This is a genomic window from Affinundibacterium macrobrachii (assembly GCF_014652415.1).
Taxonomy (GTDB): domain Bacteria; phylum Pseudomonadota; class Gammaproteobacteria; order Burkholderiales; family Burkholderiaceae_D; genus Undibacterium; species Undibacterium macrobrachii.
Map to the genome: position 1 here is coordinate 346028 of NZ_BMYT01000001.1, position 461373 is coordinate 807400.

Consider the following 461373-nt stretch of genomic DNA (forward strand, 5'->3'; position numbering starts at 1 on the left):
ACGCAAAGCCATGATGGCTCAGCTTTCGGATGGTTTTATCGCACTTCCAGGTGGAATAGGTACGCTTGAAGAACTTTTTGAGATGTTCACTTGGTTGCAACTTGGCTTTCATCACAAGCCTTTAGGTTTGCTAAATGCTGATGGATTTTATGACCACCTTCTACAATTTTTGGAACATGCGGTTTTTTCGGGCTTCTTGAAACCTGAACACAACGCATTGCTTATTAAAGAAACAGATCCTTCGCTACTACTCAACCGTATGCAGCATTTTAAAGACGCAATCAATGCAAAATCTACGCTTGGTTAACCTGCTGGGCAGCAAATTCGTCAAACTCAATTACGATTCCAACATTTCCAATGAATATGTACTCTAATCAAGGGTAAATTTGTGATTACAAGGTAAAATACGAAAATTGCGCTGAATATGCCAAAACAAAGCAATTTTAAGCGCGTCACTTCCATTTTCTTTCGATTGAAACTCCATGAAATTCTCTAAACAATTTTCTCTTTATCAATCCGAAGCCACACAGTTCATCAATGGCTTAAAAGAAGCAAATCCACACTTAGAGCAAGGGCAGCGCGATGGTCGCGCCTTATTGTGGGACAAAGCACCAGTTGATTTAGATAATCAACGACGCATCGCGGAAGCTCGCGTCAAACAGCAAGCTTATGTTTATCAAAACAAAAACTAAGCAAAATTGAAGCTGATAAATCACTTTTAATCGCTCAGCTTCAATTCCTCAGACGCATGTCTACACAAAGTCTACCGGCCACAGAACTCCCAATTATTGGCGCAAGCGACAGCACTCCTGATGTTGTTGATGGCTTGGCATTTGCTAAATTGTATGGCGAACCGCTGTTTAAATTGCCAAATGATTTATATATACCACCGGATGCTTTAGAAATATTTTTAGAAGCATTTGAAGGTCCATTAGATTTGCTGCTGTATTTGATCCGCAAACAGAATTTCAACATTCTGGACATTCCGATGGCGCAGGTAACACAGCAATACTTGCAATACGTCGATCAAATCCGCAAACACAATCTCGAACTGGCTGCAGAATATTTGTTGATGGCAGCTATGCTGATAGAGATTAAGTCTCGCATGTTGGTGCCGAGCAATAAAACGCAAGACGGCGAAGAAGCTGACGATCCCCGTGCTGCATTAGTACGCCGATTGCTCGAATATGAGCAAATGAAGTTAGCAGCTTATGATCTGAATGCACTCCCACAGCTTGGTCGAGATTTCCTGCACGCGCAGGTCTACATTGAACAAAACACCGTCTTACACTGGCCCGAAGTGCGCGTTGCAGATCTTCAGCAAGCTTGGGCGGAAGTTCTCGGTCGAGCAAAACTAGTCGCGCATCACAAGATCAGCCGCGAAGAATTATCGGTTCGCGAGCACATGAGCAGCATTTTAAGGCGCTTACAATCAAGTAAGTTTGTTGAATTTGCTGATTTATTTGATCCCAGCCGTGGTGCACCCGTGGTGGTGGTTAATTTCGTTGCCTTACTCGAACTCGCTAAAGAAACCCTAATTGAAATTACGCAAGCCGAGGCTTATGCCCCAATCTATGTAAGGCTTGCATACGCACCTGCGTAAGCCACCCCCCATGAAATAACCCAATTTTCCCAACTCCAAAAATGAAAATAATCTCCTCCATTGAAGAATTGCGCGATCAATTACGTGGTCAATTACGAACGGCGTTTGTTCCAACAATGGGCAATCTGCACGAAGGTCATTTATCGCTCATGCGTCTGGCGCGTCGCCACGGCGATCCAGTAGTGGCGTCCATTTTTGTTAATCGATTGCAGTTTGGACCGAATGAAGATTTCGATAAGTATCCAAGAACTTTTCAAGCGGATGTAGAGAAGCTAGAAAAAGAAGGCGTGTATGTCTTGTTCGCGCCAACCGAGAAAGATCTCTATCCTGAACCTCAAGAGTATCGTGTTCAACCACCAAATGATTTGGGCGACATACTTGAGGGTGAATTTAGACCAGGATTTTTTAATGGCGTCAGTACGGTCGTACTCAAGCTTTTTTCTTGCGTGCAGCCACGGGTCGCCGTTTTTGGCAAGAAAGACTATCAACAATTAATGATTATCCGCAACATGGCAAAACAATTTGCCTTACCGACGGAAATCATCGCGGCGGAGACTTGGAGAGCAGAAGATGGCTTAGCCCTCTCCTCTCGAAATGGCTATTTATCAGAAACTGAACGTGCAGAAGCCCCGATGCTTTATCAGATTCTGAACCAGGTGGCGAATGAAGTAAGAGGTGGCAATCTGAATTTATCTAACATCGAACAACAAGCGATGCAGGAACTCTCGAAACGCCAGTGGAAGCCCGACTACGTTGCGATTCGTAAGCGCGTTGATCTGCAAGCACCAAGCGCTGCAGATTTAGAAAATCAAGAAGCGCTAGTTGTCTTGAGTGCAGCGAAACTTGGTAATACACGTCTAATCGATAATTTGGAAATCTAACTCCGCCCTACTTGTACGCTATGCATCAACTTCGCTCCCTATTTCGGCATTTGCTCAGCTCGATTTTCTTATCTAGCCTTGGTTACTTGACTTGCTTGCCAGCGCAAGCGCAAATTACAGTAAAAGATGACGCGCAAAGAAAAGTCAGCATAGAAAAACCTGCAGCACGTATTATTAGTCTTGCTCCACATGTGACGGAACTTGTATTTGCTGCGGGCGCTGGTCAGTATTTAGTCGGCGTTAGTGAATATAGTGACTATCCTGAACAAGCTAAACATATTCAATCCATAGGAAATATTTTCGCACTTGATTTAGAGAGATTGCTCGCACTCAAACCAGATTTGGTGATTATTTGGGGAACCGGCAATGCAAAACAACTAGCAAATAAACTGCGAGACAATAAAGTTACAGTGTATGAGAGTGAGCCACGTAATTACGAAGACATAGCCAACTCAATCGAAAAAATCGCACAATTAAGCAAGACGGAGAAAATTGGATTTGAGAACGCGAAACAGTTTCGTGTTCGTCTAGAGCGTTTGCGCAACACCTATCAGCTAAAGAACAATGAGAAACCAATCACGGTTTTTCATCAAATGGTGAAGAGTCCGCTGATGACGACGAATCGAGAACACTTCATCTCAAAGATGATTGAATTATGCGGCGGCAAGAATGTTTTTGCAGATTTAAAGGAAATCAGTGCAAGCATTAGTTTAGAAGCCCTGCTTGCTGCCAATCCTGAGTTCATTTTTAGTAGCGGTCAAGACAACTCAAAACTACTTCAAGACTGGAAAAGTTTTCCCAATCTAACGGCTGTCAAAAAACAGAATTTATTCAGCATTCCTGGAGATTGGCTGCATCGCTCAGGTCCGCGCGTCCTTGATGCGACCGAACTGCTTTGCAAAAACATCAGTGAGGCAAAAAAGAAAATCTGAGATTTTTCAATCTCAGATCATACATACTTAAAGTATCAGCCTAGGTATAAGCCTCATTATTCGACGATTATCCTAATCAGACTAAAGTCGCCCTAAACCAGTCGACTTCTATATTTAGTGCAATGGATAAGTGCGATACTCGCCATCTTCGTCTTCGTCATCATGATGATGACCATGCGCACCGTGGACATGGCCATGCGCTATTTCTTCAGTCGTCGCTTCGCGCACCTCAGTTACGTGCAAAGTAAATCGCAGCGCAATTCCAGCTAATGGATGATTGCCATCTAAAACAACTTTATCTTCAGCAATTTCAGTCACTGTAAAAATCAGACTTTCTCCGTCTTCGTCATCATCTGGCGTGCCTTCAAATTGCATACCCACTTCAATTGGCGATGGTAAGCGACCACGGTCTTCGATCTTCACCAAGTCAGCGTCATATTCACCAAATGCGTCTTCTGGCTCAACTTGAATCGTGTCATTAAAGCCAACTGACTGACCGTCCAAGGCTTCTTCAATCTTTGGCAAAGTGTTTTCGTAGCCACCGTGAAGGTATACCATTGGTTCTTGCCCCTGCTCGATCAGATTTCCAAGCGTATCAGACAAGCTGTACTCGACAGTTACCACAGTATTTTTGGCAATTTTCATACTATTTCCTTAAAATTTTCAGGTCTTTTGTAATACATCACGCATTATACCTTCCTCAAGTGACGTCGATGATTTATCCTGCCTGAACTTTTCACACCCGATTGACTTTGCAAAATGAAAAAAAACACGACCGCGCTCACTTTACTAGGTGGAATTACACCTGAAGAATTCTTCGCTACCTACTGGCAAAAAAAACCACTGCTAATCCGTCAAGCAATTCCTAACTTTAAAGCCCTTTTTAGCCCTGAAGAACTGTTTGAAATGGCGGGTCGCGACGACGTCGAATCGCGCCTGATTTGCTTTTTCAATCAACACTGGGAAATGAAAAATGGCCCAATCGAGAAGATCCCCGTTAAAGAGAAAAAAGATTGGACGCTCTTGATTCAAGGCGTCAATCTTCACCAAGCCAAAGCAGATGAATTACTCCGCCAGTTTAGATTTGCACCTGATGCAAGGCTGGATGATTTAATGATCAGCTACGCGCGTGAAGGTGGTGGTGTTGGTCCACATTTTGATTCTTATGATGTGTTCTTACTACAAGCGCATGGTCAACGCCGCTGGCAGATCAGTGCGCAAAAAGATCTAAGCTTGATCGAAGGAATGCCACTGAAAATACTGCGCAATTTCAAACCAGAGCAGGAATACATATTAGAACCTGGTGACATGCTGTACTTACCACCACACTACGCCCATGATGGTGTAGCTCTTGGTGAATGCATGACGTATTCAATTGGTTTCAAATCACCTTCGTTTCAAGAACTAGGTGAAGGCTTTTTGCAATTCATGGCGGACACGATTGATCTACCTGGCAGATATGCCGACCCAGAACTCGAAGCGAGCAAAAATCCAGCAGAACTGGGCACAGCGATGATAGAAAAAATATGCGCTGAGCTTGAGAAAATAAAGCTAGGCAGAGAAGACATGACTATCTTCTTGGGCGAATATTTGACTGAACCTAAAGCCAGTGTTTTTTTCGACTCACCTGAAAAGCCATTATCGCCACAAAAATTTACTGCCGCGGCGTTCAAATATGGTGTCAAGCTTGCGCTAAAAACGCAAATGCTATATCAAGCAAAACATGTGTTTATCAATGGTGAATCTTTTAGCGTCGGAAAGAGTGACAAACAAATCCTCAGCTTGTTAGCAAATCAGCGTTTTCTCAGTTCTGAAGAGATCGCCAAAGCGTCAGACGATGTACTCGAAGCCTTTTGTATTTGGTACGAAGATGGCTGGTTACAGCTTTCCAAAAAGTAGAAAATTTGTGAAAAACAAGGTGTGGATTTGCTCGCTTTTGCACCTTTTTGATCGACTTACAACATGGAATGTCAGTATTCAAGTAAAAATACATAAATAAGCTGATTTTTTTAGAAAAAAGCCCAATCAAGTATATTCGATTGACAGAAAATTCATTATAATTCGCGGTTAGGAAAGTTTCGAAGGACATGTAAAATCTACTTGATTTTTATGCCGACGACTTAACCTATTGAGCGATAATTACCGGTAATTATTCATCGCAAGTTTGTTGTTTTTTTAGATCTATTTTTTGAAAGTAAAAACATGAAAAAATCACTTTTGCTCGTTTCTATGTTGGCAGTAGCTTTGGTAGCATGCAACAAACCAGCTGAAACTCCAGCTTCTACTCCAGCTGTTGAAGCGGCTCCAGCTTCTGCACCAGCATCCGCACCAGCAGCTGAAGCAGCTCCAGCATCTGCACCAGCAGCTGACGCAGCAGCATCTGCAGCGTCTCCAGCAGCTGAAGCAGCTCCAGCAGCAGCTTCTGCAGCAGCATCTAAGTAATTTATTACTTTTAGAAAAAAGCCGGTCATTGACCGGCTTTTTTTACGTCTATCGATTTGTAAATAATTGGTTTTAGCAATAACTCGTCAAATAGCTCGCAAGTACGAAATAATCGACACAAAAAAAAAGCGGATTTGAAAATCCGCTTTTTAAATCCGCTTTCTATTACTTATTTCAACTGCTCATTAAGAACTTTTAAAATCTTATTCGCCACTGGTGTCGCTGAAACTTTGCCATCTTCGCCGTGAACCGTGACACGACTAACTTCACCAGCATCGCGTACTAAGATACGATATTTTTCACCGTCTTTGGCTGCATCGCTAGAGCCCCAAGAGAATAATTTCGCAAAGAAGCCTTCACTCGCACCCTTGGTTTTCGCATCAATATCTTGATCGATATAGCGCACAAAATAGATTCCTTTAGAACGATCACGATCTTCGATCGTAAAGCCGATTCGATCAAGTGCTAAGCCAACTCGACGCCATGAGCGATCAAATCCTTCGTCGGTCTCTAAGTAGCTTAAATCATTGAGACTGAGCAATTTAGAGCGTGGCGCATCTGTACTAGCTGGCGCTTTATCCGCCGGCGTTGCGGCTGCTGCAACCACTGCTTTCGCCTTCACTTCATCCGCACCTAAACGAAGCATTAAACGTGATAAGAACTCTGCTTCTAATCCAGCATCATTAGCACGAGAAGTCCAAGCAGTATTACTCTTATCGCTACCAGTCAAGACCTCTTGGGCGCCGCGATGACTGACGTAAATTTCGACTTCTCCATTTGGACTACGTTCAACACGGGTACGGAACTTGTCACGTTCACCAGTCGAATATAAACCATCGAATACCTTACCAATAGTTGAGCGAATTAAATCTTGTGGAATTTTTCCACGATTTTCAGCCCAATCAGTTTCCATCACACCAGTGGCTTCATTCTCGACATTAATCAAGAAACCTTGCTCTTGCCAAAAATCTTTCAACTGCGGCCATAACAATTCCGGCGTTTGCTTCACAACCAAATAACGTTGTGTCCCATTGCGTTCAATGCGCATATCTTTCAACTGATTCAGAGCGACTACACCATTAGCTGTTGCAACCGCGCCGCCGGCACGTTTGGCTGCATAAGCGGATGCAGTTGCACTACCCTGATCAGCATCTGGAATCGAAAAACGGCTATCGCGACGAATTTGCGTCAAATCTGGTGGAACTTCCAAAGAAGTCGTCTTTGCCTTACTCGCGCTCTTATAATCAATACGATTTGATTCAGCAATACTTCCGACAAAACTACAACCAGTAGAAATACTTGCAACTCCAATTACACCGGCCAATGCTAAAGCACGAACCATTTTTTTATTAGCAACAACGCTTTTTGCCATGTGAAAATCCCTACGAATTGTAATCAGTTAAATATGCATGAAAACACGATTGCTGGCGTAAAACTGGGCATTCCAGAACACAATAAACCATGCATTCGTCCGATGTTCTAATTAAAGCACACCAGCTTCACGTAAAGCGGAACGAACAATATCATGATATTGCGTAGAAAGGCTAACCAATGGCAAACGAATTCCCTTAGGAATCAATCCCATTTCAGCCAAAGCCCATTTGACAGGGACTGGATTTGGCTCCACAAATAATTTCGCATGTAGCGGAATTAAGCGATTATTTATCTCAACGGCCTTTGTGATCTCGCCATTCATTGCTGCCGCACATAATTCATGCATTGCACGTGGTGCGACGTTTGCAGTGACTGAGATATTCCCTTTACCGCCGCAAAACATCAAGGTCATCGCGGTAGGATCATCTCCTGAATACACTGCAAATGATTTTGGCAGCAAGCGCAACAACTCTAAATCACGTGCAATATTGCCGCTCGCCTCTTTGATACCAACGATGCCTGGCAATTGCGCTAAACGCACAATCGTTTCGTTGGACATATCAGCAACTGTGCGACCTGGAACGTTATACAAAATAATCGGAATATCAACGGCTTCAGAGATTTTTTTGAAGTGTTGATACATACCCTCTTGCGTCGGACGATTATAGTAAGGCACGACTTGCAAAGAAGCATCAGCACCAGCTTCTTTAGCAAATCTTGTTAAAGCAATTGCTTCCACTGTTGAATTTCCACCAGAGCCGGCAATAATCGGCACGCGCTTATTGGTGTGTTCAACCGCGATACGAATCAATTCACAATGCTCTTCCACACTTACTGTCGGAGACTCGCCTGTTGTTCCTACTATAACAATGCCATCTGTCCCTTCAGCAATATGCCAATCAATCAGCTTACGCAAGCTTGGAATATCGAGGCTACCATCGTCATGCATTGGGGTCACAATCGCGACCAAACTTCCTTGTATCGTTGTCATCTTAGCACGTGGAAAAAGTAAAGCCATTATTGTAGCGGATCGTTACCTGCTATGGGAGAGAATCGAAGATAGATTCAAGCACAATCGATGAGCAACATCGAATCGCAAATAAAGACTTGTTCAATTAGATGGCTATGTATTAAAAATCAGAAAAAAAACGCCCTGCTAAATTCTTGTAAAAATGTTGCGTCACTCTTGGCTGCGTAATTTACGCACACAAATTCTTTGAACGATGGCTGGTGATGGCTGGTTGACAAAGCCATGTTCAAAACCTAGACATTGCTGGCGTCCACTTTGCTGCTGAGTGAAGACAAAATGATTTAACAACTCGTTTTCCGCAAGCAGAAAATCTGGATTACGTGGTCGACCAAATTGCTCGTTGCCAGCGGCAAAGGTTTCGTAAATTAGTACGCCCTGATGCATAATCGACTCAAGTATCTTAGGCATTAAAGGACGATGCAAATAATTCGTCACCACGATAGCCGCAAATTGATAGTCTGCAAAAGGCCAAACAAAATCTGCGGTCTCCAAATCAAGTTCAAAGCAGCGAATACCCAAAGGCCTTAACATATCTAATAAATCGGCGCGTTGATCAACTGCCCAAACCTCGTAACCAGCTTCCTTCAAAAGACGTGAATGACGCCCACTACCACAAGCAAGATCCAGAACAGGTCCGGCTGCGCGCGGAATTTCCGTCATATATCGCAACACCCAATTAGATGGCTGGCTAGCAGGCGAGATCACGACAATAACAAAACGAAAGGCGTTAAGAACAATTGCAACAACCATTGTGCGGCCGACATGAGCGGATACATCCAAACATGCAGCACCTTCAAAAAGACTAGCGCCAACACAATAAAAAATCCGTATTGTTCAATTTTTGCGAATTGATATGCCTGACGATTGGGCAAAAGACTCACCACAATTCGACCACCATCCAAGGGAGGAATGGGGAACAAGTTAAACGCAAACATCACTAAATTTGTCATTAATCCTGCTTGGGCCATGCGATAAAAAAACTCCTGCTCAACTTGCAAACTGGCAAGGAGTAAGGCTAAAACCATCCAGAGAAATGCCATCACAAAATTAGCTGCGGGTCCCGCTAGAGCCACCCATGCCATATCACGCTTCGGCTTACGCAAGGCACCGAAGTTTACTGGAACAGGTTTGGCATAGCCGAAGATAAATTCACCGTTGGTGCTAAAGTAAAGTAATAAAGGAATAATGATCGTTCCGAGTACATCAATATGCACCACAGGATTGAGACTCATCCGTCCTTGACTGTAAGCGGTCAAATCACCGAAAAATTTTGCGGCAAACGCATGTGCAGCTTCGTGCAAAGTAATAGCCAAAATGACGGGTATTGCATAAACAGCGACGGTCTGAATTAAGGCATCCATAAATTCCTTTGTTATAGGCTTAGGCTATGAGCTTAAGCTTTCTACTTGAGATATTGACTTGAGACATCTGCTTAAACTACGAGTTAAGAACTTTTAAGAATCAAGACTGAATAGCAGCGCGGTTTCTAAGTCTTATCCCAACCTCAACACTACAATCCAAACAGCGCAACATCACCACGGCCTAAACGAATTAATTCAGGCGCTTCGTGTGTCATATCGATCACGGTCGTTGGCGACAAACTACAAGCACCGCCGTCGATAACTAAATCAATTTGTTTTTCCAAACGTTCACGCACCAATTCCGCATCGGTTAAAGGCTCTTCATCGTTTGGAAGTATTAAAGTCGTGCCAAGCAATGGCTGCTGCAGCTCATCCAATAAAGCATGCGTAATTGCGTTCTCTGGAACGCGCAGGCCTATGGTCTTGCGAGATGGATGACTCAGACGTCGAGGCACTTCTTTTGTCGCTTCTAAAATAAAAGTAAACGGCCCAGGGGTTGCCGCTTTTAACATACGGAACTGACGATTATCGACCTTGGCGTATTGCGCGATTTCCGATAAATCGCGACACAAAAGTGTCAAATGATGTTTATCATCAACTCCACGAATTCGACGTAAGCGCATGACTGCGTCTTTATCGTCAAGATGACAAACCAAGGCATAGCAAGAATCGGTTGGTAAAGCGACGATGCCACCTTGATGAATAATTTGCGCTGCTTGTTTAATCAGCCTAAGCTGCGGATTATCTGGATGTATTTGAAAAAATTGACTCATAAAACGACTTATAGAAATAGACAACGGAGGCTTAGCCTCCGTTGATCATCATTTGATTATTTTAGTTGTTGTAGCGCCGCTATACGCTGTGCCATCGGTGGATGTGTAGAAAATAACTCACCCCAACCTGGTTTATCACTAATACCCGAAGCCGCCATCGATTGCGGTAACTCGCCAGGAGCCATACCGCCCAATCTCGCTAAGGCATTAATCATTGGTTGACGATCGCCCAGCAGTCTCGCAGCACCAGCATCTGCACGGAATTCGCGTTGACGTGAGAACCACGCAACAATCAAGGAAGCACCAATTCCGAATAGAATTTGGAATACAAATGAGGCGATATGAAAACCAATGCCGGGCGTATGATTTTCATCATTTTTAGACAAGAAACTATCCACCGCGTAGGCAGCGATTCTCGACAAGAACACCACAAAAGTATTCACCACACCTTGAATCAAGGTCATAGTAACCATATCACCATTAGCGATGTGCGCAACTTCATGACCCAATACCGCTTCAACCTCTTCCTTGGTCATGCTTTCCAACAAACCTGTTGAAACCGCTACCAAAGCAGAATTTTTGAATGCGCCAGTAGCAAATGCGTTTGGTTCGCCGTTGTACACAGCCACCTCAGGCATGCCAATGCCTGCACGTTCAGACAAGGTCTTCACGGTATTGACCAACCAAAATTCAGTCGATGATGATGGATTATCGATTACTCGTGCGCCTGTTGACCATTTTGCCATCGGCTTACTGATCAATAGCGAAAAAATTGCACCAGTAAAGCCAACCACCAATGAGAACACAGCAAGACTGCCAAGATTTAAACCCTTTGCGGTCAAATAATTATTCACACCAAGCAAAGACAAAATCACCGTCATTACCAACATGACTGCAATATTGGTTGCTAAAAACAACACGATACGTTTCATAATATTTCTCCAAATTCGAGACCAGCAATCATTTACTCGCCACCTGATATTGTTCTCTTGTCGCCATTTTCAAGAGGTATTTTACCTAGATTAAGAAATAATCACTTTGCCCAAGTACGCCAAACGGGAATTAACTCTTTCGATAAATTTGGCAGTTGGCCAAGATCAGGTGAATGTTCGTCGGGCGCGTGAAAATCCGATCCACGCGATGCCATAAATCCATAACGCGAAGCAATTTTAGTGTACTCGTCATATTGATCAACGGTATGACTTCCGGTCACAACTTCAATCGCCCCACCTCCGAGCGCCTTAAACTCATTAAAAAAAGCATCAAATGCCAAAGGACTTAAATCATAACGCCCTGGATGAGCGACGACTGCGACGCCGCCCGCCCCCTTTATCCAATTTACGGCTTCGGTCAGATTTGCCCAACGATGCGGCACATAGCCAGGTTTTCCCTCGATCAAATAAGACTTAAAGACCGCAGATACGTCTTCACACACACCAATTTCGACCAAATAACGCGCAAAATGTGAACGTGAAATCAAGTCGGGATTACCGACATACTTTAACGCTCCCGCATAACTGTTTGGGATACCTACTTTTGCCAAATCTGCGGACATATCTTCAGCTCGACGCTGACGTCCAGATCGGGTTTTAATTAATCCTGCCAATAAATCAGGATTATTCTCATCAATATTTAAACCAACAATATGAATGGTCTTATTTGCCCAAGTAACTGAAATCTCCAAGCCAGTCACAAACTGCATTCCCAAGTCGGTCGCCGCCTCTCGGGCGGCAATAATTCCACCTACTTCATCATGATCGGTTAATGCCCAAACATCAACACCCTGCGCATGCGCACGCTGCGCCACCTCGGCAGGCGACAAAACCCCGTCGGAAACGGTTGAATGGCAATGCAAGTCAACATTCAAATTGGCAAATGGATCGGTGTTTATTACTTGGATGCTCATGACAAACCAGAATCTAAATTGGGGAAACTACATTGTACTCCTGCAGCGCAAGCTTTGCCGCCTTAGCAAATCAAGTCGAAGATGGCGAACTAGAAATTTGTTTCAATGCATCTGCAACTGTCGGAAATAACAAACGCGCGCCCAATTCCAACTTAATCCGCTGATTTTTTAAGCGACGTGACTCGGACATGAATGAAAGTAGCATAGGAGACACTTGCTGCTCTAATTCCTTTCTAGCAAGCCGGGGGGCGCGTGTTAATTGAAAATGGTCTGCCACAAGATCGAAATAATCACCCATTTTTAAATCGCTATCATCAACTGCGTGATAGACACGATTAGGACGTGCACGAAAAATCGCTAACTTAATCAATATAGCGAGATCTTCTGCATGAATGTGATTTGTGTAAACATCATCGGCCTCAATTAATGCCGGTGTCGCTTTACGCAAGCGCTCAATTGGCAAACGATCTGCCGCATAAATCCCCGGAACTCGCAAAATAGACAAGCTTGCTCCGCGCCTTTTTGCCCACGCACGCAGCATGGTCTCTGCCGATACGCGACGCTTTGCTCTTGCATTATTCGGATTTAATATACGCGTCTCATCGAATTCTGCACCAGCGCAATCACCATAGACTCCAGTCGTACTAATATAAACAAGGCGTGCCTTCTCAGGTAAAATAGTCAGCAAATTTTGTGTTCTGCCATCAATCGTCCCTTCGCCACGAGGCGGTGCGAGATGCACAATCACATCAGCAAGTCCGGCTAATCGTTTCAATGTTTGAGCTTGATCTAAATCGGCAAAAACAGGGATTGCTCCTGCTGCACGCAACTGCGTAAAACGCAAGGAACCGACAGCTTGGCTAGTCACCGCAAATATCCGAAAGTGCTCACGCAGATGTGGTAGTAGACGCATACCAACATCACCGCAGCCAATAATTAGGCATCGTTGTTTTGCAAATTTATTGCTTCGGCGTTCAGTAGAAATACTTGGCTGCATGAGATTTAAATTATTCGTTTTTAATTTCAGGAATCGTATGACGTTTCAAATAACTATTTCACCAAGTGGTCGTCAATTTCAATGCGACGACGATGAAACCGTATTAACTGCTGCCTTACGAGCGGGGCTCATTTTGCCATACGGCTGCAAAAACGGGGCTTGTGGATCATGCAAAGGCAAAGTCAGCGCTGGTCAAGTTGTGCATGGCAATCATCAACAAAAAGCCTTGAGTGATGAAGAGGAAGCGCAAGGTGGCGCCCTATTCTGCTGCGCCAAACCGCAATCTGATCTCACTATCGAAGCGCGTGAAATGTTGGCAGATGATGACTATCCAATCAAAAAACTGCCTAGCCGCATCGCCAAATTACAAAAATTATCAGAAGACGTAATGCTGATTGAATTGCAATTACCGGCAGCTGAAAAATTCAACTTTCGTGCTGGGCAGTATATTGAATTTCTCTTAAAAGATGGCAAACGTCGGAGTTATAGCATCGCCAATGCGCCACATGTAGAAGGCCCACTGAGTCTGCACCTACGTCACATGCCTGGTGGCTACTTCACCGATCAAGTTTTTTCCACACTCAAAGAACGCGACATCATGCGCTTTGAAGGCCCACAAGGTAGTTTCTATCTGCGGGAAGATTCTGGTAAGCCAATGATTTTGCTGGCATCGGGTACTGGTTTTGCACCAATTAAAGCCATCGTTGAACATTTAATCCATATCGACTCGAAGCGCCCTGTTCATTTGTATTGGGGAGGTCGCCGACCACAAGATTTGTATATGCACGCGCTGTGTGAAGAATGGGCAAACACATTGGAAGGCTTCCAATACACGCCTGTCGTTTCTGATGCGAATGCCGAAGATAAATGGCAAGGTCGCACAGGATTCGTACATCAAGCGGTGTTGAATGACTATGCTAATTTATCTGACTATCAAGTCTATGCCTGCGGTGCTCCTATCGTGATCGAATCCGCTAAACGCGATTTTGTTGCGAAATCGCATTTGCCTGCAGACGAGTTTTATGCCGACTCATTCACCTCGGAAGCGGATTTAGCAAAAAACTAATTTATTTAAAACGATGAAATTATTTTTCATTTTTTTTGATTTATTTCAGGTTTGCATCGCACATAACCGCAAAAAAACCGTTACACTACGCGAATGAAAAATTTTACCGACATGTCTTCTCCAAATATCGCTCGACGTCGCTGTTCGCACACCGAGCCTGGGAAGTCTTGCGCGTAAGAAAAGCAAGGTCACGATAAAACCACAGGCTCAAACCCTGTGGTTTTTTTTTGCGCGCTGGTGGATTTGCTTGTGGATGAGATGGCAGATCTGCTGACGTATGCTGAGAGTGGTCGTTCTGCGGTAACATCTTTCGCTTATTCTGTTTTTGTATTTAATTTTGGATTTTTAGTCTTTGTTTTCTTCTTTGAGGAGTTTTGAAATGGAATTTAGTCAGTACAACGTCAATGCCCTGATGTACATCACACCGCGTCCTGAGTTGGTGTTTACGGAAGGCCGAGGCATGTGGCTGACTGACCATAATGGCAAACGTTACCTTGATTACTTGCAAGGTTGGGCGGTTAACTGCCTAGGACATTCTCCACAATGCATCACCGATGCGGTGGTCGCTCAAGCCGGAAAATTGCTCAATCCTTCGCCTGCTTTTTACAACGAAAACATGGTCTTGTTGGCCGATCAACTAACCAAGCATTCTTGTTTTGATCGCGTCTTCTTTGCCAATAGCGGTGCCGAAGCGAATGAAGGTGCAATTAAATTAGCGCGTAAATGGGGACAAAAAAATAAGAACGGCGCGTTTGAAATTATCACTTTCGATCACGGCTTCCATGGCCGTACTCTCGCCACTATGTCTGCTTCTGGCAAACCGGGTTGGGATACTATCTTTGCACCGCAAGTGACAGGTTTTCCGAAAGCTGATTTAAACGATATCGCCTCGGTTGAAAAACTCATCAACGACAAAACCGTGGCAGTCATGTTAGAGCCTGTGCAAGGCGAAGGCGGCGTGATTCCAGCGAGTCGCGAATTCATGCAAGCACTGCGTGCGCTGACTAAGAAGCATAATATTCTATTGATCGTCGACGAAGTGCAAACAGGCATGGGACGTACGGGCGAATTATTTGGCTACCAACTCTCAGGCATAGAGCCGGACATCATGACCTTGGGCAAAGGCATAGGCGGTGGCGTGCCACTAGCAGCCTTGTTAGCAAAAGAAGAGGTTTCCTGCTTCGTACCTGGTGATCAAGGTGGCACTTATAACGGCGCACCATTGATGACTGCGGTTGGCTTGGCTGTCATCAAAGCACTGACCGTACCGGGTTTCTTAGATGAAGTGAAAGCAAAATCTGTGTATTTGAGCAAAGCACTGAATACACTTTCCGACCAATTCGGCATGGAAGGTGAGCGCGGTGAAGGTTTATTACGCGCACTCAAACTCGGCAGCGATATCGGCCCGCGTTTGGTCGAAGTCGCGCGTGATCTGGAGCCGATTGGTTTACTCATCAATTCCCCACGTCCTAACTTACTCCGCTTCATGCCCGCGCTGAATGTCAGCTACGAAGAAATCGACACCATGATTTCTATGTTGAGCAAAGTCATCCAACAGGTGATAGACGAAAAAGCCGCAGCATCGACAGCATCCTAAAGTTTACATATCCGAACAAATTAACATGGCTATCAAACACTATTTACAGGTCGCCGACCTGACGCTTGATGAATACGACTATCTGATGCAAAGAGCTCGGATCATCAAAGATCGCTTTAAAAAATACGAACCCTATCACCCGCTTTTGGATAGAACACTGGTGATGGTATTTGAAAAAAATTCCACTCGGACGCGCTTGAGTTTTGAAGCAGGTATGCATCAATTAGGCGGTGCGGCAATTTATTTGAATACGCGCGATAGCCAACTTGGTCGTGGCGAGCCAGTAGAAGATGCAGGTCAAGTCATGTCACGCATGTGCGACATCATCATGATCCGTACCTTCGAACAAGAGATGATAGAAAAATTTGCCGCGAATTCACGCGTGCCTGTCATTAATGGTTTGACCAATCAGCATCATCCTTGCCAAGTGTTCGCCGATGTATTTACCTTCATCGAACATCGCGGTTCCATCGCTGGCAAAAAAGTCGCGTGGATAGGTGATGCGAACAATATGCTGTACTCATGGATGCAAGCGGCGAAAGTATTTGGATTCCATTTACATATTTCGACGCCAAAAGGCTATGACATTGATCCGGCTTGTGTGACAGTCGAAGCGGAACACTACACCGTTTTTGATAATCCATCAGATGCCTGCGTCGGTGTCGATGCCGTCAATACTGACGTGTGGACCAGCATGGGTTACGAAGCGGAAAATCAAGCTCGCCTGAAAGCGTTTGACGGTTGGATTGTGGACGAAGCAAAGATGGCGCGTGCAAATCCTGATGCGATTTTTATGCACTGCTTGCCAGCACATCGCGGTGAAGAAGTATCCGCAGGCGTTATCGATGGCCCGCAATCTGTAGTTTGGGACGAAGCTGAAAACCGCTTGCACGTACAAAAAGCCTTACTCGAATATTTAGTCATCGGCAAAGTCGATAACTAAGCAGAATTCCAAGTTCATCTCAACATTATTTCAGCAATATCTTCAACATTAGAAAGCACATCATGAGCGACGTCAAAAAAGTAGTGTTAGCGTATTCCGGTGGTTTGGATACTTCCGTTATTTTGAAATGGTTGCAAGACAACTACAAATGCGAAATCGTCACGTTCACCGCCGATTTAGGTCAAGGCGAAGAACTCGAACCCGCACGTGCCAAGGCCTTGAAATTCGGCATCAAACCAGAAAATATTTTCATCGATGACGTACGTGAAGAATTCGTTCGTGACTTCGTCTTCCCTATGTTCCGCGCCAACACCGTGTATGAAGGCGAATACTTATTGGGTACTTCGATTGCACGTCCACTCATCGCCAAACGCCTGATCGAAATCGCCAAACAAACGGGTGCCGATACGATCTCTCACGGTGCAACTGGCAAAGGTAACGACCAAGTACGCTTTGAACTCGGCGCTTATGCATTGATGCCAAACGTCAAAGTCATCGCACCATGGCGTGAGTGGGACTTATTGTCACGCGAAAAATTGATGAAATATGCCGAAGATGCAGGTATAGAAATCGATCAAAAACACAAAAACGGCGGCGCGCCCTACTCCATGGATGCCAATTTATTACACATCAGTTTTGAAGGTCGCCATTTAGAAAACCCAAGTGCCGAAGCTGAAGAATCAATGTGGCGTTGGACGGTCAGCCCAGAAGCAGCACCAGATCAAGCAGAATACCTCGACATCGAATACGAAAAAGGCGATATCGTCGCATTGAATGGCGTACGCATGTCACCAGCAACAGTACTCACTGAACTCAATCGCTTAGGCGGAAAACACGGCATTGGTCGTTTAGATTTAGTTGAAAATCGTTTCGTTGGCATGAAGTCACGCGGTTGCTACGAAACCCCTGGCGGCACCATCATGTTACGTGCTCATCGTGCGATCGAATCCATCACTTTAGATCGCGAAGTTGCGCACTTGAAAGACGATTTAATGCCACGTTACGCCAGCTTGATTTATAACGGCTACTGGTGGTCTCCTGAGCGTTTGGCATTGCAGACCCTGATCGATCACACACAACAAAATGTGAACGGCTGGGTACGCGTCAAACTGTACAAAGGCAATGTGATTACGGTGTCTCGTGACTCCAAAACAGACTCCTTATTCGACATGAACATCGCAACCTTCGACGAAGACGGTGGTGCTTACAATCAAGCCGATGCAGGCGGTTTCATTAAATTGAATGCCTTGCGTATGCGGATTGCAGCGAATGCAAAATTGAAACGCGGTTAATATAGATTTATTTGGCAGTCCCCTCTCCCGCAAGCGGGAGAGGGAATTAACATCAAAATTCAAACACCATGACCACACAATTCGACCAAGTTAGCGTCATCAAAAAAGCCAATCTCTATTTCGACGGCAAATGTGTTTCGCATACTGTGCTTTTCCCTGATGGCAGTAAAAAAACTATAGGCGTCATCTTTCCATCCAGCCTCACCTTCAACACAGGCGCAGCAGAGATTATGGAAATCAACGCAGGTGTTTGCCGCATCACACTAACTGGCGACAATACGTTCAAGGAATATCGCGCAGGGCAATCTTTTTCTGTACCTGCAAATTCTAGTTTTCAAATCGAGACCTTAGAAACCTTAGATTATGTCTGCCACTTTATCGATGCATAATGTTTCGCTGACCACAAAGAAGAATGATGACTGACGGAAGCCATGACTAATTAAACGGTGCTAGGACTTTCGAAAAATAAAGTAGCCGCTAAACCATTTACTCGATTTAAGAAAATAGCTGGCATAGATGATTCAGTTCTGCCATCAGAATTTCCGCTTATTTAAATCAGCTATTTCTACTTAACTAGCATCTACTTTCAGGGCTTGCTTGAATTGTTGTTTCAAGCAAGTTCTCGCCAATCAAGATTGAGCAATCAGATTTCACTTATTGTCCTATTTCGACAATAGATGCATCGGTGCAGGTTTGATTGAAGACTTACACAAACACCGGCTCAACTTCGAGCGCAACTGCAAATTTCTTTCTGACATCAGCTTGAATCTCTTCTGCTAAAGCTCTGATATCGGCACCTGTGGCGCCACCTAAATTCACCAGTACCAAGGCTTGTTTCTCGTAAACTCCAACTGTCTTTAATCGACGCCCTTTCCAGCCACATTGTTCAATTAACCAACCCGCTGCTAATTTAAAATCTCCATTCGATTGTGGGTAGCTAACGCAGCTAGGATATCTTTGCAAAATTTGATTCCTAAGTTCCGCCGATACAATTGGATTCTTAAAGAAGCTTCCAGCATTACCTATCACAGCAGGATCGGGTAATTTGCTCTGGCGTATTGCAATGATCGCTTGACTAACATCATGCGGTGTCGGCTCAGCAATTTCACGCTCCTGTAAGAACTTTGCCACATCACCGTAGGCTAAACGTGGCTGCCATGCCTTTGCTAAGGCAAAACTAACATCAACAATCACAAAACGATTTTGCTCACCACTCTTAAAAATACTATCGCGATAAGCAAAGGCACAATCTTGTTTTTGGAAAGTTCTTAAGGAACCAGTAATAAAATCAAAAGCAGTCAAGCTATGAAAGCAATCCTGCATTTCAACGCCGTATGCACCGATATTTTGAATAGGTGAAGCACCGACGGTTCCGGGAATGAGCGAAAGGTTCTCTAAACCACCATAAGCTTGCCCCAAGGTCCATTGTACGAATTCATGCCAATTTTCTCCCGCCCCTGCACGCACTATGAAGTGCTCAGCCGTCTCCATTAGCAAGGCACGCCCCTTGATTGCCATCTGTAACACGAGGTGAGGAAGCTGGTCGGATAAAATAATATTGCTACCGCCGCCAAGCAATAGCCGTCGCAGACCTGCAAGTGCGACATCAGATTGCATGCGTTCCCATAGGATGCGTAATTGATCTATGTCGTCAATTCTTAAAAAATGACTTGCTCGTGCGTCGATACCAAAGCTGTTTAAGCCTAGCAAGGAGACATCATGTTGTATTGTGATTTCAGGTTTCATAAGGACAAGATTATAGTCGTGAATACAGATTTTCCCGACAGCCTCTTTGTAAATTGCCTGCAAAGTTGGGCTTAGTTTTTGTTAAAATGTCGACACCGCAAAAAATCTTATTCATTTCAGATTTTTAATTGCGTTTGCATTACGAACTTATATCTCTCTACTAGGAAAACAACATGCCATCATTTGATACCGTTTCTGAAGCCAACATGGAAGAAGTTAAAAATGCGATTACACAAGTTAATAAAGTTGTGACGAATCGCTTTGACTTAAAAGGTACTAGTGCAAAAGTTGAACTCAAGGACAAAGAACGCGAAATCATCATCTTTGGCGACACCGAATTTCACCTCGATCAAATCATGGTCGAGATGACACAAACCATGGGAAAACGTAATGTTGACGTACGTTTTTTAGATATTGGCAAAGTTGACAAAATCGGCGGCGATAAAGTAAAACAAGTCATCAAGGTAAAAAACGGTATCCAAACTGACGATGCTAAAAAGATCGTCAAAGTCATTAAAGACAGCAAATTGAAAGTGCAAGCTAGCATCCAAGGCGATGCGGTGCGTGTGACTGGGGCAAAGCGCGACGACTTGCAAGCAACGATGGCGATGCTGCGCAAAGAAATCAAAGATCTTCCTTTGGAATTTAATAACTTCCGCGACTAATTATCCGGTCTGGCGAAATTTCACTAAATTTCGCCGGAACAGTTAGCACGATCTATTTCGCTCAACAACACCATAACGCATTAATTGCATTTAGCGACCATCGTTCAATCTTATTCATGAATTTGATGAATCTGCAAAACACGCAATAAAGTCAGTTCAAAATAAAAAACGACGCCATACGACCAGTTTGAGAAATAGCGAACCAAATTAGCGCACCAATCGAGGCTTAAAAAATGTATCGACAACTTCTCAAGCTATTCACATCAAAACCAGTTACTACTGAAGGTCAAAACATTTTGTTCAAGCGCGCTTTAGTCCATTGCACCTTATTGATCTCATCGACCATACTGTTTAGCAATTTAGCACTGGCAAACGAAATTAGCTTGGTTGCTTTAAGTAACGGTAAGGCGATGTTAGTCATTGATGATAAACCGCCCAAAATGTTTGCCGTCGGTAGCAACATCGTTTCAGGAATAAAGTTAATTTCTGTGAATGCGAATAGTGCCACCATTGAGTCAGAAGGAAAGCGTCAGACTTTATATCTCGGACATGCGGTACTTAAAAACGAATCCACAAAAAGTCCGAGTATCACTTTGCAAGCAGCCGAAAATGGCCACTTCTTTATCGAAGGAAAAATTAACGGTGGTAGTAAATTAAGAATGATGGTCGATACAGGTGCTAGCTTTATTTCGATGTCGGCTAGTGACGCTAGAAAATTAGGTATCGATTACAAAAAAGGAATTCCTTCTCGTAGCAGTACGGCGAATGGCGTCGTTCAAACCTATATCGTACGCCTTGACTCTGTGAAAGTCGGTGAAATTGAATTATTTCAAGTTGATGCGTCGGTACAAGAAAACGAGATCGGAATTGGTCTACTCGGCATGTCGTTTCTAAAACGACTGAGTATGGTACGAGAAGGCCAACAAATGATTTTAACGAAGAAATAAAGTTGGCTTCTGATCTCACTGGTAGACGTTCCTGCTTTGTCGTTTTTCATTAGCAGACAAAGCAGGAATTAAAAGCTACATACTCAAAGTCGAATGCAAAAACAAATTAATTAAGCCTTCTTTAAACGACGTTGTTTCACTGCATCGGCAAGCACCTGCAAGCTCTGCTCACTATCTTTCCAATCGATACAACCATCTGTGATCGATTGCCCGTAGACTAAGTCTTTACCAGCGACTAAATCTTGGCGACCTGCCACCAAATTGGATTCGATCATCACGCCAATAATGCGCTCATCGCCGGCTGCAATTTGGCTTGCAATATCCGCGCAAACTGGAATTTGATTCAGTGGATTTTTTGAGCTATTGGCATGCGAGGCATCGATCATGATGCGCGGCACTAAACCATTCGCTGCAATGTCCTTAGCTGCGGCATCAACGCTTGCAGCATCATAATTTGGCGTTTTACCACCACGCAAAATAATGTGGCAATCTTCATTGCCATTGGTTGAAACAATCGCAGAGTGACCACCCTTCGTTACCGATAAAAAGTGATGTGGCTGTGACGATGCTTTGATCGCATCGACTGCGATTTTGACATTTCCATCGGTTCCATTCTTAAAACCTACAGGGCATGACAAACCAGACGCCAACTCACGATGTACTTGTGACTCGGTGGTGCGTGCACCAATTGCGCCCCAGCTAATCAAGTCAGCGATGTATTGCGGGCTAATCATGTCCAAGTACTCTGTCCCAGCAGGCAAACCAAGTTCATTGATATTCAAAAGCAATTCACGTGCAATGCGTAAGCCATCATTGATACGGAAACTGTTATCCATATACGGATCATTAATCAACCCTTTCCAACCAACTGTGGTACGTGGCTTTTCAAAGTAGACGCGCATCACAATTTCCAATTCACCGGCAAATTTCACTCTTGCCTCAGCCAGTTTTTTTGCATACTCCATCGCCGCTTTAGTATCGTGAATCGAGCATGGGCCAATCACCACCATCACGCGATCATCTTTGGCTTGCAAGATATTATGTAAGGCTGTACGCGCATTAGCTGTCACTTCAGAAGCTTTATCCGAACAAGCAAATTCGCGAATCAAATGCGAAGGTGGAAGCAGCTCTTTCATTTCCCGAATACGTAAATCGTCTGTACGTTGCATGATGTTTTCCTGAGTTTCGATAAGATAAAAATGTGTTTAAAAATTGTTTGATCTACTTTACCGCTCCGCTCTTGCACCAACAGTTGAGTCAATTGTAAAGCTAACTACAATAACTACTTATTTGGGCAAAAAAAAACCGCCATGACTGGCGGTTTCTTTGGATCGGTTGGGTTCTATGTACGTCGATTTTGCTTCTACGTGAACTTACCGCTTCTCCACCGCCTTAGGGTTGGAATAGCTAAAGTAAAAGTGAAAGTAAAATCGTGCAAAATTCATGAAAACCTCGTGATCGAATGGATCGACTATAACAACATCAGCGCCCAATTGGCAAGCAATTTATCAGAATATGCGCGTAAATTTATAAAAGCCTTGAGCTAACACATGAGTTAGCACATAAGCTTATATCGATAAGCCTATGTAGGCGCTTATGTAGGCTTATAAAAAGCTCGCAATTTCACTCAATGGCTTCTTACGAATATTCGGCACCATACAATCATCTGCAGGGTGACCAACCACCAACAGAATATAAGGTTTCTCATTGTCTGGACGGCCGAGTAATTCATTGAGAAATCCCATCGGGCTCGGCGTATGCGTCAGCGTTGCTAATCCAGCGTGATGAAGTGCGGCGATCAAAAAGCCGGTCGCAATCGAAACCGATTCTGGCACGTAATAATTTTTGACAGCACTACCATCATCCATCAATGTACTTTTTTGCCCGAATATCGCGATCAGATAAGGTGCATCTTCGAGAAATGGTTTATTTGAGTCTGTGCCTAAAGGTGCGAGTGCATCTTTCCATTCTTGTGGCGCACGACGCTCGTAGAATTCACGTTCCTCAATCTCAGCTTCAATACGAATACGATGTTTGAGTTCTTTATCACTAACTACTGCAAAATGCCAAGGTTGATGATTCGCACCGGATGGCGCTGTGCCCGCAGCCAATAAACATTGCTCGATCACTTTGCGAGATACGGGCTTTGAAGAAAATTCGCGTATGGTTTTACGACGTGCGAGTTCCTCATAAAACTCGGCAGCACGCGTTTCCATTTCTGCCTCCGGATAAGCACGATAAGTACTCAATGGAATAAATTGAGGCGATCCTTGGTTAAAAGAAAGTTTAGACATGCTGTTCCTTTCATAAAAAAAGACACTGTAATCACAATGTCTTTTCTACTCAAGAAGCAAAATCACATTCAATACAAGTCTCAAAAAGTAAGGCTTTTTAACAATGATTCAACGGCAAAAAGATGTATAGACAATATGAACTTTTGCCGCGAATTTACCAAGAGAAACAATGCCTTAGACTTTAGAGAGGCCAGAATCTATTACTAAGCAAAAAATCAGGCCGTACCACCAACCACCAAGCCATCTATTCGCAAAGTTGGCTGTCCTACGCCTACTGGAACGCTCTGTCCCTCTTTGCCACAGACCCCAACACCAGAATCTAAACGCATGTCATTACCAATCATTGATACTCGATTCAGAACTTCTGGCCCATTACCAATTAGGGTTGCACCTTTGACTGGATAAGTGACTTTCCCGTTTTCGATCATGTAGGCTTCACTGGCGGAGAAAACAAATTTGCCATTCGTAATATCCACTTGGCCGCCACCAAAATTTACTGCGTATAAACCATTCTTAACCGATGCCAAAATCTCGGCTGGGTCTTTTTCGCCAGCCAACATATAAGTATTTGTCATCCTTGGCATTGGCAAATGAGCGAAAGATTCACGGCGCGCATTACCAGTCACAGACATCTTCATCAAACGCGCATTCATCGTGTCTTGGATATAGCCTTTAAGAATACCGTCTTCAATCAGTGTTGTACATTGGGTTGGATTCCCTTCGTCATCGATATTGAGAGAGCCACGGCGATTTTGCAATGTTCCATCGTCGACAACCGTTACGCCTCTTGCAGCGACGCGATCGCCAATGCGACCAGCAAATGTACTTGATCCTTTGCGATTAAAGTCCCCCTCTAAGCCATGACCAATTGCTTCATGCAACAACACACCAGGCCAACCAGAGCCAAGCACGACCGTCATTGGACCTGCCGGCGCAGGACGTGCATCAAGATTCACCAAAGCCGACTTCACCGCATCGTCTGCATATTGTTCCAACATCGCATCAGTAAAATAGCCAAAGCTATAGCGACCGCCACCGCCACTAGAGCCAGTTTCACGACGCCCATTTTGCTCCGCGATTACAGTCACGGACATACGAACTAGTGGGCGTACATCGGCCGCAATCACACCATCGCTACGCGCCACCAAAATCACATCATATTCACCTGCCAAACTCGCCATCACTTGCACAATACGTGGATCTTTTGCGCGCGCAATTTTCTCTATACGTTCAAGCAATGCGACTTTCTGTGTTGCATCTAACGACGCTAAGGGATCGTCTTGTAAAAATAAATTATGACCTTGCACGCCTTGCATAGACGAAGCTACTTGTATCTTACCGGAACCAACGCGTGCAATCGTTCGGGTTGCTGCAGCGGCTTCTAACAGAGCATGTTCGGAGATTTCATCTGAATACGAAAATGCGGTCTTGTCACCAGAAACAGCACGAACGCCGACACCTTGGTCAATTGAAAAACTACCTGTTTTAACGATGCCTTCTTCAAGACTCCAACCTTCATTTTTAGTGAATTGAAAATATAAATCAGCATAATCAATTTTATGCGTGAACATACTTTTCAATGCAGACGATAACTTCGCCTCATCAAGACCAAACGGTGTCAGCAGAATATCGCGCGCGATCGCGAGGTGTTTTAAATTTGAATCAAATGGTGTCATGTTTTTCAATCTTTATTGGCTGCCATCATGGCAATGAACTTAGCTATTGTAGAGCATTTCGTGCTGACACTTGTGTTAAGCGATGAGAACACAAAACGGCAATGAATCAGGCGACAATTAAACAAAATGTTTAAGCATCAAAAAATCCACTAGCACCCGAAGCGTCTATGTTTTAAGGCAGGCAAGTTGCTACGTATTTTTAACATCGCATCCAGATCTAAGTCAGCGATCACAAGACCCTCCCCTTCGTCCAGACAAGTTATGACTTTGCCCCAAGGATCGATCAACATACTATGCCCCCAGGTTCGTCGTCCGCTCTCGTGAATCCCCCCTTGGGCCGACGCCAATACATAACATTGATTTTCAATTGCGCGCGCGCGTAACAGGATTTCCCAATGTGCTTGCCCCGTTGTGTAGGTAAATGCTGCTGGCAACACAAGTAAGCTACACGGTCCCATATTGCGAAATAACTCTGGAAACCGTAAGTCGTAGCAAATGCCTAAACCGACCTTACCGATAGCGCTTTCAAAACTAACGATATCATCGCCCTCTTTAATCGTATTCGATTCTTGATAGCTTTCTTCGCCATTCTGAAAACCAAATAAATGAATTTTGTCGTAACGTGCAATTTGCATTCCATTTGCATCATACACAAGACATGCATTGTAAATTTTCTGGCTATCTTCTGACTGCAGTGGAATCGTGCCACCGATGATAGTCATTTGTAATTCTTTCGCCATTTGCCCTAGGAAGCTTTGCAAAACTCCACCACTTGGCGGCTCTGCAAAATTTACTTTATCGGTATCACGCAAGCCCATAATTGACCAATACTCAGGTAGCACAGCAAGCTCTGCTCCTTGCGATTTAGCTTGTCGCAACAAGCGCTCTGCGGTTTGAATATTTGTATCGGGTTTTGATACCGACACCATTTGAATTGCAGCGACTTTCATGGTCTATCCTTATTTCAATTCTGCTTTAGCTGCACCTGCTTTAGCTTGCTCTGACTTTATCTGATCTGCTTTTTGCTTATCTAAAATTTGTTGACGCTCTTTATTCTCGATTTTTGTAATGACAGGATTCGCCCAAGGCCCAGTAATTTGATATTCGTAAGTGAATGCACGTTTTAAAGGATCTCTAAAAAATAATTGTGCTAAAAAAGTTCCCAAACCGATTACTGGATTGACCGCTAAACCATACACCACGGAAGCTGCACCTGCATTCAAATCAGGAATAACCGCCACATGCAAATCTTGCGATTCTTTTGCGATATCAGTACTTCCCTCCATCAACACCGCTGCATTCACACTGGTCATTTTTAAGTTATCTGTTTTCGCAATTCCTTGCTGAATTTGCGCAGTGCCGACAATACTGTCGAAGGCAAATCCCTCTGAAAAAACATCCCGAAAATCAAGCGTAAATCGACGTGGCAAAGACTGCATACTTAACACGCCTAATAGTTTTGCAGCGCCCGGATCGACTTTTAAAAATTGCCCAGCCGCTAACGCTAATTGCAATTGCCCACTTAAACTAGGAATATCTATATCAAATGGTAAGCCTATCCATTGCGCATTACCTTCCAATTTTCCTTTTCCACCTCGCAGAACGCCGGCGAAATCAAATCGATCTAATAAACGCCCTGAGTTAACAATATCTAAGACATATTCCAACTGCGTCAAACTATCGGTTTGACGAGCTAACCACTTACCCTTGGCATTTAACTTAGCATCATCGTTACTCAGAACTAGTTTATCAATATTCCATTCACGCCCATTTGCAGCGATCGCATTATTCGCGATTAACTCTAAGTGGCCTAACTTCTTATCGAACAATTCAAAATTCTCTACTTGAATATCGAGGCTGGGAAGCTGCTTGGTCGTATTTTTGGCTTCCAGCAAATCTCCGACGTCATTGGCTGCGGAACGTGGAATCATCAATCGACTCAAACGCGCAGCTAATTGACCTGTCGATTGCTGATTGCCAAAGCCATTCCACGTAATAAAACCTGAAGCCTGTTTCGAATCAAGATTGGCCTGCCATACACCGGCTTGACGCGATGCACCCAACACAATTTGATCGAGTTTTTTTCCAAATAAGAAAATTTCGTCCGTCAACAGAGAAAAACTTGCCGGCTCAACATATTGTGCAAATCCACTACTCGCATTTGTAGCTGCCAATGCATGCGTATTCGCGTTATTAGTGCTGGTCGTATGTGCTGGTTGCTCTGTTGCCTCATGTTCGCTCAGAAAACGTCGCCAATCATCGACATTAAATGACTGCGTTTGAATGTGAAAATTGACACCGGAATCAGGTAGTTGCGCAGGCGCGTTAATAGCGACGCTTCCTCGCAACACCTGCCAAGCGGCGTTTCGATCCGCATTTTTCTTACGTTGATATTGCGCATTTAATCGATTTCCGACATTGAGCTTAATTTGTTCACGTATTTCATTACTTTGTGTGGTTGCATCTGCGGTCACTTCTAAACGTAAGGGTGCAAGCTCACTAGAAAACTTAGTTAAGGGTGCAGGTAAATTCCACGACAAGCCTTGTAGGTCTGATTCAATCAACAAATCTGCCTGACCACGCTTAACATTGATCAGGGTGTTATACCGTGCTTCGCCATCCATACCTTTCAAGAATTTTGCAAACTCCATTTCTGCAAAGTGTTTACGTATCCCATCTGCATTCGCAAGACCATCAATTTTGATGCGGATACTGCCATCTTTTTGGCTACCGCCCGTCGCTTGCGCAAGTCCGCCCAACAGATTGCCCTTGATGTTATTTAAGCTTACACCTCGCTCATTAAATTCAATTCGCCCATTCAAGCCGGTAATGCGCGGCAAATCAGGCTGCAATAGCGTCTCCGCGCTATTAAGCTGCAGAACACCATCGACTTTGGAATCATGAATCGTATTGAGTGGCAAAAACAGTTTTAAATTCAACTGCGAAACACCATTCGCTACAGAATCATGCAAAAAATATCCTAGCCATTCATCCACTGGACTGGCCTTCACATAATTCAACATAGGCTGCAATTGACCAAACGCAATGCCATCAATTTCTAATAAAGGATTGTCTGCCCCTAAATCGGCGATAACCGCTTTCACCTTCTTTAAAGGTACCGAATTGGTCATCGCAGTGTCGGCACGAATTTCCATACGACCATGTTCGAAAACAAAACTACCTTTGATGTTATCAATCACTGGCCAATACGGAGAAACGCCATCTTTGGCCAACTCGCCAGGTAAGAAATTTAACTTCGCATCTTGAAGTTTGCCTTTGACCAAGAACTCACCTTGTCGCTCAGGGAACTTCGCGTTGTGCTCAAACGGGAACTCAGCCAGAGCCCCTTTCAAGCGAAACACGACGTCATTCGCTTTACCATCTAACAAAGCGGAACTTAGCCACTCACGCAAATGCTGATGCGTTTGTTCAGGAATAAAACGCGTAATTGTCTTAACATCGAATCCTTGCAAACGGCCAGATAAATCCACTTCACCCAAATCGTCATCACGCATCGAAAGACGATGCGTACCACTCAAACTACCAATCGCACCGTCTTGTTCAAAATCCATGTCTTGAATCTGTACTTGCAATTGATCATCTTGTTGGAATTGCCAACGCGCGCGCATTTTCAACTTGGTGAACGGCATCACAGGATCAACAAAATACGTCGGCAATTGCAAGACCAAATCAGAAGAATCCAACGTAAAGCTGCCACCTTTTTCATTCGCATCAATCGAACCAGATAAGTTATCAAAGCCAGGAATCGCTGGCACAGCGGCTCTTGCTGGTAACTTATTGGTTTTGGGACGTGCCAACTGGGCTTTTAAAGCTTGCATCTGCAAATTACGGAAGTCACCTTTGATGCTGTAATTCGCAATTTCAGGAAAATTTCCCTGCCAACTCGCTGTGAAATTATTGAGTACGCCTTTTGGTGCCACGTCGATCAACAGCTTGCGTTGATCCAAGGGGATAGGCAAATGCTCGGCAAAATTGGCTAGGGATTCTAAGTCCAAGGACTCCGCATATAGTTCGACCTTCTCCCCTTGGCCTTTTTCACCTGGAGTAAAGGTTTCTTTTAAGGTCGTAGATGGGAGAACCAAGCCATCTCGAGTCTGCATAGAGAAATTAACCAACGATAGACTATGCCCTGCTTGACCAGAAAACATCGGCAGGTATTTGTGGTTTCGTGGCAAATGTTCTGCAGCGATAATACGACCGCGTACCTGCGCCATATCAAGGACAGGAAGATCTTTTCTAAACTTCCCCAAGACATCTTGTAGTTGCACATCCGCAGTAAAATCAGCCAATCGTCCACGCTCCAATTTGAGCCAAGAACGAACACTTCCTAGACCTTTATTCAAATTAAACGGGAACGGGAAATACTGATGAATTAAAGGCAAATCCGCCTTTTTTAGATCAGAATATAGCTCGCCCGACCACGAAGATAAATCCGATTTTTTACGTGCGAATACAGACTGTTGAAATTTACCTCGGACATCGACTGGCGCCGCCATAACAGCGGGTGGAACAGCGTGCAAAGCGAATTGATGTTGATGCCAATGATTATTCAACACAAAATTGACCGAACTTAAATGTAAGTCTGGTTGCATCCGCAACTGATCACGCCAACTGACTTGCCCCTGACGAATGCTAATTTGATGTTGTGCCAGTACCCAATCCAAGCCTGCTTCATCCTCTGATTTCGGATCGCTAGGTAAAATCGGAAAGCCTGCAACTTCAATCAAACCTGCTGGATTTCTTGTCACTTGCAATACGGGTTTGACTAACTCGACACTGGCAAATCGCACATCAAAAACAAACAAGGACCACCAAGAAATAGTCGTATTAATTTCTGGCAGGCTTAAGACTGGGTTTGCTTTCTGGTCGTAAATCACCACCTCACGCAGCGCGATTTTAGGATTAAATCCTTCCCAATGCGCCTTTAACTCAGCGATCTTTATTTGCCGACCAATTTGTTGCGATGCGAGTTGTTCAATCTCTGGCTTGTAGTTTTCAACGTTCGGTAAAACTAGGTAACGCAAACATAAAAATAAAGCTGCAAAAATAAAATAACAAATCAGCACAAGCCTCAAAGTCACTCGCAAACACTTGCGCATCCCTCGTCCACCGAGCAAAGCTGCAAACACGCACGCTGCTCGTGTTTGGTGCGCAAATTTACGCCAACCACAAAGAGATGGGTTTTCGACAGACTCAGGATGGTGCTGATTCAACGGCTTTTCCACTTTCAATGTGGACGGAGAGATGATGGCATATCGCCAATTGATAGGAAGACCTTAACGCGCTTCTGTACGATAAAAACTGCAAACAACAAGCTAGTCCCCCGATGAAAACCTAATAAATATAAAAACAAATAATACGTAATTATAAATTTTTTTAAACGTCGTCAAAATTTTGTTCAAAATATACCGCGACTAGGAATAAATTCAAAGCAGATTTGCGTTTTTTCAAATAAGCTTACGGTGCTATGCAGCAAAGTATAGTTTTACATGTGTTCCTGTATTTCCTGCTGTGGCTCGACAACTATGTCATTTTTAAAATTTCTCGCCTCGATATCTTTCAAATCAACTTCATGAATATCCACTCAAAACCATACGTGTCCCACGATCACTCTCGTTTTGTAACACGTTGGCTTAATGCAAAGGACAAGCGACATCAAGAGCTTGAGAATATATCGCACTCCGCCTTGAGCAGGCATTCTTTTACAGAAATTTTACAAAACGAAATACAACAAGGCGCCTCACTGAATGCGGCGATGCGGCGATTACGCAATCTGGTTCTGGCAGGTTTAATTAAGCGCGATTTGAATGGTGCCGCGGACTTAAATGAAGTCATCAGTACGATTAGTGACTTTGCCGACTTTGTGATTCAAACGCATCTTCAACAATTGATGTCTGAAATGGTAGAAACACATGGAACACCACTTGGAGAAGAAAGTGGCGAAGCGCAAGAATTAATCGTGCTTGGTATGGGCAAACTCGGGGGGCATGAACTCAATGTGTCATCAGATATCGATCTTATTTTTTGTTATAGCGAAAATGGCGACACCGATGCGAAGAACGGGCAACGCAGCTTGTCCAATCACGAATTCTTTAGTCGATTAGGGAAAAAACTGATCGCCGCGATCTCAGAAATTACTGAGGATGGATTTTCATTCCGCGTCGATATGGCCTTGCGCCCGAACGGTAATTCTGGCCCCTTAGTTGCCAGTTTTGGCATGGTTGAAGATTATTTCTTGGTACAAGGACGAGAATGGGAACGCTACGCTTGGGTCAAAGCGCGGGCGATCACTGGCAAACCTGAGCACATCGCAGCATTAGAAAAAATCATTTTCCCTTTCGTTTATCGGCGCTATCTCGACTACGGCGTGATTGATTCTTTGCGTAATATGCATCATCAAATTCGCGCGGAGGTAGTTCGGCAAGAAACCAGACACCCAGAGCGCGGCATTAATGTCAAACTAGGTCGAGGCGGCATACGTGAAGTCGAATTTTTAGCACAAGTATTTCAATTGATACGAGGAGGACGCGAAGCGGTGCTGCGAGACCGATCAACCCGCACCACGCTGAGAACCTTAGCAGATAAGGGAATTCTCGAAGCAAACCTGGTTGAACGCCTAATGCAAGCGTATATTTTCCTGCGTGATGTCGAACATCGATTGCAATATCTGGACGATGCGCAGACACATATATTTCCAGCAAACCAAGACGATCAAAAGATCGTTGCGCAAATGATGGGATATGCCGATATCGAATCGCTCAATCAGGTTTTACTCCCTCATATGCAATTTGTCGCAGAACAATTCGATGCAATTTTCAAAGACAAATCCGAACAAGAAGATGAAGTAATTAACACAACCACCATGTCCGCCAGCGACGCTAATGAAACCATAACCGCCTATCTGCAAACACTTGAATTCGATGATTTAAATGATGTCACGCAACGTCTGACTGCCACTTGGCAATCAGCAAAAATGCAAGCCTTGCCAGAAAGCAGTAAGGAAAAACTTGCCGCCTTAATTCATAGTGCTCTAAAAATAATTTCGCAGCAAACTGAAGGGCAAGCTAACACCGTACATCGCTTACTTGATTTTATGGAGCATATTGCTAGACGCACTGCTTACCTTTCCTTACTGAGCGAATTTCCACATGCATTCAGGCGCGTCATTAGGATGATGAGCGCGAGTGATTGGGCTGCCAAATTTCTCAGTCGGCACCCAATTTTGCTCGATGAATTATTAGACGAATCGGTGCTGCACCAAGCGCCAGACTGGAATGCATTTAGCGCCGAAGTAGCAACGACCATGCATGAACAACAAGGCGATGTCGAGGCACAACTTGATAGCTTGCGTGAGTTACATCACGCTCTTCTATTCCGACTATTGGCACAAGATCTTGAAGGCAAAGTAAGCGTTGAGCATCTAGCCGATTCACTTTCCAAACTAGCTGACATCATTGTAGAAGCGGTAGTTCAGGCCGCTTGGAAAACCATCGCCAGCAGACATCGAGAAACACCGAAATTTGCAGTGATCGCATACGGAAAGTTAGGTGGGAAAGAACTCAGCTATGCTTCTGATCTTGATTTGATTTTCCTTTACGACGATGATGACCAAGATGCGCCTGCATCCTACGCAAAATTAGCGCAACGCTTTATCACTTGGATGACAACTCACACTTCTTCAGGAATCTTATTTGATATTGATATCGCATTGCGCCCAGATGGTGCCAGCGGATTGATGGTCTCTTCAGTTCAAGCTTTCGAGAAATACCAAGAAAAGTCCGCATGGTTATGGGAACACCAAGCGCTCACTAGAGCACGTTTTTGTGCTGGCGATGAATCAATTGGTCAACAATTTGAACAAATACGAGAAAAGGTTTTACGATTACCAAGAGATGCCGCGGTATTAAAATCAGAAGTTGCCAATATGCGCAAAAAAATGCGCGACGCCAATCCAAATCGTAGCGAATTATTTGATCTAAAACATGATCACGGCGGCATGATCGATATCGAATTCATGGTGCAATATCTGGTTTTAAAGTATGCCCACGAACACCCAGAACTGACAGGCAACATAGGTAATATCGCGCTACTCAATCTGTGCGGCAAACTTGGACTAATCGACAGTAATCTCGCTACAGAAACCGCGAACAGCTACCGCCTGCTTCGAAAATATCAACACAATATACGCCTCCAAGGAGAAGAGCGTGCACGGGTGCAACCAGAAAAAGTTCTAGGAGCGGTCAAATTCAGTGAGGCATTGTGGGACGCTTTATTCGAATAATTCATCAGACTCGATTGTTTCTTTCAGAAACAAAAAAGGCTTTGCGGAGCAAAGCCTTTTGATGGATCTAACTAGCAAAAATTCACGAAAACTCAAGCCTGTGGTCGCATGCCTTGAATCAATTTTTTCACGCGGCTGGCATCTGCAAGTCGAGAATATTTACCTTTAGAATCCAAAAAGACCATCACCACGGCACGGCCTTCAATAATTGCCTGCATCACTAAGCATCGTCCTGCTTCTGCGATATAGCCGGTTTTTTGTAAGCCAATATTCCAGTCAGATTTTTCTACTAAATGATTCGTCGTACCGTATTCAAGTAAGCGTTTTCCTTTTGGATTTACCACATACTTTGTATCGGTTGAATACTCACGAATGATTGGGTATTGATAAGCGGCATTAATTAGTTTCACTAGATCACGCGCGCTCGCCACATTCTTACTTGATAATCCACTAGAGTCGACATAATGCGTGTCGTGCATACCTAACTGTTTTGCTTTCGCATTCATCGCTGCCACAAATGCTGGTAGCCCACCTGGATAACTACGACCCAACGCAGACGCCGCGCGATTTTCAGAACTCATTAAGGCGATATGCAACAAATCTGCGCGAGACAACTTAGCACCAATTGCCAAACGTGAGCCTGTTCCTTTTTCTCTATCAAGGTCGTCCGTCGTGATCTCAATTACTTCATCAAGATCTTGCTTTGCTTCCACCACGATCAAACTCGTCATGAGCTTGGTAATCGATGCGATCGGTAAAGAAACTTCCGCATTTTTCTCGAACAAAACAGCAGAACTATCTTGATCTACAACGAATGCCGCATTTGAAGCCAGAGATAAAGCATCTTTCGACTGCTTTAGACCGACAGCGTCACCAGTGCTAGGACCATCATTGACGATCGCAGCAGTGCGAACTACTTTCTTTGATTTGATTGTTTTTTTAGATTTGCTAGCAAGCGCGACCTGCTTATTACGCTTTACATTTTTTTTGACTTTTGACGAACTTACTTGCGTCACACTCGACTTTTTTACGCTGCTTTTCTTTGCGCGTACCTGTGTATCTGCTGCAGCACTTACCTGTGAAACTGAAAATACTGAGGCGAGTAAAATCGTTGATAAAACAGATTTGTTTACCGAAAAACCAAACATTGATTTCACCATGGACTTCAAACGTAGTGCAACCATGTATTACTCCTTGAGGCGAAAAATTTCCTAACGGAACGAAGTGTAGCAAATTCTTGATAATTCGCAAGAGAATTAAAGACTTAGCGACACATCCTCAATAGAAATCTTCAGTTTTGAATCAAAAATAAGGAAATAGTATAAATTTTATATATCACCTTAAGAATCTACTCAGCAATTACGTCCACAAATAAATAAAAACGCTTAACAGTCGTTTCAACAATTTAACGATTCAACAAATCATTACTAGAAATCGACATTAGTCAAAAAAATGAACGAACTCATCGACATGCGCACGCTCTGTTTGCAATGTGTTCTCTACTTTACTCATATCTGCAAAGCCTAGAGACATTCCACATACCACCATTTCATCCGCAGACAACTCTAGTTCCGCTTGAATAAGCTTATGGTATTGAGTAAACGCTGCTTGCGGACAAGTATCGAGACCCCGTGCCTTTGCTGCCAACATCACATTTTGTAGAAACATTCCGTAATCCAACCATGAGCCCTGCTCCATAATGCGATCAATGGTAAAAATGAATCCAACTGGTGCATCGAAAAATTGATAGTTCCTACCGTGCTGCGCATGCATCCCTGCTTTATTTTCGCGACCAAGCCCGAGCAAGGCATATAAATCCCATCCAACTTTACGTCGACGATCAATATAAGGACTGCGCCATTCGACCGGGTAATACTTATACTCTTCCGTATGTTGCTTGGCGACTTCTGGATCGTTATGTGCGGACAAAATCTTTGCAGACAATTGTTTCAATCGATGACCTGTTAACACATACACTTTCCAAGGTTGCGTATTGGTTCCAGACGGCGCGCGTGCAGCCACCTCAAGTATGGCTAGAATATCTTCTTTCGCAATAGGCGTATCTAAAAATGCTCTAAGCGAGCGACGTGATCGAATGACTTGATCAACTGTTTCTTGAACAACATTTGAAATCATATTTATTCACTCCAAAAATTTCGGCCTAGATACATTGAATAGTAAACGATCACGTTACTTCAGATTATTCTGATGCACTTGATCTTGTCTGCGCCAAGTTAGCGAAAAACTTCAACACCACGGCTAACTCACGGGTGCGCGCAAACGCAGGAAGGCTCTGCCAAATACGCTTGCCATAAGGTTTAGAAATCAATCTAGGATCACATATCATGAGTACCCCACGATCTGTTTCATCTCGGATCAAGCGGCCTGCACCTTGCTTCAGATTAATGATGGCTTCTGGAAGTTGATGATGCACGAAACCATTTAAACCCTTCTTTTCCATCGCTTCAATACGCGCTGCCAATACCGGATCGTCTGGTGGCGCAAAAGGAAGTTTATCAATCACAACTAAAGATAAAGCCTCACCACGAACATCCACACCTTCCCAGAAACTCTGTGAACCAATGAGCACACCATTGCCAGCTGCGCGAAATCGATCTAACAATTCAGTACGGCCTGCGTCACCTTGTACAAACAAAGGAAAATCTAAGCCACGTTGCGTGAACTCATCTTTCAATCTTTCTGCACAATGTTTAACCGCTTTGTTTGTGGTACAGAGCAAAAATGTTCGACCGCCGGCGGCTTCAATTACAGGCAGAGCCGCATCAACAACCGCGTCTGTGTACTCTCTTGAGTTTGGTTGCGGCATTCCTTCAGGCACGTATAAAACGCCCTGCTCTTGGTAATTAAACGGACTAGGCCAAGTTCGTGCAGGTTCGTCCCACAATCCCATTTGTGAGACGTAATGACTAAAGTCATTCTTCACCGCCATAGTAGCAGAAGCGAAAATCCAAGTGCGCGGAACACCTTCTCTTTGCTTGTTAAAAATCGGAGCAATCGATAATGGCGTGCGATGTAATTGTAAGGAAACCGAATATGCTTCTACCCAAAGTACGCACTCTGGTTTGCCTTTCGCCTCCTTAGAATCAGGTGCAAGTTCTTTCCAATTATCTAATTGATCTTGCAAATCAATCGCCCGAACTCGACACTGCTCTATGGTTTCTGCTCGCTCGGCTTGCTTCTCTAAAACTTGAATCAAATCACCCAAACTATCTTTAAGCGTTTCTAAATTGGGGAAAAACTCGCTCGATGGCGCAATTTGTTGCAACGATAGTCGAATCGAATCTTGTGGAAACGATAAACGCAAATCGCGTGCAGCTCGCTCTACAGGGGCGACAATTTTTGCCCATTCCGCACCATCGCGTGCATGCGACAGACCTTCCGCCAACGCATCACGACAAAGTTCCAAAATCTGCGAAGTTGAAATAGTGTCGCCAAAAAACAAAGTCGCGGTCTCGGGTAGTTGATGTGCCTCATCAAAAATTACGGTATTTGCCGATGGCAATAACTCGGCTATCCCAGTATCTTTCAAAGCTAAATCTGCAAAAAACAGATGATGATTGACGACTACCACATCGGCTTGCTGCGCTTCTTTTCGCGCCTTCATCACAAAACAGTCTTGATAATACTGGCACTCCGAGCCCATACAATTATCTTTTGTCGATGTCACCAAACTCCAGACGGATGCGGATTCAGGCACGCGTGCTAACTCTGCCTTATCGCCACTACTGGTTGTTTTAATGAATCGTGAAATATCACGCAGATAGCCAACATCTTCTCTCGTGGTTAATCTCCCATTTTGCAATGTCCGTTCCAAATGGAAATGACACAGATAATTTGCACGCCCCTTCAATAAGGCGACAGAGACTGGCGCCTTTAAAACTTTTTTGATGGTTGGAATATCACGCAGATACAACTGATCTTGTAGATTTTTCGTGCCTGTTGAGACGATCACTTTCCCGCCCCATAGCAAAGCTGGAATCAGATAAGCGAAAGTTTTGCCGGTGCCAGTGCCAGCCTCGGCCAATAGCGTTTTTTGACCAGCGATGGCTTGTGCGATTGCTTGCGCCATTTCGATTTGCGCCTGACGAGAACGGTATCCTTGAATCGATGCGCTTAATAATCCACTATCGCCAAAAATTCGCTCTACTTCAGAATCATGAATGCCAGAATCATTCAATGTTAAGTTATGTTCAGTCAAAATTCAGTACATTCAAATACAACACGGTGCATGCTCAGAGGACAATAAAGTTATTCTTGTTTTGCGATCTGGCATGCCAATTAAGATCCATTAGGCTGGAATATCGGGCGACAATTGCATCTTCAGTAGCGCAATATAGTCTTTTAATTGTAGCTTCCTTTTTTTCAAGCGGCGCAATTGTAACTCATCGTGATTTGGGTCTTTCACAATTGCCTCAATCACCGAATCAAGATCTCGATGTTCAACTTCTAATTCACAAATACGCATGCGAATTTGATTTGTATGGTCCATAAGCTTTAAGAACGAGTAAAATACAGCAAGTTTAATTAAAAAAATCCAGAATTTCCGACTAGTGTAATCTACCACGACGTATGAGCCAATATAAGATCGAAGCAGGCACCGCTCAACATATCGGTGATCGTAAAGAACAACAAGACCGCGTCGCACTTTTTGCTGCACCACATGCCCCTGGACACATGATGGCCGTCGTTGCTGACGGTATGGGTGGAAAAAGTGGCGGCGCCATCGCAGCAGAACAAGTTATACGCTCAGCAAAAATGCTGTTCGATGAATTTTTTCCAGGTAATGACATCCGTAAGATGCTAGAGGCGATCGTTCACGAAGCACATACAGTTATTAAGTTATCGGCTGTATCTTCAGAAAAAGAGCCACATAGTACATTTGTTGCCGTTGTCATCTCCCCTCAAAAGGCAGTATGGGCACATGTAGGCGACTCCAGAATGTATCGTTTCGATGGTCCTAATTTTGCAGAAAGAACACGAGATCACTCGTACGTAGAGCGTTTAGTTGATGAGGGTTCGATCACGGAAGAGGAAGCAAAAACGCACAAGATGTCAAACGTACTGGTGAATGTTCTCGGCTCAAAAAATGCAATACCTTACGTTACTTTTGGTGAAAAAGACAACTTAACAGCGGGTGATTCATTCTTATTATGTTCAGATGGACTATGGCATTACTTTGCCGACATCGAACTATCTGTCGCGGTTGGCGCAAGCACACCTCGCCAAGCCTCTGAGCTACTGATTAAGAAAGCCCGTGATCGTGCGAACTCTCAAGGAGATAACGTCTCATTCGCAATCGTCAAACTAGTCCCGCCGCCAGTGGAACAAAAAACGTATGTCGCTGAGAAAATGACTAGAGCGATTTAAGATAAAAAAGCCTCGCAAATATGATTTGACGAGGCTTTTTTCAAGGTTTGACAAGACTTCTTAGCAATGACGATCTGACAGCAGCAAGCATCAAAAGACAAATGCAACTTCAAGTCTTGGTTTCAAATACGATCAGTTTAGATAGTTAAATAGGGATAGAGACGAAGTCTTGATAAATGATTGCTGCGCCGCTTGCAAAACAACTTGATTCTGATTTAACTCAGTAATCGCTTTCGCATAATCAAGATCTTGGAGTGCTGACAACTCCTGCTTGTAGATCACGCCCATGCTATCACCTGCTTCATTCAAGTTCTGAAGCTCTTTCAACGAAGTTCCCAAGTTGGTACGTGCCAACAAAACATTGGACAAAGATTTGTCAATATTTAAATTTGCTTGACTCAAATTGGCGGTCAACTCCAATTTCTGAGGCACTGTTCCAGCAGGTGCACGCAAGGTATTGATCAAGTCTGTGATTGTTTCAAACACGTTTTGATTACCCGGTTGAATTGAAAACTTATCATTCGGACCAGGTGCCCCCGGCGTGTTTGTCAAGGTAATGTCCATACCATCGACAGTGACTGTTTGCGGGCTTGTATAAGGCGTAGCCGGCACCACTACCACGCCAGTCGTCTTATTTGTAATCGTAAAGTTAGCTGCTGCACCATCAAATTCAACCTCATAGTTATTACCGGTGAGATTGGCTGTGGTTGGAACATTAATCGCCGCTGTCGCAACTACCTGCCCAACATTCGACGGATTTGGGCGTACATTAAACTGCCCGTTGGAAGTTCGAATATTCCCAAATACCGCTGACCCAACTTCACTAATCGGGATTTGTCGGGATGTATCGACCTGCAAAAGGCGCGGTCCTTGATCACCATTGTATTGAGCGCCACCTTGCGTCTTGGTATATGGAGCGATAGTGGAAGAGTAACCCGAAAAAAGATAGCCATCTGTACCGTCAGTAGCATTTGCAAAACCAAACAACTGATCTAGACTGCCCTGCAATTCGTTTGCAATATACCCCCGCTCTTGATCCGTCAAAGTGCCATTGCCAGCACTGACGATCAAAGTTTTAACATTATGCAAAACGGTAGTCACATTGCTTAAGGTATCTTCCGCAATGCTTAACGTATTGGTCGCATTTTTCCGATTCACTGCATACTGATCATTCACCGCATCAGTTTGCGTAATCACCAAGGCACGAGCCGAACCAATTGGATCATCGGAAGGATTCAAAATGCGCCGACCTGCGGCAATTTGCTGCTGCGTTTTATTCAAGCTAACTTGCAAATCACTTATGCGCGCTCCGCCTGATTCATAAATTGTATTCGTACTGATACGCATAACGATCCCTTTTACCTTCCTAAAGCCAACAATGCGTCAAATAATTGACTTGCGATTTGCATTAATTTCCCCGCTGCTTGATAAGCCTGCTGATAACGCAAAAGATTTGCCGCTTCTTCATCCAAATTGACGCCAGACTCAGATTGTTGCGCTTTCAAGGCTTGCGCTAATAAATTGGTCTCCGCTTTGGTCGTAACAATCATCTCGCTCGCTTTATTACCAACATTGCTGACAAACTGCCCATACGCACCTTGGAAGCTTGTTGTTCCAGATGCCATGGTATTTTTTGTTTGAAGCCCTGCCAATAAACCTGCATTACGGTTATCACCCGAACCCGAAGGGTTCCCTGTAATTTTAACTACATCACCATTTGCATACGCACCAGAGACATTAAAACTCAAGCCATTAAAACTAATTGTTGAACCTTCAATGTAGGGAATCGGAGAGCCTGCCACATACGAAGTCGTTGTATTACCATTTTTGACGGTAACGTTGGCATTGGCTGGAAATCCAGTGAAATTATTGCCCGCTGAGTTGTAAGTTAAAGTCGTCGGCGTTATCGGCAAAGAACTGGCAAGCGTAAAGGTGTCGCCTGCGCTTGGCGCCGCTGGATTATCTTTAATCACAAAGCTGACTCCGCCATAGGTCACGGTCGCACCACTTGTGTATGGTACGTTCACAACCTGAGGCGGGGTTGCTGCGGGCGCTGCTACCGCTGCGACTTGATAGTTAGAAGTCACACCGCCATTTGTAACAGAAACCAATGCACCAATCGGAAAGCCTGCAAGGCTATTGGGCGCAGTGGCAAACGTCAAATTTAAAGGCGAAGCTAAAGTTGAACTTTTATATGAATCACCGACAGTTACGGAGCCAATCGCCGCAGTGGCGGAATTACTCGTCGTAGCAACCGCAGACGTCACGACACCAGTACTGAATTTACCACTACCCAAATTAGTACTCGGCAAACTTGTCGTTACTGGAGTAGCTGCCGCAATCTTTGAGATATCAGTGATCGCCAAACTAATGGACGAAGCCGCTAAAGCGGTTGGCCTAACCATGAATTCATCGTTTACGGTTGGTGTAACAACCGCAGGGGGAGATCCCACAGCAGCAAGATTGAAACTCAATCCATCGACCACTGCAGGCAACGTTTCCGAAGTCTGTACACTACCATCGGAAACACGCGTAATTTTGTAATAATTTGGTGCAGGACCAACACCAGCCAAGTATTGCACACGATAATCGCTCGTGGTCAACGCACCAACGTCAGAATAAGTAACGGCCATATTAGCCGTACTCAGATTAAGTCCGCTGGGGGTCGACGATGGGCCTGAAATTGAGAAAAAATCATTACCCACTTGACCATTTAAATCTTGACCGAGCTTATGTTGATCATTAAATTCCGTCGCAATCGAAACAGCAACCCGCCCAAGAGAATTACGCGCGGTGTCCAGAGTATTTGAGCGGAACGCAAACAAACCACCCAACTCGCCACCTGTGATATTTTTCTCATTGAGTTGAATTAAAGCGCCATTGCTCTCATACGAAACTTGGAGTCGACTTGGATCAGTCAGTGAGTTTGTAGGTTGAAGCACGTTCACCGTAGCACCAAGCACTAACGGCTGCCCTGTTCCCATAAAAATATTATATTTTCCACCTTGATTTACAACGGAGACACTCACCAACTTACTTAATTCGGTAACAGCATTGTCACGCATGTCCAGCAAATCATTAGGTGCAGCACCACCTGAGACTGATTGTGCAGTCTCAATGGAGTCATTTAAATCGGCAATTTGCTGCGCATAACCATTAATGCCCGTTACTGTTTGGCCAATTCGATTACTTACATCGTCAGAAATTTGATCAAGTCGAGCCCCCATCCCCTTGATTCTAGATGCAAGCGATGCGCCATTAGATAGCACCGCTTGACGTGCCGCCGCACCAGCGGTACCGTTTGGGCTCGCCGCCAAATTTTGGATAGCACTAAAAAATTCTTGCATGGCTGGTGAAATACCCGCAGCCGGATCAGCAACCAAGTTATTAATTTGCTGCACCTGATTTAAATAGGCTGCAGCATAATTTTGAGATGACTGCGTCGCATTAACCTGTTGGCCAATGAATTCATTATAAATACGTCTTACCTCTCCGATAACTGTACCTTGACCGATGAAACTACCACCGACGTTTTGTGCCGCAGCTGCGCTCTGCAGCATAATTTGACGACTATAGCCAGGAGTATTGACGTTGGCGATATTATGTCCAGCCGTAGCGATGCCCATCTGTGCAGCCGCCAATGCGCTTTGCCCAATTCCCAGAATATTGGTACCCATAATTCAACCTATTCACTCAAATGTAATTTAACGCGTTGGCGAAGAAAATCTTTTCCCCGCTTCCGACTCTTGTGGTAACGGGTCATAACAGGAAAACTTTAATATGTGAATAATTTAACCACGCCAAATCATCCAGAAAACGATTGTTGTATCACTTTCGTTAATTTTTGAGCATATTGAGGGTCTGTTGCATAGCCAGCCTTTTGTAAAGCATGTGCAAATTGCGAAGCATCTCCGCCATTTTGAATTACCGATTGATAACGTGGATTATCGCGAATCAGTTTCGCATAATCTTTAAATGCATCACTATAATTATCATAAGCACGGAATTTCTCGACCTTTTGATAAGCAACGCCATTGATGTATTCCGTGGTCATTGCATCCACAGTTCTGCCCTTCCAGTTGCCTGTCGCCTTTATTCCAAACACATTATGACTTGTAGAGCCGTCCAATGCTTTTATTTCGTGCTTACCCCAACCGGATTCCAAAGCCGCTTGACCCAACATGAATTTCGCAGGAATTCCAGTTCCTTGGCTAGCCAACTCGGCATGCGCGCCTAGTTTTCGCGTGAATTCCTGCACGTGACGAGCATTCGAATTCGATTCAATGCCTGTGGTTGACTGCATGATCTGTTCAGATCTTGTAGCGAAATTTTGCTGCTGGATGTATTGATTTACCCCACCCAAGCCACCTAAGGCCAACGGTGGCGAGGCCGGGCTATCGGCTTGTAAGGCTTGCGTCATTGCGTTATTTGATAATTGACGAACCATCGCGTCGGCAAGCCCAATGCCACGACTTGCCATTTTCTGAGATAACTGTTGGTCAAGCATGGAAGTGTACATACGACTTTGTTCATTATCGAACATACCGTCTTGGCTTCCCGCTTCACGCATAGACTTGAGCATCATGCTAACAAATAAGGCTTCAAATTGTGTGGCAGCTGCTTTCAATCCCTCAGGCGAATTATCCTTAGACGCATGTCGCAATGCATCTAGCCCCTTGCTATCAAAAGCAAGCTTTTCAGATAAATCGGCACGACCAATCATTACTTCACCTTTTCTGCACTTCGGGTTCTGTAGTTAATGCTACGAACTAAACTCAGCTCTGTCTTAAATAATTTCCAACTCAGCACGCAAAGCGCCTGAGGATTTCATCGCCTGCAAAATAGCCAAAAGATCTTGTGGCGTTGCGCCGATTGAGTTCAAGGCCTTCACGACATCAGCCAATGATGCACCAGCATTCAACATCAATAATTTTCCACCCTCTTTGGTAATAGAAATATTCGAGTTCGCTGTTGCTGCTGTCTGCCCGTTACTGAGCGAATTTGGTTGACTCACCGCATTGTCAGTATTAATCACGACACTCAAATTACCGTGAGCGACTGCACAGGTTTCCAAGCTAACAGATTGATTCATCACGATAGAACCAGTACGTGCATTCAAAATCACCTTTGCTGCAGTCTGCGCAGGCGTAACTTCGATACTCTCCAAAGCGCCTAAGAAAGCGACGCGTTGATCATTCACCATCGGCGCCTTCACTTGTATCACACGACCATCCACTGCTGCGGCAGTTTCAGCACCAAACTTGTTATTGATTGCTTCCACCACGCGACTAGCGGTGGAGAAGTCTGCCGTGTTGAGTTCTAACTGGATTGTGTTTCCATGTCCGATCGGTGATGGCACCGCACGCTCTACCGTCGCACCGCCTGAAATTTTGCCAACACTTAAATGATTCACCTGCGTTTGACTACCGTTGGCAGAAGCACCAACACCACCGACCAAAATATTACCTTGCGCCATGGCATAAATTTGATTATCCGCACCTTTTAACGGCGTCATTAAAAGAGTCCCGCCTTTTAAACTTTTCGCATTGCCCATCGACGAAACGGTGATATCTAGAGTTTGCCCAGGGCGAGCGAATGGTGGCAAAGAGGTAGTGACCATTACAGCGGCGACATTTTTTAATTGCAGACTGGTGCCAACCGGAATTGTCACGCCCATCTGCTGCATCATGCTAATAATGCTCTGCACAGTAAAAGGAGTTTGCGTGGTTTGATCACCACTCCCATCCAAACCAACGACCAAACCATAACCCATCAATTGATTCTGACGAACACCTTGGATGCCGGCCAAATCTTTCAAACGTTCGGCTTTAGCTGGGAAATTCGACATCAATCCAAACATCAAAACTAGCATAGTGCAAACCATCAAGCTACGTTGAAGTTTGTGCAAATCTAACTTTTTAAACCTGTTCATAAGTGACTCTCAGATTAAAACGGCAAGACACTGAGGAAGAATCTAGTTAACAATGAATTGACCTCGGCCAAATCGACGCGTGAAGTTGATCTATATTCAAAGCGCGCATCAGCAACTTGTGTCGACGAAACTTGATTTGCCGCGGTAATCGTTTGTGGATTCACCACGCCAGAAAAACGCACAAACTCCGCGCCCTTATTAAAAGCGATTTGTTTTTCGCCACTGACTAACAAATTACCATTCGGCAGAACTTCGATCACCGTAGCAGCGATCGTTCCAGTGAATGAATTGCTCGCAGTCTCCGCCCCTTTTTCATCAAACTTAGTCGAAGCACTAGTTGAAATTGAGGCTTTCGCAGTCGTCGTGGCTGGAATGCCAAGAATCGTCGGCGCTGCGAATGCCGCGCTACCAGATTTACTGCCAGAAGCACCCGCTGCTTTGGTCGCCGAGGTATTTTCGCTAATGGCAATCGTCAACACGTCTCCAACCATACGTGCTTTCACGTCTTCAAATAGAGGTCTATAGCTAGCCGCTTGAAAAATCGCACCATTTGCTTCTCTTTGGTTTTTTGCGCTCTGCGAATGCACCACACCTGATTGATGCACGATAGCAGGAGGCGTTGTGCTGCACCCATAGATAGTTGACAGCAAAATTATCAGAGAAGACAGTTTCAGGGTTTTCATTTTGTACTTTCTTACTACACCATCAATCTAAATTCGTTGATCCAATCGAAAACGAATAGAAAGAAAAATTGGTTCAAGTCGCGATCACAATTGAGACAATCTCTGTAACATCTGATCAGAGGTAGTGATTGCCTTACTATTGATTTCGTACGCTCTTTGCGTCTGAATCATACTCACCAATTCTTCGGCAACATTCACATTCGACGTTTCAATAAAGGATTGCACCAATAATCCAGCACCATTAGTGCCTGGAGCATTGGTTCCAGGATTGCCTGATGCTGCGGTTTCCACATAAAGATTTTCACCCAAACTCATTAATCCAGCCGGGTTGATAAAAGTTGCCAACTGTATTGATCCAACTTGTACTGGTGCGGTAGAGCCGGGCTGAGTCACTGATACCGTTCCATCACGCCCGACTGTGATCGATTGTGCATTTGCTGGGATCGTAATTGCGGGTTGAATAACAAATCCGCTAGAGGTCACCATTTGCCCTTGATTATCGACTTGAAATGAACCGTCACGCGTATAACCGGTAGTACCATCAGGCATCAAGACTTGAAAAAAGCCTTGTCCATTAATCGCCAAGTCTTTGCTGTTTCCCGTTTGTTGCAAATTACCTTGGGTAAAAATTCTTTCTGTAGCGACCGGCCGAACACCTACCCCCAATTGCAAACCCGAAGGCAATTGCGTTTGTTGCGAACTCTGCGCTCCAGGTTGACGGATTGTTTGATACAAGAGATCTTCAAATACCGCGCGTGAACGCTTAAACCCAGTGGTGCTCACGTTCGCTAAGTTATTCGTTATCACATCCATCTGAGTCTGTTGTGCATCCAGACCAGTTTTTGCAATCCACAATGAGCGTATCATTTGATTCTCCAGTTCATTTTCAATCTAATTGCCTTTACTTACACTTACACCGATTTCGCTCGTACAAAATTGCATGAAACCAGAATCACCAAGCATGCTTCATTGTGCAGCATTTAATCTCAACTCAAAGCGAGGATCTGACTGGCTTTTGTGGCGTTACTCTCCGCATTCGTCAACAATTTCATCTGCATTTCAAATTGACGCGCGAGATTAATCATCGTCACCATCGATTCAACCACATTGACATTGCTGCCCTCTAACATCCCGCCAGCAACAGCAACATTCGCATCGGCCACCGGTGGCACTCCATCTTTTGTTTTAAATAGACCATCAGCGTCACGTACTAAATTCGCCTCTGGCGGATTTACCAATTTCAGTCGACCAATTACTTGCACAGCGTTTGGCTTAGTCCCCATAGGAACACTAGAAACCGTACCATCTTTTGCTATCGCAATCGTTACCTCTGGTGGAATCGTGATCGGTCCCGCATCACCCATCACAATGAGTCCATTATGGGTTTGCAAAACTCCGTTTTCACTGATTTTCAAACTACCATGACGCGTCATCTTTTCGGTACCATCTTCTGCCTGCACCGCTAGCCATCCCTTACCTTGAATGGCAACATCTAAATCGCGTCCGGTATTTTGCAAACTACCACTGGAAAAATCAGTACCAACGGTTGCATCAACAACAAACGCGCGCGTTGGCAAACCCTCACTAATCACAGGTACAGATCGAAAAGAATCAATTTGCGCTCGAAAACCTGTGGTCGTTGCGTTGGCCAGATTGTGCGATGTCGTCGCTTGCTGTTCGAGGATATGTTTCGCTCCTGTCATAGCGGTATAAATTAGTCGATCCATCGCAGTTCTCCAGCCCCATTCAAAGCATCAATTCAAAGCACTAAAAATCAAAAACCATTAACGTAAATTCACCAAGGTCTGCAAAACCTGATCCTGCGTTTTAATCGTCTGCGCATTTGCTTGGTAGACGCGCTGTGCAGTAATCATGTTCACCAACTCACCAGTTAAATCAGTGTTTGAATCTTCTGTTGCATTTGAAGTCAACACACCCATACTGCCTGTGCCTGGTGGCCCAACTAGGGCTGCACCTGATGTGGCAGTTTCTGTCCATTGGTTATCACCTAAGGATTGCAAACCATTTGCGTTAGTAAAGTTTGCCAGTGATACCTGTCCTAGAACAGCGGTTTTGCCGTTGGTATAGCTACCGACGATGGTGCCATCTTTTGCAGTATTAAATTTAGAAAGTTTTCCTGACGTATAGCCATCTTGTTTAATGGAGTTGACACTGAAAGCCGCACCAAATTGTGTAGTCCCAGTGAAATCAAACAATACAGTCGGCGTTGAAATTGGTGTTACAGCACCAGTGCCTACTGGAATAGCAATTGCGATCGCATTAGGATCTGTAGCAGGGACTGCTAGCACCGATGTCGCAACTGTTAACTTACCCATATTATCAAATCCAATTTTGCCAATTGGCACTTGCGTCGCTGGCGCAGCAGGAGCTGCTGGAACACGAACACCATCTACGGCTGCGTAAACATCCCACTCAGAAGTGGCTGGTGCAGTCAACGGCGCGGTAGCTGGATCTCGACGAACGAAAAAAGTCTGCAGCACATGTGAGTTACCTAGGCTGTCAAATACAGCAACAGAGGTAGCATTGTTGTAAGACAGTGGGTCAGTCAATGAAAATGCAATCGGTGTAATCACTGGTGGAGTGGCAACTGGCAACTGCGTCCCCGGTACTAATGCACGAGAGTCAAGATTCAACAGCGCTTTAACACTATCAGTTTCTTTTGGCGCGATATCCCTAGTATTAATATTCAAAGGAACTGCAGCACCTGTAGATAAAACACCATTTGAATCCGCCGCGTATCCGGTTAATTGTGCACCTTGTCCGTTCACGATGTAACCATCTTTATCAAGTGAGAATTGACCATTACGGCTGTAAGTAATCGCTCCATTTGTCGACATACGAAAAAAGCCTGCCCCATTAATCGCGATATCCAAGGGATTATTGGTTGATGTGATATTTCCTTGAGTGAACAACTGCGCTACTGTTTGAACCTTCACACCAATCCCAGCGCCACCACCACTAGCACCGCTAAGCGAGTTTGCAAACACATCGGCAAACTGTGCCTGAGCCATTTTAAAGCCAACCGTATTTGCATTAGAAATATTATTTCCGATGACATCGAGCGACTTAGATGCGGCATTTAATCCACTTAAACCTTGTTGAAAACTCATGACACTTCTCCTCTACTTTGGAAAGAAAGTTCAGACAATGGAATCCATCACCTAAAACCACCCAAACAAAAAATTCCCGCATTAATTGATTGCACTAGCACTAAATACCGAATACGGCGATAACCTAAAAAGATACATTCACAGAAAATAAATTCGCTGCTTAGAAAATCTGGCGAACTTCAGACATTGCTACTTCACCAGTATTCAAAATACTTAACATCGTTCCCTGCGTACCAAACGAGACACTGGAAACCAAACCGAAACTCAAGGGCGCCACATCCAACTTTTTCTCGCCAGAATTGGCAGTCACCTCAAAACTATAATTTCCATTTGCCGCAACCGTTCCAGCTTCGTTCTTACCATCCCAACTAACCGAATTAAAACCACTCGTCATGTTGGTGAAATCGAGAGTTTTTACTAAAGCGCCGCCCTGATCTCGAATCTTGACTTGAATCTTGTCAGCGTTCTGAGGCAAATCAAAACCCAACACAGATTTCCCATCTTTCAATTCCACATTGTTACCTGGCACCACCACACCGTGACCAATCATGGACGCTGCTTGTAAGTTCTGGCTACTTCTAAAATTGCCACTCATCGCCGTCATGGTTTCATTCAACTTATCAATTCCAGTGACAGTCGAGAGTTGTGCCAATTGGCTAGTAATTTGCGCGTTATCCAAGGGGTTCAGCGGATCTTGATTTTTCATCTGTGTTACAAGCAAAGTCATAAACTTATCTTGCGCTTCCTGCGTCGCACTTTTGGTAGCTCGCGCCCCGTTCATTGTCGTTAATAAAGCAGGATCAACAGCCTGCGTTTGTGTATTAATCGTACTCATTTCCCTAACCTCTCTACGCGCTTTGCGTTATTGGCCGATGCTCAAAGTCTTCAATAACATCGACTTGGCTGCATTCATGGTTTCAACATTCGTTTGGTAAGAACGTGAGGCGGAAATCATATTGACCATTTCTTCAACGACGTTCACATTGGGCATTGCTACATATCCCTTTGCGTCCGCTAATGGATGCTTCGGGTCATACATCATTTTGGGGGGATTGGGATCTTCCACCACCTGCGTCACTTTTACCGCGGTTGCTGCAGCGTTCGATGTTGGAATCGCGCTAAATACAACTTGCTTGGCCTTATAAGCCTGTCCATTTGAGCTGGTCACACTGTCCGCGTTCGCGAGATTGCTCGAGACCACATTCAATCGCTGTGCTTGCGCACTCATTGCCGAACCAGATACATCAAAAATTTTAAATAGAGACATAATATTTATCCTTGTATCGCCGACAAGAGCCCCTTGATTTGCATATTAATCATGGTGAGACTCGCTTCATAACGAAGCGCATTTTCTGTAAATGCATTTCGTTCGACATCCATATCAACCGTATTTCCGTCCACATTGCCTTGAACTTCAGGGCGAAACGCTGGCGGCAATCCTGCAACCGTACCAGCACGACTCATGTGCGCTTCAACTGTTTTACTCAAATCACTGGCATTATTTGTTTTTAACAAAGCAGCATTCATCGCAGCACCAAAATCCACATCACGCGCTTTATAATTTGGCGTATCTGCATTCGCGATATTGGATGCCAACAATTGCTGACGTTGGCCTCGCACGGATAACGCTAGCTGATGAAAGCGCATGTAATCGTCTAGCTTGTTCATAAATACTCCAGATTTAGATAACAACCGTGCCTGTTGATGCCATTTTATTTATGCCATTAAAACGCGTGACGGTTTTGCTTAATGTGCATATTAGTTGGAATAAATATGTTTTGATCTGGCGATAAAACCCCAAAAAACCCACCTATTCTTCCAATCGAGTTCTTGCCATCGTCCTACAATGCTTAGGAAACAAATTCACTTTTGATGCAAACAAAGTAATGAAGAGGAAATACCGATGCGCCGTTGTCACCAATTACTTCGTTTAAGAAATCACATTGCGCTGATATTTGGACTATTTATTTCAGCTAGTTCAATCGCGCAATCGATTGATACAAATTTTCAGTCGAACGCAATTTCCAAAGAAGTTGAGAGTTTCTTAAGATCACAAACGAATCAACTTCCTGCGGATACAGAAATCACCGTAAAGCCGATTGACGCCCGCCTAAAATTACAAAATTGTGAAGAACTCAAAGCTTTTCTTCCGTCGGGCACAAAGGCATGGGGAAAAATCACCGTTGGCGTTCGATGTGCTTCGCCGAAATCTTGGACTGTTTATGTTGCAGCACAAGTTCGCGTTTTCGGTGACTACTATGTGACAAAGAATCCAGTAAGCGCAGGCCAGAAGATCAATGAACAAGATATCATCACCATGCGCGGTGAAGTCAGCAGCTTAGCCCCTGGCACGGCTTTAACAATTGATAAGGTAATCGGAAAAACCATGCAATCTGCTTATCCCGCGGGGACAAGCTTTAGAAACGACATGTTTAAATCGATACCGGTTATCCAACAGGGACAAAGCATCAAAATAATTAGTGAAGGACCTGGCTTTCGTGTATCAAACGACGCTGTCGCCATTAATAATGCAAACGAAGGGCAAGTAACGCGGGCAAAAACTGCTTCCGGTGTGATTGTGAGTGGAGTCGCCCGCGCAGGTGGCTTTATTGAAATTCAATAAAGACAAAAATAGGAAACAACGCAAGCAAATTCATAATTACTGAAATAAGATTAAAGTTTAAAATAAGCGAGCCGTTATACAGAGTGTAGATGTATGTCAATCCAACCTCAAAGGTAACATCGTGAAAATTAATGATTCGCTAAATGCAACCCAAGGACTACCAAGTAGTCCACCAGCGCCACGCGCGGACAAAGCTGGCGATAATGCAAAGGTCGCAACAACACCTTCCATTAGCGTACAGATTTCTCCAATGTCTGTTCAATTGCAAACGATGCAACGCACGCAAGCAAGTGGAGCAGTATTTGAAGCTAAGAAAGTAGAAGAAATTAAATTAGCTATCGCTGAAGGCCGTTTCCAAGTTGATGCGGAAAAGGTCGCTGACGGACTACTTGAAACTGTCAAAGATTTACTTAACGCCAGAAGACAACCAACATGAATCAAACATTGAACAATACCGCCCAAATACAGCAAATCATCAACAATGAAATTGATGTAATGCAGTCCTTGGTGCAACTTCTAGAAGAAGAGCAGCAGGTATTGATCAATAATGAATCTGAAAAATTAGAAACTATTACACCGAATAAGAATCAACTATTGAGTAAAGTAGTTGAACTCGAGAAAAGTCGTGGGCAAGCAATGCAACAGCTAGGACTTAGCAACGATGCTGATGGCATGCGTCAATTGTTTGCCGCTAATTCGAGCAATGTAGAATTGACCAATGCGTGGCAATCATTGCTATCACTATCAGGCACTGCGCAAGAGCAAAACAAAAATAACGGATTATTAATTAATCGCCAGCTTAGCAAAAATCAAGCTGCGTTAAACATACTTCAAAGCGGTAGCGCCCATCAGGCTGGCTCCATGTATGGAGCCGATGGTCAATCGAAGATCAAATCAAATACTGGTCGCGGCATCGTCGCAGGCTAATCAAACTACGCCTCTCAGTGTAGAGGCTACAAATTTTCGGCGCACCAAAATTCAATTTTAAATACCTGAGCATCTAAGTCGCTTACCTGAACGACTTGCGTGTTCCTTGATGATGTAAGCGCTTAAAACTCGAAGTGAAATGCGACCGATTAACGCTGAACTTGTGTTACAGGAATATCGACAGGCGTCTCTGGTAACACCGCTAAAATCGTAATTGCCACTCGCCTATTTCGAGCTCTACCTTCTGCAGTCTCATTCGATCCAACTGGAAATTTAGGTCCCTGACCAACAGCGGTAATACGATTTTCGTCTACGCCGTTTTCCATAAACAATCGAGCAACTGTGCTTGCTCGCATTGCAGATAACTCCCAGTTCGATGGAAAAGTGGAATTTCTAATCGGTAAGTTATCGGTAAATCCTTCTACTTGAATTGAGTGGCTGTCTAATTTGAGTACTTCTGCGATCGCCTTTAGTGCCTCTAAAGAGTCAGTATTTAACTTCGCTTCGCCTTGTGCAAACAACAAACTCGCGTTAATTTCAATCGAAACACCACGACTTGTCTGCGTTACTCGAACTTTACCCTCGCGCACCAATGGCTCCAACACACCCATAATGTCACGAGCGACTTGGGTCATTTTTTCGCGCTCTTTTTTTAAAGGTTCCGCATTTCGTGGACGGATTAAAGGCAAGGTATCGATAACAGCTGTTTGATGTTTTTTCAGGTCGGGAATTTCACCCGCGGCAATCACCACATTAGAACCAAAAGCGCCGGTCAATGAACTAGACAAAACCCGATACTTGCCTTCATTCAAAGAAGATATCGCATACATCACAACAAAGAACGCAAAAAGCAAAGTCATAAAGTCAGCATAAGAAACTAACCATCGATCATGGTTATCTGCTTCTTCCTGATACTTTTTACGTGCCATCTTGTCTATTTCTCGTTTGAGTTACCGCGTTCTTTAGATCACTTTAGACTTGTGATTAGACAAACGCTCTTCCACAATTCTTGGGCTATCACCTTGAGCAATGCTATAAAAAATATCCGCCAGCATTTCTCTTCTAACCACTTCTTTACCAACAATTTCCTTAAGCTTGTTTGCAATCGGGAGGAAAAATAAGTTAGCTAAACCGACGCCGTAAATCGTTGCGACAAATGCGACCGCGATCCCACTCCCAAGCTTACTTGGGTCGGTTAAATTTTCCATCACATGAATCAAACCAAGCACAGCACCGAGAATACCAATTGTTGGCGCATAACCACCCGCGGCGTCCCAAATCTTGATAGCTTGGCGTTGCTCCATTTCATAAAAAGAAATATCGACATCTAAGACATCTTTGATTCGTTCAGGATCGATTCCATCGACAACTAGTTTCAAACCCTTCTCGATAAATGGATCTTTAACAGAATCGATATACCGCTCCAAACTCAGGAATCCCTCACGTCTTGCAACGACACTCCAGACCAAGGCGTCTTGGACGTTTTTCCGACTTTTATCTTCAGGCAGCAAAACTATCCACTTCAATAGTTTGATGCCGCGAATAAAAGTGGACATGCGACTTTGTAGCAAAACCGCACCGATGGTACTAACCACGACAATCACAAACGCGGCTGGTTGAACCAATGAAGACAGTTGACCACCTTCCAGCAACTGCCCAGAGAGGATGCCCGTAACAACAAGAATAATACCAATTAAGCTAGCCCGGTCCACGCCCGCTCCCTTAATGATGCACGAAGCCGGCCAACTGCCTGGCTGTGTAATTGTGAAACGCGAGATTCAGAAACTCCCATCACCGCGCCGATCTCTTTCAAATTTAATTCTTGCTCGTAATACAGACCCATTAATAGCTTTTCGCGCTCTGGCAAGCTATTGATCGCATACACCACCGCATCACGAAAATCGCCGTGCAATAGATCTTGTAGCGGATCTCCTTGACGGTCATCATTGCAAAAATGATCAAGGAAATGTTCTTTGGTATCTGCATCATGAAAATCTTCATAATACAAAAGTTGATGCCCACCACTTTCGCCAAGCAACTCCTGGTAATCAACCAACGTCAACTTAAGATGTTTCGCAATTTCCGTTTCCATCGGAGGACGACCGAGTTTTTGCTGCAACTCGTTCATGGCATTTTCTATCTTGCGCATGTTTTGTCGAACACCACGCGGCAGCCAATCACTACTACGCAATTCATCTAACATGGCACCACGAATTCTTTGAATCGCGTAAGTTTCAAATTGCGCGCCATGATTATCTTCATAGCGATTTACGGCATCAAGCAAGCCTATCATGCCAGCCTGCACCAAATCATCGACTTCAACACTTGGAGGCAATCTGGCTTTTAACTGATAAGCCAATCGCTTCACCAACGGCGCATGCTCGGTGAGGATTGAATTCTTATCTGATTTACCACTTGCTGTGTACATAAATTAACTAATATTCTAATGGGATGCCCAGTTGTGACATTGCATCAAATCGAAAACCTTGACTCGCCGTTGAAACCAACTTTTCTGCCATACGTACAAATGCATTTGCCGCTTTCGACAATGGGAACGCATCAATGACTGCACGCCCTAATTCTGTCGCCCGCACCAAATGAATATCTGCTGGTACATGTCCTACAAAGTTTAATTCCACAGCCAAATAACGTCTAGCAGTCATTGAAAGATTTGAGAAAACCTTCTGTGCTTGTTCGATATCAACACCTGAGACAACCACACCATAAGTGCGACGACCAAAACGATTATTTAAGCGCTTAATCAAGGCATAAGCATTTGTGATCGCTTTGGGATCTGCGGAAACTTGAATAATCAATTCGCTATCTTCAAACGAAGACAACAGAAAGGTGTCATCCGCATTCAGTTCACAATCGACCACGACCAAATCTGAACGACTGGCAGCTAGATCAAATACCTTAGACAATTCTCGATATCCCGACTTCGGCAAGCCCAAAGAGCTTGGCAGCGCATGTGCTACTTTGGTAATCGACAAGCCTGGTGAGACCTCTTTAATAACGGCATCCATTGTACGCTGTTGTCGAGCGACCTCCAACAATGTCTGGTCAGATTTTAAGTTCAACCAGCTACTAAGACTCGAATTCGTCAGTTTCGCGTCCACCATCAACGTATTTTTACCCCTGCTTGCCAAAGTCGCCGACAAATTAATCAACATGCCGTTTCTCTCAGAATCTGGTAAAGCTGAAAGAAATGTTAACACCCGAAGCTTGGGTATCTCCAGCATGCGGCGTAAGCCTTCTGCTTGATCAAAGTTAAGCAAAATGCGCCTCCGATTTTCTCATGGTTGCGGAAGAATTCGAAGCCGCCATGCTGGTCATCAACAATGGTAATTCATCATTTTGAAATTGATAGGCTGATGTCTCGCGTTTTAGCTTGAATGCACGATCCACCAAATACTCCTTGTTAGCGATATGCAAATCCTCTGGCACACGTTGACCACTCGCTACATAGTACAAGTTGAGTTTTTGTCGAAGAGCGATATCCAAGGCACCGCCTATTGTTGCAGCCTCATCCAACTTGGTTAAGATGCATCCAGACAAGCCCTCGCCTCGATATGCTCGCACCACTTCAGTTAAAGTTTCGCCAGTCGAGGTTGCATTTAAACACAAGAGACGTTTTACATTCGCACCAGAACCAGACAGCATCGCTACTTGTTGCGTTACCATTTTGTCGCGCTGACTAACGCCGACTGTATCAATCAAAACCGTATGTTTGTTTTTTAATTCCGCCAGTGCGATTTTCAGATCAGCCTCATCCTTCACAGAGTGAACCATGACGCCAAGAATCTTGCCATAAATTCGAAGTTGCTCGTAGCCGCCAATACGATATCCATCGGTCGTAATCAATGCCAGTTTCGATGGGCCATGCCGCATCACGCAACGCGCAGCAAGTTTGGCGGTAGTCGTGGTTTTGCCAACTCCAGTTGGACCAACCAAAGCATAAACGCCACCCTGCTCTAGAATTTCATTTTCATTACTGATGGTCGACAAGTTTTTCACCATGATCGACTTCACCCAATCCAATCCTGCTTGTGCATTTCCGCAGTCAGGCATTTTTTCTATGATTTGGCGGGATAAACTAGCGCTCAAGCCAGTTGCCAACATTTCACGCAAAACGTCGGATTTATACGGTGTCTTTTGCTGCGTATTCAGCCAAGACATTTCAGATATCTTGCCCTCTAACATATCGCGCATGGAACGAATTTCGCTCATCATCATGGCAACTTCCGCTTGGCTTGGCGTTGCCGCAGCCTCGTCCTTCGCTGATTGAAATAAGGGGGGATTTGCATGATTGACACCAATATTCTCCGCGGATTTCGGATTTGGATTAAATTGCATACGTGTTGTCGGCTTTTGTAATGTTTCCGCTTCACTAGCCAAGCCCGTGAGTGCTTGATCATTCATCGCCAGAATTTCAACCTGACCATCTACATTACGATTCGACAAAATCACCGCGTCCTCGCCCAACATGGCGCGAACTTTGCGCAATGCCTCTCTTGAACTTGGTGCTATAAATTTCTTGACGTTCATAATTGTCCTCCTACCTGACTGGTCACTCTAATTGTCTTTGTTTCTGGAAGTTCTGCATGTGAAAGCACTTTTACTTGTGGCAAGGTGCGTCTCAAGAATCGGGCTAACAATGCCCGCAATGGAGCTGGAACTAACAATACTGGGGTAAATCCTAATTGCTGCTGATGTTGTGCCGCGGCTTCAGTCTGCATCGCCAAGGTATCTGCCAAACCTGGCTCTAAACTCGCACCATCAGTGCCATGGCCTTGTAGCGTTTGCATTAATAGTCGTTCCAGACGATTATCCAAAGTCATGACTGCCAACTCATTTCCAGTTGGGAAAATCTGCTGAACAATTGCACGTCCCAAGACTACCCGTACTTGCGCAGTAAGCTCATTCACATCTTGTGTATGGTTACCATATTCGCTCAAGGTCTCAACAATTGAGCGCATGTCACGAATATGCACGCCTTCAATTAACAAGTTTTGCAAAACTTTTTGAATCACAGAGAGAGGCAATAAACGTGGAGTTAAATCCTCAATCATCTTAGGTGATTCTTTCGCCAAGTGATCAAGCAATTGCTGAACTTCATGACGTCCCAAGAGTTCTGCAGCGTTGGAAGTAATCAGATGATTTAAATGGGTCGCGATTACCGTACCAGCATCGACAACGGTGTAGCCCATTGCTTGTGCCTGTTCGCGCATCGACGCGTCAATCCAAACCGCCGGCAATCCAAAAGCAGGATCTGTCGTAGGAACACCGGGCAAGGTGCCAGAGACCATTCCTGGATCAATTGCCAAGTACTGTCCCATATTCGCATCGCCAGTTCCAATTTCGACACCTTTTAAGGCAATGCGATATGAACTAGGTTTGAGCTCCAAGTTGTCTCGAATGTGAACTGGAGGAGATAAGAATCCAATATCTTGTGCAAATTTCTTGCGGATACCTTTAATTCTTCGCAATAATTCACCACCCTGATTTTTATCCACCAAGGGAATCAAGCGATAGCCCACTTCCAGACCTAAAGTGTCAACTGGCAAAATATCTTGCCAAGTAGCCTCTTCCATTTCTGGTGTCGCTTGTACGGGGGCAGGCTGATCAAGCACAGGGGCAGCTTCTGCACGTTTTTTCAATAAGTAACCAGCACCCGCCAAGCTGCCAGCCAGCAAAATAAACGCAACATGTGGCATGCCAGGAATAATCCCCATGCCGCCAATGATCCCCGCTGTGATGTACATTACTTCTGGCTTGGAGAACAATTGATTAATGAATTGATTGCCAATATCCTGCTCACTAGCCACGCGTGACACCACAATACCCGCCGCAGTCGAGATAATGAGTGAAGGAATTTGTGCGACCAAGCCATCACCAATCGCCAATAATGCATAGACCTTAGAAGCTTCAGAAAAACTCAGATCGTGCTGAACCATACCGACAATCAATCCACCGACTAAGTTAATAATCGTGACTAAAATACCGGCAACAGCATCACCCTTCACGTACTTACTTGCACCGTCCATCGCGCCATAAAATTCCGCTTCTTGCGCGACCTCGGTACGACGACGACGTGCTTCATCTTCTGCAATTAAACCAGCGTTCAAGTCGGCATCAATCGCCATTTGCTTACCTGGCATCGCATCCAGTGCAAAACGTGCGCCGACTTCAGCAATACGACCAGCACCTTTGGTAACTACTGAGAAATTAATGATCGTGAGAATAATGAAAACAACGATACCGACTGCGTAGTTACCACCAATCAAAAAGTGTCCAAACGCTTCAATCACTTTACCTGCAGCGTCAGGGCCGTTATGCCCTTCCGTCAATACGACCCGTGTCGATGCCACATTGAGCGATAAGCGCAACATCGTGCTTACCAACAAGACCGTTGGAAACACCATAAAATCCAGTGGCTTGACGGTATATAAGCTGGTTAACAAAATGATGATTGCTAACGCAATATTGAAACTAAAGAAGATATCTAAAGCAAAAGCTGGCAACGGCAAAATCATCATCGCTAACATCATGACGATTAATATCGGTCCCGCTAACGCTCTGGAACCCGCCCCGCTCATCCACGCTGGTAACTTTAAGGAATTCATACGACTACTCCACCTTCATTTGACAAGGGATCTAAGCCTGTCGGTACTTGAATATTTTTGGGCTCAACTGGAGGAATGCCACCCGACTTACGATAGCTTCGTAATTGGAAGACATAAGCCAAAATCTCTGCCACAGCGGCATACAAAGATTCAGGAATTTCATCGCCAAGCTCTGTGTGTTTGTAAAGTGCACGTGCTAGTGGTGGCGCCTCTAAAATAGGAACGTTGTTTTCTTTCGCTAATTCACGAATTTTGGCAGCGAGTACATCCGCACCTTTAGCGATCACGCGTGGCGCGCCATTGCTACCATCGGCGTATTTCAAGGCAACAGAGAAGTGCGTCGGGTTAGTCACCACAACGTCGGCCGTTGGAATTTCCGCCATCATTCTTCTACGTGCCATTTCTCGTTGTTGTTGACGAATCTTCGCCTTAATCTGCGGATTACCATTTGCCTCTTTGGATTCTTGAATTACTTCTTGATGCGTCATCTTTAATTTTTCGGCATAAGCCCACATTTGATATGGCGCATCAATCACGGCAATCAACACTAAGCCGCCCACAATCGCCAAAAAACATACTCCGAGCATGCGTCCAAGATGTGCACTAGCTTCATCCAAAGGTTCGTTAATCAAACCAAAAATGGCATCCTTTTGTTGAGCAACGACGAGCCAAGCAATCGCGCCAACCAAGATCGTTTTCAATATCGCTTTCACCAGTTCCACTGCCGATCTAGACGACACCAAATTACCCATTCCTGCAATCGGATTTAAGCGCGAAAATTTAGGCTCTAAGGATTTAAAACTAAACAGCCATCCGCCGATTAACAATGGAGATCCAACTGCCGCGAGAAGTAACAAGCCAACAATCGGGAGAAATGCCAACATCACATCTACAACCGAATCAATAATCTGCATGGTCAGAAAATTGGCATCAAATGCGGCACTACGTTCGAAGGAAAGGCCGCGCGAAAAATTTTTTGCTAAATTATGAAATAGCGTTTCGCCATAAAAGTACAAGCCACCACCCGCCGCCAGCAAAACTGTACAAGTAGAAAGCTCTCTCGAACGGGGAACATCGCCCTCCTCACGCGCCTTTTCAAGTCGCTGGGGCGAGGCCGGTTCGGTTCGTTCTAATCCGCTATCTTCTGCCATGTTTTGTCCAATTAGATCGAAATCTAAAAAAATTACCTCAGGACAAATTATTCACGAATATGCAGTTATCAGATCGAATGAATAGAGTGGGATAAACCCCTTATTTCAATAATCAAGGGGCTAAATTGGAATGGAAGGATAAAAATCAAAAAGCCCAAATAATCAAAAGTATTATTTGGGCTTTTCAGGTGTGTCGTAGATCGACAAAAAAATTATGCTGCAGCAGAAATATTCTTAGCCCAGACCAAGGCGGATAAATGCGCTTTATTGACATCGACCGGCGCAATTTTTAATGTTTCTGCAATCGAAGACACCAGCATACTGTTGAGTTCACATGCTTCGGCCAGTGCAAGGAAAGGACCGTAAATTCCGCTTCGTGAAACCAAAGCATCGACAACAGGTTCGGGCAGTTGAATCGTCGATAAAACTTCTTCCATCGGAATCCCCAACAAGCGATCCAACAAAGAGAACATTCCAGCGACAAACAAATTCTCTGCGTCTGATTTGGACATAAATGGCTGTCCAAGAATTTCTGCAAAACGACCACGCACGATTGCAGTTTCTAGCAACACAGGTGAGTTGCCACTTGTACTTGCCGTTGCTAATAACAGTGACAACCAACGATACAGCGGGCTGTATCCCAAAATCGTGACAGCGTGCTTTAAAGACTGCACTTCGGTACGCAGACCAAAACCAGCCGAATTAATATATCGTAACAATTTATAAGCGAGTGCAGCATCACGCTTTACCACTGCCTCAAGTTGTTGAATATCCGCATTTTTACGAATCATCTCCATCAATTGAAGTATCGTAGTCTGCGTGGTGTTGAGACCTTTCTGTGCAACATTAGGTCTAGGCGTTAAATGTAGCTTGCCAACAAAGCTCGATAAACCGAGCGCCGCGCAAGCATCAAAATCCTGCCAGTTACCAACATTACGAGCAACCATCTGCACATTCGACTGCTTAAGTGCTGCATACATCTTTGCTTGTGCAGCTAAGTTACTCGAATCGAGTTGTACTTCAAAATGCGTAATTAAAGGAAAAAACGATCTCTCTAAAGCTGAAATATCGGCATTTTTTAGACAAATACCAAAGCCCGCAGTACGCAATTCCTTAATCGCCGCAATCGATGCTTCGTCAGCGAAGTATCGCTTTGAAAATATCAAGACGGTGTTCTTCGGTGAAAGTTGACGTAATCCCTCAGCCTGCAGCAGGCCTGGTACAGCCTCTAAAAAAATGAGGCTATCATCGAGCAAAAATTTACCATCCTCATCGCCTAGTTCGTTGGCGACAAATGACATGAGTGCACTTAACTCTGTCGTGTCCAACTCCGCCGCCTTGGCATTCTGTTGCCATGACAATTGAAAACCAATCACCCGTTGAGAAGGATCAAGCAAGGGTTCTCTGACGATGAACTTTACATCACTCATAAATATTTAATTTTTATAATAATTAGAATTAAAAGCTATTTGAAAAATTGTCGTTTTGCTTAAATCTCTACAAAGAAATTGGCAAACAACCGAACTTACTTCCATAGCGGACTTCACACAATCGATGACTGTAAAGCTGAACTAAAAATGCTATGCAAGAAGCGCTTTTCAAAATCAGGCAGGCTTACCTAATTTTTCAAAAATTTTCGATAACTTCTCATCCAAAGTTGCTGCGGTAAATGGTTTAACCACGTAGCCATTCGCGCCAGCCTGCGCCGCTGCAATGATGTTTTCTTTTTTAGCTTCAGCTGTAACCATCAACACCGGCAATTTTGCCAATGCTGGATCAGCACGAATGTGTTGCAACATCGTGAGACCATCCATGTTTGGCATATTCCAGTCAGAGATGACGAAGTCAAAATCACCACTCTTCAATTTCGCAAGGCCAAGCGCACCATCTTCGGCTTCGTCAACATTTGAATATCCGAGTTCTTTCAACAAATTACGTACGATGCGACGCATTGTCGAAAAATCGTCAACTACTAAAAACTTGAGGTTCTGATCAGCCATAACTTACTCCATAAATTCACAAAGGACCGTAGTGCATATTATCGGTTATATAGACATCTTTTAGTACTTCATTTGCTGCGATTACTACATTTCTTACTTAAACACGCAATGCGCGACTGCCATGTTGATCTAAATAATGCAAGACTTTATGCGGCAAGTCATTTAACGGGGCAACTTCATTGACTGCACCAACTGCGATTGCCTCTCTTGGCATACCGAATACAACACAGCTCGCCTCGTCTTGTGCAAAATTATAGGCACCAGAATTTTTCATTTCTAACATGCCTTCTGCACCATCTTTTCCCATTCCTGTAAGGATCACACCTACTGCATTTTTACCCGCGTATTTAGCTGCAGATTTAAATAACACATCCACCGAAGGCCTGTGTCGATTCACTGGTGGTCCGTCATTTATCTCAGTCACATAATTTGCGCCACTGCGTGCTAACAACAAATGTGAATGCCCAGGAGCGATATACGCATGTCCCGGCAAAATACGTTCTCCGCCAACTGCTTCCGATACAGATATCTTACACAATCCATCCAAACGTTTTGCGAAAGATTTGGTAAATCCCTCTGGCATGTGTTGCGTAATGAGGATTCCTGGACAATCTGACGGCATTTGACTTAAAAAATTCTTGATCGCTTCTGTTCCACCGGTTGAAGCGCCCACAATAATTAATTTTTCACTACTTACCAAAGGATTTCTAACTGATGGCAATACGGACGGTGAATGACTACCTGCTGAGCTAGTTGGATTGGTACGTGCGCGAATTTTTGCCTTTGATGCTGCTCGAATTTTATCAGTGATCACATGAGCATATTCATGCATACCACTTTGAATCGATAGCTTCGGTTTTGTGACAAAATCAACCGCACCTAGCTCTAGTGCTCGCATGGTGATTTCTGATCCACGTTCGGTCAAAGACGACACCATAATGACGGGCATTGGACGTAATCGCATCAACTTTTCTAAAAAGTCGAGCCCATCCATTTTTGGCATTTCAACATCCAAAGTCAGAACATCAGGATTACATTGTTTGATCAACTCTCTGGCAACCAAAGGGTCAGGTGCGACACCAACGACCTCCATGTCACTTTCTTCACGAATAATCTCGCTTAAGATACTTCGTATCAGAGCAGAATCATCGATGATCAAGACTTTAATTTTCATTCTGCCCTCACAACTTCAGTTTCATAGTACACATACGATTAAACAACAGCGAGTGCATTTCAAATCAAAACAAATCGACATCGCCACCAACAGGCACGCTTTTTAGTCGGCTTGCATAGTCGAGCTCGCGTTTCTTCAGTGTATCGTTGTGCTCTACCTTCAGTTTCTTAACCAACACCTTACCAGTTTTAGGAAAAAAATAGACTTTTCTCGGATAAATATCATTCAAATCTTCAGCAATTACTCGCATACGTTCCATACGCAAATAATCCAATACGAATTTAGCATTTCTCTCGCCAACATTAATCGCGGTAAAACCACGCAATACGTTACCGCCACCAAATACCTTGGCTTCCATGTTTTCTCTACGCGCCCCGGCTTTAAGTAATTCGTTGATTAACACCTCCATCGCATAAGTGCCATAACGCATTGATGCAGACACGGGATTATCCGAATTCTCACCGCCATCTGGCAGCATGAAGTGATTCATTCCACCAACGCCAGATACCCGGTCACGTATGCAAGCAGAAACGCAAGAGCCTAGTACGGTGACAATCAGCATGTCTTTGTTCGTAAAATAAAACTCACCTGGAAGTATCTTTGCTGCGTCACAATCGAAGGTGCGATCATAATAGACGTTCGTCGCAAAGTGCTCTTCGCTAAACTGACTCATAAGTCACCCTTTTTTAAATCGTGAGAACTCAATTTCTTACGCTTATCTTCTTGGCTCGCCAGCACATACACAGTCTTACCACGTAACTTGAAATCGTCAGATACATACAAGAAATTCTCTGAATGTCCAGCGAACAATAATCCATCAGGTTTTAACAAGGGCACAAATTTTTTCAAAATATTGGCTTGCGTTGGCTTATCAAAATAGATCATCACGTTTCTGCAAAAAATTGCATCAAATTCGCCATTCAAAAACCATCTATCATCCAACAAATTCAAAGCTTCAAAATTAATCAAACCCCTGAGCTCTGGGCGGACCAAAACACTACCCTCGTTTTTTCCTCGCCCCTTCAAGAAATACTTGCGCACAATGTCATTTGGCAATTTCTCAATTCGATCAATGTTATATACACCACGCGCTGCAACACTTAAGACATTAGTATCAATATCCGTGGCAATTATCTCGACATTAGGTTTGAGTGTACCCAAGGCTTCACAAACACAAATCGCGATTGAGTATGGCTCTTCGCCAGTAGAACTTGCAGAACACCAGATTCGCAATGGCCCCGACTTCTTCTTAATATGCTCAGCCAAAATGGGGAAATGATGTTCTTCACGGAAAAATGAAGTCAAATTCGTAGTCAACGCATTCGTAAAGGATTCCCATTCATTACTATTGGTTTCGCGCTCAAGCATATTCAAATACACTGAAAACGAGCTAATTCCAGTAGCACGTAATCTTCTCGCAAGTCGGCTATAAACCATTTCTTGCTTACTATCTGACAAAGAAATTCCGGCACGTTGATAAATTAAGCCACGTACACGATCAAAATCATGATGGGTAAAATCAAACTCTTTTTCACCGTCAGACCGCTCAGCTGGCTTTGCCATTCTTTATTCCTAACGTATCAATACTGCCTATCAAATACCGAGCCAATCCTTCTTAATCGGTGTTATCCATTAGCCCCATTTCCGGACTCGACATCAATTTTTCAATATCTACCAAAATCAGCATTCGCTCATCGAGCGTACCCAATCCAATTAGGAAATCGCTATTAAATGTGGTGTTCATTTCTGGCGCTGGTCGAACTTGCTCAGGCAATAAAGTCATTACGTCAGAAACGCTATCCACCACCATGCCAACCACACGTACTCCAATATTCAGAATAATCACCACGGTTAATTGGTCGTAGGTTGGTTCACCCAAATTAAACTTAATCCGCATGTCAACAATCGGAACGATAATGCCACGCAGATTAATAACGCCTTTCAAAAAATCGGGCGCGTTAGCGATACGTGTGACTGCTTCATAGCCACGAATTTCTTGCACCTTTAAAATATCAATCCCATACTCTTCATTGCCCAGTGTAAAGGCTAAAAATTCATGTGTAGTGAGGTCATCTTTTTCGGACTGCGATTTTTTTGATAAGTCATCAGAATTTTGTATCATGATTGATTCCTTTTAATCTTATTAAACTAAAGCCTAACGTACAGAACGCAATATCGCAGCAACATCAAGAATGAAAGAAACACCACCATCACCTAAAATCGTCGCGCCAGATATACCCGGGATCTTTCTGTAGTTTGATTCAATATTTTTCACCACCACTTGTTGCTGACCGACTAAATCATCAACAAATAAAGCTGCTTTTCGGCCATCAACTTCAACAATTACAGTGATACCGTTGGCTGGATCTCTATGCTTAGGTTCGATATTAAATGTCTCAAACAAGGGAATTAAAGGCAAATATTCTTGCCGCACTTTAATCACGCGCCCCTTGCCATTAATCTCTTTGATATCTTCTGACTGCGGCTGTAAAGATTCCACCACGAAACCTAAGGGCAGGATATAAATTTCTTCGCCAACCTTGATTGACATTCCGTCCAAAATCGCCAAAGTCAAGGGGAGTGAAATAGTAATCGTAGTGCCAAAACCGCGCGCAGAACGTATATCAACCACACCGCCCATTTGCGTAATATTTCGCTTCACCACATCCATACCGACACCGCGACCAGAGACATCTGTGACGACTTCTGCGGTTGAAAAACCAGGTGCAAATATAAGTTGCCAGACCTCAGGATCTGACATGGAATCAGAGACGTTCAACCCACTTTGCTTAGCTTTTGCTAGAATTTTTTCACGATGCAGCCCGCCACCATCATCGCAAACTTCGATGACGATATTGCCGCCTTGATGCACAGCAGAAAGAGATAGCCTACCTACTTCGCTTTTGCCACTCTCAACACGAGTAGCTGGCATCTCAATTCCATGATCAATACTGTTTCTGACCAAATGCGTGAGCGGATCGACAATTCTCTCAATCAATCCTTTGTCCAATTCAGTTGATGCACCATAAGTAACGAACTCAACTTTTTTACCCAACTTATGTGCTAGATCTCTCACCATTCTTGGAAAGCGAGAAAACACATAATCCATTGGCATCATGCGAATCGACATCACGGCTTCTTGCAAGTCACGTGTATTACGAGTTAAATGCGCGACGCTACTCAATAAACGCTCATTTGACACTGGATCGAGGTCTTGTGTTCGCTGCGTTAACATTGCTTGAGTAATAACTAGCTCACCAATCAAATTAATGATTTGATCAACCTTTTCGATGCCAACACGAATGGTCGTCGACTCATGTCCAGCAGCATGTTTTTCAGCTTCTTTTTTTGCGGTGTTTTTACTTGAATTATGATTGGAATCAAGCACTGGAGCTGGTTCTGGCTTAGCTTGCTCAACGGTCGGCTTGTCTTCCGGAGGGAACATAGACTCAATCGGCTCAAAAAATCCATAGCCCAATTCATCTTCAGTCAACTCTTTTGCCTTACTTGCTTCCGGCATTTTTTCTTCAGAAATCAGCATATTGTCGGCATCAACAATAAAGGAGCAAACCGCCAAAATATCATCAACTGTGCCATTGGTTTGTAGCACGATAGAATCTTGACCTTCGCCATTTTTCTCTGATGAAGCAGAACCAAGAAGAGCAAGTTCAGAAGTTAATACGGTGAGATCGGTGTCCTTAACACTCTTAAAACTGACACGAAAACAATGAATATATTTTTCTTCAGGCTGAGTCGCCTGCGCAATTGGCGCCAACGCGGGTGTTGGACTTGCTTTAGGTTTAAAATCTTCTTGCACAAATGACTGCAATAACATTCGTACGTCACCGACTGCGTCAAGATCTACTGCGGAGCCCAGACGATGCCCATCCAACTGCATTTTCAGAACATCTTTCGCTGCCAAAAATGCGTCTACATGATCTGCGGTGAGGGACATTTCACCTTTGCGAATTTTATCTAACAAAGACTCAAGGATGTGCGTGACTTCAGACATATCAGTAAGTCCAAATGTTGAAGCTCCACCTTTTATGGAATGCGCAGCACGGAAAATAGCATTCAAGTCTTCGGGATCAGGCGATGAAACATCAACCCCCAATAATAACTTCTCTTTTTCTGCGAGAAGTTCTTCAGCCTCATCAAAAAAAACTTGGAAGAACTGACTCATGTCAATCGTCATTATTTCACCCCGTTTATCTCACAGATATGTCGTCACACGATTAATCTGATCAATGCATGCACATAAAACCATATTCATTGTGCATCGATACAGATTAATTTAAAACGCACTATCCAATTACTTTTTTCACAACTTCTGTCAATTTTTGTGGATCAAATGGTTTCACAAGCCAACCATTTGCACCAGCAGCGCGCCCTTTTGCTTTCATTTCATCACTTGATTCGGTAGTCAACATGAGAATAGGAACACGCTGATAAGTCGATAGCGCACGTAAAGATTTGATCAAAGTCAAACCATCCATGCGTGGCATGTTCTGATCGGTCAACACCAAGTCAACTACTTGCCCTTTGGCTTTTTCTAATCCATCTTGACCATCTACAGCTTCAATCACTTGATATCCAGCTGCCTTCAAACTAAATGCAACCATTTGGCGCAGAGATCCAGAATCGTCCACGGCTAAAATTGTCTTGGTCATCATTACTCCATTCAGAAAATTGAGAAAATTATTAACTCAATCAAAAACTAAAATAACTCTATATCACCACTATTTAAATGCTGTTGATTCACTGTTTTTCGCAGCAAGCTTTTCAATTCCACACTTTGCTGTTCTAATTTCTCCGTAATTTCATGCAACACAACGGCAATCTCATCCATACCACCATCAGCGGGAATTACATTCCCGACCATATCTAAGGTAGAGAGAAGTTCCCGCAAACCAGCACTACGTTGGACAGTTCTTGAGATTAATTGATTAGTGAGATCTTGAAACTGCAAGCTTGTAACGGCACGACTAATATGAAGCCCAATGTCTGATTGTATCTGCGCAAGCTTTTCAACATTCTCTTGCGGCACAAGCCCAGTGTTCACTAAACCCAGAATTTGTTCTTCTTGCGACGTAATCGAGGCATGCAAATCTAAAAAATTCTCGCCAAGTTTTTCGATCGCTTCAGCCAATAGTAAAGTCGTCTGAACCAAATCAGTTTCGACTTCTAAAAGATGAGCCACTCCATGATCTGATACGCCAGATAAAAGTTGCTTAACTTGAGAACCCAAATTTTTTTTCTTAGTCATGTTCAGCATCCCATTCTGCAACTCACAATTGCAATTTTGCTGCATTAATTCCGTCAACTTATTTTTTTACTTCAAGCGTTTGCTCTGTTGACTTGGCCAGATCGACTTCCCCACCATCTTGCGAGGCAGATAACTCTGCTTTTTTGTTCATCACAATAATACTGATACGACGATTAATAGGATTGAGCGGATCTTCTTTATCAAATAACACAGAGGAAGAAAGACCAACAATTCTCAACACTTTGGTTTCATCCATTCCGCCATAAATTAACTCACGCCTTGACGCATTGGCTCGGTCTGCTGACAATTCCCAATTGCTATATCCTAACTCTCCACTTCCGTATGGCGCCGCATCGGTATGCCCAGACAAACTAATTCTATTCGGCACATCATTCAACGCAAGACCAATCTCATGCAAAATCACTTTTGTGTAAGGCTGCAGATCCGCCTTGGCAGATGCAAACATTGGTCGATTTTTTTCGTCAACAATTTGAATCCGTAAGCCTTCCGTAGTAATATCCAATAGCAACTGCTTCTTAAACTGCTTTAGTGTCGGATTGGACTCAATCGCTGCTTCAATCTTTTCTTTCAAACCCTTCAAACGCTCTGCATCTGCTCTCGCGAGAGCTGCTTCCGCCGCCTGCAAGTTATAAGTTTTCTTAACTGCTTCGATTTCACCTTTTTTCGTCTGACCGTCACGAATAGAAAGATCTTTCCCACCACCTTTAATCACGCTAGAACTGTCACCACTTCCCTCACCACCAGCCATCGCCACTTTTAATGGTGTTTGAAAATATTCAGCAATACCTTGCAGATTTCCTTTTGCTGTTGACCCCAGTAGCCACATCAACAAGAAGAAAGCCATCATCGCCGTAACGAAATCAGCGTAGGCGATTTTCCAAGCGCCGCCGTGATGTCCACCAGCGACTTTCTTAATTCGCTTTACAACGATGGGACGTAATTCTTCGTTTGCCATAATTTTTCGTCAGTAGCTTACTTGGACTTAGACTGTTTAATATGCTCTTCCAATTCAGAGAAAGTCGGACGCTCTGTTGAATACAAAACTTTCCTTCCAAACTCAACCGATAGCGCAGGCGCATAGCCATTCAAACTAGCCAGCAAAGTCACTTTCACACATTGAAAAGTTTTGGATGATTCATCTAGCTTTTGCTCTAACAAGCTAGAAAGAGGCCCAACAAAACCATACGCCAAGAGAATACCCAAGAAAGTACCCACCAAAGCCTTTGCAATCAAAATACCTAATTCTGCGGGAGGAATACCGACCGATTCCATCGTGTGAACCACCCCCATTACCGCAGCAACGATACCAAACGCTGGCAAACCATCACCAAGCTTTGCCATAAAGTGTGCGGGAACTGCACCTTCATGGTGATGCGTTTCCAACTCGTTGTCCATCAAGTTTTCAATCTGAAACGCGTCCATATTGCCTGAGACCATCAGGCGCAAATAGTCGCTCAAAAACTCCATTAAATGGTGATCGGAAACAACCAGTGGGTATTTGCTAAATAGAGGACTTTCTTCAGGCTTTTCAATATCGCCTTCAATCGACATCAAGCCTTCTTTGCGTATTTTGGTAAGAACGTCAAACAGCATCGTCATCAATTCCATGTACATCGCTTTGTTATACTTGGAACCCTGAAATACAGTAGGCAAGGCTTTCAGCGAAGCCTTAATTGTTTTCGAGTTATTGCCGACCAGCGAAGCACCAACAGCCGCTCCACCGATCATCAAAAGTTCAATAGGTTGAAACAACACGGCCATATGTCCACCGGCCAAAACAAAGCCGCCAAACACAGACCCACAAACCACGATATAACCCACAATGACTAACACGAGTTAGACTCCTTCATTCGTTTGAACTCGATTAACTGCTCATTCGAGCAACAACTTAAGAATACCAGCGATCTCATAACATTAGGCAACATTTTCCCGAATATTGCCCAAAAAATATATTTTTGTTGTTTCGTTATACACGCCAGCCATATAAATATACTCCGCCAAAGTTAATTTTCATAACAATATCGGGAGTGACGTCAGGAACGATGAATTCATAGCTCAAAAAAAGTGAACCCGGCCTCATTTCAGTCTTCGCTTTATGCCAAACACTAGGCATAGCAGCTGGAGATAAATAGCAAAAAACCACATCAAATTCCGCGAGATTAAGTTGATAAAAATTACCTAACTTAAACTTCACTCGTGAGCGCTTAAAAAGTCCTCGTAAATAACTAATCAACCAAGGTAAAGGAGCAATTTCAACGCCAAGAAACAGTCCATCAGGTCGACGCTCAGACAACTTGATAAGAAGCCCGCCCATCCCACTACCAATATCAACAAAACGAGGTGAACTCATGTTTGAAATCTGCTCCAATAGCGGAACCAATAATTCCGACCTAGATGGATAATAGGGAACTTGAGATCGATAAGTCGACCAAAATATGGCCGAAAGAAGGATCAATATGAGCAAATAAAAATGCGGGGAAATTTCTTGTTGAAACAAGAAATAGGCAGACAGAGGAAATAGAAATTGAATGGGTGCCCACCACCAATCAAATTTCAACAGCAGAGAAAAACTTGCAGCAACAACGGCATGCAAAAATAAAAAAAAGAGTAATGAAAAACCGATTTGAAACTTAAATCGAATCAAACCCAATACAAGAAAAGTAATGACCAAAGAACCCAATTGTATTAACAAGGACTGCATTCCAATTGAGAGCTTCAACTTACTCACCTCATATCATTTTCACCTTTAAAATCATATCACCATTAAGCCATGCACCAAAACAACTACTTAATTCAAAACACGCTCTGCATCTAATGCACGCTGTTTTTTTGTTTTCCCAGCACGTGATGGCATGTGGCAAAGTCCACAAGCGTAGTGATCATGTAAATCTAAAGAGTGTCCAACAAATTGACCACCGCACTGCTTACATTTCACAAATGAGAGCATGTTTCCCTCGAAGAAGCGTACCAAAGTCCAAGCTCTAGTTAATGACAATACAGGTTCTTCGCCTTCTGGCGTTGGCATCTGTTCTTGATACAATTTATATGCTTTTACCACAGCGTGAATACCATCAATATCAGCATGATCACGCAGATATTTAAAGATATTCATAAACAATGAAGAATGAATATTTGGCTGCCAAGTAACAAACCAATCCGTCGAGAAAGGCAACATGCCTTTTGGTGGAGACACACCTTTAAGCTCTTTGTATATTTTCAGCAAACGCTCCCTTGAAAGTGATGTTTCAGATTCAAGCAATTGCAATCGTGCACCTAAATTAACCAAGTCCACTGCCAATTGAATCTCATTTGCTTCATTAACGATACTTTTCGTAGCCATTTTGCACCTCGACAATTTTCAAATTCAAGAAAAAACTAAGCGATTTCTTCGACTTTTTGACCAGCCATCAAAATAGCTGCGTGTGAATGCGCGAGACTGCGTTCTTTATTGTAATTTGTTAACATGCAAAGAATTGAACTGTCTTCAAAGCGGAAGCGAGCAAGCATCATATTTGAACCGGCCAATTTCAAAATCTGGGAGTTATTCATACCCTCGATCAAATCAGCAATTTCCTTACTGATGCCAAGTCGAAATATTGCTGTTGCTTTATCTGCACGGATCATTTGCTGCGCCAACATTAAGTAACTCAAGTTAGCGTCACGGATCTCAGCCATCATGTCATTTGGTGTCATTTTAGTACTCCCACTTATTTGCCCTAGCGAAATGTGTTGCCAGTGAGACAGATTGTGGTACTTACCGAAAAATGGGTGTATCAGCAAAAGTATGAAATTGAATGCGGAAAAACGAGAAAAATCCAATAGGAATTTATCCTACATTGGATTATTTTAGATAACTCACCTAAATTTTTAGGTAGTTTTAAATTGAAGGCTGAGTTTAAATAAAAACTGAAATTTTAAATTAAACCCAAATAAAACAAAGAGTTACAAGAAAAAACACATAACAACAATCTTTGTTCTAAATCATTAACGGCACAACTTTAGAAAACTTTAGGGCGAATTCAAAATATTTTTTAAATTTTTTTCCTACAGTTTTCAAGTAAATTAACGGCAAAAAAAATCGCCACTTTAGGGTGGCGATAAAAAATATTTCAATTATTTGTGTTGGTTTTACGTCGAAAAATGCAAAAAAATAAATTTTCGCCTCTCAACTTAATCGACAGTTTATTCAAACCAAACTTTACTCTCGAATTCTTGCAGTTATTTTTTATTTTCAGCCACTGCCTCATTTTGCCAAATACAGTTGCCTTGGCTTGCCTTGGCTAAATCGTTCAACAAATCGATGTGAGAATTAAGTTCATTGGCATCAGCATAAAATACCTTAACAGCATAATCTTGCTCGCTTAACTCCACTGTTTCAACAACGACAACTTCGTTCTCTTCTTCTACCTCGATACTAAAACTGTTCTGCCCTCGCGACATCGCAAGAAAAACATCTGCGAGCAATTCTGCGTCAAGTAAAGCGCCATGTAACTTTCGGTGCGAGTTCGAAATCTCATAGCGATCACAAAGAGCATCGAGCGAGTTGCGTTTACCAGGATGCAACTCCTTGGCCTGCACTAGGGTGTCAACTACGCCATCTACATAGTCTTCTAGTTTCGACAAGCCTAAACGCTCAAACTCGGCATTTAAGAAGCCCATATCAAATGGTGCATTATGGATAACTAATTCAGCGCCTTGTACAAATGCAATGAACTCATCGACGATTTGTGCAAATTTGGGTTTATCGCATAGAAACTCCGTGGTTAATCCATGAACAGCTAAAGCGCCTTCCTCAGAATCTCGCTCTGGATTGATGTAGTAATGAAAGTTATTTCCCGTAAGTTTCCTATTGACTAACTCGACGCAGCCAATTTCAATAATGCGATTACCTAAACGGGGATTCAAACCCGTTGTTTCCGTATCAAGAACAATCTGTCTAGTCATTTCAGTTAATTTTCTTTTTTAACAATATTATGTTCACGTATCTGGCTGCCAAATCAATTGAAGTCGAATGCCGCTCCTGATCGGCTCATCAGTTTCTATAAACCTTGCATCCAAACCAAGTAAACCAACAAAAAATAGCTGCTCTTTGATATAAATGTACGGTAAATTTTCACGCCGCCAAAATGGTATTTTCGCGTTTTGAAAATGGCTTTTTAGATCACGGGATGGTCGATTTTTCGCTAACCTCAATCGAGCGCCCTTTTGCCTTTGACGTATGGTCATTTGAGTCTGTTTCAAGAATTCCGAACTCACCCCAGTTTTAGACTCCCTAAAAATCAGGGTGCCCTTTAAACTGGGAAAATATTTTTCAGCCTCCCCGCGCCACGTGTACTGAAGTTCCCCATCTTGAGTACCAAGAGTACGATGATCTATCAAATGAATTTTGCGATCATAGCGACAAATCGAATAGTGAGCATGCCGAATCTCGACTCGGGCATCATCACGCGCATGCCAAAGTTGTGTTTGAATTTCTGAAATCTTCGCAGTTGATGGCAATTGAACTAAATTCATCACCAGCCAATGCCGAAATAAATTATTGACTCGATCAGCACTTAACTGCGCCATCTTCACTAGATCAAGCACATTATTATCGCCACAATTTTCTAAATCATTGCTCGCGATCTCATCCAGTAAGTTTTGCGCTTCACGTATATGTTGCGAAGTGCGTAGTAATCGTTCAGAGAATTTCGGAAATAATTCCTCAATGACGGGCATCAACTGATGGCGAATAACATTTCGAGTAAATAACGTACTAAAGTTCGACTCATCCTCAATATTGATGAGCTGACTATTTGCAGCATAATCGACTAATGTTTGTTTAGCCTCACGCAATAATGGACGAGCCAGAACAAGCTGGTTTGAGCCAAGCAATTTAGCTGCGAAATTACATTCATCCATACCCGCCAAGCCACGCAAACCTGTGCCGCGAAACAATTGCATCAACATGGTTTCAGCCTGATCATCAAGATGATGTGCTAACAATAACAAGTTCACCTTGTCCAAGTCGCACAACTCACCCAAAGCTTGATAGCGCAAATTGCGCGCCACCACCTCGACGCCCTGCCCTTGATTTTCGACTCTGACATTTCTGCTGCGAAATGGGATTTCTAGACGAGCACAAATTTGGGCACAATGCTGTTCCCATTGTGTCGCATTCGGACTCAGTCCATGATTAACGTGATAAGCGTAGAGGGGAATTTGAAATTGTTTAGCGTAAATGGACGCTAAATGCAGCAATACAGTTGAATCAAGACCTCCGCTGTAAGCAACCGCCAAAACGGGCTGCTTACCACCAAGGTCTTGAGCTTGAATGATATTTGAAAGCTTCGCAAAAAAATTTTGTTCTAAATCCTTTGCACTTTGACAGTGCGCGATGCTCATTCAGCGACTCGGGTTTCCTTAAATTTACCGTAAGCCATCAACTTCTCATGACGATTTGCGAGTAATTCTTTTGTTTTCATACCTTGGAACTGACGCAATGTGTCTGCCAATGCACGTTTGACCAAAGCGCACATTTGTTTTGGATCGCGATGCGCGCCACCCAAGGGCTCATTGATAATCTTATCAATCAAACCCATTGCTTTGAGTCGATTTGCAGTTAAGCCAAGAGCCTCTGCCGCATCAGATGCACGCTCAGAAGTTTTCCATAGAATTGACGCGCAACCCTCTGGTGAAATAACAGAATAAGTTGCGTATTGCAGCATCAATACCGCATCACCAACAGCTAATGCCAATGCGCCACCTGAACCGCCTTCACCAATAATAGTAGCGATTAAAGGAACTTTTAATTCAGCCATCACATAGAGATTATGACCAATCGCTTCTGATTGTCCGCGCTCTTCAGCATCGATACCAGGCCAAGCACCAGTCGTGTCAACAAAAGTGAAAACAGGAATATCAAATTTTTCTGCCAACTTCATCAAGCGCATTGCTTTACGATAGCCCTCTGGCTTTGGCATACCAAAATTACGCATTGCACGCTCTTTAGTATCTCGGCCTTTTTGATGACCGATCACCATACATGCTTGACCATTAAAACGCGCTAAGCCACCAACAATCGCGAGATCGTCAGCGAATGAACGATCGCCATGCAATTCATGGAAATCAGTAAATATTTGGGAAATGTAATCGAGTGTGTAAGGGCGCTGCGGATGACGTGAAATTTGAGATACTTGCCATGGTGTTAATTTGGCATAGATATCTTTTGTTAACATTTGACTCTTTTGTGAGAGACGATCAATCTCTTCTGAAATATCTACTGCAGAGTCGTCTTGTACAAAACGTAATTCTTCGATTTTTGTTTCAAGTTCAGCAATTGATTGCTCAAATCCTAGAAATGTCGTTTTAGTCATCGTGCCTCCTTAAAATTCCACACGAGTTAAAGAAATAAGCTTGAAGGACTTCGTGCGAGATAACGCGGAAGTCTAGTCAAGTTAAGCTATTTTTTCATCTAAGCTGCGCCACATATACCAAGTTGCGACGGTACGCCATGGTTCCCAATTCGCTGCTACTTCACGCAAATCGATACGTGATACGGGCTCGCCTGAAAAATAATTTTTACTAATACCGTTTATCAAACCTGCATCGTCCAAAGGCAAAATATTAGGGCGCAATAAATTAAAAATCAAAAACATCTCAGCTGTCCAACGGCTGATTCCTCGAATCTGAACCAGTTCCGCAATGACCGCCTCGTCTGTCATGTCGACCCAATTATCAACATGCACTTTACCATCTTTAAAGTGAACAGCCAGATCAAGAATATAGTCAGTTTTACGCTTCGACAAACCTGATGCTAATAATTTTTCTTTTCCAGCCGCAAGCACTTCTACAGGCGTCGATTTTGGGCAAACAGTTAAGTATTTTTCCCACAAGAGATTTGCCGACACACCTGAAATCTGTTGCGCAATGATCGATCTTGTCAAAGTCGTGAATGGATCATCTCGCCCTAATAAATATAAGTCACCGAATTGAGGAATCAATTTACGTAAAATTCTATCTCGCTTCATTAATTCATTTTTTGCCTCTTCCCAGTAATGCGGAACATGCAAATCACCATTACTACGGACACGACTATTTTTATTCATTTATTGATCTTCCGTAATACACATCAATACACAGTAGCCGAAAACTAAGATCAATTTTGATCACCTAGAACGAGTAACTGTATAGATAAGAACTTAAGCTAACCGCGAATTTTACCTTATAAAGACGCAAATTGAACTAATTTTTCAGTCCAAGCTAGCACTAAGGGAAAACAAAAACAAGGAAACATATATTTTAAAAAATACTCAATAATAATTTTGAACGCGTTTTTTTGCCCATATTCGAGTTCAATTTTGTAAGAATTCTCAGATCAAACCTTTCACGACTTTAATTGCCGCGCAACACAAGTAGCTTCCCCAGTTTGAATTGCAAATTGGCTTGCGCTCCTTGCCCAATGCCAAACGCACTCAATTAAACCCTGAATACAATCGCAGCAAAGTGGAATCCGTATCAATCTTGAGAAGATTCTTACTTTTTCATTCGAATCTAACAAACTCAACCACGCGATACCAAGTTTATTTGTTAAGATTGCGGCTGACCAATTTAGCAAATAAGAAATCGAATCCGTTCGACAACTAAAGACTAATTAATAGAAAAGACATTAAGTTAAATTATGCGATATTCCCTAAAAACTGCAGTTGCAGCGATTGCCCTTACTGTTGGATTATCACCAATTGCGTACGCTGACGATGCTAGCGATGCGAGTAAACTCTACAAAGCTGGTCAACTCAACGAAGCAATTAAAAAAATTGACTCTGTCTTGGCGCAACGCCCTAAAGATGCGCAGATGCGTTTTTTAAAAGGCATCATCCTCACAGAACAAAACAAACAGGCTGAAGCGATCACAATTTTTACCAAATTGACGGATGACTACCCAGAACTTCCTGAGCCGTATAACAATTTGGCCGTCTTGTACGCTTCCAATGGCCAGTTTCTCAAAGCAAGTGCTGCGCTGGAAATGGCGATTCGCACGAATCCAACTTATGGCACCGCCCACGAAAATTTGGGTGATGTGTATGCAAAGCTAGCTAGTCAATCATACGACAAAGCCTTGCAACTAGATTCGGGTAACTCCACCGCAAAATTAAAACTCAATTTAGTCAAAAACTTAATTGGTAACACCACTGGCGGTGTCAATCCAAAAACAAGTGCAGCAAATCCTGCTCCAATTGCGACAATCCCAAACACACCAACAATCGCCGCGCCACCGCCTAACCGTGCTACCGAACCTAAAGCAACACCAGCACCTGTGGCACAGAATAAGCCAGCTGCCGTGACTAGCGAAAAAGACGTCGTGCTTGATGTTGTTGAAGCATGGGCTAAAGCTTGGAGCAGTCAAAATGTCAGCAAATATTTAGGCTACTACGCTAAAGATTTTCAAACGCCAAATAAACAGTCACGTAGCGCTTGGGCCGAGGATCGCCGCTCTAGAATTGAAGGAAAAGGAAAAATCGGTGTACGTATCGACGACCCGAACGTTAGCATCGATGGAAATTCTGCCACCGTTAAATTCAAACAATATTACACCTCTGATCGCCTCTCTTCGACGAGTCGCAAAACATTGGTATTGACTAAGCAAGATGGCAAATGGCTCATTAAGCAGGAGCGTTCGGGTAGCTGATGTTTCTCTTAAATCGTAGCAAAGCTCCGGCACGCAAGTTTGTCGGAGCTTTATCATTATTCGCCCCTCTCGCAGTAACTTTATGTTTTGGTTCTGTTGGTCTTGCATCTGCCAATAACAATCCCAACAAAGTTCAATTCGTCGCACCTCAAAATCCTGGCCCCAACGCCGATTTGATGTTGATTGAGGTGTATAAATTATTGGCAAGCAATGAACTCGACAAAGCGCAAGTAAAAGTCGATGAGTTGCTTCTCGCCTACCCTAATTTTCATTTAGCGTATTTAATTCGTGGTGATCTGATCTCCATGAGAACACGCCCGGTGACACGCTTTGGCGCAGCACATAATCCGCCAAATGACAAATTAAAAGATTTGCACGAAGAAGCTTTGGCGCGTATTCGCGCCATCACTGAACGGCCAAGCAAAGATTTGGTTCCGAGTGTTCTACTCCACATGAGTGAAGAACAACGCTACTCATTGGTGATGGATGCAAAACGCGCGCGCATTTATCTGTATGAAAATATCGCCGGCGTTCCAACTTTGATCAGTGACTATTATGTCAGTCAGGGCAAGCTTGGAATGGACAAGTTTAAGGAAGGCGATCAACGAACGCCTATCGGTGTCTATTACATTACGAATCGTCTGCCCGGCGCAAAACTTCCTGATTTCTACGGACCTGGCGCACTACCGCTCAACTACCCGAATGAATGGGATAAGTTGAAAGGACGTGGCGGATCTGGTATCTGGCTACATGGTGTTCCATCAACAAACTATAGTCGTGCTCCACTTGCGTCTGACGGCTGCATCGTATTATCTAACCCAGATTTTTTAAAACTTGCGGCGATCGTAGACATTACTAAAACGCCTGTGATTATTAGCGAGCGACTTGATTTTATTCCTCGTGCGAATTGGATGACTGAGAAACAAAACGCGCGCAAGCTAATTGATAGTTGGGTTCAAAATATCACATCTAGCAATCCGAATTCAGCTTTCTCGCTGTATAGTAAAAATTTCAAAAACTTGAGCAATGAATCCGCCGCAACATGGATTTCTAAACAAGCGGCATTTGCCAATCGTCCAGCTGGCAGTGTTAAGTTACGTGAAGTTTCGCAATTTAAATATCCTGGTCGAGAAGAAGTTTTAGTCAGCAACTTTATTGTCGACGTTCAAACCAACAAAGGCGTGTCCTCGAACAAGCGACGCCAATATTGGATGAAGGAAGGAAATAACTGGCGCATCATTTACGAGGACAACAATCCCGTTGCTGGACCGCGTTTAGAATCGGAATTAGTCCGTGATCTTGCACAAAACGCGCCTAAAGACCCACCTAAAGACGCTGCGCCAACAAAACCTGCGGAAGTAAAACCATCATCGCCAGTGGTCGAAAAAGTTATCGCAAACAACAGCACAAATAAGCCAGCAACACCCAAATCAAATGGTGCGCAAACTGAAGTGATTGACACTGTTAATCGTTGGCTCAATGCTTGGAGTTCGAAGAACACCAAAAATTACCTTGCACATTATGCGAAAGACTTTCAAACACCGAATGGTGAAACGAGAAAATCATGGATGGAAGAACGTCGCTCAAGAATCGAAGGAAAGTCAAAAATCACGGTTAAAATTGACTCGCCCAGCGTGAAAATTGATGGCAATACCGCGATAGTTAAGTTCAGACAGAACTATCAGTCTGGTGCTTTAGTCGCAACTAGTAGAAAAACACTGACGTTGATCAAGCAAGATGGTAAGTGGTTAATCAAGCAGGAAAGAACCGGCAGTTAGGCAAGGATTCTTGCCGACAACAGGCTCAAGAAATATTACTCAAGGAGTTTATTATGCTCAAACATAGTCGTCGTTATTTCTTACAATTCGGTGTGGCCAGTCTCATTAGTCTGATTGCACCTCTCTCTAGCGCCCAAGAGTTACCAAAGGTAAATATCAAGACCTCGATGGGAGATATCGTTCTTGAGCTATATCCAGAAAAAGCACCAAAGACCGTCGAAAACTTTTTGCGCTATGTAAAGAAAGGTCATTACAACAAAACCATTTTTCATCGGGTGATTGATAACTTCATGATTCAAGGTGGCGGCTTGACTGCTACCATGCAAGAAAAGCCAACTGACAAACCTGTTCCTTCCGAAGCGAAACAAGCTTTTGAAAAAGAATTGAAAAACGATATCGGCACAATCGCAATGGCAAGAACGATGGATCCCAATTCGGCACGGGCACAGTTTTATATCAATGTGAATAACAATGATTTTCTGAATTACCAAGCCTTGCCCGAAGGCGACCCAGTTCAAATCATGAAAAACGGCGAACCAATTACCTTACCTCGTTCGCGCGCACAAGTGCTTGCGGCGGGCTACACACCTTTTGGTAAAGTCATCGAAGGTTGGGATGTCGTAGAAAAGATCAAATCAACACCAACTTCCGAAGTCAGCATTCATCAAAATGTACCAGTAAAACCGATTATGATTATCTCCATTAAATTAATGAAATAATCATCAACTAAACAAACACTTAAACAATCACATAAACAACATTGCATACTGAATCGCCTTGCCGTCGCTTAGTGAGGCTCATCAGGACTAAGTATATAAAGCCAGATGAGAATAACGAAGCAAACATAACGAAAGCACGTAATTTAAAACGCGTTATTTAAAATACCTTATTTAAAATACGTCCGTTAGCAAATTCAATCGCAATCATTTATCTAAAAAGAGGATTACTATGGCCGTTCTGCTCACCACTAACCTAGGCAACATTAAAATCGAATTGAATGCTGAAAAAGCGCCTAAGACAGTCGCCAACTTTTTAGCTTATGTTGAATCAGGACATTATGTTGGTACGATTTTCCATCGCGTAATCAGTGGCTTTATGATCCAAGGTGGTGGCTTTGAAGTTGGCATGAAACAAAAACCGACCAAGGGGAATGTTGAGAACGAAGCTAATAATGGATTAAAAAATGTGCGCTATGCATTAGCAATGGCGAGAACTAGCGACCCGCATTCAGCCTCGGCACAATTTTTTATCAACACAAGCAACAATGATTTTCTTGATTATCCTGGACAAGATGGTTGGGGTTACTGCGTATTTGGCGAAGTCACAGAAGGAAAAGATGTTGTCGACAAAATTTCCTCGTCAAAAACCACGCGTTCAAGTTTCTATAACGATGTACCGGTTGAGAACATCGTTATAGAAAAAGCCGAAATCGTTTAAAGCAACGACCTCACACTAATTAGCCTATCTGAAGTTCAACAAACGATGAATAGCCCAGTACAGCATCAAGGATCATCGGTCGAAGCGCAACCCAAATCGGTTGCGCTTTTTGTTTCCGATGTTCATTTAAGTGAAGCGCTTCCTCGAACCACAAATCAATTCCTTGACTTTCTACACCACCATGCGATTCACACCGAGCGTCTCTATTTGCTAGGTGATCTATTTGAGTATTGGGCGGGCGACGATGACATAGATCACCCCTACCACCACCAAATTATTCAAGCACTTCGTGAAATCGCTGAGCGTGGTGTACAGATTTTTTGGATTGCTGGGAATCGTGATTTTTTAGTTGGAAAATCTTTCGCAGAACGCACCAAGACACAATTACTGGAAGACCCAAGCATACTACTTCTAGCAAACCGCAAACTGATTCTTTCTCATGGCGATCATCTTTGCACCGATGATGTGAATTACATGGCTTTTCGTTCGCTCGTTCGGCAAGAGAATTGGCAACAACAATTTCTGGCAAAACCGCTCGCGGAACGCAAGGCCATCATTGAGAACATGCGGCAAGCAAGCAGCTCTGCTCAACAAGACAAAAGCATGGAAATCATGGATGTGAATGCATCGGCAGTAGCAGCGCTCCATCAACAATTTCCCAACAGTGTTTTAATTCACGGACACACTCACCGTCACGCCATCCATGATGAAGCACAGGGCTTACGTTATGTCTTGCCTGACTGGGATTGTGACAACAGAACGCAGCACCGTGGTGGTTGGTTGAAATTGACGCAGGATGGGGCATTAAATTTCATCTATTTGTAAGAGAGAGCCCTGCCAACTAATTTGGCGCTTTGCTTTCGCTTGATCGACGCGATAAATTGTGCAAACATGTTTTGTGCAGCTTGCATCTTCATCTGCACCTGTTTCTCATTGATCACCTCTCAAGCACAAGCGTTAGACCAACATGATAAATTCGCCGACAACCGAGCATCTTTGGATGCCATTCACTGCCAATAGACAGTTTAAATCTAAACCAAGATTACTCAGTTCAGCGAAAGGCATGTACTACCAAAGTGCCGATGGGCGTGAAATACTTGATGGTACGGCTGGACTGTGGTGCGTCAACGCTGGTCATAATCATCCAAAAATTGTCGAAGCAATTCAACAACAAGCGGCCACCTTAGACTTCGCGCCAACATTTCAAATGGCACATCCGCTTGCTTTTCAAGCGGCTAGTAAATTAGCGGAGATGTCGCCTGCAGGACTTGATCGCGTGTTCTTCTGCAATGATGGTTCGGAAGGCGTCGATACCGCATTAAAAATTGCCCTTGCCTATCATCGAGTGCGTGGAGATGCTGGTCGATTTCGTCTAATTGGACGTGAACGGGCTTATCATGGGGTTGGCTTTGGTGGTATCGCGGTTGGCGGCATCGCCGGCAATCGCAAACAATTTGGCGCTGCACTTGCTGGGGTGGATCACCTACCTCATCCACTCAACATTTCAAAAAACGCGTTTAGCAAAGGCTTGCCTGAGCATGGCGCAGAACTCGCTGACGTTTTAGAATCGCGCTTACTCGCCTTGCACGATCCGAGTACAGTTGCCGCAGTTATCGTTGAACCAATACAAGGATCAACCGGCGTCATCATACCGCCGAAATCTTACTTACAAAAACTACGAAACATCTGCACCAAGTATGGAATTCTTTTGATTTTTGATGAAGTGATTACCGGATTTGGGCGTTTAGGAAGCGCATTTGCTGCGAATTATTTTGATGTCATTCCAGACATGATCGTGTGCGCGAAAGGATTAACGAACGCCGCGGTTCCTATGGGCGCGGTGATCATCAATACAGGAATTTACGATACATTCATGGAGAACTCTCCAAAAGATGCAATCGAACTCTTTCACGGCTATACCTATAGCGCGCATCCACTCGCCTGTGCCGCTGCAATTGCGGCCTTAGATGTCTATCAAGAAGAACAGCTATTTGAACGGGCGGCACAAATATCGACTTACTTCGAAGCAGCAGCGCATCAACTAAGAGAATTACCAACAGTGAAAGATATTCGAAATCTTGGCTTGGTTTGCGGTATTGAGTTAACGCCGCAAGAAGGAAAATCCACCACGCGAGCCTATGATATTTTTGAAAAATGCTTCTGGGAGAAAAATATTTTAATTCGCACCACTGGCGATATTATCGCCCTATCGCCGCCCTTGATTATTAACAAAGATCAGATAGATACTTTATTCTCGCAATTACGTGATGCGATAGTTGAACAAGCTAAAGGCTAGCATCTTATAAAAGACAATCTTTAGCTAAATCGAACTACCAACGCGAATACGGATGCTTAAACAAGTTCGCGTTGGCATAACGATGATCGTGACTGATTTCTTCACCGACCCAGTCCGGCTTTGTGAAATGCTGTGATTCCGATTGCAGTTCAAGTTCTGCCACAACTAATCCAGCGTTCTCCCCGAAGAACTCATCGACTTCCCAAACCAAGCCATCCAAATCAATTCGATATCGATTTTTCTCGATAATTGGTTGTTCGCACAAGGTACTTAATAATTCCTCTGCATCACTCAAAGGAATCGGATACTCCCATTCAACACGAGAGATTCCAGAGGCCTTGCCTTTTAAAGTGAGCATCGCAGATTGCCCTTCTATGCGCACACGCACCACCCGCCCGGGAGTCGAGCTGATATACGCCTGACGCATAAATACAGGTTGCGCAAGTTGTTGCCAACGATCAGATACAACTAAAAACTTACGCTCAATTTCAATGCCCACTTTACAGCTTCCTTCAGTAGATGTTACGACTGAACTCAGTTTTTCAATGCAGTCAAAATAGGCTGCAACATCGCCTCACCCAATTTCATACTACGAGCACCATCCCAACCGACTTCTAGATCTGGCATGTTGGCATTATCTTTAAACGGCAATTCCAAAGTCAAAGAAACGCATTTAAACGTATGTCCAACGTACTTCGATGCTAACTTCAGCAAATCTTCGTTGTACTTACTTGCCTCATAGCCGAACTGTGTTTGGAAATCTGGACTTGCTGCACAGAAGCTCTGAACAAACGCGTCTTGTTCTTGCTTTTGCTTCTCACTAAAGCCTTCCAACATCTCACTGCCAGCAACGAATACATAAGGCAAGCCTTCATCACCATGAATATCTAAGAACAAATCGCAGCCCACTTCTTCGATTTTTTTCTTCACATAGTAAACTTCAGGGCTTGTCTCAATTGATGGTGCCATCCACTCACGATTTAAATTGGCACCCGCGGCATTCGTGCGCAAGTTACCGCGCACCGATCCGTCTGGATTCATATTTGGAACAATATACAAAACCGCCTTATCCAAAATTGCACGGGCAATTGGATTCGCTAAATCTAACAGTGCGTTGAGTGTACCTTCTACCAACCACTCAGCCATCGTTTCGCCTGGATGTTGACGAGCAATGATCCACACTTTCTTTTCCGCAGATGGATTACCAACCACAACGACATTTAAGTCACGACCATCAACGGTGTTTCCTAAATCTTCCACACGCACTTGTTCAGACTGTGCAACACTTCCCAACAAGGCGAGGTGACGCTCCCAGCTATATGGCTCGAAATACGCATAATAAACACTATCAGTTTCTGGCGTATGTTTGATCGTCATTACCTTGCCATCAAACTCAGTCTCAACTCGGAACCAATTCTCACGGTCATAACTAGCAACAGCGCGATAATTTTCCCAACCATCAGGATAGGTAGCGGCACCCGCATTTAAGATGCGAATACAAGCATCTTGATCGCGCGCACCTTGCAACCGGAAATAAAACCACTGCATAAATTCCGCATTGGAATCTTGACGCAGATTCAATTGAATGTTTTCTACATCAAGCGCGCTAACAACTTCAATCGCACCGGCATCAAAGTTCTGGCTAATCTTTATCGACATAATCATCTCTTAGTAAGTAAGTGTTCCGATAAACACAAAGAAGGAATTTGCGCATCTGTCATACGCATAGCATTATTGTGACTGCTTTTCATCGACTCTGACAATCATTAAAGTCAATTAAGAATGACTATTTTTGCAGGGAGCGATAATCTATGGCAATTTAGTAATCTGATCAGATGTTTTACAAAATGTTCAGCGGCAAAATATTAAGTTCGACACTTTTTTGATGACGAAACAATCGCAAATGTCCTATAATGCAAGCCTTCGAGTCGGGGCGTAGCGCAGCCTGGTAGCGTACATGCATGGGGTGCATGGGGTCGCAAGTTCGAATCTTGCCGTCCCGACCAATCTTCAAAATCTTCCCTGCTGAGTTTGTATTCAATCTTGAATTCAAACCTTCCAATTCAAAACCTAGTTCAGCACCCGATTCAATATTTATTCAAGCTAAGTCTGCCGATTTATTTCATCAATTTACAGCTAGCAAAATCCAATACAAATCGATGTGGGTACAACAAGCTGTCACACACATTGATAGTTTGATTTTATCCAATTGAGCACATCGTTGATCTATCAAAAAACCCGCGCACTCAACACATGACGCGCGCTTAAATTGCTATGAAGCGGCTTTCTTCACTGGCTTAAGAATGTGACAGTTCTCTTGTAAAAATCGAAGAGCACCGCTGTAGTTCGTATCCCAGTCATCAACCAGATAGGTTTGCGCTTCGTCAGCAAACTCTTGCCAATCAGCGAGTAAACCTTCTTGTTTTTCGTGTGGAGCAGTTTGCTTGATCCATGTATTCGCTTTCTGAACATCCAAACCTTGTTCTCGCACCTTCTTCACAATCTGCTTCGCCGTTTTCTCAAGCAAACTTGTCTTCGCCGGCACATCTGTTGCAACGCAAAGCAATAAGGTAAGCAAAGAATCGATATCGGTTTTTCCCTTAGTCAGCTTCGACCATTCTTTAGAAACCAAGGCATCGTAATCCGATGTATCTTCCATCTCGTGAGCACAAATGAAATAGCGCTCTTTCAGTTCAAACACAAGGCGATCAAGCGAGTGCTTTAGATCCAATATCAATACCAAATCACGCTTGAGAATTTCATCTAATACTTGCAAACACAGTGGATGAAACTTGCTTGGAATATCCGCATCCAGAAGTACTGATTTCGCCAGCTCTACATCGAATAATGCGGATTTCTTCGTTTTCGTTTTACTTTTTGCTTGAGCGCGTATCGCCTCAATAATTTGAGCGAATTCAACTTGATTTTCAATCGGCGCCTCAGCATCACCAATTAAAACTTTCAAAATACCCGATCGAATAACGCCACTGGCTTCTGCATCGTCTTCTTGCAATTCAGCTTGGGTTAAATCCATTGAGCGCGCGAACCACAATGCGGCTTCAATTTCCAATGCATTTTGCTGACGGTGGGCGAGTAAGTTTCTATATTCGCTAGGCTTATCTTTTAAAGACCACACTTCTAAAAACTCTTCTACTGGCGATTTCTGCTCTCGCCCTAACAGTGCATACTCAGGCATTGCATGTAACGCTTTAAGCAAACCAGAACCTCCGCGCGACAAACTCAAGAAGGTATTATCGCGAATTAATTTGGCAGCAATGTCCAAATCACCTTTTGAGGTTTCAAGCAAATAAAGACTAGCAAGATTGACGATGCGCTTACGTGCGGTCTCAAGCTCGGGACGCAAATATTTACTACCAAAGGTATCAGCGATCTGCACCAAGCCTTTGGGCGCATCTGCTTCAATCGCCTCAATTTTTGCGCGGCTAATAATGGCAAATCGCAAACCATGACGCAGCGCCGTCTCAAAAAATGGACGGTCGTCGTATATTGCAATAGCTTGTTGAGTTTCAGACATAATCAAATTGGCTTATTTCCTAGCTTACAAAGCAGACTCTTCGTCGTCATCATCACCATCGTCATTATTCTTTTTAGGTGCATCAACTTCCTCGTCATCGCCTTCTTCTGCGACCGGAGATTCAGCGAATTCGTCATTTTGCAAATTACGTAAATACACTTGATAACGTGCACGCAATTTCATCAAAACTTCACGGAAAATCTCGGGTAATTCATAGCGCAGCAGATAGGTGACTTCCATCCAATCATGATCTTCAACACTCGCTCTATCCACGGCAGAAGCACGTGTTTCAGTATCGCGCGTCAAACTCAACAAATCATCATCAATCGCTTGGGTTTTACTTTCATCGCCATATTCATACAAATCAAATGTGGCATAGCGATAGAAATGTTCCACCATCTGCGTACGATCTTGCAGATAATCGGCTAAGGCATCGTAGCCACCTTCCACCTCTGCAATTTCGTATAAAAATTCGGCAGCATCTGCACCATCACGAAAGATGACCGAATTAATCATGCCGCGCAATTGTTCATGAGTCAGATCAGCATAGCGTTTCTCTAGCACCACTGCTTGCGCAAACTGTTCAGGTGTCACCAAAAGATTCACCAATGATTCTTTTGACGCATCGTATTCACGAATAATCGCTAGTAAATCTTTCGCAGGAAATTCATCCAAAGCAGCAACCAATGCTTGATCACCTTCGGTTTCTGCCAAGTTTGCCAACGCATGTTCAGCGCCTGCAATATCGCCTAACTGGATCAAATTTTGCGCTTCAATTAAAGCTGGGACACTCATTTTTATTCCTTTTTTTCACTCAATGTTTGATGAAGACAAGATATCAATAGCACAGCTACGCTTAATCTTTGCGATCGAAACCCTGCTCTGCTAACCAATCCATACCAGCTTCTTCCAGATCAACATCGTCACCGTCATCACCATCATCACGACCATGACGACCATAGTGACCATCGAGATCACCTTGCTCATGCAAGTCGGCTTCTTCTTGTGATTCTTCATCGCTAGCATCGTCTTCATTACTTGTTGCCATCGCTCGCGTATGGTGGCTACGACTTAAATATTCCAGGCAAGCAGCCGTCACCAAGAAAGTATCGCCACCCTCTTCCGCCAACACCATTTGCGCCATCTTTTCGGCCCAAGGCTCTAGCTTGACCGCAGCAGCCAAACTCTTCCAGGTTGGCAGCTTACTGACTTCTTTCGATGCAAGCGCTTCAAAACTTAAGGGATTCATAAACAGAAATGCCTCATGAAAAGCAGGCGCTAACATTTCTGGATTGCTCGTCATCATTGGCAACAAGAAGCGTAATTGCTCACGCTTCTCTTTTAATCGATGGCGCATCACATCTTTGCCTTCAGAATCAGAACGTAAATCATCTAACTCTGCTTTGTATGCCAACATTAATTCTTGAAAATAGCGTGAAAATTTCACTGCATCACTCCTGACAAATAATTCTTCCAAATTTCGGTCGCTGTTTCTAACGGCGACTCTAATAAATTACGCCGACGATTTTCATCATAAGATGCGCGCGCAGATTCATCAGAAAGCACGTCATACGCTTCTTTAACCGCATGAAACTTTACCGGAGCCAATTCCGAGCTATTACGGTCGGGGTGAAACTCCGCGGCTTTAACTCGGTAAGCTTTTTTGATATCGGCTAAGCTCGCGTTAGTGGCGACACCGAGAATAAAATAATAGTCTTTCATGTCTAATTGCCTCACGATGAAAGTCATTGAATTAATATGTGGTGCGCTTGTTTGAAAAAACAATCCAACACCTAGATTTAGCTAAGGCGAGACAACACGCCAAAGCATAATCTCAATCATTTACCAGTTCACATACTCGCTCGACCCGTAGCTGGCATCGATTAGCCGCAATATTTTCAAATCAGATGATTGAAAGCCAATCAAAGCGAGCGCAATCTAGCCAAGCTAATTAATCATCATGATGATGACCGTGCTCACCATGCACATGACCGTGGGCAATTTCTTCTTCCGTTGCAGGACGAACCGCTAAAATTTCTGCTTCGAAACGCAACTTCATTCCTGCTAATGGGTGATTACCATCAACTGTGACCAAACCAGCATCAATCGCCGTGACACGAAATTGCGCAGCCTCGCCCGTTTCTGGATCACGCGTCTCAAACATCATGCCAACCTCTAAATCAGGTGGGAATAAACCAACATCTTCTTCATGAATTAAACTTGGGTCAATTTGTCCAAACGCATCATCTGACTCCATAGAAACAGAAATAGTCTTACCTACAGTTTGCCCTTCAAGAGCAGCTTCAACCGCAGGCAAAATATTGTCGTAACCACCGTGCAAATACACGATAGGATCATGATTTTTATCGATCAAATTGCCTTGCTCGTCGAACATGGTGTAGTTCAAGCTGACTACAGAATCTTGAGAAATTTGCATATAAATAAGAGTTGAATTAAGTAAAGGGACACAATTTAACTGTCACCAAAACGTGCATTGTAACAGAGCGCAGCAACGTACTAAGCTGCAATAATCACGCAATGAAACTGATCTGCGTTAAAGAAAAGCATAGAAAACCCTAATAATCATCGGTTTTTCAAAGACGACAAGCCCAAAAAAGAGCACCTAGGGTAGAATTGCGCCTGTAGAAATTTGTCGTGTGGCTTTGGCAATAAATATCAGCAGAATTAGAAATCGAACTCTACTTAAGAATACCGATCAAAATTCAGCCGATTAAGCTAGATTGAAACGTGCGTAAATTTTTATTTATCTACGTCGATACAAACAAAAACACACGCAAAGAGAGAATGCGCAAATGAACGATAACAACTAACTGCGCTGCGACATAATTTCAATATCAAGTTGTCCAAGGAAAATAATGAAACGTGTAGATGATTTTCGCCTGCGCCTAGGCAAACATGAACTTGTCCCGATTATGATTGGTGGCATGGGCGTGGATATTTCAACAGCAGAATTAGCATTAGTAGCGGCACGTTTAAATGGCATTGGCCATATTTCTGACGCCTTGGTTCACGACGTTTCTGATCGTCGCTTTGATACCAGTTTCATTAAGGACAAAACGAAACTGTATAAATACAACATCAACAATTCTGATAAAACGGATATCAAATTTGATTTAGATCTGTTAGCAGAAGCAACTAGATTACACGTTGGTCGCACGATGGAAGCCAAGCAAGGCGACGGCATGATTTTCGTCAACTGCATGGAAAAATTAACGATGAACGGTCCGCGCGACACTTTGCGCGTGCGTTTAGCATCTGCATTAGATGCAGGGATTGATGGCATCACCTTGAGTGCAGGTTTGCATTTGGGCTCTTTCGGCTTAATCGAAGATCACCCTCGGTTCCGCGACGCCAAACTGGGGATCATCGTCTCTTCCGTGCGAGCACTCCAATTGTTCTTGCGTAAAAATGCAAAACTGAATCGTTTGCCAGATTATGTGATTGTCGAAGGTCCTTTAGCGGGTGGTCACTTAGGCTTTGGTTTGGATTGGGCTAAATATGATTTGCACACCATCGTTGCCGAAGTTTTACAGTATTTAAAAGATGAAAACCTCGCGATTCCTGTAATTGCTGCAGGTGGCATCTTTACTGGAAGTGATGCCGTGTCCTTCCTCGAAGCTGGTGCGGGTGGCGTACAAGTAGCGACCCGCTTCACTGTGACTAAAGAGTGCGGATTGCCAGACGATGTCAAGCAAGAATACTTCAAGGCGCAAGAAGAGCAAATCATCGTTAACACAATTTCACCGACTGGTTATCCAATGCGCATGTTGAGCAACACGCCTGCCATTGGCTCCAACATTCGTCCAGGTTGCGAAGCCTATGGTTATCTGTTGGATGGCAATGGCAGTTGCTCCTACATCGATGCTTACAATCGTGAAGTAGAAGCAAATCCAGACAACAAAGATTTCAAAGTGATGGATAAGACTTGTTTATGCACACACATGCGTAACTTCAAGTGCTGGACCTGCGGACAAACAACTTATCGCTTGAAAGACACAACACGCCAGCTGCCAGATGGCAGCTACGAATTACTGTCGGCAGAACACGTATTCCGTGATTATCAATTCAGCGTGAATAACGAAATCGCATTACCGAGCTAAGTTTGGATAAGGTTTTTTTATTTGGCTCTATCTAGCCAAATAATCAGACAGCAAATGTATAAATAGCTACCCAACAAAAAACCCATCGTTCAGATGGGTTTTTTATTTTCTACATTGGATACTTCTCGTTTTGCCTGCAGTTGTGCATACGGTTATGCCTTCGGCAATAAGCGCTCAACGCCGCCCATGTATGGACGCAAGGCCTCTGGCACGATAACACTGCCATCTTCTTGCTGATAATTCTCCAATACCGCAACCAAAGTTCGTCCCACTGCCAACGCAGATCCATTTAAAGTATGCACAAACTCTGTTTTGCCTAGCGCATTGCGGAAACGTGCTTGCATACGACGCGCTTGGAATGCGCCCATATTCGAAATAGATGAAATCTCACGATAGGTATTCTGTGCAGGCAACCAAACTTCTAAATCATAAGTTTTGGTCGCACCAAATCCCATGTCGCCGGTACACAAACTCATCACACGATATGGCAAGCCCAGTTTCTTCAGAATCATTTCCGCATGCCCCACCATTTCTTCTAAGGCTTCAAAAGATTTTTCAGGGTGAGCAACTTGTACCAATTCCACTTTATCAAACTGATGTTGGCGAATCATGCCACGTGTATCGCGACCATAGCTTCCTGCTTCTGATCGGAAGCACGGTGTGTGGGCTGTCATTTTGATCGGCAAACTTTCTAAAGGCAAAATCTCATCGCGAACAGTATTGGTTAACGTCACTTCTGCCGTCGGGATCAAGTACAGCGATTCGCCTTCACCATCTTGACCACCTTTTTTCACGGCGAATAAATCTTCTTCGAATTTCGGCAATTGACCCGTACCGCGCATAGAATCCGCATTCACCATGTAAGGGGTGTAATGCTCGGTATAAGCGTTCTCCAAAGTTTGCGTATCGAGCATGAATTGCGCTAAGGCGCGATGCAAGCGTGCAATGCCACCTTTCAATACCGCAAAACGAGAGCCGGTTAATTTGACCGCTACATCAAACTCCAGCCCCAAAGTTGCGCCGACATCGACATGGTCTTTTACCGCAAAAGAAAAGCTAGGCGGCGTTCCAACACTACGTACCACCACATTTCCTGTTTCATCAACACCAACTGGCACAGATTCGTCTGGCAAGTTTGGGATCGTCAGCATAAAGTTGCTTAATGCGGTTTGCACTTCCGCCAAGCGAATCTCCGAGGACTTCAACTCATCTGCAATTGCCGCCACTTCTGCCATTACCGCTGAAGCATCTTCGCCTTTACCTTTTAACATACCGACTTGCTTGGATAAGGAATTACGTTTGCCTTGCAATTCTTCGGTACGCATTTGAATTTGCTTGCGCTCATTTTCCCAAGTATTAAAAGTCTGCACATCTAATACAAATTTACGCGTCGCTAAACGCGCAGCGACAGCGTCGATGTCTTTACGAAGTAGTTGGATATCAATCATGATCTAAAAATGAAAGTGGTAAATTGTGAGTCGAAAAATCAGTCGGCTTATCCGCACATTAAAAATCCTTTGATTTTTAGCGCAAGAAAAAGTCAAACATTAAGCTTAATCTCACTGCTAAGCAAAATCATTTTAAATTCTTGGGCTGCAAATCAGACCCACCGCAATAAAGCAGCTATTGTAACAAGGCTCATGCTTTTCCTCTATGATTTCATGCAGAATCACCAAGGCCATCAGCTAATTTACAAGTAAGACACTTTACATTGCACGTATTGCGAACACGATACTGCATCCAACATCATGGAAAACTTGATTATTATTTTTCCATTGCATTGCGTGAAACTAAGTAAATTTAGGTAAAACTCCTAGAACAAATGTACGGTAATACTTGTCAAGAACAGGTAAGCCGTGGATAATCCCGACCTCGCATAAAAATACGCAAAAAAAATCAATTTAATTCTCTCGCCCGCAATTGCGGGTTTTTTATTTAATTGATTCAGTGTGTTTGATGAGCTTAAGGATTTAGTTCTACTGCTCGATTCGAACGCTGTATTTGCTAAGTTTCCTACTTTTGCTTTTGTTGTTGCCATCCAAACTTGATTGGCATTTGTTGTCGCACTTGATTTGTTACATGAAAAACAGCTTAACACCATCCGAATCGCACATTAGCACTACGACTGTCGCTCCAGCTTCTAAGACACTCAAATTAGGCAAACCGCTCTCCATCACAAAAACAAAGACGCCAGTAGTTCAAGCGGAGACGCGCACATTTGCCTTGCCAGTCTTGACCGAATCGCCAGCGCTTGAATCCGGCGAGATCATCAAAACACAAGTTCAATCAGTTACTGTCGTAACGAAACGACGCTCACGCTTAGCTGTGGTCAATGCGGCGGAAACATCTTCATCCGACTCTTCCGCTTCCAGCACGAATGAGGTAAGCGATCTTGCGAACGAATCGACAGTGCATGAAAATGTGGCATCCGAGAATGCTACTGACAGCGCAAGCCATGTCGCAAACGATGACGTCACTGCGACAACGACCACTGAAGTAGCAAACGAGATGAATGATGAGTACAGCAATTTGCTATCGAGTGCTGCCAACTTAAGTACAGGCCCAGCACCAGTAATCAAAGTAAAGAAAAAGAAAATCATTGCGAAGCTGACTGACACAGATGCCGAAGCTCAAGTATCAGCAACGCCAGCTCACAGCTCTATCGCCAAAGAAGCGGACGTAATCGCTGCACCAACTATGGCTGCACCAACTATGGCTGCACCAACTTTCGCAACACAGTCTCTGGCATCAACGCAAATCGAAAAGCCAGCAAGCAAAGCACGTATCGCCAAAGCACCAATTATTAGCGATGCACCGTCAACAGCTGCGGCAGAAATTGACACTTCGGCATACGCATTTCCTACGGTAAAAGAAGCAGCGCGTCGTGGACGCAAACCTTCTTCGCCGCAAGTATATAACGAAGAAATCCATGCGTTTAACGCATTGGAATCGGCTGAATTAAAACGCGCTGCGCGAGTAAAATCAGGAAAAGCAACGGCCAGCAGTGCAAGCAAAGAGCAACTGGAAGAATACCGCCAACGCTTAACCAAGTTAATTCAACTTGGTAAAGATCGTAGCTATCTAACCCATGCTGAAATCAATGATCATCTACCAGAAAACGTCGATGATCCTGAGATGATACAAAGCATTATCAGCACCTTAAATGATGTTGGTATTGCGGTGTACGATCAAGCACCAGACGCAACCATGTTACTGCTGTCTGACAATGTCGCCAGCTCAGTTAGCGATGACGATGCCGAGGCAACTGCAGCGGTTGCCTTATCGACCGTAGATTCAGATTTTGGTCGCACCACAGATCCTGTGCGCATGTACATGCGTGAAATGGGTAGTGCAGAATTACTGACTCGCAGCGGTGAAATCGAGATTGCAAAGCGCATCGAATCCGGCTTAAAAGACATGCTGCAAGCTATTTCTGCATGCCCTTCCGTGATCCAAGAAGTTTTGGTTACCGCAGAAAAAGTCAAATCTGATGATGTGATTATTGACGACATTATCGATGGCTTTCATGTGCCAGACAGCTTAGATATTCCTGCTCCAGTCATCTTAGCGAATACAGACGACGATGAAGAGGAAGAGGACGATGACGAAGGCAGCGCGGCAGAAACAAGCAATACCCTAAGCGCAGAACAGTTAGCGCAAATGAAGGCGACTGCCCTAGAAAAATTTGCTGCAATCAAGACCAGCTTTGACGATATGTTTGCGCAGATTGAAATGAATGCTTATCAATCACCTGCCTATCAACACGCGCAAGAAAACGTTGCGAAAGAAATGGAAAGCATCCGTTTCAGCGTGAAGACGACTGAAAAATGGTGCGACATTTTGCGCAAGCAAATGACCGAACTGCGTCAAACCGAAAAACGCATGCTTGAATTGTTGGTGGATCGCTGCGGTATGCCACGTGCCTACTTCATCACCCACTTCATCAAAAATGCGACGAATCGAGATTGGTTAGAACAAGAGATGGAGTCACGCGAAGCGTATGGCGCCGTCCTGAAGCGGCATATTCATGCAGCGAGAGAACTGCAAGGACGCTTAATCGTTTTGGAAGAGTCAGCGAAAATACCACTCAGTGATTTACGCGCGATTCATAAGAAAATGATTTCTGCAGAAAAGCGCACTCGTGACGCCAAAGCAGCGATGACCGAGGCCAACTTGCGCTTGGTTATTTCTATCGCCAAAAAATACATCAACCGCGGCATGCAATTTTTGGATCTAATTCAAGAAGGCAATATCGGTCTACTCAAAGCAGTTGATAAGTTTGAGTATCGTCGTGGCTATAAATTTTCAACCTACGCAACTTGGTGGATACGTCAAGCGATCTCGCGCGCGATTGCAGATCAAGCGAGAACCATTCGCGTACCGGTTCATATGATTGAAACCATTAACAAGTTGAATCGTATTAAACGCCAATGCTTGCAACAAAACGGTACAGAGCCAGATCCTGCATTGATTGCAGAGAAAATGGATTTGCCAGAGATCAAAGTACGTGAAATCTTGAAAATCGCCAAAGAACCAGTGTCACTAGACGTACCAATCGGCGACGATGGTGATTCACAATTGGGCGACTTTATTGAAGACAATATCACGCTGTCACCAATGCAAGCAGCGATGCAGGCCTCGGTACAAGGCAAGCTGAAGGAAATCCTCGATGCCTTGAGCCCACGTGAAGCAAAAGTCTTGCGTATGCGCTTTGGTTTAGAAATGGCGAGTGATCATACTTTAGAAGAAGTTGGTAATCAGTTTGACGTTACGCGTGAACGGATTCGTCAAATCGAAGCGAAAGCGATGAAAAAACTGCGCCACCCTTCTCGCTTAGAACAATTGAAGAGCTTGCTAGAAAACAGCTAATTGAATTAGCTGTATTAACGGTATTAGCTTAGTCAGTCATTCGACTTGCATCACTAAGGCTAGTTTCTTTGCTGATTTTGTTGCCAGGCTCTTTATAAACAAAACGCCCCGCCACAAAAAATGTGCGGGCGTTTTTTATTCAAATCGAACTTAACCTCAATATACTTTGATTTAATTTTTTAGTTTTTAAAACTTACTATTTTTAATTTAAATTGAAAGACTAACTCAAAAAATCTAAGGTGAACTTCACTTGCTCCAAGCGTTGTTGCAAGCTACCTTCGACCAACACAAATGGGATACCACGTGCATCTAAGGTATCGACTAAATTATCGTGTATTCGCTGACGTACTTCAGGTGATTCACGCTGTAGTCCATCAGCAATCCAAGGAAAATCTGGCGCTGTGACCAAGGTCAATGCGTAATCGTGTGCTTGTTCCAAACCCAGCAATTCTGCATCGACCTGTTTAAAATAAAAACGACTATACAAGGCAGTCATCAAAGGTGTCGTGTCACAAAACAACCAACGATGCGCTTTATCTAGCAAATGCTGTTCCTGCTGCAATTGAACTTGCGCAATATGTAATTGATCAGACTCTTGCGGGACACGCCCATTTTTCTCAACAAATTCGCGTAAATATTCAGGTACCCAAACGGTTTGATAATGGTGTGCAAGTGCTTCTGCCAATTGCGATTTACCAGAAGATTCGGCGCCAAGAATGGCGATTTTTTGCACTGATAGTGCGCTCGTTTTTTCGGTCATATCGTGCTTTTCATTTGCCTACAACTTGTTTTTTCAGTTAGCTGATTTGTTCCTACTTGCATACCGCACGCCAAGCACGCGCACCAGCGATCGCAAGAATCACAAAAATCGCATAAAGCAAAGCAGTAAGCATCAATCCTTTATACAAATACAGCCCGACATACAGTACATCGACCACAATCCAAACATACCAATTTTCAAGTTTTTTTCTTGAGAGTAGTAATTGCCCGAGCAAGCTACCCGCAGTCAAGAAACCATCTGCAATTGGAACGTCTGTGTCAGTCGCTAGTTTCAATAACAAATATAAGGCGACGAAAATTACAATCCAGGCAAACATCGCCAACACGCGTTGTGAAGTCTGCAATCGTGTAACTGCTAAGCTCTCTTGGTTTTCACCATGTCGCAACCATTGATACCAACCCCACACCGAAACCAAAATAAATACGACTTGCAAACCGCTATCGCCATATAACTTCGCATCAAAAAACACCAAGCCATACAAAGCAGAAGACAAAATTGAGAACAACCAAGCCCAATGTATTTGCTTAATATTCAGCACAACCGTAATGATTGCCAATACAAACGAACAGAGTTCTAGCGGTGTGGTGATCCAACCCCAGACGAGTGGCAGACTTTGATTCATGAATGACTTTGTGAAATGGGCGTATGATGAGAATGGGTGCCGCAGGATACCAAATTTTTGCAGAGAAAACACTTGATTAATCTAAAGTCATTATCGAAGCTTTAACAATGTTTGACGATCCGCCAACTTAAAATCCTATACAATTCGCAACTTCAAATTTTTGTATTGCGTAGGCTGCTTATACAAGCATGCACACACAAAGATAAACTTAACTAATCGTAAAGGAAGACAGATGAAAAAAATCGCTTTAGCTATCACTTTAATCGGCAGTGCTTGCGCTATCCCAGCAGTAGCACAAACTGTAGAAGCCAATCCATCTTGGTATGTAGCACCAAGTCTGAACTACACCAATACAGACAATGGTTTTGGTTTGACTAAAGATGGTCAAGGTTTAGGACTGCGTTTCGGCAAAATGATCAACCCAAGCTGGGATCTGCAGTTAGGTGGTATTGCGGCACGCACCAAACAAGCTGGCACCAAATACACGCAAAACTTGTTAAGCGTTGATGCACTGTATTTGCAGTCTCGTGAAGCAGTTCGCCCATTCTTGTTGTTTAGTGTTGGTGGACAGCATGACAAATTGTCGAATGCATTGAAAACCAAATCCAAGAGTTCCCCATTCCTCGGCGCTGGTATTGGCTTACAAGCTGCACTCACAGAACAATTAACATTCCAAGCAGATGTTCGTCGCAACATGGCTTACGTAAGCGGCAATGAGTACAATTTTAATCGTGCTTACACTACCTATGCGTCTGTAGGTTTGAACTATTTCTTTGATAAGGTAGCAAAACCAGCACCTGTGGCTGCACCAGTACCTGCTCCGGCGCCAGTGGCAGAACCTGCTCCAGCACCAGTTGCACCACCGCCACCAGCACCAAAATTTGAAAAATACACTTTATCATCAACCGAATTATTCGCTTTTGACAGTGCCGTATTAGCTCCAACACAAGCAAAATTGGATGAAATCGCAACTGCTTTAAAAGCATCTCCATCTGTGTCAAACGTGGTGATCAGCGGCTTTACTGATCGCTTAGGTTCAGATAAATACAATCAAAAATTGTCTGAAAAACGCGCTACCGCAGTGCGTGACTATTTGGTGAATGCAGGTGTTTCTGCAAATCGCTTGAATGCAGTTGGTAAGGGTGAAGCAAATCCAGTAGTGACCTGCAATAACAAAAAACGTGCTGATTTGATCAAATGCTTAGAACCAAATCGCCGCGTTGAAATCGAACAAATGACATTTGAACGTCGCGTAAATTAAGCACGGGATTAGCGAATTTGATTCGCTAGTTCTTGCAAGCTTGGTCGACATTGATCAAGTACAAAGCAAAAAAATGGCGCTCAATTCAATTTATTGAGCGCCATTTTTTATTTTTCGAAGAGTTGCACTAGATAAGTAGTGAAGATGCAGTTCTGAAAATTTTATGCAGAGCATATTTTTCTAAGTGTCTTACTGAGCAGCTTTGCCTTTCACTCCTGCACAATAATCTTTACTTTCTGTTGCTGCAGTAAACCAATAGAGATCGGCCTTACCTGCCTTCTTGATATAAGTATCAAGATCGATAGAATCTGCTTGCACTTCAATCAATTGAATAACGAGTACATCTGCTTGCGGATTTTTTTTACGTAGATGCCAAGGCGCTCCAGTTTCCGCACGCACATGTTCTCCACCTGCGATTAGCATCGCAGCGTCCGTTTGCAACATCGCAGTCGCCATGCTGGCATCTTTTGCCAGTTGAATATACAACATAGGCGTCAAAGTTTCGCGGCTTTGCATGCCACAATGCGAAGAAAAAATTTGATCGAGTAAATAGTTCTTCAAGAAGTCTGGTGGATTGAGCGCAGTAGAAAATCGATCCACACCCACAAAATTTTTCTCACCATTTTTGTACACAGCACTGATGAACGCCCTATCGATATTACCGAAAGCCAGTGCCGATCGTTTTGATGCTTCATGAAAAGTGGAACCATAAATCCGCCAATCCCAGCTACCCTTCTCTGGCCAATTCAAGATTTGCTTCATTTGATCTAGACTAGTCGCCGCTTGCAGCTGGCGAATCGCAGCTTCATGGCTATTATCCAGCATTTCAAATACCACTCGCCCCTGATTGCTCCTACTCGCATCCGCAAATCGCTCTTGAATAAAACGTCGCTCTAACTCATGGTGCGCAGGATTATCATGTTTTTCACCAATAAAAACATAACGATGCTTACGCAGCAAACCAAATGCCAATTGTTCATCGAGGAACTGTGCTTGGGAATTCATCACCTTACCGATCAAATTCAAGCCACTGTGTTGCACTTCTTGCGCAGGCTCTGAGTTTGGTTGATTAGTCGTGTCGGCAAACATTTGCGCATAAACAAGCGTTGACGTCGTCAAACACATAAAAAGACCACTGAACAAAATAATTTTTAGTTTGCGCATAATCAAGCGTTCCGAAGAGGAAAAAATTGACTATATATCGAGCATAGCCTAACCGCAAGCAAAGACGAGGTAGAATTACCTGAGGTGGTAGGAGTTTTGATACTGTCGAAATAGAAATTTGAGGTGGTGAACTACCCGGAGAATCCGGGTAGTACCAACCTAGCTACCGTCACACATATCGGTTGTGTGTACAGCAGTTACGCTATCTTACTAAAGATTTATGACCAATATATGACTTTGGAATGCGAGGAAGAGTACCAATACGAGTGAGCATTCATCATCAAACAATACAATGTAGCATTGACAAATATGCGCATTTAAATGCTATTCCGAAAAAACAAAAAGGGTCACAAGCATAAACTTGTAACCCTTTGTTTTTACTACATATTCTGTGGGGTGGACGATGGGGCTCGAACCCACGACAACAGGAATCACAATCCTGGACTCTACCAACTGAGCTACGACCACCACTGAATCATTTAATAGCATCGCTATCAAGTGAGCCTCGCATTATACGAGAAATTACCAATTCAGGCAAATACTTTCCGTTTTATAGGGCTAGTAACATTCCTAACAAAGGACAAAAAAAGCCCGCTCAAATTCAGCGGGCTAACATCCTATCGAGATTAGGATTACAACAAACTCAACAAACATGGTGACTATAATGATTCTGCGCTAAGTCGAATCCATTTATTACAAATTCTTACGACTTTCATGAATACGATACATAAGGCGTTTTCTCGACACCATACGCCTTCGCTAGGAATCAATTTCATGCTTGGGCACTAACTTGATAACTTGTTCAGGACGACTAGGCTCCCAATCTGACCAATTCTCACCAAACAATTCGACAGGATGCGCTGTGCGATCCGAGCCATTTCCACATGCCATCGAGTTCGCTGGGCAATACAGATCGCATCCCCAACAAATTCGCTCTGGATTCTTGGGATGAATTGGAAATTTTTTCATTTGATTTACTTAACTTGTTTATTTGAAACAAGGTGCATCGATGTGCCCTACTCCAAAATTGATATCGACAGCACACAAAATATCAGGCTAGCGCCAAAACTAACTTGAATCAGATTCCAACATCTTAGTTTTTTATATCACAGCATGATATAAAATAGCATTCCAGCCCCTTCAAATATTGTTTTAGCACAAGAAAAATCACGACTAACCGATCACAAACAAAATCATCATAAAAATTCATTCATGGAAAAGCAAAGCGCGAAGATGCAGAAAAAACTGAACAAATACGACTTCGAGCAACTAGCCGACTTTCGTTACCAGCTAAGAATTTTTTTGAGATTTAGTGAAGAGATAACACAGCAGCATGGAATTACGGTGCTGCAGTATTTATTGTTATTACAAATAAAAGGCTATCCAGGACGAGACTGGGCCAGCATTAGCGAACTCGCTGAGCGACTTCAGTCTCATCATCACGGCGTGGTAACACTGGTGAATCGATGTGAAAAAGCAGGCTTACTTACACGTCGAGTCAGCCAAATCGACAAACGCCGAGTTGAAATCCAACTCACAAAAAAGGGAGATCAGTTAGTCAATCAGATTGCAGAACTTCATCAAGATCAAGTTGGCCACTTGAAGCAGGTGCTCGGACGCGTGTTTGAAGCGGATAGCGCGCGAGACTAATATGAATTTTTCTATGCTATTTATGCGCATCAGGCACATGTTCACATCTATTGTTCCCGCTTCAATTCAAATTAATTTGATCGAGCGAATACGTGCAAGTTGTGGCGCTTTATTAGGAATATTAATAACAGGATTGATCAGCCATCAAACTTTAGGAGATGGCAGTGAACTGCCTTTTTTGATTACGCCGATGGGTGCATCTGCGGTACTTCTTTTTGCGCTTCCATCTAGCCCACTCGCTCAACCTTGGTCTATTCTGCTAGGTAACACCATTTCAGCCGCGGTCGGCGTTGGCTGCGCCAGCGTATTAGGAAATACTCCATTTGCAGCGGCCATCGCGGTTGCATTAGCGACGGCAGCGATGTTTGCGAGTAACAGTCTGCATCCTCCTGGTGGAGCCATCGCTTTATCTGCCGTCTTAGGCGGACCTAGTATTCAAGCACAAGGCTTTCTTTATATCATTTCGCCTGTGGCTTTGAACTCGGTGGTGTTACTCATCATGGCCTTGATTTTCAACAACCTAACAAAACATCGCTATCCTCATCTTCATACCGAAGCGAAAAATCTTCACAAGACAAACGATCTAGCACCGGGTGAGCGCTTAGGATTTAAATCAGAAGACTTAGATTTCGCTATCAACCAATTTAATGAAGTGCTAGATATCAATCGCGATAATCTAGAAAAGTTATTTCGGCAGGCTGAAATGCACAGTTATCAACGTCGCTTTCAAGCTATGACCTGCGCTGACATTATGTCTCGCGATATCGTGAGAATCACGTATGAGACACCATTGGAAGAAGCATGGCAACTTTTACGCAAGCATAAAATTAAAGCACTGCCGGTGGTCGATGATACCCAAAAGGTGATTGGGATTCTGACGCTGATCGATTTTATGAAGCACGCGAATCTCGATGTGTATCAAGATTATGAAATCAAGCTAAGGCAATTAATTCAAAGCACAACAGAACTAAGTTCGGGTCGCCCACAAGTTGTTGGGCAGATTATGACTACTTCTGTATTAACTGCCGGTATCGATACCCACATTGCGTTTTTGGTACCTATGCTGTCAGATGCTGGCATGCATCACATTCCAATTATCGACGAACAAGCAAAACTAGTCGGCATCGTCACGCAATCTGACTTAATTGCCGGACTATTCCGAGCGCGCTTGAATGATGCTAGCTAACTAAGCAAATACAGAATTAAATCAATTATGAAATATCAGCACTGCCGAGTGTGGGTGAATTTACAGGCATTGCACCTGTAAATTTTTCACCAATATTGGAAGTAGAACGACCAAATTGCTAAGTAAATTAGACCAACAAATCCGGATTAGCGTCCTTCACTTTAAGCAAAGCTTCCATCAACAATTGCGGATTTCCATCGGCAAGTTTTTTGGAATCGGACAAGGTTTGGCGAAACGCGCGCGCACCGATCAAACCAAATGTCAGACCTAACATGTGTCGCGTAATACTATTTAACTTCAGACCTTTTCCGCCATCACCATGTTTGCTTAGCTGTTCAGAGATATATGGGATCATGGCTAACACAACTTGTTCACGTGAACGCGATGAAGCTTGATCGCCGTAATATCGTTGATCAAAACTATTCATGACATAAGGGTTATGGTAAGCCTCACGCCCCAACATCACGCCATCGACATGCAATAGATGTGTATCAATCTCTTCTACCGTTTTGATACCGCCATTGATAATGATTTCCAGAGTAGGAAAATCTTTCTTTAATTGGTAAGCGTAGTCATATTTCAACGGTGGCACTTCACGATTTTCTTTTGGTGATAGGCCTTTAAGAATCGCGTTTCGTGCATGCACGATAAACGTTTTACAGCCGGCATCGGCCACTTGCCCAACAAAATCACGAACAAAATCATACGAGTCAACTTGATCAATGCCAATTCGGTGCTTCACGGTGACATCGATATCAACCACGTCACGCATAGCTTTGACACAATCAGCAACCAACTGCGGCTCGGCCATCAAACAAGCACCAAATGCACCTTTTTGTACGCGCTCAGATGGACAGCCACAATTTAAATTAATTTCATCGTAGCCCCACTCCTGTCCACGCTTCGCAGCACTTGCCAAATCCGCTGGTTCGCTACCACCTAGCTGTAAAGCGACGGGATGCTCTTCCTCGTTGAAATCTAAATGACGTCCTAGATCACCATATAAAATTGCGCCAGTCGTTACCATCTCGGTATACAACCAAGTATGACGAGAAATATAGCGATGAAACAGACGACAATGGCGATCAGACCAATCCATCATGGGAGCTACGGAAATTGTTCTGCGTGGTATTGAGGGGCTTTTGTCTATGGTGATGCTCATTTATTTAACGCTGAATCTTATTTAAACTTAATCAAACTTATGCTATTTTAGCGACGCGCTACGGATTTATTACGGATTTTTCAAAGGCTAAAATGGCATCGATACGATTAAGAAATGGGTCATGGGTTGCAGACATTCGCCGCAAAGGGCATAAGTCTATCAGTAAATCGTTTCCGACCAAAGGAAAGGCGCAAGTGTGGGCGCGGGAGGTCGAGGCGCAAATGGATGCGCTTGAATTTAAAGACGCGCGCGGGCTCACTGGAATTACTGTCAAAGAACTAATAAATCGATACAAAAAAGAAATTGGCGAGATCGCACCATTTCGCCGCTCTAAAACACTATCACTCGACACCTGGATAAAGACGCATGGCGAATTAACCGTTGCTGAACTGACTGCTGATTGCTTGATCGACTGGGTCACGCAACGCGCAAAAACAGTGAGCGGGTCCACAATTGCTGTTGAGCTTGCGTACCTAGGCGTAGTGCTGCGCACCGCAAAAGAGCTTTGGCGCTTACCAGTAGATAACACAATTACCACAACCGCTCGCGGCAGTCTAAAGTATCTTGGGATATCTGCGAAAAGCAAACACCGAGAGCGCAGACCAACACAAAAAGAGATCGACGATATCTGTCTCTATTTCACGACCAAGCGCCGACAAAAAGTGCCCATGGAAGATCTCATCCTATTTGCGATCGCCACCGCCATGCGTCTCGGAGAAATCCTACGTCTACAATGGGACGACATCAATCCTACCGACAAAACCATTATCATTAGAAACCGAAAACACCCCACTGAAAAAGAAGGAAACGATCAAGAAGTGCCACTGTTGGGAGCTGCTTATGACATAGCGATGCGCCAGCCAAAGACCAATGATCGAATCTTCCCCATTACCGAAGGGACCGTGAGCAGCCTTTTCCCCCGCGCATGCAACGCACTTGACATCAAAGACTTGCGCTTTCACGATCTACGACACGAGGGAGTTAGCCGTTTCTTTGAGCAAAAATACTCAATTGAGCAAGTTGCCTTACTATCTGGCCACCGCGATTGGAAAATGCTAGCACGCTATACACAAGTTAAAGCCAAGGATTTGCACCGTTCGTAATAGCGGAGCAAATAAACTACCTCCCCTCCTGCCCTTTTGGTGCATCGCCTGTAATAATTAACCAAGACTGAGCATATTCAGCAACGCCCTCGGGCGTCGTCACTTGTTCAAATCCGGTCAGAACAAATCGGCTACCGTCAATCCAAAGTATCTGCGCATCGAGAAGATAAGCCGTGCAATTGCCAAGCTTGAACTCAGCTCTACGCGACATTCGATGCAGCTGGCTTGATGTTGTTTCGCGCAGACTCAGGATGCCAATGTTTGCTGGATGGTAGCGATCAAATAAGCGCCCTTTCGGCCTCGCAATACCCCGCTCGCGCATTTCTAGCATGTAGCATTTCATGATCTCATAATACTGTATATGCATTCAGTAAAACGGAGATTATAAAGGATTTTTTTGGAATAATCTGTTTCAATAAAATAATTAAAAATTTATTTCACTTTGTATGCCAATCAAGAAAATGGTGTTTAAAATTATCACGCATTTAACTTTAAAGGAGTGCAAAGATGTCACAAATTCTTGATCCGCGCCTTGGGCCACTAACAAAAGATGATCTTCAATTCAATTATCCACCAGGTGCTGCAACCGGTGATAACCCTAATCTTCGTGGCACACCAGACAATGTTTTGCTCAATCGCCATGAATGGTATGAAATGCTCTACTTTTGCAATAAGTTTGCCATTGATTGCTGTAAAGAACGTGACTTGGCAAGCATGGTGTCATTTGCCAAACGAACTGAACGCATAGTCCAACGACAAGCGCCCGACTATTTACGAAGCCAAACACACATTATTGATTGGCTAAAAAGGAATTGGGATTTTTTCCAACATATATAGAAACTAATCAGCAAAACACCCAGCCAACCGGACTTCCTGTTTAAACGACTCGAAGTCCTTAATCACTTGGTCTCGGTCGTGAGCGAATCTGAGAAGACCTTCCTCAACAGCTCTTGGGAGTCTAACGGTCTTTTCTTCTTCATTTCCGCTGGTTCGGGCTGTTTCTTCTGTTCTAGCGGGACATAGACCACTTCGGGCGATGCGCAGCCCTGCAACGCGACCAGCGCGAACATCAGCGACATACTTATTAAACTTTGCATCAAATTCGATTTTTGTTTTTGCATGATTTTCTCTTTCGGTTTTTAGATCGGATGCGATCTGCTTAAATTCGCGCTCTTTTTCTTCGACCGCTGCGCTTGATACCGCCTTGGCCTTGCTTCGTTCCTCCATGCGGCCTTGCTGTCTGTAATGCTCTGGCAAGGTCGTTGCCCAATAAGCTGCACCGGCTAATGCGACTGCGATCACGAATTTAAATTCTGTTGGAATGCTCATGTTTTCACCTGGACGAAGCGCACGTATTTTTGGTACCGAACGTCGAACACATTAAAGACGTGTTCGCGATTGATTTCGCAAGCGGACTGGCCATAACCTTTCCACCGCACCTTTGACTTTAAGCAGACGTGTTCGACATTGCCAACCCACTTTTGCGGATCGCAGCCCGGGCGTTGACCGCATGCGCGGCGCTCTGATTGCATGCCAGCATAGCCACCGTTGTATGCTGCATCACACATACGCAAGACCTCACTTGGCTCTTTGACCAAGCGCGACAAGCGCATATAGCAATCGCGGTTGATCACGACGATGGCGCGCAGCTGCAAATCTGGCCGTTGGTAGACGTTAGACCATGACCACTCACTTAGCCCAGCATCGAGCAGCTTGGTTGCTGCTAGTGCGTCGAATCGGATCGATCCGTCTTTATTGTATGCGCGAGTGATTTGCCCGAAGCCTGCGCCCTCTTCTCGATCCGTTTTTAGGCGTGACACTGGTGACCAGCACTTGCTATGTTTAAGATCAATACAGCTCTCTTGCTCTACTAGGCTGCACAGCGCAGCTGGCATTGGGTGACCTTGCCAGAGTTGCGATCGCTGATCTTGCAGCATCGGGCAGTATCGCTCAGCGGCTGCAGGGACGTAGGTTCGCACGTCTTGCGCATGGGCGCGAGTTGAAAAGATCAGCGCAGCCACGCAGATAAATATCGTGACAGCCAGCACGATAATCGCTGATGCGATGTTGCCGTTTTTGGCTTCTTTAACGTGGTCCGATAACTTGATGTAATCGAAGACAAATTTTCGTAAGAAATGGGCGGCCGTAAATGCGATACCGACTGTAATAAAGTTCATGAGCATATCGCGCGTTGAGCCCCCTCGATCTGGATCTGTCCAAAACAGTAGCGCGATCACTACCACCGGAATACCCCAAACGCCCCAAGTGCGTTTGCGTGTAAAGAAATTTTTAATCATTTTTTCCACCCACTGTTGATTAATACAAAATAGAGAAAAGCAGCAAGACCGACAGAAAACAGACTCGCAAAAGCCCACTTGCCGAACGTGGCAAACTGTTTATCTAACCACTCGGTAATTGCTTCTTTGATGAGCTCTTTGCGTTCGTTTTTATCTAAGTCTGGCATTGCTATCCCTTTCTAAAATGAGGTTTATTGACGCATTTCTGGCGGCATCTGGTACCGCGTTTTTTCTTTTTCATATGCACGTCGACAATGTTCTAAATCGTTGTTTTGAAAGTAAAACAAAACGTCGACAACAAAACCAAACACCTTGTATGGATAGCGATGCTGCAAACGACCGCAACGACTGGAGAAAGTCTCATCTGCCCACGTGTTCCAAGAGAAAGGGAACAGCCACACGTTCAGCAATTGGTCAAACGAGATAAACATTTGAGTTAGTCCGTGCAAGAGTAGTTTGCGCATTTTTATCACCATGTAATAGCGTTAATCTGAGCTTCTGTCGTTGCTGCTTCGAGTTGCGCTTTCAGCATTTGCGCATGCGTAAAATTGGTTAATCCTTGGTTAAACAAGGCGCTGTGAAATTGCTTCCATGTGTCGACGTCAGGAATTTCCACATAGACGGAATTGACCATAGTTTTCCAACCACCGACCCAGTTCACAGGCATTGCGCCTTGATTTGTGATCTCACCATTCGTGACAATGATGTCGATCTTTGACATGAGATCCGCTGCTATGTGATGCCCCTCATACGTAAAGCTGGTCTCATTCGCATGCAAACGCCATTCGTTGATTTGCTTATTTTTCGCAGCTTTGAGTGGTGCAAGATCAATTACTGGCTCAACCCACGCGGGGTCAACGATCAGCACACCACCTTGGACTTTATATTTTCGCTGGGCAAAGTTAGCTATTTCGCTGGCTTGTAAAACATAGCTATTTGAAGACGAGTAGCACAGAAATAATTCGTCGCCACATTGCGCAAAAGATTCCGACAGAATTGGCGCATCATCACCGCACCAGATAGCCAATTGACTCGAAGACTCTATTAAATAATGTTTCATTAAATCACCACCTTTGCACCTTGGCGCGAGAAATTGACTTTGCTACCGCCAACATTGAGACGATTTGTGTTCGCCAACGTGACTGCTCCGTTTGATTTGTAACGTGTATTTGTGCCGTCTTGGCCATCAGAAATGCCGATGACATTGCCCGACTTGATATGCGCGAATTTGATGTTGCTGTTTGACGCTCGCCAAACCAGTGAGAAACCGTTTTGACCGGACGGTATGATGTTGATCAGCCCGTAAGAATTTGCAGTAACCAGCTCATCAAACAAGATGCCCGAATCATGTACTCGACCAGACACATCGAAACGCACCCAACGCGGGTACTCAGACGATGCACTGTTTGGCGCAAAAACACCTAAATAAGTACCGTCGCCAAGAACCTCAAGCGAAGCCATCTGCAAAGCGCTACCTGAGTTTTGTGGCTCTGTTGGAGTAATGTACTGTATGTTATTGCCAGCGTTGTATCCATTAATAGTTGTGGTTGAATTGTGAGCTGAAATACTTAAACTTAAACGGTTTGACGCTAAATAGGCTGAAGCGACTGTACTACCGCTCGCAGCAATTTTTTGCCCGCTCACAGCAGGAATCGCAACATCATTAGCATAGTCACCTGCTCCGTTATAATGTCTAGCTAACGATGATGTACCTAGGCTTACAATAATGAATCCACCAGACGTAGGTTGCTCGCACACATCCAATGCGACAGTTGCCGTGGTACCAGTCGCGGTTGGGTTTTTTGCAACCACACCAGTATTTGTATATAAGGCGTATTTAGTGCCTGCGGAAATTGCGTAAACTACTGCAAAACCTCCACCGGTCAACGCGTCAACTGCTGGACGAGTCTCAGCGTTTGCGGCCTCGATTACTGTCTCAGCCACTACCTGCGCCCCGGTTGGAGACACAATCTTAAAAGTTGAGTACCCTGTAGTCAGCGCAGCAAATACAAACACGATGTTACCATTTGACAACGTAGCAGCACGGACTTGCCCGCTACTCTGATTGTTGCTTGATACTATTATTGGCGCAACTACCGTCGCACCGGCTCGGTCTACTACCACCATATAGATATTGTTACCAGCAACCGACCAAAACACAGCAACATTATTACTCGCAAGCTTAACAGCACACACTGATGTCGCCGTGACTGCTTGGATGATTGCGGTTGTGATAGCTGCTACAGATTGACTATTACCCGAGTCATCTTCTGCAAGTAGATTGCCAGCAGCTACTACCTCGCCCGTTGTGATTGTGATTTTCTGAAAATCAGCTACATCAAAGAACACAGACCAATTTGCAAACGTACCACTACCACCGAAGCCTTGAACAGCCCCGACTAGCGCACCTGTACTACTGTTAAATTCAGTAATACGCAGCTTCATATAGTTATTTGGATTTGCTGTACTAGCGACGTTAATTAGCATGCCAACGGCATAGCCCTTACCAGCAGCTACCGTCAAAGATTTTGACGTGCCAACAGCTGTGATCGTCAAACTAGTAGTGCTGCTTGATGTAACACCTAGCAATGACGCATTGAGCGCAGCATTCATCTCTTCGGAAACATCGCCAAATTTAGAGGCGTTTTCTGTCAGCCAGCCCAGCCAATCTGTCATTTGCGTTTCGAAATCCGGTGTATAAGGCACCGGATTTGCTGGTGGATTTGGGATCACTGTTGTCATTAGATTAGTCCTGTTACGTCAATTGAAATCTCGCAATCACGTTGATGCTTCCAGAGCATTCGGTACTTGATGCGGGCATATAGAATGAGTGAATCCTTTTGACCATCCCCACCGATCACGATGCAAGGGCGACCTAGAATCGCTAGCAGTTTTTCGGCGATGTAATCCCAGCGATCAATCTTGAAGATCGCTTGCGTCTGAAACTCGTTGACGGTGAATTCATAGTCAATGTGGATCAATCCATCTTTGTCTTTGGTCACTTGCGAGTAATCGATGGGCGCTAACGTGAGACCTGTTAGCTCAGGGCCGACATCTAACTTTTTACCAACCGCACATACGCCAAGCTCAACAACATCACCTGGATAATCAAGTGTGATTTCGACGATCACCGAACCGGCTACAGGCACATTTAACTCAGACAATGCCTTGCGCAACTGACGCTCTGCGAAGCAATATTCTTCAATCGTTTGGATCACCGAGTGATTTGCGAAATCGTAGGTTTTATCAAAAATCACTAGCGCGCCTTTTTTGACTTTGATGTTGCCAGTCTTGGCACGCATCTTGATGAGTGTGATCGAGTTGACGAATTTTGAGTTGAACGAGACGGTTAAATTCTCTGCGCGCGAGGTCACAGTGTTGGATTCGCCATCAAACATGGCATAGCGATTGGCAGCTTCTACTTTTGACCAGTACGCTGGATTATCAGCGGGGGCTTTACCAATATTGGGTGTTTGCATTGATATGTAGATATAACCCGCATCAATCGTGAGCACATCTTTTGGATAGTCAAAAGTCAGATCGAAATCCGCTTGCTTCCACCATGTGGGGCTAGTATCTGGTTGATGCCCCACATTAGATGCTTGCAGCGAGGAATAGACGATTCCGGCAAAGCCGCGCAGACCGCCCACTGGATACGTCGTTCCAGCGTCGTACACATCGGTGTAATCGACCGCGTTAGTTGCGATAATGTCTGAAAGCGACACTTGATTGATCTCAGTCACAATCATGCTGTCACCCCTGTGGTTGGCAAGTTTTTACGCGCAGCTTCTGTTCTTGCACCTTGCAATTCCAACAGTTGCGAACGCATGATCGAAAACTGTTTATCAAAGCGATCGCTGATCGTCTTTTCTAGTTCTTTAATTGCCGCCACTTGCGGAGCGCTTGCATCACGCTCTGCATAACGGCTCAACAATTGCGAGTCTGCAAGCACACGGCTAAAGCCGTAATTTGCTTCTGCACGGCTTGAGTAGTTTTCTCTTGATGCCAGCTGAGCGCCTAGACTTTGAAATTGGCTAATCGCATTGGCATCACCCGCCATTGCACCGATCTTTGCCTGATCATATTGGCGCATGACTTCTTGCATACGCGCAGCATCTGACAGCGTGGTTTTCGACTTATCGATCAACAAGCTATCGGCAAAGCTTGTCATCGATTCGCGCAAGGTACCCATTGTTTTTGCAAGTAAGCTACTCTCAGACTCGACACCCTTGAACATATCTAGACTGACACTAAACAAGTCTTGATACTGCGCTTGATCGATAGTGCCTTTGTTGAGCGCATCAGAGATACGCAAGAAGCCAGCTTCAAACGAGTTTGGATCAAACTGCTTGACGCCCTCAATCAACAATGAATAATCGCGCAATTGCGTCGATGATGCACCACTGAATGCGGCTTTTTCTGCCAATTCTTTTGCCGCTTGGGCAGCGGATTGCGTCGTCAACACTTGCGCAGCGATCTTTGCGGATTGCGCTACCAATTCGGCATTAGCATCACCACCCGCTGCATTGGCAGATAGACTAAATACATCACTGACTGAGGTAAAACGACCAATAGCAGAGGTCACCAGCGCCAAGGGCTCTGCTGCTTTTTCCGCAGCTGCGTTCAAGCGTTCAACTGATAAGCCGATCTGATCAAAGTAAAAACCGATACTGTCGATACCTGCTTGTTTGATTGCCTCGTTGAGTAAATCTTGCGATTTGACGTTGTCTTTTAAAATCGCGTTTGCATCAGCCAATGCAGTGGCATATTGATCTTGCGTAACGATGCCAAGCCGCAGCATTTCATTTGCTGAGCTTAAACTGCGTCGATACGCTGACTGCAGATCTGTTTGAAATTGCAAATCTTCTTGCGCTGCGATGATCGACGTAATGCCCTTGCCGCGCGAGGTGTATTGATCTAGACGTATGCCGGCAATACTTGCGTCGATGAAGTCAGAAAACACGTATCCAACTGTCTCACTGACTTGGTTACGCGCATTGGCTGGCAAGGAACGACGTAGTTCGTTTTCGAATTCACGATCTTTTGTGAAATCGAACAAGCTCGATAAAACGCTAGTAATGTCTTCTACATTGATTGCATCGGCACTGGCTTGGTTAGCCAAATCAATCGCTAGTTTTGCGCGTTGGCGAATGATCTGAGAGTTAAACCCAGCGGCATTAAATTGACCTGCCGATACATACGTCGACATATCAATCGGATTTAAACCATAGTTATCCGACATGATGTCGCCAACTCTGCCAGAGCGCAAACGGCCTTGCAGATTATCGTCATACGCTTTTTGCGCTTCGATTCTGGCGGCTTCTTGCGTTGCCTTGGCTTGGGCTTCCAGTGCTTGGGTTGCAGCGATTGCGGCTGATTCAATGCGACGTTGCGCAAGGTATTGGCCATCGAGTGCCGTAGCTACCGACATCGCAGAATTCATAAAAATCGGCAATCCTGTCGACAGCGAATCTACGCCATCAAAGACACTGGCAAATGCATCACTCAACTTGAACAAGGACGCCAGCTGCTCTGGTGAACCCGTTTTGCTTACCTCTTCGACTAGCGCACGATACCCATCACGTGAGCTTGGCAACACGAGATTTTGTTTTTCTAGTTCTGCTGTGAGCGACTTGATGACATTGGCGTTGCGCTCTTCTTGCGTGTAGAAATTTTGGTAGTAAGACGATGTGACATTTTTAAACGCATCGATACCACCGACCAACTCAGTAAAGTTAGCCGCTGCGCTATACCCCGCGGTACCAATGTCATAAAGCTTGAGACCGAGATCACCAAATGCTTGATTGACTGTGCCAAAGCTGAGTGCAACGCGTGCCAGTGTAACGGATGCCGTCTCGTTCTCTTTGGCTAACTCTTGCACCGCTGGCAGCAGATCGGCAGCGATTGAATCGGCAATTGTGCCGAAGGTTTTTTGAATCGCTGCTTGCGTTTCTTCTTGTGTTTTACCCAGCGTGAGGCTGAGCGCATCAGCACGTGAAGCAATTGAATCGGCATTTAAGCCAAGTGCTTTGGCATAATCCGCAGACACTGCTTTAACCGACGCATACGTGTCGTTTAGCATCGTCAGCAACGCTTTATCACTTTGCAGGCTGGCTGCATCGGTGTAGGCCTTGCCGTCTTGGATTGCTGTTGAGTCTTTTAGTCCGTATGACCACACGCCAGAACGACTAGAACGGAATAATCCACCGTCTTGCGTCCATGATTGGTTGCGCATGAGGTTGTCGGTACCGAGCGTGCCCGTGACAGTTTGACCGCCTAGCTCTTTCTCTTTCATGCCGAATAGGCGTGGGGCGAACCCTAATAAGGCACCCTGATTTGCTGAAAGCCCACCTAGTCGATAATCACCGTTGACGTTCTTGGAGATCGCTAATGCAGCAGCTGCTGCGGCCGCATACGGCATGGCCGTAGCGATAGACGATAACCCCGATGACAAGGTACTAGAAATGCTAGTTCCCAGCGTGGATTGAATACTGTTACCGATTGAAAGTCCAAGCGACGACGTCAAACCACTGCCTGCACCAGCACCTTGCAAGCCACCCGCCAATGAACCTAGAAATCCATTCCCGAGCGTACCCGCTGCAGTAAAGCCCTCATACAGTGATTTACCCGCAGAGATTAGACTTGTTGGATCACCTAAGATATTGCCCGATTGACCTGCACTTGCTGGCCCTACTGCTCCAAAGCCTAAAATGCCGGTTGTGATAACCTGCGCAGTGATCTTGATTGCATTGGTTTTGAATAGGTTAACAATGCTATCGCGCATGGATACGCCAAAGCCTTTGCCATCTTCAAAACCACGGAACAAGGAGTCACTTAAACCTTCGTATAAACTATCTGTGAATTTTTGCGATTCATCTTGTAACTTTTCAAAATCGCGCTTGGCTTGCTCTGCTAGCTGACCATCACGCTCAATGGTTTGTTCTTTTTTACTTCCTTCACGTTTGAGATTGGCAAGCTTGCGCAGCTCTTCTGCCTCTTCGCGCAAGATCGCGATTTGCCGCGTATCGATGCCGATCTCTTCCAGCATTTGCGCATTGCGCTCTTTGCCCGCTGCAGTATCTTCTAGCTTGGTAGCTGCGAGCTCGGCTAAGGCTTCTTTGCTTAGGCCTAAGTTGTCGTTGTATTCTTGCTGGGCATCGACTTGGGATTTGAGCGAATCAATATTGTTGTACATGGCATCCATGTACTTTTTTTGCTCGTCTGCCATGCTTTTGGCGATACCATCCCAACGCTCTGTCTCTTTGATGAGCGATTTTTGGGCTTCGATATCAACTAGCTTGGCCTTGACCAAATCAAGCTGGCGACCTTTAATTCCAAGCAATGACGCTTCGTAAAGTTTGTTTTGTTCTGTTGTTTTACCTAAGGTTTGACGCTCTTTTTCTAATGCCGCGATAAATGATGTGCGAGCCTTGATCGCACGCTCAGCCTCAGCTTTGCCAAGACCATCACCAGCACCGATAAAACCTGAGATCGCATCGGAGGATGGCTTACCATTAGACTTTTGCCCGGGCTGTGTCGCTGGCAACTCAGCAACTTCTTTAGCTGTTTGTTTGGCGACCTTGCCCACATTCATAATGCGGGCTTCCCACTGATCGAAAGTTTCGCGCGCTTTGGCAGCGTCTTCTTTCATTGCTTCGCCAATGGCGATCGCTTGCTTCCATTCACCAGTCGATAAAGCGCTAATTTGCGCTGCGACACCACCTAACTCGGTACCGACACCTTTGAAGACATAAGCAATATTGCCACCGATGACAATCAATGCTCGAAAAGTCTCAGTGATAGGATTAAATGCAACCGCAGCATCCGCAGCCTCTTGCGAAGTGTCGGAAAGGCTGGTTGTGACTTCATTGAGTAGCGGGAGCAAATCTGCACCTAGCCGCGCTGCCGCCCCGCCCAATGCCGTTTGCATCTCTGCCAAGCTGTCATTAAAGGCATCGGAACTATCGGCAAAGTCTTGGGTCATGCCAGAGAGCTTAGTACCCTTCTCGACCATCTCACCGATAGCGTCGCCACCCTCTGCAAGCAAAGGCGCAGCGCCCTGCCATGCCTTGCCTAATGCCTCTGCACCGAATGCGGCTTTTTGCTGCGGGTCTTGGATTGAGTTGTAGACATCGGCAAGTTGCTTGAATGCCTCAAGCGGTTCTTTGGCAGTGATGCCGATTTTTGCGAACTTGTCTGCATCTTTGCCGATGTTGACAGATAGCTTGTTGATCGACTGTGCGATGCTATCGAGATTGCCGCCCGACTGGCGGGCTGCCAAATCCAAACCTGCTAATTGCTCGACCGCGATGGACGTGGATTTGCTGAGATCATTGAGGTTATCGGCAGCATCGATTGCGCCCTTAACCCAAGTCGCTAATGCACCCGCTGATAAGCCAGCGGCTAAACCGCCTAATGCGCCCTTTGCAGAATCGCCAAGCGAGTCAAACGTGTCGGCAACCGATTGAATATCGGACTTGGCACTACCGGCTCCGTCGACTCTTAGTTTAATCTTGGCTTCGCTCATCGTTCACCTTGTTCTTGCTTGAGTTTGTTTCGCTCTTCGAGCCACGCTGCTTCCATTGTGCGAATGTCTTTGAACAGATTTGTCCATCGCTTTTTGGGAATGCAGTTGAGTTCGAATACGGTTTTTACTGCTTGATAATCCAAACCTGTGGGGCCATTAATACCGACGCGCCATTGCGTTTGAAGATCAAAAAACACATTTAAACTGAGCCAGTTTTCTGCAAGCACCCATTGCCCCGACTCTTTTTGCTCTACAAAAAGCGCCTGCATATTCCCTTTGATGCCTAGCCGACTGAACATGGTGTCGTCGACTTTGGGAACGCCGCGCACCATGGCGCGGACGCAGGCTTTTAGTTTTTTGTTTTTACGCCCAGCAGTTCTTTAATGTAGGCGTCATAAAACTGACGACCACTTGCTGGGTAGTTCTTTAAGACTTTGGCGAGACTTTGTTTGTTAAATTCTTCGCTTGCGCCTTTCCAATCGTTGATGATTTCCATCAGGGCATCGATTGGCTCTTTCTCAACAATGGTTTGCGTCTGAAAAACTTTTAATTCATCGGCATCTAAGTGGTTGTATTGCACGTCAATCATTGCGGGGTCTTTTTGACCTGGTACGCTGATGGCGGCTTGTGCCCAAAATTTTGGGGATGGATCGATTTGGAACATGGTTGGCCTATTGAGTTGTTATGGTTGTGAAGTAGTTTTAAAAAGACCCTCTCAGCGTGCGAACACAACCGAGAGGGAAATGGCTACCGCTGGAAAATTAAGATGCGTAAACCGTTGGGACGTTTTGCGCTTCGATCGTGAGCTTGGTTTGCACCACGCCTTGCGCTTGACCTGTTGGCACACCCGCTGCTGATGCATAACCTGTCAAGAGCATCTTTGCACCCGTACCAAAGCGCAGACGCACCGCACGCATGGTTTTGGATTTGTATGCCTTGTTGAGCTCCATAAATGCCGGATCAGACAAATCAAAGATCGAATCGATACCGAATGACAATGGCGATGTGATGGTTGGCGCACGCTTGCGTGTGTTGTCATGAATCGTAGTCAAATCAGCGTATTCAGGCTCACCACCGGATACGTTGATGTTTTGCGCAGTTGTCATGGATGCGCCAAAGGTAATGACTTGGATGCTGCCACTAACGAATGTGCTGTACAGCGTGCTGTCTTCGCCTTCTAACTCAAACGTCTTTGGACCTGTTAAGACATTCGCGACACGGAAGATACGATCTGAGATTTCAAACATACCTGTCGCTTTGACGACGACGTAATCACCCACTAATGGCGCAGTCGCACCACTATAGGTGCAGACCGCTGTTGTCGCTTTTGAGACTGCTGTGATAGGGATTGCTGCTGCTAATCCGGTTTGTACGTCGATACCGACGTTACTCCAAAAAATTGCCATGATGGTTCCTTTATACGTAAATTGCGTTCAGTGTTTATGCGAGAGCGTCAGGAGTGCCGCCCTTGGTGTAGTAAGCTGCTAGCCATTGCTGGCGGACTTCAAATAAAACGGTGGCGCCTGATCCGTCTTTGTTGACGGTGCTTCCGCGCAGACGCAGGGATATTGCTTTGCCGTTGAGTGGCGGTGCGGGCGTGAGAAAAGCCGCTTCAATTTGACCTGCCAAATTGCGTGCTGCTTTGCCGTAACCGGCACCAGATACGATGCAAGACGTTGAGAAGCTAAATTGGCGCTGCTGAAACACTGGATGGCCAACTGTCTCATCGCTGACATCTTCATCACCTCCTTCCACATGAATCGCTGGCAGATCGGCTTCGAGTAGTTCGTCAACATGGTCTAGATAGACATGCGACCCCGCTGCGGTTGCTGCTGCGATGAGGATTGCTTGCGCGGCTTCGAGGATTTGCTGTTGACAATGATCTGCCATGCTTAGCCCCTTAGCTGCAATGTGGTGAGACCCGTACCGTCTGGCTCTACGCCTGTGACGCTATAGGTCTTGGCATTAATGACGATGGATGCACCTTGCTTGAGATTGGGAATGTCTTTATCCATCACCAATGCACAAGGACCAGTTGATTCCACCATCCCCATGAGTGCGCCGATGTAGGCTTTGTCGAAGATCACGGCAATCGTCGCCACCCCCAGCGTGGCTGGCACGCTGAAGTCGGTGAAGAATGCGGTGTGATCTTCGTTGAAAGCCATGATTACAGCGCGTCCACCATGGTTGCGAAGGATTCGGCATTGCGGATGGCGATATCGACATCTTGCAATGCAACGACACGCACCGTGCCAGCTGTTGAACCTGTGTAAGGATCAACCATCAGATCTAACGTGCCCCACATACCAATGATCAAGTCGGCAAAGTTACCGAAGATGATCGCAGAGCAAATCCCGTTGCTTGTGCCTTTGGTCAAATTGCTTGGTACACCGTTCGTGATACCAGCTTGGTAGCCGTTGACTGGCGTATTACCCATATCCCAGATTGGCGCACCGTTTGTGCCAGAGAATTTTTGCGTGGACTTCAAGCGACCGCGCATTTTTGCGTTGGTCAAGTAACCCATCGAACCAACATCCGCATTCGCAATCGCTACAGCCGATTCCAAGTCGATAATGTTTTGATAGGTTGGTGCTAAGCCGTTGGTACCACCGATGACCGTCGAGGTAATTGCAGTCAACAAACCTGTTGGTTGATTAGACGCACCCGAACCATTAATGGCCGCTTGCTGGATTGCCAAACCTAAGACAGTTGCTAAGTCGGTTTGCACCATGGACTCAACATCAATTGAAGATTGCAACAAGAGACGACGGCTGATGTCAGTAAATGCGCCAACTGTTTTTGGCGACATGGCGACTTGACCGATTGTTTGTTGCGATTCTGTCGGCGATGTATTTTCAGCGACCCAGTAGGCGGTCGCTGCACCAGTTTGTTTTGGGATTGCGACTTGGCCTGTTAAACCCGCCAAGGTACGCACGCCCAAGCCCGTTAAGACCATGGCATTGCGCAAGGCAGAGATAAAATCACCTGCCAACAAATTAGTGGCAACTGTATTACCGCCAGCCGTTGGCGTACCTGCCACTAAGTCACGCTTTTGCACATCAAATGGCAAAAACAAACCACGTGAGGATTTACCCATTTTGGCGGCAACCGCGTCGGAGCATTCACGCTCAAATTGCGCTGCACGCTGTGCGTTCGCGTCAGTTGGATTAGCAAGTGCATTAAGGACGCGCATGACGCTGTAGCTGCGCACTTCTTTATCGCTCATGCCGATATCGGCAGTTGGCACTGGCTTGTTGGAAATTGACTTGATCGCCAATTCTTGGAATTGTTCAACTGTGTGACCAGCTTGAATGGATTTCATTGCAAGCTCTGCACCACCTGGAATCGTTGCTGCGATTTTGGAGATTTCTGCTGCGTGATTACGCTGTGCAGGCACCTCGATTTTTTGTTCTGTGACTGTGTCCATTTTGGCTCTTTCATTTTGGATTGGAGGCGTGACCGCATCTGGCGCGGTCATGCTGCGACCGACGCCCACGGTGGGGTCTGCTGGGATTGATACGAGGGAAACTTCGAATGGCTCCCAGTCTGTGACGCGATAGGTATCCAACCCATCTTTAGTCCCGACCAGTTGCGCTGCGTGGATCATGTAACCTACCGAGACGTTGCGACGGATACCGTCTTTGACGTCTTGGTAGATTTCTTCTGCTTTGGCGCTCTTTCCAAAACGCACTACCGCACGGGCAACCCTGTCCGCGCCGATTTCAACAGATTCGATAACCCCGACCACGTCGTCGGGGCAATGTTCTAATAGGAGATTTGCGCCTGAGTACAAGCGTTGTTGACGCATCGCATTAGCGGTGCATTCGAGGATTTCGACTCCCCAGTAACGCTCGTATGGCGTTTCGCTTGCAAAGGCTAATGTGACGGTGCGGGTCTCATCGTCGATCAGCGCACGTTCAACAACGAAGCTGCGTTGCAGTTTTGCGCCCGGTTGAATTTCTGCCCGTAATTGCGTTTTGTCCATGGTGCTATTGGACTGCGGAACTAGTGAAATTTTTAAGGCGAAAATTTCACTAGTTTTGAATTATTTTTTTGGCTGATTTTCTGCGGGCGTAGTGACTTGATGCGCTTGCACTGCGCCCGGTGTTGCCTCGTATGCAGTAAGCGTGATGCCAAGTTGTTTGGCGAGATCTTGCGCGGCTTTGATTTGGTTGAGCGTATCCGCGAAGTCTTGTCCCATTTGAGCAGAGATCACTTGTGGTGAAATGAGCCCAGCGCGAACCGAGAGAATCTTGGCTTCCATATCACCTTTTGGGTCGACCCATTCCCATCGGCGGCCTTGCCACTCATGCGCCTGGAACTTGGTATATTTTGCAGCTGGCAAGGGGCTACCGTTAGGCATCACAATTGCACCTGACATGAGGGCCATTTTTAGCCATGCGTTGTATACTGGATCGAGAAATGCGGTGATAAACCACGCTTGATCTGCCGCCCAACGATCACGTTCTTCAATCACGCCAGAACGAATACTGGAGTAATTGACACCATCTAGATCATTAGCGAGGGCGTGGTAGGCAATGCGCCAACCGCTTGCGATACGCTGCAAGGTTGTTTTGACGAATGGACCAAATACTTCATTGGGATATTTGCTTTCATGCGGCTGGAAGGTCACACCAGCTGGCAAGGTATCGTATGTACCGGGCTGACTGGTGGTGATATTTTCTGTCCCGTTTTCCATCGCACCAATTGGTGCTCCACCATCTGGTGTCGTAAAGAAGCCAAAGTGGTTTGCGCCATGCTCTGCTGCGAGTAAGGCCGCCAACTTGAAACTACCGAGGTGGTGCAGCGATAACATGCCAGGTGCCATCCATGGGATGCCGCGCAACTGCTCTGCGCGCTCTACTTTGAATTTGTGCAGTAATTCGTCTATTGCCACTCTGACGCGCTGGCGACTGCTTTGCTCACCATCCATCGGATGCGCTGCGAAAAGATGCAAGGCAACTGGACGACGATAGGCATTGACCTCCACCCCCATGATGACAGCGTTGGTGTTGGCAGTAGCTGCGCAGTTGAAATTGGTATCGATGCGATCTACGTCGATGACTTGTAGCGCAAAATTGAATTTGTTGTTGGCATCGGCACCCATGACCATGCGCACTAAGAACTCACCATCGGATGGCAGGCCACCAACGAGGTTTTCGCATAGATCGCGGAAGCTGAGATTGCCTGTGATATCGCATTGTGACGACCACTCGCGCCATGCTTTTTCGATGGCGGCATTGGCTAAGTTATCTGGCTTGCCGGGTGAATCTTCGACGCGCACTTGGAGCATGAAGCCTTCGGGGCCGACGATATTGTTTTCGACCATGCCGCGAAACTTGCGTGCATAATCGTTGTTATTAATGAGATCACGCCCACGCGAACGGAGCTTATCCAAATCAGAACGCAGCTCTTGATTGATACTGGCGTTGGTCGTAAGCCAATCGCTTGTTAGGCGATCAATGCGGGCTGCTTGAAATTTGCGTTGTGCAATTGGCGCAATGAGTTTATTGAGCGCACGTTTGATGATATTCATGATCCGAATCTCACAAAAATCTTACGTGGATCGGACAGGCCTTTACTGATGCGCTCTGCTGCTTGTTCTTGACGAACGATGCCGCGGTAGAAGTCACGCAGCTTGAGCAACTCAACTGGGTTGATGTACTTTAGCTTGCGGCCTGCAATCTCATATTCTGCTACTGCGCTACTTGCACGGCCTTCGATAGTTGATTCAATCGCTTCAAGCGTTTTGACCGCGTGGCTGCGATTGTCGAATGTAGTTTGGCTGGCAAATGAAGGGTTGACAGTAATGTTGCCGCTATCAACCGTGTAGACTTCTGCTGCCTTGCTGACGCGCGATTGCCATGCGTATGTGCCTGCATTCCACTCCGCACTGGTTGCTGCTGTGACTTGTACGAGATGGTCTGCACCAGATGCCGTTGCATCGACAGTAATCTTGTGGGTTGCGTTGATAAGGGTGTAAGTGAGCTGCCATCCTGCGCTAGCAGGATAGTCGGCTAGTGACTTTGTCCAAGAGACAGTGTCACCAGCATTAACAGAGGTTGGTTCGGTTGGTAGTGGGCTCATATTGGCAGCAATGGTGCTGCCAATTGGGTGAAATGGTTAAGGCGAAGATTTCACCTATTATGTGTAAGCATCTTTGATAGCTCTTTGCAGTCTTTCAACTAGCTGAAGTACATCAGATTTCTCCCACACTGCAAAGAGCTGATCAGCATCAAATAACCCATCACGAACTTCACAATCAAGGTCAAGCTTTACACTCGTTCCATTTTGCGCAGCACCAAAGAGAACATCGCCAAACTCATCAGAATCGTTAGCATCCACTGCATCAGCAATTTGCTGCACGTAAAAATCCTTGCCGCAGACCGTCGAGCCTTTTATTTCCAGATCGCCAAAAATACAAGGCTCATACTTTGAAAATACTGTCCCCTTCGGAAGATCAAGAAAATCGGCTCTATTCACTATCCTCATGTTTATCTCCCAATCTCAGTGTGTATTCTTTTCATTTTGCTGGTCTGATGATCTGCAATATTCGACGACCACTTAGCTGATAACGACGCTCCAAGAGTTTGAGTCGCTCACCTTTGAGGTAATCGCGCATGATGCGGCTGTTGCGTTCGCTATGGTCTCCACCTGATTTGTGCTTTGCCACAAAGTAGCGATCTCCACCCCAGTCTGCACGAATCGACTTCTCTACTTCTTCGACGATTTCTGGCGTGATCTTATCCTCGTTTTTCTTACACTCGGTCGTGATGCGTTGCATGATGTCTGCGATGAGGTCTGTACTGGCTACCATGTTCTTCCCTGTGGTCTGATTTGTCGGCGCTGTTGCGGTTTAATTTGTTCTGGCGGTGGCAAGACTGGCTTGTCTTGCGGTGGCTGCTGGACGATGATTGGTGCAGCAAAGAGATCGCCCGTTTGCGGCTGCACTGCATCGGTGATTTTTTGCCACATCTTGTCGGTGAATCGGTGCAGATCGAGCATGTGGGCAGCGAACATGGCATAGATGGTGCAATCAAGTACCTCGTTACGTGCCGATTTTTTTACCCAGCGGTACTGCTCACCCGTTGAAGTCTTTTGCAGTACGCGCGCTTCTGCAGTGAGCTGCGCGTAGAACTCGGCAGGCAAGTCGCTGGAAAAGTGCACTTTGCCAGGGCCATTTTGTAAGACTTGTAAGCGACCGTGCAGCAAATCTTTTGCAGTGTCGGTACCAACGATCCAAAGCTTGACGCCATTCTTGATGATCTGGCCGCGCCAGTTGACATCTTGCATGCTGGCTTTGCCTTTAACTGGTGAGCCTTGCTTGCTATCACCTTTGATTGCGTAAATCCGTTTGGCGGTGCGCTTGCGGCAGAAGTCATAGACTTGGTGCGTGAAGTGACCGCCCGAGTCGATGCCGGTTGCTTCGATGGCGACCATTTGACCCGATGCGTGCTGGAATTTTGTTTCGAGATAGGTATCGAGCTTTTCCCAATCTCGTTCATCGGCTGGGTTGGCTTCTAAAACAACATAGTCAACGGTCCACATTTCTTCACCGCGACCCCAGCCCCATACGGTGACTTCGAATCGGTTGTCTTGTACGTCGACGCCAGCAGTAAGTACAAGGCAGCCCATCGGCAAGGTACGTAGTGCGAATGGCTCCGCTCTTGCCATGAGTGCGTGGGAGTCGGTTTGTTCAACTTCTTCTTCCCATGTTTCGCCAAGCGTTGTATTGACAAATGTTTTTAGCTCTGATTTGTCACCGACCTTGGCCTTGGCTTGAGCAGACATGAACTCACGGACGATTTGCGCCCAAGTTGTCATTGGGCTGTACGCAGTCCAAACATGGAAGCCAACCGAGCGCGGTGGCTGAATTGGTTCGCCGTGTGCGTTGTAGAATTTGCCGTCGTTACCGATCCAGCCACCGTCTTGGTCTATCCATTTGCCTTGAGCCGATATTACTTTAAACTCATTCTGTGCAATTGCTCCACCACAGTCCGCACAAACATGCACAACGGTTTCAGGATCGTCATTCACCCACTTGAACCCGTACTTAGCATCCTTGCCGCCCCAGCGTATTTCATGCACAACACCACAGTGGACGCATGGCACTTTGAATCGATACCGCTTTTCTGCTTGCTGCTCGCGAGATTCGATAAGGCTGAAGTGCCTGAGCTTTGGCGTGCTACCCAGAATTTGTTTCGGAAAGGTTGCCCCCTCTGTACGCTTGCGGGACAAGGTGACTGGCGATCCTTCCTTTTCAATATCTGAATCGAAGCCGTCGACCTCATCCATGTGTGCGACATCAACAGAGATACGTCGATAGTTCTTCGCGGCTTTGCCACCACGAAGATGCAGGATTGAGCCAAGAAAGGTCTTCTGACGCAGCGTGTTATTGCGATGGCGAGATAGATATTCCGGGAAAACACGCTGCATGATTTTGACATCGCGCAGCATGGGATCCACTTCGGTCTTGACGAAGTCGTCGGAGTCATCATCTGTCGGCTGCCAGATGGCCTGATTACGACGCTTGTGCTCAGCAAAGTAGCCGATGGCCGCGAGCATCATTTTGGTATAGCCTACACGTGCCGACTTTTTTACAACCACTTCGGTTATGTCATCGTTACTCATGCAGTTCATGATCCCAATTTGATACGGGAATGCCTCCCAGCGCTTCTCCACATAGGACGACTCAGCAGATAAATAGAAATGCTCAGTCGCCCACTCAGATAGGGTCATAGGAACTTCCGAAATAAACGCGGATAACCCGCGCTTAATCGCCTTGTGAATCTCCGACATATCCATTTAGATCATCCAAATTTAGTTCTATCTGTGCCGCTTTGTTTCTGGCTTTAACGATCTCATTCGAGATGTACTGCAAGTCTTCTGAAGAGATAGACTTTGAGTTTCGCTTTAGTTCAACTGGGATAGCATCAAGCTCTGAGATAATTTTTCTAGCAACATCTGCCAATACCAGCTCAATTAAATTTACTGGCGCCACTTCTTTTCGCGCAAGTTGGTTCTGCATCTCAACGCGATCCGCTTGTTCCTTAGCCAACCGCGCACGCTCTTGCACCAGATCAAGATCGCCCATAGAAGCACGACCAGCAGCTTGCTCTCGCAGGTTTTCGCAATAATGTTTCAACCAGACCGCACCTGTATCGCCAGAATTTAGAACGCCACGTCCCACCAAGCTGCTAATAGCCTGCTGCGAGACGCCAACTAATTCAGCAAATTGCGTCTGTGTCATGACCTTATCTAACAATACAACCCCCTTACAAAATCCTTGGAACTAGAGGAAACTCACGCTCGTTTCGACCCGTATATTGACTCCCTATGGAAGTACCTTGACAGGGGGGCTACCCCGTACGTCTTTGGTTGAACTTCTCTGTGTAAAACTTTACTTCTCGATCAAATATGACTGGGAACCGATCATTAATTGCATCGACTACAGCCTTATTGATCGTCTTAACGTTGAACATCTGAGCAACATCAATTGTTTGCAGCGCTTTGATCGGCAATCGCGCTTTACCCTCACGCTTGAACACAGTGCGACCACCATTACCGATGAATGCGCCAGGAATCAATTTGCGACCACCATCCCGACTGATCTTGATCGAAACGCCCTTCTTCGTTTGACGTGCTCCAAAGTTAATCAAGTTCAGGCTACGACCGCGCTGACTCGGTGACTCAAGGCTAGCTTCCATTTCGAACAAGCCACCTTTAGCCACCGCCTTATTGATCTTTAAAGACTCATTCACCTTTGCTGCAGATAGAACAAATTTAGCTCTGATCTCGCGACTCATTGCTGTCTTCGCTTGCGCCATAACACTATTGAGAGCCCGCGCAGTCGCTTTTGTTGCTACGTCACTATGCAATTCATTGATCTGCTTTGCGACATCTTTGAAGTTTGTTTGCACATCGATTCTCATTTGCTTCTCGCTCTCTTATTCCATTCAACCTTAATCGCAGCCTCTAGCGCCCTTCGCGCATCAGCACCACGCTTACCCTCAATCAATTCCAGATAAGCACGCCTAGCCATCAATCCACCCAACCCAAGCACATGCCTCGCTTCACACTCCAAACGCCACGCTTCGCTATTTGTATCCATTCACTATTCCAGCAGGGTTTTGCAGGGTCTCGTTTAAACCCTGCTGCTTTCTAAGTCTTATCTATTAACAATCTCAGCAGGGTATGCAGGGTTAGCAGGGTTCTTAAACATGGACAAATAAAAATAAAACACAAACTAAACACATAACAATATTTATTTCACACATGCGCGGAAACCCTGCTAACCCTGCATACCCTGCCGAAACCCTTACTGGCATTAGCTCAAAAAGCAGCAGGGTTTCCCTGAATGCCTGCATACCCTGCTGTTAATTGCCTGCACCATAGGTATCTGCCTGCCGTCTAAAATGCGTACACTGCTCATGCAGATTCAACTTCTCATTCGGTCTCTGTATCTCAAATATCATGTAAGATTTCTTTGGCTTACCATCCAAGGAAATCTCTTTCTTACACTTATGCTCACGGCTATCTAACAACCCCGCAAACTTCGTCAACGACAGCGGCTTCTCACCGTTACGATCACACCAACGCTTATAAGCAATATACAAATCAGAACTAAGACAAGAACAATAAGGCGCCTCAAGCAATCCCTCTTTCCATGAGAAATGAAACGCGTCCCAACTGGCACGACCAAACGCGATCACACGTTCTTTTGCTCTTGTCATTGGCGGCTTGGTATGCTCATTGAATTCACCCAAGTCATAATTCAGAAGAAAGTGATAAAACGCTTCCAATCCACCGCACTCAATGGATTTCACCACACGCTGATAAAATTCCTGATCGCGCACATGACGCGCCTGCACGACTAAAAAGCGGCGATCTTCTAATTCGATTGGGATAGGCTGCGGCTCATTCGACAAGAACACGCAATTCATATGATTGTTTTCTTCGCGCAAAGGAAGATTTTTAGGGTTCACCTGCATCCGCTTGCCGGTGATCATGTACTTCAAGGTACCGTTATGGCTAAACTTATCATCACGCGAAAGCACCTCTTCAAACAAAGTGAACAACTTACGTGAACGCCAATCAGTAAAGCCCGACTCAAGCTGATGTTGGCCAACGGTCGTACCATACTCACCATAGATCGGGCGCAAGATCGAATCAAACAACAAGCTCTTACCAGTCCCCTGCTTCTCACCAAAGACCAGCAAAGCCGTCTGCATCTTTGCTCCAGGTCTCTGCAAAGGCAATGCCATCCAACTAACCATGAACTTAAAGACTTCCTCATGGTTATCCTCAGACGAACACAATGACTCGATCAATTCTAGAATTGGTTCAACCAAATCCAAGTTCTCTTTCGGTACCAATGGCCAACCAAAAAAGATATTGACGTGTGTCTCAAGATCAACCGTTTGAGTTGGATCGAATACCAAATTCTTTTGTTCAACTGTACGGCGACGTGGGTCCTCCTGCCAGCGCGAGGTTAGGTCAGGCGTATAGTTAGCACGCACCGCGCCCAAACTCATCACCTGACGACCAATCATATCCCACACAGTTTCGGTACCGCGCAACAGCGTCAAGTTATCTAGCATCTCATTCAGACGCACACCCCCGACCCCTAACTGCGCAGCAGCACCGCCGATCAATGCTGGCAATGCTTCCTTCTGAATGATTTTCTTCGAAGGATTATCAAGCCAAGCCTTTGCCTCACGCTTACCAACATAAGCCTCAAAGGCAGCCCACTTAAACTTGCGCTTCTTATAGCTATCCCATACTTCCTTTGACCCAAACACCAACAGAAAGCGCGACAAAACGCCATCACCAACTGGCACCTCAAGATCTTCCTCTGGCGAATTATTCGAGTCGTTAGGCGCTTCATTTATCAAAGTGGGTGCGGGAGAAGCCAAGGCAGAAACGAATGAACACAATTGATCACGCAAAACTTCGACACCTTCAGCGCAATGCAAATCGTTGCAATCCGTCAGTTGAGGCAGACTCTCATCCGACTTTACAGCACGACGCTCAACTGAAAAGACGGGTAAAAATACATAGGCGCGATGCGCATCAGCCGCAGCCTTTGCCTTCACATAGCCAGCATTCTTAGTTAGATAATCATCATCTGCACAGATGATGATTCGGCTGTTAGGGTACAGCGTACGCAATGCCTCAACGCCAGGCATCAACATGCCAGCGTCAAATGTAATAAACACCGGAGAAGCGTAGTTAAGCGCTAAACGAATCGAACCTGCTGTCGCATAACCCTCACTGACAAAGATATCATCCCCATCATTAGGCGCATCACCCAAGCGGCACATCGCACCGTTCTTAGTCATACCCGAGCTAAATTTCTTGGACCCGTCTGGATTGATCTGCTGCTTGCCGACGATACGAGGTGGCGTATCGTGGTAACGGATCATAGGAATGATGATCGCGCCATCAGCCAAAAATCGGCAAGATTCAGCGCGAACCTTTTTGCGTACCAAGTAAGGACTAGAGCCTTCAGGCGCACTCATGCGCCATTGACTTGCCGCACGTTTAGCAGCAGCCTCAGCAGCTTTTACGCGATTTGCTTCGGCTTTGGCATCTTCTAATTCACGCTTCTTGCGACGCGCTTCCAGTACCTCGGGCTTAACTTCAACCTCATCAGCGGTAAATTCAAAACCACCCGACTTTGCCTCAGCAAACAACGAACCAATACCAACTTTGCCACCGCTCTTAAATGACTGCCACGAAGCCTTGCATGCCTTCGCATTAAAGCCTCGCCCAGAACTAGACCAATTGACCCACGCACCATAAGCGTCTTCACCAAACTCCGATTTAAGCGCCATACCCATGCGAACCCAAGTATCGCGATCATCCGGAGTCACAAAATCTAATGCCCGCACAGCGGTCGATAACGAAGCCCCAAGCATCAGACAACCTCACCGCTAGGCAATTTACGCGTCGAACCCATCAAAGACGGCTCACAACGATACGTCAAACCATCCGGACGCACATTGGCATACATATTCCCCAGCACCAATGGTCGCATCGCATAAGCACCGCCTACATGAACAGGTACTACTGCATTGCCGTTCATAAAATCAGCTAACGCAGCAGCCGTAGAAGAACGAGGCTTTTTCATTTCTCAGCCATCCCTTCCAAGCGAGCCAACATGCCATGCAAAGCAGTCACAGTACGATGCACAGCCTCTTTCACCTGCTCAACTTCATGCGGCTCAACACGACCATCTGCCAATGTTGTATTCACCTCAGAGCCAACATCACCATTCGTTTGCCACACCTTCGCAATCCACTCAAGCACAGCCATATCCGATGCCGATGCCGCCGTGTCAACACGCAACACAACACAGCCCTGCTCTTTCGCCATTGCGTGCAAAACAGACACATCACCGGTCAACGTCATCAATTGCTCAGCATCCGCCAGATAAGGATGATTCTGCGCACAATTCGGGTTCGCTTTGTTGCGCAACACCTGCGGGTTCATACCCAAACGCGGGGCCAACGACTCAAAGCCACCTGGATAGCTCTTGCATGTTTTGTAGAAAGCATCTTGTGCCGACATATAAACCCCGCGTAACAAATGTGACAAAAATAAAATAAGAATCGATACTGCAAACAACACAACTACTTAGAGCAAATACGTTTATGCAATTCAACGATATTCATGTACGTCGAACTAAGGCACTGTGTCTGCCCATTCAAGATGCGATGCACTGTCGGCTGAGACACTTTGATTTCCTTCGCAAGATCAATCTCACTCAGATTTGATTTCGCTTTAATTGACTTTAAGAGGTCTGAAATGTTATCCATGGCGTCAAATTATACGCGATTGAATAATTCATGCAATACGCAAATGAATAATAATTTGCTGGGGTTTAATACGTGCGCGTATATTCCGCAAATGGATATCGCCTCCCGACTAGATCAAGCCATGCACAAAGCTGGCTATAAAACACAACAAGCTCTCGCTGACGCCTCTGGCGTACCGCAACCCACCATCGCACGCATACTCAAAGGCAATGGCAAACGTGGACCAGAAAGCGAAACCGTCAAAAAGCTCGCAAACTCTTGTGGCGTCTCGTTCTCATGGCTAATGGAAGGCAAAGAACCCGACCAATACATAAAGCCCGTACCAGCGCCTGTGGCAATTAAGCAACCAGTGCAAGACTACGAAAAACTAAGCCTGTCTTACATCTCATCGATTGAGCTTGAACTACTCACTCACTATCGCCAAAGCACCACAGAATCACGCGAATTGATCATCAGAACGGCCGCAAAAGCACCAAAAGATCGAAAAAAACTCAACCTGACAATCAAATCAGTGTAGGATTAAATCCCGAATATGGAATTTTCTTGCAAGATTGGAATTTTGTTGAGATCAATGACGGGCTTTGATACAGTAAAGCGATATGACAATCGCACAACGTATCACTATCGCCATGAAATTGGCGGGCATTCACACTCAAGCAGATCTAGCACGCGCTAGCGGAGTGCCAACCTCGACCATCGCCAGGATACTTACGGGCGAATCTCAGCCAAATCCCGCCAATCTTGCAGCTATTGCTAACGCATGCGCAAGGAGCATTGACTGGATCGTGAACGGAACAAACATTGAAGACACGAGCAAACCAGAAGTTTCATTGGTTTACGTCACATTAGAAGAAATGAAGATCCTCACCGAATATCGAGAAGCCACAGATATGGGGAAGACCTTTATTAAGATTGCCGCAAAAAATGCAGAAAAACGATCACTGATCAGTGCGCCCACCGACCACTAGCCGCAAATGCGGAGCCTTGGCAGGGAACAAATCAGCGCAATCGCGCGCCATCCCCATCACCATTACCCAACCACTTGAATCCATACGTTGCTTAAGCTCTCGCAGCTCTTGCATATCCTTTTCTTCTTGTTCAACTGAGTTCATGTGAGTCCTTTTTTTTATTTTTAAGAACTATCTAGAATATTTAACACGTAAATTTACGTGTAACATTCAACAAGTTCAGACGTAAAAAAACCCGCATCATGCGGGCTGTTTCCAACAAAATTATGTTCACGATGTTGTAGATACCGCAGGCGTCGCAACGCCACACTTCTTGGCAATTTGCGCCTGCTCAATCGCGTCATGCTGCCCCTTTAGCGTGGCATATTCAGCCTCTTGTTGCTTATTACCACCCAGCGCAAACAAGGCAGGCCAGAACAACACAGCACCAACGCCCGCCAGCTTCTTATCGTTCGATGCGGCCTCATCCAAGCGACCGCCCAATTGAGCCACGCGAGAACGAATACGCTCAGTCTCCATTTGCAACTGCGTACAGTCATAACTCTGATACGCCAATGGCGAATGATATGTTGCAGGTATATCCTTACTCGCTGTCGCGCATCCCGCCAACACCGCAGCGAAACCAAAAACAATTGCGATTTTTTGCATAGATTTTCCTTGTAGTTATATTCCAACATGCAGACCATGATTGATCCAAATTCCTACAAGCAACTTCTATGCCCTACGTCTACTTTTTACCAGCCAAACCCCAATCTTTTAATAGCACTGAAACCCGCTTCATTTCACCTTCATTTCCATCTTCACCAATAAAAACTGGATAGATCTGATCGTTGCGCAATTCCAAAAAACACCAAAAATCTTTTTTTCGCATTGCACCAAAAGCATTCTTTGCACGAACACTTCGCACGACTACAGCACGCGCACCATTTGCAATAATTGAGGACTCCCTACTATGCTCAAACTGCGCAGAATCTGGGTCATGCAACATCTTTTTGATATACAACATACACGCACCATCAGCACTCGCATCTGAGAATACATCCGGCTTAGGCACCACTGGCGCGCTCACTACATTTGACATATCCATTTTCGGCTCATCACGACGCATAAAATCCAACACCAACGTCATCACGCCCATAAGCACTACAGCTGCAACCACAAGCCAAAATACAACTCTACCCAGCACATTGCGCCATGACCTTTTAGCATTTTCCATCGCCACCCCTTAAACAATAAATATTTTACAAGTCTATTCACGCCCAAAAAAAACACAACAAATTATTCATTCGCGTATTGACTTACATTATTCATTTGCGTATATTTGACACATTCCAAACGCGAATGAATAAAAAAATGCAACCAACAATCCAAATCCGCAGAGCATCACTAGACCAAGTGCTAGCGATCACCCAAGACCCGCCAGCGGGTCAATTGAGCTTACTGCGCGCATCAGATAACGCACGCATGATCGTTGCCGCCCTCACCGGCATCTTGGCCAACAACGAACCAGAACTAGACAAGACACTTGCATCACGCATCGGCCTCACGCCAGACACCATCGACAATCCACTACTCAAGGTGCCAGCATGATCCGCAGACTCAAATCAGCCGCGCGCGATTTATTCGTGACGGCATTGGTATTAGCAATCGCGATCGCCTTCGGATACATGGGAGAAGATCAGTTAAATGATCAATTGCTCAGCGAGTCTGTACTTGCTGATATTAAAAATTCGGGCAGCACCGAGATACTAGATCACCAAGACGAAATGGTAGCCATCGCCAAGCCCACAGCAAACGCAGAGGTGAGCCGATGAGAAACCAACTCACCGCAAAGATCGAAATCGCCTATGCACTTTACTGTGTAGGCCGCAAATTCGGCAAAAGCAAATGGCAAGCAATCCGCTATGCCATGCGCGAAATCAAACCTCGATAAAAGACGTAATCAGCCTTGGTGCCGGGCGTTATTCACCAGGTGTAGCTGTATTAGCCAAAGTAAAAATCGCGTGTTTCAAAGAACGAATTGAAAAACTGAGGCTGATTACGTGTTTTGTTGACTCTTGATGATGGAGCAAACCATGCAAAAAGAAGCAGATCTAGACCGCGCAACACTCGATAGAGCCCGTTTTTTCCTAAGGACGAATCAACCCTTGGACGACATGCTCAAAGTGCCAGCGCTCGCGATCTGCCTCAAGAACGTGGCCTTGATTCGCGCAAAAAGAGAAGCGAGACGCGATGTAAAAAAATTGCAGTCCAACGATATTGATTAATTTTTTTGGAGCCACCCAATGAGCAACAAAGCCTTCGCACTAATCGTGCAAGATCTCCGCGATGGACGCGTCCACGCAGAGCTCACGCAGCAATTTGGCGACCTTGTGAATAAAGTTCAAGAAACCGGAAAAGCCGGTGAATTGACTTTGAAGATCAAGGTCAAGCCAGCCACCCGCGGCAATGTCGACAAAATCATGATTGCTGACGCGATCACGATCAACATGCCAAAACCAGAGCGCGGCGAGGATGTTTTCTGGCTCACAGAAGATAACGAACTCTCACGCAACCACCCACGTCAAGGCAATCTCGAATTGCGCGACGCCACACCAACCGCACCAGTCACATTGAAAGAAGCAAACAATGGATAAGCAACCACAAGCAGTCGGTCAAATTACGGCCGATCAACTCCACATCACTGCAGACACGATAGATCGCATCACCGAGCTTGCGCATGCGGCGGTTTGTACACAAAAAGCTGACGGTATTACCTTTGCGCTAGTGCCCGAAAAGTACAAACGAGAAGACCTCACCGACGCCATCGAAAAAGCGCAGCCAGCACCAAACCGCAAAAAAGGCACAGTCGCACTCACCAGCATCGACAGCTTTTTGCAATACATTGCTGATCAAAACCAAGCTGCCAATGCGTACATCTATGCCGACCCAGAAAAGCAAACGCTGACGGCCGTATTCAACGAAAACAAAGAAAACGCGATCGGCTGGCGCGACCACCGCGCGACATTCAAGGCAGAGCTAAGCCGCGAGTTTGCTAACTGGATGCACCACAACAAGCAAAGTAAGAATCAAGAAGACTTTGCCATCTTCTTAGAAGACAACATTGCCGATATCGTTGAGCCTTCCGGAGAAGTTTTATTGAGCGTAGCAACTTCGCTGCAAGCCAAGACAGAAGCGGCATTCAGCAGCGCAAAGCGACTCGATAACGGCCAAGTGCAATTCATGTACACCGAAAATATCGATGCCCGCGCAGCTGGCGGCTCGTTAGAAATTCCACGTGAGTTTGCACTGGGCATCCGCATCTTCAAAAACGGCGATGGCTACAAAGTCAAAGCGCGTTTGAAATACCGACTGCACTCACAACAACTCAAATTCTGGTACGAGTTAGACCGTCCGGAGAACGTCATCGAGACCGCTTTCAAAGAGAGCATCGAGAAGGCGCAATCCTCTGGTTACACAGTGCTTTTCGGTTCGCCATGAGCTTAGGTACCGACTTACGCATCGGACAAAGTGTGGCATTCCGCTGCCACATTTTGGGCGAACTACAAGGGCAGATCAAGCACTTGATGCCATGCATTAGCAACGGCCAACAGCACGCATTAATTCGTGTCGTGCTCGATAGCGGTGTCGAAACAGAATGCCTTGAACCAGTCGTCAACTTAACCAAAGTATGAACGCCCTACTCCTATTTGCCAGCACTTTCATTCTCGTTTTTGCACTCGGGCTGCAAAGCATGCTGGCAAATAACAAGCACTACGTGGGCGCATTTTTAAACAGCTTCGTGATCGGCATCGCACAACTAGGCGCATTGCAAGTGATCAAAGCCCAAACGCTGACAGATTACGCAGCGTACGTAGTAGGCGGCCCCATCGCCATCGTTTGCAGCATGTTTGTATTTAATCGTTTTATCAGAAGGAAGTGATCATGGTACGCATGAGATCAAGAGACAAACGCAAAGCACGAAAAGCCAAGCAAAGCACACGATCAGGCCAGCATCTATCAGCGTCCGGATTGGCGCTTACAGACAGCCTATTTCGTCGCGCGGAACGCATCGATCGCGATCAATTTCTCAGCGCAGCACAAGTAACAGACATCATGGTTGCGACGCGCTTGGCACTCACAGCCATGGTCAATGGCGATTCAACAGAAAATGATTGCGGCATGATCTCCGGACAAATGGATTTTGCTGTCAAGATCGCTGAGCAAGGCACCGGCATTGATCACATCGACATATTTGAACGAGCACAAGATGCATGCGTTAGAGCAGTAGCGCGCGGCAAAGAAACAGGCCGCTGGCGCTTCGATGGCCCAGGTCTCCAAGATGTGCGAATCGCGGTTGATTTATTCGAACAACTTTGCAGCATCACTAAGCTTTACGAATTCGACATTGCACTAGAACGAGTCGAAGAAGCGATGAATGAAGGCAACACCATTACTTTTGAACGGGTGGCAGCATGAAACAGCGCCCTATTCTATTCAGCGCCCCGATGGTTCGCGCATTGCTGGATGGCACAAAGACACAAACGCGCAGAATTGCCCACTCAGATTCGACAGAAATGTTGAGACCGTCTCCATTCGTCAAATCAGGCATCGAGACAATTCATGGTTACGAAGTAAAAAATCCATATGGCAATCAGGGCGACCAGCTTTGGGTTCGTGAGACTTACGGAATTGAAGTCCGCAGCTACGGCGGCGGTACCGGAGAATTCTACGCATACCGAGCAACGAAGCCAGATGCTGTGTATTGCAAAGAGGCCAGCGGCACCACAATCCCGATCAAGTGGATCCCATCAATCCACATGCCAAGAAAAGCATGCCGCATCACACTTGAAATCACAAGTATTCGCGTAGAACGTTTGCAGGACATCAGCAAGGAAGACGCCATCACAGAAGGTCTATCGACCATATCCAAAGACGGCAAAACTTGGAAATACGGCATCCCAGACCGAGACGGACTCCCAGGCAGAGACAACGACGGCTGGCCTTGGTCAGACTGGGAAGAAGACCCGCGCCTCGCGTATAAAAAACTTTGGGAACGCATCAACGGCACAGGCTCATGGGATGCGAATCCATGGGTGTGGGTAATCGAATTCAAGCGAGTAGAACAATGAACACATCACAGGCCAGCAGTCTTAACACCCGTTTCAAGTTCCTCAGCATGCTTGATAGCCTCTCTATAGAGACCTTGAAGCTTTGGAAGGTAATCGATAAGAGCCGCAAGGCAATTTTGTGCTTTCTGAATATCGAGATGAAAATTAGTTCTTGCAGATACCTCGCTTGCTCTCGCGTATTCGGCCAACAGCATATTATTCATCTTAAAGGAAACCACAACCGACTGCATTGTGGTGTACGTGACGATAATTTTCTCTCGAAGATAAGTATTCTCAATCTTTGGGACAAGAATCGCACAACTAGAAAATATTGGGAACGGGCTTTCATTGATTGGCACGGTGTAAGGATAGTAGTCACCACTTGGCGTCTGCAACAGCTTGGCACCCATGCCATTGCGAGCAATTGCAGTAACCGTGCGGACCTCATCAGCCAAGCAACGTATAACCTGCTTCATTTCGTTCTTAGCCTGCTGATCTCTATCCTTTTGCTGAAAAACCAAAATAAAGAAACCAGCATAAATCGCAGCAATACTTCCAACCGCTTGTACCCAGCCAGCAACCTCTTGGGAGTTAATTTCCTTTTTTTCAAGCGTATAGATCAAGCCAGAGACAACCAAAGCCATCAATACAAATGAAAAGAAGTAAACAGCATTTTTCCGATGATTAGTAGGGGTCATGCAGGCCTCACCATATTTAAGAGCCAACATTAAATCAGATCAAGAAAATTTAGTCTACCGACCAGCACCACCAACCAACAGGAGCAATCATGCAAACAATCGAATCAACACAAGACGCACCAGCAACAACACCAGCCACCATCAAATTAGCCGACTTACCAAAAATCGGCACAGCATTTGCAGGCGGCATCTATGCCGGCATTATCGGCGGTACCGATAAGCAGCCAGACTACGCACTCATTCACGCCACTGTAGATTTTGAATTGTTCGACATGAACTGGCAAGACGCGATCACTCGCGCACAAGAGCCGATCAATAACCTTACAGATTGGTCATTGCCCAACCGCCGCGAAGCCCGTCTTTTATCGATCAACACGCGCGATAGCTTCGATGTTGGTGACTGGTATTGGACGAATGAGCAGCACGCTAACAGCAGCGACTATGCATGGATGCAGAGCTTCGACTACGGCGGCCAGGACTACCTCCCCAAGTCGTATGAAGGCAGAGCTCGCGCAGTCCGCAGATTATTAATCATTCAGTAATTCAATCATTCCACCCAACATCGGGCGTAGCCCGAATAAATTTTTTTGTTATTTTTCGGAGCGAAGCATGGAAATCACCATCGACCAAATTAAAAAAGAACACGCCAAAGTAGCGCAAATGATCGCGACTTTCGAAGCGAATCAAAAGATCGCATCAGCCTACCCAATCACGATCAATTTGCCCGAGCTTAAAGCTGGTGAAAAGTATGTAGGCGCAATTATCAGCGCAGACGGCACCAAGCGCGATCACATCATTTTGCTGCCAGAAACCAAGGTCGACATCAATTGGAAAGATGCCATGGCATGGGCACAGTCTATCGGCGGCGATCTACCAAACCGCTGCGAATCAGCCCTGCTTTTCGCGACGATGAAAGACCAATTCGAGCCACAGTGGCACTGGACGAATGAGCAGCACGCTGGCAGCAGCGGCTATGCATGGATGCAGACCTTCAGCGGCGGCACCCAGGACAACTACCACGAGTCGTATGAAGGCAGAGCTCGCGCAGTCCGCAGATTATTAATCATTGAGTAATTCAGTTATTTGATCGCAGCACCGGGCGAAGCCCGTCACGATTTTTTTTAGCATGGCTCTTCACACGCATCTACCAATTTACAAAGAAGCTTACGATCTGCTGTCACTGACGGCGATTGTCACTAAAAATATGCCCAAGGATATTCGGGGCAGTATTGGCAGTGAGATTCGCCAACTTTGTCTCAACAGCGTAATTCTGATTGCACGTGCCAATGCGGCTTTTGACAAGGCCCCGCATTTAACGACCTTGCTTGAGCATGTTCAGACCGCAGAGATTTTGTTTCGCTTATCGAAAGATCAGCGCTATATCTCCACCGGACAATATGCCAAAGCAATCGCGATCACTGATTCAATTGGTAAGCAAGCGAGTGGGTGGAAGAAACAAGCCGCCGCAGTAGCTGCGCCCGTTACAGAACCGTCAAGGCAGTCATGTCAGAGCGCTTTATTTTAATCTGGTCATGCCGCTTGGTTGCAAATAGCAGCCAACCGCCAAGCACACCACAGATACTACCCGCCCATGCGGACAAGTCTGGTGCAGTTTGCATCGTGATCGGCTCACGCCTTCGCCATGCCGACGTAGATAGCATGAAATTACGCAGCACGCTAACAACAGCGACTATGCATGGATGCAGAACTTCAACAACGGCAACCAGAACAACAACCACAAGTCGTATGAAGGCAGAGCTCGCGCAGTCCGCAGATAAGAACGATACTATGAGCAGCCATGCTAACTTTTCTTTTGAAGCACTTGTGCAAGCGTATTTTGATTGCCGCAAGCACAAGCGCAACACACCAAGCGCCCTCGCTTTTGAGCAAAACCTAGAGCGCAACCTGATCGCGCTAAGCGAAGAATTAGCCGACGGCAGCTACCAGCCCGGCAAATCGATTTGCTTTGTGGTCACACGTCCAAAAGCGCGCGAAGTATGGGCCGCAGATTTCCGCGATCGCATCGTGCACCACCTGCTATACAACCACATTGCACCACGTTTTTATGCCAGCTTTATCCAAGACAGCTGCGCATGCATACCTGGGCGCGGGACACTCTACGCAGCTAATCGCCTAGAACACAAAATCCGCAGCGCAACGCAAAATTGGTCAAAGCCCTGCTTTTACCTCAAATGCGACTTGGCCAACTTCTTTGTCAGCATCGACAAAAGCATTCTGCAAACACAGTTGGCCAAACGCATCACCGAACCATTCTGGATGCAGCTAACCAACACGATTCTATGGCACGACCCACGCACCAACTTTGAGCTACGCGGCGCACAAGCCCTACAAAGCAAAGTGCCAGCGCATAAGCAATTGAGCAACCAACAGCAGAACAAAGGCCTACCCATTGGCAACCTGTCGAGCCAATTCTTTGCCAACGTGTACCTAGACGCACTGGATCAATTCGCCAAGCACCAGATCAGAGCAAAGCACTATATCCGTTACGTTGACGATTTCTTGATCCTGCACGAATCAACAGCATGGCTGAACGATGCCCACGCCAAGATCAAAGCATGGCTACCAGCCAATCTCAACGCCAAATTAAACGATAGCAAAACCATCTTGCAACCAGTAAGCCGCGGCGTCGACTTTGTTGGCCAAGTCATCAAGCCATGGCACAACACCACAAGAAAACGCACCGCCAATGTCGCGATTGAACGCTGCAAACGTATCAACAAAGACGATTTTTACACCACAGCAAATAGCTATTTCGGCTTGCTTGGCCAAGCCAATAGCAGCCACAAACAACGCGCACAGCTAGCGAAGATCGCTTTGCTGCGCGGGCATTCAATCAATAAAGAACTCACCAAAATTTATCGAATTAAAGGGCAATCATGAAAACAACAGACCACGATTCCATAGACAACCTACTTTTGCGCGAAGGTGGGTATCCGCATCTACCTGAAGCACCAGACCATGTTGCTGATGTCACCAAAATGGAATCAGTACAGCCAATAGAGTCAATGCAAGGAGAGTATGAAGACTGGACTGCTTATCCTAGGCCTGCATTGGCAGTTAAAGCCGCATTTCCTGAGCGTGACCTAACGAAGCCTGCCGAGCAGCAAGGCGTGTTTAATAAATTTATCGTTCGGCGTGTTGATGGAAGTGACGCCAACGGCGGCAAGCATCACGGCTGCAGATACTTTGTTCTTGACCTCGACCACGATGTGAACGCACCAGCCGCAATGCGAGCTTATGCCGAAAAGTGCAAAGAGTCACACCCTGCACTTAGCCAAGAGTTGTTTGCGCAGTTTGGTCAATCAGCACAGCCAGAGCAAGAGCCTATCAACGTAACCAACTCGATGGCTTATGCGTTTCACCGCGCTCTTACAGACGGAACTTTGAGCGAAAACGAACTCGAAGAAATAAAAATTGGCCTTCGTGCAGCATTGTGCAATCTGTCGCAGCCAGCCACACAAGGAGAATAATCTTGCAAACTGAATTCATGCTCCTATCAATCTACAACAAACCTGTACTAACTTTAGAACAAGTTTGCGAAGTAGTTGGCATTGGCCAAGCGACCGCATACGTGCAACGATCAAACGGCACGTTCCCAATTCCCATGTTCGGCAAACCGTTACGCGCAGATCTAAGAGACGTTGCAAAATACTTAGACGAAATGCGCAAGTCCGCAAAATAAGCAAGCCGAGAACATTAAAAAAGACCGCACTGGCGGTCTTTTTTTTATCTAAAAATCGTATTTAACTACGGATTAATTACGGATTTAGAACATGCTCTCATAGGTAAAAACCACCTTATTCAGACCAATCCATCATGGGCGCCACGGAGATACGACGAGAGGGAATAATAGGAGAATTCACAATGGCAAGGCAGCAGAAAATCAAACAAACGCTATTGTACCGCGGCTACCAACCGACTGCCTGGCTATCAGACAATCAATACACCAAAACATAGTAAGTTAATAATTCGATCTTGTTACACGAAGCCTAACCATGTAGAGGAACGATCAGGCTTCCATTTCTAATTTACTGTCGATACCGACATGTTCTTTTTTTCAAAAATCTACAATGAAAAATCTTCCAGCAAGCTAATCGACTAATTGCGAAATCTCTTCCGCATCAATACGTTTTTCATTGAGCGATTTCTCACAAACAATTCCAGCAACTTGGATCGCAGCGCGTAGTTTTTCGATTTGCTCTTGCTGTGAGCAAACGTGCTCAGTCAGTTGGCGAAACGCTTTAGAAATGGGATCATCACCATTCGCACTAAGGCCGTATGCACTAAAGCTCAATGGCGATTTCTCTGCATCTTTATCTTTGTTTGACTGAACAATGTGAGCAGGATTACCAACCGCAGTCGCGCCCGCAGGAACAGGCTTAATCACAACGGAGTTCGAACCGATCTTGGCTCCCGCACCAACCGTAAATCCGCCCAATACCTTAGCGCCCGCACCTACAATCACACCTTGCTCCAAGGTTGGATGACGTTTAGCGCCCTTGGTCAATGAAGTACCGCCAAGGGTCACCCCCTGATAAATCGTACAATCATCACCAACTACCGCAGTCTCACCGATCACTACACCAAAGCCATGATCAATAAAGACACGTTTTCCTATGGTTGCGCCTGGATGAATCTCGATGCCGGTAAAGATACGTGCTAAGTGGGCGATAAACCGCCCTAGCCATTTCATGCCATGCGTCCAACACCATTGTGCCCAACTATGCATCACAATCGCCTGCAAGCCTGGATAACAAGTAATTACCTCCCAGGTATTACGAGCTGCAGGATCACGTTGAATAATGCTGGCGATATCTTCGCGTAGTTGCTTAAACATGGTACCAAATCAAATAAGGTGAGTTTGTGCAGAAGCGCACATGCAGAAAAACAAACAGCAGTGTAATGTTTTTTTTAAAATGACGCAGAGCATCACATATTTCTTGATATTAGGCACAACAAAAATTATGTGATGCAGAGGGAAATTATTGCTTATTTTGCTGCTTGTGCTGCTATACGTTGACGTCGTGCCTCGTATAAACAAACGCCTGACGCCACCGACACGTTTAAGCTTTCTACTGAACCCAACATAGGAATTTGTACCAGCATATCGCAGTTTTCTCTGGTCAAACGACGCATACCCTCGCCTTCATTGCCCATCACAATTGCGATACCACCTTTAAAATCGACATCGTAAATCGTTTTTTCGACATCATCTGAGGTTCCAATAATCCAAATATCGCGTTCTTTCAAATCACGAATGGTTCGCGCTAAATTGGTCACAGTAATGTATGGCACGGTTTCAGCCGCACCACTTGCCACTTTTTCTGCGGTGGCATTTAAACCGACAGCACGATCTTTTGGCGCAATCACTGCATGCGCACCCACACCATCTGCAACACGCAAACATGCACCCAGATTATGGGGATCGGTAATGCCATCCAAAATCAACAACAAGGGCGGGCCTTCAATCGCATCTAATAATTCATCTAAATTACGGGCGAGAGATAATTCCCCTGCTTTCGCAACCACACCTTGATGGCGACGAGTACCAACGATATTTGATAAGCGTTGATCATCCGCTTGAATAATTCGAATTCCCGCGGATCTGGCTGCATGAATCAATTCTTGCATACGGCGATCTGAACGATCGCTATCAACATAAATTTCTTCAACTGAAGACGCTTCATGACGAATACGGGAGGTCACGGCATGGAAGCCAAAAATCATTTTACTTTTCATTATTTCATTCTCTTACTGGATTAATTCTCAATCACACTAAAAATCACAATTGAGATGCTTCACCACTTGCACCTATGCATTCTTCGCTACACAAGTTTGTGGAATTAAAATACCAATGTGCTTTCATTCAATATGCGCGCACTACTACATGTCAGTAGTAACAGACAGCATCAGCGCTTTTTACGCGTGCTTTGCACCGATTTGGATTTACGCTCGTTACGTACCGCTGCGGCGCTCGCTTTTTTACGTTTTGGTTTATTCGACGAGGGATCCACATACGAAGCAAGCTCTTTTTGCGTTTTAGCTGTTGCCGCATTGGCGGTTCTACTGGTCGCAGCACGCTTTGTTTGGCGCGTCGTTGCAACCTCTTCTAATTCACGTGTTTTTGGATATCGATTCGGTATCGCACTTGTCGCCAAAGACAAATCAATTTTTCTTGCATCGATATCTACACGACTAACGACTACTTTTACTTTATCGGTCAATTGATAACGTTTTCCACTACGTTCGCCACGCAATTCATGTCGAGCTTCATCAAACTGAAAATAGTCCGCGCCAAGTTCGGTAATGTGAACTAAACCTTCAACGAACATTTCATCAAGCTGCACAAACAATCCGAATTGAGTCACGCCAGAAATCGTGCCAGTAAATTCCTCACCCAATTTACTCTTCATGTAATAGCACTTGAGCCATGCTTCCACATCGCGCGAAGCTTCATCGGCGCGCCGCTCATTCGCAGAGCAATGGGTTCCCAACATATCCCAAATCGTTTGTTCTTTTTGCTGACGCTCTTTTCCTGCTGCACGATCCGCGGCCATTTGCTTGCGTGCTGCATTTGAAATCGTGGTGTTTAAAATACTCGTATCGATTCCTTTAGGCTCGTATTTTTTGCCTTGCAAAATCGCCTTAATCGCACGATGAGTCAATAAATCGGGATAACGGCGAATTGGGCTAGTAAAGTGCGCATACGCATCATACGACAAGCCAAAGTGACCAATATTATCTGGGCTATACACCGCTTGCTGCATAGAACGCAGCAGCATCGTTTGCAATAACTGCGAGTCTGGTCGACTCTTAATTTTTTCCATCAATTGCGCATAGTCTGATGCAGAAGGCGAATCGCCGCCAGTCAAATTCAAGCCAACTTGACGCAAGAAATTGCGTACCTGTGTCAATTTTTCTTTTGTAGGACCAGCATGAATACGATACACACCAAAATGATCATATTCTTGTAACAAGCTCGCGGCACAAACATTGGCAGCCAACATACACTCTTCGATCAAACGATGGGCATCGTTACGTGTACGTGGCAAAATTTTCTCTATCTTGCCAGCCGCATTGGCGACGATATAGGTTTCGGTAGTTTCAAAATCAATTGCGCCACGACGATGACGTGCTTTCAATAAAACTTGAAACGCCTCATAAAGATGCAGTAAATGTGGCACTAAAGTGAGTCGCTTGTTGGCCTCAGGTCCTTTGGTGTTTCCTAAAATTGCAGCGACTTCTGTATAAGTAAAACGCGCAGCGGAGTGAATGACCGCTGGGTAAAATTGATAAGCAGTAACTTCACCATCAAGTGAAACCACCATATCGCAAACTAAGGTCAATCGATCGACATTGGGGTTTAAAGAACACAGGCCGTTTGATAATTTTTCCGGCAACATGGGAATCACGCGACGCGGGAAATACACAGAAGTACTACGCAATAACGCATCCTGATCAATAGCGTCATTCGGCTTGACGTAATGACTGACATCGGCAATCGCTACCAACAAACGATATCCTTTTTCTCGGCCAATTTTGCAAGGTTCACAATACACCGCATCATCAAAGTCGCGGGCATCTTCACCATCAATCGTCACCAATGCGATATCACGCAGATCAACACGTTCTTCAAGATCTTTGGCACCAACATCAAACGGCAATTTACTTGCTGCTTTTTGTGCAGCATCAGAAAATTCGTGTGGCACACCGAATTTTCGCACCGCGATTTCGATCTCAATTCCAGGATCATCAATCTCACCAAGAATCTCAACGATTTTTCCAAGTGCCTGCGAATATTTAGTTGGTTGTTCAACCAACTCAACACTGACCACTTGCCCTGCCTTCGCTTTGCCTGGAGAGCCCGCCAATAAAATGTCTTGATTGATGCGATTGTCTTCTGGCGCAATTAACCAAACACCGTTTTCCTGAATCAAGCGACCAATAATATGGGTATTAGCACGCTCAAGAATTTCCGAAACACTTCCCTCTAAACGTCCCTTGCGATCGGTACCGACAACCCGTGCGCTAACACGGTCACCGTTTAAAATACGCGCCATCTCACGTTCGGGCAAAAATAGATCAGGGCTTCCATCATCTGGCGTCAAGAAACCATACCCATCACGATGGCTACTCACTCTTCCGACGATCAGATTTTCTTGCGACAACGCAGTGAAATTACCAACCTTATCTTGAGCAATTTGTCCCTCACGCTCCATTGCTTTGAGCCTTTTCGCCATGCCTTCGATCTCCTCAGGTTTTACGCCTAATTTTTTTGCAATCGATGTTATCTTCAAACTTGTTTTTGAAGCGCGCAAGATGCCAAGAATATCTTCTCGACTTGGGATGGAATAAAGATGTTTATTCAAAACGTTGAAATCTCTTTGTAATTGATTAAGGCTACAACATTATGCAACCGTCAGTAGATAAACATAGTTTATCGGGTAAATTTAAAAATACCTAGCCTTTGCAAAAAGTGTCGCTACAGATCTACTGCTTATCTGCAATTGATACGTAGATCATCTTTGCTATCGATAAAAAAGCTGGCAGATGACATGCTTTCTGTTAGCGGGCACTACTTTTAATACATTGACTTTGTGAGGTATTACTTTATAATCTTGGTCTCCGTTGCCCACGTGGCGGAATTGGTAGACGCGCATGGTTCAGGTCCATGTGCCTTCGGGTGTGGGGGTTCGAGTCCCTCCGTGGGCACCAGCATTATTTGCTCGATTACTTAAAAAAGCCGTTGATTCGTCAACGGCTTTTTTATTTCTAATCAAAAAAAATACAATCGCTGAAAACTATCGCGAAAACTCCGCACTAAACATCAATCCATCAACGATCGCACTAGCAACAGAGGTACGTTCGATGAATAAAAAAGACGGATTTAATAATTAAAATCCGTCTTTGTTCTACGATCAAACTTGCTCAGACTACATACCCAAATGTTTATTTTTGTGTAGCAAGTTCCTGAATTGACAAGGTATCGTAGATCTCAAATGGCTGATGTATCCACGGTGAACCTTCTAAGTACTGCAAATAAAAATCAGGAACCACAACAGAAACTGACTTCACCCAGATCACCGCACTTTTCATCTCAGTGATCTCTGGATGATGACGTCTCAGCCATGGCTGTACTTCGCGAAAGGTAACGCCAGAATCTACCAAATCATCTACCAGCAAGACACGACCAGAAAGGCTTTTTTCGACACTGGCGATACTGCCGCCAATTTGAATTTGCCCCTGCTCTTGCCCAGCGCTACCGCGATAAGAACTGACTGAAAGTACACTCAATGGCAGTTTAAATAGACGAGAAAATACATCGCCTATTCTGAGACCGCCACGCGCCAAGCACAAGATATGATCAAATTGCAGACCAGATTCGTGAACCTTTAAGGCTAAAAGTTCAATTGCGCGATGGTATTCATCCCACGAGACCCACAAATCATTTTGCTCTGGATTCTTCAAATTCGACATCGTCTCTATCTTTATAGAAATGGATGACGAAGAACGATGGTCTCTTCGCGGTCTGGGCCAGTTGAAACCATATCAATTGGTACACCAACTAATTCTTCGATACGCTTGATATAGTTACGTGCATTCACTGGCAAGGCCTCCATTGATTGCGCACCAACAGTGGATTCAGACCAACCCGGCATTTCTTCGTAAACAGCAACACATCGAGCCGCTTCTTCCGCACCGACAGGGAAAATATCAACGGATTTACCATCGATAGTGTAACCAGTGCACAACTTTAATGATTCTAAGCCATCAAGCACATCGAGCTTAGTCAAGCACATACCAGATACACCATTGATTTGAACAGAGCGCTTCAACAACGCAGCATCAAACCAACCGCAGCGACGTGCGCGTCCAGTGACCGTGCCAAACTCATGACCGACACTCGCCAAATGCTTACCAACGCCTTGATCAGTCGGCAATTCAGATGGGAAAGGACCAGAACCAACTCGCGTAGTGTAAGCCTTAGTAATACCCAAGATATAGTGCAACATACCAGGACCCACGCCCGAACCAGCAGACGCATTCCCCGCCACGCAGTTACTTGAAGTAACGAAAGGATATGTACCATGATCGATGTCAAGCAAACTACCTTGCGCACCTTCGAACAGTAAACTTGCTCCGTTTTTGTATGCCGCATGTAAAGCACTAGAAACATCGGTCACCATAGGACGAATTCGAGCCACATCACGCATCGCATCATCATAAGTTTTTTGGAAATCGACCGCTTCTGCTTTTAAATAATTCACCAAGACGTAATTGTGATATTCCAGATTCTCTTTGAGCTTTTCGGCAAAGCGTTCTGGATTCAGCAAATCGGCTACGCGAATAGCACGACGCGCGACTTTATCTTCATAAGCTGGGCCAATGCCTTTTCCTGTCGTTCCAATCTTAGCTGCACCACGTGCCGCTTCGCGCGCTGCATCCAATGCAGTGTGGTAAGGCAGGATGACTGGGCAAGCCTCAGAAATTTTTAAACGCGAGCAAACCTCGACGCCATTCGCTTCTAACTTATCGATTTCACGCAATAGATCTGGAACCGACAGAACGACACCATTACCGATATAACATGCAGTGCCCGCACGCATAATTCCAGATGGAATCAATTGCAAAGCTGTCTTTTGACCGCCGATTACGAGAGTGTGGCCGGCATTATGACCGCCTTGAAAACGCACCACGCCTTGCGCATGATCCGTCAACCAATCGACGATTTTACCTTTGCCTTCATCGCCCCACTGGGTTCCAATGACAACTACATTTTTTGCTGGTTTATTTTGTGACATCGCTCATCAACCTACAGTTTTTAAAATCCATTGACTACCATCGAATTCGACCATGCGTGTGCATTCAAATTCGTCCTGTTCATTCTCGTGGCCGGGGAGATTTTGAATCACCACCTCACCAGCTTGACGTAATTCATTGATCTTCATCCGCAACGCGGGATCTTGATTCCAAGGCGCCAAGATCGCATTCTTACGCTCTGCCGATGGCATCAAACGCGCCAACTCACGTAAATCTAAAGAAAATCCTGTTGCTGGACGCGCACGACCAAATGCCTCGCCCACATGATCATACCGACCACCACGCGCCACAGCATTTGGCAAGCCTGGTACAAAAGCGTTAAACATCACACCACTATGGTAGTGATACCCGCGCAAATCAGCCAAATCAACCGTCACTTTTGCATTGCCAGCCAATTCAACCAAATAGGCTAACTCATTCAATGCTATCGCAATCCCATCCAGTTTGGGCAAAATTTCACGCGCTTTTTGAATAATCGATTTGTCACCATATAAATTTGGCAAATCCAACAAAGCTTGACGAACGACTGGTTGGAAGTCTTTTGTCAACTCTTTCAAAGCAGGCAAATCTTTCGCCTCTAACAAGGCGAACAATTGCGATTCATGTCGCTTCGCCGCTTCGTCGCTATTGAGCAATGCTCGTAATACGCCCACATGACATAAATCTAAACGCACTTCGGAAATATTCGCTAGCGCCAAAGATGCCAACATCAATTCTTGAATTTCAGCATCGGCTTCCAAACCAGCGTGACCATAGATTTCACCACCAATTTGCAGTGGTTCACGCGTCGCATGCAATCCCGATGGTCGCGTATGTAACACACTACCGGCATAACACAGACGCGTTACCGATTTGCGATTTAATAGATGCGCATCAATACGCGCTACCTGGGTCGTCATATCAGCGCGTACCCCCATGGTACGACCAGATATTTGATCAACCAACTTAAAAGTACGTAAGTCCATATCTTGACCAGCACCTGTCAACAAAGACTCGATGTATTCAAGCATAGGAGGCATGACTAATTCATAGCCATAGCAACGGAAATTATCTAATAAAACACGACGCAATTCTTCGATCTTGCGTGCTTCGGAAGGCAATACGTCGGCTATATTTTCAGGGAGTAGCCAATTTGGCATAAGAAACAATCTTCAGTAATGACAATACTGCAAACATTAATAGATCGGGCAAAAACTAGAAAGACTGCAATTCAAAATGAAATGCAGTCTATCTAACGACACCCACTTTTAGGTTAAATTATTTTTTAGGCGCGGCTCCAGCACTGCCAGCACCAGGCGCTTTGAAATACTTAAAGAATTCAGAGTTTTGATCAACAACCATCATGTCACTCTTACTCTTGAAGCTAGCGCGATAGGCTTCCAAACTACGATAAAACTTATAAAACTCTGCATTCTGACTGAAAGCCTGCGAGTAAATCTTTGCTGCTTCCGCATCACCAGCACCACTAATCGTTTGCGCTTCTTTATATGCTTCGGCCAAAATGACAATCCGTTGACGGTCTGCATCAGCACGAATCTTCTCAGAATCAGCAAAACCTGTAGAACGCAATTCATTTGCTACGCGGCTACGTTCCGCCTTCATACGTTCATACACAGAATTATTGATTTGCTCAACATAGTCAACACGTTGCAGACGTACATCAACAATCTCAACACCAATTTGCTTCGCTTCGTCGGTTACTTTTTTACGAATAGCTTGCATGACTTTGTCGCGCTCACCAGAAATTACATCGCGCACCGAGCGCTTGGTGATTTCTTCGTTTAAAGCAGCTTTAACGATTTGCGACAAACGATCACGGGCACGCCCTTCTTCACCACCAAAACTAACGAAATACAATTTTGGCTCAGTGATATGCCACTTCACATAGGTATCGACCAAAATATTTTTCTTTTCAGCAGTAATAAAGCGATCTGCTTCTGGTGATTCGATCGTCAAAATACGCTTATCCAAAAACATCACGTTTTGAAATGGAGGTGGCAATTTAAAATGCAAACCAGGTTCACTAATCACGGCCTTCACTTCACCAAGTGCAAAGACAATCGCATGCGACCTTTGATCAACCACAAAAATGGTCGAATAAAACACCACGCCTGCGATGGCGAGCGCGATTAAAGATGAAATAAACTTATTCATTAACGAGACTCCCTGTCGCGAGAATCGCGAGTTCTACCATCTTTTGTTCCTCTTACTTCCACCGTTGTCATTGTATCGGACGGTGACGTTACTGGAGCCACAGGTGCGCTAGTACGATTACCGCTATCACCTTGTGAATTTAATTTATCCAAAGGCAAATAAATCATATTGTTCGAATTCTTTGCGTCCATCATCAACTTGGTCGTACTGGAGAAAATTTGTTGCATCGTCTCTAAATACATACGATCACGCGTGACTGCTGGCGCTTTTTGATATTCAACCAAAACCTGCTTAAAGCGAGAAACATTACCTTCCGCATTCGCTACCACTTTAGAACGATAACCTTCGGCATCTTGCAACATACGAGAAGCTTCGCCGCGTGCTTTTGGAATGACGTCATTCGCATAAGCTTGGCCTTCATTTTTCTGACGTTCTTTATCTTGCCCCGCTTTTACCGCATCATCAAATGCTGCTTGGACTTGCTCAGGTGGTTGTACCGCTTGCATAGTCACATTCGTGATCTGTGCGCCGGACTCGTAACGATCCAATACTTGCTGCATTAAGACATTCACATCTAATGCGACTTTCTCACGACCTTCATAAAGGACAAAGTCCATCTTGCTACGACCAACAATTTCACGAATTGCAGTCTCTGCAACCTGACGAATCATCTCTTCTTGATCGCGATTGCTATACAGCCATTTCGCCGCATCTTTCAGTTTGTATTGAACAGCGAATTGAATATCGATGATGTTTTCATCATCAGTTAACATCAAAGCTTCTTTTGGCTGTTTGTTTTTTACATTGTTTCGATATCCAACTTCAACCGTACGAACCTGTTGCACATTGACGATTTCATGCGCTTGTATCGGTGCCGGCCAACGCCAGTTAAAACCCGGATTTGCCTGATAGCTATACTTCCCAAATGTTGTGATAACACCGGTCTGACCTTCTTGTACGATAAAAAAGCCACTAATCATCCAGAAAAAAGCCAATACCGCGAGAATTACGCCAAAGCCAATCTTCGCGAATAGAGAATCATTCGGTGAACCACCATTACCACCATCAGCGCCGCCAGTCTTACCAAACATACGCGCGATCGACTGGTTAAAATCTCGCCAAAGCTGATCTAAATCTGGCGGACCGTCTTCTGGTTTTCTACCATCTGGCTTATCTCCTTTTGAACCGCGCCCCCATTGCGGGTCGTTCAAAGAGAGTAATGGCCTTAAGCGATTAAAAAAAGGAATTCGCATTCGTTGATTACCCGATAAATTGTTGAATTTAATTACTAAATGGACTTTTGCAAAACTTACATTTGAATCACTCATTTTTTGTTAGTGTAGATACGTTTCAACGATCAACACCTGAGCGACATCAATTTATTTAAGTCCTGTTTTTAAAATAGAACAAAAGAAACACAAACCGAAACCTAATCATCCATATCAATTACATCTGCAACTTGTTCGGAACTATCTGCATCCTTCTGCATCAGCTCAACGATCGCATTACGCAACAAATCAATACCTAAACCATTTTTTGCACTAACGAAAACTCTGCTAATTTTACCATATTCATCCCGCTCGATTGCAGGAGGCAAATCGGCCTGATCTATCTTATTCCAAACCAATAATTGCGGAATATGGTCGGCACCAATTTCCTTCAAAACATGATTCACTTGATCAATTTGATCATTGCGAACGGCACTTCCACCATCGACCACATGCAATAACAAATCTGCATGTATCGTTTCCTCCAGAGTCGCTCTAAAGGAAGCAACTAATTGGTGAGGTAAATCTCGAATAAAACCAACCGTATCAGAAACAACAATATTGCCAACACCATCTAAGTACAGACGACGCGAGGTGGTATCCAAAGTAGCAAACAATTGATTTGCGGCATACGTTCCCGCCTTGGTCAAAGTATTAAACAAGGTTGATTTACCAGCATTGGTATAACCAACCAAAGATACTGTAAACGTACTGCTCCGACCTCTCGAACGCCTCTGCGTCTCCCTTTGCTTATGCAATTTTTCCATCTTTGCCTTAAGCATCTTGACGCGCTCACCGAGCAAACGGCGATCTGTTTCCAACTGCGTTTCACCTGGACCACGCAAGCCGATACCACCTTTTTGTCGTTCCAGATGCGTCCATCCACGAACCAAGCGCGTGGCTAGATGCTGCAACTGCGCCAACTCGACTTGAACCTTACCTTCATGGCTTTTAGCGCGCTGCGCAAAAATATCAAGAATTAAGCTGGTACGATCCACCACCCGAATCTTCAGGTGACGCTCCAGATTTCTCTGCTGCGCTGGTGATAGTGCGTGATTGAATATGACCAGATCTAAACCAAGGTCAGTGACCGCATGCGCAATCTCATCAGCTTTTCCTGATCCGACAAATAAGGCGGCATCAGGACTAGATCGCTTACATGCAATGCTTGTGATACTCTCAGCCCCTGCAGAAAGAGCGAGCTGAGAAAGCTCATCTAAACTCGCAGCAAAGTCTCCTTTGCCGAAGTCCACGCCAACTAGAGCAGCGCGCATATGAACCTAAAAGAAATTCGAATACCTGAAAAATTCAAGAATAATTACTCAGCTTCAGATTCGGAATTAATGCTCACTGCACGCGCAGGAACAACAGTAGAAATTGCGTGCTTATACACCATTTGCGTAACTGTATTACGCAACAACACGACATACTGATCAAATGACTCAACATGACCTTGTAGCTTAATGCCATTGACCAGATAAATTGAAACAGGAATGTGTTCTTTTCTTAACGCATTCAAAAATGGGTCTTGTAACAGTTGCCCTTTATTGCTCATAACAGCTCCATTGTGTTGTTGTGATTAGGAGTTGGGGACACCTTTGATTATTTCAAGTGTCCAAAAGATAATTAAGATACCACGAGAAGTTCTTTTTTTAAATACTTCAAAGAAATTTAACGAAGTAAAGTTTGCGTAAACAGCCCTTTTACTTCGAATCTTTGGTGAACGGATTTTTACCCGAGCGCATTTCTATACGCAAAGGTGTGCCCGTTAAATTAAATGTTTCTCTAAAATGTTTTTCAAGATAACGTTTATAGACATCACCAATCGCCTCTAACGCATTACCGTGAATAACAATGATCGGTGGATTTTGTCCACCTTGATGTGCATAACGCATTTTCGGACGAATTGATCCTTTACGCTTAGGCTGCTGATGTTCAACAGCCTCAATCAATGCACGGGTCAATTTTGGCGTGGACAGATTGGCCATCGCCGCTTCATATGCGGAATCAATCGACTTCATCAACGGACCGATACCAGTCGACTTTAACGCTGAGATAAAATGGAACTTAGCAAATGTTAAGAAATTCAACTTACGCTCAATATCCATTTTGATTTCGTCACGTCGATCACTTTGCAAACCATCCCACTTATTGACACCAACGACTAGCGCGCGTCCAGACTCAAGAATAAATCCAGCAATATGCGCATCTTGCTCAGAAATGTCTTGTTGAGCATCCAGCAATAATAGAACGACATTCGCTTCAGATACCGACTGCAAGGTCTTCACCACGGAGAATTTTTCAATCGCCTCAAACACCTTACCACGGCGACGAATACCTGCAGTATCGATTAAGGTGTATTGCTGACCATCACGTTCAAATGGAATTTCAATTGAGTCACGCGTGGTTCCAGGCATATCAAACGCGATTACCCGCTCTTCACCCAACAGAGTGTTCACTAAAGTTGATTTACCAACGTTCGGGCGACCGACAATCGCAATCTTTATCCCTTTAGCTGCATCAAGATTTTCTTCTGGCTCATCTGGACGTGAGGCGTGAGCAATGTTCAGTGCCTCCTCAACCAAATCAGTAACGCCATCACCGTGCGCAGAGGAAATCACATAAGGATCGCCTAAGCCAAGTTCGTAGAAGTCAGCGGCAACGCTGGTATAACGCATCCCTTCAGCCTTGTTCACCACCAACATGACTGAGCGACCAGATTTACGTAAAAAGTCTGTGATGGTTTTATCGTGCGGTGTAAGTCCTTGGCGACCGTCTACCAAAAAAATAATGACATCCGCTTCGGCGACGGCTTGCTTGGTTTGCTTCGCCATCTCATGCATGATGCCTTCTTTTGCAACTGGCTCAAAACCACCCGTGTCAATTACCAAAAACGGGCGTTCGCCAACCCGTCCTTCTCCATAATGACGATCACGCGTTAAGCCTGGCAAATCAGCAACCAAGGCGTCACGAGTCCGCGTCAAACGATTGAACAAAGTGGATTTACCGACATTGGGCCGGCCGATTAAAGCAATTACTGGTTTCATTAATTTATTCCGTCGCGAATGCGACAACAGCACCTGACTTTGTTTGCACAATCAGGTTATTACCGGCAATCACCGGCGCAGACATAATCTTACTTCCATCCGTTGGCATACGTGCCAAGAAAGAACCATCTTCTCTAGATAAAAAATGCAAGAATCCCAATCGATCGCCAATCACGACAGCGCGACCAAACGACGTTGGCGTAGCTAAACCGCGATTCGTCAACTTATCATTCTTCCATACTGTGGCACCACCATTGATGTCGTAACCATAGACACCTCCGGCATTGTCGGCAGCAAAAGCAAAACGCTCGTCAGCTGCAACACCAACCTCGCTAGAAATACTCTTAGCCCATTTGACAGTACCATTCGCTGCATCAAAGCACGCTACACGACCTTGATAACTAGCAGCACAAACTGTATTGCCTACCAAGGCTGGTGCACCAGACATATCAACGATACGCTCTAATTCAGTTGCGCCTTTTGGCTCGGCTGCTGTCGCTTCCCAGCGCAAACCACCATTTTGCAATGCCAATGCGATCAACTTGCCACCAGGTGTAGAAACCATGCCAATTTGATCTTTGATTGTAATACCGGTCGCCATACGCAAAGTCAATACAGGCAATGGGCGCTCAACTGCCCATTTTAATGCGCCAGTATCTGCGTCAAACGCTGTAATTCGATTATCGATACTATGAACCAATACCAAAGAATCAGTTACCGCTGGAATCGACAAAATTTCGCTACTCGCTTGCGCTTTCCAACGCAATTTACCTTGCGTGTCATAGGTGAACAAAGCACCTTTTTGCGCAGCCACTGCAACTATTTTGGCATTCGCACCAACACCTGCAGTCAGAGGCAAATCAGCTTTAATCTTCCAGACAAGCTGCCCATTCGCGGCATTAACTTTAGCAATTGTCCCATCTGCACTTGCAGCATACAATTCAGAGCCGACTACCGCAGGACTAAAAAAATATTCTCCAGAACTTCCTACACTAAGCGTCCAAGCATTTTTTACCGACATACTTGGCGTAAAAATTTGCAAAGGTGCAGGCGCTGTTTTTGTATCTTCTTTTGCAAATGGATTAAGCCAAGATAAACTAGAACAAGCGCTTAATAAAGTAACGCTACACAAGGATACAACGAGGCTGCGAGGAAGCATAGTCAATTTCATATTATTTCTTGTCTGAAGTTACAGCAACTTTCATTTCGGGCGCACCACCTAATGCATCAAGCTTAATTTGCACTAGTTGTTTACCAACATGCTTTTCACCCATTTTATCCAATGCACTCTTATATGTTTCACGCGCTTCTTTGAGCTTATTTTGCGCAACAAAAACATCTGCTTTTCTGTCTAGTACATCAGCTTCAAATTCGGCAGGAAATTCGCCTGACAAAGTCTTTAAAGCCTCATCAAGATTTTTCTCATCAAGAAAAATCGCAGCCAAACGCAGTTTCGCTAATGCTTGAAATTCTTTGGTATGTCCATGCTCAACAACCCAAGACAATTGTGTTTTTGCTGTCTTCAAATCATTCGCGTCAAACGCGGTTTTAGCCGCAGTTAAAGCAGCCATCGTTGCGTACGAGGTACCAGCAAATTTGGTCACCAAGTTTGCACTAGCGCCCTGCACTTTTGCATTATCTTTCGATGCTGCTGCGCGTTGCACTTCTTCATAAATTGTTGACGCCTGACTTGCCTGGCCCAATTGATAATTCTTCCAAGCCGTCCAAGCCGCAAAACTGGATAAGGCAGCGATTAATAACCAAGTAATTAAATTACCATATTGTTTCCACCAAGCTTTGAGGGTGTCTATCTGTTCTTGCTCTTCGAGATCGTATGCCATTTTTTTATTAATGATGAAGGTGAATATGATTAGGATTATCGCACTGAGATTCGTCGTGATCAGCACCAACGATCTGATCAACTAAGTAATCAACAGCGGTATCAAAAGGAACACTAGTTTGATTATTTGCAAAGTCTTCCGAACGCATTGACTTTACGGTTACGGTTTCAGCAGCAGCTTCATCTTCGCCAATAATCACAGCAAATGCAGCGCCACTAGCATCTGCCTTTTTCATTTGCGATTTAAAACTACCGATTCCAGTAGCAGATGCGCAATGTAACACAACATCTAAGCCTGCATCACGCAAACGCTCACCTAAAACAAAAGATTGCATTTGCGCTTGCTCGCCTTGGTGCACTAAATACACATCACATGATTGAGCGACTTCCGCATCGCCGTTGAGTTTCATGAGCTCCAGCAAGCGTTCGACGCCCATCGCGAAACCACATGCTGGCGTATGTTTACCGCCAAACATCGTGAACAAGGTATCGTATCGACCACCAGCACAAACAGTGCCTTGCGCACCTAATTCATCGGTAACCCATTCAAACACTGTGCGATTATAGTAATCCATACCACGCACTAATCGCGGATTGATGGTAAATGGAATGCTATTGTGACGTAATATCTTTTGCACACCTTCAAAATGTGCTTTTGATTCTTCGCCCAAGAAATCCAACAACTTCGGTGCATTATTTACCAAATCTTGCATGCTTGGATTTTTCGTATCGAGAATACGCAAAGGATTTGAATACAAACGGCGCTGAGCCTCTGCATCCAACTGATCTTTGTGCCGTTCAAAGTAGGCAATCAATTCTGCACGATGTTGATTGCGTTCCGCCGCATCACCAATCGAGTTTAATTCTAAGCGTACATTTGTGAGCCCCAAATCATCCCACAAGCGCTGACACATCACGATCAATTCAGCATCAATATCCGGACCGGCAAAGCCCAAAGCTTCTGCACCGACTTGATGAAATTGACGATAACGCCCACGTTGCGGCTTTTCATGACGGAACATTGGCCCGTTATACCAAACACGCTTTGGTCCATCGTAAGTGATGTTATGTTCAAGTGCTGCACGCACAATACCAGCCGTGTTTTCAGGGCGCAGCGTTAACTTGTCGCCATTCATCGAATCTTCAAAAGAATACATTTCTTTTTCAACGATATCCGTCACCGCTCCCAAGCCGCGCGCAAATAATGGCGTCGACTCAACGATCGGTGTCCTCATTTGCTGAAAACCGTAACTCTTTAATACAGATTGCACCGTATTTTCAAACAATTCCCAAAGTGCAGCTTGCTCAGGAAGAATGTCATTCATTCCCTTGATACCACTGATCTTTTCTATTTTCTTATCTTCGGACATGCCGTCATTTCCAATTTACTTTTAATTAAACTATGTCTGTGCTTATAACAATTTTAAAATCTTAAACTTGTGGTGAGTAACGTGTCTGCACATAATCCAAAACTATTTTTTGGAAATCTTGCGCGATGTTTTCACCACGCAAAGTCATCGCTTTAACACCATCGATAAAGACTGGCGCGGCTGGTGACTCACCTGTTCCAGGCAAACTAATACCAATATGCGCATGCTTGGATTCGCCTGGGCCATTCACAATACAGCCCATCACTGCCACATTCATACCTTCAACACCTGGATACTGTGTTTTCCATACTGGCATTTGTTCACGCAAAAACGACTGAATGTCATCTGCAAGCTCTTGAAACACAGTCGAAGTTGTTCTGCCACATCCAGGGCAGGCAATCACCATCGGCATAAACTTACGTAAGCCCATGGTTTGCAAAATCTCTTGCGCAACAAACACCTCTTTGCAGCGATCACCACCAGGCTCAGGCGTTAATGAAATACGAATCGTATCGCCAATTCCTTCTTGCAGCAAAACCGATAGTGCAGCGGTTGAGGCAACAATGCCCTTACTTCCCATGCCTGCCTCGGTCAAACCCAAGTGCAATGGATAATCACAATGCTTACTAATTTCACGATACACAGAGATCAAATCCTGCACACCAGATACTTTGCAAGACAAAATAATCTGATCACCGGGCAAGCCCAACTGCTCGGCACGTTGCGCACTCTCAATCGCCGATGTTATCAAAGCCTGATACATGACAGTTTGTGCACTTAGCGGCACAGCGCGCTGAGAATTCTCATCCATGATGCGCGCCAATAAGGCCTGATCCAAACTGCCCCAGTTCACGCCAATTCGCACTGGCTTTTGATACAGACATGCCATTTCGATCATCTGTGCAAATTGCGTATCACGCTTTGCACCTTGGCCGACATTGCCGGGATTAATTCGGTACTTAGACAAGGCCTTCGCACAACCGGGAAAGTCTTTCAAAAGAGTATGCCCGTTGTAATGAAAATCACCAACCAAGGGGACATCAATACCCATGCGATCAAGTTGCTCGCGAATTGCTGGCACTGCCTGCGCTGCCTCAGGATTATTGACAGTGATCCGCACCAACTCAGAACCAGCGCGCGCCAAGTCTTTAATTTGAATTGCGGTAGCGATCGCATCAGCCGTATCGGTATTTGTCATAGATTGAATAACAACCGGGGCATCGCCACCAACAACAACAACCTTATCTCGATAACGAATTTGAACAGCACGAGATTGACGTCGTAAAGCTGCACCACAGGCAATTTCTTTTAAATCGACTAGCATATTTACTTCACAACCAGGTTAGCGACGTTATTGCCACGCTCAGACGTCACAGTCATTGGCGAACCACGCAAGATAGCATCAACTCCTGCAGCGTTACCAAGCTTGACGTATAGCACTTGCTTCACGCTAAATGCTTCCTCAGTTCCGGCTTTTGCCAAGTGAGAACTCAAAATAGTACCTGCTTCAGTTTTTACCTGTACCCAAGAATCTTGCCGAAACTTAAGAACAAACGATTCGCTAGCAGCAGGTGCCGTTACCGGTTCTGCCAATGAAGCTGCTGGCTTGCTTGAATCCATAGTCTCAGCTATGGCTGGACTAGCCACAGAAGCAGTACCTGCCGTATCAACCGTGCTAGCAGCCACCGCATTGACCTCAACAGATGCAACCGAAGCTGCGACAGAATTTGGAACCGTGCCGAGCACTTGACTAGCTTGAGCTACAGCTGGCTCATCCAGCGCTGGAGAAGAATCCAAAGCTTGCGTCACAGCGACATTCTCTTTTTGTTCAAAAGCACTACGAATGTTTTTACCGAACTCGGTAGATTGCAAAATCAAGAAAACCCCAATAATGACAATCAAAACGATGACACCAATGATATATCGACGATTATTATCGTGACTGCCGTGCAAGGATAAACGCGACTCCACAAATGGGGTCGACAAGGCCGGGCGCATCGCTGTTTCCAATTGCGTCGATTCTGCATCTCGCGGCAATGCGGCAACCAGATGATCTGCTTCAATCCTCAACAACTTTGCATATGCTCGAACAAATCCACGCACAATCACCATTTTAGGAAGTGCTGCGAAATTATCCGACTCCAAAGCGGTGACTTGCGCTTGCGAAAGCTTCAATTGTTCAGCGACGAAGGGAATTGTCCAATTTTTACTTTGCCGACTAGCAGCCAACTGTGCGCCTACCGAATTCAAAGTTGTTGTGCTATCTACCGTGATAATCGGCTTGCTTGAATCCATCACTTCAGTCTCTAATACATCACTCATTAAAAGCACCTTTTTGAAACAGAGCAAATTCTCTTGAATTTGGATGTCGACGTCGCAATTGAGTTCCCAAATTATTTACAGAGGTCTGATCACCTAATTTATGATCAATCTTTATCGCAATCCATAATACATCTGCCGCAAAAATCTCTTCTTTCAAAACGCGCTGAATGAATGGTCGCGCTTTATCAAATTGTGATTTATCGTAATAAACCTTAGCCAAATTCGCATTTGCAGAAGGATTCATCGGATCGAGCTGATATGCCATCAAAAAGTATTTTTCTGCGCTATTCAAATCTTTCATGCGCAAACTACAAACCCCAGCACTCATCATCGCCTTCAACGGCGTTGGATAACTACGATCACCTAAAATTCGGTCGTACAGTGGCAATGCTTGCTTTTCTCGTCCATTTTGGCACAAGAACCACGCATAGTTGTTGCGAATTTCTGAGTTACTTGGATCCAACTTCAATGCATGCAGAAAATTTTCTTCAGCACGCTGCGGATCGTTCATTTCCATCTGTATCAATGCACGCAAGCTATAGGCATTGGCGAACTGCGGCGAAATGGAGATGACATTTCGAATCTCTTCTAAAGCCAACTTGAATTGGCCTTCCTTAAAGTAGTCGACCGCCAATTGCATACGAATCGACACCCGTCGCTGCAGATCAGGATTCTCTGCAACAGTCTTCTCGTCATCGAGAGAATTTGAAAATTTTGAGCTTGAACAAGCCGACAATGACATCGCGCAAAAAGTAATTACCAGAACACAAGTCGACTTTAAAAATCTCATTATTTTATCTCCGTAATTTTCCCAAAATTTGGACCAAATTTCTTCTGATACTCTGACATTTGCTGCATACGCTCTTGTACTCGCGTTCTATCTTGCACCTCACCGGCCAACTGACCACATGCCGCATCAATATCATCACCGCGCGTTTTACGCACAGTCGTGACAATACCAGCGTCCATCAAAATTTGTGCGAATAATTTAATGCGCACATTGGGTGAACGTTTCAAACCAGATTCAGGGAAAGGATTGAACGGAATTAAATTAAATTTACATGGAACGGTTTTGACTAACGCAACCAATTCTCGCGCATGCTGATCGGTATCATTCACACCGTCCAACATACAGTATTCGAAAGTAATAAAATCACGCGGAGCAAATTCAAGATAACGACGACATGCATCCATCAACTCATGCAATGGATACTTCTTATTCAATGGCACCAAACCATCGCGCAATTGATCATTTGATGCATGCAAGGACACCGCTAAAGCAACTGGACATTCTTTAGCGAGCTTATCAATCATTGGCACCACACCACTAGTCGACAAGGTCACTCGGCGACGCGACAAACCATATGCATTATCATCAAGCATTAACTTTAAGGCAGTCACGGTGGGCTCAAAATTTAAGAGTGGCTCCCCCATTCCCATCATCACCACATTGGTAATTTGACGCTCACCTTTTGGGCCAGGCTCTATGCCTTTAGTCCGACGCAACTCGAACTCAGCCATCCATAACTGGCCGATAATTTCACCCACGCTCAAGTTGCGATTAAATCCTTGTTTTCCGGTAGAACAGAAACGGCAATTTACCGCGCAGCCAGCCTGCGTAGAAATACACAAAGTGCCACGATTTTCTTCCGGAATGAATACAGTCTCAACGGCATTACCGTTTCCGACATCGACTAACCACTTACGTGTACCATCTGCCGATGTATGATCACTGATTACCGCAGGCGCAGAAATGTGCGCGCGACCAGCTAATTTTTCTCGCAAAGATTTGGCGAGGTCGGTCATTTCATCAAAATTACTTGCGCCAAATTGATGAATCCAACGCTGCAATTGTTTTGCACGAAATGGCTTCTCACCCAACTCACCGCAATATGCTACGAGCTGTGCAGGATCAAAATCCAATAAGTTGGTGAGTACCGTCATTTAAATCTTCTCAATTAATTTTTTTACCACTGATTTCGCTCAATTATTTTTCCATAACTAAGCGCAATCACAACTGGGGCATTCGCCCCAGTCAAAACATCTATTTAATTCAACAAACCTAACACAGATTAACGTGAGTACACGTTCAATGCTGGGAAGAAGTAAGCGATTTCAACAGCTGCTGTTTCTGGCGCGTCGGAACCGTGTACTGCGTTTGCATCGATAGATTCTGCGAAATCAGCGCGGATTGTGCCTTTTTCTGCTTTCTTAGGATCTGTTGCGCCCATCAAGTCACGATTTTTCAAAATCGCGCCTTCGCCTTCCAATACTTGCACGAATACTGGACCAGAGATCATGAAGTCGACCAAATCTTTGAAGAATGGACGAGCTGCGTGAACAGCGTAGAAACCTTCTGCTTCAGCGCGGGACAATTGTGTCAAACGAGCTGCAACAACTTTCAAGCCAGCGCCTTCAAAGCGACTTACGATTTGACCGATAACATTTTTTGCAACTGCATCAGGTTTAATGATTGATAATGTACGTTCGATAGCCATCTAAAAACTCCAATAAAAAGAAAGGGTTAAGACAAAATTTCAAGAATTCATCTAACCTTAGATTTTAGCACGAAACCACTTCACCTAGGAAACATGTCTATTTTCTATTTACATGAAACTTTTGCGGCATAAGAAGCAAATTTCATTACTTTGACAATGCAGTACACCAAATACACATAAAAACTATTAATTAAGCTAGAAATGTAATCCACTTTGCAATCTCCAAACATTTCTAGAATATGACAAGCATGGTGTAGACAAGCAGCAACTGTTAGACTTCGCGCTTCTTTCAGAATTAAGAAAAAAGAGCAACGACATGACCCAAACTGTAAAACGTTTTTCCGACCTACCGCTAAGCCCTGCTTTGATCAACAATCTTAGCACTCTTGCATACGTTGAAATGACAGAAATTCAAGCGAACAGTATTCCGGTCATGCTAGAACAACGTGACTTAATTGCTCAAGCCAAAACTGGGAGCGGCAAAACTGCTGCTTTTGGCATCGGCATCTTAAGCAAACTCAATCCCAGCTATTTTGCAACCCAGGCCTTAGTAGTTTGCCCAACCAGAGAGTTGGCAGATCAAGTGTCGAATGAATTACGCCGATTAGCACGTGCCACCCCCAATGTAAAAATTCTTACTTTATGTGGAGGCACACCGATGCGTCCACAAATCGCCTCACTTGAACACGGCGCGCACATTGTCGTTGGCACACCAGGACGCTTACTAGATCACATTGGCCGCGATAGCATCAACTTGGCAACAGTTCAAACACTGGTACTCGATGAAGCCGACCGTATGGTGGATATGGGTTTCTTCGAAGATATCGTTGGCATTGTGGCAGCTTGCTCTCCGCGCCGCCAAACCTTATTGTTTTCAGCGACTTACCCAAGCGATATGCGGCATGCGACCGCTAGCTTTTTACGGGACCCCGTCGAAATAAAAGTCGAAAGTCAACACGCTAGTCAACAAATCGAACAATTCTTCTTTGAAGTGACCCCAGAAAACAGAAATGCGGCGGTCAGCCAATTACTGTTTCACTACCAACCGACTTCGACCATCGCATTTTGCAACACCAAGATTCACTGTGATGAACTGGCAGAAGAACTACAACACCAAGGTATTACTGCCCTAGCTCTACATGGAGATATGGAACAACGTGATCGAGATGAAATCTTAGTCTTATTTGCCAATCAAAGTTGCTCCGTGCTAGTTGCCACCGATGTTGCTGCACGCGGCATCGACATCCAATCTTTGGGCGCGGTAATCAATGTTGATGTATCGAAAGACACAGAAGTTCACATTCACCGCATTGGCCGCACTGGTCGCGCTGGCGAACGCGGCTTAGCACTGACGCTCGCAGCACCAAACGAGAAAAAATGGGTAAAACTGATCGAAGAATATCAAGGACAAGAGGCGATTTGGAAGTCACTGACAGATTTGAGTCTCAATAGAACTGAGCTGATCGCACCAAAAATTAGCATCTGCATCGCAGGAGGCAAAAAAGATAAATTACGCCCAGGTGATATTCTAGGTGCGCTGACTGGCGACGTCGGCATTAGTAAGGATCAAGTTGGAAAGATTAATGTATTTGAGTTTATGTCTTATGTGGCAGTGGATCGGGTGATCGCTGATCAAGTTTTAAGCAAGCTAGGGCGCTGCACGATCAAAGGTAGACAGTTTAAAATTCGAGAAATTACCTGATCGTCAGCGCAACCATTAACGCAAATATTTGCAAGCACCTAAACCTCGACTTAAAAAATATAGATCACTTTTTATGATAAGAATTTTAATCGCAGACGACCACACTATCATGCGAGAGGGGCTGAAACGCATACTCGATGGCATCGAAGATATTCAAGTAATCGGAGAAGCAATTGATGGCCATGACACCATTACTAAAGTTCGCTCAGAGAAATTTGATGTGTTGCTATTAGATCTTTCTATGCCTGGTCGTAGCGGTGTTGACTTAATTCACCAAATCAAAGAAGAGTTTCCCAAATTACCGATTTTGATTCTCACGATGCATGAAGAAGAACAATACGCGGTTCGCGCAATTCGAGCAGGCGCGAATGGCTATCTCACCAAAGAAAGCGCTGGAACACAGTTGGTGACCGCACTACGAAAAGTCGCGTCTGGTCGACCTTACATCAGCATGGAAGTTGCCGAACAACTGGCGATGTCAGCCATGCCATCGGCGAATAACGACCTTACTCACAGCGCCTTATCTGATCGAGAATTTGAAGTTTTCTGTCACTTAGCCAAAGGCAAATCCATCACCGAGATTGGTGAAATTTTGCACTTGAGTGTAAAGACCGTGAGCACGCACAAAACCAGAATTATGCAAAAGATGGAATTGCAATCCATATCCGAACTCGTTCAATATGCAATGACGCATCATTTACTGTAATTACTCACGATCATTTGTCGACATGTAGAGATGTATCAGATAAAGGCTGCTTTTCCATAAGCAGCCTTTTGCTTTTCTATTGCGCAACACCATCAAATAAAGCTCGCATTAATTGATTCATTCCGTTATTAGCAATCAAATTCACATCAAGCTTGACTCCCTCCCCCCTAATTCAACCATCAAAATAAATCGCAGTTGATGGCGCGCCAGCCGTAACTCTTACCTATCAGGTCTGAGCAATTACAGCATTCAACGCCACCCCACTAGGAATATTCCTACAAATCGCTGGAAAACTCCCACACTTTAAATCAGCGAACACTGATTTAAATCAAACCCATGTTTGCCCATAATGCACCCATGCCGATAACGCTAGTCAACTAGCAAACTACAAAACACACGCGCTATGAACTTGTTTATTGTCGAAGATTCACTTCTGATTCAAAACCGTTTGGTACGGTTTATCGAAGAACTACAAGATGTCAGTATCGTTGGCATCTCGCCCGACATTGGCAGTGCCTACGACAAAATCTTACAAGCACATGCAGATGCCATGATTCTTGATATACAACTCAGTGACGGTAACGGTTTAGTACTACTAAAAAAAATAAAACTAACTCATCCGGAAATTCGCGTTGTTGTATTAACCAATCATTCAAGCGAGGCAAATCGCATGCAAGCATTGCGCGCCGGCGCTGATAGTTTCCTCGATAAATCAACTGATTTCGAGCAAATTCCCAGCATCTTACATCGCTGGCAAGCAACTGGTTCCGCGCATTAAAGCTAACTGACAAGTCATCATTCAGAATTTAAAAATCCACTTTATAGAGAGTAAATCATGTCTAACTTATCTACAATTTCACAAGCAAGCCGTTTTACTGATGCATCTAACTTGTCAGATAATGCATGGCGTCAGCACGGTAGCCTTTGGTCGAATTTGCGCCAAGTTTGTGAATTACTCTCAATCCCAGCGCCAGTCACCGTGGATGACGAGAACACGCTGTTCCAGCATGTTCGTTTTAAAGCAGGTCAACGTATTCATCGCATCGGTCAAGCATTCGACACTTTGTATATCGTGAACTCAGGTTTCTTGAAAACCGTACATATTGATGAGTATGGCAATGAACAAGTATTGAGCTTCCCAATGAAAGGCGATTTGCTCGGCATCGATGGCATACACAAACAACATTACGCCTCCGAGGCAATTGCACTAAGTGACTGCGATATCATTCTTTTGCCCTACAAAGCATTTACTTCACTCGGTCGCACACACGTCGAATTAGAACAAGCAATGTTCAGTGTCATGAGTAGAGAAATCGTTCGCGAACAAATGATGATCAGTATGCTGAGCGCACTCAGTGCAGAAGCAAAAGTAGCACGTTTCCTTACCAATTTAGGTGAACGATTCAATCAAATGGGCTACTCTGGTCGCAGCTTTAACTTGCGCATGACACGTCAAGAAATTGGTAGCTACTTAGGTTTAACATTAGAAACTGTTAGTCGTACATTGTCCGCTCTAAATGAGTTGGGCATGATCTCAGTAGAACAGCGCGAAATTAATTTACTTGATCCTGTGGCACTTAAAACCTTACGCCGTCTCCCACCAGCTAAAGCACGAATCAAAGTCGCAGAAAAAGTCAGCGCACTCGTCAACAAAAATTTGCTTCCACAATGGAATGGTGAATTAGCAGCGGCGATGAATTAAGCAAAGGCTTCAAATTTCTAGGTTAAATCTAGGTTAAAATAAAGGCGTCTGCACTAGTCAAAGTCAACTAGTGCAAACGCCTTATATGCATTAGAAATCTGTTCAAAAATCTATTTAAAAAATTCCGCTACACAAACTCTTCATGTGAGGTATGCCATGTCATATAAAACCATCTTGGTACATGTAGATGAATCAAAAAGTGCGCTCAAACGTACACAATTAGCCCATCAAATCGCAGCAAAATTCGATGCCCATGTGACTGGCGTAGCACTCACAGGAATCTCACGTTATATCTTCGAAAGCACCGATCTTGGTGTTGGCGATCCAAATATGATGTTGCACCTGACTGGTTTACGCGAGCGCGCAGAGCGCGCAATAACGGCATTCAAGCAAGCAAGTCTCGACTTGGGCGCATCCACTAGCGAATGTCTCATTGCCAATGATGAAGCGAATGGCGGCTTGGGATTACGGGCGCGTTACGCTGATTTAATTGTGATCGGACAAACGAATCGAAACGAACCATCCCCGTCGGTGTTGTCGGATTTTCCTGAGTTTATGATTGTCAATTCTGGCCGTCCTGTTCTCATTACGCCTTATAGCACTGAAATCAATACAGTTGCAGAGCGCTGCTTGATCGCTTGGGATGGTAGTCGTGAGGCTGCGCGCGCTTTAACCGATGCCCTACCTTTACTAAAAACCAGTAAAGTAGTACAAGTTTTAATCATTAACCCAGAGAAGCAAAGTGAAGCGCACGGTGAAGAGCCTGGCGCTGACATCGCATTGTTCTTAGCTCGACATGGCGTCAACGTCGAAATTTCTACAAGATTTAGCAGCCAAGATACTGGCTCCAGTATTCTTGCCGCCTGCAAAGAATGGAGTGCGGACTTGTTAGTGATGGGTGGTTACGGTCATTCTCGTTTCCGCGAGATGATTATGGGTGGCACAACCAGAACTATTCTAGAAAAGATGACGATTCCTGTTTTGATGTCGCATTAATCTTTGCTAAGTCACGACTGAGACTAACTGCCTGACAGCAAGTATGATGCGCTGTCAGGCAGTTACGTTTCTATCTCGCCAATTGTGCCAGATACGTTATGCAGACTGGGGAAGCAATATTCTCCAGAAACCTAGCAATGACTAATTGCACTAAGTTTTGCAAACGCAGATAGTCCTGATGTATGTTGCAGACATCATCAAAAATGCGCTGAATCAAAGACTGAATTTGCCGATGTAGTCCAACAATCGTTCAACAATCACCCAACAATAAGTACGCAGCTTTTCCACTCTCGCTCAAATCATGACAAACGCTACCAGCATCGAACTCAAACGCATTACTTGGATTAGTATTGTCTTATTTCTTTTATCCTGCTATCTCTGGTCGCAACGAGAGTTTTTCTCACAGTTTAAAACTCCAAGTGCATTGACCATCCACACCGGTCTCGAAACGGCAACCATCATTATTTTTACCTCGGTCTTTATGGTTTGCTGGAATGCGTTTGGCAATCTACGCAAGCGCAGTAGCTTAATACTGGCTGTAACTTTCTTAAGCGCGTCGATTTTTGGTTTCTTTCATGCGATTTCATTTCAAGGTATGCCTGGCTTTCCGGCAGCAATCGACATGCATAAATCATTGAGTTTTTGGCTGCTCTCGCGCTATTTAATCAGCCTTACTTTATTAGGTTTGGTTCTGCAAACTCGTGATATCGATATTTCAGAATCCATCTCGAAGATTAGTGTGTATTTAGGATTGGTGCTCACTATCATCGCCACGTTTATTATTTTCACTTACCCTGAAATATTTCCAACCACCTATCAAAAAGGCTATGGGCAAACAACATTTAAAATTCATTGTGAAATGGTCTTGGTTGCGCTCAACTCACTTACCGCTGGTTTATTTTATCGACAAATAGTTCAATCAGATCGTATTGATAGTGAGGGGCATCTCAAAATAAAACGGAGTATGTTGTTCTTTGCCGCTGCGATGATGGCGATCTCAGAAACCTATTTTTCTTTGTACAGTTTTCCTGACGAAATTTTCGTGGTAATTGGACATGCGTTCCAAGTCATCGCTGCGCTGGCTATTTATCGCGGCATGGTTAGCATCAATATTCACGCCCCCTACTCTAGCTTGATTCAAACCACTAAAGATCTACAGCAAACGGCGGATGAATTGCTGATTCACAAGCAAAGATTGACCGGTGTGATTGAAACTGCCATGGACGGCATACTGACAATCAACGATCAACACAAAATCATATTAGTGAATCCTGCCGCGGCACAAATCTTTGGATACACAGTCGAGGCTTTAATTGGCGCCTCAATCGATATTGTGATTCCTATGCGCCACAGAAACGTGCATAGCGCACACGTTCATCAATTTGGTGAGCGTGGCACTACGCGTCGCAAAATGGGGGGAAATTTTGATGATTATTACGTTACTGGATTACATGCAGACGGAACAGAATTTCCTATCGAAGCATCTATCTCTAGTTTGATTGAAAATGAAAAACGTTTTTACACCGTGATTTTCCGCGACATTAGCGAACGTAAAGCCGCAAAAGAAAAGATGGCGCAATATCATTCTGAGTTAACCCAGCTTTCTTCCGCACTGCAAAGTATTCGTGAAGAAGAACGTAAACACATAGCACGTGAATTGCATGACGATTTGGGACAATTACTTGCAGCCCTTCGCATGGATTTGTCTTTACTTCAGCGCGATCAAAACATGACCGATAAGTCGCGTCTAACAGTATCGAGCATGGATCAATTATTGTTGACCTCGATCACCACTTTACGTCGTATCGCAACCGATCTGCGGCCAAGAGCACTTGATGAAGGCGGTCTATTTTTTGCATTGCAGACCTTGCAGAAAGAATTCTCTCAACGTCACGGTGTTCATTGCGATTTAATCGCAGACGAAGAACAACTCATACTCGATGATGAACGGAGTACAGCAATTTATAGGATTATCCAAGAATCCTTAACCAACGTTGCTCGTCACGCAAAAGCAAATCACGTCGATATTCAATTCGAACGAACAGAGGATGCTCTCCAATTTGTGATTCAAGATGATGGTCGCGGCATCGAAGAAGGCGCAATGAACAAAACACGATCATTTGGTCTGGTGGGCATGCGTGAACGCATTAAAGCAATGCAAGGCAAATTCAAAGTTCGCAGTGAAGTTGGAAAAGGAACTCGAATAGAAATTCACATTCCATTAGATACGCCAATTTATAATCCTGCAAAAACATCAACTCATTTGGTGCAAAATTAATGATGCAAGGATGACGGTTTATTTATTCAAGGGTTAAATCATGCAGAACTAAGTTCAACTAAACTAAACCCAACTAATCCAATTCAACTTAATTTAGCTAATTGAAGCCTAAAAAACAAAGTTAAAATCTATTGGCAACAAACTAGAAATGCGATTATCCTGAGAGAATACGCGTACAGAATTTACAGGAGTTCTCGCCATGGCAATCTCAGCGCTCAACACTGGTTTATCCGGCATGAAGGCATATCAAGGCGCCTTAGATAGCAGCGCTAATAATGTTGCCAACGCGCTCACGAAAGCTTACCAGCCACAGGTAGCAAGTTTTCAAGAGGCGCCAACTAGCGGCGTGCGAGTCAATATCAGTAAAGAAAGTCAAGAATTAGCGGCGCAAGAAAATCTAGATCGTCCTAGTGGTACCGATCTAGCGACCGAGATTACTAATAGCCTGCAATACAAAGCAGGGTTTGAACTATCTGCCAAAGTAGTGAAAACTGCTGATGAAGTGCTTTCAAGCTTGCTTGATATTCGTAAGTAACTTGAATGTTGAAGCCTTTCAGATAGGCGTAATGCACAAAAATTCAGGCATATTCTTCATATCAAAATAAAAAAGACCGAATAGACCAAAACCTATCAAAATTGCGGCAAATAGATATTGCACGGCAAGCATCAAACCATGCTGTTTCAATGTCTTAGACATTGCTTGTGCAATCAAAAGGTGCGGCAAAGCAGCCAATCCAAATAACAGCATCAATACCGCGCCAGACCAGGCTGCGCCAGACAATAAAGCAAATGGTGCAACTGCGTACGACAATCCACAAGGCAGACTTCCCCATGCCATTCCAAGAAACAATGGATGCGCACTTGCTTTTTGCAAATTAGGCATAACGCGTGCATAAACGCCTTGAATTTTTTCATTCAGAAAATTGGGAACTAGAAGGTGTAAGCGTACACCTAGCAAACGCAGACCTAATATGATTAAGGCGATATTACCAACAACGAAGAAAATACTGGTGATAGGAAAATCAAGTTTCCAACGTAAACTAGCTGCCCCTATACCACCAAAAACAGCGCCGATCAACGCATAGGTAGCTAGGCGTCCGGTGTGCAATAGAATTTGATAGCTAAGCTGAGTAAGGTTTTCTGACTTCGACTGAACCAGGACATTGCCGGCAGCAGCAATTGGGATCACACGGCGAGGCGTAGAAACAGACGAACCATCAACGACATTTAAGATGGGAGTTGAAGCACTAGATGCAGTCGATGCTGCAGATCGAAAGCTAGGTAGCCTGCTCAAAATGCTCGCGATGCCACCGCACATTCCAACACAGTGAAAGCCGCCAATTAGACCAGCTGAGATCGCTGCTAAGATGAGCGGCAAGGTGAGCATAACTTTGAGAAACTAGATTAATTTAGAATACTTCGCACCGCTTTGACGTGACAAATAATGATCGAAAATCATACTAAAAGCACGCACGAACATACGCCCTTTTGATGTCACACTCACGCTCGCGTCATTCAGATCAAGCAAGCCCTCGTCAGCATAAAAGCGCGCACGTTCTAATTCGTCGTGAAAATATTCGGCAAAAGAAATCTGATATTTTGCTTCGATCTCAGCAATATTTAAGGTCGTACAACACATCAAATCCATGATAATTTCGCGACGCAATAAATCATCTTGACTCAGATGAAAGCCTTTCTCGACTGGCAAATGCCCAGCATCAAGCGCGGCATAATACTCATCCAAGGTACGTAAATTTTGCACGTAAGAAGCGCCGATCTTACCGATAGAAGACAAACCCAACGCAACCAAATCACAATCTGCACGCGTGGTATAGCCTTGGAAATTGCGATGTAAAGATTTATCTTTGACCGCCAAAGCCAAACTATCATCCGGCTTCGCAAAATGATCCAAGCCTATGTAGACATATCCCTCTGCGAGTAAACGACGCAAAGACATTAAGAAGATTTGCAAACGTTGTTCAGCAGATGGCAAATCTACTTCGTTAATGCGACGCTGCGGTTTAAAACGGGTCGGTAAATGGGCGTAATTGTACAGAGCAATGCGCGCAGGAGATAAGGCGATGACTTGATCTAAGGTACGCGCAAAGCTTTCCAAACTTTGCTTTGGCAGTCCATAAATCAAATCAAAATTAATCGACTGGAATCCAACTGCGCGACTTTGATTAATACATTGTTCTACCATCGAATAAGGTTGAATCCGATGAACCGCAACTTGTACTTGTTCGTCAAAATCTTGTACACCCAAGCTGGTACGATTAAATCCAAGCTCAGCTAGCAACTGTAGCGTCTGCGTTGTTACTGTGCGCGGATCGATTTCGATCGAAATTTCAGCATCATCTGCGAAATCAAAATGCTCGCGCAGCATTGCCATCAAACCACGCATTTCATCTTCACTCAAAAATGTTGGCGTGCCGCCACCAAGATGAAGCTGAGAAACCACTTCGCGTTCGGTCAAGTATTGCTTCACCAACTTAAGCTCTTGCGCGAGGTAACTTAAATAAATGGCAGACTTACTTCTATCCTTAGTAATCACCTTATTGCATGCGCAGTAGTAGCAAAGTGAGGCACAAAAAGGAATATGAATATACAAAGAGAGCGGTGGCTTATTATTTGACTGGTTTCTTTGCTGGAGGTACTGAATATACGAAGTTTCAGTGAAGTCAGTATGAAAACGATCTGCTGTCGGATACGACGTATATCGTGGCCCCAACGAATCGAAACGTCGAATCAAGTCTTCAGAAATTTCTAAGTGATCGTTGACCTTGTGCGAAGTGGCGTTTGAACTTGCGGATAATGTTGAGATTGACATTGTATTCTAAGAAGTTTTTTGTAAAAGTAAGGCGGTCAACCAACTAGAGAAAGTACCAAGTGCCCAGAAAATCAGAAAGCCGATAGTGTACGCGCCGAGCATATGCACTTGCAGGCGCTCATCTAACACAATCAACTCCATAGGATCGACCAAACTAAAAAACACGCCAGTTGCGACGCAAGCCATTAAAAAAGCAGGCCATAAAACGACCATCAAAGTCGATTTGAATGAGGTCTTCTCATGTTGTGCATTGCTCGATTCCAAACTTAACTCCTCTACCAAATACAAATTATTTATTCGAGAAACAGCCGACGACGATTTCACAACAATATAACATTTAAGGCATCGGTGACAACCGCAAATTTCTTTGTAGTGGCTCAACCCAGTCACCGGTTAAACGCCATTCATTTGTTTCCAACTTCACGTGCAATACTTGTAGCACGCCAGAATTAACAGCCGTCTCAAATTTCTTATCTTGCGCAAAATCAGCCTCAAATTGATCAGCTGAAACACGCTTGAGCGGAAGGCGACGAATGACTTCTTCTACTGATCCAGCGGCCGCACCAGAACTCGCCAAACTAACCTGCACCAGGTCAGGTAAAGCTTGCTTGGAATTCAATTGCATTACGATCTTTTTACTGGCCAAATCAAATTGCAAATTCGCCGCCAACGCTAACTCGCGCGCTTTCGCATCACGCTGCAAATTGGTATTAATCATCAAACCTTGTCGATAGTAGTCTTTTGCAACGACTTGATCTGCACCGCGAAAAGCAATAAAGCCCGTAACTACGCTGGCAAACACGACTAACAAAGGACCACCAACTACGAGTAATAACCAAGGTTCTTTATACCAAACATCTTTTTTAATTGGCTGCGTTAATATGCCTGAATTCATCTTTTTTCCTTACGTCCTAAATCACATCAAAAAATTGACTCAACATTATCTAGGAACTAAAAACACTGCTTTTTCAACCACTGAAATTTTCTCTTGCTCTGTATCCGCAATAACAAATCGAATTCGATTTGAACCAGTTGGAACCACTCCTGCTGGCACACTGACACGAACTGGAAAAGCTTGGCTAGTAGCCGACTTAATCGTAACGCGGTCTTCGCCAACAATGGTTGCACCTGAAATGCCCTTCACGCTGATACGGAAAGTTCTTGCCGCTTCTTGCGTATTCATAATTTGCAAACGATACACATTCTCGATAGCGCCAACTTCCGTAATTTTTGGCATTGCTCGATCTCGCAAGATATCTACTTTCAATGGTACTCGATAGGCAAGTGATACTGCGGCAACTAAAATAATTAAACCAAGTATCGCACCATAGACTAATGTGCGCAAACGGAATACTCGTTTCCACATCGCCTCTTTTGTCATTTTTTCGACTAGAGCGTGTTCTGTTGTGTAGCGAATCAAACCACGTTCATAGCCCATTTTATCCATGACTTGGTCGCAACCATCAATACATGCACCGCAGGCGATACACTCGTACTGCAAACCATGACGGATATCGATACCGGTCGGGCAGACCTGTACACAAATTCCGCAATCTACGCATGATCCTAATCCTTGCGCTTTGAAATCAATTTTCTTATTTCTTGATCCGCGCGGTTCGCCACGATCGGTGTCATAGGTAACGATAAGCGTATCTTTATCAAACATCGCACTTTGGAAACGCGCATAAGGACACATGTACTTACAAACCTGCTCGCGCATAAAGCCAGCATTACCATAGGTGGCGAATGCATAAAACAAGAACCAGAAGGTTTCCCATGGTCCCAAGTTAAAGCTAACTACTTCCGCCGCTAATATTTGAATTGGCGTGAAATAGCCAACAAAAGTAAAACCAGTCCAAAGTGCAATTAACAACCAAATCAGATGCTTAGTTGATTTGAGTCGGAATTTATTGAATGACATCGGCGCTTGATCTAACTTCATTCGGGCATTACGATCCCCCTCAATTTTTGCTTCCACCCACATGAATATCTCGGTGTACACAGTTTGGGGACAGGCATAACCGCAGAATAAGCGACCTGCTATTGCCGTAAATAGAAATAAGGAAAGTGCTGAAATGACCAGCAAAACGGCGAGATAAATAAAATCTTGCGGCCACAACACAAGGCCGAAAATATAGAATTTACGATTGACTAAATCAAAGAGGACAGCTTGTCTATCATTCCAAGTAAGCCAAGCCGATCCATAAAACAAAATCTGGGTAAAAAATACCAACACCCAACGCCATGATTGAAACCACCCTTTTTGAGAACGCGCATAAATCTTCTTTCGCTCTTCAAACAAAGCCAGTTCTGCTTCGTCACTAGGCACTGGAATAATAGGTATTTTTTTCATTTTTAATACGAACTCAATTTTACTATCTGACAGCAGCCAAACAGATCTTACAGGCTTAAAGCCTTAAGGTATGCGAATCTAGATTGTGGACTCGCACACCACTTTACATCTATTTACATCTTACAAACGTACTGCGTGTTACTGCTTGCATTAGTGATTGCTGCTTATATTACTTGCTTGCAGAACTAGCATCCGTACTTGCTGATGGTGCTGCATCACTAATTTGCTTCAATGCACTCGCTTCTGCATCCGTCACTGCGCCTGTATTTGACAAACCCCATACGTATGCAGTCAATAAATGGATTTTAGCATCTGTCAAAATTGCTTTATGCGCTGGCATTTGATTTGCACGACCTTTGTTGATGGTTTCCATGATGTTTTCAATACCACCACCATATAACCAAACCTTATCGGTCAAGTTAGGCGCACCCAAAGCTTGATTGCCTTTGCCATCAGCACCGTGACAAGCAGCACAAACACCAAACTTTGATTTACCAATTGCTGCTTTAATTGGATCATGTGCAGCACCTGACAAACTCATGACATAGTTGGCGACATTTTTTACGTCATCATCAGAACCGATCGCCGCACCCATAGGAGGCATTTGACCATGACGACCTTCCATCAAAGTGGTTTTAATCACTTCAGGCGTGCCACCATATAACCAATCGCTATCAGTCAAATTTGGATAACCCTTGCCACCTTGCGCGTCTGAACCATGGCATTGTGCGCAACTGTTCAAAAACAAACGCTGACCAATTTCAATTGCTTGCGGATCTTTGGCGACCAACTTTACATCGGTATTGAGATACTTATTAAATAAAGGACCGTATTGCTTCTCACCATCCTTCATTTCTTTCGCATAAGCACCTTCTTGACTCCAGCCAAATGTACCTTGATAAGAGCCCATACCTGGATACACAATCAAATACCCAACACTGTAAATAATCGTCAAGTAAAACAACCACATCCACCATTTAGGCAATGGATTATTTTGCTCCATCAAAGACTCATCCCAAACGTGCCCAGTAGTTTCTGCTGGCAGCGGCTTTCCGTCTGCACCAATTTTCACTTTGACTTTGGATTGAGACCATAACAACAATCCACAAGCAAGAATACTGATGCCTGTTAATACCGCAATCGCGGTACTCCACCATTCGCTAAAAAAATCTGCCATGGCTATTTTCCATTCTCATTATCAAGTGGCAATTTTGCCAATTCTTCAAAACGGGCTTTGTTCTTAGAACTAAATGCCCAGTACAGGATGCCAATAAAAGCAATCAGACTAACCACCGTCATCACGCTACTTAAAATTGTAAAGTTCATCTTCAATTCTCCTGAAAGATTTCCGACACCCTAGTTCTTGTTTTTGATTGCAGTACCCAATACCTGCAAATACGCAATCAAGGCTTCCATTTCTGTTTTACCAGATACTTCTTCAGCAGCTTTTGCAATTTGCTCATCGGTATATGGCACGCCCAAAGTCTTCATCGCACGCATTCTTGGTGCCATTCCGGCGCCATCAACCGTTGCCTTTAACAACCAAGGATAAGCTGGCATATTGGACTCTGGCACGACAGAACGTGGATCAGTTAAGTGATCTTTATGCCATGTGTCGCTATAACGTCCACCGACACGTGCCAAATCTGGGCCTGTACGTTTACTACCCCATTGGAATGGATGATCATAAACAGACTCACCTGCAACAGAATAGTGACCATAGCGTTCAGTTTCAGCACGGAACGGACGGATCATTTGTGAGTGACAGCCGTAGCAACCTTCACGCAGATACACATCACGCCCAGCCAATTCTAAAGCGCTGTAAGGCTTCATGCCCTGCACTGCTTGTGTCGTGGTTTTTTGGAAAAACAGCGGCACGATTTCAACTAAACCACCAACGCTGATCGTCAAAATGACCAGCACTAACATAAGACCGATATTGCGCTCGATCAAATCATGAGTAAATTTACGCATAGAGATTCTCCTGATGATTACTCGAGATTAGGCGTGAGCCGAATGTGCTGGCAATGCAGGAATCGCATTGTTCACAGGTTTTGCGAGCATCATCGTTTTTGCAACGTTGTACACCATCAACAGCATACCGCTCAGATACAAGACGCCACCAACGAGACGAATCACATAGTATGGATAAGTCGCTTTTACAGACTCAACAAATGAGTAAGTCAAAGTACCGTCTTCATTCACTGCGCGCCACATTAAACCTTGCATCACCCCAGCAATCCACATCGCCGCGATATACAAAACGATACCAATCGTCGCAATCCAGAAATGCATTTCAATCAAACGCTTGCTATACATTTCTGTTTGACCAAACAGACGTGGAACGAGGTAATACAAACTACCGATAGAAATAAAGCCGACCCAACCCAAGGCACCGGAATGTACGTGACCAACAGTCCAATCAGTGTAATGTGAAAGTGCATTGACCGTCTTGATCGCCATCATTGGACCTTCAAAAGTAGACATACCGTAGAAGGACAAAGAAACAATTAAGAAACGCAAGATAGGATCTGAACGCAACTTACTCCAAGCACCAGACAAAGTCATGATACCGTTGACCATACCGCCCCATGAAGGTGCCAACAAGATCAAAGAGAACAACATACCAATCGACTGCGCCCAATCAGGCAATGCGGTGTAATGCAAGTGATGTGGACCCGCCCACATGTATGTAAAAATCAATGCCCAGAAGTGAACGATGGACAAGCGATAAGAGTAAACCGGACGACCAATTTGTTTTGGAACAAAGTAGTACATCATGCCCAAGAAACCAGCTGTCAAAAAGAAACCAACCGCGTTATGGCCGTACCACCATTGCACCATGGCATCTTGCACACCAGAATAAGCGGAATAAGATTTCATGAACGACACTGGCATCGCCGCACTATTGACGATATGCAGAACCGCTACCGCAACAATGAAGGCACCGAAAAACCAGTTCGCGACATAGATATGCTCTACTTTACGCTTAACGATCGTACCGAAGAAGACGATCGCGTAAGATACCCAAACTACCGCGATCAAAATATCGATAGGCCATTCCAATTCGGCATACTCTTTACCTTGAGTAAAACCCAGTGGCAGACTAACTGCAGCGGCAACAATCACCAATTGCCAGCCCCAGAACACGAACTCGATCAATGGTCCACCGAATAAACGCGCATTCGTAGTACGTTGAACAACGTAAAACGAGGTCGCAAATAAGGCGCAGCCACCAAAGGCAAAAATCACCGCATTGGTATGCAATGGACGCAATCGCCCATAGCTCAACCAAGAAATACCGGATAAAAATTCTGGCCAGGCAAGTTGAGTTGCAATCAATACGCCAACCAGCATACCGACTACGCCCCAAACTACTGCCATGACAGAAAATTGGCGAACAACTCTATAGTTGTAGGTGTTTTCATTGTTTATTGTCATGATCTCACTCGGTTAAAAAAATACAGTTGCAGGATAACAATCGTTCCTCAGAGCTACATTGATACAAATCAAATATAACCTGTATTGCAAAGCAACTTTTCATTGTTTTGAGGATTTGCCGAAGATAGCTGCCAAAACACCACAAATTCTTCGTAAATTTCAGTTTTCGAGATCAATTGAATATGCCACTTTTAGGATCGATCCGACGAAAATAACTTGTATTTTTACAACCACGACAAAGCTGGATGAATTATTCGATTAAACATAAAAAAAGCAGCCCTAAGGCTGCTTTTTTTTCAAACCAATCAATAAGATATCAAGGTGCGCTTGTAGTCGATTTCGCGTTCAAAGCTGTCTTGTTAATTTCAACTTTTGCCTTTTTCTTTAAGGCTTCCACAAAGCTGTAAATATCTTGTTGCGCCGCTGCATTCTCTAACTGTTGTGCCTCACTTGCACGACGAGCAGGATCTGGCGTGCCGGCCGCCACTTTGGCAATACGATACACACTATAGCCAACACCAGGCACATCGACACCAACAAATGTTGGCAATTTTGAGACGTCGGCTTTCATGATCGCCAATAAAGCATCATTGCTTAAATCGGCCTTCTTCAAGCGAGACACTGTCTTCACTTCAGAAAAATGATTGGCACTATCTGCCGATTTCAATGCAGCTAATTTTGCCTCACCATTTTTCTTCGCCAATGCCAAAGCCTCAACTTCTAACACCTTAGCCTGGATCAATGTTTTAACATCGTCAAATGGGCGCTTTGAGGCTGGCTTGTACTCAACAACGCGGCCAGATACAAGCGTATTTGGTGCGATTTCAATCGCCTCAATATTATTCTTTTTCTTTAACGCGTCATCAGAAAAAATCGCGCTCAAGAATTTCGGATTATTTGCGACCATGGTTGCTGGCATACCTGGAATAGGCTGACGATTTAAGTTTGAAACCTTCTCGATTTTCAACTTCAATTTATCAGCGACTGCTTGCAAACTGTCAGCTTGCTCATCTACGGTATTGGTAAAAGTCTCAGCTGCTTCAGCATAGGCTTTCGTTGCTTTCTGCTTCTTAATATCGCTAATCAACTGCGCCTTCACTTCTTCCAACGGCTTCACAGCAGCTGGCTTAATCGCTGTCAATTGAATGATATGAATACCGAAATCGGTTTGCACCAAACCACTAATTTCACCTTCTTTGAGTTTGAATGCCGTTTCATCAAACGCCTTAACCATCGCGCCGCGCGCAAAGAAATCTAAGTCACCACCACGCTCAGCAGAGCCCGGATCTTGTGAATTTTCTTTCGCTAACTTTGCAAATTGTGACGGATCTTTACGCACCTGCGCCAACAAGGCTTCTGCCTTCGCCTTCACATTTTTTGTTTCGTCTGCAGAAGCATCTTTTTTCAAATTCAGCAGAATGTGGCTCGCACGACGCAATTCATCTGTCGAATAATTTTTCATGTTTTGATCGTAATGCGCTTTAACTTCAGCATCAGCAACCACAATATGCTCTGCCAACACGTCGTTACTGAGTACGACATATTCAGCATTGACCAACTCTGGAATTTCAAATTGTTTTGCGTTCTTATCGTAATAAGCACGCAACATCTCATCAGTGATCTTGATTGAAGCAGCAAAATCTTTCGCATTAAAATTAAGCGCTTGAACTTCGCGCTCTTGCTCTGAGATTAGCGCAATGCGATTCGCAATTGTTTTAGAACTGATCGCCGTATTTTGAACCGCACCAATTAACTGCTGCATGGTCATATCTTGGCGCAAACTTGCCTCGTACATCACAGGTGTCATGCCTTGCATCGCTAACAAACTTTTATAGCGCTCTCCGTCAAAAGAGTTGTCCTCTTTCTTCAATCCTGGCGTCTCCAAAATAGTTTGTTGCAATACTTGGTCAGATACGGTCAATTTACTCTTCACGGCTTCTGCAGTCAGTGCTTTTCGAGCGATCAAATCATCTAACACATTTTGGCGCGCTTCTGGCGTGTTCAACATCTGCGCATCGAATTCAGGCCCATAAGCTTGTTTCAAACGATCGAGTTGATTACTCAAAGCTTGATCAAATTCTTGTTGACTAATAGCTTGACCAGCGACCGTCGCGACATTGGTTCTCACATCGCGTTGCGTGAAACTTTCAATACCAAAGAAGGCAAATGAAGGGAAAATAATCACCAACAGCACGCCTTGCATGATGCGTTTATGGGTACGGATATACTCAAACATGATTGACCAATCAATTCGAAAATTTACGACAAAAAAAATAAATATAAAAAAAGGCGAACAGATGTTCGCCTTTTAGATGTTGGCGGAGCGGACGGGGCTCGAACCCGCGACCCCCGGCGTGACAGGCCGGTATTCTAACCAACTGAACTACCACTCCAAATTCTTGCTGTTTTATGTCTGGTGGGCGCTGAGAGGCTCGAACTCCCGACCTAAGCCTTGTAAGGGCTCCGCTCTACCAACTGAGCTAAGCGCCCGACATTAAAACGATTTGAGACCTGCCGAGGCAAATCACGAAGAACATTAGTTTACCGCATCTTTCAAAGCTTTGCCAGGCTTAAATTTAGGAACCTTAGCAGATTTGATTTTAATCGCTTCACCAGTACGTGGGTTACGACCTGTACGCGCAGCACGCTTGCCTACAGAAAAAGTACCAAAGCCAACCAAGGTCACGGTGCCGTTTTTCTTCAATGTTGTTTTAACTGCAGCAATCATTGCGTCCAATGCACGAGCAGATGCTGCTTTAGACAAATCAGCAGATTTAGCGATATGGTCGATCAATTCAGTTTTATTCACTTACGGTCCCCTCACAAAAAATTAAGACTACGATGATATTTCGACTTTTTAATTCAACCCGCAATCAGCATGCGGGTTAGCGGAAATTTTGCATCCGGTATTAGATCAATTCGATCCGCATTGTGTCAAGCAGTTTGCTAGCTTTTTTGAATTCCATTAAAAAAAAACAGAAAAAACCTGCAAACAATGATCAGCAAACATTAGAAAAGCGATTGAAATAAAAGTTCAACATGATCTTGGCACCCAATTCATACACAAAAAAACGAAGCCATACCGACTCTTAATGCAACCATAAAATTAATCAAAGTCACTGAATATCCAACTCAGTCATCTGCGGCATGCACATGGACAACAAAAATCGCATATAGTTAAGCCCTTTTTCGTTTTAATTTTCGTTTTAATTTATACGGTTTATTCTCATGATGAAATTTGATGTCGCCATTGTTGGAAGTGGTTTAGCAGGATTATCGGTTGCCTTGCATCTAGCGAAGACCCATAAAGTCGCTATCATTTCCAAACGCACACTGCTCGATGGCGCAAGCAATTGGGCGCAAGGCGGGATCGCAGCGGTACTAGACTCGCACGACAGTCATGAGCAACATATCTCCGATACGATTATTGCAGGTGGCGGCTTGTGTGACGAAGCAGCGACCAGAGCGATCATTGAGCAAGGCCGAGCGGCAATAGACTGGCTGATTGAACAAGGTGTCCCTTTCACCAAAGATCAACATGCAGAACTTGGTTTTCACCTGACACGCGAAGGCGGCCACAGCCAAAGAAGAATTATTCACGCAGCTGACGCAACCGGACATGCGGTACAAGTCACGCTCGAGCAGCTGGTTAGAAACCATCCGAACATCAGTTTATTTGAACATCATTATGCAATTGATGTCATCACTTCAAGCAAGATCGGCGATACATCTGCGACTCCACGTTGCCTTGGCTTATATGTGCAAGATGTAAAAACTGGCGCCGTCCACACTTTCGCCGCACAACATACTGTGATGGCAACTGGCGGCGCGGGCAAAGTTTATTTATACACGACCAATCCAGACACCGCTACTGGTGACGGTATCGCGATGGCATGGCGCGCCGGCTGTCGCGTCTCCAATATGGAGTTTATGCAATTTCATCCTACCTGTTTGTATCATCCTTACGCTAAATCCTTTTTGGTGACAGAGGCTGTGCGTGGTGAAGGTGGCATTTTGAAATTACCACCCGAAGCGGGTGCTGCTGCTGGCACAAGATTCATGTTAGCGCACGATGAACGCGCAGAGCTTGCACCAAGGGATGTAGTTGCACGAGCGATCGATTTTGAAATGAAAAAACGCGGGCTCGATTATGTTGAACTCGACATCAGTCATCAGCCACCAGAATTTTTAAAAGAACACTTCCCAACGATTTATGCGCGCTGCTTAGAATTAGGCATCGACATCACCAAGCAAGCGATTCCAGTCGTGCCGGCTGTTCATTTTACCTGCGGCGGCGTCGTCACCGACACTTTAGGGCGCACCGACATTCCTGCCCTATATGCAGTTGGTGAAACCGCTTACACTGGCTTACATGGAGCGAATCGCTTAGCAAGCAATTCGCTGTTGGAGTGTTTAGTCGTTGGCAAAGCCGCAGCGCAACACATCAGTGAACAAGAATATTTTGAGATTCCAGACTTACCTGCCTGGGACGAGAGCCGTGTATCGGATGCAGATGAAGAGGTGGTCATCGCCAATAACTGGGACGAATTGCGTCGCTTCATGTGGAATTATGTCGGGATTGTGCGCACCACCAAACGTCTAGAGAGAGCAAAACACCGCATCAAGCTACTCAAAGAAGAAATTGACGAGTACTACGCAAATTTCCGTATTTCGAATAATTTATTAGAACTGCGCAATCTAGTAGAAGTCGCTTCACTCATCGTCAATAGCGCTTTATCACGTCGTGAAAGTCGTGGTTTACACTTTAGTAGAGACTACCCAAATACACTTCCTAAGGCATTGCCAACCGTACTTTCACCAAAACAAAAAGTAAAAGCGCCAAAGAAATAATTAGTAGGTAAACACCGCACTGAAATCTGACTTATTTAAAACAGCGTAAATCATTGCACACAAAGATTTACGCTGTTATTTGCGCTGTTCTTGGCTCAAAAATACATCAATCACTGAATCAATCCACCAGCCCATCAACGTCACGGATTTTATTCAAGGCCTCATCAATGCGATCGACCGCAATGATTTGCAAGCCTTCTATTTTCTGTTTCGGAGCATTTGATTTCGGGATCATCGCAATCGAAAAACCCAATTTCGCAGCCTCGCGTAATCGCTCTTGTCCGCGCGGCGCGGGACGAATTTCACCTGCTAAACCAACTTCTCCAAACACCACTAAACCTCGCGGCAATGGCTTATTTCGCATAGAGGAATTAATCGCCAACAATACCGCTAAATCTGCTGCCGGCTCAGTAATTTTGACACCGCCAACCGCATTAATAAACACATCTTGATCAAACGCGGCGACACCGGCGTGACGGTGTAATACAGCGAGCAGCATCGCCAAACGATTTTGCTCTAGGCCAACCGATAATCGCTTAGCATTGGGTGCATGCGAGGTATCAACCAGCGCTTGAATTTCAACAAGCAGCGGACGCGTGCCCTCTTGTGTGACCATGACACAAGAACCTGGAACTTGAGCATCATGCTGCGATAAAAATAAAGCAGACGGATTCGAAACACCTTTTAATCCACGCTCGGTCATTGCAAATACGCCCAATTCATTCACCGCGCCAAAACGATTTTTTATCGCGCGAACTAGGCGAAAACTCGAATGCGTATCACCTTCAAAATACAACACTGTATCGACGATATGCTCCAACACCCGAGGTCCAGCCAACGCCCCCTCTTTTGTCACATGCCCCACCAAAATCATGGTGACGTTCATGGTCTTTGCGAGCCTAGTTAGCTGCGCTGCGCATTCTCGCACTTGTGCCACTGAACCTGGCGCGGAACTTAAGGCATCCGAATACATGGTTTGAATCGAGTCGATTACCACCACTTGCGGCTTATGTTCAGCAAGTGTGTTGAGCACTTTTTCCAGTTGAATCTCAGCCTGCAAAGATAGGTTTTTTGCATCCACAGCAAGTCGCTTTGCACGCAAGGCAATTTGAGCGCCAGACTCTTCACCGCTTACATAAAGCACTTTCTTGAACTTGCTCAAATTCGATAAGGCTTGCAGTAGCAAAGTCGACTTACCGATACCAGGGTCTCCGCCAATCAGTACAACGCCACCAGGCACCAAGCCACCGCCCAAGACTCGGTCAAATTCTTCAATATCGGTACCAAAGCGAGGAATGTCTTGCGCTTCGATATCAGCCAAATTCAACACTGGAGAAGCCTGCGCTAGACCTTGATATTTATTCGAATAACGATTGCCGCCATCCTCGACCAAAGTTTCGACTAAGGTATTCCATTGCTGGCACGAAGGACACTGCCCAGCCCATTTACTTTGCACACCACCACATTCTGTACAGGTGTAATTTGTTTTTTGTTTAGCCATTTGAATTGCAGATTTTTTGATGCGAAATGTTGATCAATGGTGGTAAAAGAAAATACTGATATTTTACTCAGTATTGCTGGTTTATTACATCGATTGATTGTCGCATTTCAATAAATCCTGCCTTGTTTCATGGTATAAAGCATGCCTGCTAGACAAAGCAAATTAAAAAAAGCAAAGGTCAACAGAACGAATGAAACGCGGTTTTTATACAATTATGGCGGCGCAGTTTTTCTCGTCGCTTGCAGATAACGCTCTGCTGATCGCAGCGATTGCATTACTAGTTACGATGGAGGCTCCGTTATGGATGACTCCACTGCTGAAATGGAGTTTTGCACTGTCTTACGTGCTCTTAGCCGCTTTCGTTGGTGCATTTGCTGACTCGCGGCCTAAGGGTAAAGTGATGTTTTTTACCAACTTAATTAAAATTATTGGCTGTGGCTTAATGTTCTTTAATGTCCACCCAGTGATTGCTTATGGCGTGGTGGGCTTTGGCGCTGCGGCCTACTCCCCAGCCAAGTACGGCATCCTAACTGAACTGCTGCCTGCGGAAAAATTAGTCGCGGCAAATGGTTGGATCGAAGGCCTAACAATTAGCTCTATCATTCTTGGGGTCGTGTTAGGCGGTAAGTTAGTTGACCCACAAATTTCCGCCAAATTATTAAGCTTTGATTTTCCTATTGTTGATGTAGGAATTACCACAACCAACCAATCAGCGCTATGCGCTATCACTATTTGCTATGTTATCGCGGCGATTTTTAATCGCTACATTCCCGATACCGGCGCCAGATATCAGCAACAAAAATCCAATCCAGTTTGCCTACTGAAAGACTTCGCACACTGCTCAATCAAGCTATGGCGCGATAAGCTTGGGCAAATTTCACTCGCCGTCACTACGCTATTTTGGGGTGCGGGCGCGACTTTGCAGTATTTGGTATTGAAATGGGCAGAAGTAAATTTGCATATGCCACTGAACAAAGGCAGTGAACTACAAGGGGTGTTTGCAGTCGGCATCGCAATTGGTGCGCTGTTTGCAGCACGCATTGTTCCGCTAAAGAAATCGCTGTCCGTTATGCCACTGGGCGTATTAATGGGCTTGGTAGTTACCACCATGATTTTCGTCAAAAACGTTTGGCTTGCGTATCCATTACTCATTTTTATCGGCGGCTTAGCGGGCTTTTTTGTGGTGCCAATGAATGCTTTACTTCAACATCGTGGTCACGTATTAATGAGTGCGGGTCATTCAATCGCTGTGCAAAACTTTAATGAGAACTTATCCATTCTCGTTTTACTTTCCATTTACGCGATTATGGTGTCCTTAGATTTATCGACCAATGTCGTGATCGTCATCTTCGGTTTATTTGTTGCATCCACCATGTATGCGGTGATGCTAAAACATAAGGCGAATCAAAAAATATTTGATTCAATTGCTTTAATCGGCGAAGAAAAACACTAGGCAAAAACAACTTATCGCTGAATTTGGCCTGCTTTGTCAGGCCAATCATTCGGCACCACCATGCCGCGACAAAATTCCTGCATTAAATCACCATTCTTTTTCATGATTGCCACCAATACTGGTGTTGAATCGGTATGGAAATAACGTTGTAAAGTATCGAGTATCATACTTTTATCCATCACCTCATCAGCCGAAACTTGTGCGGGCGCCAACCATTGCAAACGTTCTAATTTCAAAGCATAGGGAATCGCAAGTTGCTCAAACTCAGCTAAAGTCCACCAAAACCCTAAACAGTGATTTGCAGCCACACCAGAAACGACGCGTTTAGGTTCTGAACTGCGATAAAACAGCCAACCTTTTACCAAAGCCCGCGCTGCAATAATTCGAGATTGAACTAGTTTTCTGGCAGCCTCATGCTGCGACAAAGTTAACTGCCGTTGCAAGATTTTTTGCATCTTCGCTCCCAAACTATCATTCAAATTGGGACCTAAATAATCATACACGCTTGGCGCACTTGGACTTGCTTGAAGAGGAGAGTTCGTTGACGACGCTTGTCGCAAATGAGAAGACTTAGGCAGTTGCTGCTGAAATAAATAAAACTTTGTCGCTAATTCTAGGTGTAGCAATCCACCTTGTGCAAACAATAGGTAGTCGAATTCACCTATGGTTTCAGCTTTGTCGTTATGAACTTGCAAACCATGCGCATACAAAAGTCCTTCATGACTAAAATAATAGGTCAGCAAATTTTCGGCGTAATGTCCAAGCCTTAAGAATCGATGGATTTTCAAGGCCTCGTGCAGAGGACTTGGATGCGCGTCAAGATGAAATAACCAATTGCGCAATTGATTGTAATCAGGCACATCAAGTGAGCCTAATTGTCGCCACCAGATCGCAGAATCTTTATCCAATAAATCAGGAGAGGTAATCAACCAAGCTAGGGCACGCACGTGTTGATCATTTAACTGCCACCATTCTCTATGAAATTGTTCTTGAAAAGTATTCATCGCTCGCCCCTACCCTAGAAAGTGACACTTCAATAAAAATGCACCAAGCTATACGCACTGCCAAGCATTTAAAGAATTTTACGGAGTCTACAGAGATCTGCCCATACTTCCGACTTTAACTTCGGATTCAATAATATTGCCTCAGAACTATAAGTAACAATAACAGGAATATCTTGATAACTGTGTTGCATCTTGCGCAAACCAGCAAATTCAGGAGCATCATCAAGCGCCAGTAAAGCTGAAGCAGCAGTCTCACCAAATAGCAACAATGCGCGCGCTTGTGTTAGGCGAATCTCTTGCTCTAAGAAGTGCTTGCATGATGCAATATCCGACGAGGATATTTGCGATCTTGAGGAGTCCTCATGCGGTGCTCTTGCCTTCAGCACTGACGTTCTACGAACGCGGATATCGCGTTGATCGCTTAGCGCTCTGGCGATATTATCGAACAATTTCTCAGAGAGATTAATTTCTGCTGGCGCAGCGAATTCAGTAACCAACAGTACATCGAACGCTTCAACCCCAACGTCCCGACCAGCAGGAAGCTGCGTTGTTTTTCCTAGCAGTCCGCACTGCGAACATGCTTCACACTGTCGAATGCCGTCTTGCAGCATTTCCCAAGAATCAGGTTTTTCATGACGAATTTCTTCAGCAATTGTAGACCCGCCATCAGCTATCTGAACACCCGCATTAATTGCTGTGTGCGTGACCGTTTCAACGATCACTTCGGTGCTCGTGTCTGCGCCTAAGAATCGCTCCTGCCAAATCTCGCCGATACCTAAATTTTGTAGATAGTAGTTGCGAAGATCATTCATCATGATTCATTCTGAATAGAGTTATTATTGGTCGGAACCGCAATACGCATCACGATTGCATCCTCTCTTAATCCATCTTGTGCAGGGTAATATCCCTTACGACGCCCGATTTCCTCAAATCCAAATCGCTGATACACCGAGATTGCTCGATGATTACTCACACGAACTTCGAGCATGATGGAAACAAACTGCTTCTCGCTCGCAATCTGCAACATTTTCTTCAACAAAATATAGGCGTACCCTAATTTTTGTTTTTTCGCGTGAACAGCAAAGGTCAGCAAATGAAATTCATCAACCACTGGCATTAAAAAGAAATAGGCGACCAACTCCCCCTGATCATCACGAATCCCGTATGCCTCGTGCGCATTTTGCAAAGTATCGACAAAATTCCCATAAGTCCATGGATGGGTATAGACCGCCTGTTCAATCGCCAAAACTTCATCCAAATCATCTAAACCGAGAACACAAAACTGGTATTTGGCAAATTCTGCAATTGACTGAATGTTTCCACTCATATCGCATTCGCCAAAACACGTTCTGCCGTAGTTAACGCCACTTTATTTCTCAAATAAAGTGGTTGTGCTTGCGAGGCATCGACTTGCAAACCTAATTGCAAATGTCTCTCAGCAATACTTGCAATGTATTTTGCATGCGGCATTTCTGTCACATGTGGCAATTCATTTGCATGACTCGGCAAATCTAATCCATGCCCAAGCACAAGCTTAGTCGCATGATTTTTCGCATAGACCAACACATGCTCTAACACATTTAAATCTGGTGCATGTAACTCTCGCCAATCGCCATCATGCCATTGGTAATGTGCCCAATAAACTTCGGACATACGCGCATCCAAACAACAAACTACATTCTCTACGCGATGATGCATTCTTGCAGCCTCAGCCATCGCCAGCAGGCTAACCACCGGCAACACAGGAAGCTGTAAACCAAAGGCCAATCCTTGCACAACTCCGCACGCGGTGCGTACACCCGTGAAAGCGCCAGGACCACAACCAAAAGCAATTGCGTTCAATTGGTTGATACCAATTCCAGCCTGCTGCAATAATTCTTGTACAGCAGGCAGCAAGCCAAAAGAATGGGTTTGAACACCAGTCAAATCACGTTGCGTAATTTGCTGACCAGAAATTAAAGCAACTGAAGCCAGATCAGTTGAAGTTTCGAGAGCTAAGAGGATCGTCATTCCGCTATTTTACCGCGTACTTCGGCTAGAAGCACCGGATTTGCGTCAGATTAAAGCCGCCCAATACAAGCATAAACTTTGATCGGTTAAAATAAAGCCTATGAATACTCAAACTTATATCAGCGATGATTTGGTCGCAATTCAAAGCAAACTAAAAGAAAGTCCATGGTTGATTACCTGTCTTTGTGCAGCGTGGTGTGGAACTTGCAAATCCTATCGCGAGGCATTTGATTTATTACAGAATGCACATCCAGAGAAGTGCTTTGCATGGATAGATATTGAAGATCACGCAGACTTAGTCGATGCGCTTGATATTGAGAACTTCCCAACAATCTTAATTCAGTATGAAAGCAAACTTCTGTTCTTAGGGACGATGCTTCCAGATGCCAATCTAGTCAATCGTCTCATCTCATCTTTGGATGATAGCCTGCAACGACTTGGACTCGATCAAACACCGAGCACAATTCAAAATTCCGACTACCCACTTCCAGCAAACTGGAGCCTAAGAGAATTAATTGAGAGAATTGATTAAGAAAATTAACTAACAACCCGCAAACAACAAGGCAGTCAATGCAGCATGAAGAAGGTGCTCACTGCTTTTTAATCGCCCAAACGAAAAAAGGGATTAGATTTTCATCTAATCCCTCAAATCTGGTGCGGCTGGCAGGAATCGAACCCACGACCCCTTGGTTCGTAGCCAAGTACTCTATCCAGCTGAGCTACAGCCGCGAAGAACAAGATTATAGCAGAACAAAATACAAATATGAAGCGTTTTGCCTAAGAATTTCATCCAAGCAAGTACAAACACACTAGATTTTTATCCTTAGCGAAAGCCATCAGCATGTTCTGGCATCCCATCAAGCAACTCAAATCACAGAACTAGAGCTAGATACGAAAAAAGGGGTTAGATTTTCATCTAACCCCTTAAATCTGGTGCGGCTGGCAGGAATCGAACCCACGACCCCTTGGTTCGTAGCCAAGTACTCTATCCAGCTGAGCTACAGCCGCGAAGAACAAGATTATAGCATAGCAATTTGGTTTTTATAAGTCCCGTTCAATAATTCATACCTAAATCAATTAAAGTCTAATTTCGAACTGACAAATACACATCGAATAAAGCTCTTAATCGATAGGATCGCAGCCATTTTAAATTTCAACTTGCGCACCAACTTCGATTACGCGATTACTCGGAATTTGATAATAATCTGCGGCATCCCTTGCGTTTCTGGACATCGTCACAAACAAGCCTTCACGCCACATCGCCATCCCACCTCCAGGACTAGAAATAATAGTCTGACGAGAAATAAAGTAAGAAGTCTCCAATGGCTCAAACTCTAAGCCAAACGGTGCGCACAATGCCAACGCATTTGGAATATCTGGTTCATTTTTGAACCCATAGTAGACATCAACTTGAAAGCAGTTATTTTTTAGGTCAGTCACCTTGATTCGCTCTGAAAAAGGCACCCAAGGGATTTCTCGATTGTGCAAAGTAATAAAAACAACCCGTTCATGCAAAATCTTATTATGAGAAAGATTGTGCAGTAAGGCGTGCGGCACGCCATCAGCCTCACCACGAAGAAATACGGCAGTACCAGCAACTCTTACCGGAGGAGAAATAAACAAAGACTCCAAAAACTCTTCCAACGGAATCGCATGCTTCTTCAAATTATCAAACACGAGCGAACGTCCACGACGCCATGTCAACATCACTACACAAATGCCGAAACCAAGCGCAATCGGGAACCAACCGCCACTGAAGAACTTCATCGCGTTCGACGAGAACAAAGAAATATCAATCAATAAGAAAAAGGAAGTCGAAGCGATACACAACGCAAGGTTATATTTCCAACCATAGCGGATGACGAAGAAGGTCAAAATAGAAGTCACCAGCATCGTGCCCGTATTCGCAATACCGTATGCCGATGCCAAATTAGAAGCTGACCCAAAGCCGATCACCGCACCAACCACTGCTGCCAATTGCAACCAATTCACAACTGGAATATAGATCTGCCCAATCTCTTTCGATGAGGTATGAATAATTTTCATACGAGGTAAGAATCCAAGCGAAATTGCCTGCTTGGTCATAGAAAATGCGCCTGAAATCGTCGCTTGCGATGCAATCACCGCTGCCATCGTCGACAACACAACCAGGGGATAGATACTCCAATCACCCAATTGATTAAAAAATGGATTAGAAACAGCCGTCGGCTCAATCATCAGCAAGGCGCCCTGCCCCAAATAATTCAAACCCAAAGCAGGAAACACAATCAAGAACCATGCGGTACGTATCGGTTTTGCACCAAAATGTCCCATGTCAGCATACAAGGCTTCGGAACCAGTAAAAGCAAGTACAACAGCACCCAGCGCAATGAAAGCAGCCCAACGGTGATAATACAAAAACTCGAGTGCATGGATAGGATTAAACGCTTCCAAAATCGCCGGCACGCGCAAAATATTGTAGATTCCCATTGCCGCCAAAACCGCAAACCACAACACCATGACTGGCCCAAAAAATTTGCCAATAGTGGCCGTGCCTCTAGACTGAACCGCATACAAAGCGATCAAAATCACTAAAGTAATCGGCACCACAAAAGGCTTGAGCGCTGGAGTCGCAACTTTGATCCCCTCAATCGCCGACAACACGGTCATTGCCGGTGTCACCACGCCGTCACCATAAAATAATGAAGCCCCTATCACCCCCAAAATCACCAGAGGAAAATACATTTTAGAGTTCTTACCAACCGACTCCAAAGTCAGTGCAGCCAGCGCCATTATCCCGCCTTCGCCACGATTGTTCGCACGCAGGACTAACGTTACGTACTTTAAAGAGACGATAAAAATTAGCCCCCAAAGAATCAGCGACACAATTCCTAATATGTTTTCAGGGGTTAAAGACAAACCATGCTTGTGATCAAACACTTCTTGCATGGTATATAAAGGACTAGTACCGATATCGCCGTAAACGATACCGATCGCAGCTAATGTCAGCGCAGACAAGCTGCTCTTGGTGTGATCGTGAGCCAATTGAATTCCCTGTTATTATTGGTGCATTGCACAATAGACGAAGCCCAAATGAATTTCAAGACAGATTTACTGAAAAAAGACAGCGTACACGCAAAATAATTTTTTGTAAGCCAATTTTTGCAAGCTAACAAATGCAAACCAACAAAAGAAAAATGCCCGCTTAACTTTCATTAAGCGGGCACCAATTCTTTGGCGGAGACGGTGAGATTCGAACTCACGATCCAGGTTACCCCAGATGCTTCCTTAGCAGGGAAGTGCCTTCGGCCACTCGGCCACGTCTCCACACTCTCACAATGCAAAATTGCATCACAAGCGAGAACGAGATCATAGCGGGTACTTCATCTTTGGTCAACTACCCACAACGAAAAACTCGCTCGTAATGACGAATTACGCAGCTTCCAACTCAAATGCCTTATGCAAAGCACGTACTGCCAACTCCATATATTTCTCATCAATCAAAACTGAGATTTTGATTTCAGATGTAGAAATCATTTGGATATTAATTCCTTCGTCAGACAAAGTACGGAACATCTGAGATGCGATCCCAACATGGCTACGCATACCAACCCCCACCACAGATACTTTGGATACTTTGGAATCACCAATAATATTTCCTGCGCCAATATGCTCTTTCACACTCGCGTTTAATACATCCATCGCTTTGTTGTAATCACCACGTGGCACCGTAAAGGTGAAATCTGTTTTGCCGTCGACTGATTGATTTTGAATGATCATATCAACTTCGATGTTGGCATCAGCAATCGGACCAAGAATTTGAAAGGCAATACCTGGCTTATCTGGTACGCCAAACACAGTCAATTTTGCTTCATCACGATTAAATGCGATGCCAGTAATAGTGGCTTGTTCCATATTTGTATCTTCCTCAAACGAAATCAGGGTACCGGAGACGATCTCTTCGGCTAATGGCATTAATGGGTCAGTTAATGATGACAAAACGCGAGTAGGCATACGGTAATTTCCAGCAAACTCCACAGAGCGGATCTGCAGCACTTTGGAGCCCAACGATGCCATTTCCAACATTTCTTCAAACGTGACCGTGTTTAACTTACGCGCATCTGAAACGACGCGAGGATCGGTTGTATAAACGCCGTCAACATCGGTATAAATGAGACATTCTTGTGCTTTTAACGCAGCAGCGATTGCTACTGCAGAAGTGTCCGAACCACCGCGTCCCAACGTTGTAATATTGCCTAGCTCATCAACACCTTGGAAACCAGTGATGATGACAATTTTACCTTCGGCTAAATCCGCATTCACTTTCGCATCGTCAATAGAAGCAATGCGCGCCTTTGTATAAGACGAATCGGTCTTAATCGGTACTTGCCATCCGGCATAAGAAACTGCCTGCTTACCTAATGCTTGCAATGCAATCGCCAGCAATCCGACAGATACTTGCTCTCCAGTTGAGGCAATCATATCGAGTTCACGGGGATTGGGGTCTGCCATAATTTCTTTAGCTAACCCGATGATTCGATTCGTTTCGCCTGACATAGCAGACGGTACAACGACGATTTGGTAACCTGCATCATGCCATTTGGCGACGCGCTTAGCGACATTCTTGATGCGATCCGTGGACCCCATCGAAGTACCGCCATATTTGTGGACAATTAAAGCCATAACATTTCAAGAAGAGTGACGAAAAAGGGATAAATGCGAGAAAAAGAACGCATGACTTTACATGTTGCTCTGCAAAATAACAAGGCGCGATCGCCTATTTTTTAAGCGAGAATCGCACCGAAAAATTCAGAAGTGAAGAAAATTCTTAGAAAACCCAATCAAAATAAACAATCATTCTGTCATTTTTCTAGAAATGAAAATTTACATGAGCAGCCCAAACAGGACACCAAATAAAGCCACACCAAGGGCTTTATTAGATTTTATAGGAAGTTAGACGAAAATAAGATAGTAAAGCCGCTTAATACATCGACAAAACGGCCTCAATTTAGCTATAAAAGACTTTCATTCTCGGGAGAGTTCAAGCTTAAAAAGGAAATTTTTACATAACTAAAACAAATATCGATATAAGCAAAGAATTGCAGTGCATGAACGATGCAAAAATTGATGCAGACATCGACGAGTGTCGAAACTTAGCGCGCACATCAGATTTGACCTGACTGTTTACAGCACTTAAGCTCGCGCAAGAAATGCATAAAAACACAAACGAAACGGACATCTGGCAAGAAAAATCACGCCCATCATGCCCGCTTCAAAGTCACGCGCTTCGATTAAATGAATAATTTTTTCCAAGCTTCATGCCCTAATGCGCGCAGGGTCTGAATATTTTTATCGTAAATTTGCTCGGCTTCTGGAAACGCCTCAACCGCTTTATCTATGCTTTCTTCGCGTAGCAAATGCAGCGTTGGAAATGGTGATCGATTTGTATAATTATCGATATCATCAGGCGCCGCATCTTCAAATTGATATTGCGGGTGAAAACTCGCCACCTGCAATATACCGTCCAAATCCAACTCTTCTACAGTCGCATCAGCCACCTCAAGAAAATCGTTATAGTCAAGAAAATCTTGCATAACAAAAGGATGTATCAATAAGCATGTATCGATTTTTTCTGGATTCGCTTCCGCCAAAACTTCAAGCTCCGCTACCAAATCTTTCAATAAAGCCTCTGGCGTAGTCGCATGACTAACGAAATAGCGAATTTGATCTTTAATATGCACGCCTTTTGCAAACGGGCAGAGATTTAAGCCGATAACTGCTTTCTCCAGCCATAACTTAGTTTGTGCGATTACGACTTCATCCTTAATTTGCGCATCTTCCATCTTGTTACTTTCAATTGATTACTACCACGACGACTAAATTTCATTACGATCACGATGATCATTGCAATCGATCCAACTTCATTAAGTGCACTAGAACTGCAAAGTCTTCACACCTTCAGATGTACCCAGCAAACAAACATTCGCGCCCTGAACTGCGAATAATCCCACAGTGACAACGCCAACAATGTTATTGATCTGCTTTTCTAAAGCGATAGGATCTACGATTTGCAAACCATAAATATCGACGATCACATTTCCGTTATCTGTTAACAATGCAGCGCCATCTTTCATGCGCAATTTAGCCTCACCACCGATTGCATTCAAAGTGCGTATAACAGATTCGCGCGCCATAGGAATCACTTCCACTGGCAAGGGAAATTTACCTAATAAATTCACCAATTTAGAACCATCTGCGATACAAACAAAGGATTTTGCGACCGACGCAACGATCTTCTCACGCGTTAAAGCGGCGCCACCACCTTTAATCATTGCTCCACTCGCTGTAATTTCATCTGCGCCATCGATATAAACTGGCATTGCACTAACTTCGTTTAAGTCAAATACTGTAATTCCATGTGCACGCAAACGACTTGCGGTTGCTTCAGAAGAAGCTACCGCACCTTTAATTTTGTGTTTGATTTTTGCAAGCTCATCGATAAAAAAATTGGCAGTAGAGCCAGTACCAACACCAACGATTTCACCTTCAACGACGTAAGCAATCGCTGCTTGCGCAACTGCTAGTTTTAATTCATCTTGTGTCATAGCTATCACATAAAAAGGAAAGTAATCAGAATAGCGTGATTGTAAACGAAGCGTATGTATTTAGACGCCACATCAATACCATCCGCATAAATTTATCAAACACGTAATGGCGCTTCGTCCAACAATGCAATTTGCTCACGCATCTCCAAAATGCGATCTTGCCAATAGCGCTGCGTATTAAACCAAGGAAAACCTTGCTTAAATGCGGGATCGCCCCAACGTTGCGCTAGCCAAGCGGAATAATGCAACAATCGCAAGCTGCGCAATGCCTCAATCAAATGCAACTCCGACGAATTGAAGTGATAAAAATCCTCGTACCCCGTCAAGATATCGCATAATTGATCTTGCATTTCTCGTCGCGAACCTGACAATAACATCCACAAATCCTGAATTGCGGGTCCCATACGACTATCATCAAAATCAACAAAATGCGGCCCAGGATGTGCGCCCGCCTCAGTCCACAATACATTTCCCATATGGCAATCGCCATGCAAGCGTAGATTTTGCACATTGCCTGCCTGTTGATATGCACCATTTACCGCCGCCAACATCGTGCGAGCAGTGGATTCATATGCATGCAAAATATCAGCGGGAATAAAATCATGTCGCAACAAAAAATCCAGCGAGGCATCACCGCAAGTCTGCGGATTGATCGTTGGACGAAACTGGAAAGGTTCGCGCGCACCAATCGCATGAATACGCCCCAAAAATCGCCCTATCCACCCCAAGGTTCCAGAACGATCCAATTCAGGAGCACGTCCACCTTGTCTTACAAATACAGCAAAACGAAAACCGGCAAATTCCCGCAAACTATTTCCACTCGTATCTACGAGTGCAGGCACAACTGGAATTTCAGCTGCATGAAGTTGATTTACAAATTGATGCTCCTCGCAAATTTGCGCGTCACTCCAGCGCAATGGACGGTAAAACTTCACCACCAACGGTGGCGCGTCGTCCATACCTAACTGGTAAACACGATTTTCATAGCTATTTAAAGCTAACAGTCGTCCATCACAATGAAAACCCTGTGCATGCATTGCATCAAATACACAATCAGGACTTAAGTTGGAGAAGTCTGTTGGATTTAATGAGGTCGAAGCTCGATCATCCAATTGATCATGGAGCATTTTTTCATCAGGATTTAGAATATTTGGGCGCATAACACGCATTGTACGTGCTTTATCACCACGAAATAGAAACAAAGCGCTACACTTCTGCAATTAAATCAATGCGTAAGTCAATACGTAAATAACGCAACGATAAGATCAAAAAAAAACCACCTGGAAACGAGCAAGTATCATGCATCTAGATGAACCACTAAGTGACAAAGAGTTTAACGAACTCGACAAATTTTTAATGTCAGACGCTGTCGGCGATGATGGCATGACCATGGATGCCCTGCATGGCTACCTTACTGCAATCGCGCTTGGACCTGAGGCAATCGCAATGACGGAATGGTTACCGCACGTATGGGGTCTTCCAGACCAAGGCGAGCCCAAATTCAAAAACGCCAAAGAAATGCAGCGCATCACCAATTTGATAGCGCGTTTTATGAACGAAATTCAAATTACTTTTGAAGTCGCGCCACAAGAATTCGAACCATTATTTTGCGTGATGGAAGAAAACGGCAAAGAATTGATTGATGGCGAAACTTGGGCTTGGGGATTTTGGGAAGGTATGCAATTACGCGCAGAAGCTTGGGAAGCCGCATGGGAATCTCCAACAATTGCACCGCTGCTCGAACCCATCTACCTGCTCGGCGCAGAAGAAATTAAAGAAGAAGAGACTAAACTAGTTGATACAGCTGAAAAATGTCATCACTTAGCCTTAAAACTAGAAGCCTCGATAGGAGAAATTCGACGCTTTTGGGCACCAATACGTAAGTCTGGCGTAACTACCGTAAAACGTGATACGCCAAAAGTTGGGAGAAATGATCCTTGCCCTTGTGGCAGCGGGAAAAAATTTAAAGTTTGTTGCGGTGCAGAGCCAACCATACATTAATTTTCGCTAGGCCCAGACTGCATTGACTTAGCTACTTTCTTAAAACGCCAGAATAATCTGGCGTTTTTTATGCGCCCCAACTTTCTAAACAACAAATCAAAATCCAGTTTGAGGGATTCTTCTATAGGAAGGCAATAACAATACTGTTAAGCTTGGCTCTGGAAGCAACACAGGATCGAGCAACAAATGATCGCATCAATGCTTCTCAATGAATACTTCTCAGCGTTTTTATCCCTTTTCAGCATCAGGAGATCTTTATGAGCCTCGTCGAACAATTTAATCAAGCTCAGGCCGATTCCAAAAACTTACCGGAACGTCCTGACAATATGACTTTATTGAAAATTTATGCGCTATTCAAGCAAGCTAGTTCCGGTGACGCTAGCGGTGATCGCCCAGGTATGACTGACTTTGTCGCACGTGCAAAATTTGACGCTTGGGCAGAATTAAAAGGTACTTCCAATGAAGCAGCAATGCAGCAATATATTGATTTAATCGAATCGCTAAAAGACTAATTTACCAACAATTCTTGGCAAAAAAGCTCCTCATTTTTCGGTAAATCGGCATCTGTAAACAGGTACAAACCAACAATCTTTGTACCTGTTAATTCACCCCGAAAGCAGATCTAAATGGAAACTTCAAAGGATTCAAAAAGGATTAGATTTCCAACACCTCGGGATTGAGTAAATCTGGTGGCACCTCGCCACGTACTGCCGAAATCATGTTTTTGACTGCCCTATTCACCATTGCTCTACGAGTTCGCTCAGATGCGCTCGCAATATGCGGAGTCAACACCACATTCCTTAACCCTAAAAAATCAGGGTGAAATCGCGGTTCATTTTCAAAGACATCTAATCCTGCACCCGCAATTTGACCGTTACGCAGCGCTTGAATTAAAGCAGCATCGTCGACGATCCCTCCGCGCGCAATATTAATTAAGGTCGCGCTTGGCTTCATTTGAGCAAGTTCGGTAGCACCAATAATATGATGTACTTCGGGCGAATACGGCAACGCCAATATCAAATGATCGGCCTGTCGCAATAGTGTCTGTTTATCGACATAGCGCGCGTGATGTGCCGCCAACTCTTTCTCTTCACTAAGTTGACTACGATTGTGATAAATCACCTCCATACCAAAACCGCTGGCACGACGCGCAATTGCCTGCCCTATACGACCCATGCCCAAAATTCCCAAACATGATCCGTGCAAATCTGCTCCCACAAAAAAATCCACACTCCATTTCGTCCACAGACCGGCTCGTAAGAAATGCTCAGCTTCGGTGACGCGTCTCGCAGTTGCCATCATCAGCGACCATGCAAAATCAGCAGTGGTTTCATTCAACACATCAGGTGAATTAGTAGCCATCACCCCATGCCGCGTACATGCTCGCAAATCAAAATTATCGTAACCAACCGCAATAGTAGAGATTATTTTTACGCCAGATAACTTAGTCAATAAGTCTTGATCGACTTTTGCACTTGAAGTACAAATCATGCCAAATTTCCCTTGCAAGCTTTCTGCCAGTTCAATAGGCGAAAAAATTCTATCCTCTTGATTTAGCTCAAGCTCAAAGAAATTACTCAATTGCGCGAGCACATCGGGAAACATCGCACGTGCGACAAGCAACTTTGGCAAGGAAGTTTTCATAGTCTTTTGTAGTAAAAAGGCAGAATTTAAAAGGAGAAACTGATTATACGGCACAGTAAACCAGTTACACCAAAGCCTCACTTTGAAGAATTTAAGATCTTACGGCGCAGAATCGATTGCCAGATATCACATTTACTTATGCTAATTTTATCTAAGCCGCAATTGTGAGTTAGAACGATTTGCCTTAAAATACAAGGCTTTGCAGCTACCTCAATTTTCTAGTAGCGCTTCATCCCCCGATTTCTTTATTGATAGGCCTGTTATGACCCACGTTGTGACCGAATCCTGCATCCGTTGCCGTTATACTGACTGCGTTGATGTTTGCCCAGTGGACTGCTTCCGCGCAGGTCCAAATTTCCTCGTTATTGATCCTGATGAATGTATCGATTGCGCAGTCTGCGTGGCCGAGTGCCCAGTCAATGCGATCTATGCTGAAGAAGATGTGCCGCAAGACCAGATGCAATTCATCAAAATCAATGCTGATTTGGTTCGCAGCTGGCCATCTATCACAAAAACTACCGCTCCCTTATCAGATGCAGATGAGTGGAAAGATGTGAAAGATAAATTGCAATATCTCGAACGATAATCGTAATCACGCGATTATTTGATAATTGCGTAATTAGTGAACTGATTTAGTGAAATCAGTTTGCTTCATTTTTCTAAAGAATATTAAAGTCGTATGGACAATACATCAAATCCAGCAGTATCTACTCCAAGCAATGTGATCGAAGCCGATGCAGTCATCGTTGGCGCAGGTCCAGTTGGCTTGTTTCAAGTCTTTGAACTTGGCTTACTTGAAATCAAAGCACACGTCATCGACTCATTGCCAGTCGTTGGCGGACAATGTGTTGAGTTATATCCAGACAAACCTATCTACGATATTCCTGCCGTTCCAGTTTGTACTGGTCAAGAATTAACCGATAATTTGCTCAAACAAATCGAACCGTTTGAACCAACTTTCCATTTAAATCAAGAAGTCACTTTAGTGCAACGCCGTGCTGATGGTCGTTTTGACTTGGAAACATCCTTAGGTACAAAGTTCATCACCAAAACGATCTTCATCGCAGCTGGTGTTGGTTCATTCCAACCGCGCACCTTAAAAGTAGACGGCATTGAAGCATTTGAAGGCTCGCAGGTATTCTATCGCGTCAAAGATCCTAGCCGTTTCGAAGGTCGTAACTTGGTAATTTGTGGTGGCGGCGACTCCGCACTCGATTGGGCTTTAGCGTTAGCTGGCAAAGCAGAGTCTGTGATTTTGTTGCACCGTCGTGAAGATTTCCGTGCAGCTCCTGCCTCAGTCGCCAAAATGAAAGAAATGTGCGACAACTATGAAATGCAATTGATCATCGGCCAAGTGACCGGCATCGAGACCAAAGATGATAAATTAGCTGAAATCAAAGTAACTGGTGCAGATGGTGTTACACGTCGCTTGCCACTCGATGATTTATTGGTGTTCTTCGGTTTATCACCGAAACTCGGCCCTATCGCTGATTGGGGTTTAGAAATCGAGCGTAAGCAATTAAAAGTGATGGACACGGAAAAATTTGAAACCAATGTACCTGGTATTTTTGCGGTCGGCGACATCAATACTTACCCAGGTAAGAAAAAATTGATTTTATCTGGCTTCCATGAAGCCGCACTCGCTGCTTTTGGTGCTGCACCGTATATTTTCCCTGAGAAAAAAATCCACATGCAGTACACAACAACATCACCAAAATTGCATAAGATTTTGGGAGTTGAATCTCCAGTATTCGATTAAATTTAATTAAATTACCATCAAAAAAGCGCAAAGAATTTCTTTGCGCCTTTTTATTTAAAACACCACTAATGAATGACTAAGTCGTACTACGACGCACTAAGGCCGTCATCCGCAGAAACGATAGATCCGTTAATGAACCGAGACTCTTCCGCAGCTAACAAAAGTAACAATCCATCTAAATCTTCTGGTGTACCCACTCGCTTTCGGGGCAACATATCGATGAGTTTTTTCCCTTGTTCTGTTCTAAAATGTTCTTCGTTAATTTCTGTTTCAATGTAACCTGGGCAGATCGCATTTACATTAATTCCGAATTTACCCCACTCCACTGCCATCGCTTTAGTCATCTGCACCACAGCTGCTTTACTCATGCAGTAAATACCTAATTGTGGGATCACGCGCAATCCAGCAACAGATGCAATATTGATGATACGGTGCTGTTTTTTGTGATCGCCTTTATAGCGTGCAATCATTCGTTTAGCAGTTTCCTGTGCCACAAAAAAGGAGCCGCGCTGATTTGTATCCATCACGAACGCATAATCTTCTGGTGTGACATCCACTAATTTTTGCTGAGTCGAAACTCCGGAATTATTAATCAGAATATCAATCGGCCCAGCCTCTGTTTCCGCATGCGCAATTGCCGATTTAATGCTCGCATAATCTGTCACATCTAGCGTCACTACATGTGCAGCACCACCATCCGCCTCGATTTCGGCGCGCAGTTCTTTTAAACGATCTACTCGACGTGATGCCAGCACAACCTGAGCACCAGCCATCGCCAACACTTTGGCAAAGCGCGCCCCCAATCCACTAGATGCGCCAGTAACAAGAGCGACCTTACCTTCAAAATTGACTTCTATACCCATTTCGATCTCCAACAAATTATCAATATAAATTCCGCTTGCGCCAAATAACAATTTAATTGAATAAGAATTTCGTTACCCAGCGATTTCCTTGAAATCATACTCGCAATCAACATTGCGATGGGCAATTACTGAATCGTTAATCTACTGAAATCAATTTTTTATTGAAAAAGACTAGTCTTTGAATAGAAATTCAGCATTTTCTCGATGCACTTAGTTAAGGTTTAGAATGAAAATCTGGGATAATTCGAATTCGAGTGCGAATTCAAATTACAACAGCAATACCGCATTAGAAATCCACCACTAGTCGATCACCTTGCACATTTACGTAAGTGCCAATAAGATCGTGCATCAACTTTAGCTAGCTACAGCATTCAAATTAGAAAGTCCTTACTATGATGACTACTTCACAAAAATTACTAGAAGAATACGGACCGCGTGATGCGATGGAATATGACGTCGTCATTGTCGGCGGTGGCCCTGCTGGCTTGTCTGCTGCAATTAAGCTCAAACAATTGGCGTCGGAAAGCGGAAAAGAAGTGTCAGTAGTAGTGCTAGAAAAAGGTGGCGAACCTGGCGCACATATCTTGTCTGGCGCAATTATGGATCCGATTGCACTTGCCGAGTTATTCCCCGATTGGAAAGAATTAGGAGCGCCGTTAAATACACCTGTTACCGAAGATCGTATTTATGTTCTAACTGAAAATAGCGCATTTAAAACGCCAAATTGGTTGGTTCCAAAATGTTTTCATAACGAAGGCAATTACATCGTCTCGCTTGGTAACGTCACCCGATGGCTTGCACAGCAAGCAGAAGCGCTTGGTGTAGAAGTATTCCCTGGCTTCACCGCAGCAGAAGTGCTATTCAATGAAGATGGCTCGGTAAAAGGGGTTGCCACCGGCAATATGGGTGTCAATCGCGAAGGTGAAGCTTCATCATCCTTCCAAATCGGAATGGAATTGCATGCGAAGTACACACTATTTGCAGAAGGTGCACGTGGACATCTTGGCAAACAGATGATCGCCAAGTATGAACTTGATAAAGGGAAAGACCCTCAATCTTACGGTATCGGCATTAAGGAATTATGGGAGATTGATCCATCCAAACATCAAGAAGGCCTAGTGGTTCACACGACTGGCTGGCCAATGATGAGTGACTATGCTGGCTCATTCCTTTACCACTTAGAGAACAATCAAGTAGCCGTCGGTTATGTGGTCGGTCTAGCTTACGAGAACCCATACATTTCGCCGTTTGAAGAATTTCAACGGTTTAAGACTCATCCTACGATTCGTGGCTTCTTTGAAGGTGCCAAACGTATTTCCTATGGCGCACGTGCGATCACCGCTGGTGGACTACAATCACTGCCCAAACTAACTTTTCCGGGTGGCGCCTTAATTGGCTGTGATGCAGGCTTCTTAAACATGAGCCGAATTAAAGGAAGTCATGCTGCAATCAAAACAGGTATGCTCGCAGCGACCGCGGCATTTGAAGCACTGGGTGCCAATCGACAGCATGACGAGTTGATCGCTTACACAAGCGCATTTGAAGCCTCTTGGTTGCATGAAGAATTACATGTCGCGCGTAACGTCAAAAATTTATTGAAAAAAGGTGCTTACGGTTCACCTTTGGTATGGCTAGATCAAGTGTTATTGCGAGGTAAAGCGCCCTGGACTTTGCGCCATTCGACACCAGACCATGCCTGTCTGCGCCCTGCTTCTGAGTTCACACCGATTAACTATCCTAAGCCAGACGGTAAGTTAACTTTTGATCGCTTGTCTTCTGTATTCATCTCTAACACCAACCACGCTGAAGATCAGCCTATCCATCTGACATTGAAAGATGCTAGCGTGCCGGTCAACGTTAATTTAGCAAAATATGCAGGTCCAGAAAGCCGTTACTGCCCAGCAGGTGTATATGAATTTGTGAAAACAGATGAAGGCAACGATCGCTTGCAAATCAATGCACAAAACTGTGTGCACTGTAAAACTTGCGACATTAAAGACCCGACACAGAATATCGTATGGGTGACACCTGAAGGTGGTGGCGGGCCGAACTACCCAAGTATGTAATTGGTCAACAGTAAGATCCGTAATTGAATAGATCCATCAACAGATCCATTTCGGAACATAAAAAAACCGCTGTTTTCAGCGGTTTTTTTTTATAAATTCCATTCTTGGTTTACCAGCTTATCTAACCAAAACGCACCAATCACCGTTTTTACATCCGTGACTTTTCCTGCTTTGACCCAGTCCAACAATTCAGAAAGTGGCACCGTAAAGGTCTCCAAAAACTCTTCTTCATCGAGCTTTGCATCACCTGCGACTAAACCACGCGCGAGATAAATATCTAAGTGCTCATCAGCATAAGCAATTGCGTTATGAATTGTGCAAACAAACTGCCATTCACTAGCGGTATAGCCAGTTTCCTCTTTAAGTTCACGTTTAGCGCAGACGAGTGAATCCTCGTTTGGGTCAATCTTCCCAGCTGGAAATTCAATGAAGACTTGATTCAGAGGATAACGAAACTGACGCTCCATCAAGACCGAGCCATCATCAAATAAGGGAAGAATCACGACAGCACCAGGATGCTTGATGTATTCTCTGGTGACTAATTTGCCGTCAGGCAGTTTAACGGTATCTTTTTCTACTTGTAAAAAGCTACCTTGATAGACTGACCGACTATCAATTTTGGTTTCTGCTAATTGAGGATTTTGATCAGGTTCTAGATCAAGTATGCGCATGGCGATTCCAAACCTTAATCTGCGCTTTTTCGTAAATAGCGATAAACAAAACCAGGGAAAGCAAAGACAATGAAAAGACAAGCGGTAATCGCATAAAACTCCCATCCTTGTGGAAAGCGATTACCTGCATTCGATTCAAGTAGAAATCCAAGTGCACCGACGACAAAATAAAGCACAAGCAATTCTAACAATCGCAGCCATACACTTTTCTTGCTATTCAATTGTATTAAGCCAAAAACACGCTCTGTAAAGAATGGCAAGCTAGCGGCAAGAAGTGCCACGACAATCACAAGCGAACTTGATAGTGATGTATTCAAAGCACTTCTCGTCTAAAGGAATAGTCAACCAATTTAAGAAGCCAAAGTGCTCTTAATTGCGTTAATACAGCTTTGCAATAATGAGCCTGGCATGATACCCAAAATCAGCACTGCTAAACCATTCGCACTTAAGACGATCTTCAAGTCCATGTGGGCAACGATAGGAGAAGTATCAACAGGCTCATCAAAGTACATCACCTTAACCACACGTAAGTAGTAGAAAGCACCGATCAAAGAGAACAAGACAGCAACCACTGCTAACCAAATCTGACCCGCTGCAACGACTGAACTTAAGACCGACAATTTAGCGTAGAAACCCATCAACGGAGGAATACCCGCCAACGAGAACATCAGCAACAACATAATGAAAGCGAACCACTTATTGCGCTTATTTAGACCTTTGAGGTCAGCGATATTTTCTGCCTCAAAACCAGCACGTGACAACAACAAAATAATGCCGAACGTACCCAAAGTTGTCATCACATAGGTGATCGCATAAAACATCGACGCACTGTAAGCTTCTCCAGCTAAACTAATGTTGCCGTTTGAAACACCAGATAAGAAACCGAGCAGCATAAAACCCATTTGAGAAATCGTTGAGTAAGCCAACATACGCTTCAAATTGGTTTGAGCAATCGCAGTAATATTACCAATTGCCATAGATAATACAGCGAGGACCATCAACATTTGCTGCCAGTCGACTACTTGTGGGAACAAGCCTTCCACCAACAAGCGATAAGTAATTGCAAATGCTGCTAATTTAGGAGCACCACCTAATAACAGGGTTACGACCGTAGGCGAACCTTGATAAACGTCAGGCACCCACATATGGAACGGCACAACGCCTAATTTAAAAGCTAAACCTGCTACCAAAAATACGATACCAAACACCAAAATTGGTTTGTTTGCGGTGGCGGAAGCGGCAATGACAGACATTTCATTCAAGTTCAATGTACCAGTCGCACCGTAGAGCATAGAGATTCCGTACAACAAGAAACCAGAAGCTAAAGCACCCAATACAAAATACTTCATCGCCGCCTCAGTAGAAACCGTATGGTCACGACGCAATGCAACCAAGGCATATAATGCTAGGGACATCAACTCTAAACCAAGATAAATAATCAAAAGATTATTACCTGAAATCATGACCATCTGGCCCAGCAATGCGAATAAAGCTAGCACGTAAAATTCACCGCCAAGCAAGCCATTAGTCATTCCGCGGTCGCTTGCATATTGGCGACCATAAATCAAAGTGACGCCTACCGCAATGTAACTAAACATCTTTAGCAAGTTAGACATTGCATCAGAGACAAACATATTATTGCTGAGATAAACCGGACTAGATGTCGTTGCGTTCATCGTTAGCACACCGCATACGCCCAAAGCAATCAGGCTCAACGCATACGTCACATTGCGCTTATCGTCAGCCAGAAACATATCGATCAACAAGATCGCACAAATCGATAGCAGTAAAAATATCTCAGGATACAGTGATGTTGGAATCATGTTCATATTATTGATTTCTAATTTCTAATGACGATTATGGAGCAATTTTCGAAGTTGCAACATGCTTCAACAAATCGGCCACGGATACTTGCATAGCATCGGTAAATGGCGCTGGATAGAGTCCCATAGCAATCACAGCGATTGCTAACACACCCAACATAAAGAACTCACGGCTATTTAAGTCGCTTAATTTAGCTACATGGTCATGCGTAATCGCACCAAACACCACACGTTTAACCATCCACAAGGAATAGGCTGCACCGAAAATTAAAGCTGTCGCAGCTAATAAACCAATCCAGAAGTTAAATTTAACAGCGCCAATGATGACCATAAATTCGCCAACGAAACCAGAAGTAGCTGGAAGACCGCAATTCGCCATCGAGAATAAAACGAATAAAGCGGCAAACTTAGGCATGGTATTGACCACTCCACCGTAGTCAGCGATTTCACGTGAATGTACGCGATCATACAAAACGCCAATACACAAGAACATCGCAGCAGAAATAAAGCCATGCGAAATCATTTGTACAATCGCGCCCTGCACTGCTAATTCATTAAACATGAAGAAGCCAAGTGTCACGAAACCCATGTGGGCAATTGATGAGTACGCAACCAGTTTTTTCATGTCCTTCTGCACCAGTGCTACTAGGCCAATATAGATGACGGCAATCAAAGACAGCGTAATCATCATGCCAGATAAATAGTGGCTTGCATCTGGCGCAATTGGTAAAGAGAAACGCAAGAAGCCATAAGCACCAAGCTTCAACATAATCGCTGCCAAAACCACAGAACCACCAGTTGGTGCCTCGACGTGAGCATCAGGCAACCATGTGTGCACTGGCCACATCGGAACTTTCACGGCGAAAGCCATTAAGAATGCAATAAATAACAGAATTTGCTCATGCAAACTCAATGGCAATTGATGCCAAGTCAAGATATCGAAAGATTGATTTGACTTGAAGTAGAGATAAATGATTGCTACCAGAGTCAACAAAGAGCCGAGCAAGGTGTATAAGAAAAATTTGAATGCAGCATAAACACGATTCGGTCCGCCCCAAATACCTACGATGATGTACATCGGAATCAATGTCGCTTCGAAGAAGACATAAAACAACAATCCGTCTGTCGCGCAGAAAACACCAATCATGAGACCAGACAGAATCAAGAACGCGCCCATGTATTGAGCCACATTTTTCTCGATCACTTCCCATGCCGCAATAACGACGATAACCGTAATAAATGCGGTCAAAGGCACTAGCCACATTGAGATGCCATCGACACCGAGCGCATAGAAAGCATTAAATCGTTCGATCCAATTGAATTGTTCAACAAACTGCATACCATGCGCAGCGTTATCAAATCCTTGAATCACAGGAATTGTGACAGCAAAGCTAATTAGCGAACCAACTAAGGCAATCAGACGAACCAATGATGGGTTCTTATCACGACCAAAAGCTAATACGAAAACGCCAAATGCGATAGGTAACCAAATCGACAGGCTTAATAATGGAGAGTTTGACAGCATCATGATTATCTTATTATGGTCACTTATTTAGCAAACGGTGTAGGCGCAAAATGCATGAAATAAATCAAGAAGCCTAATACACCCAAAATCATTACCAGCGCATAGTGATAAATGAATCCAGTCTGGAACAAGCGAATTAATTTGGAGAACAAGCCAACTAATTTCGCACTACCATTTACGACTAAACCATCAATCAAACCTTTGTCGCCCACATTCCACAAGCCACCGCCCAATAAGCGCGCACCACCAGCAAATACGACTTCGTTAAATTTGTCCATGTAGTATTTATTATCAAGCAAAGCAAATACTGCACTGAACTTCTGCTTAATCATGGTAGGGATCAATGGTTTCACCATGTAGAAGTAATAAGACAAAGCAACGCCAGCTACCGCCAACCACAATGGCGCAGTTTGTAAAGAGTGCACAGCCATCGCTTGCCAGCCATGGAACTCTTGCTTTAACTCACTCATCGCATGATGTGCATGTGAATCAACAAAGATCACATCTTTAAAGAAATCACCATATAGCATAGGTTCGATCACGTACAAACCAATCAATACAGATGGGAACGCTAACAACACGAGTGGAACCCAAACTACAGCAGGCGATTCATGTGGTTTTTGTCCTGGTGCCAAGCCATGATGATGATCATCATGGTGGTCGTCGTGTCCATGTGCAGCATGTGCATGTCCGAAGTTTTCTTTGCCATGGAACACCAAGAAATACATACGGAAAGAGTAAAACGCGGTCACGAACACACCAGCCAATACCGCGAATTTAGCGAAACCAGAGCCAGGCAGATGTGACAACATCACTGCTTCAATAATCGAATCTTTTGAATAGAAACCAGAGAAGAATGGCGTACCAATCAAAGCTAAAGAACCTAGCAAAGATGTGATCCAAGTGATCTTCATGTATTTACGCAGGCCACCCATGTTACGAATATCTTGATCATGGTGCATACCTATGATGACGGAACCAGCTGCCAAGAACAATAAGGCTTTGAAGAAAGCGTGCGTCATCAGATGGAACACGGCGACAGAGTAAGCCGAAGCGCCCAAAGCAATGGTCATATATCCCAATTGAGATAATGTTGAGTACGCGACGACACGTTTAATATCATTCTGAATAATGCCAAGGAAGCCCATGAACAATGCGGTGATAGAACCGATAACCATGATAAAACTCAAGGCTGTGTCGGACATCTCAAACAAAGGAGACATGCGAGCGACCATGAAAATACCTGCGGTCACCATCGTTGCAGCATGAATCAATGCAGAGATCGGTGTTGGACCTTCCATCGAATCTGGCAACCAAACATGCAAAGGAAATTGTGCAGATTTACCCATCGCACCAATGAACAAGCAAATACATGCAACAGTAATTAACATCCAATCCGTGCCAGGCAACATCAAGGGAGCGAGCTGCTCTTTCTTTGCGAACACTTCGGCATAATCCATCGAACCAGTGTAAGCAACCAACAAACCAATACCTAAAATGAAGCCAAAATCACCAACGCGATTGACCAAAAATGCTTTCATGTTGGCATAAATTGCCGTCGGCTTGGTATACCAAAAACCGATCAACAAATAAGATACCAAGCCAACCGCTTCCCAACCGAAGAAAAGCTGCAAGAAGTTATTGCTCATGACGAGCATCAACATCGAGAATGTGAACAAGGAGATATAAGCAAAGAAGCGGTTATAGCCTTCATCTTCCGCCATGTAACCAACAGTGTAGATATGCACCATCAGCGACACGAATGTGACCACGCACATCATCATCGCTGTCAAACTATCGACTAAAAAACCAACTTCCAACTTCAAACTACCCACTGTCATCCAGTGATATAAAGTCGCGTTGTATCTTGCTCCATCCAAAACTTCGGATAAAGTCATACAAGACAAAATAAAAGCGATCAAGACCCCAAGAATCGTCGCAGAATGCGACACCTTGCGTCCAACCAGATTTCCAAAAAATTTGGTGCCTAACAGACCTGCTATTGCCGCACCAGCTAATGGTGCTAATGGTACTGCCAGCAATAAATGTGGGTTAAGTTGCCCCGCCATAATGACCCTTTGTTATCTTGATTCTTTTAAATTCTAGAATTGTCTTACTTGTCGCCGACTAAAAAAATTATCCGCTAAAAATACTAGCTATTAGCCTTTCAAGCTTCCCAAGTCGTCAACATTGATTGTGTCCAAATTACGGAATAAAACAACCAGAATCGCTAATCCTATCGCTGATTCAGCAGCGGCTACCGTCAAAATGAAAAACACAAATATCTGCCCCGCAGCATCCCCAAGATAGTGAGAGAACGCTACGAAATTCATGTTCACTGATAACAACATCAATTCTATTGCCATCAATAAAACGATGATGTTCTTGCGATTCATGAAAATACCAACTACTGAAATCGCAAATAAAATCGCGCCTAAAATCAAAAAGTGAGTTAATGTCAAAGTCATTTATGCACCTGTTTTTTCTGTATTTGTCTGTGCATCGTTTTGCGTCGCTGTGCGATCAGACTCCGCCTTCATGCTGACGATACGAATACGATCAGCGCGCTTCACTTTCACCGCCGCAGCTGGATCAAAATACTTGCTGTCTTTGCGACGACGCAACGTTAAGGCTACCGCTGCAACAATCGCCAATAACAAAATTACTGCCGCAACTTCAAACGCAAAAATGTAATTCGTAAAAATCTCTATACCTAATGCTTTTGTTCCGCCAATTTCAGACGCAGCTGCTGGCACTGAATTGTCAGGACGCAAAAAGCCCTTCAACAATACCGCGGACATTTCAAGCGCTACGATCACGCCAACGATTGCAGCTAACGGCAAACGCCCCCAAAAGCCCTCGCGTAATTTATCCATATTGATATCTAACATCATCACGACGAATAAAAACAAGACCATGACAGCGCCAACATAAACCAACACCAACACAATCGCTAAAAACTCCGCTTTCAATAACAACCAGATGCCCGCTGCAGTAAAGAACGACAACACTAAAAACAATGCAGCATGAACAGGATTACGCGCAGTAATCACCTGTGTCGCAGCGAGAATCAAAATCGCTGAGAATGCATAAAATAAAGCAGTAACAAAATCCATAATTCGGCTCTTCCAGTCTTAGCGGTATTTGGCGTCAGCTTGACGTGCTGCCGCAATCTCTGGTTCGTAACGATCACCCACTGCCAGCAACATCTCTTTAGTGAAATACAAGTCACCCCGTTTTTCACCGTGATATTCCAATACATGCGTTTCAACAATGGAATCAACCGGGCAAGATTCTTCGCAAAAACCGCAGAAGATACACTTAGTCAAATCGATGTCATAGCGTGTGGTACGACGTGAACCATCCTCACGTTGATCGGACTCAATCGTGATTGCCATCGCTGGGCACACTGCTTCACACAATTTACATGCGATACAACGCTCTTCACCATTTGGATAACGACGCAAAGCATGCAAACCACGAAAACGTGGAGACTGAGGTGTTTTTTCCTCAGGAAACTGCACCGTGATTTTACGTGCAAACATATAACGACCAGTCAAGGCCAAGCCCTTGATCAACTCGCGCAGCATTAAACTGCCAAAGAAATCCTTAATTGCTTCCATTATTTGCTTCCATTATTTGCTAGCGTTTTTCTTTAGCTGATTACTTCCAAATATTCCAGGAGGTTTGCATCCATGCAGCGACGATAACCAAATAAACCAAGGTCAGTGGGATAAATACTTTCCAGCCCAATCGCATAATTTGATCATAGCGATAACGTGGGAAAGAAGCACGTGCCCAAATAAACAGGGACACCACAAAGAAGGTTTTCACACCCAACCAAATCCATCCAGGTAAATAAGCCAACAAGCCTAATACAGGCACTTCGTGACCAATTGGAGAATTCCAGCCACCCAAGAACATTAAAGACGCGAGTGCAGAAATCAAAATCATGTTGGCATATTCTGCCAAGAAGAACATCGCAAAGGACATACCAGAGTATTCAACCATATGACCAGCAACGATCTCGGACTCACCTTCAACAACGTCGAAAGGATGGCGATTTGTTTCGGCAATACCGGAAATGATGTAAATCACAAACATCGGCAACAACGGCAACCAGTTCCAAGACAAGAAATTCCAGCCTTGCTCTGCGAAGTAACCTTTAGATTGACCATTAACTACATCAATTAGATTTAAACTACCAGAGACCATCAACACAATAACCAGAACGAAGCCCATCGCGATTTCATAAGAAACCATTTGCGCCGATGCGCGCATCGCACCGAGGAAAGCATATTTCGAATTTGAAGCCCAACCCGCGATGATGATGCCGTAGACTTCCATCGAAGTGATCGCCATGATCAACAACAAGCCTGCATTTACATTCGCCAACACCACATCTGGGCCAAAAGGCACAACCGACCACGCAGCTAACGCAGGCATAATCGTCATAATCGGAGCGATAACGAATAAAACTTTATTCGCTTTTGCTGGAATAATGATTTCTTTAAGCAGCAACTTCAAAGCATCTGCAATAGGCTGCAATAGACCAGCTGGGCCGACCCGATTTGGACCAAGACGCACATGCATCCAGCCAATCATTTTACGTTCCCACAAGGTCAAATAAGCAACGCAGCCCATCACTGGTAATGTGATGCAAACAATCTTGATCAACGTCCACACTAATGGCCACAAACCACCAAGGTATTGCACGCCGTAAGATTGAACCGTATCTAAGAAATTCATTATGCACGCTCCACATTAATTGGGCCGAACATCGCACCCAGTTGATGCGTTGCCAAAACACCGGCAGCCACGCGTACGACTGTCGCGGGCAAAGATTTATCAAGCTTGGCAGAAACCATAACTGAAGCACCTGCTTGTGTGAGTTTTACAAAATCACCATCTGCGATACCAAGGCGAGCAAACTCCGCAGCACTTAAACTCACTACGCTCACTTTTGCGTCAGCGGTACGCTGTAAGGATTCGGCACGACGAACAATTGCATCTGTACTGTAAATCGGCACATCAGAAACACGCTCTAAACCAGTAACCGCGGCAGAAGTCGCAATAGCAACATCAGCCCAATTAGTTAATTTATTCGACAAATCAGTTTGTCCTTGCCCCAACACCGCATCGCGAACTGATTCGGCTGTTTCAAATTCAAAGTTGTCCAAGCCTAGCAAGTTACCAAGTACGCGTAAGACCTTCCATGCTGGACGAGTGTCGCCCAAAGGTTTAACTACACCGTGGAAACTTTGCGCACGACCTTCACAGTTTACAAAAGTACCTGCAGTTTCTGTGTAAGGAGAGACTGGCAACAATACATCAGCATATTCCATGCCGTGCTTAAATGGAGACATGACCACAACCATATCAGCTTGCGCCAACACAGCTTGTGCTTGGCTTGGATTTGCAAAATCGTGTTCAGGCTCGGCATTCAACAAGATTACTGCTTTACGTGCATTACTCAAGACTTTTGCTGCAACTTCCGCACTCGCTGGTACCGCATCAGCCAAATAAGCACCGACAGTATTTGCCGCTTCTGTCAGATAGCCAAAGCCAGCGCCAGTATTCTGTGCAATCCATTGTGCTAAAGCGTGAAGTTTAGCAGCGTCAGGATGTTGCGCTGCTGTATTTCCTAGGAAAACACCAGATGAAGCCGCTTCCGCGCCAGACAATAAGCTGGTCGCAATTGCTTGTGCTGATTCTGATACAGTTACCTCTGCCAATCCAGCTGGTTTCGCAATTTGCTTAGTGTTGGCAACTGCGGTGGCAACTTCAGACAAGAAAGACAACCAAGCAGATGGCGCTAATACGGTCTTAGTAGCGACCTTCATTAACAGTTCATCGTCGGTTGCATGCAAAACGCTTAATTTCGCACCAGACTTCACTGCCTGACGCAAACGCGCTGCCAGCAATGGATGATCTTTACGTAAGAAAGAACCAATCACAAAAACATTTTTCAACTGCGCAAATGCCGCAATTGACATACCCAACCACGGTTTAATCTTTGCTGTCAGTGCAAAGTCTGATTGGCGCAAACGCGTCTCGATATTTTCAGAGCCCATGCCACGAACCACGCGTGCCAACAAACTCATTTCTTCCAAGGTGGAATTTGCAGTCGACAAACCAGCAATCGAGTTCGCACCGTGTTCATGTTTCACATTCTTCAAACCATGCGCCACATATTCCAATGCGGTCTGCCAGTCAGTTTCTTGCCATTGGCCGCCCTGCTTCAACATAGGCTTGGTCAATCGATCTGCGCTATTCAAACCTTCATAAGCAAAACGATCTTTATCCGAAATCCAGCACTCGTTCACTGCATCATTCTCTAAAGGAACAACACGCATTACTTTATTGTTTTTAACCTGAACGATTAAATTGGAACCGAGTCCATCATGCGCACTAACGGACTTACGACGAGACAATTCCCAAGTACGAGCAGAATAACGGAAAGGCTTAGAGGTCAATGCGCCAACAGGGCAAAGATCAATCATATTGCCAGACAATTCAGAATCAACAGTCTTACCGACAAAGGAAGTAATTTCAGAGTGCTCGCCACGACCCAGCATACCGAGTTCCATTACCCCGGCGACTTCTTGACCAAAGCGGACACAGCGCGTGCAATGAATACAGCGGCTCATCTCTTCCATTGAAATCAATGGGCCTACGTTTTTGTGGAAAACAACACGCTTCTCTTCTTGATAACGTGAACTGGTCTTACCATAGCCTACTGCCAAATCCTGTAATTGACACTCACCGCCCTGATCGCAAATCGGGCAATCCAATGGGTGATTGATCAACAAGAATTCCATTACATCTTTTTGTGCTTTAGTCGCTTTATCACTATTGGAGCGCACAATCATGCCTTGCGTAACTGGCGTCGCGCATGCTGGTAATGGCTTAGGAGCTTTTTCAACTTCCACTAAACACATGCGGCAGTTTGCTGCAATCGACAATTTCTTGTGATAGCAAAAGTGAGGAATGTAAGTGCCAAGTTTATTGGCAGCTTCCATGACCATGCTTCCCGCAGGGACTTCTACTTTTTTGCCGTCTATTTCAATTTCAACCATGGTGTGCTCTGGGTACGCTAAGCGAATAAATATTCAGACTTGAATGAAGTTTCAATTCAAGAACAAACTAAAGCCTTGTTTATAAATAAGTCGGAACCAAGCAATGTTTATGCTCGATATGGTATTCAAACTCTTCACGGAAATTCTTAACAAATGCACGAACAGGCATTGCAGCTGCATCGCCCAAAGCGCAAATCGTACGACCTTGAATGCCGTCTGCAATCGCATTCAACATATCTAAATCATCTGGACGACCTTGACCGTTTTCAATGCGATGCACCATGCGATACAGCCAACCTGTGCCCTCACGACAAGGCGTACATTGACCGCAAGACTCTTCGAAATAGAAGTAAGACAAACGCAGCAAAGACTTAACCATGCAGCGTGTTTCATCCATCACAATTACCGCACCAGAACCAAGCATAGATCCGGCTTTAGCGATAGAGTCGTAATCCATATCTGTCGCCATCATCACATCGCCAGTCAAGACTGGCATAGATGATCCACCTGGAATAACCGCTTTGATTTTTCTACCGTCACGCATGCCACCTGCCAACTCAAGTAAAGTCGCAAATGGTGTGCCAAGTGGCACTTCGTAATTGCCCGGCTTTGCTACGTCACCAGACATAGAGAAAATCTTAGTACCGCCATTGTTTGGCTTACCCAAAGCAGCATAAGCTTCACCGCCCATTGCTAATACAAATGGGACAGCAGCAAAGGTTTCTGTGTTGTTGATTGTCGTTGGCTTACCATACAAACCAAAGCTCGCTGGGAAAGGCGGCTTAAAGCGAGGTTGACCTTTTTTGCCTTCTAATGATTCCAACAATGCTGTTTCTTCACCGCAGATGTAGGCACCATAACCATGGAAAGCATGTAACTGGAATGAGAAGTCAGAGCCGTGAATGCGATCACCGAGCATGCCAGCGGCACGCGCTTCTTCCAAGGCTTCTTCAAAGCGATCGTAATCAGCGAAAATCTCACCGTGGATATAGTTGTAACCAACCGTGATACCCATTGCGTACGCGCCAATCGCCATACCTTCGATCAAGGCATGCGGATTGTAGCGAATGATGTCGCGATCTTTAAATGTACCTGGTTCGCCCTCGTCCGTATTGCAGACGAGATATTTTTGACCTGGAAATTGACGCGGCATAAAGCTCCACTTCAATCCCGTTGGGAAACCTGCACCACCGCGACCGCGCAAGGAAGATGCTTTCAGCTCTGCGATGACTTGCTCTGGAGGGATTTTTTCATCCAAAATACGTTTCAATGATTGATATCCACCACGTGCAACGTAATCTTGCAGATGCCAGTTTTTTCCATCTAAACCCGCGAGAATTAATGGCTTGATATGGCGATTATGTAGGCTCGTCATTATTTCCCCGCCCCTGTTGTCTGACTTAATTCACTAACCAAGGCATCGATCTTTTCATTCGACATAAAGCTACACATGCGTTTGTTATTGACTAGCAATACTGGAGCATCACCGCAGGCACCCATGCATTCACCTTCCATTAAGGTAAACTGACCGTCAGCACTCGTTTCTTTGTAATCTAAACCTAATTTTTGCTTTAGGTGATGCGCAGCTCGCTCACCTCCAGACAAAGCACAAGGCAAATTGGTGCAAACGGTAATTTTGTGCTTACCGACTGGCTTTGTGTTGTACATATTGTAGAAGGTCGCTACCTCTTGCACTGCAACTGCAGGCATACCAATATAATCGGCAACGAATTGCATAACCTCTGGCGACAACCAATTAGTTTCGTCTTGTGCAATCGCCAGCGCAGCCATAACAGCCGACTGACGTTGATCCGCAGGAAATTTCGCCAATTCGCGATCAATTTTTTTTAGTGCTTGCTCTGATAAGACCATCGCTTTTGCCTCAAATATCGGCGCTTACATAGGGCCGATCAACTATCAATATTAAATTTTACGATTCACGAATTAGCGGTCAATTTCACCAAATACGATATCTTGGGTACCAATAATGGTTACCGCATCCGCAATCATATGACCTTTTGCCATCTCATCTAGACCTTGCAAATGGGCAAAACCAGGAGCACGAATCTTCATGCGGTATGGCTTATTCGCACCATCTGACATCAGATAAATGCCAAATTCACCTTTTGGATGCTCAACTGCGGAATACACCTCACCAGCAGGCACATGAAAGCCTTCCGTGAACAATTTGAAGTGATGGATCAACTCTTCCATATTCGACTTCATATTAACGCGACTAGGTGGAGCAACCTTGTGATTCGTTGACATCACTGGACCTGGGTTATTGCGCAACCACTCAACACATTGCTTAATGATACGATTTGACTGACGCATCTCTTCCACGCGTACCAAATAGCGATCATAACTATCACCATTCACACCAACTGGAATATCGAAGTCAAGCAAATCATAAACTTCGTAAGGTTGTTTTTTGCGAATATCCCATTCGATTCCAGATCCACGCAGCATAGGCCCGGTAAAGCCCATTGCCAATGCACGCTCTGGCGAGACAACACCAATTCCAACCAGACGTTGTTTCCAAATACGGTTATCGGTCAATAGAGTTTCGTACTCGTCGACATATTTTGGAAAACGGTTTGTGAAGTCCTCAATAAAATCAAGCAAGGAGCCTTGACGATTTTCATTCAACAAACGAATTGCTTTTTCATTTTTCAAAATAGATGCCTTATGCTTTGGCATCTCATCTGGCAAATCACGATACACACCACCAGGGCGATAGTATGCAGCATGCATACGCGCACCAGAAACTGCTTCATAGCAGTCCATCAAATCTTCGCGCTCACGGAATGCATACAACATCACCGCCATCGCGCCCACATCCAAACCGTGCGCACCAATCCATAGCAAGTGATTCAAAATACGTGTAATTTCATCAAACATCACGCGAATATATTGCGCACGCAATGGAACTTCTAAGCCGAGCATTTTTTCGATTGCCATCACGTAGGCATGCTCGTTGGACATCATGGAAACGTAATCCAGACGATCCATGTAAGGAACGGATTGCAGGAAGGTTTTTTGTTCCGCCAATTTTTCTGTCGCACGATGCAACAAACCAATGTGCGGATCAGCTCGTTGAATAACTTCACCATCCAACTCAAGCACCAAACGCAACACACCATGCGCAGCTGGATGCTGAGGACCAAAATTTAAGGTGTAATTCTTAATCTCTGCCATGTCGCGTCCTTAACCCTTAATCCCGTAATTTTCTTCGCGAATAATACGTGGCGTATTTTCACGTGGCTCAATTGTGACAGGTTGATAGACCACACGCTTTTGATCTGCGTCATAACGCATCTCAACATATCCTGAAATTGGAAAATCTTTTCGGAAAGGATGACCAATAAATCCGTAATCAGTCAAAATTCGACGCAAGTCATTGTGACCATCAAACAAGATACCGAAGAAATCAAATGCTTCACGCTCGTACCAATTCGCCGTACTCCAGACATTCACCAATGATGCCACAATAGGAAATTCATCATCTTCCGCAAACACACGAACACGCAAGCGCCAGTTATGTTTAACTGAAGTCAAATGTGACACCACAGCAAATCGCTCACCTTGCCAAAGTCCATCACCATAAGTGGAATAATCAACTCCACAAAGATCGATTAATTGCTCGAAGCAAGTAGCAGCACTATCTCGCAAGTCGAACATCACTTGCAAATAATCTTTAGCCGAAACAACAACAGTCAACTCACCGAGCGCCAAATGCGACTGCACAAGTCGCTCACCGATGACACCTTTTACTGCCGACTCGAGATTTTCTAGTTTGGTAGTCATTTTGTCTTAATGTATAAATTTCTCTGCCAAAGCGTTTAACGGGCGATGGTATTGGTTCGCTTGATCTTGTTCTGCAACTGAATAATGCCGTAAATTAAGGCTTCCGCTGTTGGTGGACAACCCGGCACATAGATATCAACTGGAACAATGCGATCACAACCGCGCACGACGGAGTATGAATAATGATAATAGCCGCCACCGTTCGCGCATGACCCCATAGAGACCACCCAACGAGGCTCGGCCATCTGATCATAAACTTTACGCAAGGCCGGCGCCATCTTATTACACAAAGTTCCAGCAACAATCATCACATCCGACTGACGCGGAGATGGACGAAACACCACACCAAAACGATCCAAGTCATAACGAGAACAGCCTGCATGCATCATCTCAACAGCACAGCAAGCCAGACCAAACGTCATGGGCCACATCGAACCTGTTTGCGTCCAATTAATCAGCTTGTCCAAACTAGTGGTAACAAAGCCTTCGCTTAATACGCCTTCAATTGACATAAGCTTTTCCTATGAGGTCACTCCCAATCGAGTGCGCCTTTTTTCCAGATGTACCAAAAACCGACCGCAAATTCCAAGATGAAACCAAGCATCACCAAGAAACCTGTCCACCCCAACTCTTTCACAGACACAGCCCATGGGAAGAAGAATGCAGTTTCCAAGTCGAACAAAATAAAGAGAATTGCAATGAGGTAGTAACGCACATCAAACTTCATACGCGCATCTTCAAAGGCTTCAAAGCCACACTCATAAGCAGATGTTTTTTGATTATCTGGACGATGCGGCGCAAGAACGCGCCCAAGAACTTGCGGCACAATACCAACCGCAATACCGACCAAAATAAAGAGAAGAACTGGGAAATAATTTTCGAGGTTCACGTTAGCTTATCCGTATAAAAACGCAACATTGAGATGTTAATTGCATGCTTGAGTGATTGCTCAATTCAAACCTAAACGCAACCACTTCCTCGATCAAGTCAAGCGCAGAAAACTTAACTTATTCTTTTGGTGCCGACGACGAGACTCGAACTCGTACAGCTTTCGCCACTACCCCCTCAAGATAGCGTGTCTACCAATTTCACCACGTCGGCATAAGCCCAGCATTGTACTCGTTTCGACTCAATTGTTCAACGCACAATTGCAGTAATTCAAGATTTTTTTGCCGGACAAACTGATCTAAATTAATTTATTTTGGAATTTCCGCAGCTTGACCAGATGCAGAGGCTGCCGCCGCCGCTGCTGGCACCGACGCAGCCGTTGCAGAAGCACTTGCAGGAGCAACTTTAGTTACTGGCAAATTATCCATCACACCAACAGACGGTGCTTTATTTGCACCAAATGAAGTCAAGATCAAGGTCGCGATAAAAAACACCGCAACAGCTACTGCTGTCGACTTTGACAAAAAATTTGATGAGCCTGTTGCACCAAACAAACTACCCGACGCTCCCGAGCCGAATGAGGCACCCATATCCGCACCCTTACCATGCTGCAACAACACAAGCCCAACAATAATCAACGCAGAAATTACCTGAACGATCATTACCAACGTAGCCAAAGAAGTATTCATTTAAAACATCCAATCCAAATTAATCTTTTTTACAAAACACAAATATACAAACTGACTTTACATCTCAAAACCTATGCTGCCGCAACAATCGATAAAAAATCTACTGCTTTCAGCGAAGCACCGCCAATCAAACCACCATCAATATCCGGCATCGCCAGCAATTCTCTCGCATTCTCTGGCTTCATACTTCCGCCATACAAAATACGCACCCTCTCCGCAGCAAATTCACTACGCTCAGCCAAGGTGCTGCGCAACATCGCGTGCACATCTTGCGCCATTTCCGGCGTCGCAGTTTTACCTGTGCCAATTGCCCAAACTGGCTCATAAGCAACAACAATACGTGCCAACGCGCCATCATCAAGCAAGTCCATCACCGAGCGCAGTTGAGCAATAACAATTTCATTTGTTTTACCAGCCTCGCGCTGCTCTAAGGTTTCACCAACACAAACTATTGGACAAATATTTGAACGCAAGGCCTGCAAAGCCTTCTGCGCAACCAACTCATTTGACTCATGATGATAAGCACGACGCTCTGAATGCCCAACAATCACATACTTACAAGAAAAATCCGCCAACATCGCGGAAGAGACCTCACCTGTATATGCTCCGGCGCTATGCGCAGATACGTCTTGAGCGCCATAGACAATTGAGGTATTCGATAGCATGCTCTCGCATTGCGCAAGATATACCGATGGAACGCATACCAAAACTTCACATGGTGAATTAACGGATGAGCTAAGTAGCTCCAATAGCAAGCCTGCATTAACCGCTAAGCCGCCATTCATCTTCCAATTACCAGCTATTAGTGTTCTTCGCTTGAGTGTCATAGGCTTCAAAATTTGATTAACTCTCTATTGTATCTCTTTGGAGTGAGAAGGGTCAATTTTCCACCAAAATGCTTTGATGCAAATACACCCATCCTTACACAATACAACAAACAAACCCAAGCTCACCAACCGACATAATTTAGAAGCATTCCGTCACAAGTTAGTCACAGCTACATCACACCTCTAACACCAATTTTCCAATGTGCTGACTAGTTTCCATCAAAGCATGAGCATCAGAAGCCTTAGCTAAGGGGAATACTTGATGAATTACCGGCTTAATCCGACCTTGCTCCAACAAAGGCCACACATTCTGACGGAGCGCAGTCGCGATCTGTCGTTTAAATTCCACTGATCGCGGACGCAAAGTTGAGCCAGTCACATGCAAACGGCGACGCAATATTTGCGCCATATCAAGCTCAGCCTTAGTACCACCCAAAAGCGCAATGACAATTAATCGCCCGTCATCAGCCAAACTATCGATATTCTTGGACAAATATTTACCTGCAACCATATCAAGAATGACATCAACCCCTTTATTCGAAGTTTCTTCTCTCACAATCTGTAGGAAATCTTCTGTTTTATAATTTATTCCGCGCGCAGCACCTAAAGCCTCAATCGCACGACACTTATCATCAGAACCTGCGGTAGCAAATACCCGAGATCCCAACGCCGTTGCTATTTGTATCGCTGTAACGCCAATCCCCGAAGTACCACCATGCACCAACAAAGTCTCGCCCGGCAACAAGCGCCCGCGATCAAAAACATTTGACCAAACTGTGAAAAAAGTTTCAGGTAAGGATGCCGCCTCAATCAAGCTCACCCCCTTTGGAATTGGCAAACACTGCGCTAACGGCGCAATGCAGTATTCTGCATAACCACCGCCTTGCACTAAAGCGCAAATCAAATCACCGAGCACAAACTCACTTCCCGACAAATCTCCTGCAACAATCTCTCCGGCCACTTCCAAACCCGGCAACTCAGATGCTCCGATAGGCACCGGGTACAAGCCCATTCGCTGCAATACATCGGGACGATTTACGCCCGCCGCACCAACTCGGATGAGCACCTCTCCCTCAGCAGGAACAGGCATTGGTCGCTCGCATAACTGCAAAACCTCTGGCTTGCCAAACTGCGTAATTTCAATCGCTTTCATACCAATCCAATTTGCACATATACAAAAAAATAGCATAAAAAAACCGCTCGCAGTTTGCTACGAGCGGTTTTCATTTTAATCAAATTATGATGTAGATAGCCAACAATCCACAACTAACTCGAGTCGACTCATCATCGAATATGCATCACGCACACATCAATTAAGCGTCAGGCGCTGTCTCGGCTGCAGCTTCCGCAGCAACAGCCTCAACAGCCGCCTTCATTGATAACTTGAAGCGACCACGATCATCGGTCTCCAACACTTTGACGCGCACTTGCTGACCTTCTTTGAGGTAGTCTGCAACTGCATTAACGCGCTCATTAGCAATTTGACTGATGTGCAACAAACCATCTTTGCCCGGCATAATTTGTACAATCGCGCCGAAGTCCAACAACTTCAATACAGTACCTTCGTAAATCTTGCCAACCTCAACTTCCGCAGTCAATTCTTCGATACGGCGCTTTGCTTCTTGACCCGCTGCCGCATCAACAGAAGCGATCGTTACCACGCCCTCATCACTAATATCGATTTGTGTGCCAGTTTCTTCCGTCAATGCACGAATCACTGCACCACCTTTGCCGATCACATCACGAATTTTTTCTGGATTGATCTTGATTGTAATCAGACGCGGAGCGAAGTCAGACAATTCAACCTTACCAACTGGAACGGCTTTTTGCATTTCACCAAGAATATGGTCACGACCTTCTTTAGCCTGCGCCAAAGCGACTTGCATGATTTCCTTCGTAATACCTTGAATCTTGATATCCATTTGCAAAGCCGTAATACCTTCTGCAGTACCAGCGACTTTAAAGTCCATATCACCAAGATGATCTTCATCACCCAAGATATCCGTCAAAACAGCAAACTTGTTACCCTCTTTAATCAAGCCCATCGCAATACCCGCCACATGCGATTTCATCGGCACACCCGCATCCATCAATGCCAAGCAGCCACCGCAAACAGATGCCATCGAAGATGAACCATTTGATTCGGTAATTTCAGAAACCAAACGCACTGAGTAGCTGAAATCTTCTGGTGCTGGCAATGCCGCTTGCAATGCGCGTTTCGCTAAACGGCCATGTCCAATTTCACGACGCTTAGGCGTACCAACACGACCAGTTTCACCAGTCGCAAATGGAGGCATGTTGTAATGCAACATGAAGCGATCAGAGTATTCACCCATCAAAGCATCAATTTTTTGCTCGTCGCGAGAGGTACCCAAAGTTGCAATCACCAGAGCTTGCGTTTCACCGCGAGTGAACAATGCAGTGCCGTGCGTACGTGGCAATACGCCAGTGCGAATTGTGATTGGACGCACAGTGCGCGTATCACGACCATCGATACGTGGCTCACCATCCAAAATTTGAGAACGTACGATCTTGGATTCCAAATCAAACATGATATTGCCAACTTCAGCAGAATCAGGTGCATCAACGCCAGCAGCAGCGGCTTGTTCAGCCAAAGCAGCGGAAACTGCTGCACTTGCTGCTTTTAACTGATCAGTACGCGCTTGCTTCTCTTTAGTTTGATAAGCAGCACGCAACAAAGGCTCTGCCACTGCAGTGACCGCTGCAATCAAGGCTTCATTTTTCGGCGCTGGCGCCCATTCAACTTCAGGCTTTCCACCTTCGCTGACCAAATCATGAATCGCGTCAATCACAGTTTTCATTTGCGTATGACCGTAAACCACCGCACCCAACATCACCTCTTCAGATAATTGTTGCGCTTCAGACTCCACCATCAAAACCGCAGATTCTGTACCAGCCACCACCAAATCCATCGCGGAAGATTTTAATTGTGTCGCCGTTGGGTTCAATACATATTGTCCGTCGATATAACCAACACGTGCCGCACCTACTGGGCCGTTAAATGGAATACCTGACAAACAGATCGCTGCAGAAGCACCAATCATGGATGCGATATCTGGATCAATTTCAGGATTGACTGACAATACGTGCACGATAACCTGCACTTCGTTCAAATATCCTTCTGGGAACAATGGACGAATCGGACGATCAATCAAACGTGAAGTCAAAGTTTCTTTTTCTGAAGGACGACCTTCACGCTTGAAGAAGCCACCAGGAATACGGCCAGCCGCATAACTCTTCTCCATGTAGTCCACGGTCAATGGGAAAAAGTCTTGACCTGGCTTTGCATCTTTTTTAGCAACAACGGTTGCTAATACCACGGTATCTTCAATCGACACCATCACCGCACCAGACGCTTGACGTGCGATTTCACCTGTCTCCAAAGTCACTGTATGTTGACCATATTGGAATGATTTTGTAACTTTATTAAACACAATGTGTCCTTTCACTATTTACTGCTATTGCCGACAGATTTCCAGGCGCTGTCGTTCACCTCACCACATGCGATCCACACTGCATCGCCCTACTTCACAAACATTTCACATTTAAATATTTTCGCAAAATGATCGCTTTCACTTCCAACTACGCCACAATTTTAAGCAAATTATGGCGACTTAAAGGCAAAAAGCCTGCGACAGCAAAACTGACGCAGGCTTTTTACTTTAATTCTTTGCTAGGCTCAGCAAAATATTCTGACGAATAAATTACTTACGTAAGCCGAGTTTTTCGATCAATGAACGATAGCGGTTCAAATCTTTCTTTTTCAAGTAAGACAACAAACTCTTACGACGGTTAACCATCATGATCAAACCACGACGTGAGTGATGATCTTTAGAGTGAGCTTTGAAGTGACCGTTCAAGTCATTGATACGTGCAGTCAACAAAGCAACTTGCACTTCTGGAGAACCTGTGTCGTTTTGACCACGGGCATTATCCGCAACGATGGCGGCTTTTGCGCTTTTTTCGATAGACATCTTATTTCCTTTACATGCGATATCAAGAGTGAGGCTTTCGCCAAGACCTTCAATATCGTGAAATTACATTAATAAATCCCATCAAAATTTGATGAGACTGCGACTATAGCATGAAAAACAGGAGAAACTCAAGGCAAGACGTGAAATGACTTCCTGTGCGCCTAGCATACAAACGAACTCATTTCACCCCATCGTTTCAACAAATCATCCCAATTCAACCAATAATCGTCAAATCTGAGGATTCAACTTCTCAACCTTAGAATGCAATTTATTTAAGGCTGAAATATAAGCCTTGGCTGAAGCCACTACGATATCAGGATCTGCACCTACGCCATTGACGATACGTCCTGCTTTACTCAATCGTATCGTCACTTCACCTTGCGATTGTGTACCTGCTGTAATCGCATTAATCGAGAACAGCAATAGCTCAGCCTCACTCTTCACTTCCGATTCGATTGCATTCACAATCGCGTCTACCGCACCATTACCTTGCGCAATGCATGATTTTTCGCGATCACCAATCGTCATCACCACCACGGCTGACGAGCGCTCTCCAGTTTCGGAATGCTGGCTGATAGAGACCAAACGATAATGATCAGCATCGTGCGAATGCTCTTCTTCTGCGACCACCGCCATAATATCTTCATCAAAGATTTCCGCTTTTTTATCTGCCAAATCTTTAAATCGTGCAAACGCTGCATTCACCTCGGTTTCGGATTCCAACGCAATGCCCAATTCTTGCAAACGTTGTTTGAATGCATTACGACCAGAGAGCTTACCGAGAACAATTTTATTTGCGCTCCAACCCACGTCTTCTGCACGCATAATTTCATAGGTATTGCGCGCCTTCAAAATACCATCTTGATGAATACCTGAGGCATGCGCAAATGCATTGGCACCGACAATTGCCTTGTTCGGCTGTACAGCAAAGCCAGTGATTTGCGATACCATTTTTGAAGTTGCCACAATTTGTGCGGTGTCAATACCGACATCGAGATTGAAGTGATCTTTACGCGTACGTACCGCCATCACAACCTCTTCAAGTGCGGTATTGCCAGCGCGCTCACCAAGTCCATTAATCGTACATTCCACCTGACGCGCACCACCGATCATCACACCCGCCAAGGAGTTAGCAACTGCCATCCCCAAATCGTTATGACAATGCACTGACCAAATAGCTTTGTCGGAATTTGGAATAGTCTCGCGCAAATGCTTTAAAGTATTACCGTACAACTCAGGCACACCATAGCCAACCGTATCCGCAAAATTAATCGTCGTAGCACCTTCTTTAATCACAGCTTCGATCACGCGACACAGAAAATCAAAATCAGAACGACTCGCATCCTCCGGACTAAATTCAACGTCATCGGTAAATTGACGTGCAAAACGCACAGCTTGGATTGCTTGCTCCAGCACTTGATCGGGACTCATGCGCAACTTCATTTCCATATGCAATGGTGAGGTCGCAATGAAGGTGTGAATACGTTTGCGTTGCGCTTTTTCGAGCGCCTCAGCAGCACGAGAAATATCTCTATCATTAGCACGCGAAAGTGAGCAAATAATCGGTTCACGCACCGCTGCAGCAATCGCCTTAATCGATTCAAAATCGCCAGGAGAGGCAGCGGCAAAACCAGCTTCGATCACGTCGACCTTCAAGCGTTCTAGTTGACGCGCAATCCTGACTTTTTCGTCGCGCGTCATTGATGCGCCAGGGGATTGTTCGCCATCACGCAAAGTTGTGTCGAAAATGATGAGTTTGTCTGCCATATTTGCCTCCAAAAATGCCGCTATAAATAGAAAAAATTGGATAAAACCAAAAATAATTTAAGAAACTGTCGAGTAAAACTCGCTGACTTGAATAGACTTTTCCACCCCTTGCAAGACACACATGGGTGAAAGACTACACAAGTTGTGGGATAGAGAGATTTAGCGCGCGAGCGCTAGTAGATTCGCCAAAGATAGCGCTAGTAGAGATGCTAGGATAGTAGCAACTGGCAATGCGAACGACAAAAGCAGACCGGAGCGATCTGCTTTAATGTTTGCTTTTTGAGCAAAAGATGTCGTCGTTGGGAATGTCATACGGAAGACTATAAGCGGGAATGCAGCAAAGTGCAAGAGCATTACCTCAATTATTTCTTAATGTCGTCAACTTCATCGTGTGTTTCTGGAGTAAGTTGCACAAGGCTGACAGGACGTCCTTTACGCCAACGCCAAAGCAAAAGAACGTAACCAGATAAAGCGTACAAAACAAACAATCCAAAAAGAACTTTAGGTGGATCGCTAACCACCGCTACATAAGCCAACACGACTAAGAACAGAGCAATAAAAGGCACCGAGCGCTTCAAGTTCAAATCTTTAAAACTATAAAAAGGAACATTCGTCACCATCGTCAAACCAGCAAACAATGCCACGCCCCAAGCAAACCAACGCACATCACTACCAGGTATAGCTAAATCATCCATTAACAAAATGAAACCTGCAACCAAAGCCGCGGCAGCGGGACTTGGCAGACCTTGGAAATAGCGTTTGTCGACTACCGTAATATTTGCATTGAAACGAGCGAGTCGTAATGCGGCACCAGCGCAATACACAAAAGCAGCTAACCAACCTAGTTTCCCCATTCCTTTTAATGCCCATTCATAGGCAATCAAAGCTGGAGCCACGCCAAACGACACCATATCCGACAGGCTATCGTATTGCGCACCAAATTCACTTTGGGTATTGGTCATGCGCGCAACGCGTCCATCCAAACTATCAAGCACCATTGCCACAAAGATTGCTAAGCCAGAGTGTTCGAACTTCTGATTCATTGCCATGACGATCGCGTAAAAACCGCAAAACAATGCAGCCGTCGTAAAGGCATTTGGCAATAAATAAATGCCACGCGCTGGCTTGTTTGGCGCCAAGTTCGCTTGTCCTTGTTCGACAGCATTTTTTCTTGCGCCGCGCGGAAACAATTTAAAACTACCTTTGGGCTTACGATTTTTGATTGAGCTCATGCTGAATGTTAGATATGTATAAGAGAGACGTAGGCAACTATTTTTTGAAGCAAATAATGAATTATTGAATGTTCTTTTGAATTATTCGCCAATAACGGCCAACAACGCGCTGAAGTATAACCGTGAAAGTGTAATCAGAAAACTGTTTCAAATTAGGTTGAGCACTCGACAAAACGCCTTAAAAATCATGTATCCAACAAAAATTTATCATAAATTACGCGACTTTTAGAACAACATTTACATGGATTGCGCAATAAAAAAGGGCTTTGTCACTGACAAAGCCCTTTTGAATTTCCGCTAGCGGATTAAGCAATCAAATAATCACTTATTGCGCTTGCTTCAATTGTTCAAGAATCGCTGGATTCTCCAAAGTTGATACGTCTTGAGTAATTTCTTCACCTTTAGCTAATACACGCAACAAGCGACGCATGATTTTACCTGAACGTGTTTTTGGCAAATTATCACCGAAGCGAATTTCTTTTGGCTTGGCAATCGGGCCAATTTCTTTCGCCACCCAATTACGCAATTCCAAAGCAATTTGCTTAGCTTCATCGCCGGTTGGACGACTACGTTTCAACACCACGAATGCGCAAATTGCTTCACCCGTCGTATCGTCTGGTTTACCAACCACCGCAGCTTCGGCCACCAAAGGATTCGCGACCAACGCCGATTCGATTTCCATTGTGCCCATACGATGACCAGATACGTTCAACACGTCATCAATACGACCCGTAATCGTGAAATAGCCCGTCTCTTTGTTACGAATAGCGCCATCACCTGCGAGATAAGTTTTGCCACCCAACTCTTCTGGGAAATAACTCTTCTTGAAGCGCTCAGTATCACCCCAGATATTACGTATCATCGAAGGCCAAGGACGTTTGACGACCAAAATACCGCCCTGCCCGTTTGGCAAGTCCGCGCCTGTTTCATCCACAATCGCCGCCATAATGCCAGGCAAAGGCAAAGTACATGAACCTGGCACCAAGGGAGTCGCACCTGGCAACGGCGTGATCATATGGCCACCGGTTTCAGTTTGCCAGAAGGTATCAACGATAGGACATTTTTCACCACCGATATTGCGGTAGTACCACATCCATGCCTCTGGATTAATCGGTTCACCGACTGAACCAAGCAAACGCAATGAGGTTAAATCGTACTTATTCGGATGAATTGCCGCGTCGCCATCAGCAGCTTTAATTAAAGAGCGAATCGCAGTTGGTGCGGTGTAGAAAATCGTTGCTTTGTGCTTTTGTATCATGTCCCAGAAACGGCCAGCATTTGGGTAAGTTGGAATACCTTCAAACACAATTTCAGTCGTACCCATCGCTAGTGGACCATAAGTGATATACGTGTGTCCTGTAACCCAGCCAATATCAGCAGTACACCAGAAAATGTCACTAGGCTTCACATCAAATGTCCACTTCATGGTGAGCATCGCCCACAGCAAGTAACCACCCGAAGAATGCTGTACGCCTTTGGGCTTACCGGTAGAGCCGGATGTGTACAAAATAAATAAAGGATGATCAGCATTGACCCACTCAGGTTCACACTCAGTCGCTTGATTCGCAACTAAATCATGCATCCATAAGTCACGTGCCGGATTAAATGGCGCATTACCACCTGTACGTTTATAAACAATTACTTTCGCGACTTTTTCACACTCGCCTAAGCCTAAAGCTTCGTCGACGATTGCTTTCAATGGCAATTGTTTGCCGCCACGCACTTGCTCGTCGGCGGTGATAACGATGCTCGCACCAACGTCAACAATTCGTTCTTGTAAAGATTTTGCAGAGAAGCCGCCAAACACAACGGAATGCGTTGCACCAATGCGGGCGCAGGCTTGCATCGCAACAACACCTTCGACTGACATTGGCATGTAAATGACAACGCGATCATCTTTTTTGACGCCCAAAGAGCGCAATCCATTTGCAAACTGGCAAACTTTCGCGTGCAGCTCTTTATAGCTGACTTTGGTGACTTCTCCACCGTCTGCCTCGAAAATAATCGCAATCTTATCGCCCAAGCCTTTTTGAATATTTACATCGAGGCAGTTGTAGGACACATTCAACAAACCATCATCGAACCACTTATACAAAGGCGCATTAGATTCATCTAAGGTGGTGGTGAATGGTTTATGCCAATGGAGATTTTCGTGCGCTAATTTAGCCCAAAATCCTTCGTAATCATTGGCGGCTTCCGCACAGAGTGCGTTGTACGCATCCATGCCAGAGATCGCGGCGTTTGCAACAAAATTCGCCGGTGGGGGGAACACACGTGATTCAGTCTTTACTTCTTGATCCGACATAATTGTCTCCATGCTGTTGTGAATATCAAAAAAGTTCGAATTGCGCACACGGTAAATGTACAGACAAGCTCAACGTAGCGATCGACGAATATTTGCCAATTCGCCTTCAAGCCTTTTTGATATTCACCACTTATTATGTTTTGACGTTGATTCTAAGGCTAGCAGTCCAAAAAAGCTATTTTTTAGTGAGTGGTATTACACCCAAATTGTGACTTCTGCGACAGGTTTAACTTGATTTAACACAATAAAACCGCAATTAGCGTTAGCCGCAGACATTGCACCTTCATCGGTGTAAAATGCGGGCAAATTTTGCATCTACTTTATGTAGGATTTAAACTCAGATTTAAATTTTGCTTTAAAGAAAATTGGAATGCGAAAAGTGAATCACCTATAGTTTAGAAAAGGCCTCGAATGTCGCAAGCAACTCATACGCAAGAACCGCAAAAACTCTCCACTCTATCCAAGTTCATTTTCGCAAGTCGCTGGCTGCAATTACCACTTTATCTTGGCTTGATTTTGGCGCAGTGCGTCTATGTTTATCATTTTTGGGTTGAATTAGTTGATCTGATCCGTGCCGCGATGGGCAATGGCGTTGCCTTACAACATCTACTAGACGCAGTTTCAGTTGCTGGCTCAGAGACAGTACGCCCAACTAAACTCAATGAAACCACGATCATGCTGGTAGTTTTGGGTTTGATCGACGTCGTCATGATTTCAAACTTGCTTATTATGGTAATCGTTGGCGGATACGAAACATTTGTGTCGCGTCTGGGCTTGCAAAACCATCCAGACCAACCTGAATGGTTATCTCATGTCAATGCGACGGTTTTAAAAGTTAAATTAGCGATGGCGATTATCGGCATCTCATCCATCCATTTATTAAAAACTTTCATCAATGTGAAGTCTTATGATGCCAAAGAACTGATAGCACAAACTGTGATCCATGTAGTGTTTCTATTATCAGCATTAGCGATTGCGTATTGCGATCAACTTATGTCTAGAACACATCAACAGGCACAAAAACACTAACTCTTTTCATTCATTCCTTAGCCAAGAGCCAAAAATGACAACCACTACTACCATTATTAAGCAAGATGACCTGATCGAATCCGTTGCTGCCGCCTTGCAATACATCAGCTACTACCATCCCGCTGACTACATCGCGCATTTAGCACGTGCGTATGAAATAGAACAAAGCCCTGCGGCAAAAGACGCGATTGCACAAATTTTGACTAATTCGCGCATGTGCGCAGAAGGTAAACGTCCTATTTGCCAAGACACAGGTATTGTGAATGTGTTCCTAAAAATTGGTATGGGTGTACGCTTTGAAGGCTTCTCGGGTTCGATTATTGATGCCGTAAATGAAGGTGTGCGTCGTGGTTACGCTTATTCAGAAAATGTCTTGCGTGCATCTATCGTCGCTGACCCACAATTTGATCGTAAAAATACCAAGGACAACACGCCAGCGGTAGTTCATATGGAACTGGTTCCTGGTAATACCGTGGACGTACAACTCGCAGCGAAAGGCGGCGGTTCAGAAAACAAAACCAAGTTCGTGATGTTGAACCCATCTGACTCTTTGGTGGATTGGGTCATGAAAACTGTACCGACCATGGGTGCTGGCTGGTGCCCACCTGGCATGCTTGGCATTGGTATCGGCGGCACCGCCGAAAAAGCGATGTTGATGGCGAAGGAATCCTTAATGGAGGATATCGACATGCATGAACTCAAATTGCGCGGCCCACAAAATAAGACCGAAGAATTACGTATCGAGTTGTGCGACAAAATTAATGCACTCGGCATCGGTGCGCAAGGTTTGGGTGGCGTAACGACCGTGCTCGACGTCAAGATCAATATGTACCCAACGCACGCGGCGTCAAAACCAGTTGCCATGATTCCGAACTGCGCTGCGACACGCCATGCGCATTTTGTACTCGACGGCTCTGGCCCTAGCTACATGGAACCACCATCATTGTCGAACTGGCCTGATGTACATTGGGTCGCCGACACTGAAAAATCCAAACGCATTGATTTGAATACGTTAACCAAAGAAGAAGTTGCGTCTTGGAAGCCAGGTCAAACTTTGTTATTGAACGGCAAGATGCTGACTGGTCGCGATGCGGCACACAAGCGTATTCAAGACAAGCTGGCGAAAGGCGAACAACTTCCAGTTGATTTCACCAATCGCGTTATTTACTATGTTGGTCCAGTTGATCCAGTACGTGATGAAGCAGTTGGTCCAGCTGGCCCAACAACCGCAACGCGTATGGATAAATTCACCGATATGATGTTGGAAAAGACAGGTTTAATTTCCATGATCGGTAAAGCAGAACGCGGTCCAGCTGCGATTGAATCGATCAAGAATCATAAGTCTGCATACCTAATGGCAGTTGGCGGTGCCGCTTACTTAGTCTCGAAAGCGATCAAGACGGCCAAAGTGGTTGGCTTTGCTGATCTTGGTATGGAAGCGATCTACGAGTTTGACGTAGTTGATATGCCAGTCACCGTTGCGGTTGATTCGAACGGCACCTCCGTTCACAATACTGGTCCGAAAGAATGGCAAGCAAAAATTGGAATTATTCCCGTTGCCTAATACTCAAGACCAACTGAGCGCATCAAGCCTTCAAGCTGAACCCAAGCACGCCGACAGCAATGCGCCTGTCGGCGTGTTTGATTCTGGCATTGGTGGCTTATCTGTACTCAAACATTTGCGCGAGCATTTACCGCACGAAGATTTTTTATACGTCGCCGACACGGCCTTTGCGCCCTACGGCGAACGCTCAAATGAAGAACTAATTGAGCGCAGCATGAAGATCACCGAATTCTTTTTGCAGCAGAAAATTAAGGCCTTGGTGATTGCTTGCAATACCGCGACTGCTGCTGCTGTCGCTGAGTTACGCACGCGTTATCCGAATCTAATTATCATCGGCATGGAGCCTGGCATCAAACCCGCGGCAGCACGAAGTGCCAGCAAAATCGTTGGTGTGTTGGCGACGCGAAGCACTTTGCAAAGTGAAAAATTTCATCGCCTCAGTCAGCAGCTCAGTCAAGAAACTCAGACCCAATTTATTCCGCAAGCCTGCGTTGGCTTAGTCAATCAAATCGAGCGTGGCGACTTACAAGCACCGGCGATTTTCGACTTGCTGCGTCAATATGTTCCGCCCTTACTCGATCAAGGCGTAGATACGTTGGTGCTGGGATGCACACATTATCCTTTTGTTGAACAACAGATACGCGAAGTGATTCGTGAACATCAAGCGAATCAAACTAAGCCGATTCACATCATCGACACCGGTGATGCAGTCGCGCGTCGCTTGGCCGATCTACTTGAGAAACAAGGTTTACTGAACACAGACGCGCTGTCTTCAAAAATCTTTCAAGCTTGGACGACGGGAGATTCTCGTACCCTGCAAATGGCAATTGGATTTATCTCGTCAGCGCAAGAACAAATCAGCGCGCAGACTTTACATCTCTGAACGCGAGAATACCGACTCAAAGGTCGACACGTCACACAGAAAATGCGCAAGTCACAATACGTCTCGCACTTTAATTCACAATCAATAGGTAATAAAAAAGGACAGAAAAATCTGTCCTTTTAGATTCAATCGCGCAACAGGATTATGCTAAAACTGCCGCCATTGCTGCTGCTGTCGCCTCGACGTTACGTGTATTCAAACCAGCTACACACATACGACCAGAGCGCACCAAATACACACCAAACTCTTCTTTCAAACGATCACATTGTTCTGCCGTCAAACCGGTGTAACTAAACATACCGCGTTGCGTCAAGAAATAGCTGAAATCGCGACCAGGTACTTTCGCCACCAAAACGTCATGTAAAGCTTTACGCATTGCTTGAATACGATCACGCATCGCAACCACTTCCGCTTCCCACATAGGACGCAATTCAGGATCAGTTAACACAGTCGCTACCAATTGGCCGCCATGCATAGGAGGATTAGAGTAATTACGACGAATGATCGCTTTCATTTGACCCAATACATTCACTGCTTGCGCTGCATCTGGGCAAACCACACTCAATGCGCCACAACGCTCGCCGTACAAACTCATGCTCTTAGAGAACGAATTCGCTACAAAGAAACTCAAACCTTGATCCGCCAACAAGCGAATAGCGAATGCATCTTCTTCGATACCATCACCATAACCTTGATAGGCCAAATCGAGGAAAGGAATCAAGTTACGCTCTTTGAATACAGGAATCAATTGTTCCCACTGTGCTTTTGTCAAATCAACGCCAGTTGGATTGTGGCAGCAAGCATGTAATAAGACGACGGATTTTTCTTCTGCTTGTTTCAAGCTCGCCAGCATTTCGTCGAAACGTAAACCGCCAGTTTCTGGATTGTAGTAAGGATATGCTTTCACTGTTAATCCAGAACCTTCAAACACTGCGCGATGATTATCCCAAGTTGGATCACTCACCAACATCGTCGTATTTGGGAAATAGCGCTTAACAAAATCTGCACCTACTTTTAAACCACCACTTGAACCTACTGTTTGCAAAGTGACGACACGGCCTTCTTTGACCGCAGGACGATCCGCGCCAAACAACAAATGCTGCACCGCTGTACGGAAATTTGCCGCGCCTTCCATTGGCAAATAAGGACGCGCACCAGCAGCTTCAACCACTTTTAATTCAGCAGCACGAACCGATGGCAACATTGGAATCTTGCCGTTATCGTCAAAATAAATCCCAATCGACAAATTAATCTTGTTTGGGCGGGTATCTTTACCAAACGCTTCATTCAAGGAGAGGATAGGATCGCCTGCATAGGCTTCGACGTGCTGAAACATGTTAAAACTCCAATATGAGAAAAATCGACATTACAAAATAAATTTAACTAAAACAGCCAAACAAAACGTGAAGGCAACTCGGTTCGTTGACAAAAATATGTGCGACGATGAATTGCCGAACCATGCGCAGTTTCATTCTTATCGGTAATCTAGACCGATCAACTTCGAGCAAGTCGTACTCGCGAAGGCTCAAGTCAAACAGCATGGGTATGCTGTGATTACCATTTTGATGCTAAGGGAAAATTGATGTTTTCCGAGAAATTTTGCTCATATTGTGAGCAACGGCAGCAATAAGAAATGGATGTTGCGGAAAGTCGTTAAGCCGATATTTTGACACATTATCAAAGCGAAAATCCGTGGCATTGACTTTTTTTAACTGAAAATCCCGAAACATCAATAAATATTAGTAAACATTTTGCTTTCTCGTTTTATATTTTGCTTGCGATGTTCAGCACTGTTTTTTTAATCATAAGCGCCATTAAACAAAAAAGCCTAGTGAACGCATACAAACCCTCGTCAATGCAGCGACTAAATCCAGATTTGAATTCAAGTTAAATGAAAAGGGGCGAAACTTAGTTCGCCCCTTGATTGTTTGACTCAATCATTGAGTCACTCAAAACTTAGCTAAACTTAGACAAATCTATCTATAGCTAAGTTAAGTTGAGCAGCACAATCTCAATCCAAGTCGATCAATTACGACTTTGCACGGCCAAAACAACGCTTCATCCAATGCTCAAAATCATCCACATAAGTAAACACCGCAGGCACCACCAGCAGGCTTAACAGCGTTGAGGTGATCAAACCACCGATTACCGCAATCGCCATCGGTGAACGGAAGCTAGGATCCGCTCCCCAGCCCAAAGCCAAAGGCATCATCCCTGCGCCCATCGCAATGGTCGTCATAATAATTGGCCGACTACGTTTATGACAGGCATCCACTAAAGCGGCAAATCTATCCATACCCGCAGTGCGCGCGATAATCGCGTAATCCACCAATAGAATTGAATTCTTAGTCACGATACCCATTAGCATAATCAAGCCGATCATTGATGGCATCGACAGTGCGCGACCCGTCAATAACAATGCCACGAATGCACCACCAATACTTAATGGTAAAGCAGCGAGAATCGTCACTGGTTGCAAGAAGTCCTTAAACAACAAGACTAATACACCGTAGATGCACAGCACACCGATCAACATCGCAATACCAAAACTAGCAAATAAAGCTGCCATTTCTTGCGCATCGCCCAATTCGGCGATACTGACTGATGGCGGTAAGTTTTTCATGGTTGGTAAAGCACGTGCTTCTTCATTCACTTCACCTAATTGACGCCCGCCGAGCTCCACGTCCAAAGTCACATTACGACTACGATTTAAACGATCAATTTGCGCAGGCCCCGAATCCATCGTCACGGTGGCGACACTACCAATCATCACTGGCCCCGATTTTCCAGGCACCGTCAAGCGTTCGATCGCCGCCAAATCTGCACGCACATAGTCCGGCAGCTTGACACGAATCGGCACTTGGCGCTGCGCCAAATTCATTTTTGAAAGCGCCATATCGTAATCACCAGCGGTTGCTACACGCACCGTTTCACCAATACTCTCTGCGGTAACACCAAGATCAGCAGCTTTAGCGGAATCAGGTTTGACGATAATTTCTGGTCGCACCAAGGAGGCACTTGAGCTCACATTACCGACACCTTTTAGGGTACGTAATTCACGTTCGACTTGGCGAGCAGTTTCCAATAAAGCGACTGGATCTTCACTCTTCAATACCAGCTGCAATTTCACACCTGTATCCAAAGGCCCAACCGAGAACTTCGCACCAGAAATCTCATTCATCTTGCTACGAATCACATTATCTAAATCCGACATCGATTCTTTACGTTCATTTCTGTGTACTGCCGTGACGGTCAATACTGCACGACGTGCCTCCGCGGCTGCACCTGGAGCAAACGCATCGCCACTAGAACCACCACCAATTGAACTGAACACACCCGTGATACCTTTGACAGACATAATCGCAATCCGCGCTTGCTCAGCTATGTGACTCGTCTCGGCTAAAGTACTACCTGGTGGTAATTCAATATTCACCTGCGTTTGCGCGCGATCCGACGGTGGTACAAATCCAGTCGGCAACAAACCAACTAGCGCAATCGACCCAACGAAAAATACTGCGGCAGAAACGATCGTCACCAAGCGATGTCGCAAGCACCACTGCATGGTAGCCATGTAGCGTTGCATCATCCAACTATCAGGTTTTTCGTGAATTTTTCCGTCTGCATTTTTCTTCGGTGCTTTGAGAATATAGGCAGCCATCATCGGCGTTAATAATCGAGCGACTACCAAGGATGCAAGAATCGCGATTACCGCAGTCCAACCAAACTGTTTGAAGAATAATCCCGGCACACCGCCCATAAATGCGGTCGGTAAAAATACGGCGACTAATGCAAAAGTAGTGGCAATCACAGCCATACCAATCTCGTCAGCAGCTTCGGTCGCCGCTTCCATCGGTGTTTTTCCCATCTCTAAATGACGCGCAATATTTTCGATTTCAACGATCGCATCATCCACTAGCACCCCAACCACCAAGGCCAAGGACAATAATGTCACGGTATTTAAAGTGTAGCCAAAGTAATGTAAGCCGAGGAAAGTCGGAATCACCGATAGTGGCAATGCGGCGGCTGCAACCAAAGTTGAGCGCCAATCGCGTAAGAACCACCAAACAACCAACACCGCTAATAAAGCGCCTTCATACAATAACTCCATTGAGCCATCGAAGTTTTCTTCAACAGGTTGCGCATTGTCGATTGCATGTTTAAACAAAAATTTCGGATAGGCTTTTTGAAGCTCGTTCACCGCATCGCGCGTTCCATTCGCAACATCAACTTCTGAAGCGCCCTTAGTACGGAACACCTCAAAGCCAACCACCGATTTGCCATTATACGTAGCACGGGCGCGCGGCTCACTGACGGTGTCGGTCACTTGCGCAACTTGATCCAAACGAATGTGTCGCCCATCGGGCAAAGGAATATCTAAAGCTGCCAATTCTTCCGCGCTTTTCACGGTCGCGATTGTACGTACCGCTTGCTCCGCACCACTCACATCACCACGGCCACCAGGCGCTTCTTTTTGCACAATTTTTAAACGTCGCGAGACATCAAGCGCTGATACTCTTAAGGCAGCCATCTTGTTCGCATCTAACTCAATACGAACTTCTCGATTGACACCACCCATACGTTTTACAGCACCAACACCAGCAACACTACGCAAACGTTTGGAGACGGTATTATCGACAAACCAACTCAACTCTTGTTCATCTGGAACCGTATTATCACCAGCCACATTCGGATTCTCTTTAGTTGCTGGCGCGGCTTCCACGGTATAAGTCAAAATCACGCGTCCCGCTGTCGACATTTTGGTCACGGTGGGATCGCGCATCTCACTTGGCAAATCTGCTCGCACCGTGGCTACGGCATCGCGCACCTCATTAACTGCTTCTGATAGTACTTTTTCTAGAATGAACTCAACTGTAATAGAAACATTGCCGTCTAATACTTTGGTATAAATGTTCTTAACGCCTTGCAAACTGGCTACCGCGTCTTCGATTTTTCGTGCGACTTCGGTCTCTAGCTGCGCTGGTGCTGCCCCCGGCAAACTAGCATTGACAGTAACTAGTGGTAGTTCAATATCAGGAAAATCTTGAACGATGGTGCTACGAAATGACAAAATCCCTGCCAGCGTCAGCAGTGCAAACAACATGATCGCTGGAATCGGATTCCGAATAGATAAGGTTGAAAAATTCATGGTCAACCTCTATTTCTTTGTTGACGTAGTTGGGTTCGACGGCGCGACAGCGAGCTTAACCAAATCACCGTCATTTAAAAAACCAACGCCGCTTGCCGCAATCGACGTTCCGGCATTAATTCCACTCAGAATTTCCACTACTTCGCTACCGTTGACTTGCATACGACGCCCAGTTTGCACTTTCACTTGCGTCACACGTTGGTCGTTATTAAGCTTAAATACATAGCTAAATCCATCTCGTACCACCACCGCTTGTTGCGGCACTGTTAATGCTTGTGAGTTACCAAAAACAAATTCTCCACGAGCAAACATGCCAGCTTTGAATGCGTGTGCCTGCTTCTTATCTTTTGGCAAAATCAAATCAACATAAACCAAACCAGTGCGATTATTCACATCGACCGTTGGTGCCAATGAGCGCACCTTGCCTTGCGCCTGTTCGCCATTTGGAGCAATCACCAATGCCTGCATACCCTGAGAAATTTTGCTCAGTTCTGCCGAGGTAACCTCAGCGCGCCATTCCAATCGCCCTTGTCGAATCATGCGAAATAACTCCGCGCCATTTCCGACCACAGCGCCGACAGTTGCCGTCCGTGCTGAAATCACGCCGGAATCTGGTGCCAACACTTGTGTATACTTGAAACGCAACAGTTGTACATCGAGACTTGCTTTTGCTGCTGCAACGCGTGCTTTTGCGGTTTGCTCTGTGGTCAAATATTGTCCAATTTGTTGTTTACTAATTGCACCACTTGCCTGTAAACCACGAGCGCGATCTGCGTTGGCAGTTGCCTCCACCGCAGTCGCCTCGGCTTCAACTAAACCTGCTTTCGTTTGTGTGACGTCGGCATTGACTGCTTCACTCGCAAAGCGTGCCAATACTTGTCCGCGATTGACCGAATCACCCACATTTACCAATACCTCAGCGATCCGAAGTCCATTCGATTCCGAGCCAATGATCGCTTCTTGCCAAGCAGCGATGCTGCCATTGGCGACTAACTTGCTCGACATCTGCGACTGTCCAACCTGCGTCGAGGTCACCGTCAATGAAGGTTTGGCGGCACTAGCACTACTGCCAGCGGCTTTCGCACTAGCAGAGCTTTGCGCATGAACTGCAAATGCAAAATTAAGCATCACTACCATCAGCAACTTCATCGGCATTAAAGTATTTTTCATCATCACATCCTTCATCTAGTAATTTCGTCAAATCTGTCGTCTATTATTTATCCTAAATCATTCACGCATGACCACTCGAATAGTCAGGTCATCAAAGCATGCCGACGCTGTCGCTCTTGTTCGCACATACTTAAACCGTATTCCACAAGGCGATTGGCATATTCATCAATCGATTTTTCTTTGCTGATTAAACTTGGTCGTATCACCGCGATCACATCGCTGCTCACCATCAAAGTCAGCGCCAAACCAGATAGCGCAAATGCGAGTCGATGTAGATCATCATCAATACGTTGAACGTTGAGCTGCTTTGCCAAAAATTTGACCAAGGCCAAATGTGCAGGCTTGATTTGACGATCAATTTCTTCTGACCACAAACCAGTTGGCTCTAGCATTTCACGTATATGTAATTTCATACAGTTTTGCGCGCGCTCACTTTGTTTGAAGCTATCGACAAAGGTTTTCATCAATAGTTCAAGTCCTGCACGTAAGCTAAGGTCGGGCTGCAAAAACTGCGAAGGATGTATTGTGGGATTACCAACTGGATCATTAAAGATCGCTCGATACAAGTTCGCTTTATCGCCAAAATAGTAGCTAATCGCCGATATATTTACTTGCGCAGCTAAGGCAATTTCGCGAGTTGAGGTGCGGGCATAGCCTTTCTCTGCAAATAGGCGCATGGCACATTCGAACAAGCGTTCACGCGCTTCCTGCCCATCTGTACGCAAGCTTTTATCTGCGGCATTTCTTCCGGCACCCGACTTATCTGGGTTGGATTGCGCTATGACATTGAGGATAGAGCTAGGTGCAATCGTATTATTCGACCGCGACTTTTTTGATTTTGATGGTGAAATATTTTTCATGACGCGCATGCTAGCACATAAATCAAACGTTTGTTTGAACTAAGCAAGCACGCAGAAAAAATTATGACCGTGCAAATAGATACAGCTCGAATCGATTAGGTACAGTGAATCGCCAATACTAGATAGGCGATTCCACATGCGGTGATTTGGCAAATTTAGCGCATCGTACGGCGCTCTCTATATGCCGAGCGCAATAGACTCAGTGCAACAATCAGGACGACCACTAGCACAATCCAACGCACATAATCCAACGGGAGTGATTTGACAATGTAAGCAGCAAGAAGCACGGCGGGCACACCGCCAATCGCAACACCTAGTGCAGCGGATGGTAGGTATTTCTGATTACGAATAAATCCTATACTGCTAATCGGCATCAAAAACGCACACGACCCCATCATGATCGGAAACGCCGCTAATGGACTCATGCCAAGCAAGCTCACCATAATCATGCAAGGTGCATATAGTCCTATGCCTAAGGGCATCAATAGTCCTAATATAAAATTACCGATCACACCAACCCACCACTTCCAACCTGTCAATTCCAAGGCATCCAAACCTGCTGGCAAAAAGCCAAGCATAGCCATCAGCATAATGAACGCGGCCAACAATAACGCAGTGCCCATGCCTATTTGAATTTGAAACCGCGGCAAGCTTCCAACTACCACTGTTCCCAACCATGCTCCGGCACCTGCCGTCAAAATCATAGGGAGTAAAGTACTGGGAGCGACATCGACGATTTGGATAAAAATCAGCGCTTGTGTAATCGTACCTAGCGTGTGACCCACATTCAGCGTACCTGGAATCAGCTCGTCTGGAACGATTTTCCCTAAACGGAAAAACGCTGTGCTGGGAGCGAAAGAACCGATACCCAAGGTATCAAAAAAATCTGTAATAGCACCGATCGCAATTTCTACTGGGCGAGGCCAGTGCCACTGCTTACCGTCTTTGCGCATCAGATACAGACTTTTAGCCCAGATAGCTATGAATAATAAGGCCAAGCTTGCGAAGCAGAATAACAAACCGGAACTTAACTCCTTGCTTTGCAAGCTACACGCAGACAAAGAAAGCACCATTACCATCAAGATCCAACTTTTCATCCCTGCCCCACAATCATAAAAGTGAATTCAACAAAGCCTCAAATTAACAAACTCACGCAACTAATTTACGAACTAATTTAGGATCTAATTTGCGAACTAAATCGCGAACTAATTTTCGGCTGGATAAACAAATGATATGCACATATTTTTTAATATATTTAAAAAATATGTGCAAGTATCTAGCGAGGACTGCGCTAAGGCAAGGCATTTTTATTTGCTGCGATCAATTCAACAAATTCACCACAACTGTTAGTGCATTTTCGTAATTGTCATAACAAAATACGAGTAGAATAAAAAGCATTTACGGCTATTCCTGAAACATTGTGAATCAGTCAGTCCAACATCAATCAATGAATCGCTTCTTTCGTCAATTTATCTTGAGCATGGTAGCGCTCAGTTTATTGGCGCTCTATGCCAATGAGCATTGGATGACGCGTCGCCTACAAATTGATTTCATGTCAGACGAAAAAGTTTCTGCTATTGATGACCGTTCCGAAGGCGGCAAGAGCATAGCAAAGCTAATCAAAAATGGTCACGCATTAACAATGGAGTGCGACATCATCGCTGCCTATCAATGGCCGTTTTGTGAATTAGCCATCAAATTAAAAGACGATAATTCAGGAATAGATCTGAATCAGTTCGACACACTAAAACTACAAATTCGTAGCACTGGCCCACAGCAGCATAATCCGGTTAGAGTCTTTCTACGAAACTTCAATCCAGCGTATTCAATCGCAGATTCCCCCGGCTCACTGAAACCACATGAAGTGGTATACGACCCGAATCTAGTCGCGCCCGAAGTTGAATTCAAGTTGAATCAATTTATGGTTGCGTCATGGTGGACCCAATCACATCCAACCAGTATCGAACATCTTGGGCCACAGCTAGATCAAGTCGTCGCCATCAGCTTTATCACTGGAGGCAATGTGGTGCCGGGCAAACATAGCATTAGCCTTGAAGCGGTTGAGCTAACTGGGCAATGGATACCCACCGAACATTTTCGATTAGGATTAATTTTTGTTTGGTTGGCAGGCATCGTCATTTACTTAGTTTGGGACTCTCGCCAATCAAGACGTGAGCTAAGAGAATCTGATCGTTTAAAACAGGCGCTTGAGTTAAGCAACCAAGAACTAGAATCCCGCGTAGAAGAACGCACCCGCGCTTTAGCTGCTAGCAATGCGCAACTGATCGAGACTTTACAAAATCTGGAAGGCACGCGCTCAGAGCTAGTTCAAAATGAAAAAAATGCGGCGCTAGGTTCGCTAGTATCTGGCATTGCACATGAACTCAACACACCTATCGGCAACGCTTTATTAGTGAGCACCACCTTAGCTGACAAAATCAGGGACCTTGAAGTTATCAGCGAAACCAAATTCACACGCAAAGCGCTCAAAGACTTCTTTATAGAGACCACACACGGCACCGCGATTTTGCAGCAAAACTTAGAACGCGCCGCTACCTTGATCGCCAGTTTCAAACAACTTTCAGCGGACCAACACTCCGAACAACGTAGACAATTTCGTCTGATTGATGTGGTCGAAGAAACGCAATTGGCAATGCTACCAAGCATCAAGCAAACACCACATCAATTAAATATTGATATCGATCCAGCGATCGACATGGATGCTTATCCCGGGCCATTAAGTCAAATCTTCATCAATCTTATTAATAACGCGCTCTTGCATGCATTTGACAAAATTGAACATGGTCACATGCTCTTGAGTGCCAAATTAGTCTCGCAAGATAAAGTAGAAATCATTTTTAGTGATGATGGCAACGGCATCCCCGCGACCATTTTACGACGCGTATTTGAACCATTCTTCACCACCAAATTAGGAAAAGGTGGAAGTGGTCTTGGCATGCATTTAGCCCATACCGTCGTTACACAATTATTCGGTGGAAAAATCGAGATTGAATCCTTACCAAGTGAAGGCACTAGTATCCGCATGCTACTGCCATTGATCGCGCCACAAGTCGATCAAAACTTAATACGAATCGGCGTCCCTAAAGATGTACTCGAAGATTACCATCTATTTCTGGGCACTCGTTCGAATCAAGATATTAACGATTTTGGCGGCTTACACAGCCGGCGTGACGTGGTCGAGCTGACATTTTTTATTCGCGCTTTAGAGAAAGTACGGCCCAATGCAGAATACAAACTAGTTCCGATTGATAGCTATGCAAACGGTATCGAACAACTACGCCAATCTACTATTACTTGCCTAGCAACCACGTGCTGGGAATCGGATTTAATTGCTTACGCGGAAGAGATTTATATTTCTCCCGCCATGATTGCTGATGGCTTGTCTATCGTTGGCATTTATACGTCGCCGCATAACCAACATGCGCTCAATTGCAAAACACTGAATGATTTCCAACAGCTACGACTAGTTTCCAATCGTGACTGGAGCGCCGATTGGAATACCTTAAAGCAATTAGGAATCGAGAATTGTCTAGACGTAAAAACCTGGAGACAGATGGTCTACATGGTCAGCAGCAGCGAAGTAGATGCCCTACTCGCGCCCTTTGCCACGCATCACGATTTAAAAATTGAACTTGATGACTGCCAGCTGGTTCCCGTACCCGGCCTAAGAGTCGAATTAACTGGCTCGCGTCATTTCGCTTTTAGTAATAGTCAGCAAGCAGCTAACTTAGCGAAAGTGATTTTTCCAGAACTAGAACGCATGCTCGAAGATGGCAGCTTTATTGATGCATTACACCAATGTGGTTTCATTAATACGCACACGTCGTCGTGGACTATTTTAAATTCGCAATTCAGCAAGAATACTTAGCTTGTTCGAGCCGTCATTTTTATGACCGAAAAAAATCCCTGATACAGAGCATCAGGGATTTTTTTATAGAGAACTGCGCCGTTCACATCTCTACCACATAACGCATACTTATAAACTACGAAGTGATTTACTTTTTACGTTGCGGCGGTAGATCAGTACATACGCCTTTATACACTTCTGCCGCCATACCAATCGACTCACCCAAGGTCGGATGAGGATGGATAGTTTTACCGATATCCACTGCATCGGCGCCCATTTCGATCGCCACCGCAACTTCACCGATCATATCGCCTGCATGGGTACCGACAATGCCGCCACCGATAATGCGTTTGGTTTCGGCATCAAAGATCAACTTCGTGAAGCCTTCAGCACGGCCATTCGCGACAGCACGACCAGAGGCTGCCCATGGAAAGACGCCCTTCTCGATCGCCAAGCCTTTGACTTTCGCTTCGTCTTCCGTGACACCAACCCATGCCACTTCAGGATCGGTGTAAGCTACGGATGGAATCACAGTCGCATCAAAGAATGCTTTGTGTCCAGCCGCTGCTTCTGCTGCAACATGCGCCTCATGTACAGCTTTGTGCGCCAACATCGGTTGTCCAACCAAATCACCGATCGCAAAAATATGCGGTACGTTCGTACGCATTTGTTTATCGACGTTGATAAAACCACGATCAGTCACTGCCACACCGGCTTTGTCTGCAGCAATTTTCTTACCATTCGGACTGCGGCCCACTGCTACCAGCACCAAATCGTAGAGTTGTGGTGCAGGCGCGGCGGCACCAGCCTCCGCTGCTTCAAACGTGACTTTAATGCCTTCGGGCAGTGCTTCGACGCCGACTGTTTTAGTCTTGGTCATCACATTGTCGAAACGATGCTGGTTATGCTTCTGCCAGACCTTGACCATGTCGCGATCAGCACCTTGCATCAGGCCATCCATCATTTCGACTACGTCGATACGCGCACCCAAAGTCGAATACACGGTCGCCATCTCTAAGCCAATAATGCCGCCACCGATGACTAACATACGCTTCGGAATTTGGCGCAATTCCAAAGCACCTGTGCTATCCACAATACGTGGATCTTCTGGCACGAAAGGCAGTTTTACGACAGAAGAACCTGCAGCGATAATCGCTTGCTTGAACTGCACTACTTTCTTGCTACCATCTGCCGCTGTTACTTCGATGTGATGCGGACTCACAAATTGACCGAGACCTTGCACCACATTCACCTTGCGCGCTTTCGCCATACCCGCTAAACCGCCGGTCATTTGTTTGATGACGCCGTCTTTGTGCGCGCGCAAAGCATCGAGATCAATTTGCGGCTTCGCGAATGTCACGCCATGACCTGACATCGACGCGGTTTCATCAATCACTGCAGCAACGTGCAACAAGGCTTTGGATGGAATACAGCCAACATTCAAGCACACACCGCCCAAGGTCGAATAACGTTCAACTAGAACAGTACTTAAACCGAGATCCGCAGAACGGAATGCTGCAGAATATCCACCAGGGCCCGCACCCAACACCATCATGTCGCATTCGATGTCGACTGTACCGGCATAACTCGACGCTAATGGTGCAGCAACAGCTGGCGCACTGGCTAGAGGCGCTGGCGCTGCAGTCGGAGCTGCTGCAGGTGCAGAAGTAGTCCCTTCCACCACGATCAACAAACTACCCTCGGCAACTTTATCACCGACTCTAACTTTTAATTCTTTGACGACACCTGCATGGCTAGATGGAATTTCCATACTTGCTTTATCCGATTCGACCGTCACCAAAGATTGATCGACCTTCACCGTGTCGCCCACTTTCACCATTACTTCGATGACTTCGACTTCTTTAAAGTCACCGATATCAGGCACTTTGACTTCAATCGGACCACTAGAAACAGTCGCAGCAACGGCGAACGAAACTGGAGCAGGAGCTGCAGGAGCTGCTGCAGCTGGCACAGCGGATGGCGCTGGTGCAGCCGATTCAGCAGCACCCGCAGCTTCTACCACCAATACGACACTGCCCTCAGCGACTTTGTCGCCAACCTTGATCTTGAGTTCTTTTACCACGCCAGCATGGCTAGATGGAATTTCCATACTCGCCTTGTCCGACTCAACGGTGATTAAGGACTGGTCAACTTTGATCGTATCGCCAACCTTCACCATTACCTCGATAATTTCTACTTCTTTAAAGTCGCCGATATCAGGGACTTTGACTTCAATTGTACTCATCGTCTTCGCTCCTGATTACAGCATGGTCTTACGCAAATCTGCGAGTACATCCGCTAGATATGCAGTGAATTTCGCCGCCATCGCACCATCGATCACGCGGTGATCGTAGGACAAGGACAATGGCAACATCAGGCGTGGCACGAATTGTTTACCATCCCACACTGGCTTCATGGAAGACTTAGATAAACCGAGAATCGCCACTTCAGGTGCATTGATAATTGGCGTAAATGCTGTGCCGCCGATACCACCCAAAGAAGAAATCGTGAAAGTGGCGCCTTGCATATCAGCAGGTTTCAATTTGCCATCACGCGCTTGGGCCGACAACTCACCCATTTCATTGGCGATTTGCGACAAGGTTTTCTGATCTGCATTTTTCACAACTGGAACCACCAAACCATTTGGCGTATCAGCCGCGAAACCAATGTTGTAGTACTGTTTCAAAATCAGGTTTTCGCCGTTCGCATCTAAAGATGAGTTGAACGCTGGGAATTTCTTCAAAGCCGACACACTTGCTTTGATCACGAAAGCCAGCATCGTCAACTTCACGCCAGACTTGGCCAATGCAGCATTAGACGATTTACGGAACTCTTCCAGATCACTGATATCAGCTTCATCAAATTGCGTCACGTGAGGAATCATGACCCAGTTGCGATGCAAATTCGGTCCGCTGAGTTTCTTAATGCGTGATAAAGGCTGCGTTTCTGTCGCTCCAAATTTGGAGAAATCGAGCGATGGCCATGGTAAGAGGTTCAAACCAGCACCACTACCATTTGTACTTGCAGCGCTAGCAACTGGCGCACTCGCAGATCCAGCGATCACACCCTTGACGTAGTTTTGCACGTCTTGCTGCGTGATGCGGCCTTTCGGCGCAGTGCCTGGAACTTTGCTCAAATCAACACCTAATTCGCGTGCAAATTTACGGATCGAAGGCGATGCGTGTGCTTTGCCTGCTGGTGCCGTTGCCACTGCAGCCGCGCTTGCTACTGCAGGTGCAACGGAAACAACAGGTGCAGGCGCAGGTGCTACTGGCGCTGCTACAGGGGCCGGAGCAGTCGCAGCTGGAGCTGGCGCTGCTGGCGTAGATGCTGGTGCCGCTGCGCCATCCGCTTCAACGATCACCACTAAAGAGCCTAAGGCCACTTTGTCACCAACTTTAACTTTGACTTCTTTCACTACACCAGCATGGCTCGATGGAATTTCCATGCTGGCTTTGTCTGATTCAACCGTAATCAAGGATTGATCAACTTTGATGGTGTCACCAACTTTAACCATCAATTCAATGACTTCCACTTCTTTAAAATCACCGATATCCGGCACTTTGACTTCTACTGTACTCATCATTTTCTCCATTTATTCCCACCCCTTAAATCGGGGAAGGCTGGGGTCAAGGCTATTAAATTAAGCGCTGCTGTAGCTTTCGTAGGACGGGTGAAACCCGCGCTGCTTCAGTACGCAATCGTTGGGCGGCGAGGGTTGCACCCGCCCTACGATGTTGTACAGAGCAAGACGATCTACTAAACAGTCACCGGATTTGGTTTATTTGGATTAATACCGTATTTCTCAATCGCTTGTGCTACCACAGATGCAGAAATCGCGCCTTCGTCTGCCAAAGATTTCAAAGCCGCGATCGTCACGAAATAACGATTCACTTCAAAGAATTCGCGCAATTTCGCACGACTATCAGAACGACCAAAACCATCGGTACCCAATACTTTATAAGTACGATCTTTAGGGATGAATGCACGCACTTGTTCTGCATAAGTACGCATGTAATCAGTAGAAACAACGATAGGACCTGCCGTATCTTTCAAGCACTCAGCGATGTAAGGAACACGTGGTGTTTCTGTTGGATGCAACATATTCCAACGTTCCGCATCTTGGCCATCACGTGCCAACAAAGTGAAGGATGGTGCAGACCAAATATCTGCCGCGATACCCCAATCATTCATCAACAAATCGGCAGCAGCAATTACTTCACGCAGAATGGTGCCTGAACCTAATAACTGTACGCGATGTTTAGTATGTGCTTCGGATTTCTTGAAAGAATACAGACCTTTGATGATGCCCTCTTCTTGACCTGCCACCAAACCTGGATGCGCGTAGTTCTCATTCATCACCGTGATGTAGTAGAACACGTCTTCTTGATTCGTGACCATACGACGCAAGCCATCGTGAATGATGACCGCAACTTCATGCGCAAATGTAGGATCATATGGAACACAGTTTGGAATCGTCGATGCCATCACATGGCTATGACCATCTTCATGTTGCAAACCTTCACCGTTCAAGGTTGTACGACCAGCGGTACCACCGATCAAGAAACCACGTGCGCGCATATCCGCTGCGGCCCAGGCCAAATCACCGATACGTTGCAGACCGAACATCGAGTAGTAAGTGTAGAACGGAATCATCACACGATTATTAGTAGAGTAAGAAGTCGCTGCTGCGATCCATGAACTCATACCACCCGCTTCATTAATGCCTTCTTGCAAAATTTGACCTGCTTTATCTTCGCGGTAATACATCACCTGATCTTTATCGACTGGTTCGTACAACTGACCAACTTGACTGAAAATACCGATTTGACGGAACAAGCCTTCCATACCGAAAGTACGCGATTCATCGACCATGATCGGCACCACACGTTGACCCAAACTGCTATCACGCAACAAGGAGGTCAACACGCGTACATAAGATGCCGTTGTAGAAATTTCGCGACCTTCCGCAGTTGGCTCCAACATCGCTTGGAACGCGGATAATGGTGGCACCACCAATTGCTCGTCTGCTTGTTGGCGACGTTGTGGCAAGTAACCACCGAGTGCTGCACGACGTTCGTGCAAGTACTTCATCTCTGGCGTATCGTCCGCTGGTTTGTAGAAAGGAATCTCTGGCAACTTCTCATCTGCGATTGGTAACTGGAAGCGGTCACGCACTGACTTAATCGTTTCGTCATCAAGCTTCTTCGTATTGTGTGCCGTATTACGTGCTTCGCCTGCCTTACCGAAACCGTAGCCCTTAATACTCTTGGCCAAAATCACTGTTGGTTGATCGACGCTTTCTTGCGCAACTTTAAACGCAGCGTAAATCTTATGTGGGTCATGACCACCACGTGTCAAACGCCAGATGTCGTCGTCCGACATATGTGCCACCATCGCTAATGTGCGAGGATCTTTACCGAAGAAATGGGAGCGAACATAAGCACCGTCTTTTGCTTTGTAATTCTGATATTCACCGTCCACGGTTTCCATCATGATCTTGCGCAAGGCACCGTCTTTGTCTTTCGCCAGCAATTCATCCCAACCAGAACCCCAAATCACTTTAACGACATTCCAACCTGCGCCGCGGAAATCAGATTCGAGTTCTTGAATGATTTTGCCATTACCGCGCACAGGACCGTCAAGGCGTTGTAAGTTACAGTTGACTACGATCACCAGGTTATTCAGCTTCTCACGTCCCGCCATACCGATCGCACCCATAGATTCTGGTTCATCCATTTCACCATCGCCGCAGAATGCCCATACCTTACGTTTTTCGGTGTCAGCAATGCCGCGCGCATGCAGGTACTTCAAGAAGCGCGCTTGATAAATCGCCATCAATGGACCCAAGCCCATCGACACCGTTGGGAATTGCCAGAAATCTGGCATCAATTTTGGATGTGGGTAGGAAGACAGACCTTTACCATCCACTTCACGACGGAAGTGCAAAAGTTGTTCTTCGCTCAAACGACCTTCGAGGAAAGCGCGAGCATAAATACCTGGAGAAGAGTGACCTTGGATGTAGAGCAAATCACCACCGTGATCCGCAGTTGGCGCATGCCAGAAATGGTTAAAACCAATGCCGAGCATATTCGCCAAAGAAGCGAAACTGGACAAGTGACCACCGAGATCGCCATCGAGACGATTCGCTTTGACCACCATCGCCATCGCATTCCAACGCATATAAGAACGCAAGCGTTCTTCGATTTCCAAATTACCTGGGCAATGCGCGCCCTTATCAGCAGGAATCGTATTCACATAGGCTGTATTGCTGGAGAACGGGATATTCGCACCACGACGGCGCGCCAAATCCATCATACGCTCCATCAAATAGTGAGCGCGATCTGGGCCTTCCGTATCAATCACAGACTCCAACGCATCGAGCCATTCATTGGTCTCGATCACATCAGGGTCATTCGCGGCTTGCGCCAAAATTTGGTCTATTTGTGACATACGGTCTCCTCGTTGATCAATTGACATTCGCAATGTGCATTCGTAATTTAGATTCGCAATATAAATTTGCGGAATTTGCCTACGTATTTTTCTGTACCGACTGTTATTACTACTTCACGCTGCTATTCCAAAGTTGCCTAAAAATTCTTAGCGAAAAATTACTTTGGCTAGAATTTCCAGCTTGTCTGAATTAACTAAAAAGCGCAATGCAGGGAAACAAATTTCAGGACAGATTTTTAGAACTGAGGCATTCTAACAGCAGTTTTGGCAAATTTCAAATTACGATATGACGTTTCATATTATGAGATTTGTGACGCAGCGCAACATACACAATTACTGCATTCTTACTATTTTTTCGGTAAGCAGAGACTTCATTCACACCTAATTTAAACTTCAAGAATCGAAATAACTCATCACTTTCTATTTGAGATCTTCATATTGATGATCCAATTTCAAGCGCAAATCAATCGACACTTTTCTCAAGCCCTCCCACTTCAAATTAAGCATCAAACTGGGTTTCAAAACACACAGATTCTGTCTGTCGTTTTTTCGCATGCACAAAGTCATCTCACATGCGGTATTCAATCAAGTACAAATAAACACGCACTCACCAACATTTACACAAAGATCCTAATCACAAAAGCATCAGCTAATTTAAAGACTTTGCTCTTGTAATTGACCTCCACAAACGGTTTTTTGACAGCACTATCGACTGAAATAAGCCCTACATCCCGTATAATCACGGCTTATCCTTTCTTTGCAAACTTGGCTTAATTGAAGTTAATTCAAAAGCAATTCACTTCCACATTAAGCACTTTTCCGAGTCCACCACCATGACGGCACAAATCATTAGCGGCACCCAACTTTCCCAACAAATTCGTGAAGACGTAACTAAACGTGCAGCAGCATTAACGGCGCAAGGCAAACAGCCAGGTTTGGCAGTTATTTTGGTCGGCGAAAATCCTGCGTCACAAGTATATGTGCGTAACAAAGTCAAAGCCTGTGAAGATTGCGGCTTTTACTCAGTACTGGAAAAATACGACGCTGATTTGAGCGAAGCGACTTTATTAGCGCACATAGACCGCTTAAATAGAGATCCAAAGATCAATGGCATCTTGGTGCAACTACCTTTACCTGCGCACATCAATGCGAATAAAGTAATTGAAGCGATTGCCGCAGAAAAAGATGTAGACGGCTTTCATATCAGCAATGCTGGTTTGCTAATGACAGGTCAACCTTTATTCCGCCCATGCACACCGTATGGCGTGATGAAGATGCTGGAGTCTATCGACTACCCAGTACGTGGTGCGAATGCGGTGGTGGTTGGCGCTTCAAATATTGTCGGCAAACCACAAGCCATGTTGCTCTTGCAAGCGGGTGCAACCGTCACCATATGCAATTCTAAGACACGTGATTTGGGCGCCCATACGCGCAATGCTGACATTCTCGTAGTCGCCACAGGCAAACGTAATATCGTCACGGCCGATATGGTGAAACCGGGTGCTGTGGTGCTCGACGTCGGCATGAATCGCGACGACGAAGGCAAATTATGTGGCGATGTGGATTACGCCAATGTCAAAGAAGTCGCTAGTTACATCACGCCAGTACCAGGCGGCGTCGGTCCAATGACGATCACGATGTTATTAGTTAATACGATAGAAGCTGCAGAAAGAATTTAATACGATGAGTGAAATGACGACCCAATCAGTTAGCACCACCAATCCGCTACTCGACTTTAGCGACCTTCCACGCTTTGATGCGATCTCACCAGAGCATGTCAGCCCCGCGATTGATCTATTATTAGCGGAATGCCGTACGGTGGTATCGCAATTAGAAGCGCCAATAGCAAACATTGATTGGGACAATTTCGTCACACCATTAGAAACCGTTACCGAAAAACTCGGCCGTGCTTGGGGTATTGTGAGTCACCTCAACTCGGTGCGCGATACGCCAGAGCTTCGTGCGGTCTACAACGAAAACCAACCCAAGGTCACCGAATTTTGGACTGAGCTTGGACAAAATCTGCATTTGTACGAACACTACAAAGCATTAAGTGCGAGCGCTTCCTACCCGACGCTGAGTGCCGCGCGTAAAAAAATCATCAGTAATGCCTTGCGTGACTTCAAACTCGGTGGTGCAGAATTAGCTGACGATAAAAAGAAACGCTACGCAGAAGTTCAGGAAAAATTGGCCGCCCTCTCCACCAAATTCTCTGAGAATGTGTTGGATGCGACCAATGACTACAAGTTGCTCGTCACCGATGTGGTCGAACTCAAAGGTTTGCCGGAAGAAGTTTTACAGGCGGCTCAACACGCCGCCGAACAAGATGGCAAAACAGGCTATCAATTCAGCCTGCATTTCCCTTCGTATTTCCCACTCTTGCAATATGCTGAAAACCGCCAGCTACGCGAAACGATTTATCGTGCAAATGCGACCAAGGCATCAGAGCTAGGCGGACATCCTGAATGGGATAACACTGCCATCATCGAGGAGTTATTGAGCCTGCGCCAAGAAGAAGCCGAGCTACTTGGCTACCAAAATTTTGCCGAAGTCTCGCTACTACCTAAGATGGCGGAGAGCGCCACCCAAGTCGAAAGCTTCTTGCTCGATTTAGCACACAAAGCGAAACCTTACGCAGAAAAAGATTTGACGGAGCTACGCCAATTCGCCCAGGAGCAATTTGGCATTAGCGACTTACAAGCGTGGGACACGACCTTTGTTTCAGAAAAACTCCGCGAACAACGTTACGCGTTTTCTGAACAAGAAGTGAAGCAATACTTCCCTGAGCACAAAGTCGTCGCTGGTTTATTCAATGTGATTCAAACTTTGTTTGGCGTGAATATCCAAAGCGATAGCGCCGCTACGTGGCATCCCGATGTGAAGTTTTATCGTGTCGAGCGCGATGGTGAATTGGTTGGACAGTTTTATCTTGACCTCTATGCGCGCGCAGCCAAACAAGGTGGTGCATGGATGGACGATGCCCGCGCCCGTTGCCGCAAAGCGCATGGCATTCAAACACCGGTGGTTTATTTAACCTGCAACTTCAATGAACCAGTAGTGGTGGATGGCGTCACCAAACCAGCCACTTTCACCCATGATGAAGTGATTACCCTTTTCCATGAATTTGGACATGGACTGCACCAGCTCTTAACCAAGGTCGATGACATTTCGGTTTCTGGGATTTCTGGGGTTGAGTGGGATGCGGTGGAATTACCTTCCCAATTTATGGAAAACTTCTGTTGGGAATGGGATGTCTTGCAACGAATGACCGCGCATGTTGATACCGGCGCTCACTTACCGCGCAGCTTGTACGACAAAATGATCGCCGCCAAAAATTTCCAATCTGGCTTACAAACACTGCGTCAAGTCGAGTTTGCCTTGTTTGATATGCGTCTTCATGATGGTAGCGCCCGTTCGGCCAACCTAAGCGTTGCACAAGTATTGCAACAGGTCAGAGATGAAGTGAGTGTTTTGCAACCACCCGCCTTTAACCGTTTCCAACATTCGTTTAGCCACATCTTCGCAGGTGGCTACTCTGCTGGTTATTTTAGTTATAAATGGGCCGAAGTTTTATCTGCGGATGCCTACAGCGCATTTGAAGAAGCAGCGCAAACTGAAGGCACCAGCTTATCTCGAAAAGTTGGTCAACTGTTTCAAACCGAGATTTTAGAGATGGGTGGATCACGCCCGGCCTTAGATTCATTTGTCGCTTTTCGAGGTAGGAAACCGACTATCGATGCCTTATTACGCCATAATGGCATGATTCAGTAAAAATATTGTTTGGAGAATTTAACTATGTTTGCGCCATCCACTATCAAACTTCGCTTGCAATCTGCGAGTCGTTTGTCTTTCGCCATCGGCGTGTTGGCACTGACAATCAGTTCAATGTCGGCACAAGCACAAATGTACAAATGGGTTGGCGCTGACGGCAAGACTGTGTATAGCGACACACCGCCGCCAGCGAATGCAAAAAAATTGGGTACAAAAGCTTTAGATGGTGTTGCCAATATTTCCAACGTCAAACTGCCCGATACGCTTGCAGCTGCTGTTGCTAAAAATCCCGTTACTTTTTACTCTGCACCTAACTGTACTCCATGCAATGAAGCACGAAGCATGTTGAAACAAAATGGTATTCCTTTTTTTGAGAAAACCATTACGACGACCGAAGACGTCAATAAGTTAAAGCAAGTCAGTGGCGACACCCAATTACCATTCATGCTCATCAACAGAACAAAGTTTTCTGGATATGAATCGCAAGAGTGGCGCACCGGATTGAGCTCGGCAGGCTACCCAGAAACTAACATTTTGCCCAAAGACTACCGCTATCCTGATCCCGAACCCGCGGCACCGCCACAAGCCACAAACGCCCCACAAGACGATACGCCAAAGCTCGTACCTCGCGCTAAATCGAGTTCACCGACTGGCATTCGATTCTAAGTGAAGCAGATGACGAGAGTTGATTTTCATAGTCAAGTAGCCGACAAGATTCACTATAGTTGCCGGCTGATACGCAAGGCGCGCGCTGCCAATTGTCAAATCATGGTACTTAGTGAAAACTTAGAACAGGCAACGCTATTGAACGATGCGCTTTGGGATTTTTCTGCTGTCGATTTTTTGCCGCATGTTATGATTGATGATCCTCTGGCATCGCAAACCCCGATTGTGATTGCAACACAAATCGATAGCGCACTACCCCACCATGATTTGCTGATTAATTTGAGCCAAATGTTACCGACCACATTTGCCCAATTTAATCGTGTGATTGAAGTTGTATCACAACAAGAAGACGATGCGAATGCTGCGCGTCAGCGGTTTCGTCTATATCAACAACAAGGGATCAAACCCTCTCATATTGTCGCATCCGCATCATGAACGAACAAATTGATGAAAGCATCCCAGTACTGACGGAAATTATTAGTGATTCCGATGGCAAGCCAGCGAATCCGACACCGAAAGTACAAGAGTCGCATTTTCCTTTATCTGCACATACAAGCAATTTGGCCAAAGAGACTCCAATATCAAGCACCATCAAGCCTGTAAATGCGGCGATCGCTGCAGCGAAAGAAATGCTCGCACAAGTCACAGAAATTCCGACCGCCGAGCTGCAAGCGGACGCGACAAACACCGAAGTCGCGCCAACCATGAGCGCTGAGCAATGGAAAGAACTTGAAGTAAGTGTGCGAGAAAATGTACTACGTCAAGTTCTATCGCGCGTCGATTTTGTGCTTGAACATCGTGTCAGCGATAGCTTGGCAGACGTGTTGCAAACAGCGGTTGATAAATTAGCCGATGAGATTCGCGTTGGCTTGCGCAATAGTATTGAAGAAGTGGTCAAACGTGCAGTGACGCAAGAGTTAAGCAAAATCAGTAACGGCGTTCGTAAGTCTTAACATTTGCCAGATTAGACTTATGTTTATCTGGAAACGCGAACGCTTAATTCTGGCATTTTCTCATCGAATGCAATACGCGTAGAAAACTTTGCCCGTTTCATCGGAAAACGGGAATGAAAATGCCTTACATTACCTGAGCCAGAAATCGCACGTCTAACAAATTGATAATAAGCTTCCATATCAACTACGTGAATGACTAAGAAATAGTCGATCTCACCCGAAACAAAATAACACTGCATTACCTCAGGCTCGTGATTCATACATGCCTCAAAATCGCGCATGTGTTCATCCGATTGATTTTGTAGAGAAATCTCCAAAAAAGCCAGCATGCCATAGCCAATAGAAAACGGATCTACCATTGCCACATCTGCACTAATCACGCCAGCATCGCGCAATGCTTTTATTCGACGCAAACAAGTTGGTTGAGAAATATGTAGCTTCTCGGCCAAGACACGCGTTGGCGTTTGATTGTCTTTCTGCAGCATATTCAGCAGCTTACGATCAATTTTATCTAGCGTATGAAATTTTGGCATAGCGCATCTCAGGATAAGAAAAAGGCTCGGACGATACCGAGCCTTTTTCAGAAAATTCAAAGATTATTTCAAACTCAAAATCCATTTAACCAAAGTCTTCGCTTCAGCTTCACTCACTTGTGCGTTTGCTGGCATTGGGATTGCACCCCAAACACCGCTACCCCCCTTGATTACTTTGGCAGCTAACTTGCCTTCTGCTGCTTTATCACCAGCATACTTTTTAGCGACATCTTTAAATGAAGGTCCTAGAATTTTTGCATCTACGCTATGGCAACTCATACAATTTTTAGATTTTGCTAAATCGGCATTTGCCATCGCAGAACCAGATGCCAACATCATTACACTTGCTGCAATCATTAAAGTCGTTTTCATAAGAATCTCCAGTTAAAAAATCGAATCTGTGTATTTTACCGCTTTTTACCTCAGCTTGAGACAAGTAACGCGATTCAATTGCATTGGTTGACCTTGATCATTTTAGACCCTATGATAAAGCACCATTGAGTCAGCTTGAAACAACATGAGGCATGATCAAGCTGCAAAGACATAGATACCATTTAATTCAACCATCGTATCGCTAACACCATAAACACTATGAAACTTCTAGTCCCCGTTGTCGCACTGTATATTATGAAACTCCTTGAACTGAGCTTCATGGAGAATATTTCATGGTGGTGGATTAATGGCCTAGGATTATTTGCATTTCTCTGGTTTGAGTTTTTTGAACGTATGCTCGGTCTAGACAAGCGCAAAGACGAGATGTTGCATGAAAAAATGCGCAAAGAAAGACTCAAGCGCAGCTTCAACGACAAAGCAAAAAAATAATTTCCTCGTCATCATGCCGTCGTCATTTATGGCTAAAAATCTGATCATCGCATAGATACTCACATCACAACTTCACATCGTATGCACATCGAACTGCGCCAACTGAGATATTTTGTCGCAGTGGCAGAAGAACTTCATTTTGGCCGAGCAGCGCAAAAACTGCACATGACACAGCCGCCGCTATCGCAAGCGATACAAGGGCTGGAAGCTGAACTGGGCGCTGCTTTATTTCATCGTACGACGCGGCAAATTCAATTAAGCGCAGCCGGAGCAGTATTGTTGCCGGAAGCCAAACGACTGCTTGCACAAGCCGAATTATTGCCCGCGATTGCACAACATGCGGCAGCTGGCTCGATTGGTGAACTCAAGCTCGCCTTTATTTCGATTGCAGACTACAGCATCTTGCCGCCGACACTTAGACAGTTTCGCCAGCATTTTGAACAAGTCAAGATTGTGCTCAGTGAAGCAACCACTGATCGTCAACTCGCATTATTGGAAAACGGCGAAATTGACGTTGGGCTGCTAATCCCACCAATACCTGAACGATTGCAAGATGTCCTGCACTATCGCCAACTTCGACGTGAAAATCTGATTCTCGCTTTACCAGATGGTGCAGAGAAACGGCCATTTCCATCCAAATTATCGAGCTACAAAGATTTGCCTTTAATCTTGTTTCCGCGCAAAATTGCGCCTGCTTTACACGACACTATTTTGGGGTGTTTTCGCGAGGCTGGTCTAACCCCAGTGATTGCACAAGAAGCGATCCAAATGCAAACAATTATTGCGCTGGTTTCCGCCAATATGGGGATGGCCTTAGTACCTGAATCGGTCGCCAATTTACAGCGTGCCGGAGTACATTATCAACGCTTGGAATTGTCTCAATCGATGCAAGATAGTGTTGAACTTGGTATCGCATGGCGCCGTGATAGCAATTCCCCCGTTATTCAAGCCTTCTTAGACCTTTTAGAAAAATAAACTCATGTTGGATCATCCAAATTTTAATCCTATCGCGCTCGATCTCGGCTTTTTCAAAATCCACTGGTACGGCATCATGTATTTGGTGGCATTCGCGCAATTCATCGTGCTAGGACGTCTACGTCTACGCATGCCACATGTGGCAACGCGAGGTTGGACCAAAGAGCATATCGACGACATGCTGTTTTACGGTGTACTTGGCGTGATTGTTGGTGGACGCATGGGTGAAGTTATTTTTTATCAGCCTATGTATTTCCTACAAAATCCACTCGAAATTTTTATGGTGTGGAAAGGTGGTATGTCATTTCACGGTGGCTTCTTAGGTGTTTTAATTGCGATGTCATTATGGGCAAGACAAGCGAAAATGCCCCTGGCTTATGTGTACGATTTCATCGCCCCGCTCGTTCCATTAGGCTACGCTGCTGGTCGCTTTGGTAATTTCATCAATCATGAATTACCAGGTCGGATGGCATCAACAGATCTTCCTTGGGCAATGAATTGGCCAGGTGTCGCCTATCCAGTCCACCCATCACCTCTGTATCAAATGCTGGTTGATGGGATTCTACTGTTCATCATTGTTTGGCTGTTCGCTCGAAAAGCCCGCCCTGCACTCGCGGTTGGTGCCGTGTTTGTGATGTTATATGGCTGCGCTCGCTTCTTTACCGAATACTTCCGCACACCTGACTATGAAGTCAATTTGCTTGGTATCACGATCTCAGCTGGACAGATGCTCTCCCTGCCGATGATTTTAGTGGGCGCACTGTTACTGTGGTTAGCTTATACTGGCAAATTCACTCCAGTACAATCCTCTTCTGTGTCAGTCGAGACCAACAAAGCAGCCAGTTCAAAAAGTAAAAAGACCAAAAAATAAATCCAAGCAGCAATCTCACGCACTTTCAAGCAATCTCACGCACTTTCAAGCACTCTCATGCACACCAAAAAGCGAAACTAGAAGATGGATAATATTCGATGCGATATAGAAGGTAATCTCGCCTTCATTACAATCTCTAATCCTGATCGACTCAATGCACTCAACATGGCGATGTGGAATGCACTCACAACACATTTCACCGCATTGAATCAAAATCAGGATCTACGCTGCATCATTATTCGCGGTGCGGGTGGCAATTTCGCTGCGGGTGCGGACGTGCAAGAATTCGCCACGGTGCGCAACACACTTGCCGATGGTATGCGTTATCACAATCAAGTGATTGCAGCGTCGCTAAAAGCCATCAGTGAATGCCAACATCCGGTAATTGCTGCAATTGAAGGTGTGTGCGTGGGTGGTGGTTTAGAGATCGCGATTTCATGTGATATCCGCATCGCATCACCAGGCGCGCGCTTCGGCATTCCGATCAATCGATTAGGTTTTCCACTAGCGCCCAAAGAATTGCAAAGCTTACTGGGTCTAGTTGGCAAAGCTGTCGCTTCTGAAATCTTACTCGAAGGTCGCATACTCAACGCGATCGAGGCCAAGCAAAAAGGTTTGGTACAACGACTATCAGATGATGTTCCAACCGAGGCACGCGAGACTGCTGAGAGAATCGCACTAGGTGCACCATTGGCGGCACGATTAAACAAAAAATTTATTCGTCGACTTAGCTTTGTGCCTGAGCGGCTCAGTGACGAAGAACAACTAGAAGCCTTCTCTTTTTTACAAACCGAAGATTACCAAGAAGGTGTATTAGGTTTCTTAGCCAAAAAGGTTCCAGTGTTTACTGGTAAATGATCACAAGCTAATTGATATGAACGCGAATCTCTACGCTTTATTTGCAAACCACTTTCCCAAAGATTTATCACGCTGTTGCATTGAAACGCATGATGGTCGCTATTACAGTTGGTTAGATATTGATCGCGCTAGCGCCAAATTGGCGAACTTGTTGTACAGCTTAAATCTAAGCGCTGGTGCCAGAATCGCAGTGCAAGTAGAAAAATCACCAGAAGCCTTAATTCTCTATCTAGCAACTTTGCGTGCCGGTTATGTATTTTTACCTTTGAATACTGCTTATCAACACGCCGAAATCAGCTATTTCATTCAAGATGCTGAACCTGAAGTTGTGGTTTGTTCTCCACAAAATTTTGGCTGGGTTTCGCAGCTGGCGTTTCAAGCCGGCAGCAAACACGTATTTACTTTAGACGCACCATCGCAAGGCAATAATCGGGGTAGTTTATTAGATCGAGCTACTCGCATGTCCGATCAATTCACTACCGTACAAAGTGCGCCTACTGATCTCGCAGCAATTTTATATACATCAGGTACGACAGGACGGAGTAAAGGTGCGATGCTAACGCACCAAAATTTATCCTCGAATGCACTTGTCTTAAAAGAAGTCTGGAAATGGCGCGAGGGCGATGTGCTACTGCACGCCCTGCCTCTATTTCATGTTCATGGTTTGTTTGTCGCCTCGCATGGAGCGCTATTAAATGGCAGCAAAATGATTTTTCTGCCGAAATTCGATGCTGATCAAGTCTTACATTATCTGCCGCAAACAACTGTGATGATGGGCGTACCGACCTATTATGTCAGGTTGTTACAAGATATGCGCTTGAATCAATCATTGTGTCGCAATATGCGTTTATTCATTTCTGGCTCAGCACCGTTGTTGACTGAAACTTTTACCCAGTTCCAACAGCGCACTGGGCATACCATACTTGAGCGTTACGGTATGAGCGAAACCACCATGCTTAGTTCAAACCCTTATGACGGTGTACGCAAAGGCGGCACCGTCGGTCTAGCACTTCCTGGGGTGAACATAAGGATTCGAACGGCGGATGCAAAAGTTGGTGAGGCCAGTGCCGCTGAGGTAATCGGCGATATCGAGGTCAAAGGCCCTAATGTATTTCAAGGCTATTGGCGTATGCCAGAAAAAACGGCAGAAGAGTTCACGGACGATGGTTACTTTCGCACTGGTGACGTCGGTAAGTTCGATCAGGATGCTTATCTAAGTATTGTTGGTCGCAGCAAAGACTTGATTATCTCTGGTGGCTACAACGTTTATCCGAAAGAAATCGAAAGCCTGATTGACGATATGCCAGAAGTTCTTGAATCGGCCGTGATCGGATTAGCACATACAGACTTTGGCGAAGCGGTGAGTGCTGTGGTCGTATTAAAAGCGCATGCACAGTTGGAAGCATCAACCCTGATCGCTCGCCTTAAATCGCAAATTGCCAATTTTAAAGTACCTAAACAAGTTTTCTTTATCGATGAATTGCCTAGAAATACGATGGGTAAGGTACAAAAAAATAATCTGAGGCAGCAATTTCAAGATCAAAGTCGCGTTTGACTTTTTTTGCTTAACGTCTTAATTCAGCGCTTATTTGGATTGCGTATCTGGTTTCTTATTTAGTTTTTTATTTAGGTTTATCTAAAAGTTTTAAAACTGCTTTCCACTCTGTTGCAGTAACGGGAGTAATCGACAAACGACTCCCCTTCTGCAATACCACCATACTCGCCAAGTCAGGATTGGAGCGCATTTCTGCAAGACTTAATAAACGGGTCTTACGAATTGCTTTCACATCGACCAAGATCCAACGTGGATTTTCCACTGTCAATTTCGGATCAAAGTAGTGGCTGTAAGAATCAAACTGCGTCGCATCAGGATAAGCTGTACTGGCGACCTCTGCAACGCCTGCATTGGCTTGAAGAAGTGCCTTCTTTCTAAATTTTTGTGCAGTTAGAACGTTTGAGTTTTTCACATATACGTGACAGTGCCTCATCTACGTAAGGGTTTCCGTTCTGCTTTGCTTTTGTGTACCAAGATTCTGCCACTTCCAAATTCTTTTCGATTCCATATTTGCCAAATTCAAACAATTCGGCATAAATTTTCTGTCCCGATGAATTTTCTCCTTCGGCACTCTGCCTGATCCAATGCACACCCAATTTGTGATCCGCCTTGACTCCTGAGCTACCCTCAAGATAAATCTTACCAAGATTTCTCTGCGCCATCGTTTCGCCTTTTTTTGCGGCCGCCTCATAGAGGGATACTGCTTTTTTGACGTCCAAGTTAACACCACTGCCCTCCATATACTTAGCCGCAAGATTATTCATGGCAGCAGCGTTTCCAAAGTTAGCAGCACGTGTGTACCAATAAGTCGCCTTCTCCGGATCTTTGTCGACACCGATACCAGCCTCAAAATTAAGTGCAACTTCAAACCACGCTTCGGGCATGCCAGCTTCTGCGGCTCCCAGCAAAAGCTGGTGAGCAGATTGTAAGTCGTAATACTTTGATTTCTCATTTCTAAAAATTTGCGCTAAGCCAATATCCCCTTTTATGTATCCTTTTTCTGATGCTGCTTTAAAATACTCTAATGCCGCATCCTCATTTTTTTCAAGTCCAAATGTACCATTCAAGAAACGCTCCCCCTGAAGATACAATTCATGAGATGGTGCGGACATTGAAGCAATTTCGGGTGTGCTTAGTTCCACGCTGGCGGGCCTATTTGAATGATCAGAAAAAAAGCGCACAACGGTAGGAAGTAAAAAAATAAAGATGATGATCACTCTCAGATTGTCCGCAATCCATGCAAATCGGCTCTTGACGCCATCCAAGTTTAGCTTCGGCGGTTGAAAAAACTTATACTCCTCAGCCCGCCTATGCCAAGTTTCCAAATTCTCAAACTTGGTCACCATCGCTAACCAAGTTGGGTAACTAGCAATCATATCGTTGATAAAGTAGATGTTTTCCCGTAAGAACTGTTTAGTTGGCGGTGCGTCATTGCGTGCTAGACGAATCAGATTTAATTGCCGATTAATACGCGCCTCCTCTTGCAAATTAAAGGCACTCATTTCGTCAACAGCGCGGTCGAGGTAAAAGCCAAATTCTTGGAAGCGCAATAATCGGTTGCGATCTTGGTTCCATCCAAAACACATCACGGACGCCCCAAATAAATCGCCGTTACCGACTTGCCAGCCTTGCGCTAATCGTTCAGCGATCAGCCATTCGAATAAATCTCGGATTTCCACATTGATCAGACGATCGTCATCCATATAGGCTCGCAGGACTATTTCAGTCTGTCCTTGTTCTTTGGACTTTTCAGCTAATGTCTGTAAAAACTCAGCAAAAATCGCGCGTGCCACATCGATCGCGTAGACGATAGGTTCTAATGAGTCGCTGTCCTCAATCGCGACCGGATCTTCGGTGGCGACTGTCGCTTGACCAGCAGATTCAGGTGCGACATCTTCTACCGGGGACACCACGGGCACATCAGGCATTTCTGCACAAGCAGGCGCGGACGCATCCAACGAGTTCTGTAATACAGCAGTATCACTAGTTGTCGCATCTTGAAACTGAGCGTCGTCGGTGCACTGCTCAGCGATAATTTGTTCGCGCCATTCCTTACTACGCGCCCAAGCTAAGGCACGCTCATAACTTTCACGTAATTCTTGGAAACCAGCTAAATCATTGTCTTGGTCGATTAATTTGAGTGCCTTGGCATAAGCGCGCTTGATGGTGCGTTCATCGGCGTCTTGATCGACTTGTTGGTCGATAAAAAAAGCGGGAATATCAAACATAATACTTTCACCCGCTATTCAGAAAAACCAGGATGCAAGACGACGTCTTGCTCCATTTGATCGAGCACTTCTGCAAACTGTTTTTGCGCTGGCATAATCAATTTTTGATCCTGAGTTTCAATCACGCGTTCAAATTCAGCAATCTGATGATTAAGCCATTCTCGTGTATCGCCTTTCAACAGTTGATAAACCCGATCTGCCCGAGCCAACAAGGTACGTACTTCGAGCGCTTCACGCGGATGCATTTTCAGCTTTTCTAATTCGATGAGGCGCTTAGCAATATCATCTTCACTCAATAAGCCGGGATTACCTTGGATCACGGTCTTGTGCACTTTTTGCGTGCGCAACATGGTCGCCTGCACTTCCAATAAGCCATTGACGTCATATGTAAAGCGCACATCAACGCCATTTTGATCACGTGGCAAAGGTTCTAAACTCAATTCCAAAGATCCCAATAAAATATTGTCCTTCACCAGACGTGATTCGCCCTGATAGATATCGAGCTGCAAGATTTTTTGATTATCTTCAATTGGATAATACTGTGCGACACGACTAATCGGAACTGTGCTGTTTCGCTCGATGATCGGCGAAAAATGACCACTCACATTCTTATTGTTCGCCAAGCGCATCGCCACCTCTACGCCCAACGAGTATGGTGCGACGTCCGTCATCACCACTTCTTCGAGAGCAGAATCTTTCATCTTCAAACCAGCCTGTACTGCGGCCCCCATGGCGACGACTTCATCGGGATTAATCTCACTAGCAGGAAAGCGTCCAAACATCAATGTAACTAGGCGTTTGACGATAGGCATCCGAGTAGCACCACCGGCAAGTACTATGGTATCAAGTTGATTGCTGCGCAAATTGGTGTCACGCAAAGCGCGCTCGACTGGCTCGCGCAAACGTTTCATTAATGGCGCAGCGAGTTTAGCTAACGATTCTTCGTCAAATACTAAGTCCAAAGTTTGCTCTTTGGCTTGCACTTCCATCTTGGCGCTGGTCTCGCCTGACAACTCACGTTTAGCCTTTTCTGCAGCGGCGAAAAGCTGTTGCATAAAGCGCGGATCGTTACGTACTTTAGAAGTGAACCCATGTTTTTCCATAAAGGCATCCACCATCATTTTAGTGATGTCTTCACCACCTAAATAATTGTCGCCTGCCGATGCCCTGACCTCCATCACACCATCGAACATTTCTAGAATCGAAACGTCAAAAGTACCTCCGCCCAGATCAAATACAAGGAAACGGCATTCATCTTTGAATTCATGCATACCATAAGCCAAGGCGGCAGCGGTCGGCTCATTCACCAATCGGTCCACCTTTAGACCCGCTAACTGGCCAGCGGTACGGGTTGCCTTACGTTGTGCATCGGAAAAATACGCTGGTACCGTGATTACCGCCTCGGTGACAGTTTCACCAAGAAAGGCTTCTGCATCTGCTTTCAGACTTTTGAGCACAAAGGAAGATAACTCTTCAGCACGGAACTCGCGCTTGCCCAATTTAATTTTTTTATCACTACCCATGTAGCGTTTAAAAACTGCGGCTGTCAATTCCGGATGAGTTTGCAGACGCTCTTTCGCCGCCCGACCAACCAAAATACTACCGTCATCATCAACACTGACACATGATGGCGTCAAAGTATCGCCAAGACTATTCGGAATGAGTTGCGACTTGCCATCACGCCATATCGCCACCAGACTATTTGTCGTCCCTAAATCGATACCAATGATCATGTTGTCAACCTTTAATAAATGCTCATACAAAAACTAAAACGCAGCGCCCAAATGGACACTGCTCAGCGTCTTTATCTAAAAATAAAAACATTGTAAAAGGATTTAGATGCATTGACAATTTTTACAGACTTGTCACCAAGCCTGTGCTCGCATATAAACCTGACTAACATAGCTATTATTCCAATATCGATTCAAGCTCTATGATAGGCTGCTTTATTTTTTGCCTTATCAAGAAATGTTAACTACGGATCAAATCCTCGCCCTCGCGCCAGACGTCACCTCAGCTAAAACACGCAATGGGCAGGCGAATTCAGCTTTTAAAGTAGTTAATTGATCGTCAGCAGTCTTCTCACTTTCTGATATTAAACTTTCAATTTCTCTCTACATATATCCAGTAGCAATCGTTACACGTCTTGGCAAAATAATCGTTTTTAAACAGCTTTCAAGCACTAACTAAATTATGTCAATGAGAATCTGTTTGCAATCGTTTTGCATATAAACGGTTTGCGGCAGGCTTTGATATTCCAACCAAGTTCAATTTGTATTTACCGCGGGACTCAATGCGTGCTGTTCAAGAATCGCGAGAACATCTCGGACTCATCTACTTTTTTTGGAAGGGAGAAGAATTTGTGGCACTTGAAAATGATCAATTGTCCAGATTAGCGCATATAGATTCTGCGCCAAGCGGTGTATGCGATGGATGTGTGAATAGCGCACGTACAAATAAAATCGACTACTTTGTAATCTTATCTTAAAACAAATATTACCAATTCCAAAATTACCGAGCAATTTTTTTTGTCGATGAATTACCTAGATCTTTTTTGATTTCCTATTTAGACTTATCTAAAAGTTTTAAAACCGCTTTCCATTCCGTTGCAGTAACGGGGGTAATCGACAGGCGACTCCCCTTCTGCAATACCACCATACTCGCCAAGTCAGGATCGGAACGCATTTCTGCAAGGCCTAATAAACGAGTCTTACGAATTGCTTTCACATCGACCAAGATCCAACGTGGATTTTCCACTGTCGATTTCGGATCAAAGTAGTAGCTTTTAGAATCAAACTGCGTCGCATCTGGATAAGCTGTACTGGCGACCTCTGCAATACCTGCAATGCCAGGTTCATCGCAGCTAGAGTGGTAGAACAAAACACCATCACCAATTTGCATTTGATCACGCATAAAATTGCGTGCTTGATAGTTGCGCACGCCAAACCAAGGTGCAGCACCGTGACGTAAAGCGTCGTCAATACTCACTTCACTCGGTTCTGATTTCATTAGCCAATATTTCATTTACGCTCCCACACAACACTAGGCATCAATTTATTTTTGTGCGTTCAATACCCGCAACTCGCGCAAAAAGATCCTTAAAATCAAATCATACACCGCGCAATTCCATGCACGGTAACGCTGCTTTCAGTTCTAGATCGAATCAAGTCAGGACAAATTAATCTTCCTCTTTTGACCGAACGTGCTGCAAACCCGTCAATAGCAAGCAAACAATGAGAAGCACGCTGTACTCTGAACCATTTCGTCCAAGGCCGACCACAAACCAGCCTTCTTGAGCATGGACTAGTGCTATCCCCATCGCATAAATAAACGCTAGAATCGCGCACACTGGCGCCACTACGCGCCCCAATAAAAGAAGAATCGAGCCCGCAATTTCTATCGCTGTCACCAAGGCCGCAAAATAAAACCCAGCAGGGAATCCTTGCGCAATCAAAAACTCTCCAAAGGGAGGAACTCCTCCAGCAATCAAACGTGCCCAGCCATGCGCGGCGATCAAGGCGGACAATAAAACGCGAAGAATAAACCAAGCAAATATGCTGCGAGCCAAGGGCGACGACAGCGAAGGAGGTAAAGTTAGCTTCATAATTTGTCTTGATAAGCGAAGTCGGTTTTCGACCTTGCCACTATCTTTATTTGTTGAGGGAAGCAAAAAGATAGCAGATTGCATAAAAAAGAACAATTTATTACTACACAATCTATTACATTACAAAATCACGAGTCTAATGCTGCATGACATCAAACTAACTGACTCCAACCAAACACAACTAAACGCAATTAAACGCAACTAAGAAGAAGCTAACAAAACACATAGCGATTGGCTAAATCAAGAATAAAATCCGGCTGCAAATACGCATACAAAATCAGCAAAACAATCGCTGCAAGTAGCATCGCAATCAAAGCACGGCGAAATTTAGCGATTGGTTTCATCTTCAATATTACGCAGCAAGCGGAAGTTTCGTATCACGTTCTATTGCGCTTTCATCAATCGGAAGATTAATCAAAGTCGCAAAAATCCCGAGTCCAATCACAATCAACCAGACCGCATCATAATTTCCATTTTTGGTGTACATATAGCCACCCAACCAAGCGCCAATAAAACTTCCGAGTTGATGCGAGAAGAAAACAAATCCAGATAGCATAGACAAATATTTCAAGCCAAAAATGCCTGCGATAACACCATTAGTCAATGGCACGGTGGACAACCACAATAGCCCCATAGCGGCAGAAAATACATACACGCTATAGGTACTCAAAGGCGCTAAAACAAACAAAGCGATGACAATGCTGCGAGTGAGATAGATACTGGATAACAGATAACGCTTAGGAAACAAACCACCCAACTTTCCAGCGCCATAAGAACCAACAATATTGAATAGGCCGATTAAAGATAGAGCGATAACAGCCACGCTAGGATCGACGATGCCTTTATCTTTCAAATACGCTGGCATATTCACACCGATAAACACCAACTGAAATCCGCAGACAAAATAACCCGCTAACAAGAGTAAAAATGGTTTGTGCGTGAAGGCTTCGCGCACCGCTTCCATCGTACTTTGCTGAGGGCCTGTATCGATCTCACGTGCTGGCTCGCGTAATTTCCATGCCATCGGTAACATGACTATTAACATCAAGGCCGCCAATACATAAAACGCATTCTGCCAACCTGCACGCTGAATCAATTGCTGATCCACTGGCATCATAAAAAATTGGCCAAACGAGCTAGCCGCAGATGACATACCAAACGCCCAAGAACGCTTGGACTCAGGCGCTGTGCGCCCAATCAAACCGCTGACAGCACCGAAAGTGGTGCAAGCCAAGGCGGCACCAACTAACAAACCAGATCCGATAATAAAGGCCATTGGATGAATCACCAAGGCCATCCAAATTAAACCAAGTGCAAATAAGATCGCACCCAACACAATCACTTTCGCAGTCCCTAATTTATCGGCCGCCATTCCAGCAAATGGTCCAAACACGCCCCACATTAAATTCTGAATCGCAATCGCCATCGAAAAGGTTTCACGCGTCCAGTGATGTTCTGCTGAAATTGGTTGCAACCAAAAGCCAAAGCCATGACGAACGCCCATCGATAGCGTCAATACAAAACCTGTCGCAATTAAGACGGTAGTTAAATCAGGATGGCGATGCGGGCTGACAATAGTGCTCATAATGAATTTCTTATCAATTACTAGTTAATTGAATTAGTAGACAACATGTTGCTTGTGCCAGCAACAAATGTCATTGCTATATAAAGTGAGGGGATTGATCGGTCATCAGTTTAGCCGAAATTCGACTTCATTGTTTTAGGGCGCTCAATCGAGCTTGGCCCCTCGCTTCATGATCAATCGAGAATTAACATCTCACGCTGCGCTAACACGAAAGATTGCAACTGCGGAAAAAACTCAAAGAAGCCTTCACTCAACTCCACATAATTCTGTTCCAAATCAAGAACCGCCTCACGCAACAGATGACCATTGCGCGACAAGCGTGTTGAAACACGTTCAATCGCTAAGGCCACGCCATCAAAATCGACATACGAACCGAGCCAATCTTGCTGAACCATACGCGGTACCGCATACGCTAAATGCTCGGTAAAAAAAGATTGTCGCGTCGGTAGAGCACGATAAAAATCTTTAGTGAATTGATCCAAATCGACATCGGCATAATGTTGCCAATGTTTCGCCAATACATGATCATAAAAAATATCTAAGGCGATACCGGCATAACGTCTGCGAAGCGGTGAAAATAATTCTTTTGCTTGTTGGGTCAGTGGATGCTGATCGGTATAAGTATCAATCTTTCTATGCAAAATAATTTCTTGTGCAATGTGATTGGGATAATCTGCAGCCCCGTTCATTTTGACAAAATCGCCCAACAAGGCACCCAGCATCGCATCATGGCTATGCCGTGCTAAGAAAATGTGGGCTAAGTAATTCATGATGCAAGATTGAAAAGTTCTTGGTCGATGGCATGCCTACTGATGCGCCATAAGATCAAGATTGTAACGAATCTTCTCGCTTCGTGTTTGGCGTACAGCCTTAGTTTAGAGGTAGATCAAGACAAATCCAAGCGCCAAAATCAGGCGCTTCTAGCGGCCACTGTGCCGCCTGCTCTATCTCGCACTTTCGATGTTGTAAATAATAGGTCAATGCACGGATCACGCCTGCATGCGTGATCCATACGATATCTGTTGGCTGCTGTACTTGCTCTAACTGCTGCAGTGACGTTGACGATTGCAGCATCCGCAAACAATCTTGGTAAGCAGCGGCCACCCTTTGTAATACCTCGTTACAGCTTTCAACCCCACCAAATCGATACTCTCCAAAATCACGGGTCCATCGATCAATTTCATCTTTTGGAATATCTGACCACGCTTGCCCTTCCCAATGACCAAAATCCATTTCTTTCAAGCGTCCATCAATAGCGCATTGTAGATTCGGAACATGCGCTTGCAATGCATTTACAAATTGTTCTGTTCTCTGTAGGCCTGAAAAATAAACTAGTAGCGCGCGCTCTTCACCTTTATTAAGTTCGATTGCAAGATCTCTTGCAGCGTCAAAATTGGCTTTTATATCGACCGCAACATCAAGCTGTCCATAACAAATGCCTTTTTCTATTAGCGGCTGTGCATGCCTTACCAACCAAAGCTTATTTGCGAGCTTATTTGTAATCGTATGCATCATTGTATCTATCACTACCTCGGCCACGCCAACAATACACCCAAATAAAAACTCAACTCACTCAACTGTTGAGTTGCCCCCAAGGCATCTCCAGTAAAACCTTGGATTCGACGAAGTAAGAATCGGTACATCCACCAAGTAGCAAATAATGCGGCGATCAGACCAGCGCCCCATATAAACGCAGGTCGCCAGAACAACACCAATGCGAACGCGACTCCACACCAAAGTGCTGCAACGAGCAAGGTGGAATTTTCAATCGCATCAGCCAAAGGCTTCGATTTCGATTGCGGTGTATCCCCCACATGCGGTAAATATTTAATGATTAATAGAGGCATGGTACGCGAAACCACATGCGCCAAAAACAAAGCAATCACGCAGATGGACAGATTTAATTGTCCCAATAAACTGAGCAAGGCCAATTTGCTACTTAAAGCCAATAGCAAAGCCACCGCACCATAAGTACCAATGCGCGAATCTTTCATAATTTCTAAAGACTTCTCGCGACTAACATGGCCACCCAAGCCATCTGCTAGATCGGCTAAGCCATCTTCATGAAACGCCCCTGTCAACATCACGCTAAACACCGTACTCAAGGCAGCAGCTACAAAAACGGTAGCCGTCTGTTGCGGTAACAATGTGTATACGCCCAAAAAACTAAGCGCGCTTAAAGCACCAACCAAAAATCCTACACCTGGGAAATGACCAGCACTTGCGCGCAGCATCGCTGGGCTGTAACCAACCCACGAGGCCAGTTTTCCAGTAATAGGAATACGTGTAAAAAATTGGAGTGCAAGCAGATAATGGCGAACCATAAAGAATCAATCCAATTAGATCAGGCTAGATCACCATCATTGCGTGCTACGCCAGCACTCTCGAAACTTGCCATATCACACAAGATATCACTCGCCGACTGTAATAGCGGCCAAGCCAATGCTGCCCCCGATCCTTCACCCAAACGTAGCCCCAAATCAAGCAAAGCCGTAGCTTGTAACGTTTCTAGCATTAAGCGATGACCACTTTCGGCAGAACGATGCGCATACACACAACGTTGTTGTACTCGTGGCGCCAAGCGTGTCGCCACCAGCGCAGCGGAACTCGCAATAAATCCATCCACTACGATAACGCGATTTTCAGTCGCAGCTTGTAACACGATCCCGACCAAAGTAGCAATCTCAAAGCCCCCAAAACAAGCAAGCGCCTCTAGCGGTGTGCTTGCACCCGCATGTCGTTTCAATACCAAGCGTAAAGTCTCGACTTTTCTGGCTATGGCAAAGTGATCCAAGCCAGTACCAGCGCCTGTACAATCCGCAATATCCAAATCGCCTAAACGTGCCAACAACAAAGCCGCCGCTGACGTATTGCCTATCCCCATTTCCCCCAAGAGCACAGCATTGCCGGGCAAATTTTTTACAATTTCACGACCGTGTTGAATCGCTTGCTGACATTGTTCTTGGCTCATCGCAGCTTGTTGCAAACTATCTGCGGTGCCGTAAGCGATCTTACGAATGATCAATCCAGAGCGTGGTGCAAAATCGTGATTCACACCGCAATCAATCACATTCAATGCAATGCCATGTTGGCGTGCCAACACGCTGACCGCGGCTCCGCCAGCCAAAAAATTTTCTACCATCTGCCATGTCACATCACTTGGAAAAGCAGATACGCCGTGTTTGACGATTCCATGATCACCAGCACAAACCAACATCTGTGCTTGTTCTAGACGCGGCGAATCGGTTCGCAAAATTAAACCAAGTTGCAACGCGAGTTGCTCGATTCGACCAAGTGAGCCGAGCGGTTTCGTTTTGTTATCGATCTTATGTTGTAAGCGTGCGCGCAATTTTGGATCGTGTAAATCATCCATCTCGAAGGCTGTTGCATTGACTAAGTTCATATCTAGCCTTTATTTAAATGTTTTAAGTGTTTTAGGAAAATTGTTTTAAGAGAATTAGAGAGTCAGATCAATGCATCAAAAATCAGGTGAATACTGTTTCACCGCGCGATAAAACGCATCTTGCATCGGTGGCGATAACACACGCATACGAAAACAGGGATCAAGACCAAACGAGCCAGCATGGCGCAATTTCACTCCCTGCGCTCGCATCACATGTAAGAAATCGGTTCGATACTCTTGTATCGTTTTGCTTGGTGTAACGCAGAAAAAATTGGTATCGCTTGGCTCCACTTTCCAGCCCAAATCAACACATAAGGCGATTTGTCGCTGCTTCCAATCGCGCAAGGTCGTTAAGCTTTCGCGCAACCAGTCTTGCACCGATGGTAAAGTCCATGCATGCAACATCGTTACGGCATGCGTTCCCAATGGCCATGATGCTGCCATTTGCTCTAACTGCTGTTGCCAATGCTGTGCTTGTATCGGTGCAATCACATAAGCCCCGCGAATTCCTGTCAGGCCCAAAGCCTTATTTGGTGTGAACAATTGCCAGCAAGTGTCACGTTGTTGTGAATTCAAACTAGGACTCCCGGATAAACGCAATGCTTGATATGCGCAATCGAGCACGATCTGCACTTCACTAGAGCAATCAGCGAGAATTTCAATCATCTGCGCTAAACCGACTTGATTTTGTCCAAGTGGACTACCAGGTTCACAAGTCCAAATTAAATCCGCGTTGTGAAAATCGTCAACAATTGCCAAACCTGCCGCACGTCCAGCTAACACATAATCGCCATAGCTATGTGGTGGCACCCATACCGTTTTTTGCAAAGACGCTAGTTGCGTAGACCTAGCACTACTAGAAGCACTACTAAATGTACTTTGCCCTACCAACATCGAGATACGAAAAATAAATTCGCTAGCACTAGCCGCAAACAAAATACGCTGGGGCGAAACCTGATGCCAAGTTGCCAATGCGTTACGCAAATGATGGTACTCAGGATCAGGATAACTGGCGCAATCGCTCAAACGAATCTGCGTCAACACTTCTGGGCATGGCCCGAGCGCATTACTATTAGTCGAGAAATCGTAAGCCGGCTTACCCAAAGTATCCGTACCACCGTGCACACGAAGTCGTGATGCTTCACTTTTAGTTTTCGTTTGCATTTGCGTTTGTGGAGCAGATTTCATCAACAACATGATTTCACTTTTTCTCAATTCAATTCACTCATCGCGACATTAAAAAATACAAAGCCAATAACATCAGCCCAACCAGCGCAAACCACACCAAAATCGCGCGCTCACAAACCACTATTGCTTTCCCAATATGCTGTGCATTCACATTGGCGCCACACGCATGCAAGACATACACACTAGGTTTTGTGAGCCGTATATTTAGAATCAACGCGATAGCGCCCATAGGCCAACCGCCATTCGGCGAGGTAGTAGCACTGGCTTCTCGCCAAAGTGCCGCTGATGGTAGCCGTGCAGATCCCACAAACATCAGCAATGCAGTTAGCCTCGCACCGGGCCAAGACAAGACATCGTCAGCACGCGCCGCCCACTTGCCAGCCCAAGTCCATATACGGCCACCGTGCTCGCCGCGATATCCCCACATTGCATCAGCAGTATTCGCAAATCGATACAATAAAATGCCAGGCAAACCAGCCAGAACAAACCACAGCAAAGCAGAAATCACTGAGTCATTTAAGTTCTCAGTTAGGGTTTCAATCGCACTCTCGCGCACTTCAATTTCTGATAAATACTGAACATCGCGACTAACCAGACGCGCCAACTGCAACCGTCCTGCGTCTAAAGAGCTTGTTAGCGCCGACTCCACCGCAACAACTTCGTCTCTTAACATGCGCCAACTAAATAGTGGCTTCAACAAAATACCGAGACACAAAGCTTGCCAATACCAAGCGAATCGACTCACTACTTGCTCGACTTCGTTTGCAATAAGAACCAAAACCGTCGCAGCGAGCAACCAAAAGAATGCGCCCAAACAATAGGCTCGTAACTTCTGCAATGCTCTAAAAGTTTCGGGTATCCCCTTCACTGCAACTGGCGCAATCAGCTTGCCGAAGAAATGCAAATATTGCCCAATCCAAACCACGGGATGCCAAGCGGATTTGGGTTCCCCCAAGTAGCGATCGATCAACCATCCCACTAGCAAGGACAACGCGATCACTTGTGCCAACTCAGGATTTGAATTCAGATGAAGCAACATATTTCAGATCTTGCTATCAATGCGCATACAAGCTTATGCGAACTCAATCTTCGATACCACGCTGCGCCGGAATCCCAGCGCGAAACGCATGTTTTATCAAAGTCATTTCGGTTACTGTATCTGCCAATTCGATCAATTCGGGTGGGCAACGACGACCAGTCAACACCACATGCACATCAACTGGGCGAGATCGCAATGTCGCTAAAACATCTTCAAGCGGCAACCAACCATAGATCAATGGATAAGTGATCTCGTCCAAGGTCACCATAAAATAATCACCACTCATAATCGCCAGTTTGGCTTTTTCCCAACCATCACGCGCTAGTTGCGCAGAATGCTCTAAATCCTGACTTTTCCAACTAAAGCCATCACCCAAGCCTTCTACCGATAGACCCAATTGTTCGAACATACGATGTTCACCAAAACGGGCCGTTGGCACCTTCATAAACTGGAAAATTTTGACTGCCTTACCGCGCCCATGCGCACGCAAGGCGAGACCGAATGCCGCTGTGCTTTTCCCTTTACCATCGCCGGTATTAATGATGACGAGACCTCGGCGTTCGCCCTGAGGTTTTTCGTATGGTTTTTCTGCTGGTGGTGTTTCAATTTGCATTTATTTTTCTCCATGAATTCATTCATCTACTATCCGCTTGCGATATAAGACAGTTCACAAACTAGATACATACTCTGTTCACTTATTTGTTCAATTAGGTAGCGCGACCCACTGCCCCGCCACCGGGTGTATCGCAATTCGATGTTCAAATACTTCACACAAAGCTTGATGGCTTGCGATATCTTCGCAGCGGCCCTGATGCACTAAACGACCATGCTGCATAATCATTAAATAATCAGCTTGCAGCGCAAATGAAATTTCATGCAAGACGCTAATCACGGTCTTTCCTTGCGCGACTAATTGCCGGACCAAAGCCATCCAATCCGCTTGATGCGGCGGATCGAGATTTGCTAAAGGTTCGTCCATCAGCAAAACCTCTGCTTGTACCGCCAAAGCGCGGGCTAGTAAAACACGTTGTCGCTCACCACCAGACAATTGCGCAAGACTACGTTCACGCCATTGCCAAGCTTGCGTATCACGTAATGCTTGTTCCACTGCAGCATAGTCTTCTGCGCTTGGTGCAGCGAGCCAAGCTTGATGTGGTAAGCGTCCAAGCATAACCACATCCCATACGCGCATATCTTCTGCCGCACTTTGACTCTGGCCGAGCCAGGATAAACATCGCGCTTTTTCTCTTCTAGAAATTTGGTCTACCGCTTGCCCAAGCAACTGAATAGTTCCACCACTTGCCATTAAGCCTGCCAAGGCTTTGAGCAATGTGGATTTTCCGGCTCCATTTGGGCCGACGATACTAGTCCACGATGCTCGCGGAATTTGTACGCTAAGATCACGCAATATGAGTGCGTCATCTAGCACAGCACTAAGGTGTTGGGTTTGAATCGCGATTCCACTGACGCTAGGTCGGTCTAGAATCATGCTCATTGCCCCTCCAATCGACGCTGTTTATGCATCAGCCGCAATAAGTACGCACCACCCAAAATCGCAGTCACAACCCCTACTGGCAACTCTTGTGGTGCAATCATCCAACGACTGAGAATGTCGGCAGCACTCAGCAATACTCCGCCCGCTAAGCTCGACAAAACAATCAAGCCTGCATGCGTCGTTTTCATTACAGATCGCACCAAGTGCGGTGCCGCCAAACCAACAAAAACAATCAAGCCAGTCTGTGCAACCGCAGTCCCTGCACTCAAAGCAATAATTAAAACCAATGCCATCCGCATTTGCGATAAGGGCAAACCAAGACTACGTGCAGTTGATTCTCCCAGTGACAAGCCATCCAAAACCTGACTAAGCGCGACACTGACTAACAAACATATGCCACCCACAATCAGCATCACGGCGCAGCTTGACCATCCGACATAGCCAGTGCTACCCAGCATAAACGCCTGCATCGCTTGCACTATGTCTGGTCGCAGCATCGTGACTAGCGAACCGATCGCCGCTAACACGACACCGACGATCACGCCAGCCAATAACAAACGCAAAGTATGTTGAACGCCGCGCGCGAGTAACAAGGTCAAGAACACCGCTAACACCGCACCACAAAAAGCAGCACCAGTTAGTCCCATCCTCACCACCCATGCGGTCGCAAACGGAGATCCGCCAAAAGCCACCAAGGCAGTCGCGACACCAAGTGATGCACCTGATGCGCTGCCGAGCAAATAAGGATCAGCCAAGGGATTACGAAATAAACCTTGCGCTACTGCTCCAGATAAACCAAGCAATGCGCCTGCCGCCCAAGCACCCAAGGTACGTGGCAAACGGATATCCCAAACAATTTGCATCGCTAGAGATTGCTGCCACATGCTTAAAAGACTTTCCCAGCCGTTGCTACCTACACCGAGACCAAGCACGATGAGCGCAATACTAAGAACGATCAAACTGATCAACAACAAGCCAAATTTGCCACGCTGACGCGGCACAACTACCGAAGGACTATCGAGTTTGGCTTGAATATCAAATCCGGTCGCCATCGCGCTGCCACTAATCGGTGTCATATTGTCTTACCCGAATCTCGGCTTGATACATTGCTTGATTCTTTGCTCGGTTCTTTGCCAGCTTCATTCGTCGAGACTTTGCTCCTCAAACACTTTGCCATAATCGCCGCCGCCTCCGCCATGCGGGGGCCTGGACGCACTAGCACATCAGATTCCGCTGCCGAATAAACACAGACACGATTCTCGCGTAGCGCTTGAATACTCGACCATCCAGGACGTGTAGGCAAAGAGGCGTAACCTCGCTCACTCACCATGATCAAATCGGGATTTGCTCGCACTATGTATTCGGGATTCAATTTAGGAAATGGACCTTGATTTGCCGGAACAATATTTCCAACACCGAGCCGCGTTAACGTCTCTCCAATAAAACTACTCGCCCCAGCCGCATGCGGCGCCGTGCTTACCTCAAAATAAACTCGCCAATTTTTGACCGAACTCGGCAAAGTCTTTGCTGCGGCTGTGATGCCAGCGTCCATCTCACGCCAGATTTTTTCAACATTTGGCACTTCCAATAATTGTCCTAGCTTTAGCAAAATACGATGTACATCCGCTTGACTATCTGGATTCATCGCTAGCACTTTGATCCCGAGCGCCTGCAAACGCTCGGCAGCGCGTGTTGAAGTTGACATCAACACGACATCGGGCTTTAACGCCGCAATCGCTTCAATGCCAGGATCAAGACTGCCACCGACCTGCGGTAAGCTACGAACACTACTTGGAAAATTCGAATATCGATCAACACCAACCAAACGCGCACAATGACCTAGGGCGCAAACGGACTCAGTTAATGAGGGCAACACACTAACAATGCGTTGTGGCGCCTGTTTGAAATACACAGTCACTTGTCTATCGTCGGTGATCTCGATCGCCTGAACTACATTCATGATGCAGAGAATCAAGAGTAATAAAATTAAAAGCGAAAAGCTGCGCTCAAAAAGTCGCTTCGAAAACAAATTCATCCTCATTTATCGCCCCTCTTTATTTTTTAAACACAGCGGTATGCCGGCTGCCATTAAACTGACTCGATCAACAGTTGCTGCCAAAGCTTGATTCAATTTGCCAAGTTGATCGACGTAGGAGCGCACTTCGCGCCCCATTGGAATAACGCCCAAGCCGATTTCATTACTGACAATAACCACAGGGCCGCGCGCCGTTTGCACTGCATCAAGCAAATCCGCAATCACTTCCTTCATCACATTCATATCGATAGCAACTTGATCTATCGGCATCAAACAATTGGTCAACCACAATGTCAGGCAATCAAGCACAATCAAGCAATCTGCTTGACTATGCGTACGAATCGCAGCGGCGACAGCGATTGGCTCTTCTATCGTAAGCATAGTCGGTAAGCGCGCAGCGCGATCTGCCTGATGTCGCACTATCCGCGCTCGCATCTCATCGTCCCAAGCTTGAGCAGTTGCGATAAAAGTCGCATGATGATCTGCGTTTGCTTGCAACCAACTCCATGCCAACATTTCGGCACGCGCTGATTTACCACTCTTCTGCCCGCCCAAGATCAACTCAGAGCGGGCAATCGACAGATTGGTACTTACGCCGGCGCTCATGCCCGCACTCGGGTCCACGCTCACCTAGTATTTCCAAGACAAAGAAGCAAACGCATTACGTCCTAACGTGGAATAATTATTCGCTAACACGTAACGGCTATTGTTCAAATTATTAATTCGCAACAACAACGCCCACTGTGAATTGATTTGCCAATTCAAACCAACATTCAGCAAACTATATGCGGCCAATTTGTCGCGGCCAGTAAAGCTCAAATTATTGTCCTCACGATCACTAGAAAACTTCAATTCGGTGAACAAAGACAGCTCGGATAGTTGATGCTGCAAACGGAAATTTGCTACATGACGTGCGATCCGTAATAGACGTAGATTATTTGGTTGCGTACGCGGATCGGCATAATCATAGGAAGCGCTGATTTGACTAGCGCCGAACTGCCAACCGCCATGCAAGCTGACTCCACGCAATTCCGCCAATGCACTTTGCAAATTCGTGGATGGAGTGATAAACCCGCGGATATCGTTTTGATACACGGTCGCTTCAAAATTCAAATGTCCTTCGCGATATTTCAAACCAAGTTCATTCGACCGATTTTGTTGAGGTGTCAAAGTTGGGTTACCAAAGCCGGGGTAATACAATTGATTAAAACTAGGAGCCTGAAAACTCGTGCCAGCACTCAATACCGCACGCCAAGCTGGGTTCAATTGATATCCGCCTGATAAAGACCAATTGGTGAAGGAACCAAATTGTGAGTTGTGGTCACTACGCAATACCGCCAAGGCACTCCAATCTTCGGCGCGCAAGGCGTATGACAGCATCACACCACGTAAGTCTCTCGCTTTGACAGCATAATTCATACTACTATCGACTTCCTCGCGGCGCTCTTCAAGCGCAAATGACAACACATCCTGTCCAAGCGAAAAATCATTCTGCCAACTAGCGTGACGACGATCTGTATTGAATTTACCGCTACCACCAAATGCGCCATCCGTACTACGGAAATACTTCGTCACTGATTGATCTTCGGCAGTACCAAGTAATAGCGTTGACTTCCAGTTCGGCAACCATTGCGCTTGCCACTGAGCCGATAAATTATTTAAGGTGGAATACGCGCGCGCGTCTGTATTTGCTTTAGTCAGTTTCAAAGGATTTGGCGATGCGGCGCCATCAAATTGATAGTCGGTATCGCTGTGCAATATGCCCACACTAACTTGATGTTGCGGTGACAGTTGATAACGTAATTTCGCATCCACACTACTCGCTTGAAATCCATCGCGATCCGGATTAAACGCCGAGGATAAAGGATTGACCAAAACTGAAATGCCGTCCGCGCGCTCACGAGACCAACCAAGGCTATACCCCAAGTCGCTCGCACTACCGCGTAGCGCAACACTCGCTTGCCGCTGTCCATCGCCACCAATACCAACATTTGCGGTGTACACTGGTTTGCGCTCAGGTTCACGTGTAATGATTTGTATCACGCCACCGACCGCATCAGCACCGTACAAAGCTGATGCCGCACCACGCAATACTTCAATACGTTCAATTCTATCCAGCGGAATATTTTCTAAGGCTGGTGTTCCCGATGTCGCCGAGCCGATACGTACGCCATCCAATAAAATCACTGTCTGCGAAGACGTCGCACCGCGCAAGAATACGCCACTCGATGAGCGATAACTACCATTGCGAGAAATCTGTATACCCGGCAAATTCGCCAATACGTCGAGTAAAGAACTTTGACCTGCTAGATCAAGCTCGGATCGATCAAGCACCGTTACATCAGCTATCACATCCGTTAATTTAGTCGGGATACGATTTGCCGTAATTACCACATCCTGCAAAGCAGGCGTCGTAGCTGTTTGTGCGTTTGCAGAATTTATTACAAATCCTACAGTCGAAGCGGCACAGGCAACACAGATTCCTGCACGTGAAGTCAACAACAAAGCAAAATTTTTCATGGAACATCATTAGTGAAAAATCTTCGACTTTTAAACAATCAGACATCGTCGCAGCCGCAAACCGCTTGCGTTCACGACATAGACAAATTGCGCTAAGCAAATTGATAGGCTTATACCTGCCAAAGCTTTTAGCAATACTTTTAGATCAGATTGTGAAATTGAAGATTTCGATCAGCTCTCTCTGTCATCCCCGACAGAAAGCAAGCAAAACACGCGATGTCTAGCAAAGCTATCGACATCGCAACCTTGTTGGCCGGTATCCGGGCTGGCGGAGACTACCTCTGTCGCCTTCCCAGATGCTTGTTCAAGGCGTCCAGTGGCTTGTGTGACAGAAGCGGAGTCGATTAGGACTCGTCCGCTTGACCGTTGCGGGGGCAGCGCAGGTGAGCATTTTGCAAATACAAAACACCTCCTGCTTCCCGTTGAACTGCGAAATGTGAACCATGTCGCGAGCACCAACATGAATATTCTAACAGCTTACATTTATTTTTTATACGGCTAATTTTTGATGAATGAACATTCAACTAAAAAAAAGGAAGAGCTTTCCTTTTCTTGACTTAAATTAACTCAAGAAAAAATCACTTTACAAGGTAGGATCAAAATTCGAAATGTCAAAAAAACCTTGCGTTACTTGGGTTAATTGCGTTGATTGCGGTATCGCTAGCAGCTAAATTTAATTCAAATTTTTCTTGGCTTATTTATTTAAATACGACAGGCAAATAAAAAAGCACTAATCGCCAAAAACGATTAGTGCTTTTTAAAAAAATTAGTTCCCACCTGTGCCGCTATGCCGGCATCCTGAACCCGGCGGTTCAAGTCGGCCATGGTCAGTTCAAATCGGGTTCATCGGACATAAGCGACGCTCACGCCATTGAACAATTTCCACAGCCTATGCACATAAATGGTTCAAGGAATATATGGCACTGGCGAACACGGTAGGAGTTTGTAGTTTACTCCTTCCTCAAAAAAATCACATCAATTTTCTGCAAATTTTTTTGGGTGTTTTGATTGTATTAAACAATAAGGAGGAAATTTAAAATAGATTTTCTTGCGGTGTTAAAACTTGATCAATCGTGTCGTTCATACTTTGTATTTTTTGTTTTACTTCACCGATACTCATTCCGGATAATGGACCATCATGCGCTTTGGTCGACAACAAATCTGCTGCCATACTTAATGCTGCCATTACAGCAATACGGTCAGTACCTTTTACTTTAGACGCATCACGAATTGCGCACATTTTTTCATTCAGATAAGAAGCTGCCTCGCGCAATGCGCGGTCTTCACCTTCCTTGCAGGCTAATTTATAAGATAAGCCCATGATATTGACATCAATCTGAATCGATTTTGGCTCACTCATACTGCATCCTTCTCTTCTTCGTTAGGTAGTTGGGCCAAAATGGCTTCGACTCTGGTATGCGCTTCGGATACGCGTTCACGTAAATCTTTATTCTCCGAAGCCAAATCAACCGCGGTACGACGCAAAGCCGCATTTTCCAAACGTAAAGTTTGTGTCATTTCAGCGAGGCGATTGAGCTTTTCTGCGAGTAATTCAAATTCGGAAATCATCTTGGCTATCTTCGTTGGCAATCTAAGTTAACTATCATTGAACCTGCATCCACTTGTATCGATCGACAAACACCATCAAACGTGTAAGTTTATGCATGAATATGATACGGGAACTCGTTAATTATAAAGGGAATTGTTCTTCAATTATAGGCTGATATATGTTGATATTGGCTGAGACTGGATTAATTCAGCGGGATAAACTGCCCATTTGCCAAGATTAAAGCCATCCTTAGTTTTTTCGTAGGATATATTCTAGCTAGCGCCTCTGCATAACTCTCCAATTGTTGTTGATAAACAATGCGCTCCGAATCCAATAATTGGCGTTTGTAATCCAATACCCACAATTCATTTTCAAATACAACCACACGATCTAATCGCATCAGTTGTTCTTGATACACCACATCCATTTCATTTCGTGCAAACAGATACTGTCGTGGTTCAAAGAAACGCGCTAACTCCTTTGAATGCAGAATAGATAAAGCTTGTTCACGTACCAACTTTGCGACACTTAAAGCGCAGGGCAACCAGCTCGCAATAATCTCTGCGGAAGGAATACGAATCGGCCATACTTCGACACGATTCGTCAAACGCTCCATTAAGGTATGTAAAGCAATCCCTTCGATCTGCTCAAGCGATGATTCAGGTGTTGGCGTTGGTTTGGGCAACGCTAAATTAGGTGGGTTAAATAACTGGAACACGAATTGCTGTTGCTCCAATCCAGATTGCGCCCCCTGTTTTGGCGTTGTTGCCAGCACTTCATATTCCTCTACTGCAGAAAAACGTTGATACCAGCTACCTTGCTGCATGCCAGTTTCATCGGCATTCTTGTCACTCGCGATACCGCTAATAATCAAAATTTGCTTGGCTCGGGTTGCCGCCACATATAATAAATTCCAATTTTCTTGTTTAGCCTGTTCTTCCTCGGCAGTAAACAAAGCATCGCGTGCGGCGCCACGTTCGTCTTTTTTTGCAAAAACAGAAAAGTGTTTCTGCTCATCTTCTTGCAGAGGCCACGAACACAGCACACCGATATGATCTTTTGCCGATTCGCTATGATTGCAATCGAGCATCACAACCAATTTAGCCTCTAAACCCTTAGCGCTATGTATGGTCAAGATACTCACCGCATCCAATCCACTTGCGATACTCGATTCGTCCGGTGACTCGGTCTCAGTGCCTTGATCAAACTCATTTAACGCAGCAATAAATTTCGGCAAACTTGGATAACGTCCACCATCCATGTCCAAGGCCAATTCGGTGAACGCTGTGATATTGCCAATGACCTGTTGTCGATTTGTGCTTGAGGAAGCTTTTGCATAACGGTTTAATAATTCGCCTTGGTGCAAAATTTGATCAAGTAAATCATGCACCGGCAAATCGTGCGCAGCTTGCATCCAATTGCTTAGTAAATCGGTCGCCCTTTCTAGATGTGGCAAACTGGATTTATCAAGTGCTTGCAAACGCTTCCACCAAGCTTTCTCCTCGCGCTGCGCTAACATGATGAGATCTTCATCACTTGCTGCAAACATTGGTGACTTCAAAACATGTGCCAGTGAACGATTATCTCCAGGCGTCATCAAAAAGTTTAACAGTGCAATCAAGTCAGCAATTTCTAGCGTTTGCAGCAAACCTCCTCGTCGATTAGAAACAAATGGAATCCCTGCTTCACGCAAAGAAGTTTCATAAGAATTCAGATTGGTACGGCGTCGTACCAATAGCATCACATCCGACCAATTGAACGATGGCGCTAATTGTTCTTTTAATTCCAATAGCACTTGCGCTAATTGTTGGCCTTCTTGATAGCGACGTTGATCATCTAATTCTTGTGCAGGCGTAGTGAGTGGATCACGTATAGGAAACGGTGAAGCATCCGACTTTGTATTACCTGTACCTTCTACTTCACTCGCTGTTATCAACGGTAAGCGCAATACCTGGCCATCGATTTGTGTCACAGTAGTTTGCTGGGTATATATCGTATTGCCAAACATCGCTTTATTTAAGGCATCGATAATCGCTGGCGCGTTACGACGCGTTTGATTGGTGCGTAAAACCACCGCGCCTTGTGCCGCCAGCATATCGCGCGCGGCAGTAAATACCCGTGGATCAGCACGTCGAAAACGATAGATGGATTGCTTGGGATCGCCGACAATAAATACACTAGGACGACTTGCATCTGCACCGTAGGCATCCAGCCAAGCACGAACAATATTCCATTGCAGCGGATTGGTGTCTTGAAATTCGTCAAGCAAGATATGCTTATAGCGTGCGTCTAAACGTCCATGCAAATACGCAGCAAATTCTTCATTCGATAACAGACGGTAAGCCTGCCATTCGAGATCGGCAAAATCGAGTGAACGTTGTTCAGATTTTAGCGCCTGATAACAATCGACATAGGCTTGGCCAACGATAAACAAAGCTTGATTCAAACGCAGCACAGATCCTTCCTTGCTGCGTCTTTCAAATGCCTTAAGAGTTTCGGCAATCGCATTACATTCATCATGAAAGGCAGATAAATTATTCTCTCCCAACCAAGCAGCAATCGCCTGAACTAAAGCTTTTGTCTCGCGATTTTTACGATTCTTTCCATCACTGCCATAAAACTCATTAGCTAAAGCTGCAAAATGCTCTATCTCGACCACTGTTCCTGCTTGCTGCGCCTGCCTTGCATTGGTCAAGGCAGTTTCAATAGCCACGCCACGCTTTTGATTCTCAGGACTCCCTTTGCCCAAACAAATCGCGATATTTTGGATTCGTTCTATCAAACGGCTGTCTTGCCAAAGGCTCAGCCGCGCATCTCGAATCGCGTCATCCCCCATTAGGCTGCGTAATTGACTTAACGGGCCACCTTGTATACTGGAATAATCTTGCGAAATCGCCCACCACTCTGCCCGCTTCTCCAAAAAAGCATCCAGCATGATTTGCGTATTGAAATCACCCAACTCATCATATAAATAAAGCAGTGCTTGTTTTACAGAAGGCGTGCTATTAACTTCATCACCATCTTTATCGAAAGAAGACTCGGATGCTAAAGATTTAGACGTTAAAGAATCCGTTTGCAGCCCAACTTTCTGCATCAATTGACCCCAAGCCTCGCGCTGCAAATTGCTGGTTGATTCAAGCAAAGTAAAGCCATGCGGCACGCCAGAAGCCAATGGTGCCAACTGCAACAAACGCCCAAACCAACTATGAAAAGTATCCATCGATAATCCTTGCGGATTATTCAGAAGGCTTTCATATAGCTGTCGCGCACGTGGCAAACTGCTAGCAATTTGCGGCTCAGGCATACCCCGTTCGCGCAACAAATTCGCAGCAGTCGCGTCATCTACCAAGGCTAATTCTGTCAATAGCTCCATCAATCGATGTCGCATTTCTTGTGCTGCTTTACGCGTGAAAGTGATCGCTAATAATTCAGCTGGATCTGCGCCATCCAATAGCAAACGCAACATGCGCGCCACCAATAACCATGTCTTACCGCTACCGGCGCAAGCTTCTACCACCACCGAATTTTTCGGATTACAAGCAGCAATAGTAAAGCGCATCGCGTCAACCGCGGCACCATTCAGTTCGTAAGCTTGCGCTAAAGGTATCGAGTGCGTATTTTGCTCAACTTGCTGCACCATTACCATGCTCCTTTACGACATAAACCGCGCACGTCACAATACTGACAAACACTCTCCACTCCCTGCGCTGGCATACCCGCGCCCTGCTGTATCGCTTGCATATTCTTGCGTATCGCCACTTCTAATTCACGCTTCCAAGTTGAATAATTTTCTGCTTCTACATCGCCTGTTTTTTCTCGTTCTATTTCTAAAGCGACATAGTTTGCAGTATCGACTGGTTCCAAATAATGTATCGCTGAATCACTCGGTGTATTCAAATCAAAATCCGCTGACGGCGATACCTGCAAATCTTTATGCTCAATCTTCGCTTGTAACAAGCCGTAAAATGCTAACTGATGGTCTTCAAAATTTTTCAGTCGCGCTCTTAATGAGGTTTTGTTTTTTGTTTTGTAATCCAACACCGCTTGTTCAATTTCACCATTCTCTAGGTGTCGCTGATCGATTCTATCAATTCGACCACGCAGCATAATTGCGCCATCTTCCCAAGCTAACCGCGCCTCACCCCAAACCTCACCAAAGGCAAATTGCCATCCATCTGCTTCGCGCTGATTTGCCCATTCAACATATGCAGGAATCACCTTCTGCCAACGCATGCTATAGCCTAGCGCCGCAGGACTATGTTTTAAAACACGCGCAAACCAGGTAGCCGAAATTGTCTGTAACAGAGACACGCGATCATCCTGTAAAGACAAGCCATCACGCACAATTTGATCGTGATAATTTTTCAAAATGGCGTGTAACCAATCGCCATAGTCACGCTTCTCCGGCATATCGCTGAGTTCATCCAAGGCAGATAACTTCAACATACGTCCAGCAAAAAATTGATATGGGCAAGCCATTAAACTACTCAATCCACTAGCGGATAAGCTAGTTGGCATTATTTCTGCCGCAGATGGTTTAGGTTGCAATATCGGTTCAGCACTCAACTGCGCAGTGCTCAGCGAACATTTTCCATCCCCAAGTGGCGCCAAGCTTTGCCGTGCCAAATAAAGTTTGACTTGTTCTAGCCATGGACTGAGTGCATTCAGTTCGCCATTCACTTGCGATTGCCACGAGACCACGATTTCTTGATTCGATAAAATCAATTCAGCAAAATCACGTAACTGTTGTTGCTGTCTCTCTTCGCGTGTGATCAGGCCACATTCACGTCGCACAGCATTGGTAAAAAACAAGGTTTCTTGAGGCTTTGACGGCAAATGTTTGGCGTCACCACCAATTAGGTAGACCGCATCAAAACTACGAAGACGCGCACCGTTTAATGGCAACATCAAGACACGCTGATCAGTCTGTGCTTGTTTGAAGGGCGTTGACTCCATTTGCAAGTTAATCAAGGCACGCCACTCTGAAAAATTAAAATGTGTTTCCATTGAATGGCAGTCGCTTCCAAGCGCCTGCAACATTTGCACTAACTGTGCACCGGCAAGGTCGGCTTGCAAAGAGCTAAGCATGTCGAGCTCAGTCAACATCTGTAAAGTAAGCTGCGTCCAGTCTTGAATACTGCGTCGCGCTGCGCTCGCACTACTCACATAGCTATGCGCTAAACGAGCTATCTGCGCAATCCAAACTCGCGCATGCTCTTGCCGCTCCAAAACTGACAATACCGCATCCCAACCTCCAACTACGTTGTTGCGACGTAAGCTGAGTTCGATTTCCATCACAACATCAGATTTATCAATCGAGTTGGCATCTAGGGAATTTGTATCAACATCGGTCTGTGGCAATACTGTGGCTGGATAAGATAAAAATGGTGACTTTAAAAAATCCAAAAGCGCAATCGTATCGGCTCTGGTCGCAACCAATTCAAACCATGCATTGATGCAAGCAGCCGCGCGCGTTGTAGATAATTTCCACCCTGTTTCGTCGGCAACGTACACTTGCGCCCGTTCTAGTAATGCTCTCAAACGTCGCGAAATCACACGATCTTGGGCAATCACAGCGATTTTTTGTTTGCCTGCTTGCAGCCACTCAATTATGCACTGCGCCGCTTGTACCGCTTCTTCTTCCAAACTACCAACTTCGCAAAGTCGCAAACGCTGCCAATCAAATGGCGTCGCAGCGTTTGTATGGGCATCGACAACCGCATTGGATTGTGCCGTGAGCTTGTCATCATGTAACAAGCTCCAAGTTTGCTGCATCGCTTCTGGCAGCGCTTGCACACGCCAATCAATCGTAAAAACATGAACAGTTTGATGCTGTTCGTAGGCCTGCAAGAATGCTTGTTCTATCGGGTCAGGCGAAGTCGGGGCGATCCAAAATAATTCGCGATCTGCCTGCTGTGCTAAGCGCATCATTTGCTGAAAATCTTGCACCGTCTTATCGTGTTGATCCAGTTGACTTTGCCACAAAGTCCAGACCAATTGCGCCTCATCGGAGATCATTTTTTGTGCGGGTAATGGCAGCTGCGCAAGCGCTTGATGCCATCTGGCTTCAATCTTATTTGGCTCGAATTGAAAATCATCGTCACCAACCACATGCGGTAACCAAACTTGTGTCAATTCATCAGCTAAGCTCAACAAAGTTTGTGACAAAGGCAGTAAGTCGGTATTGCGTTTTGCACCGAACAAGGCTTTCAACCAAGCATGCTGACGTAGTTGCGCATATAAACTCATCAATCGTTCGCTATTGGCAGAAACCGCAGCATCTAATGGTGCTTGCATACCTAACCAAGCAAACATGGTTTGAATTTTGGGTGGAATAAAATGACCGCCAATTTCAGCACTTAGAGCACGCAGCAATAAATGTGCATGTTCGAAAGTTGGCACGATCACTAGCAAGTGCGAAAAATCACGAGGCGTTTCCTGCTCGATTTCGGCAAACAAATCCGTTGGCATCGCCTGCTTTTTTTGGATAGCCCAAAACTGCTTCGCTATCTGCGACCAAAATTGTGATGATGCTGGAATTGGATGAACTGTGCGCGCCATAAAGTTTATCTATCGAAACGAAGCTAAATCAAAGTAAGCAACCATTTTATGCGAGCACGCTAACAAATTAGACTAGCGACAAACAATATAAGAGAAAAAGATGACGAAATTTCCCAAAAATCAGTAAATAAGCCACTTTTTAAAAAATAGGGTATTATTTCTCGCTGTATTTGCAATAGTTCACTGCTGCTCTCAACACAAAACGGCACTTGAAATTTGCAAAGTCATCCCAAAATCCACATTCCTGCATTAATTTATTAAACTATCTCTCTTTTAGAGAGTAACCAGAATAACGAGAAATCTATGAGCGCAAATATCATTTATGTAAGCGATGCATCTTTTGAAGCCGATGTATTGAAATCTGACAAACCAGTCTTGGTAGACTTTTGGGCTGAATGGTGTGGCCCATGCAAAATGATCGCGCCGATTTTGGAAGAAGTTGCCAAAGAATACGACGGCAAAATCACGATCGCTAAAATGGATGTGGACGCAAATCAAGCCGTGCCAGCACAGTTCGGTATTCGTGGCATTCCAACTTTGATTTTGTTTAAAAACGGTGCGGCTGCTGCACAAAAAGTTGGCGCACTGGCAAAAGGCCAATTGACGAGCTTTATCGATAGCAATATTTAAGTTACTATTTGCCTTATATTCGGCTTGTGCGAAATAAAGTCGCAAGTAACTTATGTTTCAGACGGTGTTACAAGAAATTTTTTACATCGTCTGAATTAAGTTTTACAATACGCAAAATTTTTAAATAGTTTCAGTTTGGTTTTGATTTCCATTTATTGATATCTAAAACTTATTGTTTTGTCGTGGTTGGCTGTTAATATCGCCCCACAATTTTCTTAATCATCCAGTTGTTCGTTTTTTCACTTCTGTTCACTCCCCCACCTCACATTCCCACCTCGGGACACTCACAACATGCATTTATCTGAATTAAAGGCCTTACACGTCTCAGCACTGTTAGAAATGGCCATCGGACTTGATATCGACAATGCTGCGCGTATGCGCAAGCAAGAATTGATGTTCGCGATTTTGAAGAAGCGCGCTAAAGGCGGCGAGCAAATCTTTGGCGATGGAGCCCTCGAAGTTTTGCCAGACGGATTTGGCTTCTTACGCTCTCCCGATGCTAGCTACATGGCATCGACCGACGACATCTATATTTCTCCGTCACAAATCCGCCGTTTCAATTTGCATACCGGTGATTCGATTGAGGGTGAAGTACGTACACCAAAAGACGGCGAACGCTATTTTGCTTTAGTCAAAGTAGACAAGGTCAATGGCGAACCGCCAGAGATGTCCAAACATCGCATTCTGTTTGAAAACTTAACACCGCTACACCCAAATAAGCTTTTGCATTTAGAGCGCGATATGCGCGGCGAAGAAAATACCACGGGTCGGATTATTGATTTGATCGCGCCTATCGGTAAAGGTCAACGCGGCTTGCTCGTAGCTTCACCAAAATCTGGTAAATCTGTGATGTTGCAACACGTGGCACACGCAATTACCACCAATCACCCAGACGTCACGATGATCGTTTTGTTGATTGATGAGCGTCCAGAAGAAGTCACCGAGATGCAACGCTCAGTGCGCGGCGAAGTAGTCGCATCAACATTCGACGAACCTGCGACACGTCACGTACAAGTTGCAGAAATGGTCTTGGAAAAAGCCAAACGTTTGGTCGAAATGAAAAAAGACGTGGTGATCTTGTTGGATTCCATCACCCGCTTAGCCCGTGCATACAACACAGTGATCCCAGCCTCCGGCAAGGTCTTAACTGGTGGTGTCGATGCAAACGCGCTGCAACGTCCAAAACGCTTCTTCGGCGCTGCACGTAATGTAGAAGAAGGCGGCTCTTTAACGATTATCGCGACTGCCTTGATCGAAACTGGTAGCCGTATGGATGATGTGATTTACGAAGAGTTCAAAGGTACTGGCAATATGGAAGTACATTTGGAACGTCGCCTCGCAGAAAAACGTACTTACCCAGCGATCAATCTGAATAAATCCGGCACACGTCGCGAAGAATTGTTGATCAAACCTGATCAACTACAAAAAATCTGGATTCTGCGCAAGCTCTTATACGGTATGGATGAGATCGAAGCGATGGAATTCATCTTGGACAAAATGAAGTCAACTAAGAACAACGCAGAGTTTTTTGAGATGATGCGTCGTGGTGGATAATTTTATTATTCTTGCTTAGTTTGCTTAACATGAAAAAGCCGAACTTGTTGTTCGGCTTTTTTGTTTTTGGGATGATACATATCGAGCTCTAGGCGAAGCTTGCGTAGTGCTACTAGACCTACGAGGAACGATTCTTTTATTGGAATACCATAAATTCTATGGACGTTAGGCCATTAAATTTATTCCCACGCGCGTACATCGTTCACAGGTCGGGTGTGGCCCGACAGCCAATTACCTTTTTTGTTTCGCCAAAAAAGGCGACCGTAGACTCGCCCCTTCGGGGTACTTACGCTTCGCTTCAGCATAATTTGTGCATGTCAAAAAATGGGGTGTTGCGAAAACTCGCTACGCTCAAACATTCGCAACCCTAATCCCATTTTCTGCCAAGTACAAATTACATCGTCTCAAACGGAGGTAAGTCAAAAGCAAATTCAAAAACAACGATCTAGAACTGCTGTTCGAAAAATGAATGTCCGTCGGTAATGGACGTTTTGGTGTTGCCGTTGCTTTTGATTTTGACCTTCATCCACTTCTGACACTGCCAATTGTGCAAGACAGAAAATGGATAAAGAAAGCTTCGTTGTTTGAGCGAAGCGAGTTTCGAAGCTTTCCCATTTTTTTTCTTGCGCAATTGGGAAGCCGAAGGCCTATGGCAGCGTGGTCGCCTTTCTTTGCTTACTTTCTTTGGCGAAGCAAGAAAGTGAGTGGCCGTAGGGCCGCACCAGACCTACGAACGGTGAGCACATCAGAAATCAAATTAGCAAAAGAAAAAAGCCGAACCTGTTACAGTCCGGCTTCCATAAAACTCACTAACAATCAAAAACAACTACTGCCCCCAACCTCCCCCAACAGCCTTATACAAAGCCACAACAGAACTCAGCTTCGCACGTTGGCTATCAATCGCAGCGATTTCTGCTTGCATCAAATCACGCTGTGCATTCAAGACTTCGACGTAAGCACTGTAGCCACTTTGATAGCGCAGATTCGACAAACGATAAGTTTCACGAACGGCAGTTAAACGTGATTGTGTTGAGGCATCAATCGCTGCATTGCTGACCGCATTATTCAAACTATCGTGGACATCGCGGAAAGCGTTCTGTACAGTCTGCACATATTGCCCTAATGCTTGACGTTTGCGTGCTTCAGCACCATCAACTACCGCGCCGACTGCACCGGCACGGAACACCGGTTGTACGATGCTTGAAGCGACATTCCACAACAAAGAAGCGGGGTTAAATAAATCTTCCAACGCACGTGACTCGCGACCTAAAGACGTCGTTAATCGCACGCTTGGGAAATATGCCGACTTTGCTTGTCCAACATCCGCATTAGCTGCAACCAGTACCTGTTCGGCAGCAACCAGATCAGGACGTCGTGCTAACAAATCAGATGGTAGCCCAGCAGGCGTTGGCAAATTCTGTACCAATTGCTGTATCGTCAAACCACGTGGAATGTCAGGATTCATCACCTGCTTTGGTGAACGTCCTATCAATACCGCGAGGCTGGATTCCACATTCCGCGATGCTTGCTTTGCTTGCGTGAAAGCGATCTCACTGGCAGCCAATTCAGATTCAGCATAATGTAAATCGATATCACCAATTGCACCTACCGCATGTCGTTTGCGTTGCAAAGCTAGATTTTCTTGACGACTCTTTAATGTCGTTTCGGTAAATGCTAACTGTGCATCAAAAGCGCGCAAGGAAAAATAAGTTTGCGCTACATTCGCAATCAAACTGATTTGCACGGCGTCACGACTTGATTGTTGCGCCAATAAACGTGCCTTTGCTGCTTCATCTGCACGACTTAATTTGCCAAATAGATCAAGTTCATAGGCTGCACTTAAACCGAATTGGTAATTTTCTCCAATTAAATTGGCATTCGCTGGCAACTTGCCAGAGTTTTCACTGGTACGAGAGCGACTCACTGCCAAGTTAGCATCGATAGTCGGAAAGCGATTTGCTAATGCGATTCCCGCTGTGGCTTTAGCTTCCTCCATACGAGCAGTCGCAATCAATAAATCTTGATTTTGCTTGAGCGCGTCTTCAATCAATTGATTGAGCTCAGGATCTTGCAAACCCTTCCACCACGTTTTTAGCGCAGCATGTTGCGCCTGCTGAGCACTACTCGCTTGACTCGCTTGATTTGCTTGTGGCAAATCTAACTGTGGACGTTGGTAATCAGGCCCAACTGAAATACATCCAGCCAGACTGAGACTAAACACTAACGGTAATAATTTCACGCCAGTAGCTTGAGGAAAAATCTTCCCTAATTTCATGATTTCACCTCATTATTTTCTTTAACTGCATCCGTACTCTCAACTTTTCTAAATGGATTCTCGAATGGATCATTCGCGTAGTGATGCTCTGGATGATCAAAGTCACTATCTAAAGTTTTGAAACGACGGTCATAAATGAATTTAAAGAACAATGGCACCAAAAAGATCGCCAAGAAGGTCGCCGCGATCATGCCTCCTAATACACCTGTTCCTAACGATTGGCGTGCCGCGGCACCCGCACCACTTGAGAATGCCAATGGCACCACACCTAAAATAAATGCCAGTGATGTCATCAAAATTGGACGGAAACGCAGACGCGCTGCCTCGACTGCCGCAGCAACTGGTGCATAACCTTCATGCACTTTCATCACCGCAAATTCAACGATCAAGATCGCATTTTTTGCAGACAAGCCAAGCAAAGTCACCAAACCAATCTGGAAGTACACGTCATTATTAAAGTGGCGTAAATACACGGCAAGCAAAGCACCGAAAATACCAAACGGCATTGCCAACAAAACAGAGAATGGCAATGACCATTTTTCATACTGTGCTGCCAAAATCAAAAAGATCATCAACACACCTGCGGCAAGTGCCAAACCGCCTGCGCTGCTACTACGCTTTTCTTGGAAGGAGGCACCGCCCCAGTCATAAGTCACATCCGATGGCAATACATTTTTTGCTGCGCGTTCCATCGCCGCAATCGCTTGGCCTGAACTAAAACCAGGTTTCGCATCTCCGAGCAATTTAATCGATGGCAAAGCATTAAAACGTTGTACTGAATCTGGACCAGTAATGAACTTGGTAGTTGTGAAAGCGCGAATTGGAATCATTTGTCCTGTGGTTGAGCGCACATACAAATTCCCAATATCTTCAGGCTTAGCGCGATACTGTCCTTCCGCTTGTAATTGCACAGTGTAGACGCGACCATTTTTATTAAAGTCGTTCACATAGTAGCTACCTAAAGTCGCGGCTAAAGTATTGTAGACATCCGATAAAACGACGCCCATCGCGCGTGCTTTTTCATTGTCGACATCGACAAATAATTGCGGTGAGTTCGCTTGCCATAAAGTTTTTACGCCAGCTAATTCAGGCTGTTTATTTGCTTCGGCAATCAAAACAGGTAACAACTCTGCCAAACGTTTAACACCGCCCTCACCTTTGTTTTGCAAATAAAACTCAAAGCCACCAGTTTGACCTAAGCCTTGAATTGCAGGTGGGCTAAAGAATAATGGCAAGCCTTCTTTGATATTGCCAGTGCGCATAAACGATTCACCCACCAATTCTTTCGCAGACTTGTCGCGCTCATCCCAAGAACGCAACGGGAAGAACATCGTTGCAGCAGAGGATTTCAAACCGCCACCACCTAAGAAATCCAAGCCGATCAACGCGAAACGTGTGTCGATATCTTTATTCGACTCAAGCGCTGTTTCCATTTGCTTAACCATCATATTGGTGCGCTCTAAAGATGCACCTTCTGGCAAGATCGCAGCACCAATGAAGTAACCTTGATCCTCATCTGGAACCAAACCACCTGGAACAGTTTTCCACAATAAACCAGCCATCAAGATCATGCCAACGAATAAACTCACACCGAGCACGGCACGCTTCAAGAAAAAGGTCACGCCAGAGGTATAACGCTTGGTTAAATGTGCGAACGCATGGTTAAACCAATCGAAGAAGCGATTATGATTTTCCGCACCAGGTTTCAACAAGATCGCGCACAAAGCAGGCGTTAAAGTCAACGCAACGATACCTGACAAAATTACCGCAATCGAAATCGTGACAGAGAATTGACGATATAACTCACCAGCTAAGCCACCCAAGAATGCGATCGGCCCAAACGCTGCAACCAATACCAATACAATCGCGATTACCGGGCCAGTCACTTCATGCATCGCCTCAATCGCTGCTTCTTTTGGCGACATGCCTTCTTCATTCATTAAGCGTTCAACATTTTCCAATACGACGATCGCATCATCCACCACGATACCAATCGCCAATACCATGCCGAACAAGGTCAAGGTATTAATGCTATAGCCAAGCATGTGTAAACCAGCCATCGTACCAATCAATGAAACCGGTACAGCCAATGTAGGAATAATCGTCGCACGCCAACTCTGCAAGAATAAATACACCACGACAAACACCAAGACCATCGCTTCAGCCAGTGTCTTTAACACTTCATAAATCGATTCAGTAACAAACGGCGTCGTATCGTACGGTGTTTTATACGTCATCCCTTCTGGGAATTTCGCTTTCAATTCCTGCAGCGTTTTTTCTACTGCTTCACGGGTGTCTAAAGCGTTCGCACCGGTTTGCAAGAAAATACCAATATTTGCTGAAGGATGACCATTGATGCGGCCGTACAAGTTGTAGTCTTTCGATCCCAACTCAACGCGTGCGACATCACTCAAACGTATCGTGCTACCGCCCTTACCTGCTTTGATAATGATATTGGCAAACTCAGATGGTTCTAATAGACGACCTTTGGCGGTCACCGTCATCGTCAACTCTTCGGTGTTATTCGGTGGTGCGCCAATCTTACCGGCCGCATATTGCGCATTTTGTTCGCCGACAGCACTGGCGATATCGCTCACCGTAACGCCTAATTGCGCCATACGATCAGGTCGCATCCAAATACGCATCGCATAGTCTTTCGCACCAAACACTTGAACGTTGGTAGTACCAGGAATACGCTTAATCGCATCCAATACGTTTTGAGTTACATAATTCGATAAGTACAAACTGTCGTAACGATTGTCTTCAGAATAAAACGCGGCAACAACCAAGAAGTTAGATGAACTCTTTGATACCGTTACACCTTGTCGACGCACTTCTTGCGGCAATTTTGCTTCTGCCTGACGGACACGGTTATTGACGTTGACCGCCGCGATATCGAGATCCGTACCGACTTCAAATGTCACGTTAATCGATACGCGACCATCCGCCGCCGATACCGAATCCATGTACAACATATTTTCAACACCATTGATTTGCTCCTCAATCGGTGCTGCAACAGTTCGCTCCAAAACTTCTGCCGAAGCGCCTGGGTAGAAAGCAACCACATTCACCACTGGTGGTGAAATTTCTGGATAACGCTCAACTGGTAAGACACGCAAAGCGGCCAAACCAGCGATCACGATAATCAACGACACGACTGTCGCGAAAATCGGTCGATTAATAAAAAATTTTGAAAACATAGTGAGTCCTTAAATTCGACTGAAATGAACACCCATCCTAGACGGACTTAGTGCGCAGCTTTCGCACTTGCAGAAGCTGAAGCGGCTGCTGCCTTCGGTGCAGTCGTTAATGCAGTCGTTGGTGCAGCAGAACTAGGGTTCGCTGCGGCTTTAGCATCAATTGCCACTGGTTTAACTGTCATACCAGGATCATGTGCCTTGATGAAGCCATCCACCAAAACGCGCTCGCCAGCTTGCAAACCTTTAGTCACGATCCATTCACCGTTCGACCATCCATCCAACTGGACTGGACGTGGCACCAGTTTGTTATCTGGCGATACGCCAAACACCATTTTGCCCATCGGGCTATCAATCACTGCGCGCTGTGGCACCGCAATCGCTGCTTGACGCGTTGCGCCTTGCAACATCACACGTACAAATTGACCTGGACGCAAAGCACCATCTGGATTAGCGATTTGCGCACGAGCATCGAACCCACCCGTTGTCGTGTTAACTTTTTCACTTAAGAAATTCATCTTGCCTGCGGTTGGGAAGATTTCACCGTTCGCCATTTTTAACTTCACGTTAAAATCCAAACCTCCATTGCTGGCACGCTTACCTGGCAAATGCAATTTGCCGTTCGCTAAATCAGCATTCAATTTCAAATAATCTGCTTCGCTCACGCTGAAATTGACATAGATAGGATCAGTTTGCACGATCGTCGTCAACAAACTATCGGCTGGTGTCACCAAGCTACCATTCGGTTTGCTTGCTACGCCTGTCACACCAGAAATCGGTGCTACCACTTTGGTATAGCTCAAATTTAACTTCGCTTCGTTGACTTGCGCGCGTACTTGTTTGTAGCTTGCTTCTGCCATCTCTAACGCGGATTTCGCATCATCGTATTCGCGCTGACTGATGGCTTTCTCGGCTGCCAATGGTGACAATCGTGCAAACTCGCGTTTTGCTTGATTTAACTTTGCTTCACTTACGCCAAGTGCCGCTTCCGCCGACGCTAATTGTGTTTGATATGAACCCGGATCAATTTGAAATAAAACCTGGCCTGCTTTGACTTTGGCGCCTTCTTCATAGACACGCTGCTCCAAAATGCCGCTAATGCGTGCGCGTACTTCGGTTTCGCGTATGCCAGCAGTTTGTCCAACAAACTCAAAATCGATTGGCAAATCACGACCTTGCAAAGTCACAACATTGACTTCTGGCGGTGGCATCGCTGCTCCTGCTGGTGCACCGGAAGCGCCTTGCTTACCACAGGCGGTCAGACCAAGCACTGGTAGAGCCAAAGCAAATACAACCGCTAACTTATTGAATTTAAAAGAAAAAGCCGACGCATCGCGGCTGTTTTTCTGGTTTCGAATGACTGTCTTGCGCATGAATTTCCTCTTTAAATGATGTTTACCGTGTGCTATTATATACATACACGAATGTTTGTATAGTTTTAAATTGTAAAATCCCTTCAACATATAAAAATAAAATAACTGATAGAACGTGTATTTATCACGCGTCTATCACGACAGCGAGGAGCTCCACCGTGGTCAGAAAAACCAAAGAAGATACCCAACAAACTTATGAAGCTTTGCTCAATGCGGCTGAGCAGGTGTTCTGTGAAAAAGGTGTTTCGAATACAACCTTAAACGATGTCGCGTGCGCGGCAGGCATGACGCGTGGCGCGATTTACTGGCACTTCAAAGACAAAAAAGAATTATTTCATGCACTATGCGATCGCGCCTTTATGCCTATCGAAGTCATGCTCAATGAAATTACTAGCAATTCGATAGACGACTCGATAGCGGCAATACGCCAATTGAACTTACACTTTATAGCGCAAGTGACGGCGAACACAAGACAAACAAAGATGTTTGATATTATTTTTCATCGCTGCGAGAAAACTGCAGAAATGCAAACCTTTATTCAAGAACGAGAAAGTCGCAATGAATGCATGGATAAAATTGCAGACATCTTCCGTGCTGGCGTCGACAAAGGCATCTTCCCACCAGATACTGATATACAAATAGCAGTCCAAATCAATCATGCATTTTTAATTGGCTTGGTACACGAATGGCTGATTGACCCAAGCGCCTACGATCTAGCTGCCCATGCAGAGAGCATGATTGATGCTGTGTTATTTGGCTTAGTTAACCGACCACCACGCAAAAAAACTACGTAAATAAATTACCAAGCCAAGCAAATTCACCAGTTAACCCGGCAATTTCCAATCATGGCGCACTGCCATTAAACGTAAAAGCACGGTCACAGCAATCCCACTAATGACAGCAAATAGCTCAGTCGCACCTAACAAAGTTAAACCCAAATAAGCCCAGCAACCAAGGAAGGCACAAGTGGCATACAACTGGCCACGCCGAAACACCATAGGGATCTCATTGCAAATCATATCCCGTAACACACCACCGAAAATTCCCGTGATCACGCCCATCATCACACAGATGAACAAAGGCATTTTCATCGCATAAGCCAACGACGCACCACCAACGCTAAATAAGCCTAAACCCAAAGCATCTGCATAGAGGATCACACGTTCAGTGACAACCTGACGTAATTGCCGAAAAAATGGCGAGACAAGAATACAAAAAATAAAAATTAACGTTGGATATTCATAATTTTCTATCCAAAACAAAGGTCGTCTGTCTAACAAAATATCGCGCACCGTGCCACCGCCAAACGCCGTAATAAAAGCGACGGTAAAAACACCAACCAAATCCATTTTCTTGCGCCTTGCCTCGACTAAACCAGAGCTAGCAAATACAAAAACACCAATTACTTCAACCACGTGAAGTAAGGTACTCATCCCAGCTTGAATATTTGTCGACATACTTTCCTTAAGGAGCAAATGGCACAGTCAAAATCGTGCATTGGCTTTATTTTATTGTATAATTACCGGCTTAGCTTGACGCTAAGAAACTTTTAATATGATTTAACTACTGGCAAGTGATAAGCAATCGGGTCAAGAAGCTGGGCGACCGACGAAGTGCGTATTGGCTACCAAACTATTTTTGAGGCAAGCATGAAAGACGGTATCCATCCAAATTATCGTGAAGTGATGTTCCACGACGTTTCTAACGATTTCAAATTCATCACACGTTCCACTATTCAAACTAAAGATTCTATCGAAGTTGATGGTAAGACTTTGCCATTGGTAAAGATCGAGGTTTCTGCTGAATCTCATCCTTTCTACACTGGTAAGCACAAAATCGTTGATACGGCTGGTCGCGTTGACAAGTTCCGTAAGAAATTCGGTTCTGTTGGTTCTAAAACGTCTGTTTCTACTGGCGAATAAGCAACGAACTTGTACGATTAGTACAGCAGTATCAAGAAAAAAGGCAGCTACGGCTGCCTTTTTTGTATCATCGAGTTTTATCAAATAAAAAAACTATGAAGCCAGTCCGTTTACCTGCCTCTGCCACCATTGCATTGCCACGTTGGAGCATCTTCGCACTTTGCTTACTTTATATCCTACCCGGTCTAATTGGCCGCGATCCATGGAAAGGAGCAGATGCAGCTGGTTTTGGTGTGATGTGGACAATGGCGCATGGCACCCTGAATGATTGGCTGTGGCCGCACGTGGTTGGCTTACCGGTCCCCGAAGAAGGCCCACTCGCATTCTGGTTAGGTGCGATTTGCATTAAATTATTTGGCGGTTTCATTGGCGACCCAATGGCTGCGCGCATTTCAACTGGTTTAGCATTCCTGCTCGGCTCCATATCAGTTTGGTACACCACCTATTTACTAGGTCGCCGTGCTGAGGCACAACCATTAAAACTGGCATTTGGTGGACAACCAGAACCACGCGACTTCGGTCGTACTTTAGCCGATGGTGCATTACTTATTTATCTCGGCTGCTTGGGACTACTACTTCCTAGCCATACTTCAAGCAGTGGACCTTTGCACATCGCTTTAATCGCTTATTCGCTTTACGTTTGCGTGCGCTATTTCGATACACCCAGCAAGATCGGCGCATTCAAAATCGGCTTAGTACTGGGCTTATTAATACTCACGCGAGGCTGGATCATTCCACTGGCGATCTTGCTTGCCTTATTTGCGCTGTGCTTTTATCGCCAACAAAAACTCAGTAGCCAAATCATTGCCATCAGCTTACCTGCGACATTATTAGTTGCGGGTCTTTGGATCTTTGCGATACAAACTGTACAGCCTTACTCCAGCTCGCCCTATCAAGCTTGGATGGAATGGAACTATCGTCAAATCGGCCTCCCAGCACTCGATAACGCTTTCTATTTCTTACGTTACGGAATTTGGTTTGCCTGGCCCGCTTGGCCTTTTGCGGCTTGGGCGATTTATGCATGGCGCAAGCAAGAACGTACTTTGCACATCTCCCTACCTTTAAGCTTCTTGATCTGTTTCATCTTGCTGGCACTACTCAATCACAGCCATGAAGAAGGATATTTGCTGCCGATTCTGCCACCATTAGCGATCTTGGCGGCATTTGGTCTGCCGACAATGAAACGCAGTGCGATTAATGCTGTCGATTGGTTTGCTGTTATGGTCATGACAGGAGCAGCTGGCTTATTCTGGTTAGGCTGGATTGCCTTACAAACGGGCTGGCCTGCTCGCACTGGCAAAAAAGTATTAAGTTGGGCACCTGGCTACGTGCCAGAATTTAACGCATTTACTTTTATTCTCGGACTCAGTATCACGATCATTTGGTTTCGCATCGTGTATTGGCGCATTTCGCGTCAACCATCGGTACTATGGCGAGCGGTCGTACTATCGAGTGGCGGCGTGATCCTATGCTGGTTCTTATTGATGTCATTATGGCTGCCACTGGTAAATCATCGCGTTAGCTATGCAGCTGTTGCAAAAGAAATGGCAGAAAAAATCCCAACGCCCTATCGCTGCATTGACAGCAAACTTGGCGCATCACAACGCGCGTCTTTTGCCTACTTCAGCAAAGTTCACTTCGCTGGCTTCGATGAACAAAACTGCGACCTCTTACTGACACAGGGAAACCGTCGCTTCCAAGGAAAGTCCAAAGAACCTGTCGACAAGGATTTTCCAGGCAACTGGGAAATGATCTGGGAAGGTCAACGAGCGGCTGACAAAGATGAGTTCTTTACGCTCTACCGCAAAATAGAGAAAAAATAAAACGACTAAACGATTAATACGATTGACTGATGCGAAAACGAAAAAAATTCAATTCGCACAAAAAATAAGCAAATCAAACTGTTTGAAGAAGGAAACCATAAAATATAACAGCAAATTAAGCCAAGTGCTTGCAAAAATCGGAGCACCCTGTCATAATTCTGTTCATGCGTTGCCGAGATGGCGGAATTGGTAGACGCACCAGACTCAAAATCTGGCGCCGCAAGGCGTGCCGGTTCGATTCCGGCTCTCGGCACCAACAGTATTTAAGCCTCTTGAGAAATCAAGAGGCTTTTTGCTTTCTGGCTTAGAAAATTTGATTTACCAGAATCATTCAATCATTTAGCTCACACTCATTACACGCCGAACTTCATCGTACATAAAAAAATCGCGGTAGTTCAAACTACCGCGAAAAAATTCAGCTTATTTGTAATTTGCATTCAATAGACAAGGCTCAACCGTCTAGCTCTACGCTCCCACCACCATGCGTAAAAGCTGACCACATACCCAGCCACCATAGGTTCCCAATGCATATCCCAACACCGCCAATAACACCCCGACTGGCGCGAGTGCTGGATGAAATGCGCTAGCAACAATAGGAGCACTCGCTGCCGCGCCAATATTGGCTTGACTACCAACAGCCATATAAAACACAGGAGCTTTCAACCAAATGGCAACTAGGATCATCAATGCACCATGGAAGCTAATCCAAATTAATCCCAAGATAAATAATTCAGGATCGGAAAAGATCGATGCCAAATTCATTTGCATACCGATGGTTGCCACTAAAACATAAATCGCTACCGAACCGATCTTAGAAGCACCAGCCCCCTCTAATTTTTTAGCCCGCGTAAATGAGAGCATCAATCCAAATGTCGTCGCCAACACCGTCACCCAGAAGAAATTAGCGGTTAAGCTATAACGCTCCAAATGCGGCGCATGCTCTTTGATAAATGGCACGATAAAACTCGTCAACCAATGCGCCAGACCGGTTGCACCAAAACCTAGCGCCAAAATTTTGATGAAATCATCGGTCTTCGCAATTCGTGTATTTTCTAGACTGACCTTTTCTACTCGTGCACGCAAATCTTCTAGAGCGCGCGTATCAGCACCGCGCATGGCATCAAGCTTAATACTGCGTGCAGCTAAAAATAGTAAGAACGCCATCCAGATATTGCCAACGATGACATCGACCGCAACAAACTTGCCAAACACATCCGCTCCAACGGCATACACTTCTTTCATCGCTGCCTGATTTGCGCCACCACCTATCCAACTACCTGCGGTGGTTGTCATACCGCGCCAAATTGCATTCTCACCTGCCGGATCTAATAAACTAGGATCAAACAATCCCATAATCATCAAAGCCAAGGGCGCCCCCAAAATAACACCGACGGTTCCCGTCAAAAACAAAATCACCGCCTTAGGGCCAAGCTTTAAAATCGCATTCAAATCACATGCTAAACACAAGACCACCAAGGCCAGCGGCAATAAATAATCGCGTGCCATTGGGTACAACTTGGAAGCACCACCATCAATGACGCCAAAGGTATTCAACAAACCGGGAATAAAGTAACAAAGCAATAAAGCTGGTACTACAGCATAAAATTTTTTCCAAAATCCATGCTGCGATTTTTCTGTGACAAACACTACTCCCAACACCACCATCAATATTCCGAACACAACCGGATCTGCCGAAATCAATGCGGTATTACCCGCCTCTGCACTTGTTGCACCTGCCATAAAGTCTCCTTAATTTTCCGAGCCTACTGATATTTTTTGTGGACGGATTGTTGTGTGTAATAAAAGAGGCAAAAAAACCTCGGCGTGATTCTACCGCACACCGATGTCAGTATCCCTTACATGGCGAAGTGGTTATTTTCAATCAGATATTAGACACGGGAAGAAACAGAGAGCGCGCATGAAACTATCAAAACTCGCGCGACTTTCTTCAATTAATCTGCAAAGATCGACGGCAAACGAGACGACAATCTCTGCGATGCTGAATCAACACGAATGATCGAGCCAACTATAGTAGTATCAATTGATATTTAGCTAATTAGCTTGTCGCCATTTGCTGCTGAAAGGTGAAAACGATAAATTCTGCAGGATGCACTACCGCGACTTTTATCGTGACATTCATAAAGCCATTAAGGATGTCGTTCGCAGTCATTGTCGAACCCAATCCACAACTCACGCTAAATGCATCGGAAGCACTAGCGCCCTGCAAGCCACCTTGTTTCCATACCGAAGTTAAGAAGTTACTAATCATACTTGTCACCGCCGCCCAAGTATTCTTGTCGTTCGGTTCGAAAATATAGGCACGTACTGCTTCTTTACATGATTGCTCCAAATACGTCATAGTGCGCCGCACTGGTATGTAACGCCAATCATCGCTATTTCCATCAAGTGTACGTGCGCCCCAGACTAAAATACCTAGCCCATTAAAAAAACGTATCGCATTAATGGATTTACCCGTTGCAGTATCCACATTTAAATTTCCTTGCTGTGCATCACTTAAACGAATCGGCAGTGACACCGCGCCAACGATGCTGGTATTGGCTGGAGCATTCCACACACCATTTTGACTATCGTTCAAGGTATAAACACCCGCCATCGCCCCACTCACTGGCAAGATGTTCGCGTAGGCCAAGACGACATTTATGAGCTGCTGATAACTAGGACTAGCTGTCAACAGCGCCGCTTGTAACTGACTATTCCTCATGGGATTCGTTGGCGGATTCTGTATCATGTTCAAAATTGCTGCCGCAGCGGGATTAGGATTCGATGGTGGATTTAAGAGCGCGACCAACTGCGCGACATCACCACCAAATAAATTCGTAAAATCGATGTCAGCACTTTGCATGATAGTTGTGCCGATGAATGGGTAATAGCAAACTCCAAAGTCCAAACCCTGGCTACCTGTCCCATTACGGAAATTCTCTACGTCATTGGTGTACAAAACCGGATCAGGCGTATCGCCACCGATCACATCAAAAATACATACTGCGGTTTGCAATTCCGAAGCTTGCAGCAAAGCCGTTTGCATCAAGGTCGCATTCTCCGCCAAGGACAACAGCGTTGCCTCGGGAAACACATATATGGTCGGTTCCTGCTCGTTTTTCAAAGTCGCCAAGCCAGACGTCAAATCAGATAGCAAGACGTTCGTATTCACTGGTCGCACACTAGGATCAGGCAAAGGTGTCTTACTCGGCGCACCATAGGTGCCAACCGACACGATGTAGGCACGCCCGCCACCATTTTGAAAAAACAAGCGCAGACTGTTGACCATGTAATAAAGCGTATTCGGATCAGGCAAGATCGCATAATCTACGCCACCAATATTCACATAATGACCAATACTCGATAACGACGAATGCGGCGCTTGCGCCACCAGATAATACTCAGGCTGATACTGCTTCGCCGGATCAGCTGGCGGCGCAGGATCATCCAACAAATAGATCGCAGCAAACTCAGCATAAGAAGAAATCACTTGTGGCGTATTTAGGTAAGACTTACCTTGGTATTCTGCTTTGGGCGTGTAGCCGACGAAGGCAGGAATAGCTGTCGCGACTGGAACCACCGAATTAGGGAAGGCGTTGAGTTCGTTGATGTAGACGCCTGGGCTTGTATATTGTTGGGTCATAATGTCAGTACCATTTGAATTTATTAATGCTTGCTTAATGGATAGATTGATCAAGGAAATCGGGATCGATGTCATGCAAATGAGTCTATAAGAAACAGTTCGGCTTTCATGTTGGTCTTAAAAAATTCAAATCTACATAACGAAGTTCAACAACACTTTCACTATCTACGATCGCAGTAGCAATCCAGTCAATTTCTGAATTTAGGGAAGTCCAAAAGTCCATAATTTGCTTTTTACTTTTAGCTTGCTGTCGTAGATACCATATTTTCATCTATTTGCTTATTGCTATAAAAATAGAGATCTCGAACGGATTCTGAATCCTTTCGCCGTATTTTCTTCATGAACAACACAAACCAAATATTCGACTATTTCTTACACTTAGCAAGAAGCCAATCAAAATTCACCTTCATAGAAAGCAATTCTTGTACCAAATAAAAAAATAAGCCAAAGATGTGTTGCTCAGCTAAGAGCAACCAATTAATTACGTCATTACATCTAACTTTGTACTAATTGACACGTAAAACAGAATTCGCTTCACATCAACAAAACTCTTCCCACTGCCCCTTGAACCACCATTACCGAGACCAGTAAGAATTCACCACCTTAGTGTGAATGAAATGAATGTGCTTCGTCGCCGTATGTTTTGGTCTTTCACCAACAGAGCTCGACTATCGTTGAAGCATTGTAAGCGGCAACGCTCGACTAGTTTGTATAGCTGGCGATTGGCCTAGCCGATTAGATCATCGAGTGAGTATTGCTTGACCTAATTGCTGGTTTATTAGCGTCAGCCGCAACGCTTAGGTGATTAAGTTTCACTCAAAGTTGCAGAGTAAATTTTCGATCAATCTCACATCATTAAAGAAATATGGTCACCTGCATTCAATCGCTTAAATTCAAGCAGTAAAAAGTGGCGATGGAATTATTAAAATCTACTGCCATAACGCCAGTCAAATTTAACAACAATTCACAAAACTTAATGATCAACATTGCCACAAATCAACAAATATCGCATCCCCATGCATTAAAGTGAACGCATCACTTATAACTAGTTTTGAGATCTGTATTTGTGAAGAAAATTTACTATTTATTGAGTCATGCCCAAATTTGGTCGCCTGCATCATCATTCATGCGGCAGCTCAAATTTCCGATGAAGATCTCGATTATTTCGCTCGCATTTTTATTGCCGATCATGTGGATGTTCGCCAGCTATTTCAATGAAGTGCATCACAATCTTCAATTTGTAAAGAAAGAACGTATTGGCGTGCAGTATGCAAAGTCAATTTATGAAGCACTTGATCACGCTGCTGCTTGGCGCTATCAAGTTAGAACAGCCGATACATCAACATCAGAGAACGTTATTAAGGAAGCAAAAAGTCAGTTCACTTCTTCTTTGAAAAAAGTTGAGACGCTCAACACGCAATATGGTTCTGTGCTCGAGACCAATACGCAATTCGAACAGGTCCGTCAAAGTGTCATTGATGCTGAACAAGAAAAACTAAGTGCTGAGCAAGTATATAAATTACACACCACACTCTTCCAAAATTTAAGCAATCTACTCGATAGGACGACCGATGGGTCTGGGCTGGCACTCGATCCAGATCTGCAATCCTATTATTTAATGAGCGCGGTTCTGATGCGTGCGCCGGAGATCATTCGCAGCACGTCGCAGTTGCGCGGACTTGGGCGCAATGCACTCAATCAAAAGCAAATCAATGTTCAACAAGTCGCCGAAATTGAGCAGCATTTAGCAATTATGGAACACGAGCTTGCGTTGGCAGCGCGTGATATGGATAAAGTAAAACAGGCAGCGCCAACACATTTTTCTAAAATTGAAATTGCTGCAATCGAAATGACGGGTGCGTTCATCAATGCCATCAAGCGCGATTTGCTGTCCAACCCAAGCGAGTTGAATGCCGACCTTGCGAACTATATTTCAGTTGCCAATAAGACTTTGGAAACACAGTTCTCGCAAGTACAAAAAAATCTGGATGCACTCGATATGATGCTGGCAGAACGTCAAGCAAAGCTCAATTTCAATTTGTACCTGACTGCTGGTATTTCTGCCTGTGGCGTATCGCTGGCATTCTATTTATTCATGGGCTTTTATCGTTCTATGATTGGCGGCATCAAGCAACTTCGTCGTCGATTAATTAGCATTGCGATGGGTGATTTGCGCGTGGATATTAAGACCAAGGGTAAAGACGAAATGTCTGGCTTATTGAAAGAGCTAGCGAACATGCAAAAGGCTTTACGCGATACTGTGAATCAAGTGAAGTTAGCAAGCGACCATGTGGTGAGTTCGAGCATGGAAATCGCGCAAGGCACACAAGACTTATCAGCACGAACCGAATCGGCAGCAAGTGCGTTGGAGGAATCATCCGCCGCGCTTGAAGAAACCACCTCAACAGTGCAAATGACGGCTGATTCAGTCAAACAAGCCTCGAATATTGCGATAGACAATGCAGCAGCAGCGACGCGTGGAGGCGAAGTCATGCGCAATGTCGTTACTACGATGGAGAATATTCAAGACTCCTCCAAGAAAATTAGCGACATCATTAGCGTGATTGACGGCATCGCATTTCAAACAAATATCTTGGCACTCAATGCGGCGGTTGAAGCAGCGCGTGCAGGCGAGCAAGGTCGCGGGTTCGCCGTGGTCGCCTCCGAGGTGCGTGCGCTTGCAGGTCGTAGCGCGCTTGCAGCTAAAGAAATTAAAGATCTTATTACCCATAGTTCAGCACAAATCTCTACGGGCACCACAGTGGTTAAAAATGCGGGACATGCAATGACAGAAATCGTGCACAACGCCGATAGAATTAAAGATCTATTAGATGAAGTGGCGAATGGTGCGCGTGAACAAAGTTTAGGTGTTAGTCAAATTGGCGAAGCTGTGAGCGAGCTTGATCGTAATACGCAAGCCAATGCAGTGCTTGTGGAAGAAACCGCGACTGCCGCCAAATCACAATGCAATGTCGCTGTTCGCCTTGCTGCTCAAGTGGATGAATTTAGACTTCCTGGTCATACGGTTGCAGAAAAAGTTGAAGGCATCGATATTGATTCCATTATTGACGCGCATCGACAATGGAAAGTAAAACTCCGCGAAGCAATTGAGAATGGCGATCATGTCGATGTTAAAACCCTCACGCGCGATGATTGCTGTGCACTTGGAAAATGGATCTATGGTGATGGTCAACGACTTAGCTCTCGTCGTAGCTTTAAAGAGCTTTTAGAAAAGCACGCACGCTTCCATCGCGTGGCTGGACAAGTTGGCGAGTTAATCAATGACAATCAATTAGAAAAAGCCGAAGATGCCTTAGCGCATGGAACAGCATTTTCTACCGCAACCAGTGAGGTGGTATTGATACTGTCAGGGGTCAAGCGCCTTGGTTTTGACTGATGTGGCGATTATCCAAATTAGAAAAAGGATCGAAAAATAGATAGGCAGTTCACACTAGCTTAAATTGTGAGAATTCCTTGCGACAAAAGAGTTTTGTTGTTTCAAACACAGTCTGTTAGTGATCAAGAATTCACATGCAACTTGATCCAGCTCAACTCTTTTCAGGTCTGAATGCCTATACTCAATTTACACAATTGAGGAGAACGAAATGAAATTATGGAACACATTATTTTCAACTGATTATGGCCTAATGAGTATTGGTGTCATCCTGTTTATTATTGGCATGGCGATTTTCTTTATTCTCTATTTCCTAAAAAATCTCAAAGATGAAGAGGCCAGTACCGACGTTCAATAAGTACGTCAGCTTGCATGAATTAGCATGACCGCTTCAGAGAAAATCAGCGCCCTCATACTAAAAATATGAGGCGCTATCTCAACAAATCTACCTTTTACTTCAGTAATACATATGTTTGGCTGAACCATCGAATATGGGTCATGGCTCGTCGTTGCAATCATGCTCAATCATTAGTATTCAATGTGCGCTAAAGTCAATTGTGACTTAACGCAGCAAAAAGCATCGTCTGTCGATACGGCCGAATTTACATCAATGACTGACATGATTTCTCACAAGCGCAAACAATGCATGCGCTGGCTTCGTTCGTTGTGGATCCTATTGATTTTGGCTTAATACCACCATCATCAAAAAACAACATAAGCGAATCTTTTCTTGTATAGTCAACTTTTAGCAAAACGCTTGGCTGGCTTAGCTCTCCTAGGCTCCATAGCAATCAAGCAATTAATTTTTAAACTTCATCAAAAGAAAATCAGTTAAATTTCCACTCATCAAAAATTATTACGACACGTCCGAGCAATGATAAAATGTTTCCATGTGGAAATTTATCGCTACACAATAAATTAGTCGATAATTTATTTGACAGCATAGTTAATAGGATTTGGTATTGAATGAACAAGCTCGAAACCTCTCAGTCTTTTCATCAAGATCATTGGTGGCGATTGCATCCCTCGCATGAAATCACCACCTACAAATTAGTCCTTTTTCTCGCCCTCCTCGCCTTCATCCAGTTTTTATCTTGGTTAATTCCAAGCGCGCCTAACCATCAAGGGATTCCCTACTATCTATCGCTCCATACTTTAATGGAGACACTCTCAATTGCAGTAGCGATGATGGTGGTTGCGGTAGGCTGGAACTATCGACAATCACGTAACACGCAAAATTTGGTCTTGCTTGCCTGTTTATTCTTCGCCGTCGGCATTCTAGATTTCTTACACATGGTGTCGTACGCCGGCATGCCTGAATTTTTAAGTCCTAACGATACAGATAAACACTTAAATTTTTGGCTCTCAGCACGTTTTGTGGCGGCACTCGCATTGCTGGTTGTAAGTATCTGTCCTTGGGAAACTAGCGTATCAAAGAAATTTCAATACGCCTTGTTTTCTGCAACCTGCACCATTACAACACTGTTCGCGGCATTGGTCGTCTATCGCCAAGATTTGTTTCCACATTGGTTTATCCCTGGTCAAGGCCTAACACCACTGAAGAAACTACTCGAATACGTATTCATCTTGATGAACATAGCGACAGCCATCGTATTGTGGATCAAGATGCGGCAACCACAATCATTTAAAGCCTCGCTATTATTTGCAGCGGTTTGCACGATGGCGATGAGTGAATTCTTTTTTACGCTGTATGCAACCTTAACCGGCGCCTACAACGTGCTCGGGCATATTTACAAGGTCATTAGTTACTACTTCATCTATCGCGCTGTAGTTGTTGAAGCGATTGAGCAACCCTACTTAAAACTAGAAGTCGCACAACAAAATTTGGAATTGGCAGTACGAGCATCAAATACAGGTTTATGGGACTGGAATATCCAAACAGGACAAACTATTTACTCTAGCGTATGGAAAGCCCAACTAGGTTACACCGATGCTGAGCTCGACAATCATTTCAACACCTGGGAATCGCTGCTACACCCCGATGACAAGAAAATCGCGCAGCAAAGAGTGCAAGACTTTCTGGCATTTGATCACATTAAAATCTATGAAAGTGAATTCCGTTTACGGCACAAAGACGGTAGCTATCACTGGATTTTGGCGCGTGGCGAAAAACAATATGATCATCGTGGTCGCTTGCAGCGCTTGGTCGGCTCGCATACCGATCTAACCGAATTTAAACGCGCTGAGGATCGCTTCCGCAGCGCGCTTCAAGCCTCACCAAATGCAATGATCATGACCGACGAAAATGGACTGATCGTATTGACCAATACCGAGGCTGACACACTGTTTGGTTATGCCAGTTCTAGTCTACTAGGAAAGTCAATCGAAGAACTTATTCCGAGTCGATTGCGAGAGCAACATGGCCTACATATTCAAGGCTATTTAAAGCATGCTAGTGAAAGAAAAATGGGGGAAGGTCGAGAACTATTCGCCTTACATAATGATGGTCACGAGTTCCGTGTAGAAATCGGCTTAACGCCGATCTTCAAAGAGGAAAGTCGTTATATTCTGGCTTCGATTGTGGACATAACTAGTCAACTTCAATCTGAGCGCAGAATACGTCAACTGATTTATTTTGATTCCTTGACTGGGCTACCTAACCGCCACCTATTAAAAGAAACCGTACAAACCGCGATTATTCAAGCGCAAAAAAATGCGGTACAGCTTGGTTTACTATTCTTAGATATTGATCACTTTAAGAACATTAACGATACCTTAGGCCATCGTACCGGTGACGAATTAATAGTAGAAATTAGCCAGCGTTTGCGTGATAACTTATTTAAAGAAAATGTGATCTCACGTATGGGCGGTGACGAATTCGTCGTCATCATCAATCACTGCGATGATCAGGAGTTAAGTCGTATTGCCGAACGATTGCTCGACAAGGTATCTAAGCCCTATCAGTTGGAAAAACATACGCTTACAGTGACAGCATCGATCGGGATTGCAAGCTTTCCACGGGATGGCGACGACTTTGAAACCTTGTACCAGCATGCCGATATCGCCATGTATAACGCGAAACATGACGGCCGTAATGACTTCCGTTTCTTTAATCACGATATGCAATTACGCACGGCACGTGTGCTCGCGCTTGAAAATGCGATGCATCAAGCCTTGGAAAGAAACGAGTTTTATTTGCAGTATCAACCGCAGCTTTCAATCAAAAATCATCGTGTGATCGGTGTCGAAGCTTTACTTCGCTGGAAGCATCCTGAATTGGGTATGATCTCGCCCGCTGAATTCATCCCGCTAGCTGAAAATAGCGGACAAATTATTCCGATTGGAACTTGGGTAATACGTACTGCGGTCAATCAACTCAAGCAATGGTTAGATAAAGATTTACCACCTATGGTGATGGCGGTGAATCTATCTGCGATTCAATTTAAGCATCCAGATCTGCCTGGATTAGTATCGAGCATACTCGAGCAAGCGCAACTTGCTCCTGAATATCTCGAGCTCGAACTCACCGAAGGTGTTGCGATGGGCGATCCTGTGCATGCCATCGGTATTATGGATGACTTGCATTCACGTGGAGTCAGAATGTCGATCGACGATTTTGGCACAGGTTATTCTTCTCTCAGCTATCTCAAAAAATTCAATATCTATAAACTCAAAATTGATCAATCATTTGTACGTGATATTGCGACTGATGCCGATGACAGTGCGATTGTCAGTGCGATTATTCAACTCGCGCATAGTCTCGACTTCATCACGATTGCCGAAGGCGTAGAAACCGAAGCCCAAAGAGAATTTTTATTGAAGCAAGGCTGTGATGAGCTGCAAGGCTACTTATTCAGCAGGCCCTTACTTGCAGAAGATGCGGAACAATTCATACGACAAAATACGAAATGATGGAACTAAACACCGCTTAGCTTGATTTAATCAAAAATAAACTTGTATAAGTCTCAACAAAGATAAATCTTGCCTATTGACCTAATCAGTTTATATGCTAATGTTTTCAATTATTTCTAACTGTTTTTTATGCATTCCACCTAGCTCGGCTAATTTATCGTGGCTAACATTATGAAGCTAAGCAAATGCTGTTAACCACAACTGCCCAGCTGGTCAGTCTATTTGCATCAGCTAGTGTAGTTCGTTACATCACCAGCGATGATGTGTTTTTGTTGACGCGTTTTAGTTGACGTTCTATTGAATCATAGTCGATCCGCTCCTTCGCGAATCGAAACAGATAGTAAAGGCGAGATGAGACCAAATGCTTAATACTACAGCAAACCAATCTCCAGTCGTTTCCTTCTCGGATAAAAAGGTATTGATACTCGACGACATGCCCGATATGCGCACCACTATGCGTAATCAAGTGCAATCACTCGGTGTAAGCAATGTCAGCCTCGCCTCGAATGTCAAAGAAGCGCTGAATCAAATTCAACAAAAAAGTTTTGACATTATTTTTTGCGACTACTACCTCGGTGAAGCAACTGATGGTCAGCAGTTCTTAGAGTATTTGCGCACGAACAATGCGATTAGCCGCGCCACCTTATTCATCATGATAACCGCTGAAACCGGCTTTAATAGCGTCATCACAGCAGCCGAATGTATGCCCGATGATTACTTGCTTAAACCATTTACTGGTGAAACCTTAAAGCTACGGCTAGAACGCTTATTGGAACGCAAAACAAGACTTGCCGCGATTGATAAATTACAAGACAAAGGTGCGTGGCCAGAAATCATCAAAGCATGTGACGAAATTATTGCGTGCAAAGATAAATACATTGTTGATGCGATGCGAATTAAGGGCAATGCCTTATTGATGCTGCATCAAATCGATGCAGCAATTCTGTTCTATCAAAACGCATTGAAGATACGTGAAATGCCGTGGGCCAAACTTGGTTTAGCGCGCGCACTCAAGTTCAAGGGTGACGGGGAACAAGCTGGGCAATTATTAGAAGGTCTGATTACAGAGAATCCACGATTACTAGCAGCCTATGATTTGCTAGGCAAAATTCATAGCGAATCGGGCGATACAGAAAAGGCCTTAAGCGTACTCGACAGTGCCTGCAAAATAGCACCCCACTCGCTCGCTCGCCAACGCTCGATCGCGAATCTAGCAGAATCAACGGGCGACTTTGCCAAAGTCGATAAAGCACTGAGCATCGTCGTCAAGCAAACTAAGAATTCACCACTACGCGATTCAAAAGACTATGCCAAACTATGCAATGCGTTAACCGAAACCGGCGAATTAGAGCGTGCAGTCAACGTGATCAAAGACGCAAAAGATCATTTCAAAGAAACCACAGAAATGAAATTTTTAGCAGCTTACGAAGCGGTTGCACAGAGCAAATTGGGCAATAAAGATTTGGCAGAAAAAGCCTTAGAGCTTGCACTAACCGATGATGGTAGCATTCCCACCGAAGCGACTAGCTTGGCATTGGCAAAAGCCTGCTTGGCACAGAACAAACAAGAACTGGCGTTTAACATCCTCAAAGCAGCGGTACAAAACAATCCCGACTCGAACAAACTGCAAGAGGATATCGGTGCTATTTTTAAAGATCATGGCGGCGCAGATGTCGCGAAACAATTGATCGAGAGTTCCGTCAAAGAAGTGATTAACCTGAACAATGATGCGGTACAAAAAGCCCGTGCAGGTCAATACACTGAAGCTGCAGCGATGCTTACGGAGGCGGCGCTGCGCTTACCCAATAATTTACAGATTTTATCCAACGCAGCACTATCGATTTTGATGGATGTGTTCACAAATGGATTTGATCTAACTAAGTTTACTCGCGCCAAAGAGTTTCAAGATGCGGTCGTCGCGCAAAATGATCAGTATCCCAAGCTCGCAGAGATTAACGCGTTTCAAATTAAAATTCAAAGCAAATATCGACAGGAAATTGGCGAATGACTACGCGTGATATTTTTTCTGAAATTGCCGCTCTACATATCCATGATGTTAAAAATAATCTCGCGCAGTTAGCCGCAGAAGCGGATGCCCGCGGCGATTTAAAGAATCGCGAACTTGCGCTCCGCTCTTCACAAACACTGACCCAACTTCTGTGCTTTTATCGTTCTGAAACTCACAGCTTGCACGTGCAAATCGAAGCGCAAGATCCACATGAGTTGATTGCCGATCTCGTTCGACTCTATGCGAGTCAACATCAAGTTCCGACTGGGTGCACAATCGAAACCCAGCTTTCGCATGCACCAGAACTATGGTTCTACGATGCCAATCTGATTCAAATGGTATTAGCAAACGCCTTACAAAATGCGCTACGCTACACGAAGAAAAAAATTATCATCAGTATCAACGTGCAAGACGATTATCTTGAAATTTGTGTACAAGATGATGGTGATGGCTATCCGATTACGATGCTAGAAACGGCAATAGAAAACGTTCCAGTCAGTGCCGCTGGCACTGGTCTAGGACTGCGTCTAGCGCATAAGATTGTGGCGCTGCATACAAATCAAGGACGCGCTGGCGAGATAACTTTATCCAACTACCAAGGCGCGCGCTTTAGCTTGCGACTGCCGTAACTAGCAACTAAAACTTCTTTAGCATCCATACTGGACAAGCGCAGTGACCGGTATTCCCCATCGGTTGGTCAATATAGGCAAATCCCATCTTCTTGTATAAAGCTTGCGCCGCCAGCATATTGGGCAAGGTTTCTAAATAGCATTGGGTATAGGCCATTTTCTTGGCGTCTTCAATGCATCGCTCGATTAATTTTTGCCCCAATCCTAAACCACGCGTTTGGGGCAGCAAATACATTTTCTGTAATTCGCAAACCTCCGCTGGTGCACCTGGCAAACTACCAAATCCGCCACCCGCGACAACTTCTCCGTTTAGCTCGACAACATAATACTTGCCTTTATCTTGCTGATAATGTTGGTACATATAGTCTAAAGATGGATCGGCATAGGCTGATCCGACTTTGGGCACCTCCATCTCAAGCAACACACTACGAATCACGCGCGCAATTGCGGCATTGTCTTGTTCTTGGATTTCACGAATGAATGGAACATCTTGATTTGGTATGGTTGAAGCAATTGTCATAATTTAAGAATTAAAAGGGAGCAAAAAAATAGCACATAAAAAAAACGGCAGATATAGATCATATCTGCCGCTACTCAATTAAGAAATACGAACTTTGCTATCGCAAAAATTAATAGTTGGTTTTACTTCACTGGCACATAGTTAACTGGAACCCATGCGTAAGCTTTTCCTTCTTTGCGTACATAGCCCAGACCTGGAAATGATAAATGCGTCGCTCCTACCATATAGCCTTGCTTCGCCGCGTCGGCATAGGCTTTGAGCCGCTGTGCCATGGCGGCCTTGCTATCGCTATCAAATGAAATTGTCACAGTTGGATTTTCAAACTGCACCGCCGCAACGTGCATCAAATCACCCCATAGCATCAGCTTTTTCCCTTTGCTCTCGACAGCATACACACTATGCCCTGGTGTGTGACCACGCGCTGCGATTGCTTTTACGCCAGGAACCAATTCCGTATCGCCATTAAAGGTTTTAAACTTTCCTGCTTTGACATAAGGATTTATCGATGCCATCGCCCCTTGGAAAGCGCCCTTCGCTTCAGCTGGCGCTTTATCCATATTTGCTTGACTCAACCAGAAATCCGCATCGTGCTGATCAGCTCTGACGATCGCATTTGGAAACGCTAATTGATCGCCATTCATCAAACCACCAACGTGATCACCATGCATGTGCGTGATATAGACTTCATCGACTTGTTCCGGCGTATAACCAGCAGCTTTTAAACTATTCGCCAAACGCCCCAAAGTTGGCCCAAACAAAGTCGCCGCACCAGTATCAATCAAAACTAATTTGCTTCCTGTATTAATCAAATACCCGTTCACCGAAGTTGCAGTTGGTGTGCTCAGATGATGTTTTTGTAGCGCCTTGATGGTTTTTTCAGGCTGTGTATTCGTCAGCAGTTTATCGACAGGTAAAGCGACTACGCCATCAGACAGAGCGGTAACTTCGAAATCGCCCAACATCACACGGTAATAACCAGGCGCTGCCGACTTCGCCATCGGCGCATCAGCGAAAGCTGGCGTACTTGCCACAGTCGTGCCAGCAGTCAATGCTGCCAAGGCAAAAGCCATACTAGATAAACGGAATTTCATAATCACTCTCCAAATTAGGTTGATGAAAACGGTAATGACACTAAATCATGCCAATTGCAAACGATGGTATTTGGCTAGAATTTGAGACTGGGGATTATGAGGCTAAAAATAAAAGTTTGCTGGACGCGACTATTTTCACCATGTCAGTGAATACATGAAGCTAACACAAAAACACTCCAGCCAAACCACAGACCAACACAACAAATCAGTAAGATTTTGCAGCATACATCACGCTGAAAATCGAACCCGAAGATAGACAAAAGCGATGACTAAACTGAGTATCGAAAATCCAGCGCGCTTGGCTTTGAGTTTGACGTTGAATTTGAATTTGAGTTTGAGTTTAAGTTTGAGTTTAAGGTCAATGCTGGTACTGGCATTAAGCTCAAAGGCGCTCCAAATTAATTACCAAATAAACTCTTTAGCAAATCAGTCGCTTTACCTTTCTTTTCTTCTTTCTTTGGCGGTGACTTCTCGCCCATGTCACCCATACCACCTAAGATCGAAGTAAACGTCGACTTCACACGTACCTTGGTTTGCCAATCTGGCTCCCATGCGATCTTAGGATCTTCTGGCCGTGGTGGATAGGCAAAATACGCATCCGAGCCATAGGCAATCATGCGCAACATTCCGCCACTTCCATCAGGAAAAATTCCTTTCGGTACAGCACACTGTGTCGCATTCGCTGGCAAGATCACCTTTTCTTTAATCCATTTATCGATATCTTGATTCGATTGATAGTCCAATAAGCCAAAGCCAAAATCGGCAAGTTCACTCGATGTCCAAACAATCATTTCACCGCTGGCATCTTCACCCGTATTGCCATCCGATTTGCCACCCATCACTGCAAAAAAATAACCACGCGCATGCGGAATCGATTTCCATTCCAATGCAATCGCGCCCTCTTTTTTGCTTTGCTTTAGTTCTATCGCGGGCATCAAATCTTGTGGCGCACCTAGATTCACTTTAAAACTCTCAGGAATACCATTGCCGACAAACTGATGCTGTCCAATCAAGGATGCGGTATCAGGCACTTTTCTGTCGTCGACCTTATTCGGCCAAGCTGGATGTCCCGGCTGCGAGCGCGCGCCTTTTGTGGTTTTGCCGCGCATTACGAAAAATTTTGCGTAATCCTCTAATGATGCGGTCGCGATATCCAAGCTACGTGGCTGACCTGGACGGATAGTGTCACCACAGCCCCAATAAACGGAAATTTTTCCCTTTGGTTTTTCATACGTCGGTTCGATAGGATTTTCATCGACTGGTATGTGCACTGGCTTCTCTGGCACTGGTGCATTTAATTGCAAACTCTCACCTAAACTCATGACACTAGGAATAAGTTGCTTCGCTTCACTCAGTCCGGGATTTTTACTGGTATACACCGAAATATCAATAAACTTGCCACCAGCAAAACCCAGCCCGTGTGTATTACCAAATACATTGCCGCGATCGCTAGCACCACCAATTGCTCCTTTCGCCATGCCAGTCAAGGCACCAAAAAATCCACCACCCGATTGCGCTCCCTGCGCGGCACCAGCCATCAAATTGCCGCCAGGCATATCACTCGCAGTGGTGGCGACATCAATATATGCCAAGGCGAATGGCGGCTTCACAACTTGGACGACTTCTTTAGCAGCAGAGGATTTGATTGGAGCGGCGGCTTTATTTTTTGTCTGCGCCAAACTTGTCTGTGACAAAGTCGACAAACCAACGGCAATAAAAAATAAACTAAGCGTGGTCATGCGATACGGAATACGAACATCAGAACGGCTAGGTTTCATCATTGACTCCATTCAAGTTAGCAAACGACAAACTTCATGATGTGACGAACTGTGAACAAACTATGACTGCAATATGGACGCAGCCTATGCGCTGAGAAATATGGTGACATATTCGTCCCAAGTAAGCACTTCATCATAGCCTAAAAAATAGGCAAAGCTATAGATCTGTCTTCACTATCAATAAAGCAGACTGCACTTAGTACAACAGAACCACTGAGCATCCATCATTTCATTGACCTAAGACAAAGACGGCTAGCATCCCTATCGCTACCATCTTGCGCATGAAAACAATCGATCTCGTAGCGCCCGCTGGCAGCTTAGTTGCGCTCAAAGCCGCCATCGACAAAGGCGCGGATGCCGTCTATTTAGGCTTACGCAATGCCACCAATGCGCGTAATTTTGGTGGTCTCAATTTTACCGATGCCGATATCCGGCTTGGTGTCGAATACGCCCATCAGCGTGGCAAGCAGGTACTGTTCGCCATCAATACCTATCCGCAAGCACAAAAAGCGCAAGAATGGCACGCTGCCATCGATACCGCGGTTTTACTAGGAGCCGACGCCATCATTTTGGCCGACCCCGGTTTGATGGCGTATGCACGCCATCGTTATCCCGACGTACGGTTGCATTTATCGGTACAAAGTTCATCCACCACCGTCGATGCGATTGAATTAATGCGCGAACAATTTGGCATACGCCGTGCGGTGTTACCGCGCGTGCTAACGCTAACAGAAATCGAAAAAATCATACGTCAGACTGAGGTAGAAATTGAAGTATTTGGCTTTGGCAGTTTGTGCGTGATGGCGGAAGGACGTTGCCTATTATCGAGTTATGTCACTGGCGATTCGCCTAACAATAAAGGCGTCTGCTCACCTGGGCACGCAGTCAGTTGGGAAGAAAAAGATAAGGTTTTATCCGCACGTTTGAGTGGTACTTTGATTGATCGCTATGCACCGAATGAGGCGGCGGGTTATCCGACTTTGTGCAAGGGTCGCTTTGAGGTTGAAGGTCAAGTCGATTACGTCTTGGAAGAGCCGACGAGTTTAAATGCGATTGGCCTATTGCCACAGTTGCTCAAAATGGGCGTGAAAGCAATCAAGGTCGAAGGTCGTCAACGTAGTCCGAATTATGTATCGCAAGTGGTTGGCACCTTGCGTGCAGCTTTAGATTCTGCCGAGCGTGATCCTGAGCGGTATACGGCAAGACCGGATTGGAATGCGACCTTGGCCAAACATGCTGAGGGGGCGCAGGTGACGCAAGGGGCGTTCGAACGTCCCTGGAAGTAAGAGCAGTTTATAAATCCAATCTCAGGGACGCATTACTGCCTTGCCAATGCTCGCAATACCGACGTATTGCTGTGCTTGGCGCCTTGTACTGCATCCCTGACATTGAATTTCTAAACTACTCTTGGTACTACTGTAATCTAATTAAGAACACGAAATCCCCTCTCCCGCAAGCGGGAGAGGGTTAGGGTGAGGGCGGTTCAGAAAATGCACAAAACAACGTAATAAGGGTAAAACCCGCGGTGCACTTACATTGGTCACGCGTGCATCACGTCTTGGCGGCGCGGGTTGCCCCCGCCCTACAAAAGAATACTATTTCGCCACATACACTGCCCTTTATTTGAAAATATAAACAAAGCGAACTTATGAAACTCTCCCTCGCACCACTATCCTATTACTGGTCTAAAGAAGCCACGATGCGGTTTTATGTAGAGGCGATGCATTGGCCTGTGGATGTTATTTATCTGGGTGAAGTAGTGTGTTCACGTCGGCATGTCATGCGTTTGCCGGATTGGATTAGTTTGGCGAAGGCTTGTCGTGATACGGGGAAACAGGTTGTTCTTTCTACCTTGACCTTAATCGATAACCAAGCAGATCGCCGCGCCATGCATAAATTGATCGATGCCGCAGCGGCGGAAGACTTGCTAATCGAGGCGAATGACTTTAGCGCGGTGCGCGCGATGCAAGGACGGCCTTTTGTCGCTGGTCCGCATCTCAATGTGTACCATACTGGCACCTTACAATGGCTACGTGAGTTAGGTGCGATGCGTTTTACGCCGCCGATCGAACTCAGTGGTACTGATCTTGCTGCTTTACAAGCGCAACGTCCAGAAGGTTTAGAAACCGAAGTACAAGTTTGGGGACGCATGGCGCTGGCATTTTCGTCACGCTGCTTCACCGCACGTCATCATCGTCTGCGTAAAGATAATTGTGAATTTCGCTGTGAACATTATCCCGATGGTTTGGCCTTGCAAACCCGCGAGCACAGCGATTTTTTAACGATAAACGGCATACAAACCCAAAGTGCGAATTGTCTCGATCTAAGCCCGCAAATTCCTACGTTGAAGAACTTACAGGTGGATATTTTGCGCCTGCAAGTGCAATCCAAAAACATGGAACAAATTGTTCACGCCTTCGACACCGCGCGCCGTCGCGAACAAGCAGCTGTGATTGACGCGCAATTTTTACCGCCACAAGCAGAACGCTGTAATGGATACTGGAACGGCAGCTCTGGCATGCAATGGCAAACTATACCGATTCAAGCAATTTAATTTCGAGTTTATGATGAACCTCACTGAATTTCGCTTTCCCACCGTCTTCGAGAAAATCGGCCAACGTCTGCCCTCACCTATTGCGGGTGCGCCTTTGATGTTGATGCTAGAACTTGCGCGCCAACGTAGTTGGCTGATCGCACCGGAAAATCTATATGGCAGAACCTTTCAAATTCAGGTCGAAGATCTCGGCCTACGTCTATGCTTCCGTTGCGACCAAGGCCGTTTTAAGGCGATACCATTTCAAACAACTGACGTTAGCCTCAGCGCCTGTGCCATGGATTTCTTAAAACTTGCCACTGCCTTGGAAGATGCAGATACACTATTCTTCCGCCGCCGCTTAAAAATCGAAGGTGACACGGAATTGGGGATTGCGGTGAAATATTGGATCGATGCGAGTGAACGTCCAGCATGGCTAAATCGGCTTGCAGAAAAATTGACTGCGAGCGCGACCTAAGCGACAAGTATTCAATTGCACGCCCATGTCAAACAACACATCCATCTCAGCACAACTACCTTTGGTATATTCCTGTTCCGGCTGTTCTAGCGTCGCACAACTCGCTAACGATTGTGCACTCGATTTAGATAGAACTGGCCGTGCGCAAATGTCTTGCATTAGCGGCGTTGGTGGAGGCGTTCCATCCTTGCAAAAGCTAGCTCACTCAGGTCGCCCGATTTTAGCTTTAGACGGCTGCGCACTTGCTTGCGTCAAAGCCTGCTTACAACAAGCTGGCGTGAGCGCCACCGTGCATTTGATTCTGAATCAAGAAGGCGTGCGCAAACACTTTCATACCGAAGCGCATCCGGATGAGCGTGCCCATATCAGCAAGGTGATTGATCAAGGCTTGATCGAATTACATCGAATTGCATCGACTTGCAAATCAAACACAATTCAACAAAACTTGACCGACATCTAGTTTTTTCTCGTCCAAGTGCAGCTGCACTGGCACTCCCCCGCGCGAAGACTACACTTTCAACATCGCTCTTGTTCTCCGTCAAAACACGGCCGAGCGTTTGAGATTATGCTGTTTACCATTCCCTATGCACCACCCTAGCCTCAAGAGATTGCCATGAAACGCCTAGCCCTTGCTCCTCACCGTCTGTATTTTTTTCTCGGTGCGATTGCTGTATTGATTTTATTTTCATGGTGGTGGTTACATCTACAAAGTGGTCGAAACTTGGCTGTGCCTTTGCATGCCTTGTTGATGCCTTTAGGCGTTTTCCCTTTATTCATTTTGGGTTTTACATTCACTGCTGGGCCAAAGTGGTTAGCTGTAGATGAACCACCGCATAATTTTTTACTACATGGCGGTACTTATTTCGGTGGCCTGGTATTGGTCTTAATTGCATCCAGCTTAGAACTCCCTCCTTTACGCATGTCGGGCTTTGCTTTGACGTTGGCGGCTTGGTGCGCAGTGACTTTACGTTGGGCGCGGCTGGTGATCCATAGTCAAGTAAAAGATAAACGCCATCCACAAGCATTATTGTTGGCAATGGGTGGCGGCGTGTTGGCGATATTTTCAGCCTTGTTGTGGAGTGCTGGTTTAAGTGATGCTTGGATCGCAGCGCGTCAGTTAGCTTTTTTTGCCTTCTTGTTACCGGTATTTTTGACAGTCTGCCATCGTATGCTGCCCTTCTTTAGTAGCAATGTGATCAAGCCTTACACCATGTGGCGTCCATACTGGTTATTAGGTTCTTGGATCGCTGCTTGTTGGGGCTTGGCGATTGCTGGCATTTTAGGCGCGCACGTAATCGAAGCGATGATCGCGACTTTGCTCAGTTTTAGTTTTGCCAATACTTCATGGCGCTGGGGTTTATTCCGCAGCTTGCAAAATCGTTTATTGGCGATGTTGCATTTATCCTTTGCTTGGCTTGCGATTGTGTTCGCCTTGCAAGCAGCAAGCGCGTTCGGTGCGCAAATAGGTTCGGCAATGGTACATGCTTTGGCTTTAGGTTTTATGGGCACCATGTTAGTTGGTTTCGTGAGCCGCGTGAGCTTTGGGCATAGTGGTCGTCCGCTGCAAGTGAATAATTTATTATGGGCGATTTACCTTTGTTTACACCTTGCCGCTTTGTTACGGGTTGCCGCGAGTGTGACGACGATTCCCTATATGATGAACTTATCCGCTAGCGTTTGGTTACTACTTTTGCTTTCTTGGGTTGGCTTGATGTTGCCTATCTATATCAAGGCAAGAGCTGATGGGCAGGCGGGTTAAGCATAAGCCTATCCCCTCTCTTCATAATTGTAATTGATTGCGATTGATCGCAAATGTTTGCTAGCGATTGCCGCTGATTCCATTCGCTGGCTGAATCATGGTATGTTTATGCCCGTTTCTACTTTGGCATCGACACGCACATGCAAGCATTTACCCCGAATGAAATCAAGGCTGTTCGCGCTGAATTTCCTGCGCTTCAAATTACCGAACAATGCGTTTTTTTCGATAACGCTGGCGGCTCTCAAGTTTTAAAAATCGTCGCAGATCGAATTCACGACTATTTATTGAGTAGCAGCGTGCAACTAGGCGCTAGTTACGCAACTTCAAGCCTCGCCAGCACAAGAGTGTTAGAGGCGAGAAAGGCGATTGCTGAATTCATCAACGCCGCAGACGATCGCGAAGTAGTGATGGGCGGTTCAACTACCGGCCTCATGTTTCAACTGATACACGCGATCCTACCGAGTATCCAAACTGGTGATGAAATCATCGTCACAAATACCGACCACGAAGCGAACATCGGTGCTTGGAAACGCTTGCAGCAAGCTGGTGCTGTCATCAAAATCTGGCAAGTGAACACCGACACATTGCGGCTCGATTTAGATGACTTAGATAAATTACTTAGCGCTAATACGAAATGGTTGGCAATGACTTTTGCATCGAACGTGCTAGGCACGATCAATCCAATTGCCGAAGTCGCACGCCGCGTGCATGCGTTTGGCGGACGTGTCTGTGTCGATGCGGTCGCCTATGCGCCACATCGTTTGGTCGATGTACAAGCAAGTGGCGCTGATGTCGTCGTTTTTAGCTTTTACAAAGTATTTGGACCGCACTATGCCATTTTGTGGGGAAAATATGATCTCTTACTCAAGCTCTCCAATCTCAACCATTTCTTTATCACCGCAGACAATCTGCCTTACAAACTACAACCAGGCAATGTGAATTTTGAATTGTCATATGGCTGTCAAGGCATCGCTGACTATTTGGTCGCGATGGGCGAACGATTTGGTGGTGTAGGTAATCGTCGTCAATTGATGCAATTCGCCTTCGATAAGTTTGAGGCGCACGAAAATTATTTAGCGCAGAGATTATTAGATTTTTTAAACGCCAAATCGAGCGTGCGCATCATCGGTATGCGCCAAGTTCACGAAGGTGAAAACACGCGCGTTCCGACGATTAGCTTTGTCGTTCAAGGCACGCAGTCAGAAAGTATCGTGCGGTATATCGACCAGTTTCATATCGGCATACGGTTTGGTGATTTTTATGCGCGCCATCTGATCACTGCTCTAGATTTAGAAAAGCACGGTGGCGTCGTGCGCGTTTCAATTGCACACTACAATACCGTCGAAGAAATCGATTTATTGATTTCTCATCTGAACAAAATACTTCCCACTATCTAAGCAAATACACACATGCCTTATTCACTCGACAAATTATTAGTGATCGGAATTTCTTCACGGGCTTTGTTTAATTTGGAAGTCGAAGAAGCGATCTTTCAAGATCAAGGTTTGGACGCTTATCGCCAACACCAGTTAGCGCACGAAAATGAAATCCTCAAACCAGGTGCTGGCTTCGCTTTGGTGAAAGCACTATTAAAACTCAATCAACTAACAGCGGATAAGCGACTGGTCGAAGTGGTGATTATGTCGCGCAACTCTTCAGAAACCTCGCTACGCATTTTCAATTCGATAGCACATTACGGCTTGGATATTAGTCGTGCCGTGTTAGCAGGTGGCGCTTCTTTGTCGTCGTATTTGCAAGCGTTTAATGTCAGTCTATTTTTGTCTTTGCACGAAGATGATGTACAAGCAGCGATCAATGCTGGCGTGGCAGCAGCGCTACTGTATCAACTAGCAGAAAATGTGGTGGATCTTGAACAAATTCGGATTGCCTTCGATGGTGATGCTGTGATTTTTTCTGATGAAGCGGAAAAAATCTACCAATCACAGGGTATCGAAGCCTTTGAGCAACATGAGCGCGAGAATGCAAAGAAACCACTACCGGAAGGACCATTCGCTCGCCTACTGATTGCCCTATCGTATATTCAAAACAACTTCAAAGCGCCAGATGGACGCGCTTTACCTTTACGCACTGCCTTGGTGACAGCACGATCTTCGCCTGCACACGAACGCGTGATTCGAACTTTGCGAGCATGGAATATCGCGATTGACGAAACTTTCTTTATGGGTGGTGTCAACAAATCGGCTGTGCTCGCTGCGTTCAAGCCGCATATGTTTTTTGATGATCAGCATGGTCATTGTGTACATGCTTCAAGTGTCGTGCCCACTGGTCGCGTGCCTTACAAACAAGATTAAATAACAGGAAAAGTGTAATTCCATTGTGTCACCAAGTCATAACTTTATGTCCTTTGTTGCCAAGCACTAAAATCGCTACACTAGAAATCAACAGCACTTTGGTTTGAAACCTAGGCTTAATTACACTAGTAAAAAAGTTGCCTGTGAACATATTTGCATTGTGTAATGCGACAACGATGTTGATACTACTGACTATTTAGTGGTCAATTAGCGACTACTTAGTGGCTACTTATTTACTATTTGATGGCTCGTAATGCGGTCCAAACGCAATCCTATAACTATTCTACAAAATCAATAATCAATGAACGCTATGACATCCACAATTCAAAACTTATTTATCGAACTCGGCGTTACGCTTGCTGACTATGAAGGCAATGATATTGCCAGTATTTCACCGATTAATGGCTTACCACTCGCAAGCTTACGCGCCGACAATGCGACACAAGTCGCACAAAAAATTGACCGCGCCCACAACGCATTCTTAGCGTGGCGCAAAGTACCGGCACCGCGTCGTGGTGAATTGATCCGCGTATTTGGCGAAGAACTCCGCACACATAAAACCGCCTTAGGTCAACTCGTTACTTTGGAAGCAGGAAAAATTCTGCAAGAAGGTTTGGGTGAAGTACAAGAAATGATCGATATCTGCGACTTCGCAGTTGGTCTGTCACGCCAGTTATACGGTTTAACAATCGCCTCGGAACGCCCCGGTCATCGCATGATGGAAGTCTGGCATCCACTCGGCGTAGTGGGCGTGATTTCCGCGTTCAACTTCCCAGTCGCGGTTTGGGCTTGGAATGCCGCACTCGCCTTTGTTTGCGGCAACAGCGTGACGTGGAAACCATCTGAAAAAACACCATTAACCGCACTAGCAACCCACGCCTTATTTATGAAGGCAGTCGCACGCTTCAATGCAAGCAGCAATGATGCGCCAGACGGTTTAGCAGAATTGATTATTGGCGCACGCGACACTGGCGCACAAATGGTAGAAGACAAGCGTGTCGCTTTGGTCTCTGCCACTGGTAGCACGCGCATGGGACGTCAAGTCGCTGAAGTCTGTGCCAAACGCTTGACGCGCACAATCTTGGAATTAGGTGGAAATAACGCGATGATCGTTGCGCCAAGTGCCGATTTAGAAATGGCGGTACGGGCAATTACCTTTTCAGCGGTCGGTACCGCAGGCCAACGCTGCACCACCTTGCGCCGCTTGTTCGTGCATGACAGTATTTACGATACGCTAGTGCCACGTTTAAAGAAGATATACGCAGGCCTACCTATTGGCAATCCGCTAGAAAAATCGACCTTGATTGGACCGTTGGTGGATCAAGCCGCCTTTGAAGCGATGCAAACTGCCTTGAATGCAGCAAAGGCTGACCAAGGCGTTGTCTTTGGCGGAGATCGTGTGATCGTCACAGGCTCAGAAACCGGCTATTACGTGCGCCCTGCCATCGTAGAAATGCCAAGCCAAACTGCGCACATGCACCATGAAGTATTTGCGCCGATTATGTACATTGTGCGCTACCAAAATTTGCAACAAGCCGTAGACTGGAACAATGAAGTGCCGCAGGGTTTATCGTCCAGCATCTTCACCACCGATATGCGCGAAGCGGAGTTGTTTATGTCGGATGTTGGCAGTGATTGCGGCATCGCCAACGTCAACATCGGCCCCTCAGGCGCAGAAATTGGCGGTGCATTTGGCGGTGAAAAGGATACTGGCGGCGGTCGTGAATCTGGATCGGATGCATGGAAAGCTTATATGCGACGCTCGACCAATACGATCAATTACAGCCATTCTTTGCCTTTGGCGCAAGGGATTAGTTTTGATATTTGATTGTGGGGCCGTTTAGAAAATTGAACGACAAATGATGAGGTAAGCAGAAATTTTTATTTAAGACCTACAGTGCTTGAATTTTGCAATCCCCTCTCCCGCATGCGGGAGAGGGTTAGGGTAAGGGCGATTCAGAAACATAAAGGCCTGAATAACTCTTAACAATAAATTCTAATTTTTCATATTGCATTACTTTATCCGAACCAAAAAACCCCTCATCCCCAGCCCTTCTCCCGCTTGCGGGAGAAGGGAGTTTCTAACTTACACGGCTATCGCAATTTTAAGTAACTGCAGCATTAATCCCATCATAAACAATGCAAACCATCACCCCAGCACAAGCATTAGCCATAGTCGAGCAACACTGGCAAATAACAGGCACCGTCAAAGAACTACCTTCTTACGCTGATCGCAATTTTAAGATTCAAACCCCGCAGGCAAATTACGTTTTTAAAATCGCTAATCCAAATTGGTCGTATGCCGATCTTGATATTGAAAATGCCGCCTTACTGCACCTTGCCAAAACCTGTTCAGATTTGGCATTGCCGCAAGTGATGATAAGTCAATCTGGTCAACACATTCTGCCACTCACCACAGCAGACGGACAACTTTGTCACATGCGCCTACTCAGCTTTGTCGAAGGTGATATCTATGCAAATGTCGCGAAACGCAAAGAGCTTGATCAGCAAACGCTACAAACCAGTTTGGGTGTGGCAATTGGTAAATTAGATCGCGGCTTACAGAACTTTGAACATCCTAGTATGGATAGATATGTTGATTGGAGCATCAGCAATTTACCAGCGCTACGCGATGAGATTGCTTACATAGAAGAACACGATTTACGCGAATTGGTAACGCGCCATACAGATTATTTTGCCGAACATGAAGCGACTTGGAAACAATCTTTACCGATGTCGGTGATTCACAATGATGCTAACGACTTTAATGTAATCGTCGCCGCAGATGTGAATAACAACACAAACACCCAACTACGTGTCAATGCGATCATCGATTTTGGTGATATGTGTCGACATCTGCGCATCGTTGATCTGGCGATCACCATCGTCTATGCTTTACAGCATGTAGAAGAAGATGCCGAGGTACGTAATTGCATCTTAGCGATATTGCGAGGTTATCAGTCGCAATATCCCTTAACCGAAGCAGAAATCCGTGTTTTGCATCACCTAATTATGGCGCGTCTGAGTCAAAGTATTTTGATGGCAACGCGTGCATATCGCCGCAATCCCGACAACGACTACATTATGGTTTCACAAAAAGGTGTGCGTCGTCTGATCCGTCAACTCGATGCCATGAATTACCACGAATTACAGCACTTATTTTTAAGCGTACTTTAAATTCACTGATAACCCATCATGCCCACAACTGTCGCCCCAATTCCCAACCGCAGCCCAAGTGAAATTATCGCGCTGCGCCGTCAGCACATCAATCCAACTTTAAGTATGTCATACCAACAGCCCTTAAAAATGGTGCGCGGTGCTGGTGCATATTTATACGACCAAGAAGGAAATGCCTATCTCGATATGGTGAATAATGTCTGCCATGTTGGACATTGCCATCCATCGGTGGTCGCTGCTGGTCAAGCACAGATGGCACAACTCAATACCAACACGCGCTATCTGCATGACAATATTGTGGAATACGCGAAGCGACTCAGCGCAACTTTTCCGCCAGAATTATCAGTGGTATTTCTCACTAATTCTGGTACCGAAGCGAATGATCTAGCCTTACGCATCGCAAAAACCTATACCCAAGCCAATGACATTATCGTAGTCGATCATGCCTATCACGGCAATTCGCCGACCATGATAGAACTGAGCCCCTATAAATTTGACGGCAAAGGTGGGCGCGGTCGACCAGCTCACATCCAAGTAGCAGAAATACCAGATGATTATCGCGGGCGTTTCCGTAAAGATGATCCACAAGCAGGTTCGCATTATGCGCAAGACTTACAACGCGCCATTGCCGCAATTCATGCGCGTGGTGAAAAACCTGCCGCTTTTTATTGCGAGTCCGTACTTGGTTGCGGTGGTCAAGTCGTGCTCCCAGCTGGTTACCTAGAAGCAGCGTATGCTCATGCACGCGCGGCTGGCGCAGTCTGCATTGCCGATGAAGTCCAAGTTGGTTTTGGTCGAGCAGGCGATCACTTCTGGGCATTTGAAGCACAAGGCGTGGTGCCAGATATCGTCACCATGGGCAAACCCATAGGCAATGGCCATCCGATGGGCGCAGTCATCACCCGCCCCGAAATCGCACAAGCTTTCATCACCGGCATGGAATACTTCAACACCTTTGCAGGAAATCCCGTCTCTTGCGCGATCGGCTTAGCAGTGTTGGATGTGATTGAACAAGAAGGCTTACAAGCCCACGCCAAGCAAGTTGGCGACGTTCTATTACAAGGGCTAAATGAATTAAAACAGAAACATACCCTAATCGGGGATGTTCGCGGCATGGGATTATTTATCGGCGTCGAGTTGGTGAAAGATCGTCACAGCCTCGAACCGGCGACCGCAGAAGCCAATACCATCATTGAGTTCTTAAAAGCGCACCGCATCCTACTTTCGACAGATGGGCCTTACGACAATGTCTTAAAACTCAAACCACCGATGGTGTTTAGTATGGATAATGCGAGAGAATTTTTGTGGCGACTGGATCAAGCACTTTTTTCAGTTTCTTAAGTCTGAGCTCGACTTATAAGCTCTTTGAGAAAATCAATGTTTTTGGGGCGAGTTGACTTTCAAACTCGAAGGACCAAATAGATCCCCAAATTAGCGTGACAAGCTAAGCCATAGCGTATCACAGTCATTGGCTTATCTTTCCGCAATATATCGGCATTTGCAATTTCGTGATCCCGCTTTAAGCATCGACAAGCTTCACCATCACACTCTACTAATTGAACTCTACATCGCGATTTTAACGAACGAACAATAGTTTTAATTTAGTTATATAAATATAGCTAATCAAAAACAATCCAAATAACAATTAAATGAAAGTGACCACGTGAGATTCAATTGTTTTTTGGAACTATTATTACATTTTGAGCTCTGAGACTTGTTAATAAAGATAAATAATATTCTCGAATAAGATCAATTCCACACATCTCTAGGATAAAACTCTATGAAAAAAAATCTTACTATGTTGATTCTGGCTAGCAGCATCGCCAGTATCGGGATCAGTTCAACTGTTATTGCACAAGAAAATCTGCCTTACCAAAAACCACCACAGTCAATTCTTGCGCTAGCTGACGTTGAGCGCGCGCCTGCGGTGAGTATGGACTCGAAGAAAAATGTCATGTTGTTGACGTATCGCAGCACGTTCAAAACGCTCAATGAGTTAAATCAATCCGAAATGCGTTTGGGTGGATTACGAATTAATCCTGTGACCAATATTTCTAGTTCAGTCAACTACATTAACAATCTGAAATTGCGCAAAGTCAGTGATAGCGTGGAGCAGCAAGTCAAAGGCTTGCCAAAGGATGCGCTTATTACGAATTTAACGTGGTCACCAAATGAGAAGAAAATCGCGTTCACCCACACCACAAGCAATGCTGTTGAGATATGGGTAATTGATGTCGCCAGCGCCCAAGCAAAACGCTTAAGCACGGCGAAACTCAATGCAAATTTAGACAATCCTTTTATCTGGTTTAAAGACAGTGAAAATCTTTTGGTAAAAGTATTGCCAAAAAATCGCCCTGCGTTACTTGATTCCAGCAAGGATTTACCAACTGGTGCGATTATTTCAAACGCTGACGGTAGCGTTTCACAAAACCGTACTTATCCAGATCTACTAAAGAATCGTAACGACGAAATTAATTTCGAAAATATCGCTAGCTCTGAATTACACAAAGTGAATATCAATGGTACGAGCAGCTTGTGGAAGAAAGCAGATATGTATGCGGGCGAAAGCTTTTCTCCCGACGGCAAGTTAGTGATGCTAACTACAATTCAAAAACCGTTTTCTTATATTGTTCCGGTCAATCGTTTTCCTAGTAAAACAATTGTCACAGACCTTACAGGTAAACCAATCAAAACGGTCAATGAAGTTCCGTTGACTGAAACTATGCCAAAGGGATTTAGTGCGACACGTGAAGGTAAACGCAATATGGTTTGGCGTGCAGATAAGCCTGCAAGCTTGAGCTATGTGGTTGCACTGGATGGTGGTGATCCGGCGAAAAAAGTCGATTATCGCGATGAGGTGTTCAGCTGGGACGCACCTTTCGATCAAGCTCCAAAATCACTGATCAAAACAGCACAACGATTTTCTAATATTATCTGGGGCAATGATAAGTTAGCCGTCATTACAGACTCTTGGTATGACACGCGCAACGAGAAAACTTATTTCTTCAATCCATCGAATCCGGCAGAAAAAGCGCGTTTAGTATTTGATCGCAATTCACAAGACATCTACGCGAATCCAGGTCGCTTCGAAACCAAGCGCAATCAATATGATCGTCGTGTGCTCGCAATTGAAGATAATAAAGCTTACTTGATCGGCGCTGGTCACAGCAAAAAAGGGCAATTCCCATTCATCGACGCGATGCAGATTGATAGCTTGGAGAAAACTCGCCTATATCAATCTACTTACACCGACAAAATTGAGAACATTCAATCGATAGAAGATTTCGCTAAAGGCGATGTCTTGGTGCAGATTCAATCAAAGAATGAATATCCGAATTTCTTCTTCCGTAACATCAAGAACAATCAGCTAAACGCGATTACACAGTTCAAGAATCCGTATGAAGGTTTGAAAGACGTTTCCAAAGAAGTCATTAAGTACACACGTAAAGATGGCGTACAACTGTCTGGCACTTTGTACTTACCTGCGGGCTACGACAAGAGCAAAAAGGAAAAACTTCCTCTATTGATTTGGGCATATCCAGCAGAATTTAAAGATAAAGATTCAGCAGGTCAAAGCACACATAATCCAAACGCATTTACTGCACCTAGTTACGGTTCGTTTATTTACTGGGCGACACGTGGCTATGCAGTTTTGGACGATGCAGCCTTCCCTATCATTGGTGAAGGCAACACCGAACCGAACGATAATTTTGTACCGCAATTAGTTGATAACGCGGAAGCTGCAATCGATGCGGTCGATGCACTCGGTTATATCGATCGCAAACGCGTGGCCGTCGGTGGTCACTCCTATGGCGCCTTCATGACAGCCAATTTATTAACCTACTCAAAATTATTTGCTTGCGGGATTGCGCGTAGCGGTGCCTACAATCGTACCTTGACACCATTCGGCTTCCAACGCGAACAGCGTAATTATTGGGAAGTGCCAGAGGTCTATACTAAGATGTCACCATTCATGAATGCCGACAAAATGAAAACGCCTATCTTGTTAGTTCATGGTGAGGCCGACAATAATCCTGGTACATTCACCCTGCAAACAGAGCGTTATTTCCAAGCATTAAAAGGCTTAGGTGCGCCAGCTCGTATGGTGATTTTGCCGAAAGAAAGTCACGGTTACGCGGCAAAAGAAAACATCTTGCACCTATTGTGGGAACAAGATCAATTCTTGGAAAAGTGTTTAAAGAAATAAGCTACTGCAAATGAATTAAACGCAAAGTAAACGCTAGATAAAACAAATATCCCGATGCAAAGCCAATTTGCATCGGGATATTTTTTTATTCAACAAAAATACCTAAACTCTGCGGCGTAACATCCGGAATTGCTTCACATTCGCTAATCAATACACGTGGTCGCCCATCACACACGAAGACATGATGTCGACCTTGTGGCGTGCGTTGTGCAACACGAAAGATATAAATCTCGCCGTCACCGTTGCCGCGTACATCATCAAAAATACGGTTCAACAAAGCCATAGGGAATTTGCCTCCGCTATTCCTTGTGATTTTTTTTATGATCGCTTCGGTCTTGCCATAATTTACTTCACCATTTCCTTGATGTCTTACTGCATGCAACATTAAATAAGTTGGTTTGCCATCGTCGCTGGGCAATAAAGTTCGCCCAGATCCCAGCAAAAACGCAGCAGCACAAGCAGAGGCGCAATATCCTTGTGCCTCAGTGCGTAGTTCATATCGATGAATCAATGCCTCAAGTTGATCGAGAATCATAGTGGCGGCTGCACCAGCGCCCGGCGAATCTTCAAACTGCAAGGTATTAATAAGTGTTGGCTGTTTTTGTAGCGTCGCTTTCACTTGCTCAAGCATCGCCAAATTCAATTCACCAGTAAGTCGCAGGCGCGTTTCATCGTTGACGACTTTGTATGATTTCATCGCCACCAGTAACGCCGCTAAGGCGATCGTCAATATTTCTGCGACGAGTTGTCGCCAAGAGTTTCTATTCTTTTGCAATTCACATTCTCTTTTGTTGTTTTAATTTTTGCTTCAATTTTTTTGCTAATTTTTCGTTTTGATTTTTCAGTTCGATCTCAAAATCGCCTACAAATTATCTTCGATATCATTGTCGCGCTTAACAAGCACCCTTGCTTTCTAGACTTAAATTCAAACAAAGGCGCAATATGTTCCGAAAAAAATACAGTTCAAATAAATTTTTTTGATTAAGCACGAAAAAAATAATTTGCACCAAAAAATCACAAATCAAAAAACACTAGGCAAATATCCACCAAATTTGCACACATTTTGGGAATGCCATCATGAGGCAATTCGTTTTTGCACCAGATAAATGCAGTCTATAACTGAGGCTGCACTTTATACGATTTGCGAATAATCCACATGCGAAATCGTCATTTCATCAATTCAAAATCCACACGTATATTTGCTCCATCGACTTCACAAGGATCTCTACAGAATCTACGAATGTATTACACAGTACCTCGTAGCCTAACCAAAAGTTAATGTGAATTCGTCCTATTTCTTAACCTAAATGGAGCTACTATGAAAAACTCAACTATCTTCACTCGCGCGCTCTTTGCTTTATGCCTGAGCTTCACAAGTATCGCTGCAAGCGCAAACGAAACGAATAACCCATGGACCAATAGTGCCTGCAACGCACCTGAATACGACAGCAGTATGTTGCGTGGAGAAGAGAAAGGTATCGTGAAGTTACGCTTTACCACCGATAACAGTGGTAACGTCGTCGATGCAAAAATTGAAGAATCTAGCGGCTTCGCAAAATTGGATCGTGCGTCGATGGCGGCCTTAAAAAACTGCCGCTTTCATAGCAGCAACCCAACTCAAGCTAACAATACAAACAACCCGACTGAAAGCATGACATCACGTCTCATTAGTTTTACTTGGGCGATCAAATAGATCAACCTAACCTTCATCACCCCCTTCACGGATAAACAGTCGCAAAAAAATAGCCACAGAAAGTCGCATTGCGGCTACCTGTGGCTCTTTGTTTTACGCTTTACTCAATCAAAATGCACCACTTACACAAATTGCTCTCACCGTTTAAATTTGCGCATAATTTTGGTGTTAACGAATATCGTATGTACATTTAGCTGTTAGCTGCTAACTGTTCCAACGTCCGATCAATTCGCGTTTCAATCCACTTTAAAAATTAGTTATTAAAACGGCGATTGCCATTGACGAACCCAAGTTGGAAATGTGTCTGCAGGCATCGGCTTTGCAATACCATATCCTTGCGCCAAATCACAGCCTATCTCCAATAATTTCTGACCGTGCGCAATACTCTCGACACCTTCGGCAATCACACTACGCTGGAATGCAGAAGCTAAGCCGATCACACCGTGAATAATGGCCAAGTCGCCTTCGTCATCCAACATATCTCGCACAAAGCTTTGATCAATTTTTAATACTTCAGCAGGCAGTCTTTTCAAATAGCGTAAAGAAGAATAACCCGTTCCGAAATCGTCTAAGGCGAATCGTATTCCCAAGCCTTGGCACAGATAAATGACCTTAGAAACTTTATCGATATCGTCTAGCGCACTACTCTCTAAAATTTCTAGTTCCAACATCGAATATACCGAACGCGGATATACCGATAGCAGCTTCTCTAAGCTTTGCGTAAAATCGACTTGCTGCAATTGCATAGCGCTGACATTGACGCTCACAGCAACACTGATTCCTTGCTTCTGCCAAACGTGAATTTGTGCCAACGCGGTTGCAATGACCCACTCACCTAATTCGACACTAAATAAATGATTTTCCACTACTGGCAAAAAACTCGCGGGTGCAAGTAATCCCTTTAGCGGGTGCTGCCAGCGAATTAGGGCTTCTGCGCCAAATACTTGCCCTGTACGCATATTCACTTTGGGCTGGTAGTAAAGAACAAATTCTTGGTGCATTAAAGCGCGCTGCATCTGCGTCAAATCGTCGCGCTGTACTTTGATCGCCGCATCTTGGGCGACGTCAAATAAATGAAAACAGTTCTTGCCGGTCTGCTTAGACAAGTACATGGCTTGATCAGCATGCCGCAGCAATTGTTCTGCATCAACTCCATCTTGTGGATAAATCGTGACGCCGATACTCGCGCTCACTTGCAATTCAATATGATGCAAATTTAATGGCTCTGCGGCGGCAATCAGTAGCCGACTTAAAATCGGTTCGCAATCCTTACCATCTTCGAGATCGGTCAAGATCGCCACAAATTCATCACCGCCAAGGCGCGCTAAGGTATCGCCTTCACGTAAGGCGGCGCGCAAACGAGCTGCAATCGCAATCAGTAACTCATCGCCCATGCCGTGACCGTGCACATCGTTGACGGTTTTAAATCCATCTAAATCGAGAAAAGCAACCGCCAAAGAGTTTCCTCGGCGTTGCGCTTGTAGCATGGCTTGCTGCATACGATCTGCCAGTAGCACGCGATTCGGCAAATGGGTCAACGCATCGTAGTGAGCGATATGCTCAAGCATCCCGTTTGAACGCTCTAACTCGATATACGCATTTTTTAGCGCGAGCTGAGACATTTTTTGCTCGGTAATATCCTGAAAGATTCCAGTTAAACGCACTGCTTTTCCATCGTTCATGGTGACATGGCAAGTCGTTCTAACCGTAATTTTTCGCCCCTTTAAAGTGAACTTTTCAAGCTCTAAATCATAGGCTTCGCCAAACTCGGTTGCGCGTGCTAAGGCATTAACTAACCGGCTTCTGGATTCAGGTAAAAAATAGCTCAATCCGGTTTCTAAGGTCGGCGTAAATTCTTCAGGATGCGTGTCATGAATGCGATATGTCTCTTCTGACCAAGTCAGTTTTCTTGAAATCAAATCGATTTCCCAGCCACCGATTTGGGCGATTGATTGACACTCTGCGAGAAACTGTCGCGATACTTCTAAATCTTGCTCAATCTGCTTACGCTCACTAATGTCTTGTGCTGTGCCGGTTAACGCGATTAGATTTCCATTGGCATCAAACAAAGGTTCGCTTTTTGCCTCTATCCATAGGGTTTCACCTTCACGTGGTGAATAACGAAAATCCAATTGATGCGCTTCAAATTGATCTCGATATTGATGATACATTTGAATGAATGATGCTTGATCATCCAAATGCACGCGCGCAATCAATTGCTCGAATGTTGGCGGAGCATGGTCAGCATCAAAGCCAAAAATACGATACATCTCAGCAGACCAAATCGCTGTATTGGTTTTTAAGTCTCGCTGCCAACTACCAATTTTTGCGCGAGCCTGCGCTGCAATTAAATTACGCTCGCTATCGCGTAATGCTGCTGCATGCTGTTTGCTCAGTGAGATATCGGTGTTTGTACCGAACCACTGCGATACCGTTCCCTGTTGATTACGTAATGGTAATGCCGAAGCCAAATGCCAACGATATTCGCCATCATGGCGCAACAATCTGAATTCGACCTCATAGGGACTACATGTCGACACCGCCAAATGCCAACGCCTTCTCGCTTCAGGCAAATCATCGGGATGTATCAAATGCTCCCAGCCTTGACCAAAAATACTTTCGGCTGAAACTTTGAAATAATCTACGGTTCGCTGATTGACATAAGTGATCTCGCCATTCGCATCTGCCGTCCAGACCTGTTGAGGAATGGTTTCAATCAAAGTACGAAAGCCTTGCTCGCTCTCTAACAGCGCTTGTTCTATCGCCTTTTTCTTTGTGATGTTTCGACTGATACCAAACACAGCGACGATTTCGCCCGTCTCTGACCGAACTGGACTGGCGCGCATCTCCATCCAGTTTGAACATCCTTTCAAGCCAGTAATTCGAAAAGACAGTGTTCTTGATTCGCCTTTACAAACACAATCAAGCATCTCGATGAAATCAGCGCGAAACTCCTCATCGACTAACTGCTCTACTTTAATGCTTTGCACCTGCTCAAAAAATTCAGCTTCGATGATCGCCAAGCCAGCTGTGTTAATCTGCAATAATCGGCCATCTAAAGAGATTAACTTCAGACATTCGGCGAATGCATGATGCAGGCTATTGTCATTGATAATCTTAGTTAAATTAGAGAGCAAATTTGGCATATTTATGTAATACCGAAAATAAATCGGGCTTGTTCATTTTGACTATTCAAAAATACGGATTTAATATAATTTTCAATAGTTTCTCACAGACAAGCTTTAGACGCCACGAAAGTAAATCAAAGTTCAAGCATTTCGTCTCAAAAAACAAAAAGCCCCCAGCATTTATCGAAATCATCAAAATGCTGGAGGCTTTGAACGCAAAGATCGTTAATCCAAGCAAACGATCTAGCGAAACTGATTCATATTAATTAATCTTATTGAAAAGACCTTAAGGCTGTGTCTTTTGCAAATACTTCTGCTGATATTTCTCGGTTAAACGAGATTGCTTGGTACTTGTATCCACCGCACGACCTTGAATGTAGACTTGTTCAACTTGGGTTGTCGTTTCCAAGGGATCTCCGTTGGTAACAAAGAAGTTAGCCAACTTCCCTGCCTCTAAGGAACCCAATTGGTCAGCAACACCAAGTATCTGCGCAGGATACAAAGTAATCGCCTTCAAGGCTTCTTTCACATCCAAACCAAAGGTGGCGGCAACGGCTGCCTCGTATGGCAAATTACGCTCATTTGGCGCATCGTCATCGGTACCTGCTCTAGCGATACAAAATTGCACGCCAGCTTGGGCTAACTTCGCAGCAACGGTGTAGTAAGCGTCATAATCCGCACCACGACGCATAGGCAATTTATGGATACCAGTCACAATGACCGGCACTTGCTGTTGCTTGAGGAGATCCGCTAATACAGGCGCATCGGCACCACCAACAATCACCGCTTTCAATTGATAGCGCTTGGCAAAATTAAGTGCAAAACGAATTTGATTCACATCTTGCGCATGGAAAAACACCAGACGTTTTCCTGCGATCGCTGGCAGCATCGCCTCCCAACGCACATCAATCTTGGTTCCATCATTTTGCGCACGTGCTTCGCGATACGCGATCGCAGAATCAAAAGCATCTTCCAACATCTTTAAACGCTGCGCACTCGCTTTACGAATTTCCTCTAGTCGAGAATCAAATGGTGCAGGAAATAACTCAGGATTAAAGCGCAAATTTGGCAAACTAATGTGCAATCCAACTTCAGACTGCACCGACATTTCTTCCCAAGTCCAGCCATCCAATTGAATCAATGCCGATGTGCCATTGATTAAGCCAGCTGGTGAGTTAGGTACCGATAAAGTTGCCAACACACCGTTTGCTCTTGCCGTGGTGATCAATTCTGAATCAGGATTGACCGCAACTAAGGCACGTGCGTTCGGATTGATTGCACCAGCCTCCGCATAATCCAAAGTAGCGCGAACCGACTGTACTTCGGCTAGCCCCATCACCGTATTTGCGGCAATCATGCCGGGGTAAATATGCTTGCCACTCACATCGACTACTTTTGCATTGGCTGGAATAGTCAGCTGCGAACCTAGTGCGACGATTTTTCCCTTATCAACCAACATATTGCCATTGACAATCGATTCACCGCTGACTGTATGTAAGGTTGCACCTTTAAATAACAAAGGTGTTTTCTGCGCTGCCGCAGGAACATTGTCGGATGCTTGAGCAATACTCGAACTAAGAGCTAAAAATACGCTAGCACCAAAAGCAATGGTGAAACGGCGAGAGAGTGAAGTTTTCTTCATCATGTTTTTTGATTGTAGAGTTGAACCGGCAGAGAAACGATTTTGTAATTGATTCATTATTCTGCTCCTGTACATTCGTGCTCTTCAGCCCCCACCCAATATCCTGTGCGATGTTTACTGAGCATGTGCATCCAATGTTGCAACTCCAAATAAGCGCGATTCGCTTCTAACATTTCAGCTGCAGATTTTGGAGCACTGACTTTCTCTGAAATCGCATCTTTGGCGCGGTTGGCAGTTGCGGCTTGAGGTGTACGCGCAGCAATCACACTAGTTGCAATACGTTGGCGTTCTTCTTGCGCCTGTTGACGAAAACGTGCATCACTTGCCAAATCGAAATAACGACGACCTTCAATCCATGTTTGTTCTGCACGACTAAAGGTAGACAATGGGCTGGTATTCCAGATCACAAAGTCTGCATCTTTACCAACTTCTAAAGAACCGGTTCTGTCATCGATTTTCAATTGTTTTGCTGGATTTAAGGTGACAAATTTCAATGCCTCGGTTTCAGACAAGCCACCATATTTCACCGCTTTTGCTGCCTCTGTATTGAGGTGGCGAGCTAATTCATCACTATCCGAATTGAAACTCGTGACCACACCTGCTTTATGCATCAAAGCACCGTTGAAAGGAACTGAGTCGCTCACTTCCATTTTGTAGCCCCACCAGTCAGAGAAGGTAGAACCACCAGCACCGAGAGCCGCGATTTCATCAGCCACTTTGTAACCTTCCATCACGTGTTGGAAAGTGCCGACCAATAAGTTGAACTCTTTTGCCACGCGGGCAAACATCAAAATCTCATCTTGCCGATAAGAGTGAATATGGATCATGCGCTTACGGTCGAGCAGTTCTACCAAGGTATCCATTTGCAAATCACGTCGTGGTTCAACCATCGTGGTGGGTGATTTACGCCACGCTTCGCGCTCGGCTTTGTATTCACGTGCCGCCAAAAATCCGCTACGCAAGATTTGCTCAACACCCATACGCGTTTGTGGGTAACGTCCGGTCGCCTCATTACCCCAATTCGATTGCTTGACGTTTTCACCCAACGCAAATTTAATTCCAGGGAATGCACCATCCAATTTCAAGCCTTCTGCATCTGAGCCCCAACGCATCTTGATCACTTGATTTTGCCCGCCGATGGTATTGGCAGAACCATGCAATACATTGGCGGTCGTTACACCACCAGCTAACTGACGATAAATATTAATACTACTCGCATCAATTACATCACCCACACGAACTTCGGCAGTAATCGAACTACTACCCTCATTCACGCCTTGCATCATTGCAGTATGAGAATGCGCATCGATAATACCTGGGCTAAGGTGTTTGCCACTGGCATCAATGATTTCAGTATTCGCTGCTGCCTTTAAGTCTTTACCAATTGCGCTGATTTTTCCATTGACGACCAACATATCACTTTGCTCTAACTTGCCAGCTTTTCCGCTGGTCCAAATCGTTGCATTTTTAATTAACACCGCGGCTGGACGATCTGGTTCATTGATTGCATAAGGTCCAGCCGGATACAGTTGATTCCACGCGGCGGCGGCTTTCTCTACTTTTGCTGGCGTGGCATCGGCGGTAACGGCTTTCACGCGTGTCGCACTCCAACTGAGCGCTTTGCCCTGCCCTTGTTGTATCGTGCCAGTTAATTGATCTCCACGTCCTTCAGCGATAATCGCAGTATCGCCATAACGTGCCAATAATTGATTATCACGTAGGCTCAGATCAACATTCACGCCATCGATATTTAGCATAGGCTTTGCAGCGTTGCCTGTGATATTCCAGACTTGTGATTTGCCATTGCTACTGACATTCCAACTGCCGCGTAATTCGAATCGATTGTAGTGTTCGGTCACGAAAGCTTTGCCATCAACAAAAGTGATCTCAATATTCGCTTTATCATCACTAAACATGTCACCACTGCTGACCACCAAATTCGCTAAATGGCCTGGGGTCAAACTACCGAGTCGCTTTTGTTCACCGAGTAATTTAGCAGGCGTCGTGGTTAAGCCCGCTAGCGCTTGCTCGACACTTAAGCCACGACGAATCGCTTGACGTAAGCGATTCCAAAAATCCTTTTTAGGATCTTTTAAGCCAGCAGAGGTAATCGCAAATTCAACACCTGCTTTATCCAACATAGCGAGATTTGCTGGTGCTTGTTCCCAATGCTGCATCGCTTCCAATGAGGTATCAAGCAACATATCTGGATTGTCGACTTCCGGTGCATTCGGGAACAACAAAGGAACGATGACAGGCATGCCGCCTGATTTCAGATGCTGAGTCCGACGATATTCATAACCGTTACCCTGCAAAATAACGCGCAATTTAAACTCGTCGCGAATCTTGGCAACACGTTGATAAGCCTGTTCATTGTCGGTTGCATAGATAATCGGTTGCCGGCCTGCGAGTACAGGTTTTAAGGCATCTAGCGACTCATTCAATTGTGGACGCTCTTGCTTTAACTTACTCTCGGTCGCACGTTGATACCATTGCGCATCGTAAAAAGTTTGTCTAACCTGCGCGATCACGCCCATCAATGAACCTGGATAACCCGCACCACGCCCAAATTCCAACTCATTCGCCATGTGCTGTGCAACACGCGAATTGAGCACGACTGATTTTGCATTATCGTTTCCATTTAAGTTTAGCAAGGCACTTTGTCCGCGGAAAATACCAGCGCCTGGCGCCGCCAACACAGTGGTAAAACCAAGTTCACGCACTGCTTTTATTTCATCAGCGCGTAGCTCTAACTGACTAGCAACATCTTGTTCCGGACGAACACGGAAATTCTCACTGGCTAAAGCGCGACTATTTAAAACTCTTTGTGCTGGCGGCCGCGCTGCAGCTGCTGGTCCAGAGAGGACTGGCGCGGGTAATAATCCAGCTGGCACGCCGACCGTACTCGCCATATCGATAAAGCCGGGATAAACCGTCCTACCTTCTAATTTCCAGACCTTTGCACCATTCGGTACTGGCAAATTGGGTCCAGCTGCAACAATCACGCCATCACGCAAAACTAAAGTGCCATTCTCAATCACTTTACCCGGAGCGACCACCAATCGCGCCCCCGTCAAGGCGTGCCAACGCGGATTACTTTCACGCAGCCCTTCCACTCTCGAGGTAGCGATTTGGGCACTGGCACCGATTGATGCCAAACTCAGTGCACTCAAAATAAAAACAGAAACAGGCTTTAGTCGCCAACGAACTTGCATATAGTCTCCTCAAGTGGAAGCAAAATCACGACACCCATTCACTGAATCCGGTGTTGGGTGAATCATGTAGTCAATCATGAATAAAATAAATTGCCAGATCAAGGCGAAGAAACCGAGCGATGATCCGTTTTGATTTTTTCTACGTAAACAATAATTTAGCGAGATCACCAAATATTGCTAAGCGTCTTTGGACATAAAAACAGGGAATAAATTCCCTGTTTCGTATGCCATCATGTAGAAAATTAAATTGATTGTATGCGTGCTCAATGGCGAGCGGAAAGATCAAATGCGAGAACTAACAAAATACAACATCATTCGCACTTTGTGGTTGACAACAACACTTCTCGGTATTCAGAAGGCGTCATACCAACCGTCGATTTAAACATTCTAGAAAATGCACTGTGATCTTGATAACCACAAGTTGCGGCGATATCAGTAATGCTGCGCTGACGATCAACCAGCATTGCAGTTGCGGCATCTAGCTTCACCTTGATCATGAATTGACGCGGCGTTAATGAAAAAATCTTATGAAAGTAACGCTCAATTTGTGCCACCGATAAATTGGTAATTTGTTCCAACTCCACCATCGGTACGTTTTCACCGAAATGCGTATGTATGTGCCGAACCGCTGCAGCAATTCGGTGATAAACCGGATGTCGTTGATCTGGCATACCCAAATCGCGTGAAGTACCGCATAAACCGATAATTTGATGATCTTTGTCGCGCAGCGCGATTTTATTACTCAGGCACCAACCGGGATCACGATCTGGATACAAATGAAGTTCTAGCTGATCTTTAACATCATAGCCTTTTTGCAAAACAAGCTCATCTTGTTCACTGTAGCTTTCTGCTAAAGATGCAGGAAAAACCTCCGCTGCGGTACACCCGATTAGTTGCTCTTTATCTTTAAAGCCGCAACGCGACACCAAGGTTTGGTTGACCACCACATAACGACCTTGTGTGTCTTTAACAAAAAAAACCAAATCTGGCATTGCATCAAACAAGGGCTCAACAAAGAACACATCCGCAATATGATTGGCTAAAAGTTGTTTTCCAGAGTTTTCAATCAAACTCAATTTAGTTCGCATAGTATTTTGTAACATAAATAAGAACCAAGTTTAATATAAGTACCGCATATGACCCGTATATTCATAAAATATGCGCAAATACCAAGCGCACAAATCATTATTTAAATTTCAACTTATATTATCCTAAATTGGTTAAATTGAGTAACTTGAATACAACAAACATCGCCAAATTAAGACAAATACACACATACCAATCATCCTGATGTAAGCACTTATCTGCAATGCTTTCGTGAATCTACTTCTCCGCATATTGTCAGTACGAATAAAGTCTAGTGGTAATTTTTTTCACTCTTCACGTCAGAGTCTTCAGTTAAAAATCTGTCTATCTCGCCCAACTTACATGAACTTACTGCTTTAATGGCAAGTTTTACTTTAATACACCGCTATCGAGAGCTTGTGTTACACCGAAAAACTCCTTTGTCGCTTTTTTTGTATGAAAAAAGGGGATAAATTCAAAAGAAAATTGAGGAAAATGGGGCGAATAACTTATAATCCAATGATAAATTTCACAACAATCATTGTATGCAATCAACTAAAGCCTCAACTCCTGCCAAAATGCGTGCCGCTGATATCGCTTATGATGCGATAGAAAATATGATCGTGACCCTGCAACTCAAGCCAGGTGCGCCGATTGTAGAATCCGAATTAATTGAAATTACAGGACTTGGTAGAACACCCTTACGCGAAGCGTTGATGCGTATGTCATCTAATGGTTTGATCGTGCAATTGCCAAGACGAGGCTTGATCGTAAAAGACATCGAAGCGGCCGAACACGTGACCTTGATCGAGACACGTAGAGTCATCGAAAAACTCATCGCCAGCAGTGCCGCTAGACGCGCTAATCCGCAATTGCGCGAAAGTATTTTGTCCTGTGGAGAACAAATGGTGTTAGCCGCCAGCCATGGAAAGTTAGATGAATTTATGGCTGCCGATATGGCGCTAGATCAAGTCATTCATGAAGCCTGCCGTAATCCCTCAGCAGTTTCCGCAGTGATCCCACTGATCATCAAATGTCGCCGTTTTTGGTACGCATATCAGCACGAAGGCGATATGCATGAAGCTGCACGTTGTCATATGTTACTGGCGCAAGGTATCGCTGATGGAAATGAAGCCGCCGCGGCACAAGGTGCTGATAACTTAATGGACTACTTAGAGTCGTACACACGCAAAGTGATCAATGGATAAGCTAGCTTCGAGAGCTTAGATAGTTCATTACCGACCAAAGCAAATACCCAAATAAAAAGCTGCACAAGTTCTCCAACTTGTGCAGCTTTTTTGTCTAGCGGTAACATTAGAATCCACGCAAGCACTAACGACAAGGAGAAGCGCTAAGGGCGCAATTTTGCAAATGGATCTCCGACACGCCATTTTGGTTTAGTCTTAGCGTTCGCTAGTTCATAACCAAGTTCTAGTGTGAATTGCGCTTGTTGTTGCATACCGTCTAAATCCCAACTAGCGTCATAACGATCACGTGGCGTGTGATAATCATTTTTAAAGTGCTTCATTTTCTTTGCCGATTGTTCTGGCTCGTGTTGATAGTGAAAATGGCCATCACCAGAAAAAACTGCGGAACCAACATTAAATGCAGGGATACCAACCCGCGCAAAACTAAAATGATCAGCACGATAAAAAGCACCACCCAAATCGAGTACAGGAGGCGCAATTGCCAATTGCATTTTCTTCGCTACCTTCAATGCGCTATCATAAAGTGTGCTGCGTTCACTGCCTGCAATTCCAATATCCTTGGTCTTGCCAACAAAGTTCATACTATCTAAATTTAAATCTGCGATGGTATCCTTCAAAGGCCATGCTGGTTCACGTACATAAGCCAGACTACCAAGTAGATACTGCTCTTCCGCTGCTGGCCACAAAAAAAGCTGTGTGCGTTTAGCTGGTCGTTTCACAGCTTCTTGCGCCATCGCCAGCAAAGCCGCGGTTCCGCTTGCATTATCAATTGCACCGTTCCAAATCTGTGCTGGTTTGCCGACCTCTTCAACGATCCCTAAGTGATCCCAGTGCGACGAGTAAATTACCGCCTCATGTTTTAATTTTGGATCGGTGCCAGGTACCATTCCCATCACATTAAATTGCTCAACTTGCCGCACTTTGCTCTGCATATTGATCTGAATTTGTGCCGGCAATAGCACAGGATTAAAATCACTACGTTCAGCAGCTGCTCTCAAACTTGCCAAATCAAAACCAGCAAGTTGGAAGAAGCTTTTCGCACTTTCTTCACGCCACCAACCCTCAACCGCATTTCCTGCACCCGCCAAATTAAATCGCTCATGACTAAAACTAGTCTGCGGTACATTCCATTCATACGCGGCAGATTCCGTTGTATGTAGAATCAGTACACCGGCCGCACCTTGTCGTTTGGCTTCTTCAAACTTATACGTCCAACGACCGTAATAAGCCATGGCTTTTCCAGCGAAACGTTGAGGATGTTCAGCTGTTGGCTGCGGATCATTCGCCAACATAATCAGAAACTTACCACGCAAGTCTTGTCCTTTATAATCATCCCACTGCTCTTCTGGTGCGCGCACACCATAGCCGACAAATACCACTGGTGCGTTGACTATTCCTTGCGTGCTTCCATTGGTTGCACTCACCAATACTTCAGCCCCAAGTTCAGGCGAAATCGTCTTTCCTGCAACGGACAATTGAATAAGGCTGGATGGCAAAGTTTGTGAGCCGATCAACTTGACTGCTTGTCGATACGGTGACGCTTGCTGAGGATACAGCGGCTGTAGTCCAATTAATTTTGCCTGCGATTCAAGATAAGCGACAGTTAAATCACCGCCACGCTGTCCAGTGCCTCGCCCCTCTAATAAATCATCGGCTAAAAAAGCCAAATGCGCACGCAATACGGGTTCTTTAACGATGGGCGCTTGCAGCACTTGTGCTTGCGCAGAAAATGCCACTGAAGCAAACGCCAACTTAATCAACAGACGCATAAATTATCCTTATCATTTTTTTCGATGTGTTTACTTAATACACTTATTTGATGTACCAATTTCATACGCACAACCAAACTACCAATCAGGTACATTTATTTGATGCTCTTAGTCGCCGACTCCGGTAGTCGTTTGACATTCACAAATGCGCTCGATAAAAGCCAGCGCTTAAAACGAATCATCTTATAGTTGGTATGCCCGCCTTCTGTGCGCGTTTTAAGCAGTTCTAATAAGCCACCCTCGGTCACTCCATGCATATTTTGCTCAGGAATTTTCCCGTATTGAAGGCCTAATGCTACAACTTCATGCGGCTGTAATTTGGGTTCAAGAATACGCTCAACATCTGCTATCGGAATCCAAATAGTTTTAAGAACCAAATAGAACCGAATTTGTCGACCATCAAAACTAAAATACTTTCCATGCCAAGGCAACAGCGCAGAGCTATAGGCTGACCGCTTGATAAATGAGAATACACTAATGATTTCTCGCGGAAATAAACGTCCCCAAATCATACTAACCAACAGCAAGCCAATCGGGCCGTAGCCTGCTTTCAGTTTCTCAAAACCTTGCCAAGCGAGGTAAGAAATACCCGCACTAAAAATGAGTTTAGCGATGAAACGGGCTAGTCTATTTTCTTCCATAGAGAACGGTCAAAGATATGCACAACTAAGCAATTAATTTCGGAAGTGTCTGGTGTAATGCAATGATGGAGAAAATTATCCGACGGGATTATTCGTCTTCATCTTCCAGCGCATCTTCCATCATGCCGGTGTCCACGCTCTTGCCTTGACCTAGCAAAACAGGTGGCACGTAAGTCGCCAATAAGTGTTCACGACTTGCGGGTGTCTCTAAACTAACGCGACCGAGCGCACCGCTGCGATAATCGAGCAACAAAGTATGTGCTGCTTTTTCAAAATCCCAATCGCCGCCTTTCAAGCGATAAGCGCGTTTTTTAGCAACGGCCTCAATCACACTAACCGCGTCGATTCCCTCAGTTGAGAAACCATAGCGCGTCGCTAGAAATTGCGGATAGCGTTGCAACAAAAGTTCGGCTAAAAATGTAGCAACTTCTTCTTCGATCAAGGCATTCACACCAATCGCATGACTCGCAGCAAGCATTAAACCATCAGTTGGATGCTGAATCTTCGGCCACAACATACCAGGCGTATCGGTCAAAATCATATTTTTACCAAGATACAAACGTTGCTGTACTTTTGTCACTGCAGGTTCGTCGCCGACATTGGCAACGCGTTTTTTCAATAGCGCATTCATTAGGGTCGATTTTCCGACGTTCGGAATGCCCATAATCATCATACGCAAAGGCTTGGTCGGCACGCCGCGATGCGGAGCCATCTCCAATGCAAAACCCGGCACCTTGGCAACATCGGCAGGCTTTTTACAACTCATTGCCACCGCTTTAACGCCTTTTTGCGCGTTATAAAACGCTAACCATGCTTTGGTTGCATGAGGATCGGCAAGATCACTTTTATTGAGAATTTTCAAACAAGGACGCTGACGAAAGTTACGAAGTTGCTCCACCATAGGATTGCAGCTAGCTTGTGGAATACGGGCATCCAGTACTTCAATCACCAGATCGGTATTTTCCATCGTCTCGGCCGCTTTTTTGCGAGCCGCGTTCATATGACCGGGGAACCATTGTATAGACATACTTTTTCTTCTTTTGCGAAAATAACTTAAAGCGCTATTTTACGGACTTGCAGACATGCAGACGGCAATAGTTTGCGATTTTTATTCAATTTCACTGACTTTTTGGATGAATTACCAGAAATTCGGCTCAATTTATGTGGATTGCAGCAGAATTCAAATTTACATGAAGTTAAAATGCCAAGTGTTTTTAACCATCTGCTGAGGCAACTATTTTTGCAAGACCTCTATCTTTTGCTCGATAAACGCTTGTAACTCCGCGCTAATTCCACCTTGCATCTTTGCTTGCTTAAAGGCCTCAATCGCTTCCTGATTCATACCATCTGCTTGCAAAGAGATACCGAGTCCCATCCACCACACGCCATTCTGACTATGCTTCTTTAAAGCTTGGCGATATAGCTGAACTGCCTCTTTATGATGCCCAGTCTTTTGTTGAAGTGCTGCGAGAAAAGCGAGGTAATCTGGTCGATCTTGTGCCAGTCCCTGATTCTTCTGTAACACCTCAATCGCATCATTGAGTTTCGCGCGCTCGACTAATAATCGCGCCAAAATCATTGAAAAATTTAATTGACTTGGTTCGACCAGCAAGCCTTGCTTCAATTCGCGTATTGCTTCGTCGTGGCGCTTTGCCTCTAACAACAGTGATATTTTGAGTTGCCGTGCAGCGCTATGCAAAGGATCTGATTTTAGCGCTGCATCCAATGCCTGTAACGCTTCGGTTTGACGACCTTGCTGTTGATAGACGGTCGCTTGTCTATATTCTCCCTCTGCGCGCTGTTGCGCCGACACCTCTTTAATCATCACTGTCTGGGAATTTGGACTACTATTTGCTGACGCTTGAGTTCCCGCTTGCGTGAGTGATTTGTTTGCTAAATTGGGTGTAGTAATTTTTGAAATTTTCTGCGACTCTGCACTCGATATCTCGTCAGTTTTCAACACTGGCGCTTTCGATAATAAGGAATCGCTTGCGCGTTGCTGAGCATCTCGTGATCCATTATTCGGCATGTCACTGGCTTCAGCACGCTGATCTCGCTTTCCCATTTCTAATGCTGCATTTTCTGATGTGGCATTTGATAAGATGAAAGCGGATGAACTCGTTGCCGGTGGAACATTTACTTGCGTACTCAACTTTAAACTCAAACCAAATGTACCTGGGTCAGCAGGTATTTCTGACGCAGCCTCTGCCGACTTTGCGATCGCATCAGCAGGCGCGATGGATGAAGCCGATGGGCCGGACGCTTGCGATACAGCCACCACAGGTGTTGACACTGATGTTTTTTGACTTACCACATTGAATTTCGTAAATAGCGAATCACGAAACCAAACCAAGACGAACACCACAACGAAAGCAAAGAAAACAAAAAACCATGTCTTATTCGATGCAGAATTAGGCGCGTGATTACCTAATTGAGTATAACGAGCGGCAGGCTGTTGATCTTCTGTTTCACCACGTTTCTCCAGATCCTGCAGCATTTGATTGATCAAACTCATACGCCAAACTTCCAATTAAAGCCAAAGAGCAAAGAAGCTCCAACCACGAATGCAAGGCCGAACAAGGCCAGCGTTGATGATATGCGCTTCCAGCCTGGTGCGGCCTCGGTATCTCGAATCGCAGCAATGACTTGTCGCGCTCCGACTCCAGCGCGTCCCTCACCGTAGCTAAGCATCATCGCTTTATTCGCCAAAATATTCAGCATCCTTGGTACGCCAGCACTTGCTAACCAAAGTACGAAGATCGCAGATCGTGAAAACAAACGAATTTGACTAAAGCCCGCCACACGAAGTCGATGCTGTATGTAGAAACTAGTTTCTTCCCAATTCAGCGAACGTAGTCGGTAGTGAAAACTAATACGCTGAGCAAGTTGACGGATGTCATTTCTAGCCAAACGCTTATCTAATTCAGGCTGACCGAATAAAACAATTTGCAACAGCTTACGTTTCTCGGTCTCTAGATTACTCAACAATCTAATTGCTTCAAGCGTCTCTATCGGTAAGGCTTGTGCTTCATCGATGCAGACTAACACACGCTTTCCTTGCTTGGCCAAATTCAGCAAATGTAAATTGATCGCTTTTAATACTTCGTGTTGCTCGCTATCTTTTTCTTGCGGAATTCCGAGATCGTCTGCTAACACGAGTAACAAGGTACGCGGTTCTAAAAAAGGATTGGGAATATAGGCGCTAACAAAATCATCGCCCAGCATTTTCAAAAACTGGCGGCACAATAAAGTCTTACCAGTACCAACTTCGCCAGTTATCTTGATGAACCCTTCACCATTTTGCGCTGCCACCAGTAAGGTATTCAGTGCCTCCAAATGGCTACCAAATGAAAAGAAAAAACTGGTATCTGGTGTAATCCCAAACGGGGTCTCATGCAATCCGAAATGCGACTTATAGGTACTCATTCTTACCATGAAAATCGTTCCACAAGAACCGGCGCACAAGCGAACTCTTTACGTCGCCACAAATCAACTAAGGGATTCACTTTACCTTCTTTTCCAAGCGTGAACGCGGTGTCATCTCTTCGATGCGCTTCTGACTTTCCAATAAGTCTTGCTCCCAAGCGCCGTCGTTTTCGACGATGGTTGGTCGAATCAAAATAACTAATTCTCGCTTTTGCGAGATCTGATTTGTATTTCTAAACAAGCCACCGAGCAATGGCACTTCGCCAGCGCCAGGAATTTGTGAACGGTCATCTGAATTCGATTGGCGCATCAAACCACCGATCGCGACAATACGCCCATTTTGACCTCTGACGATACTATCCGTTTCAGATACGACACTCGACGCCAACGGCAAAACTACCGATCCAGCCGTACCTGCATTGACCGTCTTTTCTATTGTCGTTACTTTGCTCACAGATGGATGCACATGCAAAATGATATTGCCTTCGTCATCAATTTGTGGCGTAACATCTAGCGCAACTCCAGAGAAAAATGGTTGTACTTCAACGCTGACGGTTGGTGCCGTATTCCCCCCCGTGCTGACCACGCCTGGCGTAGTCTTTAGACTCGTTACAAAGAACTCATCTTTACCCACTTTCAAAACCGCTTTTTGATTATTCAAGGTGGCGATACGTGGGCTAGACAATACATGCACACTACCTTGCGACTCTAAAAACGACAACAGCGCAGAGAAATTAGATGTTTGAAATGCGAGGCCAAATAAAGAACCCGCAGCACGCGATGCTGCCCCTAAATTGAGACCAGTAATTGTGTCAATTCCAGTGCCATCGGTAGTCAATCTTGTCGTACTCAAGGTCGTACCTGGCGTTAAGAAACCAATCGATGCGGCACTATTTGGCGAAGATTTGAGCGACGCGAACGAAGCCCAATTGATCCCCGTTTGATACTGATCGTTTAACTCAACTTCTAAGATTTTCGCTTCAAGAATGACCTGTCTGTCGACGGACAATTGTGTCGCCTTCAAATACGCAGCGATATTGCGAATCTCGTCCGACATCGCTCTCACCACCACCACACCAGATTGCGGGTTAATCACCACTTGTCTGCCGTCTTGTCCGCTGCCGGCAAGAATATCTAGAGACGCCTTTAATTCTGACCAAAAATCATTATTCGAAGTCGTGTTAATTTTGCTGGAGTTCACCGATTGACTGGCACCATTGCTTGGCGCATTAGTTGGCGTGTTTCCTTGCCCATTAGAAGAGTTAGCACTTGGATTTCCAGTCAATATCGCATCCGCAACAGAGCCAGATGTAACGCGGATATCAGAACTACCTTTGCGCACGGAAGCTAGATAATTAATTTGGAAAACACGAGTCTGCAAAGTCAAAGGTTTGACGTAAATACGACTTCCCTCCACCTTGTACTCGTAACCGTATAACTCACGAATCGCATCTAAGGCTTCAAACAAAGTTACATCTTTTAAATTCGCGGAAATATTCCCTGTCACATCAGGATGCACCAACATATTGTAAGGAGTACCAGCGACAATTCCCATGAAAAACTGTGCCGCAGGTGCGTTGCTAAAGCTGAGATTAAAACGCTCTTCCAACGGTTTGCGTACAGGCGGTAAATCGACATTTAATGGCGGCAACAAAGAAGCTGCAACCGCTTCTGGTTCAGCTGCTTTCGCCTTGGAAGCTGTCGCCTTACTCATTTCGCTCTTGATCAAGTCGTAAGTTTCCTGACGTGACGGCGGCATCGCACACCCGGCGACCATACTAAACAGCAAAACTGATAGCCCAATTTTTTTCATTTTTAAACCCTTGGTCCAACTAATCTCATATTGTCGCTAACTTGATTCAATCGATATCTACACGTATGTTTCACCCACGTTTTCTAAGACATCGTTTATTTCAACTTAGTGCTTTCCAGACTTGGTTTTTTTCGAAGATCTGGATGCAAACTTAGCGTCTGCAATTGCTTTCCTCGTCTCAACACCACTTCTGACTCCGTCATCTTAATTAAAGTTTGGTCACCAAACTTACCATTCAGTTTAATCGCTTGCCCATCGATGATTGCAATCTTACGATTGGCCGATAGCAAGATCGATTGCAATACCGGTCCACTTTCTTGCTCGCCAATGCCTGCTGGGTTCAAAATACTCGCAGGCGGTTTGGTCGGATCTGGCAAATTTTGTGATACCGACGAGCTAGTGGCTGCAAAAGAATGTCCAACGCATAGCAAGGCACTAACTAGTAATAATGGATTTACAAATTGAGCCATTTTCTCTCCAAACTCAATGTAAATATCTGTAGGCTCAAACGCGCTTTTGGGTATTCAATCACTTGCAAATTCGCTCGACTCCAATACACCTGTTCTGGCATTGATTCTAAATCTTTGGTGTATGCCAGCATGTCGAGATAATTTCCTTCCAAAACCAACTCCACCTCATGTTTATAAATGCTGAGCTCGTCAGGGTTAATCGTAGTTAACTTATTCGCCGCTATTTGATTCACATCCGTCGTCGTTTTCACCGAAGCCTGCGTGCTGACTTGTGCAACAGTCGCGCCGTCATTGGGTTTCTCGATTTCGAATAAATTCGCCACAGGTAGACTCTTCAAAGAGATTAATTGCAAACGCTTATTTCGCTTTAAGATATTTTGCAACAGCGCATCCATCTTATCTGGTGCGACCAATTTCTTATGTAAGTTTGACAAATCAGCGTCCATTAACGTCAGCCTTGTCTTTGCCTCTGCCAATCTCGCTTTTACATCTGCATCAGGATCTTGCTGCATCGAACTCGACAATTGTGTGAGTTCTCCCTGCAACACATTTATTTGCATTTGATGTGTTTGTTGCTGTGTTTTAAAAGTCTTTTGCAACTTCAACTGTGGCTCAATCAAAAACGTAAAGCCAAGCAAGAGCACGCCAACACTACATAGCGCAAATAATATTGCGCGTTCACGCATGGACAACGCATCTATTTTTGCCAAGAGACTGGGCCATATTTTCTTCATGGTGTCTTAGCCCCCGCTGTTTTTTCTTTGTCTGCTTTTTCTGCCATGCCAGTCGAATGCAATTGAAATTCAAGATAAGGTGCGGGCTCTGGCAATTTTTTTGGATCAGCGGCACTGACGGCAGCAGGCACTGGCAACATCGGTCTTTCCATTTGCAAGGTCGAAAATGTCTTACCTTGCATAATTGGCTCACGCTTTAACTGTGTCACATATAGCGGTACTAATTCAGCTTGCAAAGTGCGTCCATTCAAAATCAAATCGTAACCAGCACCTTCCAAAGTAAAACCTGTAATCCACAAATTCTGCGGAATCTGACGCGCAAATGCACTTAAATAAGACGAGTATCCATCGGTATTTCCGAACTGACTATTTTGTAAAATTTGCGCAATTTGATGGCGACGTAATAGCGATGATTCAATTGCCGCTAGCTCTTGCGCCAGCGCCGGATTTTTTAAGCGTGCGGCATGCGCTTCACGTAAGGCATTGACTTGGTTGGTCAAAGTCGTGAGCTTGTTCGCGGCCTGCTCAGAATTCATTTTCGCCGTATTTACTTGCGCACGCGTATAAACAAATCCCAAGACGACAATCAGTAAACTGAGTGCTAATAAAACAAGCAAGTTCAAAGCAGAAAAGTAATCTTTTCGCTTTAATAAACTTGGGTTAAAAAGATTGATTTGCTGACTCATGTAGCACTCGCTTCTTGACGTAAAGCTGCACCAATGATCGACAAAAATGCCCCTTGTCGTTCAGCCGATTTCAGTTCAGGAATTTTCTCTAAATTGACGATCTGAGCGAGATCCATAATCTCAACAGGCAAATACATGTTGCTAGCCAAATACTGCTGTAACAATGTTGCGACCTCACCTAATGGAGACACCACCAACTTTGCTGTCGTAATGTAATTATGCTGACGATCAAAGTGATCCAGCGATCTCTGCAATTCTAAAGAAATTCGCTCAAAACTCGCATCACGTTCTCGTATATCTTGCGTGCCTAAATCAGTTGAGGTGATATCCAATCGCCGCGATAAATACAATTCACCACCATAGGTGACGGTTAATAATCCACCATGTACATCAAACGACAGCATTGCCAAACCACGCCCTTCGACCTCGAGGCGAACGGAAAGGTTTCGTTGCGCCATCTCGGGCACGTCGATCACACTCAAGGGTAACTTCGCATCGGCAAACAAGTTTTGCTGAAGTGACAACTGCTGATTCGCGATTACGATGGCAATTAATGATTGATTGCGTCCACCATTTTGTATATCACCGGGAACCGTTAAAACATCAAAACTGGCCGATTCAATTGGATAATCAATCAATTCTTTCAGACGCCAAACGAGTGAATTTTTTAATTCATCCGCTGGCACATTGAGTGCGTCCATCGCAAACCATTGGTAATCATTTGCATTTAACTGCAATAAACATTGCTTTTGCTTGGCTGGTGTCTCGCGCGCCAAGCGTTCTAGCAATACTGGCCACGCTTGTTCGGCTTTCGGATAAAACGATAGAAATTCTAAGACCGGCAAACCACCTGAGGAAAATCGAACCGAGGCAGAATAAAGCCCATCCTTACCAAGACGAATTGCCATGATTTCGGCGTTTTTCTTATTTTTTGAGAATAATCCCATGCGTAAACCCAATTCAGCAATATTGCTTGACGTTAAGATAATATGAGCTTGTTGTCAATCATTGCGCTTTGTTTTGTTGTCGTATTGATGATGTTCGCCCACTTGATCGACTTGTATTGTGCAAGTGCGAAATGAACGTGGCGCGATCGCTGCATCGCTGCAGTCGAACTCTCAGCTCAATGAACTTCTCTCACATAAATAAATTGATTTGATTTCTTATATGCTCCAAATTTGACTTTACCTGTTGGATTAATTGCCGTGGCACCACCTCGCCAAGGAAACTTAAGCCAATTGCTAACCGGAATATCCATATCCAAGAAACCACTATTACCTAAGCCAGGTTTGGAAAATTTTAATTGACTCTGACCAGCAACCAACTTCCCTGTCGCACTCACCGTCGCAATGGTTTCGCCCGCACTTAATTTGTTCGTTGCCGTTTCTGGACTATAAAAAATCAGGCCGTTACCGGAACTTGGCGCAAGGATAGGCGTACAACTATCATCACTATTTCTTCTCCATTGATCAGCGATTCGATATTCAGCAAAAAATGGCACAGGCAAATCCAACATTTCTGAACCGTAAGCACTTTGCAACTTCAAACGACCATAGCGTTGCAAACTCTTTCCTAGTAAAACCGCAGTACCTGCGGGAACCTCGCCATCACTTGGATTCGCCAAGACATCGATCAAGGTTTCATTCGCTAAAGCGGTTGGTCGAGAGATTTGATGCTTTGCTGACGCATTTAGCGTGCCGCTAAGCCATGTGCCGGTCGGTGCTGTCGCACTAGAACTTAGTACCGCGCCAGCAGGGGCACCGCTGATTGTGAATGCGTAACTTGCGTAGACTGTAGGAATAAATTTCGCGTAAACGCTGGTGTAATTTTGCGTTGTCGTGTTCGTGCTGTTTTGCGCAGTCATTGTGAAATTAGTGGTGAATCCATCTTGTCCAAAATAGGTGAATGCTGTGGCGGGCGTGCAGGCTTCAACAACAGCCGCACCACTAATTAAAAAGTGATGGGGAATAAATCGACCAAAATAATTCGTTGGTGCGAGGTTAGCGAACTGACATCCATACTTACCACCAACCAGGCTATTCGATGTGTCATTCGTACAATCGCCATTCGCCACGTCAGCGGATCCAGAACTGCTGACAAAACTATCGTCATAGACGCCGCGTGGTTTAAATCTAAAATAGCCAACTTCGTCATACTTAAATTCACTACCTGTAGCACCGTTTCCGTTTAACGAATTGGCGGCAAGCGTAAATTCTCCGGTTAGATTTCCAGTGCCAGGTGCTGGCCTACCACCATTGATCACGGACGGAACATTCAACCACTCAAGTAAAGCAGGATTCACTTTAGGCGTGCCATCGTAACCAACGACACTAGTATTTGCGGTTAAGCTAAAGTTCGCACCAGCAGTAATGATTGGCGTTGCTGTTGGGTTATTTCCTGCTGCATCTGCATTGGCGCTTGAAGTAATCGTTGTAAAGTTGGTTGGACGAACTGAGAATCCATCCGACGAACAAGCTGTCACAGGTGCAACGCCTGCGCTTTCACGCACTCGACATCCTACATGTTTGTAGGCTCTGGCAAGCAGCAAATCTGCAGTGAGTGTTTTTCTACCATTGTCTGCCGCTGCAAAAGTTAAATTTTGTGATGCGATTGGCGTTATAGCGGAACACGACGCTGCACTCGTTTTATCGTAGAGTTCAACAACGACATTTCCAGTATAGGCGTTGGCAAGTGCGCCAGATGCTTGCAGCGCTAAAACATCAAAACGAAAGCCTGTGTTGGCCAATTTCGTATACAGCGGAGTGCGGTCAGTCTCAACATACGCTAAACCAGTTTCCATACACTCGAATTTAGCAACACAAGGTGTATTGGCTATCGTTATTTGGCAGCTTGCTTGCGCTACACCATTCACTACACAGCGCGTACCATTCAGCGGCAATTTACTCAAACCACTAGCGAACATCGTGTATGTGCCAGCAGACGCAGCATTGGCTTGAAGAACGAGATTCGCGATGCTAGCAGCCGATCCCAAAGAAAAAGTCGACGGTGTCCAACTCGTTCCAGTTGCGGTAGGAGAAAAAGAAATAGATCCAGTTAACGTACCCGTATTCACAATATTCAAATCTGGGCATGGAACGATAGGAGAAGTACAGGCAAGCACTTGAACTGGTTCAGGACATTGCGTTGCACTGCCATCATGACGAATTTCGATATGATCGTAATCCGGTACCACGGTTGATCCAATCACAAAGTCATAACTGAAGGTGTACACACCGGGCGCGGTAAAATCATAGGCTATACCTATCCCTGTATCTTGCAAGGTCGTTGTAATGGTGTTGCTCAATGCACCTGCTTGTTGAACGGAGCAATTCGGAGAGCCATTGGAGAAAAATGTATTCCAACCCGCTGCACAATAACTACTGAAAGTACCGACAGTACTACCGCCAAGTGGCGGCGTTGGTGGCGCACGTTCGCGGAAAGACTCTACGATAGTTCCTGCAGTCGGTAATGCGGTGCTGGTTGGGCAAGGATTAGCACCACCCAGACTAGAGTAAGTTCCCACTATGCGATAGGTACCGGCAACATTCACACCACACCCACTATCGCTACCACCAAGGTAAGTATCAAACACATGATAATAACGCACTGGATTAGATGCGCTAACCGCATAGCCAGCGGGAATCGTCAAAGTCACTTCTGCGGTTAAAAAATCAAATGGTGTGGTGTACTTCCACAAAATTGATACTTGCGGGCCATTTGTAATACCCAATAAATTTGTCGCTCTTTGTTGGACGCCAGGAACAGCTGGATTAGCAGGTAATGCGGCTGAAATACTGTAAGTGTTATACATACCGCCACTTGGGTTAAAGGTGCTGACGGTGTGTGATGGGCCATACAAGCGTCCATTGGCACGAATGAACACACCATTATTTAAGCTATTTGGATTGGTTTGTGGTAAGGCAGTCGGACTATAAACTTGACCAGTATTATTCAAACGTCGCACTTGTATCTTGCTCGACCTGTCTATATAAAAATGCAGGCCATTCGTTGCATTCGTTCCGCCTGTGCTATTAAATTCTATGGTGGTTTGCGCACGAACTTCATGCATAGAAAAACCAATGATAGTGACCAAGAAAGACACGCAAAAAGTCCAGTAAATTCTGGCATAAGATTGAAGTAATTGATTGCGCCTTTGCTTACTCATTTTTAAGCCTAATAAAATCACACTTACTCAAACAAATTCAATTAAATTTAACAAGAAAATATCATTAACACGGTAGATCTGTTGCAAGGCCCGTAACACCAATTCTGCAAGTACTAATACTTGCAGAAATTTGCCGCTCAACAAAATCACTTGAAGGAGCATTGCCTGAACGCCCTGTCGAAGTAATTTGGTAAACACGTATCGTATTTTCAGCCTCTGTGGTCGTCGTAAGTTGACAATCAATCGTCACATTAAATCCGGTCAATGCGCCGTCCAAAGTTGGTGCGGCCATGCCCGCAGTACAGCCGTTAAAAATGGTATTCACAACTGCGGCATTCTCTGGTGCTAATATTGCATAGGTAGCCGCTTCAATTCCCGCCTTTGCTGCTTGATAAGCCAACACACCTCGCACATCTTGATTGGAAATCGTGCGTTGCGAGGTATAAATCGACAGCATAAAGATCCCTAATGCGGCCAAAATCACTAGCAAAAAAATAGCCGATATCAATGAAAAACCGCGAGCTGCCAATTTACGCGGCAACTTAGCTGGTGACCGGCTTTTCAATTGATTTAACACCTTATGGCACATTGCTAATGTTCACATCCTGATATAAGTTAACCGATTCACCTGCGCGCAATAATCCCAAACTAATCGATAACACGGCGCTACGCTCAGTAACGCCACTGGCATAATTAAAGCTACAGCTTGACACATGTTCCGCCAACAATGGTTGAGTCGCATTTGCAGGAAGTACGGGACAGGTGCCTAATGCTGACACAATCGCATAGTTTGACACACGATACAGACGTCCAGTTCCATTACCACCTGCATCGGTTCCTGCACCTTGACAAACAAAGCTGACCGCCGGACTCGCCCCTGGTAACACGAAAAATCGTTTAGCCGGCGACTCAATTGGATTTTGGATAGCTGTACTTAAATTGATCGTGGCATTTGTGGAACCGGCACCTACAATTCCGCGATAACTTGCCTGATAAGCATCGGCACCGGGTATGCCTAAGTTGTACACCACAATAAAATCACCTGCTTGTGGCGCACTATTCAGTGGACCAATCACATCAAACTGTGTACCAGAGGTACTCTCAAACTGCATGACATTGCCGGGTTCAGCAGCACGATAACGACCACCATCTTTGGTAATCAAAAATTCAACGCAAGTCGTATCAGCTTGACGCACACTATTTGGCAATGCCAAATGCAAATCGCGTGACATGCGCCGAATTGCGGAATTCGCACTTTCTGTGAGTTCTGCACGTCGACTCAAATCGCGATATTGCTCAATTGGTCGGCTAATAAAACTCGCGGCAACAACCGCCAAAATCCCAGTAATCACGATCACAATGATCGCTTCAACCAAGGTAAAACCACGCTGATAAGTAGAAACAGAAATTTGCATATCAAGGCGTCGCTCTAGGCGCGTAACGGTAACGATAACCAGTCAAACTAACGCTTAAATTATCAACACTAACAGTAACATCAATACGGATACGATCACCGCCTAAGTCTTCAGTTTCTTGCACGCTTGCGCTGTAGCTTCCTAATCCCACAATCACTTGCCCTTGAATATCTTTAATCGGATCAGCGGGTGTCATCTCGAAATTATGATAATCGCCAACATTATCAAAGCGCGGCGAACCATATCGTGTCTCGCCCGCAGTTGGCCCCAATCCCTGTACGCTGGTCGCACAACCAGCTGGATTATTCGCAGTCATTGCGTTAGCGTCATCTGGGTCGCAATAAGTAAATGCCTGTAACTGTACTTCTTCCAATAATGATTCGGCAATCGCCAGAGCTTGCTTTTCACGCAGAGGATCGGTGCTCGCCACGCTAGTTAAGTTCATAATTCGCGTCACCCCAATTACGGCAACACTGACAATTAAAATGAATAAGATTAATTCCACAAGCGTGACGCCAACTTGTCGGGCGTTGATTAGCCTTGTTCTAGTGATCTGAGCTTTAGTGTACATAGCCGGTCTCAGCTTCTACACGAATTGTGCCGACAGCTAGCGTTGCATTCTGAAATAAGCTCACAGTTTGCACAGTATTTGGATTGGGTTGGCCCAAGGCGTTAAATGAAAATACGGCACCTGCGCCAAAACTTACATCGGCGGGAGCGGTTCTGCGAAACCAATTTTGCTCACCAGGACTCATCACAGGAGCACCGGCGTCGTTCTGACAATTCGTATTCACTTGCACATACGTTAGGCAAATTACGCCATCTGCTTGTCCGATTTGCACCCAAACTGGACGACGCTGAGCAATCGCCGTCTTTTGCGCGAAACGAATCATGTTTTGGGTTTGATCAAAAAAACCGCGAGCATCAAAATCAACTCGATCTGAGAATCGAGGAAGTGCAATCGCGGAGAGAATACCAAATACAACCAGCACTAAAATCAACTCAACCATCGTAAAACCGTGATTGAATCTGGTTCTGCATGTGCTTGTAAATGTGTCTGTAATAGTGGGCAAAAAATTTCGCATAAGAAGGCAATCAATTTAAGCAGAAAAATAAATGACACCGAATGCGGAAGAAAGTCTGTTTTGAATTCTCCGTGTAGAAATCATGGACTAGATTTCTACACATTAAAAATTAATTTGATTTCAATTTAGATTCAAAACAGACTAGAAAATCTATAGCAGTATGATTACGCGCAGTTTGCTGCCGTCAATCCCGTGGCATTGTAAGTCGGTGGCGAACCCGCAGCGGCTGGAACCGTGTAAGTCACAGCACAGTTAGGATGATTGGCATCTGCTGAGACACGAAACACCGTTGCAGAGGTCACCGTCAATACGAAGTCAGGTGTGGATAAACCTGCTGCAACTGGAATACCAGTTAAGGCTGTTGTTGGGTATCCGTTCGCCATCGGAATCGTTGCGCCTTCCATCACGACAGAAGTATTAGGTGCGAGTTGCTGCGTCAATTGTATCGAACGCGCCAAAGCAGCACCTGATTTTAGTGAGGCCAATGCACCATTCATCTTGGCGATACGCGCTTCTGTTTGTAAAGCGGCAAATCGTGGCAATGCATAGGCAGAGAGCAATGCCAAAATCGTAATCACGACGATCAATTCAATTAAAGTAAAACCAGTTTGCGTCTTTTTCATTGCTTTTTCCAATCAGTTATTTCAATCTATCTATTCAAATACTTCTTGTCATTTTTTCGATTCATCCACAAAATCCACAATACCACTTTGATAAAGTTTCACTGTTTGACTTGTGCTCTTACATCATAACAAACTTTTTGATAAATCCTCTACGATAAATCGCAAAGGCACGTGACAAATACCAGAGTCAATATTATTGCATCACTATTTCTGCAGCGCGACACGACCAAGATCCCAAATCGGTAAGAAGATGCCCAGTGCCAGTATCAACACCATCACGCCCAAAGAAACAATCAAAATCGGTTCTATGTTTGCAGATAAATTCTTGAGTTCATACTCAACTTCACCTTCATACATCAGCGCGATTTCGTCCATCAACTCATCTAAGGCACCTGTTTCTTCGCCGACCGCGATCATTTGCAACACGACTGGTGTAAATACGCCACTTGCCGAAGCCGTTCTTAAAATACTATCGCCGCGCTCTACACCTTCTCGCATTTGATCGACGTGACTTGCGATATAAGTATTATCAACGGTACTCGATACGACAGTTAATGCTTGCACGATGGGAACGCCGCTCTTGCTTGATAAAGCAAAACTACGAGCGAATCGTGCTAGCGTCGCTTTTAATACGATGCGTCCAAATATCGGGAACTGTAATATTTGTCGATCCCACCAAAACCGACCAGCAACTGTAGAAATAAAATTTTTGAACAGGATTGCTGCACCGAGACTGAATCCAAATAGCAAAATCCAGTAATCAACAAAAAACTCAGACATATTCAGCAAAAAGCGCGTCATCAGAGGCAACTCAGCATTAAAGCCAGCAAACACTTTGGCAAACGCAGGAATCACAAAAATATTTACGATAATGATCGCAACTAACATCACGATCATCACAAACATCGGATAACGCAATGCAGTTTTAACCCGATTGCGCATCTCTCGTTCAAATTCCATGTGCTCAGATAAGCGCAAAAAAATCGTATCTAAACGCCCCGTCATTTCCCCAACGCGGACCATGCTAATAAAGAACATGGAGAACACTTTCGGATGTCTACGCATTGCTGCGGACAATTCGCGACCGGTATCTAAAGACTCACGCAGATCCTGAATCACACTACGAAAAGCCCGACTTACCGCAGATTCTTGCAACCCAGCTAATCCGCGCATAATCGGCACACCAGCGCGAATTAAAGTATGCAGTTGACGACTAAAGAGTTGCACGTCTAAAGCCTGAACTTTTTTCTCCCAAAAACTCTGCCACCAATTGAGTTCTTTGTTACCAGAGGTATTCGATGTCAATTCAATTTGCGTAGGCGATATGCCCATGCCGAATAGCTGTTTCGCAACGCCATCCGCGTCCGCGCTTTCCATGACGCCTTCAATTAATTCGCCACGCGAATTTCGCGCTTTATAAGCAAAAAATGGCATGCCTTGGCCTATTCTTCAATTTGATTACTAATACGCATCGCTTCACTTACCGTAGTCACACCACTGAGCACCAAATCGATCGCATTCTTACGCAAGGTTCGGCCGTTCATTTGACGCTTCGCCACTTCCATAAAATACGCATTGTCTTCGCTATGGGCAGCATCGACTACCGCCTTCGTCATTTCTAACAATTCATACACCCCCATACGCCCGCGATATCCGGTGCCATTACAATGCCCACAACCACGACCAGTATGAAAATGTGCCTGACTCAATGCTTCATCGAGCAAATCCACACTCATCCACTCTTGTTCTGCGGGGGATAATTGATGTGGAACACGACAACTCTCACAAATCACTCTGACCAAGCGTTGCGCTAGCACCGCTTGCAAAGAGCTCCCCATCATATAGCGCGGTACGCCCATATCTAATAAGCGTATTGGCGTACTAATCGCATCATTGGTATGCAAGGTAGATAGCACCAAATGGCCTGTCATCGCCGCACGCATACCAATTTGTGCGGTTTCCTGATCGCGCATCTCACCTAATAATAAAATATCAGGATCTTGACGCAACGAGGCGCGCAATACTTTGGCAAAGCTTAGATCGATTTTCTCGTTGACCTGAACTTGATTAATCCCAGGCAAGCGATACTCGACCGGATCTTCTACTGTAATCAGCTTGCGGTCTTCACGATTTAACTCCGCTAATGCACCATACAAAGTGGTTGTTTTACCGCTACCAGTTGGCCCTGTCACTAACACCAAACCATTCGGCCTTTGGATAATCGAACGGAATCGCTCAAGCATATCCGCAGGCATACCAATGCGGTCTAAATTTAAAATACCGCCACTTTGATTGAGCAAACGCATCACGATCGATTCACCATATTGCGTCGGCATGGTTGAAATACGAACGTCGATCTGCTGCTGCCGCACTTTGATGATGAATCTGCCGTCTTGTGGCAAGCGCTTCTCTGAAATATCTAATTCTGAAATGAGTTTCAAGCGCAATGCCAAGGCACCTGCAATTTTCATATCCGCTTCTGTTTGCAGATGTAAAGAACCGTCAATACGAAAACGAATTTGTAGACGTTTTTCTTGCGGTTCGATATGAATATCTGAGGCACGAACTTGGGTCGCATCATCAAATACCGATTGCAACAGCTTTACCACTGGTGCATCTTCGGAGCTGGCCGTCGCGCCCATGCTACCGAAATCAACATTCGCATCGCCTAACTCTTGTTCAAGTTCACGCGCTAAATCGGTAATCGCCTCGGTGTGTCTATATAGATTATCAATCGCTGCCAGTAGATCATTTTCATTGACTACAGCGAGATAGATATTGCTTTTTAAAATACGGCTAATTTCATCGTAAGCAAATAAGTCCGTAGGATCTACCATCGCAACGAGATAGCCGTTATCACGTTGTTCAAGAACGATTGCCCTGAATCGTCGCGCTTGTAACTCAGGCAGTTTCTTAACTACATCTGGTTTGATGTTGTAGTGCTTTAAGTTGACGAAGCTGATATTTAATTGCTTCGCCATTGCTTCTGAGATCTGATCTTCTGTCACAAAGCGATTTTCAACAAATAGACGACCTAACTTGCGCCCTGTACGTTTTTGTTCAGCTAAGGCAAACTGCAACTGATCTTCGGTCATCAGTTTTTGCTGCAATAAAATTTCACCTAAACGAATTTTTTCTGGCCTTGCCATTTTTTTCCTCGGTCTACACTGTCGATTTGTTCTTTAGCTGCTCTTTAGCTACTCTTTAGTTGTTCTCTTTTTTATGCCAACTACATGCGGGTGCTATTCCAGCACTATCCACTTTGCCCCACGATTTAGGGTTTGGGGAAATACATCTCTGTGCTAGTCTTGCACAATTCAAGCAATATGCAATATCTGATGCAACGATTCTATGGGAAAAGCACATGTTTTCAAAAGTCCATGAGGTAGCAAAACAACTGAACCAAGTCATTATCGGTAAAGAAGGTCAAATTCAACAAGCCTTAGTATGTTTATTAGGTGGTGGACATTTATTAATCGAAGATGTTCCCGGTGTCGGCAAAACAACCTTAGCACATGCGTTGGCGATTTCCTTAGGCCTTCAATTCAATCGTTTACAATTTACGTCTGATCTACTACCAACGGATGTGGTTGGCGTCTCGATTTTTGAACGAGAAAAAAGCCAGTTTGTTTTTCACCCTGGCCCTATCTTCACACAAGTTTTACTAGCCGATGAAATCAATCGCGCTACACCAAAAACCCAATCTGCGCTTTTAGAAGCAATGGAGGAGCAGCAAGTCAGTGCGGAAGGACAAACTCGGCAACTTCCCCAACCTTTCTTTGTTATCGCAACGCAGAACCCAACCCACCAAGTTGGTACGTTTGCGCTACCAGAATCACAGCTTGATCGTTTCCTGATGTGCGTTTCTTTAGGTTACCCCGATGCCGCTGCAGAAAGAGCATTATTATTAGGAGAAGATCGACGCAGTCTATTGAAAAATTTACCTGCGATTATGCAGCCTGAAGAATTACAAGCGATACAACATGCTATCCGAAATATTCATGCTTCGTCGTCTTTAGTCGATTACTTACAAAAAATCGCACAAAGCACGCGTGAAGCAGGTCTGTTTGCCGAAGGAATGAGCCCACGTGCTGCAATCGCATTATTACAAGCATCGAAAGCATGGGCAGCAATTGAAGGACGAGACCATGTTTTGCCCGAAGACATTCAAGCAGTATTGGTTCCGGTGATTGCACATCGCCTACGTCCAATCAAAGCGGTGAATAACAAAACAAATGCTAGTGCAGATTTGCTGGTGCAATTAATGCAAAAAATTCCCGTTTAATTTAAATAGCGGGCCGAGCACTAACTGCTTTCTTAATAATTAAATCGAACAAATTTCTTTTTCCGACATCAATACAATGCGCATTTTCCAACAATTCAAAACAAAATTTGAGCAGATTGTTTTACTGGAAAAAACAGCCGAGGTCGGAGAAGTCGTCTTAAAACAAAGGCGAGTATTTACCTTACCAAGTAAAGCTGGATTGGTTTACATTGGTTTATTGCTGATCCTGTTTTTAACCGCAACCAATTACAGCCTCAATTTGGGGTTGGGCATGACTTATTTATTGGCTGGCTTAGCTGCGGTCAATGCCTTGTTCACTTTCCGAAATCTCGCCTACTTGCGCTTAAACGCCGGGCAAGGAAACCCTGTCTTCGCTGGTGACATTGCCGAGTTTCCGATCCATATAGATAACCCCAAGAACCTTGAGCGCTACGCCTTGCATGTTGGTTTGATGGATAAAGCGGCAGTGACACAAACCGTCGACATTACTGGAAATTCTCAACAAACGATTTATCTTCAGGTTTTGAGCAATCAACGAGGCTACCTGCAATGCCCTAGAATTAAGTTACAAACATGGTTCCCACTTGGCTTGTTGCGCGCGTGGAGCACATGGATGCCAGCCAGCTCGATTTTGGTTTACCCAACACCTGAAGCGATTAGCCCACCATTACCCTTCGGTAGCGAGGGACAAGGAAATGCGCTGTCAAATTCAGGCAATGAAGATTTCTCGGGCGTGCGCAGCTATCAATCTGGTGATCCGCTGAAACAGCTTTCTTGGAAACACATCGCGCGCGTCGATCTAGAGGCTGGCGGTAGTTTGATATCGAAACAATTTGCTGGGTCTAGTGGTGGAAAAATCTTTATCGATTTCGACGCAATTTCACCGCAGCTAGACGTAGAAAATCGCTTGTCTAGAATGTGTAGTTGGGTTTTGCAAGCGGAACGTCTGCAGCTTGACTACGGTTTTAAACTCAAAGGCTTTGAGTTGCCGCCTGCTCAGGGTGAAATACACAGCCAAGCCTGCTTAACCGCATTAGCATTATTTGAAATTTCGTAAAAAAATCGCACTATGCTTAAGCATTCTCTTTTCAATACTGTTGCAACACTTAGTCGAGATAAACGCGATACTTTGCTATTGGTTTTTGCCTGCTTTTTGGTGATACTCAATCATGTTGATAGCTTATATATCTGGGTAAGTTGTAGTGCAATCGCACTCATGCTATGGCGCGCATGGTTTACTCTGCGCGGCAATCAACTACCCGCAAGGTGGGTATTACTACCAATTGCAGCGGCCTTAATGGCGGGCATTTTTTGGCAGTTTCGAAGTTTTTTTGGGCGAGAAACGGGCGTCGCCATGCTCGCCTTGCTGCTGGCTTGCAAAATGTTAGAAATGCATGCCGAGCGCGATTTGTTCGTGATTTTGTTTTTAAGCTTTTTTCTGCTACTCACCCGATTCTTTGAATCTCAGAGTCTTGTCGCTGCATTTCAAGTCGCAGTATCCACCATCGTTCTTTTATTGGCGCAACTCAGCTTTCAGTTCGAAAAAAAAACCATCAAGCTTTGGGCCAAAACAAGAATTGTGTTGAGCATGCTTGCTATCGCAATGCCATTAACGATACTGGCATTTTTCCTATTCCCCAGAATTCAAGGTCCGCTATGGGGCTTACCCAGTGACGCGGATGTCGCGCGCTCGGGCTTATCAGATTCGATGACGCCTGGGAATATCAGCAAACTTGCGATGTCGGAAGAACTCGTTTTCCGTGTGAAATTTCTTGAGCAAACACCAGAAAAATCAGCTTTGTACTGGCGCGCTTTAGTGCTCACACAATTTGACGGACGTCGCTGGTCACAAAATCGCTTCTCAAAAAATATTACACCACGTCAGCTAGAAACACGTGGGCCTGCGATTTCACAAGAAATTACACTCGAACCCAGCAATACAAGTTTCTTGTTCGGTGTCGACAGCATTGCCAATCCACCCTTGGTCGAAGGCACGCTCGCCAGCCTCAACTCAGATGGTGAGCTACAACACCGCGACAAAGTCACACAAAGAATCCGTTACCAAGTCACATCGTTCCCTGATTATCGATTCAATGTGTCGCCCAATCCTATAGAACTACAATTAAATCTAAGACTGCCGAATAATTTCAATCCACAAACGCGTAGTTTTGCACAAGAAATTAGGCGGCAAAATCCAGAGCCGCTGGCACAAGTCAACGCGGTATTAAATTTTTTTAGAAATGAACGGTTCTTCTACACCTTAGAACCACCTCAGCTGGGTCGACATAGCGCAGATGATTTTTTATTCAACACCCGCGCAGGTTTTTGTGAACACTATTCCAGCGCCTTTGTCATTCTAATGCGGGCTATGGGCATTCCGGCGCGCGTGGTTACCGGTTATCAAGGTGGAACACTCAATACGCAAGGCGGTTTCTATGAAATTCGGCAATCGGATGCACATGCTTGGGCTGAGGTTTGGCTGAGCGAACGCGGTTGGATCAGAGTCGATCCAACCGCAGCCGTCGCTCCCAACCGAATTCTTCGCAACTTAGAAGCAACTCAAGAAAAATCGGGGTTGGCTGGAATCGTTAACGACCTAATTAAAGAAAACGCTTGGAGTCGCGAACTACGCATGCAATGGAATGCGCTTAACTATTCTTGGAATCAATGGGTTCTTAATTACAACCAAACGCAACAAACCAAACTATTAGATCGACTTGGATTGAACCAGTTAGACTGGAGTACGAGCTTAATGTGGATATTCGGCATCGGTTTAATTATCGTCGGTTCATTAGCTATCCCGCTACTTCCCAAACGTATACAGAGGGCACCAATCGATCGTCTGTATTTACGCCTATGTGAAAAACTTGCCAAGCAAGGCTTCGTAAAAACAATCCATGAAGGACCTTCAAGCTATCTTGAGCGACTGCAAGCCACGATGGCTGCAGAAAAATATCAATTGGTAGACGAATTTATTCGTCACTATATCGCAATAAAATATGGTAAAACATCAGCCTCAGTTGAACAAAAAAATATGGATGAAGTGAACGCGCAGTTACAAGATATGCGACGCTTACTCAAGCGCATTTAATTGCCATCCATGACCCATTTATATCATTACCAGATCGCTATATTTTGAAAATTCTCTCTCACATTCTCTATGCTAGTGTAAGCGCCACAATGATTTTGTGTACCAGCGCTGTAGGAAATTTATTGTTATCTCATGACGCTGTGGCTGCAAACACAAAAAAAGTAGCCGCTAAATCGAATCAAAAAAACACCCAAAGTAAAGCAGCAGATGTGCATTATCTAGAGTGGCAAGAGGTACAAAGCTTTATCGCCGAAATGCAAGCGCAGCATCAATTTCCGCTCGATCAGCTACAACACATTTTCGATAATGCACGCTATGTTGAATCTGCGGTACAACTAGTCAAACCAGCACCGCCAGGCAAACCAAAAAATTGGAAAGCGTATCGAGCGCGCTTTGTCGAAAACGGTCGGATCGCCGCGGGCGTCACGTTCTGGGAAAGAAATCAAGAGACATTACAACGCGCAGAACGTCTATTTGGTGTGCCTGCTGGAATTATTGTTGGGCTAATCGGCGTAGAAACAATTTTTGGCAAAAATACCGGGAGTTTTCGCGCGCTAGATGCATTGACGACACTCGCTTTTTCTTACCCGGAAACGCCAAATCGTGAAGCGAGAAGTCAATTTTTTAAAAATGAACTAAGCCAATTATTGTTATTTGCCAGAGATAACAAACTTGATGTTTTCTCGATTAAGTCTTCTTACGCAGGCGCAATTGGACTCGCTCAATTTATGCCTAGTAGTTTGCGACAACATGCCCTTGATTTTGATAGCGATGGAAAAATCGATTTGAGAGAATCTGAGGCGGATGCCATTGGCAGCGTTGCGAACTATCTAGCCAAACACGGCTGGCAAAAAGACTTGCCATTTGCCTTTCCAGCGACATTACTCGATCAAGATCCTGCCTCACTTAGTCTGAAAGATGCCTTAAATCGCGGACTAAAATCGAGTTTTTACATTGATGATCTAAAATTACTGGTCAGCACTGCAGATGATAAAGCCCCACGAAATTTAAAGTACGGTTTAATCGATCTACAAAATGGTGATGATCCAACCGAATACTGGCTGGCGACAGAGAACTTTTTTGCGATCACTAAATACAACCGGAGTTATTTTTACGCAATGTCGGTCATTGATCTTGGCAACGTCATCGCACTCGCTCGCACCAAAGAATAAGCGTACTTAACACCAAATAATCCGTTGCCAAATTCAAATTCACCAATAAAAAATATTGCAAATAAGAATTTTTTGGTCTAAAGTAATGTTATCTAATGATACATTTATGATGGTTTACAGGAAAGTGTCAATAGATTTAACAATTTTCTTTCTTAATTTTTTCGTATTAAGTAGATAAATTTGTCTCAACGATATAGTATTACTGTTTAAATAATTGATTACTGCACCCTCCTGCACACTTAATAATCATCAACAATGAGGTAATGATGCCAAACTTGACACAATTAGAATCAGATGAAATCGACTACGATCCAAATAATCTTTTGGATACTTTGATCAAACAATTACATCTGAAAAATGACGCTGCGCTCTCTAGAGCCTTAGAAGTTGCGCCACCAGTTATCAGTAAAATCCGTCATCGTCGTTTACCTGTTGGCGCATCTTTATTGATCCGTATGCATGAAATCAGCGATGTCAGCATCAAAGATTTACGCGCATTAATGGGTGATCGCCGCGCAAAATTCCGCATCAGCGACAAACAATTCAAGCCTAAAGACACTGCAAATAACGGCTAAAACTTAGATTAAAATTTAGATTTAAATCTAGGTTTCGTTAAAAAAATCGAAGATCAGTTAAATACTGACTTCGATTTTTTGTTTTTCGTTGCCATTAAACAACAATCGAAAAGAAAGCTCCAAATATTAAGCGGGAAACACACCTGTCGATAAATAACGATCTCCACGGTCACACACAATAAAAACGATCGTCGAATTTTCGACTGTTTCTGCAATTCTTAAGGCAACTTCACAAGCTCCCGCAGCAGAAATACCGCAAAAAATACCTTCTTCCACAGCCAATCTTCTCGCCATTGCTTCGGCACTTGCCTGACTCACCGATTCAACAGAATCAACTAATTCATGTTGATAAATCTGCGGCAGGTATGCGTCTGGCCATTTTCGTATACCTGGAATTTGTGCACCATCTTCGGGCTGCACACCAATAATTTGCACTTGTTGATTTTGCTCTTTTAAGAAACGAGAGACGCCCATAATCGTGCCAGTAGTTCCCATTGCGCTAACAAAATGAGTCACTTGTCCATTGGTATCTCGCCAAATCTCTGGCCCCGTGCTTTCGTAGTGCGCTAATGGATTATCTGGATTTGCAAACTGATCCAGAATGACGCCTTTGCCTTCTTTTTGCATCTTCTCGGCCAAATCACGCGCTGTTTCCATTCCACCAGCTTGTGGTGTTAACACAATTTGTGCACCATAAGCCGCCATGCTTTGACGACGTTCGATACTCAAATGTTCAGGCATCAGCAACACCATCTTATAGCCACGCATCGCCGCCGCCATTGCCAAGGCAATGCCAGTGTTTCCACTTGTGGCTTCAATTAAAGTGTCACCCGGCTTAATTTGCCCTCGTTGTTCAGCTCGCCGAATCATCGACAAGGCGGGACGATCCTTGACTGAACCAGCAGGGTTATTGCCCTCCAACTTGCCTAAAATAATATTATTTCGACGTATCGCTTCAAGGCTAGGCAAACGCTGCAAACGAACCAAGGGAGTATTCCCTATGGTGTCTTCAATGGTTATATAACTCATAGTAATAAGGCGTAATAGAAACACAAATTCATATTCTAATACTTGTACACGTTTTCTGCAGAAATCAACTGTTTCTCTAGATCTAAAGCAAACAAAGCAGCAAACGAAGTAGCAAAAAAAAAATGCTAGATAATTGGAACAAAAACTGGCAACAGATTGAAAAAAACCTTACTTCGATGAAGTAAGGTTTTTATTTAATTTCAAACATCAATTAGATCAATGCTATTTGGTCGTTTTCGCTTTCGCTTGATTGGCCGCTTTATCGCTGGTCTCGTCCTTTTTTGCAACAGCACGCGCTTGTCCGTTCACAGTTAAACCTGCATCTGACAATTTCATTGCGCTCTTCTCACCGATACCTTTAACGCGACTCTCAAAATCTGCCCAATCTTTAAAATTTCCACCCTTCGCTCTCTCAGCTAAAATAAGTTTGGACTTTGCTGGACCAATGCCTTTAATACCGTCAAGTGCAGCTTGATCTGCTTTATTTACATCCACATCAGCAAACGCAAAACAAACACTTACACACAAACTTGCAACTGCAAAAATGATCTTTTTTAACATCGTAAGCTCCCAAAATAATTCAATAAATTGACCTGAATTGAGCAACAATAAAAAACTTTACATGCAAATTTATTATTGCAAACACATAATACATTAAATTTATTAAAAATCTACTTATTTTGGAATAATTCTTCTCTTGTTACGGTTGCTGTACCCAATTTACCCACAACGATACCACCAGCTTGATTTGCAATTAGCACGGCGTCGTGCAAGCTTTTTTCTTCCGCCAACATCGCAGCGACTGTTGCGATTACAGTATCTCCAGCGCCAGATACATCAAACACCTCACGCGCCATCGCAGGCACATGCAGAATTTCCTCATCGGTAAATAAAGTCATTCCCTCTTCTGATCTGGTCAACAATAAGGCTGCAATATCGAGCTCTTTACGCAGCGATTGTGCTTTTAAAGTTAAGTCAGCCTCGTCTCTCCATTCGCCGATAATTTGGCGCAATTCTGATTTATTTGGCGTTAGCAAACTAGCGCCACGATAAATCGAATAATCACTACCCTTAGGATCAACCAAAATATATTTTCCCAACTGCTTCGCATGCGCGATCATCGTCGCCACGTTAACCAAACTACCCTTAGCATAATCAGATAGTACGATCACATCGTGATCTGCGATCAAGCTATTAAATCGTGACAACTTATCCTGCAAAATTTGCGCAGTGGGCTTCTCTTCAAAATCGATGCGAATTAATTGTTGCTGTCTTCCAATCACGCGTAACTTAATAATCGTTGAGATACTGGGGTCGTGATTAAGATAGCTATGAATTCCAACTTCACTCAAAAGCGCTTCAACACTCTGGCCTGCTTCATCTTCGCCAATCACCCCTAGCAAGCTGGTTTCAACGCCAAGAGCCACCGCATTACGCGCCACATTCGCCGCACCGCCTAGGCGCTCTTCACGGCGTTCTACGCGCACAATCGGCACTGGCGCTTCAGGAGAAATTCGATTCACTTCACCGAACCAATAACGATCTAACATTACGTCGCCAGCAACCAAAATACGCTTCTGTGTGGTCATCTTCATTTGATTTCAATAAGTTGAGAACGGATTACTGACTCAATACAGCACGACCTATCGGATAGTATTCCATACCCAATGATTTCACTGTGCGTGGGTCGAACAAATTTCGTCCATCGAAAATGACAGGATGCTTCAATGTTGATTTGATCGTCTCTAATTCTGCAGAGCGGAAAATTTTCCATTCAGTCACAATCACCAGCGCATCAGCATCTGACAATGCGGTTTGTGCATCTCTAGCAAAATGAATCTGATTCAACAACACAGGTGCATCAGCAAAATCCAAAGCCAGCACGCGCTGCGCTTCCTCTGTTGCGACAGGATCAAACGCAACGATGTGCGCACCAGCTCGCAACAATTCTTGAATTAATACGCGCGACGATGCTGCACGCATATCGTCGGTATCAGGCTTAAATGCTAATCCCCACAGCGCAAACTTGAGCCCTTGTAAATTCTTGCCATACTTTGCAAAAATCTTGCTTCCTAACACATGCTTTTGATTTTCATTAACTTCTTCAACTGCTCGCAAGATTTTTAATTCATAGTCATATTCTTGCGAAGTCTTTACTAATGCTTGTACATCTTTAGGAAAACAAGAGCCACCGTAGCCACAGCCAGCCATCAAAAATCCTGGACCGATGCGAGGATCTGATCCTATACCTTGGCGGACCGCGTCGATATCGACACCAACTTTGTCCGCCAAATTCGCCAATTCATTCATAAACGAAATACGCGTCGCTAACATCGCATTCGCGGCATACTTTGTAAACTCTGCAGAACGTACATCCATCCAATAAATTTTGTGCCCTGCAGATTCAAAGCTCGCATACACCTCGCGCATGATTTGTTGCGCGCGCAAGCCTTGAGTGTCATTGGCATGCCCAATCACTAGGCGATCTGGTTTCATGAAATCCGCTACCGCAGCACCTTCTTTCAAAAACTCAGGATTGGAAGTAACGGCAAAATCCAAGGCTGACTGACGTGACTTGAGTTCTTCAGCAATCGCTGCGGATACCCGATCCGCAGTACCTACAGGCACCGTCGACTTATCAACCACAACTTTAAAACTAGTCATGTACTTACCAATATTGCGCGCCGCAGCGACCACGTATTGCAGATCCGCAGAACCATCTTCATCTGGCGGTGTTCCCACTGCGATGAACTGCACATCGCCATGCGCCACGCTAGCTTCAACATCGGTCGAAAAACGTAAGCGCCCGGCTGCAACATTGCGCGCTACTACTTCATCTAAACCTGGCTCGTGAATCGGAATCCCCCCGCTATTCAAAATAGCGATTTTGCGTTGATCAACATCTAAACAAAATACATCGTGTCCAACTTCTGCCAAACATGCTCCCGTCACCAAGCCGACGTAACCTGTACCAATAATTGTTATTTTCATTTTTAAAACAAATCCATAATTAATCTATCTAGCTGTGAAAGAAGCCGAAGCGCGTAGGTGCAAAAGCAGGTTCATACCATTATCGATCGGCGTTCTCACCCCACAAATGGCGATGTCTTGACTGACTTTACTCATCAATTTAATTCATCACGTTGAGCTCTTCGGTACGGCGCGGTGGATAAGTCTCCCACTTACTACATCCCGGACATTGCCAATAAAATTGACGCGCTTTAAACCCGCAGTGGGTGCATTGGTAACGCGTGAACTTCTGCGCGTAACCACTAACCAGATTTTTAACAATCGATAACTCTGGAAGCACTTCAGGAGGAGCAGTCATCATGCGCGCATCAAGTAATTTGTCGAGGCCCAATAAAGTCGGCGTACGGCGTAATTCATTACTGACTAACTGATTCGCCTCGGTGACACTCTCTAACTCCAAAGTGGCTTTGAACACGACTTCTAGCAAGTCGATAGAAGGTGCTTCTGCTAGATAGGATTTCAACAAATTCAAGCCCTCGTGCGGACGCTCTAACTTGCGATAGCCATCCATCAAGCGTTGTGCGACTAAAGCTACGTGTGGCACGCTTTGCTGCTCCACTCGACGCCACGCCAATACCGCTTGCTCAATATCACCCTTAACCAAATAGATGTCGCCTGTCAAAATAGCTGCTCGCACATTATGCCTATCAGTTGCGGTAGCTTTCTCTAGCATGGCCATCGCTGCTTCTGGGTGGGTATGCACCAATTCATCTTGCGCAATTTCACAGTAAAACTGAGCAATCTCTTTTTGTCGACCGCCAGCACCTGACTCTTGCAAAGCATGTGCAGCATCAATCGCGCGCAACCATTCTTTTTCTCGCTGATAAATTTCGAGCAAAGCTTTTCGCGCCGGAATCGCATATTGACCAGCAACGAGCTGATTAAAAGTCTCTTCGGCACGATCGAGCAATCCAGCTTTCAAGTAATCTTGTCCCAGTTCAAACATGGCTTGTGTTTGCTGTTCAACTGGCAAATCAGGACGGGATAATAAGTTTTGATGTACGCGAATTGCGCGTTCAGTCTCGCCACGACGTCGGAATAAATTACCAAGAGCGAAATGCAATTCAACCGTTTCTGGATTGAGTTTAAGTATCTCGATAAAAGCATCAATCGCTTTATCTGGCTGCTCATTGAGCAAAAAATTTAAACCTTTAAAGTAACCTTTCGGTAGGCTACTGGACTCAGAAATAAGCTGCCGAATATCGATACGGGCTGCGATCCAACCCAAGCTAAAGAAGAGCGGAATACCTAGTAACCACCAGATTTCAAATTCCATAATGACGGGTCTCAGTGGGGGTTAAATATTGATTTTAAGAGTTACGAATGGGATTAGAAACGGCATCAGGATTAGGCGCTTGATTTGCCGCAGCTTGTTCCTGTTGGCGCTCCTTTTCGATCTCTGCGATTGTCTTTTTATGACGCGAGATATCACGACGATGACGAAACATCATGGGTGTCATCGCTAGCAAACAAAACACCGCGCCAGCGACAAAAAAACACAACAATAAAATCACTAAAGGTGCCGATTGTTGATAGCCCCAGAAATACTCAAGCGTGACGATTTTATCGTTCTTTAATGCAAACCCTAAAAAAGCGATAAATACCAACAGCCAAATAATTTTAGAAATAATTTTCATGGTTAACCTAAGTGACCTATTTACAATTAATTCGCCAACCTATTTTCTTCTTATCGATCAAAGATTTAGCTGATAACGATTCAGAAAGAACATACAAGACGAAAATGAATATGTGAAATTGTACGTGAAAAAAAACGGCATATCGGGAAATCCCTTATGCCGTTTTGTTTTCTTAGTGCAAATTACTCACTTTTTTCCACAACTGCTAACAACTTAGTCACGCAGTATGGGCTGACCGACAGTCGCATCGACCCGCTCTCGCAATTCTTTACCAGGTTTAAAATGCGGCACCCGTTTTTCAGGCACCATCACTTTATCACCCGACTTAGGGTTACGACCGATACGCGGTGGACGGCTATTCAAAGCGAAACTACCAAAGCCACGAATCTCAATTCGCTGGCCAGTAGCCAGTGAATCAGACATCGCATCCAAAATAGTTTTGACGGCGATATCCACATCTTTCGCTACCAGTTGTGGATACCGCTCGGCCAGACGAGCAATTAGCTCTGACTTGGTCATAAATGCAGCCTTTGACTAGGTCGTTGCTTAGTTTTTGTTATCGAGCTTAGCTTTCAACAAAGCACCGAGGCTTGTTGTGCCAGAAGCAGCGTTAGAGTCTGTCGACATTTTTGCCATTGCTTCTTGTGTATCCGCTGTATCTTTTGCCTTGATAGACAATTGGATACCACGTGCTTTACGGTCGATATTCAATACCAATGCTTCAACTGTGTCGCCAACTTTCAAGTGTGTACCAGCATCTTCCACGCGATCGCGGGAGATCTCAGATGCACGCAAGTAGCCTTCAACTTCGTCAGCCAATTGAATTACTGCGCCTTTAGCTTCAACAGATTTAACTGTACCAGTCACCAATGCGCCTTTGTCATTCATTGCGCAGTAGTTGTTGAATGGGTCACCTTCCAATTGTTTTACGCCAAGAGAAACGCGTTCACGTTCAACGTCGATCGCCAACACAACTGCTTCCAACTCGTCACCTTTCTTGAAGCGACGAACTGCTTCTTCACCTGTTTCGTTCCAAGACAAATCAGACAAATGCACCAAACCGTCGATGTTGCCTGTCAAGCCAATGAACACGCCGAAGTCAGTGATAGACTTGATCGCGCCTTTAACTTTGTCGCCTTTTTTGAAGTTCAAGGAGAAGTCATCCCATGGATTTGCTTTGCACTGTTTCATGCCCAAGCTGATACGACGACGTTCTTCGTCGATTTCCAATACCATAACTTCAACTTCGTCGCCCAATTGAACAACTTTGTTTGGTGCAACGTTTTTGTTTGTCCAATCCATTTCAGAAACGTGGACCAAACCTTCAATACCTTGTTCAACTTCAACGAACGCACCGTAGTCTGTCAAGTTAGTGACTTTACCGAACAAACGTGTGTTTGCTGGGTAACGACGTGCCAAACCTGTCCAAGGATCATCGCCCAATTGTTTAACGCCGAGAGAAACACGGTTTTTCTCTTGATCAAACTTAAGGATCTTCGCAGTGATTTCTTGACCCACTGTGAGAACTTCAGATGGGTGACGTACACGGCGCCATGCCAAATCAGTGATGTGCAACAAGCCATCGATACCGCCCAAATCAACGAACGCACCGTAGTCAGTGATGTTTTTAACCAAGCCAGTAACCACTGTGCCTTCTTTCAGGTTTTCCATCAATTTCTGACGTTCTTCACCCATAGAAGCTTCAACAACTGCACGACGTGACAACACAACGTTGTTACGTTTACGGTCGAGCTTGATAACTTTGAATTCCATTGTTTTGCCTTCGTAAGGAGTTGTATCCTTAACTGGGCGTGTATCAACCAATGAACCTGGCAAGAAAGCGCGAATGCCGTTTGTCAAAACAGTCAAACCACCTTTTACTTTGCCGTTTACTGTACCAACAACCATTTCGCCAGACTCCAGCGCTTTTTCGAGCGCGAGCCATGATGCCAAACGTTTTGCTTTGTCGCGGGACAAAATTGTGTCACCGAAACCGTTTTCCAATGATTCGATCGCTACGGATACGAAATCACCGATGTTAACTTCCAATTCACCTTGGTCGTTTTTGAATTCTTCAACAGGGATAAAGGCTTCAGATTTGAGGCCTGCGTTCACGATCACGAAGTTGTGGTCGATGCGAACGACTTCGGCAGAAATCACTTCACCGGAGCGCATATCTTGGCGTGACAAAGACTCTTCGAACAAAGCTGCGAAGCTATCTGCACCAGTTGCGAAATCTTGAGACATGTAGACTGTAGACATAATATTTACGAGTTAGCCGGAATAGGACAAAAGGTCTATTTACCGGGTTGAGTTAAACAAACTCATTCAGACTTTGCGTCTAAATGAGAACCAAATAAGAAACTCCACGAATCCAGCAAACGAAACTTCATCATGGAATTCCTTTTTGCGAGCTCCAGAAATTCGATTTTAGGGTTGCAATGCTAGGCGCAAAACGGAGCAATACACGAGTATTGCAAGTATTTGCGACGACGCAGTGCGCCCTACAATCGGATTTATCGAGCTTCGCGAACAGCGTTTGTGTAGAGACTAAGTATCTGATGCACTGCTTCATTCGCAGTGATATGAGACGTATCTAAGATAAACGCGCCTGGTGCGGGTTTGAGAGGCGCTTCTGTGCGAGCCATGTCGCGAGCATCACGTTCTGCCAAATCTTTTACCAAGTCTTCCATATTAGCAGGAAAACCCTTTTCAATCAATTGCTTATAACGACGATTTGCACGTGCTTCCACACTTGCTGTCAAAAAGACCTTTTGGATTGCATCTGGGAAGATCACGGTGCCCATATCACGCCCATCAGCAACCAAACCAGGTGCTTGTCGAAATGACACTTGCAGCTCGACCAAGGCTTTTCGAACCAATGGCAAAACGGCAATTTTCGAGGCAGCGACGCCAATTGCCTCTTGCCTTACCTCATCCGTCACATCGTCACCAGCGAGAAATACATGACCTCTTTCAAATCGACATGGCAATACACGTGCCAAATCAGCAATTTGTTGCTCTTCCCATAAATCGATCCCGTGACGTATCGCGGACAAGGCAGTCAAACGATACAGTGCTCCGGAATCGAGGTAATGAAAACCCAACTGCTTCGCCACACGATGCGCGACCGTTCCTTTTCCGGAAGCGGTAGGACCATCAATGCTAATGACAGGAATATTGGTAGGACCGTTCAAAATAAATCCTCGTGTTTGATCTTCATAAAAGCTTCGAAGAAGTCTGGAAAAGTCTTAGCAACGCACTTAGGATCATTAATCCGCATCGCTGCACCTCGGCGCGCAACGCCATCTAAAGTCGCCAATGAAAAGCACATCGCCATTCTGTGGTCATCATAGGTATCTATCGTCGCCGGCGCAAGTTCGGCCGGTGGCGTGACCGTCATAAAGTCTTGACCTTCCTCAACAATCGCACCGAGTTTGCGCAACTCTGTTGCCATTGCCACAATGCGATCAGTTTCTTTAACGCGCCAGCTTTCGATATTGCGCAAAGTCGTGGTGCCGTTCGCATACAAAGCAGCGATCGCGATCGTCATCGCTGCATCGGGAATATGGTTAAAATCCATATCAATTGCTTTAAGTGGCCCATGCGTTTCGGCTTCTATCCAATTATCCCCCATGGTGATTTTGGCACCCATTTTTTCTAACGCCTCAGCAAAACGGACATCACCCTGTATGCTATTTTTGCCAACGCCTTCAACTCGAATCGGCCCACCCGCGATCGCACCAGCAGCTAAGAAATACGATGCTGAAGAAGCATCTCCTTCCACATACACCACTCCAGGCGACACATAATGCTGGCCTGCTTTGATCGTGAAACGCTGCCAACCATCGCGCACGACTTCGACACCAAAGCGTGCCATCAAATTCAAAGTAATTTCGATGTAAGGTTTAGAAATTAAATCGCCCACCACTTCAATCACCACATCACTATGCTGAGCGGCGAGTGGTGAAGCCATCAACAAAGCGGTCAAAAATTGGCTAGAAACATTACCCTTCACTTGCATCTTCTGTGCATGAATATGCCCGCGCTTAATGTGCAAAGGTGGGTAACCAGGATTGCCTGTGTAATCAATCTGCGCCCCGACGGCGTTTAAAGCATCGACCAAATCGCCAATCGGACGCTCATGCATACGTGCCACACCATGCACGGTATAGTCGCCACCTAGCACAGCCAGTGCAGCGACTAAAGGACGAATCGCCGTACCCGCATTTCCCATAAATAAATCTGCGTGATGATTTGGAAATACGCCATTTGCTCCAATCACCGTGTAGTTGTGGGTATTCCTTTCTTGGGTCCAATGTACGCCGAGTTTTTGCAAGGCATTTAACATCACCATCGTATCGTCAGAGGCCAATAAATCATGGATCTGAGTTGTCCCTTTGGACAAGGCTGCCAACAATAAAATTCGATTCGAAATACTTTTGGAACCGGGCAAACGAACTGTGCCCTGCACTTTCATTACTGGGTGTAAATCGAGATATGGTGGGTAATGTTTGCTGTGTTCTTTCATGCTCTTTCTCTATTCAAATACAACAGAATTTATTCGTGCAGGGTGGGCTGTGCACACCCTTTTTTTAACCAATCACCTCGATGCGCACGGCGTAAGTTATTTAACACTACTTATACCTACTTATACCTATTTAATCGCCGCCATCTCTATGCTGTGCTTCTGCTGCTTCGATCGCTGTAATCCAATTTAGCCGCGCGGTTTGTGCACGACTGTAAATTGCTTCTAAAGCAGCGCTATCATTAGATTCTAAACTTGCGCGCAATTGATTTAATTTGACACTATAAGAATCCAACTCCTCCAAAATCGCATCGCGATTAGCTAGACTAATATCGCGCCACATCTCTGGTGAAGATCCTGCAATACGCGTGAAATCACGAAAGCCACTTGCCGCATATTGAAACAAACGATCTGCGTGCGGTTTTGCAGCGATATCATCAACCAATGCGTAAGCCAACAGATGCGGCAAATGGCTCACAGAGGCAAATACTTGATCATGCTCCTGTGGGCTTAAATAATGAATGATGGCACCACAAACACGCCATGCTTGCGCAAGCAATTCAACTGCTTGATCACTATTTTCTGCTAGACGTGTGATCACGACTTTTTTGCCAACATACAAATCATCGATAGCTGCTTCAGGGCCATTTTTTTCACGCCCCGCAATCGGATGCGCGGGGATAAATTGCGCGATTTTTTCATGCAAGGCATTTCGTGCAGCGCGCACGACATCGGCTTTGGTACTGCCGGCGTCTGTGACTAAAGTGTTTGCACCCAAATATGGATAAATCGCGCTGAGTATCTTTTCGGTTTGCGCAACAGGTGTCGCGATCACAATCAAATCCGCATCGACAACCGCTGATGCGATATCGTCGGTAAAGCTGTCGATAATATTTAGCTGTTTCGCACTCTCCAAAGACGCTAAGTGGCGGTCTAATCCGACAACATGCGTTACTGCGTTCGCCTTTTCTAAAGACAAAGCGAAGGAGCCGCCAATCAGGCCAACGCCGAACAAAACAACTTTATTAAAGAGTGGACGCAGATGCGTCGCTTGTTTTTCCATCTTTATGCCAGTTCAAATGCTTTGCACTACTTTGTCGTTTGTATTGTCACCCCTGCGAAGGCACGAGCCTAATGTCTTTGCTTAATCAACAAACGCCACTAGATTCCCGCCTTCGCGGGAATGACAAACATATGAAATTAATGGGAAGCTACCGCACCTCAAACCGTGCAAGGATACGATCCGAGAATTTTAAAAAAGGCCGCATCCTGATTCAACTCTTCCATCGCCGCTTTGACCTTAGCATCCATCGCGTGCCCCTCGACATCAACGTAGAAGTAATATTCCCAATTGCCGGTGCGTGCTGGACGTGATTCGAAGCGCGTCATTGATACACCGTGCTTAGACAGAGGTGCCAACAAATTGTAAACAGCACCCGCCTTATTTGGCGTCGCTAACACGATAGAAGTTTGATCCTTGCCGCTAGGCGTTGTATTCAAATGCCCCACCACAGCAAAGCGCGTGCGATTATGTGGGTCGTCTTGAATATGCGCACTGACGATTCCCAGATTGTATTGATGACCGGCGATTTCACTCGCAATCGCCGCCACGCTGTAATCAGCACTCGCCATACGCGCAGCTTCTGCATTCGATGCAACCGCTTGTCGCTCGACGTGCGGGTAATGTTGATTGAGCCAAGCCTGACACTGCGCCAGTGCTTGCGAATGCGCGCAAATACGTGTCACGCCTTCCATAGTACCGGACTTACTCATCAGGCTGTGTTGCACAGGAATCGCAACTTCCCCGCTAATCGCCAAACTCGTTTGCAATAACAAATCGAGAGTGCGATTAATAGCGCCCTCAGACGAATTTTCAATCGGCACCACGCCAAAATCGGCCGTACCTGCTTCGGTCGCACGGAATACTTCGTCGATAGAAATGCAAGGCAAAGCTTCGATCGCGTGACCGAATTGCTTATACACCGCTTGTTCGCTAAAAGTACCAACGGGACCCAAGAATGCCACCACCACACGCCGCTCTAGCGCACGACAGGCGGACATCACTTCGCGGAAAATTAATTGAATATCTTCGTTGAGCAAAGGTCCCGTATTTTTTGCTGCCATGTTGCGCAAGACCTGCGCCTCACGTTCAGGTCTAAATACTGGCGCGTTAGTTTCTGCTTTCACATGCCCAACTTCTTGCGCGACCATCGCACGTTGATTGAGTAATTCCAAAATCGCCGCGTCGATCGCATCGATTTTTTCTCTAAGAGGAAGTAATTTATTGTCGTTCATTTGAAAACCTAAAAACCGTTTTGGGATAGGTCTTACGCAAAACAGACGCTGGCGTTGTTGCGTTCGCCTCGCCGTACATACGTACTGTCTTCGGCTCCGCGCCTAGCCAGCACAATTTTGCGTAAGTCCTACAAAATTCATTGAAGCACAAAGTTTCAATGAAAAATATTAAGCAAGACTATCAATCTTATTCAAGCTTTTGACTTGACCCATCAGCGCCACGGTTTCTAGGTGATGGTGGGTACCATGCGAAGAAAGGGCTGATGATGCAGATAAATTTTATTTATATCCAAGCGATCCAACAAAAAGCTCAAATGTAGGGCGGGTGCAACCCGCGCTACTTACAAGCTCGAGATTCTGGCGACGCGGGTTTCACCCGCCCTACAAACTAGTCGCCCGTAAATTTAATATAAGTATGTAATTGATCGATTGATCGTTCAACCAATCAGATTACTTTCTCTAAGTGCTCACGAAATTTCGAATCGTCTTGTTTTTTCGCCTCGCTCCGCAATTCTTCAAGTAATAATCTTATCTGGGCCTGATTAAAAATCGTGTCCCCTGCGCAATCAACAAACCGTAAACAAAAAGAATCCGATAGCTTTGGCCATGTAGTCATCGCAAGCTTCGAGATTACCTGTTGAGAATCGAAAACCTCCTGCTTTTCTTCGTGCCGTTCATTGATCCACGCAACATTAACGCCCATCATGAATCCTAACTCTTAAAAGTATTCTGCGTCGCAAAATCTCGCATAAACGCCACCAAAGCCTGCACACCTTCAATCGGCATCGCGTTATAAATCGACGCACGCATGCCGCCGACTGATTTATGCCCTTTCAGCTGCAACAATCCACGTTCTTTCGCGGATGTCAAAAACGCGGCATTTAAGGATTCGTCTTTCAAATAGAAAGGCACGTTCATGCGGGAACGGAATTCTTTCGCGACTTTCGTCACATAGAAATCGGTGCTATCCAAAAAGTCATACAGCAAATTGGCTTTCGCAATGTTTTGACGCTCCATCGCAGCTACGCCGCCCTGCCGCTTCAACCATTGGAACACTAAGCCAGCAATATAAATAGAATAGGTCGGTGGCGTGTTGTACATCGAATCATTGTCCGCCACATTTTTCCAATCAAAGGCCGACGGGCAAATGGATAAGGCGGAGCCTAATAAATCTTCTCGCACAATAACCAAGGTTAAACCCGCAGGGCCGATGTTCTTTTGCGCACCGCCAAATATCACGCCGTATTTGGTAACATCAATCTCGCGCGACAAAATATGCGAGGACATATCGGCTACTAAAGGGGCATTATTGGTTTGCGCAGCGACGTCAGGGACAAAATGATATTCGACGCCGTCTATCGTCTCGTTGGTGCACAAATGCACGTAAGCAGGGTCAGCACTCAATTGCCAACTGCTGAGATCTGGAACCACGTCAAAACCTGTCGCTTGGCTCGACGCTGCAACGTTCACATTTGCGTATTTTTGCGCTTCCTTAATTGATTTTCCACTCCAAGATCCGGTATGAATAAAATCAATCGTCGCAGGCTGTGCTTTACGCCCAACCAAATTCATAGGAATGATCGCATTTTCGCCAAGGCCGCCGCCCTGCAAAAACAAGACTTTATAGTTGGAAGGAACGTTCAATAGCTCGCGCAAATCGGCTTGGGCTTGCGCCAAGATAGACATAAATTCTGGACCGCGATGACTCATTTCCATCACCGACATGCCGCTACCATGCCAATCTAACATTTCACTCGCTGCCTGTTGCAAGACTTCTTTAGGTAAGACGGCTGGGCCGGCTGAGAAATTGTAGATCGTCGTCATGGCATTCAAGCTTTTGTATTCAAACGTAGGGTGGGCACGTTTTTGTGCCCACGCGTCCGGCAAACGCCGGAGATTTTTTCATTAGTTTTCGAAGTATTTTAAGCGTAACGCGTGGGCACATACACCGTGCCCACCCTACGATTATTCTTCGACAGGTGCATCACCGTTAGCATCACCAGCCTCAGTATCCGCGACTTCCGGATCAGCATCCGTTTCCACGATACGCTGCAAACCCGAGAGTTTGGTACCATCTTCTACCGCGATCAAAGTCACGCCTTGTGTCGCACGACCCATTTCACGGATTTCAGAAACGCGGGTACGGATCAACACGCCACCAGTGGTAATCAACATGATTTCATCAGTAGGTTCTACCAAGGTCGCTGCAACGACCTTACCGTTACGTTCTGAAGTTTGGATGGCAATCATACCTTTGGTGCCGCGACCATGACGTGTGTATTCCGTAATTGGCGTGCGTTTGCCGAAGCCATTTTCAGTTGCCGTCAAAACGGATTGTTGTTCATTTTCTGCCACCAACAAGGCGATGACTTGTTGACCTTCTTCCAGATTCATACCACGCACACCACGTGCGGTACGCCCCATAGGCCGCACATCGTTCTCATCAAAACGCACGGCTTTACCGGCATCTGAGAACAACATGACATCGTGCTTACCATCGGTCAGAGCAGCGCCGATCAAGAAGTCACCCTCATCCAAATCGACTGCAATAATGCCCGCCTTGCGAGGATTACTGAAATCAGTCAATGGCGTTTTCTTTACGGTACCAAGACTGGTCGACATGAAGACATAATGATCTTCTGGGAAGCTACGATTATCACCAGACAATGGCAAGATCACCGTGATCTTTTCACCCTCTTGCAACGGGAACATATTCACAATCGGCTTACCACGTGAATTACGTGAACCTTGCGGCACTTCATACACTTTCAACCAGTACATACGGCCACGGTTAGAGAAGCACAAGATGTAATCATGGGTATTCGCGACGAAGAGTTGTTCGATCCAATCGTCATCTTTCGTCGCGGCCGCTTGCTTACCACGTCCACCACGTTTTTGCGCACGGTATTCGGACAATGGTTGTGACTTCATATAACCAGTGTGCGATAAGGTGACAACCATATCGACAGGGGTAATCAAATCTTCGGTTTCTAAATCAGTCGCATTCAAGACGATTTCGGAACGACGTGCATCTTTATTGCCGATACCATATTCGTTCATGCAAGCTGTCATTTCGTCCGTAATGATGACAGTGACGCGCTCTGGCTTAGACAAAATATCCAAGAGATCAGCGATCTCTGCCATCACATCTTTGTATTCATTGACAATCTTGTCTTGTTCCAAGCCAGTCAAGCGTTGCAAACGCATTTGCAAAATTTCTTGGGCTTGGTCGTCAGACAATTTATACAAACCATCTGGCTGGATACCATAGTGCTTAGGCAAACTCTCAGGGCGGAATGCTTCGATACCACCTGGATTATCAGCCGCTGTGCGCGTCAACATTTCACGCACCATGGCGCTATCCCAAGCGCGCGTCATCAATTCTTGTTTCGCAATCGGTGGCGTTGGGGCTGCTTTAATAATCGCGATAAAATCATCGATATTTGCTAATGCGACCGCCAAACCTTCCAACACATGACCGCGATCACGCGCTTTGCGTAATTCAAATACGGTGCGGCGTGTGACCACTTCGCGACGATGCGACAAGAAGCATTCCAGCATTTGCTTCAAGTTCAACAACTTCGGTTGACCATTCACCAAGGCCACCATATTCATACCAAACGTGTCTTGCAATTGCGTTTGTTTGTACAAATTATTCAAGACGACTTCAGGAACTTCACCGCGCTTCAATTCGATCACAACGCGCATACCCGACTTATCGGATTCATCGCGAATATCAGAAATGCCTTCGAGCTTTTTATCGCGAACGTTTTCAGCGATACGCTCCAGCAAGGATTTTTTATTCACTTGGTACGGCAACTCATCAACGATGATCGCGGTACGGCCTTCTTTACCAAATTCTTCAAAGTGCGTCTTAGCGCGCATCACCACGCGACCACGGCCAGTACGATAGCCATCACGCACACCAGATACACCATAGATCAAACCTGCGGTTGGAAAATCTGGTGCCGGAATGATTTCGATCAATTCATCAATCGTGCATTCTGGATTACGCAGCACATGCAAAGCGCCGTTGATAATTTCAGTGATATTGTGTGGTGGAATATTCGTCGCCATACCGACCGCAATACCAGAAGATCCATTGATCAACAGATTTGGAATACGGGTTGGCAAAACTGATGGTTCTTTTTCTTTACCGTCATAGTTAGGCACGAAATCGACGGTTTCCTTGTCGATGTCTGCCAAAATTTCATTTGCGATCTTGTCCAAGCGACACTCGGTGTAACGCATCGCAGCCGCATTATCGCCATCGACAGAACCAAAGTTGCCCTGACCATCGACCAGTGTGTAACGCAAAGAAAAGTCCTGCGCCATACGCACCAAGGTATCGTAAATGGAAGCATCGCCATGCGGGTGATACTTACCCATAACTTCACCGACCACACGCGCACATTTGACGAATGGGCGGTTGTAGACATTATTCATTTCATGCATCGCGAACAAAACGCGTCTATGCACAGGCTTTAAACCATCACGCACATCCGGCAAAGCACGACCAACGATTACGCTCATGGCGTAGTCGAGGTAGCTCTTGCGCATTTCTTCTTCAAGGGAAATCGGGAGTGTTTCTTTTGCGAATTGATCCATTGGCGGTCAGACTTGTCTAAATGCTTAAATATTTGCTTAAAAATGCAGCAGTAAGCTTGGTTAAAATAACAAGCCAGCACGAGGCTGGCGGAAGACCTACATATGCTAACTAAATCTCAAGTGCCACTTACGCGAACTCTTTTTGGAATTTAGTATTCAACTGTTCATTTTAGCACGGCTACTATATGAAATTAGGGTTTTTATAGCCTGAGAAGACTGCATCACAGACTGATACAAAATTCACCAATAAAAAATCTATCAACACCACCACAAACCCGGCATTACAAAATCACATTCCTATCAACGGCACCTACTGCAAAAATCCTGTTGCCAAAAAAAGACATAAACATCGCAGACTCTAATTAGAGCGAAGACGAATTGAGTTCAACAAAGTGGACTTGTGGCAAACTCTTTCTGTCGCATCGCACAAGGTATTCATTGATTTAGAATAATTCTGCTATGACAGTCACACTGTTGTCATCGAGCACGTGATAAAATTCTACTGTTACAGATTTTGTATCTTGCATTTTTGCATCTTTTAACGCAGTTCATCTGCGATTATTCTCAACCGAGGAAAAATATATGAAACTTTTAGTCAAGCTCGCGATTGCAGCATCGGCTGTTGCATCATTTGCTGCATCAGCACAAACGATTACTGATATCAAAGCCAACACTCCATATAGCGCGTATGTTCAGGATGCACGTGGCATTATCGTTCGCGATCCGTTCGGTTTGTGCTGGCGCACTGGTTATTACACACCTGCAGATGCAGTAGCAGGTTGTGATTTGCCATTGGCACCTCCAAAACCAGTAGCACCACCGCCACCACCAGCGCCAGTTGCTCCTCCGCCACCACCGCCAGCACCGGCTCCAGCACCAGTTCCAACATCTGAAAAAGTCACTTTTGCAGCAGATGCTTTCTTTGACTTCGACAAAGCAATTTTGAAGCCAGAAGCTAAAGTAAAACTGGACGACATGACATCCAAGTTGAAAGACGTGAACTTAGAAGTAATCGTTGCTGTTGGTCACACAGACTCTGTTGGTACAGACGAATACAACCAAAAATTGTCTATTCGCCGCTCTGAAGCAGTGAAGGCTTACATCATCAGCCGTGGCATTGATGCAAAGCGTGTTTTCTCTGAAGGCAAAGGTGAAAAACAACCAGTTGCAGACAACAAAACAAAAGAAGGTCGCGCTAAAAACCGCCGCGTTGAAATCGAAGTGGTTGGTACACGTACAATCAATAAATAAGTCAGACTTATTTACGTTAAAAAACCCGCTTCGGCGGGTTTTTTTATTGGCAATCAAAGAAGTCTAAATTTCTTTTATAGCGAGCTCTAGTTAAAACAACTTCCAGCCTTATTTACTCTAAAATAGCGCGTTATCTTAGATTAGACTTGAATCGTCACATAACGGACTGCCAACATTAGCAAATTTTCCTATGACAATGAATACTTCGAACCATGCAGCAAGTAATGTCGATCCCTCTGAAATTCAGAAATTCAGCGACTTGGCACATCGTTGGTGGGATCCCAGCTCAGAATTTAAACCTTTGCATGAGATCAATCCCTTACGATTAGAATGGATCAACAACTTAGCGCCTTTAGCAGGAAAAAAAGTCATCGATATTGGGTGCGGCGGCGGCATTTTAGCCGAATCAATGGCAAAGAAAAATGCGCAAGTCACTGGTATCGATTTATCTGAAAAGGCACTAAAAGTTGCCGATCTACATAGCCTTGAGTCTGGCGTTCAAGTTCGATACGAGAAAATTGCAGCCGAAGACATAGCACAGCGAGAAGCCGGCCAATACGACGTCGTAACTTGTATGGAGATGCTAGAACACGTACCTGATCCATCTTCAGTCATTCGTGCCTGCGCAAGCTTGGTCAAACCCGGTGGAAAAGTGTTTTTCTCGACTATCAATCGTAATCCCAAAGCCTATCTGTTTGCAATCATTGGCGCCGAATATCTTTTACAAATGCTACCGAAAGGTACGCATGATTATGAAAAGTTCATCACGCCAGCGGAGCTAACACAAGACATTCGCAATGCCGGACTGATCGTTGATGCCATGAAAGGCATGAGCTACAACCCTATCAGCAAAATTTACTCACTCAATCAAGATACTAGCGTTAACTATCTAGTTGCCTGCACTCGCCCACTATGATTACACCAAAAGCTGTTCTATTTGACCTCGACGGCACCTTAGCAGATACTGCTCCCGACCTCGCCGCAGCGGTCAATTTAATGCGTACAAAACGTGGCTTGGAGCCAGCCCCCTACCTTAGCTTAAGACCATTCGCCTCGGCTGGTGCACGTGGACTAATTGGGGCGGCATTTCAGATAAACCCAGATCATGCTGAATATGAAGCTATGCGTGTAGAGTTTCTTGCCAACTATGAATCTGCGATTGCAGCTCAAAGTAAATTATTTTCTGGCGTGAAAGAACTGATTTCCGGCTTAGAAAATCTTGACGTCACATGGGGCATCATTACAAACAAAGCAGCAAGATTTACCACGCCATTAATTCCGCTTATCGGCTTAGAAAAAGCAGCTTGTGTGATCTCAGGTGACACAACTGCACATGCAAAACCACATCCAGAACCCCTCTTGGAAGCAGCAAGACAGATTAATATAGCACCGTCAGAATGTTGGTATGTTGGCGATGATTTACGCGATATTCAAGCAGCGCAAGCCGCAGGAATGACCAGCATTGCAGCGGCTTGGGGCTACTGCGGTGCGACTGAGCCGACTCACTGGAAAGCGGATGCAATTTTAGATTCGCCGCTTGAATTACTAGAACTAGTGCGTGGCAAAGTACAACAAACACAAATCGCCTAAATTAAGTTTTGAATCACGACTTGAAATTTGAAACACACGCTCTATATAGAGTATACTAAGCATTGCTTTGGGGTCGACCTGGTTTCGACAGGGGTTGCAAAGCAGCGCAGGGCATACCGAGGCCTGACTACCTCGTAAATACAATCAGAACTATATAACTGCAAACGATAATTCGTACGCATTAGCAGCTTAATCGCTCGCTAGCTCTACACCGCCTCTTCCCTAGGGCGGGCTGGCAACAGCAGTAGAGTCATTTATAGGGAATCGTCCTAAGTTGGGTTACTTAGCTTAGGCCTAAATAATAGGTAACTCGTTTTAACGCAGCGTGTGCGTCCGCGTCGTTAAGATTAAATTAAATGGCAGCACTAAGTATGTAGAACTGTCTGTAGAGTGCTTCTGGACGCGGGTTCGATTCCCGCCGACTCCACCAGAATAAATAAAAATGGCTACCCTCTCGGTAGCCATTTTTACTTCTAGTCTAAAAAAATCACGTTCTATATTTCGCGTCCACGGATGTTTTAGCGGCACAAGAAAATCTGCAAAATGCAATTCGAGGATGAAATAGCATCCTCGAAAACCACGCTCGAATCATGAACCGTCAAATACGAGCGTTTAACTTACTCAACCCAAACCGCAAGCGAGTGCCACTCTGTAGGTTATAAATGACGCTAAATAAGCCAAGCCAAATAAATATGTCAGCATAATCACGGGCATTTTCCAGCCACCTGTCTCGCGCTTGACTGTCGCTAAAGTTGAAAGGCATTGCGGTGCAAATACGTACCACGCCAATAATGACAATGCAGTTGCCAAACTCCATTGTTGTGCGATCAACGGTGCTAAAGCTTCAGCGGTGTCACTACTCGACGCGGCGAGTGCATACACCGTTCCTAAGGCGCTGACAGCAACTTCACGGGCAGCCATACCAGGCACCAAGGCGATACTAATTTGCCAGTTAAAACCAATCGGTTCAAATACCACGGCTAATGCTTTGCCGATATAGCCAGCAAAACTATATTCAATCGCAGCTCCAGTCGCACCTTCTGGAGCACCGGGATAGCTCGCGAGGAACCATAATGCGATGGTCATGATCATGATGATCCCGCCAACTCGACTCATAAAGATCACAACTCTTTGTTTAAGGCCAGTTAGCACATTTCTGATGGTCGGCAAATGATAGCTAGGTAATTCCATCATTAAAGTGCGAATCTGACTTTTGGCGGTGAACCGCTTAAGAACCCAAGCAACAGCAAGCGCACCTATAATTCCTGCTGCATATAAGGCAAATAAGACCAAACCTTGTAGCTCCAAAAATCCCCACACTTCACGCTGGGGAATAAAAGCGCCAATCAGCAAAGCATACACGGGCAAACGCGCAGAACAAGTCATTAATGGCGCAATCAAAATCGTCACCATACGATCACGTGGATTAGCAATCGTACGAGCCGCCATAATCCCTGGAATCGCACAGGCAAAACTTGATAGCAGCGGAATAAAAGAGCGTCCTGACAAGCCTACACCGCCCATCAATCGGTCTAGCAAAAATGCTGCGCGAGGCAAATAACCCGATTCTTCCAGAATTAAAATGAAGAAGAATAAAATTAAAATCTGCGGCAAGAAAACCACGACCCCGCCCGCACCAGCGATAATTCCATTCACAATTAAGCTTTGCAGCCATCCTTCTGGCAGCAATCCAGTAACCGTCTCACCAAGCCATTCGGTACCATCTTTGATCATGTCCATCGGGACATTTGCCCATGCAAACACTGCCTGGAACACTAAAAACAGAATTAGCGCCAATAGGGATGGTCCAACGACGGGATGCAACACCACTCGATCAATTTTGTCGCTAACGATATGCGGAATAATGTCATCCAAACCTAGCTTGGATAGAATCTGTCTTACTCGCTCATGGTCAAGATCGGTATGCGATTGCACTGCTGGATCAGCGTCACTCAAGTGTGCGCCAACACTAGCTTGACTCAAGGTGCCCACATTTTCTAGCATTGCTCTCAGTTCAGCTTCACCGCCCTGGCGAACCCCGACAGTGCGAACCACTGGAACGCCCAGCTCACGCGCTAAAGCTTGCTCATCAATATGAACTCCGCGCTGCTCCGCCATATCGGTCATATTCAACGCAACCATGCAGGGAATACCGAGCCGCTGTACCGCAATCACTAAACGTAGGCTGCGTCGCAAATTGGTCGCATCTACTACGCAGACAACATAATCTGGGCGCTTTTCACCAATAGCATTTCCATATAAAACATCATGTGTCACCCGTTCATCTGGCGAGCGCGGATGCAAACTATAAGTACCGGGCAAATCTAATACACGTATGGTTTTATCAGACGCTGTCTTAAATCGCCCTTCTTTTCTCTCGACGGTGACACCCGCATAGTTCGCCACCTTTTGCTTACTATCAGTTAGTAAATTGAACAGTGCGGTCTTACCACAATTAGGGTTTCCAACCAACGCAACCAAAGGACCACTTGCATGAAAATGAACGACTGAGGGTTTTGCTTGTTTCATGCAGCAACCTTATCTTGCAATACATCGACCAAAACACAGGCCGCCTCTGCCTTACGCAAAGCAAAAGTCGATAAACCAATTCGAATTACCATTGGATCGCCGCCTAAGGCACCGCGCGCCATTAATGTGACTGGTTCTCCTGCAATAAAACCAATATCTTCAAGCTGCGTTTGCCACTCTGGCATGTCAGAAGGCGCAATCAATTGACGAACCACACATCTCTCACCAATCATGATGTCTGACAGACTCTTCACCCGTTCAGAACTGACATTCTTCGCTACGATCGACGTAGCATAGTTAGGAGTATCAACATCCTCATGCGTTGCCAACTTGATATTTACTGAGTTCATAGACTTGCACTCTTAAAGATTTTCTTGAAGCAAAACTATAAACGAGAATCATTCTTATGTAAATCAAAGGCAGTGGACAAGTAAGGGCAAATTTCTTACGCAAGATCAATAGTTCAGAAAATAGACGATCAAGACCAGCATTTAGCGCAATTTGCTTATCCAAGAATGCTTTTGCAAAACAAAAATCTTAAATAAGTCCTTCATCAGCGACGCAAAAGAAATGCAATTAAATCAAAAATAGATAGCAACCCTAAATTGAGTCCCATCAAGGAAAAACCACGATAGAGGTCTATAATGAGATATTCCTTTCCGCTGCAAAGCATTACCTCCTCCAAGAAAAAACCATATGAATGCGAACGATAAAATCCTAGGATTAACTGAAATGTCCCCACAAGAAATATCCCTAGACGTACTTCTTGAAAAATACGCAAAAGGCGATGAGGCGACGATTCACGATGTGCAAGCGCGCGTTGCCAAGGCGCTCGCGACTGTCGAAGCACCAGATTATCAAGCATATTACGAAGAGAAGTTTTTATGGGCGCAAAAAAATGGCTTCGTTCCAGCTGGTCGAATCAACTCAGCGGCCGGTATGGATTTACATGCAACTTTGATTAATTGCTTTGTTCAACCAGTTGGCGACTCCGTCTCAAGCACAACTGATGGCAAACCTGGAATCTATACAGCATTATCCGATGCGGCTGAAACCATGCGACGTGGCGGCGGTGTTGGTTATGATTTCTCTACCATACGACCAAAAGATGCCTTAGTAAAAGGAACTCGCTCCCGTGCTTCGGGTCCAGTCTCCTTTATGCAGGTGTTTAACGCTTCATGCTCTACCGTAGAATCAGCGGGCGCACGTCGCGGCGCTCAAATGGGCGTACTTCGTTGCGATCATCCAGACATCCTCGAATTTATTCACGCAAAAGATCAAGGTGGCTTAACGAACTTCAATATTTCAATTGGTGTAACCGATGAATTTATGAGCGCGGTTGCCAGCGATTCTGAGTTTGCGTTGACGCATAAAGCTGAACCAAGCAAAGATAAAAAAGAAGCTGGCGCCTACCAAAATGATTCTGGCTTATGGGTTTATGAAACGGTTAGAGCGCGTGATTTATGGGATGCGGTAATGACCTCAACCTACGATCATGCAGAGCCAGGAATTTTATTTTTATCGCGCATTAATGCCGAAAATAATTTGTACTACTGCGAAACAATCGAAGCCACTAACCCATGTGGTGAACAACCACTACCAGACTATGGTTGCTGCTGCCTTGGTTCGATTAATCTGACCCGCTTCGCAAAATCGGCATTTACTGAACAAGCTAGCTTTGATTTCGAAGCTTTCCAAGCTGTTGTGAGTGTGGCGACACGTATGCTCGACAACGTGCTCGATGCAACTGCATGGCCACTACAACAACAGCAAGATGAAGCAATGTCGAAGCGTCGCGTGGGCTTAGGCTTTTTAGGCTTGGGAAGCGTTCTAGTGATGCTTGGCTTGCGCTATGATTCCGCCGAAGGACGTACATTTGCGCAACGTGTTGCTGAAGTTATGCGCGATACAGCCTACCAATCCTCGGTTGAACTTGCTAAAGAAAAAGGCGCATTTCCGCTGTTCGATAGCGAACTCTATCTGCAAGGTGCTTTTGCACAACGCTTACCAAATCATCTGCGCCAACAAATTGCGCAGCATGGCTTGCGTAACTCACACTTACTCTCGATTGCACCAACTGGAACGATTACTTTGGCATTTGCTGATAATGCGTCAAACGGGATCGAACCCGCATTTTCATGGGTTTACAATCGTAAAAAACGCATGGCGGTTGGCGATAGCAAAATTTACGAAGTGGCTGATCATGCGTGGCGCTTGTATCGTCATTTAGGCAATGACGTCTCTGACGATAGCAAATTACCGCATGCATTTGTCACTGCGCTCAATATGTCTGCCAATGACCACATGCTGATGCTACAAGCGGTGCAACCCTATGTAGATTCTGCTATTTCAAAAACTGTTAATGTGCCTGCAGATTATCCTTATGAAGATTTCCAAAATCTCTACATGGATGCTTGGCGCGCTGGTCTCAAGGGACTTGCCACCTACCGCCCAAACAATGTGCTTGGCAGTGTTTTATCCGTCAGCACTGAAAACACAGCACCCGCTACTAAAGTCATTCCTGACGATGATTTGTTACGCAAACAATTTGACGGCCGTCCATTTGGCGATTTAGAGTCAGTCACATCTAAAGTCCAGTACATGACTTATGAAGGCAAGAAGACGGTGTATCTCACCGTTAGCTTCATACATGTTCAGGGTATCGTCGGTGGAGAGCCAGCAACAATCGAACGACCATTCGAGTTTTTCATGCCAGCTGGACAAAAAAACGATGGTCAACAATGGATTTCCGCTAGCATGCGTCTCTTATCCATGGCAGCACGATCTGGTGGTTCGATCGCGAAAGCACTAGCAGACATGCGCGAAGTTGTGTGGGATAAAGGAACCGTACGCTGCGGCATGATTACCAAAGACGATGGCTCACAAGCACCACTATTTCACGAATCTGAAGTCGCGGCAATTGGCTATTCGCTGCAGCGCATTTTAATGAAACGCGGTTTCCTTGACGCCAGCGGCAATCAAGTTCCTATCGTTGTATTAGCAGAAAAATTCAAGAATAAGCAACTTGCCTATAGCATGGATGACTTAGCCTATGAAGTAGAATCCGCACCGATCAGCTACACAGCAACAGGTAAAAAGTGCCCTGATTGTGGTGCTTATGCTTTACAAAAAATCGATGGTTGCTCACGCTGCATTTCTTGTGGCTATGTTGGTGCCTGCGGCTAAATTTTTCCTCAAGCACGAAAAGTCTCAGATTCACCACCGAATCTGAGTGCAATAAAAAACCCGCTAAATTTAGCGGGTTTTTTTGTGACGTCATATAGCTATATTTATTGCGTCAATAAAGCATTCACTTCAGCCAAATCAGATTCTTTCAAGGATCCAGCCGCGGCTTTTAAACGCAAGCCACTCATGATCGAATCGTAACGCGCTTTTGCTAAACTTTGACGCGTGTTCGACAGCTTTTGTTGTGCATTCAAAACGTCAATATTGATACGCACACCAACTTGGTAACCGAGCTTAGTAGAATCTAACGCAGATTGGCTTGAAATTTCTGCTGCTTCAAATGCCTTAATTTGCGCTAAACCACTCACCACACCAATGTACGATTGACGTGCAGCTTGGGCAGCATTACGACGCGCCGTTTCTAAATCATTGCGCGCTTTGTCTTCTAAAGCGATGGATTCACGCACGCGACTGTCGGTACCAAAACCTGCAAAAATTGGGACATTTAATGTCACACCAATTGTAGTTGGCTTGGCGTAACCAGATGGTGTTGTGGCACCTGCATTAACAGAGTTGCGTCCTGTCGTCGCAGTCAAATCTAAGGTTGGCAAATGACCTGCACGATTCTTTTTGATCTCACGCTGTGCTACCTCTAAACCAATCTGAGAAGTAGCAACCACAAAGTTTTGTTTCTCTGCAGTCGTGACCCAATCATTCAACTGTGCTGGCACAGGTGCGGTCAATTGCACGCCATCTTTTAACTTCGCTAAATCACCTGCGTCTTTACCGATGATTTGACGCAATGCAGCGCGTTTTACATCCAAGTCACCTTGTCCGGCCAACTCTTGTGCAGTGATCAAATCGAATTGAGATTGTGCTTCATGAGTATCCGTAATCGTTTGCGTTCCTACCTCGAAATTACGTTTTGCTGAAGCTAATTGCTCGGCAACTGCTACTTTTTGCGCTTGCAAAGTTTTGAGGGTATTTTCAGCAGCCAACACATCAAAATAGGCTTGGCTTACTCGCAACATCAAATCTTGCTGCGCGGCTGCAAACTGTAAGTCAGTTGAGATTACCGATAACTTTGACTGTTCATAAGTTTCCCAGGAACCCCAGTTAAACAAGGGTTGCGTCAAAGATAAACTCATTGTGTTGCTGTTATTTGTCGTCTTTACTGTTGATCCAACGTCTGGATCAAACTCACTACGTGTGCGATTTGCATTTGCAGTCAAATTCACACGCGGTAACAAACCCGCACGCCCTTGAACAGAACGCTCTTGACCAGCCAATTTTGAGGCACGAGCTGCACTGAACTGTGCATCATTGACTAAAGCTTCTTTGTAAATTTGTAGCAAATCGCTAGCGCCAGCGTTTAAAGAAATAAACGCAGTCGCAATAAAAGTAGCGATAATAGATTTACGCATAAAATGCTCCGAAAAAAATTAAAAGCCGCTTGCTTGATTTACTCTTCAGAAAATCCTAGCAAAATCTAAGCAAAAACGACAATAAACCACCTACACCGAATGTCTTTAGCACCACTAAAGACAACTCTTAATATGTGGGCATAGAAGTATCAACTTGCAATGCCCACGCATGTACTCCACCGGTCAAATTGATGATTCGATTAAAACCATTTCTCTCTAGGAAATGTGCAACCTGCATACTACGTCCGCCGTGATGACAAATACAAACAATTTCGGCATCACGATCTAACTCTTCTAACCTTAAGGGCAAAATCGACATAGGCATCAATTGCGATTGCGCGATATGACAAGTTTCATACTCCCAAGGTTCCCTAACATCGAGTAGGAATGGCATTTTTTTTGATGAATCAGACAGCCAATTTGCTAATTCAGACGCAGAGATATGTTCCATAAATAAAATTTAATTAACAACAAATTATAAAGTGAAAGTAGGCGCAGGAACAGCTTGCGTCAATGCTGGCACCGAAGTTTCAAACAATGCCTTGGTATTAAAGAATAATTCCGACTCACGCGTAACTAAAGTTGCGGTCATTACAGGTGCCTTACCAATGATCACGAACAAACGTCCACCCACATTCAGTTGTTGCTGCAAATTCTCTGGTACCGCTTCAAGCGAACCAGTCACAACAATCACGTCAAAATTTGCGAAATTAGTGTTTTTTAACGCGTCGCCCCATTGAACATCAACATTCGTAATACCGTTTTTGCTAATGTTGTCCTGCGCTAAACTCTTGACTTCAGGTACCGCTTCCATCACCGTCACATGACGTGCTTGATGTGCTAACAAGGCTGCCAAATAACCACTATCAGCACCAATTACCAGTACCGAGTCCGTCTTCTTTGCTGCCACTTCTTGAACGATTCTTGCCTCTAATTTGGGACTTAAAGAAATCACACCAGCAGCTAACGGCAAACCTGTATCAAAAAACGCCAAACTTTGTTGTTCTTTAGGGAAGAAATTTTCACGCTTCACAATTCCCAATAATTCCAATACTTCAGGCGCGCTGACGTTGGTTGGACGAATTTGCTGCTCAATCATATTAAAACGGGCTTGTTCGATATTCATGTTCATTTCTCGTGGCATTAAATTAAAAAGTCAGTTTTCAGAAGTGACGAAACTCCGCATCTCCATCTGAACTGACGATAAGGTCGAAAAGCTTGGCTTAACGTCAATTGGCTTCGCTCAAGATCCAACCAAATTCGCCATTTTATCAAAGCGTGTCTGTAAATGATCGTTTTCGCGCTGGTTTTCACGTTTTCTATGCAGATTATTTGCGTATTTACTCAAAACCTAAAATAGATCAATATTTCCGTGATTATCCAGACAATAAATTAAGTGCGATTTTGATCAATCAAAATGCTGCGCAAGGCCATATCAATATAAAAATTTAAATATGCGCCCAGCTTTTCCGGCTCCACTTGGCACACACCGTTCGAATGCTTCCACATCATCATCATAATCATGGGCGACATTAAAATTTTTGGTGCAACTTCCAAGTCCATTTCGCGAATCTCACCGCGCTCAATGCCGCGCTTGAGCAAGGTTGTAACCAGTTTTTCTCCGCGATCAACGACTTCTTCCTGATAAAACTTAGCAAGTTCTGGGAAATTACCCGCTTCTGCAGTCATTAACTTCGGCAAACCAGAAAGTTTAGAGGCGCCCATGTTATCCCACCAAGTTTTGGTGATGATACGAAACAGCTCCTCGCTCGTTCCGTCAAACTGCTCAATTAGCCCTTCTGCTTCGCCTAATAAGGGAACTATCGATTCACGCACAACTGCCTTGAACAGTTCTTCTTTGCTACAAAAATACAAATACAAGGTTCCTTTTGATACCCCTGCAGATTTTGCAACATCATCTAAACGGGTGGCTGCGAATCCCCTAGCAACAAAATGATCCAAAGCCGCATCCAGCAGCTCTTGCGGACGCGCATCTTTTCGTCTTTCCCAGCGTGGCTTAAATGGACATGACATCATGACAAAAAACACTCTAAATTTAACTTACTCAAGAGTCAGTAATGTAAGCCTTCAGAGCAAAATGGTCAAGCTCAGCCCTTCTTCCGCTCCCTAACAATCGCTGCCACATACTTTCAATAAAATGAATCAGATAAAATAGCGTTTTGATTTCGTCGAATGATATGAGCGCATTTAATTGCCGCCCTAGCTGTGCAGCTTGTTGCACAGCACCGTCCATCAGTAGCCCTATCCCCGGAATGCCAAATGGCAAGCCAGCTGGCATGCCATGCATACAACTCACAGCTGATTTACGCTGTGCGATTTTCGGGCATGCTGAACGTCCAGCATGTTGTTCTGGGTTACAGGCTTCTGCGGAGATGTGCGGTGATAGCCGTGAATATGCGATTGCTTGGCTGACCCAGTTGGAACTAACGACATCACCATCGACTGCAAAATAAGTTAGCTAAGCACCACTGGCAACATCAGGGCGAGTAATTTACAGCTCAAATGACGCTCCTACATGATAAGCTTCGTCCCTTCGTTTTTTAATTAATCAGCACCAAACATGGATTTATCTCTCGCACTTAAAGTCATCATTATGGGCATCGTCGAAGGACTGACGGAATTTTTGCCCATTTCCTCAACCGGCCACCTGATCCTTGCTGGTAGCTTGCTTGACTTTACGGGAGAAAAAGTCAAAGTTTTTGAAATTGTGATTCAAGCTGGGGCGATTTTTGCCGTGTGCTGGGAATACCGCCAACGAATTATCAATGTTGTGGGCGGCTTGGGAAGTGATATTAAGGCACAACGCTTCGCTCTGCACGTCATCGTTGCGTTCTTGCCGGCCGCCATCTTGGGTCTGATGTTTAGCAAATACATCAAGGCATATTTATTTAAACCGGTGCCAGTTGCAATGGCTTTTATTCTCGGTGGCATTTTTATTCTTTGGACGGAACGCCGTCATCAACTAAACAGCCAACACCGCGCGCCGCACATTGATAATCTGGATGATATGCGACTGGTGGATGCACTTAAAATTGGATTAGCGCAAGCCTTTGCTTTGATCCCTGGAACCAGCCGCTCTGGCGCCTCGATTATTGGAGGCATGTGGTTCGGCATGTCTCGAAAAGCAGCAACTGAATTTTCATTTTTCCTGGCAATCCCGACCTTACTCGGTGCAACCGTCTACTCTTTATACAAAGCACGTAACGAATTGTCGAGCGCTGATATTCCAATGTTCGGCCTTGGTACGATTGCCGCATTCATCTCTGCATTCTTCTGCGTGCGTTGGTTGTTGCGCTATGTCAGTTCACATAGCTTCAACGCATTTGCGTGGTATCGGATCGCGTTCGGCTGCATGATCTTGATTACCGCTTACACTGGCGTCATCAATTGGGCGGAATAAGGCAACTCCATTCAATGCAATTGATATCTACGCCAGAACAAGATCAAGCACTGCATTTATTGCAGACGGTATTTGGTTATCCTGCTTTTCGCTCACAGCAAGGGCAAATTGTCGATCATGTGGTGAAAGGTGGTGATGCGCTCGTACTGATGCCAACCGGTGGCGGCAAATCTTTATGCTATCAAATTCCTGCCTTAATTCGCCATGGCGTTGGGATTGTTGTGTCACCATTGATCGCATTGATGCAGGATCAAGTCGATGCGCTTGCTGAAGTAGGCGTGCGCGCAGCTTTTTTGAATTCGACCCAGAGTTTTGACGAGGCACTCAAAATCGAGCGCATGATGCGCGAAGGCGAAATCGATCTAGTGTATATCGCACCAGAAAGATTAATGACGCAGCGTTGTCTCGAATTACTTAGCGTCACGCCGATCGCCTTATTTGCGATTGATGAAGCGCATTGCGTCTCGCAATGGGGACACGATTTCCGTCCAGAATACATCAAACTCTCTGTGCTGCATGAACGATTTCCCGATGTACCAAGAATTGCCTTAACAGCGACAGCTGACCAACAAACTCGCGATGAAATTATCCATCGTTTGCAGTTAGAAAATGCGATGCAATTTGTGTCGTCATTTGATAGGCCGAATATACGCTATCAAATCGTCGAAAAAGCCAATGGACGCAAACAACTACTCGACTTTATCAATGCGCAGCACTCTGGTGATGCTGGCATTGTATATTGTTTGTCGCGTAAAAAAGTTGAAGAAACGGCAGAATTTTTGAACGAAAATGGCATCACCGCACTACCCTATCATGCAGGCATGGAACAATCTGAGCGCGCACGAAATCAAGCTCGATTTTTACGCGAAGATGGCATCGTGATGACCGCCACCATCGCGTTTGGCATGGGAATTGATAAACCGGATGTGCGCTTCGTCGCCCACCTTGATTTACCCAAAAGTATCGAAGGTTATTATCAAGAAACCGGACGCGCAGGACGCGATGGCGCCAGCGCCAATGCTTGGATGGCCTATGGTCTACAAGATGTGGTTCAACAACGCCGCATGATTGATGAATCAGAGGCAAACGAAACCTTTAAACGCGTGCAAGGCGTCAAGCTCGATGCGATGTTAGGTTTGTGTGAAACGCTCAATTGCCGGCGCGTGCATATCCTTGACTACTTTGGTCAGAGTTCACAAGCCTGCGGCAATTGCGATACTTGTTTATCGCCACCAAGCTCTTTTGACGGCACCGTCGCCGCACAGAAAATTCTTTCTACTATCTATCGAGTTGATCAACGCTTTGCCGCTGGTCATGTAATTGACGTTTTACGCGGTATTGACACCGAGCGCGTTAAACAATGGCGGCATGACCAACTATCCACTTACGGCATCGGTTCTGATAAGAGCGAAGCGGAATGGCGCGCGATATTACGCCAAATGATTGCACTCGGTCTGGTATCGGTTGATTACGAAAACTATAGCGCGCTCAAACTGACTGGACGTTCGCGCGCCGTACTTCGTAGCGAAATCACGATTCAATTACGTCAGTATAAAAAAGCGGAAAAAGCCGTCAAACATAAGCGCCAATCGGCCAAAGACTTTTCTGAAGCCAATTTATCAGAGAGCGAACAAGCCATCTTCGAACGATTGCGCTGGTGGCGCGTGGAAACTGCAAAAGCCCACAACACCGCTGCCTTTATTATTTTTCACGACAGTACATTGAGAGAAATTGCCAAAGCCAAACCGCGCTCCATGGAGGATTTACGCGGTGTCACCGGCGTCGGCGCAAAGAAGCTCGAAAGTTATGGAGCAGAAATTGTGAAGCTGATTGCTGAGTTTTTATAAACCCAGCAATCTATCCGACTACACAACTACACGGCGCGACCAACAGGGAAAACATTCGTCTGCAAATGACCGCGCAGCCGTTTCCATAAAACATAAGTCGTACCGATAAAAATGAGCGGCGCGTATATCCATATCCACGCTGTATTCACGATCAGCACAAGAACAACGCCAAGAACAAACAGCGCGACGCACAATAACAAATTCTTTAACAAAGGATGATCATTCGCATTCTTCATCTTCGCGACTGGCGTAGCTAAATTGAGAATCAAGGGAAATAAGCAAGTAATAAATAAAACCAAAGCTAGCTGCTTCGTCTCACTCAAATCCACGTACATTAAAATCATCAATGCGGTAAACACACTAATGCTGTACATGATGGCAAATTGCCGAAGAAAAAAAGCCACGATAGAGCGATCTCGTTGTTTCGGATTTCCCGTACCCGGCGTCAGACTTAACAATCCCTGTTCGCCACGGGTTTGATATAAGCTGTAAAACAACATCAAACAGAAAAACAGTGGGATAGATAAAATCAATACACTAACGAAGCCAACCCCAAATCCCACTAAAAAATCTTTCGACTGGCGCACAGAGAAAAATTCAAGCAAGGACACAGCCAAAACACCGCCCAGCGCCATCGAGATCATTTGAAAAAAAATTGTGGTCCAGTGCAATTTCGGTCCAAACAAAAAACCTAGCAATTTACTTTTATCGGGACTCAACTGCTTTCGTGCGTACCGAATGCTAAACGACATCCATCCAAAAAATAGAGTGGAGAAACTTAAGGTAAAACGATTATCAGCCATACCTTGTCCCAACAAACTCGCACGATAAGCTAACAGCTTTTTATGACGATCAAACAAGCTATCATTTCGCTTCGAGAATACCCAATGCACACCACCAATAATCAGCAAAGCCGAAGCGATCAACAAAGTTATCGAGGCAGACCAAGCAAACTCTCTTACGATCAAATCCTCCGTATCTTTATATCCAGCACGCCTCAAATAAACCGGTGCTTGAAAAAACAAAATCATGGGAAGTACTAGCCATTGTGATCGCACAATTAAAATCAAAAACATCATCAGTGTAACAGTGATAAACGTTGGCCATATTGAAAACTGTTTCTCAAAAAGAAAAGACAGTAGCGCAGCAATCGTCGCAAAAAACATCACTGGCAAAGCCAAAGCGATCTTCAAATAGAAATCCTGCCTCGGTAATAATCCAGCATTTGCCGGCGAAAACTGCAGGCCTACATTCTGCACTAGCGAGACAAACCACATGAAACACAGAATGGCTATATTCGCAGCAATACCAATCAATAAACTATACAAAAAAATATTCGCATCGACTTTATCTGGGCGAGAAACATAAAGAATCGCTGCAATCAATTGCGCCACCGCGGGCACAAACAATAAAGCCATCAGCAAGGTCTTTTTGCTATCAACATTCATCCTCGCGTACAAAGGCTGCATCCAAATGTTTAGGATAATTTTCATTTGGTCATCTCGATAAAAAGGTCTTCGAGACTCAAACGCTCGACCCGCAAATCTGTTCGTGCCAACAACTCTGTTGATTGCGTCGCACTCCACTGTCCCAATAGCCGCGAATGCGTCTCATCAATACGATAAGAACGCAGATTTTTTTGTGGTGACAACTGATTCACTAGGTCCGTGCTACCCGTCACTTGCAAACTGATTTCCATCAAATCATCAAGCGGCTGCTGATGCACAATGCGCCCATTTGCTAAAAAGGCGACCGTCATTGCGACACGTTCTAAATCCGACAAGATGTGCGTGGAAAACACGATGGTAGTATTTTTATCGATCACACTATCGACGATCTCACGCAGAAAATCGCGTCGACCTGCTGGATCAAGACTCGCTACAGGCTCATCCAAAATTAATAATTCAGGTTCATAAGCCAAGGCACGAATAATCGACAAACGTTGCTTTTGTCCACCTGAAAACTGACTAATCACTTTGTCATAAGGCAAATTCCAACGCTGCATCAAGCCGTCCACTTTGGCATCGTTCCAGCGTGGATAAAACGCCTTAAAATAATTCAGCATTTGTCGCGGTGTTAGCCATTCAAACAAATCACTATTTTGAGGAACGTAAGCAATCTTCGCCTTAGTCGCATCCGACATATGGCGAACGTCTTCACCAAATAGATACACTTCACTCTCAGGTTCCACATCACGCAAGCCTAGCAGGCATTCAATCAAAGTCGATTTACCAGCGCCATTTCGACCTAGTAATCCAACGATGCTGCCGGCTTCAATTTCCCAATCTAAATTTTTCAAAACACGCTGAGGTTTAAATTGCTTACTCAAGCCTTTAATACGAATAGGTGCTTGCATGATGCGTCCTAACTATTTCTATCGCAAAAAAATATCTATTTATCGATTAACGAATTTGCTGTACTTCTAATCCTTGCTTTTTCAACAGATCGACCACACTTTTTTCACCCGCTAAGTGACCAGCGCCGACTACGACGAACAGCTTTTTGTCTTCCTTCATCATTTGATTAATTTTGTTGACCATGCCTTCATTGCGGTCATCCATCAACATTTTCATCAAACGCTTGGAACCAGGATTTTTATTCGCTGAATCAACGAATAATTTTGCGACAGCTTCTGTATCCGCAGCCTTCCATGCATCCACAATCTTTTGCAACTCAGCCGCCATTTCACGTTTTTTAATCGAGTCAATCAAAGAAGCAATTAAAGCGTCGCTTTCTTCATCTGTCAGATTACTAACGATATCCGCTTGAAAACCCAAGCTTTCAAGTTCTACCAATGCTTTTTTATCGGCTTTAGCGCGTTTAATGAAATGCATGTCGATACCTTGCATAGGATCAAAACCCAATTGCATACCGATCTGCATCGCAATCGCGGAACTAATCATGAAGGGTTTTAAGGCTTGCATTTGCTCCGCACCAGGGCCGAACACAGCTTTAAAGTCATTCCAAGTTGCTGCACTCAAATGTTTCTCTAACTTATCAGGCGCGGTGTACATCAACTTTGGCATCATCGCTTGGGTCGCAGCAGGATCAGAAGTATCCGCTTCAACCGCGACTGTATCCGCTTGCATATATGCTGCTTCAACCTTAGGTGACATAGGATAAAAATCGGCTTTTGCAATGTGAATGGAGCCAAAAAGATAGGCAGTTTTCGAACCGGATTTAATTTCGAACAGCAATCCGCGAGTTGCTTCAGCGCTTGGCGCCTTGGCTTGCGCTGGCTTGTCGCTCGTTACTTGTGCATGACTTAAACTAGAGAAACAAGACAATACGATCAAAATGCAGCTCATTAACACTCTATAAAACACAGCTGATAGTTGTTGGATTACATTCATAAGGACTCCATTCAATGTTTAACTACAAAATTCAAAAACAAATCTTTAAAACTAAATCTGAAAAAGATAATTTCAAAATACTTATTTACAAGCAAGCAATTGCATCAAGACGAGAGGCTATGTTTTGATTTCTGCTCTCTAATTTCCAATATTGGATATCGAATTTAAGTTTTTTAAATGCTTACATGTATCTAAGAACTCATCAGTTCTTTCAACATTTTGATGACTGCGCTCGGTGCCAGTTTTAATTGCTGCGACTCTAAGACTACCCGCTCTAAACTAGGTCGAATTAACTCTAATCGATTCTCTGCTTGATCAAACTCTTCCGCCGGTTCTGCCACCACCATGCCCATTCCGCGACGACGTGTTAGCCAACCATCACTTTCTAATAAGCTGTATGCCTTCGATACCGTCATCGGATTAACACCCAATTGACTGGCAACTTCACGCACGGATGGCATTGCGTCACCGGCGCGTATCTGCCCGCCTAATATTTGGCGACGAAGTTGCTCTACCATTTGCCTATAGATAGGTTCGCTACTGCCAGTAACGATCTGAAAAATATCGGCCGGCAAATCCCGATCTGCGCTCATAGAAAAATTTTTAAAATTTACTGTATGCATATACTAATACAGTTAAATTGTATTTTCAAGATTTATTTTTCTTTAAGGCTTTTGTGTAAGTTTCTTAGACGTCCGCGCATGAGTCCTTAAACGAGCTTTCGTTTTCAATCAACAATGCTTAGGGGATTATTGAAATAAATGGCAAACGGATTTCGGTGTGAACACCGTCACTAGAGCAAAAATAAGTTTTTATCGCAATAGCATGTATAAAGATCTGCTCAATTGAGAACTGAAAAAACTGCTTTCTTCAGCTACACTTAGACATCAGTCAACCTCTCATTGATTTCATCATGGCCATACAGCTCAAAACCGAAATACGCAAACAAGCGACAGAATCATTGCAACGTTATTTTGATCTCAATATGGAGGAACGTTTAGGCAATTTACAAGCGAACGCCTTACTCGATTTCATACTCGAAGAGATTGGACCAAGTATTTACAATCAAGCCGTGAATGATGCACAAAACCATATGCAGACACGCGTGCAAGAACTAGACATTGACGTGCACGCCGAAGAATTCTCTTATTGGTCTCGTCAAAAGAAATCGAAATAAACGATGACCACTAATATAGCGAATATAGCGAATTTAAACTAAGCATCTTATCCAAGCTTTCCCGTGCATCTAACTATGAAAAACAGTCTCGACTATAGCCCGCAAGAACTGCAAGGCATCTTACAAAAAACCACCGATCTGGTGATGCAGCAATATGCCAATATCGATCGTCAAGACGGGTTTCATGATTATCCGCAAGCAGAAGTTGCGTCGTGGTTTGATGAGCCATTGCCAACCGAGGGTTGTGATGCGATTGCATTACTAGATTACGTCAAACAGCGTGTGCTCGATACGGCAACCGGCAATCTAGGGCCGAATATGTATGCCTATGTGATGGCGGGTGGCAATCAGATTTCTAGCATCGCTGATTTTCTAACATCAACGATTAATCAAAACGCGACCAAATGGCATCTTGGGCCTGCCATGACAGAAATAGAAAAACGCGTGATTAAATGGACTGCCGACATGATCAACTATACGCCAGAGGCAGGCGGGGTCATGGTCAGTGGCGGTTCGGCGGCAACCTTAACCGGATTGACAGTGGCACGCAACGTATTTTGTCGCAAGTTCAATGTGAATCAACAAGGCTTGTTTGGCATGAAGCCATTAACAGTCTATTGCAGCAGCGAGACTCACAGCAGCACCGACAAAAGTATTTCACTTTTAGGGATAGGCACCAAACAGTTACGCCGCATTGCAACCGACGAGCAATTCAAAATCGATCTACAACAATTACGCGAACAAATTGAAGCAGATCTTGCCGCTGGCTTTATGCCTTTTTGCATCGTTGGTAACGCAGGCACCGTCAACACTGGTGCGATTGATGATTTAGCCGCACTGGCAAATATCGCGAAGCAATTTGATATGTGGTTTCATATTGATGGTGCGTATGGTGGATTGGTCTCATCATTACCAGAACTAAAAGCAAAGTATGCGGGGATGGAATTAGCTGATTCGATTGCACTCGATTTCCACAAATGGTTGTATCAACCGTTTGAAATCGGTTGCACCTTGGTACGCAATTGGGAAGTCTTAAGAGAATCCTATTTTAAACAAGCGGATTATTTAGACACCGCGTTAGAGAGCAAAACCGACCGACTCGAATTTAACGAACATTACTTTCAGCTCTCACGCAGCGCTAAAGCATTTAAAGTGTGGATGTCGTTGAAAGCCTATGGATTTAAGCAAATTCAGGCAATGATGAAAAAAGACTTGGAGCTCACCCGTTACTTAGAAAAGAAAATTGCATCTGCGCCTGACTTTGAATTAATGTCGCAAAGTGATTTGGCGATTGCATGTTTCCGCTACACAGGTGAGCAACTCAGCGCCGAACAGGTGGTCAATATCAATCAAGCTTTAATTCCAGCTTTAGAAAAAGATGGTCGCGTTTTCATCACTGGCACACGCTTGCGCGGAGAATTTGTGCTGCGAGCCTGTATTATTAATCATCGAAAAACTACCGATTCCATCGACTACCTGCTAGACGTCATCCGTGATGTTGCGCAAAAAATATCGATGGAATAAATAGACGCAGCACATAAGCAGAATCAGAAGCAAAAACTGAAGCACAGACCACAATACGGCTGCGCTTTAGTCTGGCACTATCGCCGTGACTTCGATTTCTACACGCGCTCTATCTTCTATCAGTCCCGCCACTTGCACCGCTGCCATCGCGGGAAAGTGCTTTCCAATTACCTCGCGATAAGCAGCACCGATTTCTTTATACGCAGCGACATATTCTTTTTTATCAATCACATACCAGGTCATACGCACGATATGTTCAGGCTTGGCGCCACCTTCTGCCAACACCTCAACAATATTCTTTAATGCTTGGCGTGTTTGCCCAGCGATATCGTCACAATGAAATTGCTCCTGTCCATCCCAGCCTATCATGCCGCCGACGCAAATGGTTCGACCTTTAGCCGCAACGCCATTCGAATAACCTCGAGGTCGAACCCAGCCAGGGGGTTGTAAAAAGTCCATCGTCTTTCCTTTCAAAATAAATTCTTTGCACTGGCAGGCTTACGTCGCTAAATAATTCTGCATTTGTTCACGTAAGGCGATGGGTAATGCAATCGCTTTGCGCTCTTGCACCTGCGCCATCACCAGTACCAGCCGAGCTGTGAGTCGTAGATCTTGTTCTTGCCCCAGCATACGGATTTCTACCGTGGATGATGCGCGTCCTAGTTTGATGACGCGTAACTCAGCGATCAATTCATCCCCCATCACGCTGGTTTTCACAAAATCGGTTTCTATATGCACGGTCGGCAATCCTATGCCTTGCACCATATGCATTTCATGAAAACTCATACCCAGACCCTGCGCACACCAGTCTTCGACTACGCCATTGATCAATTCAAAATAGCGAGGATAAAACACAATGCCGGCCGGATCGCAATGCGCGAATCGTATGCTGATCGGCGTGCGAAACACTAAGCTCATAGCTTGGCATCCTTGTAGTCTTTCAGCATTTCACGGGCGATAATTAATTGCTGCACTTCGGTCGCGCCTTCGTAAATCCGAAGTGCGCGAATTTCGCGATACAGTCTTTCCACGGGTACTTCGCTCATCACACCCATGCCGCCGAACATTTGTACTGCGGCGTCAATCACTTGTTGCGCACCTTCGGTCGCGACCATTTTTGCCATCGCTGCTTCTTTAGTGACGCGCTGTCCTTGATCGCGTTGCCAAGCAGCGCGATACACCAACAATGCCGCGCTATCAATCGTGGTTGCCATCTGTGCCAACTTGGCTTGTGTCAATTGAAAATCCGCCAGCGTTTGTCCAAACATTGGACGACTGGTTGCACGCGCCATCGCTTCGTCCAAAGCACGGCGCGCAAAGCCTAAAGCAGCAGCGGCAACCGAGGTACGGAACACATCAAGCGTCGCCATCGCGACTTTAAATCCTTGCCCACCCTCGCCTATACGCTGACTGACGGGGATACGGCATTGATTGAATTTCAAACGCGCTAAAGGATGCGGCGCGATTACATCAATACGCTCCGCAATTTCAAATCCATCGATGTTCGCATCAACGATAAATGCTGAGATACCACGTGCGCCAGCCGCTTCGCCTGTGCGGGCAAACACTACATAAAAATCGGCGATGCCACCGTTCGATATCCAAGTTTTTTCACCTTCAAGCACGTAATAATCGCCTTGCGCTTCGTGTACCAAAGTAGCACTACAGTGCATCGCGGCGACATCCGAACCCGCGGTAGGTTCGGACAAAGCAAAGGCGGAGATTAATTTGCCTTGTCCGACTTTTTCTAGATAGTGCGTTTTTTGTTGCTCGCTTCCAAACAAACTAATTGCGCCCGTTCCCAATCCCTGCATCGCAAACGCGAAATCGGCTAAGCCAGAATAGCGTGCTAAGGTTTCACGCAAGATGCAAATCGCTCGAGTATCAATCGCGTCTTGATTTGCTCCGTAGGCTTTGCCACCAATTGCATGTTTCAGCCAACCAGCGTCACCTAGTTGTTTGACTAAATCGCGACAGGCTTGATCGACATCATTCCCGTGGGTTTGATGCAAATTCTGGCTCGCCCAGTTGTCTAATTTTGTTTGTAATTGGCGGTGTTCTTCGTTGAAGAAAGGCCAGCTTAGGTATGCAATGTCTGACATTTGTGTCCTGTTATTTTTAAAAGAGAAAAATGATTTAGCATCATTACCCCATCATTTACTCTTTAATTCTATTTCAAGCGATGAAACTCCCTTCTCCCGCAAGCGGGAGAAGGGCCGGAGATGAGGGTGCTTCAGCGAGTCGCAAAGTTCATTTAATTCCAACAATCCATTTTTCGATTCTGAATGCACAATTCACAAATCTGAATTACCCTCACCCCACCCCTCTCCCGCTTGCGGGAGAGGGAGCTTAGAAACTGTCCCAAAGGTCGCTCTGTCGCGCTCCACATTCAGGCGGCGCGGGTTGCACCCGTCCTACATCTTAAGTTCATCATCAACCTACGCAGAGAAATTCAATTCCGGGAATGCAGTACAAGGCGCAAACCGCAGCAATACGTTGGTATTGCAAGGATTTGCAACGCCGTAATGCGTCCTGCAATTGGATTTATCTTTAATTACCCTCAAACTTTGGCTTCTCTTTTTTCACAAACGCATGATAAGCCCTATGAAAATCATTGGTCATCATACAAATCGCTTGCGCCTTGGTTTCTGCATCGATGGCTTGATCAACACTCATATCCCATTCTTCATGCAACATTTTTTTTGTCATCGCATGCGCAAAAGTGGGGCCGCTAGCGAGATTACTGGCGTAGGTTTGCGCGGCGCTAATCACTTGATCTGGCTCAGCTAATTGATTAAAAAAACCCCAACGCTCGCCCTCTTCGCCAGACATGCTACGTCCGCTGTATAACAAATCAGAAGCGCGGCCTTGCCCAATAATTCGAGGCAAGATTGCACAGGCGCCCATATCACAACCAGCCAATCCAACACGGGTGAATAAGAACGCTGTTTTGCTGCGACTGGTAGCAATTCGAATATCCGATGCCATCGCAATGATTGCGCCTGCACCTGCGCAAATCCCGTCAACAGCGGCAATAATCGGTTGAGGACAAGCGCGCATGGCTTTCACTAAATCACCCGTCATTTGGGTGAAGCGGAGTAAGCCGGGCATGTCGAGTTGAGTGAGTGGCCCAATGATTTCATGTACATCGCCACCCGAACAAAAATTCTCACCTGCACCTGTGATCACAATCGCTTTGATATCGTCGGCATAGCACATCGCACGAAACAGATCGCGCAATTCTGCATAAGAATCAAAGGTCAGAGGATTCTTGCGCTCGGGTCGATTGAGCATAATCGTCGCGACTTTATCTTTGACCTGATAGGCAAAATGCGTGGCTTGATAATTCGCTAGTGATAAATGATTGCCAGGTAGATCACTGGTTTTTCCTGTTAGGTAATTCATAGTAATTTTGTTCTCTCATTCATGCTCATTGTGTTTGCTAGCGCTAAAGTTTGCACTCAAGTCTGATTTCACGCTCGATAGCAAACCAATCATTTGGCTTTTTTGCTCCGCATCTAATCCAGAAAATAGCTCAGCAACCCAACTTTCGTGCACGCTGGCCATGGTCTTAAAGGCCTTGCGTCCAGCTGGCGTGAGTTTCACGCTGTAAGCGCGACGATCTTGTTTATCCGTGACACGCATCACCAAGCCTTCTTGCTCCAACTGATCAGTAATGCCCGTGATGTTACCGCCCGTAACCATCATACGTTTGGATAACTCGCCCATACGTAATCCCTCAGGATGGCGTTCAAGTTGTGCCATCAAATCGAAACGCGGTAAGGTAATATCAAATTCGGCACGCAAGCGATTGCGAATTTCATTTTCTATCATGACGGTGGTCGATAACATGCGCAGCCATAATTTTAAAGATTGATGATGATCTTGGGTTAAACGGGTTTCTAGATCGATCGTGTCGTTTGCGATTTCGTGCTGACGCATCACATCACCTCACCACCAGCGATTGCAATCGATTGACCATTTTGTGATGCACTCGCTGGCGAACACAGCCACAATACGGCGTCGGCAACTTCTTCGGGTTGAATCAAGCGTTGCTGTGGATTGGCAGCTGAGAGTTCGGCGCGCGCTTGTTCTTCGCTGCGTCCGGTCTTTGTCATGATATTAGTAATTGCGTCACGCACGATATCCGTTTCGGTATAGCCCGGACACACCGCGTTTACCGTCACACCTTTTTGTGCCACTTCTAAAGCGAGGGATTTGGTTAAGCCAATCACCCCATGTTTTGCGGCGGCATACGCGGCGACATAAGCGTAGCCTTTCAGTCCCGCGGTACTCGCTACATTCACGATGCGCCCCCAAGATTGCGCCAACATCGCGGGCAAGACTTGTTGCGTACACAAAAAAGTGCCCGTCAAATTGACAGCTAACATTTGCTGCCACTGCGCTTCGCTGGTTTTTAAAAATGCAGCGGAGCTGGCTTGTCCCGCATTATTGATCAGGATATCGACGGTGCAGAAGTGTTCGACTGCCTGCGAAAATCCAGCAGTGACCGAAGCGCTATCGCTAACGTCCATCACGATAGCTTGAATCAAACCAGCATCATTTAACTGCTGTTGTGCTGTGTGTAGATTTGCTTCTGTACGTCCGGTGATCGTTACTTTCACGCCTTGCGCTAAGAGTGCCTGCGCAATTGCAAAACCAATACCGGTCGCGCCACCAGTGACGACGGCATGTTTCCCAACTAATGCAGGATGAAAAAAGTTCATATCAGCCTTCCAATAATTTTGCTGCAATTTCTTGTGGGCTCATGCCACGACTTGCCACTGCCACTTGCCGCTCACGTTCGAGATTGCGCTCTAATTGCAATTTGCCGGCGATGTATTGTTGCGGCCAACTAATGTCGCTAAAACCTAGCTTGGCTGCTTCGTGCAAAGTCCACGCAGGATCAGCTAAATGCGGTCTAGCAATCGCACACAAATCAGCGCGACCTGCGGCGATAATGCTATTCACATGATCAGCTTCAAAAATCGCGCCAACGGCAATTGTCGGGATTTGTACTTCATTGCGGATACGATCTGAGAACGGTGTTTGAAACATGCGGCCATACACTGGCTTTTCTTGTTTACTGACTTGGCCTGAAGAACAATCGATCATGTCGGCACCCGCTTGTTTGAACAACTTAGCGATTGCGACAGCATCATCCGGCGTAATGCCACCCTCCACCCAATCGTGGGCGGAAATACGCACGGACATCGGCTTATGCGCTGGCCAAACGACGCGCATAGCTGCAAATACTTCTAATGGATATCGACAGCGATTTTCCAAACTGCCGCCGTATTCATCACTGCGCTGATTCGTTAATGGAGAAATGAAACTCGATAAAAAATAGCCATGCGCACAATGCAATTCCAACCAATCAAAACCTGCTTGATTAGCGGCGATTGTTGACGCGACGAATTCATTCAACACCTGCCTCATTTGCTCCTTTGTCGCAGCTTTGGCGACTTGCGACACACCTAGCAAATATTGTTGATCAGACGCTGAAATCAAAGGCCAATTGCCTTCATCTAAAGGACGATCGATGACATCCCAAGCGCGTTTGGTGGAGCCCTTCGCACCTGCATGACCAAGTTGCACGGCGATCTTGGCATCACTATTGGCATGTACAAAGTCAACGATGCGTTTCCATGCCTGCGTATGTTCTGGTACATATAATCCAGGGCATGCGGGAGTAATTCTGCCTTCTGCCGATATGCAAGTCATCTCGGCAAACACCAATCCAGCACCACCCATCGCGCGGCTGCCGAGATGCACTAGGTGGTAATCGCCAGCGACGCCATCAACAGCGGAATACTGTGCCATCGGTGATACCACAATGCGATTTTTCAACACCACATCGCGCACTTTATAGGGCGTGAACATCGGTGGAATCGTCTGCTTTGTTCTGGGCATTTCAATACCAGCTTTAGCGAAGGCTTGCTCGGCAATCCAGGATTCAAAACTACGCACATAATTCGCATCGCGCAGGCGTAAATTCTCGTGTGATAAACGCTGACTGCGCGTCAACATCGAGTAAGCAAATTGCGGGGCTTGCATCGCGGTGTAGCGTTGTACGTTTTCGAACCACTCCATCGAGTTACGCGCTGCACTTTGTATCTTCAACACTTCTATTGCACGTAAGTCTTGATACGCATCCATCACCGCTTGCATGCCCTTGTCGCCATGTTGCGCAAAACAGTTGGCGAGCTCTATCGCGTCTTCCAGTGCCAGCTTGGTTCCCGATCCAATAGAAAAATGCGCGGTATGTGCCGCGTCACCCATCAAGACCACAGGAACGTCTTTGCCATTGATCTGATTCTGATGCACCCAACGCTGACAAATAATGCGCGGGAATTTAATCCAACTCGCTGAGCCTCGCAGATGACTGGCATTGCTCATCAAGGCATTGCCATCCAAATATTTAGCGAATAGCTTTTCACAAAATGCGATCGCTTGCGCCTGATCCATTTGATCGAGTCCGGCTTTCAACCACACCTCTTCCGGTGTCTCAACGATGAAGGTCGCAGTATCGCCATCGTATTGATACGCATGCGCCTGAAACCAGCCATGTTCCGTTTCTTCAAATGCAAAGGTGAAGGCGGAGAATAATTTTTTGGTACCTAGCCAAACAAAGCGACATTTGCGCGTATCAATATCGGGTTGATAGGTCGATTCATAGCGTGTGCGAATGCGACTATTCAAACCATCGCTGGCAATCACCAGATCAGCATCATAGGTTCGCGCTAATGCCTGATCATCTTGTACGTCTGTTTCAAAGACCAATTCCACACCTAGCTGTTCGCAGCGCTCTTGCAGAATATTCAGTAAGCGTTTGCGACCTATGCCGCAAAAACCATGTCCGCCCGATGTGACGACCTGCCCTTTGAAATGCACATCTATGTCATCCCAATGATTAAAGGCTTGCAATATGGTCCTGGCAGTGGGTTCATCTGCTTTCACCAAATTACCCAAAGTCTGATCCGAAAACACCACGCCCCAGCCGAAAGTATCGTAAGGGCGATTGCGTTCGACCACTACAATACGATGTGCGGGATTTTGCTTTTTCATCAGCAAAGCAAAGTACAAACCAGCGGGACCACCGCCTATGCAAAGTATGTTCATGATTATTTTGGCGTATTCGTTTTTAATTTGAAGCGCTGCACTTTACCGGTCTCAGTACGCGGCAAAGCGTCTTTGAATTCTATGCAGCGGGGATATTTGTAAGGTGCGACATTGGCTTTCACAAATTGCTGAATCTCGCTGACCAAAGCCTCACTCGCCAAAGGATCACTTACCTTACTCGCATCACGTAAGACCACAAAGGCTTTAACGATTTGCCCGCGCTCTTCATCAGGCAATCCCACCACCGCGCATTCGGCGACCGCGGGGTGTTTCAAAATGATTTCCTCGACTTCAGGACCAGCGACGTTGTAACCCGCGGTGATGATCATGTCGTCGGTACGCGCGCGATAATGGAAATAGCCTTCGGCATCAATTTCATAAGCGTCACCAGTCAGGTTCCAGCCATTCAAGACATAATTTTTTTGTCGTTCGTCAGCCAAGTAACGACAACCGGTCGGCCCCTTGACCGCCAGTCTGCCTGTCACACCTACGGGCGCTGGATTTCCCTGTTCATCCAGCACACAAGCTTGATAACCAGGCACAGCTTTTCCGGTAGCACCAGAGCGCGCATGCTCGCCCGCTGCCGAAATAAAGATATGTAACATCTCGGTAGCACCGATGCCGTCTATCATGATGAGCCCCGTCGCTGCTTGCCAAGCTTCACGCGTGGCGGCTGGCAAAGTCTCTCCCGCTGACACCGTTTTTTGCAGCGTCTTTAAAAAGAAATTCGGTACCATCGGTAGCATCTGTCGATAGAAAGTCGGTGCGGTAAAACAAACTGTCGCTTGATATTCGTCGATAGATTTGAGCAAGGTTTCTGGCGTGAGTTTTTCTAACAACACCGCTGTCGCGCCAATCCGCAATGGGAATAACAATAAGCCGCCCAGACCAAAAGTGAATGCTAATGGTGGCGTACCAATGAAGGTATCGCTAGGCTGTGATTGCAAGATCGAACGAGGAAAGCAATCACAAATCGCCAACACATCGCGATGAAAATGCATGGTGCCTTTCGGCATCCCTGTTGTGCCTGAGGTAAAGCTAATCAGACAAACGTCTTCAGCATGCGTATCGACGGCAGTAAAGCTCGTTGGTTTAGACTGCATTAATTGTTCGACAGAACCCACTTCCTCAGAATTAAAGTATTTAATATGCTGCAAGACCGGACTTAATTTCTGCGCTGCATCTAATTCTTCATGCAAGGCAGAGGAGCACAAAGCGGCAGAAATTTGCGCTTTATCGATAATCACACTCAACTCTTTCGCGCGCAACAAAGGCATGGTCGGCACTGCCACACAACCAACTTTCCACACCGCCAAAATACAAGCTGCCATCATGGGATTATTCGCACCACGCAATAACACGCGATTGCCAGGAACCAGACGCATCTCATCCACGATGACGTGGGCAATTTGATTCACTTTGGCGCACAGCTCGGCGTAAGTCCATACCTCGTTAGCGCTAGCACTGGAACTTCGAATCGCAACTTTATCGGCAAAGCCTTGTGCAACAATTTCTTCTAAAAAAGCATTCGCGCAATTAAGGCGTTCTGGATACTGCAATTCAGGTAGGTCGAATATAAGTTCCGGCCACTGCTCTGGCGGAGGCAGATGCTGAAAAGCAAAGGTATCGACATGCGCAGATTGAAAGAAGTGCTTGGACATCAGTCGGTCTCCATACGGTAGTTCGCGCATTTCTCTCTTTTTATGCTGTTCTTAGGAAGATCGCAGAGACAATGCATCGCTGAATAATTACTTTAAACCTAAACTATTTAAAGGTAAAGTAAAATGACCGAGTTCCACTTTTTATGCAGCCCATCACGTCATCGAGTCAAGCAAGCTAACCTGACCTTAGTCTAGGTTTTAATCAAGCTATAAGGAAGAGTCGTCCGCCAATAAAATACTTACCGCATTCCCACCGAAGCCAACCGAATTGACCAAGATTTGACATATTCTTGTTGGCTTCTTCACGGCAACTTACTTAGTTTCCTTAGGCTCGATAAAGACGTTAATAAAATAATCGAATCAAGCTACAGACCGAAGCTGTGAAGATTAACAGCAAGCCCATCAGAGCAGAGTTAATTCCTCTAAAGCGGCTATCAATTTCTTAGTCGCTATCAATTTTTAAACTATTTAGTGATTTGATATAAGATTAATTTATCAAACCTAGCCTTAGAAGATCACAATTTTCAGAAATTAGCAGGCAACATACTTGGAGTTTTCAGGTATATTCAGCACCTACTTAACTAATCATTCAGCAGACGCATAAAAAGCGCTGCATTTCCTGCCTTAATGCGATTTTTATACTCCCTTGCCTGGTCTCTTGCGCTTCCCTTCGTGATTCTGCGTTTATGGCTACGCGGCAAACAAGAACCCGGCTACCGCCAACATATCAGCGAGCGTCTTGGTTGGTATCAAGCGATCGATACACAAAAATTTATTTGGGTTCACGCAGTTTCTGCTGGCGAAACGCGTGCTGCCGAACCAATTATTCGAGCACTATTACAAGCCTATCCGCAGCATCATATTTTGCTGACCCACATGACACCAATTGGTCGCAGCACAGGCCAAAGTTTGTTTGCCAACGTCGCTGATCGTGTCACGCAAACTTTTATTCCTTACGATATCAATTGGATGATACGGCGATTTCTTCGTCACTTTAAGCCGACAATTTGTGTATTGATAGAGACCGAAGTCTGGCCCAATTTAATCGCGCAGTGCAAGGCGGCAAGTATCCCTGTCACTTTGGTGAATGCGCGTTTATCGGATCGATCACTAAAAAAAGCACTGCGCTTATCTCGCTTAATCTTGCCTGCCGCGCAAGCAATCGATTATGTTGCCGCGCAGTCTGGACCCGACGCGGAACGCTTACGTGCTTTGGGTGTGCGTGAGTTATGTGTCACTGGCAATATGAAATTTGATGTCACGCCACCACCATTAATGGCAGAACGCGGTGCGAAATTACGTGCTTATTTTGGACAGCGACCTGTTTTCATTTGTGCCAGCACACGCGAAGGCGAAGAAGCTTTGATTGTCGATGCATTTATGCGTCTGCAACTGCCACGCGCTTTGTTAATCATTACACCTCGCCACCCACAACGCTTTGAACAAGTTGCCGCACTATTGAGTCAGCATCAATTGCGTCTCGTGCGCCGCTCTACGCTCGATTTAAACCAAGAAGAATTACCTATTCCACCTGACACCCAAGTGTTTTTGGGCGATAGTATGGGAGAGATGTATATGTATTACGCGGCCAGCGATCTGGCGTTCGTCGGTGGAAGCTTGGTGCCACTAGGAGGCCATAATTTGATTGAGGCTTTTGCCATGAGCCGCCCTGTCATCACCGGACCGCATACATTTAATTTTTCTGAAATTACGGAACAAGCAATCAATGCTGATTGCGCACAACGTGCGAGCGATGCGGATAACGTGATGCAAAGGGCGCAAGCTTTGCTTGACGACAGCGTCAAACGTCAAGCGATGGGCACGCAAGCCCACGCATTTTTCTTACAACATCAAGGGGCAACGGATCGAACCATGCGAGCTATTGAAAAATTCATCACTTAGTCTGGCGTGAATTTATCGATCAGATGCGAATGTCGACTACGAATGTCGACTATGAATATCGGCAATTGCACATGCGGCATCAATTTATACTGAGGAGAAAGAAAATGCGAATGGTCTATCAAATTATCACCAAAAAATTTCTGCTTTGCCTCGCCTTCTTACTTAGCGCCAATAGCTTCGCTGCATGCCCGCCCAATGGCATGTCTCTCAACACATTAGAACATCTAAAAGCCGCAAAATGGCAAATCGTCGAAGCGACTCAACGCCAACAAACTGCCTTAGCACTACTCGCTTGCCTCAGCGATCCTAATCCACGGCTTCGTGATGAAATTGCGTTTGAAGCCTTGTCGTTTTGGATGCGCAACGAACTTCTCACGCTTGAAACGGTGCATCAAATTCGCGAACAGCTGCTCATACGCCTAGTTGATAAAAGCATCGTTGACGAGCATGGTTTTGCTAAACCTTTCGCTGCCTTGACTCTTGCCGAAGTGGCGCGAATTGATCGACGTAAAGCGTTTATGTCTGAGGCCCAACGACAAGAAATGGTTGAGATCGCCGCCTTGTATCTCAGCCAAATTACTGATTTTCGTGGCTTTGATGAGAAAAGTGGCTGGCGTCATGGTGTCGCGCATGCAGCCGACTGGATGATGCAACTTTCGTTGAATCCAGCACTCAATAAAACGCAACATGAAACGATGCTCGCCGCACTCGCACAGCAAATTCGCAACGAGCAACACTTTTATCAATACGGCGAAGCAGAACGCTTAATGACGCCGGTATTTTATTTGGCGCTACGCTCCACACTCAGCAACAGCGAATGGGATGCGTGGTTTACTAGTCTGTTGGAAACCAAGCTAGATTTAAAAAACACTAGCCAAGCAAGCCTTGCGCGCAAGCACAATCTGACTGCTTTTCTGTCCGCTTTGTATATAAATCTGCAGGAAAGTAAGCAAGCGGCCTTACAAGAAAAAATGCTTCCCATCGTCATTCGTTCTATGAAAAAATTGAACTAAGTCAGCTAAATTCAGTCTTAAAACGTCGACTTGTTGACCATTAAAATATTATTTTGTTTTATCCAACTATCAAGAAAAATCATTTGGAGGATCATCCATGAAACGCACTATTCCCTTGAGCGCGATTGCGCTGTCCATCGCAGCAAGCTTCGCTGCCAATGGCGCAGCATATGCAGGTGACGGCAAGCTCACATTAGAAATGTTGTATCACCCTGAACAACGCGTCAATTTTAATGCTGCACCACTTACTCGCTTATCTTGGGATAATCAAAATCGTTTGATCGAATCCAAAGTAAATAAAGGCGTTGCTGAATTATTCGTGGTTAACCCAAGCACTTGGGAAAAAACCGCCTTACCTGCGGACGGCAATGTACTGAGCATTTTGAAAGCGGCAAAGATTGATGAAAAAGAAGTCAATAAATTAGCCGATCAACTGAGTGCCAGAATTAAACCAGAAACCAAGAGCTACATTTTTACGCACAAGAATGACATCTGGCTGCTAGACCTGAATGCAAGCAAGGCACGTGCGCTGACCAACACACCAGATGTCAAAGAAGACGAAGCCTTATTGTCACCGGATGCAAAAACGGTTGCCTACTTAAAAGGCAATGACATGTACGCAACCGATGTCGCAACAGCCAAAGAGACACGATTAACAACGGGCGGTAGCGAAACCGTTTTTAATGGTCGTTTGGATTGGGTATATCAAGAAGAAGTCTACGGCCGCGGTGATTTCCGCGCATTCCGCTGGGCTCCTGACTCCAAAAAATTAGCATTTTTGAGTTTTGATGAAACCAAAGTACCGGTCTACACTTTGAGTGGCGATCATGCGCAACCAGTCAAAACTGATCGTACTCGCTATCCAAAAGCGGGCGACTTTAATCCTATCGCCAAACTTGGTGTGGTTGATTTAAAAGGTAAAATCAGTTGGACACAAGACCCCTATCCAGGCAAAGAAACGCTGATCGTCCAAGTCGATTGGACTCCTGATGGTAAGTTGATGGCGGCATGGCAAGATCGCGTGCAGACTTGGTTAGACTTACGTATTTATGACACCAAACTCAATAGCAAAGTCGTCGTTAAAGAAACGAGTCCAGCTTGGACAGAACGCCTACCACTGCCACACTTTTTAAAAGATGGTAGTTTCATCTGGCAATCGGATCGCACAGGTCATCGCCACTTATATCACTACGACAAAAACTTCCAATTAGTGAAAGCCTTAACCCAAGGCGATTGGGACGTACGTGCCGTACATGGCGTTGATGAAGCAAAATCACGTGTCTTGTTTGCCGCAAACGAACGCAATCCAATTGGCAATGATGCCTACAGCGTCAATCTCGATGGCAGCAATTTCAAGCGTCTGACCGAAGAAAAAGGTTCGCACATGGTGCGTTGGAATAAGACCTTTACCCACTTCGTCGATAGCTGGAGCAGCATGGCACAAACGCCCAAGCAAGCCTTATTCACTGACGCAGGGGTGCTGGTAAAACTCGTTGACGATGCAGGTGTTCCAGCCAAAATCAAAGACTTACAATTGGCAACAGTGAAGCATCAGCAAATCAAATCCCGCAATGGCTTCATGATGGAGAGCTTACTGTTCTTGCCGCCAAACTTTGATGCTAGCAAAAAGTATCCGGTTTATCAGCACTTGTATGCTGGCCCAATGGCACCACAAGTACGCGATCAATGGAGTGCAAACTTGTACTATCACTTCTTAGCACAACAAGGCTATGTGGTATGGGTCATGGATAATCAAAGCGCCAGCAATAAAGGCGTATCCAGTGCTTGGCCTATTCATAAGAAGCTCGGTCAATTGGAGTTACAAGATCAATTAGATGGCTTGGAATGGTTACGCCAACAAGGCTTTGCCGACATGGATAGAATCGCCCTCAATGGCTGGAGCTATGGCGGCTACTTCACCTCTTATGCGATGACACACAGCAAGGCATGGAAAGTCGGCTTCGTCGGTGCGCCAGTAACCGATTGGCGTTTATATGACAGTATTTATACCGAGCGCTACATGGGACTGCCACAAGAAAATGGAGAAGGCTACGATAAAGGCTCTGCATTAAAAGCAGCAAAAGACCTCAGCGGCAAAATCATGATCATGCACGGAACGATGGACGACAATGTTCACCCACAAAACACGGTCATGCTAATCGATGCACTTGCTAAAGCGAATAAAGACTACAGCTTACAATTGTATCCAGGCCAAGGTCATGGCGTAGCAGATCCATGGCAAAACTGGTCTATGCAAAAAGCAAAATGGAAATTCTTGCAGGATAATTTGTAAGCACTTCTTGGTCTGACTCAAGCCGAGTTTTCGTCAAAGTTTAGACCTTAAACATTTGTAAAAAAAGCGACTGCAATCAAATGCAGTCGCTTTTTTACTTTTAGATTTGATGTTCGCTACTAAATCAGTAAGTGCGGATGTGGATAGCGACCGAAGCGATCAATGATTACTTTATGCCGTAACTCAAACTGATAATTTCCTGGCGGCGCATGATCGCGATACAGTTGCTCAGCTCAAACGTGAATCAGTTTCGACTCACTATGCATAAAACTAAATAGAGGGAACAACAGTATTTCGAGTCGATGCATTGTCTGCACTTTAGACCACCGTGAGCAAAGCTTTTTCCGAAATTTCAGCTAATAAATCGACAATTGCTAGCCTAAATTTACGCAGCGTTGCTATGCATGTACCCAATTTGATATCGAATCTAACTCGATCAGAATTTACGCTAATGATCACGCGGTTTTGGTAGAATCTTTTAATTAGATTGTTTGCATCTCTGATCGACGACAGTGGCAACACTACGAAATTGAGGCACAAACTGCCAATCCCTCTTCATAGAAAGACATGTTGCGATGACATCTTGGAGCGACGGTTACGTCACCGACGTAGGTTATACGACAGGATATTACAAAGAACTCGCTCCTCACAGGCTAGGACTTGGTTTTCTGTCCCTTGGACTGATACCTCCACAAGTACAAACAGCGTGTGAATTGGGTTTCGGTCAGGGTGTATCGCTGGCTATCCATGCAGCTACTAGCAGCGCACAATGGTGGGGGACAGATTTCAACCCTGAACAAGTTGCATTTGCTCAAGATTTAATCACCAATTCGGGCACAAATGCGCATGTCTACAATGATGCTTTCGAAGATTTTGTTCATCGACGCGACCTTCCAAATTTCGATTTTATTGCTTTGCATGGCATCTGGAGTTGGGTCTCAGATGCCAACCGCAAACACATCGTCCGTTTCATCGATCAGCATTTAAACGTAGGTGGCGTAGTTTACGCGAGCTACAACACCTTGCCTGGCTGGGCCAGTATGCTGACCGTTCGTGAGCTAATGCAAACACACGCTCGACGCGAAGGAATCGCTAGCGAATCTATCCAACACCGCATTGAAAACGCTGTTAATTTTGCCACCAAAATATTCGACCAGTCAGAACGGTGGAACAAAGCAAACCCTGGTACGGTTGAACGCTTACAGCGCGTTGCTAAATCTCAATCGGCCTACTTAGCTCATGAGTATTTCAATCGAGATTGGCAACCCATGCACTTCGGTCAGATTCACGAGTTAATGGAATCTGCACGTCTGAGTTATGCAGGTTCGGCGCATTACGTAGACCACTGCGATATGATCAATTTCACCCCAGAACAACTGGGTCAGTTGGCTAGTTGCAGCGACACCGTGTTAAACCAAACGCTACGCGATATTTTTACTAACCAAGGATTTCGACGCGACTATTGGATCAAAGGAAAGCGTAAAGCGACACCATTGGCAACTCAAGATTGGTGGCGCGCACAAAACGTGCTGCTTACAGCGAACACAAATGCACTACCAAGTACGATAGATGGCGCGCTAGGCGCATCATCTCTGGTTGATACGGTCTACCAACCCCTATTTGAAGCCTTAAGTGGCTTTACAATTCGAAACGTTGGGAAGTTAGAAACGGAGTTAGCTACAAAAGGTATTGCAGCAGGTCAATTACGCCAAGCAATTCTCTTGCTCGCTGCGAGCCAGACGATCATTCATGTACAGCCCGAACAAGTGATTGCCCAGGTTACGCCGAAGACCCAAAGACTTAATGCATATTTTCAACACTTAGCCCGAGACAGTAACAATATTAGCTATGCTGCAAGCCCAGTCAGCGGTCAAGGGGTAGAAGTACCTCGAATGCAACAATTGTTTCTGGGGGCACGCGCCAGTGGTCGTAGCACTCCTACTGATTGGGCCTTATATGCGTGGGAGGTAATGAACGCCCAACATCAACGTCTGACTAAAGATGGTAGAACCTTGGAAACCCCATCCGATATGATCGCCGAATTGACATTGCGAGCTAATGACTTTGCCAACAACGATTTACCTATTTTATGCGCATTAGGAATTGCCTAAACAAAGAGACGACACACTATTCATGTAGGATCTCACGCGATAATAAAATAACTTTAAAACGATAAGCTATCAACCACACATAATAGATGATATGAACTGCTTCACGATGATGTAAGAACTGGTGAGTTTACAAGAAAAAAGTTCAGCACCCTTCACCAGACTGTGAACAATTCACGTGCGCAAGATGCCCTGCTCTAACCACAGAGCCGAATCACTCTCACATTGCGTCCGTATTGAATCCAGCTTGGGGCAAGCTTAATTAATGCGCGGTAGAAATCAAACGCTCAGGTGCTAACACGGAAAATTCCTGTAGCTGTGCCGAACCTAGCAATTGCCGCGATGAACTTTCATTGTCGATACGGTAAACCCGAACACGGCCTAGTTGTGAGGGATGCGTCATTCCTTCTTTCGCCAATGAGATACGCTGACCTTGCAAAAAACGGCGGGATAATTCTTCGTTTAAGACAACTTCAGGAAAACTCGAAAGCAAAGCATCCACTGGCGCCAACAAGGAATTACGTTGCTCCTCACTCATAGCGATCAATTGATCCAAAGTGACTGTATTTTCCAAGCGAAGATGACCAACTTGAGTACGGCGTAATGCATTTAAATGCGCACCACAGCCTAGCGCTTTACCAATATCTTCACCTAGTACACGAATATAAGTACCTTTACTGCAGCAAACGTTCAATGTCAGAAATGGCGCTTCATACTTCACAAATTCAAGTTGATGAATCGTAACAGGACGTGCCTCACGCTCCAACGTGACACCTTCGCGTGCATATTCGTAAAGTGGTTTACCGTCGCGCTTGAGGGCCGAATACATAGGTGGAACTTGCAAGATATCGCCTTTGAATTGTTCCAAGACAGCTCGAATTTGCGCTTCTGTTACATTCACTTCACAAGTTTGAACGAGCTCACCTTCGGTATCACCAGTATTGCTTATCACGCCAAGATGTACCACAGTTTGATAGGTTTTATCGGCATCTAATAAGTCTGCGGAAAACTTGGTAGCCTCACCAAAACACAGCGGCAATAAACCAGTTGCAAACGGATCTAAGGTGCCTGTATGACCTGCTTTAACCGCATTGAGCAATCGCTTTGCCTTGATTAAAGCATCATTACTCGACCAACCCACAGGTTTATCCAAAAGCAGTACACCATTGATATTCAAACGTGTTTTTTTCTTGATGACTTGATTCATTACGCAGATCGCCAACTATAAATTTCAAAACAAAGATACGAAAGAGATAAACGTGGCGAACTAGAACAATCTCGCCCATTTGCAATGGAATCGCGATGACGAACAGAAACCAACCACAGTCGCGTATTCGAAGCAAACGACTGATCTCTACCTATGCAAATTTCTTGCTTATTGTGGTTCTGCTTTCTTAAGATTGATCAGTCTTCGCTGTCGTTTTTATCTTCTGGCACATGCGTTGCATTTGCCTCATCGATCAGTTTCGACATCGCGATACCACGCATGGTTGATGTGTCATGGATGAAGTGTAATTGTGGAAGTGTGTGGATGCGCAACTTCAATCCCAACTGGTTACGCAAAAATCCCGCAGCTTTATTCAAGCCGTCAAAAGTATTTTTAATCGCAGTTGGATCATCTGCCAAGGTTGTGAAATAGACTTTCGCATGCGCGTAATCTGGCGTTAATTGAACTTCCGTCAGTGTGATCATGCCGACGCGAGGATCTTTGAGTTCTGCCCAGATAATTTCAGATAAATCTCGTTGGATTTGATCCGCAACGCGCAAACCGCGAGCTGGGATGGATTTACTATTTTTTGCCATAATATAAAAACAATACCTAATTCAAAACAACACTATGAAGCGCGAAGGCGCAGAGCACACAAAGAATAAAAACTAACTTTGCGTTCTCTGCGCCTCCGCGGTTCAATATTGTTTATTTTCTTTATTTCAAAAATCAAAGAGGAAGCTTTCGCTTCCTCTTTTTGCTTTTTTACAGCGTCCGCGCAATTTCTTGAATTTCGAAGATTTCTAAGAAATCTCCAACCTGAATATCGTTATAGGCTTTGAGCGACAAACCGCACTCCATACCCGCACGAACTTCTTTAGCGTCATCTTTATAACGCTTCAAAGAATCCAACTCACCAGTCCATGTTACGACATTGTTGCGCAACAAACGAACGGATGACGTACGTTTAACCATACCTTCAGTAACCAAGCAACCTGCGATTGAGCCGACTTTGCTGACTGAGAATACTTGACGAATTTCAACCATACCGATGATGGTTTCACGCTTCTCAGGCGCCAACATACCAGACAAGGCAGATTTAATTTCATCAACCGCATCGTAAATAATGTTGTAGTAACGAATATCCACGCCGTTTGATTCAGCTAACTTACGTGCGGAGGCATCTGCACGCGTGTTAAAGCCGATAATGACTGCTTTCGAAGCGACTGCCAAGTTGACGTCGGATTCAGAGATACCGCCAACCGCAGCGTGAACGACTTGTACACGTACTTCGTTGTTGGACAGTTTGACCAAAGATTGAACCAAAGCTTCTTGTGAACCTTGAACGTCGGTTTTGACGATAATCGGCAAGTTTTTGAGCTCACCTTCGCCCATGTTTTCAAACATGTTCTCGAGTTTCGCAGCTTGCTGTTTCGCCAATTTAACATCGCGGTATTTACCTTGACGGAACAAGGCGATTTCACGTGCTTTACGTTCATCAACCATGACCATCACTTCTTCACCGGCGGTTGGTACTTCGGTCAAGCCTTGAATTTCTACCGGGATTGATGGACCTGCTTCATTGATGTTCTTACCGTTTTCATCCAACATCGCACGTACACGACCATAAGATGAACCAGCCAATACAACGTCGCCACGCTTCAAAGTACCTGATTGAACCAAGATCGTCGCAACAGTACCACGACCTTTATCCAAACGAGATTCAACTACTAAACCTTTTGCTGGCGCATCAATTGGTGCACGCAACTCCAAAATTTCTGCTTGTAACAATACTTGTTCCAACAAATCATCAATGCCTTGACCTGTTTTAGCCGACACTGGCACAAATGGAGAGTCACCACCGTACTCTTCTGGCACTACACTTTCTGCGACCAATTCTTGCGTCACACGATCAGCATTCGCTGCTGGTTTATCAATCTTATTGATCGCAACGACCAAAGGAACACCCGCTGCTTTTGCATGGGCAATCGCTTCTTTGGTTTGCGGCATCACGCCATCGTCAGCGGCAACTACCAGAATGACGATATCTGTTGCTTTCGCACCGCGTGCACGCATTGCAGTAAACGCTTCGTGACCTGGTGTATCAAGGAAAGTGATCATGCCGCGTGGCGTTTCGACGTGGTAAGCACCAATGTGCTGCGTAATACCACCAGCCTCACCAGAGGCAACTTTAGCGCGACGAATATAGTCGAGCAAAGATGTTTTACCGTGATCAACGTGACCCATCACTGTGACAACTGGCGCACGTGGTGAAGACTCATATTCAGCATGTTCAGCAACGTCCGTCAACATCGCTTCAGGATCATCAATCTTTGCAGCAAATGCTTTATGTCCCATTTCTTCAACCAGAATCATTGCTGTTTCTTGATCGAGAACTTGGTTAATCGTGCACATTTGACCGAGTTTCATCAAATGCTTAATCACTTCAGACGCTTTTACAGACATCTTATGAGCCAACTCTGCAACTGTCAGTGTTTCTGGCACGTAGACATCTTTTACCACTGCCTCAACTGGCACTTGGAAATTCGATTCGCGTTCTTCATGGTGTTGGTTACGACGACCTTTAGGGCCGCTCTTCCAACCTTCGCGACCAACTGGTGCCGCTCCACGAGTTTTTAAACCACCGCTACGTTTTTTCGCAGCATCTTCTTGCCAAGTAGAAGAAACGTTTGCTGACTTGATTGATTTCTTATCTGCACTTGGTGCTGCAGCTGTTGCAGGCTTAGCTTCTTTCTTGTCGCCTGCCGGTTTCTTATCGCCCGCTTTTTTATCTGCAGGTTTATGCAAAGTACCTTCTGCAACTTTAGATGGTGCGGCAGCTGGTGCTTCTACCGGTTTCGGTTTGCGCGCGGCCAACATCATTTCTTTAATTTGTGCAACTTCGTCAGCTACTTTTTTACGTGCACTTTCAGCGCTTGCAGCACGTGCAGCGGCTTCTTTTGCAGCTTCTTTTGCTTCAGCCGCGGCTTTTTTCTTCGCTTCTTCTGCTGCTACGCGCTTCGCTTCTTCATCCGCAGCTGATACTTCGGCAACTACAGTTTTACTTGCTTTTGCACGTTTTTCTTCAGCTTGCTTCGCTTTTTCTGCTTCTGCTTTTGCCTTAGCTGCGGCTTCTGCTTCACGTGCAGCTTTCGCTTCTGCTTCTTTTTCTGCTTCCAACTTAGCTAGCTGTGCTTGTTTCTCGAGTAATTCAGCCTCGCGACGCGCTGCTAATTCAGCTTCGGCTTTCGCCTCTGCTTCACGACGTGCAATTTCTGCTGGATCGACCGCTGGAGTTGTTGATTTCAGATTCTCTTCAGGAGAACTTTCATCACGTTTTACAAAAGTACGTTTCTTGCGTACTTCCACTTGCACAGTACGTGTTTTACCCGTTGCATCAGCTTGCTTGATCTCGGTTGTTTCTTTACGAGTCAAAGTGATTTTTTTCTTTTCGGCATCAGGAGCCACGCCGTGTGAACGACGTAAATGTTCCAACAACTTGTCTTTATCTTCTTTAGACAAGATATCGGACGCAGACGCTTTTGTAACGCCTGCGGCATTCAATTGCGTGAGCAGTAAATCCGCTGACATTTTCAGCTCGGTGGCAAATTGAGCTACATTATTACTCGCCATTCAGTCCTCTTTCCTTGTTTTGTGCTGCGATTTAACATTCAATTGAGTTAAATCTACGCTTCAATATGGGTTATTCACTCGTGATTATTTTGCTTCAACGAGTTTCCATGCTTTTTCCAATACGGCTTTTGCATGTTCATCATATTTAGCGTCGATGAGTTTCATCTCATCATCAGTCACATCTTCAAATGCATTATCAATTAATTGGCGCGCACGGTCGGTAGACAGAGCCAAAATCGCACCAAATTCATCGTAAGCTAAGCCACCGAAAGCAGCGAGGGTCTTAATACCAGCCAAGCCCAATTTACCTGCTGTTGCACGGCTCATACCTTCCAGATTAATCAATGCGTCTTCCACACCTTCAACACCTTCTTCAGAAGCAATCGCTTCTGTCACAAGCGCATCACGTGCACGATTACGCAGTTCATTCACTGTATCTTCATCTAAGGCATCAATTTCCAGCATTTCGCTAATTGGTACATAAGCGATTTCTTCTAAGCTGGAGAAGCCTTCGTCTACCAGAATATCTGCCACTTCTTGATCAACATCGAGCTTTTCCATAAACAATTTACGGATGCCCGCAGTTTCTTGTTCTGCTTTATCAGCGGATTGCTCCGCGGTCATAATATTAATTTGCCAGCCAGTTAATTCGGCTGCTAAACGTACGTTTTGACCACTACGGCCGATCGCGATCGCCAGATTTTCATCATCAACCACAACGTCCATTGCATGCTTTTCTTCATCAACCATGATCGAAGAAACGTTCGCTGGAGCCAATGCACCAATCACAAATTGTGCTGGATCTTCAGACCACAAGACGATATCAACACGCTCACCACCGAGTTCACCGGTGACTGCTTGTACACGAGAACCGCGCATACCAACACAAGTGCCGATAGGATCAATACGTTTATCGTCAGTGTGAACCGCGATCTTAGCGCGTACGCCCGGATCACGCGCAGCAGATTTAATGACCAAAGAACCTTGTTCAATTTCTGGCACTTCGAGTTCAAATAATTTCATGATGAACTCTGGCGCCGTACGAGACAAGATAACTTGTGGGCCGCGCGCATTGCGATCGATACGCAAAATATAAGCACGAACACGATCACCAACGCGCAAGTTTTCTTTTGGAATCATTTGATCGCGTGGCAGACGTGCCTCAATGCGACCAGATTCCACCACGGCTTCGCCACGTTCCATACGTTTAATGGTACCCATAACGAGGGAATCACCACGCTCCAAGAACTCAGCCAAAATTTGTTCACGTTCTGCGTCACGAATACGTTGCAAAACGATTTGTTTGGTATCTTGCGCAAAACGACGACCGAGCTCAACAGACTCTACTGGCTCTTCGATGTACTCATCCACTTCGATATCGGCATATTGCTCAACCGCTTCAAAGTGCAAAATTTCCTGGTCAGGCAATTGCAAACCAGCTTCGTCAGCCACTACATGCCAACGACGGAATGTGCGGTATTCACCAGTATTGCGATCGATTTCAACGCGAATATCAACTTCGCCGTCATAACGTTTTTTGGTAGCCGTTGCCAAAGCATGTTCCAATGCGCCAAAAACGATATCTTCATCCACGTTTTTTTCACGCGCCAGCACATCAACCAATAATAAAACTTCGCGACTCATGCTTTGCGACTCCTAAAATCCACTTGCGGCACTAAACGTGCCTTATCTAAATCAGCGAGCGTAAACTCAAGCATCGCTGCGCCATCTTTTGTTTCAAATTCGAGCTTCAGAGTTTCCCCTTCTGGCTCGTGCAATATACCCTCGAAGCTTTTACGATTTGCCATGCCTGGCATAGGCAAGCGCAATTTCACATTGGCTTTTTCACCAGCAAAACGAACGAAATCAGCAAACTTTTTCAAAGGGCGATCTAACCCCGGAGAAGAAATTTCCAAGCGTTCGTAATTCACTTCTTCTACAGTCAATACGTGGGACAATTGATGACTGACTTTCGCACAATCTTCAACCGTAATGTGACCTTTTTCCTCAACATCTTCTGGCAAAAGGTCAATATACACACGAAACAAACCACGCTCTGCTCGCTCAAAATCGACCAGATCATAGCCTGTCCCATTGACAGTCTTCTCAATTAATTCCAACAATTGCAAGACAATTCTCCGATAAACACAGATTTCACTCTTGCAGCAAATCAAGCAATCATCAAATCACTTCCATTTGCACTCAAAAACGATTCGCCAAAAAAAAATGGGCACCAGCCCATCTTTTTAGCGCCTCAAATAAATCTTTAAAATAATTAAAAATCAACTTAAGGAAAAATCTGCTAACTACAAGATTATAAACGATTAATTACTCAATCGCAATGAGAAGTCGGTGAAAAACTCAGCCTAGACAACATCTTCTACCGACTTCCGAGCAGGATTTATCAACTACCACGACGGCGACGAGCCGCAATCGCCTGACCAATCGCCGGACCACTGCCGCGCACAGTTGGACCACGGCGGTTTTGATCTCGCGTTGGAAAGCCCAACGCTGTTTGCAAAGGATCTGGCTGACGGCTGCGCGACTTAGCATTTTTACCACCTGATTTCACACCCTGCCCAGCACCATTTGCTGGCGAACCAGCATAAGTAGCACGCGCCGGACGACCGTTTTGTGGATTAGCAAAACCTGCGCGCACAGTTGGCTCGTAACTTCGCTGAACTGGCGCATCAAATGGATTCACATTACGTGGGACTTTACCGCCCTGCACACGATTACCATTTGGCTTGCCGCTTGGGCGCTCATTCTTTTCACCAACCGTTTTTTCCAAGCCACTAATTTTAAGCAAGCTACGTACAGCATCTTCACCCAATTCATCCCAACGACCACGCTTTAAACCTGAAGGCAAAGTCATCACACCATATCGAGTACGAATCAAACGTGATACTGTCAAACCAACCGCCTCAAACATACGGCGAACTTCACGATTACGCCCCTCACCAATAATCACTCGATACCACTTATTGACACCCTCACCACCACCGTCAGAGATCTTGGAGAATTGCGCCATACCATCTTCCAACTCAACGCCTGCCAACAATTTTTGGCGCATACCCTCTTCTAACTCACCCAGAGTACGCACAGCATATTCGCGCTCAATACCATAACGTGGATGCATTAAACGATTTGCCAAATCACCGGAGGTCGTGAACAACAACAAGCCTTCTGTGTTGTAATCAAGGCGACCAACAGCCAACCATTTACCAACCTTCATTTGCGGCAAACTATCAAAAACCGAGGCACGCCCCTCAGGATCACTTGTACTAACAATTTCACCCGCTGGCTTATGATAAATCAACACACGTGGCGGCTTTTTACTCACTTTGCGCTGAATTAACTTGCCATTAATACGCACTTGATCTTGCGGCAAAATACGCTGCCCAATATGTGCTGGCTCACCATTCACAGAAACACGTCCTGCAATAATCAACTCTTCCATATCACGACGTGACCCCAGACCAGCTTCAGCTAGCACTTTATGCAATTTCGGCGCATCATCATCGGCAGTTAAATCACGGCGCGGCTTTTTATTTTTATCATGACGTGATTGTTTCACATCATCCATTGCGTCGTATGCATCGGAAGTTACAAATGAGAACACATCATCAGCATTTGCAACACTACGGGTATTTTGCTGCCCCGAGCGTCGTGGATTATTTTGGTTACGCTGCTCTCCACCACGATTTTGCCCACCCTGCGTTGATTTAGACTGTTGGCGATGACGAGATTGCCCCTCAACACGCTGCGCACCTTGCGCTTGATCATCACGAGATTTTGAATTACGAGTGCGATTTCTATCACCCTGAGCCTGAGTGCGACGTGGACGTTCGCCACCCTCGTCAGCATGAACTTGATTCGATGTCGTCGCTTGTGAATTATTTTGCAATTGCGCATTCACTTCTTGGACTTCGACCCGACGTGGCATGCGAGCTTGACGTGGCGCTCTAGATATTGGAGTCGATGACTCGACAGTATCTGATGCAGGAACTTCAGCATCTAAGCCAGCAACATCTTGCTTGAGCCTTGGCTTAGATCTTGATTTGCTTGGCGCTCGCTGCGTCTTCGCCGCTGGCACATCAGCACTTCCAACAATTACTGCTTCAGTGACAAACTCATCGGTCTTCGCGACCTTCGGACGTACAGCACGCTTTGCACGAGGGCGTGGCGCATCGGTCTCAGCGCTAGAATTTTGCTGGTTAAAAGTTTCGTCTGGATTATTTGTGTTCATTATCTGATTCTGGTTTGAAAGGTGTTAGAGCTTCAGCATCCGCTTCCACTTTTTCATCTAAATTCGTATCAGCCATCATTGCAACATCATCCAAGATCACATCACTGGCTGCATCATCTTCACGAGTGTTTGCCGCAGAATCTTCCACCGCAACTTGACTCAATTCCTCTTGCGCATTTACTTCAGCATCAGTTTCGCCTTCTACATCATTAACGACATCAACATCATTAACGACATCAACAGCAACATCTGCGTTCACAACTTGCGCACTTACATTAGTTTTATCTTCAATTATCTCAATCGAGCTATTTTCGGCTGTAATGTCTGACACATTATCGCTAGAGATATATACTTCGAAAGCATCCTCTGCCTGGGCCTGCGGCAGGCCAGTCCCTTCGACCACTTCAGCAACTTCAATATTGATGCCAGCCGGATCAGAGGCATCAACCAAGGATTCAATCCCATCAAACATATTTAATTCTGGGGAATCGTCTTTCGATGGTGGCACATCCTCAGATTCCTCTTGACCAATTTGCTGCAAAGGTGGCAATTGATCTAATGAAGCCAAGCCAAGATCACTTAAAAATTGCTTGGTGGTCGCAAACAAAGCTGGTCGACCTGGCACCTCACGATGACCGATTGTTTCTATCCAGCCTCGGTCCTCCAGTGTTTTGATCATCTGAGAAGCAACAGCCACACCACGAATCTCTTCAATATCACCGCGTGTCACTGGCTGACGATAAGCAATAATCGCCAATGTTTCCAAGGTTGCTCGCGAATATTTAGGCGGCTTCTCGGGATTTAAACGATCTATATATGCACGCATCTCTGGACGGCTTTGAAAGCGCCACCCGGTCGATAAAGAAACCAACATAATTCCCTTATCAGACCAATCTTGACGCACTTCTTCCAGCATTAATTTAATCGTATCAGCACCGACCAAGTCTTCTTGATCACTACTTTCGACAAACAATTTTTTCATTGTATTAATGGTCAGCGGCTCATGCGCGCATAACAATGCGGTTTCGAGTACACGCTTGGCATCTGCAGTATTCATGCAAACTCTTTAGCTAACAGGTTGTGTTGATCTTAAGAAGTATTCAGTGAAGCACTCGGGATAATATTTATCCCAACCAGTCTAGTCTTATAGGACATTGCGCAGCATGATTCAAAATGTGCGCCTGGCGGATCAGTCTGCAGCTCACCTGCACATGGATCACCAACTCTGGTTCACCAATATAGGTCAGTCAAAACAGTCGATCAATTTAGTAGATGCCAGATTGTAGTCTAGAAACACGCTCTAAACGCAAACCAATCAAAAAAATTGTCAGCCTAACGAAAAAGCCACGATGAAACGTGGCTTTATTCTTGTAATTCTGGTTGCGGGGGCAGGATTTGAACCTACGACCTTCGGGTTATGAGCCCGACGAGCTGCCAGACTGCTCCACCCCGCGTCTGATAAGTAGAACTATACAGGACTTTGCTGCTTTGCGCAATTTCTTTCTCTGTTTTGCCTTAATCGTAAGCATTATTTTATTGCACGATAATGACAAGACATCGTTTTAAGCACGCTAGATCTAGTGAAATTAGCTGGCAGTGATACACTTTCATAGATTCAATTTCTGTCACCATCTTGAAAGATTCGCTTGATGAAATTTTGCTCCGCATGTGCTGCTCCCGTGATTTTAAAAGTTCCAGCAGAGGACACGCGCGAACGCTTTGTTTGTACCAGATGCGAGACGATTCATTATCAAAATCCGAATATGGTAGTCGGCACCTTACCAATCTGGAATCTGCAAGGTGAAACAAAAGTTTTGCTCTGCAAACGTGCGATCGAGCCGCGCTATGGCTATTGGACTTTGCCCGCAGGCTTTATGGAGAATCAGGAAACTTGTCGCCAAGCAGCGCAGCGCGAAACTATCGAAGAAGCTGGTGCGAATATTCAACTGCATGAGTTGTATTCAGTATTGAGCGTCCCTCACGTCGATCAAGTGCATTTATTTTATCGAGCGACTTTGATTGATACGAACTATCTAGCTGGTACGGAAAGTCTAGAGGTCGCACTATTTGCAGAACATGAAATCCCTTGGGAAGAAATCGCCTTCCCAACGGTAAGTCAAACCTTAAAATTCTTTTTCGAAGATTTAAAGAATGTTCGCTCCGGCGGGCATTTCCAGCTGCACGAACATGATTTTTACAAATCGCACCGACCTGATTAATGCTCGTTGCTTGAGACTTTTCCTTTCTTACTCATGATTCCTTGGTTAGAGATTGACAGCCCATTCCCTCACATTGACGAGGCATTGACAGCCGAGCAAGGTGCGGCAGGCTTGTTAGCTGCGGGCGCTGATTTGTCGCCTGAACGCTTATTGACTGCCTACCAAAATGGAATTTTTCCTTGGTTCTCTGAAGGACAGCCCATCCTATGGTGGTCGACCGATCCGCGTATGGTATTAAAGACGCGTGACTTTAAGATTTCGGATAGCTTGAAGAAGCGCCTCAACAAATCGCTTAAAGACGCGAACTGGAGTTTTCGCTTTGATAGCGCATTCACACAAGTCATGCGCTGCTGCGCGGCACCGCGCAAAAATCAAGATGGTACCTGGATTTCAGAAGAAATTATTCAGGGCTACTCAGCGCTGCACAAATTAGGTTATGCACATAGCTCCGAAGTCTGGCTAGATGGAGAATTGATCGGCGGTGTTTACGGTGTTTGTATAGGCAAAATGTTTTATGGCGAATCCATGTTTGCCAAGATCTCTGATGCCTCTAAAATGGCATTAAGTCAGCTGGTTGTTTTATTACGCAAGCATGATGTGGAAATGATAGACTGCCAACAAGAGACATCGCACCTCGCATCATTCGGTGCCAAAGCAATTAGTCGAGAAGAGTTCATGCGTCACGTAAAACGCGCAATCACACAAGAAACGATTGAGGCTTGGTCTCCACTCACTTTAGACAGTTTCAAGCACTACCTGCAATCGACGCATCCTCAGCCAGCAGAAAGATGAATAGCGATGCAATCACGTACTAAACCACCAATACAATCGATGTCGCCAATCAACGACGATGCGAATCAATATGATCGTGACGATGTAGATCACTGCGCCAATTCCGATAAGGTTGAAAACGCAGATGACGAGAACACGAACGATTACATCACCTTGCATTACTATGCAACCGCGCCGTACGCTTGTAGTTATCTAGAGGACCAGCAAGCACGTTCACAAGTCGCTACGCCTGCGCATTTAATTGGCAGTGAGGTTTATTCAGAACTGGTGAGCCGTGGCTTTAGACGCAGTGGTGTATTTATTTATCGCCCCTACTGCGATCAATGTTCTGCTTGCACACCGGTACGTACCGTTGTCAGTCAATTCAAACCCAACCGCAGTCAGCGTCGAGCATTACAGCAACACGCAGATTTATACACCGAAGTGTTACCTCTTGAATTTGTCGAAGAACACTTCGAACTCTATCAACGCTATCAAAGTCGCCGACATGCTGGTGGCGGCATGGATCAAGATGGACGCGATCAATATGCGCAGTTCTTATTACAAAGTCGCGTGAATACGAGACTAGTTAGTTTTCGCGATGGCAATCAGGTTTTGCGCATGATTAGCATCATTGATATTTTGAATGATGGCCTGTCTTCGGTTTACACATTTTATGATCCCGATGTACCACAAAGCGCTTACGGCACCTTTAATGTATTGTGGCAAATCGCACAAACCAAAATTCTCGGGCTTCCTTATCTTTATCTTGGCTACTGGATAGAAGCGAGCCGCAAAATGTCGTACAAAACCAATTTCAAACCTTTGCAGGCGCTTCAGGACGGCAGCTGGAAGCCACTCTCCATTTAATTTATTTACTATTACACTCTTATTATGTCTGATCAATTGCTCTATTCACTAGCCCGCCCTTTCCTCTTTTTTATGGACCCCGAAAGTGCACATGACTTAACGCTACCTGGCTTAAAGCGTGCACACAATATGGGATTGACGCGACTGCTCCCTAAGCCAGCAGCTGATCCACGTAAGGTAATGGGAATCACTTTCCCGAATCCAGTTGGCTTGGCAGCGGGCTTAGATAAAGATGGACGCTACATCGATGGCTTAGCGTCCCTAGGTTTTGGCTCCATTGAAATCGGAACAGTGACGCCACGCGCACAAGCCGGCAATCCCAAGCCACGGATGTTTCGTTTGCCGCAAGCGAACGCGATCATCAATCGCATGGGATTCAATAATGGCGGTGTTGATGCCTTTGTCGCCAATGTGCAGGCGTCGCGCTTTTACCAAGAAAAACAAGGCGTGCTCGGTTTAAATATTGGTAAAAATGCCGATACGCCAATCGAAAAAGCCGCCGATGATTACCTAATCTGCTTAAACAAAGTTTATCCATACGCTAGCTATGTTACCGTCAACATCTCCTCACCGAACACCAAAAATCTACGTCAATTACAAGGCGCATCAGAACTTGACGATTTGCTTTCCAAACTGAAAGACGCACAACAACGTTTAGCCGATCAACACAAACGCTATGTGCCGATCACCTTAAAAATTGCACCGGATATCGACAGCGAACAAATCAAAAATATTGCTGACTCATTATTACGTCACAAGATAGATGGTGTTATCGCCACCAACACAACCATTACACGCGACGCTGTCAAAGGTTTGCAACACGGCGAAGAGACCGGTGGTTTATCTGGCGAACCAGTATTTGAATTGTCCAATAAAGTCATCCGCGCCTTAAAGTCAGAATTGGGCGATGCCTTACCCATTATCGGTGTAGGCGGTATTTTTTCAGGTAAAGATGCAGTGGCAAAAATGGATGCTGGTGCGTCTTTAGTACAAGTCTATTCGGGCTTGATTTATCGCGGTCCGGCATTGGTACGTGAGTGCGCAGTCGCGATACGAAATAACAACTAATCTAGCTCAATGCGGCTGCAAAATTTGGATTGAATATGAAACTAAAAAAACTAGGTAGCAGTGATTTAATGGTGTCAGAGGTGTGCTTAGGCACCATGACGTTCGGCGAACAAAACACCGAAGCAGAGGCACACCAACAACTTGATTTTTCTTTGGCACATGGTATCAACTTCATCGATACTGCAGAAATGTATCCCGTCATGCCACGTGCCGAGACAGTGCATAGAACTGAGCAATACATAGGCAGCTGGATTAAGCAATCTGGTCAACGCGATAAAATTATTTTGGCTACCAAAGTAGCAGGTCCATCTCGCGGTATGCCATGGATACGCAATGGCGAAAACGATCTCGATGCAACAAATATTCGCACTGCAATCGACGCCAGCTTAAAGCGACTCAACACAGATTACATCGACCTCTACCAATTACATTGGCCAAGCCGAAATGCACCTATCTTTGGTCAAAAAGAATTTGATCCAAATCTAGAAAGAGAAAGTGTCGCAATCGAAACCACATTAGACGTACTCGATAGTTTGATCAAAGAAGGCAAGATTCGTCACATCGGTGTCTCCAACGAAACACCATGGGGAGTGAGCGAATTTATCAAACACGCCGAACGCAAACAACAAGCGCGCATCATCTCTATCCAAAATCCCTACCACTTGATGAATCGCAGTTATGAGCAAGGATTAACCGAAACTTGCTATCGCGAACAAGTCGGCTTATTGGCCTACAGCCCACTTGCATTTGGACGCTTAACCGGAAAATATGTCGATGATGTGCAAGCCAAAGGAAGGCTCACACAATTTCCCGCAACATGGAGCCCACGCTACATGCGCCAGGAAGTGATCGCGACTAGCGAACGCTACACCAAGCTAGCACGTGATTTTGGCTACACACCAACCCAGCTCGCGCTGGCATGGTGTTACTCACGTTGGTTTGTCGCAAGCACCATCATCGGCGCAACCAATCTACAGCAATTAGAAGAAAATATTCGTGCCACCGAAGTCAAACTCAGCGATGAAGTGATAGCTGCAATTCAAGCGATTCACGCGACATCTGCCAATCCAGCGCAATAATCATCTTACGGTATGTCTCAAAGCAAGTGATGGACTCTTTAAGCAAAAAGCCCATCACAAGATGCGAAAACTCTGATATCTATCCTATTGCAATCACCGGTCTCACTTAGCACTCGTCACTTCAGACAAAAACGCCCCATACGCCGCTTTCGTTTCAGGAAATAACATGGCATCCATATGCCCTGCATCGACGCTGATGAAACTTTTCTTGCTTTGTTTAAGTTCATCGAAAAGGACACGGGCGGTTGCTTCTGGTGTGGTGGTGTCGCGCTTGCCAGCGATGATCAAGATGGGAAACTGAATGTTTTGTAGACTGCGACGATTATCAACTTGGGCCACATCGCCGTCTAACTTGTAAGATACAAAAGGCTTAGCAAACCAAGGGGTGAGATTCTGCGCATAGGTTTTCGGATCTGTTCCGGTTCCTTCTAATACCACTCCATCTAGTGGACGTTGCTCGGCTAAATTGGCTGCAACAAAACTGCCGAATGAGTGTCCATGCACAATCAAACGCCCTTGCACCAAACCGCGCGCATAGTCATACAGAACTAAAGTATCCGTCTCGATTTCTTTTAAACCATGCTTCGCTGTGGTCGCATCGCTACGACCGAAACTACGATAATCAAAGGCAATCACGTTCAAATTCATGTCGGCGAACGGCGTCAGAAAAAAAGCACCACTCGCATCTAAACGAACGCCACTTCCAAGCAGATAAAACACGGTTGCTTCGGCCTTGGGCTGACTGAAATACACACCACGACTTACTGAGCCATCTGCTTGTACAAATTCCAAATCACGCAATTGATATGTTGGCGCCCTAGTTTTTAATAAAGCTAATTTATGAGCGTCACGAGGTACAAACTGATTAGAGCTGACGGTAACTGTCATACAGCCACTTAAAGCGGCAGTTAGAACGAGCAAGGGAACAAATTTTCTCATTGATTTATCTCGACAATACGAATGCCAACGTCTTACTTCACAAGCCTTACAGGCACAGGCACATTACACAGTTCAATATGATTGGCTGCAAATTTATACCAATCGCCAGCACGATTTCTTAGTGCTTCCACCAATGCTTTAAAACTGTTGGTGTCGGTGCGGAAAACTTCTAACTTACTACGTTCCACCTCAGGTACATCTGCCGCCAGACGTACAGTCTTAATCGGTGTTCGTTCTTCAGGTTTTTCATAAAATCCTAATGCACCAGTCCCGCGAGACAAACTTGAAAGTAATTCTATGCCGTGCATGACACGACCAACCACCGTAATATTTCGATCTAAATTGCGTGGGGCATGACCAGTTACCGCGTACAAGGAACCACCATTGCCGCTATCGATGTCATTTCCTCTTGCGACACCAATCGCGCCATAGCAATGAGTCAACCAGGTTGTTCGCGACTTTGGATCACGACCAGCGGCAAAGCCATTAACATGACCGACTTGCGGTGCATAACCATCTACATCTGGTAGCCGTGTAAATGGATCTGTTTGCTTATATTTGACGGTGAACTCTGCATCGACCTTCTTGCTGGCGTTTTTAAATTCTCGCTTCTCACTAGGATCCCCCCACTGCGCCACATAATTATCATGCGAACGAATGATCGCTAATCCATCAAAATATCCTTCCTTCACAAGTGCTTTGATATTCGCGACATTTTTTGGCGCGAACTCAGGCGCTAACTCGATGACGACACGACCTTTTTCTAATTCTAAATACAAAGTATTTTCAGGATTTAATGATCGCCAATCACTCGCTTGCGAGGCTTTTAACACATCTGCCATCGTCAATTTTGGTGAACTCGCTTTTTTTTCTTGCTGTTGCGCCATCGCCGATGTAGCCAATACCGTTGATACTAGCGCTAACACGATTTTCTTAGATGCAAAGTTTACATTCATGCTCTCTTCCTTTCATTTTTTATTCGATGTAAATCGGATTTAATTTCTGATTTTGAATTCATCTACTTGATTAAGAATAAACTACCGATCATAAGTTCCCAACACCATCAGCTGGTCTCATATGCTCGGGATACATCACCACTTGAATGTAATTCTCTGCATTCAAATAAACTTTGGCGGCTTCTAATAATTCCTTGGCTTGTAATTTCTTCACCCTTTCATTAAAGGTGAAGACATGCATCGGGTTTTCATTTTCTTCTTTGGCGTTAGTAAAAATCGTCATCCAAAAATCATTAGTTTTAATCTGCTCTTGGCGATTTTTTAGCCAATTTTCCCTTACCTTGTTGAGTTCCTCACTAGTCACGGGATTTGTCTTCAACTCGTCGAATAAGGCGAAGCTACTGCGCAATAGCTGTTCGACATGCTCTGGCCCACTCGGCAAGTACAACTCAATTACATATCCTTGGTAGGGGTTCAACACATTTCTATATGACACTTGCGGACTGTACACAGCACCAAGTTCCTCACGCATTTTGGCAGTGAGTCGCAATTGCAGAATTTCCATCAAGGCAGAAAAACGCATACGTTCCTTGATATTCATGCTGCGCTCGCCATGTAACTGCAAGCTAATCAAACTCTGGTTCTCTTTACCGACATAGACATTCTTTTTGACGATGCCAGAAACAGGTCGTAAGCCGTGATCTTTAATACCGACGTCAACATCGTGTGAAGGCAAACTTGCCAGATAAGTCAACATCAAAGGTTTAATTTTTGCGATATCAAAACTACCGACCAAAAAGAAAGTAAAGCCCTTTGCACTGGAAAAACGCGCTCGATAAAGATTCATCAAACGATCCAAATCAAGGTTCGCAATATGCTCTGGCGTAGTCAATATGGGTGCACGTGGATGCGCTGGATACATGGTGTGTATCAATTGATCTTGAAATACCATGAACGGTGAAGCCATCTGATTACGTAAAGCATCTTGCTGCTTACCGACAAAAGATTGAAATAAAGCCGGATCGCGTCGTGGTGCCGTCATCGCAAGATGCACCACCTGCAACATCGCTTCGAGATCTTTATTATTGGATGAGGCAGAAATACCTTCAGCATCTTCACCAAATTTGGTCGAGACACCCACACTCTTACCCGCCAAGAATTTCCCTAACTCGATAGGCGGCAAATCTTTCATGCCCATCGCACCGACTACTGTGGTCGCATAGCGCGCTTGTAAAAAATCGGCATCGGCAAGCATCGACATACCACCAACTCGCGTTGCACCAAGCAGTATTTGATCCTTTTTAAAATTGGTTGGTTTCATGACTAAAGTGGCGCCATTACTCAGTGACCAACTCGTCGTTCCTAACTTCTGATCTTTCACTTCACGAATAATGTGACCCGCTTTTGGCAGTGTATCGAATAGACTCGTCACCGCTTTTTTCTCCGTGTAGGCGGTCACTTGTTTTTGTTCGGCCGACTTGACCATTTCTATCAATTGCTGCGTATCCGGAATAGTATGGTCAGGCTTATCGCTGCCTTGATACACGATCAGCTTCGGTTCTTGATTAATTAAGATGCTGCGTGCAAATTGATTGACATCTTCAAGCTGAATTTGATTGACGATTTGTTGATGAAATATGTACTCAGCCTCAATACCTGGGATCGCCTCACCCAGTAAAAAATTGCGAATGAATTCTTCGGCCAATTCGTCTGACTGATTTTTCTCTTGTTCCTTATAAGCATTCTCCATATTGCGCAGAATGTTCGCTTTAACCCGATTAAATTCATCCGCACTAAAGCCAAATTGCGCAACGCGTTTGTTTTCCTGCATTAATGCATCGATCGCTGCCTGCACACCAGCCTTGCCAATTACCGCGACCGAATTAAACTCTTGGTACTGCGCAACCAAGCCTCTAACTTCGCTACTCGCAGCGATAAAAGGTGGCTGAGGTAGTTGCACCAATTGATTTAAACGATCACTGAGCATTGCATTAAAAAAGCGCTGAATACGACGCTCGCGATAGCTTCCAAACTTGCCATCATTGATCTTCAAATAGCGTCCTTGCGAAATACTAACGGCAGAATTATTCGCCTCTTTATCAGTCGCTACGATTGCATCAGCCATATTCTTCAGCGGCACCTCGGCGACGATACGTGGTCGCGGTTTTTGCGGATTTTTTAAACTAGCAAAATGCTTTTCTATCAGTTTTTTTGTCTGTGCGAGATCAATATCGCCAACCACCACCACGGTCATCAACTCTGGACGATACCAGTCTCGATAAAATCGCTTCAATGCATCGTAATCAAAATTTTTCAGGATGTCTTCTTTTCCAATTGGCATCCGCTCGGCGTATCGCGAGCCGTATAAAGTCTTGGGAATAATTTGCTTTTTAAGTCTATCATCGGCGCCTTTGCCCAAGCGGGCTTCTTCTAACACCACACCGCGCTCACGATCAATTTCTGCATCATCAAAGCTCAATCCATTTGCCCAATCCGCCAACACCATAATCGCTTTATCCAGATTGCTCGGTTTATCGGTTGGAATCGGTAAGATATACACCGTCTCATCGAAGCTCGTGTACGCATTTAAGTCGGCACCAAACTTCACTCCTATCGATTCCAAGAAAGAAACCAAATCATTTTTCTTGAAATGTTTGCTGCCATTAAATGCCATGTGCTCAGTGAAATGCGCTAAGCCTTGCTGATCATCGTCTTCCAAAATGGAACCAGCTTTAATCACTAAGCGCAACTCCGCCTTTTTTTCGGGTGTGGCATTTTTTTGCAAGTAGTAAGTCAATCCATTATCTAACTTTGCTTTGACTAACTTAGGCGAATAAGGAATCGATTGATGCGCAGCATAAGCAGCAGTTGAAGATGTTTGTGCAGAGCTGACAAACGGTGCGAAGAGCGAAGTCGCTAAAACAAACGCTGCAAGAATTGAAGGAGCAGGAAACCGGAGAGAAGATGCGCGCATAAGCTATTCACAAAAATAAATTAAGCAGGCAACTTACTCCAATTTTTATATAAATACAAATTAATCACGATGGGCGGATGCAGTGACATAGCAGCAATTTCTACGAGTCCATCGGACTTAATTTTTATTCTGATTAAATGAGTAGGCCAATAAAACTATGGCGATCAAAGAAAAAGTCCAATAGTCGGTAGGCAATCCCCACCACCAATGCTTATGCCAAAAGACATCAATAGGATTAAATCGTGTTAATCCAAATGCGGGGTTGAGCACAAACCACAAAAAATCCTCCACAATCCAAAACACCATAATGCAGGCAAGCGCACGCGCTTGTAGCCTCAATGACCATATTTGCAAAAAGAAAAACGGTAGATGAAAAACCATGGCAATGAATGGAAAAACCCAAGCGTGATAACCAGTCATCGCTCGCCCACCCCAAAAAATATCCAACAACCAATGCTGTTCAATACGCCAGGTTGGCAAACTTGTGGCCCATCCGGCGCCACCTTCGATCTGGATTTCCACTTCAGCGAAAAAAAACGCCATCAGTCCAACCCAGCATAAAGTGAGCAACAAGCCCTTCCACTGTAAGCGCATAAACTGTCCTTAAGTAATCTTGTTTAAATTGGTTTCATCCATATTGCAAGAATATTGATGAAGATTATTTCTCAACACAGACTAGCAAACACGCGCTCAAATACCGCTTGTGCCGCATTTGGTTTACCGAGCAGTTTTGCGCGCTGTGTCATTGTTGATAGTCGATCTGGCTGTGCGATTAATTCTTGAATACGGTAGATCAACGCAAGTGAATCAACCGCCTTTAACGCGACGCCCTGCTCCAGCACATAATCTGCATTACGTTCTTCTTGACCCGGAATCGGTGCATTCACAATCATCGGCAAACCCATCGCCAAACACTCTGAGGTCGTTAGCCCACCAGGCTTGGTAATCACTACGTCAGCACATACCATTAATCGTTCCACCTGCGAGGTAAAACCGATAGGAAAAAGGCGCTGTGGATAGGAGAGTGCAAGTGTCTGTAATGCCTGCAAGGCTCTATGATTTTTCCCGGCAAGTACGATTAATTGAAACTGACTAGAGGGATTTTCTGCGGGCAATTGCAAGCCCAATAAACGTGCCGCGACTTCATCTAAGTTGCCAAGCCCAGCACCACCGCCCATCAAGATCATCGTAAAGCGCGATGGTGCCAATCCAAATGCCGGCGCGCATTTTTCTCTCGATAAAGTCTTTGCAAATGCTGGCATGATAGGAATCCCGGTCACATGGATGGTATCTGCCGCTATTCCATGCTCGCGCATACGAAAAGCCACTTCCTGATTCGCGGCAAAATAGCCCGCCATTCCCTTGTGCACCCACATTCTGTGCAGGTCAAAATCCGTTACTTGTACCCAAACCGGACAATCTAATTCATGTCGCGCGATCAATCTCGCCAACATTTCTGCTGGCAAAAAATGTGTACAAATAATTGCATCGGGATTTAAGTTTGCGATTTCGCGTAGTAGTGCTTTGGCGTTCCAGCGTTCTAAGCTACGCCGCAATTTTTCCATTGAACTGTCGGCGCGCGCATCGTTGGTGAAGTTATATAAATAGCCCCACAAGGTCGGGGCACGATTCACCAAACGCACATAAAAATCAGTATAGATTTTACGAAAGCCAAGCGTCACAAAATCCATTACATCAAGATGAATCACGCGACAATCTGGCTTGGCACTCTGTGCATAAGCGCGAATCGCCTCGGCTGCACGGGCATGACCCGCGCCAGCGGAAACGCTCAAGATTAAAATCGTTTTGCCGAGTTGTGTTTGGTGCTCTGTCATAGGAGACAGATTGTAGAGACGCTAAGTGACAGTAGGATGACAGTGATTAAGCCCGACAAGCAAAATCACCAACGAATTCGCCAACTCGCACTAGGTGAAAAAAAACGCAGCCCTATTACAGGCTGCGTTTTATTATCTATCGCTATCGCAGTGATCGATTGCAAATGTTGATCAGAACTATCTACATCAAATGCGAGAAAAATTAAGCGTCAAAAATTGCGAGATGATCCAACTTACTTCTTCTCGAATACCAAGTCCCACACACCATGACCTAATTTCAAACCACGATTTTCAAACTTGGTGACAGGACGATAATCAGGGCGTGGCGCATAGCCATCTGCGGTATTTTTCAAGCTTGGATCAGCACTAAGCACTTCTAACATTTGCACAGCATAATCTTCCCAATCGGTCGCACAATGAATATAGCCGCCAGATTGAATCCGCGAGGCCAATAAAGCGACCATCGGTCCTTGAATCAAGCGGCGTTTATTGTGGCGTGCCTTATGCCAAGGATCAGGAAAAAACACATGCACACCAGCCAAGGATTCGGGCGCGATCATGTGCATTAATACTTCATACGCATCGTGTTGAATAATGCGTTGATTTTGCAGGCCAGCTGCGTCGGTCAGTTTCAATAAATTACCAACACCGGGCGTATGAACTTCGACGCCAATAAAATTTTTCTCAGGCATCAGGGCCGAAATTTTGGCACTGGTTTCGCCCATACCAAAGCCAATTTCAAAGATAGTTGGTGCTTGTCGTCCAAATGTCGCGTCTACATCGAGTAAGCCCTTTTGATAAGGAATCATATACTTAGCGCCCAAGATTTCAATCGCTTTTAATTGGGCATCAGAGAGTCGTCCAGCGCGGGTGACAAAACTACGAATACGGTACTCGGTTGGATCATAAAAAAGCGACTTACGTGGCTCTTCAGTTGGCGCAGTGGCATCGCCTGTTTTGGGATTTTCTGTAGACATGGATCAATTCGGTGGAGAAAAAAAGAAGCAATAACGTGAAACTTATGCGTTTAACTCAATACGTTCAGCTAATTTGCTTCAAGAAGGCGTTATTTTACGTGGCTTAAGGAGCGCTTGGCAAACCTATTCATTGCTCAATAAAGCTGCTTCGACAAAGCAGACGCTACAACAGATCACTGATTCACTGCAATAGTGCTTAAAAATATGCGTAGAAATTTGCTCAGAAATAAAAAAGGTCGATTCAAAATTGAATCAACCCTTCATAAAAATAGTTGCTACTTAAAATAATTTATTTAATTTCAACAAAGCTATTTGGTTGCTGTAAGTGTTTTCGCATCTTGTGAAGGAAATGCGCCTGAAACAACTTGGTGTTTAAACCAATCTTGCAACATTTTTTCTTCAAACTCGAATGAAGTTTTACCAGAAGGAATACGGACTCGACGCAAGTAGTCCATATCACGCAATTCTTCCTTGCCGCTGGCGACCACTTCTTGTTGCGCATTTTTCAACGCATAAGTGAATTGGATGCGTGGCCAATCAATTTCCTTCATCCAACGAATTTGATCGTAATGGATTGTCATTCCTGGTCGGATGTCACCTGCCAAATCAATGTCAGTAATATCTATTTCCAACTGATAGCCCTCTGGTAGTTTGGCAGCAAAGCCTGCAAACACCGAGGTGAATTCCTCTGTTAAACGTTCGCGAAAACGCTCTTTTTGCTCATGGCCAGCCTTGATATCTGTGAAATTATCAAGCTTCGCAAAACTCACTTTCGCTTCACCTGCGAATACGGCTGTTGAACTTAAGCTTAGTGCCAATGCGGCCAACAATAATTTTTTCATAATCTCACCTTTCCAATACAAATTATCCAATGGACTGCTGCATTGTAGTCCAAAAAAGATACGGGACAAGGCATATTACACTTACGTAAAAATTCTATACAAATCCATACAAAAAAAGCTGCCATCGCTGGCAGCTTTTTCTGAATTTTCAATCAAACTGATTGAGCAAATTAGAACTTATGGCGAATACCGAAGTTAAACAAAGTTGCTGTCGCGCCATTCACATCCGCTAAAGTCTTCACAGACTTTTCGTTTTCTACACGTGCCATTGATGCATACAAGTTTGTACGCTTAGACAAATCGTAGGTGTAACCCAAAGCGATACGATTTGAATCTGCATTTGTGCTAGTTTTCACTTTGGAATCTGTGTAGCTCAAGATGAAAGTGTTTGCACCTTCTTTGATCGAACCACCGATCATATACAACTGTTCTTTGGTTTCTTTCAAAACTGTCAAACTTGTCGAGCCTTTGATCTCTTCGTACATCGCGTTTAATTTCACGCCGAAGAAATCTTTACCGAGATCATAAGACATACCAGCCAGCAATTTTTCGCCACCAACAGCCAAATTGCCGTTTGTATCTTTTACTTGATCCCAAACGATGTTTGCCATCAAAGGACCATTTGCATACGCAGCTGCAACGCTAGTTACGCGGTTTGCTTTTGCATCGCCCGCTTTTTCACCGAAGCCATATTGACCAGCAACAGAGAAGCCGCCGCCAAAGCTATTGGATGTGTAAGTGATGGAGTTATCACGAACTGCATTGATCTTGAACATCAAATCTGTTTTACCCAACAAACCATCCATAAATGGATCGATCTGTGCGCCATAGATGTATGTCAATGATTTGTGACGACCCAAGTTCACAGAACCGAAGTCTGCGCTAGACAAACCTACCCATGCACCGCGTGCAAAAATTGCAGAGTCATTTGCACCCGTATCTGCTTTCAAGCCCATTTCCAAATTGAAGTTGGCTTTCAAACCACCGCTCAATGTTTCTGTACCTCTGAAGCCCAAACGGGATGTGGAGTTCAAGCCACTATCCAAAGATGTTAATGAACCTGCACCTGCTTTTTTGTATGCAACACCTGCGTCAACGATACCGTAAACCGTGACCGATGTTTGCGCCATTGCGGCACCAGAAAATGCACCTAATGTTGACAATGCGGCTAGTGCAAGAATTGATTTTTTCATAGCTAAAGTTCCAGAAAATTAAAAAATTTGTTTTTTTACAGACTATCGAGACAGCACTGCAAAAAGCGGATTACAAGTCTAATTTAAAGCCTTGAACCAGTTCAGCGATCCAACGACAGGCGCAAGTATAGAGAGTAAAAATGACATGTATGTGACACAACAGTGACGGTTATGTGACATGACAACAGAGAGAAATTTCAGCAGAAATAAAAAAGCCGCTTATAAATTTGCGGCTTCTTTTGTGACGCAATTAATAGGACGTAATTCATAGGCTAGCTGCGCCAGCTATCTACGTCACGCCATGAGATCATCTGAATGATGACGCAGGTTTACTGAATCTTAATATCGATAAGTATCAATAGATATCAATGCGTACCAATCACTTTATGCCTACGCGCATAAACACGGCCCGCATACCACAACGCCAAACCTAGCAAGGCAAAGCCAAGTTGCCCCAAGGCCAGCGATAACACCGAATGATCGAGCGCCGGTGCCATCACACCCGCAACTACCGCACTTAATAAAGTAACCGAGGCCGATTGGCAAGATGCAACGATGCCACGAATATGAGGAAACAATTCAAGCACCATTAAAGTTGCACCAGGAAACACAACAGACATTCCAAACGCATAAAAAAACAAAGGGATCACCGACCAAGGCAGCATCGGCATAGAAAAGAAATGAAACACCACATTCGCTATTGCCGCGCTCAACAAAAACATAAAACCGATACTCACCTGACGTGTGATGGTCAAACGTCCAGCCAAACGATTGGCAGCAAGAGAACCTAAGAAAATTCCACCAACCATGGGCACAAACTGCCAACCAAAACTTTGCGCATCTAATTTCAAGTGCTGTGTAACAAAGGCAGGAGCGGAGGAAATAAACAAAAAGATACCAGCAAAATTACACGCTATCGTTCCTGCCATAAAATGAAAGCCAGGCGATTTAAACACATCGCGATAACTCTCCCACAAGAAATTCACATTAAACGGTTGACGCTTTTCGACGGGTAAAGATTCCGGCAAATATTTATAACAAGCGATCAACAACAAAACCGTGTACACAAACAGCAGTAAAAAAATCGTACGCCAATCGGAATGCGACACCACCCAACCACCGATGATGGGCGCAATCGCTGGTGCAATCGAAAAGATCATTGTCACCAAGGATAACAAACGCTCTGCGGGCGCGCCTTCATACAAATCACGCACAATCGCCCGACCAATCACCATACCCGCACCAGCAGCCACACCTTGCATGATGCGAAACACCCACAAATAATGGACGGTGTGTGCCGAAGCACAACCAAACGAGCCGATTGCAAAAACCACCAAAGCAATCAACACCACGTTACGTCGTCCAAATGAATCTGACAACGCACCATGCCACAAAGTCATGGCGGCAAACGACAACATGTACGCAGTCAAAGTCTGCTGCACCTCTATCGAAGAGGCATGCAAACTCGCTTGTATAGAAGAAAACGCCGGCAAATACGCATCAATAGAAAATGGTCCAAGCATCGACAAGGCAGCAAGTAAAGTTGCCAAGCCCGCGTTACTCAATTTAATTTTGGAATGCATAAACTACTTTCTATTCTTTTCTATTTTGCACAAAACGATTTCTAACGAATTGCGAATAATTGCGAATTAATGACTACTAAAATGCTGACTAAAAAAAACTGACTAAAAATTGCGAATCAATAAGCATTAACAAATCGTGGCGAATAATTACAAATAATTGCCAATCATTGCCAATCTGAGATCAACATTATTCGATCGTTGATAAAGCTCCTTCCCCTTCAAGGGGAAGGCTGGGATGGGGATGGGTTTCAAACGACCAAAACTCGACTCTGAAAATACAGTCCATCCCCACCCTCTTCCTTGAAAGCATAGGTATCTATACAAGTCAGAGTTCTAATAACACTCCCTCTCCCGCAAGCGGGAGAGGGTTGGGGTGAGGGAGGCTAACAAGCGAGAAAACATATCAACTGCATGTGTTCTAAATACAGAACGCGGCATTTAAATATGCATTTCGTCAATCTGACCTACCCTCATCCCCGCCTTCTCCCGCTTGCGGGAGAAGGGGTTTCTAGGCAAATCTGAACTTGTATAGCTACCGATGCCTTGAAAGGGAGGGAACTTAAAACCCATTTCACCTTGCGAAGAAATCACAAAGAATAAAATATGAACACCTCTACGCTTTGTATTGAATCGAAAATCGATTTAAAAAATCAAATTCCCCCCAAACAAACATATTTCATTTCCAAATACTCATCCATCCCGTATTTAGAACCTTCTCGTCCCAATCCAGATTGTTTAACGCCACCAAACGGCGTCACTTCATTCGCGATCAAGCCAGTATTAACACCGACCATACCGTACTCTAATTTTTCAGCCACGCGCCACACGCGGCCAATATCGCGCGCATAGAAATACGCTGCTAAACCAAAATCCGTATCGTTGGCAGCAGCGATCACTTCTTCTTCGCTACTAAAGCGCGTTACCGCTGCCAAAGGGCCAAAGGTCTCTTCACGCATCACTAGCATCTGATGATTGACGTCGGCAATGATGGTTGGTTCAAAAAATAATCCACCTTTTTCATGCGACTTGCCGCCCGCCAAGACGCGAGCACCTTGCGCCACCGCATCAGCAACGTGCGCTTGTACTTTTTCCAAAGCCTGTTGATCAATCAAAGGGCCTTGCTTAACGCCGATTTGCGTGCCCTCGCCTACCACGACTTTCTTACTGGCGAGCGCAAACTTCGTTAAAAATTCTTCGTACAAAGATTCGTGTACATAAAAGCGATTGGTGCAGACACAAGTTTGTCCGGCGTTGCGGAACTTCGATTGCAAAGCACCTTCCACCGCAGCATCGACGTCGGCATCTTCAAACACAATAAACGGCGCATGGCCACCCAACTCCAAAGCCAATTTCTTCAAAGTCGGCGCACATTGCTGCATCAGGATACGACCAACAGGCGTCGAACCCGTAAACGACAAATGCCGCACGACCGAACTACCGCACAGCACACGACCAATCGCAATCGATTGCTCTGCATCGGCGGTCAGCACATTCAACACACCAGCGGGCATCCCAGCACGCAGAGCCAAATCCGCCAAAGCCAACGCGCACAAAGGCGTTTGCTCCGCAGGTTTAATCACGATCGTACAACCCGCCGCCAAAGCTGGCGCCACCTTACGCGTAATCATCGCTAACGGAAAATTCCAAGGCGTAATCGCTGCACAAACTCCAATCGGCTGCTTCAACACCATCGTGCGCTTATCTGCCCAAGTCGATGCCAATACATCGCCTGAAACCCGCTTTGCTTCCTCGGCAAACCATTCAACAAAACTCGCACCATACAAAACCTCACCCTTCGCTTCCGCCAAAGGCTTACCTTGCTCCGCGGTCATGATGGCGGCCAAATCGTCGGCATTCGCCACGATCAAATCAAACCACTTACGCAAGATGTTCGCGCGTTCTTTTCCGGTTAATCCTGACCAAGCATGCAAAGCGTCCTGCGCGGCTTGTATCGCGTCTTGCGCGTGGGCGGTATCGAGATTACTGACCTCGGCAATCAAGTCACCTGTGGCAGGGTTATGAACAGCAAATCGCTCTGGTGTATCTATCCAATTGTTTTGAATAAAAGCGTGATCATGGATTAATGCGCTGTCTTTGAGTTGAGGGCGAGTAGTGATAGTCATGGGAGTCAGTAAAAAAGATAGTGCGGGAGAAATGGCATGCCAGCAGCCAAATGCATGAAGTGGCCGAAATATGCAATGCGCAATAAGCATGCCGCACGGAAAGTAGAAGGATACGCCAAAAGTGCGCTGCCTGCTTGACTGCGCTTGATGCTTTGCCATGCTTTGTTGATGTGATCAGTGATGTTGGCGACCGCTGTGCCGAGCTGATTACTGGGTTCCTGCTGTTAAACCTTTTTTCACGAGGTATAACAAAAGAGAACTAGGCTGGATGCGGGATTCGAGAGATTTCAAACTTCATTGCTAATTTTTTAAGAATATGTTAACTTTGGTTTTTTCATCTTAATACAAGTTCCCTGGAAATAGAGAGCTAGTGTGTAAATTTGGGTAACCAAATATAGTACACAATAACTGTATGTTTATACAGCTCGAAAAAAATGCTATTTAGTGAAGCGATGAACACCAGCGCGAATAACGACAAGTCGTTGATTCGGACAGGCGATCATCGCTTCAGGTATAAAGCATTTGAACGGGCAAAATTTTGGNGATTTCAAATCTCGAATCGGATCTACTTATGAATTTTGGAAACAATGAAATTTTGCAAGAAATATCTCCAACATTTAAGGAAAGAGCCTCCAAAATTCCTATAGATGCTATTGGATTACCAACGCGTGCACGTAATGTTCTGCTGTCTCTTGGAGCAAAAAACAGCTATGAAGCCGTGTTCCTAGCTTTGTCTGAGCTATCGGAATCGACGGGGGTTGGTGTCAAGACAGTCTCTGAGACAAGGTCTGCAGTCTATAAGTTCATACATGAAGTCGAATCAGCTTCAGACGAAAAGATAAAGCTCTATGTTGATCCAAGAGAAGAATTTCTCTCGTCGACAAACGGTAATCTTGTCGAAGCGTTTCCAGCGATTGTTGAGTTGTATCTATCCAAAAAGAAATCCTCGAATAATAAACGGGATACAGATGTTCTCAAAAAGCGTTTTGGTTTAAACGGAAACAAGAGATATACATTAGAGGATTTAGGCGCATTTTATGACGTCACGCGGGAAAGAATAAGGCAAATTGAAGAAAAGTCTATTAAAGAGCTACGACTGGTTTTACAAGATGAATTAAATAAATGCCCCTGGAAATTATCTTCTCAAATATATGCAGCTTACGCATCGTTTCAGGAAAGCCTGAAAGGATATGAATGGTTGATTTTGAAAGAAGATATAGAGCATATATTAGTGGATAAGTATGGAGAGACTCTAGGTGAAGAATATTTAGATTTGCTTATGGAGGTATCTGGGTACACTAAACTTCCTAAAAATATTGTCGGATTCAGAGGGGAGATATCTGAAGCTTGGTGCGTAACTGAGAAATACGAAAAGCGTGAGATCGAATCTGTTTTTCAAGCTCTTGATCATATATATGACAGAGCTGATTCTTTGCCGGTTTTCGATTTAATAGTGAGAGCCAAGCGAAAGAACGGAAAGAAATCGAATATTTCGAATGATTCTATAAAAATTGCCCTATCTGCCACCAAAGATATTGAGCTTCACAATGATAGCATTCTTGTAAAGTTTTCAAGGCTTAGAAGAGCCGCAGACAAGGCTTTCCGCGTACTCGAATCTTCCGGAAAACCCATGCACTTTTCGAAGATTTCTCAGGAAATAAATTTTTTGTCGAAATCGTCCATTTATTCAGATTTAACGAAAGAAACAAACTTGAAGAATCAGTTGGTAGCTGATGAAAGATTTGTTCCTATCGGAAAGAGCGGGGAGTGGGCGCTGGCAGATTGGAAAAATATAACCAATATAACGATAGTGCAAGCCATCGAGAACGTCCTGCACGCAGCGGGAAAGCCGCTTAAGTTCGCCGAGATAAAGCTGGCTATAGAAAAAACAAGGCCAGATGCTTCCTCAAACTCTTTAAAAGTCTATTTAAATGATCAAACGAAATTTTCTAGAGTTGGAAGGGGTGAGTATGCACTCAGTGCATGGAGGCTTCAATCGGTAGAAAAGGCCAAAAAGAGTGAATCCATTTCAGTTTCTGATTTTAATGAGTCCATTAAGGCCGTTATTAGAAATAGAAACCCAATAGATCTTTCCGAGTTGATACGAGCTGTATCTGCATCCACTGGTCTGTCTGAGGTAAGTGTTAGGCAAAGGGTATCTTCTACCAATGCGCTACAAATAACTCAAAAAAACGGTGAAAGAAACAAAATAGTTTATTGCAAAGACTCAGATCAATTGAGTGTAAATATCGAGGAGCGAACCCTTCTTCTAGATCAAGTTCAGCAAGAAATTAGATCCATTTTGTTTGAACAGCCAAATATTCCAATGAAAAAAGGGGATCTTTTCAAAAAGGTTTCGAAGAACGTTGAATGCCTTCGCCCAACGTTTTATCAGTATCTGGACAGGATGAAGGATATTCAAAAATACAAAGACGGAAATAATTTATATGCGGTTTACTTGCACAATGAAGATGTAGAAAAAATTGATATTGATGTAACTAAATACACAGCAAATAGTAAAACCATTTCCTTGCTTGGTAGGCCATTGTCATTGTTAACGATGGAGAACGTTGATATGGCGCTATTCGAGTTAGGGCTGATATTTGAAACAAGCATAAAAGATTATTTAACAAATAAGAAAGCAAGTGGATCATTAAGTGTAAATTCAAAGGACATGGCAAAGTTAGCAAGCATGATTGACTGCGTGGTTAGAGAGGGAGTTGTTACAAAAGGGCATCATTTGAATACGCTAAGAGAAGAAAGAAACAATAGGGCTCATGGAAAGACGCCGAGCGAGCAGGAAAGGAAGGAATTATTTAATAAAGCTCACTATATTGCTGATCTTTTTGTTAAGTACATCTGTTTTTTTCGCGACAATGCATAAAAAATCTAACAATCCGAAGCACTCGGACCTCTCTTGGTTCGGCCGGTGTTCGGGGCGTTGATTTCTCTAGCTCTACCTAGCACTGCCTACAAAGAAACCGTGGTACTTGACTCTGTTGAATTTCATGGATCAAGATATAAATCTGCTGTACTTCGTTTCAGGAACCAGCGGAATGGCAAATTGCAAAATGTCGAGCTATCAAAACGTATGTTCGAATATCAAGCTTTTTCTCCAGGGGACGCATTAGAACTTTATGGTAAGCAAGGTGTTGTGGGTGTCTACATTACTGGTTTTCGCCATAGGGACGACAAGATTAGAAACAATTAACAATCTCGTAATCATTCGAATATCTGTCTATAGACTACAATAAACTTAAATCGCAAAGCACACCAAAACCACCTACATAAATGCGAAAACACGATCTTATACGCGCCTAGCAAGAACTCGAACCCAAAACAGAACACGTCGCTATTTCACCCGCAACTTAGCATCAACACGAATGCTAATCACACTCGTACCTGGTTCAAAATCCGGCTCAACGATTTTGTCGCTTCGAACATTGCTAACGGTGGAGGTAAAAAATCGACCATAAGTACGATCAGGGCTACGATCAATTGCACCACCTTCAAAATCCACAGAGTCGATAATAAAGTCGGATGCTTGACGCCCCATCGCTTGTGCGATCATCGCAATTCTTTCATTCAGATTCTTATAGCCAGCAAGGATGCGTTCAGCTTCAACCCGTTTGCTCAATTCATCAGATACTTCAAATCGCACATTATTCAGTGCCAAGGTTTTCTGCAAATAGGCGACCATGGCTGGCAAGTTTTTTAAATCGCGTGTTTTCAAATCCAAATACTGCCCGACGCGCCATCCATTTGCTTGCTGCTTCACTATCGGCATACCATTTGCATTCTTGCTCGCAACTTCTTCATAAGTTTGTGAAGAATGATAGTTATGCGTACTGAGCTCAATCCCTTTGTATTTCTGTTTAATATACTCGATACTCGTTTTCATTTTTTGATTGACGCGGGTAGCGGCAAGCGTTTTGTCTTTATCCACTTCTTCCGCGTAAAAACTAATCACGGCCTGATCATTCACGACTTTAATATCTGCACGACCCGAAACTAATACTTGGCTTCCAGCATTCATTTGTTGCGCATGTGCAGAAGCGGTTAAGACGCAAAACAAGAATAGTCCTAAAATCTTTTTCACAAGTTTTCCTCTTCAAAGATAAATCAAAGACAGATATAAAGCAGCATCGTCATTCACCGAATTTTCGACGCGCTCTTAGGTACACAAAGCTACGAATAGGTACGAATGCGCTACGCTATTCGCACCTACAAAACATCAAAATTACTCAGCCTCTTTCGGCTTAGCTGCTTCTCTACGATTAAATCCCGCCACCATATCAAAGCGGAATAAACGACATTCCAAGGCACCGTTGAAGAATGGTGTTTTACGTGATTCTTTTAGACGTAGGAGTTTTGGTAAACCCAAATCGGCAGTGAACAAGAACACGCTCCAACCAGCAAAGCGTTGCTTCAATGTGGCGCTGAACGCAGCGAAAAATTCGCGTGCCAAATCGTCGGGTTCAAAACTTTGATCACCGCGTACGCCGATACGTTCGCCGTAAGGTGGATTGGTTAACAAGATACCTGGTTGCTCAGTTGGTGCTTTAATTTCTTGGGCCTCAATCTGCTTGAGCGGTACTTCAAATTTGATACCAGCTTTGTTCAAATTATTGCGCGTCATGCTGACCATGTCGCCAGAAATATCGCTGCCGAAAATTGTTGGTTCTGCTGGCAAAGGATTTGCGCGTATGCTGTTTTTGATGTCTTGCCATTCTTCTTCGTTGAAGGCGGCAAATTTTTCAAAGGCGAATTCGCGACGCATGCCCGGTGGAATGCCTGCGACCATTTGCGCTGCTTCGATCAAGATGGTACCTGAGCCGCACATAGGGTCGAACAAAGGCACACCTGGCTTCCAGCCGGAAGTACGAAGCAAACCTGCTGCTAAGTTTTCACGCAAAGGTGCATCACCTGTTTCTAAACGCCAGCCGCGTTTGAACAGGGCTTCACCTGAAGTATCGAGATAAACGGTGTAGTTGTGTGCATCTAAGAAACCGACGATGCGCATATCGGGTTGTTTGGTATCAACTGATGGGCGTTGCGTGAATTGATCGCGGAAACGGTCACAGATCGCGTCTTTAATTTTAAGTGTGGTGAACTCCAAACTCTTGAGTGGGGACTTCACCGCAGTCACGTCGACGCGTATCGTGTGATGATAGCCAAACCAATCTTCCCACGGCTGTTCCAGCGTCAAATCGTAGATATCGTTTTCGTTGGTGTAACCACCGTGCGCCATTCGCAACAGGACGCGGGAAGCAATACGTGAATGCAAGTTGACGCGATACGCATCATTGAGTTCGCCAGAGAAATGTACGCCACCCGGTACTTGTGTGTGTACGTGTATCGTCTTAGGGGATTTGAGATCGGCGATCTCGTTGAGTTCTTCAGCTAAAGCCGTTTCCAAACCGCGTGGGCATGGGCAAAAATAAGAATAACGTGTTTTCATGGGGGACCTTTTTTCCGTCATGGTTTTAAAAACTCTGAACACGCGGCGTGATCAGAGGGCTTACTAAAAACTAAATGCAAATACTTTTTTCGAACTAAGACGCAAATGCGCGCTCAAGAAAATCTAATCTATCTTGTCCCCAAAAGCCTTCGCCTTTGTACACATACCACGGGGCACCAAAGACATTCGCGGCGATCGCATCATTGGTGTTGCGTTCGTAATCGGCTTGTACTGCTGCGGTTTCTGCTGACTTTACCAATTGTTTGCCATCTAAATCTGCATCACAAGCGAGTCCAATTAGGGTCGCTTCGTCGGCGATATTTTTTTGCTCTGCCCACATGGCACGCATGATCGATGTCGATAAAGCCAATGCGGCTTCGTTACCATGCGCGATTTGTGCGGCGATGATTAATCGCGCTGCGGGATCGGGCGTAACCGGAAAAAACTGTGGTTGCACATGCATGGGGACTTGCAAAAAATCGCTCCAACGCTGCAACTCAATCAGACGATAAGCTTGTCGTTGCGGCGCGCGTTTGGCCAATGGTAAGCCGCCAGACGCGGCAAAAACACGACTTAAGTCACAAGGTTTTAAAGCGATTTTTACTTTGTATTTGCCTGCGATGTCGATAAAGCGTTGATGCCCTAAATAAGACCAAGGTGAATGGGGTGCGAAATAGTAATCACAAACTTTGCTCATGCAAGACACTCCACAAATTGATTATTCAAAACATTCACCTATTGGCGGTGATGGACTTGGCAGCATTCATTGTTGTTTGGCGATACGATTTTGAACTTAGAAATCGTATTACTCTTCATCGCTTAATACACTTTTGTTTCGACTGAACTACCCTCACCCCAGCCCTCTCCCGCTTGCGGGCGAGGGAGTGTTACTCGCATCAAGAGTTGCTTCAAGTAACAGATTAAAACGGCTTCACCACCACCAAAATCACCGCCGCAATCATCATCAATACTGGCACTTCATTGAAAAAGCGGAACCACTTGTGGCTACGTTTGTTTTGACCGCGTTCAAATTTTTTCAAGATACTGCCGCAAGCGTGGTGATAGCCGATCAGCAATACCACAATCGCTAACTTCGCATGCATCCAGCCATTCCCCGGCCCTTTACCGACA

408 protein-coding genes, 11 tRNA genes, 2 other RNA genes and 1 riboswitch (2 of these 422 only partly in view) are annotated in these 461373 nt (G+C 45.0%); of the genes, 129 read left to right on the top strand and 292 right to left on the bottom strand.

What is annotated here, in order from left to right; genetic code table 11:
• The 5 genes from IE103_RS01560 to IE103_RS01580 form a co-directional block, all read left to right on the top strand.
• A protein-coding gene (locus tag IE103_RS01560) for an LOG family protein (protein ID WP_189344253.1) crosses the window boundary here: on the top strand, positions 1-307 show its 3' portion. 266 nt of this gene lie to the left of the window's left edge; the window shows 307 of its 573 coding nt (coding positions 267-573); its start codon lies off the left edge, out of view; the stop codon is at positions 305-307.
• A gap of 175 nt (positions 308-482) precedes the next feature.
• Positions 483-692, top strand: coding sequence for a DUF3460 family protein (locus tag IE103_RS01565; RefSeq protein ID WP_189344254.1), 210 nt, complete (start codon positions 483-485; stop codon positions 690-692).
• Between the two features lie 56 nt (positions 693-748).
• The gene (locus tag IE103_RS01570) at positions 749-1603 is read left to right on the top strand and encodes a segregation and condensation protein A (RefSeq protein WP_189344255.1); all 855 of its coding nucleotides are present in this window, start codon (positions 749-751) and stop codon (positions 1601-1603) included.
• Positions 1604-1644: 41 nt separating this feature from the next.
• Positions 1645-2484, top strand: a complete 840-nt coding sequence (panC, locus tag IE103_RS01575; protein WP_189344256.1) for a pantoate--beta-alanine ligase — start codon at positions 1645-1647, stop codon at positions 2482-2484.
• A 20-nt stretch (positions 2485-2504) separates the two neighbouring features.
• Entirely contained in the window at positions 2505-3416 is a 912-nt protein-coding gene (locus IE103_RS01580) for a cobalamin-binding protein (protein ID WP_189344257.1), read from the top strand.
• A 114-nt stretch (positions 3417-3530) separates the two neighbouring features.
• Here IE103_RS01580 and IE103_RS01585 read toward each other — a convergent pair whose 3' ends face one another.
• Entirely contained in the window at positions 3531-4061 is a 531-nt protein-coding gene (locus IE103_RS01585) for an FKBP-type peptidyl-prolyl cis-trans isomerase (RefSeq protein WP_189344258.1), read from the bottom strand.
• A gap of 114 nt (positions 4062-4175) precedes the next feature.
• Between IE103_RS01585 and IE103_RS01590 the strand changes: the two genes are divergently transcribed.
• The gene (locus IE103_RS01590; protein WP_189344259.1) at positions 4176-5315 is read left to right on the top strand and encodes a cupin domain-containing protein; all 1140 of its coding nucleotides are present in this window, start codon (positions 4176-4178) and stop codon (positions 5313-5315) included.
• A 303-nt stretch (positions 5316-5618) separates the two neighbouring features.
• The gene (locus IE103_RS01595; RefSeq protein WP_189344260.1) at positions 5619-5858 is read left to right on the top strand and encodes a hypothetical protein; all 240 of its coding nucleotides are present in this window, start codon (positions 5619-5621) and stop codon (positions 5856-5858) included.
• Between the two features lie 169 nt (positions 5859-6027).
• Here the strand turns inward: IE103_RS01595 and bamC are convergent, their stop codons facing one another.
• From bamC to IE103_RS01635, 8 genes are all read right to left on the bottom strand, one after another.
• Positions 6028-7230 carry an outer membrane protein assembly factor BamC gene (bamC, locus tag IE103_RS01600; protein ID WP_189344261.1) on the bottom strand — a complete coding sequence of 401 codons (1203 nt, stop codon included), beginning with the start codon at positions 7228-7230 and terminating at the stop codon, positions 6028-6030.
• 111 nt (positions 7231-7341) lie between these two features.
• Entirely contained in the window at positions 7342-8250 is a 909-nt protein-coding gene (gene dapA / locus IE103_RS01605; RefSeq protein WP_229827007.1) for a 4-hydroxy-tetrahydrodipicolinate synthase, read from the bottom strand.
• Positions 8251-8412: 162 nt separating this feature from the next.
• On the bottom strand, positions 8413-8922 hold the full coding sequence (locus IE103_RS01610) for a class I SAM-dependent methyltransferase (RefSeq protein WP_229827009.1): 510 nt from the start codon (positions 8920-8922) through the stop codon (positions 8413-8415).
• A gap of 41 nt (positions 8923-8963) precedes the next feature.
• Positions 8964-9623 (bottom strand): site-2 protease family protein, encoded by a 660-nt coding sequence (locus IE103_RS01615; RefSeq protein ID WP_189344263.1) that lies wholly within the window; start codon positions 9621-9623, stop codon positions 8964-8966.
• A 149-nt stretch (positions 9624-9772) separates the two neighbouring features.
• Positions 9773-10396, bottom strand: a complete 624-nt coding sequence (locus tag IE103_RS01620; protein ID WP_189344264.1) for an L-threonylcarbamoyladenylate synthase — start codon at positions 10394-10396, stop codon at positions 9773-9775.
• A 56-nt stretch (positions 10397-10452) separates the two neighbouring features.
• Entirely contained in the window at positions 10453-11328 is an 876-nt protein-coding gene (htpX, locus tag IE103_RS01625) for a protease HtpX (protein WP_189344265.1), read from the bottom strand.
• A 101-nt stretch (positions 11329-11429) separates the two neighbouring features.
• Positions 11430-12302, bottom strand: a complete 873-nt coding sequence (locus tag IE103_RS01630) for a 3',5'-nucleoside bisphosphate phosphatase (protein ID WP_189344266.1) — start codon at positions 12300-12302, stop codon at positions 11430-11432.
• A 70-nt stretch (positions 12303-12372) separates the two neighbouring features.
• Entirely contained in the window at positions 12373-13299 is a 927-nt protein-coding gene (locus tag IE103_RS01635; RefSeq protein ID WP_189344267.1) for an NAD-dependent epimerase/dehydratase family protein, read from the bottom strand.
• Positions 13300-13336: 37 nt separating this feature from the next.
• Here IE103_RS01635 and IE103_RS01640 point away from each other — a divergent pair, with 37 nt between their 5' ends.
• The 5 genes from IE103_RS01640 to ppnP all read left to right on the top strand — a co-directional run bounded on the left by IE103_RS01640 (position 13337) and on the right by ppnP (position 18586).
• The gene (locus IE103_RS01640) at positions 13337-14365 is read left to right on the top strand and encodes a CDP-6-deoxy-delta-3,4-glucoseen reductase (RefSeq protein WP_189344268.1); all 1029 of its coding nucleotides are present in this window, start codon (positions 13337-13339) and stop codon (positions 14363-14365) included.
• A 379-nt stretch (positions 14366-14744) separates the two neighbouring features.
• Positions 14745-15962 carry an acetylornithine transaminase gene (locus IE103_RS01645; protein ID WP_189344269.1) on the top strand — a complete coding sequence of 406 codons (1218 nt, stop codon included), beginning with the start codon at positions 14745-14747 and terminating at the stop codon, positions 15960-15962.
• Between the two features lie 25 nt (positions 15963-15987).
• On the top strand, positions 15988-16905 hold the full coding sequence (gene argF / locus IE103_RS01650; protein WP_189344270.1) for an ornithine carbamoyltransferase: 918 nt from the start codon (positions 15988-15990) through the stop codon (positions 16903-16905).
• Between the two features lie 62 nt (positions 16906-16967).
• Positions 16968-18197: an argininosuccinate synthase gene (locus tag IE103_RS01655; RefSeq protein WP_189344271.1), complete on the top strand. Its 1230-nt coding sequence runs from the start codon at positions 16968-16970 to the stop codon at positions 18195-18197.
• 68 nt (positions 18198-18265) lie between these two features.
• On the top strand, positions 18266-18586 hold the full coding sequence (gene ppnP / locus IE103_RS01660; protein ID WP_189344272.1) for a pyrimidine/purine nucleoside phosphorylase: 321 nt from the start codon (positions 18266-18268) through the stop codon (positions 18584-18586).
• A gap of 316 nt (positions 18587-18902) precedes the next feature.
• Here the strand turns inward: ppnP and murB are convergent, their stop codons facing one another.
• The gene (murB, locus tag IE103_RS01665; protein ID WP_189344273.1) at positions 18903-19943 is read right to left on the bottom strand and encodes a UDP-N-acetylmuramate dehydrogenase; all 1041 of its coding nucleotides are present in this window, start codon (positions 19941-19943) and stop codon (positions 18903-18905) included.
• A 173-nt stretch (positions 19944-20116) separates the two neighbouring features.
• Here murB and IE103_RS01670 point away from each other — a divergent pair, with 173 nt between their 5' ends.
• Together IE103_RS01670 and IE103_RS01675 are read left to right on the top strand one after the other, a co-directional pair.
• Positions 20117-20608: a YajQ family cyclic di-GMP-binding protein gene (locus IE103_RS01670; RefSeq protein WP_189344274.1), complete on the top strand. Its 492-nt coding sequence runs from the start codon at positions 20117-20119 to the stop codon at positions 20606-20608.
• A gap of 233 nt (positions 20609-20841) precedes the next feature.
• Positions 20842-21555 (top strand): retropepsin-like aspartic protease family protein, encoded by a 714-nt coding sequence (locus IE103_RS01675; protein WP_189344275.1) that lies wholly within the window; start codon positions 20842-20844, stop codon positions 21553-21555.
• Between the two features lie 110 nt (positions 21556-21665).
• On the opposite strand, the gene aroG is transcribed toward IE103_RS01675, so the two are convergent.
• The 5 genes from aroG to IE103_RS01700 all read right to left on the bottom strand — a co-directional run bounded on the left by aroG (position 21666) and on the right by IE103_RS01700 (position 30759).
• Complete coding sequence (aroG, locus tag IE103_RS01680; protein ID WP_308426958.1) at positions 21666-22724, bottom strand: 3-deoxy-7-phosphoheptulonate synthase AroG; 1059 nt, start codon at positions 22722-22724, stop codon at positions 21666-21668.
• Positions 22725-23159: 435 nt separating this feature from the next.
• Positions 23160-23849, bottom strand: coding sequence for a nitroreductase family protein (locus tag IE103_RS01685; protein WP_189344276.1), 690 nt, complete (start codon positions 23847-23849; stop codon positions 23160-23162).
• Between the two features lie 215 nt (positions 23850-24064).
• Positions 24065-25525 carry a metalloprotease TldD gene (gene tldD, locus IE103_RS01690; RefSeq protein ID WP_189344277.1) on the bottom strand — a complete coding sequence of 487 codons (1461 nt, stop codon included), beginning with the start codon at positions 25523-25525 and terminating at the stop codon, positions 24065-24067.
• Between the two features lie 149 nt (positions 25526-25674).
• Complete coding sequence (locus IE103_RS01695; RefSeq protein ID WP_189344278.1) at positions 25675-26475, bottom strand: carbon-nitrogen hydrolase family protein; 801 nt, start codon at positions 26473-26475, stop codon at positions 25675-25677.
• A 9-nt stretch (positions 26476-26484) separates the two neighbouring features.
• Complete coding sequence (locus IE103_RS01700; protein WP_189344279.1) at positions 26485-30759, bottom strand: YhdP family protein; 4275 nt, start codon at positions 30757-30759, stop codon at positions 26485-26487.
• A gap of 359 nt (positions 30760-31118) precedes the next feature.
• Between IE103_RS01700 and glnE the strand changes: the two genes are divergently transcribed.
• Positions 31119-33827 carry a bifunctional [glutamate--ammonia ligase]-adenylyl-L-tyrosine phosphorylase/[glutamate--ammonia-ligase] adenylyltransferase gene (gene glnE, locus IE103_RS01705; RefSeq protein ID WP_189344280.1) on the top strand — a complete coding sequence of 903 codons (2709 nt, stop codon included), beginning with the start codon at positions 31119-31121 and terminating at the stop codon, positions 33825-33827.
• A 92-nt stretch (positions 33828-33919) separates the two neighbouring features.
• On the opposite strand, the gene pbpG is transcribed toward glnE, so the two are convergent.
• From pbpG to IE103_RS01725, 4 genes are all read right to left on the bottom strand, one after another.
• Positions 33920-35011, bottom strand: a complete 1092-nt coding sequence (gene pbpG, locus IE103_RS01710; RefSeq protein ID WP_229827011.1) for a D-alanyl-D-alanine endopeptidase — start codon at positions 35009-35011, stop codon at positions 33920-33922.
• A gap of 256 nt (positions 35012-35267) precedes the next feature.
• Positions 35268-35963, bottom strand: coding sequence for a nitroreductase (locus IE103_RS01715; protein WP_189344281.1), 696 nt, complete (start codon positions 35961-35963; stop codon positions 35268-35270).
• 64 nt (positions 35964-36027) lie between these two features.
• Positions 36028-38046, bottom strand: a complete 2019-nt coding sequence (locus IE103_RS01720; RefSeq protein WP_189344282.1) for an ATP-dependent DNA helicase — start codon at positions 38044-38046, stop codon at positions 36028-36030.
• Between the two features lie 90 nt (positions 38047-38136).
• Entirely contained in the window at positions 38137-38337 is a 201-nt protein-coding gene (locus IE103_RS01725) for a YdcH family protein (RefSeq protein WP_186915333.1), read from the bottom strand.
• Positions 38338-38417: 80 nt separating this feature from the next.
• Between IE103_RS01725 and IE103_RS01730 the strand changes: the two genes are divergently transcribed.
• Entirely contained in the window at positions 38418-39215 is a 798-nt protein-coding gene (locus IE103_RS01730) for a PP2C family protein-serine/threonine phosphatase (protein ID WP_189344283.1), read from the top strand.
• A 132-nt stretch (positions 39216-39347) separates the two neighbouring features.
• Here IE103_RS01730 and flgL read toward each other — a convergent pair whose 3' ends face one another.
• From flgL to flgB, 11 genes are all read right to left on the bottom strand, one after another.
• Complete coding sequence (gene flgL, locus IE103_RS01735) at positions 39348-40562, bottom strand: flagellar hook-associated protein FlgL (RefSeq protein WP_189344284.1); 1215 nt, start codon at positions 40560-40562, stop codon at positions 39348-39350.
• An 11-nt stretch (positions 40563-40573) separates the two neighbouring features.
• The gene (flgK, locus tag IE103_RS01740; protein ID WP_189344285.1) at positions 40574-42892 is read right to left on the bottom strand and encodes a flagellar hook-associated protein FlgK; all 2319 of its coding nucleotides are present in this window, start codon (positions 42890-42892) and stop codon (positions 40574-40576) included.
• 128 nt (positions 42893-43020) lie between these two features.
• A complete protein-coding gene (flgJ, locus tag IE103_RS01745; protein ID WP_189344286.1) occupies positions 43021-43938 on the bottom strand; it encodes a flagellar assembly peptidoglycan hydrolase FlgJ in 918 nt (305 codons plus the stop codon).
• 63 nt (positions 43939-44001) lie between these two features.
• On the bottom strand, positions 44002-45099 hold the full coding sequence (locus tag IE103_RS01750) for a flagellar basal body P-ring protein FlgI (RefSeq protein WP_308426971.1): 1098 nt from the start codon (positions 45097-45099) through the stop codon (positions 44002-44004).
• Between the two features lie 62 nt (positions 45100-45161).
• A complete protein-coding gene (locus tag IE103_RS01755; RefSeq protein WP_189344287.1) occupies positions 45162-45830 on the bottom strand; it encodes a flagellar basal body L-ring protein FlgH in 669 nt (222 codons plus the stop codon).
• A gap of 84 nt (positions 45831-45914) precedes the next feature.
• Complete coding sequence (gene flgG, locus IE103_RS01760; RefSeq protein WP_189344288.1) at positions 45915-46697, bottom strand: flagellar basal-body rod protein FlgG; 783 nt, start codon at positions 46695-46697, stop codon at positions 45915-45917.
• Between the two features lie 119 nt (positions 46698-46816).
• Positions 46817-47557 carry a flagellar basal-body rod protein FlgF gene (gene flgF, locus IE103_RS01765; RefSeq protein WP_189344289.1) on the bottom strand — a complete coding sequence of 247 codons (741 nt, stop codon included), beginning with the start codon at positions 47555-47557 and terminating at the stop codon, positions 46817-46819.
• Positions 47558-47614: 57 nt separating this feature from the next.
• A complete protein-coding gene (gene flgE / locus IE103_RS01770; RefSeq protein ID WP_189344290.1) occupies positions 47615-48961 on the bottom strand; it encodes a flagellar hook protein FlgE in 1347 nt (448 codons plus the stop codon).
• 160 nt (positions 48962-49121) lie between these two features.
• Positions 49122-49796, bottom strand: a complete 675-nt coding sequence (locus tag IE103_RS01775) for a flagellar hook assembly protein FlgD (RefSeq protein ID WP_189344291.1) — start codon at positions 49794-49796, stop codon at positions 49122-49124.
• Between the two features lie 27 nt (positions 49797-49823).
• Positions 49824-50228 (bottom strand): flagellar basal body rod protein FlgC, encoded by a 405-nt coding sequence (flgC, locus tag IE103_RS01780; protein ID WP_189344292.1) that lies wholly within the window; start codon positions 50226-50228, stop codon positions 49824-49826.
• Between the two features lie 5 nt (positions 50229-50233).
• A complete protein-coding gene (gene flgB, locus IE103_RS01785) occupies positions 50234-50629 on the bottom strand; it encodes a flagellar basal body rod protein FlgB (RefSeq protein WP_189344293.1) in 396 nt (131 codons plus the stop codon).
• A gap of 235 nt (positions 50630-50864) precedes the next feature.
• Here flgB and flgA point away from each other — a divergent pair, with 235 nt between their 5' ends.
• From flgA to IE103_RS01800, 3 genes are all read left to right on the top strand, one after another.
• Positions 50865-51584, top strand: a complete 720-nt coding sequence (gene flgA, locus IE103_RS01790; RefSeq protein ID WP_189344294.1) for a flagellar basal body P-ring formation chaperone FlgA — start codon at positions 50865-50867, stop codon at positions 51582-51584.
• Positions 51585-51705: 121 nt separating this feature from the next.
• Positions 51706-52020 (top strand): flagellar biosynthesis anti-sigma factor FlgM, encoded by a 315-nt coding sequence (flgM, locus tag IE103_RS01795; RefSeq protein WP_189344295.1) that lies wholly within the window; start codon positions 51706-51708, stop codon positions 52018-52020.
• Complete coding sequence (locus tag IE103_RS01800; RefSeq protein WP_189344296.1) at positions 52017-52511, top strand: flagella synthesis protein FlgN; 495 nt, start codon at positions 52017-52019, stop codon at positions 52509-52511. The genes flgM and IE103_RS01800 overlap by 4 nt, the downstream gene beginning before the upstream one ends.
• Positions 52512-52660: 149 nt before the next feature.
• On the opposite strand, the gene motD is transcribed toward IE103_RS01800, so the two are convergent.
• The 25 genes from motD to IE103_RS01925 all read right to left on the bottom strand — a co-directional run bounded on the left by motD (position 52661) and on the right by IE103_RS01925 (position 76836).
• Positions 52661-53440, bottom strand: a complete 780-nt coding sequence (motD, locus tag IE103_RS01805; protein ID WP_189344297.1) for a flagellar motor protein MotD — start codon at positions 53438-53440, stop codon at positions 52661-52663.
• A gap of 33 nt (positions 53441-53473) precedes the next feature.
• A complete protein-coding gene (locus IE103_RS01810; RefSeq protein WP_189344298.1) occupies positions 53474-54223 on the bottom strand; it encodes a flagellar motor protein in 750 nt (249 codons plus the stop codon).
• Positions 54205-54939: an RNA polymerase sigma factor FliA gene (locus IE103_RS01815; protein ID WP_189344299.1), complete on the bottom strand. Its 735-nt coding sequence runs from the start codon at positions 54937-54939 to the stop codon at positions 54205-54207. The genes IE103_RS01810 and IE103_RS01815 overlap by 19 nt, the downstream gene beginning before the upstream one ends.
• Before the next feature lie 7 nt (positions 54940-54946).
• Positions 54947-55789 (bottom strand): MinD/ParA family ATP-binding protein, encoded by an 843-nt coding sequence (locus tag IE103_RS01820; protein ID WP_189344300.1) that lies wholly within the window; start codon positions 55787-55789, stop codon positions 54947-54949.
• The gene (gene flhF, locus IE103_RS01825) at positions 55782-57059 is read right to left on the bottom strand and encodes a flagellar biosynthesis protein FlhF (protein WP_189344301.1); all 1278 of its coding nucleotides are present in this window, start codon (positions 57057-57059) and stop codon (positions 55782-55784) included. Before flhF ends, IE103_RS01820 begins: the two co-directional genes overlap by 8 nt.
• A complete protein-coding gene (gene flhA, locus IE103_RS01830; protein ID WP_189344302.1) occupies positions 57056-59137 on the bottom strand; it encodes a flagellar biosynthesis protein FlhA in 2082 nt (693 codons plus the stop codon). The genes flhF and flhA overlap by 4 nt, the downstream gene beginning before the upstream one ends.
• Positions 59134-60288 (bottom strand): flagellar biosynthesis protein FlhB, encoded by a 1155-nt coding sequence (gene flhB, locus IE103_RS01835; RefSeq protein WP_189344303.1) that lies wholly within the window; start codon positions 60286-60288, stop codon positions 59134-59136. Before flhB ends, flhA begins: the two co-directional genes overlap by 4 nt.
• Before the next feature lie 212 nt (positions 60289-60500).
• Positions 60501-61718, bottom strand: a complete 1218-nt coding sequence (locus IE103_RS01840) for an EAL and HDOD domain-containing protein (protein ID WP_189344304.1) — start codon at positions 61716-61718, stop codon at positions 60501-60503.
• A 174-nt stretch (positions 61719-61892) separates the two neighbouring features.
• The gene (gene cheY / locus IE103_RS01845) at positions 61893-62288 is read right to left on the bottom strand and encodes a chemotaxis response regulator CheY (RefSeq protein ID WP_186889376.1); all 396 of its coding nucleotides are present in this window, start codon (positions 62286-62288) and stop codon (positions 61893-61895) included.
• A gap of 97 nt (positions 62289-62385) precedes the next feature.
• Positions 62386-63462 carry a protein-glutamate methylesterase/protein-glutamine glutaminase gene (locus IE103_RS01850; protein ID WP_189344305.1) on the bottom strand — a complete coding sequence of 359 codons (1077 nt, stop codon included), beginning with the start codon at positions 63460-63462 and terminating at the stop codon, positions 62386-62388.
• Positions 63463-63526: 64 nt separating this feature from the next.
• Positions 63527-64135 (bottom strand): chemoreceptor glutamine deamidase CheD, encoded by a 609-nt coding sequence (gene cheD, locus IE103_RS01855; protein ID WP_189344306.1) that lies wholly within the window; start codon positions 64133-64135, stop codon positions 63527-63529.
• The gene (locus tag IE103_RS01860) at positions 64132-65025 is read right to left on the bottom strand and encodes a CheR family methyltransferase (protein ID WP_189344307.1); all 894 of its coding nucleotides are present in this window, start codon (positions 65023-65025) and stop codon (positions 64132-64134) included. The genes cheD and IE103_RS01860 overlap by 4 nt, the downstream gene beginning before the upstream one ends.
• Positions 65026-65077: 52 nt before the next feature.
• On the bottom strand, positions 65078-65584 hold the full coding sequence (locus tag IE103_RS01865; RefSeq protein WP_189344308.1) for a chemotaxis protein CheW: 507 nt from the start codon (positions 65582-65584) through the stop codon (positions 65078-65080).
• 33 nt (positions 65585-65617) lie between these two features.
• Positions 65618-67657, bottom strand: coding sequence for a chemotaxis protein CheA (gene cheA, locus IE103_RS01870; RefSeq protein ID WP_189344309.1), 2040 nt, complete (start codon positions 67655-67657; stop codon positions 65618-65620).
• A gap of 109 nt (positions 67658-67766) precedes the next feature.
• Positions 67767-68132: a response regulator gene (locus IE103_RS01875; RefSeq protein WP_189345060.1), complete on the bottom strand. Its 366-nt coding sequence runs from the start codon at positions 68130-68132 to the stop codon at positions 67767-67769.
• Between the two features lie 47 nt (positions 68133-68179).
• Entirely contained in the window at positions 68180-68728 is a 549-nt protein-coding gene (locus IE103_RS01880; RefSeq protein ID WP_189344310.1) for a chemotaxis protein, read from the bottom strand.
• A 58-nt stretch (positions 68729-68786) separates the two neighbouring features.
• Complete coding sequence (gene motB, locus IE103_RS01885) at positions 68787-69704, bottom strand: flagellar motor protein MotB (RefSeq protein WP_189344311.1); 918 nt, start codon at positions 69702-69704, stop codon at positions 68787-68789.
• A gap of 17 nt (positions 69705-69721) precedes the next feature.
• The gene (motA, locus tag IE103_RS01890; RefSeq protein ID WP_189344312.1) at positions 69722-70582 is read right to left on the bottom strand and encodes a flagellar motor stator protein MotA; all 861 of its coding nucleotides are present in this window, start codon (positions 70580-70582) and stop codon (positions 69722-69724) included.
• Between the two features lie 133 nt (positions 70583-70715).
• Entirely contained in the window at positions 70716-71477 is a 762-nt protein-coding gene (locus tag IE103_RS01895) for a class I SAM-dependent methyltransferase (RefSeq protein WP_189344313.1), read from the bottom strand.
• A 60-nt stretch (positions 71478-71537) separates the two neighbouring features.
• Positions 71538-72089, bottom strand: coding sequence for a flagellar transcriptional regulator FlhC (gene flhC / locus IE103_RS01900; RefSeq protein WP_189344314.1), 552 nt, complete (start codon positions 72087-72089; stop codon positions 71538-71540).
• A gap of 35 nt (positions 72090-72124) precedes the next feature.
• The gene (gene flhD / locus IE103_RS01905; RefSeq protein WP_189344315.1) at positions 72125-72442 is read right to left on the bottom strand and encodes a flagellar transcriptional regulator FlhD; all 318 of its coding nucleotides are present in this window, start codon (positions 72440-72442) and stop codon (positions 72125-72127) included.
• 525 nt (positions 72443-72967) lie between these two features.
• Complete coding sequence (gene dnaQ / locus IE103_RS01910) at positions 72968-73693, bottom strand: DNA polymerase III subunit epsilon (RefSeq protein ID WP_189344316.1); 726 nt, start codon at positions 73691-73693, stop codon at positions 72968-72970.
• 33 nt (positions 73694-73726) lie between these two features.
• Positions 73727-75133 (bottom strand): tRNA lysidine(34) synthetase TilS, encoded by a 1407-nt coding sequence (tilS, locus tag IE103_RS01915; protein ID WP_189344317.1) that lies wholly within the window; start codon positions 75131-75133, stop codon positions 73727-73729.
• Positions 75130-76104 carry an acetyl-CoA carboxylase carboxyltransferase subunit alpha gene (locus IE103_RS01920; protein WP_189344318.1) on the bottom strand — a complete coding sequence of 325 codons (975 nt, stop codon included), beginning with the start codon at positions 76102-76104 and terminating at the stop codon, positions 75130-75132. The genes tilS and IE103_RS01920 overlap by 4 nt, the downstream gene beginning before the upstream one ends.
• 81 nt (positions 76105-76185) lie before the next feature.
• Positions 76186-76836: a DNA-3-methyladenine glycosylase family protein gene (locus IE103_RS01925; protein WP_189344319.1), complete on the bottom strand. Its 651-nt coding sequence runs from the start codon at positions 76834-76836 to the stop codon at positions 76186-76188.
• A gap of 572 nt (positions 76837-77408) precedes the next feature.
• On the opposite strand from IE103_RS01925, the gene IE103_RS01930 reads away from it, so the two are divergent.
• The 6 genes from IE103_RS01930 to aptA all read left to right on the top strand — a co-directional run bounded on the left by IE103_RS01930 (position 77409) and on the right by aptA (position 83927).
• A complete protein-coding gene (locus IE103_RS01930; RefSeq protein WP_189344320.1) occupies positions 77409-78416 on the top strand; it encodes a nuclear transport factor 2 family protein in 1008 nt (335 codons plus the stop codon).
• A complete protein-coding gene (locus IE103_RS01935; protein WP_189344321.1) occupies positions 78416-80194 on the top strand; it encodes a L,D-transpeptidase family protein in 1779 nt (592 codons plus the stop codon). The genes IE103_RS01930 and IE103_RS01935 overlap by 1 nt, the downstream gene beginning before the upstream one ends.
• Before the next feature lie 53 nt (positions 80195-80247).
• A complete protein-coding gene (locus tag IE103_RS01940; protein ID WP_189344322.1) occupies positions 80248-80913 on the top strand; it encodes a peptidylprolyl isomerase in 666 nt (221 codons plus the stop codon).
• Positions 80914-81142: 229 nt separating this feature from the next.
• Positions 81143-81631, top strand: coding sequence for a peptidylprolyl isomerase (locus IE103_RS01945; RefSeq protein WP_189344323.1), 489 nt, complete (start codon positions 81143-81145; stop codon positions 81629-81631).
• Between the two features lie 45 nt (positions 81632-81676).
• The gene (locus IE103_RS01950) at positions 81677-82456 is read left to right on the top strand and encodes a UDP-2,3-diacylglucosamine diphosphatase (protein WP_189344324.1); all 780 of its coding nucleotides are present in this window, start codon (positions 81677-81679) and stop codon (positions 82454-82456) included.
• Between the two features lie 142 nt (positions 82457-82598).
• Positions 82599-83927, top strand: a complete 1329-nt coding sequence (gene aptA, locus IE103_RS01955) for an omega-aminotransferase AptA (protein WP_189344325.1) — start codon at positions 82599-82601, stop codon at positions 83925-83927.
• Positions 83928-83961: 34 nt separating this feature from the next.
• On the opposite strand, the gene IE103_RS01960 is transcribed toward aptA, so the two are convergent.
• Positions 83962-84426: a CYTH domain-containing protein gene (locus IE103_RS01960; RefSeq protein WP_189344326.1), complete on the bottom strand. Its 465-nt coding sequence runs from the start codon at positions 84424-84426 to the stop codon at positions 83962-83964.
• Positions 84427-84461: 35 nt separating this feature from the next.
• Positions 84462-85586 carry a M14 family metallopeptidase gene (locus IE103_RS01965; protein WP_189344327.1) on the bottom strand — a complete coding sequence of 375 codons (1125 nt, stop codon included), beginning with the start codon at positions 85584-85586 and terminating at the stop codon, positions 84462-84464.
• Positions 85587-85856: 270 nt separating this feature from the next.
• On the opposite strand from IE103_RS01965, the gene IE103_RS01970 reads away from it, so the two are divergent.
• Positions 85857-85933 (top strand) — tRNA-Pro (locus IE103_RS01970).
• 266 nt (positions 85934-86199) lie between these two features.
• Here the strand turns inward: IE103_RS01970 and IE103_RS01975 are convergent.
• The 5 genes from IE103_RS01975 to IE103_RS01995 form a co-directional block, all read right to left on the bottom strand.
• Positions 86200-87462: a hypothetical protein gene (locus IE103_RS01975; protein ID WP_189344328.1), complete on the bottom strand. Its 1263-nt coding sequence runs from the start codon at positions 87460-87462 to the stop codon at positions 86200-86202.
• A gap of 24 nt (positions 87463-87486) precedes the next feature.
• Positions 87487-88257 carry a hypothetical protein gene (locus IE103_RS01980; protein ID WP_189344329.1) on the bottom strand — a complete coding sequence of 257 codons (771 nt, stop codon included), beginning with the start codon at positions 88255-88257 and terminating at the stop codon, positions 87487-87489.
• Positions 88258-88318: 61 nt separating this feature from the next.
• Positions 88319-88909 (bottom strand): hypothetical protein, encoded by a 591-nt coding sequence (locus IE103_RS01985; protein WP_189344330.1) that lies wholly within the window; start codon positions 88907-88909, stop codon positions 88319-88321.
• Entirely contained in the window at positions 88906-89184 is a 279-nt protein-coding gene (locus IE103_RS01990) for a DnaJ domain-containing protein (RefSeq protein WP_189344331.1), read from the bottom strand. The genes IE103_RS01985 and IE103_RS01990 overlap by 4 nt, the downstream gene beginning before the upstream one ends.
• Before the next feature lie 229 nt (positions 89185-89413).
• Positions 89414-89899, bottom strand: coding sequence for an FKBP-type peptidyl-prolyl cis-trans isomerase (locus IE103_RS01995; RefSeq protein WP_189344332.1), 486 nt, complete (start codon positions 89897-89899; stop codon positions 89414-89416).
• Between the two features lie 439 nt (positions 89900-90338).
• Between IE103_RS01995 and IE103_RS02000 the strand changes: the two genes are divergently transcribed.
• Positions 90339-91583 (top strand): nitronate monooxygenase, encoded by a 1245-nt coding sequence (locus tag IE103_RS02000; RefSeq protein ID WP_189344333.1) that lies wholly within the window; start codon positions 90339-90341, stop codon positions 91581-91583.
• Positions 91584-91735: 152 nt separating this feature from the next.
• Here IE103_RS02000 and serS read toward each other — a convergent pair whose 3' ends face one another.
• Complete coding sequence (serS, locus tag IE103_RS02005) at positions 91736-93031, bottom strand: serine--tRNA ligase (RefSeq protein ID WP_189344334.1); 1296 nt, start codon at positions 93029-93031, stop codon at positions 91736-91738.
• Positions 93032-93662: 631 nt separating this feature from the next.
• On the opposite strand from serS, the gene rpoD reads away from it, so the two are divergent.
• Positions 93663-96452, top strand: a complete 2790-nt coding sequence (gene rpoD, locus IE103_RS02010) for an RNA polymerase sigma factor RpoD (RefSeq protein WP_373295218.1) — start codon at positions 93663-93665, stop codon at positions 96450-96452.
• A 220-nt stretch (positions 96453-96672) separates the two neighbouring features.
• Here the strand turns inward: rpoD and IE103_RS02015 are convergent, their stop codons facing one another.
• Both IE103_RS02015 and pnuC read right to left on the bottom strand, forming a co-directional pair.
• Positions 96673-97212, bottom strand: coding sequence for an AAA family ATPase (locus IE103_RS02015; protein ID WP_189344335.1), 540 nt, complete (start codon positions 97210-97212; stop codon positions 96673-96675).
• Positions 97213-97264: 52 nt separating this feature from the next.
• Positions 97265-97855, bottom strand: a complete 591-nt coding sequence (pnuC, locus tag IE103_RS02020) for a nicotinamide riboside transporter PnuC (RefSeq protein ID WP_189344336.1) — start codon at positions 97853-97855, stop codon at positions 97265-97267.
• 232 nt (positions 97856-98087) lie between these two features.
• On the opposite strand from pnuC, the gene IE103_RS02025 reads away from it, so the two are divergent.
• Positions 98088-99116 carry an OmpA family protein gene (locus IE103_RS02025; RefSeq protein WP_189344337.1) on the top strand — a complete coding sequence of 343 codons (1029 nt, stop codon included), beginning with the start codon at positions 98088-98090 and terminating at the stop codon, positions 99114-99116.
• A gap of 189 nt (positions 99117-99305) precedes the next feature.
• Here the strand turns inward: IE103_RS02025 and IE103_RS02030 are convergent, their stop codons facing one another.
• The 3 genes from IE103_RS02030 to IE103_RS02040 all read right to left on the bottom strand — a co-directional run bounded on the left by IE103_RS02030 (position 99306) and on the right by IE103_RS02040 (position 101249).
• On the bottom strand, positions 99306-100280 hold the full coding sequence (locus IE103_RS02030; protein WP_189344338.1) for a ChaN family lipoprotein: 975 nt from the start codon (positions 100278-100280) through the stop codon (positions 99306-99308).
• 392 nt (positions 100281-100672) lie between these two features.
• Positions 100673-100748, bottom strand: a tRNA-His gene (locus tag IE103_RS02035).
• 291 nt (positions 100749-101039) lie between these two features.
• Positions 101040-101249, bottom strand: coding sequence for a DUF3079 domain-containing protein (locus tag IE103_RS02040; RefSeq protein WP_189344339.1), 210 nt, complete (start codon positions 101247-101249; stop codon positions 101040-101042).
• A 243-nt stretch (positions 101250-101492) separates the two neighbouring features.
• On the opposite strand from IE103_RS02040, the gene IE103_RS02045 reads away from it, so the two are divergent.
• Both IE103_RS02045 and IE103_RS02050 read left to right on the top strand, forming a co-directional pair.
• The gene (locus IE103_RS02045) at positions 101493-101930 is read left to right on the top strand and encodes a MarR family winged helix-turn-helix transcriptional regulator (RefSeq protein ID WP_229827013.1); all 438 of its coding nucleotides are present in this window, start codon (positions 101493-101495) and stop codon (positions 101928-101930) included.
• A gap of 37 nt (positions 101931-101967) precedes the next feature.
• On the top strand, positions 101968-103116 hold the full coding sequence (locus tag IE103_RS02050) for an HPP family protein (protein ID WP_229827014.1): 1149 nt from the start codon (positions 101968-101970) through the stop codon (positions 103114-103116).
• A 127-nt stretch (positions 103117-103243) separates the two neighbouring features.
• On the opposite strand, the gene dusA is transcribed toward IE103_RS02050, so the two are convergent.
• Positions 103244-104278 carry a tRNA dihydrouridine(20/20a) synthase DusA gene (dusA, locus tag IE103_RS02055; protein WP_189344340.1) on the bottom strand — a complete coding sequence of 345 codons (1035 nt, stop codon included), beginning with the start codon at positions 104276-104278 and terminating at the stop codon, positions 103244-103246.
• Positions 104279-104370: 92 nt separating this feature from the next.
• Between dusA and IE103_RS02060 the strand changes: the two genes are divergently transcribed.
• Positions 104371-105381, top strand: a complete 1011-nt coding sequence (locus IE103_RS02060) for a tyrosine-type recombinase/integrase (protein WP_189344341.1) — start codon at positions 104371-104373, stop codon at positions 105379-105381.
• Positions 105382-105397: 16 nt separating this feature from the next.
• Here the strand turns inward: IE103_RS02060 and IE103_RS02065 are convergent, their stop codons facing one another.
• Positions 105398-105712: a hypothetical protein gene (locus tag IE103_RS02065; RefSeq protein ID WP_189344342.1), complete on the bottom strand. Its 315-nt coding sequence runs from the start codon at positions 105710-105712 to the stop codon at positions 105398-105400.
• 176 nt (positions 105713-105888) lie between these two features.
• Between IE103_RS02065 and IE103_RS02070 the strand changes: the two genes are divergently transcribed.
• Complete coding sequence (locus IE103_RS02070) at positions 105889-106218, top strand: hypothetical protein (RefSeq protein ID WP_189344343.1); 330 nt, start codon at positions 105889-105891, stop codon at positions 106216-106218.
• Between the two features lie 3 nt (positions 106219-106221).
• Here the strand turns inward: IE103_RS02070 and IE103_RS02075 are convergent, their stop codons facing one another.
• The 26 genes from IE103_RS02075 to IE103_RS18630 all read right to left on the bottom strand — a co-directional run bounded on the left by IE103_RS02075 (position 106222) and on the right by IE103_RS18630 (position 130025).
• The gene (locus tag IE103_RS02075) at positions 106222-106710 is read right to left on the bottom strand and encodes a hypothetical protein (protein ID WP_189344344.1); all 489 of its coding nucleotides are present in this window, start codon (positions 106708-106710) and stop codon (positions 106222-106224) included.
• Positions 106707-107678: a lysozyme family protein gene (locus IE103_RS02080; RefSeq protein WP_189344345.1), complete on the bottom strand. Its 972-nt coding sequence runs from the start codon at positions 107676-107678 to the stop codon at positions 106707-106709. Before IE103_RS02080 ends, IE103_RS02075 begins: the two co-directional genes overlap by 4 nt.
• Complete coding sequence (locus tag IE103_RS02085) at positions 107675-107845, bottom strand: hypothetical protein (protein ID WP_189344346.1); 171 nt, start codon at positions 107843-107845, stop codon at positions 107675-107677. Before IE103_RS02085 ends, IE103_RS02080 begins: the two co-directional genes overlap by 4 nt.
• A 24-nt stretch (positions 107846-107869) precedes the next feature.
• Positions 107870-108142 (bottom strand): pseudouridine synthase, encoded by a 273-nt coding sequence (locus IE103_RS02090; protein ID WP_189344347.1) that lies wholly within the window; start codon positions 108140-108142, stop codon positions 107870-107872.
• A gap of 5 nt (positions 108143-108147) precedes the next feature.
• The gene (locus IE103_RS02095) at positions 108148-108738 is read right to left on the bottom strand and encodes a DUF4376 domain-containing protein (protein WP_189344348.1); all 591 of its coding nucleotides are present in this window, start codon (positions 108736-108738) and stop codon (positions 108148-108150) included.
• Positions 108738-110420 carry a hypothetical protein gene (locus IE103_RS02100; RefSeq protein WP_189344349.1) on the bottom strand — a complete coding sequence of 561 codons (1683 nt, stop codon included), beginning with the start codon at positions 110418-110420 and terminating at the stop codon, positions 108738-108740. The genes IE103_RS02095 and IE103_RS02100 overlap by 1 nt, the downstream gene beginning before the upstream one ends.
• Positions 110420-111427: a hypothetical protein gene (locus IE103_RS02105; RefSeq protein WP_189344350.1), complete on the bottom strand. Its 1008-nt coding sequence runs from the start codon at positions 111425-111427 to the stop codon at positions 110420-110422. Before IE103_RS02105 ends, IE103_RS02100 begins: the two co-directional genes overlap by 1 nt.
• Positions 111424-116205, bottom strand: a complete 4782-nt coding sequence (locus IE103_RS02110; protein ID WP_189344351.1) for a hypothetical protein — start codon at positions 116203-116205, stop codon at positions 111424-111426. Before IE103_RS02110 ends, IE103_RS02105 begins: the two co-directional genes overlap by 4 nt.
• Positions 116202-116537, bottom strand: a complete 336-nt coding sequence (locus IE103_RS02115) for a DUF1799 domain-containing protein (protein ID WP_189344352.1) — start codon at positions 116535-116537, stop codon at positions 116202-116204. The genes IE103_RS02110 and IE103_RS02115 overlap by 4 nt, the downstream gene beginning before the upstream one ends.
• 17 nt (positions 116538-116554) lie before the next feature.
• The gene (locus IE103_RS02120) at positions 116555-116869 is read right to left on the bottom strand and encodes a phage tail assembly chaperone (protein WP_189344353.1); all 315 of its coding nucleotides are present in this window, start codon (positions 116867-116869) and stop codon (positions 116555-116557) included.
• A 97-nt stretch (positions 116870-116966) separates the two neighbouring features.
• Positions 116967-117611, bottom strand: coding sequence for a phage tail tube protein (locus IE103_RS02125; protein WP_189344354.1), 645 nt, complete (start codon positions 117609-117611; stop codon positions 116967-116969).
• 34 nt (positions 117612-117645) lie between these two features.
• Positions 117646-118095 (bottom strand): hypothetical protein, encoded by a 450-nt coding sequence (locus IE103_RS02130; RefSeq protein WP_189344355.1) that lies wholly within the window; start codon positions 118093-118095, stop codon positions 117646-117648.
• 2 nt (positions 118096-118097) lie between these two features.
• Positions 118098-118370 (bottom strand): head-tail joining protein, encoded by a 273-nt coding sequence (locus IE103_RS02135; RefSeq protein WP_189344356.1) that lies wholly within the window; start codon positions 118368-118370, stop codon positions 118098-118100.
• A 2-nt stretch (positions 118371-118372) separates the two neighbouring features.
• The gene (locus tag IE103_RS02140; protein ID WP_189344357.1) at positions 118373-120190 is read right to left on the bottom strand and encodes a phage major capsid protein; all 1818 of its coding nucleotides are present in this window, start codon (positions 120188-120190) and stop codon (positions 118373-118375) included.
• A gap of 60 nt (positions 120191-120250) precedes the next feature.
• Positions 120251-121741 carry a phage portal protein gene (locus IE103_RS02145; RefSeq protein WP_189344358.1) on the bottom strand — a complete coding sequence of 497 codons (1491 nt, stop codon included), beginning with the start codon at positions 121739-121741 and terminating at the stop codon, positions 120251-120253.
• Positions 121738-122292, bottom strand: a complete 555-nt coding sequence (locus tag IE103_RS02150; RefSeq protein ID WP_189344359.1) for a hypothetical protein — start codon at positions 122290-122292, stop codon at positions 121738-121740. The genes IE103_RS02145 and IE103_RS02150 overlap by 4 nt, the downstream gene beginning before the upstream one ends.
• A gap of 57 nt (positions 122293-122349) precedes the next feature.
• Positions 122350-122697, bottom strand: coding sequence for a hypothetical protein (locus IE103_RS02155; RefSeq protein WP_189344360.1), 348 nt, complete (start codon positions 122695-122697; stop codon positions 122350-122352).
• A 31-nt stretch (positions 122698-122728) separates the two neighbouring features.
• Positions 122729-123022: a Mor transcription activator family protein gene (locus tag IE103_RS02160; protein ID WP_189344361.1), complete on the bottom strand. Its 294-nt coding sequence runs from the start codon at positions 123020-123022 to the stop codon at positions 122729-122731.
• Positions 123016-124944, bottom strand: a complete 1929-nt coding sequence (locus tag IE103_RS02165) for a phage terminase large subunit family protein (protein ID WP_189344362.1) — start codon at positions 124942-124944, stop codon at positions 123016-123018. The genes IE103_RS02160 and IE103_RS02165 overlap by 7 nt, the downstream gene beginning before the upstream one ends.
• Positions 124945-124978: 34 nt before the next feature.
• Positions 124979-125455, bottom strand: coding sequence for a terminase small subunit (locus tag IE103_RS02170; protein WP_189344363.1), 477 nt, complete (start codon positions 125453-125455; stop codon positions 124979-124981).
• A gap of 109 nt (positions 125456-125564) precedes the next feature.
• On the bottom strand, positions 125565-126137 hold the full coding sequence (locus tag IE103_RS02175; RefSeq protein WP_189344364.1) for a phage tail protein: 573 nt from the start codon (positions 126135-126137) through the stop codon (positions 125565-125567).
• Positions 126134-126316, bottom strand: coding sequence for a DUF7696 family protein (locus tag IE103_RS02180; RefSeq protein ID WP_189344365.1), 183 nt, complete (start codon positions 126314-126316; stop codon positions 126134-126136). The genes IE103_RS02175 and IE103_RS02180 overlap by 4 nt, the downstream gene beginning before the upstream one ends.
• 265 nt (positions 126317-126581) lie before the next feature.
• The gene (locus IE103_RS02185; protein ID WP_189344366.1) at positions 126582-129125 is read right to left on the bottom strand and encodes a PriCT-2 domain-containing protein; all 2544 of its coding nucleotides are present in this window, start codon (positions 129123-129125) and stop codon (positions 126582-126584) included.
• Positions 129125-129337 carry a hypothetical protein gene (locus IE103_RS02190; protein ID WP_189344367.1) on the bottom strand — a complete coding sequence of 71 codons (213 nt, stop codon included), beginning with the start codon at positions 129335-129337 and terminating at the stop codon, positions 129125-129127. The genes IE103_RS02185 and IE103_RS02190 overlap by 1 nt, the downstream gene beginning before the upstream one ends.
• Positions 129334-129777: a phage regulatory CII family protein gene (locus IE103_RS02195; protein ID WP_189344368.1), complete on the bottom strand. Its 444-nt coding sequence runs from the start codon at positions 129775-129777 to the stop codon at positions 129334-129336. Before IE103_RS02195 ends, IE103_RS02190 begins: the two co-directional genes overlap by 4 nt.
• 62 nt (positions 129778-129839) lie before the next feature.
• A complete protein-coding gene (locus IE103_RS18630) occupies positions 129840-130025 on the bottom strand; it encodes a helix-turn-helix domain-containing protein (protein ID WP_189344369.1) in 186 nt (61 codons plus the stop codon).
• Between the two features lie 43 nt (positions 130026-130068).
• On the opposite strand from IE103_RS18630, the gene IE103_RS02205 reads away from it, so the two are divergent.
• Both IE103_RS02205 and IE103_RS02210 read left to right on the top strand, forming a co-directional pair.
• Positions 130069-130542 (top strand): helix-turn-helix domain-containing protein, encoded by a 474-nt coding sequence (locus tag IE103_RS02205; RefSeq protein ID WP_189344370.1) that lies wholly within the window; start codon positions 130069-130071, stop codon positions 130540-130542.
• Between the two features lie 82 nt (positions 130543-130624).
• Positions 130625-130993, top strand: coding sequence for a helix-turn-helix domain-containing protein (locus IE103_RS02210; protein ID WP_189344371.1), 369 nt, complete (start codon positions 130625-130627; stop codon positions 130991-130993).
• Here the strand turns inward: IE103_RS02210 and IE103_RS02215 are convergent.
• From IE103_RS02215 to IE103_RS02225, 3 genes are all read right to left on the bottom strand, one after another.
• On the bottom strand, positions 130964-131137 hold the full coding sequence (locus IE103_RS02215; protein WP_189344372.1) for a hypothetical protein: 174 nt from the start codon (positions 131135-131137) through the stop codon (positions 130964-130966). The two genes, IE103_RS02210 and IE103_RS02215, sit on opposite strands and share 30 nt — an antisense overlap.
• A 126-nt stretch (positions 131138-131263) precedes the next feature.
• Positions 131264-131641: a hypothetical protein gene (locus tag IE103_RS02220; protein ID WP_189344373.1), complete on the bottom strand. Its 378-nt coding sequence runs from the start codon at positions 131639-131641 to the stop codon at positions 131264-131266.
• A gap of 79 nt (positions 131642-131720) precedes the next feature.
• Positions 131721-132209 carry a hypothetical protein gene (locus IE103_RS02225; protein ID WP_189344374.1) on the bottom strand — a complete coding sequence of 163 codons (489 nt, stop codon included), beginning with the start codon at positions 132207-132209 and terminating at the stop codon, positions 131721-131723.
• Positions 132210-132346: 137 nt separating this feature from the next.
• Here IE103_RS02225 and IE103_RS02230 point away from each other — a divergent pair, with 137 nt between their 5' ends.
• The 9 genes from IE103_RS02230 to IE103_RS02270 all read left to right on the top strand — a co-directional run bounded on the left by IE103_RS02230 (position 132347) and on the right by IE103_RS02270 (position 136104).
• Entirely contained in the window at positions 132347-132583 is a 237-nt protein-coding gene (locus tag IE103_RS02230) for a hypothetical protein (protein WP_189344375.1), read from the top strand.
• Positions 132580-132807 carry a hypothetical protein gene (locus IE103_RS02235; RefSeq protein ID WP_189344376.1) on the top strand — a complete coding sequence of 76 codons (228 nt, stop codon included), beginning with the start codon at positions 132580-132582 and terminating at the stop codon, positions 132805-132807. Before IE103_RS02230 ends, IE103_RS02235 begins: the two co-directional genes overlap by 4 nt.
• A gap of 261 nt (positions 132808-133068) precedes the next feature.
• A complete protein-coding gene (locus tag IE103_RS02240) occupies positions 133069-133260 on the top strand; it encodes a hypothetical protein (RefSeq protein ID WP_189344377.1) in 192 nt (63 codons plus the stop codon).
• 18 nt (positions 133261-133278) lie between these two features.
• A complete protein-coding gene (locus tag IE103_RS02245) occupies positions 133279-133629 on the top strand; it encodes a hypothetical protein (protein ID WP_189344378.1) in 351 nt (116 codons plus the stop codon).
• Positions 133622-134473 (top strand): DUF2303 family protein, encoded by an 852-nt coding sequence (locus IE103_RS02250; RefSeq protein WP_189344379.1) that lies wholly within the window; start codon positions 133622-133624, stop codon positions 134471-134473. The genes IE103_RS02245 and IE103_RS02250 overlap by 8 nt, the downstream gene beginning before the upstream one ends.
• On the top strand, positions 134470-134667 hold the full coding sequence (locus IE103_RS02255) for a hypothetical protein (protein ID WP_189344380.1): 198 nt from the start codon (positions 134470-134472) through the stop codon (positions 134665-134667). The genes IE103_RS02250 and IE103_RS02255 overlap by 4 nt, the downstream gene beginning before the upstream one ends.
• Positions 134664-134915 carry a hypothetical protein gene (locus tag IE103_RS02260; protein WP_189344381.1) on the top strand — a complete coding sequence of 84 codons (252 nt, stop codon included), beginning with the start codon at positions 134664-134666 and terminating at the stop codon, positions 134913-134915. Before IE103_RS02255 ends, IE103_RS02260 begins: the two co-directional genes overlap by 4 nt.
• A gap of 2 nt (positions 134916-134917) precedes the next feature.
• Complete coding sequence (locus IE103_RS02265) at positions 134918-135451, top strand: hypothetical protein (RefSeq protein ID WP_189344382.1); 534 nt, start codon at positions 134918-134920, stop codon at positions 135449-135451.
• A complete protein-coding gene (locus tag IE103_RS02270; protein WP_189344383.1) occupies positions 135448-136104 on the top strand; it encodes an ASCH domain-containing protein in 657 nt (218 codons plus the stop codon). The genes IE103_RS02265 and IE103_RS02270 overlap by 4 nt, the downstream gene beginning before the upstream one ends.
• Positions 136105-136109: 5 nt before the next feature.
• Here IE103_RS02270 and IE103_RS02275 read toward each other — a convergent pair whose 3' ends face one another.
• Positions 136110-136781, bottom strand: a complete 672-nt coding sequence (locus tag IE103_RS02275) for a hypothetical protein (protein WP_189344384.1) — start codon at positions 136779-136781, stop codon at positions 136110-136112.
• Positions 136782-136870: 89 nt separating this feature from the next.
• Here IE103_RS02275 and IE103_RS02280 point away from each other — a divergent pair, with 89 nt between their 5' ends.
• From IE103_RS02280 to IE103_RS02305, 6 genes are all read left to right on the top strand, one after another.
• Positions 136871-137323 carry an Lcl C-terminal domain-containing protein gene (locus tag IE103_RS02280; RefSeq protein WP_189344385.1) on the top strand — a complete coding sequence of 151 codons (453 nt, stop codon included), beginning with the start codon at positions 136871-136873 and terminating at the stop codon, positions 137321-137323.
• A 67-nt stretch (positions 137324-137390) separates the two neighbouring features.
• Positions 137391-137855: a DUF1566 domain-containing protein gene (locus IE103_RS02285; RefSeq protein WP_229827018.1), complete on the top strand. Its 465-nt coding sequence runs from the start codon at positions 137391-137393 to the stop codon at positions 137853-137855.
• Positions 137856-137907: 52 nt separating this feature from the next.
• Positions 137908-138306 carry a four helix bundle protein gene (locus IE103_RS02290; protein ID WP_189344386.1) on the top strand — a complete coding sequence of 133 codons (399 nt, stop codon included), beginning with the start codon at positions 137908-137910 and terminating at the stop codon, positions 138304-138306.
• A complete protein-coding gene (locus IE103_RS02295) occupies positions 138285-139682 on the top strand; it encodes an RNA-directed DNA polymerase (RefSeq protein WP_189344387.1) in 1398 nt (465 codons plus the stop codon). Before IE103_RS02290 ends, IE103_RS02295 begins: the two co-directional genes overlap by 22 nt.
• Complete coding sequence (locus tag IE103_RS02300; RefSeq protein ID WP_189344388.1) at positions 139679-140272, top strand: hypothetical protein; 594 nt, start codon at positions 139679-139681, stop codon at positions 140270-140272. The genes IE103_RS02295 and IE103_RS02300 overlap by 4 nt, the downstream gene beginning before the upstream one ends.
• A gap of 2 nt (positions 140273-140274) precedes the next feature.
• On the top strand, positions 140275-140484 hold the full coding sequence (locus IE103_RS02305; RefSeq protein ID WP_189344389.1) for a helix-turn-helix transcriptional regulator: 210 nt from the start codon (positions 140275-140277) through the stop codon (positions 140482-140484).
• A gap of 408 nt (positions 140485-140892) precedes the next feature.
• Here IE103_RS02305 and cysE read toward each other — a convergent pair whose 3' ends face one another.
• The 3 genes from cysE to rnr form a co-directional block, all read right to left on the bottom strand.
• Entirely contained in the window at positions 140893-141639 is a 747-nt protein-coding gene (cysE, locus tag IE103_RS02310) for a serine O-acetyltransferase (RefSeq protein ID WP_189344390.1), read from the bottom strand.
• A gap of 152 nt (positions 141640-141791) precedes the next feature.
• Complete coding sequence (gene rlmB, locus IE103_RS02315) at positions 141792-142541, bottom strand: 23S rRNA (guanosine(2251)-2'-O)-methyltransferase RlmB (RefSeq protein WP_189344391.1); 750 nt, start codon at positions 142539-142541, stop codon at positions 141792-141794.
• 170 nt (positions 142542-142711) lie between these two features.
• Positions 142712-145171, bottom strand: a complete 2460-nt coding sequence (gene rnr / locus IE103_RS02320; RefSeq protein ID WP_189344392.1) for a ribonuclease R — start codon at positions 145169-145171, stop codon at positions 142712-142714.
• Positions 145172-145432: 261 nt separating this feature from the next.
• Between rnr and IE103_RS02325 the strand changes: the two genes are divergently transcribed.
• Positions 145433-145517: transfer RNA gene (locus tag IE103_RS02325), tRNA-Leu, on the top strand.
• A gap of 234 nt (positions 145518-145751) precedes the next feature.
• On the opposite strand, the gene IE103_RS02330 is transcribed toward IE103_RS02325, so the two are convergent.
• The 16 genes from IE103_RS02330 to ndk form a co-directional block, all read right to left on the bottom strand.
• Positions 145752-146270, bottom strand: a complete 519-nt coding sequence (locus tag IE103_RS02330) for a phosphoribosyltransferase (protein WP_373295227.1) — start codon at positions 146268-146270, stop codon at positions 145752-145754.
• A gap of 20 nt (positions 146271-146290) precedes the next feature.
• Positions 146291-147604 carry an adenylosuccinate synthase gene (locus IE103_RS02335; RefSeq protein ID WP_189344394.1) on the bottom strand — a complete coding sequence of 438 codons (1314 nt, stop codon included), beginning with the start codon at positions 147602-147604 and terminating at the stop codon, positions 146291-146293.
• 6 nt (positions 147605-147610) lie between these two features.
• Positions 147611-148762: an ATP phosphoribosyltransferase regulatory subunit gene (locus IE103_RS02340; protein WP_189344395.1), complete on the bottom strand. Its 1152-nt coding sequence runs from the start codon at positions 148760-148762 to the stop codon at positions 147611-147613.
• 118 nt (positions 148763-148880) lie between these two features.
• On the bottom strand, positions 148881-149777 hold the full coding sequence (hflC, locus tag IE103_RS02345; protein WP_189344396.1) for a protease modulator HflC: 897 nt from the start codon (positions 149775-149777) through the stop codon (positions 148881-148883).
• Entirely contained in the window at positions 149777-151030 is a 1254-nt protein-coding gene (gene hflK, locus IE103_RS02350; RefSeq protein WP_189344397.1) for an FtsH protease activity modulator HflK, read from the bottom strand. The genes hflC and hflK overlap by 1 nt, the downstream gene beginning before the upstream one ends.
• 176 nt (positions 151031-151206) lie before the next feature.
• Positions 151207-152319, bottom strand: a complete 1113-nt coding sequence (gene hflX / locus IE103_RS02355; protein WP_189344398.1) for a GTPase HflX — start codon at positions 152317-152319, stop codon at positions 151207-151209.
• 44 nt (positions 152320-152363) lie between these two features.
• Positions 152364-152600: an RNA chaperone Hfq gene (gene hfq, locus IE103_RS02360; protein ID WP_189344399.1), complete on the bottom strand. Its 237-nt coding sequence runs from the start codon at positions 152598-152600 to the stop codon at positions 152364-152366.
• A 148-nt stretch (positions 152601-152748) separates the two neighbouring features.
• Complete coding sequence (gene der / locus IE103_RS02365) at positions 152749-154092, bottom strand: ribosome biogenesis GTPase Der (RefSeq protein WP_189344400.1); 1344 nt, start codon at positions 154090-154092, stop codon at positions 152749-152751.
• Between the two features lie 4 nt (positions 154093-154096).
• Positions 154097-155263, bottom strand: coding sequence for an outer membrane protein assembly factor BamB (gene bamB, locus IE103_RS02370; RefSeq protein ID WP_189344401.1), 1167 nt, complete (start codon positions 155261-155263; stop codon positions 154097-154099).
• 1 nt (position 155264) lies between these two features.
• Positions 155265-155933 (bottom strand): YfgM family protein, encoded by a 669-nt coding sequence (locus tag IE103_RS02375; protein WP_189344402.1) that lies wholly within the window; start codon positions 155931-155933, stop codon positions 155265-155267.
• Positions 155934-155940: 7 nt separating this feature from the next.
• Complete coding sequence (gene hisS, locus IE103_RS02380) at positions 155941-157302, bottom strand: histidine--tRNA ligase (protein WP_189344403.1); 1362 nt, start codon at positions 157300-157302, stop codon at positions 155941-155943.
• Positions 157303-157363: 61 nt separating this feature from the next.
• Positions 157364-158626 (bottom strand): flavodoxin-dependent (E)-4-hydroxy-3-methylbut-2-enyl-diphosphate synthase, encoded by a 1263-nt coding sequence (ispG, locus tag IE103_RS02385; RefSeq protein ID WP_189344404.1) that lies wholly within the window; start codon positions 158624-158626, stop codon positions 157364-157366.
• A 2-nt stretch (positions 158627-158628) separates the two neighbouring features.
• A complete protein-coding gene (locus tag IE103_RS02390) occupies positions 158629-159624 on the bottom strand; it encodes a helix-turn-helix domain-containing protein (protein WP_189344405.1) in 996 nt (331 codons plus the stop codon).
• The gene (pilW, locus tag IE103_RS02395; protein WP_189344406.1) at positions 159617-160414 is read right to left on the bottom strand and encodes a type IV pilus biogenesis/stability protein PilW; all 798 of its coding nucleotides are present in this window, start codon (positions 160412-160414) and stop codon (positions 159617-159619) included. Before pilW ends, IE103_RS02390 begins: the two co-directional genes overlap by 8 nt.
• Complete coding sequence (gene rlmN, locus IE103_RS02400; protein ID WP_189344407.1) at positions 160414-161568, bottom strand: dual-specificity RNA methyltransferase RlmN; 1155 nt, start codon at positions 161566-161568, stop codon at positions 160414-160416. The genes pilW and rlmN overlap by 1 nt, the downstream gene beginning before the upstream one ends.
• A gap of 128 nt (positions 161569-161696) precedes the next feature.
• Positions 161697-162122, bottom strand: coding sequence for a nucleoside-diphosphate kinase (gene ndk, locus IE103_RS02405; RefSeq protein WP_189344408.1), 426 nt, complete (start codon positions 162120-162122; stop codon positions 161697-161699).
• Positions 162123-162438: 316 nt separating this feature from the next.
• On the opposite strand from ndk, the gene dbpA reads away from it, so the two are divergent.
• The 7 genes from dbpA (at position 162439) to IE103_RS02440 (ending at position 170041) form a co-directional block, all read left to right on the top strand.
• Positions 162439-163824, top strand: coding sequence for an ATP-dependent RNA helicase DbpA (gene dbpA, locus IE103_RS02410; RefSeq protein ID WP_189344409.1), 1386 nt, complete (start codon positions 162439-162441; stop codon positions 163822-163824).
• 73 nt (positions 163825-163897) lie between these two features.
• On the top strand, positions 163898-164530 hold the full coding sequence (locus tag IE103_RS02415; protein WP_189344410.1) for a response regulator: 633 nt from the start codon (positions 163898-163900) through the stop codon (positions 164528-164530).
• Positions 164531-164933: 403 nt separating this feature from the next.
• The gene (locus IE103_RS02420) at positions 164934-165308 is read left to right on the top strand and encodes a response regulator (protein WP_189344411.1); all 375 of its coding nucleotides are present in this window, start codon (positions 164934-164936) and stop codon (positions 165306-165308) included.
• 57 nt (positions 165309-165365) lie between these two features.
• On the top strand, positions 165366-166232 hold the full coding sequence (locus IE103_RS02425) for a Crp/Fnr family transcriptional regulator (RefSeq protein ID WP_189344412.1): 867 nt from the start codon (positions 165366-165368) through the stop codon (positions 166230-166232).
• A gap of 156 nt (positions 166233-166388) precedes the next feature.
• Positions 166389-167228: a universal stress protein gene (locus IE103_RS02430; protein ID WP_189344413.1), complete on the top strand. Its 840-nt coding sequence runs from the start codon at positions 166389-166391 to the stop codon at positions 167226-167228.
• Positions 167229-167529: 301 nt separating this feature from the next.
• Complete coding sequence (locus IE103_RS02435) at positions 167530-169506, top strand: MASE3 domain-containing protein (protein WP_189344414.1); 1977 nt, start codon at positions 167530-167532, stop codon at positions 169504-169506.
• 199 nt (positions 169507-169705) lie between these two features.
• Positions 169706-170041 carry a flagellar basal body rod C-terminal domain-containing protein gene (locus IE103_RS02440; RefSeq protein ID WP_189344415.1) on the top strand — a complete coding sequence of 112 codons (336 nt, stop codon included), beginning with the start codon at positions 169706-169708 and terminating at the stop codon, positions 170039-170041.
• 18 nt (positions 170042-170059) lie between these two features.
• Here IE103_RS02440 and IE103_RS02445 read toward each other — a convergent pair whose 3' ends face one another.
• The 13 genes from IE103_RS02445 to IE103_RS02505 form a co-directional block, all read right to left on the bottom strand.
• Positions 170060-170893 (bottom strand): sulfite exporter TauE/SafE family protein, encoded by an 834-nt coding sequence (locus tag IE103_RS02445; RefSeq protein ID WP_189345065.1) that lies wholly within the window; start codon positions 170891-170893, stop codon positions 170060-170062.
• Positions 170894-170905: 12 nt separating this feature from the next.
• The gene (hemN, locus tag IE103_RS02450) at positions 170906-172336 is read right to left on the bottom strand and encodes an oxygen-independent coproporphyrinogen III oxidase (RefSeq protein ID WP_189344416.1); all 1431 of its coding nucleotides are present in this window, start codon (positions 172334-172336) and stop codon (positions 170906-170908) included.
• A gap of 6 nt (positions 172337-172342) precedes the next feature.
• Complete coding sequence (locus tag IE103_RS02455) at positions 172343-172600, bottom strand: hypothetical protein (protein ID WP_189344417.1); 258 nt, start codon at positions 172598-172600, stop codon at positions 172343-172345.
• A gap of 73 nt (positions 172601-172673) precedes the next feature.
• Positions 172674-173231, bottom strand: coding sequence for a FixH family protein (locus IE103_RS02460; RefSeq protein WP_189344418.1), 558 nt, complete (start codon positions 173229-173231; stop codon positions 172674-172676).
• 45 nt (positions 173232-173276) lie between these two features.
• Positions 173277-174689: a cytochrome c oxidase accessory protein CcoG gene (ccoG, locus tag IE103_RS02465; RefSeq protein WP_189344419.1), complete on the bottom strand. Its 1413-nt coding sequence runs from the start codon at positions 174687-174689 to the stop codon at positions 173277-173279.
• A gap of 169 nt (positions 174690-174858) precedes the next feature.
• Positions 174859-175866, bottom strand: a complete 1008-nt coding sequence (gene ccoP / locus IE103_RS02470; RefSeq protein WP_189344420.1) for a cytochrome-c oxidase, cbb3-type subunit III — start codon at positions 175864-175866, stop codon at positions 174859-174861.
• Between the two features lie 2 nt (positions 175867-175868).
• Positions 175869-176015, bottom strand: a complete 147-nt coding sequence (locus IE103_RS02475; RefSeq protein ID WP_189344421.1) for a cbb3-type cytochrome oxidase subunit 3 — start codon at positions 176013-176015, stop codon at positions 175869-175871.
• A 30-nt stretch (positions 176016-176045) separates the two neighbouring features.
• Positions 176046-176663, bottom strand: a complete 618-nt coding sequence (ccoO, locus tag IE103_RS02480) for a cytochrome-c oxidase, cbb3-type subunit II (RefSeq protein WP_189344422.1) — start codon at positions 176661-176663, stop codon at positions 176046-176048.
• A 27-nt stretch (positions 176664-176690) separates the two neighbouring features.
• The gene (gene ccoN, locus IE103_RS02485; protein WP_189344423.1) at positions 176691-178130 is read right to left on the bottom strand and encodes a cytochrome-c oxidase, cbb3-type subunit I; all 1440 of its coding nucleotides are present in this window, start codon (positions 178128-178130) and stop codon (positions 176691-176693) included.
• Positions 178131-178446: 316 nt separating this feature from the next.
• Complete coding sequence (locus tag IE103_RS02490) at positions 178447-180366, bottom strand: SurA N-terminal domain-containing protein (RefSeq protein ID WP_189344424.1); 1920 nt, start codon at positions 180364-180366, stop codon at positions 178447-178449.
• Between the two features lie 80 nt (positions 180367-180446).
• Positions 180447-180523, bottom strand: a tRNA-Asp gene (locus IE103_RS02495).
• A 21-nt stretch (positions 180524-180544) separates the two neighbouring features.
• Positions 180545-180620: transfer RNA gene (locus IE103_RS02500), tRNA-Val, on the bottom strand.
• 46 nt (positions 180621-180666) lie between these two features.
• Positions 180667-180939: an HU family DNA-binding protein gene (locus IE103_RS02505; RefSeq protein ID WP_186889306.1), complete on the bottom strand. Its 273-nt coding sequence runs from the start codon at positions 180937-180939 to the stop codon at positions 180667-180669.
• A gap of 422 nt (positions 180940-181361) precedes the next feature.
• Here IE103_RS02505 and nadB point away from each other — a divergent pair, with 422 nt between their 5' ends.
• A complete protein-coding gene (nadB, locus tag IE103_RS02510) occupies positions 181362-182981 on the top strand; it encodes an L-aspartate oxidase (RefSeq protein WP_189345066.1) in 1620 nt (539 codons plus the stop codon).
• A gap of 118 nt (positions 182982-183099) precedes the next feature.
• Here the strand turns inward: nadB and radA are convergent, their stop codons facing one another.
• A complete protein-coding gene (radA, locus tag IE103_RS02515; protein WP_189344425.1) occupies positions 183100-184482 on the bottom strand; it encodes a DNA repair protein RadA in 1383 nt (460 codons plus the stop codon).
• Positions 184483-184672: 190 nt separating this feature from the next.
• Here radA and lplT point away from each other — a divergent pair, with 190 nt between their 5' ends.
• Positions 184673-185935: a lysophospholipid transporter LplT gene (gene lplT, locus IE103_RS02520; protein WP_189344426.1), complete on the top strand. Its 1263-nt coding sequence runs from the start codon at positions 184673-184675 to the stop codon at positions 185933-185935.
• An 11-nt stretch (positions 185936-185946) separates the two neighbouring features.
• Here lplT and IE103_RS02525 read toward each other — a convergent pair whose 3' ends face one another.
• The 4 genes from IE103_RS02525 to tsaB form a co-directional block, all read right to left on the bottom strand.
• Positions 185947-186939: a DUF1853 family protein gene (locus tag IE103_RS02525; RefSeq protein WP_189344427.1), complete on the bottom strand. Its 993-nt coding sequence runs from the start codon at positions 186937-186939 to the stop codon at positions 185947-185949.
• Positions 186940-187007: 68 nt separating this feature from the next.
• Positions 187008-187754, bottom strand: coding sequence for a uracil-DNA glycosylase family protein (locus IE103_RS02530; protein ID WP_189344428.1), 747 nt, complete (start codon positions 187752-187754; stop codon positions 187008-187010).
• Positions 187751-188266 carry a ribosomal protein S18-alanine N-acetyltransferase gene (rimI, locus tag IE103_RS02535; protein WP_189344429.1) on the bottom strand — a complete coding sequence of 172 codons (516 nt, stop codon included), beginning with the start codon at positions 188264-188266 and terminating at the stop codon, positions 187751-187753. The genes IE103_RS02530 and rimI overlap by 4 nt, the downstream gene beginning before the upstream one ends.
• Positions 188263-188949 carry a tRNA (adenosine(37)-N6)-threonylcarbamoyltransferase complex dimerization subunit type 1 TsaB gene (tsaB, locus tag IE103_RS02540; protein WP_189344430.1) on the bottom strand — a complete coding sequence of 229 codons (687 nt, stop codon included), beginning with the start codon at positions 188947-188949 and terminating at the stop codon, positions 188263-188265. Before tsaB ends, rimI begins: the two co-directional genes overlap by 4 nt.
• A gap of 100 nt (positions 188950-189049) precedes the next feature.
• Between tsaB and IE103_RS02545 the strand changes: the two genes are divergently transcribed.
• Positions 189050-189481 carry a thioredoxin family protein gene (locus tag IE103_RS02545; RefSeq protein WP_189344431.1) on the top strand — a complete coding sequence of 144 codons (432 nt, stop codon included), beginning with the start codon at positions 189050-189052 and terminating at the stop codon, positions 189479-189481.
• Positions 189482-189601: 120 nt separating this feature from the next.
• Here the strand turns inward: IE103_RS02545 and IE103_RS02550 are convergent.
• The 8 genes from IE103_RS02550 to IE103_RS02585 all read right to left on the bottom strand — a co-directional run bounded on the left by IE103_RS02550 (position 189602) and on the right by IE103_RS02585 (position 196660).
• Positions 189602-189678: transfer RNA gene (locus IE103_RS02550), tRNA-Arg, on the bottom strand.
• Positions 189679-189880: 202 nt separating this feature from the next.
• Positions 189881-189957, bottom strand: a tRNA-Arg gene (locus IE103_RS02555).
• A 138-nt stretch (positions 189958-190095) separates the two neighbouring features.
• The gene (locus tag IE103_RS02560) at positions 190096-191973 is read right to left on the bottom strand and encodes a potassium transporter Kup (RefSeq protein WP_189344432.1); all 1878 of its coding nucleotides are present in this window, start codon (positions 191971-191973) and stop codon (positions 190096-190098) included.
• Positions 191974-192163: 190 nt separating this feature from the next.
• A tRNA-Ser gene (locus IE103_RS02565) sits at positions 192164-192255 on the bottom strand.
• A 105-nt stretch (positions 192256-192360) separates the two neighbouring features.
• On the bottom strand, positions 192361-193611 hold the full coding sequence (locus IE103_RS02570; protein ID WP_189344433.1) for an aspartate kinase: 1251 nt from the start codon (positions 193609-193611) through the stop codon (positions 192361-192363).
• A 608-nt stretch (positions 193612-194219) separates the two neighbouring features.
• Positions 194220-194771, bottom strand: a complete 552-nt coding sequence (locus tag IE103_RS02575) for a DUF1415 domain-containing protein (protein WP_189344434.1) — start codon at positions 194769-194771, stop codon at positions 194220-194222.
• 90 nt (positions 194772-194861) lie between these two features.
• Positions 194862-195533: a ribose-5-phosphate isomerase RpiA gene (gene rpiA, locus IE103_RS02580; RefSeq protein WP_189344435.1), complete on the bottom strand. Its 672-nt coding sequence runs from the start codon at positions 195531-195533 to the stop codon at positions 194862-194864.
• A gap of 95 nt (positions 195534-195628) precedes the next feature.
• Positions 195629-196660 carry a serine/threonine protein kinase gene (locus tag IE103_RS02585; protein WP_189345067.1) on the bottom strand — a complete coding sequence of 344 codons (1032 nt, stop codon included), beginning with the start codon at positions 196658-196660 and terminating at the stop codon, positions 195629-195631.
• A gap of 172 nt (positions 196661-196832) precedes the next feature.
• Between IE103_RS02585 and IE103_RS02590 the strand changes: the two genes are divergently transcribed.
• Positions 196833-197534 (top strand): UPF0149 family protein, encoded by a 702-nt coding sequence (locus tag IE103_RS02590; RefSeq protein WP_189344436.1) that lies wholly within the window; start codon positions 196833-196835, stop codon positions 197532-197534.
• Positions 197535-197791: 257 nt separating this feature from the next.
• Positions 197792-198046: an acyl-CoA-binding protein gene (locus IE103_RS02595; RefSeq protein ID WP_189344437.1), complete on the top strand. Its 255-nt coding sequence runs from the start codon at positions 197792-197794 to the stop codon at positions 198044-198046.
• 142 nt (positions 198047-198188) lie between these two features.
• Here IE103_RS02595 and IE103_RS02600 read toward each other — a convergent pair whose 3' ends face one another.
• Positions 198189-199178, bottom strand: coding sequence for a 2-hydroxyacid dehydrogenase (locus tag IE103_RS02600; RefSeq protein WP_189344438.1), 990 nt, complete (start codon positions 199176-199178; stop codon positions 198189-198191).
• Positions 199179-199440: 262 nt separating this feature from the next.
• Here IE103_RS02600 and fdxA point away from each other — a divergent pair, with 262 nt between their 5' ends.
• Both fdxA and IE103_RS02610 read left to right on the top strand, forming a co-directional pair.
• Positions 199441-199764, top strand: coding sequence for a ferredoxin FdxA (gene fdxA / locus IE103_RS02605; protein WP_189344439.1), 324 nt, complete (start codon positions 199441-199443; stop codon positions 199762-199764).
• Positions 199765-199857: 93 nt separating this feature from the next.
• On the top strand, positions 199858-200937 hold the full coding sequence (locus tag IE103_RS02610; protein ID WP_189344440.1) for an NAD(P)/FAD-dependent oxidoreductase: 1080 nt from the start codon (positions 199858-199860) through the stop codon (positions 200935-200937).
• Between the two features lie 86 nt (positions 200938-201023).
• Here the strand turns inward: IE103_RS02610 and IE103_RS02615 are convergent, their stop codons facing one another.
• Positions 201024-201800, bottom strand: a complete 777-nt coding sequence (locus tag IE103_RS02615; protein ID WP_189344441.1) for an SDR family oxidoreductase — start codon at positions 201798-201800, stop codon at positions 201024-201026.
• Between the two features lie 395 nt (positions 201801-202195).
• Between IE103_RS02615 and IE103_RS02620 the strand changes: the two genes are divergently transcribed.
• The gene (locus IE103_RS02620; RefSeq protein ID WP_189345068.1) at positions 202196-203866 is read left to right on the top strand and encodes an electron transfer flavoprotein-ubiquinone oxidoreductase; all 1671 of its coding nucleotides are present in this window, start codon (positions 202196-202198) and stop codon (positions 203864-203866) included.
• A gap of 89 nt (positions 203867-203955) precedes the next feature.
• Here IE103_RS02620 and IE103_RS02625 read toward each other — a convergent pair whose 3' ends face one another.
• From IE103_RS02625 to acs, 25 genes are all read right to left on the bottom strand, one after another.
• Positions 203956-204537, bottom strand: a complete 582-nt coding sequence (locus IE103_RS02625) for an NUDIX domain-containing protein (RefSeq protein WP_189344442.1) — start codon at positions 204535-204537, stop codon at positions 203956-203958.
• A gap of 14 nt (positions 204538-204551) precedes the next feature.
• On the bottom strand, positions 204552-204854 hold the full coding sequence (locus IE103_RS02630) for a DUF2818 family protein (protein WP_189344443.1): 303 nt from the start codon (positions 204852-204854) through the stop codon (positions 204552-204554).
• 33 nt (positions 204855-204887) lie between these two features.
• The gene (nuoN, locus tag IE103_RS02635; RefSeq protein ID WP_373295219.1) at positions 204888-206366 is read right to left on the bottom strand and encodes an NADH-quinone oxidoreductase subunit NuoN; all 1479 of its coding nucleotides are present in this window, start codon (positions 206364-206366) and stop codon (positions 204888-204890) included.
• A 28-nt stretch (positions 206367-206394) separates the two neighbouring features.
• Positions 206395-207888: an NADH-quinone oxidoreductase subunit M gene (locus IE103_RS02640; RefSeq protein WP_189344444.1), complete on the bottom strand. Its 1494-nt coding sequence runs from the start codon at positions 207886-207888 to the stop codon at positions 206395-206397.
• 20 nt (positions 207889-207908) lie between these two features.
• Positions 207909-209954: an NADH-quinone oxidoreductase subunit L gene (nuoL, locus tag IE103_RS02645; RefSeq protein WP_189344445.1), complete on the bottom strand. Its 2046-nt coding sequence runs from the start codon at positions 209952-209954 to the stop codon at positions 207909-207911.
• A gap of 90 nt (positions 209955-210044) precedes the next feature.
• Positions 210045-210353, bottom strand: a complete 309-nt coding sequence (gene nuoK, locus IE103_RS02650; RefSeq protein ID WP_189344446.1) for an NADH-quinone oxidoreductase subunit NuoK — start codon at positions 210351-210353, stop codon at positions 210045-210047.
• Entirely contained in the window at positions 210354-211001 is a 648-nt protein-coding gene (locus tag IE103_RS02655; RefSeq protein ID WP_189344447.1) for an NADH-quinone oxidoreductase subunit J, read from the bottom strand.
• A gap of 18 nt (positions 211002-211019) precedes the next feature.
• Entirely contained in the window at positions 211020-211508 is a 489-nt protein-coding gene (nuoI, locus tag IE103_RS02660; RefSeq protein ID WP_186889854.1) for an NADH-quinone oxidoreductase subunit NuoI, read from the bottom strand.
• Between the two features lie 40 nt (positions 211509-211548).
• Entirely contained in the window at positions 211549-212634 is a 1086-nt protein-coding gene (gene nuoH / locus IE103_RS02665; protein ID WP_189344448.1) for an NADH-quinone oxidoreductase subunit NuoH, read from the bottom strand.
• Entirely contained in the window at positions 212634-214964 is a 2331-nt protein-coding gene (gene nuoG, locus IE103_RS02670) for an NADH-quinone oxidoreductase subunit NuoG (RefSeq protein WP_189344449.1), read from the bottom strand. Before nuoG ends, nuoH begins: the two co-directional genes overlap by 1 nt.
• Positions 214965-215043: 79 nt before the next feature.
• Positions 215044-216339, bottom strand: a complete 1296-nt coding sequence (gene nuoF, locus IE103_RS02675) for an NADH-quinone oxidoreductase subunit NuoF (protein WP_189344450.1) — start codon at positions 216337-216339, stop codon at positions 215044-215046.
• Positions 216339-216836, bottom strand: a complete 498-nt coding sequence (gene nuoE, locus IE103_RS02680) for an NADH-quinone oxidoreductase subunit NuoE (protein ID WP_189344451.1) — start codon at positions 216834-216836, stop codon at positions 216339-216341. The genes nuoF and nuoE overlap by 1 nt, the downstream gene beginning before the upstream one ends.
• Before the next feature lie 72 nt (positions 216837-216908).
• The gene (locus tag IE103_RS02685) at positions 216909-218162 is read right to left on the bottom strand and encodes an NADH-quinone oxidoreductase subunit D (protein ID WP_189344452.1); all 1254 of its coding nucleotides are present in this window, start codon (positions 218160-218162) and stop codon (positions 216909-216911) included.
• Positions 218163-218171: 9 nt separating this feature from the next.
• On the bottom strand, positions 218172-218771 hold the full coding sequence (locus tag IE103_RS02690) for an NADH-quinone oxidoreductase subunit C (protein WP_189344453.1): 600 nt from the start codon (positions 218769-218771) through the stop codon (positions 218172-218174).
• A 35-nt stretch (positions 218772-218806) separates the two neighbouring features.
• Positions 218807-219283 (bottom strand): NuoB/complex I 20 kDa subunit family protein, encoded by a 477-nt coding sequence (locus IE103_RS02695; RefSeq protein ID WP_186923149.1) that lies wholly within the window; start codon positions 219281-219283, stop codon positions 218807-218809.
• 17 nt (positions 219284-219300) lie between these two features.
• Positions 219301-219660, bottom strand: a complete 360-nt coding sequence (locus IE103_RS02700; RefSeq protein WP_186889862.1) for an NADH-quinone oxidoreductase subunit A — start codon at positions 219658-219660, stop codon at positions 219301-219303.
• Between the two features lie 127 nt (positions 219661-219787).
• Positions 219788-219872, bottom strand: a tRNA-Leu gene (locus tag IE103_RS02705).
• A gap of 95 nt (positions 219873-219967) precedes the next feature.
• Positions 219968-220348 carry a preprotein translocase subunit SecG gene (gene secG, locus IE103_RS02710; RefSeq protein ID WP_189344454.1) on the bottom strand — a complete coding sequence of 127 codons (381 nt, stop codon included), beginning with the start codon at positions 220346-220348 and terminating at the stop codon, positions 219968-219970.
• A 71-nt stretch (positions 220349-220419) separates the two neighbouring features.
• Complete coding sequence (gene tpiA / locus IE103_RS02715) at positions 220420-221175, bottom strand: triose-phosphate isomerase (protein WP_189344455.1); 756 nt, start codon at positions 221173-221175, stop codon at positions 220420-220422.
• Positions 221176-221350: 175 nt separating this feature from the next.
• Positions 221351-222328, bottom strand: coding sequence for an NAD(P)H-quinone oxidoreductase (locus tag IE103_RS02720; protein ID WP_189344456.1), 978 nt, complete (start codon positions 222326-222328; stop codon positions 221351-221353).
• 160 nt (positions 222329-222488) lie between these two features.
• On the bottom strand, positions 222489-224630 hold the full coding sequence (gene pnp, locus IE103_RS02725) for a polyribonucleotide nucleotidyltransferase (protein ID WP_189344457.1): 2142 nt from the start codon (positions 224628-224630) through the stop codon (positions 222489-222491).
• Positions 224631-224900: 270 nt separating this feature from the next.
• A complete protein-coding gene (rpsO, locus tag IE103_RS02730) occupies positions 224901-225170 on the bottom strand; it encodes a 30S ribosomal protein S15 (protein WP_189344458.1) in 270 nt (89 codons plus the stop codon).
• 228 nt (positions 225171-225398) lie between these two features.
• Positions 225399-226937 carry a 2-isopropylmalate synthase gene (locus IE103_RS02735; RefSeq protein WP_189344459.1) on the bottom strand — a complete coding sequence of 513 codons (1539 nt, stop codon included), beginning with the start codon at positions 226935-226937 and terminating at the stop codon, positions 225399-225401.
• 362 nt (positions 226938-227299) lie between these two features.
• A complete protein-coding gene (gene pssA, locus IE103_RS02740; protein WP_189344460.1) occupies positions 227300-228169 on the bottom strand; it encodes a CDP-diacylglycerol--serine O-phosphatidyltransferase in 870 nt (289 codons plus the stop codon).
• A gap of 325 nt (positions 228170-228494) precedes the next feature.
• Positions 228495-230474, bottom strand: coding sequence for an acetate--CoA ligase (gene acs, locus IE103_RS02745; protein ID WP_189344461.1), 1980 nt, complete (start codon positions 230472-230474; stop codon positions 228495-228497).
• Between the two features lie 411 nt (positions 230475-230885).
• On the opposite strand from acs, the gene IE103_RS02750 reads away from it, so the two are divergent.
• Genes IE103_RS02750 through murI form a run of 3 tightly spaced genes read left to right on the top strand, consistent with a single transcriptional unit; the run spans position 230886 to position 233950 of the window.
• Positions 230886-231503, top strand: coding sequence for a TIGR00645 family protein (locus IE103_RS02750; RefSeq protein WP_189344462.1), 618 nt, complete (start codon positions 230886-230888; stop codon positions 231501-231503).
• 34 nt (positions 231504-231537) lie between these two features.
• On the top strand, positions 231538-233067 hold the full coding sequence (locus IE103_RS02755) for a fumarate hydratase (RefSeq protein WP_189344463.1): 1530 nt from the start codon (positions 231538-231540) through the stop codon (positions 233065-233067).
• Entirely contained in the window at positions 233060-233950 is an 891-nt protein-coding gene (gene murI, locus IE103_RS02760; RefSeq protein WP_229827022.1) for a glutamate racemase, read from the top strand. The genes IE103_RS02755 and murI overlap by 8 nt, the downstream gene beginning before the upstream one ends.
• A 142-nt stretch (positions 233951-234092) precedes the next feature.
• Here murI and IE103_RS02765 read toward each other — a convergent pair whose 3' ends face one another.
• The 5 genes from IE103_RS02765 to IE103_RS02785 form a co-directional block, all read right to left on the bottom strand.
• Entirely contained in the window at positions 234093-235286 is a 1194-nt protein-coding gene (locus IE103_RS02765) for an amino acid aminotransferase (protein ID WP_189344464.1), read from the bottom strand.
• Positions 235287-235979: 693 nt separating this feature from the next.
• Positions 235980-239096, bottom strand: coding sequence for an efflux RND transporter permease subunit (locus IE103_RS02770; protein ID WP_189344465.1), 3117 nt, complete (start codon positions 239094-239096; stop codon positions 235980-235982).
• A gap of 9 nt (positions 239097-239105) precedes the next feature.
• Positions 239106-240269, bottom strand: a complete 1164-nt coding sequence (locus IE103_RS02775; RefSeq protein WP_373295220.1) for an efflux RND transporter periplasmic adaptor subunit — start codon at positions 240267-240269, stop codon at positions 239106-239108.
• Between the two features lie 80 nt (positions 240270-240349).
• Positions 240350-241126: a TetR/AcrR family transcriptional regulator gene (locus IE103_RS02780; protein WP_189344467.1), complete on the bottom strand. Its 777-nt coding sequence runs from the start codon at positions 241124-241126 to the stop codon at positions 240350-240352.
• A 155-nt stretch (positions 241127-241281) separates the two neighbouring features.
• Complete coding sequence (locus IE103_RS02785; protein WP_229827023.1) at positions 241282-242223, bottom strand: sulfite exporter TauE/SafE family protein; 942 nt, start codon at positions 242221-242223, stop codon at positions 241282-241284.
• A gap of 323 nt (positions 242224-242546) precedes the next feature.
• On the opposite strand from IE103_RS02785, the gene IE103_RS02790 reads away from it, so the two are divergent.
• Positions 242547-245015: a sensor histidine kinase gene (locus IE103_RS02790; RefSeq protein ID WP_189344468.1), complete on the top strand. Its 2469-nt coding sequence runs from the start codon at positions 242547-242549 to the stop codon at positions 245013-245015.
• Positions 245016-245142: 127 nt separating this feature from the next.
• Here the strand turns inward: IE103_RS02790 and lpdA are convergent, their stop codons facing one another.
• The 3 genes from lpdA to aceE form a co-directional block, all read right to left on the bottom strand.
• A complete protein-coding gene (gene lpdA, locus IE103_RS02795; RefSeq protein ID WP_189344469.1) occupies positions 245143-247239 on the bottom strand; it encodes a dihydrolipoyl dehydrogenase in 2097 nt (698 codons plus the stop codon).
• Between the two features lie 15 nt (positions 247240-247254).
• The gene (gene aceF / locus IE103_RS02800) at positions 247255-248577 is read right to left on the bottom strand and encodes a dihydrolipoyllysine-residue acetyltransferase (RefSeq protein WP_189345072.1); all 1323 of its coding nucleotides are present in this window, start codon (positions 248575-248577) and stop codon (positions 247255-247257) included.
• A 176-nt stretch (positions 248578-248753) separates the two neighbouring features.
• Complete coding sequence (gene aceE, locus IE103_RS02805; RefSeq protein WP_189344470.1) at positions 248754-251447, bottom strand: pyruvate dehydrogenase (acetyl-transferring), homodimeric type; 2694 nt, start codon at positions 251445-251447, stop codon at positions 248754-248756.
• Positions 251448-252280: 833 nt separating this feature from the next.
• On the opposite strand from aceE, the gene folD reads away from it, so the two are divergent.
• Genes folD through IE103_RS02830 form a run of 5 tightly spaced genes read left to right on the top strand, consistent with a single transcriptional unit; the run spans position 252281 to position 256837 of the window.
• Entirely contained in the window at positions 252281-253126 is an 846-nt protein-coding gene (gene folD, locus IE103_RS02810) for a bifunctional methylenetetrahydrofolate dehydrogenase/methenyltetrahydrofolate cyclohydrolase FolD (protein ID WP_189344471.1), read from the top strand.
• 13 nt (positions 253127-253139) lie between these two features.
• The gene (locus tag IE103_RS02815) at positions 253140-255218 is read left to right on the top strand and encodes a M3 family metallopeptidase (protein ID WP_189344472.1); all 2079 of its coding nucleotides are present in this window, start codon (positions 253140-253142) and stop codon (positions 255216-255218) included.
• Between the two features lie 24 nt (positions 255219-255242).
• Positions 255243-255884, top strand: coding sequence for a glutaredoxin family protein (locus tag IE103_RS02820; RefSeq protein ID WP_189344473.1), 642 nt, complete (start codon positions 255243-255245; stop codon positions 255882-255884).
• 9 nt (positions 255885-255893) lie between these two features.
• Positions 255894-256319: a DNA polymerase III subunit chi gene (locus IE103_RS02825; protein ID WP_189344474.1), complete on the top strand. Its 426-nt coding sequence runs from the start codon at positions 255894-255896 to the stop codon at positions 256317-256319.
• Positions 256316-256837, top strand: a complete 522-nt coding sequence (locus IE103_RS02830) for a hypothetical protein (RefSeq protein WP_189344475.1) — start codon at positions 256316-256318, stop codon at positions 256835-256837. The genes IE103_RS02825 and IE103_RS02830 overlap by 4 nt, the downstream gene beginning before the upstream one ends.
• 23 nt (positions 256838-256860) lie before the next feature.
• Here IE103_RS02830 and IE103_RS02835 read toward each other — a convergent pair whose 3' ends face one another.
• Both IE103_RS02835 and IE103_RS02840 read right to left on the bottom strand, forming a co-directional pair.
• Positions 256861-257370, bottom strand: a complete 510-nt coding sequence (locus IE103_RS02835) for an Lrp/AsnC family transcriptional regulator (RefSeq protein WP_189344476.1) — start codon at positions 257368-257370, stop codon at positions 256861-256863.
• Between the two features lie 63 nt (positions 257371-257433).
• Positions 257434-257742 carry a c-type cytochrome gene (locus IE103_RS02840; protein ID WP_189344477.1) on the bottom strand — a complete coding sequence of 103 codons (309 nt, stop codon included), beginning with the start codon at positions 257740-257742 and terminating at the stop codon, positions 257434-257436.
• Positions 257743-257961: 219 nt separating this feature from the next.
• On the opposite strand from IE103_RS02840, the gene IE103_RS02845 reads away from it, so the two are divergent.
• The 5 genes from IE103_RS02845 to IE103_RS02865 all read left to right on the top strand — a co-directional run bounded on the left by IE103_RS02845 (position 257962) and on the right by IE103_RS02865 (position 262451).
• Complete coding sequence (locus IE103_RS02845) at positions 257962-258192, top strand: hypothetical protein (protein WP_189344478.1); 231 nt, start codon at positions 257962-257964, stop codon at positions 258190-258192.
• Between the two features lie 81 nt (positions 258193-258273).
• Positions 258274-259167: a LysR family transcriptional regulator gene (locus tag IE103_RS02850; protein WP_189344479.1), complete on the top strand. Its 894-nt coding sequence runs from the start codon at positions 258274-258276 to the stop codon at positions 259165-259167.
• A 4-nt stretch (positions 259168-259171) separates the two neighbouring features.
• Positions 259172-260038, top strand: coding sequence for a prolipoprotein diacylglyceryl transferase (lgt, locus tag IE103_RS02855; protein WP_189344480.1), 867 nt, complete (start codon positions 259172-259174; stop codon positions 260036-260038).
• A gap of 84 nt (positions 260039-260122) precedes the next feature.
• Positions 260123-260896, top strand: coding sequence for an enoyl-CoA hydratase/isomerase family protein (locus tag IE103_RS02860; protein ID WP_189344481.1), 774 nt, complete (start codon positions 260123-260125; stop codon positions 260894-260896).
• 16 nt (positions 260897-260912) lie between these two features.
• Entirely contained in the window at positions 260913-262451 is a 1539-nt protein-coding gene (locus tag IE103_RS02865; RefSeq protein WP_189344482.1) for a malonate--CoA ligase, read from the top strand.
• A 67-nt stretch (positions 262452-262518) separates the two neighbouring features.
• On the opposite strand, the gene IE103_RS02870 is transcribed toward IE103_RS02865, so the two are convergent.
• From IE103_RS02870 to IE103_RS02980, 24 genes are all read right to left on the bottom strand, one after another.
• A complete protein-coding gene (locus IE103_RS02870) occupies positions 262519-262863 on the bottom strand; it encodes an EVE domain-containing protein (RefSeq protein ID WP_308426960.1) in 345 nt (114 codons plus the stop codon).
• Entirely contained in the window at positions 262826-264679 is a 1854-nt protein-coding gene (locus IE103_RS02875; protein ID WP_189344484.1) for a tetratricopeptide repeat protein, read from the bottom strand. Before IE103_RS02875 ends, IE103_RS02870 begins: the two co-directional genes overlap by 38 nt.
• A gap of 14 nt (positions 264680-264693) precedes the next feature.
• A complete protein-coding gene (locus IE103_RS02880; protein ID WP_189344485.1) occupies positions 264694-266412 on the bottom strand; it encodes a molecular chaperone HscC in 1719 nt (572 codons plus the stop codon).
• Between the two features lie 829 nt (positions 266413-267241).
• Positions 267242-267703, bottom strand: coding sequence for an EVE domain-containing protein (locus tag IE103_RS02885; protein WP_189344486.1), 462 nt, complete (start codon positions 267701-267703; stop codon positions 267242-267244).
• Between the two features lie 154 nt (positions 267704-267857).
• Positions 267858-268283: a DoxX family protein gene (locus IE103_RS02890; protein ID WP_229827025.1), complete on the bottom strand. Its 426-nt coding sequence runs from the start codon at positions 268281-268283 to the stop codon at positions 267858-267860.
• Between the two features lie 212 nt (positions 268284-268495).
• Positions 268496-268627 (bottom strand): hypothetical protein, encoded by a 132-nt coding sequence (locus IE103_RS18520; RefSeq protein ID WP_268248937.1) that lies wholly within the window; start codon positions 268625-268627, stop codon positions 268496-268498.
• 8 nt (positions 268628-268635) lie between these two features.
• Positions 268636-269868, bottom strand: coding sequence for an MFS transporter (locus IE103_RS02895; RefSeq protein WP_189344487.1), 1233 nt, complete (start codon positions 269866-269868; stop codon positions 268636-268638).
• Between the two features lie 173 nt (positions 269869-270041).
• Positions 270042-270638 (bottom strand): acyl carrier protein phosphodiesterase, encoded by a 597-nt coding sequence (locus IE103_RS02900; RefSeq protein ID WP_189344488.1) that lies wholly within the window; start codon positions 270636-270638, stop codon positions 270042-270044.
• 100 nt (positions 270639-270738) lie between these two features.
• The gene (locus IE103_RS02905; protein ID WP_229827027.1) at positions 270739-271383 is read right to left on the bottom strand and encodes a histidine phosphatase family protein; all 645 of its coding nucleotides are present in this window, start codon (positions 271381-271383) and stop codon (positions 270739-270741) included.
• An 11-nt stretch (positions 271384-271394) separates the two neighbouring features.
• Positions 271395-272192 carry an adenosylcobinamide-GDP ribazoletransferase gene (locus IE103_RS02910; RefSeq protein ID WP_189344489.1) on the bottom strand — a complete coding sequence of 266 codons (798 nt, stop codon included), beginning with the start codon at positions 272190-272192 and terminating at the stop codon, positions 271395-271397.
• A 20-nt stretch (positions 272193-272212) separates the two neighbouring features.
• Entirely contained in the window at positions 272213-273271 is a 1059-nt protein-coding gene (gene cobT / locus IE103_RS02915; RefSeq protein WP_189344490.1) for a nicotinate-nucleotide--dimethylbenzimidazole phosphoribosyltransferase, read from the bottom strand.
• A gap of 75 nt (positions 273272-273346) precedes the next feature.
• On the bottom strand, positions 273347-274435 hold the full coding sequence (locus IE103_RS02920) for an aminotransferase class I/II-fold pyridoxal phosphate-dependent enzyme (RefSeq protein WP_189344491.1): 1089 nt from the start codon (positions 274433-274435) through the stop codon (positions 273347-273349).
• Between the two features lie 61 nt (positions 274436-274496).
• Complete coding sequence (gene cbiB / locus IE103_RS02925; protein WP_189344492.1) at positions 274497-275498, bottom strand: adenosylcobinamide-phosphate synthase CbiB; 1002 nt, start codon at positions 275496-275498, stop codon at positions 274497-274499.
• A gap of 43 nt (positions 275499-275541) precedes the next feature.
• Complete coding sequence (gene cobO / locus IE103_RS02930; protein WP_189344493.1) at positions 275542-276111, bottom strand: cob(I)yrinic acid a,c-diamide adenosyltransferase; 570 nt, start codon at positions 276109-276111, stop codon at positions 275542-275544.
• 90 nt (positions 276112-276201) lie between these two features.
• Positions 276202-276993 (bottom strand): ABC transporter ATP-binding protein, encoded by a 792-nt coding sequence (locus IE103_RS02935; protein ID WP_229827028.1) that lies wholly within the window; start codon positions 276991-276993, stop codon positions 276202-276204.
• Positions 276990-278069, bottom strand: a complete 1080-nt coding sequence (locus IE103_RS02940) for a FecCD family ABC transporter permease (RefSeq protein WP_229827029.1) — start codon at positions 278067-278069, stop codon at positions 276990-276992. Before IE103_RS02940 ends, IE103_RS02935 begins: the two co-directional genes overlap by 4 nt.
• On the bottom strand, positions 278066-278953 hold the full coding sequence (locus IE103_RS02945; protein ID WP_189344494.1) for an ABC transporter substrate-binding protein: 888 nt from the start codon (positions 278951-278953) through the stop codon (positions 278066-278068). Before IE103_RS02945 ends, IE103_RS02940 begins: the two co-directional genes overlap by 4 nt.
• A gap of 81 nt (positions 278954-279034) precedes the next feature.
• Positions 279035-279634 (bottom strand): bifunctional adenosylcobinamide kinase/adenosylcobinamide-phosphate guanylyltransferase, encoded by a 600-nt coding sequence (locus IE103_RS02950; protein WP_189344495.1) that lies wholly within the window; start codon positions 279632-279634, stop codon positions 279035-279037.
• Positions 279635-279658: 24 nt separating this feature from the next.
• On the bottom strand, positions 279659-281548 hold the full coding sequence (locus IE103_RS02955; RefSeq protein ID WP_189344496.1) for a TonB-dependent receptor domain-containing protein: 1890 nt from the start codon (positions 281546-281548) through the stop codon (positions 279659-279661).
• A gap of 234 nt (positions 281549-281782) precedes the next feature.
• Positions 281783-282023, bottom strand: a riboswitch (cobalamin riboswitch).
• 291 nt (positions 282024-282314) lie between these two features.
• Positions 282315-282493, bottom strand: a non-coding RNA gene (gene ssrS, locus IE103_RS02960) — 6S RNA.
• An 88-nt stretch (positions 282494-282581) separates the two neighbouring features.
• Positions 282582-282908 carry a cell division protein ZapA gene (locus IE103_RS02965; protein WP_189344497.1) on the bottom strand — a complete coding sequence of 109 codons (327 nt, stop codon included), beginning with the start codon at positions 282906-282908 and terminating at the stop codon, positions 282582-282584.
• Positions 282905-283117, bottom strand: coding sequence for a DUF904 domain-containing protein (locus IE103_RS02970; protein ID WP_189344498.1), 213 nt, complete (start codon positions 283115-283117; stop codon positions 282905-282907). Before IE103_RS02970 ends, IE103_RS02965 begins: the two co-directional genes overlap by 4 nt.
• A 182-nt stretch (positions 283118-283299) precedes the next feature.
• The gene (locus IE103_RS02975) at positions 283300-286737 is read right to left on the bottom strand and encodes a UvrD-helicase domain-containing protein (RefSeq protein ID WP_189344499.1); all 3438 of its coding nucleotides are present in this window, start codon (positions 286735-286737) and stop codon (positions 283300-283302) included.
• Positions 286737-289658, bottom strand: a complete 2922-nt coding sequence (locus IE103_RS02980; RefSeq protein ID WP_229827030.1) for a PD-(D/E)XK nuclease family protein — start codon at positions 289656-289658, stop codon at positions 286737-286739. The genes IE103_RS02975 and IE103_RS02980 overlap by 1 nt, the downstream gene beginning before the upstream one ends.
• A 303-nt stretch (positions 289659-289961) precedes the next feature.
• Between IE103_RS02980 and trxA the strand changes: the two genes are divergently transcribed.
• Both trxA and rho read left to right on the top strand, forming a co-directional pair.
• Positions 289962-290288 carry a thioredoxin TrxA gene (gene trxA / locus IE103_RS02985; RefSeq protein ID WP_186889912.1) on the top strand — a complete coding sequence of 109 codons (327 nt, stop codon included), beginning with the start codon at positions 289962-289964 and terminating at the stop codon, positions 290286-290288.
• A gap of 291 nt (positions 290289-290579) precedes the next feature.
• On the top strand, positions 290580-291842 hold the full coding sequence (rho, locus tag IE103_RS02990; RefSeq protein WP_189344500.1) for a transcription termination factor Rho: 1263 nt from the start codon (positions 290580-290582) through the stop codon (positions 291840-291842).
• Between the two features lie 826 nt (positions 291843-292668).
• On the opposite strand, the gene IE103_RS02995 is transcribed toward rho, so the two are convergent.
• Genes IE103_RS02995 through IE103_RS03005 form a run of 3 tightly spaced genes read right to left on the bottom strand, consistent with a single transcriptional unit; the run spans position 292669 to position 298687 of the window.
• Complete coding sequence (locus tag IE103_RS02995) at positions 292669-294117, bottom strand: efflux transporter outer membrane subunit (protein WP_189344501.1); 1449 nt, start codon at positions 294115-294117, stop codon at positions 292669-292671.
• Positions 294114-297317 (bottom strand): efflux RND transporter permease subunit, encoded by a 3204-nt coding sequence (locus IE103_RS03000; RefSeq protein WP_189344502.1) that lies wholly within the window; start codon positions 297315-297317, stop codon positions 294114-294116. Before IE103_RS03000 ends, IE103_RS02995 begins: the two co-directional genes overlap by 4 nt.
• Before the next feature lie 47 nt (positions 297318-297364).
• On the bottom strand, positions 297365-298687 hold the full coding sequence (locus tag IE103_RS03005; RefSeq protein WP_229827031.1) for an efflux RND transporter periplasmic adaptor subunit: 1323 nt from the start codon (positions 298685-298687) through the stop codon (positions 297365-297367).
• Between the two features lie 158 nt (positions 298688-298845).
• Here IE103_RS03005 and IE103_RS03010 point away from each other — a divergent pair, with 158 nt between their 5' ends.
• Positions 298846-299481: a TetR family transcriptional regulator gene (locus IE103_RS03010; protein ID WP_189344503.1), complete on the top strand. Its 636-nt coding sequence runs from the start codon at positions 298846-298848 to the stop codon at positions 299479-299481.
• 30 nt (positions 299482-299511) lie between these two features.
• On the opposite strand, the gene IE103_RS03015 is transcribed toward IE103_RS03010, so the two are convergent.
• Positions 299512-300144 (bottom strand): trimeric intracellular cation channel family protein, encoded by a 633-nt coding sequence (locus tag IE103_RS03015; RefSeq protein WP_229827032.1) that lies wholly within the window; start codon positions 300142-300144, stop codon positions 299512-299514.
• Between the two features lie 192 nt (positions 300145-300336).
• On the opposite strand from IE103_RS03015, the gene IE103_RS03020 reads away from it, so the two are divergent.
• From IE103_RS03020 to IE103_RS03030, 3 genes are all read left to right on the top strand, one after another.
• On the top strand, positions 300337-300609 hold the full coding sequence (locus IE103_RS03020; protein WP_189344504.1) for a type B 50S ribosomal protein L31: 273 nt from the start codon (positions 300337-300339) through the stop codon (positions 300607-300609).
• 95 nt (positions 300610-300704) lie between these two features.
• Positions 300705-302432: an ArnT family glycosyltransferase gene (locus tag IE103_RS03025; protein ID WP_189344505.1), complete on the top strand. Its 1728-nt coding sequence runs from the start codon at positions 300705-300707 to the stop codon at positions 302430-302432.
• A 171-nt stretch (positions 302433-302603) separates the two neighbouring features.
• Positions 302604-302688, top strand: a tRNA-Leu gene (locus IE103_RS03030).
• Between the two features lie 209 nt (positions 302689-302897).
• On the opposite strand, the gene IE103_RS03035 is transcribed toward IE103_RS03030, so the two are convergent.
• Together IE103_RS03035 and IE103_RS03040 are read right to left on the bottom strand one after the other, a co-directional pair.
• Positions 302898-304172 (bottom strand): DUF819 family protein, encoded by a 1275-nt coding sequence (locus tag IE103_RS03035; protein WP_189344506.1) that lies wholly within the window; start codon positions 304170-304172, stop codon positions 302898-302900.
• 316 nt (positions 304173-304488) lie between these two features.
• Positions 304489-306075, bottom strand: a complete 1587-nt coding sequence (locus tag IE103_RS03040; RefSeq protein ID WP_189344507.1) for a phage tail sheath family protein — start codon at positions 306073-306075, stop codon at positions 304489-304491.
• A gap of 1126 nt (positions 306076-307201) precedes the next feature.
• Between IE103_RS03040 and IE103_RS03045 the strand changes: the two genes are divergently transcribed.
• The 5 genes from IE103_RS03045 to IE103_RS03065 all read left to right on the top strand — a co-directional run bounded on the left by IE103_RS03045 (position 307202) and on the right by IE103_RS03065 (position 315979).
• Positions 307202-309472, top strand: coding sequence for a methyl-accepting chemotaxis protein (locus IE103_RS03045; RefSeq protein ID WP_189344508.1), 2271 nt, complete (start codon positions 307202-307204; stop codon positions 309470-309472).
• A 208-nt stretch (positions 309473-309680) separates the two neighbouring features.
• Positions 309681-309827, top strand: a complete 147-nt coding sequence (locus IE103_RS03050) for a DUF3149 domain-containing protein (protein ID WP_189344509.1) — start codon at positions 309681-309683, stop codon at positions 309825-309827.
• 608 nt (positions 309828-310435) lie between these two features.
• Entirely contained in the window at positions 310436-313342 is a 2907-nt protein-coding gene (locus IE103_RS03055; RefSeq protein ID WP_189344510.1) for an EAL domain-containing protein, read from the top strand.
• A gap of 361 nt (positions 313343-313703) precedes the next feature.
• Positions 313704-315350, top strand: a complete 1647-nt coding sequence (locus IE103_RS03060) for a tetratricopeptide repeat-containing response regulator (protein WP_189344511.1) — start codon at positions 313704-313706, stop codon at positions 315348-315350.
• Positions 315347-315979: a sensor histidine kinase gene (locus IE103_RS03065; protein ID WP_189344512.1), complete on the top strand. Its 633-nt coding sequence runs from the start codon at positions 315347-315349 to the stop codon at positions 315977-315979. The genes IE103_RS03060 and IE103_RS03065 overlap by 4 nt, the downstream gene beginning before the upstream one ends.
• A 7-nt stretch (positions 315980-315986) precedes the next feature.
• Here the strand turns inward: IE103_RS03065 and IE103_RS03070 are convergent, their stop codons facing one another.
• The 3 genes from IE103_RS03070 to IE103_RS03080 all read right to left on the bottom strand — a co-directional run bounded on the left by IE103_RS03070 (position 315987) and on the right by IE103_RS03080 (position 319371).
• Positions 315987-316499, bottom strand: coding sequence for a GNAT family N-acetyltransferase (locus IE103_RS03070; RefSeq protein WP_189344513.1), 513 nt, complete (start codon positions 316497-316499; stop codon positions 315987-315989).
• A 122-nt stretch (positions 316500-316621) separates the two neighbouring features.
• A complete protein-coding gene (locus IE103_RS03075; RefSeq protein ID WP_229827118.1) occupies positions 316622-317569 on the bottom strand; it encodes an MBL fold metallo-hydrolase in 948 nt (315 codons plus the stop codon).
• 419 nt (positions 317570-317988) lie between these two features.
• Complete coding sequence (locus IE103_RS03080) at positions 317989-319371, bottom strand: hypothetical protein (RefSeq protein WP_189344515.1); 1383 nt, start codon at positions 319369-319371, stop codon at positions 317989-317991.
• A 278-nt stretch (positions 319372-319649) separates the two neighbouring features.
• Between IE103_RS03080 and ubiU the strand changes: the two genes are divergently transcribed.
• The 11 genes from ubiU (at position 319650) to IE103_RS03135 (ending at position 333834) form a co-directional block, all read left to right on the top strand.
• Positions 319650-320654 (top strand): ubiquinone anaerobic biosynthesis protein UbiU, encoded by a 1005-nt coding sequence (ubiU, locus tag IE103_RS03085; protein ID WP_189344516.1) that lies wholly within the window; start codon positions 319650-319652, stop codon positions 320652-320654.
• A 362-nt stretch (positions 320655-321016) separates the two neighbouring features.
• Complete coding sequence (ubiV, locus tag IE103_RS03090) at positions 321017-321922, top strand: ubiquinone anaerobic biosynthesis protein UbiV (RefSeq protein WP_189344517.1); 906 nt, start codon at positions 321017-321019, stop codon at positions 321920-321922.
• Between the two features lie 10 nt (positions 321923-321932).
• The gene (gene ubiT / locus IE103_RS03095) at positions 321933-322379 is read left to right on the top strand and encodes a ubiquinone anaerobic biosynthesis accessory factor UbiT (protein ID WP_229827033.1); all 447 of its coding nucleotides are present in this window, start codon (positions 321933-321935) and stop codon (positions 322377-322379) included.
• A 25-nt stretch (positions 322380-322404) separates the two neighbouring features.
• Positions 322405-322839 carry a putative zinc-binding protein gene (locus IE103_RS03100; RefSeq protein ID WP_189344518.1) on the top strand — a complete coding sequence of 145 codons (435 nt, stop codon included), beginning with the start codon at positions 322405-322407 and terminating at the stop codon, positions 322837-322839.
• A 153-nt stretch (positions 322840-322992) separates the two neighbouring features.
• Positions 322993-324138 carry an NnrS family protein gene (locus tag IE103_RS03105; protein WP_189344519.1) on the top strand — a complete coding sequence of 382 codons (1146 nt, stop codon included), beginning with the start codon at positions 322993-322995 and terminating at the stop codon, positions 324136-324138.
• Between the two features lie 140 nt (positions 324139-324278).
• A complete protein-coding gene (locus IE103_RS03110) occupies positions 324279-325535 on the top strand; it encodes a cysteine desulfurase-like protein (RefSeq protein WP_189344520.1) in 1257 nt (418 codons plus the stop codon).
• A gap of 12 nt (positions 325536-325547) precedes the next feature.
• On the top strand, positions 325548-326450 hold the full coding sequence (locus IE103_RS03115; RefSeq protein ID WP_189344521.1) for a 5'-nucleotidase: 903 nt from the start codon (positions 325548-325550) through the stop codon (positions 326448-326450).
• A gap of 301 nt (positions 326451-326751) precedes the next feature.
• Positions 326752-328278, top strand: coding sequence for an L-piperidine-6-carboxylate dehydrogenase (amaB, locus tag IE103_RS03120; RefSeq protein WP_373295221.1), 1527 nt, complete (start codon positions 326752-326754; stop codon positions 328276-328278).
• 311 nt (positions 328279-328589) lie between these two features.
• The gene (locus tag IE103_RS03125; RefSeq protein WP_189344523.1) at positions 328590-329627 is read left to right on the top strand and encodes a phosphotransferase; all 1038 of its coding nucleotides are present in this window, start codon (positions 328590-328592) and stop codon (positions 329625-329627) included.
• 18 nt (positions 329628-329645) lie between these two features.
• On the top strand, positions 329646-330968 hold the full coding sequence (locus IE103_RS03130) for an aminotransferase class III-fold pyridoxal phosphate-dependent enzyme (RefSeq protein WP_189344524.1): 1323 nt from the start codon (positions 329646-329648) through the stop codon (positions 330966-330968).
• Between the two features lie 439 nt (positions 330969-331407).
• Positions 331408-333834, top strand: coding sequence for an alpha/beta hydrolase family protein (locus IE103_RS03135; RefSeq protein WP_189344525.1), 2427 nt, complete (start codon positions 331408-331410; stop codon positions 333832-333834).
• Positions 333835-333919: 85 nt separating this feature from the next.
• Here the strand turns inward: IE103_RS03135 and IE103_RS03140 are convergent, their stop codons facing one another.
• Positions 333920-334609 (bottom strand): hypothetical protein, encoded by a 690-nt coding sequence (locus IE103_RS03140; protein WP_189344526.1) that lies wholly within the window; start codon positions 334607-334609, stop codon positions 333920-333922.
• A 543-nt stretch (positions 334610-335152) separates the two neighbouring features.
• On the opposite strand from IE103_RS03140, the gene IE103_RS03145 reads away from it, so the two are divergent.
• A complete protein-coding gene (locus IE103_RS03145; protein ID WP_189344527.1) occupies positions 335153-335527 on the top strand; it encodes an energy transducer TonB in 375 nt (124 codons plus the stop codon).
• Positions 335528-335787: 260 nt separating this feature from the next.
• Here IE103_RS03145 and IE103_RS03150 read toward each other — a convergent pair whose 3' ends face one another.
• From IE103_RS03150 to IE103_RS03165, 4 genes are all read right to left on the bottom strand, one after another.
• Complete coding sequence (locus IE103_RS03150) at positions 335788-338673, bottom strand: bifunctional diguanylate cyclase/phosphodiesterase (RefSeq protein WP_229827034.1); 2886 nt, start codon at positions 338671-338673, stop codon at positions 335788-335790.
• Between the two features lie 268 nt (positions 338674-338941).
• Positions 338942-340354 carry an amidohydrolase family protein gene (locus IE103_RS03155; protein ID WP_189344528.1) on the bottom strand — a complete coding sequence of 471 codons (1413 nt, stop codon included), beginning with the start codon at positions 340352-340354 and terminating at the stop codon, positions 338942-338944.
• Positions 340354-343512 (bottom strand): amidohydrolase family protein, encoded by a 3159-nt coding sequence (locus IE103_RS03160; protein ID WP_189344529.1) that lies wholly within the window; start codon positions 343510-343512, stop codon positions 340354-340356. Before IE103_RS03160 ends, IE103_RS03155 begins: the two co-directional genes overlap by 1 nt.
• A gap of 311 nt (positions 343513-343823) precedes the next feature.
• The gene (locus tag IE103_RS03165; protein WP_189344530.1) at positions 343824-344600 is read right to left on the bottom strand and encodes an AraC family transcriptional regulator; all 777 of its coding nucleotides are present in this window, start codon (positions 344598-344600) and stop codon (positions 343824-343826) included.
• A gap of 522 nt (positions 344601-345122) precedes the next feature.
• Here IE103_RS03165 and IE103_RS03170 point away from each other — a divergent pair.
• Positions 345123-345785: a GntR family transcriptional regulator gene (locus IE103_RS03170; RefSeq protein ID WP_189344531.1), complete on the top strand. Its 663-nt coding sequence runs from the start codon at positions 345123-345125 to the stop codon at positions 345783-345785.
• A gap of 143 nt (positions 345786-345928) precedes the next feature.
• On the opposite strand, the gene IE103_RS03175 is transcribed toward IE103_RS03170, so the two are convergent.
• The 18 genes from IE103_RS03175 to IE103_RS03260 all read right to left on the bottom strand — a co-directional run bounded on the left by IE103_RS03175 (position 345929) and on the right by IE103_RS03260 (position 365761).
• Positions 345929-347554, bottom strand: coding sequence for a M28 family peptidase (locus IE103_RS03175; protein WP_189344532.1), 1626 nt, complete (start codon positions 347552-347554; stop codon positions 345929-345931).
• Positions 347555-347649: 95 nt separating this feature from the next.
• On the bottom strand, positions 347650-348195 hold the full coding sequence (locus IE103_RS03180; RefSeq protein WP_189344533.1) for a BRO-N domain-containing protein: 546 nt from the start codon (positions 348193-348195) through the stop codon (positions 347650-347652).
• 88 nt (positions 348196-348283) lie between these two features.
• Complete coding sequence (gene ylqF / locus IE103_RS03185) at positions 348284-349222, bottom strand: ribosome biogenesis GTPase YlqF (protein ID WP_189344534.1); 939 nt, start codon at positions 349220-349222, stop codon at positions 348284-348286.
• Positions 349223-349429: 207 nt separating this feature from the next.
• Positions 349430-350710, bottom strand: a complete 1281-nt coding sequence (locus IE103_RS03190) for a tetratricopeptide repeat protein (RefSeq protein ID WP_189344535.1) — start codon at positions 350708-350710, stop codon at positions 349430-349432.
• Positions 350707-351630 carry an ExeA family protein gene (locus tag IE103_RS03195; protein ID WP_229827035.1) on the bottom strand — a complete coding sequence of 308 codons (924 nt, stop codon included), beginning with the start codon at positions 351628-351630 and terminating at the stop codon, positions 350707-350709. Before IE103_RS03195 ends, IE103_RS03190 begins: the two co-directional genes overlap by 4 nt.
• A gap of 67 nt (positions 351631-351697) precedes the next feature.
• Positions 351698-353434 (bottom strand): pilus (MSHA type) biogenesis protein MshL, encoded by a 1737-nt coding sequence (gene mshL / locus IE103_RS03200; RefSeq protein WP_189344536.1) that lies wholly within the window; start codon positions 353432-353434, stop codon positions 351698-351700.
• Between the two features lie 95 nt (positions 353435-353529).
• The gene (locus IE103_RS03205) at positions 353530-353904 is read right to left on the bottom strand and encodes an MSHA biogenesis protein MshK (RefSeq protein WP_189344537.1); all 375 of its coding nucleotides are present in this window, start codon (positions 353902-353904) and stop codon (positions 353530-353532) included.
• Positions 353889-354590: a hypothetical protein gene (locus IE103_RS03210; RefSeq protein ID WP_189344538.1), complete on the bottom strand. Its 702-nt coding sequence runs from the start codon at positions 354588-354590 to the stop codon at positions 353889-353891. The genes IE103_RS03205 and IE103_RS03210 overlap by 16 nt, the downstream gene beginning before the upstream one ends.
• Positions 354591-354634: 44 nt before the next feature.
• Positions 354635-355324 (bottom strand): PilN domain-containing protein, encoded by a 690-nt coding sequence (locus IE103_RS03215; RefSeq protein ID WP_189344539.1) that lies wholly within the window; start codon positions 355322-355324, stop codon positions 354635-354637.
• Positions 355321-356271, bottom strand: a complete 951-nt coding sequence (locus tag IE103_RS03220; protein WP_189344540.1) for a type IV pilus biogenesis protein PilM — start codon at positions 356269-356271, stop codon at positions 355321-355323. Before IE103_RS03220 ends, IE103_RS03215 begins: the two co-directional genes overlap by 4 nt.
• A gap of 176 nt (positions 356272-356447) precedes the next feature.
• Entirely contained in the window at positions 356448-359489 is a 3042-nt protein-coding gene (locus tag IE103_RS03225) for a DUF6701 domain-containing protein (protein ID WP_189344541.1), read from the bottom strand.
• Between the two features lie 64 nt (positions 359490-359553).
• The gene (locus IE103_RS03230; protein WP_189344542.1) at positions 359554-360054 is read right to left on the bottom strand and encodes a pilus assembly PilX family protein; all 501 of its coding nucleotides are present in this window, start codon (positions 360052-360054) and stop codon (positions 359554-359556) included.
• A gap of 13 nt (positions 360055-360067) precedes the next feature.
• Entirely contained in the window at positions 360068-360904 is an 837-nt protein-coding gene (locus IE103_RS03235; RefSeq protein WP_189344543.1) for a PulJ/GspJ family protein, read from the bottom strand.
• A 1-nt stretch (position 360905) separates the two neighbouring features.
• Complete coding sequence (locus tag IE103_RS03240; RefSeq protein WP_229827037.1) at positions 360906-361349, bottom strand: type II secretion system protein; 444 nt, start codon at positions 361347-361349, stop codon at positions 360906-360908.
• A 115-nt stretch (positions 361350-361464) separates the two neighbouring features.
• On the bottom strand, positions 361465-361989 hold the full coding sequence (locus tag IE103_RS03245) for a pilus assembly FimT family protein (protein WP_373295222.1): 525 nt from the start codon (positions 361987-361989) through the stop codon (positions 361465-361467).
• 164 nt (positions 361990-362153) lie between these two features.
• Positions 362154-362612 carry a pilin gene (locus IE103_RS18570; protein ID WP_189344545.1) on the bottom strand — a complete coding sequence of 153 codons (459 nt, stop codon included), beginning with the start codon at positions 362610-362612 and terminating at the stop codon, positions 362154-362156.
• Positions 362613-362816: 204 nt separating this feature from the next.
• Positions 362817-364046: a type II secretion system F family protein gene (locus tag IE103_RS03255; protein ID WP_189344546.1), complete on the bottom strand. Its 1230-nt coding sequence runs from the start codon at positions 364044-364046 to the stop codon at positions 362817-362819.
• 8 nt (positions 364047-364054) lie between these two features.
• A complete protein-coding gene (locus tag IE103_RS03260; protein WP_189344547.1) occupies positions 364055-365761 on the bottom strand; it encodes a GspE/PulE family protein in 1707 nt (568 codons plus the stop codon).
• A 215-nt stretch (positions 365762-365976) separates the two neighbouring features.
• On the opposite strand from IE103_RS03260, the gene IE103_RS03265 reads away from it, so the two are divergent.
• From IE103_RS03265 to IE103_RS03285, 5 genes are all read left to right on the top strand, one after another.
• A complete protein-coding gene (locus tag IE103_RS03265; RefSeq protein ID WP_189344548.1) occupies positions 365977-366897 on the top strand; it encodes an AAA family ATPase in 921 nt (306 codons plus the stop codon).
• A gap of 76 nt (positions 366898-366973) precedes the next feature.
• Complete coding sequence (locus tag IE103_RS03270) at positions 366974-367954, top strand: DUF58 domain-containing protein (protein WP_189344549.1); 981 nt, start codon at positions 366974-366976, stop codon at positions 367952-367954.
• 12 nt (positions 367955-367966) lie between these two features.
• The gene (locus IE103_RS03275; protein WP_189344550.1) at positions 367967-369988 is read left to right on the top strand and encodes a transglutaminase TgpA family protein; all 2022 of its coding nucleotides are present in this window, start codon (positions 367967-367969) and stop codon (positions 369986-369988) included.
• Positions 369989-370110: 122 nt separating this feature from the next.
• Entirely contained in the window at positions 370111-371160 is a 1050-nt protein-coding gene (gene mltB, locus IE103_RS03280; protein ID WP_229827039.1) for a lytic murein transglycosylase B, read from the top strand.
• A gap of 275 nt (positions 371161-371435) precedes the next feature.
• Complete coding sequence (locus tag IE103_RS03285) at positions 371436-371735, top strand: hypothetical protein (protein WP_229827041.1); 300 nt, start codon at positions 371436-371438, stop codon at positions 371733-371735.
• 126 nt (positions 371736-371861) lie between these two features.
• Here the strand turns inward: IE103_RS03285 and cysM are convergent, their stop codons facing one another.
• The 14 genes from cysM to gyrA form a co-directional block, all read right to left on the bottom strand.
• Positions 371862-372764, bottom strand: coding sequence for a cysteine synthase CysM (gene cysM / locus IE103_RS03290; RefSeq protein WP_189344553.1), 903 nt, complete (start codon positions 372762-372764; stop codon positions 371862-371864).
• A 222-nt stretch (positions 372765-372986) separates the two neighbouring features.
• On the bottom strand, positions 372987-373325 hold the full coding sequence (locus IE103_RS03295; RefSeq protein WP_189344554.1) for a ComEA family DNA-binding protein: 339 nt from the start codon (positions 373323-373325) through the stop codon (positions 372987-372989).
• A 110-nt stretch (positions 373326-373435) separates the two neighbouring features.
• Positions 373436-374353 carry a D-glycero-beta-D-manno-heptose-7-phosphate kinase gene (rfaE1, locus tag IE103_RS03300; RefSeq protein ID WP_229827043.1) on the bottom strand — a complete coding sequence of 306 codons (918 nt, stop codon included), beginning with the start codon at positions 374351-374353 and terminating at the stop codon, positions 373436-373438.
• 31 nt (positions 374354-374384) lie between these two features.
• On the bottom strand, positions 374385-375755 hold the full coding sequence (locus tag IE103_RS03305) for a UDP-glucose dehydrogenase family protein (RefSeq protein WP_189344556.1): 1371 nt from the start codon (positions 375753-375755) through the stop codon (positions 374385-374387).
• A gap of 139 nt (positions 375756-375894) precedes the next feature.
• Positions 375895-377070, bottom strand: coding sequence for a lipopolysaccharide assembly protein LapB (gene lapB, locus IE103_RS03310; protein WP_189344557.1), 1176 nt, complete (start codon positions 377068-377070; stop codon positions 375895-375897).
• 34 nt (positions 377071-377104) lie between these two features.
• Positions 377105-377431, bottom strand: a complete 327-nt coding sequence (locus tag IE103_RS03315; RefSeq protein ID WP_189344558.1) for a LapA family protein — start codon at positions 377429-377431, stop codon at positions 377105-377107.
• 213 nt (positions 377432-377644) lie between these two features.
• Complete coding sequence (locus tag IE103_RS03320; RefSeq protein WP_186916709.1) at positions 377645-377950, bottom strand: integration host factor subunit beta; 306 nt, start codon at positions 377948-377950, stop codon at positions 377645-377647.
• Between the two features lie 27 nt (positions 377951-377977).
• Positions 377978-379678: a 30S ribosomal protein S1 gene (gene rpsA / locus IE103_RS03325; RefSeq protein WP_189344559.1), complete on the bottom strand. Its 1701-nt coding sequence runs from the start codon at positions 379676-379678 to the stop codon at positions 377978-377980.
• Positions 379679-379947: 269 nt separating this feature from the next.
• Positions 379948-380628, bottom strand: a complete 681-nt coding sequence (cmk, locus tag IE103_RS03330) for a (d)CMP kinase (RefSeq protein WP_189344560.1) — start codon at positions 380626-380628, stop codon at positions 379948-379950.
• Entirely contained in the window at positions 380625-381962 is a 1338-nt protein-coding gene (gene aroA / locus IE103_RS03335) for a 3-phosphoshikimate 1-carboxyvinyltransferase (protein ID WP_189344561.1), read from the bottom strand. Before aroA ends, cmk begins: the two co-directional genes overlap by 4 nt.
• Positions 381963-382092: 130 nt before the next feature.
• Complete coding sequence (locus IE103_RS03340; protein ID WP_189344562.1) at positions 382093-383022, bottom strand: prephenate dehydrogenase; 930 nt, start codon at positions 383020-383022, stop codon at positions 382093-382095.
• Positions 383023-383180: 158 nt separating this feature from the next.
• Positions 383181-384254, bottom strand: coding sequence for a prephenate dehydratase (gene pheA / locus IE103_RS03345; RefSeq protein WP_189344563.1), 1074 nt, complete (start codon positions 384252-384254; stop codon positions 383181-383183).
• Between the two features lie 711 nt (positions 384255-384965).
• Entirely contained in the window at positions 384966-386078 is a 1113-nt protein-coding gene (gene serC, locus IE103_RS03350; protein WP_189344564.1) for a 3-phosphoserine/phosphohydroxythreonine transaminase, read from the bottom strand.
• A gap of 141 nt (positions 386079-386219) precedes the next feature.
• A complete protein-coding gene (gene gyrA / locus IE103_RS03355; RefSeq protein ID WP_189344565.1) occupies positions 386220-388862 on the bottom strand; it encodes a DNA gyrase subunit A in 2643 nt (880 codons plus the stop codon).
• Positions 388863-389444: 582 nt separating this feature from the next.
• On the opposite strand from gyrA, the gene ompA reads away from it, so the two are divergent.
• The 4 genes from ompA to ssrA all read left to right on the top strand — a co-directional run bounded on the left by ompA (position 389445) and on the right by ssrA (position 392133).
• Entirely contained in the window at positions 389445-390113 is a 669-nt protein-coding gene (ompA, locus tag IE103_RS03360; RefSeq protein WP_189344566.1) for an outer membrane protein OmpA, read from the top strand.
• Positions 390114-390309: 196 nt separating this feature from the next.
• Complete coding sequence (gene ubiG / locus IE103_RS03365; RefSeq protein ID WP_189345084.1) at positions 390310-391029, top strand: bifunctional 2-polyprenyl-6-hydroxyphenol methylase/3-demethylubiquinol 3-O-methyltransferase UbiG; 720 nt, start codon at positions 390310-390312, stop codon at positions 391027-391029.
• Entirely contained in the window at positions 391026-391703 is a 678-nt protein-coding gene (locus tag IE103_RS03370; protein ID WP_189344567.1) for an HAD family hydrolase, read from the top strand. The genes ubiG and IE103_RS03370 overlap by 4 nt, the downstream gene beginning before the upstream one ends.
• 69 nt (positions 391704-391772) lie before the next feature.
• Positions 391773-392133, top strand: a transfer-messenger RNA (tmRNA) gene (gene ssrA, locus IE103_RS03375).
• A gap of 191 nt (positions 392134-392324) precedes the next feature.
• On the opposite strand, the gene feoB is transcribed toward ssrA, so the two are convergent.
• On the bottom strand, positions 392325-394232 hold the full coding sequence (gene feoB, locus IE103_RS03380) for a ferrous iron transporter B (RefSeq protein WP_189344568.1): 1908 nt from the start codon (positions 394230-394232) through the stop codon (positions 392325-392327).
• Entirely contained in the window at positions 394229-394582 is a 354-nt protein-coding gene (locus IE103_RS03385) for a FeoA family protein (protein ID WP_229827045.1), read from the bottom strand. The genes feoB and IE103_RS03385 overlap by 4 nt, the downstream gene beginning before the upstream one ends.
• 346 nt (positions 394583-394928) lie before the next feature.
• Between IE103_RS03385 and IE103_RS03390 the strand changes: the two genes are divergently transcribed.
• Positions 394929-397418, top strand: coding sequence for an adenosylcobalamin-dependent ribonucleoside-diphosphate reductase (locus IE103_RS03390; RefSeq protein WP_189344569.1), 2490 nt, complete (start codon positions 394929-394931; stop codon positions 397416-397418).
• A gap of 104 nt (positions 397419-397522) precedes the next feature.
• Here the strand turns inward: IE103_RS03390 and IE103_RS03395 are convergent, their stop codons facing one another.
• The 4 genes from IE103_RS03395 to IE103_RS03410 all read right to left on the bottom strand — a co-directional run bounded on the left by IE103_RS03395 (position 397523) and on the right by IE103_RS03410 (position 400879).
• Entirely contained in the window at positions 397523-398842 is a 1320-nt protein-coding gene (locus tag IE103_RS03395) for a TolC family outer membrane protein (RefSeq protein WP_189344570.1), read from the bottom strand.
• Between the two features lie 127 nt (positions 398843-398969).
• On the bottom strand, positions 398970-399293 hold the full coding sequence (locus IE103_RS03400) for a rhodanese-like domain-containing protein (RefSeq protein ID WP_189344571.1): 324 nt from the start codon (positions 399291-399293) through the stop codon (positions 398970-398972).
• Positions 399294-399317: 24 nt separating this feature from the next.
• On the bottom strand, positions 399318-399968 hold the full coding sequence (locus tag IE103_RS03405) for a protein-L-isoaspartate O-methyltransferase family protein (RefSeq protein WP_189344572.1): 651 nt from the start codon (positions 399966-399968) through the stop codon (positions 399318-399320).
• A 266-nt stretch (positions 399969-400234) separates the two neighbouring features.
• Entirely contained in the window at positions 400235-400879 is a 645-nt protein-coding gene (locus IE103_RS03410; RefSeq protein ID WP_308426963.1) for a TetR/AcrR family transcriptional regulator, read from the bottom strand.
• A gap of 161 nt (positions 400880-401040) precedes the next feature.
• Between IE103_RS03410 and IE103_RS03415 the strand changes: the two genes are divergently transcribed.
• From IE103_RS03415 to recQ, 3 genes are all read left to right on the top strand, one after another.
• Positions 401041-401316, top strand: coding sequence for a YkgJ family cysteine cluster protein (locus IE103_RS03415; RefSeq protein ID WP_189344573.1), 276 nt, complete (start codon positions 401041-401043; stop codon positions 401314-401316).
• A 107-nt stretch (positions 401317-401423) separates the two neighbouring features.
• Positions 401424-402263: an undecaprenyl-diphosphate phosphatase gene (locus IE103_RS03420; protein WP_189344574.1), complete on the top strand. Its 840-nt coding sequence runs from the start codon at positions 401424-401426 to the stop codon at positions 402261-402263.
• A 14-nt stretch (positions 402264-402277) separates the two neighbouring features.
• On the top strand, positions 402278-404110 hold the full coding sequence (gene recQ, locus IE103_RS03425; RefSeq protein ID WP_189344575.1) for a DNA helicase RecQ: 1833 nt from the start codon (positions 402278-402280) through the stop codon (positions 404108-404110).
• Positions 404111-404136: 26 nt separating this feature from the next.
• Here the strand turns inward: recQ and IE103_RS03430 are convergent, their stop codons facing one another.
• From IE103_RS03430 to IE103_RS03445, 4 genes are all read right to left on the bottom strand, one after another.
• Positions 404137-405603 (bottom strand): hypothetical protein, encoded by a 1467-nt coding sequence (locus IE103_RS03430; RefSeq protein ID WP_189344576.1) that lies wholly within the window; start codon positions 405601-405603, stop codon positions 404137-404139.
• Entirely contained in the window at positions 405600-406466 is an 867-nt protein-coding gene (locus IE103_RS03435; RefSeq protein WP_189344577.1) for an ABC transporter ATP-binding protein, read from the bottom strand. The genes IE103_RS03430 and IE103_RS03435 overlap by 4 nt, the downstream gene beginning before the upstream one ends.
• A 46-nt stretch (positions 406467-406512) precedes the next feature.
• Positions 406513-407463: a TraB/GumN family protein gene (locus tag IE103_RS03440; protein WP_189344578.1), complete on the bottom strand. Its 951-nt coding sequence runs from the start codon at positions 407461-407463 to the stop codon at positions 406513-406515.
• Positions 407464-407654: 191 nt separating this feature from the next.
• A complete protein-coding gene (locus IE103_RS03445; RefSeq protein WP_189344579.1) occupies positions 407655-408056 on the bottom strand; it encodes a GntR family transcriptional regulator in 402 nt (133 codons plus the stop codon).
• A 320-nt stretch (positions 408057-408376) separates the two neighbouring features.
• Here IE103_RS03445 and IE103_RS03450 point away from each other — a divergent pair, with 320 nt between their 5' ends.
• Both IE103_RS03450 and IE103_RS03455 read left to right on the top strand, forming a co-directional pair.
• On the top strand, positions 408377-408640 hold the full coding sequence (locus tag IE103_RS03450; protein ID WP_189344580.1) for a DUF2164 domain-containing protein: 264 nt from the start codon (positions 408377-408379) through the stop codon (positions 408638-408640).
• 75 nt (positions 408641-408715) lie between these two features.
• Complete coding sequence (locus tag IE103_RS03455; RefSeq protein ID WP_189344581.1) at positions 408716-410164, top strand: pyridoxal phosphate-dependent decarboxylase family protein; 1449 nt, start codon at positions 408716-408718, stop codon at positions 410162-410164.
• 66 nt (positions 410165-410230) lie between these two features.
• Here IE103_RS03455 and IE103_RS03460 read toward each other — a convergent pair whose 3' ends face one another.
• The 8 genes from IE103_RS03460 to IE103_RS03495 all read right to left on the bottom strand — a co-directional run bounded on the left by IE103_RS03460 (position 410231) and on the right by IE103_RS03495 (position 418947).
• Positions 410231-410623 carry a RidA family protein gene (locus IE103_RS03460; protein WP_189344582.1) on the bottom strand — a complete coding sequence of 131 codons (393 nt, stop codon included), beginning with the start codon at positions 410621-410623 and terminating at the stop codon, positions 410231-410233.
• Between the two features lie 39 nt (positions 410624-410662).
• Positions 410663-411082 (bottom strand): acyl-CoA thioesterase, encoded by a 420-nt coding sequence (locus IE103_RS03465; protein ID WP_189344583.1) that lies wholly within the window; start codon positions 411080-411082, stop codon positions 410663-410665.
• Positions 411079-412266, bottom strand: a complete 1188-nt coding sequence (locus tag IE103_RS03470) for an acyl-CoA dehydrogenase family protein (RefSeq protein ID WP_189344584.1) — start codon at positions 412264-412266, stop codon at positions 411079-411081. The genes IE103_RS03465 and IE103_RS03470 overlap by 4 nt, the downstream gene beginning before the upstream one ends.
• Positions 412267-412714: 448 nt before the next feature.
• Complete coding sequence (locus IE103_RS03475; RefSeq protein ID WP_189344585.1) at positions 412715-413569, bottom strand: enoyl-CoA hydratase family protein; 855 nt, start codon at positions 413567-413569, stop codon at positions 412715-412717.
• Positions 413570-413584: 15 nt separating this feature from the next.
• On the bottom strand, positions 413585-414106 hold the full coding sequence (locus tag IE103_RS03480) for a MarR family winged helix-turn-helix transcriptional regulator (RefSeq protein WP_189344586.1): 522 nt from the start codon (positions 414104-414106) through the stop codon (positions 413585-413587).
• The gene (locus IE103_RS03485; protein WP_189344587.1) at positions 414106-414891 is read right to left on the bottom strand and encodes an SDR family NAD(P)-dependent oxidoreductase; all 786 of its coding nucleotides are present in this window, start codon (positions 414889-414891) and stop codon (positions 414106-414108) included. Before IE103_RS03485 ends, IE103_RS03480 begins: the two co-directional genes overlap by 1 nt.
• Position 414892: 1 nt before the next feature.
• On the bottom strand, positions 414893-417286 hold the full coding sequence (locus tag IE103_RS03490; protein ID WP_189344588.1) for a bifunctional salicylyl-CoA 5-hydroxylase/oxidoreductase: 2394 nt from the start codon (positions 417284-417286) through the stop codon (positions 414893-414895).
• Between the two features lie 2 nt (positions 417287-417288).
• Positions 417289-418947: an AMP-binding protein gene (locus tag IE103_RS03495; protein ID WP_189344589.1), complete on the bottom strand. Its 1659-nt coding sequence runs from the start codon at positions 418945-418947 to the stop codon at positions 417289-417291.
• A gap of 627 nt (positions 418948-419574) precedes the next feature.
• Between IE103_RS03495 and waaA the strand changes: the two genes are divergently transcribed.
• The 4 genes from waaA (at position 419575) to IE103_RS03520 (ending at position 426266) form a co-directional block, all read left to right on the top strand.
• Positions 419575-420849 (top strand): lipid IV(A) 3-deoxy-D-manno-octulosonic acid transferase, encoded by a 1275-nt coding sequence (waaA, locus tag IE103_RS03500; RefSeq protein ID WP_189344590.1) that lies wholly within the window; start codon positions 419575-419577, stop codon positions 420847-420849.
• A 104-nt stretch (positions 420850-420953) separates the two neighbouring features.
• On the top strand, positions 420954-421862 hold the full coding sequence (locus IE103_RS03505; RefSeq protein ID WP_189344591.1) for a DUF2785 domain-containing protein: 909 nt from the start codon (positions 420954-420956) through the stop codon (positions 421860-421862).
• A gap of 97 nt (positions 421863-421959) precedes the next feature.
• Positions 421960-424155 (top strand): S9 family peptidase, encoded by a 2196-nt coding sequence (locus tag IE103_RS03510; RefSeq protein WP_189344592.1) that lies wholly within the window; start codon positions 421960-421962, stop codon positions 424153-424155.
• A gap of 575 nt (positions 424156-424730) precedes the next feature.
• Positions 424731-426266 carry a class I SAM-dependent methyltransferase gene (locus tag IE103_RS03520; protein ID WP_189344593.1) on the top strand — a complete coding sequence of 512 codons (1536 nt, stop codon included), beginning with the start codon at positions 424731-424733 and terminating at the stop codon, positions 426264-426266.
• Between the two features lie 259 nt (positions 426267-426525).
• Here the strand turns inward: IE103_RS03520 and truB are convergent, their stop codons facing one another.
• The 8 genes from truB to IE103_RS03560 form a co-directional block, all read right to left on the bottom strand.
• Positions 426526-427470, bottom strand: a complete 945-nt coding sequence (gene truB, locus IE103_RS03525; RefSeq protein ID WP_189344594.1) for a tRNA pseudouridine(55) synthase TruB — start codon at positions 427468-427470, stop codon at positions 426526-426528.
• Between the two features lie 197 nt (positions 427471-427667).
• A complete protein-coding gene (gene rbfA, locus IE103_RS03530) occupies positions 427668-428066 on the bottom strand; it encodes a 30S ribosome-binding factor RbfA (RefSeq protein ID WP_189344595.1) in 399 nt (132 codons plus the stop codon).
• A 169-nt stretch (positions 428067-428235) separates the two neighbouring features.
• Positions 428236-431103, bottom strand: a complete 2868-nt coding sequence (gene infB / locus IE103_RS03535) for a translation initiation factor IF-2 (protein WP_189344596.1) — start codon at positions 431101-431103, stop codon at positions 428236-428238.
• Positions 431104-431187: 84 nt separating this feature from the next.
• Positions 431188-432747, bottom strand: coding sequence for a transcription termination factor NusA (gene nusA, locus IE103_RS03540; RefSeq protein ID WP_189344597.1), 1560 nt, complete (start codon positions 432745-432747; stop codon positions 431188-431190).
• Entirely contained in the window at positions 432744-433232 is a 489-nt protein-coding gene (gene rimP, locus IE103_RS03545; protein WP_189344598.1) for a ribosome maturation factor RimP, read from the bottom strand. The genes nusA and rimP overlap by 4 nt, the downstream gene beginning before the upstream one ends.
• Before the next feature lie 275 nt (positions 433233-433507).
• Entirely contained in the window at positions 433508-435352 is a 1845-nt protein-coding gene (locus tag IE103_RS03550) for a pseudouridine synthase (protein WP_189344599.1), read from the bottom strand.
• A complete protein-coding gene (gene scpB / locus IE103_RS03555; RefSeq protein ID WP_189344600.1) occupies positions 435339-436409 on the bottom strand; it encodes an SMC-Scp complex subunit ScpB in 1071 nt (356 codons plus the stop codon). The genes IE103_RS03550 and scpB overlap by 14 nt, the downstream gene beginning before the upstream one ends.
• Positions 436410-436729: 320 nt before the next feature.
• Positions 436730-436806, bottom strand: a tRNA-Met gene (locus tag IE103_RS03560).
• Positions 436807-437001: 195 nt separating this feature from the next.
• On the opposite strand from IE103_RS03560, the gene IE103_RS03565 reads away from it, so the two are divergent.
• The 5 genes from IE103_RS03565 to IE103_RS03585 are packed head-to-tail and all read left to right on the top strand — an operon-like array spanning position 437002 to position 441359.
• On the top strand, positions 437002-437571 hold the full coding sequence (locus IE103_RS03565; RefSeq protein WP_189344601.1) for an NUDIX hydrolase: 570 nt from the start codon (positions 437002-437004) through the stop codon (positions 437569-437571).
• A 33-nt stretch (positions 437572-437604) separates the two neighbouring features.
• Positions 437605-438363, top strand: a complete 759-nt coding sequence (aat, locus tag IE103_RS03570; RefSeq protein WP_189344602.1) for a leucyl/phenylalanyl-tRNA--protein transferase — start codon at positions 437605-437607, stop codon at positions 438361-438363.
• Between the two features lie 6 nt (positions 438364-438369).
• Positions 438370-439212 carry an arginyltransferase gene (locus tag IE103_RS03575; protein WP_229827046.1) on the top strand — a complete coding sequence of 281 codons (843 nt, stop codon included), beginning with the start codon at positions 438370-438372 and terminating at the stop codon, positions 439210-439212.
• A 24-nt stretch (positions 439213-439236) separates the two neighbouring features.
• On the top strand, positions 439237-440280 hold the full coding sequence (locus tag IE103_RS03580; RefSeq protein WP_189344603.1) for a quinone-dependent dihydroorotate dehydrogenase: 1044 nt from the start codon (positions 439237-439239) through the stop codon (positions 440278-440280).
• Between the two features lie 35 nt (positions 440281-440315).
• Positions 440316-441359, top strand: a complete 1044-nt coding sequence (locus IE103_RS03585) for an aldo/keto reductase (protein WP_189344604.1) — start codon at positions 440316-440318, stop codon at positions 441357-441359.
• A 102-nt stretch (positions 441360-441461) separates the two neighbouring features.
• On the opposite strand, the gene IE103_RS03590 is transcribed toward IE103_RS03585, so the two are convergent.
• From IE103_RS03590 to IE103_RS03635, 10 genes are all read right to left on the bottom strand, one after another.
• Positions 441462-442298: an alpha/beta hydrolase gene (locus IE103_RS03590; RefSeq protein WP_189344605.1), complete on the bottom strand. Its 837-nt coding sequence runs from the start codon at positions 442296-442298 to the stop codon at positions 441462-441464.
• Between the two features lie 32 nt (positions 442299-442330).
• Positions 442331-443254 carry a peptidylprolyl isomerase gene (locus IE103_RS03595; protein WP_189344606.1) on the bottom strand — a complete coding sequence of 308 codons (924 nt, stop codon included), beginning with the start codon at positions 443252-443254 and terminating at the stop codon, positions 442331-442333.
• A gap of 88 nt (positions 443255-443342) precedes the next feature.
• Positions 443343-446228 (bottom strand): M16 family metallopeptidase, encoded by a 2886-nt coding sequence (locus IE103_RS03600; RefSeq protein ID WP_189344607.1) that lies wholly within the window; start codon positions 446226-446228, stop codon positions 443343-443345.
• A gap of 117 nt (positions 446229-446345) precedes the next feature.
• Positions 446346-446822: a hypothetical protein gene (locus IE103_RS03605; RefSeq protein ID WP_189344608.1), complete on the bottom strand. Its 477-nt coding sequence runs from the start codon at positions 446820-446822 to the stop codon at positions 446346-446348.
• Positions 446823-446893: 71 nt separating this feature from the next.
• The gene (locus tag IE103_RS03610) at positions 446894-448063 is read right to left on the bottom strand and encodes an MGDG synthase family glycosyltransferase (protein WP_189344609.1); all 1170 of its coding nucleotides are present in this window, start codon (positions 448061-448063) and stop codon (positions 446894-446896) included.
• Positions 448064-448296: 233 nt separating this feature from the next.
• On the bottom strand, positions 448297-449040 hold the full coding sequence (gene trmB / locus IE103_RS03615) for a tRNA (guanosine(46)-N7)-methyltransferase TrmB (RefSeq protein ID WP_189344610.1): 744 nt from the start codon (positions 449038-449040) through the stop codon (positions 448297-448299).
• A 308-nt stretch (positions 449041-449348) separates the two neighbouring features.
• Positions 449349-449882, bottom strand: coding sequence for a DUF3016 domain-containing protein (locus IE103_RS03620; RefSeq protein WP_189344611.1), 534 nt, complete (start codon positions 449880-449882; stop codon positions 449349-449351).
• Positions 449883-450052: 170 nt separating this feature from the next.
• Entirely contained in the window at positions 450053-451075 is a 1023-nt protein-coding gene (locus tag IE103_RS03625) for a porin (RefSeq protein WP_189344612.1), read from the bottom strand.
• 365 nt (positions 451076-451440) lie between these two features.
• On the bottom strand, positions 451441-452658 hold the full coding sequence (locus IE103_RS03630) for a multidrug effflux MFS transporter (protein ID WP_189344613.1): 1218 nt from the start codon (positions 452656-452658) through the stop codon (positions 451441-451443).
• A gap of 650 nt (positions 452659-453308) precedes the next feature.
• Complete coding sequence (locus IE103_RS03635) at positions 453309-454781, bottom strand: NAD-dependent succinate-semialdehyde dehydrogenase (protein ID WP_189344614.1); 1473 nt, start codon at positions 454779-454781, stop codon at positions 453309-453311.
• 571 nt (positions 454782-455352) lie between these two features.
• Between IE103_RS03635 and IE103_RS03640 the strand changes: the two genes are divergently transcribed.
• A complete protein-coding gene (locus tag IE103_RS03640; RefSeq protein ID WP_189344615.1) occupies positions 455353-457665 on the top strand; it encodes a sigma factor-like helix-turn-helix DNA-binding protein in 2313 nt (770 codons plus the stop codon).
• Between the two features lie 468 nt (positions 457666-458133).
• Here IE103_RS03640 and IE103_RS03645 read toward each other — a convergent pair whose 3' ends face one another.
• From IE103_RS03645 to IE103_RS03660, 4 genes are all read right to left on the bottom strand, one after another.
• Positions 458134-458880 (bottom strand): SIMPL domain-containing protein, encoded by a 747-nt coding sequence (locus IE103_RS03645; RefSeq protein WP_189344616.1) that lies wholly within the window; start codon positions 458878-458880, stop codon positions 458134-458136.
• A 141-nt stretch (positions 458881-459021) separates the two neighbouring features.
• Positions 459022-460242: a THUMP domain-containing class I SAM-dependent RNA methyltransferase gene (locus tag IE103_RS03650; RefSeq protein ID WP_189344617.1), complete on the bottom strand. Its 1221-nt coding sequence runs from the start codon at positions 460240-460242 to the stop codon at positions 459022-459024.
• Between the two features lie 94 nt (positions 460243-460336).
• Positions 460337-460939, bottom strand: coding sequence for a 2-hydroxychromene-2-carboxylate isomerase (locus tag IE103_RS03655; RefSeq protein WP_189344618.1), 603 nt, complete (start codon positions 460937-460939; stop codon positions 460337-460339).
• A 223-nt stretch (positions 460940-461162) separates the two neighbouring features.
• A protein-coding gene (locus IE103_RS03660; RefSeq protein ID WP_189344619.1) for a CopD family protein crosses the window boundary here: on the bottom strand, positions 461163-461373 show its end. It continues 212 nt past the right edge of the window; 211 of the gene's 423 nt are visible here — the last part of the coding sequence; the start codon falls outside the window, past its right edge; the stop codon is at positions 461163-461165.

Bases quoted from the DNA above. Each gene is read 5' to 3' on its own strand.
- IE103_RS01565 (WP_189344254.1), top strand. From the start codon at position 483: ATGAAATTCTCTAAACAATTTTCTCTTTATCAATCCGAAGCCACACAG.
- IE103_RS01570 (WP_189344255.1), top strand. From the start codon at position 749: ATGTCTACACAAAGTCTACCGGCCACAGAACTCCCAATTATTGGCGCA.
- panC (WP_189344256.1), top strand. From the start codon at position 1,645: ATGAAAATAATCTCCTCCATTGAAGAATTGCGCGATCAATTACGTGGT.
- IE103_RS01580 (WP_189344257.1), top strand. From the start codon at position 2,505: ATGCATCAACTTCGCTCCCTATTTCGGCATTTGCTCAGCTCGATTTTC.
- IE103_RS01585 (WP_189344258.1), bottom strand. From the start codon at position 4,061: ATGAAAATTGCCAAAAATACTGTGGTAACTGTCGAGTACAGCTTGTCT.
- IE103_RS01590 (WP_189344259.1), top strand. From the start codon at position 4,176: ATGAAAAAAAACACGACCGCGCTCACTTTACTAGGTGGAATTACACCT.
- IE103_RS01595 (WP_189344260.1), top strand. From the start codon at position 5,619: ATGAAAAAATCACTTTTGCTCGTTTCTATGTTGGCAGTAGCTTTGGTA.
- bamC (WP_189344261.1), bottom strand. From the start codon at position 7,230: ATGGCAAAAAGCGTTGTTGCTAATAAAAAAATGGTTCGTGCTTTAGCA.
- dapA (WP_229827007.1), bottom strand. From the start codon at position 8,250: ATGGCTTTACTTTTTCCACGTGCTAAGATGACAACGATACAAGGAAGT.
- IE103_RS01610 (WP_229827009.1), bottom strand. From the start codon at position 8,922: ATGACGGAAATTCCGCGCGCAGCCGGACCTGTTCTGGATCTTGCTTGT.
- IE103_RS01615 (WP_189344263.1), bottom strand. From the start codon at position 9,623: ATGGATGCCTTAATTCAGACCGTCGCTGTTTATGCAATACCCGTCATT.
- IE103_RS01620 (WP_189344264.1), bottom strand. From the start codon at position 10,396: ATGAGTCAATTTTTTCAAATACATCCAGATAATCCGCAGCTTAGGCTG.
- htpX (WP_189344265.1), bottom strand. From the start codon at position 11,328: ATGAAACGTATCGTGTTGTTTTTAGCAACCAATATTGCAGTCATGTTG.
- IE103_RS01630 (WP_189344266.1), bottom strand. From the start codon at position 12,302: ATGAGCATCCAAGTAATAAACACCGATCCATTTGCCAATTTGAATGTT.
- IE103_RS01635 (WP_189344267.1), bottom strand. From the start codon at position 13,299: ATGCAGCCAAGTATTTCTACTGAACGCCGAAGCAATAAATTTGCAAAA.
- IE103_RS01640 (WP_189344268.1), top strand. From the start codon at position 13,337: ATGACGTTTCAAATAACTATTTCACCAAGTGGTCGTCAATTTCAATGC.
- IE103_RS01645 (WP_189344269.1), top strand. From the start codon at position 14,745: ATGGAATTTAGTCAGTACAACGTCAATGCCCTGATGTACATCACACCG.
- argF (WP_189344270.1), top strand. From the start codon at position 15,988: ATGGCTATCAAACACTATTTACAGGTCGCCGACCTGACGCTTGATGAA.
- IE103_RS01655 (WP_189344271.1), top strand. From the start codon at position 16,968: ATGAGCGACGTCAAAAAAGTAGTGTTAGCGTATTCCGGTGGTTTGGAT.
- ppnP (WP_189344272.1), top strand. From the start codon at position 18,266: ATGACCACACAATTCGACCAAGTTAGCGTCATCAAAAAAGCCAATCTC.
- murB (WP_189344273.1), bottom strand. From the start codon at position 19,943: ATGAAACCTGAAATCACAATACAACATGATGTCTCCTTGCTAGGCTTA.
- IE103_RS01670 (WP_189344274.1), top strand. From the start codon at position 20,117: ATGCCATCATTTGATACCGTTTCTGAAGCCAACATGGAAGAAGTTAAA.
- IE103_RS01675 (WP_189344275.1), top strand. From the start codon at position 20,842: ATGTATCGACAACTTCTCAAGCTATTCACATCAAAACCAGTTACTACT.
- aroG (WP_308426958.1), bottom strand. From the start codon at position 22,724: ATGCAACGTACAGACGATTTACGTATTCGGGAAATGAAAGAGCTGCTT.
- IE103_RS01685 (WP_189344276.1), bottom strand. From the start codon at position 23,849: ATGTCTAAACTTTCTTTTAACCAAGGATCGCCTCAATTTATTCCATTG.
- tldD (WP_189344277.1), bottom strand. From the start codon at position 25,525: ATGACACCATTTGATTCAAATTTAAAACACCTCGCGATCGCGCGCGAT.
- IE103_RS01695 (WP_189344278.1), bottom strand. From the start codon at position 26,475: ATGAAAGTCGCTGCAATTCAAATGGTGTCGGTATCAAAACCCGATACA.
- glnE (WP_189344280.1), top strand. From the start codon at position 31,119: ATGAATATCCACTCAAAACCATACGTGTCCCACGATCACTCTCGTTTT.
- pbpG (WP_229827011.1), bottom strand. From the start codon at position 35,011: ATGGTTGCACTACGTTTGAAGTCCATGGTGAAATCAATGTTTGGTTTT.
- IE103_RS01715 (WP_189344281.1), bottom strand. From the start codon at position 35,963: ATGATTTCAAATGTTGTTCAAGAAACAGTTGATCAAGTCATTCGATCA.
- IE103_RS01725 (WP_186915333.1), bottom strand. From the start codon at position 38,337: ATGGACCATACAAATCAAATTCGCATGCGTATTTGTGAATTAGAAGTT.
- IE103_RS01730 (WP_189344283.1), top strand. From the start codon at position 38,418: ATGAGCCAATATAAGATCGAAGCAGGCACCGCTCAACATATCGGTGAT.
- flgL (WP_189344284.1), bottom strand. From the start codon at position 40,562: ATGCGTATCAGTACGAATACAATTTATGAATCAGGCGGAGCGCGCATA.
- flgK (WP_189344285.1), bottom strand. From the start codon at position 42,892: ATGGGTACCAATATTCTGGGAATTGGGCAAAGCGCATTGGCGGCTGCA.
- flgJ (WP_189344286.1), bottom strand. From the start codon at position 43,938: ATGATTGGTCGTGCCGATTTATCTGAAAAGCTTGCTTTTGATAGCAAG.
- IE103_RS01750 (WP_308426971.1), bottom strand. From the start codon at position 45,099: ATGGTTTGCACTATGCTAGTTTTGATGTTTGGATTGATGTCGAATTTC.
- IE103_RS01755 (WP_189344287.1), bottom strand. From the start codon at position 45,830: ATGAAAACCCTGAAACTGTCTTCTCTGATAATTTTGCTGTCAACTATC.
- flgG (WP_189344288.1), bottom strand. From the start codon at position 46,697: ATGATACGCTCATTGTGGATTGCAAAAACTGGTCTGGATGCACAACAG.
- flgF (WP_189344289.1), bottom strand. From the start codon at position 47,557: ATGGATCGACTAATTTATACCGCTATGACAGGAGCGAAACATATCCTC.
- flgE (WP_189344290.1), bottom strand. From the start codon at position 48,961: ATGAGTTTTCAACAAGGTTTAAGTGGATTAAATGCCGCATCTAAGTCG.
- IE103_RS01775 (WP_189344291.1), bottom strand. From the start codon at position 49,796: ATGAGTACGATTAATACACAAACGCAGGCTGTTGATCCTGCTTTATTA.
- flgC (WP_189344292.1), bottom strand. From the start codon at position 50,228: ATGTCTCTATTTAAAATTTTTGATGTATCTGGTTCGGCAATGAGTGCG.
- flgB (WP_189344293.1), bottom strand. From the start codon at position 50,629: ATGAACAAGCTAGACGATTACATGCGCTTTCATCAGCTAGCGTTATCC.
- flgA (WP_189344294.1), top strand. From the start codon at position 50,865: ATGCGCCGTTGTCACCAATTACTTCGTTTAAGAAATCACATTGCGCTG.
- IE103_RS01800 (WP_189344296.1), top strand. From the start codon at position 52,017: ATGAATCAAACATTGAACAATACCGCCCAAATACAGCAAATCATCAAC.
- motD (WP_189344297.1), bottom strand. From the start codon at position 53,440: ATGGCACGTAAAAAGTATCAGGAAGAAGCAGATAACCATGATCGATGG.
- IE103_RS01815 (WP_189344299.1), bottom strand. From the start codon at position 54,939: ATGTACACAGCAAGTGGTAAATCAGATAAGAATTCAATCCTCACCGAG.
- flhF (WP_189344301.1), bottom strand. From the start codon at position 57,059: ATGAACGTCAAGAAATTTATAGCACCAAGTTCAAGAGAGGCATTGCGC.
- flhA (WP_189344302.1), bottom strand. From the start codon at position 59,137: ATGAATTCCTTAAAGTTACCAGCGTGGATGAGCGGGGCGGGTTCCAGA.
- flhB (WP_189344303.1), bottom strand. From the start codon at position 60,288: ATGGCAGAAGATAGCGGATTAGAACGAACCGAACCGGCCTCGCCCCAG.
- IE103_RS01840 (WP_189344304.1), bottom strand. From the start codon at position 61,718: ATGAGTGATGTAAAGTTCATCGTCAGAGAACCCTTGCTTGATCCTTCT.
- cheY (WP_186889376.1), bottom strand. From the start codon at position 62,288: ATGGCTGATCAGAACCTCAAGTTTTTAGTAGTTGACGATTTTTCGACA.
- IE103_RS01850 (WP_189344305.1), bottom strand. From the start codon at position 63,462: ATGAAAATTAAAGTCTTGATCATCGATGATTCTGCTCTGATACGAAGT.
- cheD (WP_189344306.1), bottom strand. From the start codon at position 64,135: ATGAGTCAGTTTAGCGAAGAGCACTTTGCGACGAACGTCTATTATGAT.
- IE103_RS01860 (WP_189344307.1), bottom strand. From the start codon at position 65,025: ATGGCAAAGCCAGCTGAGCGGTCTGACGGTGAAAAAGAGTTTGATTTT.
- IE103_RS01865 (WP_189344308.1), bottom strand. From the start codon at position 65,584: ATGATACAAAATTCTGATGACTTATCAAAAAAATCGCAGTCCGAAAAA.
- cheA (WP_189344309.1), bottom strand. From the start codon at position 67,657: ATGACGATTGACATGAGTCAGTTCTTCCAAGTTTTTTTTGATGAGGCT.
- IE103_RS01875 (WP_189345060.1), bottom strand. From the start codon at position 68,132: ATGACCAAGACAATTTTAGCCGTGGACGATTCTGGATCTCTGCGCCAA.
- IE103_RS01880 (WP_189344310.1), bottom strand. From the start codon at position 68,728: ATGACTAAGAAAAAAAATTTGGGTTCTCAAGTTAAGCAACTTTTATCT.
- motB (WP_189344311.1), bottom strand. From the start codon at position 69,704: ATGGCAAACGAAGAATTACGTCCCATCGTTGTAAAGCGAATTAAGAAA.
- flhC (WP_189344314.1), bottom strand. From the start codon at position 72,089: ATGGCTACGAAAAGTATCGTTAATGAAGCAAATGAGATTCAATTGGCA.
- flhD (WP_189344315.1), bottom strand. From the start codon at position 72,442: ATGACACCAAATGACATGATGGCTGAGATCCGTGACGCTAACTTGAGT.
- dnaQ (WP_189344316.1), bottom strand. From the start codon at position 73,693: ATGACTAGACAGATTGTTCTTGATACGGAAACAACGGGTTTGAATCCC.
- tilS (WP_189344317.1), bottom strand. From the start codon at position 75,133: ATGAGCATCGCGCACTGTCAAAGTGCAAAGGATTTAGAACAAAATTTT.
- IE103_RS01920 (WP_189344318.1), bottom strand. From the start codon at position 76,104: ATGACTAAAACGACATTTCTAGGATTTGAGCAATCAATTGCTGAACTT.
- IE103_RS01925 (WP_189344319.1), bottom strand. From the start codon at position 76,836: ATGAATAAAAATAGTCGTGTCCGTAGTAATGGTGATTTGCATGTTCCG.
- IE103_RS01930 (WP_189344320.1), top strand. From the start codon at position 77,409: ATGCGATATTCCCTAAAAACTGCAGTTGCAGCGATTGCCCTTACTGTT.
- IE103_RS01935 (WP_189344321.1), top strand. From the start codon at position 78,416: ATGTTTCTCTTAAATCGTAGCAAAGCTCCGGCACGCAAGTTTGTCGGA.
- IE103_RS01940 (WP_189344322.1), top strand. From the start codon at position 80,248: ATGCTCAAACATAGTCGTCGTTATTTCTTACAATTCGGTGTGGCCAGT.
- IE103_RS01945 (WP_189344323.1), top strand. From the start codon at position 81,143: ATGGCCGTTCTGCTCACCACTAACCTAGGCAACATTAAAATCGAATTG.
- IE103_RS01950 (WP_189344324.1), top strand. From the start codon at position 81,677: ATGAATAGCCCAGTACAGCATCAAGGATCATCGGTCGAAGCGCAACCC.
- aptA (WP_189344325.1), top strand. From the start codon at position 82,599: ATGATAAATTCGCCGACAACCGAGCATCTTTGGATGCCATTCACTGCC.
- IE103_RS01965 (WP_189344327.1), bottom strand. From the start codon at position 85,586: ATGTCGATAAAGATTAGCCAGAACTTTGATGCCGGTGCGATTGAAGTT.
- IE103_RS01975 (WP_189344328.1), bottom strand. From the start codon at position 87,462: ATGTCTGAAACTCAACAAGCTATTGCAATATACGACGACCGTCCATTT.
- IE103_RS01980 (WP_189344329.1), bottom strand. From the start codon at position 88,257: ATGAGTGTCCCAGCTTTAATTGAAGCGCAAAATTTGATCCAGTTAGGC.
- IE103_RS01990 (WP_189344331.1), bottom strand. From the start codon at position 89,184: ATGAAAGACTATTATTTTATTCTCGGTGTCGCCACTAACGCGAGCTTA.
- IE103_RS01995 (WP_189344332.1), bottom strand. From the start codon at position 89,899: ATGCAAATTTCTCAAGATTCTGTAGTCAGCTTGAACTACACCATGTTC.
- IE103_RS02000 (WP_189344333.1), top strand. From the start codon at position 90,339: ATGAAACGTGTAGATGATTTTCGCCTGCGCCTAGGCAAACATGAACTT.
- serS (WP_189344334.1), bottom strand. From the start codon at position 93,031: ATGATTGATATCCAACTACTTCGTAAAGACATCGACGCTGTCGCTGCG.
- rpoD (WP_373295218.1), top strand. From the start codon at position 93,663: ATGAAAAACAGCTTAACACCATCCGAATCGCACATTAGCACTACGACT.
- IE103_RS02015 (WP_189344335.1), bottom strand. From the start codon at position 97,212: ATGACCGAAAAAACGAGCGCACTATCAGTGCAAAAAATCGCCATTCTT.
- pnuC (WP_189344336.1), bottom strand. From the start codon at position 97,855: ATGAATCAAAGTCTGCCACTCGTCTGGGGTTGGATCACCACACCGCTA.
- IE103_RS02025 (WP_189344337.1), top strand. From the start codon at position 98,088: ATGAAAAAAATCGCTTTAGCTATCACTTTAATCGGCAGTGCTTGCGCT.
- IE103_RS02030 (WP_189344338.1), bottom strand. From the start codon at position 100,280: ATGCGCAAACTAAAAATTATTTTGTTCAGTGGTCTTTTTATGTGTTTG.
- IE103_RS02040 (WP_189344339.1), bottom strand. From the start codon at position 101,249: ATGAAAAAATTTCCAATTCATCCCAAGAATCCAGAGCGAATTTGTTGG.
- IE103_RS02045 (WP_229827013.1), top strand. From the start codon at position 101,493: ATGGAAAAGCAAAGCGCGAAGATGCAGAAAAAACTGAACAAATACGAC.
- IE103_RS02050 (WP_229827014.1), top strand. From the start codon at position 101,968: ATGTTCACATCTATTGTTCCCGCTTCAATTCAAATTAATTTGATCGAG.
- dusA (WP_189344340.1), bottom strand. From the start codon at position 104,278: ATGAGCATCACCATAGACAAAAGCCCCTCAATACCACGCAGAACAATT.
- IE103_RS02060 (WP_189344341.1), top strand. From the start codon at position 104,371: ATGGCATCGATACGATTAAGAAATGGGTCATGGGTTGCAGACATTCGC.
- IE103_RS02065 (WP_189344342.1), bottom strand. From the start codon at position 105,712: ATGCTAGAAATGCGCGAGCGGGGTATTGCGAGGCCGAAAGGGCGCTTA.
- IE103_RS02070 (WP_189344343.1), top strand. From the start codon at position 105,889: ATGTCACAAATTCTTGATCCGCGCCTTGGGCCACTAACAAAAGATGAT.
- IE103_RS02075 (WP_189344344.1), bottom strand. From the start codon at position 106,710: ATGAGCATTCCAACAGAATTTAAATTCGTGATCGCAGTCGCATTAGCC.
- IE103_RS02080 (WP_189344345.1), bottom strand. From the start codon at position 107,678: ATGATTAAAAATTTCTTTACACGCAAACGCACTTGGGGCGTTTGGGGT.
- IE103_RS02085 (WP_189344346.1), bottom strand. From the start codon at position 107,845: ATGCCAGACTTAGATAAAAACGAACGCAAAGAGCTCATCAAAGAAGCA.
- IE103_RS02090 (WP_189344347.1), bottom strand. From the start codon at position 108,142: ATGCGCAAACTACTCTTGCACGGACTAACTCAAATGTTTATCTCGTTT.
- IE103_RS02095 (WP_189344348.1), bottom strand. From the start codon at position 108,738: ATGAAACATTATTTAATAGAGTCTTCGAGTCAATTGGCTATCTGGTGC.
- IE103_RS02100 (WP_189344349.1), bottom strand. From the start codon at position 110,420: ATGACAACAGTGATCCCAAATCCACCAGCAAATCCGGTGCCTTATACA.
- IE103_RS02105 (WP_189344350.1), bottom strand. From the start codon at position 111,427: ATGATTGTGACTGAGATCAATCAAGTGTCGCTTTCAGACATTATCGCA.
- IE103_RS02110 (WP_189344351.1), bottom strand. From the start codon at position 116,205: ATGAGCGAAGCCAAGATTAAACTAAGAGTCGACGGAGCCGGTAGTGCC.
- IE103_RS02115 (WP_189344352.1), bottom strand. From the start codon at position 116,537: ATGGTGCGCGGCGTTCCCAAAGTCGACGACACCATGTTCAGTCGGCTA.
- IE103_RS02120 (WP_189344353.1), bottom strand. From the start codon at position 116,869: ATGTTCCAAATCGATCCATCCCCAAAATTTTGGGCACAAGCCGCCATC.
- IE103_RS02125 (WP_189344354.1), bottom strand. From the start codon at position 117,611: ATGGCAATTTTTTGGAGTAACGTCGGTATCGACGTACAAACCGGATTA.
- IE103_RS02130 (WP_189344355.1), bottom strand. From the start codon at position 118,095: ATGGCAGATCATTGTCAACAGCAAATCCTCGAAGCCGCGCAAGCAATC.
- IE103_RS02135 (WP_189344356.1), bottom strand. From the start codon at position 118,370: ATGGCTTTCAACGAAGATCACACCGCATTCTTCACCGACTTCAGCGTG.
- IE103_RS02140 (WP_189344357.1), bottom strand. From the start codon at position 120,190: ATGGACAAAACGCAATTACGGGCAGAAATTCAACCGGGCGCAAAACTG.
- IE103_RS02145 (WP_189344358.1), bottom strand. From the start codon at position 121,741: ATGAATATCATCAAACGTGCGCTCAATAAACTCATTGCGCCAATTGCA.
- IE103_RS02150 (WP_189344359.1), bottom strand. From the start codon at position 122,292: ATGAGCCCACTACCAACCGAACCAACCTCTGTTAATGCTGGTGACACT.
- IE103_RS02155 (WP_189344360.1), bottom strand. From the start codon at position 122,697: ATGAGGATAGTGAATAGAGCCGATTTTCTTGATCTTCCGAAGGGGACA.
- IE103_RS02160 (WP_189344361.1), bottom strand. From the start codon at position 123,022: ATGGTAGCCAGTACAGACCTCATCGCAGACATCATGCAACGCATCACG.
- IE103_RS02165 (WP_189344362.1), bottom strand. From the start codon at position 124,944: ATGACCCTATCTGAGTGGGCGACTGAGCATTTCTATTTATCTGCTGAG.
- IE103_RS02170 (WP_189344363.1), bottom strand. From the start codon at position 125,455: ATGACACAGACGCAATTTGCTGAATTAGTTGGCGTCTCGCAGCAGGCT.
- IE103_RS02175 (WP_189344364.1), bottom strand. From the start codon at position 126,137: ATGAGAATCGATGTGCAAACAAACTTCAAAGATGTCGCAAAGCAGATC.
- IE103_RS02180 (WP_189344365.1), bottom strand. From the start codon at position 126,316: ATGGATACAAATAGCGAAGCGTGGCGTTTGGAGTGTGAAGCGAGGCAT.
- IE103_RS02185 (WP_189344366.1), bottom strand. From the start codon at position 129,125: ATGCTTGGGGCTTCGTTATCGACCGCTGTGCGGGCATTAGATTTTGTG.
- IE103_RS02190 (WP_189344367.1), bottom strand. From the start codon at position 129,337: ATGAAAAAGCCTCGTTCTTCTACGGCTGCTGCGTTAGCTGATTTTATG.
- IE103_RS02195 (WP_189344368.1), bottom strand. From the start codon at position 129,777: ATGTCGGCACAAGATGCTTTCTACAAAACATGCAAGAGCTATCCAGGT.
- IE103_RS18630 (WP_189344369.1), bottom strand. From the start codon at position 130,025: ATGGATAACATTTCAGACCTCTTAAAGTCAATTAAAGCGAAATCAAAT.
- IE103_RS02205 (WP_189344370.1), top strand. From the start codon at position 130,069: ATGAATAATAATTTGCTGGGGTTTAATACGTGCGCGTATATTCCGCAA.
- IE103_RS02210 (WP_189344371.1), top strand. From the start codon at position 130,625: ATGACAATCGCACAACGTATCACTATCGCCATGAAATTGGCGGGCATT.
- IE103_RS02215 (WP_189344372.1), bottom strand. From the start codon at position 131,137: ATGAACTCAGTTGAACAAGAAGAAAAGGATATGCAAGAGCTGCGAGAG.
- IE103_RS02220 (WP_189344373.1), bottom strand. From the start codon at position 131,641: ATGCAAAAAATCGCAATTGTTTTTGGTTTCGCTGCGGTGTTGGCGGGA.
- IE103_RS02225 (WP_189344374.1), bottom strand. From the start codon at position 132,209: ATGGAAAATGCTAAAAGGTCATGGCGCAATGTGCTGGGTAGAGTTGTA.
- IE103_RS02230 (WP_189344375.1), top strand. From the start codon at position 132,347: ATGCAACCAACAATCCAAATCCGCAGAGCATCACTAGACCAAGTGCTA.
- IE103_RS02235 (WP_189344376.1), top strand. From the start codon at position 132,580: ATGATCCGCAGACTCAAATCAGCCGCGCGCGATTTATTCGTGACGGCA.
- IE103_RS02240 (WP_189344377.1), top strand. From the start codon at position 133,069: ATGCAAAAAGAAGCAGATCTAGACCGCGCAACACTCGATAGAGCCCGT.
- IE103_RS02245 (WP_189344378.1), top strand. From the start codon at position 133,279: ATGAGCAACAAAGCCTTCGCACTAATCGTGCAAGATCTCCGCGATGGA.
- IE103_RS02250 (WP_189344379.1), top strand. From the start codon at position 133,622: ATGGATAAGCAACCACAAGCAGTCGGTCAAATTACGGCCGATCAACTC.
- IE103_RS02255 (WP_189344380.1), top strand. From the start codon at position 134,470: ATGAGCTTAGGTACCGACTTACGCATCGGACAAAGTGTGGCATTCCGC.
- IE103_RS02260 (WP_189344381.1), top strand. From the start codon at position 134,664: ATGAACGCCCTACTCCTATTTGCCAGCACTTTCATTCTCGTTTTTGCA.
- IE103_RS02265 (WP_189344382.1), top strand. From the start codon at position 134,918: ATGGTACGCATGAGATCAAGAGACAAACGCAAAGCACGAAAAGCCAAG.
- IE103_RS02270 (WP_189344383.1), top strand. From the start codon at position 135,448: ATGAAACAGCGCCCTATTCTATTCAGCGCCCCGATGGTTCGCGCATTG.
- IE103_RS02275 (WP_189344384.1), bottom strand. From the start codon at position 136,781: ATGACCCCTACTAATCATCGGAAAAATGCTGTTTACTTCTTTTCATTT.
- IE103_RS02280 (WP_189344385.1), top strand. From the start codon at position 136,871: ATGCAAACAATCGAATCAACACAAGACGCACCAGCAACAACACCAGCC.
- IE103_RS02285 (WP_229827018.1), top strand. From the start codon at position 137,391: ATGGAAATCACCATCGACCAAATTAAAAAAGAACACGCCAAAGTAGCG.
- IE103_RS02290 (WP_189344386.1), top strand. From the start codon at position 137,908: ATGGCTCTTCACACGCATCTACCAATTTACAAAGAAGCTTACGATCTG.
- IE103_RS02295 (WP_189344387.1), top strand. From the start codon at position 138,285: ATGTCAGAGCGCTTTATTTTAATCTGGTCATGCCGCTTGGTTGCAAAT.
- IE103_RS02300 (WP_189344388.1), top strand. From the start codon at position 139,679: ATGAAAACAACAGACCACGATTCCATAGACAACCTACTTTTGCGCGAA.
- cysE (WP_189344390.1), bottom strand. From the start codon at position 141,639: ATGTTTAAGCAACTACGCGAAGATATCGCCAGCATTATTCAACGTGAT.
- rlmB (WP_189344391.1), bottom strand. From the start codon at position 142,541: ATGAAAAGTAAAATGATTTTTGGCTTCCATGCCGTGACCTCCCGTATT.
- IE103_RS02335 (WP_189344394.1), bottom strand. From the start codon at position 147,604: ATGTCACAAAATAAACCAGCAAAAAATGTAGTTGTCATTGGAACCCAG.
- IE103_RS02340 (WP_189344395.1), bottom strand. From the start codon at position 148,762: ATGCCAAATTGGCTACTCCCTGAAAATATAGCCGACGTATTGCCTTCC.
- hflC (WP_189344396.1), bottom strand. From the start codon at position 149,777: ATGAATAAGTTTATTTCATCTTTAATCGCGCTCGCCATCGCAGGCGTG.
- hflK (WP_189344397.1), bottom strand. From the start codon at position 151,030: ATGCGAATTCCTTTTTTTAATCGCTTAAGGCCATTACTCTCTTTGAAC.
- hflX (WP_189344398.1), bottom strand. From the start codon at position 152,319: ATGCGCGCTGCTCTAGTTGGCGTGGACTTCGGCAAAGGAGACTTTGCT.
- hfq (WP_189344399.1), bottom strand. From the start codon at position 152,600: ATGAGCAATAAAGGGCAACTGTTACAAGACCCATTTTTGAATGCGTTA.
- der (WP_189344400.1), bottom strand. From the start codon at position 154,092: ATGAAACCAGTAATTGCTTTAATCGGCCGGCCCAATGTCGGTAAATCC.
- bamB (WP_189344401.1), bottom strand. From the start codon at position 155,263: ATGAAATTGACTATGCTTCCTCGCAGCCTCGTTGTATCCTTGTGTAGC.
- IE103_RS02375 (WP_189344402.1), bottom strand. From the start codon at position 155,933: ATGGCATACGATCTCGAAGAGCAAGAACAGATAGACACCCTCAAAGCT.
- hisS (WP_189344403.1), bottom strand. From the start codon at position 157,302: ATGTCCGAAGATAAGAAAATAGAAAAGATCAGTGGTATCAAGGGAATG.
- ispG (WP_189344404.1), bottom strand. From the start codon at position 158,626: ATGCTAGTCGATTTAAAAGAAATTGCCTGTGGTGCAGCTTTACGACGT.
- IE103_RS02390 (WP_189344405.1), bottom strand. From the start codon at position 159,624: ATGAGTGATGTATTAGAGACTGAAGTGATGGATTCAAGCAAGCCGATT.
- pilW (WP_189344406.1), bottom strand. From the start codon at position 160,414: ATGAGATTTTTAAAGTCGACTTGTGTTCTGGTAATTACTTTTTGCGCG.
- rlmN (WP_189344407.1), bottom strand. From the start codon at position 161,568: ATGACGGTACTCACCAACTTATTGGATTTTGATCCTGCACAGCTCGTA.
- ndk (WP_189344408.1), bottom strand. From the start codon at position 162,122: ATGGCTATCGAACGTACATTATCAATCATTAAACCTGATGCAGTTGCA.
- dbpA (WP_189344409.1), top strand. From the start codon at position 162,439: ATGACCCAAACTGTAAAACGTTTTTCCGACCTACCGCTAAGCCCTGCT.
- IE103_RS02415 (WP_189344410.1), top strand. From the start codon at position 163,898: ATGATAAGAATTTTAATCGCAGACGACCACACTATCATGCGAGAGGGG.
- IE103_RS02420 (WP_189344411.1), top strand. From the start codon at position 164,934: ATGAACTTGTTTATTGTCGAAGATTCACTTCTGATTCAAAACCGTTTG.
- IE103_RS02425 (WP_189344412.1), top strand. From the start codon at position 165,366: ATGTCTAACTTATCTACAATTTCACAAGCAAGCCGTTTTACTGATGCA.
- IE103_RS02430 (WP_189344413.1), top strand. From the start codon at position 166,389: ATGTCATATAAAACCATCTTGGTACATGTAGATGAATCAAAAAGTGCG.
- IE103_RS02435 (WP_189344414.1), top strand. From the start codon at position 167,530: ATGACAAACGCTACCAGCATCGAACTCAAACGCATTACTTGGATTAGT.
- IE103_RS02440 (WP_189344415.1), top strand. From the start codon at position 169,706: ATGGCAATCTCAGCGCTCAACACTGGTTTATCCGGCATGAAGGCATAT.
- IE103_RS02445 (WP_189345065.1), bottom strand. From the start codon at position 170,893: ATGCTCACCTTGCCGCTCATCTTAGCAGCGATCTCAGCTGGTCTAATT.
- hemN (WP_189344416.1), bottom strand. From the start codon at position 172,336: ATGTCAATCTCAACATTATCCGCAAGTTCAAACGCCACTTCGCACAAG.
- IE103_RS02460 (WP_189344418.1), bottom strand. From the start codon at position 173,231: ATGAATTCAGGCATATTAACGCAGCCAATTAAAAAAGATGTTTGGTAT.
- ccoG (WP_189344419.1), bottom strand. From the start codon at position 174,689: ATGAAAAAAATACCTATTATTCCAGTGCCTAGTGACGAAGCAGAACTG.
- ccoP (WP_189344420.1), bottom strand. From the start codon at position 175,866: ATGGCAGATTTTTTTAGCGAATGGTGGAGTACCGCGATTGCGGTATTA.
- IE103_RS02475 (WP_189344421.1), bottom strand. From the start codon at position 176,015: ATGAACTTTACAATTTTAAGTAGCGTGATGACGGTGGTTAGTCTGATT.
- ccoO (WP_189344422.1), bottom strand. From the start codon at position 176,663: ATGCGTAAATTTACTCATGATTTGATCGAGCGCAATATCGGTCTTATG.
- ccoN (WP_189344423.1), bottom strand. From the start codon at position 178,130: ATGACAATAAACAATGAAAACACCTACAACTATAGAGTTGTTCGCCAA.
- IE103_RS02490 (WP_189344424.1), bottom strand. From the start codon at position 180,366: ATGTTTGAGTATATCCGTACCCATAAACGCATCATGCAAGGCGTGCTG.
- nadB (WP_189345066.1), top strand. From the start codon at position 181,362: ATGAAATTTGATGTCGCCATTGTTGGAAGTGGTTTAGCAGGATTATCG.
- radA (WP_189344425.1), bottom strand. From the start codon at position 184,482: ATGGCTAAACAAAAAACAAATTACACCTGTACAGAATGTGGTGGTGTG.
- lplT (WP_189344426.1), top strand. From the start codon at position 184,673: ATGAAACGCGGTTTTTATACAATTATGGCGGCGCAGTTTTTCTCGTCG.
- IE103_RS02525 (WP_189344427.1), bottom strand. From the start codon at position 186,939: ATGAATACTTTTCAAGAACAATTTCATAGAGAATGGTGGCAGTTAAAT.
- IE103_RS02530 (WP_189344428.1), bottom strand. From the start codon at position 187,754: ATGATGAATGATCTTCGCAACTACTATCTACAAAATTTAGGTATCGGC.
- rimI (WP_189344429.1), bottom strand. From the start codon at position 188,266: ATGAGTGGAAACATTCAGTCAATTGCAGAATTTGCCAAATACCAGTTT.
- tsaB (WP_189344430.1), bottom strand. From the start codon at position 188,949: ATGACGATCCTCTTAGCTCTCGAAACTTCAACTGATCTGGCTTCAGTT.
- IE103_RS02545 (WP_189344431.1), top strand. From the start codon at position 189,050: ATGAATACTCAAACTTATATCAGCGATGATTTGGTCGCAATTCAAAGC.
- IE103_RS02570 (WP_189344433.1), bottom strand. From the start codon at position 193,611: ATGGCTTTAATTGTCCACAAATATGGCGGTACTTCGATGGGGTCCACG.
- IE103_RS02575 (WP_189344434.1), bottom strand. From the start codon at position 194,771: ATGGAAGATGCGCAAATTAAGGATGAAGTCGTAATCGCACAAACTAAG.
- rpiA (WP_189344435.1), bottom strand. From the start codon at position 195,533: ATGACACAAGATGAATTAAAACTAGCAGTTGCGCAAGCAGCGATTGCT.
- IE103_RS02585 (WP_189345067.1), bottom strand. From the start codon at position 196,660: ATGCTCCATGATCAATTGGATGATCGAGCTTCGACCTCATTAAATCCA.
- IE103_RS02590 (WP_189344436.1), top strand. From the start codon at position 196,833: ATGCATCTAGATGAACCACTAAGTGACAAAGAGTTTAACGAACTCGAC.
- IE103_RS02595 (WP_189344437.1), top strand. From the start codon at position 197,792: ATGAGCCTCGTCGAACAATTTAATCAAGCTCAGGCCGATTCCAAAAAC.
- IE103_RS02600 (WP_189344438.1), bottom strand. From the start codon at position 199,178: ATGAAAACTTCCTTGCCAAAGTTGCTTGTCGCACGTGCGATGTTTCCC.
- fdxA (WP_189344439.1), top strand. From the start codon at position 199,441: ATGACCCACGTTGTGACCGAATCCTGCATCCGTTGCCGTTATACTGAC.
- IE103_RS02610 (WP_189344440.1), top strand. From the start codon at position 199,858: ATGGACAATACATCAAATCCAGCAGTATCTACTCCAAGCAATGTGATC.
- IE103_RS02615 (WP_189344441.1), bottom strand. From the start codon at position 201,800: ATGGGTATAGAAGTCAATTTTGAAGGTAAGGTCGCTCTTGTTACTGGC.
- IE103_RS02620 (WP_189345068.1), top strand. From the start codon at position 202,196: ATGACTACTTCACAAAAATTACTAGAAGAATACGGACCGCGTGATGCG.
- IE103_RS02625 (WP_189344442.1), bottom strand. From the start codon at position 204,537: ATGCGCATACTTGATCTAGAACCTGATCAAAATCCTCAATTAGCAGAA.
- nuoN (WP_373295219.1), bottom strand. From the start codon at position 206,366: ATGAACATGATTCCAACATCACTGTATCCTGAGATATTTTTACTGCTA.
- IE103_RS02640 (WP_189344444.1), bottom strand. From the start codon at position 207,888: ATGATGCTGTCAAACTCTCCATTATTAAGCCTGTCGATTTGGTTACCT.
- nuoL (WP_189344445.1), bottom strand. From the start codon at position 209,954: ATGGCGGGGCAACTTAACCCACATTTATTGCTGGCAGTACCATTAGCA.
- nuoK (WP_189344446.1), bottom strand. From the start codon at position 210,353: ATGACTTTGACATTAACTCACTTTTTGATTTTAGGCGCGATTTTATTT.
- IE103_RS02655 (WP_189344447.1), bottom strand. From the start codon at position 211,001: ATGGATTTTGTTACTGCTTTATTTTATGCATTCTCAGCGATTTTGATT.
- nuoI (WP_186889854.1), bottom strand. From the start codon at position 211,508: ATGGAAGCAATTAAGGATTTCTTTGGCAGTTTAATGCTGCGCGAGTTG.
- nuoH (WP_189344448.1), bottom strand. From the start codon at position 212,634: ATGAATTTCTTAGATACGGTTCAATCTTACGGCGTGCAATACCTTGGT.
- nuoG (WP_189344449.1), bottom strand. From the start codon at position 214,964: ATGGTTGAAATTGAAATAGACGGCAAAAAAGTAGAAGTCCCTGCGGGA.
- nuoF (WP_189344450.1), bottom strand. From the start codon at position 216,339: ATGACGAGCCTACATAATCGCCATATCAAGCCATTAATTCTCGCGGGT.
- nuoE (WP_189344451.1), bottom strand. From the start codon at position 216,836: ATGGTCTTATCAGAGCAAGCACTAAAAAAAATTGATCGCGAATTGGCG.
- IE103_RS02685 (WP_189344452.1), bottom strand. From the start codon at position 218,162: ATGGCAGAGATTAAGAATTACACCTTAAATTTTGGTCCTCAGCATCCA.
- IE103_RS02690 (WP_189344453.1), bottom strand. From the start codon at position 218,771: ATGACTACCAAACTAGAAAATCTCGAGTCGGCAGTAAAAGGTGTCATC.
- IE103_RS02695 (WP_186923149.1), bottom strand. From the start codon at position 219,283: ATGTCAATTGAAGGCGTATTAAGCGAAGGCTTTGTTACCACTAGTTTG.
- secG (WP_189344454.1), bottom strand. From the start codon at position 220,348: ATGAATACTTCTTTGGCTACGTTGGTAATGATCGTTCAGGTAATTTCT.
- tpiA (WP_189344455.1), bottom strand. From the start codon at position 221,175: ATGACACTCAAGCGAAGAACACTAATAGCTGGTAATTGGAAGATGAAT.
- IE103_RS02720 (WP_189344456.1), bottom strand. From the start codon at position 222,328: ATGAAAGCGATTGAAATTACGCAGTTTGGCAAGCCAGAGGTTTTGCAG.
- rpsO (WP_189344458.1), bottom strand. From the start codon at position 225,170: ATGTCTATCGAAAAAAGCGCAAAAGCCGCCATCGTTGCGGATAATGCC.
- IE103_RS02735 (WP_189344459.1), bottom strand. From the start codon at position 226,937: ATGGCAGACAAACTCATCATTTTCGACACAACTTTGCGTGATGGCGAA.
- pssA (WP_189344460.1), bottom strand. From the start codon at position 228,169: ATGAGCTCAATCAAAAATCGTAAGCCCAAAGGTAGTTTTAAATTGTTT.
- acs (WP_189344461.1), bottom strand. From the start codon at position 230,474: ATGTCGGATCAAGAAGTAAAGACTGAATCACGTGTGTTCCCCCCACCG.
- IE103_RS02750 (WP_189344462.1), top strand. From the start codon at position 230,886: ATGTCGCAAGCAACTCATACGCAAGAACCGCAAAAACTCTCCACTCTA.
- IE103_RS02755 (WP_189344463.1), top strand. From the start codon at position 231,538: ATGACAACCACTACTACCATTATTAAGCAAGATGACCTGATCGAATCC.
- IE103_RS02765 (WP_189344464.1), bottom strand. From the start codon at position 235,286: ATGTTTCAGCACGTCGAAGCCTATGCAGGCGATCCTATCCTCTCCTTG.
- IE103_RS02770 (WP_189344465.1), bottom strand. From the start codon at position 239,096: ATGAATTTTTCAACCTTATCTATTCGGAATCCGATTCCAGCGATCATG.
- IE103_RS02775 (WP_373295220.1), bottom strand. From the start codon at position 240,269: ATGATGAAAAATACTTTAATGCCGATGAAGTTGCTGATGGTAGTGATG.
- IE103_RS02780 (WP_189344467.1), bottom strand. From the start codon at position 241,126: ATGAAAAATATTTCACCATCAAAATCAAAAAAGTCGCGGTCGAATAAT.
- IE103_RS02785 (WP_229827023.1), bottom strand. From the start codon at position 242,223: ATGAAAAGTTGGATCTTGATGGTAATGGTGCTTTCTTTGTCTGCGTGT.
- lpdA (WP_189344469.1), bottom strand. From the start codon at position 247,239: ATGAGTACAATTGAAGTCAAAGTCCCTGATATCGGCGACTTTAAAGAA.
- aceF (WP_189345072.1), bottom strand. From the start codon at position 248,577: ATGAGTACAGTAGAAGTCAAAGTGCCGGATATCGGTGATTTTAAAGAA.
- aceE (WP_189344470.1), bottom strand. From the start codon at position 251,447: ATGTCACAAATAGACCAAATTTTGGCGCAAGCCGCGAATGACCCTGAT.
- folD (WP_189344471.1), top strand. From the start codon at position 252,281: ATGACGGCACAAATCATTAGCGGCACCCAACTTTCCCAACAAATTCGT.
- IE103_RS02815 (WP_189344472.1), top strand. From the start codon at position 253,140: ATGACGACCCAATCAGTTAGCACCACCAATCCGCTACTCGACTTTAGC.
- IE103_RS02820 (WP_189344473.1), top strand. From the start codon at position 255,243: ATGTTTGCGCCATCCACTATCAAACTTCGCTTGCAATCTGCGAGTCGT.
- IE103_RS02825 (WP_189344474.1), top strand. From the start codon at position 255,894: ATGACGAGAGTTGATTTTCATAGTCAAGTAGCCGACAAGATTCACTAT.
- IE103_RS02830 (WP_189344475.1), top strand. From the start codon at position 256,316: ATGAACGAACAAATTGATGAAAGCATCCCAGTACTGACGGAAATTATT.
- IE103_RS02835 (WP_189344476.1), bottom strand. From the start codon at position 257,370: ATGCCAAAATTTCATACGCTAGATAAAATTGATCGTAAGCTGCTGAAT.
- IE103_RS02840 (WP_189344477.1), bottom strand. From the start codon at position 257,742: ATGAAAACGACTTTAATGATTGCAGCAAGTGTAATGATGTTGGCATCT.
- IE103_RS02845 (WP_189344478.1), top strand. From the start codon at position 257,962: ATGAAACTTCTAGTCCCCGTTGTCGCACTGTATATTATGAAACTCCTT.
- IE103_RS02850 (WP_189344479.1), top strand. From the start codon at position 258,274: ATGCACATCGAACTGCGCCAACTGAGATATTTTGTCGCAGTGGCAGAA.
- lgt (WP_189344480.1), top strand. From the start codon at position 259,172: ATGTTGGATCATCCAAATTTTAATCCTATCGCGCTCGATCTCGGCTTT.
- IE103_RS02860 (WP_189344481.1), top strand. From the start codon at position 260,123: ATGGATAATATTCGATGCGATATAGAAGGTAATCTCGCCTTCATTACA.
- IE103_RS02865 (WP_189344482.1), top strand. From the start codon at position 260,913: ATGAACGCGAATCTCTACGCTTTATTTGCAAACCACTTTCCCAAAGAT.
- IE103_RS02875 (WP_189344484.1), bottom strand. From the start codon at position 264,679: ATGTTTGATATTCCCGCTTTTTTTATCGACCAACAAGTCGATCAAGAC.
- IE103_RS02880 (WP_189344485.1), bottom strand. From the start codon at position 266,412: ATGATCATTGGTATCGATTTAGGGACGACAAATAGTCTGGTGGCGATA.
- IE103_RS02885 (WP_189344486.1), bottom strand. From the start codon at position 267,703: ATGAAATATTGGCTAATGAAATCAGAACCGAGTGAAGTGAGTATTGAC.
- IE103_RS02890 (WP_229827025.1), bottom strand. From the start codon at position 268,283: ATGAAGCTAACTTTACCTCCTTCGCTGTCGTCGCCCTTGGCTCGCAGC.
- IE103_RS18520 (WP_268248937.1), bottom strand. From the start codon at position 268,627: ATGAAACCAATCGCTAAATTTCGCCGTGCTTTGATTGCGATGCTACTT.
- IE103_RS02895 (WP_189344487.1), bottom strand. From the start codon at position 269,868: ATGAGCACTATTGTCAGCCCGCATCGCCATCCTGATTTAACTACCGTC.
- IE103_RS02900 (WP_189344488.1), bottom strand. From the start codon at position 270,638: ATGAATTACTTAGCCCACATTTTCTTAGCACGGCATAGCCATGATGCG.
- IE103_RS02905 (WP_229827027.1), bottom strand. From the start codon at position 271,383: ATGATGCATACGATTACAAATAAGCTCGCAAATAAGCTTTGGTTGGTA.
- IE103_RS02910 (WP_189344489.1), bottom strand. From the start codon at position 272,192: ATGGTTCGCCATTATCTGCTTGCACTCCAATTTTTTACACGTATTCCT.
- cobT (WP_189344490.1), bottom strand. From the start codon at position 273,271: ATGAACTTAGTCAATGCAACAGCCTTCGAGATGGATGATTTACACGAT.
- IE103_RS02920 (WP_189344491.1), bottom strand. From the start codon at position 274,435: ATGCAAACGAAAACTAAAAGTGAAGCATCACGACTTCGTGTGCACGGT.
- cbiB (WP_189344492.1), bottom strand. From the start codon at position 275,498: ATGTTGCTTCATCTGAATTCAAATCCTGAGTTGGCACAAGTGATCGCG.
- cobO (WP_189344493.1), bottom strand. From the start codon at position 276,111: ATGCAAATTGAAACACCACCAGCAGAAAAACCATACGAAAAACCTCAG.
- IE103_RS02935 (WP_229827028.1), bottom strand. From the start codon at position 276,993: ATGAGCATGATTCTAGACCGACCTAGCGTCAGTGGAATCGCGATTCAA.
- IE103_RS02940 (WP_229827029.1), bottom strand. From the start codon at position 278,069: ATGACACCGATTAGTGGCAGCGCGATGGCGACCGGATTTGATATTCAA.
- IE103_RS02945 (WP_189344494.1), bottom strand. From the start codon at position 278,953: ATGAATGTAGTTCAGGCGATCGAGATCACCGACGATAGACAAGTGACT.
- IE103_RS02950 (WP_189344495.1), bottom strand. From the start codon at position 279,634: ATGAGCGCCGGCGTAAGTACCAATCTGTCGATTGCCCGCTCTGAGTTG.
- IE103_RS02955 (WP_189344496.1), bottom strand. From the start codon at position 281,548: ATGAAAAATTTTGCTTTGTTGTTGACTTCACGTGCAGGAATCTGTGTT.
- IE103_RS02965 (WP_189344497.1), bottom strand. From the start codon at position 282,908: ATGAGTGAGCCAAAATCGATTCAGATTGATGTCAATATCATGGGCTTA.
- IE103_RS02970 (WP_189344498.1), bottom strand. From the start codon at position 283,117: ATGATTTCCGAATTTGAATTACTCGCAGAAAAGCTCAATCGCCTCGCT.
- IE103_RS02975 (WP_189344499.1), bottom strand. From the start codon at position 286,737: ATGGTGCAGCAAGTTGAGCAAAATACGCACTCGATACCTTTAGCGCAA.
- IE103_RS02980 (WP_229827030.1), bottom strand. From the start codon at position 289,658: ATGGCGCGCACAGTTCATCCAATTCCAGCATCATCACAATTTTGGTCG.
- trxA (WP_186889912.1), top strand. From the start codon at position 289,962: ATGAGCGCAAATATCATTTATGTAAGCGATGCATCTTTTGAAGCCGAT.
- rho (WP_189344500.1), top strand. From the start codon at position 290,580: ATGCATTTATCTGAATTAAAGGCCTTACACGTCTCAGCACTGTTAGAA.
- IE103_RS02995 (WP_189344501.1), bottom strand. From the start codon at position 294,117: ATGAAATTAGGGAAGATTTTTCCTCAAGCTACTGGCGTGAAATTATTA.
- IE103_RS03000 (WP_189344502.1), bottom strand. From the start codon at position 297,317: ATGTTTTCAAAATTTTTTATTAATCGACCGATTTTCGCGACAGTCGTG.
- IE103_RS03005 (WP_229827031.1), bottom strand. From the start codon at position 298,687: ATGCGCAAGACAGTCATTCGAAACCAGAAAAACAGCCGCGATGCGTCG.
- IE103_RS03015 (WP_229827032.1), bottom strand. From the start codon at position 300,144: ATGTCGACAAATATTCAAGCTGGGATGAGTACCTTACTTCACGTGGTT.
- IE103_RS03020 (WP_189344504.1), top strand. From the start codon at position 300,337: ATGAAAGACGGTATCCATCCAAATTATCGTGAAGTGATGTTCCACGAC.
- IE103_RS03025 (WP_189344505.1), top strand. From the start codon at position 300,705: ATGAAGCCAGTCCGTTTACCTGCCTCTGCCACCATTGCATTGCCACGT.
- IE103_RS03035 (WP_189344506.1), bottom strand. From the start codon at position 304,172: ATGGCAGGTGCAACAAGTGCAGAGGCGGGTAATACCGCATTGATTTCG.
- IE103_RS03040 (WP_189344507.1), bottom strand. From the start codon at position 306,075: ATGACCCAACAATATACAAGCCCAGGCGTCTACATCAACGAACTCAAC.
- IE103_RS03045 (WP_189344508.1), top strand. From the start codon at position 307,202: ATGCGGCAGCTCAAATTTCCGATGAAGATCTCGATTATTTCGCTCGCA.
- IE103_RS03050 (WP_189344509.1), top strand. From the start codon at position 309,681: ATGAAATTATGGAACACATTATTTTCAACTGATTATGGCCTAATGAGT.
- IE103_RS03055 (WP_189344510.1), top strand. From the start codon at position 310,436: ATGAACAAGCTCGAAACCTCTCAGTCTTTTCATCAAGATCATTGGTGG.
- IE103_RS03060 (WP_189344511.1), top strand. From the start codon at position 313,704: ATGCTTAATACTACAGCAAACCAATCTCCAGTCGTTTCCTTCTCGGAT.
- IE103_RS03065 (WP_189344512.1), top strand. From the start codon at position 315,347: ATGACTACGCGTGATATTTTTTCTGAAATTGCCGCTCTACATATCCAT.
- IE103_RS03070 (WP_189344513.1), bottom strand. From the start codon at position 316,499: ATGACAATTGCTTCAACCATACCAAATCAAGATGTTCCATTCATTCGT.
- IE103_RS03075 (WP_229827118.1), bottom strand. From the start codon at position 317,569: ATGGCTTTTGCCTTGGCAGCATTGACTGCTGGCACGACTGTGGCAAGT.
- IE103_RS03080 (WP_189344515.1), bottom strand. From the start codon at position 319,371: ATGATGAAACCTAGCCGTTCTGATGTTCGTATTCCGTATCGCATGACC.
- ubiU (WP_189344516.1), top strand. From the start codon at position 319,650: ATGAAAACAATCGATCTCGTAGCGCCCGCTGGCAGCTTAGTTGCGCTC.
- ubiV (WP_189344517.1), top strand. From the start codon at position 321,017: ATGAAACTCTCCCTCGCACCACTATCCTATTACTGGTCTAAAGAAGCC.
- ubiT (WP_229827033.1), top strand. From the start codon at position 321,933: ATGATGAACCTCACTGAATTTCGCTTTCCCACCGTCTTCGAGAAAATC.
- IE103_RS03100 (WP_189344518.1), top strand. From the start codon at position 322,405: ATGTCAAACAACACATCCATCTCAGCACAACTACCTTTGGTATATTCC.
- IE103_RS03105 (WP_189344519.1), top strand. From the start codon at position 322,993: ATGAAACGCCTAGCCCTTGCTCCTCACCGTCTGTATTTTTTTCTCGGT.
- IE103_RS03110 (WP_189344520.1), top strand. From the start codon at position 324,279: ATGCAAGCATTTACCCCGAATGAAATCAAGGCTGTTCGCGCTGAATTT.
- IE103_RS03115 (WP_189344521.1), top strand. From the start codon at position 325,548: ATGCCTTATTCACTCGACAAATTATTAGTGATCGGAATTTCTTCACGG.
- amaB (WP_373295221.1), top strand. From the start codon at position 326,752: ATGAACGCTATGACATCCACAATTCAAAACTTATTTATCGAACTCGGC.
- IE103_RS03125 (WP_189344523.1), top strand. From the start codon at position 328,590: ATGCAAACCATCACCCCAGCACAAGCATTAGCCATAGTCGAGCAACAC.
- IE103_RS03130 (WP_189344524.1), top strand. From the start codon at position 329,646: ATGCCCACAACTGTCGCCCCAATTCCCAACCGCAGCCCAAGTGAAATT.
- IE103_RS03135 (WP_189344525.1), top strand. From the start codon at position 331,408: ATGAAAAAAAATCTTACTATGTTGATTCTGGCTAGCAGCATCGCCAGT.
- IE103_RS03145 (WP_189344527.1), top strand. From the start codon at position 335,153: ATGAAAAACTCAACTATCTTCACTCGCGCGCTCTTTGCTTTATGCCTG.
- IE103_RS03150 (WP_229827034.1), bottom strand. From the start codon at position 338,673: ATGCCAAATTTGCTCTCTAATTTAACTAAGATTATCAATGACAATAGC.
- IE103_RS03155 (WP_189344528.1), bottom strand. From the start codon at position 340,354: ATGAATCAATTACAAAATCGTTTCTCTGCCGGTTCAACTCTACAATCA.
- IE103_RS03160 (WP_189344529.1), bottom strand. From the start codon at position 343,512: ATGCAAGTTCGTTGGCGACTAAAGCCTGTTTCTGTTTTTATTTTGAGT.
- IE103_RS03165 (WP_189344530.1), bottom strand. From the start codon at position 344,600: ATGCGAACTAAATTGAGTTTGATTGAAAACTCTGGAAAACAACTTTTA.
- IE103_RS03170 (WP_189344531.1), top strand. From the start codon at position 345,123: ATGCAATCAACTAAAGCCTCAACTCCTGCCAAAATGCGTGCCGCTGAT.
- IE103_RS03175 (WP_189344532.1), bottom strand. From the start codon at position 347,554: ATGCGTCTGTTGATTAAGTTGGCGTTTGCTTCAGTGGCATTTTCTGCG.
- IE103_RS03180 (WP_189344533.1), bottom strand. From the start codon at position 348,195: ATGGAAGAAAATAGACTAGCCCGTTTCATCGCTAAACTCATTTTTAGT.
- ylqF (WP_189344534.1), bottom strand. From the start codon at position 349,222: ATGTCTATACAATGGTTCCCCGGTCATATGAACGCGGCTCGCAAAAAA.
- IE103_RS03190 (WP_189344535.1), bottom strand. From the start codon at position 350,710: ATGAGTTTGATCAATCAAATGCTGCAGGATCTGGAGAAACGTGGTGAA.
- IE103_RS03195 (WP_229827035.1), bottom strand. From the start codon at position 351,630: ATGGTAAGAATGAGTACCTATAAGTCGCATTTCGGATTGCATGAGACC.
- mshL (WP_189344536.1), bottom strand. From the start codon at position 353,434: ATGAAAAAAATTGGGCTATCAGTTTTGCTGTTTAGTATGGTCGCCGGG.
- IE103_RS03205 (WP_189344537.1), bottom strand. From the start codon at position 353,904: ATGGCTCAATTTGTAAATCCATTATTACTAGTTAGTGCCTTGCTATGC.
- IE103_RS03210 (WP_189344538.1), bottom strand. From the start codon at position 354,590: ATGCGTGAACGCGCAATATTATTTGCGCTATGTAGTGTTGGCGTGCTC.
- IE103_RS03215 (WP_189344539.1), bottom strand. From the start codon at position 355,324: ATGAGTCAGCAAATCAATCTTTTTAACCCAAGTTTATTAAAGCGAAAA.
- IE103_RS03220 (WP_189344540.1), bottom strand. From the start codon at position 356,271: ATGGGATTATTCTCAAAAAATAAGAAAAACGCCGAAATCATGGCAATT.
- IE103_RS03225 (WP_189344541.1), bottom strand. From the start codon at position 359,489: ATGAGTAAGCAAAGGCGCAATCAATTACTTCAATCTTATGCCAGAATT.
- IE103_RS03235 (WP_189344543.1), bottom strand. From the start codon at position 360,904: ATGCAAATTTCTGTTTCTACTTATCAGCGTGGTTTTACCTTGGTTGAA.
- IE103_RS03240 (WP_229827037.1), bottom strand. From the start codon at position 361,349: ATGAACTTAACTAGCGTGGCGAGCACCGATCCTCTGCGTGAAAAGCAA.
- IE103_RS03245 (WP_373295222.1), bottom strand. From the start codon at position 361,989: ATGCGAAATTTTTTGCCCACTATTACAGACACATTTACAAGCACATGC.
- IE103_RS18570 (WP_189344545.1), bottom strand. From the start codon at position 362,612: ATGAAAAAGACGCAAACTGGTTTTACTTTAATTGAATTGATCGTCGTG.
- IE103_RS03255 (WP_189344546.1), bottom strand. From the start codon at position 364,046: ATGCCATTTTTTGCTTATAAAGCGCGAAATTCGCGTGGCGAATTAATT.
- IE103_RS03260 (WP_189344547.1), bottom strand. From the start codon at position 365,761: ATGGCAAGGCCAGAAAAAATTCGTTTAGGTGAAATTTTATTGCAGCAA.
- IE103_RS03265 (WP_189344548.1), top strand. From the start codon at position 365,977: ATGTTTTCAAAAGTCCATGAGGTAGCAAAACAACTGAACCAAGTCATT.
- IE103_RS03270 (WP_189344549.1), top strand. From the start codon at position 366,974: ATGCGCATTTTCCAACAATTCAAAACAAAATTTGAGCAGATTGTTTTA.
- IE103_RS03275 (WP_189344550.1), top strand. From the start codon at position 367,967: ATGCTTAAGCATTCTCTTTTCAATACTGTTGCAACACTTAGTCGAGAT.
- cysM (WP_189344553.1), bottom strand. From the start codon at position 372,764: ATGAGTTATATAACCATTGAAGACACCATAGGGAATACTCCCTTGGTT.
- IE103_RS03295 (WP_189344554.1), bottom strand. From the start codon at position 373,325: ATGTTAAAAAAGATCATTTTTGCAGTTGCAAGTTTGTGTGTAAGTGTT.
- rfaE1 (WP_229827043.1), bottom strand. From the start codon at position 374,353: ATGACCACACAGAAGCGTATTTTGGTTGCTGGCGACGTAATGTTAGAT.
- IE103_RS03305 (WP_189344556.1), bottom strand. From the start codon at position 375,755: ATGAAAATAACAATTATTGGTACAGGTTACGTCGGCTTGGTGACGGGA.
- lapB (WP_189344557.1), bottom strand. From the start codon at position 377,070: ATGGAATTTGAAATCTGGTGGTTACTAGGTATTCCGCTCTTCTTTAGC.
- IE103_RS03315 (WP_189344558.1), bottom strand. From the start codon at position 377,431: ATGAAAATTATTTCTAAAATTATTTGGCTGTTGGTATTTATCGCTTTT.
- IE103_RS03320 (WP_186916709.1), bottom strand. From the start codon at position 377,950: ATGACCAAGTCAGAGCTAATTGCTCGTCTGGCCGAGCGGTATCCACAA.
- rpsA (WP_189344559.1), bottom strand. From the start codon at position 379,678: ATGTCTCAAGATTTCGCAACTGGTGCAGATAGCTTCGCAGCTTTGTTC.
- aroA (WP_189344561.1), bottom strand. From the start codon at position 381,962: ATGAAAGAACACAGCAAACATTACCCACCATATCTCGATTTACACCCA.
- IE103_RS03340 (WP_189344562.1), bottom strand. From the start codon at position 383,022: ATGGAAAAACAAGCGACGCATCTGCGTCCACTCTTTAATAAAGTTGTT.
- pheA (WP_189344563.1), bottom strand. From the start codon at position 384,254: ATGAACGACAATAAATTACTTCCTCTTAGAGAAAAAATCGATGCGATC.
- serC (WP_189344564.1), bottom strand. From the start codon at position 386,078: ATGACGACGATCTACAATTTCTCAGCCGGCCCAGCCGTCTTACCTAAA.
- gyrA (WP_189344565.1), bottom strand. From the start codon at position 388,862: ATGGATCAATTCGCAAAAGAAACACTCCCGATTTCCCTTGAAGAAGAA.
- ompA (WP_189344566.1), top strand. From the start codon at position 389,445: ATGAAACTTTTAGTCAAGCTCGCGATTGCAGCATCGGCTGTTGCATCA.
- ubiG (WP_189345084.1), top strand. From the start codon at position 390,310: ATGAATACTTCGAACCATGCAGCAAGTAATGTCGATCCCTCTGAAATT.
- IE103_RS03370 (WP_189344567.1), top strand. From the start codon at position 391,026: ATGATTACACCAAAAGCTGTTCTATTTGACCTCGACGGCACCTTAGCA.
- feoB (WP_189344568.1), bottom strand. From the start codon at position 394,232: ATGAAACAAGCAAAACCCTCAGTCGTTCATTTTCATGCAAGTGGTCCT.
- IE103_RS03385 (WP_229827045.1), bottom strand. From the start codon at position 394,582: ATGAACTCAGTAAATATCAAGTTGGCAACGCATGAGGATGTTGATACT.
- IE103_RS03390 (WP_189344569.1), top strand. From the start codon at position 394,929: ATGAATGCGAACGATAAAATCCTAGGATTAACTGAAATGTCCCCACAA.
- IE103_RS03395 (WP_189344570.1), bottom strand. From the start codon at position 398,842: ATGCGTAAATCTATTATCGCTACTTTTATTGCGACTGCGTTTATTTCT.
- IE103_RS03400 (WP_189344571.1), bottom strand. From the start codon at position 399,293: ATGGAACATATCTCTGCGTCTGAATTAGCAAATTGGCTGTCTGATTCA.
- IE103_RS03405 (WP_189344572.1), bottom strand. From the start codon at position 399,968: ATGAATATCGAACAAGCCCGTTTTAATATGATTGAGCAGCAAATTCGT.
- IE103_RS03410 (WP_308426963.1), bottom strand. From the start codon at position 400,879: ATGATGTCATGTCCATTTAAGCCACGCTGGGAAAGACGAAAAGATGCG.
- IE103_RS03415 (WP_189344573.1), top strand. From the start codon at position 401,041: ATGAGCGCATTTAATTGCCGCCCTAGCTGTGCAGCTTGTTGCACAGCA.
- IE103_RS03420 (WP_189344574.1), top strand. From the start codon at position 401,424: ATGGATTTATCTCTCGCACTTAAAGTCATCATTATGGGCATCGTCGAA.
- recQ (WP_189344575.1), top strand. From the start codon at position 402,278: ATGCAATTGATATCTACGCCAGAACAAGATCAAGCACTGCATTTATTG.
- IE103_RS03430 (WP_189344576.1), bottom strand. From the start codon at position 405,603: ATGAAAATTATCCTAAACATTTGGATGCAGCCTTTGTACGCGAGGATG.
- IE103_RS03435 (WP_189344577.1), bottom strand. From the start codon at position 406,466: ATGCAAGCACCTATTCGTATTAAAGGCTTGAGTAAGCAATTTAAACCT.
- IE103_RS03440 (WP_189344578.1), bottom strand. From the start codon at position 407,463: ATGAATGTAATCCAACAACTATCAGCTGTGTTTTATAGAGTGTTAATG.
- IE103_RS03445 (WP_189344579.1), bottom strand. From the start codon at position 408,056: ATGAGCGCAGATCGGGATTTGCCGGCCGATATTTTTCAGATCGTTACT.
- IE103_RS03450 (WP_189344580.1), top strand. From the start codon at position 408,377: ATGGCCATACAGCTCAAAACCGAAATACGCAAACAAGCGACAGAATCA.
- IE103_RS03455 (WP_189344581.1), top strand. From the start codon at position 408,716: ATGAAAAACAGTCTCGACTATAGCCCGCAAGAACTGCAAGGCATCTTA.
- IE103_RS03460 (WP_189344582.1), bottom strand. From the start codon at position 410,623: ATGGACTTTTTACAACCCCCTGGCTGGGTTCGACCTCGAGGTTATTCG.
- IE103_RS03465 (WP_189344583.1), bottom strand. From the start codon at position 411,082: ATGAGCTTAGTGTTTCGCACGCCGATCAGCATACGATTCGCGCATTGC.
- IE103_RS03470 (WP_189344584.1), bottom strand. From the start codon at position 412,266: ATGTCAGACATTGCATACCTAAGCTGGCCTTTCTTCAACGAAGAACAC.
- IE103_RS03475 (WP_189344585.1), bottom strand. From the start codon at position 413,569: ATGAATTACCTAACAGGAAAAACCAGTGATCTACCTGGCAATCATTTA.
- IE103_RS03480 (WP_189344586.1), bottom strand. From the start codon at position 414,106: ATGCGTCAGCACGAAATCGCAAACGACACGATCGATCTAGAAACCCGT.
- IE103_RS03485 (WP_189344587.1), bottom strand. From the start codon at position 414,891: ATGAACTTTTTTCATCCTGCATTAGTTGGGAAACATGCCGTCGTCACT.
- IE103_RS03490 (WP_189344588.1), bottom strand. From the start codon at position 417,286: ATGAACATACTTTGCATAGGCGGTGGTCCCGCTGGTTTGTACTTTGCT.
- IE103_RS03495 (WP_189344589.1), bottom strand. From the start codon at position 418,947: ATGTCCAAGCACTTCTTTCAATCTGCGCATGTCGATACCTTTGCTTTT.
- waaA (WP_189344590.1), top strand. From the start codon at position 419,575: ATGCGATTTTTATACTCCCTTGCCTGGTCTCTTGCGCTTCCCTTCGTG.
- IE103_RS03505 (WP_189344591.1), top strand. From the start codon at position 420,954: ATGCGAATGGTCTATCAAATTATCACCAAAAAATTTCTGCTTTGCCTC.
- IE103_RS03510 (WP_189344592.1), top strand. From the start codon at position 421,960: ATGAAACGCACTATTCCCTTGAGCGCGATTGCGCTGTCCATCGCAGCA.
- IE103_RS03520 (WP_189344593.1), top strand. From the start codon at position 424,731: ATGACATCTTGGAGCGACGGTTACGTCACCGACGTAGGTTATACGACA.
- truB (WP_189344594.1), bottom strand. From the start codon at position 427,470: ATGAATCAAGTCATCAAGAAAAAAACACGTTTGAATATCAATGGTGTA.
- rbfA (WP_189344595.1), bottom strand. From the start codon at position 428,066: ATGGCAAAAAATAGTAAATCCATCCCAGCTCGCGGTTTGCGCGTTGCG.
- infB (WP_189344596.1), bottom strand. From the start codon at position 431,103: ATGGCGAGTAATAATGTAGCTCAATTTGCCACCGAGCTGAAAATGTCA.
- nusA (WP_189344597.1), bottom strand. From the start codon at position 432,747: ATGAGTCGCGAAGTTTTATTATTGGTTGATGTGCTGGCGCGTGAAAAA.
- IE103_RS03550 (WP_189344599.1), bottom strand. From the start codon at position 435,352: ATGAACACAAATAATCCAGACGAAACTTTTAACCAGCAAAATTCTAGC.
- scpB (WP_189344600.1), bottom strand. From the start codon at position 436,409: ATGAATACTGCAGATGCCAAGCGTGTACTCGAAACCGCATTGTTATGC.
- IE103_RS03565 (WP_189344601.1), top strand. From the start codon at position 437,002: ATGAAATTTTGCTCCGCATGTGCTGCTCCCGTGATTTTAAAAGTTCCA.
- aat (WP_189344602.1), top strand. From the start codon at position 437,605: ATGATTCCTTGGTTAGAGATTGACAGCCCATTCCCTCACATTGACGAG.
- IE103_RS03575 (WP_229827046.1), top strand. From the start codon at position 438,370: ATGCAATCACGTACTAAACCACCAATACAATCGATGTCGCCAATCAAC.
- IE103_RS03580 (WP_189344603.1), top strand. From the start codon at position 439,237: ATGTCTGATCAATTGCTCTATTCACTAGCCCGCCCTTTCCTCTTTTTT.
- IE103_RS03585 (WP_189344604.1), top strand. From the start codon at position 440,316: ATGAAACTAAAAAAACTAGGTAGCAGTGATTTAATGGTGTCAGAGGTG.
- IE103_RS03590 (WP_189344605.1), bottom strand. From the start codon at position 442,298: ATGAGAAAATTTGTTCCCTTGCTCGTTCTAACTGCCGCTTTAAGTGGC.
- IE103_RS03595 (WP_189344606.1), bottom strand. From the start codon at position 443,254: ATGAATGTAAACTTTGCATCTAAGAAAATCGTGTTAGCGCTAGTATCA.
- IE103_RS03600 (WP_189344607.1), bottom strand. From the start codon at position 446,228: ATGCGCGCATCTTCTCTCCGGTTTCCTGCTCCTTCAATTCTTGCAGCG.
- IE103_RS03605 (WP_189344608.1), bottom strand. From the start codon at position 446,822: ATGCGCTTACAGTGGAAGGGCTTGTTGCTCACTTTATGCTGGGTTGGA.
- IE103_RS03610 (WP_189344609.1), bottom strand. From the start codon at position 448,063: ATGACAGAGCACCAAACACAACTCGGCAAAACGATTTTAATCTTGAGC.
- trmB (WP_189344610.1), bottom strand. From the start codon at position 449,040: ATGTCTACAGAAAATCCCAAAACAGGCGATGCCACTGCGCCAACTGAA.
- IE103_RS03620 (WP_189344611.1), bottom strand. From the start codon at position 449,882: ATGAAAAAATTATTGTTGGCCGCATTGGCACTAAGCTTAAGTTCAACA.
- IE103_RS03625 (WP_189344612.1), bottom strand. From the start codon at position 451,075: ATGAAAAAATCAATTCTTGCACTAGCCGCATTGTCAACATTAGGTGCA.
- IE103_RS03630 (WP_189344613.1), bottom strand. From the start codon at position 452,658: ATGCATTCCAAAATTAAATTGAGTAACGCGGGCTTGGCAACTTTACTT.
- IE103_RS03635 (WP_189344614.1), bottom strand. From the start codon at position 454,781: ATGACTATCACTACTCGCCCTCAACTCAAAGACAGCGCATTAATCCAT.
- IE103_RS03640 (WP_189344615.1), top strand. From the start codon at position 455,353: ATGAATTTTGGAAACAATGAAATTTTGCAAGAAATATCTCCAACATTT.
- IE103_RS03650 (WP_189344617.1), bottom strand. From the start codon at position 460,242: ATGAAAACACGTTATTCTTATTTTTGCCCATGCCCACGCGGTTTGGAA.
- IE103_RS03655 (WP_189344618.1), bottom strand. From the start codon at position 460,939: ATGAGCAAAGTTTGTGATTACTATTTCGCACCCCATTCACCTTGGTCT.